The sequence below is a fragment of the Flavitalea plasmicola genome (genome assembly GCF_030546645.1).
In the GTDB taxonomy this organism is placed as follows: domain Bacteria; phylum Bacteroidota; class Bacteroidia; order Chitinophagales; family Chitinophagaceae; genus Puia.
On record NZ_JAUOTO010000001.1, the window covers coordinates 115343 to 576715 of the forward strand.

369 protein-coding genes, 2 tRNA genes, 1 pseudogene and 1 riboswitch (2 of these 373 only partly in view) are annotated in these 461373 nt (G+C 51.6%); of the genes and pseudogenes, 205 read left to right on the forward strand and 167 right to left on the reverse strand.

Translation table 11 applies throughout. The annotated features are described in order from the left end of the window. The 6 genes from Q4E93_RS00375 to Q4E93_RS00400 form a co-directional block, all read left to right on the forward strand. Nucleotides 1–77, forward strand: the 3' end of a protein-coding gene (locus tag Q4E93_RS00375) for an ABC transporter permease (RefSeq protein ID WP_303582033.1). 2293 nt of this gene lie to the left of the window's left edge; the window shows 77 of its 2370 coding nt (coding positions 2294–2370); its start codon lies beyond the left edge, outside the window; the stop codon is at nucleotides 75–77. A gap of 41 nt (nucleotides 78–118) precedes the next feature. Next, nucleotides 119–703, forward strand: a complete 585-nt coding sequence (locus Q4E93_RS00380) for a Crp/Fnr family transcriptional regulator (protein ID WP_303582035.1) — start codon at nucleotides 119–121, stop codon at nucleotides 701–703. Nucleotides 704–770: 67 nt separating this feature from the next. Next, nucleotides 771–1331: a DinB family protein gene (locus Q4E93_RS00385; RefSeq protein ID WP_303582037.1), complete on the forward strand. Its 561-nt coding sequence runs from the start codon at nucleotides 771–773 to the stop codon at nucleotides 1329–1331. A 113-nt stretch (nucleotides 1332–1444) separates the two neighbouring features. Further along, on the forward strand, nucleotides 1445–3604 hold the full coding sequence (locus Q4E93_RS00390; RefSeq protein WP_303582038.1) for a DUF5916 domain-containing protein: 2160 nt from the start codon (nucleotides 1445–1447) through the stop codon (nucleotides 3602–3604). A 74-nt stretch (nucleotides 3605–3678) separates the two neighbouring features. Then, a tRNA-Pro gene (locus Q4E93_RS00395) sits at nucleotides 3679–3752 on the forward strand. A gap of 336 nt (nucleotides 3753–4088) precedes the next feature. Further along, nucleotides 4089–4415 carry a hypothetical protein gene (locus Q4E93_RS00400; protein ID WP_303582041.1) on the forward strand — a complete coding sequence of 109 codons (327 nt, stop codon included), beginning with the start codon at nucleotides 4089–4091 and terminating at the stop codon, nucleotides 4413–4415. An 831-nt stretch (nucleotides 4416–5246) separates the two neighbouring features. Here the strand turns inward: Q4E93_RS00400 and Q4E93_RS00405 are convergent. The 4 genes and pseudogenes from Q4E93_RS00405 to Q4E93_RS00415 all read right to left on the reverse strand — a co-directional run bounded on the left by Q4E93_RS00405 (nucleotide 5247) and on the right by Q4E93_RS00415 (nucleotide 7770). Then, on the reverse strand, nucleotides 5247–5726 hold the full coding sequence (locus Q4E93_RS00405; RefSeq protein ID WP_303582043.1) for a GNAT family N-acetyltransferase: 480 nt from the start codon (nucleotides 5724–5726) through the stop codon (nucleotides 5247–5249). Nucleotides 5727–6453: 727 nt separating this feature from the next. Beyond that, nucleotides 6454–6894: an SMI1/KNR4 family protein gene (locus tag Q4E93_RS00410; protein WP_303582045.1), complete on the reverse strand. Its 441-nt coding sequence runs from the start codon at nucleotides 6892–6894 to the stop codon at nucleotides 6454–6456. A 246-nt stretch (nucleotides 6895–7140) separates the two neighbouring features. Beyond that, nucleotides 7141–7484, reverse strand: a pseudogene (locus Q4E93_RS34400) (HepT-like ribonuclease domain-containing protein). Beyond that, on the reverse strand, nucleotides 7477–7770 hold the full coding sequence (locus Q4E93_RS00415) for a nucleotidyltransferase family protein (RefSeq protein ID WP_303582047.1): 294 nt from the start codon (nucleotides 7768–7770) through the stop codon (nucleotides 7477–7479). Before Q4E93_RS00415 ends, Q4E93_RS34400 begins: the two are co-directional and overlap by 8 nt. A 385-nt stretch (nucleotides 7771–8155) precedes the next feature. Between Q4E93_RS00415 and Q4E93_RS00420 the strand changes: the two genes are divergently transcribed. The 5 genes from Q4E93_RS00420 to Q4E93_RS00435 all read left to right on the forward strand — a co-directional run bounded on the left by Q4E93_RS00420 (nucleotide 8156) and on the right by Q4E93_RS00435 (nucleotide 11075). Continuing rightward, nucleotides 8156–8575, forward strand: a complete 420-nt coding sequence (locus Q4E93_RS00420; RefSeq protein ID WP_303582049.1) for a hypothetical protein — start codon at nucleotides 8156–8158, stop codon at nucleotides 8573–8575. Between the two features lie 65 nt (nucleotides 8576–8640). Then, entirely contained in the window at nucleotides 8641–8904 is a 264-nt protein-coding gene (locus tag Q4E93_RS34530) for a TOTE conflict system archaeo-eukaryotic primase domain-containing protein (RefSeq protein ID WP_411162122.1), read from the forward strand. 448 nt (nucleotides 8905–9352) lie between these two features. Further along, nucleotides 9353–10141 (forward strand): helix-turn-helix domain-containing protein, encoded by a 789-nt coding sequence (locus Q4E93_RS00425; protein ID WP_303582051.1) that lies wholly within the window; start codon nucleotides 9353–9355, stop codon nucleotides 10139–10141. A 99-nt stretch (nucleotides 10142–10240) separates the two neighbouring features. After that, the gene (locus Q4E93_RS00430) at nucleotides 10241–10657 is read left to right on the forward strand and encodes a DoxX family membrane protein (RefSeq protein WP_303582053.1); all 417 of its coding nucleotides are present in this window, start codon (nucleotides 10241–10243) and stop codon (nucleotides 10655–10657) included. Nucleotides 10658–10718: 61 nt separating this feature from the next. Beyond that, the gene (locus Q4E93_RS00435; protein WP_303582055.1) at nucleotides 10719–11075 is read left to right on the forward strand and encodes a cupin domain-containing protein; all 357 of its coding nucleotides are present in this window, start codon (nucleotides 10719–10721) and stop codon (nucleotides 11073–11075) included. A 32-nt stretch (nucleotides 11076–11107) separates the two neighbouring features. Here the strand turns inward: Q4E93_RS00435 and Q4E93_RS00440 are convergent, their stop codons facing one another. Next, on the reverse strand, nucleotides 11108–11872 hold the full coding sequence (locus Q4E93_RS00440) for a hypothetical protein (protein ID WP_303582057.1): 765 nt from the start codon (nucleotides 11870–11872) through the stop codon (nucleotides 11108–11110). 225 nt (nucleotides 11873–12097) lie between these two features. Between Q4E93_RS00440 and Q4E93_RS00445 the strand changes: the two genes are divergently transcribed. Continuing rightward, a complete protein-coding gene (locus Q4E93_RS00445) occupies nucleotides 12098–12295 on the forward strand; it encodes a MarR family transcriptional regulator (protein ID WP_303582059.1) in 198 nt (65 codons plus the stop codon). 240 nt (nucleotides 12296–12535) lie between these two features. Here Q4E93_RS00445 and Q4E93_RS00450 read toward each other — a convergent pair whose 3' ends face one another. Together Q4E93_RS00450 and Q4E93_RS00455 are read right to left on the reverse strand one after the other, a co-directional pair. Continuing rightward, the gene (locus Q4E93_RS00450) at nucleotides 12536–13150 is read right to left on the reverse strand and encodes a response regulator (protein ID WP_303582061.1); all 615 of its coding nucleotides are present in this window, start codon (nucleotides 13148–13150) and stop codon (nucleotides 12536–12538) included. Then, complete coding sequence (locus Q4E93_RS00455; RefSeq protein WP_303582063.1) at nucleotides 13147–15102, reverse strand: tetratricopeptide repeat-containing sensor histidine kinase; 1956 nt, start codon at nucleotides 15100–15102, stop codon at nucleotides 13147–13149. The genes Q4E93_RS00450 and Q4E93_RS00455 overlap by 4 nt, the downstream gene beginning before the upstream one ends. A gap of 163 nt (nucleotides 15103–15265) precedes the next feature. On the opposite strand from Q4E93_RS00455, the gene Q4E93_RS00460 reads away from it, so the two are divergent. The 4 genes from Q4E93_RS00460 (at nucleotide 15266) to Q4E93_RS00475 (ending at nucleotide 25873) form a co-directional block, all read left to right on the forward strand. Beyond that, nucleotides 15266–16312 carry a hypothetical protein gene (locus tag Q4E93_RS00460; RefSeq protein ID WP_303582065.1) on the forward strand — a complete coding sequence of 349 codons (1047 nt, stop codon included), beginning with the start codon at nucleotides 15266–15268 and terminating at the stop codon, nucleotides 16310–16312. 51 nt (nucleotides 16313–16363) lie between these two features. Further along, nucleotides 16364–22216, forward strand: coding sequence for a CARDB domain-containing protein (locus Q4E93_RS00465; RefSeq protein WP_303582067.1), 5853 nt, complete (start codon nucleotides 16364–16366; stop codon nucleotides 22214–22216). 68 nt (nucleotides 22217–22284) lie between these two features. Continuing rightward, nucleotides 22285–23364 (forward strand): 3-oxoacyl-[acyl-carrier-protein] synthase III C-terminal domain-containing protein, encoded by a 1080-nt coding sequence (locus tag Q4E93_RS00470; protein WP_303582069.1) that lies wholly within the window; start codon nucleotides 22285–22287, stop codon nucleotides 23362–23364. A 259-nt stretch (nucleotides 23365–23623) separates the two neighbouring features. Further along, nucleotides 23624–25873: an alpha-N-acetylglucosaminidase gene (locus Q4E93_RS00475; protein ID WP_303582071.1), complete on the forward strand. Its 2250-nt coding sequence runs from the start codon at nucleotides 23624–23626 to the stop codon at nucleotides 25871–25873. Nucleotides 25874–25941: 68 nt separating this feature from the next. On the opposite strand, the gene Q4E93_RS00480 is transcribed toward Q4E93_RS00475, so the two are convergent. Beyond that, nucleotides 25942–27294 (reverse strand): S41 family peptidase, encoded by a 1353-nt coding sequence (locus Q4E93_RS00480; RefSeq protein WP_303582073.1) that lies wholly within the window; start codon nucleotides 27292–27294, stop codon nucleotides 25942–25944. Nucleotides 27295–27929: 635 nt separating this feature from the next. On the opposite strand from Q4E93_RS00480, the gene Q4E93_RS00485 reads away from it, so the two are divergent. Then, nucleotides 27930–30512, forward strand: coding sequence for an Ig-like domain-containing protein (locus Q4E93_RS00485; protein WP_303582075.1), 2583 nt, complete (start codon nucleotides 27930–27932; stop codon nucleotides 30510–30512). An 86-nt stretch (nucleotides 30513–30598) separates the two neighbouring features. Here Q4E93_RS00485 and Q4E93_RS00490 read toward each other — a convergent pair whose 3' ends face one another. Further along, entirely contained in the window at nucleotides 30599–31720 is a 1122-nt protein-coding gene (locus tag Q4E93_RS00490; RefSeq protein ID WP_303582077.1) for a serine hydrolase domain-containing protein, read from the reverse strand. Here Q4E93_RS00490 and Q4E93_RS00495 point away from each other — a divergent pair. The 5 genes from Q4E93_RS00495 (at nucleotide 31689) to Q4E93_RS00515 (ending at nucleotide 34827) form a co-directional block, all read left to right on the forward strand. Beyond that, the gene (locus tag Q4E93_RS00495; protein WP_303582079.1) at nucleotides 31689–32117 is read left to right on the forward strand and encodes a VOC family protein; all 429 of its coding nucleotides are present in this window, start codon (nucleotides 31689–31691) and stop codon (nucleotides 32115–32117) included. The two genes, Q4E93_RS00490 and Q4E93_RS00495, sit on opposite strands and share 32 nt — an antisense overlap. A 46-nt stretch (nucleotides 32118–32163) precedes the next feature. Continuing rightward, a complete protein-coding gene (locus Q4E93_RS00500; RefSeq protein WP_303582081.1) occupies nucleotides 32164–32874 on the forward strand; it encodes a carboxypeptidase-like regulatory domain-containing protein in 711 nt (236 codons plus the stop codon). 256 nt (nucleotides 32875–33130) lie between these two features. After that, entirely contained in the window at nucleotides 33131–33349 is a 219-nt protein-coding gene (locus tag Q4E93_RS00505) for a hypothetical protein (RefSeq protein ID WP_303582083.1), read from the forward strand. Between the two features lie 121 nt (nucleotides 33350–33470). Continuing rightward, entirely contained in the window at nucleotides 33471–34208 is a 738-nt protein-coding gene (locus tag Q4E93_RS00510; protein WP_303582085.1) for an AraC family transcriptional regulator, read from the forward strand. Nucleotides 34209–34260: 52 nt separating this feature from the next. Continuing rightward, nucleotides 34261–34827 carry a dihydrofolate reductase family protein gene (locus Q4E93_RS00515; protein ID WP_303582087.1) on the forward strand — a complete coding sequence of 189 codons (567 nt, stop codon included), beginning with the start codon at nucleotides 34261–34263 and terminating at the stop codon, nucleotides 34825–34827. A gap of 19 nt (nucleotides 34828–34846) precedes the next feature. Here the strand turns inward: Q4E93_RS00515 and Q4E93_RS00520 are convergent, their stop codons facing one another. The 6 genes from Q4E93_RS00520 to Q4E93_RS00545 form a co-directional block, all read right to left on the reverse strand. After that, nucleotides 34847–35296, reverse strand: a complete 450-nt coding sequence (locus Q4E93_RS00520; RefSeq protein ID WP_303582089.1) for an SRPBCC family protein — start codon at nucleotides 35294–35296, stop codon at nucleotides 34847–34849. A gap of 61 nt (nucleotides 35297–35357) precedes the next feature. Beyond that, nucleotides 35358–36293, reverse strand: a complete 936-nt coding sequence (locus tag Q4E93_RS00525) for a helix-turn-helix domain-containing protein (protein WP_368501843.1) — start codon at nucleotides 36291–36293, stop codon at nucleotides 35358–35360. After that, complete coding sequence (locus Q4E93_RS00530) at nucleotides 36244–36609, reverse strand: DUF2200 domain-containing protein (RefSeq protein WP_303582093.1); 366 nt, start codon at nucleotides 36607–36609, stop codon at nucleotides 36244–36246. The genes Q4E93_RS00525 and Q4E93_RS00530 overlap by 50 nt, the downstream gene beginning before the upstream one ends. A gap of 70 nt (nucleotides 36610–36679) precedes the next feature. Then, complete coding sequence (locus Q4E93_RS00535; RefSeq protein ID WP_303582095.1) at nucleotides 36680–38200, reverse strand: FAD-dependent monooxygenase; 1521 nt, start codon at nucleotides 38198–38200, stop codon at nucleotides 36680–36682. Between the two features lie 40 nt (nucleotides 38201–38240). Continuing rightward, on the reverse strand, nucleotides 38241–39059 hold the full coding sequence (locus tag Q4E93_RS00540) for a helix-turn-helix domain-containing protein (RefSeq protein ID WP_303582097.1): 819 nt from the start codon (nucleotides 39057–39059) through the stop codon (nucleotides 38241–38243). A 1-nt stretch (nucleotide 39060) separates the two neighbouring features. Beyond that, nucleotides 39061–39798 (reverse strand): tetratricopeptide repeat protein, encoded by a 738-nt coding sequence (locus tag Q4E93_RS00545; protein WP_303582099.1) that lies wholly within the window; start codon nucleotides 39796–39798, stop codon nucleotides 39061–39063. A 239-nt stretch (nucleotides 39799–40037) separates the two neighbouring features. Between Q4E93_RS00545 and Q4E93_RS00550 the strand changes: the two genes are divergently transcribed. From Q4E93_RS00550 to Q4E93_RS00565, 4 genes are all read left to right on the forward strand, one after another. Then, nucleotides 40038–40625 (forward strand): RNA polymerase sigma factor, encoded by a 588-nt coding sequence (locus Q4E93_RS00550; protein WP_303582101.1) that lies wholly within the window; start codon nucleotides 40038–40040, stop codon nucleotides 40623–40625. A 60-nt stretch (nucleotides 40626–40685) separates the two neighbouring features. After that, on the forward strand, nucleotides 40686–41885 hold the full coding sequence (locus Q4E93_RS00555) for a FecR family protein (RefSeq protein ID WP_303582103.1): 1200 nt from the start codon (nucleotides 40686–40688) through the stop codon (nucleotides 41883–41885). Between the two features lie 177 nt (nucleotides 41886–42062). Continuing rightward, nucleotides 42063–45341, forward strand: coding sequence for a SusC/RagA family TonB-linked outer membrane protein (locus Q4E93_RS00560; RefSeq protein WP_303582105.1), 3279 nt, complete (start codon nucleotides 42063–42065; stop codon nucleotides 45339–45341). A gap of 89 nt (nucleotides 45342–45430) precedes the next feature. Beyond that, the gene (locus Q4E93_RS00565; protein ID WP_303582107.1) at nucleotides 45431–46777 is read left to right on the forward strand and encodes a RagB/SusD family nutrient uptake outer membrane protein; all 1347 of its coding nucleotides are present in this window, start codon (nucleotides 45431–45433) and stop codon (nucleotides 46775–46777) included. On the opposite strand, the gene ppsA is transcribed toward Q4E93_RS00565, so the two are convergent. Beyond that, nucleotides 46774–49395, reverse strand: a complete 2622-nt coding sequence (gene ppsA, locus Q4E93_RS00570; protein ID WP_303582109.1) for a phosphoenolpyruvate synthase — start codon at nucleotides 49393–49395, stop codon at nucleotides 46774–46776. The genes Q4E93_RS00565 and ppsA overlap by 4 nt on opposite strands. A 262-nt stretch (nucleotides 49396–49657) precedes the next feature. On the opposite strand from ppsA, the gene Q4E93_RS00575 reads away from it, so the two are divergent. The 17 genes from Q4E93_RS00575 to Q4E93_RS00655 all read left to right on the forward strand — a co-directional run bounded on the left by Q4E93_RS00575 (nucleotide 49658) and on the right by Q4E93_RS00655 (nucleotide 71515). Then, nucleotides 49658–51700, forward strand: a complete 2043-nt coding sequence (locus Q4E93_RS00575) for a ThuA domain-containing protein (protein ID WP_303582114.1) — start codon at nucleotides 49658–49660, stop codon at nucleotides 51698–51700. A 199-nt stretch (nucleotides 51701–51899) separates the two neighbouring features. Beyond that, the gene (locus Q4E93_RS00580; protein ID WP_303582116.1) at nucleotides 51900–52673 is read left to right on the forward strand and encodes a class I SAM-dependent methyltransferase; all 774 of its coding nucleotides are present in this window, start codon (nucleotides 51900–51902) and stop codon (nucleotides 52671–52673) included. Between the two features lie 277 nt (nucleotides 52674–52950). Beyond that, entirely contained in the window at nucleotides 52951–56430 is a 3480-nt protein-coding gene (locus Q4E93_RS00585) for a PKD domain-containing protein (RefSeq protein WP_303582118.1), read from the forward strand. A 163-nt stretch (nucleotides 56431–56593) separates the two neighbouring features. Further along, a complete protein-coding gene (locus tag Q4E93_RS00590; RefSeq protein ID WP_303582120.1) occupies nucleotides 56594–57025 on the forward strand; it encodes a CBS domain-containing protein in 432 nt (143 codons plus the stop codon). A gap of 78 nt (nucleotides 57026–57103) precedes the next feature. Next, nucleotides 57104–57532, forward strand: a complete 429-nt coding sequence (locus Q4E93_RS00595) for an NADH-quinone oxidoreductase subunit A (RefSeq protein WP_303582122.1) — start codon at nucleotides 57104–57106, stop codon at nucleotides 57530–57532. 4 nt (nucleotides 57533–57536) lie between these two features. Beyond that, a complete protein-coding gene (locus tag Q4E93_RS00600) occupies nucleotides 57537–58175 on the forward strand; it encodes an NADH-quinone oxidoreductase subunit B (protein ID WP_303582124.1) in 639 nt (212 codons plus the stop codon). Nucleotides 58176–58193: 18 nt separating this feature from the next. Beyond that, the gene (nuoC, locus tag Q4E93_RS00605; RefSeq protein WP_303582126.1) at nucleotides 58194–59942 is read left to right on the forward strand and encodes an NADH-quinone oxidoreductase subunit C/D; all 1749 of its coding nucleotides are present in this window, start codon (nucleotides 58194–58196) and stop codon (nucleotides 59940–59942) included. 20 nt (nucleotides 59943–59962) lie between these two features. Beyond that, a complete protein-coding gene (nuoE, locus tag Q4E93_RS00610; RefSeq protein ID WP_303582128.1) occupies nucleotides 59963–60427 on the forward strand; it encodes an NADH-quinone oxidoreductase subunit NuoE in 465 nt (154 codons plus the stop codon). Nucleotides 60428–60444: 17 nt separating this feature from the next. Next, nucleotides 60445–61719 carry an NADH-quinone oxidoreductase subunit NuoF gene (gene nuoF, locus Q4E93_RS00615; RefSeq protein WP_303582130.1) on the forward strand — a complete coding sequence of 425 codons (1275 nt, stop codon included), beginning with the start codon at nucleotides 60445–60447 and terminating at the stop codon, nucleotides 61717–61719. Between the two features lie 17 nt (nucleotides 61720–61736). Further along, a complete protein-coding gene (nuoG, locus tag Q4E93_RS00620) occupies nucleotides 61737–64358 on the forward strand; it encodes an NADH-quinone oxidoreductase subunit NuoG (protein WP_303582132.1) in 2622 nt (873 codons plus the stop codon). Next, a complete protein-coding gene (gene nuoH, locus Q4E93_RS00625) occupies nucleotides 64355–65311 on the forward strand; it encodes an NADH-quinone oxidoreductase subunit NuoH (protein WP_303582134.1) in 957 nt (318 codons plus the stop codon). The genes nuoG and nuoH overlap by 4 nt, the downstream gene beginning before the upstream one ends. 20 nt (nucleotides 65312–65331) lie before the next feature. Next, on the forward strand, nucleotides 65332–65847 hold the full coding sequence (gene nuoI / locus Q4E93_RS00630) for an NADH-quinone oxidoreductase subunit NuoI (RefSeq protein WP_303582136.1): 516 nt from the start codon (nucleotides 65332–65334) through the stop codon (nucleotides 65845–65847). A gap of 1 nt (nucleotide 65848) precedes the next feature. Next, a complete protein-coding gene (gene nuoJ / locus Q4E93_RS00635; protein WP_303582138.1) occupies nucleotides 65849–66388 on the forward strand; it encodes an NADH-quinone oxidoreductase subunit J in 540 nt (179 codons plus the stop codon). After that, on the forward strand, nucleotides 66385–66711 hold the full coding sequence (gene nuoK, locus Q4E93_RS00640; protein ID WP_303582140.1) for an NADH-quinone oxidoreductase subunit NuoK: 327 nt from the start codon (nucleotides 66385–66387) through the stop codon (nucleotides 66709–66711). Before nuoJ ends, nuoK begins: the two co-directional genes overlap by 4 nt. Nucleotides 66712–66720: 9 nt before the next feature. Continuing rightward, on the forward strand, nucleotides 66721–68601 hold the full coding sequence (gene nuoL, locus Q4E93_RS00645) for an NADH-quinone oxidoreductase subunit L (RefSeq protein WP_303582142.1): 1881 nt from the start codon (nucleotides 66721–66723) through the stop codon (nucleotides 68599–68601). A 17-nt stretch (nucleotides 68602–68618) separates the two neighbouring features. Next, nucleotides 68619–70058 carry a complex I subunit 4 family protein gene (locus Q4E93_RS00650; RefSeq protein ID WP_303582144.1) on the forward strand — a complete coding sequence of 480 codons (1440 nt, stop codon included), beginning with the start codon at nucleotides 68619–68621 and terminating at the stop codon, nucleotides 70056–70058. A 17-nt stretch (nucleotides 70059–70075) separates the two neighbouring features. Then, nucleotides 70076–71515 carry an NADH-quinone oxidoreductase subunit N gene (locus Q4E93_RS00655; RefSeq protein ID WP_303582146.1) on the forward strand — a complete coding sequence of 480 codons (1440 nt, stop codon included), beginning with the start codon at nucleotides 70076–70078 and terminating at the stop codon, nucleotides 71513–71515. On the opposite strand, the gene Q4E93_RS00660 is transcribed toward Q4E93_RS00655, so the two are convergent. The 3 genes from Q4E93_RS00660 to Q4E93_RS00670 are packed head-to-tail and all read right to left on the reverse strand — an operon-like array spanning nucleotide 71508 to nucleotide 73477. After that, nucleotides 71508–71837 carry a cupin domain-containing protein gene (locus tag Q4E93_RS00660; protein WP_303582147.1) on the reverse strand — a complete coding sequence of 110 codons (330 nt, stop codon included), beginning with the start codon at nucleotides 71835–71837 and terminating at the stop codon, nucleotides 71508–71510. The genes Q4E93_RS00655 and Q4E93_RS00660 overlap by 8 nt on opposite strands. Next, nucleotides 71834–72574, reverse strand: a complete 741-nt coding sequence (locus Q4E93_RS00665; protein WP_303582148.1) for a DUF4386 domain-containing protein — start codon at nucleotides 72572–72574, stop codon at nucleotides 71834–71836. The genes Q4E93_RS00660 and Q4E93_RS00665 overlap by 4 nt, the downstream gene beginning before the upstream one ends. Nucleotides 72575–72601: 27 nt before the next feature. Further along, nucleotides 72602–73477 carry a hypothetical protein gene (locus Q4E93_RS00670; protein ID WP_303582149.1) on the reverse strand — a complete coding sequence of 292 codons (876 nt, stop codon included), beginning with the start codon at nucleotides 73475–73477 and terminating at the stop codon, nucleotides 72602–72604. 185 nt (nucleotides 73478–73662) lie between these two features. Here Q4E93_RS00670 and Q4E93_RS00675 point away from each other — a divergent pair, with 185 nt between their 5' ends. Then, a complete protein-coding gene (locus Q4E93_RS00675; protein WP_303582150.1) occupies nucleotides 73663–74202 on the forward strand; it encodes a hypothetical protein in 540 nt (179 codons plus the stop codon). 6 nt (nucleotides 74203–74208) lie between these two features. Here the strand turns inward: Q4E93_RS00675 and Q4E93_RS00680 are convergent, their stop codons facing one another. Next, nucleotides 74209–74643, reverse strand: coding sequence for an acyl-CoA thioesterase (locus Q4E93_RS00680; protein WP_303582151.1), 435 nt, complete (start codon nucleotides 74641–74643; stop codon nucleotides 74209–74211). Nucleotides 74644–74802: 159 nt separating this feature from the next. Between Q4E93_RS00680 and Q4E93_RS00685 the strand changes: the two genes are divergently transcribed. The 3 genes from Q4E93_RS00685 to Q4E93_RS00695 all read left to right on the forward strand — a co-directional run bounded on the left by Q4E93_RS00685 (nucleotide 74803) and on the right by Q4E93_RS00695 (nucleotide 78786). Beyond that, entirely contained in the window at nucleotides 74803–75996 is a 1194-nt protein-coding gene (locus Q4E93_RS00685) for a winged helix-turn-helix domain-containing protein (RefSeq protein WP_303582152.1), read from the forward strand. Between the two features lie 95 nt (nucleotides 75997–76091). Next, nucleotides 76092–77240 carry an FIST signal transduction protein gene (locus tag Q4E93_RS00690; RefSeq protein WP_303582153.1) on the forward strand — a complete coding sequence of 383 codons (1149 nt, stop codon included), beginning with the start codon at nucleotides 76092–76094 and terminating at the stop codon, nucleotides 77238–77240. A gap of 28 nt (nucleotides 77241–77268) precedes the next feature. Continuing rightward, nucleotides 77269–78786, forward strand: coding sequence for an ATP-binding protein (locus tag Q4E93_RS00695; protein WP_303582154.1), 1518 nt, complete (start codon nucleotides 77269–77271; stop codon nucleotides 78784–78786). Nucleotides 78787–78990: 204 nt separating this feature from the next. On the opposite strand, the gene Q4E93_RS00700 is transcribed toward Q4E93_RS00695, so the two are convergent. Next, complete coding sequence (locus Q4E93_RS00700) at nucleotides 78991–80307, reverse strand: BamA/TamA family outer membrane protein (RefSeq protein WP_303582155.1); 1317 nt, start codon at nucleotides 80305–80307, stop codon at nucleotides 78991–78993. Between the two features lie 224 nt (nucleotides 80308–80531). Between Q4E93_RS00700 and Q4E93_RS00705 the strand changes: the two genes are divergently transcribed. Further along, nucleotides 80532–82253, forward strand: a complete 1722-nt coding sequence (locus Q4E93_RS00705; protein ID WP_303582156.1) for a hypothetical protein — start codon at nucleotides 80532–80534, stop codon at nucleotides 82251–82253. A 7-nt stretch (nucleotides 82254–82260) separates the two neighbouring features. Here Q4E93_RS00705 and Q4E93_RS00710 read toward each other — a convergent pair whose 3' ends face one another. Further along, on the reverse strand, nucleotides 82261–82659 hold the full coding sequence (locus Q4E93_RS00710; RefSeq protein WP_303582157.1) for a winged helix-turn-helix transcriptional regulator: 399 nt from the start codon (nucleotides 82657–82659) through the stop codon (nucleotides 82261–82263). Nucleotides 82660–82739: 80 nt separating this feature from the next. Here Q4E93_RS00710 and Q4E93_RS00715 point away from each other — a divergent pair, with 80 nt between their 5' ends. Then, the gene (locus tag Q4E93_RS00715) at nucleotides 82740–83633 is read left to right on the forward strand and encodes an NAD(P)H-binding protein (RefSeq protein ID WP_303582158.1); all 894 of its coding nucleotides are present in this window, start codon (nucleotides 82740–82742) and stop codon (nucleotides 83631–83633) included. Here the strand turns inward: Q4E93_RS00715 and Q4E93_RS00720 are convergent. The 3 genes from Q4E93_RS00720 to Q4E93_RS00730 form a co-directional block, all read right to left on the reverse strand. After that, on the reverse strand, nucleotides 83618–84544 hold the full coding sequence (locus Q4E93_RS00720; protein WP_303582159.1) for a hypothetical protein: 927 nt from the start codon (nucleotides 84542–84544) through the stop codon (nucleotides 83618–83620). The genes Q4E93_RS00715 and Q4E93_RS00720 overlap by 16 nt on opposite strands. A gap of 11 nt (nucleotides 84545–84555) precedes the next feature. Further along, nucleotides 84556–85992 carry an MBOAT family O-acyltransferase gene (locus Q4E93_RS00725; RefSeq protein ID WP_303582160.1) on the reverse strand — a complete coding sequence of 479 codons (1437 nt, stop codon included), beginning with the start codon at nucleotides 85990–85992 and terminating at the stop codon, nucleotides 84556–84558. A 141-nt stretch (nucleotides 85993–86133) separates the two neighbouring features. Next, complete coding sequence (locus tag Q4E93_RS00730; RefSeq protein WP_303582161.1) at nucleotides 86134–87198, reverse strand: TIGR03118 family protein; 1065 nt, start codon at nucleotides 87196–87198, stop codon at nucleotides 86134–86136. 166 nt (nucleotides 87199–87364) lie between these two features. Between Q4E93_RS00730 and Q4E93_RS00735 the strand changes: the two genes are divergently transcribed. Both Q4E93_RS00735 and Q4E93_RS00740 read left to right on the forward strand, forming a co-directional pair. Further along, nucleotides 87365–88225, forward strand: coding sequence for a helix-turn-helix domain-containing protein (locus Q4E93_RS00735; RefSeq protein ID WP_303582162.1), 861 nt, complete (start codon nucleotides 87365–87367; stop codon nucleotides 88223–88225). Between the two features lie 84 nt (nucleotides 88226–88309). Then, complete coding sequence (locus tag Q4E93_RS00740) at nucleotides 88310–88726, forward strand: ester cyclase (protein ID WP_303582163.1); 417 nt, start codon at nucleotides 88310–88312, stop codon at nucleotides 88724–88726. Here the strand turns inward: Q4E93_RS00740 and Q4E93_RS00745 are convergent. The 3 genes from Q4E93_RS00745 to Q4E93_RS00755 all read right to left on the reverse strand — a co-directional run bounded on the left by Q4E93_RS00745 (nucleotide 88716) and on the right by Q4E93_RS00755 (nucleotide 91083). Continuing rightward, entirely contained in the window at nucleotides 88716–90152 is a 1437-nt protein-coding gene (locus Q4E93_RS00745) for a hypothetical protein (protein ID WP_303582164.1), read from the reverse strand. The two genes, Q4E93_RS00740 and Q4E93_RS00745, sit on opposite strands and share 11 nt — an antisense overlap. Before the next feature lie 85 nt (nucleotides 90153–90237). Then, nucleotides 90238–90741: a hypothetical protein gene (locus tag Q4E93_RS00750; protein WP_303582165.1), complete on the reverse strand. Its 504-nt coding sequence runs from the start codon at nucleotides 90739–90741 to the stop codon at nucleotides 90238–90240. Beyond that, complete coding sequence (locus Q4E93_RS00755; protein WP_303582166.1) at nucleotides 90742–91083, reverse strand: PadR family transcriptional regulator; 342 nt, start codon at nucleotides 91081–91083, stop codon at nucleotides 90742–90744. A 36-nt stretch (nucleotides 91084–91119) separates the two neighbouring features. On the opposite strand from Q4E93_RS00755, the gene Q4E93_RS00760 reads away from it, so the two are divergent. Continuing rightward, nucleotides 91120–91674 (forward strand): hypothetical protein, encoded by a 555-nt coding sequence (locus Q4E93_RS00760; RefSeq protein ID WP_303582167.1) that lies wholly within the window; start codon nucleotides 91120–91122, stop codon nucleotides 91672–91674. A gap of 9 nt (nucleotides 91675–91683) precedes the next feature. Next, the gene (locus Q4E93_RS00765) at nucleotides 91684–92238 is read left to right on the forward strand and encodes a hypothetical protein (RefSeq protein WP_303582168.1); all 555 of its coding nucleotides are present in this window, start codon (nucleotides 91684–91686) and stop codon (nucleotides 92236–92238) included. Between the two features lie 7 nt (nucleotides 92239–92245). Here the strand turns inward: Q4E93_RS00765 and Q4E93_RS00770 are convergent, their stop codons facing one another. The 10 genes from Q4E93_RS00770 to Q4E93_RS00815 form a co-directional block, all read right to left on the reverse strand. Continuing rightward, on the reverse strand, nucleotides 92246–93367 hold the full coding sequence (locus tag Q4E93_RS00770; protein ID WP_303582169.1) for a flavin-containing monooxygenase: 1122 nt from the start codon (nucleotides 93365–93367) through the stop codon (nucleotides 92246–92248). A 28-nt stretch (nucleotides 93368–93395) separates the two neighbouring features. After that, nucleotides 93396–95762: an ABC transporter permease gene (locus Q4E93_RS00775; protein WP_303582170.1), complete on the reverse strand. Its 2367-nt coding sequence runs from the start codon at nucleotides 95760–95762 to the stop codon at nucleotides 93396–93398. A 125-nt stretch (nucleotides 95763–95887) separates the two neighbouring features. Next, on the reverse strand, nucleotides 95888–96166 hold the full coding sequence (locus tag Q4E93_RS00780; RefSeq protein WP_303582171.1) for a hypothetical protein: 279 nt from the start codon (nucleotides 96164–96166) through the stop codon (nucleotides 95888–95890). 3 nt (nucleotides 96167–96169) lie between these two features. Next, on the reverse strand, nucleotides 96170–98377 hold the full coding sequence (locus tag Q4E93_RS00785) for a carbohydrate binding family 9 domain-containing protein (RefSeq protein WP_303582172.1): 2208 nt from the start codon (nucleotides 98375–98377) through the stop codon (nucleotides 96170–96172). Between the two features lie 7 nt (nucleotides 98378–98384). Then, nucleotides 98385–98849, reverse strand: coding sequence for a YybH family protein (locus Q4E93_RS00790; protein ID WP_303582173.1), 465 nt, complete (start codon nucleotides 98847–98849; stop codon nucleotides 98385–98387). A 71-nt stretch (nucleotides 98850–98920) separates the two neighbouring features. Next, entirely contained in the window at nucleotides 98921–99301 is a 381-nt protein-coding gene (locus Q4E93_RS00795) for a YybH family protein (RefSeq protein WP_303582174.1), read from the reverse strand. 32 nt (nucleotides 99302–99333) lie between these two features. Further along, the gene (locus tag Q4E93_RS00800) at nucleotides 99334–100074 is read right to left on the reverse strand and encodes an isocitrate lyase/PEP mutase family protein (protein WP_303582175.1); all 741 of its coding nucleotides are present in this window, start codon (nucleotides 100072–100074) and stop codon (nucleotides 99334–99336) included. A gap of 68 nt (nucleotides 100075–100142) precedes the next feature. Beyond that, nucleotides 100143–101663, reverse strand: coding sequence for a S41 family peptidase (locus Q4E93_RS00805; RefSeq protein WP_303582176.1), 1521 nt, complete (start codon nucleotides 101661–101663; stop codon nucleotides 100143–100145). 40 nt (nucleotides 101664–101703) lie between these two features. Continuing rightward, nucleotides 101704–102693, reverse strand: a complete 990-nt coding sequence (locus Q4E93_RS00810; protein WP_303582177.1) for a GlxA family transcriptional regulator — start codon at nucleotides 102691–102693, stop codon at nucleotides 101704–101706. 17 nt (nucleotides 102694–102710) lie between these two features. Next, on the reverse strand, nucleotides 102711–103298 hold the full coding sequence (locus Q4E93_RS00815) for a GrpB family protein (protein WP_303582178.1): 588 nt from the start codon (nucleotides 103296–103298) through the stop codon (nucleotides 102711–102713). 126 nt (nucleotides 103299–103424) lie between these two features. Between Q4E93_RS00815 and Q4E93_RS00820 the strand changes: the two genes are divergently transcribed. Continuing rightward, complete coding sequence (locus tag Q4E93_RS00820) at nucleotides 103425–104291, forward strand: helix-turn-helix transcriptional regulator (protein ID WP_303582179.1); 867 nt, start codon at nucleotides 103425–103427, stop codon at nucleotides 104289–104291. Between the two features lie 58 nt (nucleotides 104292–104349). Continuing rightward, nucleotides 104350–104949 carry a short chain dehydrogenase gene (locus tag Q4E93_RS00825; protein ID WP_303582180.1) on the forward strand — a complete coding sequence of 200 codons (600 nt, stop codon included), beginning with the start codon at nucleotides 104350–104352 and terminating at the stop codon, nucleotides 104947–104949. 28 nt (nucleotides 104950–104977) lie between these two features. On the opposite strand, the gene Q4E93_RS00830 is transcribed toward Q4E93_RS00825, so the two are convergent. After that, entirely contained in the window at nucleotides 104978–105373 is a 396-nt protein-coding gene (locus Q4E93_RS00830; RefSeq protein WP_303582181.1) for a VOC family protein, read from the reverse strand. Nucleotides 105374–105488: 115 nt separating this feature from the next. On the opposite strand from Q4E93_RS00830, the gene Q4E93_RS00835 reads away from it, so the two are divergent. Beyond that, nucleotides 105489–106466: a GlxA family transcriptional regulator gene (locus Q4E93_RS00835; protein WP_303582182.1), complete on the forward strand. Its 978-nt coding sequence runs from the start codon at nucleotides 105489–105491 to the stop codon at nucleotides 106464–106466. Between the two features lie 5 nt (nucleotides 106467–106471). Here Q4E93_RS00835 and Q4E93_RS00840 read toward each other — a convergent pair whose 3' ends face one another. From Q4E93_RS00840 to Q4E93_RS00850, 3 genes are read right to left on the reverse strand one after another with little or no spacing between them, the layout of a single operon-like run. Continuing rightward, complete coding sequence (locus Q4E93_RS00840) at nucleotides 106472–107989, reverse strand: cytochrome c (protein WP_303582183.1); 1518 nt, start codon at nucleotides 107987–107989, stop codon at nucleotides 106472–106474. 27 nt (nucleotides 107990–108016) lie between these two features. Beyond that, nucleotides 108017–108766 carry a LytR/AlgR family response regulator transcription factor gene (locus Q4E93_RS00845; protein ID WP_303582184.1) on the reverse strand — a complete coding sequence of 250 codons (750 nt, stop codon included), beginning with the start codon at nucleotides 108764–108766 and terminating at the stop codon, nucleotides 108017–108019. A 10-nt stretch (nucleotides 108767–108776) separates the two neighbouring features. Next, nucleotides 108777–109904 (reverse strand): sensor histidine kinase, encoded by a 1128-nt coding sequence (locus tag Q4E93_RS00850; protein WP_303582185.1) that lies wholly within the window; start codon nucleotides 109902–109904, stop codon nucleotides 108777–108779. A gap of 177 nt (nucleotides 109905–110081) precedes the next feature. Between Q4E93_RS00850 and Q4E93_RS00855 the strand changes: the two genes are divergently transcribed. From Q4E93_RS00855 to Q4E93_RS00865, 3 genes are all read left to right on the forward strand, one after another. Continuing rightward, entirely contained in the window at nucleotides 110082–112280 is a 2199-nt protein-coding gene (locus Q4E93_RS00855) for an outer membrane beta-barrel family protein (RefSeq protein WP_303582186.1), read from the forward strand. Nucleotides 112281–112297: 17 nt separating this feature from the next. Next, nucleotides 112298–113296 (forward strand): phosphotransferase enzyme family protein, encoded by a 999-nt coding sequence (locus Q4E93_RS00860; protein WP_303582187.1) that lies wholly within the window; start codon nucleotides 112298–112300, stop codon nucleotides 113294–113296. A gap of 119 nt (nucleotides 113297–113415) precedes the next feature. Beyond that, the gene (locus Q4E93_RS00865; protein ID WP_303582188.1) at nucleotides 113416–113985 is read left to right on the forward strand and encodes an energy transducer TonB; all 570 of its coding nucleotides are present in this window, start codon (nucleotides 113416–113418) and stop codon (nucleotides 113983–113985) included. A 76-nt stretch (nucleotides 113986–114061) separates the two neighbouring features. Here Q4E93_RS00865 and Q4E93_RS00870 read toward each other — a convergent pair whose 3' ends face one another. From Q4E93_RS00870 to Q4E93_RS00880, 3 genes are read right to left on the reverse strand one after another with little or no spacing between them, the layout of a single operon-like run. Next, entirely contained in the window at nucleotides 114062–114904 is an 843-nt protein-coding gene (locus tag Q4E93_RS00870) for an isocitrate lyase/PEP mutase family protein (protein ID WP_303582189.1), read from the reverse strand. A 1-nt stretch (nucleotide 114905) separates the two neighbouring features. Then, nucleotides 114906–115394, reverse strand: coding sequence for an ABC transporter permease (locus Q4E93_RS34405; protein WP_368501855.1), 489 nt, complete (start codon nucleotides 115392–115394; stop codon nucleotides 114906–114908). Further along, nucleotides 115361–115984: an ABC transporter permease gene (locus Q4E93_RS00880; RefSeq protein ID WP_303582191.1), complete on the reverse strand. Its 624-nt coding sequence runs from the start codon at nucleotides 115982–115984 to the stop codon at nucleotides 115361–115363. The genes Q4E93_RS34405 and Q4E93_RS00880 overlap by 34 nt, the downstream gene beginning before the upstream one ends. A gap of 204 nt (nucleotides 115985–116188) precedes the next feature. On the opposite strand from Q4E93_RS00880, the gene Q4E93_RS00885 reads away from it, so the two are divergent. Beyond that, a complete protein-coding gene (locus Q4E93_RS00885) occupies nucleotides 116189–116734 on the forward strand; it encodes a DinB family protein (protein WP_303582192.1) in 546 nt (181 codons plus the stop codon). A gap of 24 nt (nucleotides 116735–116758) precedes the next feature. Here Q4E93_RS00885 and Q4E93_RS00890 read toward each other — a convergent pair whose 3' ends face one another. The 3 genes from Q4E93_RS00890 to Q4E93_RS00900 are packed head-to-tail and all read right to left on the reverse strand — an operon-like array spanning nucleotide 116759 to nucleotide 118356. Then, the gene (locus Q4E93_RS00890; protein ID WP_303582193.1) at nucleotides 116759–117103 is read right to left on the reverse strand and encodes a GldL-related protein; all 345 of its coding nucleotides are present in this window, start codon (nucleotides 117101–117103) and stop codon (nucleotides 116759–116761) included. A 36-nt stretch (nucleotides 117104–117139) separates the two neighbouring features. Next, nucleotides 117140–117607, reverse strand: a complete 468-nt coding sequence (locus tag Q4E93_RS00895) for a hypothetical protein (protein WP_303582194.1) — start codon at nucleotides 117605–117607, stop codon at nucleotides 117140–117142. A 47-nt stretch (nucleotides 117608–117654) separates the two neighbouring features. Then, nucleotides 117655–118356, reverse strand: a complete 702-nt coding sequence (locus tag Q4E93_RS00900; protein ID WP_303582195.1) for a DUF92 domain-containing protein — start codon at nucleotides 118354–118356, stop codon at nucleotides 117655–117657. Between the two features lie 94 nt (nucleotides 118357–118450). Between Q4E93_RS00900 and Q4E93_RS00905 the strand changes: the two genes are divergently transcribed. Then, entirely contained in the window at nucleotides 118451–120922 is a 2472-nt protein-coding gene (locus Q4E93_RS00905) for a glycoside hydrolase family 95 protein (RefSeq protein WP_303582196.1), read from the forward strand. Nucleotides 120923–120924: 2 nt separating this feature from the next. Here Q4E93_RS00905 and Q4E93_RS00910 read toward each other — a convergent pair whose 3' ends face one another. The 4 genes from Q4E93_RS00910 to Q4E93_RS00925 form a co-directional block, all read right to left on the reverse strand. Continuing rightward, nucleotides 120925–121689 (reverse strand): SDR family NAD(P)-dependent oxidoreductase, encoded by a 765-nt coding sequence (locus Q4E93_RS00910; protein ID WP_303582197.1) that lies wholly within the window; start codon nucleotides 121687–121689, stop codon nucleotides 120925–120927. A gap of 77 nt (nucleotides 121690–121766) precedes the next feature. Beyond that, nucleotides 121767–122132, reverse strand: coding sequence for a helix-turn-helix domain-containing protein (locus Q4E93_RS00915; RefSeq protein WP_303582198.1), 366 nt, complete (start codon nucleotides 122130–122132; stop codon nucleotides 121767–121769). A 17-nt stretch (nucleotides 122133–122149) separates the two neighbouring features. After that, entirely contained in the window at nucleotides 122150–122380 is a 231-nt protein-coding gene (locus Q4E93_RS00920) for a hypothetical protein (RefSeq protein ID WP_303582199.1), read from the reverse strand. A 186-nt stretch (nucleotides 122381–122566) separates the two neighbouring features. Further along, the gene (locus tag Q4E93_RS00925) at nucleotides 122567–122995 is read right to left on the reverse strand and encodes an SRPBCC family protein (protein WP_303582200.1); all 429 of its coding nucleotides are present in this window, start codon (nucleotides 122993–122995) and stop codon (nucleotides 122567–122569) included. Between the two features lie 227 nt (nucleotides 122996–123222). On the opposite strand from Q4E93_RS00925, the gene Q4E93_RS00930 reads away from it, so the two are divergent. The 3 genes from Q4E93_RS00930 (at nucleotide 123223) to Q4E93_RS00940 (ending at nucleotide 125037) form a co-directional block, all read left to right on the forward strand. Next, nucleotides 123223–123522 (forward strand): hypothetical protein, encoded by a 300-nt coding sequence (locus Q4E93_RS00930; RefSeq protein ID WP_303582201.1) that lies wholly within the window; start codon nucleotides 123223–123225, stop codon nucleotides 123520–123522. A 72-nt stretch (nucleotides 123523–123594) separates the two neighbouring features. Continuing rightward, a complete protein-coding gene (locus tag Q4E93_RS00935) occupies nucleotides 123595–124287 on the forward strand; it encodes a hypothetical protein (protein WP_303582202.1) in 693 nt (230 codons plus the stop codon). Between the two features lie 48 nt (nucleotides 124288–124335). After that, the gene (locus Q4E93_RS00940) at nucleotides 124336–125037 is read left to right on the forward strand and encodes an alpha/beta fold hydrolase (RefSeq protein WP_303582203.1); all 702 of its coding nucleotides are present in this window, start codon (nucleotides 124336–124338) and stop codon (nucleotides 125035–125037) included. Nucleotides 125038–125075: 38 nt separating this feature from the next. Here Q4E93_RS00940 and Q4E93_RS00945 read toward each other — a convergent pair whose 3' ends face one another. Together Q4E93_RS00945 and Q4E93_RS00950 are read right to left on the reverse strand one after the other, a co-directional pair. Continuing rightward, nucleotides 125076–125954 carry a class I SAM-dependent methyltransferase gene (locus tag Q4E93_RS00945; RefSeq protein WP_303582204.1) on the reverse strand — a complete coding sequence of 293 codons (879 nt, stop codon included), beginning with the start codon at nucleotides 125952–125954 and terminating at the stop codon, nucleotides 125076–125078. Between the two features lie 61 nt (nucleotides 125955–126015). Continuing rightward, the gene (locus Q4E93_RS00950) at nucleotides 126016–126597 is read right to left on the reverse strand and encodes a Crp/Fnr family transcriptional regulator (RefSeq protein ID WP_303582205.1); all 582 of its coding nucleotides are present in this window, start codon (nucleotides 126595–126597) and stop codon (nucleotides 126016–126018) included. 45 nt (nucleotides 126598–126642) lie between these two features. On the opposite strand from Q4E93_RS00950, the gene Q4E93_RS00955 reads away from it, so the two are divergent. Beyond that, nucleotides 126643–128418, forward strand: coding sequence for an ABC transporter ATP-binding protein (locus Q4E93_RS00955; protein ID WP_303582206.1), 1776 nt, complete (start codon nucleotides 126643–126645; stop codon nucleotides 128416–128418). Here the strand turns inward: Q4E93_RS00955 and Q4E93_RS00960 are convergent. From Q4E93_RS00960 to Q4E93_RS00985, 6 genes are all read right to left on the reverse strand, one after another. After that, complete coding sequence (locus Q4E93_RS00960; RefSeq protein ID WP_303582207.1) at nucleotides 128408–129067, reverse strand: GNAT family N-acetyltransferase; 660 nt, start codon at nucleotides 129065–129067, stop codon at nucleotides 128408–128410. The genes Q4E93_RS00955 and Q4E93_RS00960 overlap by 11 nt on opposite strands. 309 nt (nucleotides 129068–129376) lie before the next feature. Beyond that, entirely contained in the window at nucleotides 129377–130633 is a 1257-nt protein-coding gene (locus Q4E93_RS00965) for a homoserine dehydrogenase (protein WP_303582208.1), read from the reverse strand. Between the two features lie 95 nt (nucleotides 130634–130728). After that, on the reverse strand, nucleotides 130729–131175 hold the full coding sequence (queF, locus tag Q4E93_RS00970) for a preQ(1) synthase (RefSeq protein WP_303582209.1): 447 nt from the start codon (nucleotides 131173–131175) through the stop codon (nucleotides 130729–130731). A 6-nt stretch (nucleotides 131176–131181) separates the two neighbouring features. After that, complete coding sequence (locus Q4E93_RS00975) at nucleotides 131182–132267, reverse strand: homoserine O-acetyltransferase family protein (RefSeq protein WP_303583226.1); 1086 nt, start codon at nucleotides 132265–132267, stop codon at nucleotides 131182–131184. Between the two features lie 96 nt (nucleotides 132268–132363). Beyond that, complete coding sequence (locus Q4E93_RS00980; RefSeq protein ID WP_303582210.1) at nucleotides 132364–133707, reverse strand: O-acetylhomoserine aminocarboxypropyltransferase/cysteine synthase family protein; 1344 nt, start codon at nucleotides 133705–133707, stop codon at nucleotides 132364–132366. 51 nt (nucleotides 133708–133758) lie between these two features. Beyond that, the gene (locus Q4E93_RS00985) at nucleotides 133759–134982 is read right to left on the reverse strand and encodes a trans-sulfuration enzyme family protein (RefSeq protein ID WP_303582211.1); all 1224 of its coding nucleotides are present in this window, start codon (nucleotides 134980–134982) and stop codon (nucleotides 133759–133761) included. Between the two features lie 170 nt (nucleotides 134983–135152). Then, nucleotides 135153–135271, reverse strand: a riboswitch (SAM riboswitch). A gap of 258 nt (nucleotides 135272–135529) precedes the next feature. Between Q4E93_RS00985 and Q4E93_RS00990 the strand changes: the two genes are divergently transcribed. The 3 genes from Q4E93_RS00990 to Q4E93_RS01000 all read left to right on the forward strand — a co-directional run bounded on the left by Q4E93_RS00990 (nucleotide 135530) and on the right by Q4E93_RS01000 (nucleotide 141077). Then, nucleotides 135530–136417: a DUF4382 domain-containing protein gene (locus Q4E93_RS00990; RefSeq protein WP_303582212.1), complete on the forward strand. Its 888-nt coding sequence runs from the start codon at nucleotides 135530–135532 to the stop codon at nucleotides 136415–136417. A gap of 177 nt (nucleotides 136418–136594) precedes the next feature. Continuing rightward, nucleotides 136595–139663 carry a SusC/RagA family TonB-linked outer membrane protein gene (locus Q4E93_RS00995; RefSeq protein ID WP_303582213.1) on the forward strand — a complete coding sequence of 1023 codons (3069 nt, stop codon included), beginning with the start codon at nucleotides 136595–136597 and terminating at the stop codon, nucleotides 139661–139663. A 31-nt stretch (nucleotides 139664–139694) separates the two neighbouring features. After that, nucleotides 139695–141077 (forward strand): RagB/SusD family nutrient uptake outer membrane protein, encoded by a 1383-nt coding sequence (locus Q4E93_RS01000; RefSeq protein ID WP_303582214.1) that lies wholly within the window; start codon nucleotides 139695–139697, stop codon nucleotides 141075–141077. A 4-nt stretch (nucleotides 141078–141081) separates the two neighbouring features. On the opposite strand, the gene Q4E93_RS01005 is transcribed toward Q4E93_RS01000, so the two are convergent. Both Q4E93_RS01005 and Q4E93_RS01010 read right to left on the reverse strand, forming a co-directional pair. Then, nucleotides 141082–141498: a response regulator gene (locus Q4E93_RS01005; RefSeq protein WP_303582215.1), complete on the reverse strand. Its 417-nt coding sequence runs from the start codon at nucleotides 141496–141498 to the stop codon at nucleotides 141082–141084. Next, nucleotides 141495–143033, reverse strand: coding sequence for a sensor histidine kinase (locus tag Q4E93_RS01010; RefSeq protein ID WP_303582216.1), 1539 nt, complete (start codon nucleotides 143031–143033; stop codon nucleotides 141495–141497). Before Q4E93_RS01010 ends, Q4E93_RS01005 begins: the two co-directional genes overlap by 4 nt. A 218-nt stretch (nucleotides 143034–143251) precedes the next feature. Between Q4E93_RS01010 and uvrA the strand changes: the two genes are divergently transcribed. Both uvrA and Q4E93_RS01020 read left to right on the forward strand, forming a co-directional pair. Beyond that, nucleotides 143252–146122: an excinuclease ABC subunit UvrA gene (uvrA, locus tag Q4E93_RS01015; RefSeq protein ID WP_303582217.1), complete on the forward strand. Its 2871-nt coding sequence runs from the start codon at nucleotides 143252–143254 to the stop codon at nucleotides 146120–146122. Between the two features lie 7 nt (nucleotides 146123–146129). After that, the gene (locus tag Q4E93_RS01020) at nucleotides 146130–146657 is read left to right on the forward strand and encodes a 5' nucleotidase, NT5C type (protein ID WP_303582218.1); all 528 of its coding nucleotides are present in this window, start codon (nucleotides 146130–146132) and stop codon (nucleotides 146655–146657) included. Nucleotides 146658–147268: 611 nt separating this feature from the next. Here Q4E93_RS01020 and Q4E93_RS01025 read toward each other — a convergent pair. The 4 genes from Q4E93_RS01025 to Q4E93_RS01040 all read right to left on the reverse strand — a co-directional run bounded on the left by Q4E93_RS01025 (nucleotide 147269) and on the right by Q4E93_RS01040 (nucleotide 150706). Beyond that, nucleotides 147269–147694, reverse strand: coding sequence for a T9SS type A sorting domain-containing protein (locus Q4E93_RS01025; RefSeq protein ID WP_303582219.1), 426 nt, complete (start codon nucleotides 147692–147694; stop codon nucleotides 147269–147271). A gap of 149 nt (nucleotides 147695–147843) precedes the next feature. Then, nucleotides 147844–148620 (reverse strand): hypothetical protein, encoded by a 777-nt coding sequence (locus Q4E93_RS01030; protein WP_303582220.1) that lies wholly within the window; start codon nucleotides 148618–148620, stop codon nucleotides 147844–147846. Between the two features lie 351 nt (nucleotides 148621–148971). Further along, a complete protein-coding gene (locus tag Q4E93_RS01035; RefSeq protein WP_303582221.1) occupies nucleotides 148972–149424 on the reverse strand; it encodes a GNAT family N-acetyltransferase in 453 nt (150 codons plus the stop codon). A 16-nt stretch (nucleotides 149425–149440) separates the two neighbouring features. Next, entirely contained in the window at nucleotides 149441–150706 is a 1266-nt protein-coding gene (locus Q4E93_RS01040) for a replication-associated recombination protein A (RefSeq protein WP_303582222.1), read from the reverse strand. Between the two features lie 141 nt (nucleotides 150707–150847). Here Q4E93_RS01040 and Q4E93_RS01045 point away from each other — a divergent pair, with 141 nt between their 5' ends. Then, nucleotides 150848–152143: a S1C family serine protease gene (locus tag Q4E93_RS01045; RefSeq protein WP_303582223.1), complete on the forward strand. Its 1296-nt coding sequence runs from the start codon at nucleotides 150848–150850 to the stop codon at nucleotides 152141–152143. Between the two features lie 13 nt (nucleotides 152144–152156). On the opposite strand, the gene Q4E93_RS01050 is transcribed toward Q4E93_RS01045, so the two are convergent. Further along, the gene (locus Q4E93_RS01050) at nucleotides 152157–152639 is read right to left on the reverse strand and encodes a hypothetical protein (RefSeq protein ID WP_303582224.1); all 483 of its coding nucleotides are present in this window, start codon (nucleotides 152637–152639) and stop codon (nucleotides 152157–152159) included. Continuing rightward, entirely contained in the window at nucleotides 152632–154470 is a 1839-nt protein-coding gene (aspS, locus tag Q4E93_RS01055; protein WP_303582225.1) for an aspartate--tRNA ligase, read from the reverse strand. Before aspS ends, Q4E93_RS01050 begins: the two co-directional genes overlap by 8 nt. 171 nt (nucleotides 154471–154641) lie before the next feature. Here aspS and Q4E93_RS01060 point away from each other — a divergent pair, with 171 nt between their 5' ends. Together Q4E93_RS01060 and Q4E93_RS01065 are read left to right on the forward strand one after the other, a co-directional pair. Further along, nucleotides 154642–155532 carry a zinc-dependent peptidase gene (locus Q4E93_RS01060; RefSeq protein WP_303582226.1) on the forward strand — a complete coding sequence of 297 codons (891 nt, stop codon included), beginning with the start codon at nucleotides 154642–154644 and terminating at the stop codon, nucleotides 155530–155532. Between the two features lie 264 nt (nucleotides 155533–155796). Next, a complete protein-coding gene (locus Q4E93_RS01065) occupies nucleotides 155797–156645 on the forward strand; it encodes a zinc-dependent peptidase (protein WP_303582227.1) in 849 nt (282 codons plus the stop codon). A 329-nt stretch (nucleotides 156646–156974) separates the two neighbouring features. Here Q4E93_RS01065 and Q4E93_RS01070 read toward each other — a convergent pair whose 3' ends face one another. Next, entirely contained in the window at nucleotides 156975–158021 is a 1047-nt protein-coding gene (locus Q4E93_RS01070; protein ID WP_303582228.1) for an NAD(P)/FAD-dependent oxidoreductase, read from the reverse strand. Then, the gene (locus Q4E93_RS01075; protein ID WP_303582229.1) at nucleotides 158018–164227 is read right to left on the reverse strand and encodes an alpha-2-macroglobulin family protein; all 6210 of its coding nucleotides are present in this window, start codon (nucleotides 164225–164227) and stop codon (nucleotides 158018–158020) included. Before Q4E93_RS01075 ends, Q4E93_RS01070 begins: the two co-directional genes overlap by 4 nt. Nucleotides 164228–164415: 188 nt before the next feature. Between Q4E93_RS01075 and Q4E93_RS01080 the strand changes: the two genes are divergently transcribed. Beyond that, nucleotides 164416–164685, forward strand: coding sequence for a hypothetical protein (locus Q4E93_RS01080; protein WP_303582230.1), 270 nt, complete (start codon nucleotides 164416–164418; stop codon nucleotides 164683–164685). Nucleotides 164686–164743: 58 nt separating this feature from the next. Here the strand turns inward: Q4E93_RS01080 and sucD are convergent, their stop codons facing one another. The 5 genes from sucD to Q4E93_RS01105 form a co-directional block, all read right to left on the reverse strand. Then, nucleotides 164744–165613 (reverse strand): succinate--CoA ligase subunit alpha, encoded by an 870-nt coding sequence (sucD, locus tag Q4E93_RS01085; RefSeq protein WP_303582231.1) that lies wholly within the window; start codon nucleotides 165611–165613, stop codon nucleotides 164744–164746. Nucleotides 165614–165657: 44 nt separating this feature from the next. Further along, on the reverse strand, nucleotides 165658–166485 hold the full coding sequence (locus Q4E93_RS01090; RefSeq protein ID WP_303582232.1) for an ABC transporter ATP-binding protein: 828 nt from the start codon (nucleotides 166483–166485) through the stop codon (nucleotides 165658–165660). Between the two features lie 51 nt (nucleotides 166486–166536). After that, a complete protein-coding gene (locus Q4E93_RS01095) occupies nucleotides 166537–166887 on the reverse strand; it encodes a four helix bundle protein (RefSeq protein ID WP_303582233.1) in 351 nt (116 codons plus the stop codon). A gap of 65 nt (nucleotides 166888–166952) precedes the next feature. Then, entirely contained in the window at nucleotides 166953–167690 is a 738-nt protein-coding gene (locus tag Q4E93_RS01100) for an MlaE family ABC transporter permease (protein WP_303582234.1), read from the reverse strand. A 19-nt stretch (nucleotides 167691–167709) separates the two neighbouring features. Beyond that, a complete protein-coding gene (locus Q4E93_RS01105; protein ID WP_303582235.1) occupies nucleotides 167710–170046 on the reverse strand; it encodes an NADP-dependent malic enzyme in 2337 nt (778 codons plus the stop codon). A gap of 130 nt (nucleotides 170047–170176) precedes the next feature. Here Q4E93_RS01105 and Q4E93_RS01110 point away from each other — a divergent pair, with 130 nt between their 5' ends. Further along, complete coding sequence (locus tag Q4E93_RS01110) at nucleotides 170177–170680, forward strand: P-loop NTPase family protein (protein ID WP_303582236.1); 504 nt, start codon at nucleotides 170177–170179, stop codon at nucleotides 170678–170680. Between the two features lie 7 nt (nucleotides 170681–170687). Here the strand turns inward: Q4E93_RS01110 and Q4E93_RS01115 are convergent, their stop codons facing one another. From Q4E93_RS01115 to deoC, 3 genes are all read right to left on the reverse strand, one after another. After that, the gene (locus Q4E93_RS01115; RefSeq protein ID WP_303582237.1) at nucleotides 170688–171872 is read right to left on the reverse strand and encodes a M20 metallopeptidase family protein; all 1185 of its coding nucleotides are present in this window, start codon (nucleotides 171870–171872) and stop codon (nucleotides 170688–170690) included. Beyond that, on the reverse strand, nucleotides 171869–172318 hold the full coding sequence (locus tag Q4E93_RS01120; protein WP_303582238.1) for an SPOR domain-containing protein: 450 nt from the start codon (nucleotides 172316–172318) through the stop codon (nucleotides 171869–171871). The genes Q4E93_RS01115 and Q4E93_RS01120 overlap by 4 nt, the downstream gene beginning before the upstream one ends. Before the next feature lie 149 nt (nucleotides 172319–172467). Then, complete coding sequence (gene deoC / locus Q4E93_RS01125) at nucleotides 172468–173169, reverse strand: deoxyribose-phosphate aldolase (protein ID WP_411162121.1); 702 nt, start codon at nucleotides 173167–173169, stop codon at nucleotides 172468–172470. Between the two features lie 109 nt (nucleotides 173170–173278). Between deoC and Q4E93_RS01130 the strand changes: the two genes are divergently transcribed. Together Q4E93_RS01130 and Q4E93_RS01135 are read left to right on the forward strand one after the other, a co-directional pair. Next, the gene (locus tag Q4E93_RS01130; RefSeq protein ID WP_303582240.1) at nucleotides 173279–176416 is read left to right on the forward strand and encodes an amidohydrolase family protein; all 3138 of its coding nucleotides are present in this window, start codon (nucleotides 173279–173281) and stop codon (nucleotides 176414–176416) included. 11 nt (nucleotides 176417–176427) lie between these two features. Further along, nucleotides 176428–177786 carry an amidohydrolase family protein gene (locus Q4E93_RS01135; protein WP_303582241.1) on the forward strand — a complete coding sequence of 453 codons (1359 nt, stop codon included), beginning with the start codon at nucleotides 176428–176430 and terminating at the stop codon, nucleotides 177784–177786. 208 nt (nucleotides 177787–177994) lie between these two features. Here the strand turns inward: Q4E93_RS01135 and Q4E93_RS01140 are convergent, their stop codons facing one another. After that, nucleotides 177995–180565, reverse strand: a complete 2571-nt coding sequence (locus Q4E93_RS01140; RefSeq protein WP_489670894.1) for a zinc-dependent metalloprotease — start codon at nucleotides 180563–180565, stop codon at nucleotides 177995–177997. A gap of 250 nt (nucleotides 180566–180815) precedes the next feature. Next, nucleotides 180816–184190: a preprotein translocase subunit SecA gene (secA, locus tag Q4E93_RS01145; protein WP_303582243.1), complete on the reverse strand. Its 3375-nt coding sequence runs from the start codon at nucleotides 184188–184190 to the stop codon at nucleotides 180816–180818. A gap of 356 nt (nucleotides 184191–184546) precedes the next feature. On the opposite strand from secA, the gene Q4E93_RS01150 reads away from it, so the two are divergent. Then, nucleotides 184547–185296 carry an XRE family transcriptional regulator gene (locus Q4E93_RS01150; RefSeq protein ID WP_303582244.1) on the forward strand — a complete coding sequence of 250 codons (750 nt, stop codon included), beginning with the start codon at nucleotides 184547–184549 and terminating at the stop codon, nucleotides 185294–185296. Nucleotides 185297–185303: 7 nt separating this feature from the next. Here Q4E93_RS01150 and Q4E93_RS01155 read toward each other — a convergent pair whose 3' ends face one another. Both Q4E93_RS01155 and Q4E93_RS01160 read right to left on the reverse strand, forming a co-directional pair. Then, the gene (locus Q4E93_RS01155) at nucleotides 185304–186104 is read right to left on the reverse strand and encodes a hypothetical protein (RefSeq protein WP_303582245.1); all 801 of its coding nucleotides are present in this window, start codon (nucleotides 186102–186104) and stop codon (nucleotides 185304–185306) included. A gap of 133 nt (nucleotides 186105–186237) precedes the next feature. Beyond that, nucleotides 186238–187500, reverse strand: a complete 1263-nt coding sequence (locus Q4E93_RS01160; protein WP_303582246.1) for an OmpA family protein — start codon at nucleotides 187498–187500, stop codon at nucleotides 186238–186240. A gap of 307 nt (nucleotides 187501–187807) precedes the next feature. Here Q4E93_RS01160 and Q4E93_RS01165 point away from each other — a divergent pair, with 307 nt between their 5' ends. From Q4E93_RS01165 to Q4E93_RS01175, 3 genes are read left to right on the forward strand one after another with little or no spacing between them, the layout of a single operon-like run. Beyond that, the gene (locus Q4E93_RS01165) at nucleotides 187808–188353 is read left to right on the forward strand and encodes an RNA polymerase sigma factor (RefSeq protein WP_303582247.1); all 546 of its coding nucleotides are present in this window, start codon (nucleotides 187808–187810) and stop codon (nucleotides 188351–188353) included. Further along, a complete protein-coding gene (locus tag Q4E93_RS01170; protein WP_303582248.1) occupies nucleotides 188350–189180 on the forward strand; it encodes a hypothetical protein in 831 nt (276 codons plus the stop codon). The genes Q4E93_RS01165 and Q4E93_RS01170 overlap by 4 nt, the downstream gene beginning before the upstream one ends. Before the next feature lie 22 nt (nucleotides 189181–189202). Then, nucleotides 189203–189880 carry a GLPGLI family protein gene (locus tag Q4E93_RS01175; RefSeq protein ID WP_303582249.1) on the forward strand — a complete coding sequence of 226 codons (678 nt, stop codon included), beginning with the start codon at nucleotides 189203–189205 and terminating at the stop codon, nucleotides 189878–189880. On the opposite strand, the gene Q4E93_RS01180 is transcribed toward Q4E93_RS01175, so the two are convergent. The 6 genes from Q4E93_RS01180 to Q4E93_RS01205 all read right to left on the reverse strand — a co-directional run bounded on the left by Q4E93_RS01180 (nucleotide 189843) and on the right by Q4E93_RS01205 (nucleotide 197741). After that, nucleotides 189843–192251, reverse strand: a complete 2409-nt coding sequence (locus Q4E93_RS01180) for an ABC transporter permease (RefSeq protein ID WP_303582250.1) — start codon at nucleotides 192249–192251, stop codon at nucleotides 189843–189845. The two genes, Q4E93_RS01175 and Q4E93_RS01180, sit on opposite strands and share 38 nt — an antisense overlap. Before the next feature lie 134 nt (nucleotides 192252–192385). Next, nucleotides 192386–193030 carry a hypothetical protein gene (locus Q4E93_RS01185; RefSeq protein ID WP_303582251.1) on the reverse strand — a complete coding sequence of 215 codons (645 nt, stop codon included), beginning with the start codon at nucleotides 193028–193030 and terminating at the stop codon, nucleotides 192386–192388. A gap of 31 nt (nucleotides 193031–193061) precedes the next feature. Then, nucleotides 193062–193976 (reverse strand): histone deacetylase family protein, encoded by a 915-nt coding sequence (locus Q4E93_RS01190; RefSeq protein WP_303582252.1) that lies wholly within the window; start codon nucleotides 193974–193976, stop codon nucleotides 193062–193064. Then, nucleotides 193976–194716, reverse strand: coding sequence for a ligase-associated DNA damage response endonuclease PdeM (gene pdeM, locus Q4E93_RS01195; protein WP_303582253.1), 741 nt, complete (start codon nucleotides 194714–194716; stop codon nucleotides 193976–193978). Before pdeM ends, Q4E93_RS01190 begins: the two co-directional genes overlap by 1 nt. A 20-nt stretch (nucleotides 194717–194736) precedes the next feature. Further along, entirely contained in the window at nucleotides 194737–195189 is a 453-nt protein-coding gene (locus Q4E93_RS01200) for a heme-binding domain-containing protein (protein WP_303582254.1), read from the reverse strand. Between the two features lie 23 nt (nucleotides 195190–195212). Beyond that, nucleotides 195213–197741 (reverse strand): ligase-associated DNA damage response DEXH box helicase, encoded by a 2529-nt coding sequence (locus Q4E93_RS01205; protein ID WP_303582255.1) that lies wholly within the window; start codon nucleotides 197739–197741, stop codon nucleotides 195213–195215. A 151-nt stretch (nucleotides 197742–197892) separates the two neighbouring features. Between Q4E93_RS01205 and Q4E93_RS01210 the strand changes: the two genes are divergently transcribed. Beyond that, complete coding sequence (locus Q4E93_RS01210) at nucleotides 197893–198615, forward strand: hypothetical protein (protein ID WP_303582256.1); 723 nt, start codon at nucleotides 197893–197895, stop codon at nucleotides 198613–198615. A 58-nt stretch (nucleotides 198616–198673) separates the two neighbouring features. Next, nucleotides 198674–199384 (forward strand): hypothetical protein, encoded by a 711-nt coding sequence (locus Q4E93_RS01215; protein ID WP_303582257.1) that lies wholly within the window; start codon nucleotides 198674–198676, stop codon nucleotides 199382–199384. 36 nt (nucleotides 199385–199420) lie between these two features. Here the strand turns inward: Q4E93_RS01215 and Q4E93_RS01220 are convergent, their stop codons facing one another. From Q4E93_RS01220 to guaA, 5 genes are read right to left on the reverse strand one after another with little or no spacing between them, the layout of a single operon-like run. Next, nucleotides 199421–200803 (reverse strand): c-type cytochrome, encoded by a 1383-nt coding sequence (locus Q4E93_RS01220; RefSeq protein WP_303582258.1) that lies wholly within the window; start codon nucleotides 200801–200803, stop codon nucleotides 199421–199423. A gap of 13 nt (nucleotides 200804–200816) precedes the next feature. Further along, nucleotides 200817–202703, reverse strand: a complete 1887-nt coding sequence (locus Q4E93_RS01225) for an ATP-dependent DNA ligase (protein WP_303582259.1) — start codon at nucleotides 202701–202703, stop codon at nucleotides 200817–200819. Next, nucleotides 202700–203794, reverse strand: coding sequence for a ligase-associated DNA damage response exonuclease (locus Q4E93_RS01230; RefSeq protein ID WP_303582260.1), 1095 nt, complete (start codon nucleotides 203792–203794; stop codon nucleotides 202700–202702). Before Q4E93_RS01230 ends, Q4E93_RS01225 begins: the two co-directional genes overlap by 4 nt. 25 nt (nucleotides 203795–203819) lie before the next feature. Then, entirely contained in the window at nucleotides 203820–205064 is a 1245-nt protein-coding gene (locus Q4E93_RS01235) for an amino acid ABC transporter substrate-binding protein (RefSeq protein WP_303582261.1), read from the reverse strand. A gap of 15 nt (nucleotides 205065–205079) precedes the next feature. Continuing rightward, the gene (gene guaA, locus Q4E93_RS01240) at nucleotides 205080–206612 is read right to left on the reverse strand and encodes a glutamine-hydrolyzing GMP synthase (protein WP_303582262.1); all 1533 of its coding nucleotides are present in this window, start codon (nucleotides 206610–206612) and stop codon (nucleotides 205080–205082) included. Nucleotides 206613–206792: 180 nt separating this feature from the next. On the opposite strand from guaA, the gene Q4E93_RS01245 reads away from it, so the two are divergent. Then, complete coding sequence (locus Q4E93_RS01245; RefSeq protein WP_303582263.1) at nucleotides 206793–207566, forward strand: head GIN domain-containing protein; 774 nt, start codon at nucleotides 206793–206795, stop codon at nucleotides 207564–207566. A 48-nt stretch (nucleotides 207567–207614) separates the two neighbouring features. Continuing rightward, entirely contained in the window at nucleotides 207615–208211 is a 597-nt protein-coding gene (locus tag Q4E93_RS01250) for a hypothetical protein (RefSeq protein ID WP_303582264.1), read from the forward strand. 10 nt (nucleotides 208212–208221) lie between these two features. On the opposite strand, the gene pbpC is transcribed toward Q4E93_RS01250, so the two are convergent. Then, nucleotides 208222–210606, reverse strand: coding sequence for a penicillin-binding protein 1C (gene pbpC / locus Q4E93_RS01255; RefSeq protein ID WP_303582265.1), 2385 nt, complete (start codon nucleotides 210604–210606; stop codon nucleotides 208222–208224). A 288-nt stretch (nucleotides 210607–210894) separates the two neighbouring features. Here pbpC and Q4E93_RS01260 point away from each other — a divergent pair, with 288 nt between their 5' ends. Next, a complete protein-coding gene (locus Q4E93_RS01260) occupies nucleotides 210895–216363 on the forward strand; it encodes an alpha-2-macroglobulin family protein (protein ID WP_303582266.1) in 5469 nt (1822 codons plus the stop codon). A 46-nt stretch (nucleotides 216364–216409) separates the two neighbouring features. Here the strand turns inward: Q4E93_RS01260 and Q4E93_RS01265 are convergent, their stop codons facing one another. After that, nucleotides 216410–216745: a YciI family protein gene (locus tag Q4E93_RS01265; protein WP_303582267.1), complete on the reverse strand. Its 336-nt coding sequence runs from the start codon at nucleotides 216743–216745 to the stop codon at nucleotides 216410–216412. Nucleotides 216746–217027: 282 nt separating this feature from the next. On the opposite strand from Q4E93_RS01265, the gene Q4E93_RS01270 reads away from it, so the two are divergent. After that, on the forward strand, nucleotides 217028–217687 hold the full coding sequence (locus Q4E93_RS01270) for an NYN domain-containing protein (protein ID WP_303582268.1): 660 nt from the start codon (nucleotides 217028–217030) through the stop codon (nucleotides 217685–217687). 10 nt (nucleotides 217688–217697) lie between these two features. On the opposite strand, the gene Q4E93_RS01275 is transcribed toward Q4E93_RS01270, so the two are convergent. Beyond that, entirely contained in the window at nucleotides 217698–217943 is a 246-nt protein-coding gene (locus Q4E93_RS01275) for a hypothetical protein (RefSeq protein WP_303582269.1), read from the reverse strand. 76 nt (nucleotides 217944–218019) lie between these two features. Here Q4E93_RS01275 and Q4E93_RS01280 point away from each other — a divergent pair, with 76 nt between their 5' ends. The 3 genes from Q4E93_RS01280 (at nucleotide 218020) to Q4E93_RS01290 (ending at nucleotide 220808) form a co-directional block, all read left to right on the forward strand. Continuing rightward, the gene (locus Q4E93_RS01280) at nucleotides 218020–219570 is read left to right on the forward strand and encodes a M20/M25/M40 family metallo-hydrolase (RefSeq protein ID WP_303582270.1); all 1551 of its coding nucleotides are present in this window, start codon (nucleotides 218020–218022) and stop codon (nucleotides 219568–219570) included. A gap of 183 nt (nucleotides 219571–219753) precedes the next feature. Continuing rightward, nucleotides 219754–220203 carry an RNA recognition motif domain-containing protein gene (locus tag Q4E93_RS01285; RefSeq protein ID WP_303582271.1) on the forward strand — a complete coding sequence of 150 codons (450 nt, stop codon included), beginning with the start codon at nucleotides 219754–219756 and terminating at the stop codon, nucleotides 220201–220203. 239 nt (nucleotides 220204–220442) lie between these two features. After that, nucleotides 220443–220808 (forward strand): DUF4282 domain-containing protein, encoded by a 366-nt coding sequence (locus tag Q4E93_RS01290; RefSeq protein ID WP_303582272.1) that lies wholly within the window; start codon nucleotides 220443–220445, stop codon nucleotides 220806–220808. An 88-nt stretch (nucleotides 220809–220896) separates the two neighbouring features. Here Q4E93_RS01290 and rpsT read toward each other — a convergent pair whose 3' ends face one another. Further along, complete coding sequence (gene rpsT, locus Q4E93_RS01295; protein WP_303582273.1) at nucleotides 220897–221166, reverse strand: 30S ribosomal protein S20; 270 nt, start codon at nucleotides 221164–221166, stop codon at nucleotides 220897–220899. Nucleotides 221167–221488: 322 nt separating this feature from the next. Between rpsT and Q4E93_RS01300 the strand changes: the two genes are divergently transcribed. The 3 genes from Q4E93_RS01300 to Q4E93_RS01310 all read left to right on the forward strand — a co-directional run bounded on the left by Q4E93_RS01300 (nucleotide 221489) and on the right by Q4E93_RS01310 (nucleotide 226868). Further along, a complete protein-coding gene (locus Q4E93_RS01300; RefSeq protein WP_303582274.1) occupies nucleotides 221489–224284 on the forward strand; it encodes a 2-oxoglutarate dehydrogenase E1 component in 2796 nt (931 codons plus the stop codon). Between the two features lie 55 nt (nucleotides 224285–224339). Next, the gene (gene odhB / locus Q4E93_RS01305) at nucleotides 224340–225602 is read left to right on the forward strand and encodes a 2-oxoglutarate dehydrogenase complex dihydrolipoyllysine-residue succinyltransferase (protein ID WP_303582275.1); all 1263 of its coding nucleotides are present in this window, start codon (nucleotides 224340–224342) and stop codon (nucleotides 225600–225602) included. A gap of 93 nt (nucleotides 225603–225695) precedes the next feature. Continuing rightward, nucleotides 225696–226868, forward strand: coding sequence for an RsmB/NOP family class I SAM-dependent RNA methyltransferase (locus Q4E93_RS01310; protein WP_303582276.1), 1173 nt, complete (start codon nucleotides 225696–225698; stop codon nucleotides 226866–226868). A 4-nt stretch (nucleotides 226869–226872) separates the two neighbouring features. Here the strand turns inward: Q4E93_RS01310 and Q4E93_RS01315 are convergent, their stop codons facing one another. The 5 genes from Q4E93_RS01315 to Q4E93_RS01335 form a co-directional block, all read right to left on the reverse strand. Further along, nucleotides 226873–227556, reverse strand: coding sequence for a hypothetical protein (locus Q4E93_RS01315; RefSeq protein WP_303582277.1), 684 nt, complete (start codon nucleotides 227554–227556; stop codon nucleotides 226873–226875). A gap of 232 nt (nucleotides 227557–227788) precedes the next feature. Next, the gene (gene mnmA, locus Q4E93_RS01320; protein ID WP_303582278.1) at nucleotides 227789–228895 is read right to left on the reverse strand and encodes a tRNA 2-thiouridine(34) synthase MnmA; all 1107 of its coding nucleotides are present in this window, start codon (nucleotides 228893–228895) and stop codon (nucleotides 227789–227791) included. Between the two features lie 152 nt (nucleotides 228896–229047). Continuing rightward, nucleotides 229048–229524: a hypothetical protein gene (locus Q4E93_RS01325; RefSeq protein ID WP_303582279.1), complete on the reverse strand. Its 477-nt coding sequence runs from the start codon at nucleotides 229522–229524 to the stop codon at nucleotides 229048–229050. A gap of 117 nt (nucleotides 229525–229641) precedes the next feature. Then, nucleotides 229642–230388 carry a LytR/AlgR family response regulator transcription factor gene (locus tag Q4E93_RS01330; RefSeq protein ID WP_303582280.1) on the reverse strand — a complete coding sequence of 249 codons (747 nt, stop codon included), beginning with the start codon at nucleotides 230386–230388 and terminating at the stop codon, nucleotides 229642–229644. A 23-nt stretch (nucleotides 230389–230411) separates the two neighbouring features. Then, entirely contained in the window at nucleotides 230412–232487 is a 2076-nt protein-coding gene (locus tag Q4E93_RS01335) for a tetratricopeptide repeat-containing sensor histidine kinase (RefSeq protein WP_303582281.1), read from the reverse strand. 185 nt (nucleotides 232488–232672) lie between these two features. Here Q4E93_RS01335 and Q4E93_RS01340 point away from each other — a divergent pair, with 185 nt between their 5' ends. Beyond that, nucleotides 232673–233113 carry a single-stranded DNA-binding protein gene (locus tag Q4E93_RS01340; protein WP_303582282.1) on the forward strand — a complete coding sequence of 147 codons (441 nt, stop codon included), beginning with the start codon at nucleotides 232673–232675 and terminating at the stop codon, nucleotides 233111–233113. A gap of 27 nt (nucleotides 233114–233140) precedes the next feature. On the opposite strand, the gene Q4E93_RS01345 is transcribed toward Q4E93_RS01340, so the two are convergent. From Q4E93_RS01345 to Q4E93_RS01370, 6 genes are all read right to left on the reverse strand, one after another. Then, complete coding sequence (locus tag Q4E93_RS01345) at nucleotides 233141–235111, reverse strand: FAD-dependent oxidoreductase (protein WP_303582283.1); 1971 nt, start codon at nucleotides 235109–235111, stop codon at nucleotides 233141–233143. 10 nt (nucleotides 235112–235121) lie between these two features. Continuing rightward, on the reverse strand, nucleotides 235122–236570 hold the full coding sequence (locus tag Q4E93_RS01350; protein ID WP_303582284.1) for a RagB/SusD family nutrient uptake outer membrane protein: 1449 nt from the start codon (nucleotides 236568–236570) through the stop codon (nucleotides 235122–235124). A 23-nt stretch (nucleotides 236571–236593) separates the two neighbouring features. After that, entirely contained in the window at nucleotides 236594–239851 is a 3258-nt protein-coding gene (locus Q4E93_RS01355; RefSeq protein WP_303582285.1) for a TonB-dependent receptor, read from the reverse strand. A 255-nt stretch (nucleotides 239852–240106) separates the two neighbouring features. Beyond that, complete coding sequence (locus Q4E93_RS01360) at nucleotides 240107–241303, reverse strand: FecR family protein (RefSeq protein ID WP_303582286.1); 1197 nt, start codon at nucleotides 241301–241303, stop codon at nucleotides 240107–240109. Between the two features lie 42 nt (nucleotides 241304–241345). Further along, nucleotides 241346–241948 (reverse strand): RNA polymerase sigma factor, encoded by a 603-nt coding sequence (locus Q4E93_RS01365; RefSeq protein ID WP_303582287.1) that lies wholly within the window; start codon nucleotides 241946–241948, stop codon nucleotides 241346–241348. Between the two features lie 15 nt (nucleotides 241949–241963). Further along, complete coding sequence (locus tag Q4E93_RS01370; protein ID WP_303582288.1) at nucleotides 241964–243289, reverse strand: hypothetical protein; 1326 nt, start codon at nucleotides 243287–243289, stop codon at nucleotides 241964–241966. Nucleotides 243290–243354: 65 nt separating this feature from the next. Between Q4E93_RS01370 and Q4E93_RS01375 the strand changes: the two genes are divergently transcribed. From Q4E93_RS01375 to Q4E93_RS01400, 6 genes are all read left to right on the forward strand, one after another. Continuing rightward, nucleotides 243355–244242, forward strand: coding sequence for a sugar phosphate isomerase/epimerase family protein (locus Q4E93_RS01375; protein WP_303582289.1), 888 nt, complete (start codon nucleotides 243355–243357; stop codon nucleotides 244240–244242). A 53-nt stretch (nucleotides 244243–244295) separates the two neighbouring features. Continuing rightward, on the forward strand, nucleotides 244296–245630 hold the full coding sequence (locus Q4E93_RS01380; protein WP_303582290.1) for a Gfo/Idh/MocA family protein: 1335 nt from the start codon (nucleotides 244296–244298) through the stop codon (nucleotides 245628–245630). A gap of 45 nt (nucleotides 245631–245675) precedes the next feature. Beyond that, complete coding sequence (locus Q4E93_RS01385; protein WP_303582291.1) at nucleotides 245676–246812, forward strand: Ldh family oxidoreductase; 1137 nt, start codon at nucleotides 245676–245678, stop codon at nucleotides 246810–246812. A 43-nt stretch (nucleotides 246813–246855) separates the two neighbouring features. After that, nucleotides 246856–249258: a T9SS type B sorting domain-containing protein gene (locus Q4E93_RS01390; RefSeq protein WP_303582292.1), complete on the forward strand. Its 2403-nt coding sequence runs from the start codon at nucleotides 246856–246858 to the stop codon at nucleotides 249256–249258. Nucleotides 249259–249365: 107 nt separating this feature from the next. Next, nucleotides 249366–250688 (forward strand): aspartate kinase, encoded by a 1323-nt coding sequence (locus tag Q4E93_RS01395; protein WP_303582293.1) that lies wholly within the window; start codon nucleotides 249366–249368, stop codon nucleotides 250686–250688. Between the two features lie 25 nt (nucleotides 250689–250713). After that, nucleotides 250714–251895, forward strand: coding sequence for a carboxypeptidase-like regulatory domain-containing protein (locus Q4E93_RS01400; protein WP_303582294.1), 1182 nt, complete (start codon nucleotides 250714–250716; stop codon nucleotides 251893–251895). A gap of 6 nt (nucleotides 251896–251901) precedes the next feature. Here Q4E93_RS01400 and Q4E93_RS01405 read toward each other — a convergent pair whose 3' ends face one another. Both Q4E93_RS01405 and queA read right to left on the reverse strand, forming a co-directional pair. Beyond that, nucleotides 251902–252816, reverse strand: coding sequence for an alpha/beta hydrolase (locus Q4E93_RS01405; RefSeq protein WP_303582295.1), 915 nt, complete (start codon nucleotides 252814–252816; stop codon nucleotides 251902–251904). A 70-nt stretch (nucleotides 252817–252886) separates the two neighbouring features. After that, nucleotides 252887–253936, reverse strand: a complete 1050-nt coding sequence (gene queA / locus Q4E93_RS01410) for a tRNA preQ1(34) S-adenosylmethionine ribosyltransferase-isomerase QueA (RefSeq protein WP_303582296.1) — start codon at nucleotides 253934–253936, stop codon at nucleotides 252887–252889. Nucleotides 253937–254268: 332 nt separating this feature from the next. Here queA and Q4E93_RS01415 point away from each other — a divergent pair, with 332 nt between their 5' ends. Both Q4E93_RS01415 and Q4E93_RS01420 read left to right on the forward strand, forming a co-directional pair. After that, nucleotides 254269–257961: a TraB/GumN family protein gene (locus Q4E93_RS01415; RefSeq protein WP_303582297.1), complete on the forward strand. Its 3693-nt coding sequence runs from the start codon at nucleotides 254269–254271 to the stop codon at nucleotides 257959–257961. Next, nucleotides 257936–259102, forward strand: a complete 1167-nt coding sequence (locus Q4E93_RS01420; protein WP_303582298.1) for an OmpA family protein — start codon at nucleotides 257936–257938, stop codon at nucleotides 259100–259102. Before Q4E93_RS01415 ends, Q4E93_RS01420 begins: the two co-directional genes overlap by 26 nt. A gap of 144 nt (nucleotides 259103–259246) precedes the next feature. Here the strand turns inward: Q4E93_RS01420 and Q4E93_RS01425 are convergent, their stop codons facing one another. The 3 genes from Q4E93_RS01425 to Q4E93_RS01435 form a co-directional block, all read right to left on the reverse strand. Continuing rightward, on the reverse strand, nucleotides 259247–260950 hold the full coding sequence (locus Q4E93_RS01425) for an ABC transporter ATP-binding protein (RefSeq protein WP_303582299.1): 1704 nt from the start codon (nucleotides 260948–260950) through the stop codon (nucleotides 259247–259249). A 40-nt stretch (nucleotides 260951–260990) separates the two neighbouring features. Further along, nucleotides 260991–261377, reverse strand: coding sequence for a hypothetical protein (locus Q4E93_RS01430; RefSeq protein WP_303582300.1), 387 nt, complete (start codon nucleotides 261375–261377; stop codon nucleotides 260991–260993). Nucleotides 261378–261438: 61 nt separating this feature from the next. Further along, on the reverse strand, nucleotides 261439–262209 hold the full coding sequence (locus tag Q4E93_RS01435; RefSeq protein ID WP_303582301.1) for an AMP nucleosidase: 771 nt from the start codon (nucleotides 262207–262209) through the stop codon (nucleotides 261439–261441). A gap of 32 nt (nucleotides 262210–262241) precedes the next feature. On the opposite strand from Q4E93_RS01435, the gene Q4E93_RS01440 reads away from it, so the two are divergent. Continuing rightward, on the forward strand, nucleotides 262242–262685 hold the full coding sequence (locus Q4E93_RS01440) for a type I restriction enzyme HsdR N-terminal domain-containing protein (RefSeq protein WP_303582302.1): 444 nt from the start codon (nucleotides 262242–262244) through the stop codon (nucleotides 262683–262685). A 315-nt stretch (nucleotides 262686–263000) separates the two neighbouring features. On the opposite strand, the gene Q4E93_RS01445 is transcribed toward Q4E93_RS01440, so the two are convergent. The 7 genes from Q4E93_RS01445 to Q4E93_RS01475 form a co-directional block, all read right to left on the reverse strand. Further along, nucleotides 263001–263888 carry an alpha/beta hydrolase gene (locus tag Q4E93_RS01445; protein WP_303582303.1) on the reverse strand — a complete coding sequence of 296 codons (888 nt, stop codon included), beginning with the start codon at nucleotides 263886–263888 and terminating at the stop codon, nucleotides 263001–263003. Between the two features lie 63 nt (nucleotides 263889–263951). Beyond that, the gene (locus Q4E93_RS01450) at nucleotides 263952–264704 is read right to left on the reverse strand and encodes a class I SAM-dependent methyltransferase (protein WP_303582304.1); all 753 of its coding nucleotides are present in this window, start codon (nucleotides 264702–264704) and stop codon (nucleotides 263952–263954) included. A gap of 59 nt (nucleotides 264705–264763) precedes the next feature. Then, entirely contained in the window at nucleotides 264764–266182 is a 1419-nt protein-coding gene (locus Q4E93_RS01455) for a Glu/Leu/Phe/Val family dehydrogenase (protein WP_303582305.1), read from the reverse strand. A 20-nt stretch (nucleotides 266183–266202) separates the two neighbouring features. Then, nucleotides 266203–266475 (reverse strand): CcmD family protein, encoded by a 273-nt coding sequence (locus Q4E93_RS01460; protein WP_303582306.1) that lies wholly within the window; start codon nucleotides 266473–266475, stop codon nucleotides 266203–266205. A 31-nt stretch (nucleotides 266476–266506) separates the two neighbouring features. Then, on the reverse strand, nucleotides 266507–267163 hold the full coding sequence (gene ccsA / locus Q4E93_RS01465; protein WP_303582307.1) for a cytochrome c biogenesis protein: 657 nt from the start codon (nucleotides 267161–267163) through the stop codon (nucleotides 266507–266509). A 201-nt stretch (nucleotides 267164–267364) separates the two neighbouring features. Beyond that, a complete protein-coding gene (locus Q4E93_RS01470; RefSeq protein WP_303582308.1) occupies nucleotides 267365–268045 on the reverse strand; it encodes a heme exporter protein CcmB in 681 nt (226 codons plus the stop codon). Between the two features lie 51 nt (nucleotides 268046–268096). Continuing rightward, nucleotides 268097–268669, reverse strand: coding sequence for a thymidine kinase (locus Q4E93_RS01475; RefSeq protein ID WP_303582309.1), 573 nt, complete (start codon nucleotides 268667–268669; stop codon nucleotides 268097–268099). Nucleotides 268670–268764: 95 nt separating this feature from the next. Here Q4E93_RS01475 and Q4E93_RS01480 point away from each other — a divergent pair, with 95 nt between their 5' ends. Beyond that, complete coding sequence (locus Q4E93_RS01480; RefSeq protein ID WP_303582310.1) at nucleotides 268765–269520, forward strand: DUF8457 domain-containing protein; 756 nt, start codon at nucleotides 268765–268767, stop codon at nucleotides 269518–269520. Here the strand turns inward: Q4E93_RS01480 and Q4E93_RS01485 are convergent. After that, nucleotides 269493–270815, reverse strand: coding sequence for a 3-deoxy-D-manno-octulosonic acid transferase (locus Q4E93_RS01485; protein WP_303582311.1), 1323 nt, complete (start codon nucleotides 270813–270815; stop codon nucleotides 269493–269495). The genes Q4E93_RS01480 and Q4E93_RS01485 overlap by 28 nt on opposite strands. Nucleotides 270816–270944: 129 nt before the next feature. Here Q4E93_RS01485 and Q4E93_RS01490 point away from each other — a divergent pair, with 129 nt between their 5' ends. The 9 genes from Q4E93_RS01490 to Q4E93_RS01530 all read left to right on the forward strand — a co-directional run bounded on the left by Q4E93_RS01490 (nucleotide 270945) and on the right by Q4E93_RS01530 (nucleotide 283326). Then, the gene (locus tag Q4E93_RS01490) at nucleotides 270945–272081 is read left to right on the forward strand and encodes a DegT/DnrJ/EryC1/StrS family aminotransferase (protein WP_317505125.1); all 1137 of its coding nucleotides are present in this window, start codon (nucleotides 270945–270947) and stop codon (nucleotides 272079–272081) included. A gap of 40 nt (nucleotides 272082–272121) precedes the next feature. Beyond that, a complete protein-coding gene (locus Q4E93_RS01495; RefSeq protein WP_303582312.1) occupies nucleotides 272122–273450 on the forward strand; it encodes a UDP-glucose dehydrogenase family protein in 1329 nt (442 codons plus the stop codon). 15 nt (nucleotides 273451–273465) lie between these two features. Next, on the forward strand, nucleotides 273466–274449 hold the full coding sequence (locus tag Q4E93_RS01500) for a UDP-glucuronic acid decarboxylase family protein (RefSeq protein ID WP_303582313.1): 984 nt from the start codon (nucleotides 273466–273468) through the stop codon (nucleotides 274447–274449). A 19-nt stretch (nucleotides 274450–274468) separates the two neighbouring features. Then, nucleotides 274469–275764: a nucleotide sugar dehydrogenase gene (locus tag Q4E93_RS01505; protein WP_303582314.1), complete on the forward strand. Its 1296-nt coding sequence runs from the start codon at nucleotides 274469–274471 to the stop codon at nucleotides 275762–275764. Beyond that, nucleotides 275764–276828, forward strand: coding sequence for a dTDP-glucose 4,6-dehydratase (gene rfbB, locus Q4E93_RS01510; protein ID WP_303582315.1), 1065 nt, complete (start codon nucleotides 275764–275766; stop codon nucleotides 276826–276828). The genes Q4E93_RS01505 and rfbB overlap by 1 nt, the downstream gene beginning before the upstream one ends. A gap of 1 nt (nucleotide 276829) precedes the next feature. Beyond that, nucleotides 276830–277384, forward strand: a complete 555-nt coding sequence (gene rfbC, locus Q4E93_RS01515) for a dTDP-4-dehydrorhamnose 3,5-epimerase (RefSeq protein ID WP_303582316.1) — start codon at nucleotides 276830–276832, stop codon at nucleotides 277382–277384. A gap of 8 nt (nucleotides 277385–277392) precedes the next feature. Further along, complete coding sequence (gene rfbD, locus Q4E93_RS01520; RefSeq protein ID WP_303582317.1) at nucleotides 277393–278262, forward strand: dTDP-4-dehydrorhamnose reductase; 870 nt, start codon at nucleotides 277393–277395, stop codon at nucleotides 278260–278262. A 352-nt stretch (nucleotides 278263–278614) separates the two neighbouring features. Next, nucleotides 278615–281464: a T9SS type A sorting domain-containing protein gene (locus tag Q4E93_RS01525; protein WP_303582318.1), complete on the forward strand. Its 2850-nt coding sequence runs from the start codon at nucleotides 278615–278617 to the stop codon at nucleotides 281462–281464. Nucleotides 281465–281514: 50 nt separating this feature from the next. Further along, nucleotides 281515–283326 (forward strand): M28 family peptidase, encoded by a 1812-nt coding sequence (locus tag Q4E93_RS01530; RefSeq protein WP_303582319.1) that lies wholly within the window; start codon nucleotides 281515–281517, stop codon nucleotides 283324–283326. Between the two features lie 81 nt (nucleotides 283327–283407). Here the strand turns inward: Q4E93_RS01530 and Q4E93_RS01535 are convergent, their stop codons facing one another. After that, nucleotides 283408–283617 (reverse strand): hypothetical protein, encoded by a 210-nt coding sequence (locus tag Q4E93_RS01535; RefSeq protein ID WP_303582320.1) that lies wholly within the window; start codon nucleotides 283615–283617, stop codon nucleotides 283408–283410. 70 nt (nucleotides 283618–283687) lie between these two features. Next, a tRNA-Gln gene (locus Q4E93_RS01540) sits at nucleotides 283688–283758 on the reverse strand. Nucleotides 283759–283817: 59 nt separating this feature from the next. On the opposite strand from Q4E93_RS01540, the gene Q4E93_RS01545 reads away from it, so the two are divergent. From Q4E93_RS01545 to Q4E93_RS01560, 4 genes are all read left to right on the forward strand, one after another. After that, nucleotides 283818–284528 carry a hypothetical protein gene (locus Q4E93_RS01545; RefSeq protein ID WP_303582321.1) on the forward strand — a complete coding sequence of 237 codons (711 nt, stop codon included), beginning with the start codon at nucleotides 283818–283820 and terminating at the stop codon, nucleotides 284526–284528. Nucleotides 284529–284664: 136 nt separating this feature from the next. Then, on the forward strand, nucleotides 284665–284985 hold the full coding sequence (locus Q4E93_RS01550) for a hypothetical protein (RefSeq protein ID WP_303582322.1): 321 nt from the start codon (nucleotides 284665–284667) through the stop codon (nucleotides 284983–284985). After that, a complete protein-coding gene (locus tag Q4E93_RS01555; protein WP_303582323.1) occupies nucleotides 284970–286265 on the forward strand; it encodes a relaxase/mobilization nuclease domain-containing protein in 1296 nt (431 codons plus the stop codon). Before Q4E93_RS01550 ends, Q4E93_RS01555 begins: the two co-directional genes overlap by 16 nt. A 695-nt stretch (nucleotides 286266–286960) precedes the next feature. Continuing rightward, nucleotides 286961–287395 (forward strand): hypothetical protein, encoded by a 435-nt coding sequence (locus Q4E93_RS01560; RefSeq protein ID WP_303582324.1) that lies wholly within the window; start codon nucleotides 286961–286963, stop codon nucleotides 287393–287395. A gap of 2 nt (nucleotides 287396–287397) precedes the next feature. Here the strand turns inward: Q4E93_RS01560 and Q4E93_RS01565 are convergent, their stop codons facing one another. The 3 genes from Q4E93_RS01565 to Q4E93_RS01575 form a co-directional block, all read right to left on the reverse strand. Next, the gene (locus tag Q4E93_RS01565; RefSeq protein WP_303582325.1) at nucleotides 287398–288795 is read right to left on the reverse strand and encodes an alpha-L-fucosidase; all 1398 of its coding nucleotides are present in this window, start codon (nucleotides 288793–288795) and stop codon (nucleotides 287398–287400) included. A 75-nt stretch (nucleotides 288796–288870) separates the two neighbouring features. Next, nucleotides 288871–289590: a basic secretory protein-like protein gene (locus tag Q4E93_RS01570; protein ID WP_303582326.1), complete on the reverse strand. Its 720-nt coding sequence runs from the start codon at nucleotides 289588–289590 to the stop codon at nucleotides 288871–288873. Between the two features lie 2 nt (nucleotides 289591–289592). Further along, nucleotides 289593–291896 (reverse strand): GH92 family glycosyl hydrolase, encoded by a 2304-nt coding sequence (locus Q4E93_RS01575; protein WP_303582327.1) that lies wholly within the window; start codon nucleotides 291894–291896, stop codon nucleotides 289593–289595. Between the two features lie 167 nt (nucleotides 291897–292063). Here Q4E93_RS01575 and Q4E93_RS01580 point away from each other — a divergent pair, with 167 nt between their 5' ends. The 11 genes from Q4E93_RS01580 to Q4E93_RS01630 all read left to right on the forward strand — a co-directional run bounded on the left by Q4E93_RS01580 (nucleotide 292064) and on the right by Q4E93_RS01630 (nucleotide 306403). Then, the gene (locus tag Q4E93_RS01580) at nucleotides 292064–293491 is read left to right on the forward strand and encodes a sensor histidine kinase (protein WP_303582328.1); all 1428 of its coding nucleotides are present in this window, start codon (nucleotides 292064–292066) and stop codon (nucleotides 293489–293491) included. A gap of 9 nt (nucleotides 293492–293500) precedes the next feature. Beyond that, a complete protein-coding gene (locus Q4E93_RS01585) occupies nucleotides 293501–294196 on the forward strand; it encodes a response regulator transcription factor (RefSeq protein WP_303582329.1) in 696 nt (231 codons plus the stop codon). 28 nt (nucleotides 294197–294224) lie between these two features. Beyond that, nucleotides 294225–294695: an NUDIX hydrolase gene (locus tag Q4E93_RS01590; RefSeq protein WP_303582330.1), complete on the forward strand. Its 471-nt coding sequence runs from the start codon at nucleotides 294225–294227 to the stop codon at nucleotides 294693–294695. Then, nucleotides 294685–295884, forward strand: coding sequence for an AGE family epimerase/isomerase (locus tag Q4E93_RS01595; RefSeq protein ID WP_303582331.1), 1200 nt, complete (start codon nucleotides 294685–294687; stop codon nucleotides 295882–295884). Before Q4E93_RS01590 ends, Q4E93_RS01595 begins: the two co-directional genes overlap by 11 nt. Nucleotides 295885–296186: 302 nt before the next feature. Beyond that, a complete protein-coding gene (locus Q4E93_RS01600) occupies nucleotides 296187–296750 on the forward strand; it encodes an RNA polymerase sigma-70 factor (protein ID WP_303582332.1) in 564 nt (187 codons plus the stop codon). A 45-nt stretch (nucleotides 296751–296795) separates the two neighbouring features. Continuing rightward, entirely contained in the window at nucleotides 296796–297827 is a 1032-nt protein-coding gene (locus Q4E93_RS01605) for a FecR domain-containing protein (RefSeq protein ID WP_303582333.1), read from the forward strand. A 38-nt stretch (nucleotides 297828–297865) separates the two neighbouring features. Next, nucleotides 297866–301372, forward strand: a complete 3507-nt coding sequence (locus tag Q4E93_RS01610; RefSeq protein ID WP_303582334.1) for a TonB-dependent receptor — start codon at nucleotides 297866–297868, stop codon at nucleotides 301370–301372. Between the two features lie 18 nt (nucleotides 301373–301390). Further along, on the forward strand, nucleotides 301391–303022 hold the full coding sequence (locus Q4E93_RS01615; protein ID WP_303582335.1) for a RagB/SusD family nutrient uptake outer membrane protein: 1632 nt from the start codon (nucleotides 301391–301393) through the stop codon (nucleotides 303020–303022). Between the two features lie 28 nt (nucleotides 303023–303050). Beyond that, on the forward strand, nucleotides 303051–304199 hold the full coding sequence (locus tag Q4E93_RS01620; RefSeq protein ID WP_303582336.1) for a SusE domain-containing protein: 1149 nt from the start codon (nucleotides 303051–303053) through the stop codon (nucleotides 304197–304199). A gap of 21 nt (nucleotides 304200–304220) precedes the next feature. After that, complete coding sequence (locus Q4E93_RS01625; RefSeq protein ID WP_303582337.1) at nucleotides 304221–305366, forward strand: glycoside hydrolase family 76 protein; 1146 nt, start codon at nucleotides 304221–304223, stop codon at nucleotides 305364–305366. Between the two features lie 56 nt (nucleotides 305367–305422). Beyond that, a complete protein-coding gene (locus Q4E93_RS01630) occupies nucleotides 305423–306403 on the forward strand; it encodes a DUF2231 domain-containing protein (RefSeq protein ID WP_303582338.1) in 981 nt (326 codons plus the stop codon). 3 nt (nucleotides 306404–306406) lie between these two features. On the opposite strand, the gene Q4E93_RS01635 is transcribed toward Q4E93_RS01630, so the two are convergent. Further along, nucleotides 306407–307267 (reverse strand): M48 family metalloprotease, encoded by an 861-nt coding sequence (locus Q4E93_RS01635; RefSeq protein WP_303582339.1) that lies wholly within the window; start codon nucleotides 307265–307267, stop codon nucleotides 306407–306409. A gap of 95 nt (nucleotides 307268–307362) precedes the next feature. On the opposite strand from Q4E93_RS01635, the gene Q4E93_RS01640 reads away from it, so the two are divergent. After that, nucleotides 307363–311118: a DUF3857 domain-containing protein gene (locus Q4E93_RS01640; protein WP_303582340.1), complete on the forward strand. Its 3756-nt coding sequence runs from the start codon at nucleotides 307363–307365 to the stop codon at nucleotides 311116–311118. A 1-nt stretch (nucleotide 311119) separates the two neighbouring features. Here the strand turns inward: Q4E93_RS01640 and Q4E93_RS01645 are convergent, their stop codons facing one another. Continuing rightward, on the reverse strand, nucleotides 311120–312463 hold the full coding sequence (locus Q4E93_RS01645; protein ID WP_303582341.1) for an FAD-binding oxidoreductase: 1344 nt from the start codon (nucleotides 312461–312463) through the stop codon (nucleotides 311120–311122). Nucleotides 312464–312582: 119 nt separating this feature from the next. Between Q4E93_RS01645 and Q4E93_RS01650 the strand changes: the two genes are divergently transcribed. Beyond that, a complete protein-coding gene (locus Q4E93_RS01650) occupies nucleotides 312583–314337 on the forward strand; it encodes an SMP-30/gluconolactonase/LRE family protein (RefSeq protein WP_303582342.1) in 1755 nt (584 codons plus the stop codon). Nucleotides 314338–314345: 8 nt separating this feature from the next. Here the strand turns inward: Q4E93_RS01650 and Q4E93_RS01655 are convergent, their stop codons facing one another. After that, nucleotides 314346–315026 (reverse strand): TMEM175 family protein, encoded by a 681-nt coding sequence (locus tag Q4E93_RS01655; RefSeq protein ID WP_303582343.1) that lies wholly within the window; start codon nucleotides 315024–315026, stop codon nucleotides 314346–314348. Nucleotides 315027–315113: 87 nt separating this feature from the next. Between Q4E93_RS01655 and Q4E93_RS01660 the strand changes: the two genes are divergently transcribed. Beyond that, nucleotides 315114–317756 carry a glycoside hydrolase family 2 protein gene (locus tag Q4E93_RS01660; protein WP_303582344.1) on the forward strand — a complete coding sequence of 881 codons (2643 nt, stop codon included), beginning with the start codon at nucleotides 315114–315116 and terminating at the stop codon, nucleotides 317754–317756. 29 nt (nucleotides 317757–317785) lie between these two features. After that, on the forward strand, nucleotides 317786–319345 hold the full coding sequence (locus Q4E93_RS01665) for an MFS transporter (protein ID WP_303582345.1): 1560 nt from the start codon (nucleotides 317786–317788) through the stop codon (nucleotides 319343–319345). Between the two features lie 2 nt (nucleotides 319346–319347). Here the strand turns inward: Q4E93_RS01665 and Q4E93_RS01670 are convergent, their stop codons facing one another. The 3 genes from Q4E93_RS01670 to Q4E93_RS01680 all read right to left on the reverse strand — a co-directional run bounded on the left by Q4E93_RS01670 (nucleotide 319348) and on the right by Q4E93_RS01680 (nucleotide 321477). After that, a complete protein-coding gene (locus Q4E93_RS01670) occupies nucleotides 319348–319521 on the reverse strand; it encodes a hypothetical protein (protein ID WP_303582346.1) in 174 nt (57 codons plus the stop codon). Between the two features lie 119 nt (nucleotides 319522–319640). Next, on the reverse strand, nucleotides 319641–320402 hold the full coding sequence (locus tag Q4E93_RS01675) for a LytR/AlgR family response regulator transcription factor (protein ID WP_303582347.1): 762 nt from the start codon (nucleotides 320400–320402) through the stop codon (nucleotides 319641–319643). Further along, nucleotides 320383–321477 (reverse strand): sensor histidine kinase, encoded by a 1095-nt coding sequence (locus Q4E93_RS01680; RefSeq protein WP_303582348.1) that lies wholly within the window; start codon nucleotides 321475–321477, stop codon nucleotides 320383–320385. The genes Q4E93_RS01675 and Q4E93_RS01680 overlap by 20 nt, the downstream gene beginning before the upstream one ends. 167 nt (nucleotides 321478–321644) lie before the next feature. Between Q4E93_RS01680 and Q4E93_RS01685 the strand changes: the two genes are divergently transcribed. Together Q4E93_RS01685 and Q4E93_RS01690 are read left to right on the forward strand one after the other, a co-directional pair. Further along, entirely contained in the window at nucleotides 321645–322607 is a 963-nt protein-coding gene (locus tag Q4E93_RS01685) for a helix-turn-helix domain-containing protein (protein ID WP_303582349.1), read from the forward strand. A 49-nt stretch (nucleotides 322608–322656) separates the two neighbouring features. Continuing rightward, nucleotides 322657–323355, forward strand: a complete 699-nt coding sequence (locus tag Q4E93_RS01690; RefSeq protein ID WP_303582350.1) for a DUF8737 domain-containing protein — start codon at nucleotides 322657–322659, stop codon at nucleotides 323353–323355. Here Q4E93_RS01690 and Q4E93_RS01695 read toward each other — a convergent pair. The 4 genes from Q4E93_RS01695 to Q4E93_RS01710 form a co-directional block, all read right to left on the reverse strand. After that, entirely contained in the window at nucleotides 323321–324688 is a 1368-nt protein-coding gene (locus tag Q4E93_RS01695) for an MFS transporter (protein ID WP_303582351.1), read from the reverse strand. The two genes, Q4E93_RS01690 and Q4E93_RS01695, sit on opposite strands and share 35 nt — an antisense overlap. 48 nt (nucleotides 324689–324736) lie before the next feature. After that, entirely contained in the window at nucleotides 324737–325585 is an 849-nt protein-coding gene (locus Q4E93_RS01700; RefSeq protein WP_303582352.1) for an aminotransferase class IV, read from the reverse strand. After that, nucleotides 325585–326706, reverse strand: a complete 1122-nt coding sequence (locus Q4E93_RS01705; RefSeq protein ID WP_303582353.1) for a DmpA family aminopeptidase — start codon at nucleotides 326704–326706, stop codon at nucleotides 325585–325587. Before Q4E93_RS01705 ends, Q4E93_RS01700 begins: the two co-directional genes overlap by 1 nt. 149 nt (nucleotides 326707–326855) lie before the next feature. Continuing rightward, the gene (locus Q4E93_RS01710; protein ID WP_303582354.1) at nucleotides 326856–327857 is read right to left on the reverse strand and encodes a type I glyceraldehyde-3-phosphate dehydrogenase; all 1002 of its coding nucleotides are present in this window, start codon (nucleotides 327855–327857) and stop codon (nucleotides 326856–326858) included. Between the two features lie 119 nt (nucleotides 327858–327976). Here Q4E93_RS01710 and Q4E93_RS01715 point away from each other — a divergent pair, with 119 nt between their 5' ends. From Q4E93_RS01715 to Q4E93_RS01725, 3 genes are read left to right on the forward strand one after another with little or no spacing between them, the layout of a single operon-like run. Beyond that, the gene (locus Q4E93_RS01715; protein ID WP_303582355.1) at nucleotides 327977–328900 is read left to right on the forward strand and encodes a DUF6528 family protein; all 924 of its coding nucleotides are present in this window, start codon (nucleotides 327977–327979) and stop codon (nucleotides 328898–328900) included. A 28-nt stretch (nucleotides 328901–328928) separates the two neighbouring features. Then, the gene (locus Q4E93_RS01720; RefSeq protein WP_303582356.1) at nucleotides 328929–329501 is read left to right on the forward strand and encodes a Crp/Fnr family transcriptional regulator; all 573 of its coding nucleotides are present in this window, start codon (nucleotides 328929–328931) and stop codon (nucleotides 329499–329501) included. 52 nt (nucleotides 329502–329553) lie between these two features. Further along, complete coding sequence (locus Q4E93_RS01725; RefSeq protein ID WP_303582357.1) at nucleotides 329554–330279, forward strand: metal-dependent hydrolase; 726 nt, start codon at nucleotides 329554–329556, stop codon at nucleotides 330277–330279. On the opposite strand, the gene Q4E93_RS01730 is transcribed toward Q4E93_RS01725, so the two are convergent. After that, nucleotides 330203–332626: an ABC transporter permease gene (locus tag Q4E93_RS01730; RefSeq protein ID WP_303582358.1), complete on the reverse strand. Its 2424-nt coding sequence runs from the start codon at nucleotides 332624–332626 to the stop codon at nucleotides 330203–330205. The genes Q4E93_RS01725 and Q4E93_RS01730 overlap by 77 nt on opposite strands. 61 nt (nucleotides 332627–332687) lie before the next feature. Here Q4E93_RS01730 and Q4E93_RS01735 point away from each other — a divergent pair, with 61 nt between their 5' ends. The 5 genes from Q4E93_RS01735 (at nucleotide 332688) to Q4E93_RS01755 (ending at nucleotide 338021) form a co-directional block, all read left to right on the forward strand. After that, on the forward strand, nucleotides 332688–334901 hold the full coding sequence (locus Q4E93_RS01735) for a glycoside hydrolase family 95 protein (RefSeq protein ID WP_303582359.1): 2214 nt from the start codon (nucleotides 332688–332690) through the stop codon (nucleotides 334899–334901). A gap of 4 nt (nucleotides 334902–334905) precedes the next feature. Then, the gene (locus Q4E93_RS01740; protein ID WP_303582360.1) at nucleotides 334906–335820 is read left to right on the forward strand and encodes a serine hydrolase; all 915 of its coding nucleotides are present in this window, start codon (nucleotides 334906–334908) and stop codon (nucleotides 335818–335820) included. A gap of 130 nt (nucleotides 335821–335950) precedes the next feature. Then, on the forward strand, nucleotides 335951–336769 hold the full coding sequence (locus Q4E93_RS01745; protein ID WP_303582361.1) for an SDR family oxidoreductase: 819 nt from the start codon (nucleotides 335951–335953) through the stop codon (nucleotides 336767–336769). A 38-nt stretch (nucleotides 336770–336807) separates the two neighbouring features. Next, complete coding sequence (locus Q4E93_RS01750; RefSeq protein WP_303582362.1) at nucleotides 336808–337698, forward strand: helix-turn-helix domain-containing protein; 891 nt, start codon at nucleotides 336808–336810, stop codon at nucleotides 337696–337698. A 116-nt stretch (nucleotides 337699–337814) separates the two neighbouring features. Beyond that, nucleotides 337815–338021: a CsbD family protein gene (locus Q4E93_RS01755; RefSeq protein WP_303582363.1), complete on the forward strand. Its 207-nt coding sequence runs from the start codon at nucleotides 337815–337817 to the stop codon at nucleotides 338019–338021. Here Q4E93_RS01755 and Q4E93_RS01760 read toward each other — a convergent pair. The 6 genes from Q4E93_RS01760 to Q4E93_RS01785 form a co-directional block, all read right to left on the reverse strand. Beyond that, on the reverse strand, nucleotides 338016–339383 hold the full coding sequence (locus Q4E93_RS01760; RefSeq protein ID WP_303582364.1) for a hypothetical protein: 1368 nt from the start codon (nucleotides 339381–339383) through the stop codon (nucleotides 338016–338018). The genes Q4E93_RS01755 and Q4E93_RS01760 overlap by 6 nt on opposite strands. Before the next feature lie 9 nt (nucleotides 339384–339392). Continuing rightward, the gene (locus tag Q4E93_RS01765) at nucleotides 339393–341357 is read right to left on the reverse strand and encodes a glucosidase family protein (protein ID WP_303582365.1); all 1965 of its coding nucleotides are present in this window, start codon (nucleotides 341355–341357) and stop codon (nucleotides 339393–339395) included. A gap of 38 nt (nucleotides 341358–341395) precedes the next feature. Then, nucleotides 341396–342994 carry a solute:sodium symporter family transporter gene (locus tag Q4E93_RS01770; protein ID WP_303582366.1) on the reverse strand — a complete coding sequence of 533 codons (1599 nt, stop codon included), beginning with the start codon at nucleotides 342992–342994 and terminating at the stop codon, nucleotides 341396–341398. A 6-nt stretch (nucleotides 342995–343000) separates the two neighbouring features. Further along, nucleotides 343001–344026 (reverse strand): GntR family transcriptional regulator, encoded by a 1026-nt coding sequence (locus Q4E93_RS01775; protein ID WP_303582367.1) that lies wholly within the window; start codon nucleotides 344024–344026, stop codon nucleotides 343001–343003. 64 nt (nucleotides 344027–344090) lie between these two features. Next, nucleotides 344091–345719 carry a RagB/SusD family nutrient uptake outer membrane protein gene (locus Q4E93_RS01780; protein ID WP_303582368.1) on the reverse strand — a complete coding sequence of 543 codons (1629 nt, stop codon included), beginning with the start codon at nucleotides 345717–345719 and terminating at the stop codon, nucleotides 344091–344093. An 18-nt stretch (nucleotides 345720–345737) separates the two neighbouring features. Next, nucleotides 345738–348797, reverse strand: coding sequence for a SusC/RagA family TonB-linked outer membrane protein (locus tag Q4E93_RS01785; protein ID WP_303582369.1), 3060 nt, complete (start codon nucleotides 348795–348797; stop codon nucleotides 345738–345740). 142 nt (nucleotides 348798–348939) lie between these two features. On the opposite strand from Q4E93_RS01785, the gene Q4E93_RS01790 reads away from it, so the two are divergent. From Q4E93_RS01790 to Q4E93_RS01800, 3 genes are all read left to right on the forward strand, one after another. Next, the gene (locus tag Q4E93_RS01790; RefSeq protein WP_303582370.1) at nucleotides 348940–350682 is read left to right on the forward strand and encodes a right-handed parallel beta-helix repeat-containing protein; all 1743 of its coding nucleotides are present in this window, start codon (nucleotides 348940–348942) and stop codon (nucleotides 350680–350682) included. Nucleotides 350683–350774: 92 nt separating this feature from the next. After that, a complete protein-coding gene (locus Q4E93_RS01795; RefSeq protein ID WP_303582371.1) occupies nucleotides 350775–351776 on the forward strand; it encodes a nucleoside hydrolase in 1002 nt (333 codons plus the stop codon). A 66-nt stretch (nucleotides 351777–351842) separates the two neighbouring features. Then, nucleotides 351843–352574: a peptidase associated/transthyretin-like domain-containing protein gene (locus Q4E93_RS01800; RefSeq protein ID WP_303582372.1), complete on the forward strand. Its 732-nt coding sequence runs from the start codon at nucleotides 351843–351845 to the stop codon at nucleotides 352572–352574. A gap of 7 nt (nucleotides 352575–352581) precedes the next feature. Here the strand turns inward: Q4E93_RS01800 and Q4E93_RS01805 are convergent, their stop codons facing one another. Then, nucleotides 352582–352908, reverse strand: coding sequence for a DMT family transporter (locus tag Q4E93_RS01805; RefSeq protein ID WP_303582373.1), 327 nt, complete (start codon nucleotides 352906–352908; stop codon nucleotides 352582–352584). Between the two features lie 307 nt (nucleotides 352909–353215). On the opposite strand from Q4E93_RS01805, the gene Q4E93_RS01810 reads away from it, so the two are divergent. Next, nucleotides 353216–353545: an ATP-binding protein gene (locus tag Q4E93_RS01810; RefSeq protein WP_303582374.1), complete on the forward strand. Its 330-nt coding sequence runs from the start codon at nucleotides 353216–353218 to the stop codon at nucleotides 353543–353545. A 35-nt stretch (nucleotides 353546–353580) separates the two neighbouring features. Here the strand turns inward: Q4E93_RS01810 and Q4E93_RS01815 are convergent, their stop codons facing one another. Then, complete coding sequence (locus tag Q4E93_RS01815; RefSeq protein WP_303582375.1) at nucleotides 353581–354537, reverse strand: hypothetical protein; 957 nt, start codon at nucleotides 354535–354537, stop codon at nucleotides 353581–353583. A 230-nt stretch (nucleotides 354538–354767) separates the two neighbouring features. On the opposite strand from Q4E93_RS01815, the gene Q4E93_RS01820 reads away from it, so the two are divergent. The 17 genes from Q4E93_RS01820 (at nucleotide 354768) to Q4E93_RS01900 (ending at nucleotide 375749) form a co-directional block, all read left to right on the forward strand. Continuing rightward, entirely contained in the window at nucleotides 354768–355202 is a 435-nt protein-coding gene (locus Q4E93_RS01820) for a GPW/gp25 family protein (RefSeq protein ID WP_303582376.1), read from the forward strand. 12 nt (nucleotides 355203–355214) lie between these two features. Further along, on the forward strand, nucleotides 355215–356960 hold the full coding sequence (locus Q4E93_RS01825) for a hypothetical protein (RefSeq protein WP_303582377.1): 1746 nt from the start codon (nucleotides 355215–355217) through the stop codon (nucleotides 356958–356960). Between the two features lie 4 nt (nucleotides 356961–356964). Further along, nucleotides 356965–357906, forward strand: a complete 942-nt coding sequence (locus tag Q4E93_RS01830) for a type VI secretion system baseplate subunit TssG (protein WP_303582378.1) — start codon at nucleotides 356965–356967, stop codon at nucleotides 357904–357906. 11 nt (nucleotides 357907–357917) lie between these two features. Continuing rightward, nucleotides 357918–358793 (forward strand): TssN family type VI secretion system protein, encoded by an 876-nt coding sequence (locus tag Q4E93_RS01835; RefSeq protein ID WP_303582379.1) that lies wholly within the window; start codon nucleotides 357918–357920, stop codon nucleotides 358791–358793. Nucleotides 358794–358825: 32 nt separating this feature from the next. Continuing rightward, nucleotides 358826–360010: a hypothetical protein gene (locus Q4E93_RS01840; RefSeq protein WP_303582380.1), complete on the forward strand. Its 1185-nt coding sequence runs from the start codon at nucleotides 358826–358828 to the stop codon at nucleotides 360008–360010. Between the two features lie 15 nt (nucleotides 360011–360025). After that, nucleotides 360026–360556: a type VI secretion system TssO gene (gene tssO / locus Q4E93_RS01845; RefSeq protein ID WP_303582381.1), complete on the forward strand. Its 531-nt coding sequence runs from the start codon at nucleotides 360026–360028 to the stop codon at nucleotides 360554–360556. A gap of 20 nt (nucleotides 360557–360576) precedes the next feature. After that, the gene (locus tag Q4E93_RS01850) at nucleotides 360577–361605 is read left to right on the forward strand and encodes a PKD domain-containing protein (protein ID WP_303582382.1); all 1029 of its coding nucleotides are present in this window, start codon (nucleotides 360577–360579) and stop codon (nucleotides 361603–361605) included. A gap of 2 nt (nucleotides 361606–361607) precedes the next feature. After that, entirely contained in the window at nucleotides 361608–364016 is a 2409-nt protein-coding gene (locus Q4E93_RS01855; protein ID WP_303582383.1) for an ATP-dependent Clp protease ATP-binding subunit, read from the forward strand. A gap of 34 nt (nucleotides 364017–364050) precedes the next feature. Then, nucleotides 364051–364503 carry a hypothetical protein gene (locus tag Q4E93_RS01860; protein ID WP_303582384.1) on the forward strand — a complete coding sequence of 151 codons (453 nt, stop codon included), beginning with the start codon at nucleotides 364051–364053 and terminating at the stop codon, nucleotides 364501–364503. 27 nt (nucleotides 364504–364530) lie between these two features. Next, nucleotides 364531–365913 carry a DUF5458 family protein gene (locus Q4E93_RS01865; protein WP_303582385.1) on the forward strand — a complete coding sequence of 461 codons (1383 nt, stop codon included), beginning with the start codon at nucleotides 364531–364533 and terminating at the stop codon, nucleotides 365911–365913. A gap of 396 nt (nucleotides 365914–366309) precedes the next feature. Further along, nucleotides 366310–366702: a type VI secretion system tube protein TssD gene (tssD, locus tag Q4E93_RS01870; RefSeq protein WP_303582386.1), complete on the forward strand. Its 393-nt coding sequence runs from the start codon at nucleotides 366310–366312 to the stop codon at nucleotides 366700–366702. A 51-nt stretch (nucleotides 366703–366753) separates the two neighbouring features. Further along, on the forward strand, nucleotides 366754–367143 hold the full coding sequence (gene tssD / locus Q4E93_RS01875) for a type VI secretion system tube protein TssD (protein WP_303582387.1): 390 nt from the start codon (nucleotides 366754–366756) through the stop codon (nucleotides 367141–367143). Between the two features lie 43 nt (nucleotides 367144–367186). Continuing rightward, complete coding sequence (locus tag Q4E93_RS01880; protein WP_303582388.1) at nucleotides 367187–369004, forward strand: type VI secretion system Vgr family protein; 1818 nt, start codon at nucleotides 367187–367189, stop codon at nucleotides 369002–369004. A 2-nt stretch (nucleotides 369005–369006) separates the two neighbouring features. After that, nucleotides 369007–370380 carry a hypothetical protein gene (locus tag Q4E93_RS01885; protein ID WP_303582389.1) on the forward strand — a complete coding sequence of 458 codons (1374 nt, stop codon included), beginning with the start codon at nucleotides 369007–369009 and terminating at the stop codon, nucleotides 370378–370380. An 11-nt stretch (nucleotides 370381–370391) separates the two neighbouring features. Then, complete coding sequence (locus Q4E93_RS01890) at nucleotides 370392–374471, forward strand: RHS repeat-associated core domain-containing protein (RefSeq protein WP_303582390.1); 4080 nt, start codon at nucleotides 370392–370394, stop codon at nucleotides 374469–374471. Between the two features lie 16 nt (nucleotides 374472–374487). Beyond that, a complete protein-coding gene (locus Q4E93_RS01895) occupies nucleotides 374488–375066 on the forward strand; it encodes a hypothetical protein (RefSeq protein ID WP_303582391.1) in 579 nt (192 codons plus the stop codon). Nucleotides 375067–375341: 275 nt separating this feature from the next. Then, complete coding sequence (locus tag Q4E93_RS01900) at nucleotides 375342–375749, forward strand: hypothetical protein (RefSeq protein ID WP_303582392.1); 408 nt, start codon at nucleotides 375342–375344, stop codon at nucleotides 375747–375749. On the opposite strand, the gene Q4E93_RS01905 is transcribed toward Q4E93_RS01900, so the two are convergent. Both Q4E93_RS01905 and Q4E93_RS01910 read right to left on the reverse strand, forming a co-directional pair. Beyond that, nucleotides 375730–376935, reverse strand: coding sequence for a DUF3179 domain-containing (seleno)protein (locus Q4E93_RS01905; protein ID WP_303582393.1), 1206 nt, complete (start codon nucleotides 376933–376935; stop codon nucleotides 375730–375732). The two genes, Q4E93_RS01900 and Q4E93_RS01905, sit on opposite strands and share 20 nt — an antisense overlap. A gap of 8 nt (nucleotides 376936–376943) precedes the next feature. Further along, on the reverse strand, nucleotides 376944–378077 hold the full coding sequence (locus Q4E93_RS01910) for an FG-GAP-like repeat-containing protein (RefSeq protein ID WP_303582394.1): 1134 nt from the start codon (nucleotides 378075–378077) through the stop codon (nucleotides 376944–376946). A 183-nt stretch (nucleotides 378078–378260) separates the two neighbouring features. On the opposite strand from Q4E93_RS01910, the gene Q4E93_RS01915 reads away from it, so the two are divergent. The 7 genes from Q4E93_RS01915 (at nucleotide 378261) to Q4E93_RS01945 (ending at nucleotide 390365) form a co-directional block, all read left to right on the forward strand. Beyond that, entirely contained in the window at nucleotides 378261–378683 is a 423-nt protein-coding gene (locus tag Q4E93_RS01915; protein ID WP_303582395.1) for a hypothetical protein, read from the forward strand. A gap of 186 nt (nucleotides 378684–378869) precedes the next feature. Beyond that, complete coding sequence (locus Q4E93_RS01920; RefSeq protein ID WP_303582396.1) at nucleotides 378870–382046, forward strand: SusC/RagA family TonB-linked outer membrane protein; 3177 nt, start codon at nucleotides 378870–378872, stop codon at nucleotides 382044–382046. Between the two features lie 23 nt (nucleotides 382047–382069). Continuing rightward, complete coding sequence (locus Q4E93_RS01925; protein WP_303582397.1) at nucleotides 382070–383596, forward strand: RagB/SusD family nutrient uptake outer membrane protein; 1527 nt, start codon at nucleotides 382070–382072, stop codon at nucleotides 383594–383596. After that, the gene (locus tag Q4E93_RS01930; RefSeq protein ID WP_303582398.1) at nucleotides 383587–384813 is read left to right on the forward strand and encodes a cytochrome c3 family protein; all 1227 of its coding nucleotides are present in this window, start codon (nucleotides 383587–383589) and stop codon (nucleotides 384811–384813) included. The genes Q4E93_RS01925 and Q4E93_RS01930 overlap by 10 nt, the downstream gene beginning before the upstream one ends. Before the next feature lie 33 nt (nucleotides 384814–384846). Beyond that, a complete protein-coding gene (locus Q4E93_RS01935; protein WP_303582399.1) occupies nucleotides 384847–387786 on the forward strand; it encodes a triple tyrosine motif-containing protein in 2940 nt (979 codons plus the stop codon). A 55-nt stretch (nucleotides 387787–387841) separates the two neighbouring features. Further along, nucleotides 387842–389521, forward strand: a complete 1680-nt coding sequence (locus Q4E93_RS01940; protein ID WP_303582400.1) for a cellulase family glycosylhydrolase — start codon at nucleotides 387842–387844, stop codon at nucleotides 389519–389521. Between the two features lie 13 nt (nucleotides 389522–389534). Further along, a complete protein-coding gene (locus Q4E93_RS01945; RefSeq protein ID WP_303582401.1) occupies nucleotides 389535–390365 on the forward strand; it encodes a hypothetical protein in 831 nt (276 codons plus the stop codon). Here the strand turns inward: Q4E93_RS01945 and Q4E93_RS01950 are convergent. The 3 genes from Q4E93_RS01950 to Q4E93_RS01960 all read right to left on the reverse strand — a co-directional run bounded on the left by Q4E93_RS01950 (nucleotide 390354) and on the right by Q4E93_RS01960 (nucleotide 394189). After that, complete coding sequence (locus Q4E93_RS01950) at nucleotides 390354–391637, reverse strand: amidohydrolase family protein (protein WP_303582402.1); 1284 nt, start codon at nucleotides 391635–391637, stop codon at nucleotides 390354–390356. The genes Q4E93_RS01945 and Q4E93_RS01950 overlap by 12 nt on opposite strands. Before the next feature lie 11 nt (nucleotides 391638–391648). Beyond that, nucleotides 391649–392455: a polysaccharide deacetylase family protein gene (locus tag Q4E93_RS01955; RefSeq protein WP_303582403.1), complete on the reverse strand. Its 807-nt coding sequence runs from the start codon at nucleotides 392453–392455 to the stop codon at nucleotides 391649–391651. A 72-nt stretch (nucleotides 392456–392527) separates the two neighbouring features. Continuing rightward, nucleotides 392528–394189 carry a L,D-transpeptidase family protein gene (locus Q4E93_RS01960; RefSeq protein ID WP_303582404.1) on the reverse strand — a complete coding sequence of 554 codons (1662 nt, stop codon included), beginning with the start codon at nucleotides 394187–394189 and terminating at the stop codon, nucleotides 392528–392530. 32 nt (nucleotides 394190–394221) lie between these two features. Here Q4E93_RS01960 and Q4E93_RS01965 point away from each other — a divergent pair, with 32 nt between their 5' ends. Beyond that, complete coding sequence (locus Q4E93_RS01965; RefSeq protein WP_303582405.1) at nucleotides 394222–394527, forward strand: hypothetical protein; 306 nt, start codon at nucleotides 394222–394224, stop codon at nucleotides 394525–394527. Here the strand turns inward: Q4E93_RS01965 and Q4E93_RS01970 are convergent. Then, a complete protein-coding gene (locus Q4E93_RS01970) occupies nucleotides 394503–395651 on the reverse strand; it encodes an MFS transporter (protein WP_303582406.1) in 1149 nt (382 codons plus the stop codon). The two genes, Q4E93_RS01965 and Q4E93_RS01970, sit on opposite strands and share 25 nt — an antisense overlap. Before the next feature lie 125 nt (nucleotides 395652–395776). On the opposite strand from Q4E93_RS01970, the gene Q4E93_RS01975 reads away from it, so the two are divergent. Continuing rightward, nucleotides 395777–396667 carry an AraC family transcriptional regulator gene (locus tag Q4E93_RS01975; protein WP_303582407.1) on the forward strand — a complete coding sequence of 297 codons (891 nt, stop codon included), beginning with the start codon at nucleotides 395777–395779 and terminating at the stop codon, nucleotides 396665–396667. An 11-nt stretch (nucleotides 396668–396678) separates the two neighbouring features. Here Q4E93_RS01975 and Q4E93_RS01980 read toward each other — a convergent pair whose 3' ends face one another. Both Q4E93_RS01980 and Q4E93_RS01985 read right to left on the reverse strand, forming a co-directional pair. Beyond that, entirely contained in the window at nucleotides 396679–399069 is a 2391-nt protein-coding gene (locus Q4E93_RS01980; RefSeq protein ID WP_303582408.1) for an ABC transporter permease, read from the reverse strand. Nucleotides 399070–399180: 111 nt separating this feature from the next. Continuing rightward, entirely contained in the window at nucleotides 399181–400197 is a 1017-nt protein-coding gene (locus Q4E93_RS01985) for a LacI family DNA-binding transcriptional regulator (RefSeq protein ID WP_303582409.1), read from the reverse strand. Between the two features lie 126 nt (nucleotides 400198–400323). Here Q4E93_RS01985 and Q4E93_RS01990 point away from each other — a divergent pair, with 126 nt between their 5' ends. Genes Q4E93_RS01990 through Q4E93_RS02025 form a run of 8 tightly spaced genes read left to right on the forward strand, consistent with a single transcriptional unit; the run spans nucleotide 400324 to nucleotide 415155 of the window. After that, nucleotides 400324–401745, forward strand: a complete 1422-nt coding sequence (locus Q4E93_RS01990; protein ID WP_303582410.1) for a Gfo/Idh/MocA family protein — start codon at nucleotides 400324–400326, stop codon at nucleotides 401743–401745. Between the two features lie 27 nt (nucleotides 401746–401772). Continuing rightward, nucleotides 401773–402543, forward strand: a complete 771-nt coding sequence (locus Q4E93_RS01995; protein ID WP_303582411.1) for a glucosamine-6-phosphate deaminase — start codon at nucleotides 401773–401775, stop codon at nucleotides 402541–402543. A 7-nt stretch (nucleotides 402544–402550) separates the two neighbouring features. After that, nucleotides 402551–404626 carry a glycoside hydrolase family 20 zincin-like fold domain-containing protein gene (locus tag Q4E93_RS02000; RefSeq protein WP_303582412.1) on the forward strand — a complete coding sequence of 692 codons (2076 nt, stop codon included), beginning with the start codon at nucleotides 402551–402553 and terminating at the stop codon, nucleotides 404624–404626. Between the two features lie 38 nt (nucleotides 404627–404664). Then, nucleotides 404665–407790 (forward strand): SusC/RagA family TonB-linked outer membrane protein, encoded by a 3126-nt coding sequence (locus tag Q4E93_RS02005; RefSeq protein WP_303582413.1) that lies wholly within the window; start codon nucleotides 404665–404667, stop codon nucleotides 407788–407790. A gap of 22 nt (nucleotides 407791–407812) precedes the next feature. Further along, nucleotides 407813–409450: a RagB/SusD family nutrient uptake outer membrane protein gene (locus Q4E93_RS02010; protein WP_303582414.1), complete on the forward strand. Its 1638-nt coding sequence runs from the start codon at nucleotides 407813–407815 to the stop codon at nucleotides 409448–409450. Continuing rightward, nucleotides 409444–412764 carry an SGNH/GDSL hydrolase family protein gene (locus Q4E93_RS02015; RefSeq protein WP_303582415.1) on the forward strand — a complete coding sequence of 1107 codons (3321 nt, stop codon included), beginning with the start codon at nucleotides 409444–409446 and terminating at the stop codon, nucleotides 412762–412764. The genes Q4E93_RS02010 and Q4E93_RS02015 overlap by 7 nt, the downstream gene beginning before the upstream one ends. Before the next feature lie 10 nt (nucleotides 412765–412774). Beyond that, entirely contained in the window at nucleotides 412775–414052 is a 1278-nt protein-coding gene (locus tag Q4E93_RS02020) for an MFS transporter (RefSeq protein ID WP_303582416.1), read from the forward strand. Continuing rightward, nucleotides 414049–415155 (forward strand): acyltransferase family protein, encoded by a 1107-nt coding sequence (locus tag Q4E93_RS02025; RefSeq protein WP_303582417.1) that lies wholly within the window; start codon nucleotides 414049–414051, stop codon nucleotides 415153–415155. Before Q4E93_RS02020 ends, Q4E93_RS02025 begins: the two co-directional genes overlap by 4 nt. Before the next feature lie 39 nt (nucleotides 415156–415194). Here Q4E93_RS02025 and Q4E93_RS02030 read toward each other — a convergent pair whose 3' ends face one another. The 4 genes from Q4E93_RS02030 to Q4E93_RS02045 all read right to left on the reverse strand — a co-directional run bounded on the left by Q4E93_RS02030 (nucleotide 415195) and on the right by Q4E93_RS02045 (nucleotide 418654). Beyond that, nucleotides 415195–415521, reverse strand: coding sequence for an ArsR/SmtB family transcription factor (locus Q4E93_RS02030; protein WP_303582418.1), 327 nt, complete (start codon nucleotides 415519–415521; stop codon nucleotides 415195–415197). After that, nucleotides 415502–415954, reverse strand: a complete 453-nt coding sequence (locus Q4E93_RS02035; protein ID WP_303582419.1) for an SRPBCC family protein — start codon at nucleotides 415952–415954, stop codon at nucleotides 415502–415504. The genes Q4E93_RS02030 and Q4E93_RS02035 overlap by 20 nt, the downstream gene beginning before the upstream one ends. Nucleotides 415955–416024: 70 nt before the next feature. Continuing rightward, nucleotides 416025–417551 (reverse strand): hypothetical protein, encoded by a 1527-nt coding sequence (locus Q4E93_RS02040; RefSeq protein ID WP_303582420.1) that lies wholly within the window; start codon nucleotides 417549–417551, stop codon nucleotides 416025–416027. Between the two features lie 74 nt (nucleotides 417552–417625). Beyond that, entirely contained in the window at nucleotides 417626–418654 is a 1029-nt protein-coding gene (locus Q4E93_RS02045) for a C1q-like domain-containing protein (RefSeq protein WP_303582421.1), read from the reverse strand. 318 nt (nucleotides 418655–418972) lie between these two features. Between Q4E93_RS02045 and Q4E93_RS02050 the strand changes: the two genes are divergently transcribed. The 8 genes from Q4E93_RS02050 to Q4E93_RS02085 all read left to right on the forward strand — a co-directional run bounded on the left by Q4E93_RS02050 (nucleotide 418973) and on the right by Q4E93_RS02085 (nucleotide 427924). Beyond that, a complete protein-coding gene (locus Q4E93_RS02050; RefSeq protein WP_303582422.1) occupies nucleotides 418973–420058 on the forward strand; it encodes a glycoside hydrolase family 43 protein in 1086 nt (361 codons plus the stop codon). Between the two features lie 48 nt (nucleotides 420059–420106). Beyond that, nucleotides 420107–420319: a YwbE family protein gene (locus Q4E93_RS02055; RefSeq protein ID WP_303582423.1), complete on the forward strand. Its 213-nt coding sequence runs from the start codon at nucleotides 420107–420109 to the stop codon at nucleotides 420317–420319. 6 nt (nucleotides 420320–420325) lie between these two features. Continuing rightward, entirely contained in the window at nucleotides 420326–420748 is a 423-nt protein-coding gene (locus Q4E93_RS02060) for a DUF1810 domain-containing protein (RefSeq protein WP_303582424.1), read from the forward strand. A 108-nt stretch (nucleotides 420749–420856) separates the two neighbouring features. Beyond that, nucleotides 420857–421435, forward strand: coding sequence for an RNA polymerase sigma factor (locus tag Q4E93_RS02065; protein WP_303582425.1), 579 nt, complete (start codon nucleotides 420857–420859; stop codon nucleotides 421433–421435). An 81-nt stretch (nucleotides 421436–421516) separates the two neighbouring features. Continuing rightward, complete coding sequence (locus Q4E93_RS02070) at nucleotides 421517–422527, forward strand: FecR family protein (protein WP_303582426.1); 1011 nt, start codon at nucleotides 421517–421519, stop codon at nucleotides 422525–422527. Nucleotides 422528–422548: 21 nt separating this feature from the next. After that, nucleotides 422549–425176, forward strand: coding sequence for a TonB-dependent receptor (locus Q4E93_RS02075; RefSeq protein WP_303582427.1), 2628 nt, complete (start codon nucleotides 422549–422551; stop codon nucleotides 425174–425176). 10 nt (nucleotides 425177–425186) lie between these two features. After that, nucleotides 425187–426179, forward strand: coding sequence for a DUF4249 family protein (locus tag Q4E93_RS02080; RefSeq protein WP_303582428.1), 993 nt, complete (start codon nucleotides 425187–425189; stop codon nucleotides 426177–426179). Nucleotides 426180–426223: 44 nt separating this feature from the next. Further along, nucleotides 426224–427924 carry a GMC oxidoreductase gene (locus Q4E93_RS02085; RefSeq protein ID WP_303582429.1) on the forward strand — a complete coding sequence of 567 codons (1701 nt, stop codon included), beginning with the start codon at nucleotides 426224–426226 and terminating at the stop codon, nucleotides 427922–427924. 8 nt (nucleotides 427925–427932) lie between these two features. On the opposite strand, the gene Q4E93_RS02090 is transcribed toward Q4E93_RS02085, so the two are convergent. Next, the gene (locus Q4E93_RS02090) at nucleotides 427933–429111 is read right to left on the reverse strand and encodes an acetyltransferase domain-containing protein (RefSeq protein WP_303582430.1); all 1179 of its coding nucleotides are present in this window, start codon (nucleotides 429109–429111) and stop codon (nucleotides 427933–427935) included. A 135-nt stretch (nucleotides 429112–429246) separates the two neighbouring features. On the opposite strand from Q4E93_RS02090, the gene Q4E93_RS02095 reads away from it, so the two are divergent. Then, nucleotides 429247–430056 carry a DUF4382 domain-containing protein gene (locus Q4E93_RS02095; RefSeq protein WP_303582431.1) on the forward strand — a complete coding sequence of 270 codons (810 nt, stop codon included), beginning with the start codon at nucleotides 429247–429249 and terminating at the stop codon, nucleotides 430054–430056. 21 nt (nucleotides 430057–430077) lie between these two features. Next, nucleotides 430078–430560, forward strand: a complete 483-nt coding sequence (locus Q4E93_RS02100) for a hypothetical protein (protein ID WP_303582432.1) — start codon at nucleotides 430078–430080, stop codon at nucleotides 430558–430560. An 88-nt stretch (nucleotides 430561–430648) separates the two neighbouring features. On the opposite strand, the gene Q4E93_RS02105 is transcribed toward Q4E93_RS02100, so the two are convergent. Beyond that, nucleotides 430649–431491: a rhomboid family protein gene (locus tag Q4E93_RS02105; protein ID WP_303582433.1), complete on the reverse strand. Its 843-nt coding sequence runs from the start codon at nucleotides 431489–431491 to the stop codon at nucleotides 430649–430651. A gap of 165 nt (nucleotides 431492–431656) precedes the next feature. On the opposite strand from Q4E93_RS02105, the gene Q4E93_RS02110 reads away from it, so the two are divergent. From Q4E93_RS02110 to ypfJ, 3 genes are all read left to right on the forward strand, one after another. Further along, nucleotides 431657–432589: a DUF5996 family protein gene (locus Q4E93_RS02110; RefSeq protein WP_303582434.1), complete on the forward strand. Its 933-nt coding sequence runs from the start codon at nucleotides 431657–431659 to the stop codon at nucleotides 432587–432589. A 197-nt stretch (nucleotides 432590–432786) separates the two neighbouring features. Continuing rightward, nucleotides 432787–433824 (forward strand): hypothetical protein, encoded by a 1038-nt coding sequence (locus tag Q4E93_RS02115; protein WP_303582435.1) that lies wholly within the window; start codon nucleotides 432787–432789, stop codon nucleotides 433822–433824. Nucleotides 433825–433901: 77 nt separating this feature from the next. Next, nucleotides 433902–434756 carry a KPN_02809 family neutral zinc metallopeptidase gene (ypfJ, locus tag Q4E93_RS02120; RefSeq protein ID WP_303582436.1) on the forward strand — a complete coding sequence of 285 codons (855 nt, stop codon included), beginning with the start codon at nucleotides 433902–433904 and terminating at the stop codon, nucleotides 434754–434756. A gap of 44 nt (nucleotides 434757–434800) precedes the next feature. On the opposite strand, the gene katG is transcribed toward ypfJ, so the two are convergent. Beyond that, nucleotides 434801–437008 carry a catalase/peroxidase HPI gene (gene katG, locus Q4E93_RS02125; RefSeq protein ID WP_303583230.1) on the reverse strand — a complete coding sequence of 736 codons (2208 nt, stop codon included), beginning with the start codon at nucleotides 437006–437008 and terminating at the stop codon, nucleotides 434801–434803. Here katG and Q4E93_RS02130 point away from each other — a divergent pair. From Q4E93_RS02130 to Q4E93_RS02150, 5 genes are all read left to right on the forward strand, one after another. Beyond that, nucleotides 436895–437149 carry a hypothetical protein gene (locus Q4E93_RS02130; RefSeq protein ID WP_303583237.1) on the forward strand — a complete coding sequence of 85 codons (255 nt, stop codon included), beginning with the start codon at nucleotides 436895–436897 and terminating at the stop codon, nucleotides 437147–437149. The genes katG and Q4E93_RS02130 overlap by 114 nt on opposite strands. 35 nt (nucleotides 437150–437184) lie before the next feature. Then, a complete protein-coding gene (locus tag Q4E93_RS02135) occupies nucleotides 437185–438726 on the forward strand; it encodes a Gfo/Idh/MocA family protein (RefSeq protein WP_303582437.1) in 1542 nt (513 codons plus the stop codon). A 22-nt stretch (nucleotides 438727–438748) separates the two neighbouring features. Then, nucleotides 438749–439609, forward strand: coding sequence for a sugar phosphate isomerase/epimerase family protein (locus tag Q4E93_RS02140; protein ID WP_303582438.1), 861 nt, complete (start codon nucleotides 438749–438751; stop codon nucleotides 439607–439609). Nucleotides 439610–439753: 144 nt separating this feature from the next. Continuing rightward, nucleotides 439754–442879, forward strand: coding sequence for a glycosyl hydrolase (locus Q4E93_RS02145; RefSeq protein ID WP_303582439.1), 3126 nt, complete (start codon nucleotides 439754–439756; stop codon nucleotides 442877–442879). Nucleotides 442880–442991: 112 nt separating this feature from the next. Continuing rightward, a complete protein-coding gene (locus tag Q4E93_RS02150) occupies nucleotides 442992–444212 on the forward strand; it encodes an ATP-binding protein (protein ID WP_303582440.1) in 1221 nt (406 codons plus the stop codon). On the opposite strand, the gene Q4E93_RS02155 is transcribed toward Q4E93_RS02150, so the two are convergent. Continuing rightward, the gene (locus Q4E93_RS02155) at nucleotides 444187–445677 is read right to left on the reverse strand and encodes an oligosaccharide flippase family protein (RefSeq protein WP_303582441.1); all 1491 of its coding nucleotides are present in this window, start codon (nucleotides 445675–445677) and stop codon (nucleotides 444187–444189) included. The two genes, Q4E93_RS02150 and Q4E93_RS02155, sit on opposite strands and share 26 nt — an antisense overlap. 85 nt (nucleotides 445678–445762) lie before the next feature. On the opposite strand from Q4E93_RS02155, the gene Q4E93_RS02160 reads away from it, so the two are divergent. Then, a complete protein-coding gene (locus Q4E93_RS02160; protein WP_303582442.1) occupies nucleotides 445763–446518 on the forward strand; it encodes a hypothetical protein in 756 nt (251 codons plus the stop codon). A 35-nt stretch (nucleotides 446519–446553) separates the two neighbouring features. On the opposite strand, the gene Q4E93_RS02165 is transcribed toward Q4E93_RS02160, so the two are convergent. Continuing rightward, nucleotides 446554–447039 carry a YybH family protein gene (locus tag Q4E93_RS02165; RefSeq protein WP_303582443.1) on the reverse strand — a complete coding sequence of 162 codons (486 nt, stop codon included), beginning with the start codon at nucleotides 447037–447039 and terminating at the stop codon, nucleotides 446554–446556. Between the two features lie 115 nt (nucleotides 447040–447154). Beyond that, the gene (locus Q4E93_RS02170) at nucleotides 447155–447637 is read right to left on the reverse strand and encodes a GNAT family N-acetyltransferase (RefSeq protein WP_303582444.1); all 483 of its coding nucleotides are present in this window, start codon (nucleotides 447635–447637) and stop codon (nucleotides 447155–447157) included. A gap of 164 nt (nucleotides 447638–447801) precedes the next feature. Here Q4E93_RS02170 and Q4E93_RS02175 point away from each other — a divergent pair, with 164 nt between their 5' ends. Then, a complete protein-coding gene (locus Q4E93_RS02175) occupies nucleotides 447802–448857 on the forward strand; it encodes a hypothetical protein (protein WP_303582445.1) in 1056 nt (351 codons plus the stop codon). A 68-nt stretch (nucleotides 448858–448925) separates the two neighbouring features. Here the strand turns inward: Q4E93_RS02175 and Q4E93_RS02180 are convergent, their stop codons facing one another. Together Q4E93_RS02180 and Q4E93_RS02185 are read right to left on the reverse strand one after the other, a co-directional pair. Continuing rightward, nucleotides 448926–450332, reverse strand: coding sequence for a carboxypeptidase-like regulatory domain-containing protein (locus Q4E93_RS02180; protein ID WP_303582446.1), 1407 nt, complete (start codon nucleotides 450330–450332; stop codon nucleotides 448926–448928). Nucleotides 450333–450501: 169 nt separating this feature from the next. Beyond that, the gene (locus tag Q4E93_RS02185) at nucleotides 450502–452421 is read right to left on the reverse strand and encodes a hypothetical protein (protein ID WP_303582447.1); all 1920 of its coding nucleotides are present in this window, start codon (nucleotides 452419–452421) and stop codon (nucleotides 450502–450504) included. A gap of 204 nt (nucleotides 452422–452625) precedes the next feature. On the opposite strand from Q4E93_RS02185, the gene Q4E93_RS02190 reads away from it, so the two are divergent. Beyond that, entirely contained in the window at nucleotides 452626–453747 is a 1122-nt protein-coding gene (locus Q4E93_RS02190) for a serine hydrolase domain-containing protein (protein ID WP_303582448.1), read from the forward strand. Continuing rightward, nucleotides 453744–455288: a carboxylesterase/lipase family protein gene (locus Q4E93_RS02195; RefSeq protein WP_303582449.1), complete on the forward strand. Its 1545-nt coding sequence runs from the start codon at nucleotides 453744–453746 to the stop codon at nucleotides 455286–455288. Before Q4E93_RS02190 ends, Q4E93_RS02195 begins: the two co-directional genes overlap by 4 nt. Before the next feature lie 34 nt (nucleotides 455289–455322). Here the strand turns inward: Q4E93_RS02195 and Q4E93_RS02200 are convergent, their stop codons facing one another. Together Q4E93_RS02200 and ric are read right to left on the reverse strand one after the other, a co-directional pair. Next, nucleotides 455323–455802 (reverse strand): hemerythrin domain-containing protein, encoded by a 480-nt coding sequence (locus Q4E93_RS02200; protein ID WP_303582450.1) that lies wholly within the window; start codon nucleotides 455800–455802, stop codon nucleotides 455323–455325. Further along, entirely contained in the window at nucleotides 455799–456551 is a 753-nt protein-coding gene (ric, locus tag Q4E93_RS02205; RefSeq protein ID WP_303582451.1) for an iron-sulfur cluster repair di-iron protein, read from the reverse strand. The genes Q4E93_RS02200 and ric overlap by 4 nt, the downstream gene beginning before the upstream one ends. Before the next feature lie 169 nt (nucleotides 456552–456720). Here ric and Q4E93_RS02210 point away from each other — a divergent pair, with 169 nt between their 5' ends. The 3 genes from Q4E93_RS02210 to Q4E93_RS02220 all read left to right on the forward strand — a co-directional run. Then, nucleotides 456721–457308 (forward strand): RNA polymerase sigma factor, encoded by a 588-nt coding sequence (locus tag Q4E93_RS02210; RefSeq protein WP_303582452.1) that lies wholly within the window; start codon nucleotides 456721–456723, stop codon nucleotides 457306–457308. A gap of 66 nt (nucleotides 457309–457374) precedes the next feature. Next, complete coding sequence (locus tag Q4E93_RS02215; RefSeq protein WP_303582453.1) at nucleotides 457375–458574, forward strand: FecR family protein; 1200 nt, start codon at nucleotides 457375–457377, stop codon at nucleotides 458572–458574. Between the two features lie 256 nt (nucleotides 458575–458830). Continuing rightward, nucleotides 458831–461373, forward strand: the 5' portion of a protein-coding gene (locus Q4E93_RS02220) for a SusC/RagA family TonB-linked outer membrane protein (protein ID WP_303582454.1). The gene runs 823 nt beyond the window's last position; only the first 2543 of its 3366 coding nucleotides appear in the window; the start codon lies at nucleotides 458831–458833; the stop codon falls past the right edge of the window.

The window sequence follows — 461373 nt, forward strand, 5'->3', positions numbered from 1 at the left end:
TGGCCTTGCTTACGGTGGGGTGGCAGGCCATCAGGGCGGCATTGGCCAATCCTGTGAAAAGTCTCAGGGCGGAGTGAGGGGGCGCGGGTAGCCGGATGATCTCCGTATATTCGTGCCAATGGCAGATGCGCTCGTACAACTTAAAAAGCTGGTGGATGGGGTATATCCACTTTCCGGGGAAGACTGGGATGCCTTGTCTACAATATGGTCCCCCTTTTCCGCCCGTCGGAAAGAGATCATTACAATGGAAGGATCGGTGGAACGATATCTTTATTTTGTAATGGAAGGCGTACAGCGTGTTTATTATTTCGATGACCAGGACAGGGAGGCAACCATTGTCTTCTCCTATCCTCCTTCCTTTGGTGGAGTTTTGGATTCCTTGCTTTTGCAGCAGCCTTCCCGTTATTTTTTTGAGACGCTGACACCTTCGGTGTTCTTGAGGGCTGCATTTACAGACCTGGACAAGCTGATGCAGGCACGGCCGGGCATTGCTTTTATGGTGAGGAAAGGGGTCGTTCATGCATTGTCAGGACTGCTGGAAAGGCTGGCGGAGCTGCAATGCTATTCTGCCGAAGAGAAGTTCAACAAGGTGTTGCAAAGGAGTCCGCATATCTTTCAGCTCATCCCTCATAAGTACATCGCCAACTACCTGGGTATGGACGCGACCAATTTCAGCAAGCTGATCAATAAGCAAAAAAAATAGGGGGTCTTGGTTTTTACCAAGATCGGTCTTTGTGACGCAGGCTAGATTTGCCGTATAAAATAATCTCATGACACCTGTTGATAAGGATCACTTATTGGATACGCTGGAAGCGCATGTGGATCTGCATATCCGGATGGCCGTTGCTGTCTTTCAGAATATGCCGGAGGCCCTCTTGCTCCGGCCGGCCGCGGACGGGGGCTGGAGCGTTGCGCAATGCCTGGAGCATTTGAACCAGTATGGAAACTACTATCTACCCTTTATCCGGCAGCGGCTGCACAGGTCGCTGCACGACCAGGTGGAGGGGGGCAAGTTCAAAAGCAGCTTTATAGGAGCTTACTTCACCCGGCTCATGGACCCGGATAAAGGCAAAAAGAAAATGAAAGCGTTTTCGGGATATGTGCCTGCGGCGGAGCTGGATGCGCATGCTGTCGTAGCCGAATTCATCCGGCAACAGGAGCTTTTGCTGCTATGCTTGCAGTTGTCCCGTAAGGTCGACCTGAATAAGATCAGGATCCCGGTGTCTATTTTTAAATGGATCAGGCTGAAGCTCGGAGATGTGTTCCAGTTCCTCATCGCGCATAACGAGCGGCATCTGCGGCAGGCGAAAAGGAATTGCCCGGCGGACTGAGCAGGCTCTTCGGACAGGTGAGCGGCCGGGCTCACTAAGAAAGTCAGTAGCAGGATGATTTCCGGGAAAAGGTTGTATTTTCCAGAGCGATGGTTAAGAAGTGGCTTTTGTTGATGATAGTTTTTCAGTTGATGGCCGCGCCGGGACTGCTCGCGCAGAAAAAGAATGCCGGCTTTGAGCTGCATATCCGGCGGACTTCCAGTCCAATGGTCATCGATGGGGTGTTGAATGAGGCGGCCTGGCAGTCTGCTGACAAGGTGGGAGATTTTTTCATGGTCCTGCCGATGGATCTGGACTGTGCCCATGTTCGGACGGCGGTGCGGATGACCTACGACGAGCGCTACCTGTACCTGGCGGCGGAATGTTATAATGGCCTGCCCGGGCCGGATATGGTGGAGTCGCTGCGGAGAGATTTTGCCTTTCTGAAGAATGACAATTTCATATTTTTTATGGACACATTCGAGGACCAGACCAATGGTTTCTCTTTTGGCACGAATGCGGCAGGCGGGCAGTGGGACGGGATGATGTATGAAGGCGGCAAGGTCGATCTCAGCTGGGACAATAAATGGACCTCCGTGGTCAGGCGATTGGAGGACCGATGGGTGCTGGAAATGGCCATTCCTTTTAAGACCTTGCGTTACAAGAAAGACGTCACCCGTTGGGGGATCAATTTCAGCCGCAACGATCTAAAGACAACGGAGAAGTCTGCATGGGCCCCTGTGCCGCGCCAGTTTCCCACTGCCAGTTTAGCTTACACAGGTGCCTTGGTGTGGGATGCGCCGCCACCGCCGCCTGGTCCGAATATTTCCGTCATTCCCTATGTGTTGGGTGGAGGATCCAGGGATTATGCTGCGCATAGACCTGTGGCGTATCGCAAAGAGATCGGAGGCGATGTGAAGGTAGCGGTCACCTCTTCGCTCAACCTGGACCTGACGGTGAACCCTGATTTTTCGCAGGTGGATGTGGACAAACAGGTGACCGACCTCAGCCGCTTTGAGCTTTTCTATCCTGAAAAGAGGCAGTTCTTCCTGGAGAATGGCGATCACTTCACCAATTTTGGCTATTCGTCCATCAGGCCTTTTTTTTCCCGTCGCATCGGTCTGGGCGCACCCATCGAGTTCGGCGGACGGCTCAGCGGCAAGCTGGACCGGAACTGGCGCATCGGCGTCATGGACATGCAGACGGGCTCCGTAGATTCCATCGGGCAGCCCCAGCAGAATTTTTCGGTGGTGGCCCTGCAGCGGAAGATCTTTGCCCGCAGCAATATCGGCTTCCTTTTTATCAACAAGCAATCCCTGCATTATCAGCCGGGTAAGGACACGACGCACCCCACTTATTCATTGTACAATCGCAACATCGGGCTGGAATTCAACCTGGCCTCGGCCAATAACTTCTGGACAGGAAAAGCTTTGCTGATAAAATCTTTTAGCCCCGGCCGGAGAGGGGATGATTATGTACATGCCGGCAACCTGCAATACACTGACCGGCACTGGCTCATCGGGGCACAGTACGAATACACCGGCGGCAATTTCAATGCGGAAGTGGGGTATGTGCCCAGGCAGGGTTATTTCAAGTATAATCCAACGCTCTCCTACTTGTTCTTTCCCCGGGGCGGGGTGGTGCTCAGCCATGGCCCGCAGGTGGTGTCCAATTACTATTACAATACTTCTTTCCATCATACGGATGACGAGACAAGCGTGACCTGGCTGGCGACATTCCGGAATAAAAGCACGTTGGCCGGCGTCATGGTGCATGACTATGTGGAGCTGCTGGCGCCTTTTGATCCCACGAATACGGGCCGGGCCTTCCTGCAAAAGGGCAGCCGGCACAACTGGAACAGCGTCGGCTTCGACTATGTCAGCAAGCCCCAGGCGCTTTTTACGTATGATGCCTCTTTTCGTCGCGGCGGCTACTATGCGGATGGCACGAAGCTGACGTTCAGCGGGGACGTGGGGTATAGGATCCAGCCATATGTGAATATGACGCTGAGCTTTTCCTACAACAGGCTGTCGCTGCCACAGCCCTGGGGTGACCAGTATTTCTGGCTGGTGGGACCCCGGATCGATGTGACGATGACGAATACGCTGTTCTTCACCACATATATCCAGTATAATCAGCAAATCCACAATATGAACCTGAATACCCGGCTGCAGTGGCGGTACAAGCCGGCTTCCGACCTGTTCCTGGTGTATACCGATAACTATTTTACCACGCCGTTCTCGGTGAGGAGCCGGGCGCTGGTGGTGAAGTTCAATTATTGGTGGAATTTGTGAGGGTTTGACTAGGTGGTTCGGGTTTAAATGTCTACATTTGCCACCCGTTACCCGGGTCACCGGGTAGGACGGATCGGGAAGTAGCGCAGGCCGGTAGCGCACCTGGTTTGGGACCAGGGGGTCGCAGGTTCGAATCCTGTCTTCCCGACGAAACAAGATCAACACATGCCCCCGCGATAGCGGGGGTTTTGCGTTTGGCGCGGAGCGGACCGAGTTTGCTCGGGCAAGCGCAGCGACAATAAGCAAAAGGCCCGAAGGGCTGTGTTGATCTTGTTTCAGGCCTCCCCCTTTGAGGATCGCCGAGCGCGCGGTAGCGCCGAGGTAATCCTGTCTTCCCGACTTTAAAATCAGCGAGTTGTATTACAACTCGCTGATTTTATTTTTGGGCCAACATCACAATTTGGGTCAGGTTTGGGGCGGAAATGGGTCAGATGATTTTGTCCCTTTTTCCTGGTTGCTAATTTTAAAGTAACTTGACTTTCCTATGCTTTCTTTCTTTCAAAAAATTACTGACGTTCTTGATCAATACCAGATCCCGTATATGCTATCGGGCAGTATAGCATTGGGGATATACACCGTTCCGAGAATGACCAGGGATATCGACTTTGTCATTCACCTGGAAGCTAAAAACCTGGATTTATTTGTGGATAGTTTTAAGGAAGGATTCTACTGCGACAGGGATGGTATCAAGGACGCAATGATTGGTCCCGTTAAGATGTTCAATATTATTGACCATGAATCAGGATACAAGGCAGATTTCGTTGTCCTGGATACAAGATTTTCAATCTGCTGTCCAAATAGAAGATATTAAAAGCCTTGTTGTTGTCGATAACTTAGACTGGGAGTATATCTCAAAATGGGTTAAACAACTGAAATTACGTACCTTCGATCTGATAAACAGATGACAGATACTCCACAGCATATTAAAGAACTTCAATTGAAACTTTGGCTTTCCAAATCTCCCATGGAAAGGCTCAAACAGACTTTGGAGAGCAATGGTCAATTGCTTCAATTCTGGTCGTCTGCTCATATCGTTGATAGAAGCCGGAATGATGAGAAGTCAAACCCCAGCCCGGAAACAAAGAACTTTTTTTAGTGTCATTTTTGCAATCCTGTCTGACTTAAATCACAAGATTTGCTTGCTTGGTTTTGGGGAGGACGCAAGTTCGAATCCAGTTGTTCCAACCATTTTGCTTTTTCGTCACAACTTAAGGAGGTGAACTAAGTTATTCTCACGGATTTGAATAAAATTAATTGTCTGTTTTTCTGCATCATAATCATACGTTACGATAATATTGTCCAATTTATAATTGTCCACGAGAAAATTCTTGTTTAGGAAGTCTGAAAAACCTCCATTTGTGTTTGTCGGATTCCCTGCCTTTTTAACAACTTCATCTCGATTGTCTGTGAAATTCGTGGCAAATGGAAAACTGCCAATTAGCGTTAAAGATTTTGGATAAGCAATTAAGCGAGAAAAGATCGGATTCCCTTTTTCAAAAATAACATTGTCATCGTCGTCATATACAGCATCATTGTTCGTAAAACCTATTTCAAGTCCTGTTTCTTCAGAAATTATATAATCGCTTTCTAAAATATTGTATTCAGTTAGGTCTGCATTACCTCATCAATGTAAAGGGGTAGACTATATTTCAAATTCCTGAATTCTCTTTCCATGTTCAATTCGTTCTTTAAATTGGCCTTTTGTATAGTCAGTAATAATCTTCCTCCAAAAAACCTGGGCGGGCCTATTGCTTTCTTTTTGATAGATCTGCCATTGCCCTTTATGCATATTAAATACCTGTTCCGCTATTGATCTTCCAATTCCCTTTCTTCTATATTTTCTCATAATAAAGAACTCGGCCATTGAAAAATAATTTCTATCGCTTAACGTAATATATCTGACCAAAACAAAACCCAGATATCTTTCCCCCACCTTTATGAAATATGGGAATCGTTCATTTTCTTTTTCCCAATATTCCCGTAAACTAGCGTAAGGTTCAAATAGCCCATCTTCCTTAACATCTAGATCGACAAATTCAGAAAAATCATAAATATAAAACTGCATTAAATTTTCCATTACACTTATATTTTCTCGCGCGGCTTTTGTTAGTTTGACATTCATTGCTACTAATTATAATTATCTTGATAGAGGTCCTAGCGTTTCTCTGGCCAGTACAAACCTGGCTGATGCTGGGTCCAGGTCCGGCAAAGTCCAAGATCGGGCCCAAATACTGGAAGAATCGTCCTGCCAGGGCGACCAACTTTTGAAACCCGCTCTGGTGATGTGCCCCCAAAAAGTTAGACACTTATTAGTGAGACCACACCCATTCCTTTTGTTTTAAGGTCATTCATTTCGCCGGTTCGTCTTGCCGCTCCATAAACTGTATAGCCTTGGCTATGCAATATGTTGGCTGTTGATGTGTTCATTCCTGAACTTGTAAATTGTACAGGCAGGTCGACTTTTTAGGTTGATTGTTAAACCATTAAAAGCTGTTCGGACATATTTCGGACAGTTTTTTGTTTATATTATCTTTCGAGGAATACTCGCTAATGGTGTAACCTTCGCTGATATCCCTGTATAATCTGTGGAGGAATTGACCCATGGAAAAAACTCGGTTGGATTATCCAATATAATTCCAGATAAAATCTCTTACCTCGTAGACATTAATCCCAAAATTTTTCACGTCTTTTGGCCAAATTGCAATTGTTAGTTTGTTCGAAAAAATCCGGGTCGAGGCGTTGATAAAAGATTGACCGATTTGAGCAATTAATTTCTTTCGGCTTGCACAGCAACATCGCTTAGTTGTTCATCTGTCCGCGGTAATGAAAAAGATATACAATTTGCGACACTACCCAGAAAGGTTATCAATAAAATGCTTAAAGCTCTTGTCTATAAGAGTCAGGCATTCTTCCTTATTCTCTGTATTATAATGGTCATCGTTGCAATAATACACAAAGCCATGATCCTCCTTTCTTGCAGATATACAAAAAGAATTCCCTCCGTCATCGGTTCCAAAAGGTATTATACCAATTGGTAAATAAGATTCTAATATTATCAGGTCCCTATACGTTTCTTCCAAACTTACAAATCCTGCGTCTTTAATTGAAGAAAAACAGTTAATCCTGGTTTTGCCTCCGTCCTGCCAAATAAACTTGTCTTTTTCCGGAAGCCCTCCGTTGTATCTCAAATAGTGTTCTACAAACTCGAGAGGAAAAAAAACATCGAGTTCTTTCTCCGCTCTCTCAATATCAGAAGGAGTTAAAGGAATGCTTGCTTTTAAAAAAACCATATTTCTAACTTTTATATTATGGGCTATTTCGTATTGTTACACCGAACCTATATGAGGTTTTTGCACTGTCAAAGAACAAACATGCATCCTTTGCAGTAAGCCGCCATTAAAGTCACTCGACCTTCGCGAATTCCAAGAATTTCGCTTCACACCCTAGTTCTATATTATTAGAATCAATATTATCATCACAACCTGGTAAAAGAGTGCGAGTAAAAAAATACCTGTTTCATAGTAAGATCACGCGGGTTATTCGGAAGGCGAAATCAAATTTGAAATCTCTTGTAGTAGATCCGGCAAACGGAATTGAATGGTATCCCAAACAATCTGATTGTTAATACCGAAGTATTCTTGAATGACAAAATTTCGGAAGTCTTTGATGATGCGCCATTCGACTGTGGGATGTATCTTTTGAAATTATCTGGAATTCGCGACGCGGCTTCTCCAATGATCTCAAAATTCCGTTCAACTGCATCTTTTGTCTTTGAGTCTGCCTCATAAGACTCAAATGTCATTCCTGCTGTATACTCTAAAATTTTACGAATCGAAACCTTAATATCCAATAGAAGCAAGGTTAGGTTACGTTCAGACATGAATGAGGCTTTTCTCTATATAAGGTAAATATTGAGGCTTTATGCCTTTGCGGGAAACTACATCGACCTTTTGTTTAAAGGTATCCTCCAACTCATGGGCGAGTCGTATATACTCAAAACCGTCGATGCTTCCAATAGAATCGACGAGAATGTCAATGTCACTCTTTTCATTAAAATCCCCCCTTGCATAGGAGCCAAATACCCCTAACTCAGAAATAGGGTACCTTTTCTGCAGGTATCCCTTTTTCTCCTTTAAAATGGTCAATATTTGGCTTGTTGTATACATTGAAATCAAATTTACTAAAAGAAACCTGACTTTTTCAACTTTTATTTGATCATCAATCTGTTATGCGACAAAAGCTGCCCAAATTCCATTGAGAATTCTCTAAATGGACCAACCTGGCAATTTCCTTTACATCTTTCTTGAGTAGGTTACTGAGTAAACCACGTTCATTATTAACTCTTTGGCTTTTTACCATCATCCTTATTCGAATTTCATACGTGAGACTGTTCCTTGCATTTCTGTGAGTTATCCGGTGAGTTGAAATATGCTCGCTGTTTAAACAATTATTTTCCAATCTATTCTGTCGCAAGTTCGAATCTGCTCGGGATTCGAATCCTGTCATCTTTCCAAGGATTTTCTTATTTTGCTTGCTGGAATTTGAATTCCCATGAAGCTGGCAACCAAGACAATATTATCAGCCTTTGGGGTTATCATTGTAATTTTCCTTGGTTCTTGCACGGAAAAGAAAACAGATGACCCGATCGAAACGTATAAATTTTGGTCAGGAGAATCTCTGCCGGAAAATATCGAAATATTAAACGGAAAATATTGGCAATCTGCCCATTGGTCGAAAGAATACATTATGTATTTGAAATTAAAGGCCTCAGCTCAATGGAGATCGCAGTTTATACGGCAGAATAAATTAGTAGAAACCCAAAAAAGTCCGGTTCTCCCATCAGATGCTCCAGCCTGGTTTACTCCACGAAAAAATCTGCGAATCTTAGTGCCCGCAGAAAATGGACAAGGGTCAGCTTACTATGAGGATACAGTAACTGGCGAAATGTTCATTTATGAAATACAGCTTTAGCTGCCACCTATGTGAATCCAGGACCAGTATACAATCTTCAAAACGCTCTTTAGAGGAGAGAAGATATTTATGCCGTCCGCAGGGAAACTAATGGAAAGGCCGTGTATTTTCCTGCTTATGACTTGGAATGGGAGGAATACCAGCGGCATAAGGCTGCGGGGGGAACGCTGGAGGATGTTGCAAATAAAAAGCCTAGCCCTCTGACGGATAATAAGCTGGTCCACCATCTGGAAGGTAAGGATACCATCGGTATCTACCCTTTATTGCGGGCATTCACCCACTACCAGGTTGGCCCTGGAAAATACGGAAGTCACTGCCGAGGCTGTTAAAAATGCTTACTTCGGAATCTGTGAGAAGGCCACCACCGAAAAATGACCCTGTGCAAGTTGGTGGATATGCACATGATTTGATGAAATTCGTATTGAAAAGAGGAACGCTGAAAAATTACTTTAGTACTGCTATCTACCTGAGAAAGTTCTTAGCCAAAAAATCCCCCACCGGGGATACTAATTTGGAAGACTGAATTATGCCTTTATCGCCGGATTTGAGTTTTATATCCGCAATAATCCCCTGAAAGCCGGTGACCCCTGCACCAACAAGCGAGATATGCGAGATCAATTAACGTTTGACGTTCCATCTTGTCCGGCTCAACAACGGCCTATCGGTCTTTTTCATTATTATTGTTGTTCAGCAGAGCTGGCTCATTAATTTTTGTGGCTGTTGCCGACTGCCCCTGGCGGTCAATTCACAAACGGATAAACGCTTTCAATCGAAAAAATGATAGATATAATAACTTTAGAAAAAGCAAAAAAGCTAAGTAAGCCAAGACGTATCATGAAATACGTCTTAATTTATTGCTCTTCAGGGAAATTGAGCATAGCTGTGGATGAAAAGGAACTATTGCTAAAAGGGGGTGAAGTAATCACCATTACATCTGGTCAAATTCATTGTATAGAAAAAGCAGTTAAAGCTAAAGGGTATATACTTGAATTTACGCTGGACTTCTTTTGCAAAAACGACCATGACATTGAATTACTTTTTCACAATGGACTTTTCTGCCATTTTTCAATGAATGAGGTGATTGCAATAAATAGAAGCAACATTGAAAATCAACTAAACGGCATTGCAGAAGAATTAGCAAAACGGCCTTATCAATTTCTCATCTCTATTCATTCGAGAATTGAGCTTATTCTAGTTGAGATCAACAGGGCGAAAGTACAACGGGGAGATGAGATCTGGAAACCCGATGCGTTATTTTTGAAATTCCTGGATGCCGTAAGAAATAATTTTGAGCGGAATTATTCCCTTTCGCAATTTGCAAGATTACTAGGCACTACTGAAATAAAGTTGAACGAACTGGCAAAGCTTCATGCCGGCAAGACCGCCCAAAATGTTATTTATGGACTTATAACCTCAGAAGCAAAAAGGCTGCTTACTTATGGAGATCTGTCAGTAAAGGAGGTGGCCTACCAGCTTGGCTTTAAAGACCCTTTCTATTTCTCTAATTTTTTTAAGAAACACTCAAAACTTTCTCCCAAGTTATATAAAGAAAAGGCTGCCATGTAATATTACATGCTTTTCACAACATTCTCTATTCTCTGGCCTTTTCTTATTTATCATCTTTGTGCCTGATTAATTATTTACAATTCTAAAAAAATCGGGGACATGAAAACCATAGGTATTTCCACTTTCTTGCTACGAATAGCCCTGGCGTCGGGCTTTTTGTCAGCGGTGGCAAGCCGGCTAGGGTTATGGGGTAAAAAATCATCCGGCTGGCATAATTTCTTAGATTACACTGCAGAGGTGAATTCATTTATTCCCAAAGCTTTCATTCCGGCAATTGCTGTTATAAGCACTTTTCTGGAAATAAGTTTAGGCATTTTGCTACTCATTGGTTTCAAAATAAGGTATGCGGCTTATAGTGCTGCTCTTCTCACGCTGCTATTTGCATTTTCCATGACCTATTCATTTGGCATTAAAGAACCATTGGACTATTCCGTATTTGCATTCAGCGCCGGAGCATTTGTATTAGCAAGCATGCCCCATTATCAGTGGAGTGTTGATCAACTGTTAAGCAAATAAAGTCGCTATTACTTAAATATCGTATATTATTCGACTTCGGTGAAGTACAAAAACTAAACATATGAATACTGACATCAACAATTACATCGTCCGAAAGAGCCAGAAAGATTGGCAGCCGCTTATTGAAAATGGAGTTCACTATCCGGGTATCTCCGTAATCTCCCTAAGGTATGATGAGGCTAAGCAACGGTCAACTACAATACTATTGAAATTCGAGCCTGGAGCAGCATATCCATATCACAACCATCCCGGAGGAGAAGAAATATTTGTATTAAGCGGAGAAGTTGTGCTGGAGCATGCAACGCTATCCGAAGGGGACTATTTATATACGCCGGTGAACTTTAAACATTCGGTTACTACCAAAACTGGTTGCACTATGTTATTTGTTATTCCAGAGGAAGTTGAACTTTTGAAATGAAGCAAGAAAGACCTATACAACATTCGAATATTTCATCCGCAATCGTACACATACGTTCTTTTGGTAACTATTCCGCCGGTGGCGATAATTGTTTCTTCTCCGGAAACGATCCGGCCCGCGTTATCAAACGTATAGCTGAAACTTTCTAAGTAACCGACATCCTGCACCGATTTAAGCATATGTTTGCTGGAGGGGAAGATGACCCCATAGGTGGTAAGTGATTCGATGCGCGAGAATTCTGCGTCGGATGCGATTTTGTCCGTGTAATAAGAATACCGTGTTATATTCCCGTGGCCATGGTCGATCGAAGTCATATCTCCATTCGTATAACTATACTTGGCTGTGTCGATCAGATTTCCATGCTGGTCGTAGTAGAGCATATAGCTTATTCGTCCGCTGTCGCCATAAAAATATTCGCTATGGCTTCTGTAGGCGTGATTTATCTCTTCGAACTGCATCGTTACAGGCTGACCATTATCGTTGAGGGTAATCGTATCTACGCCTGGACCGTTGGTGACGTTCGGAGTAGCAACGATCTTATTTCCGTTGTAGTGGAAGACCCAACCGATACTAAGCGAATCCCTTTTTCCCGACAGTACGAACGATATCCTGCCATCCTGGTCGTATGATAGCTCTGTGAAAGAGGTCGAGTAGGCTCCCCTGTTCGTAACGGTGTCATAGTAACCGATGATCTTACAAGATGTGGAGGGATTTCGATGCTCTTTTTTACAGGACAGGATGGTAGCAACGGTCAGCACTATCAGTGCGAATGCGGGTAAGCTTCGTTCGGTTCTCATAGCATCGAAGGTAGCCCCGGCCGAAACTACTTTCGTTCGGAATTAGCCGCTGGCGGAAATGGAGATGCCGGTGCCGGGAATAAGTTAGCGATAGGTATCCAATAATCATTATAACAGAGGGTTTAAATGTCATATGAGAAAATTGTTGAAAATGGGTAGTGGGTTTTCATTCGTTTATTCGGATTGTAATAAGACTTATATCCTCACTTCGTCACAGCTTACCTTATGGCAAGTATTTACTGGTTGACTCAAAACAAAAAAGAAGTAACACAAATCCTGCTTTCAAAAACAGCAAACATTGACAGGATGACCACTTCTACAGTATTAAGAACCCTGCAGGCCAAAGAATATGTTACAAGGGCAGAACACCCTGGCAAATTATTGTCACTTAAGGATTTTAAACAGCATCAAAAAACTTCTTGAAAAATAGTCGCATGACAACGCTTGAAAAACAGATCATAGACACAAGATTTGGCAACCATTACAGCCGAGGACAAAAAAACAATTCCAATGCTCAAAGATTGCCACACCCTTTCAGCACAGCGGGTAGCCGAAGTTTTGGAAGATGGACTGAAGAAAAAAATGCAACCATAAAAGAATTCCGACGAGGTGTAGTTCCACTGCTTGGTTACTTTATTTCACATGAGGCACACCACCGCAGCTTCAGATAAGCCGCATCTGCGCCGCCATCCTGATCAGCGAAGCAGTATTCTTCGCGCCAAACTTGGCCAGCAGGCTTTTACGGTGCGTGTCCACCGTATTGGGGCTGATAAATAGCTTTTCAGCGATTTCATTATTTGTCATTCCCTCCGCAACCAGTTGCAGTACTTCCTTTTCCCGCCGGGTGAGCATTGGGATGGAGGTCTCTGTGTTTTTTTGAAGGGATTGTGCCGCCTCCCCGCTTAAATAGAGCTTCCCCTTCATAACTGTTTCGATGCCCTCCACCAACTCTTCCTGGGTGGCATTTTTCAGCATATAACCCGAAGCCCCGTTCTCCATCATTTTCTGTATGAAGCTTTGCTGGTTGAAAGTGCTGAGGCCGATGATGAACACGCCCGGATATTTGTCCCTGACCTCCTTGCACAGATCGATCCCGCTCTTATCCGGCAGGTTGATATCCATTAATATTACGTCCGGCTGCTGTTTGTGCAGAAAGGCCAGGCAGGAGGCTGCATTAGTGGCATGCCCCATCCATTCGATGCCATTCACGTGGGAGAGCAGGGATTTGATCCCCTCGATGACCATATAGTGGTCATCTACTATAAAAACGCTGGTCATATAGGTAGTTCGATGAGTACTGATACGCCTTTCCCCAGTTCCGATTGCACGTTTATCTCCCCATTCAGGAATTCTACCCGGTTGCGGATATTACTCCAACCGATCCCGCCGGAGTGATCCAGGTTCCGGGTGTCGAATCCTTTGCCGTCGTCCTCCACCGTCACTGTCAACCGCATGTTGGTCTTTATCACCTGTACAATGGCCATTTGCGCACCCGCATGTTTCATAATATTATTCAGCAACTCCTGAACGATACGATAGATGGTGATCGCCTTGGTCTGATCTGCCACCCCATCTTCAAGCCCCTGGGACAGGTAATTCACCTGGAGGGCGCCGGACTTCGTGACATCATGACAAAAGTCCCGGATGGCAGTATCCAGCCCGAATTTGACCAGGGCCTCCGGCATCATATTGTGCGCGACGCGCCGCATCTCCTGGATCGAACTGTCGAGCATGTCCATGCTGCGTTCGAAAGCCTGTACATTCTCAGGCGTCATAAACATGTTTCCTTGTATAGTCATGAATGAAAATTTTATTCCCGACAACATGCCGCCCAGACCATCATGCAGTTCCCGGGCCAGCCGGGTCCTTTCCTGCTCCTCGCCCTTCAGCACCGCCTCTGTGGCCGTCAGGCGCTTCTCCGTCTCCAATTCCGATATCCGTTGCCGCTGCAGCCGCTGCTTCTGCCGGTAGTTGCGGTACAACAGGAGTCCAAGGAGCAGCAAAACGGCAGCCCCGGCGGTGAGGATATAATTGAGCGTGCTCTTCTGCCTGATACTAAGCTCCTGCACCTTCTTTTCCACTTCCAACTGCCGGATCCTGTTCTCTTTTCGCTCCGTCTCATACTTTTTTTCCAGGTTGGCGGATTTTTCCGATAGCGCATCGCCGACCATCTTTTGCAGGATGCTATCGCTTTGCATGTCGTATTTAAACCCTGCCGCCATATTCCGCTCAGCATAGGAAATGCACGATACCAGTCTTAGCAGGTTAGATTGTTCTCTGATATTCCCGGTCTTCGCATTCAGTTCCGCCGCCTTTTGGGCATATTCTTTCGCTTTTGCATAGTTCTTTTCCTGGAGATAGCATACCGCGAGGCCTCTGTATACATGAGCTTCTCCATCCTGCGAACCTACTTTTTTTTGAAGTTCCAGGCAGTGTGGGGCAATTTTTTTCACCTGCTCGAAATTCCCTTCCTGTAAGTAAATGCCCCCGATATCCATCAGGGCATAGGCCTGGATACGGTTGTCCTGCAGATCAATGCCCAATTGCAGCGCTTCCTCCAGGTCGGCCCGGGCCTTTTCGTGCAGATTTTTTGCCTGGTGATTCACAGACATATTGATCAACGACTCGGCAAGGACGGGTTTGAATTTCAATTCCCGGGCCTCTTGTATCGCCTTTTCACCGAATACGATCGCCTTATCGTACTCCGTCTGCCGCTGGTACAATATCTGCAGGGCATTATTCATCTGCATCTCGATCCGTTTGTTACCCTTGGCTTCCATGATAGCCCTCCCTTGCAGGCAATACAGGATAGCATTCTCAAAATCCGACAGATCGCGATAGGCGATCCCCATATTGAACAACGCTATACCAATCTCCAGGGAATCCTTTGACTGCCGGGCCAGGGGGAGCGCCAGCCGGGAATAATACAGCATGGAGTCAAACATGCTCTCTACTATAAAGCTCCCGCCGTAACTGATCAGGCCTTGCACCTGCCCATGCGTAAAACCCAGCTTTTTACTCAGTTCTACTGCCCGATGGTAATAGCCTCTGGCAGACTTCGGATCATTATTCTTAATATTCTCTCCGATGGCCAGGTAGAGCTTTACCGCAGCCGTGTCTTCTTTGGCATGTTGTATCAATTTCAACATGCTGTCCCGGGCCGCCACCTGGCAGATGGCGCGGGGCATAAATACAACGAGCAGGGCGAAAAGGGTCAAGGTCTTGCGCATATGGATATTAAAGTATGGAAATGGTTCGGTATGCCAAATAAAAAGATTTAACTCCTTTTGTGCCATCCCCTTTTTCGGTGATTTTATTTTTTCAATATCCCTGTTTTTGGTGATTGCCTGCCATCGCGGGGTAAGATACTTTTATGGCCTAAAAACAACAACCATGAAGCAGATCTCCTTTCTTCTACTGATTTTAATGGCGGGTTTTCAATCCAAGGCCAAGGTCTGGCGGATCAACAACAATGCGGGCGTAGTGGCCGATTACACCAGTTTCTATGATGCCTGTACGTCCACTGCTGTGGCTGCAGGAGATACGCTGTATGTGGAGCCCAGCACGACAGATTACGCTACCAACAGCTTTACCTTAAGTAAGAGGCTTGTTGTCATAGGCCCAGGTTATTTCCTGGATCCGGCCAATACTACTACTCCCGGCAATGCCGGTCTGCAGGTGGCGAAGATCGACAGCCGCATTGCCTGGTTCAGGGTGGGCGCCGCCGCTGCCGGCAGCGGGTTCCTGGGCGTCACCCTCCAGGGCATCTATCTGACTTCCACCAACAACATCAGTTTCGAGCGGGACCTGTTCACGGGTGGACTTTATTATGAAACGGGCACAGAGGACAATATCAGCATCCGGAAATGCTTCTTCAATGGACAGAATATTTCGGCCGCCAACACCGTCACTGCCACGAACTTCGTCTGTGAGAACTCTATATTCTATAACAATGGCTACATCAGCCTTCCCAACCTCGCGGGTTCCGGCAATATCGTGCGGAATAACAGCAACATCAATGGCGCCAACGGATGGGTCCTGCACAACGCCTACTTCGTGAACAATATTATCGGCTGCTATTCGCAAAGCGATCTCACCAGTTGCACCATCAAGAATAATTTATTCCAGGTCGCTCAGACCCTGCCAGGAACGGCCACCGCCAACCTGGTCAGCCAGGATATGACCACCATCTACGTGGGCGGCGCCACGGGCAGCCTGGATTCCCGGGTGGTCCTGAAATCTGGTTCCCCGGCTATCGCCGCCGGCCTTACCGTCGGCACGGTGTCAAGCCCCGATTGCGGCGCCTATGGAGCGACCGATCCTTACAGGCTATCAGGCATCCCCAATATCCCTTCTATTTATAGCCTGACAGTACCCACTTCCATTCCTTCCGGAACCGCCACTGTGAACATCACCTTCAGCAGCAAAAACAACAACTAGTCTCCGAAGGCCAGTCAATCCTTTGCCGGCGCACCGCCCTAACCTACTACGATGAAAAAATATTTACAACTCCTTTTGGCGTTGGGGCTGGCTTTTGCCGCTCAAGCCCAGGACCCGGCTTACCCCCCGGCGCCTGCCGCACAAGTGAATATCACGTCAGCGGAATATTTTGTCGACAATGACCCCGGGCCGGGTTCCGCCACGGCAATATCCGTCAGCGCGGCCATAGATATCAACAATATCGGCGCTCTCATCAACGTCAACGGATTGAGCAATGGAGTGCACCGGCTGTTCCTGCGGACCAGGAATGCTTCAGGCTACTGGAGCATTACCAATGAGAAGGATTTCCTCTATAGTTCGGATCCCCCCTATGTTACGGCATCGCCTGCCCCGAAGAATATTACCAGGGCGGAGTATTTCATCGACACCGACCCAGGCCCTGGTGCGGGCGTCGCCATCCCCCTCACGGCTGGACTGGACCTGGCGGGTATCACCGTCTCCGTCAACACGGCCAACCTCTCCAACGGAACCCATCGGCTGTATATCCGCAGCGGGAACAACGAGGGCCGCTGGAGCCTTACCGCGGAAAAAGACTTTATCATAAACTTCGATCTCCCTTACCCCCCGGCCCCCGCCGCCGCGAAGAATATCATAGCCGCGGAATATTTCTTTGACACCGATCCGGGCGCCGGCGGCGGCTCGGCCATTGCGGTTACCGCGAGCGTGGACCTGGCCAATCTGTCTGCCACGGTCAGCACGGCGGGTCTCTCCGTTGGCACCCACCGTCTGTATTTCCGAACAAAGAACCTCGATGGTTCATGGAGCCTTACTGCGGAAAAAGATATGATCGTTAACCTGGACTACTCCTATCCCTCTGCCCCCGCCGCCGCGAAGAATATCATAGTCGCAGAATATTTCTTTGACAGCGATCCGGGCGCCGGCAACGGCTCGGCTATTGCGGTTGGCGGGAGCGTGGACCTGGCCAATCTGTCTGCCACGGTCAGCACGGCGGGTCTTTCCGTTGGCACCCACCGTCTCTATTTCCGCACAAAGAACCTCGATGGTTCATGGAGCCTCACTGCGGAAAAAGATATGATCGTTAACCTGGACTACTCCTATCCCCCGGCCCCCGCGGCCACGCAGAACATTGTTCGCGCCGAATACTTTATCGACACCGATCCGGGCGCCGGCAACGCCACGGCCATCGCTCTCACGCCCGGTGTCGACCTTGCCAGTACTTCCATCACCGTTGCCACCGGGAGCCTCTCCGACGGGAAGCATACGTTATACCTACGCACGAAAAACCAGGAAGGACGCTGGAGTCACACAGCAATCGACAGCTTCCATGTAGGCGTGGAGCTGCCTTCCTGGGCCCTCAGTCCCGCCGGCGGCCACGACTATGGTAGTGTACAGACAGGGCAGTCTTCCAGCTTCACTTTCACCATCAACAACACCGGGAGCATTCCCGTAGTGCTGAGTAACGTTCTCAGCACCGACCCGGCCTTTACAACCAGTTTTACCCCGGGCGCCTCTATTCCCGCCGGCGGCTCCATCCACCTGCCTGTGACCTTTACGCCCACGGCTGTCGCCTCGTACAGCAGCCGCATCAGGATCGTCTCCAATGCCGGGGGACCCGATACCGTAACCGTAGTCGTCACGGGCAAAGGTTTTCTGGCCGGCATCCCGCCCGCCCTGAACTATGTGGCCGCAGCGCCTTACGGCGGCATCCGCGGCGTCAACGCCGATGCAGGACAACCGGGATTGTATACCTATAAGATCGTATATAAGTCCGCCGACGGCCGGCCACCCCAGGCACAATATCCCCAACTGGGCATCGACAGGAATGGTGACGGCGATTTCACCGATGCCGGAGAAGGGCGCTATACTATGACAAAGCAGGACACCAGCACGGACTATGCAGCCGGCGTCGTCTTTACCTATTCGGTGAACTTATCGGATTACAGCAGTACGCTTGGTTACCAGTTCTTCGCAGTGGACGACCAGGGCAACGCGGCGGCTTCGGGCAATACCGCCTATAAGAGCGGCCCCATCATCACCTACCAGTTGCTGGACCTGAAAATATTCGCCAGCGACATCTCATTCAGCAAGGCCAACCCCCTGCCGGGCGAAGCGTTCACGCTGACAGCCAATATTAGCAACAGCAGCGCTTATTCTGTCACCAATGTCCCTGTGAAATTCTATAAGGATACCATCCTGCTGGACAGCGCGGTGATCCCCAGCGTGGGCGCTTATAGCAGCGGTACGGTGACGAAGGTCTTCTCCTTTCCTACGGACGGCTTTTATCCTATCAAGGTATGGATCGACAGCGCCCGCACGCTTACTGAATCCAACTATCTCAACAACTACGCCATCCGGCCTGTGAACGTGGGCAAAGTCGTACTGCCCGGAGGGATCAATATCACCACGACAGCCAGCCTCCAATCCTGTCCGCAAGCCCTGCTGATCAGCGGTACGGCGGCGTATTATGGTGCCAGCTCTCCCACAGCCGTAGCAGGTGGGGAAGTGACGATCACCATCGGCACCCGGACTTTCACGACGACGACAGATGCCAACGGCAACTATAGTTACCTGCTGAGTAACCCGGCCTGCGGCGCTGCGCTCGCCTATACGGTGTCGGTCACGGACTTTACTTTTACCAGCCTCCCCAAAGCAAATAGCATTAATATACCATGCCCTGCCGCGAATGCCTGTGCCGTAACGCCTCAACCCGGCGTATCCGTTGCATCCGCTTTCAGCAGCGCTCCCTGCAGCCTGATGAAGGGCGCCACCGGCAGCGTCAATGTCACGGTGACCTACCGTGCCCGCGATATCAATAATATGTGGTCCTTATGGGACAATATTCAGAAAGACACCGTGAAGATCTTCCAGAATGGCGTGCTCATCCAGACATACTGGAGCGCAGATGGCTCCACCAGCCCCGGCGACAGCAAGACCATACCGGTGAATATCAGCCTGGACACCACCGGTCCCAATATCATCACGGCAGAGCAGTCCTATGTCTATGACGAGTTCTTCCAGAACGAGGACAATTTCTATCATGGGGTCTTCACTACCATCACCGGTACCGGAACGACCACCATGCTGGCCGAGGCGAATAGCCCAGACCTTACCATCCAGGGATTTTCACAGACTGGGTTCACCTCCTTCAGTTTTGCCGATGCAAATATTAAATGCGGCGAGGCCGGGCCGCATACGGTGGAGATATGGGATTCCATCCCTGGCGGCGCAAAGAAGCTCATCAAGAGCTATTCGGTGGGAACATTGGCCGGCAGGACGCTGAAGAGTTTTAGCTTCAGCGATTCCACCATGACCATCGGCGACCATTATATCTCCATCGTCACGGATGCAGCCGGAGTAGTGTCGGAGCAGGATGAGACGAATAATGTATTCGAGACCAGGCTGGTGGTCCCCCCGGCGGATCTCACCGTCGGCACGATCAAACCATCCTCTGCTTCGGCAACCATTGGCTCGACAGTGACCTTCAGTGCGACCATTAGGAATTCAGGTAGCCGCACAGGGCCTTTCCAGGTCTCGTTCAGCGCCAACGGCGTGCAGATAGGGTCAACTATCAGCGTAGCCCGGGTCGGCGAAAAGGACAGCATCACGGTACTGTCGGCGCCTTATACCGTAACGACGGCTGAACGCGATTGCCCTGTCGTCATCGAGGTCACCGCAGATGCGACCAATATGGTACCTGAGTCATCCAAGGCCAACAATACCAGTCAGCTACCCTTCGGGTCCGACCTGGCGCCCTACATGCTGTCTTCCGAGGCAGGTTCCGCCGCGAACCCGGTAGTGGTGCGGGTCGGCGCCAATACCGTATTCAGTCCCCTGGTCCGCAACATCGGTTCCCGGGATATCCATGGAGTAACGGTGAGGTACACCCTGAGCGGGGTCCCGATCGGGACCGACAGTATCGGGCTGATCAGGGCCGGCGAACCCTTTGCCTCCCCGGGTTCTTTCAGCTACACTTTTACCACGGCCGGTAACTACACCGTCAAAGTGGAAGCCGACACCGCGAACAGTATTTGCGAGGCCAAAGAAGGAAATAATGCGGGCAATTTCTATATCCGCGTTGTGGAGACCAATCCCGACCTGGAGGTCTTATCCCAGTATATTTCACCCAGCAGCCTCAATCCCAATCCAGGTCAGGCCATCAGTATCGTGGGTACAGTGAAGAATGTAGGGTTGAAGGCCAGCCAGGCCAACGTGATGCGATTCATGGTGGACGATATCCAACTGGGTGCAGACGTGCCGCTGAATGCCTTACAGCCGGGACGCGATACGACGGTGGCTGCCACCGCACCCTATTCCTCTCTCATCACAGGCGTCAAAGTGATGAAGATCGTAGTAGACCCGGGCAATACGCTGGTGGAAGAAAGAGAAGACAATAACCTGGCCACCCGATCGCTGATCGTGGGCGATGCGCCGGACCTTGCCAGGAGCCATGCGGGGGCGATCAGCTTTAACCCTAATGGATTCAGGAAGGGCGACAGCGTGCTCATCTCCTATGCCATTACGAACAATGGCTCGCAACAGGGCTCGGCCTGGGTGCGCTTCCTTATCCTCGACGCAGGCAATGGGCTAACCGCCATGGACAGCGTGCCATTTACCCTGGCCGCAGGAGCCAGTACGGTGGTCAGCAGGAAAATGCTCTTCGGAGTGAACCAGGGTACAGTCATCGCTCAAATCGTGAACAGCAGTCCCATGGAATTCGACCTCTTCAACAACGACGATACCCTCTCTTTCAGCACGGTGGTGAAGTTGAAGGCGCCCATAACTGTCGGCGGCGACCTGGATATGAAAGCCGGCGCGGCAGATTTGTTACCGGGATGGATCGGCGGCAAACTGGTGCTGGGTGACTACGATCTCATCGTCAACGGCAATGTGATAAATTTCGACACGGCACATTTTGTCATCACCGATGGGGGCGGTCGCCTGCGTCTCATCAACGGCAATGCGCTCAATACCTTCCCCGTGGGAACATCCCTCACCAGCCCCAATTTCGTGAAGATCAACAACACGGGAACGCCGGATAATTTCTCCGTACGGGTCTTGCCTTATGTGCTCACGAAGGGCATCAGTGGAGATAGCTTACGTGTCGCTAATGTCAAACGCACCTGGCTCGTGGAAGAACAGACGCCCGGGGGCAGCAATGCCACCCTGGAATTATTCTGGAGCCATGCCGAACAACTGCCCGGCTTCGACAGCAGCCTTGCCAGACTGGCGCATTATTCCGGCTCCTGGCTGCTGGGAGACATCGCCCCTGCCATAGCTGACAGCAACGGGCAATTCAGCAAGTCCCAGGCAGGCTACACCACTTTCTCTCCCTTTACTGTCACTTCGGGTGACGGTAAGGCCTTGCCGCTGCAACTACTGAAATTTACTGTAACGAAGCAAGGCGGAGATGCTGCTATCAATTGGGAGACTTCGGAGGAGGTCAATGTCAGCCGGTTTATCGTACAGCATAGCTCGTCTGGGCAATCCTTCGAAGACATCGGCGAGGAGGCCGCTACTAACAGGCCGGGTGTGAATGACTACGGGTTCCTCCATGCATCCGTAGGGCCTGGCCTTCATTACTATCGCCTCAAACTGGTGGACCTCGACGGAAAGGCGACTTACTCGGAAATAAGGTTTATCCGGGTTGACGCAAACAGGCAGGTACAGGTGTTCCCTAATCCGACAGAGCAGTTTGTAACAGTAGCGGGATTGGAGCCGGGCACACGGGTTGACCTGCTCTCCCTTGACGGGAAGTTGCTGATGCAGTTGCCTGTGACGGGTCCCCGTATGACCATTGACCTTGGCAGGTTCGCCGCTGGAGTCTATCTCATCGGCATCGCGCAGCAGGATCAGATACAATATCAAAAGATCATCAAAAAATAAAGGATTGGTTTGCCTACTGAAAATCATGGAGAACGTCTTATTTAATTCACAATTAGTAAAAAAATCTTATGTCTCAGATCAACGTGGTGATTTCAGGGGTTAGTTCTTTCGTAGCCGAACCTACCAGCATTGACGAATGGGCGGATGCTTACAAGGTTCCCGACCGGCAAACAGAGGGCAGGTTCTTAGATGGTAAAATGGTAGAAAAGATCCTTGGCATCAAATCAAAAAGCTGGGCGCCGGATGTTTTCAGAGATCCCCAGGTGGTTGTAAAGACTACCAAAGAGGCACTGCAAAGAGCTAACGTGGATGCCCGTGACATAGATGCGGCAATTATTATCACCTGTTCGCCCTTCATGGTACAACTGGACCAGGATGCGTTTTTGTTGTACAAGGGCATCGGGCTCAGGGATAATATTGTGCCGATAGTACTCGGGGCAGGTTGTGCCGGATATGCCCGTGCCATGGCGCTGGCTGCTCAAATGATGGCAAAGAAAATATTGCTGATCTCCTATAGCCTGAGCAGCCTGTATACCCAAACAAGCGTGTATAAGAATAATGCTGTCCATCCACTGGGAAAATCCTTATGGATGTCCGCAGCGCTTTTCTCGGATGGGGTGTCCGCCGTTGTGCTGAATAAACAGGACAGGCCCACCGGCTATTCATTTTATTCACGGGATTCGGAAAATTTTGGGCACGAAGAAGGATTTGACGATCCGTTGATCCATTACACCGGCGGCGGTGCCTGGGATCCACCCGGTACGGCCAACTGTGAGGCGTTGTCCTGTTTTGCCATGGCCGGTTCGAAGATCAAAGAATATTATATCAAGGGAATGACGCTGAATCACCGGCAATTGATGGCCCTGCAACCTGATTATTTAACCACGGTAAAAAAAATATACACGCATCAGGCGAGCCCCCAACTGACCAATGCATTCCTGGATACTTTAATAAAAGACCATGGCATCGATCGGGGTAAACTGGGCATTAATGTAGTAAAGTACGGCAACCTGGTAAGCACCAGCACCATCAAGCTGCTGGACGATGATATAGCCTCCGGTGTGGTGGCGCCGGGTGATAAGGTCTGTATTTCGGTGGTCGGGGCAGGGCCTGAGCGCGGAGCTTTTATTGTGCCCGTAATAGGCTGATACCGCCAAGATCCTGAGCAAATGAGAAAAAATCGCTGCGGGTGATCGATGGAAGAACCGGTTATTAACCTAAGCTTCTCATATATTCACCCTTTCATATATAGGTCAGCTATTCCCCGTATTATTGTACGGATGAAGCTCTATGGCTCTGTATGCCTCCCATACTGATGAACTATTGCTAAAGTTGCTGCGTGACAATGATCAAGCCGCTTTTGATAGTCTCTATGGTTTCGGCATTTTTAACCGAATAATTTGATGCATGCTTATTATTTTATCGACAAGGTTGGTAGCGAAATTGACAATTTTCCTCCTGTTCGTGAGTGTATTTATTGGATCTAATGTCCGTGGGGAGCCGCAGTCGCCGGGCGACAAGGCGAATGTCAGGGAAGTCAGGGAAATGATAGAGCGGCTCCTTCCGGGTAAATCAGTTTTTTTTACATTGGAGCTCCTGACCGTTAAGAACGGGAAAGACAGCTTTCTGCTCGCAAGCAGGGGAGACCATATCCTGATCAGCGGGACGAGTGCATTGTCCCTGTCGAAGGGCTTTAACTATTACCTCAATCATTATTGTCATGCCACGGTCGGATGGTATGCGGCGGACCCAGTAATTGTACCTCAATTGCTGCCCAGGGTGGATACTCCGGTCGGGCAGGCCTGCCGTTTTGAAAACCGCTTTTTCCTGAACTACTGTACTTCCGGCTATACGACGCTGTGGTGGAAATGGTCGGATTGGGAGCGGGCGATCGATTGGATGGCGCTCAACGGGATTAATATGCCATTGGCTATCACGGGACAGGAATATATCTGGCAAAGGGTTTGGAAGCGGTTTGGCATGACGGATGAGCAGACGCGCCACTTTTTCACCGGTCCGGCACATTTGCCGTGGCAAAGAATGGGCAACCTGGACAGGTGGCTGGGGCCTCTGCCGCAAAGCTTTATAGACGATCAGTTTGCCCTGCAGCAGAAAATAGTAGCGCGGGAGCGGGGTTTCGGAATGAGGCCGATCCTGCCTGCATTTGCAGGTCATGTGCCCAAAGATCTGAAAAATAAGTATCCCGGCATGAAGATCACGGACCTGGGATCTTATGAGACAGGGCCTGAGAATGACGCGTTCTTTTTGGACCCTATGGACCCTTTGTTTGTAAAAATTCAGCAAGCATACCTGAGCGAGCAGCAAAAGCTATTGGGCACGGACCACTATTATGGCGCGGACCCATTCAATGAGATGGAGCCTCCCAACTGGGAGCCGGACTATCTTGCCAGTGTCTCGAGGACCATCTACAGTGGTATGAAGGCGATCGATCCCCAAGCGGTGTGGGTGCAAATGGGATGGACATTCTATAATGATCGCAGCCATTGGACGAACCCACGGCTGGAGGCGATGATACGGGCCGTACCGCCCAATAAGATGCTGCTGCTGGATTATTTCTGCGAGCAAACTGAGATATGGCGCATGACAGATGGCTTCTTTAATGCTCCTTATGTTTGGTGCTACCTGGGAAATTTCGGCGGGAATACGCAGCTTGCCGCGCCGCTCTTAAATGTAGCTAAAATATTACCTGCCGCGGAGCAGGATCCTAACAGGCGGCAAATGATCGGCATCGGCGCGACGCTCGAAGGCTTTGGCGTCAATGAGTTCATGTTTGAATGGCTATATGATTACGCCTGGAATACGGGCGCCAGGAATGCCGGCGAATGGATCAGGGGCTATGCGGATAGCCGCTGCGGTCATCCCGACCCTGTCATAGAAGCGGCCTGGACGAAACTGCTGCCGGTGGTCTATAATAAACAAGTCTCCGGGGTGGGGTTAGGCAACATTATCCAGTCCAGGCCGATGCTGAAAGGTCATGGATACTATTCCTCATTAAGCAATTACGATTACAGCGCCCTGGCAGGTATCCTTCCCTGTTTCCTGCTGGCGGATTCCCAGTCCAAATCCAACCCGGGTTATCTCCGGGACCTGGCGGTGCTGGAAAAGCAGGTATTGGTCAACCTGGCTGCTTCCTTCCGGGATTCCATAGCGAAGGCCTATTATGCAAAGGATGAAAAGGCGTTTGAGAAATTTGCCGGCCTCTTTTCATTGTTGTGCGATGATGTGGATGCATTGGAAGCTACGCAGCATGAGTTATTGCTTGGATCCTGGATCAAACAGGCGCGGGATTTCGGCGTAACAGAGGCTCAGAAGGATTATTATGAAAAGAACGCGAGGGTATTGATCACTACCTGGGGCGGGGAGGGGAATATGATCACCGATTATGCGGCGAAAGATTGGTCGGGACTGGTGAAATCTTTCTACAAGATGCGCTGGGAGCTGTTTTTTGAAGCCTTGCGCAAGACGATAAAGACCGGCAGCGAACCTGATTTGCAAGCGTTCGACAAGCAGCGGGCGGCATTTGACTGGCAATGGACCAATAAAAGGGGCGGAGACCAGCACTTTTCGGAGAAGCCTGTTGGCGATGTAATAACGATCTGTGAAAGCTTGTATAAGAAGTGGGCTTTGTTCCTTTAATAAAATAGTTGAATCACCCCGCTTGCTTCAGGAAGGCGATGACGGTGGGGATTTCTCTCACAATAATGTCATTTTTCTTTTGCCTTATGGGACTGCCGCCCATCGCTCCACAACATGTCGATGCCCGTGACATTTCCCTTATCATCTTTTGTAAAGGCTACGTGGACATTCTCATCAAGAATGAATTTGTCATTGGACACCGGATTCAACTTAAAGATCTGATTGCCCCGCTCGGCATTTCGGCAGTAAAAGCCCGATGGATCAGTATAGAAGACCAGTCCGCCCTGGTATGTCCCGATATAGGGGGTGAGGGAAGCCGGGTCCCGGTTTTCCTGCAAACTCCTGCCGAGCAGGTCGTCGAGTTGCCATTGCGCCTGTGCTTTTTCCTCACTGGTGGCCGCCGTTTGTGACCATTCTGTGATGATGGCCTTCTCTGCCGCTTCCAGCGCCTCCGCAGAACGGGCAGGAATATCCGGAATGACCCCGGTGCCTTCCCAGTCGGTATGCGTATAAGGGTTCAGGGAACGCGCTAAAGGAATATTGGCTACAAACCCCAGCACGACAGGCACAGGCCCGACAGGATGGGCGCCGCCGCCGGTGGTATCGCCGACGATGACGGCCCGGTGGACGGTCTGCATTCCGTAGGAAAAATCCTCCGCACCTGAAAAAGTGAGCCGGCTCGTGAGGATATAGACGGGCTGCTGCAGAAGTACGCTGTCGGCTTTGGAAGGATCCGTCCAGAATACCTTGGTGCCATTTTTTCGATCGATTATGTCGTTCATATGGGTCTTCACCGGAAAAAAGTAGCTTTCGATCTGGCTCACCATTGCCGGACTGCCGCCGCCGTTGTCCCTCAGATCGATAATTAGGGCTTTTGTATTGGCGACAAACCGAAAGGCTCCGGTGATGGTGGGACGGGCTTCATTCAGATAACCGACAAAACCGTTAAACTTGACATAGCCAATATTACCAGGTAAGATCTCCACTTTTGTGAATCCAAAATTCCGCGACCGCATATTGATCAGCTGAAGGGAATCGCCGACCCGCCGCCGTTCGGCCATGTGGGTGGTATCCGCCAGATGCCTGGCCATGTCAGGTGCATATAGCAGGCGAAAATGGCCGTCGTGATGGGCTTTTTGCAGGTCCTGCTGAAGGCGGTCAGCCAGGGCATTGGGATCTTTGATGCCGGCGTAGGCGCCTTTTTTATACTGCGCTTCGAGATAGGCGGCCCACTTCCTGGCTGTATCGGGAAAGATATAATGATTGTACAGCACCTGCCCGAGACTATCCAGCAGTCTACGGGTAATGGCCGGTGTGATCTGTAAAGATGCTTCTTCTTGCCTGACTTGCGCCTGGCAGTTGTTGAGGCTGGCGCATTGGCAACCAAATGCCAAACAGACGGCGATCAGCTTATTTTTCATATTGCGATTTGCGGTATGATGCCAGGAAGATTTGATTCCATAATTGTTCCTGACATTTCTACCCTTAATTTTTGATTAAAAAAAACTTGACGAATTAAAAGTTTATTATATATTTGTACTACACTTACACTCCAAATCACATACTCATCATTATCTCCAATTTCCCTTGTTGTGCATTAGCGCATTGGTTTATTTACTTTTAAAATATCCAAGGGAGAACCTGATTCATCCATTCATTCATTTTTGAAAACCATATTTTCTATCTCCATATCTGTGTGTCTCCTTATCTGTGTATCTCCTTTGAGTTCATCGTTTTAACCTAAGACCATATTTCCTTCACACTTCATTTCGTGTAGTGCCATATATCCCTATAGCAAGACCGGACCATTCCTCTTTTTTGCATGAGAAATTGTAATGATTTTTTTAGTCATTGAAGATCTTTATGGATATGTATGCTCAACATACTTTTAACCAGGGCTATTTGAACAATAGTTTAAATTTTCTCCTCTTTATTATTTTATTATGTAAATCACCTCCCCTGTAATAATACATTTTCCTATGTGCTTCATAGTAAACAATCCCCCATTCCAGATACCATATATCCGGTGGTCATTTAAATTCTAAACCAGAACATCATGCGACTTTTCACCCAATTTGGCCTCTCTTTTTCTTATACAAGAATATGGAAGCCTTATGCTTTAAATATTAGAAGCTTTGCATGTACTTTTTTATTTTTTATTTTACTTTTTTCCGGAGCAGTAGTCGCACAAACGTTTCCTTCTCCAAGTAGTTGCACATCGAAAGATTTGAGCCTGGTAGCCGCAACATTGCCTTCTACTCCTTGCGAAACCTGCACCCCGGGAACAACAATAACGAAACCATTGACGCTGGGCATCAACAACAAAACAGGTTCTACAAGAACATCTTTTGCATTCTGGGCAAATTTGACAATTATTAACGCAAATGGTTCAATTGCTTCGCAAACTGCCATATCTATGTGTTTCAGTACTATACCAAAGAACAGTACCACTTCTTATCTCTACGGAAATCTTACTTACCAATGTGGCCAATCACTGGAGCTTACCGATATATGGGAAGCATGGACAGATGCTTCTCCAGGTTCCACTTGCCCCGTGCTTCTGGCAAACACTTCTACCATTAATCCGAAATGCGGAACAAATCCTTTGCTTAATATTGTCGCCGGATTAGACGCCAACTTCGATGTTACCAATGCTACATGTACTAATTTGGGTTCAATTAAAGTGAAACCATTTGGTGGTAAGGCGCCTTACAAAGTGGCATTAGGAAATAATACGCCTGTTTCTGTCGCTGCAGGAGATTCAGTAACCTTTTCAAACCTTGCGGCAGGTACTTATAATATTTCACTTACTGATGCAAACAATTGCCCCACACCCGTTGTAAAAAGCAGGACAATTACCACAACGGGTTCATTGGCGGCACCAACAAGTGGTGGTGATCAAACGCAATGTCACCAGTCTCCTATTCAGACTTTAACGGCAACTGCAACTGCCACAGCCGGAACAATTACGTGGTATAATGCAGCATCCGGTGGTTCTGTAGTTGCATCGCCAACCCTGAGTTCGGTTGGAACAATCACTTATTACGCTCAAGCCTCCAATGGAACCTGTACAAGCCCAAGGACCGCCGTGACCTTAACGATCAATGCAGCACCGGCAGCGCCAACAACTGGCGGTGATCAAACGCAATGTCAGCAGTCACCTATTCAGACATTAACGGCAACTGCCACAGGTGGAACAATTACATGGTATAATGCAGCATCTGCGGGTTCTGTAGTTGCATCACCCACCCTAAGTTCGGTAGGAACAGTTACTTATTACGCTCAGTCATCTAATGGAACCTGTTCAAGCCTCACGAGAACGCCAGTGACCTTGACGATCAATGCAGCACCGGCAGCGCCAACAAGTGGCGGAGATCAAACACAATGTCAGCAATCACCAATTCAGACATTAACGGCAACTGCCACAGGTGGAACAATTACATGGTATAATGCAGCATCTGGTGGTTCTATAGTTGCATCGCCCACCCTAAGTTCGGTAGGAACAGTTACTTATTACGCTCAGTCATCCAACGGGAGTTGTTCAAGCCTTACAAGAACACCAGTGTCCCTAACGATCAATGCAGCACCGGCAGCGCCAACAAGTGGCGGAGATCAAACGCAATGTCAGCAATCACCGATTCAGACATTAACGGCAACTGCGACAGGCGGAACAATTACATGGTATAATGCAGCATCTGGCGGTTCTGTAGTGGCATCACCCACACTGAGTTCAACAGGAACAGTTACTTATTACGCCCAGTCATCCAACGGGACCTGTTCAAGCCTTACAAGAACACCCGTGAGCTTAACGATCAATGCGGCGCCTCCTACGCCGTCAGCAACGCTAACACAACCCACCTGTTTAGTGACAACAGGCACTATAACAGTGACTGCTCCAACTGGTATGGCTTCCTATACCGTTACAGGAACCAACCCCGTAGTAGCTGCCGTTACTCACGCCGGAGCGGAATTTGCAGGATTAACGCCTGGTGTGTATGATGTAACAGCAACCGATGCCAACGGATGTACTTCTGTTGCTTTAAGTGTAACCATCAATGCACAACCGGCAAAGCCATCATTTACTGTTTGCCTGGTTCAGCCTACCCTTTGTGCAAATAGTGGTAGTGTTACAATAAATGCCACTGGTGGAAGTGGTTTTACGTACAGTATTGATGGGACAGACTTTACCAACACAACCGGAGTTTTCAATAATCTTGGATCCGGATCAGTCACCAGTATCCAGGTTAAAAATTCTGATGGTTGTATTTCTGCGCCTGCTAATTGTGACGCTGTGTCCAATTGTTCTCCTCAACAAACTGTTTCCACTGTTTCTAAAGCTCAAACTGCCCAAATGCAGCCCATTCAGAATGCATCAGATCAAACGAGTGTAAACGCTTATCCCAATCCATTCACTAGTCACGTGAAGTTCGTGGTAAACGCTGCGCACGCTGGAAATGGGACATTGGAAGTATTTAATACGCTTGGGCAAAGGGTTAAAATTGTATACCAGGGCTTTGTGCCTGCAGGTGTCAACAATTTTGACCTGAATTTGCCAGGCCAGAAAAATGCCGGCCTTATATACAGATTTAGCCTGGGTGCTGAACATGTAACTGGTAAGTTGCTGCAACTTAAACGATGATAGGATTGCAGATATTAGGATCAAAATAGTCTTAATAAACAAAGGAAGCCGTCTCATAATTAAAATGGGACGGCTTTTTATTTCCCTCAATTTGACAATTCGATCAATAATTCTTTTGCCAGCGGGTAGATCAATTCCATGTACCGTCCTGGCGATATATTTGATAAAAGTATAATAGCACAATTACTCTTTCGGTTAAGCAGAATGGAAGCGCCATAACCTCCGGTCCCACCATTTAGTCCCTGCATTCGGATATTTGCAGGCATGATCTGGAGTTCATACCATCCCAAATTGCAGCTTTCCAAATGGTTTATTGGGAATGTTTCAGTTGCTTGCAGGGTAGCAGCCACGTCGTCTGGGTCGCACGCCATGATGGCAAATCTGGACAAATCCTCTGCCGTAGAAATAATGCCAAGGCAACCATTGAGGATACCCCCGTCCCAGTGTGAACAAAAGTTGCCTTTCTCATCGATCCCCCTCACCATTTCCGTTTGGACTTCACGGACATCGAACGTAGAGTGATGCATCTTCAAAGGAATGAATATCCGCTCAGCTACAACTTTTGGAAAAGGTTTTCCTTCAATCTTCGATATAATATAGCTCAATAAGCCCGCTCCCAGATTCGAATAAAGATGTTTCTCTCCAGGTTGGCTGTCCAGGCGCAGGTTTTGAGTAAGATAGGAAATTAGTTGGTCCTCCGTATAGTTCCTGAAAGGGTTTTCCTTATCGAAGTTTGATTGAATATCGAAATCATGCGGCATCCGTTGAAGACCGGAAGTATGCATGGCCAGATGTCGTAGGGTAAAGGACGGCGAATATAACAATGGAAAGGAGAGAAATTTCTGAGCAGGATCGTCCGGACCAACTTTTTTTTCAATTAGCAACTGCGCCAGAATATTGCCCGTGAATGCCTTGGTAACTGAGCCAATTTCAAACGCAGAGGAATGATTATCGGCTTTGCCAATATTTCCATTTTGCCGGATCAGTCCATGATAACTAACCTGCCTCTTCCTGACAAGGGCTATCGATACCTGGGTTTTATCAGGCAACTTATTTAAAGTATCTGCTATTTTATTTATTACCTTAGGGTAAGTCATCAAATTTCCTGCGTAGTTGTTAATACACAACTCAATATTAATAAGTAAATAGACTATGGAAAAAAACAAATTACTAAGAATGGACAACGTCGGCATCGTTGTAGAATCCATTGATGACGCCATCTCTTTTTTCACGGAGATAGGTCTGAAGCTGGAGGGGAGAACCATAATCGAGGGAGAATGGGCTGGTCGCATCACCGGGCTGGGCGCCCAGCGCGTAGAGATTGCTATGATGGTCACCCCTGATGGCCACAGCCGGCTCGAGATCTCACGATTTCTCACCCCGCCTGCTATCTCAGATCACCGGGCTGCTCCTGTGAACGCTCTTGGCTATCTGCGCGTCATGTTCGCTGTCACAGACATTGATGAACTGGTATCCAGGCTCGTCAGGCATGGCGCTAAGCTTGTTGGCGAAGTGGTGCAGTACGAGGACTCTTATCGGCTCTGCTACATTCGCGGAACCGAAGGGATTCTTATCGGGTTGGCAGAACAGCTCAATAATAAATGACCAGGGGATGGGTGCGACACTGAATTGCCGTAACTTCGCATCCACTATGAGATATGTCACATTTCTGTTAGTCTTCGTGCTCCCTGGTTTTTCGGGTTTTGCTCAACAGTTCCTCACCGGAAAGGTCCGTAACAGGGCCGGCCTGGACACCCTGGTCTCCGTGAATGTATATAACACGACGCAACGGAAACACAAACTTTCGGACGAGAAGGGCAATTTCAGGATTGCGGCACAGCCGGGAGATACCGTGATTTTCTCCTGCGTCGGCTACCAGACGGACACCATTCCCGTCACCGCCGCGATGCTGGGAACGGAGTTTTCCGTCTTGCTGGATTTGCGTTCTGTTTCATTACAAGCTGTGACGGTAGGCAGTCTGAGCAATTATCAGCTGGACAGCCTGGAACGCAGGCAGATCTATAGCTGGATCTACGAGCAGGAACCTCAGCCGGTGATTGAGCGCCGACGTCAAGGCGACGGCGTAGGCGTCGAATTGAATGTCATACCCCACGGCTCTTCGGAAGTCCGTCAACGCCTGCAGCTAAAAAAGCGCATTATACGGGAAGAGGAGCAGCACTATGTGGACTTCCGCTTTTCCGCTGACTATATATCCCGTCTCACGCATCTGCAGGGAGACTCGCTGAAACAATTCGCGGCGCGTTACCGTCCATCCTATGATTTTTGCCGGAAGGCTACCAACCTGGATATACTGGTGTATATTAACGACAGTTTCAAAAAATCAAAGAACAGCGATCAATAGATTGCTTGCTTGAAGAAAGATGGATCATTTTCCTCCCAATCCCCCGGGTGCCGCCAATATTCAATATAATCTTACAACTCTCTGATTCTCCATCAAATGAGCTGTCTGGCCATAACTCTGGCATCAGTTGCCCAAGGGTTCCTGGGTTACACTGATCAAAATCATTCCTGACAATGACAGGCGTCCGTATTAACGTCCCGGTAACATGGTAACGTTGCAGTGATCAGCATTCATTAACCAAAAGAAAGACAATATTATGCAACGCAGAATTCAACAAGGGACGTCCGTCCAACATTATCTGCCGGCTATGGCCCAGCTGACGGAATCAAAGATAGGCAGGGTAAATAAACGGACGGACATGAAAATGGAGGCAAAGACCGAAGTCGCTGAAAATTTGACCGAAAAGCTAAACCTCCTGGCAAAAAGCCGGATGTTCAGCAGGCTGCACCGGGTTAAGAAATACGATCCGCTATAGTAACTCGGGACGGCGGTTATCGTTATCCTGTCATATAGGTTCCTGTCTTTTTGGCTACAGTATGGAATCATTTATTTATTGCCCAAAAAGATGGATCTTGTACCTCTAAGACCGGATAAATATGATGATTTATAAACAGGTGATACCACATCACGCACTGGCGGACTATATTGATTGCTTTTGGTCAATAGAAAGCGCAGGTAGCGAGATGCAGGTTGAAAGGATTTTTCCGGATGGGAGCCCTGGCCTAGTATTGAATGTAGGCGAAAAATGTACCACCGACAACGGCCTGGTAGCCATGCAGCCCGGGGTGCCTTATTTGGTAGGTGCCATGACTTCTTATAAAGAAACCTATTTTAACGGAAAACATCACCTGATCGGGGTGTGCTTTAAACCAGGCGCCTTCTCTCAGTTTTATAACTATCTGCCCCTGGCGGAAATTACAGATCAGACGGTAGAACTGGAGAAAGAACTTGCGCCAGACACCAGCAAAATGCAGGAGCTGTCGTTTGCGGACTTAAACGCATTTTTTCTCAAGCGACTCAACACAACCAGGCAGGACCTTTCCACCATTGTCAAATGCATTAAAGAAACCAAGGGACAAATCACTGTCGGCGCACTGGCCAAAAAGAATCACACTACACGGCGGCAGCTGGAAAGAAGTTTTCATAAGCATATCGGCATCACCCCTAAAGAGTTCATTAACATCACGAGGTTTCAACATGCCTTCTCGGAGATCACACGCAATAAAAAGCACAAAGGCCTATTGGACATTGCCGTTGCATATGGGTACTACGATCACGCCCATTTAACAAATGACGTAAAACGGTACACCGGTCTGCCTCCGTCCGGATTATAATTTTGTCGCCTTTTTCCAAACCAGTTCATACCCCCAATATTACCTTTGCCATATGAGAAAGATAATACTGAATTTAGCCACGACATTAGATGGCTTTATCGAAGGGGCGAATGGTGAGTTGGACTGGTGCATACTAGAGGAGGATATGCATTTCGATAGCTTCCTGGAATCCATTGGCACCATTTTCTATGGGCGCGTGAGTTATGATCAATGGGGCAATTACCAGCCTGACGTATCTACATCGGATATGGAGAAGCAGATTTACGCAGCCATACAGTCCAAGGAAAAATTCGTTTTCTCCAGCCAATCAAGAGCAGATGATAAAGCCACCTTCATCAGCTCCGACGTAGTAGCCCTGGTAGAGAAGATCAGGAACCAGCCCGGAAAAGATATCTGGCTGTATGGAGGCGCTAAACTGATCAAAACGTTTATAGAAAATGGCCTGGTGGATGAATACATGATTTCCGTTCATCCAACTGCATTGGGCGCCGGCAAGCCCTTGTTTGATATAGCTGCCAAACTGGACCTGGAACTGACCGGAACAAAAGTATTCAAATCGGGCGTGGTGCAACTGATCTATGCTCCCAACAAGAGTATCGACCCCAATAGGCTCGTATGATCATTCTTAGGTTGTCATCTCACTTGGTTGGTGCTCTAAAAACGCCTTTTCCGCTGGTCAAATAGGAAAACAAGCTTGTTTGGATCCAGTGGGTCCAGCCGGGCTCACAATCCTTGTAACATTCCACGTCCGGCGTAAGACCTTCATGTGTGAACTTCAATTCTGTTACCCCTTCATTTTCATTGAGATCAAATATTAATTTGGTGTTGGCCCACTCCTTTTTATCTGCATACCAGGGCATATTGCAGTCTGTAACAATCCAAACAACCCTTTTGCCGGGGATTAACGCTGCTACGGTAAAGTCAAAGAAAGAATCCCCGCCCATCTTAACCGAAAACGTGTCATTTTCATTTTGGGCGCTTCCGGTAAAGGTTATTCCCCACCATTCCGGTACATTGCTGATCTTCCTGATGGCCTCGTTTGCGCTGATCTCGGCAGAAATACTGCTGGTAAAATCGTTCTTTTTCATTTTATTTGTTTTTTAATAAAGGTAGAACGATCGTATCCTTATGTATTGTACGAATCGGAACTCAACTCGTATAATGTTTGGCGGCAAGTTCGTTTAGGCTGTTTTGAAGGTCGGTAGGGGTGGCACCGGTGAACCTTTTAAATGACCTGAGAAAATGGGATTGGTCGTAATAGAGCTGGTAAATATGGTCTTTTAAATTTTGCAATTTGACACCCGTTGAATATACCTGGTAAAATTGCTTGAACCTCACTATTTCGGAAAGGTTTTTGGGTCCTGTACCCAAATGTTCCGAAAATTTTCTATTAAGCCATCGCGCACTATAGCCAGTGTCCTTTTCAAGCTGCGCCACGCTGATCATCCCTTTTGAATCAGCTATACGATTGATGCAATAATCGTATATAGCGTCCGGAGCGGATTTTTCCAACCGTTTGATGAGAAAATCCTGCAGGATCCGCAATTTCAGGTTTAAAGCGCTTGCCTCAGCAAGTTGCGACTGAAGTTCCTCTGCACTGTTGCCGATCAGGTCTTCCATCCCCACTATGCTATTCTTGACCTCGGCGTATGGTAAATGAAATAATCGATAGGCTCCGAGGGGATTAAACTCGATGATTATCGTGCCGGTCTGTGTATCTTCCTGCGGATCGAGCATTACGGGGGAGTCGATCAGTCCGGTGAAACTTAGCTTATTTTCAATTTGGATGAAGGGCTTCCCCCCGATGGTAGCCATGATCCCGTTGCGATAAGTAAGCGTTAATTTAAAATTTGCATTTGGGACGATCAGTTTTCTATCCAGGGCGGGCAGACGACCGCTGCTTTCGAACACATACATTTTCGCAATGTATGGGCCCAAAATCGGATGAGGTGTCACCGGGATGAATCGGAACGCTGTCATTTGCCTGCAAAGAATTAACGCTGCTTTAAAGATACGAATAGGGGATGAATTCACCCTACGATCCGCGCAAGATCTTCTCCATCTTCCTGCCCTTCGCCAATTCATCCACTAATTTATCCAGGTACCGGACCTGCTGCATCAAAGGATTTTCGATTTCTTCTACACGATGCCCGCAGATTACCCCGGTGATGAGGTTCGCATTCGGATGTAGCGTTGCGTGTTGGAAGAACGTTTCAAAAGTTACATTTTCTTTTATAAGTTGCTGCAGCTTCTTATTGTCAAAGCCCGTTAACCATTGTATGACCTGATGCAATTCTTCTTTTGTTCTGCCTTTCTTCTCGACTTTTGCGAGATACAAAGGGTAGACCGAGGCAAAGGTCATTTTTGCGATACGCTGATTCTGTGTGTTTGAATTGTCCATACCAGGTATTTTAGCGTTCGTTGGCTTCCTGGTAAAAATAATAGAAAATATTCATTTCCAGGCTCCGGGGTTAAGCAAACCAGCGACCGGCCGCCTTTTCGAGCTCACTGCCATCCGGGTCGCTGTCAGAAGCCCAGGCGATCATCCCATCGGGGCGTATCAGGACAGCGCTCAATCCTAATTGTTCCTTTGCCCTGCCCGAAACATACTTGATCCCATCGCTATGCGCAATCGCCCAAGCTTTAAGTGAAGCGTTCCTGTCAAAGTCAAGCAGCATCCCCCGGCCATCGTGCATCAGCTCGCCGATGCCGGCACCGTCTTCGAGTTCAAAGTTGGGAACGCTGTGGCCTGTCAGCGGGTGGCCGCCGCCGGGATCGTATTGTGTGAAAACGCCCCACACCCTTCCTGCAATATAGGTGGCGCCATCGCGGGTATGCATGAGGTCGCGGACAATTGCATTCAGCGCGCGGGCATGGGGGTCTGGTCTCATTATTGCCACCTGGGCGCGTGACCAATCCAGCACCTGTGCACCAATGGGGTGTCGTTCAGCATGATAACTGTCCAACAAGCCTTCCGGCGCTTTCTTTTGGATGGTTGCGGCGAGCTTCCAGCCCAGGTTCATGGCATCGCCCAATCCAAGGTTAAGCCCCTGGCCGCCCAACGGCGAATGAATGTGCGCGGCATCGCCGGCTAAAAGTACTCGTCCGTTGCGATAGGTGGTGGCCTGCCGCGCCCGGTCGGTCCAGGTGGTGGCGAAATGCAGGGCACTGATCGTCACGTCGGTGTTCGAGATGTGGCGTAGCACCTCCTGCACGTGTTCACGCGTGACGGGCTTACCTGAACTATGAAATGCCCCGCCATCAAAATCCTGGATCGCCAGGTAACCTGGTTGCGACTGCAGGTACATGCCTGTTGGCGTCAGATGGCGGCCCGGGCTGAGCTTCTCGGGGTTGGCGATGTCCACTTTAGCTGAGTAGCCGGTAAATTCCGGCTCCGTACCAGCGAATTCAAAACCCCCGGTCTTGCGAACAACACTTCGGCTTCCATCGCAACCGACGAGCCATTTTCCTTTAATAGATTGGTCACCGGACCGAACAGTTACTCCGTCCCCGGTTTGGTGAAAGTTAGTGACGGCAAACCCGCGCCTGATCTCTACACCCAGGGCTTCCGCACGGCGGGATAGCACTGTTTCGAGCTCCTCCATTTCAGCAATTAAACTGGTGGCGGGGGAGCCTGGCAGGCGATACCTCCACCGTGAAGTGTCAATATCGCCGTCATGGAATGGAATGCCGGCGAAGTGCCCTGCCTGACGGCGTGGTCCTTGTACAGCGTTAGCGTGGGGGTTCTTAAGATTTTTGGGCACCTCCAGCTCCTTTAGTAACCCACGACGGTAAAGCGCTTCAATGGTAGGCGCCGAGAGTCCCCGAATCCCGAAAGGGAGCTGCTTCAATGGCGAGTGCGGATGCCCCGCCTTTTCCAGGACCAGGACGGAGCATCCGGCCAGGGCCAGTTCACAGGCGAGGAATAGGCCTACGGGCCCTGCGCCGGAGATGATTACATCGTGAGTAGAATGAATTTGTGTAGCTTTCATAAAGTATGATTGATACACAAAATTCCGGAATGATCCTGCGTCAGGCTTGTACAAACGCGACAAAATCGTTGTTAACAGCCTGTTTCCCTTTCTTTGCTTTTCGCGCGAATGCCGCCGGCGTGGTACCGCTGTAGCGCTTGAATTCCCTGCTCAGGTGGGCTTGATCGGTATAACCCAGCTCATGCGCTAAGCCGGCAATGTTGGAATCCGGATGAAGCCATAACTGGTTTCGCACCTGCTCGAAGCGCATCAGACGGGACACGTCTTTAACAGTATGGCCGGAGGATTGCGAAAACCTCCTTTCCAATGTACGAACCGTCGCATGAGCCGCCGCCGCCACCTGGCTTACCGGCATGGCGCCGTTTGCTTCCCTCATGGCGACGCCTGCTTTGAACAGCATACTGTCAGTGGCAACCCGCGACCTTGCATCCAGGAAATACTGTTTTAACCGGGCCACCGCTTCCTCTATTTTGCCAGCATGGATCAAATCACCCAACATGGATTGGAGCTGGGCGATAGGATGCTCAAATATGCGCACGCTGTCTTTACCCGACGGCAGCCCGAGCAGATCGAACACGGTCCAGGGATAGCACCTGATACCCATGATCTCCAAACGGTTTTGCGTGTAAAAAAGAACAGGCTGATTGAGCAGTCCCACCATGAACGGTGATGGCAATGGCTGCAGGCTTCCATTGTGAGCAATGCTGCAGGGGCTTCCGAAATGAAAAATAATTTCAGCGTAACCATCCGGTAGTACCTCAAAACCCGTTGGTAGCGCTTCGAAGTCTCTTCTGTCGTACCAAAAACACCTGATGGTATCCCGCAGCGCTTCAGGAGCTTCAAATTCCTGGTGCTGCATTTTATTCTAATTTATATGTTCTGCCTTTAAGACAATTTTTCATAAAATCAAGCACCTTTTTATCGATGATCTTGTAGCCAGTGTTGGCAGCCTGTGTAAAATCTGAGCAGGCTGCTGTTGGCTGCTTATCCTCCATCTCCAGGAAACCGCGGTCGTAATAAACCTCTGCTTTCTTTTCACCCAACTCCAGGGCTTTGGTAAAATCCGCAATTCCGCCTTTATTATCACCTAGCCTGCCCCTGATGGTGCCGCGGAGGCTATACGCTTCTGCATTTTGGGGATCAAGTTCAATGAGCTTTTCCAGGTCTTTCAAAGCTGCCCGGCTATCGTTCTTCACATACGCCAGGATCAAGGCTCTTGATTCATAGGCATATTTATAGGACGCATCTGTCTCAATAGCTTTGGTATAATCTGTGAGCGCTCCGTCGTAATCTTCCGCATTCTTTTTAATAATGCCAAGGTTATGATAGGCGCGGGCGGAAGGTTTTAAGGTGATGGAAGCCGTGTAGTCTTCCGTTGCACCCTTGATATCTTTCAGCTGCAGGCGGGCGTTGCCTCGCAGGATGTACAGCTCGGGATCATCCTTTTTTATGATGATGGCACTGTCGAATGCCGATTTGGCTCCTGCATAGTCCGCTTGATCGTACCGCTGCTTGCCCACGGTCATCAATTCATGGGGAGTCTGTGCAAAGGAAGAGATGGAACACAACAATGTCAGGCAGGTAAATAGTAGTCTCATCGGTTGGGGTATATAAGTACAAATTAATGAAAAATAGTTCTGAATATCCTCATATGCGTCTTTTCGGGAGTGTTCCTGGCTTGATCGTAAAAAACCCTCCCCAGTTCACAATGCATTGAAAAAGAGACGAATAACTTTCATATTAATTTCTTAATGCTATCATCGGTTAAGTGTTAGTATTTAATTATTTCTTTTGAATTCCATTTCTATCCTTAATTTAATTTGAGATTTCATTGACAATGGAGCACGGAATTAACGAAAGTGAGTTATTATTAAAGATCGCCGCCGGCGACGAATCGGCCTTTAGAGACCTGTTTCACCGCTGGCGGGATAAGCTTTACTTTTTTGTACTCCGGATAACGCATTCCCCGGAAATGGCCGAAGATATACTCCAGGACGTATTTGTGAAGATCTGGACACACCGGGCTTCATTGAATACCATACAGCATTTCGATGCCTATCTCTACAAAATGTCCCAAAACCAGGCTATTTCGGGGATGAAGCGGGCAGCCAAGGAAGCCCTGATCCTGTCTGAGTTGACAAAAGCACCGGAGGCCGAAGCACTAGTGACGGATGACGCAGTGCTCCGCCGGGAATTAAGCAGAAAATTTCAAGCCATCCTGCACAAGTTGCCCACCCAGCAACGGCTGGTATATACATTGACGCACCTGCACGGGTTAAAGCATGAGGAGGTAGCCCAGCAATTGGAAATATCCGCATCCACAGTGAAGAACCACATGACCCGTGCGCTTTGTACTATCCGGCAGGAACTGCTTCAGCATTATCAAATGATCATTATTTATGTGTTTCTTACCCGGGTATGGTAATCTGCCAAAAAAAATTTCCCGCCATGTAGGAATATTTTCCCTCCCGTTGGTCTAATATATATGCCCGACCAAAATATTGCCACCCTGATCGACCGGCTGCTAAATGGCTCCATCACACCGGCAGAAAAGGAGTTTCTGGCCAAATGGATCGCTTACGACAGCGATGAAAAGGAGCTTCATTCGATGATGGAGCGGGCATGGAGTGACTTCAAGCCGGGGCAGAACCTCCCGGCTGAAAAAGCAGGTCAATTACTGGAATCTATTTTACATAGGGCAAAAGAAAATGATACTGCGCAGCCGAAGGCAATACATGGTGATCGTATTGGGTGGCGGCCGTCGATCAGGGCGTATCAATGGGCGGCGGCGGTCCTGCTCTTTGTTATCGTGACGGGTGTTGGTTTTTATTTCCTGCGGAAACAGCCTGGCGCAATACCTACAGCCATTGCCAGGCGTGATGTGCTTCCTCCTGCTGCCAGCAATGCAGTGCTGACACTGGCAAATGGCCAAACGATTGTCCTGGACAGTGCGGGTAAAGGCAATATTGCTATCCAGCGTACAACGGCCATCATTAAACAGGGTGACGGGGACATTGCCTATCGAACGACTGGAAAGACCGATGATATTGAATACAATACGCTGACAGTACCCAGGGGCAGCCGGATCGCCCATGTCACCCTTTCGGATGGCACCAGGGTCTGGCTGAATGCAGGCTCCTCCCTGCGGTATCCCGTGTCGTTTAACGGACAGGACAGGCAGGTGTCTGTCACCGGCGAATCCTATTTTGAGGTAGCGCAGGACAAAGCCCATCCATTCGTGGTAAGTAAAGGGAACTGTGCCATTAAAGTGCTGGGCACCCATTTTAATGTAAATGCCTATGACGAAGAGGAGAAAATAAAGGTCACCTTACTGGAAGGATCCGTAAAGGTCATTTCCGGGGCCGGCAATAATCTCCTCCTGCCAGGGCAGATGGCTGTAATGAATGCAGGACAGAAGATGGAGATATTGGAGAATGCAGACATCGAAAGGGTCATGGCCTGGAAGAACGGCTATTTTAATTTCGCAAACGCCGATATCCGGACAGTGTTGCGTGAGCTTTCAAGATGGTATGATCTGGAGCTTGTATTCGACGACGTGACAAACGAAAAATTTCATGTGGAGATCCGCCGTGATATCCCCTTGTCCAAGGTGCTCAGTATACTGGAAATGACAGACAAGGTTCATTTCAATATTTCAGGGAAAAAGGTGACGGTGACGCATTGACCATTAAATCTTATCGGGTCCGACGGGCCCGTATCCATTCAAGATCAGATAGGCACACGTGACAGAGCTTGTCGTAAGGCTCATAGGCCTGCTATGCCCATCCATCCGGGAACCCGAACACTATCAAACCAGCATTGCAATATGACACACCAACCGGCTCAATCATTACTTTCTGCTATGAAGCTAACCGTCATTTTTCTGGTGGCCTCCCTTCAGTTATCCGCCAGGGGGTTCGGCCAGGGCATTACAATTTATGAAAAGAAGGCGCCGATCAGCAAGGTCTTTGAAGACATCCGTAAACAGACAGGATACACTTTTGTCTATGCGGAATCGATCCTGGCCAATGCAAAAGCGGTCTCCATCAATGTGCATAATGCCACATTGGAAGAGGCCTTGACGGCATGCTTTCAGGATCAGCCATTGACCTGGTCCATTATGGAAAATGCCGTCGTGGTCAAAGAAAGATCTGTTCCGTCGGAGTTGAAAGCCATCGATACGGTGCCTGCCAGGCGCTATGCCGCGATCCGGGGCAAAGTCACGGACAGTCTTGGAAAGCCATTGCGGGACGTCTCTGTGACTGTAAAAGGTCTGCGGAAAGGTACATCCACTGATGCCGAAGGGAATTTCACGGTGCCTGTTAAAGACGAGCGGTCGGTGCTGATCTTCAGCATGATCGGCTATCGCACGAAGAATATTACCGTAGGCAATCTCAGGGAGCTGGCGGTGGTATTGACCGAAGCGAGCGCAGATCTCAACGATGTGGTAGTCACAGGCTATCAGAATCAATCCAGGAGGCTGAGTGGAAGCTCCACCGCAACGGTGGATATTAAAAGCGCTTCCATCCAGCCGGTGGCTTCATTCGATCAGATGTTGCAGGGACAGGCTTCAGGACTGAACATTAAGACAGGCAGCGGCCAGCCGGGAAGATCGTCCGATGTAGTGATAAGGGGTAAAGGGTCTATCAACGGTTCCACCGACCCCTTGTATATTGTCGACGGTATCCAGCTGCAGGCAAAAGATTTCCAATCCATGAATCCATTGGATTTTGAAAGCGTCACTGTGCTGAAAGACGGGGCTTCCGCCAGCCTGTATGGATCACGTGGCGCCAATGGCGTTATTGTCGTCACTACCAAAAAAGGCCGGGAAGGCCGAACGGCTGTTACCTACACCGGGCAGATGGGTTTTTCAAAGCTGCCGCCCAGCAAGCTAAAAACCATGAATGGCCCGCAGCATGTCGATTTTGAAATGAATATTGCAGGTAACCCATACAGCTGGACACCCGCTCAGGCAGACAGCCTCAGGAAAATAAATTTCGACTGGGAAACGGCCTTGTTCAGGTCCGCCCCCATGCAGGAACATCAGCTTTCATTCAGCGGCGGGAACAACAAGACAAAATATTTCAGCTCATTATCCTACCTGGATCAGGATGGGATCTTACTGAACACCAACCTGCGGAGGTATACGGGCCGGTTCAATATCGAACATACCATCAGTAATTTTAAGATCGGCACCAATATAGCAGGAGGGTGGAGCAAATCCAGGAATGTCAAGGAGGGCAACGAGAGCATGACACCCCTGAACACGATCCTTTGGGCCCTCCCTTATGAGGTCCCTTATACATCCTCGGGTCAATATACAACGAGCATCCAGGGCGTAGGCAACTGGACGAATCCTTTTGAAGAGGTCAACAGGAATATGGGACATACCTATTATACCAAGGCCTATGGCAACGGTTTTGTGGAATATAAATTTCCCATGGTCAGGGAGTTGACATGGCGCAGCAACATCGGAGGAGATTACACGCAAAGCGAATACTTCAATATCACCAATAATGGCACGCAGGACGCTCAGCATGACGGTCAGGCCACATCCCCGATGTGGGGGCAAGGCAATCTGAGCCAGGGATTTAGCAAGCAATTTCGTTCTACCATCACCAACTCCCTTTCCTATAAACATATTTTCGGCCCGGAGGGGCAGCACAACCTGAATGCATCGATCTATCATGAAACGATACGCACCCAGGCTTCCGGGTTCGGTTATCAGGGCTTTGGTTTACTAAATCCCTATCCCAACGCGGCGGGGCTGGTAGCAGGGACAACCACCAATGGCTATATTCCGGTGATCAATAATATTGTTTATACGCCGGACTATGGCATCGTTTCTTTTTTCGGCATTGTCGATTATGTGTACAAGCATAAAATGGTCCTGGGGGGGTCTGTAAGGCGGGACGGCTCCTCCCGCCTGTCCCCGGACAACCGCTGGGTGAACTATGGCGGCATTAGCGGCGCCTATATCCTGTCGGAGGAGAATTTTCTGCGCAATCATCCTGTCATCAGCCTGCTCAAAGCAAAAGCCAGCTATGGTACTGTAGGGAACCAGGAGGGGATTGGCGATTTTCCCTACCTGCAGCAATATGCTTCAGGCACCTTCGGCGGGGGCTCTTCCCTGGCTATATCGGCTTTTGGCAATAAGAACCTGAAATGGGAAACCCGGACCACCTTCAACACAGGTGTTGAGCTGGGCTTGTTCAAAAACCGTATTACCGCCAACCTGGAATTCTACAATTCCATTACGAATAATCTTTTTTTCAACCTGACGACTCCTGCCACCAGCGGTGGCCCGGGCCAGGTCCTGGGCAATGCCGGCAGTATGCGTAACCGCGGATGGGAGGCCAGCATAAGTCTTGCCGTGATACATAATAGTGACTTTGACTGGAACATCAGCGCCAATTACAGCCTCAACAGGAATGTTGTCCTGTCGCTTCCGCTGGGGCAACAATCCCAATTATATCACAAATACCAGATCTTACAGGTAGGCAAGCCATTCAATAGTTTTTACCTCGACCGGTTCCAGGGAGTCGACCCGCAAACAGGCAGCGCGATCTATCTGAAAGCAGATGGAAAAACGCTTACCCATACCTATGACCCCAACGATCGCGTCACGCTTGGCACCAGCGATGCGCCCTTCAACGGAGGGATCAACAACGGTCTTAGGTACAAATCCGTCAATCTGAGCTTTCTATGGGTGTATTCCTATGGCAACTCCGTATATAACTATGCCAGAACGCAAGTCGAGATACCGGGCTATTCCAGCGCCGGCTTTTCTACCAATGGCCTGAACGCCTGGACAAAGCCGGGACAGATCACCAATTTCCCCAGTATGAATGACCCTTTCAAACAGAATACCACCCGGTACCTGGAGGATGATAAGTTCTGGCGGCTGCGCAACGTCATGCTGACTTACAATTTGCCCCAGCAATATTGCAGGTGGCTGAAGATAAACTCATTCCAGCTCTTTGTCCAGGGACAGAACCTGGTGACGCTTTTTAAGTTCCAGGCCTTTGACCCGGAGATCTCCACCACCAATAGCAGCACCGCTAACTCCAATGCCGATATCACCGGCGCGCAATATCCTCCGCTGCGATCTTATTCCTTTGGCGCCACTATTAATTTCTAACCTGTTAAAGCTCATTCATCATGTTACAGTCTCACGCTATAAAGTTTTCGATGACAGCCATGGCCTGTGCCTTACTTCTTGGGTCCTGTATGAAAAACCTGGATACGAAGCCACAGACGATCCAGACCGATATCCATAATTTCAGTGATCTGACGGCCGTTGGGGCCGGCGCTTATGCCGGGTTGAAAAACGACCGGTATTACGGCAATTCCTCCATGGCATGGAGCAGCCTCCCGGATATCATGGGCGATGATTTTATCGAAGCTTACGAATCATTGGGCGACTGGGAAAATGAATCGAGATGGCAATATTCGGCCGACGACCCCCTCATCAGCGGGGCATTTTCACAAGCATATGTCGTTATCAGTGCAGCCAACAATGTGATCCAAAATTGCAAAGGATATGAGTCGGGAAGCACCCTTACCGGCGCCTTCCAGCTGGAAGCCCAGGCGAGGGCATTGAGGGCCCATTGCCATTTCGACCTGCTGCGTTATTACGCACAGTCCTATCAGCGTAATTCGGACAGTCTGGGCGTACCTTACGTCACCGTTTTCAGCCCTGATAACCCCCTGGCGGCCAAGCCTTCCCGGATCTCTGTCAAAAATTGCTATGACAGCATTTACAATGATCTTTACCGTGCGCTGGACATCTATCGTCAATATGGAGATGTCAACAACCCCGAACGTTTCTTTATCGATTCCACCTGTATACATGCCATGCTGGCAAGGATCGGTTTATACAACGGTCAGTATGCCCAGGCAGCGGCCGACGCATCCGTCGTCATCGGGAAACTGCCACTCGCGAATACGACCGACTACCCCCAGATCTGGCTGGACAATTCCCTTTCGGAGATCGTCTGGCAAATTCCCAGCGACCAGACGATGCGCCCGGGGAGATGCAACAACGGTCTTCATGCGGCTTACCGTGTCGCCAATAATTTTCGCGACCTGGTCTATTCCCCCGCAGGCGGTATCCGCAACGACACCAATGTTATCCGGCGCGATATCCTCGGGACGGGCAATGTAAACCGGACCTCCCTTTTTAAGTACGTGGGCACCCGGAATTTCAAAGTTTACCGTACGAGCGAAATGCTGCTGATCCGGGCAGAATGTAAGTTCCGCCAGTCTTCCGGCGCGGGTCTGGACGATTTGAATACATTGCGCGCCGCACGTGGTGTTGCGGCTGGTACGGAGACAGGGAACGATGTTTTCAATGCCATTTTTACGGAACGACGGCTGGAGCTTATCGGGGAAGGACACCGTTGGTTTGACCTCCGGCGTACGAGCAGGACCATTGACCGGGATGAATGTGGCAGCGCTGGTGGCTCTCTTTCGAATGTATGTTCACTGGGCCCGGATTCACGCAGCTGGATCTGGCCGATCCCTTTCAACGAAATCAAGCTCAATAACAACCTGGCACAGAACGGGGGTTATTAGCCTGGTAGCTCTACATATCCGTCCGTGCCGTTCACCCGGATCCGCTGCCCGTCTTTGATCAGCCTGGTGGCATTTTCCACTCCGACGACTGCTGGTAAACCATATTCACGTGCGATCACCGCCCCATGGGTCATCAGGCCGCCAACTTCGGTGACCAGGCCTTTTATGGATACAAACAAAGGCGTCCAGCTGGGGTCGGTGAAGGAGGTGACTAAGATATCTCCCTCTTCCAGGTCGGCATCTTCCATGTTTAAGATGACACGTGCCCGCCCCTCTATGACGCCGGAGGAAACGGCCAGACCTGGAATAGCTTTAGCCGGGAGATTTTCTTGTTTGTACTTGCCTCTAATGATCTCACCATCAGACGTGATAATACGTGGAGGAGTCAGTTTTTCAAATAATTTGAACGCATCTTTCCGTTCGCTGATGATTGAGTAATCCAGTTTATGGGTGCGTACGACTTCGTGAAATTCTTCAAAAGTAAGATAGTATATATCTTCTTTTTCAGGGATAAGGTTGGCCTGCACAAGTTGTTCGGCCTCTTTCATTAAACCCTGCTTATATACGAAGTAACGGCTGATTATACTGTATTTGGGATATTCACGATAGCCGGCGTAACTCCGGACCAGGTGGATCATTCGTTTTGTCTCTTTGATTTTCTGTTCGCCATCTGGAAATTCCTTCAGTCGATCTAATAACTCTTGTTCTTTATTTAGGGCTTCTTGCAAGCCTTGCTCAAATTTCCGCTTGCTGGCTTTAGGCTCAAAGTTTTTGATATTACTCAGGATCGTAGGGACAAGTATAGCCGGTTTTTCACTCCAACGGGTTCTTGTAATATCGATTTCCCCGGCACATCGCATTCCGTATTTGCCAAGAAAAGCATAGAAAGCGTCCCGGACTTGTTGTCCACCTTGAAACTTAACCAGGTTATCCAAAAAGTCATCATCTTTCACCTGCTGCAAATACTCAATTACTTCCGGAAAGGGGCGGATCACGTCAGCAACATCCAATAGCGCCAGACCCATTTCCGAAGTTATATTGTTTGGTGCGGACTGGGAAAGCGTGTCTGCAGCATTCTTCTCGCTCAGCCATTCGTTCATTTTTTCGTTGATCCAGGATGCGGCATTCATACCCGTCATAATCACCCCAAAACTCTGTGGGTCAGACATGACCTTCTTTAATTGCTGGAGATCTTCCAGGATGAGATCAAAGAGATCCGACCCTGATCTGGTTTGGATGCTTTGTTTCAACGCTTCTATCGAAATTTGACTGCGCCTGATCAGATCAGAAACGATGGTTGGATCGTAGTCATTCAGTGTTAGATAATTCGGAAGCGACACCCCTTTATTACTTTTGCCGGGACCTGGTTCCATTCTGTCATCGGGAAGCGATTTTACAAAATCTTCCCGCTCTATGATGGTCACGAGTGCGTCTTTTATCAGCGGATCGGATTTTCCCAGGGTGACATTTACCAACGTTTCCCTGCTTTCGGGTGAGGCCAGCATAGGTGTAATATCAACAAATAACCTCCCGCCGGCTGTACGCATAGCTGCACGGGTCGTTAAGAGGAAAAAAGACAATCCCAATGGTTTCATGGCATCGGTCATCATTTGTTGATGCCCGACAGATACGTAAACATGATTTTCCTGATCATTTGCTTCAGGGATCGGGAATAAAGTAGTGATTGGCCGGCTCTGGACAATATAAAATGTATCGTCAGCCAAACACCATTCAATGTCCTGGGGAAGGCCGAAATGTGCTTCGATCTTTCGGCCTATCTGCGCAAGCTGTAAGATCTGCTCATCCGTCAGTGCTTGCCTGTTCTGCTGCCCGGGCTCAATTTCCTGTTGTTGGGTACCGCCTTCTTTTAAGGCATAGATAGCCAGTTTCTTGGTGGAGATCTTCCTATCGGTGACCCTGCCGTTATACACTTTATAGTTGTCCGCATTCACCAGCCCGGACACCAAAGCCTCACCCAGTCCGAAGCTGGCATCAATGGATGACACCTTCCTGTTAGAGGTAATTGGATCGGCAGTAAACAGAATTCCAGCCGCCTGCGGGAAGACCATCTTCTGAACGACCACAGACAAATAGACTTTGCGGTGGTCGAAGCCGTTTTGAAGGCGGTAAATGACTGCCCTGTCGGTAAACAGCGAAGCCCAGCACTTGCTGATATGTTGCAGGATTGCCTCCTTTCCGATGATGTTCAGATACGTATCCTGCTGTCCCGCAAAGGAAGCCGTCGGCAGGTCTTCCGCCGTAGCGCTGGACCGCACGGCATAGGCGTCTTTTTCACCGAACTTTGTGAGAAGTCCCTCGATCTCGTCTGCTATATCCCGGGAGATGGGTGTTCTTTCGATGACCCTGCGGAGCTTTGCGCTGATTGCGCTGATCTTTTCCCTCTCGTCTGCCTTGAGAAACGTTAATTCATCCAGCAGACGGTCGAGCTCGCGATTATTTTCAGTGAGTTTTTTGTACGCTTCGGTAGTAATGCAAAAACCCTCCGGCACCCGTATCCCTGTTATATGGGAGAGTTCGCCCAGATGAGCGCCCTTGCCTCCTGCAGTCATCTTCATTGTCCTGTCGATCTCCTGAAAACTAAGTGCATAGGTGTCCATATTTTTCTCCTTTTAGCGATACAAAATAAACAGAATTCATATCCCTGTAAAGGATGGAAAATAAAATAAATATTCAAACCAATTTCAAATTTCGGTGTTGATAATGCAAAAGGAAGCGTTACTGTTACTCCGCCTTCAACCTTCTGGCGCAATGCGTGTCATATTATTCGCAGGTTTACTAATTTTGGGTTATGGAAAATTGCCTTGTTTGCATCACACTACTTATATGCGCATATTTTTATTCTTATGTTTAGCTTGCCTTATGTTGGAATGTGAGGCCCAAAAGAAGGCAGATAAGACAGACTTTCAGATTTTTGGCCACATTAGTGGAAGGGACACGGGATCAGTTGTCCTGTGGTATATGAATGGTGCAAAAGAATACCTGAGCGATACCACTTCGCTCGATCACGGCCAGTTTACTTTTTCCGGCAATGTCGGCAGCGCCTGCCAGGGTATGATCTGGACAAACCAGCAGAACCATGATTTTGACGATCAAAGCGTCATCCGGTGCATAATTGAGCCTGGCATAATGCATATCTACAAAATGGATGGTGTAAGGAAGACAACCTCCACCGGCTCGCATGCCCAGAACGAAAAGGAAAAGTGGGATAGCTTCATCTCTTCGCTCACGGAAGCAGATGCCCAACGAATGGCAACCTCCGCCTCCTTGCGAAAGCTTGAAAGACAGGCCGGTCAGTCTCTCTTTACAGATCGAATCGACTCCCTTCACCGGCAGTGTGATTCTATCAGGGCAATTCGCGCGAAACTTGATCTGGGTTACGTGGCGCAGCATCCCGAATCCTATTTGAGCGGTTATCTTTTGTGGTTCAATCGCAGGAGAATTCCGATAGATTCGGTGAAGCTGCTATATACAGCGTTTGCCGATAGCGTAAAAAACAGCTCGGTAGGCTATGAGGTATTAAAATACGTATATCCGTTGACAGATGATCAGGGATTCAGGAACAAAAACCCTTTGATGGGCGAAGGGTTTACCAAACGCCTTGCCAGTATCAGGTCCATACATGATCTCAGTCTCAGGGATATGTCCGGGAAATTGGTGGATCTTAACAAGTTCAAAGGTAAATATCTGCTGGTGCATGTTTGGACCAGCTGGTGTAAAGGCTGCGTTGCCGATATGCCGATGTGGAATAGTTTACTAAAGCAATATGATCCGAATATCATTCAATTCATTTCTGTCTCATTAGATAGAAATGTCGAAACCTGGAAGCAGGCTGTCGGAAAATACCATCCTAAAGGTCCTCAATTGATCGATTCAAGTGCATTCACAGGCTTGTTTGCCATATTCTGCAAGGTATTGTGGGTTGGAAAATACCTGATCGCGGATCCTGAAGGCCATATTTTAAACTATAATGCGGATGAGCCGGACGAACCGGCATGGCGAAGATTGCTGGACGGCTACATTAAAAAAGAGCCGCGCAAAGACCCGTTGATCAATGTGCTTATCGTAGACGGGTTCAGCAACCATGATTGGAAACAGACCAGTCTGATGGTGAAAAATATTCTTGAAAGAACAGGCCGTTTTCACGTCACGGTTTCCACCGCGCCGGGTACAGCCAACGATCCGGGCTGGACCACATGGAACCCGGAATTCGAAAAGTTTGCTGTCGTCATTCAAAATACCAACAACATCCAGGATTCGGCACTGCAATGGCCGGCAAGTATACAACAGCGTCTGGAAAAATACGTCAGCTCGGGGAGAGGATTATACGTGCTTCATTCTGCCAATAACGCCTTCCCCCGCTGGAAAGAATATAATAAAATGATCGGCCTGGGCTGGCGCCCAAAGGACACGGGATTTGCATTACAGGTCGATTCCAACGATCACATCGTCCGGATACCGCCCGGACAGGGAGAGGCTACCAATCACGGGGCCAGGTTCGATGCCGTCATTCGTATTTTGAACCGTCACCCCATTAATGAAGGTTACCCGGAAAAATGGAAAACGGCTTCAATGGAGCTGTACAGGTATGCACGCGGGCCGGCAGAGAATCTTACTATCCTGTCCGTAGCCGCCGACAGCGTCACCGGCAAGATATGGCCCGTCGAATGGGTAGTAAAATACGGGAAGGGGAATGTCTATGTCTCCAGCATGGTGCACTTGTGGAAGGGGGATATATATCCTGTCAGCTACAGATGCATTGGTTTTCAGACAACACTGATCCGTGCAACGGAATGGCTGGCAACGGGAAAAGTAACCTACCCGGTTCCCGCGGACTTTCCATCGGAAGAGGCCAGCCGCCTGCGTTCTGGATCCGATTATCCGGGAGACTCCTCACCGGATTGAGCACTCCCGGAGCGCCCCATCATACCAGGCGCCCTGGAGGCTGCCGGGAAAACATTCCCCATACTGGTTTTGCAGCGCACTATATCTCCTTTTCCGGGGATGATTCCAGCAATTTTGATGCCTACTTTAATAACCTGTACATCTGGTACGAAAATTGAACCGCGAGGGCAATAGGTTCACCCTTAAAACAAGGATGCATATGCCATTAAGAGAATACATGAAAAAAAAGCTTACTGAAAAGCAGATGAGGAGCCTTAACAGCCTGGCAAAAAATGTGCGCTCGTTCGGGAAAAGAGGCAATTTAAATGAATTGGCAAAAATATATAGAACAGATAAATGGGGGTTGCATTTCTACACACCTCATTATAATGATCATTTTAGCCCGTTCAGAAACAAAAAGATTGTTTTACTGGAAATAGGCGTGGGGGGGCACGAGGATCCAAAGGCCGGGGGAAATTCTCTGCGGATGTGGAAGAAGTATTTTCCCTATGGTAGCATAAATGCGGTAGATATTTTTGACAAATCCTCCCTGGAGGAAAAACGGATCAAAATTTTTAAAGGCAGCCAGGTTGACAAAGAATTCCTTCTGGACGTTATAAAACAAATCGGGAACCCTGACATAATAATTGACGACGGCAGTCATATCAACGAACATATGATCGAAACATTTAAGATCCTGTTCCCCTTATTGAAGGACGGCGGCATCTATGTTGTTGAAGACACGCAAACCTCCTATTGGCCGGATTTCGGAGGAGACAGCAAAAAGCTGGACAATCCCAACACCATTTTGAATTATTTAAAAAAGACAACTGACTGCCTGAATTACGAGGAGCTGCTCTTACCCGGATACGAACCTACTTATTTTGACAGGAAAATTATATCGATGCATTTTTACCATAACCTCGTCTTTGTATATAAGGGTGACAATAACGAAGGATCGAATAAGGATCAAACCCATAAAGTTGACAGATGATCAACTTCGATTAGCCTAAGTCATGCCAATGTACGTTTCTATAAGCAGGTTCCCCGCCTTGCAGTAAATAGTGAAGCAGTAAAATATAAGGTTCCTACCTACTGGTTTTACCTTGATAAAGAATTGATAATCTGGTCTCACCGGATTTTACGTGTATGCTCCTACCATTCCCCGTAAGATGTCACATAAATGGTTTAAAGATGGATTTGAATTCAGCAGATGAACAACAATGCTGCGTTTCTTTGTAGTACAAATTTCAAATTCAAAATCCACTCTAATGAAAACCATTCTACCCACACTCGTCCTGATATTCCTCTTCTTTCAGGCAAAAACACAGTTTACTTCTACTTCGAATGAGACACACGATTTCATCACGTATGATACGGTCTATAACCTCCAACTGGATCCATGGCATACCGTGGTATACCGGCTCACTATTTCGCGGCCGGCCAATATGTTCACTACGGGTCATCCCGATACCGCATCCCGTCCCGCATTCATTACCATGCCCGGCGTTGGGGAGATGGGGACGGACCCTTCCAAAACACGCGTTTATGGCCCTCATTTCTGGCTGAAGAATGGCTGGGACGGTTCGGTTGATCTGGGCAACGGGAAACACTATCCTATATTGATCACCCTTATTTGTGATCAGAAGCAGCCATATCCCAACTGGAACCTGGCCGTTCTGAACTACCTGTTGAAGACCTATCACATCAAACGAAACGGGGTTCACCTTGCCGGGCTTTCACAGGGCGCTTTTACCTGGTCGGGCATGATCACCTACGAGGCGACGCCGGGAGATGAGGCAGGAATGAAAAATGTCACGAGCCTGGCGCTTCTTTCGGGAGCGGCTACAGCCACCGGCAGTTTTAATTTGATGGGCCGTTGGGCGAAGAAATATAAAGGTAAATTATTCGCTACGGTAAACCCGGGAGATGCCCAGAGCATCAATCCTCCGGTGGCCGCGAAAGCAATGAATGATTCTGTAGCGGGATCGGCTTATTTCGCATGGAACAACCTGTCTTCCGGAACCAACGCGCATTGCTGCTGGAATTCGGTGTATGATCCTAATGCCAGGAACTGGCAGCCGTTCGCGCCTTTAGGTCAATATATAACCACGGGTCCATCGGCCAATTCAGCAGGAACCTATAAGACGGGCTCCCTTTTTCAATGGATGCTCAGGCAGGGTGATACTTCCATCGTTGGATCCGCCCCTGTATCTACCCCTACGCCCGCTCCTAACCAGGCGCCTGTTGCCAATGCCGGTGCAGGGCAGACCATTACGCTGCCCGTGAGCCAGGTAAACCTGTCTGGCAGCGCCACCGATGCAGACGGCACGATTGCCGCCTACGCCTGGACGAAGGTCAGCGGAGGCAGTGCAACGATCGTATCTCCCTCCACCGCAGCAACTGCCGTCTCCGGACTGGTTGCAGGAACGTATGTTTTCAGGCTGACGGCCACCGATAACCTGGGAAGCAAAGCTACCTCGGATGTTACGGTCATTGTGAATGCTGCCGTCGTAACCTCGCCCGTGGTCGACACGACCGTGACGTCGGCAGGTCTTCGCATCGTAAAAGTGCTCACCTGCGAATACCGGGCTGGTTATATCATGTCCGATGGAAAGCTCTATGGCGTATGTAACATGACGCCTACGGTAGTATCTTATCCCATCGCAACAGGAAGGAAGATCGTTGAGGGTGCCGCGGGATTCAACGTATTCAGGGTACTGGATGATCAGGGTTATGTATGGAGCAGCCGGATAGACTACACCACTAACATGGACCGCACCGATACGGATACCTCGGGCCTGCCTTTTGACGGCAATGTTTCTATCTATGCCTACGCCAGCACCACCCTTACCATCAGGAAAGACGGATCACTTTGGTACATGGGCGATGATACGTTCCATTTATTCCATACCACCGGAAGTGTGAAAATGCGGCCCATCCAGCTTTCCCCTGCCGGCATGATCTGCAGGAAAGTAGATGCAGGAAGCCAGCGCATCATCTTGCTGACCACCGCAGGCCAGGTCTACGAATGGACCAGAGCAGGATCCTTGACGCCTGTATTAAAAACAATACCCCGTCCTGCGATCGATATTTTCGGATCCCATGCTAACTATGGCGGTTGCATCGTTCCGGATGCAACAGGTTCTCAGACGATGGGATACCCCTATATCTGGGGAACAAACTATGGCAACTGGGGCGGCTCGGCTCCTTTCAGCCAACCTACCTGCGTCAGGTCATTGTGGAAAATGACGGCTCCCATCAAAGAGATCTCTTCCAACTGGAACACGATTCACTACATTGATAGCTTAAGCAGGCTGTTCGGCATGGGCTTCAACGCACAGGGTGAAGTAGGAAATGGCGAAGAGATTGTCAACAGGTACACCTATGCCACTTTCCCGGGCTATGGATGGGATTTTGGCGATGGAGAAAATGCTGTCACGGTGCCTGTAGAGATAGGAAAAGGCATCAAATGGAAAAAACTGTATTCAAACAATTTCTTCTGTTTTTACAAATATGCGCAGGATGAAAACGATTCTATCTACTCTTGGGGCAGGAATAAAGCCATGGTACTGGGCAATGGTTTTAAGAACTTGCAGGAACAATATTCTCCGAATGCCATGGATGTGCTGGTGCCTACCATGGTGCATCCGATGACGGTGAAAACGCAGACGTATAATTTCACGGCGCCTTCTATCAATGCGGGTCCGAAAGTATCGGTGGCAGCGACCACGGTCACTTTATCCGGTTCTGCGAAGGGACCCCAGCTTGTAAAGAGCACAGCTGTTGCTGCAAACGGCATCGATAAGGTTGGATTCGACATCGTATCCTACCAGTGGACCAAGGTCAGTGGGCCGGACGCGGTCATTGCCACGCCTAATGCAGCCACCACCGTCGTCAACGGCCTGACCCCGGGTACTTATGTATTCAATCTGTCGACCGTGGATGCCAACAAAGGAACGCAAAGCGCTAACGATACCGTTGTCATAACGGCTCCCCAGTATACGGTAAGCACCGCCACAGTAAAACAGATACCCGGGAAATTCGAAGCAGAAAATTACGATTCCAGCACTGCCGTGATGAAAGAGATCACTTCCGACCTCAGCGGTGTCCAGGATGTATCTTCCATCGACAGCGCGGACTGGATGGACTATAAAGTAAATGTAACTGTCGCCGGGACGTACAAGGTCAGTTTCCGCGTAGCCACGCTGAACCCCAATGCCACCTTTGTACTGAGAAGCGCTACCGGCCGTACCCTGGCAAGCATTAAACTGATCAAGCCAACAGGCGGTTACCAGTCCTGGGCCACGATCAGCACCCAAATAACTTTACCCGCCGGAGCCCAGACAATACGGCTGGTGTCTACCAGCGCAGTCGGGTGGAATATCAACTGGATGTCGTTTGACGCAAGCACTACCGTGGTTGCTTCCACTTCCACCGAAAATAATGGCAGCAGTCTTGGACTGTCCACCATCGAATCGACACCGGCGCCCGTCAGCCTGTCCACCGTGAGCATTTATCCGAACCCCGTAAGGGATCACTTCACGGTGGATATCAACAACGATTTCACTGGAATGATGAATATTCAGGTGGTAAACATTGCCGGTCAGGTCAGTCTGACTCAAGTACTGTCGAAGACAGGACAGAGAAGCCAGGTGAACATAGCTGCCGCGGCGCTTACCCCCGGGATCTATATGGTCAGGGCCCAAATGGGTAGCAAGGTTGAAGTGATAAAATTGCTGAAACTATAAAAGCTGTTTCAGACTGGTGCAACGCTCCCCGGGGGATTTTTCCCGGGGAGCGTTCCCCATTAGAGGAGGACCCTGCAGGCCATAACCCTGTTGATATATAATCTTTTTTTGTAATGAAAAATAAGTTAACTTAACAGTAGGATTATTTTTCAAACGTCTTGCCATGGATACTGTTCGTGATATACTACAGATCAAGGGGAATTTGGTATATACAGTATGTCCGGAAACCTCTGTGTATGAAGCACTTGAAACTTTGGAAAACAAGAACCTCGGCGCCCTCGTCGTGTTGGAAAAATGCGGGAAGCTGGATGGCATTTTCACCGAAAGGGACTATGCCCGTAAAGTGATCTTAAAAGGTCGCTCGTCCAAAGAAACGATGGTGCAGGACATTATGACCGAAAGCCCCACGTTTGTCACTCCAGACACCAAGATTGAAGAATGCATGCAGCTGATGACCAAAAAATTCATCCGCCATCTGCCTGTAATGGACAACGATGAATTGGTCGGTATTGTTTCCATTGGTGATATAGTCAAATATATCATTAATCAGAAGGATTTCATTATCGAGCACCTTGAACATTACATCGTCAGCTGAACATTTACACGCAGGGCTGGTGTCAGGAGTTGGATGATAATACGTTGATGCATTGCTCATCAATGAAACAGTTGTTGTATGCCTGGTAACAACACCGATAGTATCCCCTTATGGCCCCTGCTATTATACGCAGGCCTGGTAAGCATATTACTGGTGGTCATTCTCACCTTATCATATATCCTCGGACAGCATCATCGGGACAGGGCCACCGGTAAACCTTATGAAGGAGGGATAGAACAGACCGGATCTGCACGAATACGTTTTTCAGCACAATTTTATTTAGTGGCTATGTTGTTCGTAGTTTTTGACGTGGAAGCCGTATTTATCATGTTATGGGCCCTCGGATTCTACGAACTGGGCTGGCGGGGATATATAGGTGTAGCCGTGTTCATTGGGCAACTGACCGTTGTATTGGTGTACGAATGGGGCATCGGCGCTTTGAACATTGGCGCAAACGCTAAAAAGATATTGAAGGTCCATATGATGAAGCAACTCCAAAATAAATGAACAGATGAATTGGTGGTTAAACAAAACAAACGATCCCACCGGGCGCTTATCCGGCACGGGCAGCATGGAAGAAGCCGTTAGTAGAAGTATTATGCTTACCTCCGTGCAGCGCCTCGTGGCATGGGGCCGAAAGAACTCCATGTGGCCTTTCCATTTCGGGTTAAGCTGCTGTTTTGTGGAAATGGCTACCAGTATTACCAGCAAATATGATGTGGCCCGGTTTGGAGCTGAAGTGATCCGCGGCACCCCGCGCGAGGCAGATGTGATGGTCATCGCCGGAACCGTTTTTATAAAGATGGTACCCATTATCAAACGGCTGCATGAACAAATGATGGAACCCCGCTGGGTGATCTCCATGGGCAGCTGCGCCAACAGCGGCGGTATGTACGATATCTACAGCGTGGTGCAGGGCGTGGATAAATTCCTGCCTGTAGACGTATATGTACCCGGCTGTCCGCCGAGACCCGATGCATTCATGCAGGGACTGGTACTGCTGGGTGCGGCAGTGGGAAAAGAAGCACGTCCGCTGAGCTGGACCATCGGCGAACAGGGGGTCATTAAGCCACATCTTACTTCCATGAAGGTGGCCAAAAGAGAGGAGAGGAGGAATATGGTGAGCTTCCGCGGAGTGGATGAAGTCTAATCAAGTGGATCCAAAGATATGCAGGACGCCAGCAACATACTTGAGCATCTGCAACGTAACTTCGGCGAAACCGCCATCCGCCAGCAACGCACTGTTGATGATCTGCTCACTTTATGGGTGCCGGCAGAAGTGTGCCTGCAGGTGATCCGGCAGCTGAAGTCAGAGATCCGCCAGCCTTATTCACTCCTTTACGACCTGTGCGCGATTGACGAACGCGACAGGACCCACAAAAACGATATGCCCGCAGTTGATTTCACCGTGGTATATCATCTCTTTTCCTTCGGCAGGAATGCGTTCATCCGGCTGAAAGTGCCGTTGCTGGGAGAGTTCCCCTCCCTTCCATCGCTCACCGCTGTATTTAAGAATGCCAACTGGTATGAACGGGAGGTATATGACATGTTCGGCATCCGCTTCGAAGGGCACCCTCACCTCCAGCGTATCCTGATGCCGCTCACCTGGCGGGGGCACCCGCTCCGGAAGGAGCACCCCGCGAGAGCAACGGAAATGGGCCCTTTTGAATTATGGGATGAAAAACAGGACCGGGAACAGGAAGCACTGCGGTTCAAACCAGAGGAATGGGGCCTGCAACGGGAAGGAGAGGACTCGGACTTCATGTTCCTGAACATCGGTCCCCAGCATCCAGGCACACATGGAGTGCTGCGGATCATCCTGCAGCTGGACGGGGAAGACATTGTCGATGCCGTACCCGAGATCGGCTTTCATCACCGGGGCGCCGAAAAGATGGGCGAGCGGCAGAGCTGGCATACTTACATTCCCTATACGGACCGGGTGGATTATTTAGGCGGAGTGATGAATAACCTGGCCTACCTGCTGGCGGTGGAAAAGCTGGCGGGCATCGACGTGCCCGATAGGGTGAAAGTGATCAGAGTGATGTTGTGCGAACTATTCCGGATAGCCAGCCACCTGGTATGGTTGGGCACCTTCGCGCAGGACCTGGGCCAGCTGTCGCCCGTGTTTTACATGTTTACCGACCGGGAAAAGATCTTCGATATCATCGAATCCATTTGCGGCGGCAGGATGCACCCTAACTGGTTTCGCATTGGCGGCGTGGCGCAGGATCTTCCGCGCGGCTGGGATGGATTGGTACGGAGTTTTGTCGATTACTTTCCTGAAAAATTACGGGAATATAAGAATATGGTCCTGCGCAACAGCCTGTTCAAGGCGCGTACGAAGGGCATTGGCATCTACACCCTGGAGGAGGCCATTGAATGGGGTGTCACCGGGCCTGGCTTGCGGGCCTGCGGATTGGAATGGGACTTCCGGAAGAGACGTCCTTATTCCGGGTATGAGCGATTCGACTTTGACATCCCTATCGCACAGCACGGCGATTGTTTCGACCGTGCCGTAGTAAGGGTGGAAGAAATGTGGCAAAGCCTGCGGATCGTGGAGCAATGTCTCAACAATATGCCGGAAGGGAATTACAAGGCGGATCATCCCCTCACCACCCCGCCGATCAAGAAATACACTATGCAGGACATAGAAACGCTGATCACCCATTTTCTGAGCGTGAGCTGGGGGCCCGTGATCCCTGCCGGTGAAGCGATGAGCTGTATCGAAGCGACAAAGGGTGCAAATAGCTATTACCTGGTCAGCGATGGCAATACGGCAGCCTACCGGGTAAGGATACGGACGCCATCCTTTCCGCATATGCAGATGGTACCGTATATCAGTAGGGGATACACGGTTGCCGACCTGCTCTCCATATTGGGGAGCGTGGATTTTGTGCTGGCGGATATTGACAGATGATCATCTATAAGCAGGATAATATGCTGACCGAAGCCGAAATGCAAGCAATAGATCATGAGATCAGCCAATTGCCTCATAAAAAGGCCGGGGTCATCGAGGCATTGAAGATCATCCAGCGACACAGGCGATGGGTTAGCGATGAGAGCGTGGAAGCCATCGCCGCCTACCTGGAAATAAGTCCCGCCGAGGTGGACAGCGTCGCCACTTTCTACAACCTCATCTTCCGGAAACCTGTTGGCAGGCACGTGATCCTGTTGTGCGACAGCATTTCCTGTTATGTAATGGGCTATGATAAGCTGTACGGCGCGCTGCAGCAGCAAGTGGGTATCCGGTTCGGCGAAACAAGCCCGGATGGCCGCTTTACGCTCCTGCCCAACGCCTGCCTGGGCTGCTGTGATCATGCCCCGGCATTAATGATCGATGAGGACCTCTTCAGGGATGTAAAAGTGGAGATGCTGGATGTGCTGCTGTCAGGATATAAGTGAGTAAAATAAAAAAGAGTATGGAACGTCCGCTGACTGAATATATTCAACCTGGTCGTCCACCGCTGGACCTGAAAGGGTATGAAATGACGGGCGGGTATGCCGCCGTCCGCAAGGTGCTGCGGGGCATGTCGCCGGCAGAAGTACAACAGCAGGTACGGGACAGTAACCTGAAGGGGCGGGGAGGGGCAGGTTTCAACACGGGCATGAAATGGAGCTTTGTTCCCATGGGCCGCGATGCCCCCGGCCCGAAATATCTCATCGCCAATGCTGACGAAATGGAGCCGGGTACATTTAAGGACAGGCTATTGATGGAAGGCAATCCACATCAGCTCATCGAGGGCATGATCCTGTCGGCCTATGCTATCCAGGCTTCTGTCTCCTATATCTTCCTCCGCTGGGCTTACCGCCAGGCGGCGCAGCTGCTGCGCAAAAGCATGGAAGAGGCGTATGCTGCCGGGTATTTGGGCCGGAATATACTGGGCAGCGGTTATAACCTGGACATGCATCTGCACACGGGTGTGGGCAGGTATATGTGTGGAGAAGAGACCGCCCTGCTCAACGCATTGGAAGGCAAACGGGCCACGCCCCGGGCGAAACCACCTTTTCCGCAGGTGAGCGGATTGTTTGGTAAACCTACCATCGTAAACAATGTGGAGACGTTGTGCTGCATCCCGCATATTGTAAATAAGGGCGCCGCCTGGTTTAAAGGATTGAGCTATAGCGAAGACAGCGGGGGCACCAAGATCTATGGGGCAAGCGGTAAAGTGAAAAGGCCCGGCGCGTGGGAGCTGCCGATGGGAGTTACCCTGCGGCAGTTGCTGGAGGAACATGCAGGCGGAATGAAGGATGGCTTCACCCTGAAAGGCGTGCTGCCGGGCGGCGCTTCCACCGATTTTTTAACAATAGATCACCTGGATGTAAAAATGGATTATACATCCGTAGCAGCGGCAGGCAGCCGTTTGGGAACAGGCACGATGGTCGTGATGGATGACGCCACCTGCCCCGTGGGATTTGTCCATAACCTGCAGCATTTTTTTGCACAGGAAAGCTGTGGCTGGTGTACCCCCTGCCGTGAAGGGCTGCCCTGGGTGGAAAAGATACTCCTGTCCATAGAGCGGGGAGAGGGCAGGGAAGAAGACATGCAACTGCTGCATATGCATACCCGGTTGCTTGGACCCGGTAATACCTTTTGCGCGCTGGCGCCTGGAGCCATGGAGCCGCTGCAAAGCGCCTTAAAATATTTCGGAGAAGATTTTCAGCGGCATATAAAAAACAAAAAATGCCCCTATTGAACTAAATAATATACTGTATGCCTACGATCCACATCGATAAGATACCGTATGCCGTCAAAGCAGGCAGGAATCTGCTGGAGGCCTGTCTGGGCTTGGGTTTCGACCTGCCTTATTTCTGCTGGCATCCGGCCTTGGGAAGCGTGGGCGCCTGCCGGCAATGCGCCGTCAAGGTGTTCAAAGACGGACAGGATACCAGGGGAAAGCTGGTGATGAGCTGCATGGAAATCGTAAAAGAAGGAATGCTCGTCTCCATCGCCGATGAAGAGGCCGCCGCTTTCCGGAGCCAGATCATAGAATGGCTGATGACCAATCATCCCCACGATTGCCCGGTGTGCGATGAAGGCGGCAACTGCCACCTGCAGGACATGACGGTGATGACAGGACACAATTACCGTCGTTTCCAATATAAAAAACGGACGTTCCTGAATCAATACCTCGGACCATTGATCCACCATGAAATGAACCGGTGCATACAATGCTACCGGTGCGTGCGGTTCTACCGGGACTATGCCGGCGGCAACGACCTGAATGTGTTTTCCGCACATGATCACGTCTACTTCGGAAGAGAGAAGGAGGGCGTATTGCAAAGCCCGTTCAGCGGCAACCTGGCGGAGATTTGCCCAACGGGCGTGTTCACGGACAAAACGCTGAAAGAACACTACACCCGTAAATGGGACCTGACGACAGCGCCTTCCGTCTGTCAGCATTGCAGCCTGGGATGCAATACGACGGCAGGCGAACGGTATGGGACCATCCGGAATATCACCAACCGGTTCAACGGCGAGGTCAACGGTTATTTTTTATGCGACCGGGGACGGTATGGCTATGCCTTCGTCAACAGCGTGAACAGGGTCGTCCAGCCCCTCCTGCGCCACCGCGCGGTAGAATCCGTGGATGATGTCACGCTGATGGAGGCGCTTACCATGCGCATGGCCCATCAAAAATTAATAGGGATCGGTTCACCGAGGGCTTCCGTGGAGAGCAACTTTGCCTTGATGCAGCTGGTGGGAAAGGAAAATTTTTACCAGGGTGTGACCGAAGAGCTGGCCTACCTGGAAAAACGGATCGTAGACGTTCTCGGCTCCGGCGCCCTGCACTGTTCGTCTCTCGGAGAAATAGCGGGGTCGGATGCGGTGCTGGTGGTAGGGGAGGACGTCTGGAATACGGCCCCCGTCATGGCGCTCGCTATCCGCCAGGCAGTGATGAAAAAAGGTTTCCTGGCCAATACCACGGTGGCGCCTTCTCCCCTGGATGAGATCAGCGCCTGCACGCTGCATGCCGCACCGGATGATATAGCCAGACTGGGTTTTGCCATTGCCCATCTGCTCGATCCTTCTGTTCCGCCGGTGCCCACCGCCAGCGAAGAAATACAGCGTACTGCGACGTCGATAGCCGAAGCGTTGAGAACAGCCAGGCGCCCTGTCATCATCAGCGGCGCTTCCTGTTACAATGAAGCGTTGATCAGAGCGGCTTATGCCATCGCCACAGCGTTGGATCCCACTGAAAGAAAGGTGGGAATAGCCTATGTATTGCCAGAATGTAACAGTATGGGTCTGGCCATGATGCGCGCCCCATCCATTGACGCGGCTATAGAAAGGACTGCGTTCGAACACGATCTTACTGTCCTCGTCCTCGAGAATGACCTCTACCGGATCCTGCCGGCAAAAAAAGCGGATGATTTTTTCCGGCGGTTTAAAAATATCATCGTACTGGATTCATTGAACAACCTAACGACGGAAAAAGCGACGGTGCTGCTGCCGGCTGCTACTTTCGCCGACGGAGACGGGACGCTCGTTAACAACGAAGGACGCGCGCAGCGTTTTTACCAGGTGTTCATACCGGCCAACCAACATATCAAAGAGAGCTGGTGGTGGTTGTGGAAGTTACATACCGCGTTGACAGCGGCAAGCAACGGTCATGAATGCCATCCGGATGAGGTGCTGGCCAGACTGGAGACAGCCTTGCCCCAGTTTGCCGGCATTTCCCGCGCCGCCCCCCCTCCTGACTTTCGTATACACGGTGAGATGATCCCCCGTGAGCCGCATCGTTACAGTGGCCGTACGGCCATGCTGGCCAACCTTTCCGTGAGTGAGCCTAAGCCGCGGCAGGATAGCGATTCCCCGATGACCTTCACGATGGAAGGCTACCAGCGAATTCCACCTTCTCCTTTGATCCCTTTTTTTTGGGCGCCAGGCTGGAATTCTGTTCAATCCGTCAACAAATACCAACAGGAACCCGGTGGCGCTTTGAAAGGGGGCGATCCGGGCATCCGCCTGTTTGAGCAAAAAGCCGGGGCCGATAGGGTTCTTTTTACGGACCCTCCCGACGCCTTTGCCGTCAGGGACCAAAAATGGATGTTGCTGCCACAGCACCATGTTTTTGGTTCGGAGGAATTAAGCGGTACTGCCGGGGCTATCGGAGAGCTTACGCCGGCGCCTGTTGTTGCCCTGTCTCCCCGGGACGCCCGACAGCTGGGCGTTGTGGAAGGGACAATTATCAGGCTGCGAATGGACCAGGAAGAAGTTTCGCTTCCGGTGAAAATACAGGAAGGACTGTGCAACGGAGTAGCATTGGCTCCGGCCGGATGGCCGGGAATGGCGGCATCGAATTGGGGAACATGGGTTAATATAAGCGCATGACCATAATGCAACATATATGGATCGTCCTGGGCGTATTGTTCGTTCTGCTCAATGTCGCCGCGGGACTCATTTGGGTGGAACGCCGGCTTCTTGCGCTGTGGCAGGACAGACTGGGACCCAATCGTGCGGGACCGCTGGGCATTTTGATCGTGCTGGCAGATACGCTCAAACTGTTCTTCAAGGAGGATTGGATCCCGCCGTTTGCGGATAAATGGGTGTTCATCACTGCACCTGCCATCGTGGTAGGCAGCGTGCTGATGAGCTTTGTCATTATTCCCTTTGCGCCCAGTGTGGTGGTGGCGGATCTCAACGTTGGGCTGTTGTTCTTCCTGGCGATGTCCTCCCTGGGCGTATACAGCATCGTTCTGGGCGGCTGGGCGTCCAATAATAAATATGCGTTGCTGGGGGCGCTGCGCGGCGCCTCGCAAATGATCGCCTACGAGGTTTTTATGGGACTGTCCCTGATGGGGGTGGTCATGCTGACGGGATCTTTCAATATGGGGGCGATCGTCGCGGCACAAAAGGATAGGTGGTTCATCGTTACCCAGCCGCTGGGTTTTATCATCTTCTTTATTGCCGGGATCGCGGAAACACATCGCCTGCCGTTCGATATTCCCGAGGCGGAAAGTGAGCTGATCGCCGGCTATCATGCGGAATATTCCGGGATGAAGTTCGGGATGTTCTTCATCGGCGAATACCTTGGTATCACGCTTATTTCGGCTATGACGGTGACATTGTTCTTCGGCGGATGGCTGGGACCCGCATTCCTGCCGCCGCTGGTTTGGTTCATCGTAAAGACGGTCGCGTTCATTGGTTTGTTCATCTTACTGCGCGCTTCTCTCCCACGACCCCGCTATGATCAGCTGATGGAATATGGGTGGAAGGTTCTGCTGCCCCTGGTGTTGGCCAACCTGCTGATCACAGGGGCTATTGCCTTGTGGATAAGGAAGTGAATGGTAAAAAAAAGTAAATTATGTTAACCCATCTGCGCACCATGTGGCTGGTGTTCTTACACTTGTTTCACAAGAAAGCCACTATTCAGTACCCGGAAGAAAAGATCCGGCTGGCCCCTCGCTGGCGGGGACGTATCGTATTGACAAAAGACCCCGATGGCGGGGAGCGCTGTGTTGGCTGCTACCTCTGCGCCGCCGCCTGCCCGGTGGACTGCATTGCGCTGCAGGCCACGGAGGATGAGAAGGGGCGCAGGTATCCCGAATTTTTCCGCATCAATTTTTCGCGATGTATTTTTTGCGGGTATTGCGAGGAAGCCTGTCCTACCTATGCCATCCAGCTGATCCCGGATTTTGAGATGGGCGAATACGCCAGGGAGAACCTGGTATTCGAGAAGGAGGATCTTCTCATCGACAGCGAAGGGAAATATCCGGGATATAACTATTACAAAGTGGCGGGCCTGGATGCGGGCGTCAAGGCAAAAGGAGAAGGGGAAAAAGAAGATCCGCCGGTGGACATCCATAGCTTATTACCATGAAATGTCAGAACTTTTCTATATAGCAACCTTTGTAGCCGTAGCGGCCACCATGCTGGCGCTGACCCGCCTCCATCCGGTGCATGCCTTACTCTACCTGGTAGTGTCCTTTTTGGCGGTGGCGATGATCTTTTTATCCCTGGGAGCTCCCTTCGTAGCGGTCTTGGAGATCATCATCTATGCCGGCGCCATTATCGTGCTGTTCATTTTTGTGGTCATGATGCTGAACCTGGGTAAGGACACTGCGCTGCAGGAAAAAAGATGGCTGCAGCCCCGGGTATGGCTGATCCCATCCCTGTTGACGCTGCTGTTGCTGGTGGAAATGGTGCTGCTGCTGCTAAGGGGAAGTAAAGCCCCTATGCTGGTGTCGGTGGTAGCGCCCAGGAACGTATCGCTGTCTTTATACGGAGAATATATCATCGCCGTAGAACTGGCCGGATTCCTGCTCATGGCGGGAGTCGTAGGCGCCGCGCACATCGGAAAACACACAAAAAAGAACCTGCACCGTTACCTGCAGGAAGAGGAGGATATTAAACAAAAATGATGCATTCCTTCAACGCCCATACCGTCCTGGTAGTTGCTGCCCTGCTTTTTGTGCTGGGACTTACAGGTGTGCTGACCCGGAAGAACATCATATTTATGCTCATTTCCGTGGAAGTGATGCTGAATGCAGCGGGCCTGGCTTTTGTGGCCGCGGGGGCCCAATGGCATCAGCCGGACGGACAAGTGATGTTCCTGTTCATCCTGGCGATGGCCGCCGCTGAAATTTCAGTAGGACTGGCGCTGGTGCTGCAGATCTACCACCAGCATAAAACGATGGACGTGGAGGATCTGGAGGAGTTAAGAGATCGGCCTAATGAAAATTAATAATTACCTATGCTTGCATCCATTGCTGCACTGCCTTTTTTAGGTTTCCTGCTCCTGTCGCTGGCGGGCCGCCGCCTGCCCAGGATCGCCATTGCATGGATAGGCGCTGGCTCCGTGAGCCTGGCGGCCATCCTCACTGTCCTATATGGCATTCACTTCCTTCAGAGCTCCCCGGACTCCGGCGTTGACAGGTGGTTATTATGGCAATGGTTCACTGCGGGCAACCTGTCCGTCTCCGTCAGCCTGAGCGTGGATGCCCTGTCGCTGGTATTTATCTTCATCATCACTTTTGTGGGCGCGCTGATCCATATTTACTCGACTGGTTATATGCGGCAGGACCGCGACTACGCCCGGTTTTTTGCCTGTATGAATTTATTCGTGGGCGCCATGCTGGTATTGGTGATGGCGGATAACCTCGTACTCCTGTATTTAGGCTGGGAAGGGGTGGGCATGTGCAGTTACCTGCTTATCGGATTCTGGTATGAATCCCCTGCCAATTGCCAGGCCGCGAATAAAGCTTTCCTGGTAACAAGGATAGGTGACACGGCAATGCTCATTGGCTTATTCCTCGTCTTTTCAGCATTACATACCCTGAACATACCTGCTATTCTTGAACAGGCCCCGGGACATTTTACAAAGGGCGCCCCCAATATAACCCTCATTGCCCTTTTATTACTGGCCGGCGGCATGGGAAAATCCGCACAGCTGCCGTTGCAGACCTGGTTGCCTGACGCCATGGCCGGCCCTTCTCCCGTCAGCGCATTGATACATGCGGCGACGATGGTCACAGCCGGGGTCTATCTCATCGCGCGGATGCACACCCTGTTCCAGCTTGCGCCGGCGGCGATGATGATCACTGCCCTCGTCGGCGGGGTGACGCTGTTCATGGCAGGCTGCAGCGCGATGGTCCAGACAGACATCAAAAGAATACTGGCCTATTCCACCATCAGCCAGATCGGGTACATGTTCCTGGCATTGGGTCTGGGCGCCTGGAGCGCGGCGATCTTTCATTTTTTTACCCATGCTTTTTTCAAGGCGCTGTTGTTCCTCGCGGCAGGCGCCGTGATAGAGGCCCTGCACCATGAGCAGGATATTTTCAGGATGGGGGGACTCAAAGCCAGGATGCCTCTGGTCTTTTATACCTTCCTGGCGGGAGCTGCCGCACTCGCGGCCCTGCCTTTCGTCAGTGCAGGTTTTTACAGCAAGGATCCGATCCTTTGGTATGCGTGGAGCAGCCGCAACGGCAATGCCTTCTTATGGGGTCTGTCGCTGGCAGGAGCATTCATCACCGCATTTTATTGCACCCGGCTGATGCTGGTTGTCTTCGGCGGAGAGATGAAGACGCGTGTAAGGGAGCTTCCCGGGAAAGCGATGACGATTCCGTTGGCCACTCTTGCCGTCTTATCCGTTGTGGCCGGGTGCATCGAATGGCCGCACAACCTGCTACACCTGTCGCTGTTCTCCGATCTTATTCAAAAGGTCCTGCCGGCTCCTGTTTTGAAAGAACAGCTGCCGGCAGAAGGCATTTTCCAGCTGGCGGCTGTCGTAGTGACCTTATTGGGTATCTACACCGGCTATCTGCTTTATCACGGGGAAAAGAGTATCCTGGTCCGGTGGCAACGATCTCCGGGAAAAGTAATGACCCGGAACTTCTTACTCGGTGGGTGGGGATTCGACCAGCTGTATGATACACTGTTCGTACAACCTTTCCTCTTCATCACCCGGGTGAACAAGACGGATGTGGTCGACCGGGTATACGAGGGCCTGGCGCAGGTGAATGTAAAATTCAACCGCCTGCTGTCGACGACCCAGAATGGTTCGCTGCGCTGGTACATCGCCGGTGTGCTCATTGGCATCCTTTTCATTATCACCTTACAATTAGTCTTATGATGCTGCCAGGAATGATAATGACATTACTGATTGGAGGTCTCCTCAGCTGGATGGCTGCAAGGTGGAATGCCGTTCTTTCAAAATGGATCGCCCTGCTGGCAGTGGGGGCGGATCTTTCCCTGGCCGGGTATTGGTGGTTTCATTTCCGGGACGCGGCTTCCTCCGGCTCTTCCTGGTTCATCGATTTCCAGACAGGCTGGATACCGTCATTCGGCATCGGCTTTCATGTGGCGATGGACGGGCTTGGCCTGGTATTATTACTACTGACCTTCTTCCTGGGGATCCTGGCGGTGCTCTGCTCCTGGCAGGAGATCAAAGAGCGAACGGGGTTCTTTTACTTCAACCTGTTATGGACCCTGGCCGGCATCAGCGGCGTGTTCGTCGCAATGGACCTGTTCCTGTTCTACTTCTTCTGGGAGGTGATGCTCGTGCCCATGTTCTTTTTGATCTCCATCTGGGGTGACGCCAGGCGCCGTTATGCCGCGTATAAATTTTTCATTTTTACCCAGGCCGGGGGATTGCTGATGCTACTGGCAATTCTTGCGCTCTATTTCATACACGGCCGGCAAACCGGGACCTATACTTTTGATTATTTCAGCCTGCTGCATACTTCCCTTGCGTCTTCGGTCTCCCGATGGATCCTGTCTGGCTTTCTGATCGCCTTTGCCATAAAATTACCGGCGGTGCCTTTCCATAGCTGGCTGCCCGACGCCCACAGTGAAGCCCCGACGGCAGGTAGCTTGCTGCTGGCCGGTCTCTTACTAAAAACCGGCGCTTACGGCATCATCCGTTTCGTGTTGCCCTTGTTTCCCCGGGAGTCGGCAGCCATTGCCTGGTGGGCTATCCTGGCTGGAGTGATAGCGATCGTATACGGCGCCCTGCTCGCCTTTGCGCAGACTGACCTCAAGCGGCTGATAGCCTATACTTCGGTAAGTCACATGGGATTTGTGCTCCTGGGTATTTTCTCTTTTAGCGAAATAGCCATGCAGGGCGCCGTCATGCAGATACTTACGCATGGCATAAGCACCGGAGCTTTGTTCGTGATGGCCGGAATGCTGAAAGAAAGGCTCCATACCAGGGATATAGAGCAGATGGGAGGATTGTGGACGTCCATGCCCGTCATGGGCGGCGCGGCCCTGTTGTTTACCATGGCTTCCCTGGGTTTGCCCATGCTGGGGAATTTTATTGCAGAATTTTTGATCCTGCTGGGAACTTTTTCAGCTAGCGTACCCCTCGCTGTGATAGCCAGCTTTGGATTGGTTTTGTCAGCTTTGTATTCATTACGGATGGTGCGGAAGGTTTTCCTGGGACCTGCTGATTTGCCATTGAAGGATCTCAGTGTGCGAGAGCTGCTTATTCTGGCGGCGATGAGTATAGGTATCATAGCATTGGGGTTATACCCACAGCCCGTGATAGATATGGTAAGAACGACAGTCCGGCAACTGGTGACACGGTAATAATTAAAATCTGTCAGATGAGCGAAATTCAATTCGATGCGCTGCTGCCTTACACCCTGCTGGCCGCCAGTTCCATGGTGATCATACTGCTTATTGCGTTCCGCCTCAGCCATACCGTGATCCAGGTGGTGGGGTTTTTATTGTTATGCCTGGTGATTGCAGCCCTGCTGAAAGTCAGATCGAGCCTGCCCATTGCCATTTTACCCTTGTTCCAGATAGACGGATTTGCCCTGCTGTTTACCGGCCTGATCATTTTTTGCGTGTCGATCATCGGGCTGTTGTCCTATATTTATTTTGAAGAACGGGAAGAGAACCCGAAAGAATATTACATCCTGTTGTTCCTTGCCACATTAGGCGCCGCCATACTGACCATCAGCCGGCATTTTATTTCACTGTTCATCGGGGTGGAGTTATTGAGCGTTAGCCTGTATGCCCTTATCGGCTACCTGCGGACGCGGAATAATGCGGTGGAAGCCGGTATGAAATACCTTGTACTGGCCGCCCTTTCATCTGCCTTTCTCCTGTTTGGCATGGCATTGATCTATATGGATGCCGGAACGATGGAGTTCGCCGCCATTGCACAAAAAATAAGCGGCCATCCGGCGACCTCTCCCCTGGTCATCATGGGCGCAGGCATTATGATCGTAGCGATAGGATTTAAGCTGGCGCTCGTGCCCTTCCATCTCTGGGCCGCCGACGTATACCAGGGAGCGCCCACGCCAGTCACCTTGTTCATAGCCACCGTTTCGAAAATAGGCGTGTTTGCGGTGTTGGTGCGGTTTGCACTGGCCATCGATCTGCAGCATTATCCGCAGGCCAGCACCGTTTTTTCCATCCTTGCAATAGCATCCATGATAGTGGGTAATGTCCTGGCGCTGCGACAACAGAATATCAAACGGCTGCTGGCTTATTCTTCCATCGCCCATTTTGGATATTTGCTGGTGGCATTTCTGACGGGTGGCGGGGCCGGCGTGGAGGCGGCTTTTTTCTATCTGCTTGCTTACAGCATTACATTACTATCGGCCTTTGGAGTGGTTACTTTACTGTCCACGCGGCAGAGAGATGCGGAAGATCTGACGACCTACCGGGGATTATTCCGGAAGGACCCGCTGATGGCGGCGGTATTGACCGTCGCCCTGTTCTCTCTCGCCGGTATTCCGCTGACGGCGGGTTTCCCGGCTAAATTCTTTGTGTTGACGGCGGGGGTCCGGCTTCATTTATGGCCGCCTGTGATTACCCTGGTCCTCACCAGTGTGATCGGGTTGTATTATTATCTTCGCGTCATCAGTGTATTGTTCGAGGGATCTCCTCACTTGGAAATAAAGGAAAGAACGCTACACCCCTTTTTTTATACTGCTACCTATGCTACACTGGCAGCGCTCCTGTTGCTGCTCTGTCTGTTGGGGGTCTTTCCAGGCAGCATCGTTGAAGGGATACGGGCATATCTTCTTATTTGACTGTTTCCATAGCCGCCAGCTCAAATGTGATATTTACAGACCGATCACCCCGGGGCCGGGTACGGTGCCTGACATTGGCCGGAATAGTAAACAATTGCCCGGGAGCTAATTCCACCGTGCGGTCTTCCAGGTCGATACATACGATTCCTTCTATGACCAGGAACGTTTCATCACTGTTGGGGTGATGGTGCCAGTAAAACGGCTCCGTCATTACACTGAGCCTTACGACGTGGTCGTTTATCAGCGAAAGGGGAACGTTTTTGTAGGTGTTGATGTCCAGGATTTCCTGGTGCAGATCAACGACAGTAAGTGGCGGTGTCATAAATGGGTGTTATTTTTCAGTTGTAAACGCGCCTCCCATTTCTTCATATTCACCCCTTTTATAATTAACCAAAGACACATTGAAAATTCCGCTATAAAAGATAATGGGCCGAGCATAACAGGAAATAGTAAACCTTCCAATCTGGGAGAGAAGATCAGCAAAAAACTATTTGTCAGATAGCATAGGCCGGCAATGAATATCATAACGCCTAAGACCCGGGGTAAAAATTCAGATCTGAAGATCAGGTATCCATCTATCAGGCATTCAAAACCAAAAAATATGAGGCCGATCCCAAAGCCATATTCATGCGCTTTGACTGAAAGATAACTTAATGCCTGCAATTGCTGCGGGTGGAATGCCTTTAAATAATTGTCATTGTCCAACAGGAACAGCGGCATCACCAGATTCATCTTATTCGCTACCAATACAGCGGTTTGGATCAGGCCGAAAAGAAGTGAAAGCAAAGCGAGATCTTTGTTTACACGTTTTAAAAGCGTATAGTAAACTATTCCTACCACCAGGTCGAACACATGCATCACCAGATCGCCAAATATACCGACGCGCCAAAGTACGGGTGAAGCCGCAATATTGTTGCTGGTTGCCAGGGCATTGCCCGGTACAATAATTTTACTTCTGATGAATATTTCTCCCATAACGCCTGCCGCAATGATGACCAGATACGCCAGGCCGCCAATTCTGGCATATACTTGCGGAGAGGGTTCCAGTGGTTTATTCACTTTTTTTTGAACGCAATATAATACTTCTTAATTCACCGCTTTGAATTTGGCGTTCGTAATAAGTACATCGTGGCCTGCCGAATCATGGACTGTTCCGTCAAAGGTACCGATCAAGGTGTTCATAAAACGAGGCGTTAGCAGGATGGTATTGCTTCTGATATGGATATAGAAGGGCGTATTGGTATTAGTGGCGGTGCCGTCGATCGAATATATGTACTTTCCCGTCTTATATGAATATAAGTATAAGCCTGCCGGGTAAGCCACCGTATCTAAATTATTATTATAAATGTTCGACGCACCGAAGCCCATGGTCAAAACCGTGTCCGGGTCGCCGGACGCCATATGTCCGGTGAATTCAAAAGAGACGACATCCGGCATTTGCGGAATGCCGTAAACGTAGGCCTGGCATGGGCCACGGTAAACATGGCCTTGTGCAGTGAACTGCCAGGTATTGTCCGCCATTGAAAGGCCAGCGCTATCCTGCACATAGATATACAATTGACACGTGGACGAATCGAAGGTGAGGGGGTACATGACAGTCCCGGGGCTGATGAAGCTGCCTGTCGCTTTCAGGCGCACTGTATTCAGACCCGTATCAGCGAAAATTCCCGAAGCGGCAAATTGCACCCCGTTCTGCTTGTTAGTGGTGATCTGGTAAGACCCCGGACTGGTGACATAGACATTGATGTTAACATAATTTGTGTCTGTCCCTGCCGGAAAACCATTGTACCATATACCATGGACAGTGTTGGGAAGACATTCCCCATATTGATTCTGCAGAGACCCTTTAGCGGGATCCGGATGATGAGGTTCCTTTTTGCATCCGATGAAGACGATGAGCACTGAAAAAATAGACATACAGGCAGACAGCGTCCAACCAAGGCGGGCAGGCATACTTTTCATGGTAGGTTTAATTTGTAGTTTTAGTTATTGGATATCACTATAGCAATTCTTATGCCTGCTTGACGTAATTTTACATACTTAATAAGGCCACCGGCACATGGGCCCGCAGCTGAATGTTCTGAGCTTTGAAAAACATCCCTTTGACACAGTGAAAGCTTAACATTTGAATTTCATAACTTAGTGGTATGCACTCCCAGATCACCTCCAAATTCAAACCTTACGGCATTTTTTCGCTGATCTTCTGCGGTTTCCTTTTCTTATTGCTACTGCTGGTGATAGGCTTGTTGGGCCAACAAATTGCCCTATGGAATGCGAGGCCGGTAAGAAAAGGTATCACCCCCGCACAGGCGTTACTATTCATGGCGATTTTTGGTTTCCTTGCATGGGTGATCGTGTTTACCCTTTATAAATACGCTTTTCGTGTTGTCATCGATCCCGCCGCGAAAACGATCCTTTTTAAGCATCTTCTGACCCAAAGCAGCAAACGATATGATTTTGACGATTTTGACGGTTACCTGGATACCTTTGCCGTCTCAAAATCCGGGGACTATAAGGTTGTTTACCTTGTTAAGGACCAAAAGGCGGAGAAGATCATCACGGGGTTTTACTTTGCCAATATCGACGAGTTGAAGGCGGCATTGTCGCCTGTCAAATACCTGGGGTTCGAGGAGGATTTCCGTCGCCTCGCCCGACGGGCGCTCTCGGGCAAGCCGCTGATCGATTGAGAAAGCTTAATTCGAAAAGTTCTCCGTTGTTGGAAAAGCGTCAAAGACATCCGTCACTATTTTGGGTGTGGGAGATAGCAGCTTTCGCTGCCTCGTGTCGAGCCAGGCGCCGTCGAGGGTCAATATAGCGCAGGTTTTATTGTCGGAGGATACGAACTCGTGTTGGATCGTCCACCGGGAGGCATCCGCATTCCGCTTGGCCAGCTTTGCATGGATAGTTATCGTGTCGGATAAGCGGATCTCCTTTTTGAAAACACATTCCTCCCGAAATAAGATCGGTCCAAAATTTTGCTCCTGCATCAATTTCAGGGTAAGTCCTAAGCTTTCTATGATCTCTATTCGCTGCTGGGCGCCAAAGTCATAATAGACGCTGTGCCGCAGGTGAAAATTGGGGTCAATGTCGGCCCAGCGGATAGAAATGGTCTTGCTGAATGAGGTCATGTCCTTTTTTCATAAAAATATGGTTTCTTTTTGAGACAAGTTGCTCCTAAAGCTAAGGAGCCAATACAAGGCGGAACCCCACAAATGAAGGCATCATGCTCAGGATATTCTTGGAAATTTGTAAATTGTTCAACCAGTGAAATATTATTAATTTATTGTATGAGCAGACTTGTCCTCACCACATCACAAGCCCGGAAAATTATCCTTCACGCGGCAGGATTATCAAAACGAGCGCAGTTTGGAAAAGGTAGGGAAGCGGTGTACAAGCTGATCGATCACCTGGGTTTCGTTCAGGTCGATACAAACTATGTCGTCGAGCGGGCCCATCACCACGCCATCGCCTCGCGGGTGCCGGACTATAAATTGGAATGGCTCGACGAGCTTCAGGCAGACGGCAGGATCTTTGAATTCTGGACCTATGCCGCAGGATACATTCCCATGCATGACTTCCGCTTCTCATTGCCAGTGAAAGCAGGCTTTCTATCCAGGAGAAAACCCTTGACGCAGGCAGAGATCAATCTGATGGACAAAGTGGTAGACAGGATTGCACGGGAGGGACCTCTCATGGCGAGGGATTTTGAGAATGATCGCGTGGAAGCAAGCTCCGGATGGTGGGATTGGCGACCGTCGAAGATGGCGCTGGAGAGACTGCACCTGGACGGGAGGCTGATGACGATGAGAAGAAAAGACTTCCAGAAATTGTATGATCTCCCCAGGAATGTCATCCCGGCCGACATCGATGGGACCATGCCCACCGATGAGGAATTTGCACGGCATGTTATCCGGCGTTCGTTGGGATCCCTGGGCATCGCTTACGCAAAAGAGATGGTCTGGCGTGCCCGTTACGTAAAGGATAATTTAGTAAAAAAGGAGTTGGAAAAGCTCGTAGAGGAGGGCGAGATCTGCCAGGTTGCGATCGAAGGCCTTAAAACCGCTCCTCTTTACATGTTACCCGGTTATAAGAGCAAAAAGATCCAGCTGTCCGATGATGCATTTATTCTTTCCCCCTTCGACGTATTGAATGTCTTCCGGCACCGGTTAAGGGATTTTTTTGACTTCGATTACCAGGTGGAATGCTTTGTACCCCAGGCCAAGCGGAAATACGGATACTTTTCGTTGCCCGTACTGGTCGGCGATACTTTTTTTGCCAGGATGGATTCAAAGGCCGATCGAAAAAAAGACGAATTAGCCATTCACAATCTGCACTTCGAGCCAGTGAAGCTGACCAGACCAGTGATCCTCAAGATCAGTGACGCCATCAGGGCTTTTGCAAAATTCAATCAATGCGAAACGGTCACTATTAAGAGATCAAATGACAAGGCGGCGTTGAAAGTTCTCCGGGATGCATTATAAATATCTAAGTAATACCCCTTATTTTTCAGATATTTAAGCGCCTGTCTATTAGCATTTATGATAATATATTTATATTCTTATATAAATTTTTATCTATGAAAATAGCCCAGACCCAATATTTTGGCGACCGATGGCGAACCGGATCGATCCCTGGTGGGTTCGATTCTCAGAAGGCCCAGTTGGTTTTGGCTTTCGGAGATCCGGCCCTGGTGACAGATGCCAGCCTTTTCAGCCATATCAGAGGCTTATTCCCTGGTGCTGCTATAGTGTCTTCTTCGACGGCCGGCGAAATTCTCCAGGAGAACGTACACGATAATAGTCTTGTGGTCACTGCGATCCAATTCGAGAGAACGAGGATCCTGTGCAAGGTCAGCAACATCAGGCGGCACGGTTCCAGCTATACAATGGGTGTGGATCTCATGAAAGCACTGACGGGGGAGGCCGACGACCTGATTGCAGTTTTTATCATTTCGGATGGGACCCATATCAATGGTAGCGAGCTGGTATTGGGTTTTTCTGAAAATAATCCGAAGTGTGTTCCGGTGACCGGGGGATTGGCAGGAGATGGGGCCAGATTCAGCCGGACCTTTGCCGGGCTTGACGAGGTTCCGGAAGAAGGGAATGTCGTAGCCGTTGGATTTTATGGGGATAGCTTGAAGATCGGACATGGCTCCTTTGGAGGTTGGGATGAATTTGGTCCTGAAAGGACCATTACCCGATCTGACAAAAATATTTTATTCGAGATCGACGGTAAGAATGCTTTGGACCTCTACAAGGAATACCTGGGACCTTATAAGGAGGAGTTACCCGGCTCTGCTCTTCTATTTCCTCTTTCCATAAAGGAGCCGGACTCCGCCAGCCACCTGGTCCGGACCATTCTCAGCATCAATGAGCAGGAAAAATCCATGCTATTCGCCGGCAATATGCCCGAAGGCAGTAAGATAAGGCTGATGAAGGCCAATTTCGACCGGTTGATAAACGGATCGTTAATGGCGGCCAGAAATTCGTTCGATACCCTGGAAAATAGTTCTCCGGAACTGGCGCTGCTGGTCAGCTGTGTAGGCCGTAAGCTGATCCTGCAGGAAAGGACAGATGAAGAAGTGCAGGCGGTAAAACAGATATTCGGAGACCGTACTTTGCTGGCGGGGTTCTATTCGTATGGTGAGATCTCGCCATTCAATCCGAATACCCGTTGCGAGCTGCACAATCAGACAATGACTATTACTACGTTCTCCGAATCGTAAAACCGACCGTTCAAGCACTGATTATAGCATGATCTCCATACTCTATCATAAACTGCTGGACAAGCAGATAAAAAAATTTCTGACAGAAGAACAGCTGGCAGATGAATCCATCCTGCAGTTCCTGGAAGTCGTCAATAACGCATACGCCGGCTTTGAACGCGATAAGAAAATATCGGATCATGCGTTTTCCATCAGTGAGAAGGAATACCAGGAAGTAACCATGCATTTGCAGGAACAGCATGATATTCAGCTTCAATCCATTTTTAAATTAAAGAATGCAATCCGCTCCTTAGACCCGCAGTACGATATACATTTTTCTGAGTCGGGCACCGCAGATATGATCAGCGTCATTTCTTTCCTGGAAGAACAAATAAAAAAAACCAAAGCGCTCGAAGTCGAGCTGATCCAGGCCAAAGAGGTGGCAGAGCAGGCGGCAAGAGCCAAGGCAGACTTCCTATCCGTCATGAGCCATGAGATCAGGACCCCTCTGAATGCCATCATCGGCATTGCTCACCTGCTATCGGAAGACGAGAAGCTTTCTTCACAGGAAGAAAACCTGCAGGTGCTTGGGTTTGCCGCGGATAACCTTTTCAATCTCATCAATGACGTCCTGGATTTCGGCAAGATCGACGAAGGAAAGATCCTTTTCTCCGAGAAAAACATCGATATCCGGCGCCTGGTATCCCGCATAAAAGCGGCCAATGGTATACGGGCGGAGGATAGGGGCAATATCCTGAAACTAATAGTAGATGAGGACCTGCCGGTCTTCATAAAAGGAGATGATGTCCGGCTCGGGCAAGTGCTAAATAACCTGATCTCCAACGCTATTAAGTTTACGTCCAATGGGACCATCGTCATCGAGGTGTTGCTAAATCAGGTCCTTGAGGACCAGGTGGAGGTCTATTTCTCCGTCACGGATAGCGGCATCGGCATCGAGCCCGGCAAGCAGCAATTGATCTTTGAACGGTTTACCCAGGCTAACGCGGAGATCACCCGGGAATTCGGCGGCTCGGGCCTGGGCCTGGCGATCACCAAAAAGCTGCTGAATATGCAGCATAGCGAAATCCATGTTGAAAGCGAGCCAGGCAAAGGGTCGAAGTTCTATTTTCTACTGCGCTTTAAAAAAGCGGATGCGGATGCAGCGAAAATTACCATGCAGCCTGAGAAAGGAAAGGGTAATCTCAGCGGAATAAGGATCCTGCTGGTAGAAGACGTGGAATTTAATGTCTTCGTCGCTGAAAAAATGCTGAAGAACTGGGAAGCTGTCGTGGAAATAGCGGACAATGGATTGAAAGCGGTGGAAAAAGCCAGGAGTAACGAGTATGATATTATTTTAATGGACCTTCAAATGCCTGTGATGGACGGCTATACGGCTTCCAAATGCATCCGCGATTTCAACACCGCCATTCCCATCATTGCCCTCACGGCTTCTTCCTCTGTTGATATTCAGGAAAAGATTTATGGCTTTGGTATGACGGATTACTTGTCCAAGCCTTTCAATCCGGACGAACTGTTTGAAACGATCTGTAAATACACGATAAAATAAGCTATTCCATCTCCGTTCCATAAAAAAACCCCGCCGAAGCGGGGTACACTAATCATACCATTAACCATTAAACCTTATCCTATGTTTCATAAAAATAGATCATTCCTTCACATGGTCCAATATGCGCGTGGTCCTTTCCGGCGTTTTTACGCGATTGTCACCTGTTTTGCTACAGATATGCCTGTATTTTTAAGCGCTCTGTAATCAGAACGTTTCGTTCAAATTCAGGAAAAACCCTTTCCTGCCAAATTTGCCAAAAGCATAGTCCAGGGCCAGGTTCGTACGCGTAGATTTGTTGAACAGCACCCGCAGACCCGCGCCATAGCCCGGCTGGAATACCTGGAATATTTTGGTGCCGTGCTCATCGTTACCAGTTTGCAAATTGGCGAAGGCAACGCCGCTGAGGAACTTATTGGCAAGAATAGGAAAGCGGAGCTCCGCTTCGGTATCATTGAATTGCGTCCCTTTAAAATATTGAGACGTATAGCCTCTGCCGCTCCGGAAAGTCCCGTCTCTTCCCGTACCGGGTAATTCGAGATAGGGTATGGCGCCGGTGACAAGGTATGAGCCCCAGTTCCAGATTGCAAACACCGTTTCCGGGCTGGAGGTCGAGAGGCTGAAATACTTTCTGAAATCGGTGGTTATTTGAATCGAATTCTTAGTGCTTCCGATCCATTGCTGGTTGAGCCGGAGACCCGCATCGAAATAGATACCCCGATAGGCCCGGTTGGGGTTGTCGCGCGTGATATACTGCACATTAAAAAGAAACCCGTTTGCCCAGTAATGATCCTGCGGGAATCCGTGCCGGTGGTTATAAATGCTGGACGGTGTGGAATACCCGGTTGTATCCTTGTTGTCAATTTTTGTCCTGAACTCGAAAGACATTCCCGCCCCGACGAAAAGGTTTTTCGCCACATTCTTATAGACTTTTTCCCTGAAGTTGTAATAATAGGAGCGGATAGCATACCCTTTGTGTGTCGGATCCGCCAGCACGGAATCCAGGGCGCTTTTCCCCGTGTATTTGTTGCCGATGCCTAAGCCGAAATCAGGCGTTACTGTTTTGGCGGCCACGAGATTTCCCTGGAAGTTCCACTTGTTGCCGGGGGTGAAGACATTGTGCGTGAAGTAAAAATAGATGATCCCTTTCGTGGTGATGGAAGCTGACGTCGCCGCAGTGGAAAAGAGCGTATGGGGATCGTTTCCCAGTTTTCTGCCTGCTACCGCCTTGATGCCCAGCTGACCACCGATGGTGGGGTTAGCGGCTATATTGGGTACTACTGTGATGCCCGATCCTTTATGTAAAGTATCGGCCTTTCTTTGGGGATGAAAAATATTCCGGAGCAGGTCTCCAAAATCATATTGCTTATTGATATTATCTGCCGGCAGGGGTCTCGAGGCTCGTAAAGAATCCTCTCGGAGGGAGTCGGCAGAAGTGGTTGCCTGACCATATGCAAATCCCTGCACACCAACCAATAATAATAAAAATGACCATTTCAGCAAAGCGGGTTTTCTACACTGCATGATCAGGATATAGAAATTCAAGTGCCATGAACGAATGAGTACCTAAATCGGGGTAAATATCCGTTAACCAACAGTTTATGTAAATATCACGCGCGAGCGGGTTATTCTCCTGAGCAATAAATTACCCATTGTTCATCCTTCAAAAAACAACCCTCCCGTCATTTTTGGCCATTTCATACATAAGTAATAACTTCTATACGATTTTGGCCAGACAACTTTTACTTATGAAATACATCCCCTTCATCTTCCTGATCATCCTCATTGTTGCATTCATGCGCAAAGACACTGTATCCTATTCCAGGTCTCATGTGCCTGCTGCGCTGGCAGCTGAGGGCGCGCTGGGGTGCGCACCGCCGGCAGCCTTTCCGGTGGCGGATGTCAACGGCAGGTTCATTACACCCCTGCCTGGTCTTGGCAAGCATGTGTATATGATCTCCACGCGTACGGACAGCGCGCAGTTCTATTTCAACCAGGGGATCAATTTCTACTATAGCTACCATTTACGCGAAGCCCTGGCTTCCTTTAAAGAGGCCGCGCGATTCGATTCTTCCGCTGCCATGGTCTATTGGGGTCAGGCATTGTCGATGGGGCCTTATTTTAACCTCTATACCTATAAGATGAAGGCAGGCGTACCTGTCGCGCTGGCAGCTATGGACAGACATCGATCCAATGCAACCGCAAAAGAGCAGGCGCTGATGGATGCCATACAGAAAAGATATTCCAGCGATACGACCAATGCGGATCGCCCCCAGCTGGACAGGGCATATGCAAGCGCCTTGTCCGCCCTGGTTCAGGCATACCCGGAGGACAACGACATAAAGGCATTGTACATAGACGCCGTGATGCTGGAGCATAAATGGGATTTCTGGACGACGGACAGGAAGCCGAAACAATGGACGCCGGAGCTAATAGCATTATGTGAGTCGATCCTGAAGAATGATCCACATCATCCGGCTGCCCTGCATTATTATATCCATCTCACCGAAGCTTCCGCAAAACCTTCCCTTGCGCTGGCAGGTGCTGAAGCGCTGAGGACTGAAATGCCCGGAGTGGGCCACATGGTGCATATGGCTACGCATATGTATCAGCGAAACGGTCTGTTCCTGAAAGGAGTGACAGTCAATGAAGATGCGAATACGGTGTACAACACGGAAGATTCCCTGGTCCCCATGCTCGGCCTGGGGAGAAATAACGTGATACATATTTATGCCGTACAATCCTATTGTGCTATGAATGCGGGTATGTACCGCAAGGGGATCCCCCTTTATGAGCGCGCCCGGGAGAAGGTAGTGGCCAGCAAACCGGCGTTTGAACAGGACCCATATGCGCAGTGGGTCTACATGCTTCCGGTGCAGGCGTGGGTGAGATTGGGGAAGTGGGATGAGATATTACAGGCTGCCGCACCCGACCGGCACTGGAAATATGCACAGGTGCTGGACCATTTCGCAAGGGGTATAGCCAATGTACGACAGAAGAACCTCCGGGCGGCAAAGGCTGACCTGGATAGCCTGGAAGCCCACCTGCAGGACAGTCTGTTGGGCATTCGTATCATGCCTTTCAATAGACCGGTGGAATGCGGTCGCATCGCAGCCGGGATACTTCGGGGGGAAATATTATTTGCGGAAGGGCGGCAGCAGGACGCGGTAGCCGCCTTTAACACGGCTGCTGCCGGGGAGGATTCGCTGATCTATCGTGAACCCCAGCAATGGCTGCTCCCTGTAAGGGAATATTTAGGCGCAGATCTCCTGAAAATGAAAAAGGCCCGCGAAGCGGAAAACGTTTACAGGCAGGACCTGGACAGAAATCCCGGCAATGGGTGGTCGCTGCTGGGCCTTTACCAAAGTTTGGCGGCGCAGGGCAGGGCCGGTGAGGCTGCGCGCGTTAGGGAGCAGTATCGCAAAGCGTTCGAAGCAAGCGATGTGAGGCCCGCGGCCTCTGTATTTTAACAGGTAACTACGCTGCTGGGAAGTCCTTCATTTGCCTGGAAAATGTCTTTGAAAATTTTCCGCTGTTGGCAACGGCCCATTCAGCCATGGCATAGAGGACAGGTCTTAAGGCCTTCCCCGACCTGGATAGCTCATAAGTGACATAGGGAGGCACCACAGGTTTTGATCTTCTCACCACCAGGTGGTCGCTCTCCAGCTGCTTCAGGTGCTGTATCAGAACCTTTTCCGTGATAGTGGGGATCGACCGTTTCAGCTCGCTATAGCGTTTGGGCCCCGATAACAGATTGAACAGGATGATCGGCTTCCAATACCCGCCGATCTTTTCCATGACAAAGGTCACAGGACAGGTGACGAATGCAAGACTCTTGTTTTCCTGGATGGTTGATGCTTCTTTAATCGATGCCATGGTATACATACTTTAGGGTAAGTACTTGTACAAAAGTAAGTACTACTTTAGATTTGTGCAACAATCAAAACAAATAAAGTATGAAAGTAACAGTCACGGGATCTTTAGGAAACATCAGCAGGACGCTTACGGAAAAATTAGCAGCGGCCGGGCACGAGGTCAGGGTCATCAGCTCCCAGGCGGAAAGGAAAGGGGAGATCGAAGCGTTAGGGGCGATCCCCTGGATCGGATCGGTAGAGGACGGAGATTTTGTGAAGAAGGCGTTTGAAGGCAGCGATGCGGTGTACCTGATGGTGCCGCCGGCATTTGGCGCTCCTGACTATAAGCAATTTACGATCAATGTCGGACGGAATTATGCGGAGGCGGTGGAGAAGGCGGGAATTCGTTATGTGGTGAACTTAAGCAGCTCCGGTTCGCCCTTGGCCGGGGCGGCGCCGCTGACGGAATACCAGAACCTTGAGGTCTGGCTGGATGCATTGCCTGCTGTCAATGTACTGCATCTCAGGCCGGGAGGGTTTTACTCTAATTTTTATGGAAGCATAGGCATGATAAAGCACATGGGGATCATAGGAAATAATTTTGCCGGGGATATAAACATGGCGATGTCACATCCGGCTGATATTACCGACGCGGCTTTTGACGCTTTGCATACGCTGTCGTTCAAAGGCAGGAATGTGCGGTACATAGTCAGTGACGTCAGGAATGGGAAAGAAGCTGCTTCTTTATTGGGGACGGCCATCGGCAGGCCGGAGCTGCAATGGGTGGAGCTCTCAGACGGTCAGTTGCTGGAAGGGCTGATGCAAAATGGCTTTTCCAGGGACGTGGCCCAGCATTACATCGTGGATATGGGGATTGCCATCAGGGAAGGGATATTGGAGAAGCATTACCGGGAGAATACCTTCGAGGTGGTCGGCGGGCGGGATTTTGCCGGGTTTGCCCGGGAATTTGCGAAAGCGTATCAGTTCAGCCAATAGTGGTAATTTTTCAGGTCATCGATCAGAAGGCTCGTCCGGTGATCGACACCTGTCTTCAGGAGATGATAGGGGGTATTGAAGATCAAAGAATCGGGCATCATGTATCTTTCGGGCGTCCCCAGGATGGTGAATTTATCCCTTTGATATAATTTCTCCACTTCTCTTATCAGCGGTTCAATATGGTGAAAGGAGATATCCTGGAGACAAGGGTAGGAGACAAGTAAGGTGGCATTCCTTTCATGGACCCCGGCGGCGAATTTTTTAATACCGTCCGCCACCTCCGGGTTGATGTATCCGGTGGCATTCTTTTCCGTAAGGAAGAATCTCCTTTTAAGGTTCCAGTGAGTATAGACGTCGCCGTACCGGTTGAATGAGTTGACACTGTAAATATCGCTTTCCTCGACATGATAGTATTCGGAGGTCATTAGTTTCGAGAAAGCATATTTGGGCATATAGGGGATAAGATGCATAAGCTGGCGGGTGTCCAGCAGCTTTAGCTTCGAAGGATTTACTTCCACCACGGAACGGAACAGTTCTTCAGAGCCGGCATCATAGTCCCTGTTAAAATGGGCGTATTCGGGTATCAGGACTACCAGGTCACCTTTTTTTATGTATTGGATGGTGTTTTCCAGCATATATTTCAGACCAAGCGAGAAGTGAACGCCCGTGTTGATGGGGTGTAACTTTAAAGAGTCTTCTATCATTTCAGAATTGAGCCCGAACGACAGGTTGGAACCTCCTACGAAAATAATACGGGGGGAATCGACATGCTGCAGGAGGGAATCCTTTTTGATCTCGGCAAAAAGCAGGGACTTCGATGCGCGGGGCGTGCTTGGCAAAAGCAGGCATATCACCATCAGCAGGAGCAGCGGCACCAGAAAATATAGAAAATTACGAAGGAACTTTTTCATACGCCTGATAGTTAAAACTGGAAATAGATAAAGCTTGAATTAGAGCTGAATTTGGATAGGATGAGGATTGCCATCACCCAATACAGCAATTTCCGGATGACGGGACTGCGTACCATTCTCAACTTTCTTTCATCTCTTCGCAGCCACCAATCGCCCAGCACGATGGGGATAATATAGGTGAAGGTTGATTTTCCTTCCAGCATGGAGAGTTGATGCGGCTGGCTGATGATGCTTTGCCCTATGTGTTTCAAATAGTTCAAAGCCAGGCTCATCGTGTCTGCACGGAAAAAGATCCATGCCAGGGTGACAAAGGTAAAGGTGGCGCACATTTGCCATAGCTCCCTTATTCCGGGCAACCGCCTGTTCTGGGCCACGACATCGGTGACGTTCTTCCTGTTACGGTCCAATAGCAGCAGAGGCAGGAACCCCACGGCGTGGATAAATCCCCAGGCGATGAAATTCCAGCTGGCGCCGTGCCAGAAGCCGCTGACGATGAAAATGATAAATGTATTCCGGACTGCCTTTGCCTTGCCTTGTTTGGACCCTCCCAGCGGGATGTAAAGATAGTCCCTGAACCAGGAGGAAAGTGAGATATGCCATCTTCGCCAGAACTCCGCGATATCGCGGGAAAAGTAAGGGAACCTGAAGTTGCTTAACAGCTCAAACCCGAACAGCTTGGCCGTGCCGAGCGCGATGTCGGAATAGCCGCTGAAGTCGCCATAGATCTGAAAGGAGAAGGCCACGGCGCCAAGGATCAGGGACAGCCCATTATAATGCTGATAGCCGTTGAACATCTTATCCACTGTTTCTGCGAGGCTGTCCGCAATGACGACCTTCTTGAACATGCCCCACAGCATGAGGCGGCACCCATCCAGGGCCTGACTATAATTAAAGGCACGCGGTTTTTGCACTTGCGGCAGGAGATGATTGGCGCGTTCGATCGGACCTGCCACCAGCAGTGGGAAAAAGGATACGAAGACCGCGTAGTCGACGAAATTGGAAACTGGCTTTTGTTTTTGCCGGTAAATATCGAAGACGTAGGACATGCCATGAAAGGTATAGAAGGAGATCCCGATGGGCAAGGCAACGTTCAGCAGGACCGGGTTTGTATGGAGGCCAAGCAATTCGAATCCCTCCTGGAACTGATGGGCGAAGAAATTGTAGTATTTGAATACCCCGAGAATGCCCAGATTATTAATGATGCTCAGCCATAGGAAAAGCTTTGCCCTTTTCCTGTTGGGAGACGCCACCTGGAAGCCGTACAGAAAGTCCAGGAGCGTGCTGAGCGCCAATAAACCCATGAAGGGGATGCTCCACCACCCATAGAAAAAATAGCTGGCGATGAGGATCAGGATATTCTGCCACCGCAGGGATTGGGAAAAGACGAACCAATAAAGGGTAAAAACAACGGGCAGAAAAAGTAAGAATTCAAAGGAATTAAATAACAAGGGTCAATAGCTATTGTCCAGCCGAGCCGGGATTTTAAAAATTAGTTTGAAATCAATAGGCCAGCAAAAGGATATAGCCGGAAAATAGCAATTATGGGTCCAAAAATATAGTTTTTTGGCCGCGGAAGCCTTATTTTTTCGTCATTTCATCTTAAGGAACCCAAACAAGCCATGTTCTTCATCCCCGGGCCCTGCTGTAAAATAAAGCTTACCCGGGTCGGACAGAGGCGCTTCATTGTAGGGAAAATCGAGGGCCCAAAGTCCCGGGATGATCACGGGCTGCCCATTGCTTTGCAATGCCCCGGTGTAGAAGCCGGTGGAATCATATACATTGATCCAGCCGTCTCCGAAATTGCCGACAAGGATAGAATGGAAGGGCAGCCCGGAACCTGCAGGCGCCTGCGCCAGTCCCCAGGGAGAATTGAGCGCACCCCGGGAAGCAAACCGTTTTAACAGGGATCCGTCCGGATTGAAAATATCTATATATCCATTTCCAGTGCCAGGCTGGTCGTCTTCATTCTCCGGTCCTTTAAGCATGGCATAGGTGACATACAGCTTGCCGCCGATGTTCTGGATATTAAAAGGGCTAAAGCCGGCAGGGATGTCGGGGTCGACAAAGGGTTTTGTGGTGATGAAGGTGAAGGATCTGTCATACACATCGATCTTTTTCCCCCTGAAATCGGCGGCATACAGGAAATTGCCGGTACCGTCATTTGCCAGTGCAAGTCCCTTATAGACCGTATTGTCCGCCGACCTGTCTGCGACCGTAAAAGTGGAGTCGCCCCCTCCCCAGGCGGAGACAGTACCATCTTCATTGACAAAGATGAACTTAGCGGTTTTCTGATTGCATGGGATGACAAAGTCAGTAGTGGCGTTGAAGACAATGCCGGTGGGCGAGCCGCCGAAATGATCGCCATGGGAGGGGATTGCCACGGGCCCCAGCAGTGTTTTCCCCGTGGAGTCATAGACGGTAGTGGTTCCTGAATGGTTGGCGGCGATCCATACGATCCCGACGGGATTTACCGCGATGCCCCATGCATTCAGGAGCCTGGGGTCTGTCATCGCGGCCCCGGAACCGGCGACGTCCGCGACAAGGTTGGTCTGTTGATAGTTCCCCGGACCTGAAGATGGGTAGCCGGCATTATTGTTTTTGTGGCAGGCGGCGCCAGCTATGCATAGCGCGAGCAGGAAAACATTTGTTCTCATAAAATAATTTTAGATTTTTGTGTAGTGGATTACGGCGGGAGAAGAGCATGCGTTGCCTGTGCGGGAGGGCGCGCAGGGGGGTATTACATCAACCAGCGGATGCCTTACATGAAACACCCGTAATCAATGATCTTCTCATCCATTATTTTATTTCTTATCTTCCGGTATGGACATCCATCATTTGCCCCAGGATATATTTTCGGACAACCAGCTGATGGCGGATGACATTATTTTCCATCCTTACAAGGCCCCTGCGCATTCATTCAGGGGGAAATGCATCTTACACAGGAATGCCATCAGCCTGGTGTTATCCGGGACAAAAACGATGCATTTCGCAGATAAGACCGTCCGGATCAACAGCGATGAGATCCATTTTCTTTCCATGGGCAATTGCATGGTGACGATGGAACTGGCCCAAGGCGTAACCGTGGAAAGCATCCTGATCTTTTTCGATAACAAAGCCCTGGGGGATTTTCACCTGCGGTTTAAGGAAAGGATCGAAGGGCTTCGAAGAAAGGGTGAAATAGGCGTCGAACCTTTCCTGGCATTTAAAAAGGATGGCTTTATCAATAGTTACATTGCATCGCTACAGATTCTGCTGCAATCGGGCCTGCCAGTCTCCGGTGAAATGAAGCGCTTGAAATTTGAAGAGGTGATGTTGTACCTGCTGGAAAAATATCCTTCGGCGCTGCTGGCTTTTCCCCTGTCAAAGAACAGGGACCTGGAAGACCTGGAGATCAGGAAGGCGGTGGAAACGAACGTCATGACTGGTGTCAGCCTGGAAGAGCTGGCTTTTATTTGTAATCTCAGCCTGTCCACCTTTAAAAGGCGTTTTATCGCTATTTATGGAATGGCGCCGGGCAAATGGTTCCTGCAGCAGCGGATGGAAATAGCAAAGGAAATGATCGTCCGGGGGGGCGAGCGGCCGGCCGATATCTATCATAAGTTCGGATATGAGACGCATTCCAGCTTTTCGCAATCTTTCAAGCAATATTTTGGGGTAAGCCCCAGGGAATTGAAACATTGATCGGTTGGCAACAGTTTTTGGCTGATAAGCGCTATACGGGCCTGCCCATATCTTCTAATTTTGACTCATAAATAAAAAAAATTTATGAGTCTTACCACAGAGCAAAACAAGCAGGTTGTATTACGGTTCAATAAAGAATGCCTCGAACAGGGAAACCCGGATGCTTTCCGGGAGCTGTTGGCGCCCGATGTCATCAATCATGCCGCGCCGCCGGGAATGCCCAATGGGCCTGAAAGCTTTACCCATTTTTTGAATGGGGTTTTAAGGAAGGGTTTTCCGGACTTACGGGTGGAGATCCTGGAGCAGGTGGCGGAAGGGGATCTGGTATGCACCCGTAAAAAGATCACGGCCAGGCATACCGGTGAGATCTTCGGCATAGCGCCAAGCAACAAACAGGTGGTGATCAACGTGATAGATATCATCCGCGTCAAAGATGGCCGATATGCGGAACATTGGGGGCAAAGCAATTTTACGGATGTGCTTAAAGAGATCACTTCTTAACGACGCAGGCGTATCCAAAGAGGCATCGTTCCTTTATCATCGTAGCCACTTCTGGCGGCACATACTCTTCCCATCCTTCCGCACCCTCCTTGATCAGTTGCAGGACCTTGTCCGTATCCACCTGAAGGTTAGACTCCTTATAATGCCGGATGTCTTCGATCTTGTTGTTGGCGATCAGGTAGCGGTAAAGGTCCACCAGCAGGAGTGGAGGGTTAAACCGCAGGCAATTATAGATGATGCCGTTGCGTAAAGTGGGATATATGAACAGCTTGACCTTGCGGCTGAACAGGGTGGCAAAAGATTCCAGGATCCCGCCAGGCAGATCCCGGTAGTGATCCTCGGAAAAGATGTATTCGAGATTGGGATAGCCCAGGACCACGCCCATCTTCAGTTTGGTGATCTTCGACAGGTATGCCACCAGCTTATAATACTCGTGGAAGTCGGAGATCAGGACGGTCTGTCCCAGTGCGCATAGGATATCCACCCTGTCCAGGAAATCCTTTTCATCTATTTCGGCGGTGGGGTCGGCATCTCTTTCTTTCAGCGCCTGTAGGGTCAGCTCGGTGATCACTACGACATTGTCCTTGTCCACATCCGGCTCCTGGACAAATTGTTTGACGCCTGTGCTCAACATGTCCAGGTGTACATTGATGATGGGCCGGAAACGACCCCGCACGACCACGATATGTTTCTTATACAACACTTCGGAAGGCTGCATATTCTTCCCATCCGGGCCGAACAATGCAGCGTCTGAAAAGCCATATTTTACGAGGTGAAGGCTCATGAGCCTGTTGTCTATTTTGCTGAAATCGGGACCTTCGAAGCGGATCATGTCGATCTGGATGGCATCCCTGGAAAGGTTGTCCATCAGCGACAGCAATAAGATATTCGGATGTGTATGATAATAGAAGCAGGCGTAGATGAGGTTGACGCCGAGGGTGCCGACGGCAGACTGCTGCAGGACATTGTCGTTATCCAATAATTTGACATGGATCACCACGTCATTGAATGCTCCGCCCGGCTCCAGCTGGAAACGAATGCCCATCCAGCCATGCCCTTCATTTGTCTTGTGATAATTCAGGGCCGACATGGTATCGGAAAACGCGAAAAAGGTCGTTTGATCGCCCCGATTTTCCGCGAGACGCTCGATCAGCAGTCCATATTCCTTTTCCAGCATCGCTATCAAACGGGCCTCGCTGACATAACGCCGGCCTTTTTGTGCGCCATAAATAGCGTCGGAGAAGGTCATGTCATATGCCGACATAGTTTTAGCGATGGTGCCTGACGAGGCGCCCGCCTTGAAAAAATTGGCGGCAACATCCTGCCCGGCGCCAATCTCTGCGAATGAGCCGTAAATTTTGGGATCAAGATTGATGGCAAGCGCTTTTTGTTTGGTTCCTAAATCCTTATTGTGAATGACACTCATACAATTTGTCATTTATATATACTGCCACCATTACCAACGTAAATTATGCGCTGAAAAGTGCCTAAAGATAGGACTTTTTAATGGATCAGGAAGCTGGCAATATCCGGATAATGGGAGCGCCGCCCAGCATGATCCGGGCGTTCCTGGGAATAAGAGGGTCATATTTATCCGGCGTCAATAACAGGACCATGAGCGTTGGGAATGAATACAGCGCCAGCCAGCCTGTGAAGAAGACCCATGCGTCGCCGGGCCAGATGCCGGTGAGGTCGAGTATAGCGCAGGTGATATAAGGGCCAAGGAAAATAATGAAGAGAGGTGTGAAGAATTGATTTCTATTCAACAGCAGGAGGTATTTGGGGCGGGTGAGCAGGAAGCGCGTCTCCTCCTCGATCTCGGAAAGCTCTTTTTTATAGAAGGACCTGATCACCGTACAATAATATTGTTCAAAATTCCCGTCCGTCGAAAGGTTTTCCTCTATGAGGACACAGATATGATCCAGGAGGTTTTGCTGCAGGTCTTCGAGCAGGATGCCCTTCGACCGGAGGTCATCGAGGATGAAATCCATCTGTTGGTCGGTGATGCAGTACATTTATGCTGTTTTGGGTTGAATGTCCAGCAGCAGGGCCATGGTTTGCATAAAGGAGGCCATTTCCTTTACTTTCTCCTTTGCCGTGGCTTTACCCGCCGGGCTCAGGCTGTAATATTTTCGTACCCTTTTGCCAATGTACTCCGTTTCGGTGGTCACCAGGCCGTCCGCCTCCAGCGCATGGAGCGTGGGATACAGGGCCCCTTCCGTTATCTGGATCTTGTCTTTTGTGATCTCCTTTACTTTTTGGGTGATCTCATACCCATACATTTTTTTATTGCCGGCCAGCAGCTTTAAAATAATCGTCTTGAGGGTTCCCTTAATTAATTCGGAGGAATAGTTCATGGGCAAAACTTTTCGTTTACGAATATACATAAGAAAATGATGCTTTGGGGCTTTTTTAGTTCATTTGCGGCCAATATCGCAGGAGTTTACAATATGATATTGAAATTCATGTGTTATCACATAGTATATTTGGTCATGATAAAATTGCCGGAATACTCTTTGATTGTAGTGGTTCTTTTATCTTCTTGTTCCTTGCCTTCCCGCGGGGGCAAAAAGATTTATGTCGATTTTTTTGCAGAACCGCCGACGGATTGTGTAAAAGTACTTGAGTCAAGGGATGCAAGAGCGCTGGATGATTGCTGCGTATGGTTACATTTTAAAACTTGCCCGAAAGAAGCCGCCAGAATACTGTCACAGGTACATTATACGAGGATTAAAATGGATAAAAGGTCTATGGATTTGGAATATCCAGCGTTGTCGACGGCAGATGAGAGCATAATCTCTTCAGATCCGCCGAAATGGTGGGCAATCAAGCAATTGGGAGATTCCTGTATTAAATATGAATATCGCCATTCAGGAAAGGATTATATTCAGATAGTATACATGTCTGTTGATTCTAGTGAAGTATACTATCATGATATTGCCTGGTAAAAAATACTTATGATCATAGATTTCCTGGAGGAACAAAGGAAGAAATATTTAGATGCGGTGGAGCTGGCAGGCAACAGGCTTGCTGCCCAGGGTAAATTTGAAGGCTTTAAAGACGTGCTTGACCAGAAAAAGTTTCCTCCAGGTGAGCTTAACGATGCATTCCAGTTTTTCAGACATGATATACTGGTGCGGGATGCCGGCGGCAGCTACCTTGACCTCACCGTCAATGTCGATCCGGTTGTTTTCAACGAGCCAATGGTTTTCCGTGAGGCCGATTCCGACATCGTCTTACACTCTTTTGTCTGGAATGCCTGTGAGATCAGTGGCGTTGATGTTAAAAAGCACCTTGCTATCCTGAGGCATTGGCGTAATAAATGGCTGAAGGAGGAGATAGAGGGACTGAATGAGGGTTTTGTCAATGCCATTCACGGCGCAGATGTGGGTCCGGACGCAAATTCTTTTATTGTCGATTTTGGCAGCTGTATCGCATCCGGGGTAAAGGAGCTTTTTTCTGACCTTATCGGAAGTGACGCTAAGTTGATCCTTCGTGCTGGATATATCTGATCCTGGCTTATTCTCTCCGTGCAATATCCTTGGCAATCTTCCGGGCGTCCAGTCCGATCTCCCGGATCTGACCCGTGGGACTGATCCAATAGCCACAAAAATAAAGTCCATCTTCCCCGAAGAACTGCTGGCGGCCCAGGCTGAACTTCAACTCATCGAACCTTCGTTGAGGCGCCTGCAGAATGTTATTACAGTCACGGTCATATCCGATGGCTGCAATAATGGAGTGGAACATCTCCTGGCTGCCATCTTTGAAGTAGATGGTATTTCCTTCGATATGGTGTATATCCCCATGAATTTTGACGTGTCCTTCCCGAATATGCCGGATGGTCCCAATATCCAGGACAGGCGCTTTCCTGTCCCTACGGATCTGCTCTAGTGGGCCGTAAGGCATTTTATTAAGACCCAGCTTGCCGAGGTCGCCGATCAGTGAATTGATCAGCGGGGAGCTGATGGCATCTGCTATACGGGGGGGAAGATGGCTTAGCAGCAAGCTCAGCTCCAGCACGGGTATACCCAGCACATCCCGGGGGATGACATTCACCGGAGAACGGACGGCCATGGAAGGTGTGGCGCCTTGCTCATACAGGTCGATGGCGATCTCACAGGCGGAGTTGCCAAAGCCTACCACCAGCACCTGTTGTCCTTTGAACGCCGCGCCTGTTTTGAAGGCCTGACTGTGGAGGGCCTTGCCGGGAAAGGTTTCCAGGCCTGTAAAATTCAGCGGTTTCGGCTTTCCAAAGGCGCCTGTAGCCATTACCAGGTATTTCGAACGAAATGTGCCGTTGGTTGTCTCAGTGATCCAATAGCCATTCTCTTTTTTTATGGATAGTGCCTCTGTGTTAAAAACAGGATCGATGCCGAATTCCTGCTGGTAGGCTTCGAGGTATTCGATCACCTGCAACCTGTCGGGGTACTTGGGTGCTGTATCGCCAAATCTTTTATAAGGGAGATGAGAGCGCCTCTTGTTGGTGTGTAAATGCAGCCGGTCATAATGGTTACGCCAGGGTGCGGCTATCTGTGGCTGCTTTTCTATAATGGTATAGGTAATATGCTGCCGCTGCAAACAGGCGGCGGAAGCTAAACCGGAGATGCTGGCTCCAATAATGAGTGTACTGGTTTGCTGCACGATACGACCAATTTACAAAAATTGGGGTTTACTCGCTCTTTAAACTGTCCACCGGGTTTGCCGAAGCCGCCTTCATGGTCTGCCAGCTTACGGCTGCCAGGCAGATCAGCAGGCTCAGGAGCAGGGTGAGCAAAAAGGCGCCAGGCTTCATGCCGGCATGGTAGGTATATTTGGCCAGCCACTGGTGGGTATAGTACGCGCTAATAGCGGCGCCAGGAATAAAGGATAGCATGATCAGCTGGAAGAACTCCCGCGAGAGCTTGAACCAGAGGTTGCCGGCGCTTGCCCCCAGCACCTTGCGAATGCCCATTTCTTTTCGCCGCTGCTCAGCGGAGAATGATGCCAGCCCGAACAGGCCGAGACAGGAAATAAGAATGGCTAAGACGGTAAATCCCAGGGAAATGGTTCCCAGCACTTGCTCATCCCTATATTTTTTGCTGAAGCGTTCGTCGGTGAATGTGTATTCCAACGGATATGCAGGATTGTATTTCTTATAAAGGGTTTGCAATATGGACAAGCTTTTGGACAGGGGCATAGCTGGATTTAGTCTTAACCCGATGTTGCCCATCCAGTCTTTTACAAAGCCGATGATGGCGGGCTTCACGGGTTCATAAGGCGAACCCCATACAAAATCATGCACTACTCCTATGATCGTGCGTTTGGCGCCCTGCCATGTTATTTCCTTGCCCAGGGGCTGATGTAAACGCATCAGCCGCACGGCGGCTTCATTGAGCATGACGGCTGTGGAATCACCAGGCCTTGCCGGATCGAAGTCACGGCCCGCTGCTAATTTTAAGCCATAGGTATCCGTGAAATGCCAGGTGACGGCCATGCAATCGATGGGGATTTTATCTTCTCCAGGTAATTGATCGGGCCAGCGGACGTCCCAGGTGCTGGCCTGGTTGCTGGTGATGGCGCTTGAGGTCATTGCCGCATCGGAAATGGCCCCTGCTTGGATAGCTTCACGCCTGAATGTTTCGAATTGTGTGTCCAATTTTCCTTCGAGGGGCATTTCCACCAGGTTGTTCCGGTCATACCCAACAGGCCTGTCTTTTATATAATTAATTTGCCCGTTGATGAAGATGCTCGATAATATCAGGCCCGTCGCAAACGTAAACTGAGTGAGGACCAATAGCCGTCTTGGTCTTCCTGCTGCACCGGCGCCCGTCAGGTGCCCTTTCAATACCCGGATAGGATTGAATGACGAAAGGAAAAAGGCAGGATAGCTTCCTGCCATCAGGCCGCAGAATAGGGTGACGCCCAGGGCGGTGATCCAGGCTGAAAGGTTGTCGAAAGGAAGGGATATTGGCGTATTTGTGATTTGAGCAAATGCCGGCAGCAGCAGGGATAACAGCATCACAGAGAGCACGAAGGCCATGATGGACATCAGGATCGATTCGGTCATAAATTGTTGAACAAGGGAAGACCTCCGGGCGCCCATGGTTTTACGGACCCCTACTTCTTTCGCTCTTTTTTCACTGCGAGCAGTCGAGAGATTCATAATGTTGATGCAGGCGATGATAAGGATGCCGATCGCCAATACCAGGAAGAGCCTGACATATTCAATGCGTCCGCCCGTATTGACCCCGTTTTGAAATTCATTATACAGGTGCAGCCGGGTCAATGGATAGAGGAAGAGGCTGATGTCTTTGTTCGAAGGATCGTACTTCCCAAGGAAGTTTTTAACTTTTGCATTGACGCCGGCGACATCAGCACCTGGTTTTAACATTACATAGGTCGGATATAGGTAATTGCCCCAGCCCGCTTCCTTCATCCATGGACGCTGGAACAGGAATGTTCCCCACGGGATCATAGCCTTGAACGACAGGCTTGAATTGGCGGGGTTGTCCCTTATCACCGCATTTACGGTGAGAGGGAATTCGTTATTCAGCTTGATGGTTTGTCCGACGGGGTTTACTGCACCGAAAATGGAGGTGGCAGCGGATTGGGTAAGAACGATCGTCGACTCGCCCGATAAGGCGTTCTGTTTATTCCCATGGACGAAATCGAAGGTGAACATGTCCAGGATGGTAGAGTCGGCGGCGATGGTGCTTATCTTCAGCGACTTGTCTTTATAGTTTACCAGGCTGTTCTCGGGAAAACTGGTGCGTGCGGTGTAAGCTAATTCGGGGAGGTCCTTTTTCAATACGGCGGCCAGCGGGTCGGGCATGATCGGCTTGGTTTTGACCTCACCGCTGGAAGGGGTATTTTTAAACATCAGATACAGCCGATCGCTGTTCGTATTGAATTTGTCATAGCTCCATTCATGATGGACATATAACAGCAGCAGGAAGCTTACGGTCATGCCGATGGCAAGACCCGCGATATTGATGGCGCCGTACAGCTTGTTTTTTACAAGGTTACGCCAGGCAGTCCTGAGATAGGTTGCAAACATGGTGGTGGGTTGGTGCTGGTTTTGGAGAGCTAATTATGTACCAGAACAGAAATTGGTTGGACATCAATTGGTTATATTTTTATAGGCATTTGGGGTCGTTCGCTTTCGATACAAGGTGTGTTCTACTATTCAAACCACCTCACCAGCTTTGGCTTTTTATTTTGCGCGACCAGTATCTCTACGAGGATGACGAGCTGGCCCAGGTGAAAGAGGTCGCCGTCATTCAGCGTAGTGTGTAAGAGGTTTGCGGGCGTGGCATTGAGGTCCTTTGTTATCAGGCCGACCATTTCCGGAATATTAGGAATGGTGCCGGCCAGCCGGCCAGAACGCTGTTCCGGCGAAAGTAATTGTAGCTGACGACAAAGACGCGCAATGATTTCCTGATAGTTGGGCTGATCGCTCATGGGTTAAAATTGTTTTAAATAAGAGATCTTGGTGATCATCTGGCGATCGGTTGTTTTCACCGCCTGCGATGCAGTATTGTTATTAAAAACGATATATAAATAGGAAAGAGGCTTGAATTCCCAGGAGAAACGGGCATTCCAGCTTACGGAATGGGTAACGCTTGATTGCTGGAAAAGACCTGACAACTGCAGCCGGGGATTCAACGCAATACGACCTTCGACGGTGTAAAGCATTACGTCTGTTGTGGCGCCGTTGACACCCACTTTCTTTAATTTCCCTGCTTCAACATTCGGTGAGATAAAGAAATAAGGACTGGGTGCAAAACTTACGGCAGCCGTGAGCGAATGATAGCTGCCATCATAGTACTGGCCCAGGTTGCCCGTGAGGGTGGCGGATACCTTTTTCGATTGGTCGCTGCTGAGGGATATTTTATGCCGGATATAATTGTAGTCGCCTTTAGGGATGGTGACGCCCAATGGAACAAAGTCATTTTCCAGGTGCTGCCGGGTGAAGATAATATACCAGGAAACGATGCCTCCATTCTGCAGCTGGAACCACAAAGGGGTGAAATTGACGTACCTGTCGGTGAGCTGAAAGTTGGTGGCATTGTGATACATGGTGTAAGAGATGCCGGGATTGTAAGATCTGATAAATGCCGGAAGCCATTTGCCTCTTTCCTGTAATATGATCCCGGGATCGGTGACCAGCGTATTGCCGCGGGCTATAAAACCCATTTGGGGATCGTATCGTTGGGTTACCACCGACTGTGTCCACCAGGCGATCCATTTGTTCGAATTGTACAGCAGCTGTGAGGCGGCTGCATAGCCGTTGTGGTTTTTAAGATCGGACGTGGACGAGCCCATAATGCTCAAGGATAAGCTTTGGGAAAAGCGGAAGAACCCGTCGATCGTGCCTGTAAAGTTCCTGGCCCCGGGGATCTTACCCCTGCCGTCTTCGGCTTTGTATGAAAGCAGCGTGCCGATCCGGTGTTGCTTTCCGAGATTCCGGGAATACCTGCCGACGAAGAAATTGGCTGGAGTGGTGTTGCTATTGCCTTCCTGCCTGACAAAGAGCGCTCCTGCATTGCTTTTGTCAGATCGGTAGACAAGCCTGGCGCCGGCGTCGATATTCAAGGGATTGCCGTTGGGGTCCAGGCCGATGGCCCTGCTGAAGAAGGGTTGGATCCTGGTGGAATAATCGGCCTGGTTGTTGGACAGCGGGTCTACACCCACACTGAACAGACCCGTGTTTTCCAGGAAGAACTGTCGTCTTTCCGGGAAGAAGACGGAGAACCGGTTGATATTATTTACCTGGCGGTCCACGTCAGCCTGAGCGAAGTCAGTATTGAACGTAAGGTCCAACAGCGTGTTGGGATTGATGACCCATTTTACATCACCTCCGGGTTTGACCGTGTTCTTCCTGTACACGGACCTGGTATTTTCCCTGGTCTCATTATACGCGTAGAGCATATAGGGCTGCACCCGGATATTGGTGGATGGCCTGGGGGCTTTAAGATTGACCAGCTTGCCGGCATATGCCATGCGAAGGCCCCCATAGGCTCTCGGGAAAGCGGGCCAGTTCGAGAATTCATTGATCGTCCTTGCGATCCTCCCGAAGCTGATGCCCCATATCTGCGACGAATCTGTTCCTTTCTTATAACGCAGGGTTTTCCACGGTACGGCCGCTTCTGCGATCCAGGCGGTGTCCGTCCGTTGCGTCCGCACCAGCCAGAGGCCGTCCCAGTCTGCGTCATAGTAATTGTCGTCAAAGGAAAGGAGGTCTCTTTGTACCCCGTACGGATTGATGCCGAACATGACGGCATTCCGTTCGTCATTATATCCATCTATCGCAAAGGCGAAGAAATCGGCGTTGCCCGCCACATAATCCCTTTTAAAGTTCAATGCCCTGTATCTGGCCTTGCCGATCGTGTCATAGCAAATGGCGGCCACATACAAATAATCCTTGTTGTACAGCAGCTTGACGACAGTTCTGTTTTTTGCCGGGGCGCCCTGATGCGGGTCTGTTTGTATGAAATCACTGATAGGCGTCGCCAGCATCCATTCTGGCTCTTCCAGCCGTCCGTCGATCTTTAAACTGCCTGCTATGTTCGTTGCTTCCAGCTTCTTTTTGATGCTATCCGGAGGAAAGATGTCCTGGCATAGAGCGGAAAGCCCGGATAGCAGAAGCAGTATGATAGTTAACTTTTTCATGATTGAACTATTGTTTGTTTCGATCGCTGCTGAAAGAATCCCTGAACATTTTCCAGCCTTCAGGCGTCTTCTTCCACAATACGAGGTATTTACCATTATCGAATAGTTTGTTGTTGGCATCGAACGATTGCCAGAAACCAATTTCTGTGACGTATTCTTTTCCATCACCGAATACGTCGATGGTTATGAACTTACCATTTCTGAGACCTATCTGATGATAGGCCGTCCTGAAGAAATCAAGCGGCGCCCCATCACCGCACAAGGCCTGTTCATTAGGCGCCATGATCCAGCAATCTTTTGCATAGCGGCCGATGAAGATGGAGGAATCCCCTTTAGCGAATGCCTGGAAATAGATGTCATTGCTTTTTGCGATGGCGATCTTTGCCTCTTCCAGGCCGGACTGTTGAGCGGAGGTGCTGCCATATAGTGAGAAGAATATCATGGCGGCGACGAGATACTTTTTCTGTTTCATTTTTTTGTTTTTAAGACGACCTGGTTTTTTATTGCCAGGCCGTTGTTATAGGTGTGGATGAGAATCATGCGCTAGACGGTCAGACCTGTCTCTGCCCCGAAGGCATGGTCTATGACGATCTTCCAGGTGCCATCCGGCTGTTGTCGCATTACTTCGATGCCTTTGGCACTAATTTTTACATCAGCGCCGTCCGTAATATTCCATTCGGACCTGCCTACGGCTATATCGCCCGTCTGCAGACAATAAACGGTCTTGATCTCCATTTTCCCTTTGATGGATAGAATGGCTTTTACGGCCTCCTGGAATTTTTCTGTTCCCGACACTGTCATACCGGGTTCGGGCACGATGATGCCCGCGCTGTCATACATGCTCATGACGGTAGCTATGTCTCCGGTGTTGAATGCTGCTGCAAGCGTAGCATGCGCGTCTTCGGCTCTTTTTGGTAGGTTCATTTTATTTTATTTTTATGATGATGATAATGATACTAGTAGCTCAAAATGTTCCCTACGTTCTCGTAGGCTTTATTAAATGCGAGGGGCCCCAGGCTGAGACGCGCCACGCCCAATCGACGCAGGGTGTCAATGTCGGGGAGATCGGGCATTGCCATTACGTTCAGGGGAAAGGAGGTGCTGTTTACCACGGCAGTGATATCATTTTCAGCCGAGATACAGGGAAGGAAGATCCCGTCTGCGCCGGTGTCTTCGTAGACCTTTAGCCTCCGGAAAGTCTCCTGTAGCTTATTGTCGACGTTCAGGATAAATGTATCGCAGCGGATATTGATAAAAAGGTCGATGCCCTCTGCCGTCAGCTTGTTTTTGAGATAGGAGATCGTGTTTGCGAATTGTTTGGCATCTTTTAATCTGCGGGTATGCTCCGTGATGACGGAGTCCTCGATGTTGATGCCGGCGATGCCGAGATCGGTCAGCTGCCGGATATTTTGATAGATCTCCTCATTGGATGAGCCATAACCCATCTCTATGTCCACCGAGACAGGGACCTGGACGGCCGCCATTATGCGCCGGACGACGAAGAGATGGTCGGCAAAGGGCATTTCTTCCCCGTCCCCGTAGCCGAGGCTGCCTGCAACGGCGGCACTTGAGGTGCCGATGGCGGCAAATCCTTTTTCCTGGAAGATGCGGGCGCTTTTTGCGTCCCAGGCATTGGGCAGCACGAATAAGCCGGCTGCGGTATGCAAATCTTTGAATGATTGAAATTTTGATGACATGAGCTTTTATTTGTCACAAAACTATTGTGACAAAAGGCCCTGAAATTGTACAAAACGGAACAACTTAATTATGGGAGAGGGCTTGTGACACGGGGTAAGCACTTTACCTGGGGCTTTAACCTTTTTTTATTTTCCTCCACCAGGTCCAAAGCCTTAGCCAGGTCCGGATCATTGCTTTTCACCGCATCTTCCGGCGAATAGGCTACAGGGTAATCCGGCATGAGACCTCTTCCGCCGGGGGGCGAAGGAGCCATGGATATCACCCGCAACCAGGGGAAGTCTATTACGATATGGCTGTTGGGAAGTGTCAGCTGCTGCATGGAGAAGCCGTTGCACCCTTCCTCCGTGCCGGCTGTCTCCCTGCCGATGAATACGACGTCCTTACGCTGCGCTTTTAATGCAGTGGTAAACAAGGCAGCCGAGGAAAAGGTAGCTCCGTCTATGAGGACGTACAGCTTGCCTTTAAACCTGTCGCGGATGGCAACCGGGTTGGGACCGTAGGGCCGGCAAAATTCCGGGCGGACGTCCATGTGCCAGGTGTTGCCGATGTGCGCCCCCGGCACGCAGGTACTTTTGAAGCTCACCGTCTTTTCCGGATCGAAGTATGCGATCTGGCTGTTGGTGGATGGATCGGCTATGCGCGAGCTAAGGTCTCTTATCATCGCGAATGAAGTATCCGCAAGATATGATAAGAGCCTGGTGACAATGCGAATGTCGCCGCCGCCGTTGTGCCGCATGTCCAGGATGAGGTTGCCGGACCTTTTTTGGGCCACTTGTGCAAAGAGCTTCCCGTAAGTGACCGTATCCTCATATGCCAGCCCTTTGACCTCGAACAGGACGGTGCTGCTGTCCTTTGAAAAATATAGACCCAGCTCATCTTTGTTCCAGGCCTTGTCCCAGGAGGCGTATTTGTCCACAGGTGTGTTGGTGATGGTCACGGTGTCGGTGCTGTCCAGCACGATGGTTTTGACCAGCCCCTTATCGGAACGGGCTGCAACCCTATAGGGGGTGCTCCATTTATAATGCATGTTACAGACATCATCAAATCCGTCATATTCGGAGAGGTACAGCTCTTTGAAAGAAGCCACATGACCATCGCCGCAGTACAGGGAATAGCCGTTTCGGATCACATCGGCGACAGGCGTATCATTGATGCTGAGGATCTCATCGCCTGTGGCCAGCTTATTCGTTTTGCGCGTGGTCACCCAGGCCCTTTCACCGTGGACCAGCACCTCAAAGGGCAGATGAGACGTCTTTATGCCTGTAGGTGGGTGATGGTTTGCGGAGTGCCTCAGCTGCGTATGCCCACAGCCAAGGGTACAAAGGAAGGGATATATGCGGGAGATGAATTCACCCTCATACATCGGTTCGTCAATGGCCGCCAGGGCGGTATTATAGGCATCGTGTATACTGTCCGGCGAAGCATAGAGGCCATAGCCCGGATGCAGTTCTTTTACAGCCGACCAGAGGATGCCGAGGTCGGCTTTCATCTCTTTCACCGATAATTTTCCTTCGTCTTTATGCGCACGGTCGCAGCTGAGAAATAGGAAAATTATAACAATCAGGGGTACGGGCAGGTATTTACGCATGGAAAGGGTTTTCGTTCTTTGGTCGTGTTGGGCTGGTAATTCACGCGAACGCGCGGTTATACCTGTTCCGATACTGCATGGGAGAAAGGCCGGTGACTTTCTTGAAGATCACCCTGAATGCTTTCGGGTCGGAGTAACCCACTTTATCCATGGCTTCATTCACCCCCAGCCGGGAGGTTTCCAGGCTTTTTTTCACCGCCTCCATTTTTACCCGCTGAATATATTCCATCACCGAATTGCCCGTCGCCTTTTTAAAGCGGCGTTCCAGGTTCCTGCGGCCCAGCGCCAGCATGGAAGCCAGCTCGTCTACAGATATCTTGGAATGAATGTTCTTTTCGATGTACTCCTGGGCGGTCCTGATGACCTCGTCCTCGTGGTCTTTTTGCCCGCTGAAGATGATGAAAGGAGATTGGCTGCTGCGCTGGAAGTCGATCTGGAAACCTTTGGAGCAGGTGACGGCTATATCGGGGCCGGCGAACTTTTCCACCAGGTAGAGTACGAGGTTGAGCCAGGAATAAGCGCCACCGCTGGTGTAAAGGTTATGCTCATCCGTTATGATCTTGTCCTCCACGAGGTGGACGGAGGGGAACATCTTCCGGAACGCTTCGGCGAACTCCCAATGCGTGGTGCAACTCCTTCCGTCCAGCAGGCCCGTGCCTGCCAGCAAAAAGGCGCCGATACAGAGAGAGGCGACGGCGGCTCCCTTGTTATGTTGGCGGATGATCCAGGAAAGCAATGGCTGGTTGTCTTGCAGGATCTTTTCCTTGTCACCATGAACAGAGGGGATGATGATGAGGTCTGTGTGGTCGATGTCCTCAATGAGCGCTTCGGGCCGGACGGAGAACAATCCGTTCTTCATATAGGTCTCTGACCTGAGTCCCACCAGCTGGACGGCGAAAAGCGGCGAACGGCCAGCCTCTTCAAGGTAGCCGTTTACTCTTAACAGGATCTGTTGGGTACCTTCGATATTGGTCATGCTGCAATCGCCATCCGGCACTACGATAGAAACGTGTTTGGTAGTCGGTCTCATGCCCTAAAATTAGTGCTTTATTTAACTAATTTATTCTGCTTTGTAATATCTTCCAGTTCGGCGGCAACAAACCCCATTTCTTTCAATACGCCGGTAATAAAATCAGTCTTGCCGGCCACATATGCGTCGATATCGTCGGGATATTCTTTTGCCAGGTTTTTTTTGAGCTCGCCGTATGCTTTGGCTTTAGCGGGATGGCTGCGCAGGTAATTGCGAAAGGCAAGATGATTCTTCAGGCTGATGTTGTTGGCCGTACAAACATAGAGGTGATGTGCCGGCCAGGTACGGGATGATCCGTCGATGGGTGTGCGGGACGATTTCCGTTTAAAGGCTTCCCTGCCTGTAATGCCCATGTCGCCGGCATGCTCATAGCCCAGGTCCTGAAGCACTGCAATGACCGGCTTAAGCAGTGCACTATCTTCGATGATCAGGTCGATGTCTATGACAGGCTTGGCAGGGAGCCCTTCGACGGAGGTGCTGCCTACATGCTGTACGGCGGCGACATAGCTACCCAGGCGGGATTGATACACGGATTGCAGTTGGGCAAAGGCCAATGGCCAGCCGGATGAGTATTCCTCAATGACTATATGATGGTGCTGCAGCATATGTATTAATTCATCATCTAAATAAATGCCATAGATACAAATTGTTGAAAAACAATCATTTTTGATTTTAAGGCGCCACAAAAACTGACCGTTTTTGATACGGCCGGTGTACATTTGCGGATCGTCATGCTTTTCCGTTTTCCTCCCATACCGGTAGATTTAAATGACCCAACTTTCCTTGCCTGGGGTAATTCCGCCTACGCCAAGCACAAGGTGGAGACCCGGGCGGGTCAGCGCACCGTGTTCCTCACGGAACATACTGTGATCTTTGTTGTCAATGGGATCAAGCTCCTACATTTTCCTGACCAGACGATCACCGTGCGGCCGGATAGCGTCGTCCTGTTGAAAAAAGGTATTTATGTCATGGCCGAGTACATCGAGGAAGGGCTGAGCTTCGAGGCCCTGATGATATTCTTGCCGGTGAAGGCATTAAGGGAGTTTATGAGCGGACAGCCGCTGGAAAGACCCGCGGTTGCGCAGGATGCTTCCCATTTCATCATCCCCGTCAACCACCTGCTGCAGGAGTTCAGGCAACAATACCGCGGTTATTTTGAAAGGACCTTCCGTGGGCAGGAGCAGCTGCTGTCCCTGAAGCAGCAGGAATTGTTGTTGTTGCTGATGAGCTCCGATCACAGGCAGGAAGTGATCCGATTTATATATTCGGCAGTAAGCGCAGCGCCGGAAGACCTGGAGTTCATCGTGCGAAATTATCTCCTGCAGCCTGTTACACTGGAAGAAATGGCCAGCCTGTCCAATCGCAGTCTTGCAGCTTTCAAAAGAGATTTTCAACGGCATTATCGAAGCGCGCCCAGGCAATGGATCAACCGGCAAAGGCTGGAGCATGCACAGATGCTTTTAAACAATACGGACCGCCAGGTATCCGACGTTGCACTGGCATGCGGTTTTGAGAGCGTGTCGCATTTCATAAGGATCTTTAAGAAAGCGTTTGGCGCCACTCCCCAGGCGCTGCGAGCCAAAAAAGCAATTTATTGAGCTTTTTGCGTCATGCTCTCTTGTGACACTAAGCGTAGTTTCGCCGGAAATTCATCTCATGCAAATATTGATCATCGGTGGTGACGGCACCATCGGAAGAAAAGTTGCCGCGGCCCTTGGCGTCCGGCATGACATTATTATTGCGGGCAGGAACAGCGGGGATGTGCGGGTGGACATCAGCTCTGCGGCTTCCATCGAAACGATGTTCAAAAAGCTTGGCCGGCTGGATGCCTGTATTTGTACTGCAGGTACAGGTTATTACGGGGATTTTACCACGATGGGGGAAGCGCATGTGCTCCCCGGCGTCCAGGGCAAGCTCCTGGGACAGATGAACCTCGTCATGATCGGCAAGGACTATCTGCAGGAAGGGGGTAGCTTTACGCTGACCTCCGGTATTGCCGCAGAGATGCCCGCCCGCAACGGTACCTGCGTGGCCATGATCAATGGTGCGATCAACAGCTTTGTATTGGGCGCTGCGCAGGAGCTGAAACAGGATAGGCGCATCAATGCTGTCAGCCCGGGGCTCGTGGAAGATTCAAAGGAACGGTATGGCCATTTGTTCCCGGGTTATGACCTTGTCCCGATGAGCAAGGTGACCAACGCTTACCTGCTGAGCGTGGAGGGGGCGGTGAATGGGAAGATCATAAAGGTGTATTAAGATATGTTTGGGTCAGGCGTTCGCAGGTCTATGGCTGATGGAGGCTAAGGCCATTGCCATCAGGGTCGCTGAAGTGGATGAACCTGCCCCAGGGAGTATTCGCAATTTTGCCATCATCAATACCTTTCAGGGTGACCATGCCCATCTCTATTCCTTTCTTTTGCAGCTCCGCGACGTCTTTTTCGATGTCATCGGTCTGGATGATGATGCCTCTGAGGGTGCCGGGCGCCATGGCTACTTCTTTATATGGCCACCAGCTTATCAACGAAAGACAGGCAGCTTGTCCGGGGTAACCCATCTGCAGCCATGTCTGCCCGTTGCCCATGGGCTGCTCCACCACGACATCGAATCCAAGTTTCTGATAGAATTCTTTAGCTTTTTCCTGGCTGGAGACAGGAACCGGAATGATCTCAAGCGTTCTCATTGTTATTTATTTTGATGATGATTCAAAGCTACAGCGCTTCCCCGAACCAGCCGGGGGGTGATTGCGGTGAATAAGAGGGGGTGCATGCGACAAAGTGATTGTCTATCTTTGAGACATGCGACACATTTCAATCCTGGCTCCCCGGCATGCTACATTAAGCAGTGTGGATATACCCCACCAGATCTTCCTGCGGATAAATGATTTTTTCAGATATCGCGGGCAGCCTCCCTGTTTCGTGGTCGAGCTGGTAGGACTTACCAGAGAAGTCCCGGTCTATAAAGGAAATTACACCATTCATGTGGACAAGACCATCGATGAGATCAGCCACACCGACCTGATCATCATACCCATTCTTTGCGGCCCTGCGCAGGAGCTATTGTCGGGCAATGAAGACCTTGTGCCCTGGATACAGCAACAGTATAGGAATGGAGCGGAGGTGGCCAGCCTCTGCGTAGGAGCTTACCTGCTGGCGCCCACCGGTTTGCTGAATGGTAAAAAATGTTCCATCCATTGGCTTGCCGCACCCGAGTTCAGAAAGATGTACCCGGAGATCCAGGTGGTAGACGATAAGATCATCACGGATGAGCAGGGAGTGTATACGGGCGGCGGCGGGTTTTCATACATGAATCTTATTTTATATCTCATCGAGAAATATACGGACCGGGAAATATGCGTGCTGGCATCGAAGATGTTCCAGATAGAGATCGATAGGACGAGCCAGGCGCCCTTTGTGATCTTTATAGGCCAGAAGGAGCATGGCGACGAGCTGGTAAAAAAGGCGCAGGAATTTATTGAAAGTAATTACCAGGATAAGATCACGACGGAAGAATTGACCTCCCTGCTATTCACGGACAAAAGAAATTTTGAACGCCGTTTCAAAAAGGCTACCTCCAATACGGTGGGCGAGTATGTACAGCGGGTGAGGGTAGAGGCGGTGAAGAAAGGACTGGAGACGAGCGATAAGACCATCCTGGAATTGATGCATGAGGTAGGGTATTCGGATACCAAGGCTTTCAGGGCCGTGTTTAAAAAGATAACGGGACTGACACCGGTAGCTTACCGGGAGAAGTATGTCAGGCAAACGTCGGTCTGATCACTCTATTCTTTATCACCATGGCCGCAGGCGCAATCGCAGCTGGCCGGCTTTAATTTGTCAAGGTCTTTCAACTGAGCGTCCGCCGCCCGGATTTGCTTCGCATTTTTCGAGTCTTCCAGCTGTATGGCAATTTCCTGAAGGTCCAGCTGACGTAAGTAGGTATTTAATTCTTTTTTTGACAGCGTATGTATTTGCAGGTTGAATGTTTGCGTTTCACTGGTGATAAAGTCGGCTGCACCTAAAAGTGGCTGACCATCTTCTTCTCCCAGGGCTAAAACCAGAGCTTTTACACCTTGCGGCAAGGGGGTCATTCCATCGCTGGTATAAAACCCGGATCTATTGGTTCCATCTTCCAATGGCCCGCCTTCCTGGAGAATACGTGCAGAAGGTATGAGGAGGAATATATTCACGCGGTCCCGGAATGCAGCATCCCATTGTACGGTGAGCGTACTCATTTTTGCCACTGGCATATCTTCCAGCAGCCGATCGATATTGTACCAGCCGAAGCTTTGTATCCTGAACTGGTAATATTCCGACTGGTGTACTGGTATTGCCACCTTACCCGGCATGGTCCCGGTGTCGCCGCTTACATAGCCCCGAGGCAGTTGGCGTTCCAAGGTGACCAGGGGGCCGTTGTTTTTTATAAGAGAATCACGATGTCCCTCCAGGCTGATCCGCTTATGCCAGTAGAGAACGCAGCTGTCAGCGCAATGTTTCAGATGATCGTCCGGAACGGGCAGCCCCAGCCGGGCGCTTTCATTGTCGATGGAGCGGTAAAGATAATCCAGGTCGGTGTCCGTCAGGTTCGGAAATGTATTCATGGCGGCCTTGTTGTATTGATTATACAGGCAATTAGCGTAGGGATCTCCGGCCTTCAGCAGGGTGATATAATTTTTGGTGAAGGCGTAAAGCCAGCTTCGTTCGCGTCTTTTACCGATGTAGGCTAGGTCCGGGCCAAGGATGGTTTTGCCAATTGCATGACAGGAAGCGCAGTTGGTGGCGAAAAGGGACCTTCCGTAGGCAAGTCCGGCGGAATCAGGATTGGCGGATAGGGGTCGGGGGCTAGTCCAGTTGAGATTACCACTTGCATCCAGCGCGCCTTTGAACAGTTCCATATTGTCGGCGAGATAGGGTGTGGGAAGGCTGACGGACAGGGCTTTTTTGATGCGGACAGTTTGGCCTTCGGCAGCCTCGATATCGATCATGCCGCCGCTGCTGAGAGGTCTTCCATTGCTGGTGGTGACGAGGCCTGCCCGGATCATGTCGCTGAGCCGCAGCGCTTCTCGGATCACCAGCTTTATATGGCTGGCCCCACCTCCATCCAGTGCATGGGCGGGTATGCGGATGATACTCCCTTCCGGCATATGCAGGACGGTGTCTTTTGACACGTCGATCTCTATGGTAAAAGGTGGAAGAATGCCGGAGTTAAAAACTTTTGCTCGTGTTGAAGTGTCGGGGTGACTGCAATGGGACAGGGAAAAGAGGATGACTACGGATAGGAGGAGGTATGGCTTGCGCATATTGTCGTGAATATGGACGCAAAGTAATCAAGAAAACTTTATCCTATCCCACAATTTATTGGAGACCACCCGCTGGATGACCTGCTCACGATAGTTCCGGCTGATAGGGATACGGCATGACTGGATGAAGATCTCATTGCCTTCGATGGCCTCTATTTTGTCGATGGAGACGATATAGGATTTATGGACGCGTATGAAGGCACTGCTATCCAGGTTCTCTTCCAGGTGCTTCAGGTACAGCAAGGTGACATATTTCCCTTTTCGCGTATAGATGGTGATGTAGTTCTGCATCCCTTCCACATACAGGATATCGGCAAAATGGATCTTCTCGAATTTGCTGCCGCACTTGATAAAGAAATAATCTGCGGGCGGCTCCTCCCTGGCGGACCCGGGCCCCGGATGATTCGCCGCCTTTGTAAGAAGGTGGTGATAATCCCGGGCTTTATTAACCGACCGTAAAAATCGATCCAACGTGATAGGTTTTATCAGGTAATCCAGCACGTTCAGCTGAAACCCTTCCAGCGCGTAACTGGGAAAAGCGGTCGTGATGATGACCATCGGGGGCTTCTGCACTATTTTCAGGAACTCGATGCCGTTCATCTTCGGCGTCTGTATATCCAGGAACAACAGATCCACGTGCTGCTGATCCATTATTTTCATCAGCTCCACGGGGTTCTCGCAGGTGTCGATGAGATGCAGGAAGTCCACCTCCATTACATATTTGGCAATGCCTTCCCTGGCCAGCGGTTCGTCGTCGATAATGACACAGTTGATCATTGTATGCGCTTTAAGCGGTCCTCGTGACGGACATTGGCATCATCAGCTCGGCCAGCTGCAGCCTCAGTCTTATCTCGAACCGGGTGTTTGTATTTTGAATGTCCAGATGGTATTGTCCCGGATAGATCAGGTCCAGCCTTCGCCGCACATTCTTCAGGCCGATGCCCCCATAGTGCATCACGTCGGTAGTCGCCGTCTGCGCAGCGCTGTTGGATACGGAAAAATCCAGCTGGGTCCCATCCAGGTGCAGCCTGATCCTTATCCAATTGGGCGTATCCGGTTCCCTGGAAACATGTTTGAAGGCATTTTCCACAAAAGTCATTAGTATAAAGGGAGCGATGCCCAGGTCTTCATAGGAATGATCCACCTGGAGACTGACCTCCACATTGTCGTTCTGCCTGAGCTTTTCCAGCTCGATGGAATTTTCCAGGTAAGCGATCTCCTTGGTCAACAGGATCTGCCGGTCGTTGCACTCATACAGCTGATGCCGCAACAGTTCCGAGAACTTTGCCAGGGAAGCCGAGGCCATGTCCGGGTTCTTATGGATCAGGAAGAAGATGGAATTGATAGTGTTGAAAAGGAAGTGGGGGTTGAACTGGTGTTTCAGAAAGTTCAATTCTGTCTCCAGCTTTTCTTTCTCTAGTTGCTGCTGCCTTCGCTGGGTCTGCAGCCAGTTCTTTGCCAGCTTGATGCTCATGGCGAAGGTCATGCTGGCTGCAGTGGAAGACAGGGGACCTCCGGTGTACAGATAGTATAGGTTGAAGGAGTCCACGCCGTATAGCTCTTTGATGCTCTTGCCCGTGAGGATGGAGCTGAGGTAATATCCGGGAACGATGCAGGCGGCGGCGCCTAATATGGTCAGGACCAGGAAGGGGATGTATGCGGTAAACCGGCTTTTTTCCAGGTATTTTGGTATGAGATAATACAGGTTGAAATAAACGGCCAGGATCTGGAAGACGACATAAAAAAGATATTTGATGGCATAGGGCGGAGAAAAGATAGAAGCGGCTGCCTTTACAGGACTGCCGACAGTGGTAGCCCACCAAAGATAATGGTACACCAGCCAGAAGGGGATATGGTACAGCTTCCATCGGATGAACCAGTGCTGTCCGGGCTTATGGTAGAAAGGCGCGTTCATTGCCTATAAGGTACATCAAATTTTGCTTATCTGGCGGCCCTGCTATTTGAACGTACCCGGATAATTGACGAGCTGCATTTCGGGATATATGAATGGGATAATTGCATTTCGTCAATTAGGTGCGACAGGTGGTCATAGCCTTTTTGAGAATCATTATATGCCGATTATTTTGGAGGCATGAAGCTAATCCTTATTTACGGCCTCCTCTTTTGCCTTTTTCAAAAGGCCTATAGCCAGGAGGCTATGAAAGATACCAGCGTATTGAAAGAGGCGGTTATCCGGGGAAGGAAGCCCCTGGTCCAGCAGCGACCGGATGGCATCGTCGTGAATGTGGAGAACAGTATAATGACAAAAGGCAGTTCGGCCCTGGAGGTGCTGGAACGGTCTGCCGGCATCATCATCGACCGGAGGAACAACAATATTTTTTTGAACGGCAAGGACGGAGTAATGGTGATGTTCGACGGAAAGCTCATGCGCATGCCTCTATCGCAGGTAATAACGTTGTTGCAGGGGATGAGCGCAGATGACATTGAAAAAATAGAGCTGCTGACGACGCCGCCCTCAAAATACGATGCGGACGGCAGCGCCGGGCTGATCAACATCGTATTGAAGAAGAATAAGCGACGGGGCACCCATGGCAACCTGTCCGTTACGGGAGGATATGGGTGGAGAGAGAAGAGTACGGCCAGCCTTAACCTGGCTCACAATACACAGCGTTCGAACCTGTATGGAACCTATTCCTTTTCACACGACAGGACCTATACGAATGTGTATATCACAGGCACTAACGACTTTCCCGTTCTGGGAGGGATGCTGGACGTATTATTCCTGGATACGACCCGGACAACGCAGAACAATCACAATTTCACGGCGGGATGGGAGAGAAGGATAAGTCCGAAGACTTCCATCGGGGCGAGTTTGATCTACAGCATCAATGGTACGAAGCTGCATGCCATCAACAATGCGGGATATAATGTGCTGCCTGATTCGCTGCTGTCATTCCGTGGAACCGTCGATCTGCGCAATCACTGGCATAACCTCGTTTCATCAGTGTGGCTGGAACAAAAGATCCGGGAAGATGAGAAGATTACTTTCGACATGGATTATCTCCTTTATAGCAACGATAATCCATCCGAGGTGCAAAGCAGTTTCACGGACAAGCACGGTGACAGGGCAGGTACTAATGATGACAGCTTATTCTCTCCGGCGCAGCGGGGCCATGCCAATACCCTGATCAGGGTGGGCGTAGTGAAGGCTGATTATGAACGACAGCTGAACAGGAAGCTACGGCTCGAATCCGGTGCAAAAGGCACCTACACCCGTACCTCGAGTACTTCGGGATTGGAAAGCGTGGTCAACGGGGAGTGGACGCCTCGCAGCGAAACGGTCAATAATGTGGTGATGAGGGAGGGGATCGCTGCGGCCTATGCTTCTGTTGACGTCGGGCTGGATTCCGCGACACATGTGACCATGGGGGCCCGGTATGAATATTCGGACACCAGGCTGCCAGCCATCCACCGCAGCGGGGGCTTCTTGTTCCCCAGCTTGTTCTTTTCGCATAAGGTCGGCGCCAGGTCTGAAGTGCAGCTGTCTTACACCGGTCGGATAAGCAGGCCCACCTATAACGATCTGGCTTCTTTTGTGGGATATGTGGACCCGGTAGCCGTCTTTACGGGCAATCCCCTGCTGCGGCCGACGATCACGAAGAACGTGAAGCTGGGTTATAACATTGGCGACTATACGTTCTCGGTGCTGGCAGGCCATGACGATCACCCTATCCAGGAGACCCAGCTAACGGAAAGCCCGGACAAGGACCTGATGTATGTTTCGCCACAGAACTTCGTTTATCGAGATGAGCTGACCTTTCAGGCCAATCTACCCTGGAAAGTAAACGATTGGTGGAATATGAGCTATAGCCTGACGGGTGGGTGGCGGCGCTTCAAAGAGGATTTCACCGTCGTGCCGGTGAAGAAGACCTGGTTCGGCTGTTCGCTCAGTTTTACCCAAACCTTCAGACTCCCCAAAAGTTATTCGGCGGAACTTTCGGGCTGGTGGAATTCATCTACCTATTGGGGAATGATCAGGGCGGAAGGTTTCGGGGCTTTGAATGTCGGGGTAAAAAAGGACCTGAAGAACAACGGAGGTACACTGCAGGTGGCTGTGTCCGATGTTTTAAGGACCTTGCAGATCAGGATGCGTTTTGGCACGCTCACGCGGGAGGCTTTTGCCACCACCAGCTACGTACGGGTGAACACGGAATCCAGGATCTTTCCCATCATTAAGCTGACGTATTCCAGGTCCTTTGGAACAGGCCCGGGCGCGCAGCAAAGAGAGCGTAAGGGCTCCCGGGATGAGATCGACAGGATCAGGAAATAGTATATATTTGCGGCGTCATGAATATTTTTCCCACGCAGTATTCCACGCTGTCGGCTCCTGCACTGAAAGATCACCTCGAAAAGCAATACGGATTCAAGCATATGCGCTGTCGCCTGCTGGTCAGGAATGTCAGTGATACCTATCTTTTAGAAGGGAGCGATACCAAATACATATTCAAGATCTATCGTGACAACTACCGCAAGCTGGACGAGATCCGGGCAGAAGTGGAATTGCTGGAGGTCCTGAAAGCAGGCGGCGCCCGGGTGGCATATGCCATTGCGGACCTGCAGGGGCGGCACATTCAATCGTTCCAGGCGGCGGAAGGTGTCCGCAATGGCGTCTTGTTCTATTTCGCGCCGGGGAATGTAGTGATGGACCCCAGCGACCGGCAGCTGACCCTCATCGGCAGGGAAATGGCGGTGATGCACAATATCACAGCCGGTTTGCAGCTGAAGCATGACAGGATCACGTATGACTTCTATACCACGCTGCAACGTCCCCTGGCCGTCATACGCGAAAGATTCAGGGAGTTGCCGGACGAATATGAATTTCTGCAGCAGGTGGCGGAGAAAGTGAAAAAGAAATTAGCAACATTCCCGACGGGATCATTCAGCTATGGTTACTGCCATTATGATCTTCTGGTGCAGAATTATCATTTCGATGGTCAGGACGGCATTACTTTCTTTGATTTTGATTGGTGCGGGAAGGGGTGGCTGGCCAATGACCTGATGACCCTGTACATACATTTTTTCTTTCATACGCATTTTGGCAAGGTGACACAGGCAGAAGCCGACAGGGCCTTTGGCATTGCTGTCGCGGGGTACCGGCAGGTACGTCCTATCCTGGATGAAGAAATAGAAGCGCTGCCATTCCTGGGCGTGACGTTTCTGATCTTCGCCCTTGGTTTTTTTGAAGATAATTATGACGATTTCTCCATTACTTTCCTGACACCCCGGTACTTAAGGGACAGGACTGCCCTGATCAAAAAATTAGCGGAGCAGTATTGTAAGTTTTGAAACATATTGAGCAAATATTTCTACAGGTATTTACTTATAAGGCCTGAGCAAGGCGGTGGCATTCAATTTGAGTGTGTATAGAAGTACTAAACATTACTGTTATGCAATACTCTAATAATATGCTAACTAAATTTTTTGTAATAGGTGCTATCTCCATGGGTGCACTAACCGCCTGCTCCGACAATGCGGGAGATAAGACGAGTGACAAAACCCCGGCGACCACGGACTCTACGGCTACAACCAATGCCGGCGGCACCAGCAGCTATGATTCTGCGTCGAAGAAAGCCATTGCCAAGAAAAAGGGGAGGGCCACGGTAGCGATGTCGGAAAGCAATAAAAATGACAAAATGGTGGCCGATAAGGAAGGAGTGTATAATAAAGCCACGGTGATGCCTGAATTCCCCGGCGGACAGAACGCCTTGGCTACTTATGTCAATAATCATGTTGAATACCCTCAGCAAGCCATCGATGATAACACCGCTGGTACGGTGAGAGTGTCTTTTGTGGTGGATGAGCATGGTAAAGTCCAGCAGGCAAAAGTGATCAACGGCCAGAAGGTGGGCAATGGCCTGGATGAAGAAGCATTACGTGTAGTCAATAATATGCCAGCCTGGAAGCCAGGTAAGGTAAAAGGTCACAATGTAAAAACAAGATTGGAGCTTCCGATCAACTTCCAACTGGAAGCATAGATCGGCTTTGGTTATGTACAACGCAAGGGCCATGAGTATTCCTACCCATGGCCCTATTATTTTTATTGGCCCCGTCTCACGCCGACCGGAACAGGGCATTCAGATCAGCATAGGGCACGGTGTCCTGTGGAAAAGAGAAGGTTCCTTTCTGATAGATATCCTGTGCTGCCGTCAGAAAGGCGCCGTAGGCTACCCGGGAGAGGGAGGAACCCAGGCTCACCCGCCGGACGCCCAGGCTGGCCAGTTCTTCAAGGGTGAAACTACCCTTGGATAATCCCATCACTACATTTACGGGTTTGGGCGCCACGGCGTTGACCACAGCGATGATCTCTTCCCGGGTTGTCAGACCAGGGGCAAACAGCACGTCCGCGCCTGCTTCGGCAAAAGCCACCAGGCGCCGGATCGTATCGGGAAGATCGGCACGTCCATGAATGAGGTTCTCGGCCCTGGCCGTCAGCGTAAAAGGAAAAGGAAGACTGCGGGCGGCCGCTACGGCTGCTTTTACCCGGTCCACGGCTAGTTCCAGTGAATAGATAGGGTCATTCCGACGGCCGGTGGCATCTTCGATCGAACCGCCGACGGCGCCTGCTTCGGCTGCCAACAATATAGCGGATGCACAGGCGTCCGGGCTATCGCCATAGCCATTCTCCAGGTCAGCCGACAAAGGAAGGGAAGTAGCTGCCGCGATGGAACGGACGTTATCCAAAGCGTCTTTAAGATTGACAACACCCTCTCCGTCCGGCTTGCCGATACTGAATGCTAAGCCTGCGCTGGTGGTGGCCAGGGCCTTAAAGCCCAGGCTTGCCAATATTTTTGCGGAGCCGGCATCCCAGGGATTGGGTATGACGAAAATGTCGGAAGAGGCATGCAGTTTTTGCAGGGCGACCGCTCTGTCAGTCTGCAAAGAATTTGGATTCATATTATTCAGTTTTTAGACTTGTGGCCGGATTTGCCAATGCGGCCCGGAGAGCCTGAAAACTAATGGTACAAATGGTGATCAGTATTGCCAGCGCTCCGGCCCAGACAAACATCCACAAGTTAAGACTAATCCTGTAGGCATAATCATCCAGCCACCAATTCATCATCCACCATGCGAGGGGACTTGCCAGCAGGATGGCGACGAATACTAATTTCAGGAAGTCGGCCGAGATCAGCCGCACGATGCCGGTGACGGAGGCGCCCAGGACCTTCCTGATCCCAATTTCCTTTGCCCGTTGCCCGGTAGTAAACATTACCAGGCCCAGCAATCCCAGACAGGAAATAAAAATGGCCAGGAAGCTGAAGGCATGGGAGAGCTTGCTGATGACCTGCTCATTCCTGTATAAATTTTGGTATGCTTCGTCGGAAAAAGTATAGGTGAAGGGGAATCGGGGGTTCAGCTGCCTGCAAAGCGTTTCCAGGCCATGCAGGGCTCCTTTGTCTTACCAGCCTCTGTGCGTACCAGGACGTTTCCAAAGTCGTCGACCCCATGCCGGAGGATCAGTGGATGGATGGACTCATGGAGGCTCCTGAAATGAAAATCCTTCAGGACACCGATGATGGTCAGCTTCCGGCCGTTGACCTTTATCTTCCGGCCTACCGCCGCTGTATAACCGATCGCCCGCGCTGCCGTCTCATTGATCAGGCAGGCGTCTGACGAGTCGGAGGGAAATGCCCTGGAGAAATCACGGCCTTCTTTCACCTGCAATTTCATAGTGGGCACGAAGTCGTAGCCTACCTGCTGGTTCTCAAAAGAGACCATGGTCTTCGGGCCTCTCCCGTCCCAATCCACTTCATTTGTCTGGGAATTGAGAAAGGAGGGGTCATCGGAAATGGCAGAGACGTTTTGAATACCTGGCAGCCTTGATGCTTCCGCTTTGAACAGCCTGTACCTTGTGACAAGATCACCTTCGATGGGAATACTGACCAGGTTCTCCCTGTCATAACCCAGGTTCCTGTGCTGGATGAAGGCCACCTGCTTTGATACGACGATGGTGCCCGCTAAGTAGTTCCTCAGCATAGGTGCAGCGATTTGAGATCTGACAGCCAGCATTGTGCCAGAGTTATAAGGTGATATAACTCAGACGTTTAAACGTCGATTTCCCGACGGGATCGTACGTTTTCGCAACAGGCCCTGTCCGTTTTTTCGCGGGGCGGAAATGCTGCTGACATAGGGCTGACAGTACCCGGTCGTTCCTTTGTATCAACAACAAAACTTCCAATCATGACAAAGGAACAGATTATCGCTACTGAAAAGTCGATCTTGTCCGGAGAGACTATCACAGACAATACGATCATTACATCCGACGAGCTGCTGCAGCATTGGCAGGGCCATCGCCGTCTGACCCGTAAGCTCATCGAAGCTTTTCCGGCGGACAAGTTTGAAACTTATTCCATAGGCGGCATGCGCAGTTGCTCCGAGCTGGCGCTGGAACTATTGGACATGGCCGCTCCCGGCGTCCGGGGCATTTTGACAAATGAGTGGAAGAACTTTTCGGAAACGGAACACAACCTTCCCGGTGCCGCCAAACACAGCAAGGAAGAGATCCTTCGCCGCTGGGACAAAACGACGGCAGAGATCGATACACTGTGGCCGCAGATACCTGCTCGCCGGTTCAGGGAGACGACCAAGGTCTTCAATGCGTATGAGGGTACGGTTTACGCGCAGCTGCTGTACTTCATCGACAATGAGATCCACCACCGGGGCCAGATCTATGTGTATCTCCGCAGTCTGGGCATCGAACCGCCTGCTTTCTGGGACAGGGCGTAGGTCTTCCGGTAAGGAGGAGATGGATCAATCGGTCCTGAACACCTTGTTCAGGATCCGGTTGGTTTGCTTCAGGGTGCTGGTGAGCTCTTCTGCCTGAAGATGGACTGCCTCCGGCGGGGTCCCCGGCAGCTCTACGCGGTCTGCATGCTGAACCGGCGCTTTCGGCAGGACGACGGTCTGTTGAGCGCCTTCGGGACGGCTGCGCCACTCCAGGATACCATACAGAAAGAAGATGGCTACTTCTGTCAACAGTCCTGCTGTCAGGGCCAGGCTGCCGTATTCCTTGTGCTCCAGCTTGGCCCAGGCGCCGAAGATCACTACTGCCGCGGCGAATGAATACACCGTGTTCATTACTTTTTCGAGGTTCATCGTTTTTTTTTTACGGGTATAAAATGGGCAGGGGGGCTATGGTTTTATGATGTGTAGGAAAGGTTTTTTGCTATCGATGCGGATTTGCGATGCCCTGGGGATCAGAGGGCTCAGGCATTCAGGCGTAAAATAAAGCACCAGGATGACCAGCGTAGGGAATAGCGACCAGGCCATGGTGTCCCCCCATATGGCGATGAAAGTGTCGATGCGCGCATCCCTGGGGGCATCTTTCTGAAAGCGTACGGGCACCAATCCGCCAGAAGGAAAGCTCATATTACTGGGCCCGTTGAAGAAGAGGCTGTCCCTGCCTGCTTTGAAGCGGATCACAGGATGGGAGCTGGTGCCCAATGGCGTCAGCGTGTGGCCGGTGAAGCACATCCGGCCCATGGCTTTTTCACTCCGGACCAGCCAGCAGCCGTTGGAGGCTATGATCGGTGCGACGAATAGTCCGAGCAATAAAAGGAAAAACCGGTTCCGGGACAAAAGCATAAGATAAAGATACATAAGAATTAGATGTATCTGCAAATTTTTCGCCTCTTATTTTATCGTGATCAGCATAGAGCAGCCAGCGCAGCAGCCAGCACTCCGGCCACCAGTGTATTGAGAAAATTCACCATATCATTGCCGATGAAGCCTTTTCGCTCCAGGGTGGCGCCCAGGAGAGAGTCGGCCAGGTTGCCGGTGGTGCCGGATAAAATGATGATCCAGCCGCTGGTATGCCATCCATGACTGACCGCATAGAGCAGGGCAATGACGGCGGACCCCGCGATGCCGATGATGAGCCCTTCGATGCTGACGACACCGTCCAGGCCCCGCTGGTCGGGCTTCCAGGTAAGGATATTATAACACCTGCGGCCATAGATCATTCCCAGTTCGGAGCTGAGCGTATCCGCCGTTGCAGAGGCGAGGCTGCCTGCCATGGCAAGCTCCAGCGGGTGGCGACAGGCGGGGAAGAAGATGATGCCCAGGCCCGCCAGGGCCGCCACTCCTCCATTGGCGAGCACCTGTGACATCGTGCGTGTCATCTGTGCGGCAGCGCCTTTTACCTTTTTGCCCCAGCTGGTGGCTACGGTTCCCATGATGAAGAAGCTGGTCAGCATTACCAGTCCCGTATAACCACCTCCGGCATAGACCAGCCAGCCAGCAGCGGCGCCGGCGAGGGTTGCTGGCACGGTGAGTTTTTTACGCCCGATGCTGAAGGCAGCGCCTGCGAGTAGTATCAGCAGAACAATGATATTGTTTAGCCAGGGCATATTGAGCGGCTAAAGATAAAAAAATATACATTCGTACCTGTTAAACATGTCGCCAATGAGATCGCAGATCCATGAACTCCTTAAAAGGACAAATATGAACGTGAGTAAATCGCTTCCCGTCATCCTCTTGTTCCTATTGCCATTTGCACTCCATGCCCAGGACTCGCTGATGAAGCTGTGGTACCTGGAGCCTGCCGGAGATAAATGGGTAAATGCATTGCCTTTGGGCAATGGTCGCATCGGCGCAATGGTGTTTGGCAATCCTGCGGAAGAGCGTATCCAGCTCAACGAATCCACCGTCTGGACGGGCAGCCCCAATCGCAACGATAATCCCGATGCGTTGCAGGCATTGCCGGAGATCCGCCGGCTTATCTTCGACGGGAAGGAAAAAGAGGCCCAGGAGCTGGCAAGGGAAAAGATGCAAACACGGCGATCGAATGGCCAGATCTTTCAGCCAGTGGGTAATCTATTGCTCTCCTTCCCCGGACATGATGCTTATTCGGATTACCGCCGGGAGCTGGATCTCTCCACGGCCACTACGCTTACTACCTATAAAGTTGGAGGCACGACCTTCACCCGTAGGGCGTTCACTTCATTGAAGGATGGGGTCATGGTGATAAGGCTTAGCGCTGATAAGCCGGCTGCCCTGTCATTTACGGTGCACATGAACACTGCGCACCAGGCGACACAGCGTACGGCTGGCCGGAAAGAGCTTGATCTTGCGGGGATCACCGGCGGCCATGAAGGCGTGCCGGGAGGTGTGAAATTCTTCACGGCCGTGAAGGTCGTCAATGAGGGGGGCAGGGTGAAGGCGGGAGACAGTGTACTCACCGTCAGCAAAGCAAATAATGTCACCCTCTATCTCTCCATCGGCACCAGCTTCGTCAACTATCGTGACGTGAGCGCTAATGCGAAGAAGCTTTGCAGGAGAACATTGAACGTTGCGGTTAAAAGACCATATGGCCGGATGCTGGATGAGCATGTACAGGCGTATCAGCAATATTTCAACCGGGTGAGCCTGAAGCTGGGCGACGGCAGTGTTCAGCTGCCGACCGATGTGCGGCTGCGCAATTTCCGGACGGGTAATGATGCCGGGTTCGTGGCGTTGTACTTCCAGTACGGTCGCTATCTGCTCATCTCTTCCTCCCAGCCGGGGGGACAGCCTGCCAACCTGCAGGGGATCTGGAATGACAGGATGGATGCGCCCTGGGACTCAAAATATACCATCAATATCAATACGGAGATGAACTATTGGCCTGCGGAAAAGGATAACCTGCCGGAAATGCACGAGCCGCTGATCCGGATGGTGCAGGAGCTGTCCGTGACGGGACAGGAGACGGCGCGGGTGATGTACGGGGCAAGGGGTTGGATGGCCCATCATAATACGGACCTCTGGCGCATCACGGGCCCCGTTGATGATATATTCTGGGCCGTCTGGTCCATGGGAGGAGCCTGGCTTTCGTTGCACACCTGGGAGAAGTACCTGTACAACGGGGATACGGCCTACCTGCGCAGCGTTTACCCGGTGCTGAAAGGCGCCGCCCTGTTCTTCGTGGACCATCTGGTGGAGGAACCTTCCCATCACTGGCTGGTGAATAATCCGGGCACTTCCCCTGAGAATGCCCCATCGGTGCGGCCTGGGGTATCTTTTGCCGCCGGTGCTACGATGGATAACCAGATCGCATTCGATGTCCTGAGCGCGGCCGCCAGGGCAGCACGCGTCCTGCGTACGGACAGCCTCTTTACGGATACATTGCTGGCCGTCCGCCAGCGTCTCCCGCCCATGCACGTCGGGAAGTACGGCCAACTGCAGGAATGGCTGGAGGACCTTGACAACCCGGAAGATCATCACCGGCATATTTCCCATCTTTACGGCCTGTTTCCTTCCGCTCAGATTTCACCTTATCGCACACCCGAATTATTTGCGGCGGCCCATACCACTATTTTGGAAAGGGGCGATATATCCACCGGCTGGTCCATGGGATGGAAGGTCAATTGGTGGGCCCGTTTCGGCGACGGGGACCATGCCCTTCAGCTGATCAGGAACCAGCTTTCTCCCGTGGGCACCCATCGGGAAGGGGGCGGCACCTACCCGAACTTGTTCGATGCACATCCCCCTTTCCAGATAGACGGTAATTTCGGCTGCACTTCCGGCATTACGGAAATGCTCCTGCAAAGCCAGGATGGGGCTATGCAGCTGTTGCCAGCGCTTCCTGGCGCCTGGCCCTCCGGAAGTATTGCCGGGATCCGTGCCCGGGGAGGATTTGAAGTGGCATTTTTGGAATGGAAAAATGGCCTTCCTGCCAAGCTGGTGATACGTTCCACGCTGGGTGGCAATCTGCGGTTGCGGGTGACGGATAAGGTCGCTCCGGATTTTGACGAAAAGATACGTCCCGCCACCGGCGACAACCCGAATCGCTTTTACTACGTGGAGAATATCCCGGCTCCCGTCCTGTCCCCGGCGGCAAACCTGCAAACAGCGTCGCTGCCCCCTACTACAGTGTACGACAGGCCTACCGAGCCAGGCGAGATCTTTATGATCCTTTTCAGGCCGAAGCAGGAATAAGCTTACAGGAACATGCCGCCGGAAGCTTCGATGCGTTGGGCGGTGATCCATTTAGCGTCTTCGGTGCAAAGGAAGGCTACAACGCCGCCTATGTCGTCGGGACGTCCCACCCTTTTCAAGGCGGTGTTGGAAGCAAGCGCTGCATTCACCTGGGCATTGTCCCGTACCACGGCGCCTCCAAAGTCGGTCTCGATAGCGCCCGGCGCGACGATATTCACCCGTATACCTCTCGATCCCAGTTCTTTAGCCTGGTATTTGGTAAGGGTTTCCATGGCGCCCTTCATGGATGCATAGACGGCATATCCCGGTGTGCTGAAGCGGGCAAGTCCAGTGGAGATATTGATGATCCCGCCGCCATCCGGGATCAGGGGTAATGCTTTCTGGGTAAGAAAGAATACGCCTTTGAAATGGATGTTCAGCATCTCGTCAAACTGTTCTTCCGTGGTTTCGGCAAATGAGGCGTGTACCCCGGTGCCGGCATTATTGACGAGGAAATCGATCTTTTCTGCTCCGAATACGGTATTCAGGGTGCTCCTGACTTCCTTGAAGAAGCCATCGAAGGCCTTGAGATCGCTGGTATTCAGCTGGAGGGCGGCTGCTTTGCGACCCAGCTTTTGGATCTCGCTGACCACGGCCTGCGCCTCTTCTTTTTTGCTGTGATACGTCAGTAATACGTCGAGCCCCTTTTTAGCGATGTTGAGCGCCATGTCCTTTCCTAACCCCCGGCTACCACCGGTGACCAGGGCTATTTTGTTTGTCTGTGCCATATGTTGTTGGATTTTTTAAATGACAGGACAAAGATAGACAGGGTTGGGCGCTGAAAAATGGTTAAGACTTCAGATTCTCAGACCCTCACTGCAGCAATGTTCTTTCGGAATTGCATGGGGGTGATGCCGGACATGTGCCGGAAGAATTTGGTGAAATTAGAGGGGTCGTTCCAACCCAGCTTTCCCCCTATATCCGCTATGGACAGCGTGGTTTCGCTCAACATCCTGTGGGCCTCCGCCATGAAGCGTTCCTCCATGACATCGCAGGGCGATTTGCCTGTGGTGAGCTTTATTGTGTCGGTGAGGTGCCTGGGATGGATGAACAGCAGCCTGGCGAAATCACTGGCGGAATACCGGCGCCCGCAGCGGCCATGCAGGAGGTCATCCATATGCTGATCCACCAGCATAAAGAAGGCGGTCTTAATTTCTTCCTGTCGGGACATGGTACAAATATACGATATCACCGGACGACTGTATCCGGAAGGATCTCTGCCTTGAAGCCCAGCTCCTCCAGCAGGCGGATCAGGCGATATGATTCGACAGGCCCCATCATGGATTTCACCCGCAGGATCCTGTCGCAATCATCCAGGTCAAAGTTGGCCTTATAGCCCATAAAGACCTTATGGATCTGTTCGATCAGCATGTTTGCATGCATTCGCTCTTTTACATTGGTCTTAAATACTTCTACCATGCATGTAAAATTTTATTGCACGAGGCATTACAAACTTAGTGTTCCTTCCCCGTAACGATAGGGGGGAATTGTGACATATTAAGCGGCAGATCGGGACAATTATCAGCTTCAAGTGGCCAGCTACAAGCTGCAAGCCTGGATTTATCACAACATGCACTTGTGGCTTGAAGCTTGCAGCTTGTAGCTTCAGACGGGTTGACCCAGATATTTGGCTAAGTGCTTCCCAATGATCGCAGTCCAGCCTTCGGCAAAGTTCTCTTTTTTGAAATCCGCGATGTCGGGGAAGGTTTCCAACCCTTCATGGGTCAGCTTCAGCCTTGTCTTATCCCCTTCAGGGAACAGCTCGAAAGTGACGAAAGACTGGCCTTCATAGCCTTTGTACGCCCAGCTGTACTGCAGCTTTTTGTCCTTTACCACTTCTGTCACCTTACAGAAGTGCACATAGGTGCGGTCCTGGGGCCCGCCTTCGAACTGGAATTCAAACCCCACTTCAGGCCTGAACTCGGCAAGGTCGAAATACCACTGCTTCATTTCATCTTTGTTGGTAAGGGCCCTCCAGACCCGGTCTACCGACGCCTGGTAGACTCTTTCAATGACAAAAGGTTCCTGCTTCATTTCCCTGGAATTTTGCTGAATAAATGATTGTCAATATTTAGTAGTTAAATATGTAACAGAACGGTTACAAATTTATGCAAAACCTGACAGTAACGCCAATATTTTTTTGACTATATCTTTTGCAGCGCCTGTAACATCTGTCTTTTCTTCATCGTCTTAACAGTATTTTACAAAAAGGGAGCAGATATTTTATTGTATTTTGTTTTGCCCTGTTAATCCTGACGATCATGAAGCTACTCCCCGCCTATGTCCTTATCCTGCTATGTCCTGTTCTAAGGGCCCAGGATACCACCCTATCAAAATATATTCCGTCCCATGCTTACACGATTGTTCACAACGAATCGCTGGCCATACTGGATGGTTGGAATGGCATGCGCGCCCGGTTTGGGATCGAGCATGCCTGGAACAGGAACTGGTCCAGCTATATGCGGGGGTGGGCATTAAGTTCAGGAAAGCTGCCGGATATCCGTTGCGGAGTCCATATCGGCAGGGTATTTCATGCCCGAAGACGAAACCCTGATTTTTGACCTAAAACCCGTCTGTTCAGATGCAACATTCCTATTAGAGGTGCGTCTTATAGTAATCACTAAATGCATACCATGGGTTTTAAAGCTTCGATGATCACCATCCATCGTCCATCCATGCTACTGCCTGAAGAGGTGTTGTTGAAGCATCTGGACTTTTCCGATCTGGCATTCCGGGAGACAACGATCATGGACAGCTGCATCTATCCGGGGGACAGGTCGGTCAATATCGGGTACTATAATGACAACATCGTCATATGTGAAGATTATCTCCTGACCACCTCTCTGGAGGTCACGGACGACCCGGTGACCCTGGCTGAGTATGAGCAGGTGCTTTCCGCGCTTTTCCCAGGCTCCGAAGTATTGACGGTGGCCTGTCATAGCAGCGTTAATTATCATTTATATTCTCTTGTAAAAGACGGCAAACGAATTCGTTTTAAAAGGATCGTCGCATCCGGACCTGTCCTGGAGCATGGGGACAGGCTCAAAGAAGAAGAGACCATTTATGCGGCATCCAGGGTCATTGACGGCAAGCGTTTTTTTGAAAGCCGGCGGCAGAACGATCATCATGCGGTGACGGAAGATCAGCTGATGGAAGAATTTGCATTTGGGGTGGCCAAAAGACACCTGGGCGTTAAGATCTCTTCCGGGGAAGAAAGTAACCTGATGTTCAACACACCCTTTAAAAAATTCGCGAAAATGCCTCCCCAATCGGCTGTGCTGGCGGCTATGGACAGGCAGACGAGGCCCTGGTGGAAAATATGGTGAGCTCACGGAGTTGGCAGGTGAAAGAAATTTGAGTATCTTAAGCGCACAATGAACGTTTATTTCATCAGCGGCATGGGCGCAGACTGGAGGCTCTTCAAGAATATACTACTTCCCGAAGGGTTTCAAATGAATTTTGTGGAATGGATCAGGCCGGAGGATGACGAGCCGATCCCCGCATATGCGTCCAGGTTAGCCGCACAGATAGACACTTCCCATCCTTTCATACTGGCGGGCGTATCGCTGGGCGGGATCATGGCCGTGGAAATAGCCAAGCTTTTTCCGCCGGTGGCGACGATCATCATCGGCTCTATCCCCGTGGCCCGGGATCTTCCCCGGTATTATCATACGCTGGGCCACTCGCTCGGCCTGCTGAAAGTGCTGCCGGGATCCTTCTTCAAAAGAGCGGCCTCGGCTAAAAGATGGTTTACCCGGGAAACAAAGGCAGACAAACGGCTGATATGGCAGATGATCAGGGAGTCGGATGCGCGCTTCCTGGAATGGGCGATGAAGGCCGTATTGAAATGGGAGAATAAAGAGATGCCGCAGCCATTGTGGCACATTCATGGTACACGGGATATCGTATTCCCCATCCGTCTTACACATCCTACGCATCGGATCCGGCGAGGCGATCACCTGGTGATCATGACGCGGGCGGGGGAGGTGAATGCTATACTGCGGGAAATACTTAATACAGCTACAAGCGACAAGCCTCAAGCTGCAAGTAAGCTCCTAATAAGTCCTGGCTTGTAGCTTGCAGCTTGAAGCTTGCAGCTTGAAGCTTGCAGCTATCAGCTGATCCCCGCCATCGCCACACGATAAAACTCATACCCCTTTAATATTTTCTTTCTTTCCGGCAGGTATCGCTGCCGGTAGTCAGCGGCGCCGGTGTCTTTTATCAGCCGCATTCCAAAGCCGGCCAGGTAGGTGGGCAGCTCTTCCGGCCGGAAGCCGAAAGTCCATCGCTCTTCGATGGCAGCCAGGTCATTCAATAATCTTTCCGCGCCGAAAAAGGCGGCGGGGTCTTCCAGCACTTTCCGGTCGACATAGGTGAAGATGATGAAAGAGCCTTTGGGCAGTTGTGCCGCCAGCCCAAATACGGCATCGACGGCCTCTTTGCGCAGATAGTTGGTGACGCCTTCCCAGATGAGGGTCGTCGGGACGGAAAGGTCCACGTGCTGCTGCCGGAACAGGTCTTCCAGGCTTTGCCGGTCAAAATCAATGGATAGATAACGGGTATTTCCCGGAAGGGTAGGCGCATGATGTTCCAAGACCTGCAATTTACGACGGGCGGTGTCGGGATGGTCTATCTCAATGACGGGCAGGGCACGCAGGTAGTCCAGGCGCAGGCTGCGGGTGTCAAAGCCGGCGCCCAGGATGATGAGCTGCTGTATGCCCCGGCTGACGGTGGTTTCCAGCCATTCGTCGATGAGACAGGTACGGGCCAGGCCCGAGGCAAGAGCGCCGGGGATACGGCGCTGGATGCAACGATAAAGAAGATGTTCGGCGGGCGGGAAGACTGCCGCGCGGCAGGCGAGACGCAGACTGAAATCAAGAAAATGAATGGCGTAAGGGTCTGTGAAAAGGCGCCGGTTCTTTGGCCTTCTCGTCTCCATGGCACGGTAAAGGGCCATGTATTGAGCAGTCTTGCTGGGGGTATTGGCTTTCATGAGGTAAAGGTAGTGCGCGGCCTTATCCGGGGCAATGAACCTGGGTTAAGTTCTGCCGTGGTCAGCCCACACCGGAGATCCTGCGCCTGATCCTGCTGAGCGCCTGGGGCGTAATGGCGATATAGCTGGCAAGATATTTCAAAGGTACGTGCTGCAACAGGTGAGGATAGTCGTTCATGAGACTCCGGTACCTTTGTTCGGCGTCATCCTTCAGAAAAGACATCTGGCGCCTGTTCTTCCGGATATATAATTCCTCGGCCGCTTTGCGGCCGATGCGATCGCCCACGGTGGTGAGGGCATACATCTCCTGGAGGTCATCGTAGCAGATGCTGTACAGGACGACGTCGGTCAGAGCTTCCGCCTCGTATATCACGGGAGTTCGTGTGAGAAAGGAGTCGTAGGCCGTCGCAAAAGAATGCTCGAAGGCGATCTCGAAAGTGATGTCCTTCTCTTCTTCCCGGACGAAATAGCGGATGATGCCGCTGTCTATGAAGTTGACATAGTTCTCTATGACGCCGGCCGCGAGAATCGAATTTTTTCTGCGAAAGGTGCGGCGTTGCACGCGGGAAATAAAGAATTCCCAATCCTTTGCCGGCAATGGGCTGTAGTGCTCCAGATATTTCTTTAATTTTGTGAGGTCCATAATATGCTGATGGTGGCTTCGTTGAATGTAATATAATCCCTGTAAATGGCAAATCCTTATATATCCTTGCTGAAGACCGCCTGGCGCTATGCCCGCAGGGAAAGAAAAAAATACGTTGCGGTATATGCCATGTTCATCGGCGCCAACCTGATGTATGCGATGAATCCCATCCTGTTCGGCTGGTTTCTCGGTAAGCTGCAGCAGGATACGACGCATGTGATGCGTTACACTTTTATTTATGTCGGCTGCTACATTGGCCTGAAGCTCCTGCAATGGTGCTTCCACGGACCCGCCAGGGTCATGGAACGTACGCTGGCCTTTCATCTCGGCCGCAACTTCCTCCAGGAGAAATATCATCAGCTGCTGCATCTGCCCGTGAAATGGCACCAGGACCATCACAGCGGCGCCACGATCAATCGTATCCGGAAGGCCTGGGAGGCCCTGCGGGAATTCTTCGACAGAGGCTTTATGTATGTTTACGCCTTGGGTAAATTCGTATTTTCCGTCATCGCTATCCTGTATTTTTCGCCTTTGTATGGCAGCATTGCCGTGGGAATGGGGATCTTCACCATTTTTATTATCCGCACTTTCGACAAGCCTTTTATCAAGGCGCTGGACGAGGTGAATGAGCGGGAGCACGTCGTCAGCGCTACCCTTTTCGACAGTCTTTCGAATATCATCACGGTCATAACGCTCCGGTTGGAGAAAAGCATGGAGACAGGGCTGCTTAATAAAGTGAGGGGCATCCTGTCGCCTTTTCGCAGAAGCTCGGTCATCAATGAGTGGAAGTGGTTTACCGCGGAAATGCTCATCGTCTGTATTTATGGCTTGATCGCCTTTGGATATATCTATCAGCACTGGACGCCCGGCAAGATGTTCTTGGTAGGGGGGCTGGCTACGCTGCTGGCCTATGTAAACCAGTTCACCAGTGTTTTCCAGGACATCGCCTGGCAATATACGGACATCGTTCAGTTCCATACTTACGTGCAAACCGCCGCCGGCATCAGCGAAGCCTATGAGGAGCAGCACCGGCCTGACCAGCCGGGATCATTGCCGGAGAACTGGAAAACGATACAGATCGAAGGGCTGAATTTCTCCCATCAGCCATTATATGACGCCGGACAATATGCCCAAAGCCTCCATCACTTGCATCTGCGTATCCAACGTGGGCAGCGGATAGCGCTGATAGGAGAGAGCGGCAGCGGCAAATCCACCCTGTTGTCCTTGCTGAGAGGGCTCTATTCTCCCCAGCCGGGTTTGATATTGACGGTGGATGGGAAGCCGGCGGAGCTGGGAACCTTGAATGAATCAGTGACCTTATTCCCCCAGGAGCCGGAGATCTTTGAGAATACGTTGGCGTATAATGTAACATTGGGACTCCCCTTCACGGATGAGGAGATCATGCAGGTATGCGACAGCGCTTATTTTTCCGAGGTCATCCGGCAACTACCGCAGGGACTCGGCTCGGATATACGGGAGAAAGGCGTCAATCTTTCCGGGGGGCAAAAGCAGCGGCTGGCCCTTGCCAGGGGCATTCTTGCGGCGAGGGACAGCGACCTGGTGCTGCTGGATGAACCCACCAGCAGCGTGGACCCGCGTACGGAAGCGCTGATCTATGAAGGGCTGTTCAAGGCCTTTGCAGACAAAGCCATTATTTCTTCGATGCACCGGCTCCACCTGCTGGGCAGGTTTGACTATGTATACATTCTTCACCATGGCCGGATCGTGGACGAAGGGAGTTTTGAATACTTGCGCGATAATAGTACCGTCTTCAATGAATTATGGCGCCATCAGAAGGACAATGCTTCCTTCAATGCGTAGCCGCCAGTCGGAAGCTGTTGCGGGTGCAGACATACAGCATGGAGTGCTTGTAAGGCAGCTGGATCTTCTGAGAGGCGCGAAAACCCGCTTGCCTGAATAGCGTGTTGTCCCATTCGCTTTTTATATCGACGTCCGCTGTGATCCTGCCGACTTCGGGGAAAGAGAAAAAATATTCCAGGCAGGTCCTGATAACGAGGACCATATTTTGCTGGATGGCCAGCGGCGCCGGCAACACCCGGATGCCATAGTCGCCCGGACGCACATTGTAATACAGGCTGATGGCATCCTGCTGGGCTTTATAGACATCCACCTGGCAGACAGGAACATCGTTTATCAGGGCCATAAAAGGCTGAGCGAAGTCCGACGCTATCATGCTGGCATAGGATTCTTCCAGTTCCTCGGGAGGCTGTGTCCTGGCAAGCAGCGGCCCTCCATACTCCTGGCTCAACCATTTATACAGGATGGACACATCGGTAGACACACAGAAAGGACGCACGGAAACCCGAAGCTTTTTGTCGGGCGTCTCCTTAAAAGCAACGCCTCTTTCGATCCCTGAGGGCAAAAGAGAAGTGCAAAGCCCGGAAGAAAGTTCTTCCGGAAAGGCGGCTTTAACAGGAGTCGAGAACAATACTGTAGAATTGGTTGACATGATCTTGACAATTTGATGATTTAAGGATCATTCTATTGCTATACATGTTCCAACCAGAGCTTATTAACGAGAGACAGGTAGCAGGAGGGGTCAATGCCCCCTTCTTAAACAAATTTTCGGAAATCAAACTTGGTGAAAAAAACGCAGGGCAACGCATCTCACCCCTTAAAGATTGGGAATATATGCTCATTCCCTTACACTCATTTAAAGGTAACCCCTTATGAGCTTCAAGCTGCAAGCTACAAGCCTCAAGCCAGGACTTATTAAGACTATACTTGTAGCTTGCAGCGTGAAGCTCGTAGCTAAGTGTCACACGATTCCCGCCAATTCCAGGCTCTTCTTCTTCAGTTTGCGGATCTCCACGTCTTCGATGATGGGCTCCGGCGTCAGTACCAGGGACGTGTTGTTCTCTTTCCACCAACTGTTCAGTTCAAGCTCACGGAAATGGATCACTCCGATCAGGTATTTCCGGTCTGTCTCCGCATGCCATTCCTCGATCCATTCGAACTTTTCCCGGGGGATATACTTCCAGTCGTCGAAGCTCACGTATACGCGCACGAAAAAGTCATTGGTGAGCTCGTGCGGCTTGTGATGATACAATTTCTTGTATTCATATTTATATTGATAGCGTAAGGCGGACAGATCGCTCAGCACGGCCGAGGCGGTTGGAAAAGAGCCAGCGCCCTTGCCATAGAAGAATTGCTTGTCGGCAAATCCGCTTTCTATCACCACACCGTTGTATTCATTCTTTACGAAAGAAAGGTGATCTTCCTGTTTGACGAACTGGGGTAATACGAAGGCGGCTACTTTGCCCGTCTCGAGCTTTTTGGCCTGGGCCACCAGCTTGATGTCATAATGTTTTTCCCTTGCCACGGCGGCATCACCTGCCTGTACATGCTGGATGCCGTTGAACACGAGGTCCTTCGTCGCCACAATGATGCCGTAGGCATGGGTCAGCAGAAAGGTCCATTTATTGGCCGCATCATAGCCTTCCACGTCCAGCGATGGATCGCTCTCGGCAAAGCCCAGCTGCTGAGCCAGCAATAATGCTTCCTGGAAGCCCAGCTTGTCTTCGAACATTTTGGTGAGGATGAAATTCGTGCTGCCGTTGACAATCGCCTTGATGGAATGCAGGAGGTCATTGTCATAATATTCTTCCAGGTTCCGAATGACAGGGATGGAAGCGCAGGCCGCGGACTCATACAGGAAAGACTCTCCTGTCTCTTTTTGTAATTGTAAGAGCTCCGGCATGTGCTCCGCGATCATCTTCTTGCTGGCGCTGACGACGGACTTGCCGTTCTTCAATGCAGTGGAGACGATCTCAAAAGCGGGCCCTGATTCATTGATCACTTCAACGATGACATTGATGGAAGGATCGTTCAACAATTCATCACGATCTGTAGTGAAGAGCTCCGCAGGGGCTTCCCTTTTCTTCCCTGGATCTTTTATACATACTTTTTTGATAGAGGCTTTTAAAGAAGGCGTTTGCTGTAATACTTTGTAAAGACCTTCACCTACGACACCAAATCCGAATAACCCGATGGTTAGCTGCTTATGAGTTTCCATTTTTTTATTTCCTTGTTTTGAAGCGGACGGCTAATCCTGAAAGCGTCCGCAAAGTTCCGAAATTTACACCAAATCCGAGCGTTTTTCTGAGTGGCCTACATCAATACATCCCATTCATCCTCAATGCGTTGCCAGTCGTTGAATTTTTCGGGGCCGCCCCTGGCCTTCCAATCGGAGTCGATGGTGAGCTTAGAGCTGATGCCTCCTCTTGGGTTACAGACCATCACGAGGCGGAGCCTTTCCGGCTCATAGACGGCCAGGAGGTCGTCATAGATGATATTGATCAGCCGCTCGTAGGAGACGATGGTATTCCGCAGCTGGAAAACATAGTGCTTTAAAGATCGAAGCTCGATGACTTTTTTCCCGGGGTAAAAAGTGAGATAGATGACGGCAAAGTCCGGCTGTTCCTTAACTCCCAGGAAAGTAAATTCGGGGATCTTTATCTTGACCTCATAGGCTTGCCCGGAAGGGTTCGGGATGCCTTGCAGCAGGGTGCGGTCGATGTCTTTGAACGTTCGTAAGGTGGAGGTGGTTCCTTGCATATATATTTAAAGGTTGATTAATGCTCTCTTAGCTGCGGGACTTTCTTTCAGAAAGTCTTTGATCAGCTGCTCTATTTGTGTGTACTCCAGCAGGAACCCGTCATGGCCATACAGCGAAGAAATGACTGCATGATGGGCGCCTGGTATCAGCTCTGCCAGGGTCTTCTGTTCCTGGAGGGGAAAAAGAATGTCTGACTGTATACCGATCACCAGCGTCCTGGCTTTAATTCGCTCCAATGCAGCTGCCAGTCCTCCCCGGCCTCTTCCGGCGTCATGAGAATCCATGCTGAGGCTCAACGCATAATAGCTGAATGCGGAAAACCGCCTGGCCAGTTTGTCTCCCTGGTAGCGCTGATAAGATGCGGCTCCGGTCCGGATGCCGGGGCCAACCCCATGCAGACATCCCCAGCCTTCCGCCCTTTGTTCCTCCCGCCGCATCTGCAGCTGATCATACGCCTGATAGTCCCTGTAGGACAATAAGGCCATCGCCCTTGCGGCCTTCATGCCTTCTGCTCCCGCTGATCCTTTCCTTTCCCGCCAGCTGCCATCCGCCTCGATAGCCATGCGTTGAGCCGTATTGAAAGCGATCCCCCAGGGCGAATGCCGGCCATTGGTGGCAATGGCGATGATATGACTGAACAGCTCCGGCTCTTCAATAGCCCATTCCAGCAACTGCTGTCCGCCCATACTTCCCCCGATGCCAATAAAGATCCTGCGGATACCCAGCGACTTCCGCAGCGGCTGATAGGCCCGTATCATATCCCGGGTGGTGAACACAGGAAAGTCATGATAGTAGGGCCTGTTGTTCTGCGGATCCCTGTCAAGGGGGCCGAGACTGCCATAACAGCTCCCCGGCATGTTGACGCAAACAACGTAGTAATCGGCAGGATCGAACAGCCTGCCTGCGCCTACCAGTCCGGGCCACCATTCTCCGGGATCACTGTTCGCAGTCAGCGCATGAAAGACCCAAACGACATTGTCCCCGGCCTCGTTCAGGATGCCATGCGTCGTATATTCCAGGTGATAGGCCGGAACCTCCAGGCCGGACTCCAGCCGCAGGGGTTGATTGTACGTGAACTTCATATAAGCCACAGGCTGCAAGCAGCGTCTATTTAAGCATTAAAGATTTAAGTATGCCTGACTTGTAGCTTGAAGCTTGCAGCTTGCAGCCTGAAGCTACCGAAGGTCTCAACTTGTAGCTTGCAACTTGTGGCCTGCAGCTATCTGCTCAAACGCCTGTTCGAAGTCAGCCTTGATGTCTTCGATATGCTCGATGCCGACGCTCACACGCACCTGGTTCGGCTGCACACCAGCGGCTATCTGCTCCTGTTCGCTCAGCTGTTCGTGCGTGGTGCTGGCGGGATGTATGACCAGTGTTTTGGCGTCTCCGACATTGGCGAGGTGGCTGGCCAGCTTCACCGAGTCGATGAACTTGCTGGCGTTTTCCTTCGCCTTTGACCCGGTGCCCTTGATCCCGAAATTGAGAATGCCGCCAAAGCCATTCTTTAGGTATTTGGCCGCCAATGCATGGTAGGGGCTGCTTTTCAGACCGGGGTATTCCACGAAATCCACCTGCGGATGCCGCTCGAGCCACTGTGCCAGGGCCAGGGCGTTTTCCGTATGTCGCTGCACTCTTAATGAGAGGGTCTCCAGGCCTTGCAGGAGCAGGAAGGAGTTGAAAGGACTCTGGGAGGAGCCAAAATCACGCAACCCTTCTACTCTTGCCCGGATGGCAAAGGCGATGTTGGGCAGTCCCAGCGGATTGCCTTCCCCGAACACCTCCCAGAACTTCAGGCCGTGGTAGCCTTCGGAGGGTTCTGTGAACTGCGGAAACTTCCCGTTACCCCAGTTATAATTACCGGCGTCCACGATGACACCGCCGATGGAGGTACCATGGCCGCCAATCCATTTGGTAGCGGATTCCACCACTACGTTGGCTCCCCATTCGATGGGACGGAACAGGTAACCGCCTGTGCCGAAAGTGTTGTCTACGATCAGTGGCAGGTCATATTCTTTGGCCAGGGCAGCGAATTTTTCAAAGTCAGGTATATTCAGCCGGGGATTGCCGATGGTCTCCAGGTATAGGGCCTTTGTATTTTTATCGATATGCTTTACAAAGCTTTCCGGGTCGTCCCCGTCCGCAAAACGGGCGTCAATGCCCAGGCGTTTGAAAGCTACTTTGAACTGATTGTAGGTCCCGCCATAGAGATAAGTGGTGGTGACGAAATTGTCTCCTGCCTGCAGGATATTGTTCAGAGCCAGGAACTGGGCCGCCTGACCGGAACTGGTGGCCAATGCCGCCACCCCCCCTTCCAATGCCGCGATGCGCTGTTCAAATACATCGGTGGTGGGGTTCATGACGCGGGTGTAGAGATTGCCGAACACCCTGAGTCCGAATAGATTGGCTGCGTGCTCCGTACTGTCGAAGCCATAGGAGGTGGTCTGGTAAATAGGCACCGCCCTTGATTTGGTGGTGGGGTCGATTTGCTGACCGGCATGCAGCTGCAGGGTTTCAAAATGATGTTTGCTCATAATTTTTTTTTGACGATGTAAAAGATTAGCCGACGAATTTAACGGATGCCGTTACGCTGAAACCGCTGCCTTTACCACCGGCTGTTTTGCTCGTCCCTCCGGCTGAACGGCATGTCCTGCCGGTGTTCTTGTCAGTAGTTTATCCAGCGCCTGGCGAAGATCTTCCAGCAGGTCTTCCGTGTCTTCCAGTCCCGTGGACAGGCGGATCAGGCTGTCGGCAACACCAGCCGCCTTTCTCTTCTCGGAAGGTATGGTCTTATGCGTCATAGTGGCCGGGTGAGAGACCAGGCTCTTGATACCGCCCAGGCTTTCAGCCAGTTTGAAGAGACCTGTGGAGGTGACGAAGTCTTTGGCAGCTGCCTGCGTATCGTCTTTCAGGGTAAAGGAAACGATCCCTCCAAAGCCTTTCGATTGTCTTGCAGCGATGTCATGTCCCGGGTGCGTAGGGAGGCCCGGATAGAATACTTTTCCCACGGCCGGATGCTGCTCCAGGAAAGCCGCAATCGCACGGGCGCTGGCCCCATGCTGACGGATCCGCAGATGCAGGGTCTCGATACCCCTGATCAGCAGCCAGCTGTCAAAGGGACTCAGGATGGCGCCGCTGGCATTCTGCAGAAATTTGATCTTCTCGCCCAGCTCTTTGTCCTTTGTCACCACCAGGCCAGCGATAAGATCGCTATGACCACCCAGGTATTTGGTGCCGGAGTGGATCACAAGATCAGCTCCCAGCGAAATAGGCTTTTGAAGGGCGGGTGAAGCAAAAGTGTTATCCACGGCAAGTAAACATCGGTGGGCACGGGCAATCTTCGCAATAGCTTCGATGTCAGTGATCTTTAAGGTAGGATTGGTCGGCGTCTCGATCCAGATCAGCTTTGTATTTGGCGTGATGGCGTTGAATACGCGTTCCGGGTTGGTCGTGTCCACATAGGTCACGTTGATGCCGAACTTACGGTACACCTGCTCGAAAAGACGAAAGGCGCCGCCGTAAATATCGTCTACGGCAATGATCTCATCGCCTGACTGCAGCAGCTTGAGCACCGCATCGATGGCCGCCAGGCCGCTGCCGAAGGCCACGCCTGTATGCCCCCCTTCCAATTGTGCGATGAGGTTTTCCAATACGGTGCGGGTCGGATTGCCTGTCCGGGCATAGTCATAGCCCTTGTTCACGCCGGGTGCTTCCTGTACGAAGGTGGACGTCTGGTAAATCGGCACTGAAATGGCGCCGGTGTGAGGATCTACTGGAATACTGTGAATGAGTTGTGTTGTCGCTCCCATGATTAAACAATTTTTGATGTTGAATAATTTGTGTTCAGCGACACCACTTACCAAGAGAAATCATCAGAGAGACTTTCTCTTGCTCACCCCGGCCGGTGATGGGCAAAAAAAAACTCTTCTGATAGTCAGAAGAGCTTGAATATGGTGGTTAGATATTATAAGCTGGGTCTGACTTATCTGTCCCGATATTCCATCGGGATGGAGTTGGCACCTTACTTTCAGCTTATGCAGCTTCAGCAGGTTGTCAAGGCTTCATCGGGCCATTTCCCTCAGCCTTTCTTGATAAGAGATGTGTTAAGAACTGGTGCAAAGATAGGGGGGTAAATTTCATATTTCCAAATGTTTGAGATTTTTTTTCGTTGAACGATCCCTTACCTCGTTCAACTTTTCCACACTGAAATTGTACAATGTTTTGGTTTACAATGGAATGATAAAAGTTATAGACGGCGTGCCCGGCTGGTTAACGGGGCAATAACGCGTATTGGAACAGTTTTTGGCAACCATTTGTATAACGATGCAGTATATCTACCCATAAAACTTCACAAACATGAAAACGGTAACTAAATTGCTTGCCCCTGGCATAGCTGCTGCATTGTTTCTGTTCTTTGCCTGTAACAAGAACAATTCATCCGGATCCAATCCCAACATTCCCCAGGGTAAATCACAGGTGTCCATTTACATGATGGACGATCCCATTCCATTCACCAAAGTATTGATCGACATCCGGCAGGTAGCGGTGCTGGTAGATACGGCTACCAAACAGACCGACAGCGATCACGTGGGTCAATGGGACGACGGCTTTTGCGGATGGCACCGGGACAAAGAAAATAAATCCGTCATCTGGGATACGTTGGATATAACTCCCGGCGTGTATGATCTCCTGCAGCTGCGCAACGGTGTCGATACCTTGCTGGCTTCCGGCCTCATCCCTAGTGGTAAGATCCTGAAAGTGAAGATCACATTGGGTTCTGACAATACTATTTATACAGACAGTGTGACGCATTATCCGCTGGAGGTGTTCGGTCCGCATCCCTACTTTACGATCAATGTTCGCAGGGTGGACGTTTCATCCGTCAGCAGCAATGACTTTAAGCTATGGCTGGACTTCAATCTCGAGCGGTCAGTCTTCTTCTGGAACGGAGAATTTTTGCTGAAACCCTATATCGTCGTCTTTAATGACCAGACCAATGCGAAGATAAAGGGCCTGGCGTTGCCGGGAAGAAAAGTCATATTGGTGACGGCGTATAATGCCACCGATACTTTATATGCAGTGCCCAACTGGATGGACGGGAATTATCTGATCAGGAATGTGCCGGCAGGTACTTATTCCATCAATTTCAAGGGACGTGATGACTATAAGGATACGACCATCACGAATATCACAGTAGATCCGGGCAAGACGGTGAAAGTGCCGGACGTTACTTTACACAAATAAGCGAACTTTTCCATACCATTAGACATGCCTATTATCGTATTCCCCTGATCGGACCGCCGGTCAGGGGATTTTTTTGTCCCAATTACCCAATTACCCTGTTAAATCAATTCCGGGTTTTGGCGTAACTTTAACATAACCCCTGACCTACCGGTCATTAATCAACATAAACTAACGCACATGAGAAAATCAATCTACCTGATTGGGGTACTTGTATTCCATTTTAGTACCTTATCCGCACAATCCAGACAAATTTACGGCAAGATCATCGACGCGAAGGACCATAGCTCCCTGTCCGGCGTTACCGTCACGTTGAAGGGAGCGAGGGGCAATGCACTGTCCACGGCCGACGGCAGCTTTTCCATAAAGGCGGGCCCCAAGGCCACCAGCCTCAGGTTTTCTTACATTGGATATGAGGATCTGGAAGTTCCCATCGACGCGGGCTCCAGTCCCCTGGTGATCACAATGTCAGCTTCCCAGAAAGCGCTCAGCGAAGTAGTGGTCGTCGGCTATGGCAAGGCGTTGAAAAAGGACATTACAGGCGCCATTGCCCAGGTGAACGCGAAAGATATCGAGAATTTCCCGGCGCCGAGTTTTGAATCAGCCATCCAGGGTAAAGCAGCAGGAGTAGTAGTGACATCAGGCAGCGGCAAGCTGGGACAGGCCATCCAGGTGAATATCCGCGGTATCTCCTCCATCTCGGCCAGCAGCCAGCCGCTGTATGTGGTGGATGGTCTGCCGGTGACCACTGCCAGCATGTCGGATATGACCAATGATGACACCAATCCCCTGGCGGATATCAACCCCAACGATATCGAATCGGTGGAGGTCCTGAAAGACGCCTCTGCCGCCGCCATCTATGGCGCCCGTGCAGGCAATGGAGTTGTCCTCATCACCACCAGGAAAGGCAAGGCCGGTCAGAAGACCGTCATCGAGCTGAATACCAGCCACAGCACCAGCAATCCGGCCAGGAAATGGAAATTCCTGGATGCCAAACAATACATTCGCCTGATGCGCCAGGCCGCCGTCAGTGACGGAACGTATGATTTCACCAATAACATTTCCGGTTATGCCACCGTCGAGGACGGCATCAATGACTTCTGGGACAACGTATACAAGCCCGTGCTCGACCAGTATTCCCTGGGCACCAAGTGGCAGGACACGGCCGTCAACTCCAACTGGCAAAAACAGCTATACCACCATAATGCCCCTTCCAGCCAGGTGAATCTTTCCGCCACCGGTGGCAACGATAAGACGCGCTTTTTCATCTCGGGCTTTTATAACACACAGGACGCCATCGTTATCAACAACAGGTTCACACGTTATGGCGCCCGCTTCAACCTCGATCATACGGCTTCGGACAGGCTGCTCTTTGGGTTGAACCTTGCGGTAGACCGCTCCCAGCTGAACCGGGTAACCAACGACGACGCCTTTTCGACTCCCGGACAGCTGGTAGCCCAGATCCCCATCTCACCCCTGATCGACCCCGCCACCGGCCTGCCCAATGCACGGACCCTCTATCCCAGCGGGATCTACGATGCCCTCTATGACTTCGACCACCAGGTGACCTTCAGGACCATCGGCAACGCCTATGCGAATCTTAAAATACTGCCCACGCTGTCCTTCCAGTCCGAATTCGGCACGGATATCCTGAACCTTACAGAAAACGAATTCCAGGGCAAGGAATCCCAGGATGGTGCCGGCATTGGAAAGGGTTCGCTGGTGACATCCCAGAGCGTCACCTATAATACCAATAACTATTTCACCTTCACCCCCCACATCGGCGATGAACACAAGCTTACCGCTGTCCTGGGCATGAGCTATCTGCAGAATAATTTCGAGCACAGCTCAGCTTCAGGCGAGGGCTTCCCTTCTGATGCGGTGAAGAACCTGGATGGCGCTACCAATATCACCGGCGCCGCGACCAGCGACTATAAATACACCTTCCTCAGCTATTTCCTCAGAGCCAACTACAGCTTCAGGGACAGATACCTGTTCTCCGTCAGCGACAGGATCGACGGCTCGTCCCGGTTCTCTCCCGCACACCGGTACGGTAATTTTCCTGCTGTGTCTGCAGGATGGGTGCTGTCGGAGGAATCTTTTCTCCAGCATTCCAGCCCTTTCAGCTTCCTGAAGCTGAGGGCCAGCTATGGACTGACAGGCAACTCGGAGATCGGTGAGAACCAGTTCCAATCCCTCTATGCCGTCACCAACTATCCGCTGTTGCCGGGCTTCAGCCCGAGCCAGCTGGGCAGTGACAAGCTCCGTTGGGAAAAGAGCGCCCAGTTCGATGCCGGCCTGAACTTCGGTATCCTGAAGAACAGGATCATCGGCGAAGTGGATTATTATCACAAACATACCACCGACCTGCTGCTGAATACCAATATCCCCGCAACGACAGGATATGCTTCCAACGGAACAGCGACGATCTACCAGAACCTGGGAGTGATGGACAACAAGGGGATCGAAATTTCCCTCACCTCGCAGAACCTCACGGGTGCTTTCAAATGGACCACCACCTTCAACCTCGCCTATAACAAGAACAGGGTTGGCGATATCAAGGGACAGATCATCACAAGCGGGGTACAGCGGGCGGTGGAAGGCCAGCCCATCGGCACATTCTACCTGCAGAAATTCGCAGGCGTGGATCCTGCGACAGGCGATGCCCAGTATATTGACAGTACGGGTAAGAAGACGACGACCGATTATACCCAGGCGGCCCGCCTGGTGGCGGGAAAATACACGCCCGATTACACGGGCGGCCTGACCAATACCTTTTCATATGCAGGGGTCGATCTCAGTGTCTTTTTCTACTTCGTCACAGGGAATAAAATTTACAACGGGGGCGGCACCTATATGACCGCCGGCTTCTACAACGGGTGGGACAATCAAACAGTCGACCTGATGAACGCATGGCAAAAACCCGGCGACAAAACCAATGTTCCCCGCATAGGCTACTATTATGGCTCTGGCGCCGACGGCGCCTCCACCAGGTGGCTGTATAAAGGAGATTACCTGCGGATGAAGAACGTCACGCTGGGGTATACCCTTCCAGGCGGCGCCCTCAAATCCGCCGGTATTAAATCCGCCAGGATCTATATCAGCGGCACTAACCTACTGACCTTTACAAAATATCCCGGTGATCCGGAAGTCAATACCAACGTCGTAAGCAATATTGCCGGCGGACGGGATTTCTATACCATTCCCCAGGCAAGGACATTTACACTGGGATTGAATGTAAAGTTTTAAGTTATCTGTCGCTAATTTAAAAGATATCGAAATGAAAAAATTACTATATATACCGACCATCGTATTTGTTTTCCTGCTGGCCTCTTCCTGTAATAAAAAGCTGGAGGTCCTTCCTCAGAACAATGCCACGCCGGACCAGATCAAAACTTCCGCCGACGTACAGGCCCTGCTCTTCGGGGCCTACGAGCAACTGCAAAGCTACAGCGCCTTCGGCGAACAGTTCATGCTGATACCTGACCTCCTGGCCTCGAAGGACCAGGTGGATTGGGTGGGCACCTACGCCAGTTATAAACAGGTGAAGAATAAAAAGATCGTCGCTTCCAATTCCATCGCTTCGTCCATGTGGGGCAATGGCTACAAGGTCATCGGCATCTGCAATACCGTGCTGGATAAGCTGAGCGTTGTCGACAGTGCAGACAAGGCGACGGTGGAAGGCGAGGCGCTGTTCATGCGTGGTACCATTTATTTCGAGCTGCTCGGCATCTATGCCAGGCCGTTCTCGGACGGCAATGCCGCTACTAATCCGGGGCTACCCATCGTGTTGGTGCCTACTTACAAATATGACTCCACCAAGGGCAAGCCGGCCAGGGCCACCGTGGCAGCCACCTATACCCAGATCATCAGCGATCTGCAGGGGGCCATCGCCAAGCTGCCGTCCTCCAATGGCAGCTTCCGCGCAGACGTGTACAGCGCCAAGGCCATCCTGTCCAGGGTTTACCTGAGCATGCTGGACTATGCCAATGCGGCTACCCAGGCCAATGATGTCATTGTAAGCAAAAATTTTACACTGACGGATACCTATGACAAGGCGTTTAACAATAGCGTCAATTCAACGGAAGACATTTTTGCCATCCAGCAGACCTCCCAGAGCAATGTGGGCACCAGCAACCAGGGACTCAGCACCTTCTATGCGCCCAACCAGGGATTGCCTGTCGGCCAGACGGTAGGCCGCGGCGACGCGCAGATCGATGCCGGATACATCGTTTATTTCGAGGCGGGAGACCGCAGGGCCTCCTTTGTCACCGTCGGTAAAAGCATCGCCGGTGCGGACGGCACCTATCCCAATAAATGGCAGCAGTTCTATAAGGCGATGCCCGTCGTCCGGCTGGCGGAAATGTATCTCACCAGGGGCGAGGCTAACCTGCTTTCAGGCGGTTCGGTAGGCGGCGTAGACCCCCTGGACGATATCAATACCGTAAGGGCCCGGTCGGGCGCCAGTTTGCTGGCCACCGTCACCGGCCAGGATTTCGTGGACGAACGCTTCCGTGAACTGGGCTTCGAAGGCGACAGGTTCTGGACCCTGAAGAGGCTTAAACTAAACGTCGATGGGTTTGGATATGATGACAATAAGGTTATCATGCCGCTGCCGCAGAGCGAGCTGGATGTGAATGCCAATCTGAAACAGAATCAATAGTTATTCATAAGAGATCCTGGCCGCTTGCGGCCAGGATCTCCTTGAACTTATCTTGTGTGATCGGTTTTACATGATACCCCGATACGACACTGTATTGCGAAGCCTTTTTAAGGTCCTCGGAAGTAGAAGAGGAAGTGACGATGAAAATGGTCCGGCGATAGTCTTCCCTGAACGGGATCTTGATGAACTCATCCAGGAATTGCCATCCATCCATATACGGCATATTGATATCGAGCAGGATCAGCCCGGGCAGCATTTCCGTCGTCGCGTGTTTCTCCTTGAAATAGCTGATGGCTTCTTCGCCGTCATAGAACTGCAGCACGGATTCGACCATGCCTGACTGTTCGATCGTTCGTTTCATCACCAGCTGATATACCTCGTCGTCATCGATAATGCCTGCCACAGATAATTTATTGCTCATATTATATTTTTCTTCTCGAAATAAACGCGGAAGAGGGTTCCCTTGTCCACTGCACTTTCCACCTCTATCTTCCCATTGTTAGCCTCCAGCTGGTTCCTGGTGATGAACAAGCCTACTCCGTTGCTGGCATATCCTTTATGGAAGACCTTTTTATACTTGAACATATCCTGTCCGTACTTCTGCATGTCGATCCCGATGCCATTGTCCTGGATGGTCAGCAGGATATAGCCGTCATGGACCTTTGTCGAGATGTCGATGACGGGGGTTTTGCCCTGGCAGCGATATTTCAATGCATTGCTGAGGAGGTTGTAAAAGATACTGTCCAGGTAAGCTTTGGGAAACAGCACCTCATCGACCTCGAATTTTGTGGTGATGACCGCATCCGTGCTCATCAGCTCATTGTCCAGCATCTGCATGCTGGTCTGAAGGGCCTCTTTAAATGAGTAAGCGACGGATTGCTCTTCCTGGCGGAGCTGGATCTCCAGCAGCTCTTTCAGGTCATTCAAGGTATGGATGATCAATACGGACGTGTCTTTTACCTTCGACAGGAGGAAATCGCGGTCCTCCTCGTTCTTGTTCTTCTCCAGGTAGTCGGCCATATTGATAAGGCTGGAGGCGGGTCCCCGGAGATTATGGGCTACGATCCGATTGAATTCATTGATCCTGACGATATGGGCTTCCAGCTCCGCATTCTTTCGCTCCACTTCCAGTCGCAGCGCCTTTTTTGTCGAGATATCCGTCAGCTGGGAGATAAAAAAGGCGGGCTTTTCTTCCTGCCAGGTCAGGGAGACGGACAGAAGGACCCAAAGGATGGAGCCGTCCTTCCTGATATACCTTTTTTCCATCTGGTAGTGTTCCCGTTCTTTATTCAGCATCTGCGTCACAAATGCCATGTCGGCCACCAGGTCATCGGGGTGTGTGATATCCTGGAAGGAACCTTTCAGGAGCTCTTCCCGGGAATATCCCAGCATGTCGCAGATAGACTGGTTGACGTTGAGCCACCGGCCTTCGGGGCTTACCAGGGCTACTCCCACCGCGGAATAGTCAAAGACATTCTTAAAGAGCTGCTTGCTTTCTTCCAGCAGGAGATTCTTCACCTGCAGGTCCGATGCTGTTTTTTTACGCCGCTCGATCTCTGCTTCCAGGGACCGCGGGGATTTCAGACTGTAGGCATAGGGCAGGAGCCGGATGAGGGAAAAGACGGTCAGCCAGCTGATGACGGCCGTGATGGCCCTCACCAGCGCTGAAAGACGATAGACAGGCACCCAGAACAGGAGGGCATCCAGGAAATGGGTGGCGCCGCATGCCAGGATAGCGCCGGCAAATAGAAAATACAGCCGGGCATAGCGTTGATGACTTTGACGGCTGATGAAACGTATGATAATGACGGGAATAGCGAAATAAGCTGACCAGATAAGGAGATCGCTGATGATGTACAGCCATCCGTGGAAATCGGTCCATTTACCGCAATGCCAACGGGGGGGCCAGTCACTGCTGTCCAGTAGTTTCAAAAAGAAGTCGAGCACATCCTTCATCAGATTTAATATAACCTTAACCTGAACGTAAAGTAGTTAAAAAGTGGTTGGCAATAAAAAGATAACGCTTTATATATTAAATAATTGCTGTAAATCAGTTGTTCCTTCAAATAAGATACTGCGGGACAAAAGGACGTTGCCTAATAAATTTAGCAAACTAATGCTTCTTTCCGATTGTTGTACTTATCTTTAGTACTTATTTTTCACTCAATCGAAATATGGAATTGGTAGAAACAAACACAGAAACGGGTATTGCGCCCGGCGAGGAGACTATTGAGGTATTTGGGGCCAGGGTCCACAATCTGAAGAACATAGATATCCGTATTCCCAAGAATAAGCTGGTGGTTATCACGGGGATAAGCGGCAGTGGCAAATCTTCCCTTGCCTTCGACACCATCTATGCCGAAGGGCAGCGCCGCTATATGGAAAGCTTTGGGGCTTATGCCCGGCAATTCATCGGCGATATGGAGCGGCCGGATGTGGACAAGATCACCGGTCTGAGCCCTGTCATCTCCATCGAGCAGAAGACTACCAACAAGAACCCCCGGAGCACGGTGGGTACGGTGACGGAGATCTATGACTTTCTCCGCCTCCTTTACGCCCGGATTGGCGAAGCCTATTCCTACAATACGGGTAAGAAGATGGTGAAATTCAGCGAGGAAGAGATCGTCGACAATGTCTTTAAGAAATTCAGGAATAAGAAGATCTCCATTTTGGCTCCCCTGGTCAGGGGACGCAAGGGGCATTACCGGGAGCTGTTTGAAGACATCCGGAAAAGGGGCTATCTGAAAGTACGGGTGGATGGCGAGGTGAAGGACCTGGTTCCCAAGATGCAGGTGGACCGCTATAAGATCCATGACATCGAGGTGGTCATCGACAGGATGGCTGTGACGGAAGATATGAAGGTGCGCCTGAGCCAGAGTGTACAGAAAGCGCTCCAGATGGGCAAGGACCTGCTTTTCCTTCTGTTGAATGACGATAACAAGCTGTTTCAATACAGCAAGCAGCTGATGTGCGAGGATACGAGCATCAGCTATGAGGAGCCTTCTCCCAACAGCTTCTCCTTCAACTCTCCTTACGGGGCCTGTCCCACCTGCAAGGGGCTGGGCGCCGTTTACCAGATCAGCATGGACGCCATCATCCCGGATGCGGCCAAAAGCATCAACGAGGGTGGAATTGCACCCCTGGGAGGCGAACGGGAGGCGTACATGTTCCAGCAGGTGCAGCAGCTGGCGAAAAAGAACAAGTTCAGCCTGGACGTGGCCATTAAGGATATGCCAAAGAAGGCGCTCAACCTGGTGCTGTATGGCAATGAAGCGGGAGAGAGCAGAGAGGTGGATTTCAGCGAAACGGCCGGTGAAAGCCAGGTCTACACAACGGAATATGAAGGCCTGGTGAATGCGCTGAAACGTTGGTTTGCCGGCGGTACTTCCGACTCATTGCGGGAATGGGTGGAGAAATTCATGGAACTGAAGACCTGCGACACCTGTCATGGCGCCCGGCTCCGGAAAGAAAGCCTGTATTTCAGGGTGGGAGAGAAGAATATATCGGAGCTCAGCGCGATGAACCTCAACAAACTGGTGGATTGGTTCTCGGGGGTGGAGAAAAAGCTGAACAACAAGCAGAACATCATCGCCAAGGATATCCTGAAAGAGATCCGCGAGCGGCTGCAGTTCCTGGCGGACGTAGGGCTAACCTACCTGACCCTGGATCGCAGCAGCCGGACACTGAGCGGCGGAGAATCGCAGCGGATACGGCTGGCGACTCAAATAGGTTCGCAGCTGCAGGGCATCACGTATGTACTGGATGAGCCCAGCATCGGGCTCCATCAACGGGATAATCAACGCCTGATCCTGGCTTTGAAGAACCTGCGGGACATCGGCAACAGCGTGCTGGTGGTGGAGCATGATAAGGACATTATGATGGCGGCAGACTACCTGGTGGATATTGGTCCGAAGGCGGGTTTTCATGGAGGCCGGGTGGTGGCGCAGGGGCGTCCTTCGGCTCTGCTGAAGCTGGATACGCTGACGGCGGATTATTTGAATGGACATCAGAAGATTACGGTTCCTTCGGAGCGAAGAAAGGGAAATGGCAAGTTCCTGGAATTGAAGGGAGCCAAGGGGAACAACCTGAAAAATGTGGATGTAAAATTTCCCCTGGGCAAGCTTATCGTCGTAACGGGTGTCAGCGGCAGCGGCAAATCCACGCTCATCAATGAGACGCTGTATCCTATCCTGAGCAGGCATGCCTATGATTCGAAGATGACACCCCTGGAATACAAGAGCATCAAAGGACTGGAAAATATCGACAAGGTGATCGAGATCGATCAATCGCCCATCGGACGGACGCCGCGAAGCAACCCCGCTACCTATTGCGGATTCTTCACGGATATCCGCACGCTCTTCGCATCGGTGCCCGAAGCCAAGATCAGGGGATACAATGCGGGCCGTTTTTCCTTCAACGTAAAAAGCGGCCGCTGCGACGTCTGTGAAGGCGGCGGCATGCGTGTCATCGAAATGAACTTCCTTCCGGATGTGTACGTTCATTGCGAAAAATGTAATGGACGCCGCTATAACAGGGAAACCCTGGAGATCCGCTATAAAGGGAAATCCATCAGCGACGTGCTGGATATGACGGTGGACGAAGCCGTGGAATTCTTCCAGAACGTACCGTTTATCTACCGTAAGATCAAGGTGCTGCAGGAAGTAGGGCTGGGATATATCACGCTGGGACAGTCGGCCGTCACGCTTAGTGGCGGTGAAGCGCAGCGCGTCAAACTGGGGACGGAGCTGGCGAAGAAGGACACGGGCAAAACTTTTTATATCCTGGACGAGCCCACCACAGGGCTTCATTTCGAAGACATCCGGCACCTGCTCGATGTCCTGGACAAGCTGGTGAACAGGGGGAATAGCGTCCTGGTCATCGAGCATAATATGGACGTGGTAAAAGTAGCGGATCATATCATCGATCTGGGTCCTGAGGGCGGCGACGGCGGCGGGAGGATCCTGTTTGAAGGGCTGCCGGAGGATCTGGCAAAAAATAAAGAAAGTTTTACAGCGGCATTTTTAAAGGAAGAATTAAAGGCTTAATAATTTTATGGAAAGAATCATCATCGACATGGATGAGGTCATTGCTGACCCGATGGGTGAAATGATCGAATGGTATAAGAAGGAATACGGCGGGGACGTGGACTGGGATAAGATGCTGGTGGGATCCTGGCTGAAAGGTTTCCCGGAAGAGCACCAGTATCTCGTGATGGAAAGGCTGACGGCCCCCGGCTTTTTCAGGCATCTGCCGGTGATGGAAGACGCCGTGGAGGTGCTGCGGGAGCTTAATCAACGGTATGAAGTGTTTATCGTGTCGGCTGCGATGGAGTTCCCCAACTCACTGAAGGATAAATATGACTGGCTGCAGGAACATTTTCCTTTCTTCTCCTGGCGGCAGTTGACACTATGCGGGAGCAAGGACCTGATCTACGGGGATTATATGATCGACGATCATGTGAAGAACCTGAAGGGTTTCAAGGGGAAGCCGTATATTTTCACCACGGCGCATAACCTGGAGGTGACGGGGTACGACAGGATTAATAATTGGAAGGAGGCGGCAGGGATTTTTTTGAAGTAATCCTGGTTTGGTGAAGTGCTCTTGGTTTGATTAGGTGTTTGCAGTTTTTTTTGTGTTTTCGCCAGCCCTAACCGAGCGAAGCGAAGGTTACGAACGAGGAAGAGCGAGGAACGTAGCTCTGACGAAGTTCCGTTCCGTCGCTATACTTTCAATCTCCGATGAGGATTGTTACCATGATAGAAATCTGCTAAGACCCACTCTTGCCCTCTCCGCGGGCAGTCGATCAGCTATGGCCTGGAATCGCCTTACATTGGGATAGTCGATTCAGCCAGCACTGTCCAATAGCATTTCCGTTGAAAATTGATCAAATGCACAAGGGTACCCAATGTACAGCGATGGAAGGCACATAGCTGTCGGAAAGTGAAGAGAAGAAAAAAAACAAAAAAGCCGGCGTCAGCCGGCTTTCGAAGAATATCGCGATATCCCAATAAGCGGTAGCAGGGAGTGATCAATAAAATCTTTGTGCGTAAAGGGTACTAAGAATAGGGAACGGATCAGGTTTTACTTAACCTTCGGATATTAGGATTTTACCAATTTCCCTGCTTGCTTATTGGTTGTTCATTAATCAAATTTGAAAGAGCTTATTTCCACCCGAAAAAACGACTCCGGCACTATCTGACGACCAGATGCCCATTCTCAATCCGCTCATCATCCGTGAACACTTCGAACAGATAATTCCCTTCGCACAGCGTAGTCAATACGGTCGTTTCACGATTCCGGATGCTGGCCTGGTTCACCAGCCTGCCATCCATATCGAATAAATATAGTTGATAGACCCTTTTGTCTTCCCCATTGGCGGAGAAGAACAGCACCTGTTGCTTCGCATCAGGAAAGAGCCTGATCTTGTTTTTTTTGCTAATCAGAGATTTGTTAACCTGGATACTATGGACAGTATCGAAGGTTCCTTTCGACAGGGAATGCATTCCGGCAGGAAGAGGAGATGCATTGGCCGGCTGCAGGATGGTCAGTGAAAGACCGATGGCCGCAACGCCGGTAAGGAGACGACATGTTTTCTGAAGGGTAGAGGTTTTGCTCATAGATACCTATTGACCATTTGAATCAATAAAAAAAATAGGGTACGGATCAACAACAACTAAAAACGGATCAATAACAATATAAACCTAATGGTACGATCAACAACTTTAATGATGGAGCGCCTGCTCCCACGCTTCCGGCACACAAAATTTTAGAACCTCAACAACGGGCAGTGGGTGGAATTCCTCCAGCGTTGCTCGCTGCCACCATTGATGCGGAACCCGATCTTGAAACCAGCCGTAAAGTAGGCGTCGTTCTGTTTGGGGTTACCACGCTTGTCATTCATGTGATAACTTTGCGTGTTGTATCCATTAAGGCTCTTATTAGATATTTGTTTTGCAAGTGCGGCGTCGCTGGGCGATAAATATTTAGCGAACAAGGACGGGTCCACATACCGGGTGCTCACGTCGTCAATATAATCTGTAAATGTTTTACGGTGAATGATCTCAAAAGAGACATTGATATTTTCACTGAAGAAGTATTTGACACCTACACCGAGAGGGATATTTAGCTGGGTAAGGCTATAGTTCTTGCGGTCAGGATATTCAGGAAAACCCTCTCCTTCTGTATGCAGGGGCTTAAGGTTTACCCATACGTCTTCGCCATAGGCGTTTTTGAAGCTGCCCTGTGGGTTAAAGTGAAAAGCGCCAAGGCCGATGACACCATAAGGACGAAGCCTTGCCGTGACATCTTCCGGATCCTCTTCCAGGAACACCGTTGGATAGAATTCCGCCATGATAGTGCCTTCGAAGATCTTCGAACGGAAGTTCAGGTTACGACCCAGACGTGATACCTCATCACCGCCTTTTGCTGTAATAAGGCCGTCAGCGCCTTCAATCTTACCATAATTAAGGGAGAACCTGAATCCCAGCCACTGTGCAGGATAGGCAGTCAGATAAGCGCCAATCGCTATCTTGGTGGTATTCATATTATAGTCCTTTAAGAAGGTGCTGCCCTTTCCGGCGTGACCACCTAAGTCTCCTAAAAAGACCATAGGGCCAACAGTAATACCGGCTTCAGTCGTGTTTTTAAGCTCATCGTCTTGACAGTAAGAAGAAAAATGCAGGGATAGAGTCGCTACCAGCAAGAACAAACACTTCCGGAACAAGGAGTGTAAACTCTGTTTCATGAATATTAGATTTTAGTTTTCCGATGGTTTGGATTCCCCCTTCAAATGAATTGATGGTGGGTTCGCTTACAAGAAACGAAATAATTATTAATAATTGTGCATGAAAACACAAGTATTTTATTCACGCGACCCTAAACTGAGGAATTGCACCTACTCTTTCGTAAGTAAAAGCATTTCAATGTGTTCAATGCCATCTTCCAGGTAGATCTCTCCAGCTTTTTCGAAGCCGAAAGACTCGTAAAAACCCCGTAAATAGTTCTGCGCTCCGATGTGTATAACACCTTTTCCATGAAGGGCATACGCCAGTTTGATGCTCCTGTCAACCAGTACTCTTCCGATGCCCTGGCCACGTACGTCGGGTGAACTTACGATCCGTCCTATAGAAGTTTCCACATAGGAAATACCCGCGGGCACGATGCGTGCACAGGCCACCAATTTATTTTCCTGCCATCCCATTAAATGATGAGATACCTGGTCCTTGTTGTCCATGTCGAGGAAAATGCAGTTTTGCTCCACTACGAAGACTTCGCTTCTCAGGCGCAGGATGGCATAGAGCTCTTCCGGCTTCAGGTCGCCGAATTTCTTGTCTGTCCAATTTGTCATAGCAGGTGTGATGTTATCAATAACCATATTTGTCTTTCCAAAGCCCACGCAGGAATCTTCTCAGCTCTTCTTCGCGGGCGTTATTGCCCGGATCATAGAATTTCGTGCCTTGCAACGCTTCGGGAAGATATTCCTGTGGAGAGAAATTGTTGTCATAATTGTGGCTGTACTGGTAGCCTTTGCCATAGTCCAGGTTTTTCATCAGCCGGGTCGGTGCATTCCGGATATGCAGGGGTACGGGTAGATCGCCTTGGGTGCGCACGGCGGATTGAGCGGCGCCGATGGCGATCGTGGCGGAATTGCTCTTGGGTGATGATGCGAGGTAAGTGGCGCATTGAGATAGGATGAGGTTGGATTCGGGATAACCTATCTTGTTGACGGCTTCGAAGCAGGCATTGGCAAGAAGGAGGGCATTAGGGTTGGCATTGCCGATGTCCTCGCTTGCCAGGATCAGCAGCCGGCGGGCGATGAATTTTACGTCCTCTCCTCCTTCTATCATGCGGGCCAGCCAATAAACGGCTGCGTTGGGATCGCTGCCCCGGATACTTTTGATAAACGCAGAAATGATGTCATAATGCTGCTCGCCTTTTTTATCGTAGAGCGCTATCCGCTGCTGGGCGATCTCCATGACCAGATCATCTGTAATGACGGCGCCCTTTCCGGCTGCATCACAGACGACTTCCAGCAAATTCAGCAGCTTGCGGGCATCTCCTCCGGAGATCCTGATGAGGGCCGCCGTCTCTTTCAGCTGAACCTGCTGATCTTTCAGGATCACATCGTCTTTGATGGCGTGCTGCAGGAGCTTTACCAGGTCCTGTTCGTCCAGTGGTTTCAGCACATACACCTGGCACCGGCTGAGCAAGGCGCTGTTGACCTCGAACGAGGGATTTTCCGTGGTGGCTCCGATGAGGGTGACAATGCCTTTTTCCACGGCTCCCAGCAGGGCATCCTGCTGACCTTTATTAAAACGGTGGATCTCGTCTATGAAGAGGATGGCTTTTGCTTTTTCACGGGCTTCCGCGATGACCTCGCGTACTTCCTTTACCCCCGCAGAAATAGCGCTCAGGGTATAGAAGGGTATGTTCAGCGAATTGGCGATGATCCCGGCAATGGTGGTCTTGCCCGTTCCGGGCGGGCCCCAGAGGATCATCGATGGAGGTTTCCCATGCTCGATGGCAGTCCGTAAAACACTGCCCTTACCCGTCAAATGCTTTTGCCCTACCAGCTGGTCGAGCGTTTGTGGCCGGAGCCGCTCGGCCAACGGAGCTTGTGGAGACAACATAATAAAATTTAAACGTCAATAGTACAACAAGTTAGCCTTTTTCCTGTTTTATTTGCAATAATGAACGGCACTGGCAAATACCTTCTGTTGATCCTTTTACTCTTTCCGGTCGCCATCGCCTGTGGACAGAAAATCTCCGGGATGGAAAACTACGCTGTCAACAGGCCGGGCGTTGTCATGATACGGACAGAATATTCCGCCAATGTCTATGTCAACAGCATGAAGATGAACAATAAGGCTTTCAATGCCTTACTGGACTCTATACAGCGCCTGGACCAGGCCGGCGGTGTCTCCGCCGAACAGAAGCTGGACATCGTGCTCCGGGAGATGAACAACCATCCCACCCGATTTTTTCAGACGACCTTCGACTATATCAAACAGCCCGAGCAGATCACGGCCACGGGCACCGGCTTTTTCCTCACCGGCGACGGATATGTGGCTACCAACTGCCATCTGATCGACAGGGACAATGCCTTCATCCGGCGCCAGTTCATCCTGTCCGCCTTCCAGCAGATTACAGATGCCAGTATCGCCGCCCTGGAAAATTCCTGGGCCACTACTTTCAACGAGCAACAGCGAAGTCTTCTATACAATACCTATGCCTCGGTGTATTCCCGTCTCTTTTCCATGATCCTTTACGGCCTTAAAAAGGATATTTATGTGGTATACCGCAGCGACCGGGAAGACAAGGGGCCCGGAACGGAAAAGAAACTGGCCACCATCGTCAGGAAGGGACAGCCGATGCCTGGAAAGGACGTTGCGATCCTCAAGATCGAGGCCGGTGGGGAAATGCCTGTACTGGCCGTTGCCGACAACCGCCTGCCCAGAGTTGGCGAGCAGCTCTTTGTCTACGGCTATCCCGGTCCTGTCACGAATAATGACTTTCTGGCGGCCGAGTCAGCCATCGAACCCACGCTGACATCCGGTATCGTCAGCGCCATTAAGCATTCCGTAGGAGGGTGGCCGCTGATCCAGATGGATGCCAATATCAACCATGGCAGCAGCGGGGGACCTGTATGCAACGAAAAGGGGGAAGTGGTCGGTCTTACCACTTTCGGCAGCCTGGAGAACACAGGAGGGCTGGCAGCAGGGCTTAATTTCGCCGTTCCGGTGGCCATCCTGGGCGAGTACCTCGATACAGCGGGTATCACCCCACGGCTCAGCAGCGCTTCCCGGCTGTTCGGCCAGGCGGTTTCCTTCTATGACAAAGGACATTATAAGGCTGCGCTCCGGAAGTTCTTAGAGGTGAAGAAGATGAATGATGCGTATCCGGGATTGTATGTCTATATCAATAGTTGCCAGGAAAGCATTAAGAAAGGAATGGATCACTATTCCTCTCCGGTGGAGCGTGTGCAGATGATCTTTGCCGGACTGTTGCTGGCCACTGGCTTGCTGGCCTGGTGGGGTCTCCGCCGGCTCAGTCGAAAGCGTTCATGACGGGATCGATGTTTCATGGAATATTGTTGCTGTCCCTCGACAAATAGTACCATCTCAGCAACCGGAGGTTGATCAACACATTCACCGCCACGCTGAGCCCCAACACCAATGCCTGGATCCCACTCAGACGCAGCTGTTTTTCACTGATGTCCTTGAATTGCGCATTCTCCTGCAGCATGGGCACCACCTGGTGCGCACTTTTGATCAGGGCAATCCCGAAAACGATAAAGAGGGTGCTTATGAACAGTGATACAAAGCCAATAAAGCGAATGCCGGAGGGCGTTTGACTGCTCAGGGGCACGGCGGGGTTCCTGATGCTTCTATGCAGCCGGAGCGCCGCATAGCTGTGCAGGACGATGGCGCTGATGATAAAGCCTGACAACAGGAATAAGGGGTTGCCTGTCACGCCCAGCAAAAGGCATTGCAGACAACCCAGGCCCCAGAAGATCAGGTTGATCCAGGTGAGCACCGCCGATATCTTTAGTGCGCTACGCATGTGTTGTTCCTTTCAGTGCGATGGAAAGCTCTTCCAGCTGTTTGTCATCGATGGTGCTGGGGGCATCCAGCATCACATCCCGTCCGCTGTTGTTCTTCGGGAAGGCGATAAAGTCCCGGATGCTCTCGCTGCCGCCCAGGATGGCGCAGAGCCTGTCAAAGCCGAATGCGATCCCCCCGTGGGGCGGTGCGCCATATTCAAAGGCTCCCAGCAGGAAGCCGAACTTGTGCAGGGCTTCTTCGGGGCTCATCCCCAGGGCTGCAAACATCTTTTCCTGTAGCTCCCGCTGGTAGATCCGGATAGAGCCGCCACCGATCTCGTTGCCATTCAGCACCATGTCGTAGGCGTTGGCCTTGATATTGGAGTAGGGATGCTCCAGGTATTTCTCCGCATTTTCGATGAGGGGATTGTTGTCGATCATTACGCTGATGTCCGAAGGCTTCGGCGATGTGAAAGGGTGGTGACGGGCAACCCAGCGATTGTCTTCCTCGGCATATTCAAAGAGGGGAAAGTCCAGCACCCAGAGCAGCTTGAATTCATTTTCCTTACGTAGCCCCAGTCGCCGCCCCATTTCCAGCCGGAGCTCGCTGATGGCTTTGCGTGTGCGCTCTTCCCTGCCGGCCAGGATAAGGATCAGGTCGCCAGGTTTGGCGCCAGCCGCAGCCGCAATGGCTTTCAGCTTCTCCTCGTTATAAAATTTGTCGACGCTGCTTTTGAGGGTGCCATCTGTGTTGTATTTGACAAATACCAGCCCCTGCATACCGATCTGTGGCCTTTTGACCCATTCGGTGAGTTCGTCCGTTTGCTTGCGGGTGTATTCACTGCATCCCGGGACGGCAATGGCCAACACGGTCTCCGCATTGTCGAATACCCCGAACCCGGCGCCGTTGATCAGCTGGCCTGTGGGGGCTGCGTCCCCGTTGCTCAGAATAAAGGCGGATTTGAGGTTCAGCAGCTTCATGCCGAATCTTATGTCCGGCTTGTCATTGCCGTATTGCCACATGGCCTGTTCCCAGGTCATGCGCTCCACCTTTTCCGTATAGTCTATGTTCTTTACGGCCTTGAAAATATATTTGATCATGCCTTCGAACATGTTGAGGATATCCTCCTGTTCGACAAAGCTCATCTCACAGTCTATCTGCGTGAACTCGGGCTGCCTGTCGGCACGGAGGTCCTCATCCCGGAAGCATTTGACCACCTGGTAATACCGGTCATAACCGCTGACCATCAGCAGCTGCTTAAAAGTCTGCGGTGATTGGGGGAGGGCATAGAACTGGCCCTGGTTCATACGGGAGGGGACCACAAAGTCACGCGCTCCCTCCGGTGTGGACTTGATGAGAAAAGGCGTTTCGATGTCCATGAACTGTTGCTCATGCAGGTAATTCCTGGCAGCCCGGTTGACGGCATAGCGCAGCTCCAGGTTCTTTTTCACCGCATTGCGGCGAAGGTCAAGGTACCTGTATTTCATGCGCAGGTCATCCCCCCCATCCGTATCATCCTGGATGGTGAAGGGAGGGGTAACTGATTTGTTCAGTGTCTTGAAGGAGGTGACATTTATTTCAATGTCGCCTGTGGGTATATTGGGGTTCTTATTTGTCCGCTCAGTCACAGTGCCTTTCACCTGCAGCACGAATTCACGGCCCGGAGGATTCTCCGCCAGCTCTTTATTCAGCTCCTCTCCAAAAAGCAATTGGGTAATGCCATAACGGTCACGGAGGTCGACGAAAGTGATGCTCCCGAATTTACGTACTGTCTGCACCCAGCCGGCCAGGGTCACGGCTGCCCCGGCATGGTCCTTTCTTAATTCTCCGCAAGTATGAGTTCTATACATCCTGAAGTTTTTTCTTGAGGGGCAAAGGTAATTTAAAACCCTTCAGTTTTTATCCGAAAATGGGGTCCGGAACGGGGATTTGTTGTCCTGATCACAAATTTATTCACAATAGCCGCGGGAAGCCCGGCCCTACCGTTGCAAAAGCGGGAAAAAACTGTATTTTTCGGACCTATGCGCATGTTGACCGAGATAGCCCTGATCATAGGCCTGGTTATAGCTGTTTTTTTAATAGCCAGGTTGAGCCGGTATATTCTCAAAGAGGTCCGTGCGCTGAAGGTCATCCGGATCTATGACGACAGGCATTGGGATTTCGACCATATTCTCTCTCAATACAATCCTTATTATAAGAGCCTGGATGACACGGTGAGAGACAGGTTCCTGCGCCGGGTGCTCCATTTCATGGAGGATAAGGAGTTCGAATATATAGACCTGGAAAAAGAGGAACGCATGCCCTTGCTCATCAGCGCCGCGGCCGTACAGCTCACCTTCGGCCTGGAACATTACCTGCTGGATTATTTCAAGACCATTTATATTTTACGGGAGAATTACCGGTTTGGGCTGTATAATATGCCGTTCGAAGGTCACGTCAGCGAAGACGGCATCTATCTTTCCTGGGCTAACTTCATCCGGGAGTTCACTGATTATTCCGATGGTCAGAATGTCGGTCTTCATGAGATGGCCCATGCGCTGACCTATGTCAATTTCACGGTCGATGATGGCAAGGACGACACCTTCCATGATAAGTTCAAAGATTTCTCCGAAGTGGCCCGTCCCATCTTCGAACGCATGCAGGCGGGCGAGTCCACTATCCTGGATCCGTATGCCGCCACTAATTACCAGGAATTCTGGGCCGTCAGCATAGAAACCTTTTTCGAACGCGCCCATGCCTTTAAAAAGCAATTGCCCGAACTGTATACCTCCCTTTGCAGCCTCCTGAACCAGGACCCGCTGACCCCCCGTAAAATTATCGATGCAACATTCCTGGAGGAGATGGCCGGAACGCTCTCCGAAACCGCGCTTTCTTCCGAAGTGCTCCCCGCCCCGGAAGGCACCCAACTTTAAAACATTTTTAACTTGTTGATAATGAGGGAGATGTTAAAATTTAACGAAAACATCTTCACATAGCTTTTGATTTTTAAATATTATTTCTATCTTGTTCGCAATCCGTAATGATTCATTTCCTCTTGATTAACCTACCTGGGTTTTCCTCCTCAGAACGAACCGGAGGTTCATTTGATCTGAAAGCCATAGTACCGTATCCAACACCGATGTAAGGCCCGATCGTACCGATCGTTTCTTTTGAATCACAAAGAAAAATGGAACCTTATGGAAATCGTTGTCATTATTGCTCTGGTACTGGGAATATTGTTCCTAAACCGCCCGGTGACCTTGCTTTTTCAGCGCCTGTACACCAGGCATCAATTTAAACGCTTTACAGCGGCGGAGACCTTTTATCATTCTGTTGTATCCCGTCATTTTAAATACTACAACCGGCTGAGCCTGGAAGAACAGCAGAAATTTCTTTTTCGCACCTACGTATTCGAACACTCCAAGAACTTCCATTATATAGAGGTAGAGCGGAATGCCGAAATGCCGATCCTGGTGAGCGCTGCTGCAGTGCAGCTTACTTTCGGGCTGGAGAAGTTCAAGCTCAGCTATTTTGACGATATCTTCATCCTTAGGGACGATTACCATTACGGATTCTATTCCCGGCCCTTTATGGGGCACGTAGATCAGACAGGGATCTATCTCTCCTGGGATAATTTCATCAAGGGTATCTCAGGCGAAACACCCAATTGCAATGTCGGGCTGCATGAAATGGGGCATGCATTGGCGTATGTAAACTTCGTTACCCAGACGGAAGAAGACAAGCATTTCAAAGCCGAGTTCCATAATTTCTCCAAGGTAGCCCGGCCGATCTTCACGGCTATGCAAGGCGGCGCAAAGAATTTCCTGGGTGACTATGCGGCCACGAACTACCATGAGTTCTGGGCCGTGGCGATCGAGATGTTTTTTGAGAATGCGGTGCAATTCAGGCATGAGCTGCCCGATCTGTATGAGGCGATGATCCGGGTGCTGAATCAGGACCCGCTGAGCTTTATTACGAGCAACAGGACGATCATCCGCCGGATGGATCCCACGGCCGCCAATCGTAAGAAGGCCATGATACAATAGCAAGCCGCGAGCTTATAGCCTCGAGCCACGAGCTGAGGATTTTATTTAAGACCTGCTCGAAAAACATATTCTCGATGGCGTCATAGATGGCATTCAGCTGTACGTCGTGTTCACCCAGGCGGTCCCTGATCTCCTGCAAAACAGACCACAAGTCTGTTGGCCGAAGGCCTATCATTAGATGTTTGCGCCAAAGGGCTATTTTCAAGTTAAGCCCGACAGCGCAAACAAGGGACGGCGATGCTGTTCTGCTCTATGAGGTCACAATTTGTGACCGCATCCATTCTCCTTCGGCGAGCCGGAACATAAAATCTTCGGGAAAACGCAATCAATCACCTACTCAAAATTTTTGCAAATCTCTTGACATCCACGTTCGGCTGTATAGCTTTCCCCCGAACCATATGCTCCACCAGCTGATGGGCAAAGTACGGCGCCAGCGAGCAGCCCTTTGTACCCATACCATTGAGGATACCAACGGCGGGGTGTAAGGGATGAAAACCTACGAAAGGCCTTCGTTCGAGCGTAGCCGGACGCACGGAGGCGAAATGATCGATGACCTGGAGCGGGAGTTTGATCCAGTTTTTTAATGCGGCTTCGGTCCTTTCCCTGAAAGTGTTGGTAGGATTGGTGTCGGAGAATGACCATTCGTACGATGAGCCCACCCAATACAGTCCGTCCTTCCAGGGGGCGAGCGTGATGCCTTTCTTGAAGACCGCCGTTTGCTGATCGAGCTGGGGGATATCCAGGATCAGCGCCTCGCCCTTATTCGGCGCGAAAGGCAGGCGGGAAAAATAAGGGTTGCTGAAACTGGCGATACCGTCACAGAAAATGACCATCCGGGCGGTGATGTCCTTATATTGTATGCTGTCGGGGCGTATGGTCAATGCCTGCTGGTCGAAGTATTCTTCCCGCAAAGTTCTCTGGTCCAACATCCGTCGACGGGCGGTGGGCAGCAGTTTGGGAAGGTCAACGAGATAGCAGGGGGCGATGGTCCCAAAACCGAGTTCGTAATGAAAGCTGCTATCCCAGGCATGGTCATCGGCCGCCAACTGAATGTATTGCGGGTCGTCTTTGAGCCTGTCCAGGAAGGCCAGGCGCATCTGGGCCGTAGGGAAGAAGTCGATCAGGTCCACCCGACGCATACAATCCGGCGCCATCTCTCCATATGCCTTTTGGGCAAAATCCAGCAGCTCGTCGATCATCCATGTTTTTACGATCCGGCGACCGGTGACCGGGTTGATAAGACCCGCCGCCGCACGGGAGGCCGTATGGGGCCGCTCTTCATCGATCACGACGAAGGTGCGTCCCGCCTGCTCAAGGTACCAGCTGAGAAAAGTGCCGCAAATACCCTGTCCGACGATCAATACATCCTTCATCATGGTTTGGCCTCCTCGACATTGACCCTGATGCCTTCACTGTGGTAGCCGAACTCGGGAGCATACATACATTCGATGCTCGTCACGCCATTGCTGAAATTACCGGCTTGTCCAACAAACAGCGGATATTCAAAAACGAAAGTACCCCTGGGCAGATAGGAGAAGAAGAAATCCGTGCTGGCGTCACGCGTGCTCTCATAATATCCCAGCCCGCCCTGCCATTTATAGCCGCTGAGGACGTTGACAGGCTCCATACAGGCGGCGCGCATATCCTTCATGTGCACATATTCCATGCTCCTGTCCGACTGGATCTCGATCCGGACCTTTACTTTGTCGCCGGGATGCAGGACGCCGTTTTCAGGTACGGGCTCCAGCACGGGGCCGCGGTCCGTATTTTTTTCGATGAATAGCTTTTTCGTCAGCTTCAGCGGGGCTTTGGCATTGGTTGCGGACGTGATCTTGTCCAGGTTCTCGAAATACTGCCAGTAAACAGCGCCCCAGGCAGGTGAGCCGCCGGCAGGACTGGCAGGGCCGCCCGTACCAGTCGTTTTCATCGTCACGGTGATATTACCCATGGAAGGCTGTACAAACGGCCCGTCGAAAACTTTTTTGAAATAGCCAGTGCCGGCTTCCGCATCGGCCGCATCCGAAGACGCCGTCTTGCTGCCCAGCCGGATGTCGACCTTTCTTTCCGCGCTCAGCCAGTCACTATTGCCCATCAGCAGGGCATAGCAGGCGTCGGCTGTCGCCTTTGTCGTGGTCCAGTTGTGTGTTTGTTTCTGCCGCAGCAGCCAGGTCCTCAGAGCATTCTCCAGTCCGCTGGCGGGAGCAATCTCGTGGAAGGCTTCCGTCAGCAGGGATTGGGTCTCGATGGGCGCCTGGTACCAATAATAACCGCCTTCCATGCCTTTCCAATACATGCCTTTTTCTTCGTCGCGGATAGCCGTCTCTTTCAGCGAGGCCAGGATATTTTTTGCTGTATAGACGTCTCCTGTGCGAAAGAGGGCCAGGGCGATCATCCCCTGCATGTATTTGCTTGTCTGCAGCCATCCATCGCGGGCTTGCTTGCGGAAATAATTGACTGCGGGGAAGACGTCTCCCGGAATACCATAGTCGCTGAAGAAGCTGCGCATATAGAGATACTGAATGGGTGTCTCGCCGATCCAGACGGGACCGGCTTTTTTGCCAGCCGGAAGAGGTTTGTTCGTCTTTTGTTGTTTCAGGATGTCTTCGTAGTCCTTCTTTAGCTTGCTGTCCAGGTAAGGAAGAGCAGTCTGCACGATGGCTTTCACCTGCGCTGCCATGGAAGGGGGGACGGCATCCAAATGCTGCAGGTGGCCGATGCCTGTGAGGATGTATTGGGTGATATAGCGGTCGTCGGGTCCGCCCTTGAACCATACGAACCCGCCATTGTCGGATTGCATGTCTTTCAGCTTTGCCAGGGAGGATTCCAGCTCACGGCTCATACGCACCATGTCGAACAGCAGGGCGATATGCTGTTTTTGCTGCGACTCGGTCTTGCCCTGCAGCACCCAGGGTGTTTCCTGGAGCAGCACTGATTTCAGTTCCTGGTTCTTTTCCAGATTGCTGAGGAGGGCCGCCGTGTCTGTCGTTTTCCATTTGTCGAAGATCTGTCTGATGCGTGGCGAGCTGCCGGCGATCTTGCTGGCCAGGGCATTGGCATAAAATCGGTTAAAGGTCTGTTCGGCGCATTCATAAGGATACTCCATCAGGTAGGGGAGGGCCTGCACGGCATACCAGGCGGGATTGCTGGTGAACTCTACCGTCAGCGCGTGATGGTTGAGGGTCTCGCTGCTGCCGCTTTGTAAGAGCTTGTCAAAATGGAATGCTTTGACGCCGTCTGCGGGGAGATTCAGCGGAAGGCTTTCTGTGACGAGCATGCGGTTGCTGACCACGGGCAGTACGGCCTCTTCCCCATCGCTGTTTTCCTTGCTCCGGGCGATGATGCGGTAGGTGAGAGGGCGGTTATACTGGTAAGGGATGTCCAGGGGGAAGCTGGCGACAGCGCTTTGGCCCGCAGCCACGGTGAAATATTGATTGGCTTGCCTGTTGCTGAAGATGCCGTCGGCTGTCAATCCCGTGGTGGGGTCGATCAGCTGCAGCTCTATCTGTCCTGTCATTTCCGAGTCGGTGAGGTTGACGACCTTGACGCCCAGCTCCATGCGATCGCCTTCGCGGAGAAAGCGGGGGGCGTTGGGCTGGACCATCAGCTTCTTTTGGGTGACAACGGTCTTTTCCGAATAGCCGAAGGAAAGGTCCTTCGTATGGGCCAGCACCATCCATTTCCATTTGGTGAGGGCTTCGGGCATGGTGAAGGAGAAGGTGACGCTGCCGGAGTCGTCGGTCTTCAGCTCGGGGAAGAAGAAGGCTGTTTCATTGAAGTTCCTGCGGATCTGGACAGGGGTGGATACTGCCGCATCGGCAGGTAGTTCAGGGACGATCGTTGCCACACTGTCGGAGGTCGCCGTAGCGTCATCTTTATAGAGTGCCTGCAACCCGGGAACTCTTCCACTGACGTTTTTGCTCATTTTATCCGACCGGACATACATATCACTGCCTTTTACTTCCATATTTAACACCGCGCCGGGTTGTCCCGGCGCCATCGTACGAATACCCCGCAAACGGACCTGACCATACCTGTTTCCCCCATGAATGGCCATCAATTCGTCGTATTGCTTGAGAAAGGATGGGTATTCCCTCTCCTGCACGTACCGCGGCGTTGCATTGGCGGCGGCGAAGTTACTGGCCCCGTTCCAGGCCATGCCGGAACTAAATACAGGATATATAGCCGGAACAGACCATTCATGATATTTGAACTGGTCCAGCGAAGCGTCATACATGCCGGCCAGGGCTTCCGCTGCCACCTTATCCGCCTGCCGGCCCTTGATAGTGACCTTCCATTTTTCTTCGTTCCCCGGCAGGACCTTGTCCCTGTAAGTATCATAGTGTATGCTGAGCTCTTTATTGGTCCAGGGTACATGCACGGTGTAATTCCTGGTATAGATACGGTTGTCCTTTACAAAAACGTCGCCAATGCCGAACCCGCCCCGGTTGGCCTCTGTCACGGGGAAGGACGTGCGCTGCATTCCTTTGTCCAGCGTGAGGAAGCTAAGGGCGCCGACGGAGTCGGTGGTGGAAAGTCTCCTGATGACGAAGACATTTTCAGCGGAGGAGCCGATGTCCAACGTAGCCTTGCCTCCGGGCTCTACCGTTTCCTCATCCTGTAAAGACCAGGCGTATTGCGGAGTGGCAGGTTTGCCGGTGCCTGCTTCAAAAAGACCGACATAGCGGATCACCTTAACGGGCTGACCGTATTTGTCTTTAGCGCTGGCTTCGATGACATACCAGCCGGGGGACAGGCTTTTGCCGATGTTGAGTTTTTTGCCCGTGGAATCGCTGGTCTGCCATATTTGCGCACCTTTTTCCCAATAGGCCGCATTGGTCTCATTGCTGTACTCGTCATGGGGAAAATTGCGCAGATATTCCTCTTTAGACAATATGAACTGGTCGGGCTCATCCCAGTACCTCTTCCGAATAAGACGATCGGGCGCTTTCAGGGCATACATGGAAATGTTCACGAACGCAGGCTCGGGGACATCGTTCAGGTTGCGGGCGCCGACGACCAGGCTTTTGAGGCTGTCAGAGGGCATGGCGTTGTCTGAAGGCCCGTCGATGGTCAGCTGTAATGTCTTATAACCGGCCTTTACGACAGTGCTTCCACTGCGCGTTTCACCGTTGAGGTCTGTAACATCGGCGGCAATCGTATATTCGAAAACAGGGTCTGTCGCTTTGTTCACCGTCCGGTCGGGAGCTGCCCCAAAACTGATCGTGAACCTACCCTGGGCGTCGGTTCTGATAGTGCCATGTGCGATCTCCTGTTCATTGTTACGGCCGGGCAGGAACCGTCCCATCATGGGCCAGCAATCAAAACAGGGAATCCTTGCCTGTCGCCTGACAGTGTATTTGACCATTGCCCCGTCGATGACATTTCCCGCGAAGGCTTTGGCAGATCCTTTTACCCGGATGGTATCACCCACCCGGTAGGTACCTTTCAGCGTGTCATAGGAGACGAAGAAGAGAGGGCGTTTGTATTCTTCGACGGCGAACGATTCCTGGATGCCGGAGGAATCGTCTCTGATACTGAACTCGCCGTTTAGCAGGTGCTCCGGCAGGCGGAACTGACCATGGTAAGAGCCAAAGTCATTGGAAGTGACGGAAAGCGAGTCGACCTTGCTTCCATTCACATCATAGAGGATGACCTTTGTGGAGAATTGGGGCAATATTTTGGCTTTATGCGTATCAGCGTCGCGGGTCTGCACTATACCTTTGAAATACACAGTCTGTCCGGGCCGATAGATGGATCTGTCGGTGAAGAACCATGTACGCAGATTATCTTTCTCATATTTTGACTTGTCGCCTCCCGTTTCCTCACGCAGGCGAGACTGTTCATAAAATAGATTGTACGTTTCGTCGATGAAAAGATGGTCTGATCCTGCCGTGATCTCCAGGGCCACTTGCGTGTAGTTCCTATTGACCTCGCGTTTTTTCAGCTGGAAATGGCCATGTTCATCCGCACGATAGGTTTCTGCCCGGGCGAAGGCTTCGCGACCGGCTTTATTGTCATAATACCGGGTCCAGATCTGAACGGCGGCTCCTGGAAGAGGCTGGCCGCTCTCGCGGTCCAGGACAAAATAATCCCGGACATTATTGATATAAGCGATCTTGCTGACATGGAAATATGCCACGGACATGAGATTTTTGCCCAGGCTGAAAGTAGAATCGTCGCCAGCTATCAGGGCGTATGATCCTATCGGTAAAGCGTCGATGCTGATCTCGACCTGATGCTGCTGGTAATCATTCGTTCCCGGCAATGTCTGTACGAAGGTCTGTTGCAAGGGTAACTTTAATAATTTTTGCCAAAAATTATCCTCGTAGGTATTATTGCCCAGCTTCATGCGTTCGTCGTGGCTGATGCGTACGATCCTGCCATACAATCGTGAAAAATTACGCCAGCTCACCAGGCTGCGGAAAGGTCTGCCGGGAATATTGACATTTTCAATTTGCAGCTGCAGCGACTTAGCGAGGATCTGCCGCAACAGCTGCGTGCAATGCACCTTCCCTTCGCTGCTGTCCTTTTGGGTAACAACTTTATCACAAATGGATTTCGCCGCCAGATATTCGAAGCGACCGCTGGTGTCTTGGGGTGGATGGTAGCTACCGGCTTTATTTACATGTTCCAATGCCTGCAGATACCATGCTTCGCTGGCGGCGGGTTCATTGGGCCAGCGATCCGTAATACGGACGAGACCGGAGGTATACAGCTCTTCCTTATTCTCCATCACCGCATAATTGTGTACAAAATTCAGCCTTTCGATATCTACATCCAGCAGTGCATCAGGTCTTGCATCGGCGAGATGAAGGCCGATGAGACGCTGGAACAGGAGAAGCGCTTTATGGTGCAGGGATGAGGAGTCGGATGTTTTAAAAGGGCGACGGGTGAAGCCTGCCGCATCCGCGAAAACGGCCGGATCGTCTATCTCAAAAGCATAGGCCGGTTTGTTCACATCCCGTTCATCGGATTTGAAGTAATCCAGTGCGCGATGGGCCAGCAGATCGAATAGCGTGGGCCGTAAGACACGCACATTACCTTTTATAATTAGAGGGTCGTAGGCATCCAGGCGGGTAGATTGCAGCAATTTTTCTTCCTGCAGGGAAGCGAGGAACAACTGGCCTATCTTTTTATGGAAATCCTCTGCACCCCAGGTGGCGATGCTGTCTTTTATGAAATTCTCCGTTTTGGTGCGATGGTAGAGTTGGTAACGGTGTTGCTGAAAATAGTCCCAGTATAGGCTGGCCTGTAAACTCTGCAGGATAGAGCGCGCCGGCTGCTTTGTTCCGGTGATCTCTTTTTCCAGGCCGGTGACGGACCTGATGCCGGCATCTTCCTGATCGCCATTTTGCAATTGGATGCGATAGATCAAAGCTTTTAATAACTGAGGCTCATTTTTTTCCTGTTGTGCACGGGTGTAGATCTGGTTGACCTGGGCAAGGGCCGACTGCGGCAGTCCTTTTATGTTGATCAATGAATCCACGGTCTTCCAGCGGGCGGTATAATGATCCTGGGCGATGGAAAGAAAAGGCGACAGGCATAGGCAGGCGATTATCCGGATACGCAACTTGAAGGTCATAGGAGAAAACTTTTTTAAAGATACTTGATTTAATCTTGTTACCAACATACAGAAGATGCAGGAAATAAAGGGTTTACATAAGCCAAAGTGCTTTTAACGAAGTTCTAACGTATGGGGGTTAAACAGAACTTTCCCATTGCCTTCTTATATACAAGTACAATTAGTACGAAAAATTAAAAAGAAAGATCATGAACACTAAGTTTACAATACTCGTCGCTGCCGGTCTCTTATTTGCCGGTGTCAGCCAGGCTCAGAATGCCGTTGCAATGAATAAAGTAGATTTTAATAATCCCCGCCATGCCGTGATGGTACGTGACCACAGGGAAATATCCAAAGACCGCCACGAGATCCGGCAGCATCGCCATGAGATCCGGAAGGACAAGAGGGAGATCAAGCGCAATCGCCATCAGATCCACCACCATCATAAGGTAGTGAAGCATCATCACAGAAAGTTCTAGGCCATCGATAAAATGAAGAACGGCCCGCGAGAGCGGGCCGTTCTTACGTATGGGAAGTTTACTTGATCACTTTTGCCATGGTGGCTCCGATGTCGGCCGGGCTTTGCACCACGTGGATACCGCATTCGGCCATGATCTTCATCTTGGCTGCAGCCGTATCATCCGCACCGCCGATGATGGCGCCGGCATGTCCCATTCTTCTTCCGGGAGGTGCTGTCTGGCCGGCGATGAAGCCCACGACAGGCTTTTTGTTGTTGGCCTTGATCCACTGGGCGGCTTCTGCCTCCATGCTGCCCCCGATTTCTCCAATCATTACAATGCCTTCCGTGCCGGGGTCGTTCATCAGCAGTTCCACGGCTTCTTTGGTGGGTGTACCGATGATGGGGTCGCCGCCGATGCCTACGGCCGTGGAAATACCCAACCCCGCCTTAGCTACCTGGTCGGCTGCTTCGTAGGTCAGCGTACCGGATTTGGAGACAATGCCGATATTGCCTTTCTTGAAGACAAAGCCCGGCATGATACCTACTTTACATTCTCCGGCCGTGATCACACCCGGGCAGTTGGGGCCGATGAGGCGCGTTTTTTTACCCTGCAGGTAGTTCTTAGCCTTTACCATGTCCTGAACGGGAATGCCTTCGGTGATACAGACCACCAGCTCGATACCGGCCTCCGTAGCTTCCATGATCGCATCGGCGGCAAATGCCGGCGGCACGAAGATAATGGATACATTGGCCTGGGTCGCTTTGACGGCGTCTGACACCGTGTTGAAAACGGGACGGTCGATGTGAGTGCTGCCGCCTTTGCCGGGCGTTACACCGCCGACCACCTGGGTGCCATAATCCACCATTTGTGTAGCATGGAAAGTCCCTTCTGTTCCCGTAAAGCCCTGTACGATGATCCTGGAATTTTTATTAACTAAGATTGCCATGGAGAGTATATTGGTATTGGTGCGCAAATTTAAGGGAAAAATCCTTATTTCAAGGGATCGCTGTTTTTCAGCAGATCGTCCATATTCCTGTTGTTGTCGATCTTGCCTTTCATTTCCAGCATCCGCATATCCTTGGCATCCTGGAGGAACTCAGAAGCGAAAATAAAGTCATTCAGCCGCTGGTTTTTACTGAATATGATCTCCTTATTGCTGCCTTCCCATTCTTTCAGGCCCTGGTACATATAGATGATATGATCGCCTACTTCCATCACGCTGTTCATGTCATGCGTGTTCACCACAGTCGTGATGTTGTATTCTATTGTGATCTCCTTGATCAGCTTGTCTATGAGCAGGGAGGTCTGGGGGTCGAGGCCCGAGTTGGGTTCGTCACAGAAAAGGTATTTGGGGTTCAGCACGATGGCGCGTGCTATACCCACCCTTTTCTTCATACCTCCGGAGATCTCGGCGGGAAATTTTTTATTGGCGTCCTTCAGATTTACCCGGTCGAGGACCTCGTTGACGCGCTTCAGCTTTTCGGCATAGGTGCTTTTGGCGAACATATCCAGGGGGAACATGACATTCTGCTCCACCGTCATGCTGTCGAAAAGGGCTGACCCCTGGAAAAGCATGCCTATGCGCCGGCGGAGCTCTTTCCGGTGCTCTTGCGCCATTTCAGAAAAACCTTGGCCGTCGTACATGATCTCCCCGCTGTCCGGCTCGAAAAGGCCGACAAGGCATTTCATCAGTACGGTCTTGCCGCTGCCGCTGGTACCGATGATCAGGTTGCATTTTCCGGTCTGAAAGACGGCGCTGACATCGTTGATGACTATTTTGTCGCCGAAACCTTTCTTGATATTTTTTACTTCAATCATTTTTGAGCGTCAAGCTGCAAGCTACAAGCTGCAAGCCAGGTTTTGGAAAGGTTAGTTTAATTTATTTATAAACGCGATCAGCATTTTTTGAATTTCAGCTGTTCTTTCCAGCAATTTATCTGCCTCCTCCCCAAGAAACTCATAAAGAGTCGAGATCGCAATTAAGGCTGTCTCTGTTTCATATGCGCTACCCAGAGAATTCTCCAGGAATTGCTTATAATGAGCATTTGTACGCTTAGCGCTTCCTTCGGCGATATTCGCCGGAATTGAAAAAGCAGACCTTCTCAACTGCGAACCTATTTCATATTTTTCCTCAGTCGGTAGCTTTTTGGCAAGCCTGTGAACTTCTATAAAAAGCTCCATACTCTTCTGCCAAACGATCAATTTCTTAAAATCCTTCATAAATCCCTCCAATCATTCAACTCCTAACTAAACCCAGCTTGTAGCTTGAAGCTTGTAGCTTGCAGCTAGAGCAGCAGCGCCGCCAGCAGATAATCTGCGAAAAGCACCAGCACGCAGCTGACCACTACGGATTTGGTGCTGGCCCTTCCGATCTCCAGCGCACCCCCTTGCACATAATAGCCATAATAAGCAGGAATGCTGGAAATGATGAATGCGAAAGTGTATGCTTTTGCCAGCGCGAAAAAAACGTTGTATGGTTTGAAGAATTGGTGGAGGCCCTTATCGAAGGCTGCCCCTGACAGGATGCCTGTCGCCGTACCTGCCATGCGCCCACCCCAGATGCCCAGCACGGCGGAGATGACCACCAGCATAGGGATGACGACGATAGCCGCCAGTATCTTGGGAAGGATCAGGTAGGTCTTGGTATTGATGCCCATGATCTCCTGCGCATCGATCTGCTCGCTTACCCGCATATTGCCCAGCTCGCTGGCGATCTTGCTGCCGACGACGCCGGCCAGCACGATACAGACAAGCGTAGGGGAGAACTCCAGGATCACCGTATCCCGGACGATCTGTGCGATGGTGGATAAGGGAATAAAAGGGCTCACCAGCTGATAAGCAGTCTGAAGGGTCGATACCGCACCCATAAAGATGGAAATGATCACTACGATGCCCAGAGAGCCAATACCGATCTCCGAACATTGATGCATGAATTCTTTCCAGTACATCTTGCCGTTCTCGGGCTTGGAGAACATTCCTTTCAGCATCAGTAAGTATCGGCCGAATTCTGTAAAAAAACTCATGAATGAAAATATAAATTATTTATCGTTTAGTCCGCTTCCACCAAGGTGCTTTTTTCATCTCCTCCTCCGCCGTGACCGGACCCTTGCATTTGATCTGTGCGTCGACGACGGCCACCAGGGCCATATTATAGATGCTTCTCACCGAACTGCCTAGCTGCAATACGTGTACCGGCTTTTTCAATCCCAGCAGGATGGGACCGATGGCATCGGCGCCTCCGACCTCTTTCAGCAGATTGTAAGCTACGTTGCCTGCCGCCAGGTTCGGGAAGATGAGCGTGTTTACTTCCTGATCCACCAGCTCGCTGAAAGGATAGTTTTCCTTGATCAGCTCATTGTTCAGGGCTACGCTCGCCTGCATCTCGCCGTCCACGATCAGGGAAGGATTGCGTTCCTTCACGATCCTCCTTGCTTCCGCCACCAATCTGGCTTCGGGCGAGTCGCTCGTGCCGAAGTTGGAGTAGCTCAGCATGGCAATGCGGGGGGTGAGGTTGAAATTCTGCACCGCCTTGGCAGTCAGCAAGGTAATATCAGCCAGCTCTTCCGCCGTAGGATTGAAATTGACGGTCGTATCGGCCATGAACAAAGGACCTTTTTTCGTCAGCAGCAGGTACATGCCGGCGATCTTCTGTACACCCTCTTCCGTGCCGATGGCCTGGAGCGCGGGCCGGATCGTATCCGGGTAGTTCTTGGTAAGTCCCGAGATCATGGCATCGGCCTCTCCGGTCTCCACCATCATACATCCGAAATAGTTCCGGTCGCGCATGACCTTCATGGACTCATATTTATTGAATCCCCTGCGACCGCGTTTCTGGAAGAATATTTCGCTGAAACGTTTGCGCATTTCCTCATACTGATCGCTGTGAGGGTTGATGATGGGCATGCCCTCCAGGTCGATCTGGTTAGCCGCAGCCATGTGCCTGATCTTCTTCTCGTCGCCCAGCAGCATGGGATAGGCTACGCCTTCGTCGTTGAGGATCTGCGCTACTTTCAGGATCTTGAGGTTATCCGCCTCTGCGAACACCAGCCGCTTGGGCTCGTTCCGTGCTTTGCTGCCCAGCACACGCACCAGCTGGTTATCCAGGCCCAATCGCCTGTTCAGCTCGATCGCATAGGCTTCCCAGTTCTCAATGGAGGTCTGTGCAACGCCGCTTTCTATGGCCGCACGGGCCACGGCGGGCGCCACGGTGGACAGCAGCCGGGGGTCCAGCGGTTTCGGAATGATATACGTGGGACCGAATACGATGTTCTTCTCGTTATACGCCATGTTCACGATGTCCGGGACGGCCGTTTTGGCCAGGTCGGCCAGGGCACGAACGGCGGCCAGCTTCATGGCCTCGTTGATCTGGGTGGCGCGGACATCCAGGGCGCCCCGGAAGATGAAGGGGAAGCCCAGTACATTGTTCACCTGGTTGGGATAATCACTGCGGCCGGTGGCCATGATGAGATCGTCTCTCACCTCGGTGGCTGTCTCATAGCTTATTTCCGGGTCGGGATTGGCCAGGGCGAAGATGATCGGTCTTTTGGCCATCACTTTCACCATTTCTGCCGTCACCACATTGCCGATGCTCAGCCCTACGAGCACATCGGCATCTTTCAGCGCCTTTTCCAGGGTCCAATCGGCTGCCTTGACGGCGAATTTCTTTTTTTGCTCGTCCAGATCCGTGCGGTTCTCATGGATCACGCCATCCTTATCGAATAGGATAAAATTTTCATATTTGGCGCCCAGCGCTACATACAGCTTTGTGCAGGCCATGGCTGCCGCCCCCGCCCCGTTGACGACAAAGCGCACTTTGTCGATCTTCTTTTTCTGCAATTCCAGGGCATTCAGCAAAGCAGCGCTGCTGATGATGGCCGTGCCGTGCTGATCGTCATGCATCACCGGGATCTTCAGGGAGTCACGCAGCTCCTGCTCAATGAAGAAACATTCCGGAGCTTTTATATCCTCCAGGTTGATGCCCCCGAAGGTAGGTTCCAGGGCTTTCACGATCTGTACGAATTTCACCGGGTCTTTCTCGTTGATCTCGATATCGAAGACGTCGATGTCGGCGAAGATCTTGAACAATACCCCCTTACCCTCCATAACGGGTTTGGATGCCTCGGGGCCGATGTCCCCCAGCCCCAGCACGGCCGTGCCGTTGCTGATCACTGCCACCAGGTTGCCCTTGGCAGTGTATTTATAAACATCGTCGGGGTTCTTGTTGATCTCTTTACAGGGCTCTGCTACGCCAGGAGAATAGGCCAGGGACAGGTCCCGCTGGGTCTTTGCCTCTTTGGTAGGCACGACCTCGATCTTGCCCGGCCGTCCTTTGGAATGGTATTCAAGCGCCTGCTCTTTGCGGAGCTGTTGTTTTTGCATATTGGAAATTTATCCCGGGCCGGGTCAGACCGCCAGCCGAAAACCGGTGCAAAATACGAAAATGCCGCTAATCATAGGTTTAGCAATAATTTTGCGCATTCATGACTGATAACATACTGTCCGGCAAAATATGAAGATCCACATTATGGGCGCCTCCGGTTCCGGCGTCACCACCCTGGGTAAAAGCCTGTCTGCTCAGCTGCAAATCCCCTATTTTGACAGCGACTTCTATTTTTGGGTACAGACCGACCCTCCCTTTACGCTCAGGCGCGGCCCGGAGGAGAGGAACCTGATGGCCCTGGGGGATCTGCGCCGGCAGGACAGCTGGATATTCGGCGGCTCCGTGATCAACTGGGGGGATGACTGGCGGCGGCTATTTGATATCGTAATCTTTTTGTATTTGCCGCGGGATATAAGGATTTCCCGGCTGCAACAGCGGGAGTGGGAGCGATTTGGCGCGATCAACCAGGAATTCATCGACTGGGCTGCCGGATATGATGACGACACGGCCAGCGGAAGAACGCTCAGCGCTCAGCGCCAATGGCTGCAGCACCTGTCCTGCGAGATCATGGAGCTGAATGGAGACCTCACTGTCGAACAGCGTGTCGCAGCCGTCCTGGGCAGGATGGGGTAAAGATGGGTTAGCTTTTGAACTCCACCTGGCTTCCCAGCCAGGCCATCATTCCTACCCCGATGCCGATTGCGGACTCATCGATATTAAAAGTAGGCGTGTGCACGCCTGAAGTGATGCCTTTCTCCGCGTTCATTACTCCCAGCCTGTAGAAGCAGCCCGGGATCTTTCGGGTGTAATAGCCGAAATCCTCGGCGCCCAGCCGCACTTCCGTCTCCAGGACATTCTCTTTCCCGATGAACTGTCCGGCTGTGGCCCTCGCTACTTTATCCAGGGCTTCGTTGTTGTACACCATCGGGTAGCCGACGTCAATATGCAGATCGATCTCCGCTCCCATGCTATGCACCAGCTCGGTGGCTTGCCGCCTTATCAGCTCGTGGGCCCGGAAGCGCCACTCCTCGTCCATGGCCCGGAATGTGCCCATCAGCTTTACTTCGCTGGGGATCACATTCGTGGTGTGCCCTCCCTGTACGGAGGTAATGGACAATACGGACGGCGACAGTGGGTTGCGGTTCCTGCTGATCACCTGCTGCAGGGCCACCACAAGGTGCGAGGCTACCAGGATGGTATCTACAGTCAGGTGCGGCGCGGCGGCATGCCCGCCCTTCCCTTTGATGGTGATATAAATCTCATCGGCGCTGGCCATTACCATCCCGCCGCGGAAGCTCAGCTTGCCCGTCTCCAGCCCCGGATGGACGTGCAGACCGAAGATAGCCTGCGGCGCGGGGCCTTCGAGGACGCCTTCTTTGATCATCAGGCTGGCTCCTCCGGGGTTTTTCTCTTCGCCCGGCTGGAAGATGAGCTTGATGGTTCCCTCCCATTCGTCCTTCAATGCCTGCAGGATGCGCGAAGCACCCAGCAATATCGTGGTATGCACGTCGTGACCACAGGCATGCATTACCCCTTCATTACGGGATTTGTAGGGGATGTCATTTTCTTCGCGTATGGGCAAGGCATCCATATCCGCTCTTAAAGCAATGATACGTTTGTCCGGATTTTTTCCTTCGATGAGTCCTACGACTCCTGTTTCTGCCATCACCTGAAAGGGGATGCCCGCCTCTTTCAGCTTGCTTTGCACATAGCGCGAGGTTTCAAACTCCTTATAGCTAAGCTCCGGGTTGGCATGCAGATGGTGACGGATGGATATGAAGTCGGCGCTATGACGGCGGACCAGCTCCTGGATCTTGTCTTTCATTGTTGTTGTCCCTCCTCTTTCAGCTTCTCCGGTGTGACCTCAATGGTGTCCCTTATGACATACAGGCCGGAAGGGAACAGCGGGGACAACTGCTTTTCAAATTCTTCCGCCTCTGCCTGTGTCCGGAAATTACCTACTCTCAATTTGTAATTCGGGGGCTGGTAGATCACATAAGGTTTCAGGTCGGGGAATTGCTGGTAGATCTTTGTTTTTGCCGCAAACACCTTGTTACGGTCTGTAGAGCTGGCCACCTGGATCCGGTAGCCGGGCATGCTGCGCCGGCTGTCGCGGGTTGTCTCTTCATTGATCTCCATCTGCTTGCGGATCAACTGATCGATGCGGGCGTCCTTGTAGACGATCACACCCGCCGTATCGGTCTGGGTCTGCGCCTGCACTATGACCGCAGCACTTAAGAGAACTGAGAGGATACTTAGATTTCTATACATAACTTATTTTAATATTTCTCATCTCGTAGCTCACAGCTCGCCGCTCACAGCTCGTAGCTTGCAGCTTGTAGCTTGCAGCTTGCAGCTTGTAGCTTGCAGCTTGTAGCTTGCAGCTTGCAGCTTGCAGCTCGTACCTCGCCGCTCGCCGCTCACCGCTGTGTCACAATAGCCACGCTTGCACTGCAGCCCAGCCTGTCCGCCCCTGCCTCTATCAACTGCCGGGCGAATGCATAGGTCCTGATACCGCCGGATGCCTTGATCTTTATCCCGGGGGGCAGATGCTGACGCATTAGCCGGACGGCTTCCGGCGTGGCGCCCCTTTCGGCATAACCGGTGGAGGTCTTTACAAAATCAACGCCCGCCTGGCTATATAGTTCACAACAACGGATGATCTCTTCATCCGTAAGGATACCGCTCTCGATGATGACCTTTATGACCTTTCCGCGGGCATGGATCGTATCAGCGATGAGGCCGATCTCGTCAGCCAGGAAAGACCAGTCGCCATCCTTTACGGCTATGAGGTTGATCACCACGTCCAGCTCATCGGCGCCGTCCGTCAGGGCCTGATCCGTTTCTGCCAGCTTGGCCTTCGGTACGGAATAACCAAACGGGAAACCAATGACGGTGGCGACCTTTACCAGGGGGCTGCGCTCCACGCAATCTTCATCCTTTGGCGTGATAGAGCTTTCAAAGGCGATGGACAGCTCCCGACGCCCGATCGTCAATAGGGTAGGAGGTATGCACACTGCCGCAAACCCATATTGCACCGCCTCCTCACATATTTTTTTAACATCCATATGTGTGGTGGTGGGTTTTAAAACAGTGTGATCGATATAAGAAGAAATGTTAATCACCGAAAATTACCTTCTATTTTTACCGCTGATAAAATATTTGAATGCTAAAATTAGTCCATTTACCTAAATTCGGGACCATTTTCAGGGACTAAAACTAATAACAAACATGAGAAACTTACGACATCGTCCGCGAGGCAAAACCTCCTTTTTGCTTGTGGCGTTGCTTTCTTACTCTATCCTTTCTTTCGCTCAAACCACCTTTCCAGTCAACGGCGTCGCCGATCCAAGGGAAGGATGCTATGCATTTACCAATGCCACGCTGGTGAAGGATGGACAAACCACAATAGCCAATGCCACACTGCTCGTCAGGGATGGTGTCATCATTGGCGCCGGCACGGGTGTGACGCTGCCGAAAGATGCCGTTGTCATCGACTGCAGCGGCAAGTACCTCTATCCCTCGTTCATCGATATTTTCAGCGAGTACGGCATGCCAGCGCCTGAAAGACAGACGCGGCCGTTTGATTTCAGGGCTCCCGCGCAGCTAACCTCCAATACCAAGGGTGCGGTGAGCTGGAACCAGGCCATCCATCCCGAGACGGATGGCGCCCGTCTTTTTTCCGTAGATGATGCAAAAGCCAGGCCATTGCGTGAGCTCGGGTTCGGCACGGTGCAGACTTTGAACAGGGATGGCATCGCCCGGGGCACTGGCGTGGTAGTGACGCTTGCCAATGACCAGGAGAACCTGGTTATCGTCAGGCAAAGGTCTTCTGCGAATTACTCTCTCAATAAAGGCACGTCCACACAGAGCTATCCCAGCAGTCTCATGGGCAGCATCGCCCTGTTGCGACAGACCTGGCTGGATGCGCAATGGTATAAGAGCCAGCCGGTCCATGAAGGCACCAACATCAGCCTCCAGGCTTTCAATGAAGGATTATCTCTTCCCCAGCTATTCGAGGGTGGAGACAAGTGGACGGATATACAGGGCGACCGCATAGGGGACGAGTTCGGCATCCAGTTTATCATCAAAGGCGGCGGAAATGAATACCAGCGGATCAATGAAGTGGCGGCTACCAGGGCCAGTTATATCCTTCCGCTGAACTTCCCCCAGCCCATGGACGTGGAAGACCCCAATGACGCACGTTTTGTTTCGCTCGCCGATATGAAGCATTGGGAACTGGCGCCGGGCAATCCCGCTGCCTTTGAAAAGGCCGGCATACCTTTTTGCCTGACCACTTCCGACCTGAAAGATGTCAAGCAATTCACCGCCAACCTGCGCAAGGCTTTCGAATATGGCCTGAGCGAAAGAAAAGCGTTGGAAGCGCTGACGAAGACCCCTGCTAATTTATTGGGTATATATAATAAGGTGGGCAGCCTGGAGACTGGTAAGCTGGCTAATTTCCTCATCACCACCGGCCCCGTCTTTGCGGAAAAGACCTTGCTGGTGGAGAACTGGATCCAGGGGAAAAAGTATGAAATAAAAGAAGAGGGCTGGAAGAATGTGAGAGGGCAGTACAACCTGACCATTACAACAGCTGCAGGCGCTTCGTCCACTTATGTGCTGGATGTGAAGTCGGCTACGGCCGCCAGCGTCATAGCCAAAGATACCCTCACCGGCAAGTTCAGCTATGATGGCCGGCTGGTTTCCCTGAGCTTTGGCCCAGGCGGAGCCGCAGCGCCTGGTGGCGGACGCGGGGGCAGGCAGGCGGCTGATTCGGCTGCCGGACAGGGGGGGCCTGGAAGAGGTCGAGGCATGGCCGCAGCCCGTCCTGGTGGCGCCCTTACACATCTCAGCGGCGCCGTCTACGGCGATGGATGGAGTGGGAACGGTATGGATTCGACGGGCAATTGGCTCACCTGGACGGCAGTCTTTGTAAAGACCACCCCGCCGGAAGCAGATACTACCCGTAAAAAGCCCCTCCACGTTGGAAAGGTCACATTCCCCTTCGACGGCTACGGATGGGATTCGCTGCCCAGGCAACAGGATCTGCTGATCAAAAATGCGACGGTATGGACCAACGAGAAAGAAGGCAGGCTGGAAAATACGGATGTGCTGGTGAAAGCCGGCAAGATCGTGCAGATCGGCAAGAATCTCTCTCCTGGCGGCGCCACCGTCATTGACGGTACCGGAAAGCACCTGACACCGGGCATCATCGACGAACACTCTCATATCGCCGCCTTTTCCATCAATGAAGGCGCGCAGTCCGTCACTTCCGAAGTGCGTATCGCAGATAACCTTAACCCGGAAGACATCAATATCTACCGGCAGCTGAGCGGCGGCGTTACCTCTTCCCATATCCTGCATGGGTCCGCCAACACCATCGGCGGACAGACGCAGCTGATCAAGCTGCGCTGGGGACAGGACGATGAAGGCCTGAAGTTCAGGAACTGGGATCCTTTTATCAAGTTTGCGCTGGGCGAAAATGTAAAGCGGACCACCTCGCAGAATAACAACCGCTTCCCTGATACCCGTATGGGCGTGGAAGAAGTGCTGATGGATGCTTTCACGAGAGCACGCGATTACCAGCAGGCGAGGAAGGCCGTCCCGATGGCCACCCGCCGCGACCTGGAGCTGGACGCGTTGGTGGAGATTCTGGAGAAAAAACGGTTTATCACCTGTCACTCTTATGTACAGAGCGAGATCACGGCGCTGCTGCGGGTGGCGGACAAGTTCGGCTTTTCGGTGAATACTTTTACACATATCCTGGAAGGCTATAAAGTGGCAGACAAGATGAAGGCACAAGGATCCAGCGCCTCTACCTTCTCCGACTGGTGGGCGTATAAAGTGGAGGTAACGGATGCCATTGCCTACAATGCGGCGATCATGACGAAGGTGGGACTGAATGTATGTATCAACTCCGACGATGCGGAGCAGGCCCGCCGGCTGAACCAGGAGGCCGCCAAAAGCGTCAAGTATGGAGGGCTCACCGAAGACGAGGCGTTCAAAATGGTGACGCTCAATCCCGCCAAAGCCCTGCACGTTGCCGACAGGGTAGGAAGTCTGAAGGCCGGTAAGGATGCGGACCTGGTCCTTTGGACGGACAACCCGCTCAGCATCTATGCCAGGCCGGAAAAGACCATCGTGGACGGCGTCATCTATTTTGATCTCGATCATGATGCCGCGTTGCGTAAGGCCATAACAACCGAGCGTAACCGCCTCGTGCAAAAGATGCTGGCGGAGAAAAGAACGGGAGCGCCTGTGCGGCCGGCGGAACCCAGCTTCCATGTGGAGCTGACCTGTGATGACCACGAGCATCACGACGGTCTGCTGACCATCGATGGAGATAACGAAAATACCCAAAACTAACCTTCAGTAAAATGATCATACAAATGCATTATTTCCCCATCAGGCATGTCGTCCGCGGCTTTGCGGCGCTGACGCTGCTGATCTCACTCAACGCCCGGGCACAGGACGACGTATACCCCGCCCCTGCCTACAAGGGTAAATTATATATTACGGGAGGCACCATTCATATCGGTAATGGCCAGGTGATCGAAGGGGGCACCATCGCCGTGGACAACGGAAAGATCGTACAGGTGGGCCAAAATATCGCTGTCCCCGCGGGTTCCGGCTCCGATGTAAAGATCGTCGATGCAAAAGGCAGGCAGATCTACCCCGGTCTGATCCTTCCTGTCACCGATCTTGGATTGAAAGAGATCGCCAACGGCGTACGGGGATCGAATGATTACGAAGAGCTGGGCGATCTCAATCCCAATGTAAGGGCTATTGTTGCGTATAACACGGATTCGAAGATCATCAATACCTTAAAGGGCAATGGGATCCTGTTGGCCAGCGTCACGCCGCAGGGCGGCACCATCAGCGGCAGCTCTTCCGTCGTCCAGCTGGATGCGTGGAACTGGGAGGATGCTGCTTACAGGATGGATGGGGCGATCCATCTGCATATGCCTTCCTTCATCGTCCGTCCCCGTAGATTTGGCCGCCGGGCTGGTCCCGAGGCGCCCTCCGATCCTGCGAAGGAGGCCCTGGCCAAGGTAGAAGAGATGAAAGCATTCTTCCGTGAGGCCAAAGGTTATTTGCAGACATCTCCGCACAAGGAGACAAACCTGAAGTTCGAAGCTGTCAAAGGACTTTTTTCCAAACAGCAAAAGCTCTTTGTTCATGGAGACCAGGTGAAACAGATGCTGGTGGCCGTGGATTTCGCCAAAGAGTTTGGGTTCGAGGTGGTCATCGTGGGCGGCAGCGAGAGCTGGCTGATCGCGCCACTCTTAAAGGCAAACAATATTGCCGTCATCCTGGGTCAGCAGCATGCGCTTCCCACGACGGAAGACGATGATTTCGACCAACCCTACAAGACCCCCGCGCTATTGCAAAAAGCCGGCGTTCTTTTCGCACTGAATGACGACCATGATGAGGCGCGCTACCGCAACCTGATGTTCAATGCAGGTACTGCTGCTGCCTATGGGCTAACCAAAGAGCAGGCGCTGCAGGCTATTACCCTCAACGCCGCCAGGATATTGGGCATCGATGACCGCGCCGGCTCGCTGGAGGCAGGGAAGGATGCGAACATCGTCATCAGCAGCGGGGACCTGCTGGACATGCGTACCAGTATTGTGGAGCATGCCTATATACAAGGCCGGGAAGTTGGCCTGGATAACAAGCAGACACAGCTTTATCATCGCTATATGCATAAATATGGCCTGACGCCGACGCCGTAACGGCGCGGCAATCACTGTCAACTTATATTCACATCCGCCCCCGGTGCAATTACGCCTCGGGGGCTTTTTATTGTTGGCAGCCGGTAGGCCCGAACTGATTATAGGTAGCCTGCTGCGCAAACGTTGACCTTGTTGGGATCGATCGCATAAATGAAGAACCCGGTCCAAGGGGACCGGGTCTTCTGATGTTGACTGTGAAAAAAGAGAACTATTTATTCGGATTGAGCGCCTGCCGGATACGATCTGCAACGTCCTGCAGGTGATACCTGCTCAATTTATCGGTGGTGCGGGGGATGGCTGCGGTGATCTCAGCCTTCAGCTCCACCAGCTGCGCCCTGGCAATGGAAGGTACGTCGGTGTTCTTGATGCTTCCCGTAAACAGCGCTGCCAGGCCCCTGGGCAAACCTGCGGGTACGGGGGTGGGGGGTGGTGGATTGATCAGGTTGATCAGCGCCTCGATATAGGTCTTTTGCAGGGCGCGCCGGTAAATATCGATCGTCGCTCCCGTGGTGAGCTCGGACCATATACTTTTTTTCGCGTCCGTCAGCAGCTCTTCGGGGCCATACACATTGGCTGCACCATAACGGCCTGAGCAGATCGACATGCGGAACAACCTTCCGCCTGACAACAGGCTGTTCAAAACATTCGCCTGTACGGTGCCCACTGCTTCCGTGGCTGCAGGATTGCTGAACTTGTTCAGGATATCCTTATTCAGCAGCCAGGTCGGCGTAGTGAACAGCTGTTTGCCAAGAAAATCCACCGCCTCTTTTTGCGTGGCCTTTGGCGTAGGCTCATATACATCTCCTGGCTGCTCGACGCTCTTAAAGGTCTCGTAAATGCCGCCGACGTTCTTCACCACATGCCCCATATAACGGCTGTATTGACCCACCAGTTGCCCGTACATCTCTTCCAGGTTGTCATATTGATCGGCCTCCTCTTTTGTCCATTCGGGCAGGCCAGGCAGGATACGCTTGAGATTTTTGATCCCGTACTCACTGGCTTTCATGCTATTGTCTCCCAGGTCTTCCGTTTGCGCACGGGGGTCGAAGTTGAAGCCTTCTCCTCCGAACCATAGGCGGGGATTAGCTTTCAGGCTGTCGATCACCCATTTATTAAGTATCTTCTTATCCGCCTCTTCATCTTTGGTGCCGGCGATGCCCTTATAACCCCAGAGAATGGCCCACTTGTCGTAATCGCCGATACGGGGGTACAATCCGCGTGTGGTGATATGGTCCTCCGGCTGGGCCACATAGTTGAAACGGGCATAGTCCATGATGCTGGCCGTATGACCATTGGCTTCCACCCATGCCTTGTCGCGCATTTTTTCCACAGGCGTTCTGCTGCTGCTGCCCATGTTATGGCGAAGGCCCAGTGTATGTCCCACTTCGTGAGAGGATACGAAGCGGATGAGGTCTCCCATCAATGCGTCGTCGAATTTCATCTTTCTGGCCCGGGAGTCGGAGTTGGCCGCCTGTATCAGGTACCAGTCATGCACCAGCTTCATCACATTGTGGTACCAGCCGATGTGGCTTTCCAGGATCTCCCCGCTGCGAGGGTCCGCTACATTCGGTCCATAGGCGTTCTCGATGTCCGAAGCGAAATACCGGATGACGGAAAAGCGGGCGTCTTCCAGACTCATCGTGCTGTCGTGCTCAGGCCATTCCTTGCCGACAATAGCATTTTTGAATCCGGCTTTTTCAAAGGCCGCCTGCCAGTCGTTGACACCGGCAATGAGATAAGGGCGCCATTTTTTGGGAGTAGCGGGATCGATGTAATAAACGATCTGTTTTTTAGGTTCTACCAATTCACCCCGCTGGTATTTTTCGATGTCCTCGTCTTTGGGTTCCAGGCGCCAGTGATGGATGAAACGGGAGGTTTCCACCCGTTGCTGGTCGTCTCCATATATCGTGTATTCGCTGGCGAAAAAGCCCACCCGGGCATCGAAAAGACGTTTGCGCATAGGCGTTTTCGGCAGCAGGATAAACGAGTTGTTCAATTCCAGGGTGACGACTCCCGTCACTTCCGCCGCGGGCAGGGAGGTGGAAGGTTGAGGGCCTGCGGCAAACCCTGCCGGTCCCGGTGTGGAAGAGAATGTCTTCACCGTCCTGATCTCCGTATTGATGGGATAGGTATGTATGCTTTCGATATAGCTCCTGTCGGCCGCTAGTCCGCCAAGATTGTATCTTCTTTTAACCCCGGGGCTCAGGCTCACGGCCTGGTTGTCACCCTTGAAAAAATCCGTCACGTCGATGACGACGGTGGCGGATGAATCTTTTCCTTTACCATATGCTTTTACGTCGAAGGCCGCGGCGATGGGGTTCAGGTTGGAATTGCTCACCGCCTGGGCAATGGGCTGCGTAGAGTCGGCTGCCACGTTGACGATGGTCAGCACACGGAGGAATACGGTGTGAGAGGGGCCTTTCTCCCAGTGGATGGTTTGCAGGTTCACCTGCTCGCCGCCATAGTTGCCACTGGCAGCCGTCTTGCCATAGCGGGTGCTGACCAGGATGTCCCGTCCAAAGATGGTATCGGGTATTTCGAAATACCATTTATCCTCGATGTGATGGATCGTAAAGAGCCCGGTGCGGCTTACCGCTTTGTCGGTGATCACCTCTTTGTAAGGTTTGGGTTCCTGTTTTCCGGTGCCACCGTTGCGCATGCCGGCTGCAGCGGCCGGGTTGGTTCCGGGTGTGGTGGGTGGTGCGCCAGGTTTTTGCTGGGCGATGGCCATAGAGAAGGGGAGACCCAATGCCAGCGTGATCAATATTTTATTTCTCACAATCATGTTGGTTTTTTAATGCGGCCGTGAAATTAGTAAACGGGAAGGTTCGGCACGGAGAAATGGGACGAACGGGGGACGGTTGCTGTGCCGGGTATTGATGAAGTCTAAGAAAAAGGAGTGTATGGTGAATGGATTCTAATGATGGCGAGGGATGGTTGAAGGAAGTGAGAGAATAGAAGGGTTTAGTGATATAAAAAAAATCCCGGCGCTGAGGCCGGGAACAGGTAATATCTTAACTAATATTATATTACGAAGCCGCATCCTTCCCATGACAATTCTTAAACTTCTTTCCGCTTCCACAGGGACATGGATCATTACGCCCGATCTTCGGGCCCACCTTCACGGGTTCCTGTTTGACTGGTCCCGATGACGAAGGATCGTAATAATCCGGCCCGCCTTCCTGGGCAGCTACGCCCGCTGGCAATGGTCCCCCATTATTGGAGTTGGGGCTGCCAGCCAGCTCGTCCTTGCGGATCTTCAGCTTGCTCATATCTGTCTTCTGCTCCCGGCCCTCGCGGATACCATTGTCCGGAGAAGGGCGGTTGGAATGATAGATCCCGCTATGGCAAAGGAAGCTGACGATATCTTTGTTCACTTCGCTGTCCATACGACGGAATAGCTCGAACGCTTCCATCTTATAGATGACCAGCGGGTCCTTTTGCTCGAGGTAGGCGGTCTGCACGCTTTGTTTCAGGTCGTCCATTCCACGGAGATGTTCTTTCCAGGCCTCGTCGATGATGGACAGGGTGATCTGTCTTTCCACGGCATTCATCAGCTCGCGGCCTTCGCTTGCCAGGGTCTTCTCCAGGCTAACGTGTACATTCGTACGTTTTTTCCCATCGGTGAAAGGCACGACGACATTCTGTATATGATTGCCTTGCGTAGCGCGTATATTATTAAATACGGGTATCGCCTGTTTACGGAGCTCATCCAGCTTATGTTCATAATTCCGGGTAGCTTCCTGGTAGAGTCTTTCAGACAGCTGGGCTGCATCGCCTTTCAGGAATTCATCTTCCGTGATCTGGCTGTCGATGCCGAAATTGACGATGGTCGATAATTTGAAGCCTTCATAGTCATCCTGCTCCCGGAAGGAATTGATCAGGCCTTCCGCAACGATGTAAAAGGCATTGTCCAGGTCCAGCGCGAGCCTGTCGCCGAACAGGGCGTGGTTGCGTTTCTTATAGACCACGTTACGCTGCTTGTTCATGACATCATCATATTCCAGGAGGCGTTTACGGATACCGAAGTTATTCTCCTCCACCTTTTTCTGGGCCCTTTCGATGCTCTTGGTCACCATGCTGTGCTGGATGACCTCGCCTTCCTTGTAGCCCATGCGGTCCATCAGCGAGGCGATACGATCGCTGCCGAACATACGCATCAGGTCATCTTCCAGCGATACATAGAACTGGGAGGTACCGGGATCCCCCTGGCGGGCGGAACGTCCACGCAGCTGGCGGTCAACGCGCCGGCTCTCATGCCGCTCTGTACCGATGATGGCCAGGCCGCCGGCTTCTTTTACACCGGGTCCCAGCTTGATGTCCGTACCACGGCCGGCCATATTCGTAGCGATCGTCACCGCACCGGCCAGGCCGGCTTCGGCGACTACCTGCGCTTCCCGGCTATGCTGTTTGGCATTGAGGACATTATGCGGGATCTTCTTCACCTGGAGCATCTTGCTGAGCAATTCACTCACTTCCACCGAAGTGGTACCTACCAGGGATGGCCTGCCTTCCGCGCGCAGTTTCTCGATCTCGTCAATGACGGCCTTGTATTTTTCGCGTTTGGTCTTGAATACCAGGTCCTGGTGGTCTTTGCGGATGGCGGGCACATTCGTAGGAATGGTCACCACATCCAGCTTATAGATGTCCCATAGTTCAGAGGCTTCCGTTTCGGCCGTACCGGTCATACCGGCCAGCTTATGGTACATACGGAAATAGTTCTGTAAGGTGACGGTGGCATAGGTCTGCGTGGCAGCTTCGATCTTCACGTTCTCTTTCGCTTCAATGGCCTGGTGAAGGCCGTCGCTGTATCGTCTCCCATCCAGTATACGGCCCGTCTGCTCATCCACGATCTTCACCTGACCGTCCAGGACGACATATTCGACGTCCTTGTCAAATAAAGTATAGGCTTTCAGCAGCTGCTGAACGGTGTGGATACGATCCGCCTTTATGGCATAGTCGTTCAACAATGCTTCCTTTCGCTGCAGTTTCTCTTCAGTGGTCAGCTCGCCTTTCTCAATTTCGGCCAGCTTGACGCCAATATCCGGCAGCACGAAGAACTCCGGGTCTTCCCCTTCCCGGGTGATCATCTGGATCCCCTTGTCGGTGAGGTCGACGGAATTGTTCTTTTCGTCGATGTGGAAGTAGAGCTCGGCGTCCACTTTCGGCATTTCCTTCGACTGATCCGCCAGGTAATAGTTCTCGGATTTTTGTAATCTCACCCTGATGCCTGGTTCGCTCAGGAACTTGATCAGGGGCCCGGATTTGGGCAGACCGCGGTGAGCACGCATCAGGGCAAGGCCGCCATCCTTGGGATCGTCATTTCCTTCAGCGAGCTTCTTCTTTGCCTCGATGAGGAACTGGTTGGTCACCCGCTTTTGCACGTCGAAGAGCTTTTCTACCCGGCTTTTTAAAATATGGTATTGCTGGTCGTCTCCCCTGGGTACAGGACCAGAGATGATCAATGGCGTACGCGCATCGTCGATCAGGACGCTGTCTACTTCATCCACCATGGCAAAATGGTGCTTGCGTTGCACCATCTCTTCCGGAGAGTGGACCATATTATCGCGGAGATAGTCGAAACCGAATTCATTGTTGGTGCCGTAGGTGATGTCGGCGAGATAAGCTTTGCGGCGGGATTCGCTGTTGGGCTCATGTTTGTCGATACAATCCACTGTCAGCCCCAGCCATTCGAAAATAGGGCCATTCCATTCGGAGTCACGACGGGCGAGATAATCATTCACCGTGACGATGTGGACGCCTTCCCCCGCGAGTGCGTTGAGATAAGCAGGCAGGGTAGATACGAGGGTCTTACCTTCACCCGTGGCCATTTCGGCGATCTTACCCTGGTGCAGCACCGTACCGCCAATGAGCTGTACGTCATAATGCACCATGTTCCAGGTGGTGGGGCTGCCGGCCGCCAGCCAGGAGTTCTTAAAGATGACCTTATCGCCCTCGATTCGGACATGTTCCCGCCGGATGCTGAGGTCGCGGTCCAGATCGGTGGCAGTGGCTTCTATCTCCGGGTTGGTGGCGAAACGGCGGGCCGTTTCCTTCACCACTGCAAACGCTTCCGGCAACAGGGTCTCCAACACTTCTTCAATCTGCTCGTCACGGTCCTTCTTCAGCTGGTCCACCTCCTGGTATATGACGTCTTTTCCATTGATATCATTGAATGGAAGCGCTTCGGCCTTTCTGTTGAGCTCCGCGATCTCCCCGTCAATATTGCTGAGATGTTCACGGATACGGTCCTTGAATTCCGATGTTTTGGCGCGCAGCTGATCGTTGGACAGGGATTGGTAAGACGCAAAATGACGGTTGATCTCGCCTACCAGCGGCTGGATCGTCCGGATGTCCTTTTCCGACTTGTTCCCTCCGAATATTTTTGATAGTATACCTAACATAAATGCTTCGTATTGAATGATTTTTTAATTCTTTAAGCGGCTAAAGAGGTGTCCATGGCAAATATGGTGCTATCCTCCCCAGCAAGTCAAATTGACAGGGCATTAAAGGTACGGAAACAGGGGGGCAAAAGTACGAAAAAGCTGCCGGTTATCGCAGAAATACCGGAGGGCAACGCTCCGGGATCAAAAAGAGTGATCCGGGGATCAAAAAAAGCTATCCGGGACCGGAAGGAGTGGATTATTCCTCCCGAAATCATAACTTTTCCCGGATCAATGGAAGTAGGTAATTGATAATTAAATAAAAAATTTGCTAATGGTAAAAAAGTTAGTAATTTTATTCCTAAATATCTTAGTCTATGTCAGTAGCAGGTCAAAATCTGAAATACCTCCGTAAGTTACGGGGCTGGACGCAAGAAGAGTTCGCTGCCAAACTGGGCATCAAAAGATCGCTCCTGGGCGCTTATGAGGAAGAAAGGGCAGAACCCCGCATCGAAGTGCTGGAAGTGGTAGGGGATATGTTCAAGCTCACCCTGGACGAGCTGCTCAGGAGAGAGCTCAGTGACGCCAAAGGCAATTACCTTTCCAGGAGAAGGGCCCAGAAGATGGCGGCCTCCACCAACGAGATCCAGCTGGTGCCGGTGAAGGCCGCTGCCGGTTACCTGGCCGGTTATGCAGATCCCGAATTCTTGGACGAACTGAACACTTTCACACTGCCCATGCTGGCGCCGGGCAACTACCGCGCTTTCGAGATCGTGGGTGATTCGATGCTCCCGACCACAAGCGGCTCCGTCATCGTAGGGGAAAAAGTGGACGACATAGAAGAGGTGAAGACAAATCAGACCTATATCGTCGTTTCCCGGAATGAAGGCATCGTGTACAAAAGAGTTATGAAGAATAATAAGTCGAAGACCAAGCTCACCCTGGTCAGTGACAACACCGCCTATCAACCTTATAATGTCAACACCGATGATGTGCTGGAAGTATGGAAGGCACAAATGATCATCGCCAAGGCCAACACCCAGCAAAGATGGGATGTCAATCAACTGGCTAACCTGGTCAGCAATCTGCAGGACCAGGTCACCACATTGAAGAAGAAAATGAACTGAGGATCCGCTATTGGCGCTGTCTGGCCTTTATCCCGTCCAGGATCTGCCGCTGCTTGTCGATCTCGGCCTGCTGCTGACGCTGATCTATCTTGTTTTGATCAAGGTCGCTTTTCGCTCTCCTCAGCTTCTTTTCCAGGTCGCCTTCATCGTCCAGTAGCCGCCTTATCCTCCGCTGATTTTTGTTCTTGGTATCATCGTCGGCATTGATATTTGCCTGGAGGTCCGCCGCTTGTTTGACCTGTTGCTTCTTGTTGTCATCGAGGTCTGCCTCCAGCTTGCGGATCTTCTTATCCAGATCTGCCTGATCATTTATCAACCCGTCCTGTTTCTTTTGCGCTTTTTTCAACACGCTTTCCTGGTCATTGGCCTGCACATTTATGCTATATACATGAACAGCAGGGGCAAGACTATCCAAAAATGACCGGGCAGATGCAATCAGCGTGCTGTCACCCGACATACGGGTCAGGATATCCTGGTTCTTTTTGACAGGCAGTAAGGTAAGCACCGTAACGTCCCTTTCCTGGCGGCTTTTGGAGGCTGTCATAAAATACAGGTCCGACAAGGAACTGTCACGCTCATTCAACTGCACGGATCGAAATACCATGAACCCTTTCATACCTGAACTTCTGATACCTCTCTTTGCCATATGTTCCTTTAGCGCATCTTCCACATGCTCTTTCGAATAAGGCAGCTGGACCATGGCGACAGCCTGCCGGGTTTTCTGGTAATCGATCGTGCCTTCATAAGACTGGGCCACTGCTACCATGGCACTAAGAATACCCATGAAAAGTAAAATTATCTTGTTCATACAATTATTTTTTTTGAAAAAGATCTATTGCGTTCGGTTTAAATGAGGGTACGATCAACAGGGGAAAGAAATAGGGTACGGAATGAGGCACCGGGTAAGGATTTTTTTCATCTGTGGTCCTGATCAACAGCTGCTAATATCCCAGCTTGAGCTCCACCCGGCGGTTGCGTGCGCGGCCGGCAGCAGTCTTATTGTCTGCAACAGGATCCACCTGCCCATAGCCGGTGGCAACGATCCTGTCCGCTTCTATGCCCTTGGAAAGCAAATATTTTTTTACCGCGCCGGCCCGCTGTTCGCTAAGCAGCTGATTCTTTTCGGGCTTGCCGGTGTTGTCAGTATAGCCGTTGACAGAAAGCCGGAGGCTCCGGTCCGCCATCATCAGCTGCACCACGTCATCCAATCCTTTATTGGACTTCCTGAGCAGGACATGGCTGGCTGTTGCGAAATAGATATGACTGGCGGCATATTCCGCCCGCTTTTTCACTTCTTCTTTCACAACGGGACAGCCGTTGTTCGCACGGTCACCTGCGAGATCCGGACATTTATCCTCCTCATCATTGACACCGTCATTGTCTCTGTCAGGTATGGGGCAGCCCTGGTACTTCGCGACCCCGGCAACATCCGGACATTTATCGGCTTCGTCATTGATGCCATCTCCATCTGTATCGGGTATGGGGCAACCCTGGTATTTTGCAGTGCCGGCAACGCCGGGGCATTTGTCATCCTTATCGGGTATGCCATCGCCATCTGTGTCCGGACACCCGTTGAACTGGGTAAGCCCCGCCAGATCCGGGCAGGCATCCAGGCTGTCCACGACGCCATCTTTATCCCGGTCTTTTATTTCCACCACCGGTGGCGGAGGCAATGCTTCCGGCTTTTTCACACGGGGGGCGCTGATGGTCTGGGTAAATCCCAGCGAATAGAACATATTGTTGTCGAGAAGGGAGGATTTCAAGGTGGCCCGGTAATTGGCCTGCAGGAAAATATATCCCTCACCCATCATATTGATCTGGAGGCCGCCGCCCAGCGGCGCATAGGTCGCCCAGCCGCCACTGTAATTCCCTACACCGATGCCGGCAGAAAGGAAAGGCGATAATACATGGTCATCGTTGATGGGACGGATATGTAAAGAACCTTCGAATTCATTGATGTATTCGGAAGTTTTGTTTTCTTTTTTTGTATAGTCGGAAAATAATCCATTGTACCGGATGGAGAAGTCGAGCTTTTGGGTGATCCCTTTCCAATACATAACGGAGAAGCCTGGGTCTACTTTTGACGACCGCGGAACAGACGTAGAAAAATCGACGATATTGGCACTGAATCCTACGATCGAAGGCTTTTGGCCATAACAAAGTATGGACATGGATAACAAGAGGACAAAAAATATCCCTTTCATAAGCTGAGCTTATTTTTAATATGTTTGAAAAAATAAATGGTGCAGGCAGCGACAGTATAGTGCAGCTACAAAGTGTTCACGGGGTGGGTGGGAGAAATAACATGCATTCCTTACGTACACAAAGACTGGAAAAAAGCATCGAACGTTTCGCGGAAGCAGAAATTTTTTTGCCTTTTTGTCGTGCCTGGTTTTAAGGGCCTGATGTTCACATATTTGCAGGCTAAAAAAATGAGAGGATCCCCCAGCGTATGCTGCCCGCTCATCCTTCTAAGAGAAAATATCTATTAAAAATGTAGATATTTGCGAAATGGACCCCAAACGCAACGCTTCCCCTTTTTTTCAAGTCTTAGCAGAGAAGGCCGCGAAAGGTGACAGTCCTTCTTTCCGGGAGATCTACGATGCCATCGCCGGTAAAATGTATAGCTTGTGTTTGCGTTATGCGGGAAATGCAGAAGATGCCAATGATTGGTTCCAGGAAGGATTTGTAAAGCTCTATAGAAACCTTGCCGTTTTTCGAGGGGATGGATCATTTGAAGGATGGGCCAGAAAGATATTCGTAAGCATTTGTATCGATGGGATCAAGAGCCGGAATCTCCTGTTTCCGGTGCTTCGGGAAGGAGCCGACGCTGCTTCATCCGATCTGACTGGCTATGACCATCTCACCAACGAAGACCTGATGAGACTGATCCGCCGGCTTCCGGACGGCTACCGTACGGTGGTGAACCTCTATCTGGTGGAAGGGTACAGCCATAAGGAGATAGGCAGCATGCTGAATATTTCGGAAGAAGGCAGCAGATCGCAATTGTATAGGGCACGTGTTTTGTTACAAAAAATGCTCACAGAGAATCAATGACCGACCGTCCCGACATATGGAACCATTTAAAAGATCATGAAGTGCTTCCCCCGCAGGAAGTGTTCGATCGTTTGCAGGATGCACTGGAGAATGAAGAGGGGCATCCCTTGTCCGCACCTGGTCCGGAGGTAAGCCCGCTGATGGAAAGATTGCAGCAGCATGAGGTCCCGCCGCCGCCCTTTTTACGCCAGCATATTGAAGAAGGCTCAGGGATAAGACCTTCACGCTCCGGTGCGATACGATGGTATCTGTCCGCTGCCGCCTGCCTGCTGCTGATCGTTTCCGGATGGATCATTTATAGGAGTAACAGGGGCCCGTTGCGCACAGCGGCCAGGGAAAAAACACTGCCGCCGCCTGCTTCCTCCGCAGTTGCTCCTTTGCACACGGATACGCTCTCCGGAAAAACGGATACTTCCACCGGGACCGCCGCTATGACGGCCAACGTAGTGACGCCTGCCGGATCAGGAAAGAATGGACGCCTTACTTATAGCATCGGGGGGAGATCCGTTGCCGTGACTGACAATGATCTCTTTGCTACTTTTATCAGCTACACCTATCCGGACATCCCGGGTTATCTCACCCGTGATGCGGATAAACCTTTATCCATCTATGTCGACCAGTATACAAGTATCACCGTGTCGAAGAATATGCTGGAGATGATGAAGCAAACGTACCAGGTACTGCCTGATGGCCGGCCGGCCAGGAAGGCAAGGAAGGCGAAACGCAGGTTGGAGAGTTGGAAGGAGAAGGATCAGAAACGATTTGATAAAGGCGCAGGCGTCAATCCACTGGACCCGGTGGATCTGGGGGACTTTATTTTCAAATAACAGTGGACCTGAAATGAATAGCATGCACAGCATCTTTTTATTAGTAACCCTATTTGTTTTACCTGGTTTTCCCCGGGATCTGATCCAGGCCGGCGCGGCTGTCCCGGACCTGACGGTCTCCTATTCCATCGGGGTCACATCGAAGAAAGGCGGCGATATGGGCCTGGCCGAAACCTATAATGGAGGCGTCGAGACCCTATTTGCAGGGAACAAGGACGCGAGATTAAGGCTTGTCTCTCTGATGCGGGTGCAAAGTATATTTTTATCCACGGGCGATGATCAGGTAAGGAAATTTACCATTGTAAAAGAATCCGGTAAGGACAAATATGTAACGCACCTTACAGAGAAAGAATGGAAGCAATACAATAAGAAATACGATGGGGTCGCCTGTAAGCTCACTGAAGATACGGCGCATATCCTGCGTCACTTGTGCAAAAAGGCAATTATTACCCTGAAGGATGGGAAAGTAATAACGGCGTGGTATACGGAAGCCATCCAGTCGCCGGTGTTCTCCAGCCTGGAGCCGGCTTTTTCCGGGGTCCCGGGGCTGGTGCTGAAATATGAATACACTTCCAGGAAGAAGACGATCAGCTATACTGCCACCGCTATCAGCCGCAACCCCATTGCCCCGGACGTATTCACCATCCCGGCAGCCGGCGCTGCTACTCGCTCCGCAGACCCTTTAAAGGATTCGCAATAGCCGTACGGATAGCCTGGTAACTAATAGTGCTTAATGTGATCACGATCGCCACCAGACCTGCTGTGCCGAACATCCACCAGCTAAGCTTTATCTGGTAGGCGAAATTCTGCAGCCATTTGTGCAGGATCCACCAGGCGATGGGCGTGGCAAGGAGAAAGGAGATGATCACCAGCCGGAAGAATTCCTTCGATTGCAACTGAACGATGTTGGGTATGCCCGCTCCCAGCACTTTGCGGATGCTGATCTCTTTCCGCCTTTGCTCGGCATTGAAGGCCGCCAGACCGAACAGGCCCAGGCAGGAAATGAAAATAGCTACCAGTGTAAAGGAGTTAATGATGCGGGACAGGTTGAGCTCTGTCTCGTATTGTTTTTGCACCATATCATCATAGAATTCATAGTCGAAGGGATAGCCGGGGACCTCCTTATGCCATATGGCTTCCAGTTGGCCTAGCAACACCTTATAATTCCTGCTGTCCGTGCCTGCAATGACATGCGTAAGATCTTCCGCATGGGGCCGGTACATTAACATAAAAGGTCTAATTTCATCGTGCAGGGATTGAAAATTGAAATCCTTCACCACACCGGCGACTTTCAGCACCTGGCTGGAATCACTCGTAAACAGGCGGACCCCCACGGCGTTTTCCGGTGTCATGCCCAGCCGGCGGGCCAGTGTTTCGTTGATGATGACCTTGTCGGAATCGTGTAAATGGAAATTCCTCCCGCTGACCAGCGAGATCTGCATCGCGTCGATAAAATGTTCGTCTGTATTGATATTACTTTGATTGACGGAAGTAGACAGATCCCCGCCTGCCAGCCAAACGCCCCAATTGTGATAGGTGGGCTGCCCGGGATAGTTATCCGTTTTGCTGACGGCATGCACTTCCGGCAAGCTTCTTATATCATTCATAAAAGCGTCGATCCTGCGTTGGGCTTCCTGTGTGGGGAAATGGAATATCAGCTGCTGGTCCTTTCCAAAACCCAGATCCTTTCCCTTGATATAATTCAGCTGGCTATAAATAACAATGATCCCCGTGATCAGGGTAATGGATATGACGAACTGGAACACTACCAGTCCCCGCCGGATGGCCGCCGCAGAAATATGATTCGTGAAATTGCCTTTGATCACTTTCACGGCATTGAAGGCGGACAGGTAAAAAGCCGGATAGCTGCCTGCTACGACGCCGGTGACTAACACGATGCCGGCCAGTGTAAGCCATATCCGGATATCCTTTAGAAAAGCCAGGGAAATGTCTGTCCGGGTGATCTGGTTCAGGTACGGCAGGAACAGCGAAAGCAAAGGAAGGGCGATTAATACGCCTGCCAGCGACAAGGTAAAGGATTCGCTTAAAAATTGAAGTACCAGGCTCCCTCTTCCGGCGCCGATGACCTTTCTTACTCCCACTTCTTTAGCCCTTCGGGATGCGCGGGCCGTGGAAAGATTCATGAAATTGATACAGGCGATGAGCTGGATCAGCCCTGCTATCAGCAATAAGAGATGCAGAAAAGCGCTGTTCACTGTCTTACTGGCGTCCACCTGGTAGCCCGATTCGGTGTGAATGTCCCCGATGGGCTGCAGATGTATCTGCTTTTGCATACCTCTTCTTTTCAGATCGTCCGCGGCATAGTGGAGTAAAAAAGCGGGTAATTTTTTTTCCAGGACTCCGGCACTGGCGCCGGGTTGGAGCTTGACATAGGAATAGGTAAAGTTATTGCCTGTCCAGGTATTGTTCTCGCGGAATTCCTCATAGGCGCCATTTAAACACATGAATATTCCCGCGTTGATATGGGATTTGCCCAGGCTTTCGTCCACTACGGCTGTCACCGTAAAGGTCTTCTTTCCCCAATCGTCATTCATCTCCAGGGTCTTGCCCACCGGGTTTTCTTTGCCGAATAATTTTTCGGCCACGGGCTGTAGCAGGACGATGGAATAGGGATGGGTGAATGCCGCGGCCGGATTGCCGTTGACGAAATGATAGGTGAACACATCGAAAAAAGTGGAATCCACCATGTACGCGTCTTTTTCGTAGAAGGTCTTATCCTTATACGTCAGCAAATGCGTCTTTACCCCCATGGTAGGGATCACCCGGGTGAACTGCCGGACTTCCGCAAAGTCCCGTTTCATGGCGGGGGCGACGGGAGGGGAACAGGTGGCCATATGGTGCCTGTCGCCGGTCAGCAGGAGATCGGAGACAACCCGGTAAATATCTTTTGCATCTTTATGGTGTTTGTCATAACTGTACTGGTCCATGACGTACAGTACGATATACAGACAGCATAGGATCCCGATGGCCAGACCGAGGATATTGACCAGGCCAAAAGTTTTATTCTTCAATAAGTGACGGAGGGAGGTCCTGATGAAATTTTTGAACATGGCAGAGAGGATGGTTTACCGGATGTCCACCAGAAAAATGCCATAAATGCAAGTGGTTGATAATCATTTAAGATAAGCACGCCTGGCGTGTGGGTGTGGCCGTTTTTGATACACGCCGGTGTCCGTTTTGCAGATCAGTGCATCCAGTAGCCAGCGCGCTTTAACGAGCGGGCGATATCCCTGGTCACCTTGCCATTGATGATGGACTTACTGTCAGCATTGGCTTTTATCTCTATTGCGGCGTGCCAGACTGGAATATAGATGCTGCTGGTGCTCATGAGAAAACAGTCATAGGTGCTGTTGAATGTCCTGCCTTTGTAGTTTCCGCCGGGAGATACCACCCGGCTACCGATAACGCCCGGTGCAGCGTACCTGAGCACATCAACGCCCGAATGCCTGCCAAGGCCTACCATCAACAGGGCATCGACGTGCAGGCTGTCAATCATTCTTCTAAAATAATCGTAGTCGTTGTTGGCGATGTCCAGTACATCGGTGGCTTTTACGATCTCTGTCGCCGTCGTGAGCTGGCCGGCCAGCAGGTCCTCCGCCTGTACCCGCGTCTCGTAGCTGTCCGTATTCAGAAAGCAGCTTTTCAAACAGATGTTATACGTTAGGGAATCAAACAAGGTGAAATCACAGCCTTCATTCACATACACGACGAGCACTTTGGAATAGGGTTTCGTCGGCGTCTTCTTTTCGATGACGTTGATGGAAGAAGTGACGCAGCCGGCAAATAAGAACAGTAGGGCTCCAACAGACAGGGGTAGCGTTTTTTTCATGTATATTAAACAAAATACACTTTTTATTTAATTACAGTCCATACAACTCTTTCGCCATCCGGAAAGTGTTGCAGTGTGCCTGCACGATCACTTTTATATCCGCCGAATATCCGCCGCCCATGGCCACCACGCAGGGGATGTTTTTTTCCAGGAGGGCGGTGAACACGATCCTGTCCCTTTCCCGGCAACCGGCAGGCGAGACCTTTAGCTTTCCGAACTGGTCGGAATCCAGAATATCCACTCCCGACAGGAAGAACACCAGTTGGGGGCGGGCGCGTTCCAGCAGGACAGGCAGGCTGGTTTTTAGCAGCCCCAGGTAGGTGTCGTCGTCTGTGCCGTCTTCCAAGGGTATATCCCAATTGGAGATCTCTTTATGAAATGGATAGTTATGCCGGCCGTGCATGCTGAAGGTGAAGACACGGGGTTCGTTGGCAAAGAGGCTTGCCGTCCCATTCCCCTGGTGTACGTCCAGGTCGATGATGAGGATGCGTTCCACTATTTTCTGATGCAGGACGTAATTGGCCGCCACGGCAAAATCATTCAACAGGCAGAAACCTTCGCCTCTGTCCGCAAAAGCATGGTGGGTGCCCCCCGCTACGTTGAGGGAAACACCATTGTCTATGGCAAATTGACAGCAGTCAATGGTGCCTTGTGTGATCACGAGCTCCCTTAGCGTCAGGGCCTGGGATTGAGGAAAGCCGATATGCCTTTGTTCTTTCGCCGACAGGGTTTGATGCAGCAGCTTATCGAGATATGCTTTCGAATGGGTGAGCAAAACGATGTCTTCCCGACAGGGGACGGGTGCAAATACGTTGTCGGCGGTGATGACCCCTTCATAGAGCAGCTGCCCGGGGATCAATTCATATTTCAGCATGGGAAACCGATGACCTTCCGGGAGAGGATGGGCATAGATGGGGTCGTAAGCTATATGTAATTTCTTAGACATTATTGGAGCTGGACGATGCTGCCGCACTTTACTTGCGGCTTGTAGCTTGCGGCTGGCAGCTTCACCTGGCCCCTGCCCCTGGGGATGTGTATGCGTTCCTCCGGCGGAGGCGGCAGGATAGCAAATACTTGGGCGCCCGGTGAAGGATCGATCGCGGCAGTGCCGGTAAACCGGCTGAAGGCGGGTAGCACGGCGAAATCCTCGCCGAAGTAAAAGCAGGGAAAACGAAGGGATTGCTTGCCCATGCCGCTGATCCAGACGCCGGGATGTATATGACCGGAAAAACAATAGGAGCTGCAGCTATCATTCTCTGTGATGTCGTGGATGAAGCCGAAGGCGCCCATTTCCACATGGGCATTATGCACCGTGATGCCCGTCTGTGTATACCAATCCTCGTGGAGGATGTCGTGATTGCCTTTGATGAGGTGAACGGCCAGGAACGAAAGGTCTTCCCGCCAGCGCCGGAAAAGCATCAGCTCCAGGTTCTCCCGGCTGTGAAAAAGATCGCCCACGATCAGCAGCTGTCGCGGTTGAAAGTATTGGATCTGGGTCAATAGTCTATGCAGGTCTTCCTTGTAGACGGAAGCCGGCACGGCAATGCCCGACTTGCGAAAATGTCCGGTCTTTCCAAAATGAAGGTCGGATAAGATAAGCGCTTTTTCTTCTTCCCAGAAAATGCAACGCTCGGGCGATAGCCACAATTGCTGGTCTTTGATACGGTGTGAATATGGAGCTTGCATAGCGTATGCAAATGTAAATACTATTGTGCAATCAACCGCTGGAGACTGTCCGCCCAATAGACCAATATGTTCTTTTTTCCCTGATCCAATGCGGCATCGATGTGGATCCAGAGATAGCTGTTGAGGGGCATACCCCCTTCTTTTATCTCTTTCGCCGTGGCTTTGAGTTTTTTCACCTGCTTTTTCACCGGGTAGGAGGCGAACTCGGAAAAGTTCAGCTCCCGTTTGCCTTCCGTTACATGGCTGTTCAGCCACCAGGCCAGGGGCTGGACCCGGTTGTACCAGGGGTAGCGGGTATTGTTGCTATGACAGTCATAGCAGCTGGTCTTTAAAATGGACAGCACAGTATCCGGCACGGAATAATGCAGGGTAATATCATTGGCGGACAGCTTGTCCGAATGGTTTTCAGCTGGCCGGATGAATTGAATGATGACCAGGAGAACGAGTAAGACCAAAAGAATTTTTTTTATCATGGGGTTTTTTTTGCGTCCTAAAGTTAACGTAATTGTGCTTGCATTTTTTTTACCCTGTCTTCCAGCTTTTCCGAAGACATATCTTCCCGCATACTGTCTACTTTCAGCGGAAAACAGAAAGGTGTCAGCTTATCTGGCCATCGAAGGACAATTTGCCCTTTCTGGATCCTTTCCAGCATATTCCGCAGACGTACTTCCTCCATCTGCTGGTCCATCACCTCATTGTAAGCCTGCCGGATCAGTAAATTGTCCGGATCATATTCAGTAAAGACGTTGAAGAGCAGCGAGGCGGATGATTGCAGATGCCTTGGTTTTGCATACTCACCAGGATATCCCTGGAAGATAAGTCCCCCGATGACGGCAATGTCCCGGAACTTCCGTCGTGCCATCTCCGCGCTGTTGACGCTGCGTTGTATGTCGGCCGTCAGGTCCACCGGACTGAACAGCTCATATACATTGGTGTCGTCGACGGGAATGGGTTGATCGCTCAGCAGCTCGAAACCATAGTCGTTCATGGCAAAGGAAAAGCTAATGGGCGTCACCCGGCTGATGCGGTAAGCCAGCAATGCGGCCATGGCTTCGTGGACCAATCTGCCTTCGAAGGGATAGACGAAAAGATGGAAGCCATCCTTGGTCTCTATCTGCTCGATAAGCAATTCGTTCTCGCGGGGCATATAAGATAGTTCCGCCTGCAGCTGGAACAGCGGCAGCAAAACTTTCAACTCGATGTCCACCTCTTCCTGCTGGCTTGCAGCTTGCAGCTTGTGGCTTGTAGCTAAGAGCTCCGCGGCCTCGTCCAGCTTTTTGCGCAACATCATTCCCAGATTGGCTGACAAAGGCATCCGGCCGCCATTCCAGCTGGGAACGATGGCTTTTTTCGCATTCGACTTGCGCACCAGCGCAGTCATATCCTTGATCATGACGAATTCAAGGTTCCTTCCCGCCAGGGTGAAAACATCTCCCGGCGAGAGCCGGGAGATAAAATATTCCTCGATGACGCCGACATATCCGCCGGTGATAAAGCGCACTTTGAGCATGGCGTCGCTGACGATGGTGCCGATGTGCAGGCGGTGCCGCATGGCGATGCGACGGCTATTGATCTTATAGACGCCATCCTCCATGATCTCTACTTTTTTGAACTCATCGTATTGGTGCAGGGCCGCCCCTCCTGCCGTAATGAAGTGTAGGATCTCACCCCATTCGTCCTCCGTCATATCGGCGTAGCAGTAGGTAGACTTCAGTTCCGTAAAAAGCGTGGCAGGATGGAAGCCTTCGGAGATCGCCAGGGTGGAGAGATATTGTATCAGCACATCGTAGCACAGCATCATAGGCTCACGGCTTTCGATAAGACCTATCTTCATGGCCGACTTCAGTGCCGCCGCCTCCATCAGTTCCAGGGAATGCGTAGGCAGAAAGAAGATCTTGCTCACCTCTCCCGGCTGATGCCCGCTGCGGCCTGCCCGCTGGAGAAACCTTGCGACCCCTTTCGGGCTGCCCACCTGGATGACCATCTCCACAGGCCGGAAGTCCACGCCCAGGTCCAGGCTGGCCGTCGTGACCACGGCCTTTAGCTTGCCTTCGTGCAGGGCTTCTTCCACCCAGTTGCGCAGGGCCATATCCACTGAGCCATGGTGCAGGGCGATGGCGCCCGCCAGGTCAGGACTGACGTCCAACAGCGATTGATACCATCTTTCGCTCATACCGCGGGTATTGATGAAGATCAACGTGGTCCGGCTCCGTTCCAGGATGGGGAGCACTTTGAGGATGAGCTTCAAACCAAGGTGGCCTGCCCAGGGATATTTCTCGATCTCGTCCGGGAGAATGGATTCCACCTGGATGTTCTTATGGATATTCGCCCGAACAATAAAAAAATCCCCGCTCGTAGCTCGCAGCTCGTAACTCGTAGCTCTAAGAGGTGCGAGGAGCACATCTCTCGCCTGCTCCAGGTTGCCGATGGTAGCGCTGATGCCGATGATGGAGCACGCCCCTTCTTTCACGCCGACGATACGGGAGACGGCCAGCTCCACCTGTACGCCCCTTTTGCTGCCCAACAGCTCGTGCCATTCGTCGACGGCGATGATCCTCAGCTGTTTGAAAACCTCATGATAGCCTTTTTGCGCCAACAGGAGATGGAGGCTCTCCGGCGTAATGATCAGCACCTCCGGCATTTTGCGTTTTTGCTTTTGCCGCTCGCTTATTTCCGTATCGCCATTGCGGATCCCTACTTTCCACTGCATGCCTAATTGACCAATCACCTCTTCCATGGCACGGCCGATGTCCCTGGCAAGGGCACGGAGAGGAGAGATCCATAACAATTGAAGCCCGTTGTTGGCCTTGGTTTTAAAATCTCCGGGATGGCGGTTGATGAAGTCGATCAGCGCGCCCAGGAATACAGAGAAGGTCTTACCACAGCCTGTAGGCGCATTGACCAATCCCGACCTGCCTGCAATGACATGCGCCCAGGTCTCTTCCTGGAAGAGAAAAGGCCTGCGATCGTCCGATGACAGCCATTTTGAAATGGTTATATATCCCTGTGTTTCCTGTAATGTCATATTTTCATCTCCTCCGTTCATCCGCATGTAATAGCTTTTAATCCCACAGCATTAATGTTGTTTTAAGACCAGTATTAATTTTCGATTGAAAATAATCCCGGGGTTGGTATTTCAATCAATCATTGTATAATTTAATAAAAAAACGACTCCTATGCGCCTCTTATCCTTAATACTCATCCTGCTGAGCTTCAGCTCCTGCGTTTCCTATCAGTATCTCACGCTCAACTCCCCGGAAATGCCAAAGAACGGTAAAAAAGATTTCTCCTGGGAGAATGACACCATGCGCCTGACCTATAATTTTCATGGCGAAGGCGGCCCCGTCACCATGACTGTTTTCAACAAAACGGACAAACCCCTGTTTGTCAACTGGAAAAAGTCAGCACTGATCCGCGGTGGGGAGGCTTTCAGTTTGCTGGATCACAACGTGCAGATCTCCGGTGGCTATACGGGCTCCTCTGCGGGCGGCAGGGTATTCCAGTCTGCATCGGGGAGCATTAATGGTTCTTTCGAACTTCCTGAAGGCATCAACCTGGTCCCTCCCGGTACCTTTATTACAAAGAGCCTGAATGCAGTCGTCGAGCCTAACCCTGTGCATAGTGATAAGTTCACGGCCAAGCCGCAACCTCCGTCAAAAATGCTGACCTCGCCCGCCGGAAAAGCTTACACCTACAGAAGCTTTTCTTTCGACCAGGCCGCCAGCCCCTTCCAATTTTCGAGCTACCTGACCTTCGCGCTGGCCAACAACACACAGGAATTTTACGTCAGTCATTCCTTTTATGTCCAGGAGGTGATATTGTCCTCCGAGATACCCGAATCCTTTGGCTTATATAAGCCGGAAGGCGATCAGCTGTTCGTGAAGGTCAGCACACAATAGTTGCTATAACGTCTTCAGGCATCCGATGACAATCAATTTATAATTTTAAAAAAAACCTATGCGCTTCTTAACTTCAACCCTGATCCTGCCAGCCTTCCTGCTGGCCTTTAGTTCCTGTCGCACTTACCAGTATTTCACCCTCGACTCCCCCGAAGTTCCGAAAAATAGTAAAGGAGATCTCTCCTGGGAGAACGATACGCTCCGATTGGAGTATGGTTATGCCGGCGAGGGGGGACCTGTCTGGATGTCCATCCACAACAAGACGGACAAACCATTGTACATCAATTGGAAAAAATCCGCCTTTATTAAAGGAGCCTTTGCCAACAGTTTATTCAACCCCAATACCCAGTTCTCGGCTTCTTTCGTTGGTTCAAGAGGCTACATCAATTCTTCCGGTAGCCTGGCCGGCTCTTTTCAACTACCTGAGGGTGTGGATTTCATACCCCCGGGAATCGCCATCGCCAGGCGTCTGAGCCAGACCGTTCAGGCCTCTTCTGTTGATATCAGCAAGATCGACGGGAAACCCCGGTTGCAAAAGCAGAAACGCCAGAACGGAGCAACCCATGAACAAGCGGATTATGCTTTCGACAAGGCTGCTTCCCCTCTGCAATTCAAGCTTTATCTGACCTTTGTTCTGGGTAACAGCAGTGCCGAAGAATTTGCGATCAGTCATTCCTTTTACGCCCGGGGACTCACGTTGACTTCCGAAAAGCCCTGGGCTTTTAGTCCCTATATGTCATCGAGGGGGGACGAGTTTTTTGTAAAGTAGGTACTTCAACACAAATACGCCGGCAGTTGTCGCCTGTCATAAGGTCTTCAGGTATTCGATGACGGCCCTGCGTTCCCTATCGGTGAGCTTGTCACCGAAGGTATGGCCATAATTTCCATATCCGTGAAGCGTCGTGTTATAAACTGCCGTGCCCCTGGGTGCCGCTTCCCGGGTATATTTCCAGCCCACCTGCTCATAATCGTATTGAGGGTTGGAAAAGTCCCTTGACCAGTATGCGGGCCTGGTCTTGCTGTCCAGCAGCGCTTCCAGCGTCGGGACAGACCCATTGTGCAGGTAGGGCGCGGTAACCCAGATGCCATCCAGGGGAGGTGCGATATAGCCGTTGAAAGGTTCCAGCCTGGCCGGATGATCGCCCATGGCAAACCAGCTTTTGTTAAACCAGTCGATGAATTGCGGACTCTGGTAATTGCTCTTATAAAGAAAGGAATCCGTTTTTACCGTGGATTCCGGTATCAGCAGGTTGGGGTAGTCGCCGTCCTGTCCATAATGTCCATGACATTTGGAACAGTTTTCCACGAAGACGATGCCGCCCTGCTTTGCCAATGACTGATTGATGGGATGGGGATATTTGGGCGGCTCCAGTGAATAGATGTAGGCAAGCACGTCATTGAAATGGCTGTCTACTTCGCGGGCTTCCGAGCTGTCGCTCACAGTCAGCAGATTGGACGCCATGAGGAACCTTCCGAAATCTCCCCGGCCAAAGCCGTTGTAGAACATGGCGTGCTTCTTTTTCAGCAGCCACCAGGGCGGTGTATCCGTGGGAATGAGCCCTGCAGCTACCTCGATAACAGGGGTGTCGCTCCATTGTAAAGTTGCCGGATCCCGATGCGCTACCAGAAGGTCCGCAATTCTGTCCGCCGAGTTAACGCCTCTCACTTCCGTGTAGAGCTGACTACCCAGGACCTTCATGGATTGCAGGAAGGGAGCGGCTGCCGCATATTTTTTGGGATCGCCTTTTTTAAGAATGGCTTCCGCCATGGACGCATTCCTTGCATTCAGCTTTTGATGATCCGTAAAGTCGATCATGGTATTACCCATTCCGATATACAGCTTGTCTTCAAACACCTGTGCATGACATTGCAGGCAGTTGGGCGCTACCACTGTCTCTCCGTTGGCGGCCTTCACTGCCGTATATTCCTGGCTGATGAGGTGATTGGGGCTATCCCTTTTCAGGAGGTTGCTGAGGCTCTTTCCGAACCCCAGCAGGAAGTAATTATAAGGGATCCCGCTCTTGATGTAGTCTCCTGTTGTAAGGTATTGGTATCCTTTATCTTTTTGTCCCACCCGCTGCGGGCTGGCGGGAATGGCCACCGGCTCTTCTTTGCGATGCCCGCGAAAGACAGTGGAAAAGGCCAGACAGGTGCATCCTAACAGGGTCAACACGAACAACTTCTTCATAAAGTAAATTTACTCATTTCCCATGCAGTTCCAGCATCTTCTTCAGGTCTTCCAAAGTGTTAATTTCTTCCGGCTTTTTGTCCTTTCGCCAGCGATTGATACGGGGGAATCTTAATGCCACCCCGGACTTATGCCGGCCGGAGGCGGCGATGCCCTCAAAAGCTATTTCGAATACCAGTTCCGGACGGACGGTACGCACCGGGCCGAACTTTTCCAGGGAGTTGCGTTTTACGAATGCATCTACCTCTCCCAGCTCCTTGTCGGTGAGGCCGGAATAAGCTTTTGTGAAGGTGACCAGCTTGTCGCCGTCCTTTACGGCGAAAGTGTAGTCTGTATACAGATTGCTTCTGCGACCATGGCCTTTCTGGGCGTAGACCATGACGGCGTCGATGACCAGGGGATCGATCTTCCATTTCCACCAGTCTCCCCGCTTGCGGCCCACCTGGTAAGGCGAGCCTTTTTTCTTGAGCATGACCCCTTCGCTGCCTTTGTCTCTCGCCTGCAGTCTTTGAGCGGCCAGCTCCTCCCAGGTATCATAGGATATGATGGGCGAGAGGTGCAATAAGGGTTGGTTGATAGCGCTTACGATCTTTTCCAGTTGCGTTCTTCTTTCTATTAGCGGTCGTTCCCGCCAGTCGACCCCTTCGTATTCCAGCAGGTCATAGGCGATGAAGCCCACCGGCGCTTCGGTCAGCTGCTTTTTTGTCACATTCTTTCGGCCTATGCGGGTCTGCAAGGCGGCAAACGGCAATACCTTAAAACCGCCCCCGCTCTTTTGTTGATCTCCCTCGCTTGTAGCTTGTAGCTTGGAGCTTGGAGCTTCGCTCGCGGCTCGCAGCTCATCGCTCACAGCTTCAGATCCCTCGCTCGCGGCTCGTAGCTCATCGCTCGCGGCTCGCAGCTCCCCACTCACGGCTCGCAGCTCACGGCTCACAGCTATCCCAATGATCTCCCCGTCCAGCACCGTTCCTTCCGGCAAGCCATGAGAGAAGGCCTGGTATTCCGGTAGCCTATCCGTGATCAGTTCCTCCCCGCGGCTCCATACGAACAGCTGTCCGCCACGTTTGATCAGTTCGCCCCGTATGCCGTCCCATTTCCATTCGGCCTGCCATTCTTCGGGATTGCCCAGTGCGGCAGGCTCATCTTCCAGCGCATAGGCCAGGTAAAAGGGATAGGGGCGCGAAATATCGCTGCCGGTGCCTTCTTCGCTGAGCAGGCTGTCAAAGGAAATAGTGGAAGGGTCCCAGTTACCGCTGATCCGGTGTGCGATTACAGCAGCGGACGTTGCCGTCGTTTTCGCCAGTGCGTTGACGATCATCTTTTGGGAAACGCCGATCCGGAAGCCGCCCGTGATCAGCTTGTTGAAGACGAAGCGTTCGTCCCTGTTCATATGGGCCCAGCATTGGACGATAAAATCTTTTTTTATGATCTCTTCTTCTTTGCCGATCTCCGTCAGCCTTGCAAGGTAGTAGGCCAGGCTGCCGTCCCCTTTTGCGGCGCTGCGTTGCCCGATCTCGTTCATCCTGTCCTCTTCTGTTCGTTCTATAGTGGTGAGGGATTTCCACACCGGGTCCCCCTGGTCGGGCAACAGCAGGGCGATGGTCTCAGCCAGGTCGCCCACCGTGTGATAGCTTTCTTCATACAGCCAGGAGGGCAGACTAGTGATCTCCAGGCTCCAGACTGCCAGCTGAGTGGCGTTGACAGTTCGTTTGGGCCTCCGTCCGCTGAACAGGGCGACGACCCAGACTTTGTCTTTGTCGATGGATGCTTTGAAGTACTGGGTGAGGGCTTCCAGCTTATCGTTGGTTTTGGTGCTGGTGCCCAGCAATACGACCAGCTCGGCAAACAAGCCCATGCCGCTGCTGCTTTCAGTAGCTATATAGTTGTCGATACCCGTCATTCTTCCCTGCTGTTTACCGGCGGCTCATTCTGCACCTGTTTTTCCTGTCCGGTGCCATTATCTTTTCCGTTCAGCGCCCCTTCCTCCTCCGCCAGGGCCGGTGCTCCCTCTTCATCCTCCCCATATTCTGTTTTGACCTCTGCCGCCCAGATCCCCTTTTCGTTGAGGAATCGACTCAGTGCGGCCTGGAAGCCGTGGGTGACAAATACTTTTTCGGCCTTGGTGGCTTTTATCGCGGATAGGAGGCCTTTCCAATCCGCATGATCGCTGAGGGCGTAGCCTGCATCCGCATTTCTCCGCCGGACATTTCCACGCACCTGCATCCATCCGCTGCATACGCCCACTTCGAAAGGCTGGAATCTTTTGATCCAGGGGGACTCGTCAGCCCCGGATGGAGCGATGACAACGCTGCTTGAAAAGGTTTCTTTAGGCGCGTCCAGGTGCACGCGCTGGACAGGCGGCAGCACGATGCCAGCGTCGACCAGCGTCTGATGGACATTCCAGACGGCGCCATGCAGGAAGATCCTGTCGCTGACCTCGGACAGGCAGGGAAGGATCCTTTGGGCTTTACCCAGGCTGTAGGCTATCAGCACGGAGGTTTTGCCCGCGGCCTGGTTCTTCTTTACCCAGCTTTGAATGGAGGCAAAGATCTCCTTTTGGGGCTTCCAGTTATAGATGGGCAGGCCGAAAGTCGATTCGGTTATAAAGGTATGGCAGGCAACAGGCTCGAAGGCGCCGCTGATACCGTCATTTTCCGTTTTGTAGTCGCCGCTGACGACCCAGACCTCGCCCTGGTATTCGACGCGGACCTGCGAAGAGCCAATGATATGGCCTGCCGGGTGCAGGCTGACTTTGACGCCATTGATGGTGATGGTTTCGCCCCATTCCAGGGACTGGTAAGGGTATTCGCCCAGGCGGAGCCTCAGCAAAGGCAAAGTGAGGTGGTGACAGAGATAGTATTTGCTGCCTGCCCTGGCGTGGTCACTATGGGCATGAGTGATGATGGCTTTGTCTACGGGCCGCCATGGGTCAATGTAGAAGGCGCCCTGCGGGCAATAAAGGCCTCGGTCTGTGAATTCGATGAGCGGCATGGTGGTGATTATGCAAATAATACGCCTAATACACGCCCGTCACCGCCCCATCCACCTTCTTAATAAAATACAGCTTCTTATTCTCGAAATAATCCAGCGTCATATTCTGCCTGTTAAGGAATACAGGCTGTATATCAAAATCAGTAAAGATCTTGAACTTCTTCTCTCCCAGGCTGCCACTGAGGCTTTTCCCCGTATGCAGCAGCTGCCGGGAAAAACGATAGGTCGTCTCATATCCCCGGAACACCATGTCGGTGGGACGGGAATAGAATTTCAGCTTGTAGTATTGCTGAATGTTCCTCACCAGGGCATCAGTCTGATTGATATAGAAAGGCGTGGAATAAACGATCTCCTCCCCGTTGAATTCAGGGTGGGAAAAATCGATATTGTCCCAGGTAGGCATGCCGATCACCAGTGAAGTGTACGTTTTATTCACGGAGGCCAGTCCCTGGCAAAGCATCCTGGCAAAATTTTCATCGAGGCTGCCGGCTACACAAATAGTCTGGGTAGAGCTGTCAAGGTGGGGCGTCAGCGCAGTGACGTCGAAGACATCGTCCAACGTAACGTATTTGATCTTCAGGGGCACGGAATTCGTCGTCTTACCAATTTCGTCGAAATAGTTCTTCAGCCGATCTTCCTGGGTGCCCTTTTTCCGGAACAGGATAATGGGTTTAGTAGGATAGTTGCGTTGGATGAACCGGTAGATGCCTTCACAATGCGTCTTTAAAGTACTATTCAGGATGACGAACTCCGGGTTGTTCGTGATCCCTCCGTCATTGGGGAAATTCACATTGATGAAAGGGACATTCATTTGTGCCGCTGCCGCAGCCAGCTGTTGTAATTCCCCTGTTCCAACATGCCCGATGATCAGCTCTGTCCGTTGAAATTCCGGGCTTTGCAGCACCTGTGCAATGTTCTTCTGGCTGGACCGGGTGTCATAGATATGTACCTCCAGCTTTGCGTTTTCCTTGACAAGCGAGTCCAGTGCCAGCTGTGCTCCTTCATAGAATTCCAATCCCGGGTTGATGAACTTGGGGAAGTTCTTGTCATAGCGGTAGTTGTTCGATGCGTCAAAAGCAGAATCCAGGTACAAAGGAAGGAAGATGGCCACCTTATGGCGATTGATGCCGCTGTCGCTGCGATGCTGCAGCGTATCGCCGGTCCGGCGGGTCGAGTCGGTCACCTGCGCCCGGACAACGGAGGTAGTGGCCAGCAGAATGCATAAAAGATAATATCTGGAAGTAGCTTTCATCTGATGATTGTCGAACATTGAATCCCCTCCCGCTTATTCCCACTCGATCGTAGCTGGTGGTTTGCTGCTGATGTCATATACCACCCGGTTGATACCCTTCACATTGTTGATGATCTCGTTGGAGACATCCGCGAGGAAGGTGTAAGGCAGGTGCGCCCAGTCGGCCGTCATGCCATCCACGGAGGTGACGGCCCGTAAGGCCACGGTGAACTCATACGTCCGTTCGTCACCCATGACACCGACGCTCTTCACGGGTAATAAGATCGCTCCGGCCTGCCACACTGTACTATACAGATGATGATCTTTCAACGCCTTGGTGTATACATGATCGGCGTCCTGCAATAACCGGACCTTGTCTTCCGTGATCTCGCCCAGGATGCGGATAGCCAGGCCGGGACCGGGGAAAGGATGCCGCTGCAGCAGATCGTCGGGGATTCCCAGCTCGGCGCCGACGCGGCGGACCTCGTCCTTAAATAAAAAGCGGAGCGGCTCTACCAGTTCCAGGTGCATTTTTTCGGGCAGGCCTCCCACATTGTGATGGGATTTGATCGTCACGGAAGGGCCATGGACGGATACGCTTTCTATCACATCCGGATAGATCGTTCCCTGTCCCAGGAGACCGACGCCTTCCACTTTAGCGGCCTCTTCCTGGAATACGTCGATGAATAGCTTGCCGATGGTCTTACGTTTTGCTTCGGGGTCCGTCTTGCCTTTCAGCTCGTCGTAGAAGAGCTTTTTGGCATCGATGCCTTTTACATTGAGGCCTATCTGGTGGTAGGTGTCCAACACCTGCTGGAATTCATTCTTGCGTAAGACGCCGTTATCCACGAAGATACCGTATAGCCTGTCGCCGATGGCTTTGTGGATGAGGGTCGCCGCCACCGTCGAATCTACGCCCCCGCTGAGGGCCATGATCACTTTCCTGTCTCCGATCTGTTTGCTCAGCCTGTCGACAGTATCACTGACAAAATGGGCGGGTGTCCAGTCCTGGTGGCAGCCGCAGATCTCTACCAGGAAGTTCCTGAGGATCTTTTTCCCCTCGATGCTGTGATAGACTTCGGGGTGGAACTGCAGGCAGTACAGGGCCTGTTCGGTCCCGTTCTTACGGAAGGCGGCATAGGGAATATCTTCGGTATTGGCCAGGACTTCGAATCCCTGGGGGAGATCGAGAACGGTGTCGGCATGGCTCATCCACACCTGCGACAGCTCGATCACATCTTTCAGGATGACGTCTTCTTTTTGTTTGTGCAGGAGGGCCCGGCCATATTCCCTTTTATTGCTGTTGGCCACCCGACCCCCAAACTGTTTGGCCGTCAGCTGGGCGCCATAGCAGATGCCCAGCACCGGCAGCCGTTGATGAAGGGCCTCAATATCCACCAGCGGCGCATTGGCATCATTTACTGAAAAGGGGGAGCCGGAGAGGATAATACCTTTTAAAGATGGCTCAAAGTTGATGGGCTGGTGGAAGGGAATGATCTCGCAATACACATTTGCTTCACGTACTGCTCTGGCAATCAATTGAGTATATTGAGAGCCGAAGTCGAGAATCAGGATTTTTTCCGTCATGGTGACGCGAAGGTAAAAAAAATTGGCCAATCGGGGCGGGGTTGGCGCCGACAGGCCTATGTAACTTCTTTTCGGCGGACGGCGTCAAAATGGGGGGTGAAAGGTTTTAAAATGCCGTGGAAATGTTTAACTTTTGTAGCCCGCAATCAACCATTTAAACAAGTGAATAAAATACCTAATATGAACTACACTGCACACGCTGGTTTTGATAAGAGCGCTTCTTTCCTGAAATATATTTGGATACTCCTGGCATTTTCTGCGCTGGCCGGCCTGGGTTCCTGCCGCAATATTATGGGCAAACGGGTCAGGGGTAGTGGCAATATACATAAGGAAGAACGGCCGGTCAACAACTTTAAAGAGGTCGAGGTGGGCGGCGCGGCGAAGGTAATGGTGTCCCAGGGCGACAAGTCTGCGGTCCAGGTGGAAGCCGACGACAACCTTTTGCAATATATAGAGGTGTTCCAGGAAGGGGATAAGGTCTATGTCAGGGAAAAGAAAGGATTCCATCTGCAGCCTTCCGGCGACATCAATATTTATGTTACCTCTCCTGTCTACAGCCGGATCAGCGCTTCAGGGGCATGCGACATCATCGGGCAGAATAAGATCTCCAATCCCGAGGACCTGCACCTGGAGGTCACGGGCGCCGGCGATATCAAAATGGAAGTAGATGCTCCCAAATTGTCGGCCGAAGTATCGGGCAGCGGCAGTATCAAGCTGAAGGGGCAGACGAAGGATGTAGACCTGGAGCTCACCGGGGCCGGTCACGCCTATTGTTATGATCTCCTCGCTGAAAACACCAAGGTGGATATTTCCGGGGCAGGCTCTGCGGAGGTCTATGCCAGTGTAAAGCTCGATGCCCAGGTCAGCGGTGCAGGAAACGTCAGCTATAAGGGCAACGCCTCGGATGTTAACCAACACGTCAGTGGCGCCGGCAGCGTAAAAAAGGTGAATTAATTAACATTTACGGCATACCGGGTTATCCCGGGACAACGTTGAAGGCAGATGCGCATCATTATCATCTGCCTTTTTCTATTTGTCGCCATGGCTCACCGGGCGGGGGCGCAGCCACAGCCTTCCCCGGAAGATTTTGTGAACCAGGTTTTTCATATGATCGTGGACAGTTCTTTTTCGAAATATTACCTGGTAGAAAGAGCCGACTCCTGCCGGTTTGAAAAGTACGACTATGACGAATGGACAAAGTACTATCTGAAAGAGCCAGTGTCCCTGGCCGTAATGAACGAGCTGGCACAGAAGGTTTACCTTTCCCACATAAAATATGACTGGCGGCAAGACCAGTTGAAAAAAGCCGTTTGTATCACTGCAAGGAAGGGGGATTCGTTATTCACGATCAGCAACCCTGCGCTGACAGCCAGGAGTACTGGCAAGCGGAAAATACTGCGTCAATGGCAGGAGCTGCCGGCGGAGGAACGGACCCTGTTCAGCTTCTCCTTACCCCATTTTACGGATGATGGCCAGTATGCTGTCATCGACCTCAATTTTATTTGTGGTATAGCCTGCGGCACGGGATTCACCTTCCTCTTCCGTCATGCTTCCGGTGGCTGGAAGCTCATTGGCAAATATGCCAACTGGTCGGCCTGACCAGGTAGGGTCATAAATTTACATATCTCACCCTGATCCATATATTCCTGTTTCGCCCCTTGTCATCTGTACAGGAGATCTTCACCGGCCCTTCTTCGGGGACAAAGAATTGTTTGCTGCCCGCCTCGCCGGCTTTGTAGAATTTGTTGTTGATGTACCAGTAAACTTTCCCCACGTCATTGCTGACCCTGCATTTCAATTGTAGGGGTTCCGGGTCTTTCCGGTTGATCAGGTATTCGCTGCCGTTGGAAGGGCTGACCACCAGGGGTGCTCCGTCCCTGAATACCTTTTCGCAGTCGGGATTGTGCGGGGGGATGGACTGGTAAGCGATCCTTTTCTCTTCGAAATATTCCTTCATCTCCGGGGTGATGATCTTAAAGAACTTTTTCTTATATCCATTCTCCGGCAGACAGCTCCGGCAGTAGGATATTTTTTCATCGGGTGATAGGAAGATCTCCTGCATATTGTCGCATTTCTTGGAAGTGGAGATCAGCGGGACGAAGTAATCCGTCACCAGGCTGGTGCAATGATCGGTGGGGGGCAGGCCTGTTTCAGCGCATACGGTGCGGACCTCGCAATCTTTGGGCCGGGAGAACCAGGGCTGGTCGTCGTCGTAATCAATCGTGTTGAAGACCTGGAACAGCAGGGGAGTGGCCGTATTTGCGCCGCTCAATTCCGGGACACCGGCGCCTGAAAAATTCCCCGCCCAGATGCCCACGGTGAACCGCTTGTTATAGCCGATGCTCCAGGCGTCGCGGCGGCCATAAGAGGTGCCCGTCTTCCAGGCGATCTTGGGCAGATGCATCGTGGTTTCCCATGTCAGGGGGAAATCCGGCCGGTTCACCTTCGAGAGCGTTTCATTAATCATAAACGTCGCCTCCGGACTTAATATCGTCCTGCTTGCAGGTTGCACCTTGTAGCTTGCAGCTTCCTCCCGGCTTGCAGCTTGTAGCTTGTAGCTTGTAGCTTCCCGAAGATATGCCGGAGCTGTGTACCTTCCCTCATTCGCAAAGATGGAATACAGGCCCGTCATCTCTTCCAGCGTGGCGCCGCATCCGCCCAGGATCATGGAAAGGCCCAGCTTTTTCTGATCTTTTTTTATCTGCTGGAAATCACAGCTGGCCAGCTTGCGGACCAACTTGTCCTTGCCGAGGGCTTTCAGGCTTTTTACGGCGGGAATGTTGAGCGAATGTTCCAGCGCATATTCCATGGTGACGTAGCCGTTGAATTTCCTGTCATAGTTCTCCGGGGCATATCCTTCGTAGTTCACCGCCACGTCGGTGATCACCATTTTGGGGGTGAGCAGACCCTCGTCGATACAAAGTCCGTATAATAAAGGTTTCAGGGTGCTGCCCGGTTGCCGGACGGCTGCAGCCCCGTTCACCTGGCCGCCGTCCGTCGTATCCCTGAAATCGGCTGAACCCACGTAGCTGATCACCCGGTGGGTGCTGTTATCCAGTACGATCACCGCCGCATTATGGATGTTCTTCAGGTTGAGGGTCCGGGAATAGTCCTTCACCAGCTTTTCGATCTTCCGCTGGGTATTGAGCTCGATCGTGGTGTGGAAGACTTCCGCACCGCCCTTTTTTTTCAGTTTCCAGGCCAGGTGAGGAATGAAATGCGGTATGGTGCCCCGGCTGGCAGTCAATGGCTCATTCAGCGCATCGGCGATCTCTTTTTCCGTAAAGACCTTTTCCCGGGCCCAGCGTTTCAGCCACTTATTGCGCTCCTCCACGATCCTCCCATTGTTTTTTCCCATCACCAGCGAAGAAGGACGATTGGGAATAATGGAGAGGGCCGTGATCTCAGCCAGGGACAGGTGGTCGGGGTTCTTTTTAAAGTACAGGAAAGCGGCTGATTTCACCCCTTCGATGTTGCCGCCGTAAGGCACTTTGTTCAGGTACAGCTGCAGGATCTCGTCCTTGCTGTACTTCCATTCCAGCTGCAGGGCCCGGAACATTTCCCTGACCTTGTTCCAGTAGGTCCGCCGTTTGGGCTCCAGGCTACGCGCCACCTGCATGGTGATGGTGGAAGCGCCGGAGGTCCGCCGCATATGCAGGATATTCATAAAAAAGGCCCTGCTCATGGCCAGCAGGTTGATGCCCGGATGATAATAGAAGTACCTGTCCTCCTTTTCAACGATGGTCTTGCGCAGCAGCGGCGAGATTTCCTCCAATTCCGTCTTCATCCGCCATTGCTGGTCACGGGTGAGGAATGCATTGACCACTTCACCCTGGCTGTCCTCGATGATGGTGGAATATTCGATGCGGTCGGGGACAGGAAAGATCCGGTTTAACACCAGGAAAAGCAGGAAAGCGCCAACCAGCCCGATGCCCAGTCTCACCAGCATCCGCCGCACCGACCAATTCCTGATATGACGAAGTATTCTTTTCATTTTCGTACCTAAAGATCAATTCTTCCAACGGTCTTCCACATCCCAGTAATATATTTTTTCCGGCTTTAACAAATTCTTATCGTGGTGCCCCTTGCAGACATGCATCCCCGTAGTATATCTTCACAGCGGGATCTTTTTCCCAACGATTATGGCCTCCCCAACAATTCCTCCTTAGCTTCTCCGTTACATATTTTTCAGTGCTTGAACGCTCTTTTGGCGATTGGTATTTTATTGTATCTTGACAACGTTTTATTAAAAAATAGCTCCTATCCTCAATCAGACCTCCTTATGCGTATAAGTTCCGGCTTCATTACGACAGCCCTTTTAGCTACCGTATTTTCCACATTGATCACCATGACGGCATGTAATCGCAGCGCTGTCGCTCTGCAATATACAAATGCCAGGGATGAGGTTCCGCCATTGGGCAACCTGATCTTCCGATTTGACCAGGACCTGGTGAAGGACTCCCTCCTGGACCGTTGGGATTCCACCCAATACATCAGCTTTGAGCCGAAGATTGCCGGCCGCTTCCGCTGGGAGCATCCCGACGAGCTGGTGTTCTCCCCTGCCCAGCCCCTGACGCCGGCCACTACTTTCAAAGCTACCCTGAAGAACGATATCCTCCAGTACAGCAGCTATGGACGGATCAAAAAAGGAGAGGACCTGGTCTTTCATACGCCCGAGCTGAAGCTGGACAATACCAATACCACCTGGGTGCTCCAGGATGAGAACAGCAGCATGGCCGTTCCACAGGTGGACCTCCAGTTCAATTACCCTGTCAACCCCAATTCACTGAAGGAGAAATTACAGATCGCGGTGGGTGGCCAGCCAGTGAGCTATAACCTGCAAACACTTTCTGCCGACGACCGGATCACCGTGCGGCTGTTGAATCTGAAGATGGAAGACAAGAACCTGGAAGCGACCATTTCCATCGATAAGGGACTGGTGCCGGAGGGCGGCGCCAACGGATTGAAGGAAAAGCTGGAAAGCAAGTCCATCATTCCCTCTCCCTTTGTTCTGCAGATCAATGAAGTCACGACGGAGCATGACGGAGAGACAGGCACTATAAAAGTATTGACCAGCCAGCAGGTGGTCCCCGCTAACCTGGCGACGTTCGTCAAGCTGGACCCGGCCGTTAAATTCACGGTAGAGCCTGCCGAAGATGGATTTACTATCAAGAGCGACAATTTCGATCAGTCGAAAAGCTATGCGCTTACCCTGACAAAGGGACTGCGTGGCCGCATCGGAGGTGTGCTGCACGAGGAATATAATACCAACATCACATTTGGAGAGCTGGCGCCTGCCGTCAGCTTTGTCAATAGCAAAGGGGTTTACCTCTCCGGTAAGGGCGCCCAAAACATCGAAGTGAAGATCATCAATGTGCCGAAAGTAAAAGTGATCATCTCGAAGATCTATGAGAGCAACCTGCTGATGGCGTCGCGGTATGGCTACTATCCGAAGGAGTCGTCGCGGTCGGGTTCGTCTTCGGGTGATGAGGGCGAGGAAGGGGAAGGCGATTATACCAGCTATGACAACAGCAGCGCCGATGTCACGCTGGGTGATGTGATCTACGAGCAGGAGGTGGATACCCGTTCCCTGCCGAAGAGCGGTAATAACAGGTTGTTTAATTTGAGCATTGCCGATAAATTGCCGGAATTCAAAGGCATTTACCATGTCATGATCCGGAGCGTGAAAGATTATTGGGTCAGGGACAATCGATTTGTGTCCCTTTCAGACATTGGTCTCATCGCCCGGGAAGGCAATGAAAAGATGCTGGTGTTCGTCAACTCCATCAAGAGTGCGGCGGCGCTGGCCGGCGTCAACGTGCTGGCCTATGGGTCGAACAACCAGCTGTTGGGTTCGGGCGCCACCAATGCCGATGGCGTGGCGGAGATCGCCTATGCCCGCAAGGAGCCCGTGGGCTTCCGGCCCGCGATGATCATTGCCAAGACAGCGGATGACTTCAACTATCTTCCCTTTGGTACGACAAAGGTCAACACTTCCCGCTTTGAGGTAGGAGGACGGCATAGCAATAGTACAGGGCTGGACGCTTTTGTTTACCCGGAAAGGGATATCTATCGGCCGGGAGAAAAGCTCAACTTCTCCGTCATTATACGGGATAAACAATGGAAGTCTCCTGGCGAGCTGCCTGTCAAGCTGAAGTTCCTCCTGCCTAACGGAAAGGAATTAAAAACCTTCCGGAAGAGCCTTAACGAGCAAGGCTCCGTGGAAGGCAGCGTGGAGATCGCGCCCTCCGCCATCACCGGCAGCTACTCGCTGGAAGTATATACCTCCAATGACATATTGCTGGCAACACAGCCTTTCCGGATCGAGGAGTTCGTACCTGACAGGATCAAGGTGACGGCGAAGCTGGACAAGCCTTACCTGGCGACGGGCGATATCGCCAGGCTAAACATCCACGCAGTGAACTTCTTCGGTCCTCCTGCCGCGAACCGCAACTATGAATACGAGACGCAGGTGCGGCAGAAGACCTTCAATCCGAAGAATTACAAAAATTATGATTTCAGCCTGGCCGACAATAATGTGACGTTCAGCAAGGATAATAAGGAAGGCAAGACGGATGAGCAGGGCAATGCGGTGGAGAAATACGAAGTGCCCGACATGTATAAGAACGTAGGGCTGCTGCAGGCCACTTTCTACGCCACCGTCTTTGACGAGACAGGCCGGCCCGTCAGCCGCAGCACCAGCGTGGATATATTCACGCAGCCTGTTTACTTCGGGGTGTCGGACGACGGATATTCCTATTATGCGCTTAACCAGACCATACAATTTCCCCTCATCGCCCTGGATCGTAATGAAAAAGTGTCCGGCGGGACCCTGGCGCGGGTGCAGGTGATCAAGCATGAGTACAGGACAGTGCTTACGAAGAGCGGCAGCTATTTCCGGTATGAATCCCAGAAAGAAGATAAGCTGGTTGCTTCCACGATGGTGAATGTCGGTGGAGAGAGCACGAAATACTCCTTTATGCCCCGCAGTCCCGGCGACTATGAATTGCGGGTTTCCATACCTGGCGCCAATACGTATGTCAGCAGGAGCTTTTACAGCTATGGCTCCTGGGGTGGCGACAATACTTCATTCGAGGTAAATAATGAAGGGCATATCGATATCGACCTGGAAAAATCATCTTATTTCACGGGAGAGTCGGTGAAAGCGCATTTCAAGACACCATTCAGCGGACGCATGCTGGTGACCATGGAGACGGATAAGGTGCTGTCCTATCAATATGTCAATGTGGACAAGCGTGACGCTTCGCTGGACCTGCCACTCACAGCCGACGATATTCCCAATGTCTATATCACCGCCACTTTGATCAAGCCGCATGAGCTCTCGGATATTCCTTTGACGGTGGCCCACGGCTATCAATCGGTGAAAGTGGAAGAGAAAGACCGTAGGATACCGGTGGAGATCGTGGCCCAGAAATCCGTGCGTTCCCATACCCACCAGAAGGTGAAGGTCAAGGCGGTAGCCGGCAGTATGGTGACGCTGGCGGCCGTGGACAATGGGGTGCTGCAGATCTCCGATTTCGAAACCCCCGATCCCTATACGCATTTTTATGCCAAGCGCGCCCTGGAGGTCAATGGTTATGATCTCTATCCCTTGCTTTTCCCCGAAGTGCGGCCCAGCCTCAGTAGTACGGGTGGCGATGCCGGGAGCGATATGAAGAAGCGGGTGAACCCCATGCCCGCCAAGCGGATTAAGATCGTTTCGTATTGGAGTGGTATTGCAAAGGCTGACGGCAGCGGCGAGGCGGAATTTGAATTCGACATACCCCAGTTCTCAGGGGAAGTAAGGCTGATGGCTTTGGCGTATAAGGATGCAAAGTTTGGCGCCAGGGAATCGGCCATGACGGTGGCGGACCCCATCGTGCTGAGCTCCGCATTGCCCAGGTTCCTCAGTCCCGGCGATACAGTGACAATGCCGGTGACGATTACGAATACGACGAGTTCTGCTGCCAGCGCCGATGCACGCCTGAAGGTTAGTGGGGCGGTGCGGATAGCAGGGGAAGATCATCAGACCCTGTCTGTAGCGGCGAATAGCGAAGGGCGTGCGGTCTTCCAGATCATCGCCCCGCCCACGATCGGTGTGGGTAAGGTGTCCGTTGAAGTGGCCAGCATGGGCGAGCATTTTACGGATGAGACCGAGATAGGCGTCCGGCCTTCAGCGCCCCTGCAAAAGATCACGGACGCAGGAGCTGTCACAGGCGGTGCTTCCCAGACATTGAACTGGAATGCGGGTGATCTGATCCCTTCCAGCCTGGATTATCAGCTTATGGTGAGCAGGTCGCCAGTGATCGAGCTGTCAAAATATCTCGACTGGCTGGTGAGATATCCATATGGGTGTACTGAGCAGACAGTCTCGGCAGCTTTCCCACAATTGTATTATGGGGATCTGGCGGACCTGATGCGTTCAGGTGGCCCTGCCGCATTGAAAGCATCGGCCAATTCGAATATACAGGAGGCGATCCGCAAGATCAAGATGCGGCAGCTGTACAGCGGCGCGGTGACGTTATGGGACAACGAAGGCACGGAGAACTGGTGGGCGACCATCTATGCCGCGCATTTCCTGCTGGAAGCGCAGAAGGCCGGCTTCGATGTGGACAAGGGGCTGCTGGAGACCATGCTCGGCTATATCAACAGCCGGTTGAAAAACAAGGAGACGATTACTTACTATTACAACCGTGACCAGAATAAGAAGATAGCTCCTAAAGAAGTAGCCTATGGACTATATGTGCTGTCCATGGCAGGCAGGCCCAACATCAGCGTGATGAACTACTATAAAGCCAATCCGGCGCTGTTGAGCCTGGATTGTAAGTACCTGCTGTCGGCGGCCTATGCATTGTCGGGCGATAAGAAGAGCTTCCGGGAATTCCTGCCGACCCAGTTTGCAGGAGAAGAGTCGGTGGCACAGACGGGCGGCAGCTTCTACTCTGATATCCGGGACGAGTCGCTGGCGCTGAATGTCCTGGTGGATGCCGACCCGGACAATACGCAGATCCCGACGATGGTGAGACATATTGCAGGTAAATTAAAAACACGCTATTGGTTCAGCACACAGGAGCTGGCGTTCAGTTTCCTGTCCATGGGCAAGGTTGCCCGGCGCGAAGCGGGCTCCACGGCTACGGCGGATATCAAGGTAGACGGCAGGACCGTGGCTTCGATGAATGGCAGCCCGGTGAAGTTGGGGTCGGCTGCACTCAAGGGGGCGGGAACAGGCGCTCCGAAGGTGGATATTGTCACCAAAGGTTCGGGGAAAGTATATTATTTCTGGCAGCTGGAGGGCATCAGCTCTACGGGAGCTTATAAGGAAGAGGACAGCTACCTGAAGGTGCGCAAGCGGTTCTTCGACAGGAACGGCCGCCCCATTGCCGGGAATACCTTCCATCAGAATGACCTGGTGATCGTGCAGATCACATTGGAGAAGACCTATTCGACGGATATTGACAATGTGGTGATCACGGATATGCTGCCAGCGGGTTTTGAGATCGAGAATCCACGGACGAAGGATATTCCGGGGATGGACTGGATAAAAGATGCGGAGACGCCGACGGCGCTGGATGTGCGGGATGACAGGATCAATTTGTTCGTCAATCAGCATTATAATAAACAGGTATATTACTATGCGGTGCGGGCGGTGTCACCAGGTGTTTACAGGATGGGGCCCGTAGGCGCAGATGCGATGTACAACGGAGAATATCATTCGTACAACGGGGCGGGGACAGTGAAGGTGATACAGTAGGCGCCATAAAACAAGGGCCGGCCTACGGGTCGGCCCTTTTACGCTTTTAAGGCAAGCTGTCTCCTGGAAAACTTCTCGTTGCATGAACCTCATAGGTGAGGATACCTTCCATGACGGCCGGATCTCCTTCTATTATTTTTTTTGTTTGCTCGATGTCGGCATTGAATATCCCGATACCGGCTTTGTCACTATCATCTCTGATAGGAAAGACGACGGACAGAAGACCTTCGGCGCGTAGGGTGAAATTACGCCGGCCATGTTCCCAGATAATGGCGCCGGCATCCGGTCGGGAAAAGTTGGGACCCTTCGTCAGGATGACAACGGTGTAAGGTTTTGTCGTCGTCATCATTTGTTTCATGAATTCGTCGGTAATGGTATTCATACAGGTGTGTTGGTTACTTTAAAATACGTCTTTTCATGCAAAAAGGCGGATATCCGGTGTCCAATGTTTCATATACCCTAAAGCCGGTGTTGGATGAGACTTTGAACATAATGGAATAAAATTAAACTATTTTAAGAAGCTCATTTACTGCGGCAAAAGTGCAGTGGGCGAACAGATTTTTATTTTTTTTGCATTCGGTTTATTTCTAACTTTAGTGCCTGATAGCGCCTTTGGCCTTTCCCTCTCAAACAATAGTGAGCAGCGAACCCAAAGGCTTTTTTTATGAAACCAACTGTAGCCGTCCTCATCGATGGCGGATTCTTTCTAAAACGGTATTACGACCTTTACAAGGGATCGGAAACACATAATGCTGAAACGATAGCAAAAAATATTTGCAGAGCAGCAATGAAACATGTATCGGTAAAGCACGAGCTCTACAGGATATTTTATTATGATTGCTCTCCATTGGATAAACGAGTACATAATCCCATTTCTGGGAAGTGCATAGACTTTAAAAAAACAGAGGTCTACAAATTACGCCTTCAATTATTCGAAGAGCTTAAAAAAAAGAGAAAGGTCGCACTTCGACTGGGGCAAATTAGCGACTTCGGAAGCTGGCAGATCTATCCATCGAAAGTCAAGGCATTATTGAAAGGTGAAATCGCGTTAAAAGATATAAGAGAAATCGATGTTTTTTATGAAATGAGACAGAAAGGCATTGATATGAAGATTGGAGTTGATATTGCATCACTGGCATTAAAAAAGCAAGTCAATCAGATCGTCTTGGTTTCCGGCGACGAAGACTTTGTACCAGCTTCCAAATTGGCAAGAAGAGAAGGAATAGATTTTATTCTGGATCCACTCTGGAATCACGTAAATGCCAACCTCTTCGAACACATAGACGGCCTGAATTCCACCTCTCCCAAACCAACGAAAAAGTAACCCAATTCCCTCAAAAAAAAGTAGGAAAGCTGATCAAAAACTCCTTGATCTGTTCTTCGGTCGTTTCCGGATGGATCGACTCCATCTTGACAACTTGCTCCTCCGCATCGTAATAGGCAGAGTACAGATCGTTCGATACATGGAACTGATGCCGTTGCGTATCCTGCTGCATTCCATAATGCTGGCTCAACCGGTTGATCAGCTGGAAAGCTTCATCCTGCCCCGAGACGGGTATTTTTTTTAATTCCTTTACCATAAAAGATCCGTTATGCAAATCCCGGGCCCCGGAGATCTTCCCGCAGTCTGCTCTTATTATTTCTTATATTGGGCGTATGAAAAAACGCGCATCCTTCTTTATAGCCCTTTGTTTTTCTACCGCCCCTGTCCTGGCGCAGCTGAAAGACACCATCATCGACAATATCATAAAAGAAGAAAATGACAGCTCACAGCTGCAAAAGCTGGCCCATGAGCTATTTGATGTCATTGGCCCCCGATTGGTCGGGACACCCCAGATGGAGCAGGCCCGCGACTGGGCCATTGGCAAATACACCAGTTGGGACATACCGGCCCACAGTGAAAAATGGGGCGAGTGGAGAGGATGGGAGCGGGGCATCACGCACATCGATATGATCTACCCTCGCGTGAAGACGCTGGAAGGTACACAGCTGGCGTGGAGCCCCGGTACGGGGAAAAACACCGTGACAGCCGGGCTGATCATTCTTCCCGACCTGGCCGACTCCCTCGCCTTCCAGCAATGGCTGCCGAATGTAAAAGGGAAGTTTGTCATGGTCTCGATGATGCAACCCACCGGCCGTCCCGATTATAACTGGCAGGAATGGGCGACAGCGGCGTCGTTTGATAAGATGAAGAAAGAGCGGGCGGCACAAACGGATGCCTGGGCACAGCGGATCAAAAAGACAGGCTATACGGCCCGGACGCTCCCGGTCGCACTGGAGAATGCAGGAGCCGCAGGCATTGTTTCCTCCAACTGGTCGCAGGGCTTTGGCGTAGACAAGATCTTTGGCGCCTTTACTAAAAAGATCCCCACCGTTGATATTGCCCTGGAAGATTATGGGCTGCTGTACAGGCTTGCGGAGTCGGGCGATAAACCCAGGATCAGCCTGCATTCGGAATCGAAGGAGCGGGGAATTGTACCCACTTTTAATACGATCGCATCCATCAAAGGCAGTGAGAAGCCTGATGAATATGTTATCCTGTCCGCGCATTTCGATTCCTGGGACGGCGGCTCGGGCGCTACGGACAATGGCACCGGCACGCTTACCATGATGGAAGCCATGCGGATCCTGAAGAAAGTATATCCCCATCCCAAACGCACGATCATGGTAGGGCACTGGGGCAGCGAAGAACAAGGTTTAAATGGTTCCAGGGCTTTTGTGGAAGATCATCCTGAGATCGTACGACATATCCAGGTCGTTTTTAACCAGGACAATGGCACGGGTAGAGTGGCCTCTCTCGCCGGACAGGGATTCCTGCACGCGGCTGAATACCTCACCCGCTGGCTGGCCGCGCTGCCTTCAGGGATAAAGGATTCAATACAAACGCAATTCCCGGGCACTCCGGGTGGCGGCGGATCTGACTTTGCATCGTTTGTTGCCGTCGGTGCACCTGCCTTTTCCCTGAGCTCCAAAAGCTGGTCTTACTTTGCGTACACGTGGCATACGAACCGGGACACTTATGACAAGATCGTTTTTGATGACCTGCGTAACAATGCAATCCTGGCCGCGGCATTGGCATACATGGCCAGTGAAGATCCTGTAACAACATCACGTGAAAAAAGCGTCCTTCCGGTGAATGAAAGAACGGGTCAGCCGACGCAATGGCCTGCACAAGTGAAATCCATACGTAAAGGCGGCGTTGATTAGTGCAGTCCATCGTTGTAATGGACTGTGGCAAGGCATTCTACAGGCAATCACTTAGCAACACTTATAACTCTTTTGAAGAGGGATTTATAACGAAATTCAGTATCTAAAAAATTACCCAACAAATTTCAATATTATTACCAGATATAGAGACCATCTTTGTATTTTTACCCCAAATTCACGTGCATGAAGCTTTTTGTAGCAGGTTTACCTTCTGATTTCGACGATGTTGATCTAAAAGAAATGTTTGAATTGTATGGTGTCGTTCACTCCGCTAAAGTTGTCATTGACAGGGAGACCGGGAAAAGCAAAGGCTTCGGCTTCGTAGACATGGCTGACGATACGGAAGCCAAAGGGGCGATAGAGACCCTGGACGGCGCAGGCATCAGAGGCAAAAAGCTGGCCGTGAAAGAGGCGGATGAGCAAGGCAGAGGCGGCGGTGGCGGCGGCAACCGTGGCGGTGGTGGAGGATATGGCGGCGGCGGCGGACGCGGTGGTGGAGGATATGGTGGCGGCGGCAACCGTGGCGGCGGAGGTGGATACGGCGGCGGCGGCGGACGCGGCGGTGATCGTGGTGGAGACCGCGGCGGTGATCGCGGGGACCGCGGTGGCGGTGGTGGCGGAAGAAGATATTGATCCGGCAGGCTTAACATTTACTGGCATCCCAATTTTCAAAATAACCGGCCGTCCCACAGGACGGCCAAACCTTTCCGGGAAAGGGCGTTGTAATCTGACCATATCCGTATAAGTTGCACTATCTCAGTAACATATACATGAGTTTCCTCTTGATACTGTCCTATCCGACAAAAAGTGATCTTTTCCGGCCTGTCCGATGCTGAACAATGGTGTTTTATTTCATCTTTAAACGATAAACCATGGAACAGACGAACATTGCGCCAGCTACCGGTGCTAACCCGGGCTTCAATTGGAGAGACTTCCTCTCTTTTCGTACCATGATCACCTTACAGATTATCCAGATCGTTTATGTAGTGGTTGCTGTCCTCATCACGCTGGCCAGCCTTGCTGCTATGTTCAGCGGCAGCCGCAGCCGTGGTGGATTCGAAGAGTTTGGAGGAGGAGGCCTCAGCCCTTTTAGCCTGCTGGGAGGCGGCGGTTTCATCGGAGGATTGATCATGCTGATCGTCGGCAATGTCGCCTGGAGAATATGGTGCGAACTGATCATCATATTTTTCAGGATCAATAAAACCCTGAATAACATTGAAATAAACACCAGGATATAGCTTCCGGCCTGGAGGAGCACGCCGGTCAAAATATAAAAAGCATCCTGTTAAAGGATGCTTTTTGAATATCTGATATCCTGAAATAGGTCTATTTAGCCGCAGTAGCGCCTAAAGTGTTGACCTTCCGGGCCAGCTTGCTCTTTAGGTTGGCAGCCTTATTCTTGTGAATAACGCCTTTTTTAGCCAGTTTGTCGATCATGGCAGCTACTTCAGGCAGCTTGTCACCAGCTTCCTTCTGCACCTTGATCTCCCTCAGGTCACGGATCGCATTACGGGTGGTTTTGCCATAGTAGCGATTGCGATCCCTGCGCTTGGTGGCTTGCCTTACATCTTTTTTGGTTGCCTTATGATTTGCCATTACTCGACATTTTTAGGACGGCAAAGGTAGCCCCATGCTACGAATTTTCCAAATCCAGGCAGGTTTTATTCATAAAAAGTTCCGGAGAGGCACTTGGCGGGCTATCGGGCCGTTTAAGAGGCTTGGGAAGGGGCAGGGAGGGGCCGGAAAGCAAATAAAGAGAAAGGGAAGGTTAAAAACAAGAAAATGGAGGGGGGCGGGGACGGAAATGACTAATTTTGAACGATATTTGTAGGCCAAAAACGAACCGGCATTGTCCGCCTACCGGCGGAAGGTTCGTTGTCCAAACATATTTCTGGGCAAATAATGATTAAGCGCTTCTATGAAGGACTATTCGTTTATAACTAATTCACACCCCTCTTACATCGAGGGCTTATACCAGGATTTTGTAAAGAACCCGGAGGCAGTAGATCCTGAGTTTAGAAAATTTTTTGAAGGATTCGACTTTGCCATCACCCAGGGAAAAGCCGTAAATGGGGTCAATGGGTCTGCCAATGGCGTTCATACGGCTACGGCCGGCCCCCGACCCGCCGACGGCGTACTGACCACCTCCGACGGGATGGATTGGAAAAAAGAACTGGGGGCCTACCGGCTCATCCTGGGCTATCGCAATAAAGGCCATCTGCTGGCCAAAACAAATCCTATACGTCCCCGCAAGGATCGCGGCGCCAACCTGGACCTGGCCTTCTACGGTTTTACGGAAGAGGATATGGACAGGAACTGTTTTGCCGGCAATCTCATCGGCCTCGGCACCACTTCACTCCGGAAGATCCTGCAGCACCTGCAGAACTGTTATGCGGCGCACGTAGGGATCGAGTTCAAATACATCAGCGACCAGAAGAAGGTCGACTGGCTTACCAACGAGATGGAGAAAAAATTCCTGACCCCTCTTTCTCTCGACAAGAAGAAACGTATCCTGGAAAAGCTGAACGAAGGGGTCATGTTCGAAAAATTCCTCCATACGAAATACATCGGTCAGAAAAGATTTTCACTGGAAGGTGGAGAGACTACCATTGCGGCGCTGGATACCATCATCAACACAGCTTCTGACAACGGCGTGGAAGAAGTGGTCATCGGCATGGCGCATCGCGGCCGGCTGAACATACTGGCCAATATCATGGGCAAAACGTACGAGCAGATCTTCAGCGAGTTTGAAGGAACGGCCAAACTGGACCAAACCATGGGCAGCGGTGACGTGAAATACCATATGGGCTATGGCAGCGAGGTACAATCTGACAAGGGTAAGACGGTCCACCTGAAGCTGATGCCCAACCCCTCTCATCTGGAAGCCGTCGACCCCGTGGTCGTAGGTTTTGCCAGAGCCAAGGCTGACGTCATGTACGCCAGCGATTATGACAAGATACTTCCCATCCTCATTCATGGCGACGCATCCGTTGCCGGTCAGGGCATCGTATATGAGGTCCTGCAGATGAGCGAGCTGAAAGGATATAACACAGGCGGCACCATACATTTTGTCATCAACAACCAGATCGGCTTTACCACCGACTTCGATGACGCCCGCAGCTCCGACTATTGCACTTCCCTGGCAGCAGCCATCCACGCGCCCGTATTGCATGTGAATGGCGACGACGCAGAGGCCGTTATAAAATGCGCCGAGATTGCCACCCGCTACCGCCAGGAATTCAATACGGATATTTTCATCGACATGGTGTGCTATCGTCGCCATGGGCACAATGAAGGAGATGACCCGAAGTTCACTCAGCCGCATCTGTATGCGCTGATCGACCAACACCCCAATCCCCGGGAAGTATATACCCAGTTCCTTATTGAGAATGGAGAATCCGACGCCAAGGACCTGGCAAAGGAAATGGAAAAGAAATTCTGGGGCGACCTGCAGGAGCGGCTGGATGAGGTGAAGCAACATCCTCTGCCTTATCATTATCAGCAGCCCGAGCTTTGGTGGCGTAGTCTGCGCAAGGCAAATCCGGCGGATTTCGATCAATCGCCCGTCACCGCCATCAGCGAAGCGGATTTTAGAAAAGTATTCGACGCGATCATGCAATGGCCGGAAGATTTCAAGCCGCTGCGTAAAGTCGAAAAGATATTGCAGGACAAGGTAAAGGCGTTCTCGGAAGAAAGGAAGGTGGATTGGGCCACTGGAGAGCTCCTGGCCTATGGCAGCCTCCTGCTGGATGGAAAGGATGTGCGCATGAGCGGACAGGACGTACAGCGTGGCACTTTCTCCCATCGTCATGCCGTCCTGCTGGACGAGAATACGGACAAACCCTACAATCGCCTCAGCCGGCTGCCTGATGCCAAAGGACAGTTCCGCATCTACAATTCATTGCTCAGCGAATATGGCGTGCTGGGATTTGAATACGGTTACGCCCTGGCCAATCCGAATGCCCTGGTATTGTGGGAGGCCCAGTTCGGCGACTTCAGCAATGGCGCACAGACGATGATCGACCAGTTCATCTCTGCCGCAGAGCAGAAATGGCAGCGCATGAATGGCGTCACCCTGCTGCTGCCCCATGGATATGAAGGACAAGGACCCGAGCACAGCAGCGCCCGTATGGAGAGGTTCCTGCAGATGTGCGCCGAGCTCAATATGGTGGTAACGAACATCACTACGGCCGCCAACCTTTTCCATGCTTTCAGGAGACAGCTGGCATGGCCTTTCCGTAAACCCCTGATCAATTTCTCGCCAAAGGCGAACCTGCGTCACCCCGGCACCTGGTCGAAGATGGAGGAATTTACTTCCGGCGGCTTTAAGGAGGTCATGGACGACCCCTTCGTGGATGATGCCGGTCAGGTGAAGAAAGTGCTGTTCTGCAGCGGAAAAGTATATTTCGACCTGGCTGAGCGCCAGCAGAAGGAGAACCGTAAGGATGTAGCCATCGTCCGGCTGGAACAGCTGTATCCCTTACCCCTGCCCCAGCTGGAAGTCTTATACAAGAAATACAGCCAGGCTTCCACGTGGTTCTGGGTGCAGGAAGAGCCCCTGAATATGGGCGCCGCTTCCTTCCTGCAGATGAACCTGAAGACGATCAATTATGGGGTCATCAGCAGACAGCCCAGCGCTGCTACCGCCACCGGTTATTCGAAGGTGCATGCACAGGAGCAGGCAGAGATCATCGAGACGGCATTCAGCATATAGAAATAGATAAATTTTTTAAATAAATACGCTCCCCGCGGGGGAGAAGGAGGATTAAATGATCGATATTAAAGTTCCGGCAGTAGGTGAATCTATCAGCGAAGTTACCCTGGTGAAATGGTTGAAACAGGCAGGTGCATATGTTGACCGTGACGAAGTGATCGCAGAACTGGAGAGCGAAAAAGCAACTTTCGAGGTCAACGCTGAACAGGCAGGTGTACTAAACCCGATTGGCAAGGAAGGGGATACGTTGAAGATCGGCGATGTCGTGGCACAAATCGATGAGACGGCTGCAAAGCCATCCTCCAACGGAAGCACCGCCGGCGCTCAGGCCACCGCTGCTGCAACATCGGCTCCGGCAACCACCGCTGCCACCGCCGCCCCCACGGCAACGGCCACCCCCGCCGCGCAGGCGCCCGTTACATCCATTCCAAATGATATCAGGGCTACACCCGTAGCCGCAGCCATCATATCAGATAAGAAGATCGATGCCGGCTCCATCACCCCTTCAGGTGCTGGCGGCAAGATCCTCAAACACGACGTGCTGGAAGCCCTGGCCCATCCCGGCCGCACACCCGGCAAAGAGCTGTTCACCCGCGCCGACAGGCGCGAAAAGATGAGCAATCTCCGTAAGACGGTATCCCGCCGCCTCGTAGAAGCAAAAAACACCACGGCCATGCTCACCACCTTTAATGAAGTGGATATGAGCGCCGTGATGGCCCTTCGTACGAAATACAAAGACAAGTTCAAAGAAAAGCATGGCGTCAACCTGGGCTTTATGAGCTTCTTCACCAAAGCCACCTGCTATGCCCTCCAGGAATGGCCGGCGGTCAACGCCTACATCGATGGCGAAGAGCTGGTGTACCACGACTATTGCGATATTTCCATTGCCGTCAGCGCCCCTAAAGGACTCGTGGTCCCCGTGATCCGCAATGCCGAAAGCCTCAGCATGGCCGACATCGAAAAGAAGGTGGTCGAGCTCGCTACCAAGGCGCGGGACAACAAGCTCAGCATGGAGGAAATGCAGGGAGGAACTTTTACCATCACCAACGGGGGCGTATTCGGCAGCCTTATGTCGACGCCCATCATCAATATCCCACAGTCCGCCATTTTGGGAATGCATAAGATCGAAGAGCGTGCCGTGGTCGTAGGCGGGCAGATCGTCGTACGTCCGATGATGTACCTGGCAGTGAGCTATGACCATCGCATCATCGATGGTCGCGAATCCGTCAGCTTCCTGGTAAGGATCAAGGAGCTGCTGGAGAATCCGGACCAGCTCTTGTTTGGTAAAGATCCGGTGAAAGCTTTGTTGGAGCTGTAAGCCGACGAAGGAGGCTTCGTCCGCAAGGACAGATATTAGCGTACTGCCGGGGATTCGCTAATTTTCACAAAGCGAATACCCGGTATATAAATAGTGAAATTCGATAACCAGCTCCGCTACGCCACCACCATCCTCTCCTCCTACTGGGGAGGAACGCCGCTGCACACCTGGCTGAAAGATTTTTTCCGGCAGCATAAACAGATGGGCTCCAACGACCGCAAGACCGTCAGCAACATGGTCTATGCTTTCTATCGCCTGGGGCATGCCGTTAGAGGAATGCCCGTCGATCAGCGTATCCTTCTGGGACTATTCTTTGTCCATGATCAGCCCGGCGAATTGCTGGCATACTTCCGTCCGGAATGGAATGCACAAGCCAGCCGCCCATTGGAAGAAAAGATCGCCCTCGTGCACCACGCAGGCATCGACTTCTCTCCGGCTGAGATCTTTCCCTGGAAGGATGAGCTTTCGGAAGGAATTGACCACCATGCTTTCTGCCTTTCGTTCCTTCGCCAGCCCGATCTTTTTCTTCGCATCCGGCCCGGATACGAACAATTGGCGCTGAGCAGGACAAAAGAAGTGGCGCACGAGTTCATTCCGCCCTTTACACTACGCCTGCCCAACGGTACTAAAGTGGAAGCCCTTTTCACCCCCGACAAGGAAGTGGTGATCCAGGATTACAGCAGCCAGCGCATCGCCGGCTTCCTCCGCCCGACGGCATCACCCGTCATCTTCTGGGATGCATGTGCGGCCAGCGGAGGGAAGTCGATCCTCGCGTATGATACGATACCCGGAATAAGTATAACGGTGTCGGATATCCGTGAATCTATCCTGAAGAACCTGCAGCAGCGGTTCCGGCAGGCAGGCATCACCCAATTCTATTCTTTTGTCGCGGATCTCACACGGAAGGATACGGCCCTTTCTTCCGACACACTGCCATACAACCTCGTCCTGGCCGACGTACCCTGCACCGGCAGCGGCACCTGGAGCCGCACGCCTGAAGAGCTGTTTTTTTTCAATCCCGGGAAGATCCTGACGTATAGCGCCGCACAAAGGGCTATTGTCGGCAACATCTTACCACGGCTGGCGCCGGGCGCTGGTTTCGTATATACTACGTGCTCCGTGTTCAGGAAAGAGAATGAAGCGATCGCAGGATTGGTCAGGGAAAAGTTCGGACTGCGGCAGGAACAGGCGGGCGCTATAAAGGGATATGACGAGAAGGCTGATACGATGTTTGGGGCGCGCTTCAGCACCATGCGGGACAGCTAGCGGATCAGTTGTGGCGCAGCAGCGTGAAGGTCACCTCGAAACCGATCTTATACCCTCCCTGCGTGCTGTTGGGGACAGGCGGCTGATATTCCCAGAGGATGCTGTGCCTGTATACCAGGCCTATGTTCTTTGCATAGGTCTCCGACCAATAGGTCCTGGACGCAAATGCAGTGTCTATGACGATAGGCACGTTGGCGGAATCATCTTCCTGCAGGATCGTTACCGTGCTGTCGTAAGTGGTGCCTCCCGCAGTAAAGGGCGCATTAACATTCTGGTAGGTATAGACCCATTGGTTGAGGTTGACATTGCTCGGCGCCGTGAATTTAAAGATGTCCTGGTAAGGCGCATTCGGTAGATAGCTGTTGCCATTCCAGGTCCCTCCATTGGCCATCGGGTATGCCAACTTGATAAAACGAAGGTTGTTCTCGGTGAACCCGATCGAACTTGTGGAAGGTGTCACCACATTCGTTTCGGAAGGCGCCCAGCCCTCAGGGTCTGAAATAGGGGTGATATACCGGACCACCGTCCAGGAAGTATGGCCCAGGTTGTCGACAAATGAGCCCTCCACCGAATCCTTCACGAAATAATGTGTCAGGGTGTCCAGCTGCCCATAATAATAGAAATTCAGCGAATCCACCTGGTAAATGGCATATTTGCCTACCTCCAGAGGAAGGAAATAGTGGGTCAAACTATCGTCTGGGTGGTTATAAAGCGTTCTTTTGCAACTAATTATAGTAGTCAGGGTTAGAAGAGATATAGCACCGGCCAGGCGAATATTTTTCATCATACGCTATTAGTCCTTAGGGAAACGTTTTAGCGGGAAAATTATTATAGCTACAGGCTGCAAGCTACTAGCCACAAGTCACTTATTTAAACTCTTTAAGCTCCTGGCTTGCAGCTTGAAGCTTGTAGCTTGTAGCTCAAAGCTGCCCCCCGCTGCGCTGTATGATGCCTCCCCCAATGACCTCGTCACCCTCATAAAAGACGGCACTTTGTCCGGGGGCGATACCTTTCGCCTTATCGTAGAAGCGTATGTTCAGTTTGTCTCCTTCAGGGTAGAGATTGCTTAACGACCCCTTATCCTTATAGCGGATCTTTGTAATAGCCTCCATGCCCGGCGTTATGGAGTCGTATTTCATCAGGTTCAGCTTGCCCACGACCATTTCCTGTTCGTCAAGGTCGCCTTCATCTCCCAGGACGACCGTGTTGGTCTCCGGGCGGATGGCCGTCACATAGACTGGTTTCCCGAAGGTGATGTCCAGTCCTTTGCGCTGCCCCACTGTATAGAAAGGATAGCCTTTATGCTGTCCCAGGATCTTGCCATTCTTGTCCACGAAATTCCCGCCGGCCACCTGCTCTTCCAGGCCTTCTATCCGGCGCTTTAAAAATCCCCTGTAATCATTGTCGGGGACAAAGCAGATCTCATAGCTTTCGCTCTTGGCTGCCAGCTCCGGATAGCCATAGCTGAGGGCCATCTGCCGGATCTCCGTCTTGCGGTATGGCCCCAGTGGCAGGAGTGTTCTGCTCAGCAGGTCCTGCTGCAAGCCCCACAGCACATAACTTTGATCCTTTGTTTCATCCAACCCTTTGGCAATAGTATACCGGCCATTCTCATGACGGCGGATATTACCATAATGGCCCGTAGCGATGAACGCACAGTCCATGGCATCCGCCCGCTTGAGCAGCGCTCTCCATTTGATATGCGTGTTACAAAGCACGCAGGGATTGGGCGTTCTGCCGGCCATATATTCATCCACGAAATTGTTGATGACAAAGTCCCCGAACTCCTCACGGATATCCAGCACGAAATGCGGGAACCCATGCTGTACAGCCGCCATCCGCGCATCGTTGAAGCTGTCCAGGTTGCAGCAGCCCGTCTCCTTTTTTGAAGCCCCCGCACTGGCATAATCCCATGTCTTCATCGTGATGCCCACCACTTCATATCCTTCATCGTGCAGCATGAGAGCCGTAACGGTACTGTCAATACCGCCACTCATTGCTACCAGGACCTTTCCTTTACGGCTCATAACTTAATTTATTGGACGGCAAAGTTACGAAAACAGCGACAAGGGGCAAGCTGCAAGCTACAAGTAGTGCCTAATCAAACTCAACTTGCTCATAATTAATCGCTTGCAGCTTGTAGCTTGTAGCTTGCAGCTTGTAGCTCGAAGCTCACCGCTCACTGCTCGTAGCTCCTAACCACTTCGATCTCCCCATCCCTTACAATGAGATCCTTCCATTCAGGGGCATTTTGAATATGCACTACGTAGGCCAAAGATCGGAATTGGGAAACTTCCTTTACCCATCCGATGGAAAAGTCATAGTAGGTGCTTTTCACCAGCCTTCTTACTTCTCCGGGCAATTCCTTTTCACTATACTCCCGCATGGTGTAAAGCCAGTTCCCATTTCTGTCAAACACCAGCTTGTTGTGGATCGTTCTTTCCTCGAATTCGGCAAGATAGCCCCCGGGCAGCATGTACCAGCGCTCTTCCTTGTTCTCTCCGGCCAGTTTCATGAATTGCCGGGCAGCCTTCACGCCGCCTTTATCATTTCGCAGCGTATGCAGGTTGAGGAAAGTATTGCTGGTGGCCTGCGCATCAGCGGGCATGTATCCTATCAGGAGCAGACAGGAAAGAATGATGATACTTCGTGTCATAACTATAGGTTTTATGACCTGAAGCTAACGCGCTTCCACCTGTAGCGCCAGCCAAAACCAGCCATCGGAGGCAGATAATGGCCCACCGGTCTTTTTGAATGAGTAATCGGGAAATGTTCAGGACCGGGACGGTTGTAATTTTTTCAGGAGATTTTCTTTGCGGCTGCGGGAGACATTGATGGAAGATCCGTCGGACATGACAAGATAACCGCCTTCACCCTTGACATATTTGGACACTTCGTTGAGATTGACGAGACTGGAATGATGCACACGGAGGAATGAGTAGTCTTCCAGCAGCTCTTCGATCTCCTTAAGGGTACGGGATGCCACTACCTTCTGCTGATCTTTCAGCGAAAGGATCGTGTAATTGCTGTCCGAAGTGCAATACATGATACTTCCTACGGGCACCATTTGCAGCCCTTCCATGGTAGGGATCGCTATCTTGTTGAAAAGATGGGCGGGATTTTGCAGTTTCTGGAAGAGCATGTCTATCTGCAGGGGAAAGAGCAGACGATGTTCTACTTTCTGCACGGAACGCTGCAACTCTTCCCGGTCGATGGGCTTCAGCAGGTAATCCAGGGCGCTGAAGCGGATGGCCTTAATGGCATACTGGTCATAGCTGGTAGTAAAGATCAGCTGCAAGGGGATATCTTTTATTTTTTCCAGCAGCTCGAAACCATTCATACGTGGCATTTCAATGTCGAGGAACAGCAACTGTGGGCGTTGCTCCTTAATGGCCGTTAAAGCATCCGCCCCGGAATGATAGCTGCCGGTCACGCTCACCTGGGGGCAATAACGTTCCAGGAGGATAGCCAGCGCTTCGCAGCAATAAGGTTCGTCATCGACAATGATAGCTCTGATCATATGTACAATTTTTGTGAATAGTTTCAAGCCGGCTCTCCGGCAGCACTGTTGATCCTTATCCGCAGGACCACCCTGGTGCCCGCCGGTCTTCCTTCCGCATCGTAGAGGTCTTCGATATTGAAAAAATGGCCCGGTGCGCCTGAGCCTGTCAATAAGTGGAGACGTTCTGCCGTTATCTGCAAACCCATCGATTTATGTCTTTGCGCGGATTTGCTTTTTAGCAGGACCGCTTTTTGACGACCCACGCCATTGTCCTGTATAATACAGGTGAGCATATCGCCCTCCGCCCGGAGGGTCACTGTCAGCAGTCCCCTTTCCTGCTTGTGCATCAATCCATGCCAAACCGCGTTTTCCACAAATGGCTGTAGCAGCAGCGGCGGAATATAGATATCTCCCGCATCCAGTTCTTCTTCCACGACGATGTTGTAATCAAAGGCGTCTTTGAATCGCAGTCGTTCCATGTCGAGGTACAGCTGTAGCACCTCCAGCTCTTCCGCAAGGGAGATGACGGAATGCCTGGAGTGGTTCATGATCATTCGCATCAGCCGGGAGAACTTGGTGAGGTAGTCCGAGGCAGCCTCTGTTTCATGACCCAATATAAACCGGTTGATGGCATTCAGGCAATTGAAGATGAAATGGGGGTTCATTTGGCTGCGCAGGGCCTGGATCTCCAGCTCCTTTGCCCGCTGCTGCAAGGCTGCCTTGGCCTTCTCGCCTTCCAGCCGTTGGATCTCCAGCTCATTCTCCGCCCTTTTCCGGAGATGCGCCTCGTTCTTTCTTTTCAGCAGGACATAACGGGAGAAGATAAAGCCGATCAATAATAAGGCTATGATGCCGCCGATGAGCAATCTTTTGGTGGCAAGCGTTTCCCGCAGGCAGACCTCGTTCAGCTGCTTCTCCTTGTTCAGCAGGGCGATCTGCTGTTCGTACGCCCAGGACGCGAACTTCCCTTTCAGCTGCTCGCTATTGACACTGTCCTTCATGGCATTATAGCGCCTGTAAAACGCGTATGCGCTGTCGGCCCTTTTTGCTTTATCGTACAGCGAATAGAGCGTCAGGCAATTATCCCTGATATATTGCCGGGCCTTGAACTGCTCGGCAATGGCCAGGCTCTCCCTGGCATATTGGGCCGCCACCTTGTCCCTGCCCAGCCATTGGTTGGCGAGGGAGAGATCCTTGAGACAGCGCATCACCTGGTTGCGATCGTTCAGCTGCCGTTGGTAGACGAGGCTCTTTTCAAAATAAGGCAACGCTTCGCTGCTTCTGTCCTGGAGCAGATAATATTCCCCTTTGCTGACCAGGTAGGAGCGTAAGATGGCGGGCTTCAGGGCGGCGGAGTCAAAACGGTTGTAATAATGCAGCGCCGAGTCGAACAGTCCTTGCCGGCTGAGGAGCTCGGCATAGACGAGGACCTTCCAGGCATGGGACATGGACGGCTGACCTTGCCCGAACCCAAGGTGAAAATATTTTTTGGCGGCGTCATAGTCCTCTATCTGGATGAACAGCTCAGCCAGCTCATAATATTCGCTTGGCATCAGCTCGGGATGATGGCTTTCCCCGGCCATCTGCAGACAGCGGCGGTTGATCTCATAGGCCTTTTCATAGTCCCCGCTTTCCCGGTGAGCGCAGCCGATGAGGGACAGGGCCCTGATGACATTGGCGGTATCGCCGGCTTGCCGGGCATAGTCCTGCGCCAGCTTTATGTAATGGATCGCTTCTTCAAATCGGCTTTGGGCGTAAAGGTCGAATCCCAATGCATAATACGCATAGGTGATATTGTCTTTGTTGGCCGTGCGATCAAACCAATCCAGGGATTGCCGGGCGATCTGTTCGCCCTGGATAAAATCATTGGTGTAATATATCGTATAGATCGACTTGCAGGCTGTGGCTAATGCTATGCCATGGACATAATTGGCTTTCCGGGACTCCTCTAATGCCCTGTCCGCATACCACCCGGCTGAATCATCGAAATAGCCAGCATGCCGGAGAAATAGGTCCACCAGGCTGTCGATCGGGGGATTCCTGTCCACACGGCCCGATTGGGCATGGGTGACAGCCAGGCCGCAGAGCAATAATATGGTAAGCAAGGGCTTTTGCACCTTTAAATTTACGCATACAAGGGCTTATTAGGGTGCCGCCTGTCCCTGGAATTGAGCCGTTGGCGCTTTATGGACGCATTTCGCCATGCTGACTGAGTGGTTGGAGTGGGAAACTTTGGGAAAACTTTCTCCATTTCACCACTCTGAAAATTTGTAATTTGCCGTTTCACTATAAATCTACCATTATGATAAAGCTACAAGTAATCGGAAACCTGGGTAAGGATTGTGTCACCAATACAGTGAACGGGAAGAACGTGATCAATTTCAACGTGGCACATACCGAGAAGTTCCGTGACGCACAGGGCAATCAGAAGGACAAGACCATTTGGGTAGAATGCGCCTATTGGACCGACCGCACCGGTATTGCTCCCTATCTTAAAAAAGGAACACAAGTATACGCAGAAGGAACACCTGAAGTAAGGACCTATCCAAAGAATGATGGTACACAAGGTGTATCTCTGACCCTGCGTGTGCAGAACGTCCAGTTGCTGGGCAGCAGAGGTGCCGAAGGTGGTGGTGGCTACAGCGGCGGTTCCGAAGGAGGCTATGCTTCCCAGGGGGCGCCTGCTTCCCGCGTGTCCTCGCCCGGCGATATCACGGAGCCGATCGACGATCTTCCGTTCTAAAAACGGCCTAAAAGAAAGAACCCCGGTCTAGCGACCGGGGTTCTTCAATAGTAAGATCGCATCCGCGATCACGACACCATCGGCTCCTTTATTACTGATAGACACATAGTTATCCTTGCCGGCCACAAAAGTGTACCTTCCGCATTCCACCCATTCTCCCGAAGTCTGCCCTTCCACCTGCAGCTTTCCCGTGGCGATGCTTACCGCCGTAACCTTGCCACCGGCAGAGACGGTCACGGGAGTGACAGAGCTGGCATGCTGTACCTTGGGGACATAGATATATAAGGTATACTGCCCGGATACTTTGATCCGGGGTTCAAAACGCACCTGCCGGAATGCAGGGTCCTTATGCAGGTCCGCCAGCCTGGAAAACCCATAGCTGTCATGTTTCTCCCTCGTCCATTCGCCTTCCACCAGCACATGGGCCGAATCATCATTGTCGACAATGATCTGGGGCGTGCTGCCGTCGGCCAGTGGATTGCTCCCAAGGACAGACCGAATGCCGGCGGCGTCTACTTCCTGCACAGAGAGATGCCGGTCGATCGCCATCGCGGCCGCAATGGCGGAAGACTGCCCCAGTTCCATGAAGACAGGCTCCATCCGGATGGAGCCATAGGCAATATGACTGGCCGACAGGCATACGGGCACCAGCAGGTTGCGGCATTCTCCCGCCTTCGGCACCAGCGAGCGATAGGAAATAGGGTAAGGAGGGAATCCCCCGATCTGTACATCCCCTTCATTCTTTACCATACCGTCGACGACCAGCCGCTGGCAATTATGAGAATCCATCGTATAGGCGGCCAATCCCACGCCGTCCGTCACAACGGCCTTTCCTTCGCAATTGGCCTGCGTCATGACATAGGCGCCGGTCATCCGTCTTGCTTCTCGGACGTACATCTGCGGCGTCCAGTGGTCGTTGTCGGCATATTCGTCCCGGGGATAGCCCCATTGCAGCATCAGGGGCCGCAGGTGGGCCGGCATGCGATCGTCATGCCCGATGAAATACAGCAGCCCTTTTACATAGTCCGTATGCGCCTGCGCGATCTTTAGCCGCGTGGTGGGGTCTGCTTCGGGATAATCATAGTTCATGCCGATCATATCCGTGGAAAAAGGACCATTGTTATTGATATCCGTCTTGTGCCCTGGCAGCAGGTCGAACTTCAAAATACCCCAGAGGTCTTTGGCGGGCTTTTTCTCCAGCAGCCTTAGCAACAGCTCATAACGCGTGGAATCGTATCCTGCCGGCCTGGAGATGGGTATCCGGTTGGCGGGATCATCGGTGAGGCATATACGGTAGTTATAGCTCTGTACCTTTTTATCGCCGTCCCCTTGCTGCCCCAGCCTCTCGCTGCTGATGCCCCATAAGAGGCCGGAGGAAGGGTCTTTCGGTGTCTTATACGGATCGATGCCGTCAGGGAACTGGTGTTTGTCCCGCAGTTGAATGCCGTCATAGGTCTCGCCGTAGAGAGCATTGGCTTCGCGTCCCACCGTATAGGATACGCCGGCCTTGGCCATCAGGTCGCCTTCATAGCTGCAGTCGATGAACATCTTTGCCTTAATGGAGTGGGCCGGCTGTAGCTGAATGCGCTTGATCACCCCCTCCTGTTTGGCGGCAGCGACGATGTGATAGCCATACAGCACTTTCACATTCCCTTCCCGGATGTATTGTTTGAAAATATCCTCCGCCACATGCGGCTCGAAGATCCACTGCTCGAACTTTCCGTAATGGCGTCCCACCCTGCGGTAAAAATCAAGGGAGAGGCCGGCAATGGCATATTTATTACCGATGTCGGTGTAGCCCAGTCCTCCCGAGCTCAGTCCGCCCAGGTGGCGGCCGGGCTCTACGAGCAGGACGCTCTTATGCATCCGGGCGGCGGTGTACGCTGCGATGACGCCGGCTGAGGTACCGCCATAAACGCAGATGTCATAGTCTGTCTGTGCGAAAGCGTGGCCGGTGAGGCAGATGGAAAAAATGACTGCTGATAAGACTTTTTTCATGGCGATGAGATTAATAGCCCGGGTTCTGATCCTTTGCCGGATCGATGGCTTTATTATAATTATATTCCGTGGTTGGGATAGGCCATAACAAATGCTTGTCCGCCACCGTGATGCCTTTCACAGCCTGGATCACCTGCTTAACGATGCCCATTCTTTTCAGGTCCAGCCAGCGCTTGCCTTCCGAGCAATCTTCATAACCTCTTTCCTTTACCACCAGGTCGAGGAAGGCAGCGGGATCGCTGTAATCGCTCAGTAAGAGGTCGACGGAAGCGTCCGCTGTTAGGGGGTCCTTTCCATAGGCCCGCCGGTGCACCATATTCAGCTTTTCCATTCCATCCGCCGTAGGTCCGTTGTTCACCCGGCTCTCCGCCTCGGCATACAGGAGGAGCAGGTCCGCATAGCGGTACATCGGGTAATCGTTGCCCGCGCCTGTGACGGCCTGTTTGTCCGCGAACTTCCTGTTCAGCATGGTGGTAGCGCCCAGCCCGAAGGTCTGGCTGTACCAGTTGTACGTATAGCGAAGGTCGTGCTTATCCCAGTGCTGCAGCACGGCGTTTTTGACCGAGTCGCTGTAAAAAGTATAATAACCTCCCGGCGGATAATAGCCCGAGTTGGGATAAAAGGCATAGATAGGATATTGCCAGCCCTGGGTGGCAGCGCTGCGGGAGAATTTAATGTAAAAGATCTCTTCGGTCGAGCTGACGACGTCGGCGCCGTACAGCTTGTCGAAGTCGGACACCGCCGACACCTTCACCAGCGAGAACTTCCCCGAGGCGATCACCTCTCCCGCCTTGCTGTCCGCATCGTTGTATTGTCCCAGCCACATATAGACCTCGGCCAGCACCGTCTTGGCGGCCCATTTGGAAGGGGCGCCCACCAGCCTGCCTGCATCCGGCAGGTTGGTTTCGGCAAATTTCAGGTCTTCGAGGATGAAGGCATATACGTCGGCGGCAGCGCTCCGCCTCAGGTTGATGGAGTCCATATTGTTTTCCGTCCGCAATGGCACACCTGCCCAATTGCGCACCAGGTAGAAATAATCCAGGGCCCGCAAATACCTTGCCTCTGCCAGGTATTGGGCTTTTGCGGCATCGCTCACGGACTTTGCCAGGGGGATCTTCTGCACCATGATATTGGCATTGCGGATAGATAAATAGAAGAACCCCCAGATATTACCTACCCGGGTGATATTGGTATTGTCCAACCCCTGGTAATTGTTGAGGACAGCATGGCTGCCCCGACCATACATATAATCTGCGTAGCATTCCAGCTGCACCTGGTAGATGGCGCCCAGGGCGTTGCCGTCCCTTAAAGGTGAATAGATGGCGTTGAGCCCGGCTTCCACTTCGGCGGGCTTGTTATAGAAATTCTCTGCGGCAATGGATTGCGGCTCTTCTTCCAGGGTCTTCTTACAGGAGGAGAGCGCCGCCGCCATGATAATGATTGAAATTATATATCTCATACGTAAGCATTGAAAGTTAAGGATCAAAAGCCACACCGGATACCAAATGTCACGGACTTATAAGTGGGGTAAGTATAATAATCGATTCCCGGCATGATGGAGTTGCTGCCGCCATAGGTGTTGACGTCCGGATCATACCATGAATATTTTGTCACGGTGATCAGGTTTTGCCCGCTGGCATACAGCTGCAGGTTCCTGCACCAGTCAATACCCCACTTGCCGACAGGAAGGTTGTAGGCCAGCTGGATATTCCGGAAGCGCAGGTAAGAGCCATTCTCTACAAAACGGGAAGACATATTGCCGGATAGACTCCTGCTTACCTTCGGGTATTTTGCATTCGTGCTGGAAGGGGTCCAGTGATGGTAGAACTGGTCCTGTGTCAGGTTGAGCCCCATTCCCAGGTCCAGTGATGAGGCCATGTTCAGGTTGTATAAATCATTGCCCTGGCTACCCTGAATGAATACCGTCAGCTCGAAGCCCTTCCAGGATGCGATGGAATTGAAGCCGTAGATGAATTTGGGATTCGGATCGCCGATGTAGGTTTTGTCGTCAGCCGTTATCTTTCCGTCCTTGCTCCTGTCCTCGTACTGGATATCTCCCGTGGAGGTATACCCGGTCTCCTTGTAGCCGTAAAAGATGCCGTACGGCTGGCCTTCCCGGAGCAGGTTGACATAATCATTCAGGCTGCCTGTATAGATGACGTTTCCGAATATATCCTGTCGCTGGTAAAGTCTGACTACCTTATTCCGGTTGAACGAGATATTGGCAGCCACTGTCCATTTCACGGGGCCTTTGAGAATATCCGATTCCACGCCGATCTCCAGACCTTTGTTCTGGATCTCTCCCACGTTCTGGAAGGTGGTGGTATAGCCCATGGAAGAGGGCAACTGCACCCTGTTGAGAAGATTCTTTGTCTTTTTAAGGTAGACGTCCGCCGTCAGCCGCACCCGGTTGTCCAAAAATCCTGCATCGAAGCCCGCATCGAACTCATTGGTGGTCTCCCATTTCAGATTGCCCGGAAGGGTCTGGCTGGGAGCATAGGTAGTGCTCAGTGCGTCGCCGAAAATAGTATAGCCCGAAGTCAGCTGGTTCAGCGTCTGGTAAGGATTGACCGCCGTGCTGCCCGTGGCGCCATAACTGGCTCTTATCTTCAGATCGGACACGACATGGGAGCTTTTCAGGAAAGGCTCGCTGGACATATGCCAGGCAAGCGCTGCCGAGGGAAAATTGCTCCATTTGTTGCCCGCGGAGTAACGGGAAGATCCATCCCGGCGAAAGCTCACCGTCGCCAGGTATTTGTCGGCATAGCTGTAGTTGAGCCTTCCCAGGTAAGACAACAGGCCCCATTTCTGGTAGCTGCTGGAAGGAATACCCGGTGTGGTGGCCGATCCAAGGCTGCCCGTTTGTATCACATCACTGAGAAATCCCGTGCCTGATGCCGCCAGCGAAGTGTACAGGTAATCCTGGTAGGTGAAGCCGCCCGTCAAGGTGAAGCGGTGTTCACCAAGGGTCTTATTATAGGTGACGACATTCTCGTTCAGGAAACTGGTATTTTGTGTGGTGTTCACGGTAGCGCTGCCCGTGGAGTTGGTGGACGGCTCGATAGCGGTATAGAGATCACTTCGGTTGTCCTCGTTCTGCACGCCGCCGGAGATCCGGATGGAAAGGTCTTTTATGGGCTTGATGGTAAGCGCCGCATTGGAAAAGACCTTGTCCGACTTGATCTTGTCGGACACCTTATAAATGGTCACCAGCGGATTGACGATGACATTCGAGATGAAGGAGTAGGCGGTATTCAGCCTTCTGTATGACCCATCGGACAGGTAAGGCGTGAGGGTGGGAGGGGCCATCAGCATGCCTGAGATGAGGTCGCCGCCCCGGTTGCCACTACCGGAATTCTGGCGCCGGCTGTCGATGCGCGTGAGGTAGATGTTGTAAGACACGGAAAAGATCTTGCTGATGTCGTGGTTCAGCGAGCCCCTGAGGGTATAACGGTTATAATCGCTGTTGCGGATTATGCCATCCTGTCGTAAGACACCTGTTGACAGGGAAAATTTGGTCCGCTCATTACCCCCGCTGATATTCAGGTTGGTGGTCAGCATGGGTGCATGGTGCATCACCAGGTCCTGCCAGTCCGTGTTGGGACCTTTGGCAAATGAGTCGATCTGCTGCTGTGTGAAGTAAGGTGCGACATTGTCATTGGCGGCTTGTTCATTATAGAACTGGGCGTATTGCTGGCCATTCATCAACTTGATCTTTTTCATGGGCGACTGGATGCTGTAGCCTGTCTCCAGGTCCACCAGGGGCTTGCCTGATCTGCCGCTCTTTGTGGTAATGATGATGACCCCATTGGCGCCACGGGAGCCATAGATGGCGATGGAAGAGGCATCCTTAAGTATTTCGATGGACTCGATGTCCGCATTTTGCAGGAAGGTGGGGTTGCCGGAAAAAGGAAAGCCGTCGATGACATACAATGGTTCATTGCCGCCCAGGATGGAGTTGGCCCCCCTGATACGGACGCTGATGTTCCCGCCGGGAGCGCCATTGTTTTGCTGCACCAGCACGCCTGCCGCCCTTCCCTGGAGGGCGTTGACGATATTGTTAGTGGGATAGCTGGTGACTTCCGCTGGCTTCACCTGGGAGACGGAGCCGGTAAGGTCCCGCTTGCGCACCGTTCCGTAGCCGACGACGACTATCTCGTTCAATGCCCTGACATTGATGGACATTGACAGCCTGATCTCGTGACGCCCACGCAGGTTTATTTCTTCTGTCTTATAGCCCGTGTAGGAAATGATGAGCACGGCATCCTGGGCGATGCCTTTCAGGATGAAAGCGCCGTCCTGGTCCGTAGTAGTGCTTTGACCAGTAGCTTTAACGATGACGGTGGCGCCAAGAATAGGATTGCCTTTCTCATCCGTGATCTTTCCTGTCACGTCGGCAGGCGGCGGAAGATCGGAAACGCCGGGTCGGGGGGTGGCGCTCTCCCGGGGCTTTTCCTTGATGATGATCATCCTGTTCAAAATGGACCAGGTGTAGGATTGGTTAGAGAAGCATTCCGCCAGCGCCTGCTCCAGTGGAGCATTCCGGAGACGGACAGTGATAGGGTTCGCCTTTTTGAGAAAAGTTTCGGTGTAGATGAACTTATACCCCGTTTGTTTTTCGATGAGGGCGAATACTTTCTCCGGTGCGGCATTCTGTTGGGATAGCGACACCTTCTGGGCAACGCCCCTGGCACCTACCTGTAGGATCGTGCATACTAAAAAAGCCACCGTCAGTTTCATCTTTTTAGCAATTTGAAGTGGGTTGCCCCCTGCCCTTCGTCTTTGGCAAATAGCAATCAATACCATAACTTTGGATAGTTTGGGTTAATCAATTACTGCTCCGCTTTCCGGCGGAGAACAGTCTTGTCAAGATCATGTTTTGGATTAATCCGATATAGCCGGATCCTGATGGCGTCAGGGTCCGGTGTTTATTTTTATAGGTTGTTTCAGTATATGGTTACCTCCTTTTTTTAGCTTTCAGAACTTAAAGTTTTTCTATGGGGAGACAGTGATGGTCTTGTCACCCGTCCTGAAATGTACGCTGCCTGTCATGGACAGCGCCTTCAGCACTTCCGAGATGGGTACATTCCTGGGGATCCGGGCGTAAAAGCGCTCTTCTATTTCGCCGCCTTCGTAATCCACTTTTATATTGTACCAGCGCGACAGCTGCCGCATGATGGTCCGTATATCCGCCTTCCGGAAGAAGAACTGATCATTCTTCCAGGCCACCACTTCTTCCGTATTGACGTCGTTCAACACTTTCATGGTTCCATTGGTCATCTGCACCTGCTGTCCCGGGCTGATCAGGGTCTGATCATTGCCCCGGATCACTTTTACCGAACCTTCCAGCAGCGTGGTAGCCACCGACCTTTCATCCGTATACGCATTGACATTGAAGTGCGTTCCCAGCACCTGCACCGTCATGTCCTTATAATGCACAAGAAAGGGCCGGCCGGCATCGGGTGCGATCTCGAAATAAGCTTCCCCGGTGATATCGATGGCCCTTTCTTTTCTGCTGAAGTTGACGGGAAATCTTACGGACGAGGCTGCATTCAGCCAGATCCGCGACCCATCCGGCAATACCAGCTGGTATTGATTGCCCGCATTCGTGGAAAGGGTATTGTACGCCATTTCTCCCGGAGTGCCGGCAGCGTTCATGGCGTTGTAGGCCAGGGTTCCTTTCATGTTGATGACGGCCATATTGCCCTGCCGGCTGATGGTGCCGTTGGCGGAGCTGTCGAGTGCTATCTGCTGGCCATTGGCCAGGGTAAGCACAGCTGCCTTATTGCCGGGGGCTGCGTCATATTTTTCCGGCGTGCTGACCGCTATGGAAGGGGATTGCTTTCGCGGCCTTAGAAAGGGAACGCTTACCAGGGCTGCCAGGATCACGACGGCTGCGGCCCACCAGATCCGGAGGCGCATACGGCGGACAGGTGCTTTTGCTGTTCGCGGGGCCCCGGCTGTCACTATCCGGGAAAAGATCCGGTCCGCGCTTTCTTCGCTCAGTGGAGGCGTGTCGATCTGTTCCGGTACACCGGCGTTTTCGATCGCTTCGTCTATCAGCCGTTGTATGGCTGCTTCATGGGATCCTCTATGGACGATGTCCATAAGCTCCCGGCGCTCAGCCGCCGTAGCTTCCCCATTTTGGTGCCGAAGGAAAAGGTATGTAAGTCTTTGAAGGCTCGTGTCCATAATAAGGTAGACACACGGGAGCAAAAAAGGGGGTAGAAAAAATCAGGAATGCTGAAAAAAAATCAGCAAAAGGCTCCATTGCGGGATATGTCTGTGGCGCAACAGCTGTCCCCTGACGATGCGCAATGCCTCGGAGACATGTTTTTTTACGGTCTCGCGGGAGATATTCAGCTGTGTGGCGATCTCCTCGTGCTTCAGTCCTTCCAAACGGCTGAGCTCGAACACTTTTTTCTGCTGGGGCGTTAGCGTGGCGATCACTTTTTGCAGGGTGTCCTGCAGCTCTTTTAAAGACAGATTCTCAATGGGAGCATCGGGACGGTCCGCGGGGTGCGGCGTCAGCAGCTTTTCCAATAATAATTCTTCATTGGCCAACTTACGCAGGGCGTTGTAAATATGGTTGCGGGTGATGGTGGCCAGGTAAGCGCTGAAGCAATTTATTTCAGGAAGTTTTTCACGACCGACCCAAATTTTCATAAAAACCTCCTGCAAGACATCTTCCGCGTGGCTGGCCGACTGCAGCAGCCGCAGCGCTGAATGATACACCTTATGCCTGTAATGGGTAAATAATGCATGAAAGGCGGCTTCATCACCTTTGGCTGCAAGGGCCAGCAGCCCTTTCTCCTCGTGTGTGGGGATATTATTCACAAGCAATCTGAGTGGTTAATGCACTAAAGGTACAGATTTTCCTTCCCATTTTGACACCCATGCCTCTGCTTCCGCCCTGCTGACAGGCGTGTGCCGGTCATCCACATTGATGACATACAAATATCCTTTTCTTCCAGGCGTGGACAAAAAGGCACTGACGAGGTTGAGCTGCTCGCTCACCAGCGGATGGCCGTTGGTGGGATTCCATAGCTCCTTCGCGCACAGGCAGCCCATCGTCGGTGTCAGGGGATAAAAAGGTTTGTCCTTAAAATATTCCGGGTCGATGGTGGTGCCATGGGCGATGATCTCCGTCCGGCCGATGTGTCCGGCCGACCAGGCCTCCATCATAGGTGCATAGTTTCGCCAGTCGGAGGGGAGGAGTTCCTGGTATAACCGTGAAGAATCGATCGTCTCCTCCACCAGCGCAGTATCATCATCCAATTGAAAGTATCGACGCCACGTTCCTTCAAAAGGCATCAGCAGCTGCAGATTGGTGGTCGGACCGATGAAATTGACCCTCGACACGTCCGTACCCCGGATGCTGTATACTCCCTGCGGCGTGCTGCCATCCGTTATGAAATAAGGCAGGTCGGAGCCCGACCGGGCCAGCTGCTGGAATACCTGCAGCCGGCCCTGCGCATCACGAACGAATTTTCCGTTCTCATCCTGCACGACGGCCAGTCCGGGATAATCCCTGCTCCATCGCTGGAAAGAATAGATCGTCTTTTGTTTGCGCGCACGCTGGTAAGCAAAGAGGGACGAAAGGTCCGGTGTCTTTTTTTTCACCAGCTGCCCATGATAGCTCAGGTACGCCGCCAGCTCCTGCAGGACCGCCATCGAATCATAGCCCGGAAATTTTTCCACCATCCGGATCTTCAGGGCATTGCTGTTCTCCGTGCTGGTGTCGGCGCGATAGAGATAAACGGCGCACATGGAAAAGAGCTTTGGGTCCTCTTCCTGCTCCAGGACTTGCTGTATAGCCGGGATATAACGTTTTGGGGCAACGGCGTAAGTGGCCTCCAGCAAAGCCTTCTTTGTATCGTAGGATAAAGTGGAATAGCCATTGAATAAAGTGTCGAGTCCGTGCTCCACCTGCGGGGTGTAAATGAGGAATTGAGCGATGGCCCAGCAGGCGGACAAATATTTATCTTCTGTGTTGCTGTCCAGCGCCAGGCTCATGTTCCTGCCGGTGATGCGCTCCCGCAGGTCTTTCTCCAGCGATACACGATTCTGATAGAGTACCGACGCGGAATAGATGTCTTCCCTCCGGGTTTGTCCTTCAGCAACTTGTATAAATGTCAACAACATGGCCGCAGCCAGCGATCGCTTTATGACGTTCATACTGTAAATCTAAAAAAACCCTTAATTTGAGCTCTCTATTTTTTGGACCATACAAACTATTCATCATGAAATTGAAGATGCACGTATTATTGCCTTGCCTCTCTGTCCTTGTGATCCTCAGCTCCTGCGGAAGCCAGCCGGCCGCCGATGCAGCGAAAGATTCCGTCACCAAACCTGTCGATTCCCCTTCCGTCGCCGCCAACTGGAAGATCGGCGTTCAATTATGGACATTCCATTTTGTTCCTTTCGTGCAAGCCATCGCCAAGGCTGACAGCGCGGGGATCAAATACCTGGAAGCTTTTCCCGGCCAGGACCTGGGCGGCGGTATGAAAGGCAAGTTCGGTACGGACATGACGGCGGACGAAAAGAAGAAAGTGAAAGACCTTCTCCAGTCTAAAGGGATCAGCATTGTGGCAATGGGTGTCATTACGCCAAAGACGATCGACGAGTGGAAAAAATATTTCGATCTTGCCAAAGAGTTCGGTCTTAGCTATATCACGGCAGAGCCCCTGAAAGACCAATGGGGCGCCATCGACAGCCTGGCAGGCGCCTATGGCATCAAAGTAGCCATACACGACCATCCTAAGCCCAATCCATACTGGCATCCTGACTCTGTGCTCGCCGCAGTGCAGGGACATCCCAACATCGGCTCCTGCGCAGACGTAGGACATTGGGCACGTAATGGCCTGGATCCCGTGGAATGCCTGAAAAAGCTGGAAGGACATATTTTCGGGCTCCACCTTAAAGACATCGACTCCGTCGGTAACACGAAAGCAAATGACCTGGTAGTCGGCACGGGCAAGATCGATTTCCCTGCGATCTTCAGGGAGCTCAATCGTCAGAAGTTCAATACAGGTATGTTCTCCATCGAAAGAGAGAACAACTGGTACAACAATGTGCCCGATGTGATCGCCACGGAGAAGTACTTTAAAGAGCAGACGTCTAAACTTTAATCACCAGCTCCAGCCCCGTCAGGGGCTGGAGCTTCTCAAATACGACTCGCTATATGAATTCCCGCCGCCAATTCCTCAAAGAAAGCGCTTCCCTCCTCCTGTCCACAGGCGCCCTTCCTGCCTTCGCGGCTAATGACACCATCCGCGTAGGCGTCATCGGTATGGGCATCATGGGTTTCAACGATATCAGCACCGCGCTGAAAGTGCCCGGCGTGGAATGGGTGGCGGCTTGCGATCTCTACACCGGCCGGCTGCAAAGGGCCAAAGAGGTGCAGGGGAAGGACCTTTTCACCACCCGCCATTACCAGGAGATCCTGGACCGCAAGGACATCGACGCAGTCATCATCGCCACCAGCGACAACTGGCATGCACGTATCGCTACGGCAGCGCTGGAAAAGGGTAAATCGGTCTACTGTGAAAAGCCCATGGTACACCAGCTGAAGGAGGGCCTTCCGCTGATAGCCGCCTGGCAGCGCTCTAAGAAGACCATGCAGGTCGGCAGCCAGCGGGTCAGCAGCATCGCTTATGCCAGGGCGGCAGAACGCTACAGGGCCGGCGCCATCGGCCAGCTGACTTGCATCGAAGCCAGTTTCGACCGCCAAAGCGCGCTGGGAGCATGGGAATACACCATGCCTACGGATGCCTCTCCCGCTACGGTGGATTGGGACGGCTATATTGCCGGCACCCCTCACCAGCCTTACGATCCTAAGAAGTTTTTCTGGTGGCGTAATTACCGGGCATTCGGCACCGGCGTGGCAGGCGATCTTTTCGTACATCTCCTGTCGGGTATCCATGTGATCACGGGTTCGAAGGGGCCCGAGAAAATCATTTCCACGGGTCAGACGGCTTACTGGAAGGATGGCCGCGACGTGCCTGACGTGATGACCGCCATCATGCATTACCCCGATACGAAGGAACATCCTGCTTTCGAGCTGATGCTTCGGGTGAACTTCATCAGCGGCCAGGGCGAGACCAGCAGCGTTAAGTTCTTTGGCTCGGAAGGCGTGTTGGACATGGGCTACGATGGATTTACCATCCGGCACCATAAAATGCCGGCAGCCCCGGGCATAGGAGGATGGGATGCCCTGACCACCTATCCGCAAGCCATGCAGGACGAGCTGCGACGGCAGTATGATCAGCGCTGGACATCGGATCAGCAAAATACCGTCGACGCCGAACCCACAGTCTACAAATTACCCCAAGGTTTTGACGAGCACGTGGAGCATTTTAAAAATTTTTTCCAGGGCGTACGCACCGGCAGCCCTGTGGTGGAAGATCCCATTTTCGGGTTCCGTGCCGCGGCCCCCTGCCTGATGGCGAATGAAAGCTATTTTCAACGGAAGATCGTGCATTGGGATGCAGTGAATATGCAGCTGAAGGAGGCCTGAGGGCTGACGCTTTTTCCCGATCTTTGCGGACCTACAACCACTCTCATGCCACAACACCAAAAAAAGCAGGATCCATCTCTGACAGCAGGCGCCAACACAGCCTTTTTCTTTCCTTACGAGGACCTGCTGTCTTTTACGATAAACATCTTTACTAAGATCGGCTGCCCGGAAAAAGACGCGCGTACAGCCGCCGTCGCCTTGCTGAGCGCGGACCTCAGGGGCATCGATTCCCATGGCGTGGCCCGCCTCATCGGTTATGTGCGCTTATGGGAGGCAGGCAGAGCGAATCCTACACCCAATATCCGGATCATCCACGAAACGCCTTCTACGGCAGTGATAGATGGAGACGGCGGGTTGGGGCTCGTGGTGGCGCCCTTTGCCATGCAGGTGGCCATCGAAAAGGCGAAGAACGTGGGTACGGGCTGGGTCAGCGTGCAGCATTCCAATCATTTCGGCATCGCCGGCTATCATGCGCTGCAAGCCGTCCGTGAGGATATGATCGGTATTGCCATGACCAATGCCAGCGCCCTGGTAGCGCCTACTTTTTCCATCGAGCGCATGCTGGGCACCAATCCCATCTGCGTGGCCGTGCCCGCAGGGGAAGAGCCGCCATTTGTAGCCGACCTGGCCACCACTACGGCTGCCAACGGCAAACTGGAGATCCTCCAACGAAAAAATGAAGAGGCCCCCCTGGGCTGGATACAGGATAAGGATGGCAATCCCACAACGGATGCACATGCTTTGAAGACAGGCGGCGCCTTGCTGCCGCTGGGCGGCGACCGTGACCATGGCAGCCACAAAGGCTATGCGCTGGGCGCCGTGGTGGATATTTTTTCCGCCGTTCTCAGCGGCGCGAATTACGGTCCCTGGGTACCTCCTTTTCCCGCCTTTGTTCCCATGCCCACCGGCATGCCTGGCAAGGGTATCGGTCATTTTTTTGGCGCCATGCGCATCGATGCGTTCCGTCCTGCCGCCGAGTTCAAGGAACATATGGACAACTGGATCCGCCGGTTTCGCAGTGCTACACCGGCGCCCGGCCAGGAGAAAGTGCTCATCCCGGGAGATCCCGAGCGGGAAATGGAGGCCGAGCGGCTCACCATCGGCATACCGCTGCTCGCCCCCGTGGTAGCCGACCTGAAAGGTCTGGCGGAAAAGTTAGGAGTGGAATTTCCGGCTTACTGACCGGGTTTCATTTCCTGCTTTTTTTGTCTATTTTGGGCGTCTTATGTCTCCCTGGAAATTGCCTGGATCCTTATTTTGCACTGCTGCACTCCGAATACTTATTATCCAGGGCCTGCTACTTTTTCAGGCCCCCGTTTTCAGCCAGAAAGTGGTCAGTACGATCGCAGGCACGGGCGTTCCTGCTTTTTCCGGTGACGGAGGGCCTGCGCTAAACGCAGGGCTGGACTTCCCGCTGGGGATCTGCTTTGACCCTGCAGGCAATATGTACATTGCCGATTTCAGCAATCAGTGCGTACGCAAGGTGGATGCCGTCACGGGAGATATCAGTACGATCGCAGGCTCCGGCGGTAACAACGGTTTTTCCGGGGATGGAGGTCCTGCCGTTAGTGCACGGCTCAATCACCCCCTGCGGGTATGTGCTGATAAGAATAATCACCTGTTTGTCATCGACTATGAAAATCTCCGCGTCCGCAGGGTGGACCTTGCCACCGGGATCATTACCACCATTGCGGGCAATGGCACCGCGAACTATGTCAACGGTGGACTGGCTGTTAATGGCGGGCTTGTGCCATTCGGAATTGCAGTGGATCAGGCCGGACACCTGTATATCTCCCAGCCGGAGACCAATGCGGGAACGCCTACCCATTTGCTCATCAGCAGGCTGGACCTTTCCTCAGGGATCATAACTACCGTTGCCGGATCCGGCCAGCCCGGCGATATCACGGGCTATGGCGGCAGCCCCCCGGGACTGGCCTGCGATGCCGCAGGCGAACTTTACGCTGCAGGCGGTGTGTATGGAGGGGTCAGTAAGATCGATCCCGTGACCGGGCTCATCACCCATGTTCCTGTCAATATCCCCACGACACAGCCAATGGACGTGGTTGTAGATGGCCTGGGCCATCTCATCGTGTCGGACATGACGGGCGCCCAGGTGATCAGCGTGGATCTTCAGACCGGCGCCGGCACTGTCGTTGCAGGCGATGGTGTCACCGGTATGGGACCGGATTGCGTAACGCCCACGGCTTCCCGCATCAATTACCCCATGGGGCTTGCCCTCGACGGCCAGGGTAATATCTGTTTTAGCGAAATGCTGAATAACCGCGTCCGCAAAATATTGACGCCACCTGCCCTGCCCCCGATGACCGTTCTTGCTTCCGTTAATCCTGTCTGTGCCGGACAAGCTGTCACCTTTACGGCCCGGGTGACGAATGCCAGCGGCGGCACTTTCCGATGGAGCGTGAACGGGAGTCCCGTCAGCGGTAATTCGGACACCTACGTCACCAAAAGGTTGTCGGACGGGGACAAAGTAGCCTGTGAGCTTACCATCGCAGCAGCCGGGACCTGTGGCTTCACGAGCAATGCCGTGACCGTCCGGGTTTTATCGGCCAGTTCGCCTTCCATCAGCATATCCACACCGTCAACGATACTTTGCGGCGTGAATACGGCGGAGTTCACCGCCTTTGTCACCAACGCCGGAGATCACCCCACCTATCAATGGCTGCTGAATGGCAGTCCCGTGGGGAATAATTCAGATACTTATGACGCTGCGGGCCTGGCGGATAACGACGAGGTGGCTTGCCGGCTGACAGGGGATCCCACCTACATCTGCAGCACCGTTCCCCCGGTGACATCCGTTCCCATCCATATAGACATCGTTCCGGATGCCCCACCCACGATCCGGGTGACGGCTTCTGCCAATCCCATCTGCCCGGGCGATTCCGTGGTTTTCAAGGCAACAGCGCAGGACGTGGGCGCGGGCTTTTCGTATCAGTGGATGATCAACGGAGCCAGGACGGGTGTCAGCAGCGATACATATGGAAATGCACATTTAAAGGATGGCGATATTGTCAGCTGCGCGCTGGATCCCGGCAATACGCCCTGCAGGACAGGTCAGCCGGTGACCTCCGGTCCGCTGACCATTTCGGTGAGGAAGGTGCCTGAGATCGTGCTGCCCTTTGCCGATACGACGATACTGCCGGGGCGGCAGATCGTTCTTCAGGCCAGCATACAGGGGAATGCACAGTCCTGGCAATGGAGCCCCGCCGATGCCCTGATCAACCCCGCTGCGCTGACACCCCTGACAGTCGCGATGACTGCGACGACGGATTTCCACCTTACGGCATTTTCCATGGAAGGCTGCCCCGTCTATGGGGATATAGCGGTCAGGGTCTTTTACAAGCTGGTCCTTCCCAACAGTTTTACACCCAACGGGGACGGCAGGAACGACCTATTCCGGATCCCTCCTTTCGTCACCCTGGAGCTGGAAGAGTTCTCCGTCTACGACAGGTGGGGCAATAAAGTATTCAGTACGCGCCATGCCGGCACAGGCTGGGATGGAACCCGGAATGGCCAGGCCTGCGCAGCAGGCACTTACGTGTATGTCATAAAAGGCAAAACGATCCAGGGAGAGGTGCTGTCGAAGGGAACGGTCCTCCTGGTTCGATAATTTGAAATTTTCTAATCCATCAGCCCGTATCTTTGCCATCCCAAAAACAGAAATGATGAAATGCGTGAGCATTCCATCTGACCATTAAAAAAGACAAATAATTCCAGATGAAGGTCATGAAATTCGGAGGCACCTCCGTCGGCAAGCCCGAACGTATGCGCCAGGTAAGCCAGCTGATCACCAAAGATACCGAGCCTACGATCGTCGTGCTAAGCGCACTGAGCGGCACCACCAACTCGCTCGTGGAAATAGGCAACTCCATTGCCTCCGGGGACCGGGATGCCGCCCGTCAGCAGATAGAAAAGCTGGAAGCCCATTACCAGGCGTTCATCCGTGATCTGGTCAAGAGTGAAAAAGCCCTTGCCAAAGCGAAGGCCATCGTTGCCGAGCATTTCGAATTCCTTACCATCATCCTGCGGATCTCTTTCAGCGAAGCGTTGAACAAAGATATCCTGGCCCAGGGAGAGCTGCTGTCCACCAAGCTTTTCTCCGTCTTCCTGGAAGAGAACGGCATCGACCATGTGCTGCTGCCCGCCCTGGAATTCATGAGCATCGATAGCCATGACGAACCCCAGGTCAACAGCATCAAGACCCGGCTGGGACACCTCCTCCAGCAGCATCGGGACAAAACGCTGTTTATCACCCAGGGATACATCTGCCGCAACGCCCGCGGAGAGGTGGACAACCTGAAAAGAGGCGGCAGCGACTACAGCGCCTCTCTTATCGCCGCAGCGATCAATGCATCTGTCTGTGAGATATGGACGGACATCGACGGCATGCATAACAACGACCCCCGCGTCGTGAAGAAGACAGTGCCTATCGAGCAGCTGAGCTTTGAAGAAGCCGCCGAGCTGGCTTATTTCGGTGCGAAGATCCTTCACCCTGCGTCTATCTGGCCCGCCCAGTTCTATAAAGTGCCGGTAAAGCTGCTGAACACCATGCAGCCGGAAGCAAAAGGCACGCTGATCACGGAAGAGGCAGGTTCGGTAGGTGTGAAAGCCATCGCCGCCAAGGATGGCATCATCGCCATCAATATCCGCAGCAGCCGCATGCTCCTTGCTTATGGCTTCCTGCGCAAGATCTTCGAAGTATTCGAGAAATACCGCACCCCCATTGATATGATCACCACGTCGGAAGTAGCCGTATCCGTAACCATCGATACTGCGGCGGACCTGAAAGCCATCGTAAAGGAGCTGGAGCCTTTCGGCAACGTCGAGGTGGAAGACAATCACAGCATCGTTAGCATCGTCGGCAACGAGATCGCCCTGACGCAGGATGTCCTTGCGAAATTGTTCGAGGCGCTGATACCCGTGCCCGTTCGTATGGTGAGCTATGGCGGCAGCAGGCATAATGTATCGCTGCTGATCCCTTCGAGCCACAAGACGCAGACCTTACAGCTGCTGAACAAGGGGTTGTTCGGACTGGAATAAGACGTACATTCATGGAGCACTTTCCATGAAACAGACTTTATCCCTTATTGCGTTCATAATAGGGTCGATTTTTTCCACCTGGTCCCAAAGCCTGTCCGGAACCGTAATGGATGCGATCACGGGGAAACCGGTCTCCGGCGGCAGCGTTTACCTTAATACTTCTTCTATTGGCGCCGCTACGACGGAAAGCGGGACATTCCTGCTTAAAAGGATTCCGCACGGCAAGTGGGATCTCATCGTTTCGGCCATAGGTTATGACACCTATACACTGCGCATCAGCAGCGACAGCCTGCCATCGGAGCTGGAGATCCGCCTGCGGCAAAATGCCTCAGAACTCTCTTCCCTTACAGTGGAAGCCTATCTGAAGGACGGCTGGCGGCAGTGGGGCAAATTCTTCCTGAACAATTTCATCGGCACAACGGAAAATGCCTCTTCCTGCCAGATCCTCAACAAAGAGGCGCTTCGCTTCCATTATTCCATGAAGAACAGGAAACTGACGGTATCTGCCACAGCTCCTCTTATCATACATAACAAGGCGCTGGGCTACGATCTGCAATACCAGCTGGAAGCCTTTTCCTATGATATGAAGACAGATGTTGTATTGTACAAAGGCTACCCCTTGTTCAGGGAAATGTCAGATGGAGAGGAAAATAAGCGACGTCGATGGGAAGAAAGAAGGAAAAAAGCCTACCTCGGCTCAATGCATCATTTTGTGCAAAGCCTCTACGCAGGCAGCTTGGCGGAACAGGGATTCCTCGTCGAGCAGACGATACGCATTCCCAACGCAGAGAAAGAAAGGGTAAAGAAAGTGTTCGATCCCAAAGCGCCTGCTGGCACTTATCCTGACGATTCCCTTCATTATTATTGGAGGATATTGAAACAGTCCGATCAATTGCTGCAGGTGGTCCGGGCCGACACAGCTGAATTGGTCAAAGATATCCCGGGCGGTTCCAGGAGCTTATTCTTCCCCGGTGCGCTCTATGTCAAATATTTCAAGGACCTCTCCACCACGTATGACCACTGGCTGTCGGAGCTGAGGCTTACAACGCCATCACCTGTGGAGATCGATGGCAGTGGCAATTATTTCCCCGCGGAGAACGTGCTGGCATCGGGGTACTGGGCACAATCGGAAAAGATCTGCAATCTGCTGCCCCTGGATTATCCTATGCTCGCAGTCGACCCCGGGGCCAAAAGGCTTCCTTTGTAGATCAGCTTAGCGCTTCATCCATCCATTATCTCCCAGCCAGGTGATCAGCCTGTCGAACCAAAGGTCCTTTGTCGTATTGTTATGCAGGCCGAAACCATGGCCGCCATGGGGATAGATATGCATCTCCGCAGGTACGCCATTCTGCTGCAATGCCTCATAGAAATGGATGCTGTTGGCCACAAGCACTACCTGGTCGTCCCCGGCATGTATCAGGAACGCAGGAGGTGTGGCGGGGGTCACCTGTAATTCATTGGAATATTCCCTGATCTTTTCCGGAGAAGGCGCCTTGCCGATGAGGTTCTCCCGGGAACCACGATGCGCAATGCTGTCGGAGAAGCTGATGACGGGATACATCAGGATCATAAAGTTGGGGCGCAAGGAGATATTATCCGGATTGTCGATGTAGGCCTTGCTGAAATGGGTGCCCGCCGTGGAAGCCAGGTGGCCGCCTGCCGAGAAGCCGATAATGCCTACGCGTCCTGTGTCCACCCCCCATTTGCCGGCATTTTGCCGCACCAGCTGGATGGCCCGCTGTGCATCCTGCAGGGGCCCTATTTCTTTGTTGACCATCGTTTCGTCGCTGGGCAGCCGGTACTTCAGCACAAAGGCCGCAATACCCATCTCATTCAGCTTTTCCGCTATCTCTACACCTTCATGTCCCATGGCAAGATGGTGATATGCTCCCCCGGGCACCACGACGATACCCATGCCTGTGGCCTTTTCTTTTGACGGTAAATAGATCTTCAGGGTCGGTCGGCTCACCAGACTAAGGCTTAGCTTATTGGCGCCTTCGGCCTTTTCTAAGTCTTTAGTGGGCTTCGAATTGGGGATCGCTCCATCGTATAACGGGATCTCCTGTTGCTGGGCATTGGCCATGGTCATCAAATGTAGGGCGGCGAGGATGGATAGTAATTTCTTCATATGCTGGTCGTAGTTATAAAAATAGGAAAAGGGGCCGAAATGACCCCTTTTTCGGAAAATTTTAAGCGCCTTATAATAACAGCATGGCATCCCCGTAGCTGAAGAAGCGATACTTGTCCTTGATGGCCTTTTTGTAAGCTTCCATCGCCAGATCGTAGCCGGCAAAGGCACATACCATGATCAGGAGGCTCGTCTTGGGCAGGTGAAAATTGGTCACCAGCGCATCTGCAATATTGAACTGGTAAGGCGGATGGATAAAAGTATTGGTCCAGCCTTCGGAAGGCTTCAGCAGTTTTTCGGCCGTGAAGGAAGATTCTACTGCACGCATGGTCGTGGTGCCGATCGAGCATATCCGGTGATTGCCCAGGCGCGCCTTGTTCACGATCTTGCAGGCATCGTCCTCGATACGATAGTACTCGGCATCCATCTTGTGCTTGCTCAGGTCCTCCACCTCGATAGGACGGAAAGTTCCTAATCCCGTGTGAAGGGTGACTTCAGCGAACCGCACGCCTTTTATCTCCAGGCGTTTGATCAGCTCCTTGCTGAAATGCAAACCTGCGGTAGGCGCCGCGACGGCTCCTTCATGCTTTGCATACACCGTCTGGTAGCGCTCTTTATCCTCTTCGTCCGGCTTGCGCTTGATATACTTGGGTAAAGGAGTCTCGCCCAGGATCTCCAGCACCTGGCGGAACTCGTCGTCGCTGCCATCCCATAAGAACCGGATGGTCCTGCCGCGACTGGTGGTATTATCGATGACTTCCGCTACCAGCTCATCATTGTCGCCAAAATATAGTTTATTGCCAACCCGGATCTTACGGGCCGGGTCTACGATGACGTCCCAAAGGCGGTTGGGCTTGTTCAGCTCGCGAAGAAGGAATACTTCGATCTTGGCGCCTGTCTTTTCTTTGCGACCATACATTCTTGCGGGAAAAACCTTGGTGTTATTTACGACGAAAACGTCCTTGTCATCGAAATAGTCGAGAATGTCCCTGAAATGCTTGTTTTCGATCTGGCCGGTCTGGCGATGGACAACCATCATTCGGCTGTCTTCTCTTTTTTTCGCAGGGTGCTGGGCAATAAGGTTTAAAGGAAGATCAAACTTAAACTGTGAAAGCTTCATGTGGATGCTGTTGTTTTTTTATTCGCACATGATACCAGGTAGGTGGTAATGATATTACGGAGGGCTTCCGGCACAAACCAGGTCTTACGGCACCCGATTTGATATCATGTTACGGCATGATTTAAGCGTGCGAAGGTAATAAAAAAAACGGCCATACCCAAATAATAATTTTAAAGCTGCTAGCTGCAAGCCTCAAGCTACAAGTGAATGACCTGTAAGCATTTAAAGAAATCCTTAGCTTGCAGCTTGCAGCTTGTGGCTTGAAACTAAAATATTTTTCCTGATTTCCCGTCTTTTATGCAACTTCATGAACCATCGATTAACTCCCGATAATGAGATCGACCCCTACGCGAAAGATTTTTGTGGCGCTTGTTATTCTCCTACTTCCGGCAACCATACTGACAGCGCAGCGGCGGGCGGAAAAGAAATATCCCGCCCTGTTATGGGAGATCACGGGTAATGGCCTGAAAAGGCCCTCTTATCTCTTCGGGACCATGCATGTCAGCAGCAAGCTGGTCTTTCATCTCAGCGACTCCTTTTACCTGGATATCCGGAATGCCGAAGTGGTGGCGCTGGAACTGGACCCCCAGCTTTGGCAGGACCAGCTGTTCCGCTTCCAGCGGATGCAGAACAACCTCCGGTTCTATACGCAGGGGGCCCCCGGCGACTATATCAATGAAAGGTCCTTCCAGCTGGAAAAATATGACGACAAGCTGAAATCGGCCCTTAGCGACGAGCCGACCATCATCAACGGCTTGCTTTACCGCACCTTCCAGTCCCGGGCCGATTTCGAGGAAGATACCTACCTGGACCTCTATATTTACCAGACGGGCAAAAAGCTGGGTAAACAGGCCACAGGCGTCGAAGATTATTTCCAGACAGAGCAGCTTGTCATGGAGGCGGCACAGGATATGATGAAGGATAAGAGGAAGAAAGCGCCCGATACGGACGGCGCCTCTCCTTATGAGCTGGAGAAAAAGACACAGGAAGCCTACAGGAAAGGAGACCTGGATATGCTGGATTCTCTGGAAAAGCTCCTGCAGCCTTCGGAGTCCTATATGGAAAAATTCCTCTATCGCCGGAATGAGATCCAGGCGGCATCCATCGACAGCATTGTAAAGCATCATTCCCTTTTTGTAGGGGTAGGGGCCGCGCACCTGCCTGGCAAACGGGGCGTCATAGAGCTCCTTCGCAAGAAAGGCTATACGCTCCGGCCCGTCACCATGCCTGACCGTGACGCCACCCAGAAAGAGGACATCGATAAGATCAGAGTGCCTGTCAGCTTCTCCACCTTCACATCCGACGACGGGGATTTCTCCGTGCGGCTTCCCGGCAAACTCTACCGGCGGAGCGAAAGCCGCACCGCCGACAGCTGGCAATATGCCGATATGGGCAATGGCGCTTACTATATGATCGGGCGGGTGAAGACCCATGGGGCCTTCCTGGGGCAGAAGGAAGAGACCATCCTGCGAAAGGTGGATAGCCTGCTGTATGAGAATATCCCGGGTAAGATCCTGAAAAGAACGGCCATTACCCGCAGCGGTTTTAAAGGCTTTGATGTCACGGGCAGGACCCGGCGTGGCGATATCCAGCGATACAATATCGTGGTCACCCCCTACGAGGTCCTGATCTTTAAAATGAGCGGGAATAACAACTATGTGGAAGGCAAAGAGGCCGAACAGTTCTTCAGTTCCATCACCCTGCATCAGACCGGGCCGCCGGGATGGACGAACTATACCCCCCCGCAGGGAGGTTTCAAGGTCGTTCTTCCCCGGCCGCCAGCTGAATACAGGAATACCTCCAATCCCGACGGCATCACCCGCTGGGAATATGAATCCGTGGATTCAACCACCGGTGATGCATTCCTCATCTGGAAAAAAGCCGTGCAGAATTATCATTTCCTGGAGGAGGACACCGCCGACCTGGCCCTGATGGAAGAAAGCTTTCGCCTTTCCGACTGGATAGAAAGGCCCATCAGCCGTCACACGGGTGTATACCGGGGCTCCCCATGCCTGGAAGCGGCTTACCAGCTGAAGGACGGCTCTTATGTATGTACAAAGTTCCTGATCAAAGGTCCCCATTATTATTTGCTGGCCAGCCGAAGCCTTAGCAAGGAGAAGACCTTTCCTCTATTTTTTAATTCCTTTGAGTACAAACCCTTTAAATATGGCGTCTTCCGTAATTATGTGGACACCTTTATCAATATTAGCGTCAGGACGCCCGTGATCCCCGACATAGATGCAGGGATGAGAGGTATCCTCGAACGGGCTACCAGCGAAGAGTTCCTCAATACTGTCCCGGATTACAACAGCTATTGGCCCCGCAGCAAAACAGCTCTGTTCCAGGATGATTCCACAGGAGAAGCTATTTTCGTATCGATGGAGACCTTTCCTAAGTATTATTTCCCCAAGGATTCCGCCAGTTTCTGGAAAGACGAGACCAACGAGCGCCGCATACGCGAAGACCTTGTCATACGGAATAAACAACCTTTTCGATTGGGTGATCCTTCCACTGGCGCGCCAGGATACAAATACACCATCGTCGACACCAATACATCCCGGTGTATCACCACCTGGCTTTTTTTGAAGGACAACCGCCTTTTCCGGGTGGTCTCGCTGGGTGATACGCTGCAGGAAAGCTCTGCCTTCACCGATCAGTTTTACGCCAGCATCCGTCCCCTGGACAAGAAGCTGGGGCCGCCCGTGTTTGCCAATAAGCTGGATACTTTTTTCAGCGACTTTTATAGCAAGGATTCCCTGCGCAGCCGGCGGGCAAAGGACGCTATTCCCAACGTCTATTTCGGCGTTCGGGGCGGCCTGCCTGTATTGCTGAAAGCCATCCAAACCCTCCCTTACAATGGAAAGGATTATTTCGAGACCAAGGCCCGCCTGATCAATGAGCTGGGGTATATCGACGATTCCTCCTCGGTAAAGGCAGTAGTAGAAGGGCTCCGCGAGATCTATGAACGGGCAGGTGATACCAGCACCTTTCAGAATGCCGTGTTCAAAGCGCTGGCCCGCCACCGGACGCTTCCGGCCTACGAAATGCTGCGGGGATTGCTGGTACAGGACCCGCCCGTGTTTGACAACAGCTCCGACTATAATTCGCTTTTTCAGGACCTGCGGGATTCACTTCCCCTTGCCCGTACCCTGTTCCCCGACCTGCTGCAGCTGGCCAGCGTGGATGATTATAAGGTCGATATCCAGTCCCTGCTGGCAATGCTGGTGGACAGCGGCTATCTGCGCAGCACCGATTATGAATCCTATTTCGGACAGCTGTATTTCGATGCCAGGATACAATGGAAAAAGCAGGAGGGCCGTGATGAAAAAAGGCTGCAGAAAAAAGAGTACGAAGGCGATGAGCCCGTCAGGACGGATGGGGATGACGACACGGATGATCTCCTGGCGGATTATGCCGTGCTGCTGATGCCCTTCTATGACAGGAATGCCACGGTGCCGCATTTTTTCGACAAGCTGCTCCGGAGCCGGGACCCCTCCCTTCGACTGAGCACCACCGTGTTGATGTTGCGGAACAACCGGCCCGTGGCCGACACCATCATCCGCAACCTGGCTGCCAGCGACCAGCACCGAAGCCACCTGTTGAAAGAGCTGAACGCCATTCATAAAAGCGACCGTTTTCCGCGCGCCTTCCGAAACCAGGTGGATATCGCACGCAGCCTGCTGGTCAGCAGCAAGGGCGACAACGATTTTTTCGACGTTCAGTTAGTGGATAAGAAGCTGGTACAGTTCCGGCAGCGTAAAGGGTATATCTATTTTTTCCGGTATAAGATGGGTAAGGACGATGAATGGCAGATGGGCCTCAGCGGAATGCAGCCGCTGAACCTGAAGGAGGTCAGCACAGGAGATGACTTTGTACGCCTTACGGGCAGAAAGATCCGTGCCGACATTCCCGTGCGCGATCAGTTTGAGCGACAGCTGAAGCAGTTCCTGTTCTCCAAACGAAAAAGTGCCAATTCATTCTATCTCGACAACGATTATTATGGAGATCACGGCGATGAAGACTAGGCTGGCCTGGCTGATATTGGCATGCCTGCCTGCGCAAGGCTTCTCCCAGCAGCCCAACCTGCTGGCCAACAACAGCTTTGAGGATGTCAACACCTGCACGGAATATCACGCGCAGTGTGCTCCCGCAGCATGGTTTATCGTAACTACCACAAAAGTGAAATGGCCTCCGCCCAAAGACGGGGAGTCCGTCATGCCGATTGTTTACGACGACATGTATGCGCCGATGACCGGCCGGACTTTTCCTTATACCATGTTATTATGTCCCCTCAAGGCCGGTCGCGAATACGACCTGTCCTTTTGGCTTTACACCGGGGAATTTCCTTTTACGCACCTGGACGTTGTGCTGACGCATGCCGATCCGACCCGGGCTCCTTCGGTGATAGGGAAGATCATCCCCTCCTTCAGCCTGTCTAAGTCCGATGTCCTGGAAAAAGACAAGGACGGATGGATGAGGGTACGCAAAAGGTTCACCGTTGACGAGGAAAAGAGGTTCTTCCTCATCGGCAATGTGATGCCTTCCGGGGCGTATCCGCACAGCGTGGAAAAGAAGCTTAAGAGACCCGGCAGCGGATTGATCACTTTTTGTATAGACGATATCAATCTTTCCGCGGTCGATACGACCGAAATAATGTGCCCTTCCTTCGCTTATACGCATTCCATCGTTTATGAAGAGCACCACCGCCATACCCGGCATATCTTCCTGGACTCGCTTCCGGCCAACAGCATTCCCCTGCAGTCATCCCACGACACCCTGACTGGCGTACAGGCGCCGCCGCCGCTGTTTATCCCCCCGCCGGCAGATACGCTGCTGATCCCGGGTGTATATTTTGCCACTAATAGCAGCGAGATCAAAAGCATCTACGCCCGGCAGCTGGACAGCCTCATCGCGAAGATTGGTTTGAAGAAGCTTGTCAGCATGGAGATCGACGGCCATACGGACAATACGGCCTCCGACGAATTCAATGACGCACTGTCGCTGCGCAGGGCTGCCAGCATCAGGGATTTTATACTGACGCGGCTGCCTGATCTGAGAGATTTGATCGCCATCAACGGCTTTGGTTCCCGGCGCCCCGTAGCTACCAATGATACCCCTGCGGGTAAGGCGAAGAACAGGCGGGTGGAGATTGTTTTAAGCTACTAGCTACAAGCTGCAAGCTGCAAGCAAGACTTACCAAGTCTTCAAGCACCTAAAAAAACCAACTTGTAGCTTGAGGCTTGCAGCTTGCAGCTTGTAGCTTGCAGCTTGTAGCTTGAGGCTCCCAGCTTGAGGCTCCCAGCTCGCCGCTCACAGCTCACCGCTCGAAGCTATCCCGCGGGGCACCGCGGCTATCAGCTTCTCCGTATAGGCCGATCGTGGGTGATCGTATACTGCCGCTGCATCCCCGATCTCCTCTATCCTGCCTTTATTCATCACCAGGATACGATCACTGATATACCGGATCACCGACAGGTCGTGGGAAATGAAAACCACGGTGAATCCAAATTCTTTTTTCAGGTCATTCAGCAGATTGAGCACCTGTGCCTGCACGCTTACGTCCAGTGCGGATACGGACTCATCGCATACGATGAAAGAAGGTTGCAGGGCCAGCGCCCGGGCGATGACGATCCGCTGTCTTTGGCCGCCGGAGAACTCGTGAGGGTAGCGGTCGTAATGGGAGGCGGAAAGGCTGACCTTTTCCAGCAGCTGTATCGTTTGCTGTCGGCGTTGTGCGGCGGTGGCGGCGCGTCCATGTACTTTTAGCACTTCCGCAATGGCGGCCCCGATGGTGATGCGCGGGTTGAGGGAGGAATAAGGGTCCTGGAAAACGATCTGGATATGGCTGCGTAATTTTTTCAGCTCCTGGCTGGTGTAAGTTGCCATATCCCTTCCTTCGAATGCGATGGTACCGCCGGTCGGCTGGATCAGTCGCAGCAAAGCCCTGCCCAGTGTGGTCTTACCGCAGCCCGACTCACCCACCAGACCCAGGGTCTCTCCTTTATAGATGTCAAAGCTGACATTGTCCACCGCCTTTGTGTAGGCGAGGGCTTTGCCCAGGAAGCTTTTGCGGGAGGGATACCAGACCCGCAGATCGCGGACCCGGATCAGTACGTCGGCTGTGAGCTGCAAGCCGTGAGCTTCGGGCCGGGGGGATAGGTCCCGTCCTTCCATAAAGTCACTTACGACAGGCAGCCTTTCCCCTTTGACGTGCAGTGCCGGCCGGCAGAGCAGCAACCCTTTTGTATAGGGATGTTGCGGACGCCGGAACAGGTCCTCCACGTTGCCCTCTTCCACAACTTTTCCCTTATAGAGGACCAGCGCTCTGTCCGCGATCTCGGCCACGACGCCCAGGTCATGGGTGATGAAGATGACACCCATATGCTCCGTCCGCTGTAGGTCGCTGATCAATTCCAGGATGGTTTTCTGCACAGTGACATCCAGGGCCGTCGTAGGTTCGTCACAGATCAACAGCGAGGGGCGGTTGCTCATGGCCATGGCGATCATCACCCGCTGTTTCTGTCCGCCGCTGAGCTCGTGGGGATATCGGGAATAGATACCCGCAGGGTCCGGCAGCCTCACTTTTTCGAATAATTGTATGGCCTGGCGGCGCGCTGAATCCCCGGACACCTGCTGGTGGACCCGGATCGCTTCCGCCACCTGGTGCCCGCAGGAGAACACAGGGTTCAGAGAGGTCATAGGCTCCTGGAAGATCATGGCGATCTCGTTGCCACGGATGTTTTGCATGGAGCGATGGTCCTGCCGTAGCAGATCGATGACAACGCCCTCACGTGTGGTGAACAGGATCTGTCCCGACCTTATATGGGCCGGAGGCATGGGCAGTAATTGGAGAATGGAGAGAGACGTGATGGATTTCCCCGACCCCGACTCTCCGACCAATGCGACGATCTCCCCCTTTTCTACTTCCAGGTGAATAGCCTGCACCCCCGGCGATATACCGGCCTCTGTTCTAAAATCTATGGTGAGATCCCTGATCGATAATAAAGAAGGCATGCTGCGACGACGGAATTTTATTTACGCAGCCGTAAGATAGCTATTTTACCGTTTGGACAACCTGGATCGTATTTTGAACATCAGGTGTGGGCTCATAGATCAGGCATCTGACACAGCTTTGCGCAGGGCTGTCATGCAGGAGCCTGAATTGAAAAGTGTCTCCTTTTTGAAGTCCATATTTGCCAAAATCGCAGTAATTACTGACGGCAAATACATTGTGATAGGTGCTGTCACTTTGCGGATTCTTCCAGCTCTTAAGGTACTTTGCCGGGTCCATATCGCCGGCTATCAGCTGGATGGTGTACTGCGAACAGATGCTGCCTATGACCTTGCCTGTAAACAATCCCGATGAATGGTTCCTGGAAGGTTTGCATGCCGCAAAGAAGAGAATGCCAAACAGCGCCGGCAGATGAAATATGCTACGCATAGCTTTTCTTTCTTTGACAAGCAGGGCCATGGTATCGTTGCATGAAGCAGGGCGCCGGAGATTAAAACCGGAGGTGTCTTACCGTGACGCCATTGTTGATCAGCTGCTTCAGACTGTCGATGCCGATCCGGATGTGATTTTCCACAAATTGGGAGGTGATCTTCAGGTCGCTTTCCGCGGTCTTCACTCCTTCCGGCACCATGGGCTGATCGCTCACCAGCAACAAGGCCCCCGTGGGGATCTTGTTAAAAAATCCGACTGAAAAGATGGTGGCGGTCTCCATATCGATGGCATAGGCCCTGATCTTTTTCAGGTATTCTTTAAAAGCCTCGTCATGCTCCCATACGCGTCTGTTCGTCGTATATACCGTGCCTGTCCAATAATCTACGGCATATTCCCTGATCGTGGTGGAGATGGCTTTTTGCAGGGCGAAGGCCGGCAATGCGGGCACTTCAGGTGGAAAATAATCATTGGAGGTCCCTTCTCCCCGGATAGCGGCTATAGGGAGGATCAGGTCGCCCAGCTTATTCCTTTTCTTGAGGCCGCCGCATTTCCCCAGGAAAAGGACGGCTTTGGGCTCGATGGCCGTCAGCAGATCCATGATCGTGGCGGCGCCCGGGCTACCCATCCCGAAATTGATGATGGTGATCTCTCCAGCAGTGGCACATTGCATGGGCTTGTGGAGACCCACTACCTCGACATTATGCCAGTCGGCGAATAATTGCACATAATTCTCGAAATTGGTAAGTAGGATATACTTGCCGAAGTTTTCCAGCTGCTGGCCTGTATAACGGGGCAGCCAATTATGTACAATCTCATCTTTGGTTTTCATTGCGTAAATTTAGCAAATAGTTTCGTCAACACATGATCAAGATCTACTATCCTACGCATTCCTTCAAGATACGGGAGCCTGAGCGCGGCAAGGAAGAAATATGGGATGAGCTTCGGAAATTGTGGGTACGGCTTAACCCGGAGGAATGGGTCCGCCAGAATTTCATACAATATTTGCTGCAGGTGAAGAATTACCCGGCCAGCTATCTGGCGGCGGAAAGGAATATAAAGCTGGGTGAGCTGAATAAACGGTTCGACCTCATGGTGTTCGATCGCAGCGCCCGTCCCTGGATGCTGGTGGAATGCAAGGCCATGGACGAAAAGCTGAACAGCCGCGTGATGTGGCAGGTACTGCGTTACAATATGGCTGTCCCGGTGAAATACATTGTTATTACGAATGGGGAGGAATGCCATGCGTTTGTACGGGGAGAAGTGGATTTTGAGGAGATCGCGGTGTTGCCGGGGTATGATGAATGAGGGTAGGGGCTCCCTGGATTGATTAGGCGATGGCAGGTTTTTCTTTATTGCTATTCACGACAGCTATAACCGAGCGGAGCGAAGCGCTTGGTCGGCTGCCCGCGAATGGGCATGTGCGGATTTGTAAAGAGAGCGGCTTGCAATGCAGGGGTTTTGAGGTTGACCCTGCCGTGGAGCCGCCTTACCTTTCCTACGGTGGAGATTTATGAAAATGTTTGGTAATAGTTGTCGTTGAAAAAAGTACTCCGATCCATCGAAGATGGAAAGTACAGCGGCGGAACGGTTAGGGTCGCCGAAAATGCGGAGAAGCAAAAACTACTGATGAAAACTCACCCCAATAAACGCCAGCGCATCGGTGATCCCTGTCCGCCAGTAGGTCCAGGAATGCCCCCCATCGCGTACGCGGAATTCATGGGGCACATGCTTATCCATCAGCGCAATATGCAGCTCGCAGTTGGCCCTGGAAAGGCCGTCATCGTCACCGCAATCGATCCAGTAACGGACTGACCTCAATGCATCAGCGGATCTTTCCTCCACGATCTTCAGGGGAGAATTGGCATACCAGGCTTTGGTGAGCCTGTCCTTTCCTTTCACTCCCCGGCCGTACAGCTGTGCGAAAGTCCTGTTGTATTGCTCGTCCGCCATTCCACTCATCGTAACATCATCGAAGACCGCCGCGCTGAGGGGGGCCGCAGCAGCAAAAAGCTCCGGGTATTTCAGGGAATAGATCAGGCTGCCGTATCCGCCCATGGATAGGCCGGCAATGCCGCGGTAATGCTTTTCTGCCTTGATCCGGTAACTCTTTTCGATGGCAGGCATAAATTCTTTGATAAAGAAGTCCTCATACTTCTCCTTGCCGTCAAAGGAATTGATGTACCAGCTGGAGTCCCCGTTGGGCATGACGATGATCATGGGAGGGATGGTGCCTTCGGCAATGGCCTTGTCCGCATACCGGTCGATCTCCCCGAATTGCAGCCAGCCCGTATTGTCGTCCGTGTAGCCATGGAGGAGATAGACAACGGGGTAGCTCCTTTCCGAGGTTTCATAGTCCGGGGGCAGGTAGATCGTATAATTTACATTCTTCCCAAGAATGGCGCTGCTGATGATCTTCTGTTCGATCACCTTGCCTGCGCGCTGGCCAGAAGTGCACAGGGACAAGGAAAGAATGGTAAGGCAAAAGGTTAATTTTTGCAGAGAGGGCATAAAGGCAACTGTTTGGATTACAATTTAAGGAACTATGGCCATACGAACCATAGGTTCGTCGGTTCAATTGCGCGCAATGTATATTTTCGTTTGATAGTCGAAATGGACCACGCCATCCTTTTGCCAGGTGACGAAGATCTGCCGGAGTTGCTCCATCATTTTTTTATATATGTCATTTTCTTCAATTGGTATGTAGGAGGAGGAGAGCAGGCGGCCTTGTAATCTTTCCCAATCGAAGGTCTGCCTATTCCCGGTCACCTTCAGCTGAAAGGGCATCGGCTCGAAAAAAACCTCGATCTCCTTCAGGGTGATATTAGAATGGTTCACCTGGGCATAGTCCGTTCCAAATTCCCGCAGCAAGCCTTCATATGCTTTTTCGAATCCCGAATCCACCTGACGCTCATTCCACATAAGGGCGAGGGAGCCACCGGGTCTGGCTATCCGCCGAAACTCCTTCCTGGCGGCTACTGGTTCGAACCAATGAAAGGCCTGACTGGCAATGACGAGGTCTGCGCTGGATGCCGCCAACCCTGTATGCTCTGCTGTTCCGTTGATGCTGATGAATCCCGGATGGCTGCCCAGGAGCGCTGCTGCTTTTTCACGCATGGCATCGTTGGGTTCCACTGCATATACGGTATTGCCATTGTCCAGAAAGAGGGTGGTGGAAATACCGGTGCCGGAGCCGATGTCGGCGACTTTCCAGGTGGGGGAAAATCCGGTGGTTTCGGAAAGAAGGTCCAGCACCGCCGCAGGATAGCCGGGGCGGTATTTAACGTAGTTGTCTACGCGGTTACTGAAGCGATGGGTGTTGTCCATAAAATAAACTGCACAAAAAAGCCGTCCGCCAGCTGGCGGACGGCTTTTTCTTAAAATCTTTACGGAAAGATCCCCAATTCCGCATAGCTGGTGCCCACCTTATTAATAGCCACCACATAAGCCGCTGTCCGCATATCGGGGATATCCGGCATGCTCTTCCAGGCCGTCATGATCTCCCGCGTGGCGGCGATCATCGTCTCTTCAAGACCGCTGTACACCAGGTCCACCTCATCGGCGCCATGCAGGATAAATTCTTTTTCCGCAGGCGACACTTTCTTGCCCGTGAGGCCTTCTATCTGACCCAGGATATGGGTATTCATATTCTCGGTAAAGCGCTTTTCCATGCGGCCATAACGCACGTGGCTAAGGTTTTTCAGCCATTCGAAATAGCTGACGGTGACACCTCCCGCATTCAGGTACATGTCGGGTACCACGAGGGTGCCTTTCTTGATGAAGATCTCATCCGCCTCCGGTGTGAGGGGACCGTTGGCGGCTTCGCCGATGATCCTGGCTTTTACGTTCGGAGCGTTCTTCCCATTGATGACATTCTCCAATGCGGCGGGTATGAGGATATCGCATTCCAGCTCCAGCGCATCCCCGGAGTTAGGGATATTCGTGGCGCCGGGAAAGTTCAGGATGCTGCCTGTCTTCTTCCTATGTTGAAATACTTCTTCTTCGTTGAGGCCTGCCGGATTGGTGATGGCGCCTTCAAATTCGGCGAGCGCGATGACCTTGGCGCCGCCTTCGCGGAAGAACTTAGCTGCATGATAGCCCACATTACCCATTCCCTGGACGACAACGGTCTTTCCTTCGATGCCGGGTTTTAGCTTGAGGCGGCTCATCACATCCTCCATGTTGCAGACCTCGCGGATGCCATAGAACACGCCCAGGCCGGTGGCTTCCCGGCGTCCGCGTACCCCGCCTTGTGAGACAGGCTTGCCTGTGACGCAGCCAAGCGCGTCGATCTCGCCGGGGCGCATGCTCATATAGGTGTCCAGGATCCAGGCCATTTCACGCTCGCCCGTTCCGTAGTCCGGCGCGGGTACGTCCGTGCCCGGGCCGATGAAGTTCTTTTTGATCAGCTCGGACGTATAGCGACGGGTGATCTTTTCCAGCTCGTAGGGTGTATATTTCTTCGGGTCGATGGTGATCCCGCCTTTTGCGCCGCCAAAAGGTACATTCACGATGGCGCATTTGAAGGTCATGAGGGCCGCCAGGGCCATCACCTCATCCAGGTTGACCGAAAGGGCAAAACGGATCCCGCCTTTACAGGGTGTTTTGTGATGGGAATGCTGAACACGATAAGCTTTGATCACTTCTATCTTATCGCCGATCTTTACGGGGAAGAACATCCGGTATACGGCATTGCATTGTTTGATCTGTTCCAGGATGCCGGGATCCCAGGAGGTATGCTTTGCCGCCTTGTCAAAACTTTTTTCTACTGCTTCAAAGAATTTGTACTCGATTTGTGCCGCCATAACATATGGATTTATCGTTTTTATTTTTTATCCGTGCTTACTTCTTTTTCCAGCCGGGTGATCTTCCGGTCCAGCCGGACAACATAGCCGATCAGGCCCAGCAGGATCACCAACACCACGGCGACCACTACATAGATCTTTCCACTGGCCCGCAACTGGTCGGCCATTTCCACTCTTTGTGCTGCAGCGCTATCGACAACCTTTAGCTGGCCGGTGCTATCCTGCGCAAATACTACCGATCTGGCGACCCAAAAAGATAAAAGCAACAGGAGAGCGCAAACTTTTTTATACATCGCTTGAATATATTCTTTTCAAATAGAGTTTTCAATGAAGACGCTGTTCTGACAACATTTGCAGGCGGATACGTAAGGTAGTGATCCACACACCCAGCAAGGCCCATCCCGGCAAGGCTCCCGGCCAGAAAACCATACGTATATGGACATCTGCGTTGATGGCCGGATTTCCCGATCCCCCCGGGTGAAGGCTATCCACCAGACGGGGTATGATCCAGATCGTAGGGAACAGCATGGCAAAGGCGAATATGTTATATACGGCGCCGATCCTTGCCCGCTTGTCCACATCGGTCATGGAGTTCCGTAATACCAGGTATGCCAGGTAGATCAGCAAGGCAACGACGGCTCCCAGCTGCTTGGGATCATTGCTCCAGAAAGCATTCCAGGTAAAGCCGGCCCAGACAGAGCCGGTGGTCAACCCCAGGACGCCATACACAATACCGGTTTTGGCATACTCTAACGCGTAAATGTCGAATATATGATTGTTGGTGCGCAGGTATTTGATGGAATAGACCAGGGAAGTGATGAAAAGGATCATCATACAGAACCACATGGCTATATGAAAATAGTAGTTCCGGATCGTCTCGTTAAGGATGGGCTTGGCGGGCACCGGGCCTAAAAATCCGGCTACAAAAGTGTAGATAAGTAGTATAACGCATAATATTTTCCACCAATTCTGTCGAAGCATATCACATTCTTATTAGGGGTTGATCTGTGCAAACTCGTTGTTAATCAATGTAAATAGGCACAACCCCCGGTTTGGATCAGCAAAATTAGGGGAAAGCGCCAGCATATTCCGCAAACGGCTTTCCCAATCGTGAAAATTAAATGAAGCAGTGGTATTCTCCCGCCAGGGCAATAGAAAATCTAAATAACTACTGACTAAGCTTCAATCCTTCCAAAGAAAAGGGAAAAGAATAATGGCGAGCGCAACGATCATCAGGTCCAGTCCCGCGATCAGGGCCAGCATACTGCCCAGGCCGCCCTGCACGACATCTTCAAAAGCAATGGTCGACGCTTTATTCAACAACATCAGCTGTGGAATGATCAGCGGGAAGCCCAGGATAGCCATCAGGGCAGCGCTTTGCTGCGCGCGTGCAGCGATCGCCGCCAGAAAGGTGAAGACCAGGCTAAGGCTTACCCCTCCCAGGCCACTGAGCAACAGGAACGATATAGGATGAGCCAGGGGGTTACCCAGCATCAGCGTGAACAGAAAGAGACTGACCAGGCTCATCAACAGCATGAGTAGGGCATTGAACAACAATTTGGAAAGAATAAAATCCCTCGCGCCGGCTATTGAGTAAAAATACAGCAAACGACCGCGTCCCTCCTGCAGAAAACTTTTGGCCACCGCATTTACGCAGATGAACAGCTGGATCATCCAGAACAACCCTTTCCAGACGGCGCCTTCGGGTTCACCCATGGAAAGATATAATACAAATATGGTGGAAGCGACATATAAGAGCACACCGTAAAAAGTATACTGTTGACGGACCTCCAGCAGAAGATCCTTCTTAAAAAGCGACCATATATAGCGGGTGGATCCCCCCATCGGCAACAATTTTAACATTTTTATAAATTTTATCCCGCAGCATTTTTTCACCTCCTACATGCGACAATTTCAGCATTCCGGACCATAGTAGCAATTTCTGCAACGGGGTTCGTAAATATCCATTTCTCCCAGCATAATTTGCCCGCCGGTGGTTTTCTTACGGTAGGAATAGTTGGCAATGTTTCCACATTTTACACAAATGGCATGCAACTTGGTTATATATTCTGCTTTGGCAAGCAGGTAAGGCATTTGTCCGAAAGGTTTGGCGGAGTAGTCCATATCCAGTCCTGCAATGATGACACGGATACCGCGAAAGGCCAGCTGGTCGCAGACTTCAGGTAACTGGTCATCGAAGAACTGGGCTTCGTCGATGCCGATGACGTCGACCTCATTTGCCAGCAAGAGTATCGTTTGAGAATTGTCGATAGGTGTGGATTGAATGGCGGTTTCATCATGCGAAACGATGTTTTGCTCGTGGTAGCGGGTATCCATGGCAGGCTTGAAGATCTCAACTTTCAGATGGGCGATCTTCGCCCGCTTCAGTCTCCGTATCAACTCCTCGGTCTTTCCCGAGAACATGGATCCGCAAATTACCTCTATCCAGCCACGTCTCTCGCCTTTAATATGAGGTTCAATGAACATAAGCGCATAAAATTAGGTTCGGAATTTGTTATAACTTTATAGTGATTACCACGGTGGATCGCATTTACTAACCCGAAAAGGCTCCCCATTGTACCATGGAAAGACTACAACAACTTATTAACCAGTTACAAGAGCAGCATGATAGGAAGGTAGACCCCTCTCAAATGCTCCAGACCATCCGGCTCCTGGAAGCCGAGCTTGCCCTCTTGTCAACCCAGGCAGCTGTCAGCAAGGGATCGGCAAAAGTAGCGGTTATGATGCCATCCTCCATGAAAATATATTCCGGGCATGCTGCCATGCAGGAAGTAAGGACGGCAGCTGTTGGAGCAGGAGCAGCCGCCAGCGTGGCGGCCCCCCCTGTGGTCAATGTTCCGCCTCCGCCGGCTCCCGAGGTCCGGCTGGCCCCTGATCCGGGTAACCCGCCCCGCCCCGCCGCTAAAGACCCGGAAAAAGGCCCCTGGCCCTACGATCCGCTGGCCGAGATCCCTACCTTACTGGCCCAGCAGCAAAAGCAGCCCCGCGAGCTTAACGATGTAATTGGCAACAATGGCTCGTCGCTGAATGACAAGCTGAGAACAGACAGGCTGGAGCTCAAATCAGCCCTCAACGACACGCCCGTACGGGACCTGAAAAAGGCCATCGGCGTCAACGACCGCTTTGTATTCATCAGCCAGCTCTTCCGGGGGGACGAAGTGATGTACGAACGCAGTCTGAAGACCATCAACGGCTTCCGCATCCTGCCCGAGGCAGAATACTGGATGGAGCGGGAACTGAAAGTTAAGCTGGGATGGGATGAGACCCGGGAAACGGTGAAGCATTTCTATCAGCTGGTCAAAAGACGATTTTCCTGAATATAACGGACGATCCGGTCCGTCGCTCCTTTTTTACCATATACATAGTCCCGGGATGCCTCACAGGCCTGCCGGTATTCTTCTTCATTGTTTAGCAGCCGGTGGAATACAGACTCCGCTTCCAGCGCACTGTCGATGACAATACCACCGCCCAGTTCCGTCAGCTCCACCGCCTCGATGTATTTCTCGATCACAGGTCCGAAGACCACCGGACGGCCATAGACGGCAGCTTCCAGCACGTTGTGCACCCCATCGTCCCCGAATCCACCGCCGACATAAGCAACAGTGGCATATTGGTACAGCCGGGATAGCATCCCGATATTATCGATGATCAATACATTCGGCGCCGGCTGGCCCGGACGCAAACCTTTGAACCCCTGGCTCGCCGCTTCCCCCGTTCCCCGGCTTGCAGCTAATTCTGAATAGCGGATCTTGTTCCGGAACAGCTGCTCCACCTCTTTCAGCCGCCCCTCTTCGATCTCATGGGGTGCAATGACAAATCGGATATCCGGATGTGTATTGGCATAATGGTCCAGCTCCTCCTCGTCCTCCTCCCAGGTGCTGCCGGCGACGACCACGGTCGCATCGCCGCAGAAAGCTTCGATGGCCGGCAGCGATTCCCGGCTTTCGGCAATCTCGATCACCCTGTCGAAACGGGTATCCCCACTGACGCTGACGTTCCCGGTGAACCCAATGGTCGCCAGCAATTTCCGGGAGGCTTCCGTCTGCACGAAGAGATGGGTAAAGCATTCCAGCATATAGCGGTGCAGCCTGCCCCACCACTTGAAAAAGGGCTGATCCGCACGGAAGATGCCTGACACCAGTAGGGTAGGGATCTTCCTTTTCCTCAGCTCCACCAGGAAATAATACCAGTAATCATATTTTATCCAGATCACCAGGGTGGGCTTCACCAGGTCGATGAACCGGCGGGCATGCTGACGTGAATCCAGGGGCAGGTAAAATATATGATCGGCCCCCTTGTAGTCTTTACGCGCCTTATATCCCGAAGGAGAGAAAAAGCTGATGACGACCTTGCTCTCCGGCGACGTAGCCCGGAGGCGCTCCAGCACCGGTCTGCCCTGTTCGAATTCCCCCAGCGACGCACAATGCATCCATATAACTGGGTATTTTTCAGCGGCAAGCTGCGAGCTGTCAGCCCCAAGCTCGGCTGCCATCCTGTCAAAAAGGCCCTTTCTGCCTTCCAGCCAGCTCTTTGCCTTCTTGTTCCAGGGGGCTATCAGCCCAATACCCAGGCGGTAGGCCCATAAAAAAACATGATAGAAGATAATACTCACTCGTACGAAGATAACAATTTATAAATGTCCGGCTTGCAGCTTGTAGCTTGAAGCTTGCAGCTTGAATAAGTCACAATTTTGCAGTAGGTTTGTGCCCGGTTAAAACCTGGTAAAACAACAAGACATAGTATGAACATGCGGCCGATTCAAATGGTAGACCTGAAGCAGCAATACGTTAAGATAAAGAAGGAGGTGGATTCGGCCATTCAGGAGGTAATAGACAACGCCGCATTTATCCAGGGTAAGGCCGTCTCTGATTTTGCGACGGCCCTGTCTGCGTACACCGGCTCCAAACACGTCATTCCCTGCGCCAACGGCACCGATGCCCTCCAGATCGCCATGATGGCCCTGGACCTCCAGCCGGGTGACGAAGTGATCACCCCCTCTTTCACCTATGTCGCTACCACGGAAGTAGTCGCCCTGTTAAGGCTTAAACCAGTGTTCGTGGAGGTGGACCCGAAGACCTTCTGCATCGACCCGGCCGCCATTGAAAAAGCCATTACGCCCAGGACCAGGGCCATTGTCCCGGTGCACCTGTACGGACAAGCTGCTCCGATGGAGGAGATCATGGACATTGCCGCCCGACATAAACTGTATGTCATCGAAGACAATGCACAGGCCATCGGCAGTGACTATACCTTTTCGGATGGCAGGACCCAAAAAACAGGCTCCATCGGTACCATCGGCACCACCTCGTTCTTCCCTTCAAAAAATTTGGGCTGCTACGGCGATGGCGGAGCAATATTTACAGATGATGACACGTTAGCTAGCCGGTTGAAAATGATTGCAAACCACGGGCAAAGCCGGCGTTATTATCACGACCTTGTAGGCTGCAACAGCCGGCTCGACTCCATACAGGCGGCCGTGCTGAATGTCAAGCTGAAGAGCCTGGATGCATATATCGCCGCCAGGCGCAGCGCCGCAGATTTTTATGACGCCGCCTTTTCAGCGCACCCGAAGATCACGACGCCTTACCGGGCTTCTTACAGCCATCACGTTTTTCACCAGTATACGCTTGTCCTGGAAGGAGTTGACCGCAATGGGCTGAATGAATACCTGGCTGGAAAGAACATCCCGTCAATGATCTACTATCCCGTACCCGCCCATCGTCAAAAGATGTTTGCCGCCTTTGGCGGAGGCGATTGGTCCCTGCCCGTCACCGATTGGCTGACGGAAAGGGTCATCTCCCTGCCCATGCATACAGAGCTGGATAAAGAGCAGTTACAGTACATCACCGCTTCGGTGAAGGAGTACATCGATAAATAAAGCGACCTTAACCTAAACAAATTTTAAAAATTAGTCTTTTATGAAAATTGCTGTTGTAGGCACCGGCTATGTAGGACTGGTCACCGGAACCTGTTTCGCGGAAACAGGCAATGATGTCATCTGCGTTGATATCGACGCGGGTAAAGTAAAAAAACTATCCAATGGTCAGATCACCATTTATGAGCCTGGCCTGGAGAAGCTCTTCCTTCGCAACCTGAAAGAAGAACGGCTTAAGTTTACCACCAGCCTCGAAGACGGCATAAAAGACGCCCAGATCATCTTCCTGGCGCTGCCCACCCCTCCCGGTGAAGACGGCTCCGCCGACCTGAAATATATTTTGGGCGTTTCCGACAGCCTTGGCAAGATCCTGAAGGATTACAAGGTCGTCGTCGATAAGAGCACCGTTCCCGTCGGAACAGCCGAAAAGGTGCATGCCGCCATCTCAAAGAACTATAAAGGTGAATTCGATGTGGTATCCAATCCCGAGTTCCTTCGGGAAGGGGTAGCTGTAGACGATTTCATGAAGCCGGACAGGGTAGTCATCGGCACTTCTTCCGAACGTGCCCGTAAGGTCATGAACGACCTGTACAATCCTTTCGTCCGCCAGGGCAACCCCATTATTTTCATGGACGAGCGCTCCGCCGAGCTGACGAAATATGCGGCCAACTCATTCCTGGCCACCAAGATCACCTTTATGAACGAAGTGGCACTGCTGTGTGAAAAGCTGGGCGCTGACGTCGATATGGTAAGGCGCGGCATCGGCAGCGATGAGCGGATCGGCAAGCGTTTTCTTTTCCCCGGCATCGGCTATGGCGGCAGCTGCTTCCCCAAGGACGTACAGGCCCTCGTGAAGTCTTCCCAGGAAGTGAGCTACGATTTCCGTATCCTCAACGCCGTTATGGATGTCAATGAGAAGCAGAAGCTGCACCTGATGCCCAAAGTGAAGAAATACTTTTCGGGCAACCTGAAAGGCAAGCATTTCGCTCTTTGGGGGCTGGCCTTCAAGCCCAATACTGACGACATCCGCGAAGCGCCGGCTCTTTATATGATCGATGCCCTCGTTGCGGAAGGCGCGACCGTCACCGTATTTGATCCGGAGGCCATGAACAATGTCAAACAACTGATAGGAGATAAAGTGAAGTATGCGGAGAGCCAGTATGAAGCCCTTGAAGGCGCCGACGCGCTGATCATTGCCACCGAATGGAATGAATTCCGGACCCCCAACTTCCTGAAGATCGTCACCACACTGAAGAGCAAAGTGATCTTCGACGGCCGCAATCTTTTCGACATCGCAGCTATCAGGGAGCTGGGATTCTATTATGAAAGCGTAGGCCGCGCACCCTCTAACGCTACTGGAAAAAAATCCTAAAACAACCCAAACACAATGGCCAAAAAAAGAGTACTTATCACAGGGGCCGCCGGTTTTTTAGGCTCCCACTTATGCGATCGCTTCATAAAGGAAGGATACCATGTCATCGGGATGGACAATCTCATCACGGGGGACATGAAAAATATAGAGCACCTTTTCAAGCTGGAGGATTTCGAATTCTACCATCATGACGTCAGCAAATTCATCCACGTACCGGGTGAGCTGGCTTATATCCTCCACTTCGCCAGCCCCGCCAGCCCTATCGACTATCTGAAGATCCCCATCCAGACCCTGAAGGTCGGCAGCCTTGGCACCCACAACTGCCTGGGTCTGGCCAAGTCCAAAAAGGCGAGGATCCTTGTAGCCTCAACATCAGAGATCTATGGTGATCCGCTGGTGCACCCCCAACCGGAAGAATACTGGGGCAATGTCAACCCGGTAGGTCCCCGCGGTGTATACGACGAGGCCAAGCGTTTCCAGGAAGCCATCACCATGGCTTATCATAATTTCCATGGCGTGGAGACCCGCATTGTACGGATCTTCAATACCTATGGTCCGCGTATGAGGCTGAATGACGGTCGTGCATTGCCCGCCTTTATCGGGCAAGCCCTCCGTGGCGAAGACCTGACGGTCTTTGGGGATGGCAGCCAGACCCGTTCTTTCTGCTATGTGGATGACCTGGTGGAAGGTATCTATCGCCTCCTGCTCAGCGACTATCATCTCCCTGTCAATATCGGCAATCCTTCCGAGATCACCCTGAAGCAATTCGCGGAAGAGGTCATCGCACTCACGGGCACCAAACAAAAGATCACTTATAAACCGCTGCCTGTGGACGATCCGAAGCAGCGCCGGCCCGACATTACCAAAGCAAAAGAGATCCTTGGCTGGGAGCCGAAGGTGGAACGTAAGGTTGGATTGAAGATCACCTACGATTATTTTAAATCCCTGCCTCCCGAAGAATGGAATAAACAGCCGAAGGAATTTGCGAAAAAAGCCTGATCCAAAAAGCCAGATCCAAATGAAGAACGAAAGAATATATGACGAACTGACGGGCGGGAAAGCTAAGCTGGCCGTCATCGGCCTTGGTTATGTAGGCCTGCCCATAGCCCTGGAATTTGCAAAAAAGATCTCAGTCATCGGATTTGATATCAATAAAAAGCGCATCCAGATGATGCGTGAGGGGATCGACCCCTCCAAAGAAGTGGAGACCGGAGAATTTCAGGGCCGCAACATCGTCTTCACGGACGACCTGTCGGTGCTGAAGGAGGCCAGCTTTTTTATCGTGGCTGTGCCAACCCCCGTCGATAAATACAATGTTCCTGACCTGAAACCCTTGCTGGGCGCCTCAGAAACGGTGGGAAAGGTCCTGAAACCCGGGGATTATGTGGTCTATGAATCCACAACTTATCCCGGCTGCACCGAAGAGGACTGCCTGCCTGTGCTGGAAAAGACCTCCCGGCTGAAGATGGGTGAGGATTTTTACCTGGGTTATTCGCCTGAGCGGATCAACCCCGGAGACAAGAAGAATACCCTTCGTACCATCGTCAAGGTGGTGTCCGGCAATGACCAGGGCTCCCTGGAACAGATAGCGAAGACGTATGAGCTGGTGGTGGATGCCGGCGTTCACCGCGCCCCGTCCATCAAAGTGGCGGAAGCCAGCAAGATCGTGGAAAATACCCAGCGCGATCTGAATATAGCCCTGATGAATGAGCTGTCCCTGATCTTCGACAGGATGGGTATCAATACCTACGATGTCATTGCCGCTGCAGGCACCAAGTGGAACTTCCTGCGTTTTTTCCCGGGTCTGGTGGGCGGACATTGTATAGGCGTTGATCCCTACTATCTTACGCACAAGGCCGCTGCCCTGGGTTATGAATCCAAGGTCATTTCGTCCTCCCGCTATATCAATGATGATATGGCCAAATACGTGGCCCGCAAGATCATCAAGCATGTCCTGCGCATTTCCAATGAACCCAGGGTGCTGGTGAAGGGAGTGACTTTTAAGGAGAACGTGAGCGATATCCGCAATTCCAAGATCGTGGACACCGTAAAAGAGCTGCTTTCTTTCAATATTATCGTAGATGTGGAAGACCCTTATGCCATGGAAGATGAGGTCCATGAAGAATATGGCCTGAAACTTGTTCGGAAGGGGGCGGGTAACTATGACGCCGTGATCGTCACCGTACCCCATGCACCCTATGTGGGACTGGACGATGCTTATTTCACGTCCATCACCCGGGAAGGCGCGCTGGTTGCCGACCTGAGGGGGATTTATAAGAATAAGATAACAAATAGAAAATACTGGAGCTTATAATGGCCAACTTCACTAAAAAGATCATGATCACCGGCGGCGCCGGGTTTATTGGTTCCCATGTGGTAAGATTATTTGTAAAAAAATATCCCGGGTACCTCATCGTCAATCTGGATGCGCTTACCTATGCCGGCAACCTGGCTAACCTGCAGGATGTGGAGTCTTTGCCCAACTACAAGTTCGAAAAGGGGGATATTACGGACGAAGCACGCATGAAGGAGCTGTTCGATGCCTATACATTCGATGCCGTCATTCACCTGGCGGCCGAAAGCCACGTGGATCGCAGTATCCTGGACCCGCTGGCGTTCGTGAAGACCAATGTGCTGGGGACGGCCAACCTGCTGAATGTAGCATATACCAAGTGGAAAGGGGCATTGGATGATAAATTGTTTTATCATGTATCCACGGATGAAGTGTACGGTTCGCTGGGAAAGGAAGGCTTCTTTACGGAAGAGACGCCTTATGATCCACGGTCGCCGTATTCTGCCAGCAAAGCATCCTCGGACCATTTTGTGATGGCCTGGCACCATACCTATGGCCTGCCTGTAGTGCTGTCCAACTGCAGCAACAACTACGGATCCCATCATTTTCCCGAGAAGCTCATCCCCCTGATGATCAACAACATCCTGAACAGCCGACCCCTGCCCGTATACGGCAAGGGTGAGAATGTTCGTGACTGGCTGTATGTAGAAGACCATGCCCGCGCCATCGATACCATTTTTCACCAGGGAAAGAAAGGTGAAACATATAACATCGGTGGCTTCAACGAATGGAAGAACATCGACATCGTACACCTGCTGTGCGGTATCATGGATAGAAAGCTGAACAGGCCCGCCGGTGAGTCAGCCAAATTGATCACGTATGTGAAAGACCGGCCGGGACACGATCTCCGTTATGCCATCGATGCTACAAAGCTAAATAAAGAGCTGGGCTGGACCCCTTCTCTGCAATTCGAAGAAGGGCTGGAAAAGACGGTGGACTGGTATCTGCAAAACCAGGACTGGGTGAAAGCCGTCACATCCGGAGACTATCAGAAATACTACAACGAACAATACAACAAGAGATAAGATGCCGTTTGTAACCACCGAGATCCAGGGCGTATTGATTTTCGAACCTGCCGTGTACAAGGATGACAGAGGACATTTCTTTGAAACTTATAATGAGCAGACTTTTCATAAAGAAGGCATTACCAACCGGTTCGTGCAGGACAATCAATCTTTCTCGAAATTCGGCGTGATCCGCGGGCTGCACTACCAGCTGGACCCACATCCACAGACGAAGCTTGTCCGGGTGCTGCAGGGAAGGATCCTGGATGTTGCGGTGGATATCCGGCAGGGGTCGCCAACCTTTGGTAAATATGTAAGTGTCGAGCTGTCGGCGGACAATAAAAGGCAATTGCTGGTACCCCGGGGCTTTGCCCATGGTTTTTCTGTGCTGAGCGATACGGCCGAAGTGTCCTATAAATGTGATGGCCTGTACGACAAGGCCAGCGAAGGAGGCATCCGATTCGACGATCCGCAGCTGAACATCGACTGGCAGCTGCCGTTGGACAAAGCCATTGTATCTTCGAAAGACAAGGACCTGCCCCTTTTTGCGGAGTGCAGGAATAATTTTAAATTCTAAGGCGTCCCATGGCAAAAGAGAAAATACTCGTCACCGGAGCAGGTGGCCAGCTTGGCAGCGAACTGCAGGTGGCCGGCAAAGCATATCCCCAGTTTGAATTTGTATTTGTAGATAAGGATGAAATGCCGCTGGATCAGCCTGAAATGGTACGCTCAGTGGTGGAAGAGGTGCATCCCTCCTGGTGCATCAGCTGCGGGGCTTATACTGCCGTGGACAAGGCCGAAACAGAGACGGAGCTGGCATTTGTCATCAACGGGGATGCCGTGGGCGCCATGGCTGCCGCCTGTAAGACGGTCGGAGCAAAAATGATCCATATTTCCACGGATTATGTATTTGACGGGGAATCCGCCATCCCCCTGAAAGAGTCCGATCCTACCGGGCCCATCAACGTATATGGCGCCAGCAAGCTGAAAGGCGAACAGCTGGCATTGCAAAATAACCCGGATACGGTGGTCATCCGCACCGCCTGGGTCTACTCGGAGTTCGGACACAATTTCGTCAAGACCATGATCCGGCTGATGAAGGAAAAGCCTTCGCTCACCGTGATCGATGATCAGATAGGCTCTCCCACCTATGCCGCGGACCTGGCGGACACTATTTTGAAGATCGTCACCGCCCCCCGTTTTGTGCCGGGTATCTACCACTACAGCAACGAGGGACAGATCAGCTGGTATGAATTCGCCCTGGCCATTAAGGAGCTTATCGGCAGCCCCTGCCCGGTGAACCCCATCGCCACAGCACAGTATCCCACCCCTGCCAAAAGGCCTCATTATTCTTTACTGGACAAAAGTCTGATCAAGAAAACCTATGGTATTGAAGTGCCCGACTGGCGGAAGGGCCTGACCACCTGCATCCGGAAGCTCCAGGCTTCTATTTGATCGAAAGATAGGTATTAGGGGTCTTCACGGCAATACCACTTAGTGGGCATTTCGGGAGTCTAACGGATCGGTGTAAACCCGTACAAGCGGTCTAAAATCACCCTAAATGTGGAAAATTTCTTACTCGTAAAACTACGAGTAAGTGAGTAAATGTGGTATGTATAAATGGTTATTAACCATCTAAATAATGCCGTAAATATGTCCTATATGGGCGCATTCCTGTTATTACGATTTTCCGGGTTTGGACGTACACCGGATATTGTCTAGTTTTCGGGTTGAATTATTGATCCCTCTGATCCCTCATTCGTATGAACGGGTAAGATCTCCGGGATTCGTACCTTAATCCATACTTATGAAACTTTTTTACGCCGTACTCTTGTTGCTTTCCGGTATACAGGCCGTACAGGCTGAAGGCACCCGGGAAGTAATGCCCAACAGCACCAACGGAACAGGGCTCATTGTTTCCACTACCACCACGTTTCCCCTGGGTAATGTAGGCTCCTATTATGGCGCCCCCGTGGACCAGCGCATTTACATACGTATTAAGGATTTTACCAAAGAGACCTTGTATTATGGGTTCAACTGGGAAACACTGGCTCCTTCCGGAACCATCTCTACCTATAGTGATGTCTACATGAATATCTTTTACCAGGATGCGTCAGCGAATGGCGTGCTGATCGCTACGGTGCTGCTGCCGAGCTCGGGGAATGGTTTTATCAGCACCTGGATCTCGGCTTTCCTGGGACCCAAGATCGGTGGCATTCCCAGTACAGGGTACAATCCGCTGACATTTACCCCTACCCAGAATGGCGACTACTATGTCACATTTTACCGAAGCTCGGATGGCGGCGTAACGCATAATATCGCCGAGTCCATGCTGGCGAAATACTTCGACCTCACGGTGGCGCAAACCGTAGGCGGTGTAACAACCCGTTTTCCCGGTCGTGTCCATTGTAATGAATGGGCATTCTCCGTTTATAACCCCTCGAATCATGACTACCAGGATCCACTGGGTTCTTCCAACGCCCAGTTCTTTACCTATACGCCTGATTCCGTGGTTGCAAAAGTGTATTTTCCTACATCAGGCTTTCAGCCATTGTCGTATATCGTTGCCTTCAACAGCTTTGGCGTGATCAACAATGGCAACTGGCTGGTGGACCGCAAGTCCATCGTGCTGCCGAAGTTCGACAGTGCATACCTGAGAGGAGGGTACAACGTATTCCTGAATTCGCCCGATGCGACCATATGGATCACTTCTCCCTTGCCCATAGCGCCTCAGCTGGTGACGCCGACTATTTCCGGCTGTCCGCCGGGGCCTTATAATATCCGTTTCAATGCACCGCAGCCCGGGGACTATTATTTGCTCCTGGATCTGAATGGCGTGGCAGGGTACCAGGCTAATTCAGCCGACCGCTTTATAGAATTGATCAGCCAGTCGCCAGGTATTATCAACTATCCCTGGAATGGCTTGAATGGCCTGGGAGTGTCAGTGCCATCCAATACCTCGTTCCCGATTACCTTCTATTTCAGGAAAGGCCGTATCAATATCCCTTTCTATGATGTGGAGCTCAACCTCAACGGGTTCAGCGTGGACGGCGTGCAGCCGCAGAGCGCCATCAACACTACCTTGTACTGGGACGATTCCCAGCTGTACAGGGTAGACGCTAACACAATACCGGCCGTTCTTGCCAATAACTATAACCTGACCGATTCCGGATGGGACAATTCTGTCGTAGGACAAAAAGCCCCGGGCCATGCCTGGAGCGGCAGCGGCAATCCCAATATGAGAAGACCGGCACCCAATATCTCCGGTAATAACACAGACAACGACCAGACCAATGACTTCGGGAATGCCCGACTTATCAATACCTGGGCCTGGGGAGTCGAGCTGACCACTACCCAAACACTTAAGCTGGCCTGTATCAGTGTTTCCGGTACGGTCTGGGATGACGCCAACAATAGTGCAGCCGGTACTTTTACCAATATATTTACTACGGGCGAGGTGGGAGTCAATGCAGGAGGCAGCCTCTATGCCAGCCTGATCGACCCCGTCACCAACAAGGTGCTGTCTACGACGACTGTCGCCGCCAATGGCACCTACTCATTGCCGAATTGCCCGATCAATTCGACGGGTATGCAGGTGGTTATTTCCACTGTAGCCGGGATCGTTGGGAACAATGCTCCCATGGGCTCCATTCCTGCAACATGGATAAATACTTCTCCGCTGAACCAATCCTTTAATTCAGTGGAGTCCAATATCACGGGTATTGACTTTGGTATCGAGCAGTTGCCGAACTCGGTGGACCAGCATTATACCATTTCCACGCCCATCCTGAATAGCACGATGACCCTCAATGGTGCAGGCACCATCGCCAGCCCGGGTCCCCTGAAAGGCTCCGACCCCGAGGATGGTACGTTGGGCACTGGCAAAAAAGTCGTGATCACACAGGTACCGTCCAATGAACAGCTGTATTATAATGGCGTGCTGGTCACCAACAACACCACCATCCCCAATTATGACCCCACGAAACTGGCGATCAAATTCACATCCATCACCGTCACCAGCACCTCTTTCTACTATGCTTATGTGGATGCTGCCGGTAAGCAGGACCCTTCACCCGCCATCTATACCATCGATATGTCGACGGTACTGGCCACTACCCTGGGATCCTTCGCCGGTAAGCCCGGTGATGATGGCAATGTGCTCAGCTGGGTCAGCTTTAATGAGACCAATGGCGTTTACTTCATCATCCAGCGTTCTTCTGATGGCGCGAATTTCGTGAACATCGGGCGTGTCGACGGCGGCACGACGGGCGCCTCGGACAATCATACATTTGTAGACCAGCAACCGACACCCGGCGCAACCAATTACTACAGGCTGCAGGTGATGGATCTTTCCGGGGCTGCTTCGTACAGCAGTGTCGTGCTCATCAATACCGCGGACATCAGTTCCGTGGTGGAAGTGACGCCGAATCCTTTCCGGGATGTCCTCAACGTGAAGCTGAACCTGGCGACAGCCGGGAAAGTTTCTATCCGGCTGGTGGACAGCAAGGGCTCGCAGTTGCGGAGCGCAGCATTCTCCGGCGTCAGAGGACAAAATATCCTTCCGCTGACGGGATTGGCGTCCCTGCCGGTGTCAGTGTATTTCGTGCAGATCGTATTGCCGGATCAGACATTTATCAAAAAAGCTTTCAATCGGTAAATCAGTGATCAGTGGGAGTGAGGTGTCATTAACCTTAAATCCAGATCCTTATGAAAACCCCTTCAGTAATTTTTTTCCTGCTTTGGCAGGCAGGAGGTCTGTTTGCCCAGACCAGCCCTTCGGTGTCAAGTACCGTGCTGGCCAATGTCCTGAAAGGTACATACACGCCTTCCGCCTACCAGGCGGCCACGGTCATAACAGATCCGGATATTATTTCCGCCGGATTGCTCAACGAAATATCGCCGGACTCGCTGAAGGCGACTTTGTTCAAGCTGAGAAGCTTTCAGAACAGGAATATGTTCTCCGACACGACGTCTTCCACCAGGGGCATCGGAGCCGCCCGGCGCTGGGTCCTCAGCAAATTCAGGGAGTACAGCGCAGCACATGACAATCGTCTGCAGGCGGGTTACCTGCAGTTCAACTATGCTCCTGCCAACAGCTCTGTCGGATGTCCGGGCAGCATCAGCCTGATCACGAAACACAGTGATGTCATTGCCGTATTGCCGGGCAGCCAGACCACCAATAAGTCCCTGATCATTGTGGAAGGGCATATCGACAGCCGTAACGACAGTCTCTGCAGTATTTCGACGAATGCTTTCGGTATTGGCGACAATGCGACGGGCACGGCCCTTGTAATGGAGCTGGCCCGTGTAATGAGTAAGTATACTTTCAGGAATACCATTGTCTTCTCCGTCAATACGGGCGAAGAGCAGGGATTGATCGGCGCCAAAGCGCTGGCCAATTATCTCGCTGGACAGAATATTCTCATAAAAGCCGTCAATAACAATGACGTTTCGGGTGGCATTTTCTGCGGTCATACGGCTTCCGCTCCCGGATGTCCCGGCTATGGCGCCATCGACAGCACCGACATACGTGTGTTTTCTTTGGGTAGCTTCAACTCTCCTCACAAACAATGGGCGCGCTATGTCAAGCTGGAGTACAAAGAACAGCTGCGCAATCTTGTCACCGTACCGATGAATATCCAGATCCAGCAGAATGAGGACAGGACGGGCAGGGGAGGAGACCACCAGGCATTCAGCCCTTTGAATTATACCGCTGTCCGCTTTACTCAGGCCTATGAGGACGGGGATGGCAGCAATGGATCTACTTATAAGGACAGGCAGCATAATATCAGGGATAGCCTGGGCCTGGATAAGAACAATGACGGCATCGAAGACTCGCTGTATGTGGATGTAAATTACCTGGCCAGGAATGCCCTGATCAATGGTAATTCAATGGCCATGGTGGCATTGGGGCCAGACACCATCACCGTAAATGCTGCCATCATCACTGCCAACCGCTTCCGGGTACAATTCACGCCTGCGGGCGCCCCGGCCTATCGGGTGGCAGTCCGGTCTGCTACGAACGACTGGGATACTGTATACACCGTCACGGGCAAAAGTGTGGATACCATCCGGGTCCCTTATGGCACTAATACGACGTTTTACCTCAGCGCCGCCGCAGTGGACAATCATAACACGGAAAGCCAGTTCTCCACGGAATACATCCTTTCCACCCAGCTGGTGCCGCTGTACCTGCAGCCGGACAGCAATGCGCCAGCCCCTCCCTCTCCCGATTATTACGGGATCCAGCTGATGCCGAACAAGCCCAACCCCTTTGACGAATCAACGATGATCACCATACAATCCGGCACCGATCTTTTTGCAGACAGGACTTTTCTTGCCATCAATTCCATTGACGGCCGCCAGATCAGCAGGGTGAAAGTGCCGCTGAAAAAAGGGTTGAATGAGGTGTTGTTCAACCACGGTTTCCTCATGCCGCCAGGCGTATATATCTGTTCGCTGATGATTGACGGATTACCGATGCAGAGCACAAAGATGCTCTTCCGTCCTTTAAGATAGTGGGCTGAAAGGCGCCGAAGTCCGGCGCTCATTAGCTAAATAGTCCCTGGGAGACCGGGGGCTATTTTTTTTGCTGCCTCGTCATGAACGATCCGCCGCACGGGGACCATACAATAATTCAGTGTTCAGGTCCATGATCTTTTTTTCCATTTTGCTCATTTTCCGCATCAGCCTTCTGCTTTTTAGGGTGCCCAGCCAATAGCCAAAGACAAAAAGAATAACGCATATGATACCCACCTGGAGCATATCCATTTGCAGGTTCTGAAAGGAAAGAAGCGAATTGGGTTGCATAGGAAAATAATTAGCAAGGTGTTGAATGATGCATTGCTTTCCTGCAACAGGCGCGAAGTTTTTGGGGGAGTTGCCTGACAAGGGCTCGAACCTCGACATTCAGATCCAGAATCTGACGTACTACCATTATACTATCAGGCAATTGGACGGCAAATCTAAGGATTTTCCGGCAATGAGAAAAATCGTAATCTTGCCATGTAATGAAAAATCTTCTCTGTCTCATCCTGCTGGTGACCGGGCTGCGTGTCGCCGCCCAATCACCTCAATCCGAGGCTTTTACCCTTATTGACTCCCTCCTGCAGGCCGGGGACGCCCGGTTCGAAATAACTGAATTCGACTTTCCTCCTGACGTCCTCCGGATATTGCTGAGATTCAACAATGCCGTCGCCGCCAATAAAGACTGGTTCACTGAATACAGCAGCCATGCCGTTGCGGGTCAGCCCCTGCCTTATGACGAAAAATTCGGTATCACAAGGGGGGAATACGACAGGATAAAGAACATGGATAAGCTTCATCCCGCCTTGAAGATTGTCGACACGCAAAAGATCACTATCCTGCATCGGGATGGAAAGATCAGCTTCAAGGGAGAAGGCGAGGGGCGTGTTCTCAACTACCTGGAATTCGATGTCGGGCACCAGGCATTGACCTTTGCAGGGGACACCATCCCGTTTTCCCGGAATATGAACACGACCTTTGTCATCGCCTACGGATTATCCAACAGCTATACCTGGCGACTGGAAAAGACCGATGTGAACAAAACTTTACAAGCCAATCAGCTCACAGCCCGGGTGGTGGAGGTGGACCTGGGCATACGCCAGCCGGATAATAAGCTCCTGCTTCGCATTCTGTACCAGGATATGGAAAATGGGGTCAGCCATGCCAACCTGGATCTGGCAGGGTATATTCACTGAAGCTACACTGCAGTGGGCGCAGGAAGAATTTACGAAATTTTCTCGTGAAAAAAAGTCTCATTTTGGACTATTTTGACGCTCCCCGCCGTCTTATTTTCGTCGTTGCACAAGCTCACATTCCTGTGCAAACCTTACCATGAATGAAAAGGAAAAGAAAAGGTTCATCTCCATCCGTCTGACGGAAGCCGAGTTCCAGAAGGTTCAGCGGCTCATTGCATCCTCTGCCTGCCAAAGCCAGACCGAATACGTCAAAAAAATATTGACGAACAAGCCCGTCGTGATGAAGATCCGGGACCAGTCAAAGGATGACCTCCTGGAATGCCTCATCAATTTAAAGACCCGGCTCGATCTTATAGAAGACAAGGCCGCCGATAAAGCGTGTCCGCAGCTGCTGGAAGAAATAAGAGAGACCCGCACCATCATCCAAAAAATATATGTACAATGTTCGCATATGTAGACAGCTCCCACCGCCCGCGCCTCACCCTGGATTACAACGAGCACAAGCTCACCCAGGGCAAAGCCCTGTTCATCGCAGCTTTCAACTACTGGGAAGATGCGGACAAGCTGCAATGGAGCCAGAAACTGGAGCGCCTGCACGAACGCTCCCTGCGCAGCGAGCGCGTTCATAAGAACACGGCCCACATGACCCTGAATTTCCATCCCCAGGATAAGCTCTCGGACAGGGATATGAAGCTCATCGCCGCCCGGTACCTGAAAGACATCGGTTTTGCAGATCAGCCCGCCCTGGTCTACCGGCACCTGGACGCCGGCCATCCCCACCTCCACATCGTGGCCTCTAATATCCGCCATGACGGTACCCGCATCAGCAATGATCTCCGATCTCCTTACCACCTTAAGCAGGTCTGCCAGCAACTGGAAAAGATCCATCACCTGACTCCCGTCAGGGAATTGACGCCCGAAGCCCAGCACCTGCGTCAAGCGCCCCGGCAACACATACAACGACTTCAATACGGGCAGGGTGCGACCCGCACCGGCATCGAAAATGTGCTGCATCATGTATTGGATAGATACGCCTATACTTCGATCGGTCACCTCAACGCGATCCTAAGCCGCTACAACGTTATGGCAGACAGAGGTAGTGAGCAAAGCAAGCTGTATCAGCACCGGGGCCTGTACTACCGCATGCTGGACGACGAGGGAAAAAGGATCGGCGCGCCTATCAAAGCCAGCGCCTTCGACAGCCGGCCAGCCCTGGATTATCTCGAAAAGAAGTTTGAAATAAATCAGGTACAGCTCCAAAAGAAAGACCATCAACTACGTATTACTGCCAATCTCGAATGGCACTTGCTCAAACAAAAAGAAGGCGACCCCCTGGAAAAGCTTGTCAACAACCTGCAGAGAGAAGGTATCCTGGTGGTGAGGGATGTTCCCCGCAGCCGCCAGACCCAGTCACAGGATGGCCACGGTTTTTATTATATCGATTTTGAAAAAAGCACGATCTATCGGGACACCGACCTGGGGGAAAGGTACACCGCCCTCTCGATCTTCCAAAGGACGAAACTGGATAAAACCCTGGAAGAGCTGGTCCATAAACAGCAGCTGCACCTCACCCATCACAAGGAATCCAGCATCCTGCAGGACTCCGATCCCCTGAAAAAGCTCCATCTCTGGATAAAGCTCGTCCCACAGCACGACCAGCTGACGAGGACATTGCAGAAAGAGCAGGTGCTAAAGCATCACAAAAGGCACCATCATACCATCATGCATGATTTGTAGCTTTCAGAGTTCTATTCGATTCTCCGCACTTTCGGCGACCTTCTCTCCGCTTGGTCGGCGACCCTAACCGTTCCGTCGCTGTAATTTCTCTTTCTGTCAGCATCGACGCTCCATCAACCGATACATAATTCAACAGAAGCAAAAAAATCCACCATCGAAATTAAGGCTCCTGCACGGTAGGGTCGACCTCAAGGCCCCGGAATGGCAATCCACCACCTTTAATCCTTCAAACTCGCCCCAAAGGCTAATTCGCACCCCGCTTGTCCAATCCCCACTCGCCCCATCCGCGGCCATCCGATCAAGAGCTTCGTCGGAACGTCGTCCCTAGAACTTCGTCAGAGCTGCGTTCCTTGCTCTTCCTTGTTCGTGACGTTCGCTTCCCTCCGTCACTCCTCGCTCGTAACCTTCGCTTCGCTCGGTTAGGCCTGGAGGAGCCTTATCATTGGGCCAGCGCATTCAGCCACCACGGCACAATAGCAATTCCAGCTCACCAGAGAACAAATGCCCAATGGTACCCAATGTACAGCGACGGAAGGCACATAGCTGTCGGGAGTAGCGCAACGTACCCAATCTACAGCGACAGAAAGCCATAGCTGTCGGGAATAGCACAACATACTCAATCTCCAGCGACGGATACCCAATCTCCAGCGCGTAAGCTAATTTTTTTTCGGATATTTGAGAAAAGCCTGACGCGTATGAACCTATTATCCAATGAATCGGTGCTGGTAAAATCTAATGATGACAAGATCATTCTAACCAACCTGCGGATCCACATGACCAGCAGGAAATGGGGAAGGACCTATCGGATCACTATTTTCCTGGAAGACATCTCCACCATCGAGCATGCCAATATCAGCAACGTCTTTTATCTTGTACTCGCAGCCTTCTCTTTTATGCTGGGTATCCTCAGCATTGGCAACCCGGAAACCAAACCCAGCATTTACGGAGGATTTATCCTTGGTGGTATCTTCCTCAGCCTCTGGCTCAGCACCCGGGGACACCAGGTGACCTTCTGCTCCAAAGGCGGCCATTCCCTCCGGTTCATGGCGGACCAGATGGATGATGATCAGATAGAGGAATTTATCCATAAAGTCGAACAGGCCAGGTTGCAAAGGTTGAAGCAGCTGTAACCTTACCTCCGCTCGTCATACACGCCAAACTCCGCTATCGCCGGCGCAGTGTCGGAACTTTCAACAGAGATCCGGACTTTTCCGCCCCATTTGCGGTCAAACCGGTGGATCTTCACCCTGCCTTTGTTTTCCCCTTCGAATAAAAGCTTCCAGCCGCCATTCTGCCAATATTCCAGGCGATACCGGCTGATATTGGATCTTGCTTCGGTGATCACCACTGTATTGAAAGCCTTTTCCTTCTCAAAATTCACCTGGTACCAGGGCGCTTTTACCAGGGGGTTGGACTGCCAGGAAGTATTGAAATTATCATCCGTGCCAAAATCCATGATCCACATGTCATCGCTCCAGGAAGCCTCCGCCTGCTGCTTTTTCGCCAGGTTCGAAGAGATAATGGGCGCGTCCGACGGCGGGAGTGCGGCCACAGGCCCTTCGTTCTTCCATAGCCTGCCGATCTCCGCCAGCGCAGTCAGGGCATTATCGTCGATGAGGCCATCCCGGTTGGGCGCTACATTCAGGATGAAGTTGTCGTATATTTTATTATAAGGAATGATGTCTTCGTTTACGAGCATCTTCGGATCTTTCACAGGGGTGCTGGGAAAATCCGTTTTCCAGAACCACGCGGAATTCAGCGGTAGACAGGATAAGGCCGGCAGGCGGTTGCCTTCTTTGGCAATATGCTGGCCCGCTCCCTGCTCGTAGGATTTAATGTCAGTGTAGAACAATGCTTCCGGCGGGTATTTCGCGGAATTCAGGTCCATCAACAGGCAATTCGGCTGGAGGGTTTTCACCAGCGTATAGATCTCTTCAAAAGGAACGTCGTCGTAAGATATGCGGGACCAGGGTGCATCCCATCCGTCGATGATGAGAGCGCTGATCTCGCCGTAATTCGTCAGCAGCTCCGTCAGCTGCGCCTTGATCATTTCGATATGCTGCCGGGTGATGAAGCCCGGGCGAAGTTTGTGGTGGGTGTCGAGGATGGAATAGTAGAGCATCGTCTTCAGGCCCTGTGCGCGAAAGGCGTCGACATATTGACGAACCACGTCTTTTTTATAAGGGCTGTGCATTACGTTGTAATCCGTTGTCTTTGTATCCCAGATGCAGAAGCCGCTGTGGTGCTTGGTGGTGAGGCATCCGTAGGACATGTGGGCTGATTTGGCCGCACGGGCCCACTGGCTGCAATCCAGCTTCATGGGATTGAATGCAGCAGCGGGCAGGTCCGGGTCCGGCCAGTCCGCGTTGGCAAACGTAGGCATGTTGAAGTGGATGAACATGCCAAAACGCAGGTCGACAAATTGCTGCTGCAATGCATGCAGGCCCCCGAGGTTCGTGTAGGCCACCTGTGCATGGGAGATAGTTGAAAAGAAGATCAGCGTTAAGAAAGCAAAATTCCGATGGAACATAATGATGATTTAAATAAAAAACCCATTGCGACAAGGCAATGGGTCGTTAAAAAAAAGAACAGGCACTAAATTAAATTATTTATAAGAGAGTTCGAGAGAAGGGTTCTGCGCATATTCGTTCCACAGTTCATCCACCGTTTTGCCCGTCAGCTTTGCCCACAGCTCCGGTGTATAGGTCCCTTCCCGCATGGCTTTATCCATGTCGTCCACGATCTTATTGTATTTATGTTTCTCCACCCACAGCAGGAACCTCGCCGTCACACGATACGCATTCTGATAGCTCTGACCTGCCTTGTAATCAGGCAGCTTCCAGCCGCCGTTCTTGTTATTCACGCCATACACATATCGCACATAATCCGCGATCCCTTCCGTCAGCCAGCCGGGTTCATAGCTGCGGTACGCCTGCACCACGTGCATTACCTCATGTGTCACGACATCCACGTCCTGTGCATGGGCTTTCAGGTACGCCGGGCTGTAACGGGCCACGCCGCCGCCCGTCGCCGCGACGCCTTCATAGGCGGTGTCGATGAAGAAAACGATCCTTGTCAGCGAATTTTTATTAAACCGTTCCACTTCCTGTGGATAGACCGTAAAAAAAACGTTGATCATGTTCCGGCGTGTCAAAGAATCAAAGCCGGGGTCGTTGCTGGTAAAGATCAAGGTATACTTGCCCGACGTAAGCGAATCGCCTGTCAGCACATGGGGCTGATGATGACGTCGATGCTGGGCGCTGGCCCCGGTAGCTGTGCATACTAATAGGATAAATGCGAAGGTCCTGATGGAGAAGTTGCTCATTTTTATTTTATGGGTTTGTCTTTATCTGTCGAGAATGAGTAGGGATAGGCGCTGGACTCCGTTCCCCGCACTTTGTTGGGAACAGCGCTCATGGACAGGTCGATGCGGCCGCCCTTCTGTATGTCGAAGTGGGAGATCCAGTTCTTTCCATAGGGCTGCCCGTTCAGGGTTGCGCCTTGTATATACAGGTTCTTTTCGCTGCTGGCAGGTGCGCTGATGACAAAGGATTTCCCATTTTCCAGGTTGATGGTTGTCTTCTTGAAGAGAGGAGTGCCCAGGACATACTGGTCCGTGCCGGGACACACCGAATAAAAACCCAGGGCCGAGAAAACGTACCAGGCAGAGGTCTGGCCGTTGTCCTCATCGCCGCAATAACCATCGGGCGTGGGCTTGTACAGTTTGCGCATGGCCTCTCTCACCCAGTACTGGGTCTTCCATGGCTCGCCTGCATAGTTGTACAGGTAGATCATGTGCTGGATAGGCTGGTTGCCATGTGCGTATTGACCCATACCCGCGATCTGCATTTCCCTGATCTCATGGATCACGCCGCCATAATAGCTGTCGTCAAAAGTGGGCGGCATGATAAAGACGGAGTCCAGCATTTGTACGAAAGTTTTGCGTCCGCCCATCAGGTCCACTAATCCCTGGATGTCATGGAATACGCTCCAGCTGTAATGCCAGCTATTCCCTTCGGTGAATGCATCACCCCATTTAAAGGGATTGAACGGGGACTGGAAGCTGCCGTCCTGGTTCTTACCCCGCATCAGCTTGTGCTCCGGGTCGAAGAGATTTTTGTAGTTCTGGCAACGCTGTGCGTAGAGCTTCAGCTCTTCTGCAGGGCGGCCCAGTGCCTTACCCAGCTTGTAGATGGTGAAGTCATCATAGGCATACTCCAATGTCCGGGCCGCATTTTCGTTGATCTTCACGTCATAGGGCACATAGCCCAGCTTGTTGTAGTAAGCCACTCCATCGCGGCCTACGGCAGGGATGGGTCCTTCGTTATTGGCATCCTTCAGGAGTGCGTCATACAGTGTATGGATATCGTATCCTCTTAATCCCTTCAGGTAGGCATCGGCCACGATAGACGCGGAGTTGTTGCCCACCATGACGCTGCGGTAACCCGGGCTCGACCATTCAGGCAGCCAGCCGCCTTCTTTGTAATCATTGATCAACCCCTCCTGCATTTCCTTATTGACGGAAGGATATACCAGGTTCAGGAAAGGATAGAGCGCACGGAAAGTGTCCCAGAAGCCGGTGCCGGCAAATAAATATCCTGCTTCTACCTTGCCATTGTAGGGGCTGTAATGGACGATCCTGCCGGAAGCATCTTTTTCATAAAGCTTCAGGGGAAAGAAGAGCATCCGGTAAAGACAGGAATAAAAGGTTCGCACCTGGTCGATGGTTCCCCCTTCCACGAGGATGCGGCTGAGGGTCTTGTTCCAGATGTCCCGGCCTTTGGTGGCCACGGATTCCAGGGTACTATGATCTGTCTCTTTCAGGTTCTGCTCCGCCTGCTCGATGCTGATGAAGGAGGAAGCCACCCGGGCGTTGACGACGGATCCCCGTTGGAGAGCGCTGAATTGGACGATGGCGCCCACATGTTTATCATGCAATTCGAGCGAGTCCGCCAATTGCTTGCCAGACCAGGTGTGCTGCCCGAGGAATGGTCGGTCAAATACGATGACGAAATAGTTCTTAAAGTTCTTTGCCACACCTCCGCTGTTGCGGGTGGAATAGCCAATGATCTTATTTTCAGAAGGGATCACTTTGATATAGGACTCTTTGTCATAGGCGTCGACCACCACGAAGGCGCTGTCCGTCTTGGCAAAGGTGAAGCGGAAGCTGGCGGCCCGCTCCGTCGGGGCGATTTCGGTAGTTACATCATAATCCGCCAGGTATACGCTGTAATAGTAGGGCTTGACGACCTCGGCCTTATGGGAGAACCAGGACTGCCTGTCATTCTCGGTGAAACGCATTTCGCCTGTCACAGGCATGATGGAAAATTCGCCGTAGTCATTCATCCAGGGAGAAGGCTGATGGGTTTGCTTGAAACCCTTGATCTTCTCGGCCGTATAGGTATATTGCCAGCCGTCGCCCATATTGCCTGTCTGGGGCGTCCAGAAATTCATGCCCCAGGGCAGCGCGATGGATGGAAAGGTATTGCCATTGGAGAGGCCTCCCGTGGACTGGGTCCCCATCAGCGGATTGACATAATCCACCGGGTCCACCACCTTGTTGATCATTTGACTTTGCACCCTCCCTAAGAAGCCGGCGGGCAACAGTAGCAACAGTAAGACTTTTTTCATGCCTGGTTTTTTAAGTTTAGGGCGAAATAAAGATATTTACCGCAGTTCCGGTATGTTGTCAACAAACATTAAATGAATTGTTAACGGATCTTAAACGCCCTGTGAGATATTTTTTTTGTGAGCCAAATTTCGAATAACTTTCCCTTTCGGCTTTGCTAAAATTGCTAATGTTGAAGTTTACTACCACCGCACATAAGATCATCGCTATCGTCAGCCTGCTGGTACTTTCCTCCGTTCAATTCTTCCTGCTGTATAATACCTACGAGCTGAAGAATGACCATTACTACCTTTCTGAGATAGAGATCATCAAGACGGGTTACTATGCGTCCATCCGTAATGACAAGATCATGCCGGGAGGACAAAAAATAGTAGATCGGTTCGTTTATGGCAATATGCCTGAGCTGGAACGCCTGCACCGGGCTGACACGGCCGGGTTCAGGCAGCTGAAGCAGCGTGTCTGCGACAGTATTTTTGAGGCTTTGCGGAAAGCTAATAACATCGACAGCCTGCTGAACAGCATCATAAAGAAGAACGGACTCAACAGGCGCCTGGAATATGCCCTGCTCGTGTCGTCCATTGATATTGCATTCGAGAGTAACAGGTATGTTAATTTGTATAATAAGCAGGAGACCAATGATCATATCGATAAAGCCATCCAGACCCCCAGCGGCATCCTGATCGGCGGCACCCTGCAGGATATTTCCCCCCGTAACCAGGCCGGCTTCCTCAGCGTCAGCAGCCCCGCGGACCATACTTATGGCGCCAGCTTCGGCCTCCATGTGGACATCCTCAACCGTCGCCTGACCGTTCTCCGGCTGATGATGCCAACCTTTCTCCTTTCCCTGCTGTCCATCCTGTCCGTGGTATTGATCTTCTTCATCACTTTCCGTAACTGGCTCCGGCAGAAAAAGCTTTCCGAGATGAAGTCCGACTTCATCAACAGCATCACCCATGAGTTCCACACACCCCTGGCAGCGATCATCGTTGCCAACAAGACCATGCAGAATGAAAAGATCATCTCCAATAAGGAAAGTATCCTGCCATTGACAGAGGTGGTACAGCGGCAGTCGGAGAGATTACGCGTGCTGATCAGCCAGGTGCTGGAGATCACTACCATGAATAAGATCCCGTTGCAGAAAGAGGAACATTCCATCCATCATTTGCTGGAGGAGATACTGCTGGATTATAGGCTGAAGCTTTCGGGCACCAATGCCCATTTCAACCTGCACAAGCATGCAGCTCACGATAAGGTGCCTCTGGACAAATTCTGGTTCACCACCATCTTTCTCAATATCTTTGATAATGCCATTAAATACAACAACAGGGAAGAAAAAGAGATCACCGTCACGACGATGGAAGATCGAAAAGGCGTTACCATTACAGTAAAGGACAATGGCATCGGCATGACGCCGGAGATCCGCAAACATGTATTTGAAAAGTTTTACAGGAATATGAAGAACAATCATGGCCAGGTGAAAGGGTTGGGATTGGGATTGTTTTATGTGAAGCAGGCTGTCGACGCCCACGGATGGAAAATTGAGCTTGACAGCAAGGAAGAAGAAGGCAGTGAATTTATCATCAGTATTCCGTTTTAAATGATAGCAATGAAGACAAAAGTGCTTTTGGTAGAAGACGAGGCCGATCTGGGCAATGTGGTGAAGCAGTACCTGGAGATCTCGGACTTTGACGTGGACTGGCTGCAAAATGGCAAGCTGGCCTATGAGAAGATTCGGAAGGACCCACGGCATTATCACATCGTGCTCATCGATGTCTCCATGCCCGAAATGGATGGTTTCCAGCTGGCGGAAAAGATCGTCGGTCTTGGACATGAGATTGCTTTCCTCTTTTTGACGGCACGCAATGAAAAGGCCGACAGGCTGCACGGTCTGAAGATTGGCGCCGACGATTATATCACAAAACCTTTCGATGTGGATGAACTGGTGCTTCGGATCAGGAATATCATCCGGCGAATTCCCGCCGCCACGCCCGTCAACCGTGGCTCCATCGTCCGGGGCGATGTACAATTTTATAAAGATACCCTGAAGCTATACATCGGACGGCAGAAAGAGATCGTGCTTACGCCGAGAGAGTCTGAATTGCTGGATTATTTGTTCAGGAATGAGAACAGGGTGCTCCGGCGCGAGGAGATACTGACGCAGCTGTGGGGGGAGAATGATTATTTCCTGGGAAGGAGCCTGGATGTTTTCATCTCGCGGTTGAGGAAACATTTAAGCGCCTCGGAGTTTGTCAGCATCGATAATGTATACGGAGTGGGGTTCGTGTTCAATGTGCAGGAATAATTGGCTGATATTTTGCTGATATAATTCTATGAAGAAGCAGAGCGCCGGCATCCTTCTTTACAGGATGTTGGATAAAAAACTGGAAATATTCCTTGTTCACCCTGGAGGCCCCTTCTGGAAGAACAAGGACATTGGTGCATGGACGATCCCGAAAGGGGAGTTCGACGGCAATGAGACCGCCCTGGACGCAGCTGTCCGGGAATTCCAGGAAGAGACAGGTCACCTCCTCCCGGGCCCCTTCCATACGTTGGCGCCCATCCGTCAAAAAGGCGGCAAGCAGGTGTTTGCCTGGGCTACTCCCGGCGACCTGGATGCAGCTGCTATCAAAAGCAATACTTTTGAAATGGAATGGCCGCCCCGGAGCGGGCGCATGCAATCCTTTCCCGAGGTCAGCAAAGGCGCATGGTTTGACATAGCTACGGCCTCGCAGATCATCAATCCCGCACAGACGGCCTTGCTGGATGAATTAACATCCCTAACTTCCGGGGATGGAAAATAATGCAGCCTTGCAGGCGGAGTTCCGTGACGAATTGAGGCATATCCTGGACTATTGGCGGCAGTTCACCATTGACAATGCCCATGGAGGATTTTATGGCAGGCTGACCAATGACAACCACGTGGTGGAGGGCGCCGTGAAGGGGGCGGTGCTGAATGCCCGGATCCTGTGGAGCTTCTCCGCGGCCTACCTGTTGGAAGAGGACCCCGGCTATCTGCAGTTGGCGGAAAGGAGCCTGGCCTATATCAGGCAACACTTTGTTGACCAGCAGCTGGGGGGCGTGTACTGGTCCGTTACAGCCAGCGGCGAGCCCGCGGATACAAAGAAGCAGATCTATGCGATAGCCTTTGTCATTTATGCCTTGGCGGAATTTCACCAGGCTAAGGCTGATGATGATGTGCTGGAGCTGGCTAAAAAATTATACAGGGATATAGAGGACCACAGCTATGACAGGATCCGGGGAGGCTACATGGAGGCCTTCACCCGTGACTGGCAGCCTATTGCGGACCTGCGCCTCAGCGATAAGGATGCAAATGAAAAAAAGACGATGAATACCCACCTCCATATCCTGGAGGCGTACACCAATCTCTATCGTGTCTGGCCTGATGACCATCTTGCCCAAAAAATCCGCCACCTTATCGACGTTTTCACCGATCATATCATCGACCTCCGCACCCATCACCTTCACCTGTTCTTTGACGAGGATTGGGCATTGCGGTCTGATTTCATTTCCTATGGCCATGACATCGAAGCCTCCTGGTTGTTGCTGGAAGCGGCGGAAGCGCTGGGGGATCAGGCCCTTATCCGGGAAACGAAGGACCTGGCCGTAAAGATCGCCATTGCGTCGACGGGCGGATTGAACCCCGATGGCAGCCTGAGCTATGAGTTCTCCCGGGAAGACAACCGCCTGATCGCCGAAAGGCACTGGTGGGTCCAGGCCGAGGCGATCGTAGGCTTTCTCAACGCCTGGCAGCTGACGGGAGAAATGCATTTTCACCGGATTTTCCAGGCCGCCTGGACGTATACGAAAAAGTATATCATCGATGGGCAGAAGGGGGAATGGTTCTGGGGCCGCACGGCGGATGGCGCCATCATGGAAGGAGAGGACAAGGCCGGCTTCTGGAAATGTCCTTATCATAATAGCCGGGCCTGTATTGAGGTGATCAGGCGGCTTGAGCCTGCCTATACGTGACTGTAGACTGCTAAATGCTCCACTCGCATACTCCGCGGCCAGGCGGTCAGCTATGGCCTGGAAGTGCCTTATTTTGCGCCGGTCATCCAGCCACCACCGTCCAATAGAACACCCGCACAACAAAGAACCAATGCTCAATGGTAACGAAAAATACAGCACTGGAAGGCTCATAGCTGCCGCCAACAAAAAGTACAGCGCTGGAAGGCTATATAGCTGCCGGCAAAGAATAAAAGGCAAAAAATCTTTCAGCCCTGTAAGTAAAAGAATAATTTTACCTGTCTTATTAGGTGAGGCACTGCCAAATGAAAATTGACGCCAACCAGCTAACGCATTTACAAGAGCTTGTTACCGCCGGGGACCAGCGGGCTTTCGAAGACCTGTACAGGCTGTTCTTCACCCGCCTGTTCAATTTTTCCATGCTCTACCTTCATAAAAAAGAGGTGGCCGAAGAGATCGTGAATGACATCATGATGAAGGTCTGGGACAAGAAGGAGGAGCTCAGCGGCATCCACAACCTGGAAACCTACCTTTTCGTGGCCGTTCGGAATCATTCCCTGAATTATCTGGCCCAATATTCCCCTTACCATGTCTCCATAGAGCCCGACACCTCCCAGGGGCAGCTGATCGACCTTCATGACCCTAATAAAGAGCTGGAATTAAAAGAGCTCCATTTCCGGCTCAGGCAGGCTATTGATGAGTTGCCCGACCGGTGCCGCACCGTTTTCAGGCTCATCAGGGAGGAAGGGTTCCGTTACAAGCAGGTGGCGGAGATCCTCAACATCTCACCCCGTACTGTGGAAACCCAGCTCTTCCGTGCGATCAAAAAACTGGATAAGATCATCGAAAAATCTTTCCTCCGCCTGTAAGTAATTTTCCTTTTTTCCCTGTCTTTATTGTATACGACTCAGAATATGAACAAGGACCGCATACTGGAATTAATGACCCGCAAACTCTCCGGGGAAGCAACACCGGAAGAGCTGCGAGAGCTGCAGGATCTCTTATCCTCAGACGCCGGAGCCGGCGAAAGGGGAAAGATCCTCGACCAGTTCTGGTCCCGCCGCGATGATGAGACGCATCCCTCGGTGGAAGAGAATTTACGGAAGGTATTGGGAAGACTCCAGCTTCCGGCAACTGCCGTGAAAATGGAGCGGCCCGCACGGCAGATCAGCCAGTGGGTGAAAGTGGCCGCCGCTGTCGTCATTCTCCTGGCTATCGGGGCCATTGCCTATCTGCGCCGGCCCGTAAGGACGGAGGGAGCTGCGTTGGCCTTGATGATGGAAAAGCGTAACGCAAAAGGCACAAAGAGCATCATACAGCTCCCTGATGGCAGCAAGATCTGGCTGAATGCAGATAGCAAGTTGAAATATCCCGAAATATTCAAAGGAGCAACAAGGGAGATCTATCTCAACGGGGAGGCTTTTTTCGACGTTGCGAAAAATACGAACCGCCCCTTCATTATTCATCTGGCCAATGGCACCGTGCAGGTGCTGGGGACCTCCTTCAATGTCCGCGCTTATGACAACGAATCCGTAGTGGAGACTTCCGTAGCCACCGGCAGGATCGCGTTCATTCCTAAATACCGGACGTCCCGTAAAAAACAAGACACCGTATTCCTGGCGCCTGATCATAAGGTCAGCTATACGTTTACAAAGGAGGAGCTGAGCACCAGCATTACTTCCGGCAAGGAAGACAAGGCCTGGACAGAAGGCAAGCTGATCTTCCGAGGCCTGACCATGCAGCAGATCGCCATGGAATTGGAAAGGAATTTTGGAAAGAAAGTAGTATTCCTCGACGATGGACCAAAGGAGTTCATCTTCACCGGCTCCTTCGAGAACAATAGCCTGGACGAAATTATGTACTATCTCTCCAGGACGAAGAATTTCAACTATAAAATCACCAATAGCGAATTGCTGATCGCGGCTTCGGCCGGACAGCTACCATAACCAACAGAATTCATCACATCAACTAAAACGATTGCTATATGAATACAGCAACCCCAGCTTCACGGCGGCTGTTGATACGTTGTTCGTCGACCTTCCTTTTAGCCGCCTGGTTGTTACTGCTGAACGCCTACCCTCTGCGGGCGCAGACGGCCTTTTCCTCGCCCCTGAAGAACTGGTCCGCATCCCAGGTGAAAGACCGTAAGATCAGCATACAGGCAAAAAATGAAAAGCTGGCGATGATCCTGGAAAAGATTGAGAAGCAGTCCAGCTTCGTATTTGTATATGCCAATGATGAAGTAAACACAGTGCAGAAAGTTACTGTTTCTATAAAAGACAAAAACCTTAATGAAGCGCTTGCAGAACTGCTGACGCCGCTGAACATCAACTTCGAGATGGTCAACGACAAGATCATTCTCAAACCGACCAGGCCGGCTGCCCCTTTAGCAGGCGGCAGCAGCGGTGAAGAAGTGAAGAGAGAGGAACCCGCTGCTGCCGGACTTATCGCTGACATCACCATCGAAGGCAGGATCGTAGATGCCGCAGGCAAAGGATTGGAAGGGGCCAGCGTCCAGCTGGCCGGCACCAATATCGGCACCACTACCAATGCAGACGGTCATTTTACCTTGCGTATCCCTGAAGAAAGAGCCGGCAATGGCGTCCTCACGGTCTCTTCGGTAGGATTTTTACGGCAGTCAGTTTCACTGGCCGGCAAAAGGTCTTTGCTGGTCCGGCTGGAGTCCGAGAATAAGGAGATGAACGAGGTGGTGGTCGTTGGCTATGCCACGCAAAAGAAGATCTCCGTGACAGGCGCCGTGGATGCCATCAGCAAGAAAGCCATTGAAGACCGGCCCGTTACCAATGTGCTATTGGCGCTGCAGGGCACCAGCCCCAACCTGATCGTACAGCAATCGAATTTTGAGCCCGGCCAGCCTGTGAATTTGAATATACGGGGGTTGGGTACTACGGGAGACAATACCCCCCTCATCGTCATTGACGGCATAACGAGTGACGGCACCGGGCAGATCCAAAACCTCAATCCCAATGACATCGAGTCGGTGTCTATTCTAAAGGATGCCGGCAGCGCCGCCATCTATGGATCCCGGGCCGCCAATGGCGTCATACTGGTCACTACCAAAAAGGGAAGGCGCAATCAGCGTCCGGTTGTCAACTATACGGGCATCTACGGCATCCAGTCTCCCCGGATCACGTATCAGCCGGTGCATGCCTGGGAAAATGCTTATTATAAGAACGAATCCCTCGTGAACTCAGGTTTGCAGCCAGTCTTTACGCCTGAACAGATCCAGCAGTTCAAAACACAGGGCGATGGCGACTGGCGGCTGAGCAATATCCTGCATGATGCATCGCAGCAGACGCATAACATCAGCATCGCAGGAGGTGGAGAGTCCAATACTTATATGATCTCCGCGGGCTATCTGGATCAAAAGAGCAATTATATCGGTCCCAACTACGGGCTCCAACGATACAATTTCCGTATCAATCAATCCACCGAATGGGGAAACTTTAAGCTGAATACCATCCTGGCCTATGCCAAGACAAGAATAAAGGACCATTCCTCCATCTCCGGCAACCTGATCGTGGATGCGGGCAGGGTGCCATTGTATTATAATTTCCAGGACAGCGCCGGCAACTATCTTACCAACGCCGTTTCCGCGGAGCTGAACCCCAAAGGTATACTGGAAAAAGGAGGCTACAGGCAGATGGACAACAACGAGGTCTTCGGCAACTTCAATGGGGAATATACGATTGCGCATGACTTTAAGATCCGCGGCGTCTTCGGCGGAACGGTGACCAACAACAGTACTTTTGGCCGCACCCTGGAAGTCGACTTTGTGCCCGGCAGCTCCTATGGCAAAGACAGGCCCGTGTCCAATTACAGCTTTAAAGGGTTGTTCACCAATATCCAGTTGCTGGCCGAGTATGCGCATACATTTGCAGCCGTCCATGATGTACATGTCCTGGTAGGTGCAGCCAACGAAAGTTACAAGGGTGAGGAGACGCAGCTGATCTGGAAGCAGACGGATGCTCTGGGCCGGCCCACAGGCGACCCGAAGAATATCGATCTGGCCAACAGCTATAACTCCAATGGTACCAAGCCTAATCAATACCCTGCGACGACAGAGACCAGCCTGAACTCCGCATTTGGCCGTGCCGCATATAGTTTCAGCAATAAATATTTTGCCGAGTTCAACTTCCGCTTTGACGGCTCCTCCAAATTCGCGGCCGGCAACCGCTGGGGCTTCTTCCCTTCCGGCGCTGTGGCCTGGCGGCTGACGGAAGAAGGGTTTATGCAGGACGTGAAGAATAGGGTAGGCGACGTGAAAGTGCGCGCTTCCTACGGCATATTGGGCAACCAGAATATCGATGCCTACCGCTACCAGACCAACTTCTCCAATTACCAGGCGGCATATGGTTTCAATGATCTTACGGTCACAGGGGCCAGGTATGTATTGGGTAATCCTGCAGTGACCTGGGAAAAAGCTGCCACCTTCAACATCGGCGGCGACTTCACTTTGCTTAACAGGAAGCTGGACGTCAGCCTGGATTATTTTGACAAGACCACCCGTGATATATTGAACAAGCGACAGGATATCCCCAGCGCTTTTGGAGTGCCCCCTAACGAATTGCCCGACTACAATGTAGCGGAGGTGAGGAATCGCGGCTGGGAGATCAGGGCAACGTATACCTGGACGGGCAAACTGTTGACCCAGACCTTTACAGCCAATCTCTCGGACAACCTCAATGAGCTGCGCAAGCTGTCCGGCGGCGAGAGCCAGCAGATCCAGCAGATGGAGGAATACCAGATCATCCGGAAGGTAGGCCAGCCTATCACGGTGTACCAGGGTTACAGGACCAATGGCTTCTTCCAGACGCTGGACGACGTGAATAAATATCCCCGTTTCGCCGGATCCACCGTCACTCCGGGCGACCTGAAATTCGTGGACAGGAACAAGGATGGCGTGATCGATCAGAATGACAAGTTCATCCTTGGCAATCCTTTCCCGCGCTATACCTATGGCTTCACGTACACCGCCAGTATAAAAGGTTTCGATGTCATGCTCTTTATACAGGGGGTTGGCAAGCGGGATGAAATGATCCGGGGCGAACAGGTGGAACCTTTTCACGTAGGGTACAGCGGCACGATGTATACGCACCAGACGGATTTCTGGACGCCGACGCATCCCAATGCGAAAAGGCCCAAGCTGGCGGAGAACGGCAGCCCGTCCAATACCAATAACTATCGAACGGGATCCAATCTGTTCCTCTTCAATGCTGCATACGCCCGTCTGAAGAACCTGCAGATCGGCTATACGCTGCCCCAGGCGCTTACGAGGAAGGCGAAGATCCAGAAAGCAAGGATCTACTTCACCGGCCAGAACCTCGTCACCCTGAGTAAGCTGAACTTCCTGGACCCGGAGATCACCGAATTCAATAACAACACCGGGTTCGGCGTAGGCGCTAATAGCGGCAGAGCCTACCCCATGCCCATTTTCACCGGGTTTGGCATCGACATCACATTCCTTTAATTATCCAATCATCGCCATATGACAGTCAAAAAATTCATCATTCCTCTTGTTGTCCTGGTGTGGTCGTTCGCCGCCTGTAAGAAGCTGGACCTGGCGCCCAGCGACAGGTATACCGAGCTTACTTTCTGGCAGGTGGACGACAATGTCAACAACGCGCTGAACAATATATACAGCGGCATTTACAACAGCAACCGGTATTTCTACAACGAGGCGCTCAGCGATAACGCCTACACGCGGCTGGGGATTTCGGCAGGTAATGTGGATGCCATTTCCGCAGGCACTTTCACCATCGACCTGGACAGGTTTGCCAGTGACTGGATCTTCTATTATGCCGGCATCAAATCCTGTAATATTTTCCTGGCGAACGTCGATAAAAATACCACCCTCCCTGCCGCCACGCGGGAAAGGATGAAGGCGGAAACGCGGTTTGTCCGGGCCTGGCATCATTTCAACCTGGCAAAATGGTGGGGCGATGTCCCGTTGCTGAAAGAGGATATCACGCCCGATCAGGCAAAAGCGCTGACGCGCACACCGCATGCGGAAGTGATCAAATTCGTCACCGACGAGCTGGATGCTGCCGCCGCCGCATTGCCCACCCGCGACCAGTATGCAAACACCGATAGGGGAAGGATCACCAAAGGCGCCGCCCTGGCGCTGAAGGCGCGCGTGCTCTTGTACGAAGGCGGCCACATGGACGAGGTCGTAGCCATCTGCGAGCAGTTGATGAACAACCAGACACAAAATGGCACATATAGCCTCTTTAATAATTACGAAAGCCTGTTCAAATCCACGAAGTATAATCCGGAGGTCATCCTGGACCTGGAATATGTGCTGAATAGCCGGATGTGGGGCGAATACGTGGATTTTGCTCCCATCACCGTCGGTGCGCGGGGCAATAACCTGGCGCCTACGCAGGAGCTGGTGAACTCCTATATCATGATGAATGGCAAGGCCATCGCCGATGCAGGTTCGGGGTATGATGAGGCCCATCCGTATGACAACCGCGATCCCCGGCTGACGGCCACCGTCGTCTATCATAAGTTCACCTGGAAGAACCCCAACGGATCAACGCAAACCATTTATATCGAACCCGGGTCCGACCCCAGCCAGCCCGGGACGAACGAGTACAAGACTTCAGGTCAGGGCACGGCATCAGGATATTACTGGCGGAAATATTTCGACTCATTATCCGTCCCGACACTGCAATTCGGCAGCAATCTCATCCTGATCCGCTATGCAGAGGTGCTGCTGATGTATGCGGAAGCAAAGAACAGCCTCGGGCAGATGACGGCGGATGTATGGGATAAGACCATCGGAGCGTTGCGCCAGCGGGCAGGATTCACCGATCCGGCTGCGCTGGGTTTTCCCGGCGGCGCGGCTGACCTCACAGCCATCATCCGGAATGAGAGAAGGTCCGAATTCGCTTTTGAGGGGGGCATACGGACGGATGACATCCGCCGGTGGAAGATCGCCGAGAATGTCATGAATGGCTGGGCCCATGGCGCCAGATACGGGGACCCCGCTACCGACAATGGCTATATCCGTATGCAGCTGCGGACCTTCGATAAGAACAAACATTACCTGTGGCCCGTGCCGTCCTCGGAGATCGCGAGAGACCCGAAGCTCGGTCAGAATCCAAATTATCAATAACCACTACTAACAATACAAAATACACCATATGAATTATAAGCTGTTTCTCCCTCTTGTGTTGGCCTTGATGCTGGGGGCCTGCAAAAAAGACACCCGGAGCATCGATCTCAACGTGACGGCCGTAGCGACGCTGTATACGCCGGTGGACAATCAATATATCAAGCTGGACCCGAAGAACAATCCGTCACAGACCTTCCAGTGGGAGCAGGCCAGGGCGGAAGATGGCTCGCTGGTATTGTATGAAGTAGCTTTCGATCAGACAGGCGGCGATTTTTCCAAGCCCTTTTATACCGTGGTCTCCGATGGCAAAGGCATTCAGAATACACTGACCCTTGCCCACAGCGATCTCAACAGGATCGCCGCCCTGGGCGGCGCCGACTTTTACGATCGTAAGAAATTCATATGGACTGTATTCTCTTCAAAAGGAACCAATAGGGTGAAAGCGAAGGAATCCAGGACCATCGACCTGGAAAGGCCGGCCGGCTTCAACAATCCACCCACGGCGCTGTATATCACGGGCACAGCCACTGAGACGGGCGACGATATTACCAAGGCGCTCCAGATGAAACGTCTGCCCGACGGCGTATTCGAGATCTATACAAAGCTCAGCGCCGGCACCTACCAGTTTGTGGATGGACTCACCGGCACAGCCCGGAAATTCTACCTGGCAGATGACCATGGCATCGTTCCGGACGGAAGCAACACATTCACCGGCGCCTCGAAGATCGTACGTATCCGGATCAATTTCGATCAGATCAACAGCAGCATGATAGAGGTCAAGTCCATTCAGCTTTGGTATTGTGACGGCAATACTTTCTGGTTTACCCTGCCATACACTTCCAATGGCGTATGGCGGTATAATGGCTACAAGGTCGTCCTGGATGCCGTGCCCTGGGGCCGGGAAGAACGCTATAAATACAAGATGGTCATCAACGACGGTACGGGCGACAAGGACCAGTGGCTTAATTATTCGGCAGGCGACAGCCCCGGGCAGGATGGACAGTACCCGCATGCGCTGGCCTACAAGACGATCAACTTCGATGCCAACAACAGCAGCCAGTATGACTGGAGCTGGAAGTTCGACAAAACCTATCTTCCTGACAATACCATCACCGACTTCTGGATCTCGCTGCGTGCGACGGATCCTGCCTATACGGAAAACTATCAGAAAGAGTAAACCCCGCTAACACCACTTTTCATGAACCGATCACCATATACGAGTGTCCTTTTCCTTTCCCTGGCCATCAGCCTGTCCTCCTGTCTGAAGCAGCATGACGATATACCGCCTGTACTGCCTCCCGGCAGCGGCAATGCCACCTTCAACTGGCCCGCCATTGCAGACACGGCGGAAAAGTCACTGGATTATTTCTGGTCCGCCTCCGGGAAATACTATCTCAGCAGCAATACCGCCAATGACTGGGCGCAGTATTGGCCCAACGCCCATGCACTGGATGTGCTGGTCGACGCTTATCTGCGTAATCCTTCAACGACGCTGAAGTCGCAAATGAACGACCTGCTGTCGGGCGTAAGGGCAAAAAATGGCGGCACCTTTATCAATTATTATTACGATGACATGGAGTGGATGGCCCTGGCCACACTCCGTGCCTACTCCGCCACCAACGACGCGCGTTTCAAAGGGGTTTGCGACACTTTGTGGGACGAAATTAAGAAAGGATGGAGCACCAGCCTGGGCGGCGGCATCTGGTGGCGCAAGGACAATCCTTCGAAGAACACCCCATCCAATATGCCGGCAGCCATCCTCGCAGCACGACGCTTCAGGGCTTTTAATAACGCGGAAGACCTGCAATGGGCCCAGCAGATCTATGCATGGGAAAGGACGACTTTATATGACAACACCAGCGGACTCGTGTACGACAATATCGATAAGGACGGTAACAAAAATACGGATTGGAAGTTCACCTACAACCAGGGAACCTTTCTGGGCGCGGGCCTGGAATTGTATAAAAGCACAGGCAATTCCCAGTATTTAAGCGACGCTTTGCAGGCGGCGGATTTTACGCTGAACAGCGGATTTCTCACGAGTGGCGGCATTCTGAAAGACGAGGGCGGCGGTGACGGAGGCTTGTTTAAAGGGGTCTTTGTCCGTTATTTCACCCGGTTGATCCAGGATGCGACTTTCGATCCTTCCAAAAAGGCGAATTACGTGAATTTTCTCAGGGCCAATGGTGAAAGCCTGTGGAGCAAGGCAACCAATAAGGGCAATCTGCTTTTCGGCAGCGCCTGGGACAAAGCTCCCGGCGGCAGCACGGATCTTACCGTTCAGCTCAGTGGTATCATGCTGGTGGAGGCTTTGGCGGAGCTGAAGAAGAGCCAGCTGTTCTAAGTGCAGATTATTGGTTATTTTTAGATGTGGGTTCACATCGCTCGCATCAATAATCTATGTACCTGCTGGCTATTACAGAATTTATCGCTCACCTGCATCCCGCCCTGGTCCACCTGCCCATCGGCATCCTGCTGATGGGAGCGCTGTTGCAGGTATTGGCGCGTAATGAAAAATTCGCGTCACTTCGCCCCGCTATCCCCATCATCATGTTAACAGGGCTGATCACAGCGGTGTTGTCATGCATAACGGGCTTCCTGCTTTTTCGCAGCGGCGATTATGACGCTTCATTGGTATCCTGGCATATGTGGATCGCGATAGCACTGACCTTCGTGGCTTTTGCGCTTTGTGCCCGCAGCTTCTTCGGACAGTCCTTTGACCGGACAGGCATTCTGTTGACCATAGGACTTTTCCTGCTCATTCCAATCACCGGCTACCTTGGCGGTTCTCTGACGCACGGGAAGGGATATCTCACCAGCGCTGCTCGCCACATGCCGCCCGGAGATCATCGCCAGAAAGCTGGCAGCACACCGGAGAATGACCCGGCACTGCCCCCGGAACCCGTCGACCCTGCCGATAGCAAGACGATAGCAGCATTGAGCAATGCAGGAGCAAAGGTAATGCCGCTGGCGCAGGGCAGTAATTACCTGTCGGTGAATTTTTCCGGCCTTCCTGCTACCTCCCTCTTGCATCTCCTCTTATCACTGAAAGAACAACTGATCCGGTTGGACTTGTCCAATACCAGCATCGGCGACAGCGCGGCAGCTACCATTGCGCAATGTACCCGGCTTCGCTATCTCGTTCTAAGCAATACGGATGTCACGGACAAGTCTCTGCCCGCACTCACCCAACTTTCGGAACTAAGGGTATTGGATCTTGCTGGGACGCAGGTGACGGGCGAAGGACTGCTCCGTATGCAGCCGCCTAAGCATCTGCATGCAGTCTACCTCTATCACACCCGTGTGGACAGCAAATATTGGAACAAGTTGCAGGGCTTATTTAAGGGTGCCGTGCTGGACTCCGGCAAATCCATCTATTAACGGCTACCCCCGCATCCCTTCCAGCTTCTCCAATCTTCGTATTCGCTGATAGATCACAGGATGCGTACCATTCATCAGAATGAAATAAGCATTCACCTGCTCGCGGCCATACTGCGCCAGCTTTTTCAGGGCATCCCTGAGCCCTGCCCCATATCCCAGCCGGTGCGCATAGACGTCCTGCTTATACTCGCATTGCCGGGACAGCACTAGTCTCAGCCAGCGGAACAGCCGGTCCAGCAGGGAGAAAGTCAGCAGGAACAGGGCCATCGCGATGACGGGCATCAGGAGCATGGGTTTGAAAAGGAAAAGGATCACCAGCGTGATCAGTGTCAGTGCCAATAGCCGCCGTATGATGGGCCGCAGGATCGCAAAGACACGGCGGACCAGCGCGGGCAGATCACTTGCCGTCACAAACGCCCACGAGACCATGGTATCCTTGCTCATCAAATGACCCAGCTCATGGGCCAATACGCCCTTTAGCTCTTCGTCCGTCAGCCTGTCCAACAAAGCCTTTGATACGGCGATCACGTTGTTGTTGCAGGCAAAAGCTTCCTCACCCTCCACCTCCGCCATACGCAAACGGAATTTTTTGACGCAGCCCGCTCTTTGAAGCACCTCCGCAAAACAATCCCGCAGCCTTGCTTCTTCTTCCATCACCGGCTGACGCAGGCGTCCATGGAAATACAGGTGAACAGGCCCCAGAAAATATACAGATAAGAAACAAAAAAGCAGCCATCCAGCCATCGCTGCAGCGAATGTCTGCCAGGAAATATACACGCCGGAAATGGCCAGTGATAACAGGAAACAAAAGCCGGTCAGCGACACGTAAAGCGCTACCAGCGTGATCTGGAAGGTCTTGTTCATATAATAAGGTTTAAATTTTACTATGTTTGGAGCTGCAAATAAAGCAATTTTAACGGCCGCTGTCACGTTAAAATAAAACCCTAAACTATTCACGGATGATCACCCGCTTAACCCTTGCTGTATTATTGTTGAATGCATTTTATTTTAATGCATATTCAAATGACTATGAAGATGCCTGGAAGGCATTGCACCGCAATGACCGGCAGATGGCCAAAACCTTGCTCCAAAAGGCCATGCAAGACCCTCAGACGGCAGTGGACGCTTATATCACCTATACTTTTATCCGATCCTTTGAGGGGACGGATAAGGAAGTGGATGACCTCGGCGCGCGTCTGTACGACCAGCTGAAGGATCCCAACCCTTACCTGTTCGCTCTCTGGTTCAATCCTTCGGCGCTCGGCGGCTACGGTAAAAAAACGGGCCATCAGCTGCAGCTCCTGCAACGGCTGCTGACGGACAGCAAGGTCAACGGCTCCATCCGGGCGGCGGCGCATTATTTCAAGGCATTGCACAACCTGTATAGCAATGATATCGACGGCGCGCGGAAAGAGTGGACGAAGGTGGGTTCCGCCGGTCCCTTTTGGCAGCTCGCGGGCCCTTTTGACAATCTCGGGGGCAGCGGTTACTATAAGGACTATGGCCCCCTGCAGCATCCGGAGTCGGATGCCACATTTACTTCCGTGAATAACGCCGTGGTCAAATGGTTCAGTCCTCCTCTTATGAGCACTGAATCGTATGCCTTTCCTTACGCTCATTTTCAACGCAGCACGGCTGTCGTATATGCGCAGACCTTTGTCTATTCTCCGGATGACAGGAAGCTGTTCCTGCAGGCAGGGATGGGCGGCACGCTGAAAGTGTGGATCAACGACAGGCTTGCACTGGCCTGTGACAAAGAATTATTGACGGAGATGGACTATTTCCGGCAGGAGATCCGGCTTAAGAAGGGGTATAACAGGCTGCTGGTGCAATTGGGCTATGAAGATAATAGCTCCCCCAATTTTATCATCCGATTTACCGACAATAACTATTCCCCTGTCGGCGACCTGACCTATTCCGCCGCCAATCAGCCATACACGAAGGACCAGGACACGGGAGACCAGCCTACGCCCGTCAGGCATTTTGCAGAAGCCTTCTTCGAGCAGAAGATAAAGTCGGAGCCGGACAACCTCGTAAATTATATTTTGCTGACAGATGTCTACCTCCGCAGCAAGAAGACGACGGAGGCTCGTAAAGTAATAGAGGACGCCCTAAAGATCGATCCTGATAATTCGCTGGTGCGGGCTGAGCTGATGGAGGTCCTGATAAAAGAAAGCAACCGGACAAGACTGATGGAAGAGGCGGAAAGGATGAAAGAAAAAGATCCCGATTGCCTGCTGACCATGCGCATGAATATCCAACGGCTGACAAACGAGGAAAAATATGATGAAGCATTCAAGGAGCTGGATCGAAGTGTCCAGCTGTTTGGCGAAGATGAGGATAGCCGGACCATCAGGATCGGTCTGTACTCCAAACAGGGAAAACGGGACGAGCTGGTAAAGGCTATTGAAGAAGGATATGCGAAATATCCCAACAACACCGACCTCCTCGATTGGATGCACAGCCTGAAGGTCGACGGGTATAAAGATGCCAGGGGGGGATTGGAGATATACGAGAACTTCCTGAAGAATAATTATAGCTATAAGGTGATGAAGCAGCTGGCGGATGAATATAACAAGCAGGGCATGAGCGATAAAGCCCTCAAGCTCCTGGAGGCGGTGAAGGATATCGCACCCTATAATCCCGCGCTGTACACAGACGTCTCCAGTCTTTATTTCGATCTGAAGGAATATGCCAAAGCCGCGGATTATGGACGTAAGGCCCTTACCTTGGCGCCCTACGTAGGAACTTATTGGGAGAACCTTGCTTTGGAATTGCAGCAGCAGCACATCGATGCCGAAGCAATCCAGGCCTGCCAGAAGGCCCTCTACTATGATGCCACCAACTATTCAGCCCGGGAAAAATTGCGCGATCTGCAAAAGAAACCCTCTCTCTGGAAGGCCTTTCCCGAGACAGACCCGTACAAGGCTATCCGGGACGCAGCCGGCAAAACCTACGATCACAACTATTTTTATGTACTGGATGAGAAATTCGCCGTGATCCATCCCGAAGGCAATGCGGAAGAATATACCACCACGGTGGTAAAGATCCTCAACCAAAAAGGCATTGACAGCTGGAAGGAATATAGCATCGGATATAATTCCAATACGCAGGTCCTGAAAGTGGAAAAGGCCGAGGTAGTGAAGAAAAGCGGTTCCGTCGTTCCGGCGGAGCAGAATGATAACCAGATCGTCTTCACAGGGCTGGAAGCAGGCGATGCCATCGTCCTGAAATACAAGATCCAGCATTATGAGCAGGGACGGATCAGCCGGCATTTTTCGGACAAGTTCATTTTCAACGCTTTTGTGCCTGAGCTGCTGACCCGGTATTGCCTGCTGGTGTCCAACAAAGTGAAGTTCGATTACAAAATGGTCAATGGGGACGTACAGCCCGCCAAGACGCCTTATGAGGATTTTACGCTCTATACCTGGCAAATGAACAACCCCGAGGTTTTCAAGTCGGAAGATTACATGCCGCCGCTGCAGGATGTAGGTCCGACGCTGCATATATCCACCTTGAATTCCTGGTCGGAAATAGCCAACTGGTATAATGACCTTTCCAATTCCATGGCGGATGACGACTTTGAAGTGAGAGAGGTGTTTAAAACATTATTCCCCCAGGGAACAGCAGGTGTCAGCGACAAGGAAAAAGCCATGCGCATTTACAGGTATATCGCAGGCAACATCCACTATAGCTCCGTTTCTTTCCGGCAGGGCGCGTTTGTCCCGCAAAAAGCTTCCGTCACAATCAATACCCGGCTGGGAGATTGTAAAGACCTGTCCAGCCTCTTCGTCGCGCTGTCCAGGCTCGCCGGTGTGAGATCCTGCCTCGTGCTGGTCAACACCCGCGACAACGGTCAGAAAAGCATGGAGCTGCCTTCCGTAGAATTCAACCATTGCATTGTAAAGACATGGATCGATGGAAAACCCTGCTTCCTCGAATTGACGGACAACAATCTGCCTTTTGCCTGTGTGCCTTCCAATTTATTCCATGCGTCCTGCCTGGTGATCCCTTCCGATAAGAAACAGATCTCCGATGCAAAGCTGGAATGGATCGAAGCGCCTGACAGGCCGAAAGAGATCATAAGACGGAAGGTCAATGTCCGCATCGAGGAAAGCAACCTGCGGATCCACTATGACGTGACCAAGACAGGGAGCCTGGTGTCCGGGATGAGAGATGTATATGAATCTTTGTCTTTCGAGAAACAGAAGGAGGAAATGCAGCAGCGGATGAGCTCCGGATTTAAGAATGGCCTGCAGCTGGACTCCATTTCATTCGAAGGCCTGCATGAAGCGTCGGATTCCGTACACTACAAATATTCAGGTCTGGCGCAAAACGAGGTGATCGAGGTGGGCAAGATCCGTATGATCAAAGTCCCTTTCACCGACGTTACATCCATGGATAATTTCACCATTGCGGACAGGAAATTTCCCGTCGAGCTCGGGCGATATGAAAGTGCGGATGCGTATGAGGAGAAATTGACGATCCAGGCTCCCGCCGGTGCGAAGTTCGCGGATATACCGGAAAATGAGAGCTTTGGTTTCGGCAGCAGCCGGTACAGTATCCAGTACGTTCGTGTAAATCCGGCCACCCTGACGGTGATCCAGCGAAGTGCCTTGCAGCGCAATGACGTTGCCGCAGTCGATTATAAGGCTTTGAGGGATTTTCTCTCGAAGATCGTCAAGGCCCAGTCGAAATATATAACATTCAAATAAGCTATACCGTCAATCCCAGCCTCCTGGAAATATCGGAGTTGAATTTGCCGGCAGGATCATATTTCTTTTTGATAGCGAGCCATTCCGTATACTGGGGATACATGTCCTTGAACATTTTTTCGTCCAGCATGGCGTCCTTTCCAAGATAGAGCCTTCCGCCGGCCGCAAGGACCTTTGCATCCAGCTTCCGGGTGAATGCATGGAGCCCTTTCGTGACGGGAAAGTCGATGGCGAGCGTATATCCTTTAAAGGGGAAGGAGAGGATCCCCTGACCGTCGCCCATTCTTTTGAAGACATTTAAAAAAGGCGTACAGCCGCTGGCAGCGATCATTTCAAGGATCTCCACGAGATGCTGGCGTCCATTCTCTTCCGGTATCACAAACTGGTACTGTATAAACCCTTTTTTCCCATAGCCCTTGTTCCAGTTGTTGATGGCATCCAGCGGGAAGAAGAATTTCTCGTAATGCACGAATTGCTTGGGAGAGTTCTGCACAAAGGCGATGACCCTGTTCAGGATCCTCACGGTAAGGTTGTTGAGGGTAAAAGAAGGAAGGAAGACGGGCACGGACAATTTGCCTTTGGCGTGCAGCTTCAGCGGTTCGTTCTTCAACTTGTCGGGCAGCTCGCTCAATTTGGCCGAATTGCCGAAGGAGATCACCCCGCTGCCCAGCTTGCTGCCCTTGGCAAGGGCGTCGATCCAGGCAACAGAGTAGTTGTATTCATGATCCAGTTTGTTGAGGGTCTCCAGCATATGGTCCAGGTTGCGGATGGCGACGCTTTTTTGCCTGAAATACATGGTCTCTACTTTCCGGAGCTTCAGCCTGGCCGTAAGGATGACGCCCAGCAGTCCCAGGCCGCCGAAATTCGCCCAGAACAGGTCGGCATTTTCCGTGCGGGATGCTGTCAATACGGTGCCATCCGCGATAAGAATGGTAAAAGACAGGACGCAGTTGACAAAGGAGCCGTCGATATGATGGGCCTTACCGTGGATGTCATTGGCGATGGCGCCTCCCACCGTGACGAACTTCGTCCCCGGACAGATCATGGGAAGGAAGCCTTTAGGCCCCAGGGCGGAAATGATCTCTTCCAGGCTGACACCTGCCTGGCACTCCAATATCCCTTCCTGCTCATCCCATGCGAGGAAATTATTGAACTGCGTGCAGGCCACCACATAGTTCTCCTTGTTCAGGGCCTGATCGCCGTAGCTTCTTCCCAGCCCCCGGGCTATCAGGTCGTCATGCCGCAGGGCGCCCTGGAAATCTTCGGCCAGACGGGGGGAGATCACATACGATTCGGATACGGGATAATTGCCCCATCCTGACAACAGCTCTTTTTTGGGTGGCATGAAAAGGAGTTTAGTGCGCAAATTTACAACATTCCGGAGGATAGGTCAATGGCCACTAATTTAATTAATATCCGGAGGGAATCGGCCTTTATCAGTATATTCAAAAAAATGCTTGTCGTATGAATAAAGGTATATTCTTCCTCTTCGCCGCCCTTATCCAATATGGTCTGGTTTCCGCACAGGCGCCCCCGGAGCAATACCCCGTGGACTCCGCCTCCGTCGAGCATGCCGGGGTGCCTAAAGGAGAGATATTGAAATTTACGTTCGATCACTCGAAGATCTTCCCCGGCACCTGGCGGGAGTACTGGATCTATATTCCTGCGCAATACAAGCCCGACCAGCCAGCCTGCGTATATGTCAACCAGGACGGCATACAGTGGAAAGCCCCTGTAGTCTTCGATAACCTTATTAACAAAAAAGAAATGCCGGTGACGATCGGCGTGTTCGTCACACCGGGACGGGTACGCGCCTCCGATCCTGCCGCCTCGCTGGACAGGTTCGACCGCAGCTTTGAATACGATGGGCTGGGGGATGCATATGTTCGTTTTATCCTGGATGAGATCCTTCCGGAAGTTGAAACAAAACGATCGGCAGACGGCCGGCCCATCCACCTTTCGAAGAATGGTAATGACAGAGCCATTGGCGGCAGCAGCAGCGGGGCTATCGCCGCCTTCACGGCAGCCTGGGAAAGACCCGATGCTTTTTCCCGTGTGTTCAGTGCCATCGGGACCTATGTCAGTCTCAGGGGAGGCGATCGCTATCCCGGATTGATCCGTAAGTACGAGCCCAAGCCCCTTCGTATCTTTCTCCAGGATGGCTCCAACGATAACAACCACTATGGCGGCGACTGGTGGAAGGCCAACGAGATGATGGAACGGGCCCTGACCTTCGCGGGATACGAGGTAAAACATGTCTGGGGTGAGGGCGGGCACAGCGGTGCCCAGGGTATTTCGCTCTTTCCGGATGCCATGCGCTGGCTGTGGAAAGACTGGCCTGCACCCGTTGCAGCAGGCCAGTCAAAAAACCAGGTATTAAATGATATCCTGATCCCGGGCGAAGGCTGGGAGCTGGTGGGTCAGGGCTATAATTTTACGGAAGGGACGGCAACCAATGCGACAGGTGATGTATTCTTCCAGGACATCCCCAATGGAAAGACCTATAGGGTAGGGGCCGACGGCAAACCCATCCTGCTGGCCATCGACTCGAAAAAAGCCAGCGGCACCTGCTTCGGCCCCGATGGCAGACGATATACCTGCACCGGCAGCCATGAGATCCTTTCGTATAGCCCCGCCGGCGACGTTGCGCTGGTGGCGGATAGTATTGCCGGCAACGACCTGGTCATGGCGCACAATGGAAACCTCTACGTCACTTCTCCCAATGGATCGGAAAAGCCCGGCAAGATCATCCTGGTGACGCCTAAAGGAGAGAAAAGAGTGGTGGATGAAGGGATAAAATTTCCCAATGGCGCTGCATTCACCCCTGATCAGACACAGCTTTATGTCACCGAGTCGGCGTCCCATTGGGTGTGGGTCTATACCATCATGCCCGACGGCAGTCTCGCCAACAAGCAGCGTTTCGGCTGGCTGCACGTCCCCGACACGCAGGAGAATGCATGGCCCGACGGGCTCAAATGCGATACGGCAGGAAGAGTATACACCACTTCCCGTATGGGCGTACAGATCCTGGACCAGATAGGCCGCGTGAACGCGATTCTGCCCGTCCCTTCCGGGCAGGCTTCCAATGTATGTTTTGGCGGCAGCGCCTTCAACATCCTGTATGTCACATGCAGTGATAAAGTGTATCGCCGCAAATTAAAGACCCGGGGCGCCAACCCCTTCGAAGCGCCGTATAAGCCGGTGACGCCAAGGCTTTGAGTGGCTCATCAGTAGTCGTCGATGTCTTTAGGCTTGTATTTCTTGACTTTCTTCCTGGAAATGAGCAAAAAGACGGCTACGAATGCAGGTGTCCAGGTGACATACTCCATTTTGCCGTCGAAAATGATGTCGGCGATGATCAGCAGCAGAAACGTCGCGCCCAATGCGATGGTCATATAGAGGCTGCGGAAATAGAAATATTTTTTCTCTGCGGCAAATCCTTCCACGGCCAGCAAGGGCTTCTGACGAACGATGTAACGCACCAGTAGAAAATGGGTGGCGCTTACCGCTGCCAGGTTGAGGAAATAGAGATAGAGGGGCAGCAGAAACCCGGATTTTACATGTCCGGCAAGACCGGCGGCAGTAAATGGAAAGGTGACGATAAAGAAAAGAAAGAACAGGTTGCGTTTGATCAGCCCCTGGTTATATTTATGCAGCAGCCGGAACAGCTGCAGATGCAGAGACCAGAAGCGGCCAATGAAGAAAAAACTGATGACAAAAGCGGCAAAGCTAAACATCATAGGTTGGACGAGCTTTAAGGTGGTTTCGCCCGCCACATGCTCAACCTCAGGCCATTTGATGTCAATGATCAAAAGGGTAATTGCGATGGCGAACACGGCGTCGCTGAAGAGGATGACCCTTTCCAGCTCGAATTCTTTCTCAAGTACAGTAGGTTGGTGCTTGGACATGGTATAAGTTCTCAATTTGTAGACAACTATGCAAATTTTAGGGCAATTTTTTTCTGGCATATCTTTAGGGCCTATTAAAGTCATAAGATGTATAGAAAAGGCCTGACCACTACGGTAGTATTTCTTATTTCGCTTTTTTCACTTTTTGCCCAGGACCAGTACGAGCTGAACGCCGGCTGGAAATGCATCAACACCGGCAAGATCGCTGCCGGCGGCGAAAAGATCTCACAACCATCCTGGCCTCTAAATGACTGGCTTCCCGCCACCGTCCCCGGCACCGTCCTCACCACGTTGATCAACAACAAGCGCATGCCGGATCCCTTTTATGGGATGAACAATAATAAGATCCCTGATATCTATCACGTCGGCAGGGATTACTATACCTATTGGTTTGTAAAGGATTTTACAGAGGCCGCTCCGAAAGGCAATCACCAGGTGTGGCTGCATTTCCGGGGCGTGAACTACAGCTGTGACGCATTCCTCAATGGGCACAAGCTCAACAGCCGAACCCATCGTGGTATGTTCCTTCGTCAAACCTATAACATCACGCCTTTCATAAATAAGACAGGGGCCAACCGGCTGGCCGTCATCGTTTATCCCCCTGACGCCGTAGGCAATCCCAATGGCGGGCAGGGTGGGGATGGAGAGATCGCCCGCAATGTGTCCCATCAATATGTTGCCGGCTGGGACTGGATCCAGCCCATCCGCGATCGAAATACGGGTATCTGGGATAAGGTGACCATTGAAAGGACCGGACCGGTAAACATCCTCCATCCCCATATCATCACCCGCGTCCCCGGCACTCGCCTCCCGGAGGTAACCAGCCAGGCGCCTGCCACCCTTATCGTCAGCGCCGAACTGGAGAATGCCACGACAAGAGCCGTCAGCGGAATATTGAAATACACCCTGAAGGGCGCCAGCAACACTGTCGCCGTACCCGTCACCCTGCCTGCCAACACCAAAAGAGAAGTGAGACTGCCCGATCATATCCTCGCTAACCCCAGGCTTTGGTGGCCCAATGGATACGGCCCCCAGGCCCTTTATTCGATGGAAATGACATTCGTCGACAATGCGAAGGTTATATCCGATGCACAGCAGCTGGATTTCGGCGTCCGGGAGATCACCACTACCTGGAACACCACCACCCGCAGCCGGCAGGCCTGGGTAAATGGTCAGCCTGTCTTTATCAAAGGCGGCAACTGGATCATTTCCGATGAGCTGCTCCGCTTCAGCCCGGAACGCTACGATGCGGAGGTGAGGTTCCATAGGGATATGAACCTGAACCTCATTCGCGTATGGGGAGGCGCATTGACGGAACGCCCCGAATTTTACCAGGCCTGCGACAAATATGGTATCCTCGTATTCCAGGACTTCTGGAACTCTGGCGACTGCAATGGCCGCTGGACCGACCCCATGAAAAAGGAAGACCAGTGGACAAGGAGACAATACCCGGACGATCATAGCCTGTTCCTTGCTTCCGTGGCCGACCAGGTGAAAATGATCCGCAATCATCCCTCTCTTGCCTTTTGGTGCGGAGGCAATGAGATCACGCCGCCCGGCGATATTTTGCGGGCAATGAAAGATTCCGTCATGCCGGCATTGGACGGCACCCGCTACTTTTTCGACTATTCCAATTCCGATAGCATGTCCTATAATTTCCTGGGGGGTAATGGTGATGGTCCCTATGGTGTACAGCCTATCCGCACTTTTTGGGCCGACCGCACTTTCCCTTTCAATTCCGAAGTGGGTTCAGTGGGCATGGGAGATTATGAATCGCTGGAACGCTTTCTGCCGGAAGAGAACCGCGTGCCGCCGCAATATCCCGGCAGGCGCCAGGATTCCGTATGGGAATATCATAAATACATCGGGTATGACTCCACCATCTATGCGTATGGGCCCGTAAAAGACCTGAAAGATTTTGCTTTTAAGGCCCAACTGGTGAACTACGATCAGTACAGGGCGCTGATGGAAGGTTTCAGCAGCCATATGTGGGAATGGTACACCGGGTCGATCATCTGGAAAACGCAGAATCCCTGGACGGCCTTACGCGGCCAGATGTACGACTATTACCTGGACGTGAATGCCTGTCTCTACGGCTTGCACAGTGGTAGCGAGCCCCTGCACGTCATGTTGGACCCGGTGGAGAATATGGTGATGATCGTCAATAACACTTTCTCTTTTCATAGAGATATGATGTTGGAGGTGCGGGCCTATGATATGGCAGGAAAGGAAAGAACGCTGACACAGGTGTATGAAGAGATCGGGCCCTCCGCGGTGCGGAAATATTTGCCCATCGGGGAGGTGGTACATAAAATGCGAAAGGGAAAAGGGGCATTTCTTTCTCTGCGGCTGCTGGACGACCACAGGCAAGCCATCAGTGACAATTTTTATTGGCTGCCGGATTCCGCCGGCCAATATTCAGGTCTGCAGGAAATGGGAAAGGCTGAAGTTAGGATAGATGCCCATGCTGCCGGTCAGGGTAAGGTCTCTGTCACCTTACACAATCCGGCGGGCGGCCCTGTGGCGTTCTTCAATCGCCTGTCGTTGGTGGATCCGGTTACGAAGCAGCGGATCCTACCAGTGTTCTATAGTGATAATTACGTTTCCGTGACACCGGGGGAACGTAAGACGGTGACGATGGAGTATACACCTGTCACAGGGCAGGCGATGCCGGAGGTGACAGTGGAGGGGTGGAATGTGGATAAGAGGACTGTTCACGTTGGGGACTAACCTGGAATGATTTTCCCTATCTTTAATCCATGGCGACCGTCCCACTCGGTAGTTCCCAGGGCAAATGGATCATGACCGCCACGATCCTTGCCTCAGCAATGGCATTCATCGATGGCACTGCCCTCAATGTCGTATTGCCCGCCCTGCAAAAAAGCCTCAACGCAACGGGCGCCGACCTCTTCTGGCTGTTGAATGCTTACTTGCTCATGCTGGCTTCGCTGATCCTCATCGGCGGATCATTGGGCGATAAGCTGGGACGGAAAAAGATCTACATGATTGGCATCCTGGTTTTTATCTTCGGCTCCGCCGCCTGCGGGTTTGCACCGAACGTCAATATATTGATCACCTGCCGTGTCGTACAGGGTATCGGCGGCGCCCTGATGATCCCCGGCAGCTTATCGCTGATCTCCTCTTCCATTGATGAGCGCGAAAAAGGCAAGGCCATCGGGACCTGGTCGGCAGTTACAACCATCGTTACACTGGGAGGTCCCATCCTTGGAGGGGCGCTGGCGGATGCCGGTCTGTGGCGCTATATCTTTTTTATCAATGTCCCTATTGGGGTTGCAGCACTGATCATTTTATGGAAAAAAGTTGCGGAGAGCAAGGAGGCCGGCGCAGACTCCGCCCTGGATTATCCGGGTGTCATCATGACCGCGCTGGGACTGGCGCTGCTGACCTTCGGCTTTCTCCGTATGCCCGCTGTTGGGTTCAATAATTGGCAGGTGTACCTGACCCTGGCCTCCGGCCTGCTGTTATTGATCCTATTTATATTCACCGAGAAGAAGAGCCTGCATCCCATGATGCCTTTGCATTTATTTACCAACAGGACCTTTAGCGGGACTAACCTGCTGACCTTTTTCCTTTATGCGGGGCTCGGGTCCGGCATGTTATTCCTGTCCCTGGACCTCGTCCAGGCGCAAGGCTACAGTCAGCTGCAGTCGGGTCTTACATTTTTGCCATTTACTTTATTGATGATCGCCGTGGCAAGGCCTGCCGGCAGCTTTGCCGATAAGGCGGGGCCGAGATTATTTTTGATAGCAGGGCCCGCAATGGCGGGCGCAGGGCTGCTGATCCTTTCTTTGGTGGGACAGACAAAAGGCCCTTCCGCCTATTGGACTACTTTCTTTCCCGGCATCCTCGTATTGGGACTGGGTATGTCGTTTACCGTAGCGCCGCTGACCACCGCGGTGATGCGCTCGGTGAGCGACGAGTTCTCAGGTACGGCATCGGGTATCAACAATGCCATGACCAGGATCTCCAATGTTTTTGCCAATGCTATTTTCGGGGCGTTGGCCGTCCTGCTGTTCGCGGGGGCGCTGGCTGCGAAGCTCAAACACCTCCCGCTGAGCCTGGAGCAAAAAAACGCAGCCGTTGCACAAGCCGCCAACCTGGGGAATGCGAAGCCGCCTGAAAACATGAACGCATACGGCAAGGCCGAAGTCATCCGGTCGTACCACGAAAGCTTCATCACCACCTATGCCGTGATCATGCGCTTGTCGGCCGGGCTTGCTTTCCTGGGCGCCCTGATGGCCGTCCTGTTCGTAAGAAATCCGCCGCCGGCGAAAGCCGGCGACGGTCCGGGCCGATGAGGCTACTTGTTCATAGCCAGGGTTGCTGTACTAACGGTCTTTGCATCTTTGACGGGAGCGACCGTTTTGTGATGCGCCAGCGCAGATTTCAGATGTTGCAGGGGACAGTACCGGAAGTGGTGCATGCCGGCTCCCAGCGTCAGCAGCGATACGGCCGCAATGATGGTGACTTTCATTTCGTTGGTTTTATAAATGAAAAAACAGATGACGCTGCTAAAATAGGCGCTGGCTGCAAGGAAAAAACAGATTATTAAGTGAATTGGACAAATTGGAACCTGAAGAGGACAACTGTAGTTTAATGATCCGAAAGCCACGACAAAAAAGAGTTGGCCTTCACTTTACCTACTGTTATTTTCTCGGCAAATGGTAGAGTGAGATTGATGAGCAATTTTCTTCCAAGACCCTGTGATACGTCCCTGACAGCACTGCGATTGACAAGATATTGCCGGTTGGCCCTGAAAAAATTACCCGTTGTCATTTTCTCCAGCTCTTCCATCGTATGATTGATGAAATAATGTTGTCTGTCCAAAGTCATTAGCTGGGTCAGGTCATGCTGCAGATAAAAGAGGGCGACATCTTCGATCCTGACAGGCGTGATCTTTTCTTTGTGATAGACCAGCACCGACTTATGCTCGTTTTTTTTGCCCTGCTGGAAAAGTTCGCCAAAATTCGCATAGGACAGGCTGTCCCTTGTCAACCTCTCTTTTAGCTCTTTGTATTTAGCCAGTGAGGCGGCAATGCTTTTGGCCGTAAAAGGTTTTAAGATATAATCGATACCGGCGGCTTTGAAGGCGTTTAGCGCATATTCATCGTATGCAGTACAGAATATCACCGGGATGCTGTTCTTCGTTGCGTCAAAAACATTGAAGCTGAGGCCATCCCCCAGCTGAATATCGCTGAAGATGAGATCCGGGGCATTTTCCTCGCTGAAAAAAGCAACAGCTTCCCTGACGGAAGACAGGGTGGCAATGATCTCCGCCGAGGGGTCAGCCTTTTTGATGCAGGCTGCCAGGTCGCTGGCCGTATGTTGCTCATCTTCAATGATCACTACTTTCATATAAAAGGGCTCTTATACTTACTGAAAATATATTATCCTGGTCGTGGATAACAATGCTGTTGCCCGACAGGATCCTGAGACGCTCCTGGAGGTTAACCAACCCAACGCCCGTGCCTTGTGTGATCGTCTCTTTCTTCTGCAGATTATTGCTGACGGTGATCACTCCATCCTGCCAGGAAATGGTGATGACCAGGGGACGCACCAAAGTTAAAATATTGTGCTTAATGGCGTTCTCCGCCAATAGCTGGAGGGAGAATGCCGGCAGATAATGGGTTGCCCGGACTTCCCCGGGTACGCGGATGTCGAATTGCAATGCCTCGCCAAAACGGATCTTTTGCATTTCCAGGTAGTTGACACAGAGGTCCAGTTCGTCCCCCAGCCGGAGGGTGTTCATCGAATGCGAAGAAAGGGACGACCTTAAAAAATCCGACAATCTGACAAGATAGTCTTCTGCCTTTTCGGGGTTGGCCATCATCAGTGATTTTAAGGTGCTTAAGGAATTGAACAAAAAATGAGGCTGTATCTGCTGCTTCAGCTGCTGGTTCATTGCTTCCATATTTTTCAGCTTCAGCTCCTGGTTCTCCAGTTGCATCGCCGCGTTCTTTTCCCTGCTGGAAAGCAGATCCTGCAGAATGATGATCACGGTGTTGACGGCAAAGAACAGGATAATATGAAAATGGAAGTTGACCTGGTGTAATTGCGATTCCTCCGAATGCACGGGGACCAGGACAGTCACGACGAAAATGGCGATCACCCCGCTGACCAGGATGTTCAGCAGGTACCTTTTTACGACTGATCGGACGCCTGCATACCAGATGAAGATATTCACCGCCCATAAAAAGAGCACAAGGCTCATTGTCATCAGGATAGCGGGAACATACATGCCAAAGGAATAACGGTTCAATATAGCGATCGGTGTCATGGTCAGCGCTGCGATCACAGGGGTAGTATACAGCGCTACCTTGGCCTGTTTTTTTATGGAGAGGACGGGTGCCATGGAAGAAAATGCCTGTAATGTATCATTTTTTCCCGCATAAGGAAGCAATTCCACAATACAAGGTTCCGAAATGGACATAAACCCCTTTGAAAGGGACGTGGCACGGTTTTTAAATAAAGTACTTACGAATAAGATGGTGATTTCCTGATGAACAATTACAGGCTGCTTAAACGCAGACGTGTGAAAAGTAAAAGGAATAAGCATCTCAACGGGAGCTGTGTTCTGTAAAGAGTACCGCTCTTTTTTTGTTACCTTTAAGGGTGATCCTGCATGAATTTCCAGACCTCGGCTGGCTAAAGGGCCAGATCGCCCGCGGATTCGATGACCGCCAGGGCTGGGGCAACCGCCGCCTGGAAACAGCTGGCTTTCCCAGCGTCATCATTCACACCATCAGCCATGAATGCTATCGACCTGATATCAAGGGTCCCTTTTCCTTTTTCTTGAACCTACGGGGCGACAGCCGTTGCACGGTGGATGGCCAGACCAGCAGGATTGGCGAAGGAAGCTATTTCATCTCCAATCAGGCGCAGCCCTATACACTGCAGGTAGAGAAAGGGGCAGAAACCGAAACCTTTAATATTCACTTCGGGGAATACTTCGCAGAATCGGTCCTTCATTCCATGATCACACCCGCAGACAGGATCCTGGACCAGGGTACGGATAAACAGATGACGCCCGTTTCTTTCTTCAACCAGCTCCACCGCAGGGATGCCGTCTTCGACACGCTGATCCAGCAGATCATCCAGTCCAATACTCAGCATGGATTTAATAAACTGCTTTTTGAAGAACAGCTCACCGCCTTACTGGCCCACCACCTCCGGCAGCACCGCCATATCATGGAGGCAGTGCATAAATTGCCTGCCGTCAGGCTTTCCACCCGTCTTCAGGTCTACAAGCAGCTTGCCCGCGCCATAGATCTCATCCACGACAGCTTGGGAGAAGCGCTCACCCTGGAAGCGCTGGCCAGGGAAGCCTGCCTTTCCAAATACCATTTCTTACGTTTGTTCCGGGTGGCCTATGGCAGTTCCCCTCATCAATATATACAGCAGCTGCGGATGGAAAAGGGGCGGTTCGTCCTATCCCAGACTGATATTCCAATATCCGATGTGGCTGACTCACTGGGGTTTGTGAATAGCCAGTCCTTCAGCCGCCTGTTCGCCCAACGCCTGGGAATGTCTCCGACAACCTACCGGGCGCTTACAAAATAGCAATTTTGGTTAGGTGGGGTAGCCAGTGTTTGGTGCAACTTTGTGCCATATGAATAACAAGCTTCTCCCCGGCATCCTGCTCAGCCTTTGCTGCATCGTCACCAGTATCATTTTTTTATGGGGACTAAGGAAAGTGGCCGGAAAAAAAGTTTTTTGGAGGGCCCTGCTGCTGCTGGCCGGCTGGATCCTGTTATTGGCCCTCTTGTCGCTGCGTGGCTTCTTCGCTGACTTTTCCCGGCTTCCACCCCGCCTCCCCCTGGCCTTACTGCTCCCGCTGCCAGTGGTCCTGTGGGTAGTGTCAACCAAAAGGGGACAGGCGCTATTGAAGAATGTCCCTCCGCAATGGATCATTTACCTGCAAACTTTCCGGATAGCCGTGGAGATCGTATTATGGCTGGCTGTATTGCGCGGACTTCTGCCTGTCCAAATGAGCTTCGAAGGAAGGAATTTCGATATTCTCAGCGGACTGCTGGCCATTCCCGTGGGTTATTATTGTTTTGTAAAAAAGGCCTGGCCGTCATGGGTTGTCTTGCTGTATAATATAGGAGGACTGCTATTGCTGCTGAATGTTGTGGCCATTGCAGTCCTTTCCATGCCCACCCCAATCCGGGTATTCCACAACGAGCCTGCCAATACCCTGGTGGTACAATTCCCTTTTATTTTCCTGCCCGGGATCCTGGTCCCCCTGGCTTATACGTTGCATATTTTTTCGCTTAAGCAGTGGAAGATGCGCCCTTCCGCCAGATAAACCAGTAGATCAGGACCGCCACCAACACCAGGCTGCCGCAGGAGATCACCCCACTGATCCTGACGGCGGCGACTATAGCACCGGCTCCTCCATTAGCCATCGCCCCAAAAATGGCAACACCCATCGCCCCTGCCGCTTGCCGTGTGGTATTCAGGATGGCGGATGCCGTTCCACTCCTGGTCTTATCCACACTGGCAAGGATACCCGTAGTCATGGCAGGAACGGCCACCCCCATACCTAGTGGAATGATGATGAATGGAATGAAAAGCAGCCAATAGGCCGTATCCGGTCCGGCGATGAGCAACCCCGCATAGCCGGCCGCTGCCAGCATTGCGCCCAGCAACAGGGGAAGCCGGATACCATATTTTGTCATTAGCTTTCCACTGAGCAGGTTGGAAATGACAAACCCGCCTGTTAAGGGCAGAAAGGCAAGTCCCGCCCGCAAACTGGTGTAATGCAAGGCATTTTGTAAATACAGGCTCAGCACGAATACCGTTCCATAATAAGCATTATTCACAATGATCCCCAGTAGCAGCAGCACATTGAACACCGGCGCCCGGAAAAGGTCCAGCGGTAGTATGGGTGTTTTTGCGCGCCTTTCAACGTACAGGAACAGCAGGATCATCACCAGGCTGAAGAGAAAGCATCCAATGATCAGCGGGTGGCGGAACCCCAGGCCATGCCATTCAATGATCCCGGAGATGAAGGCCGTAAGGGCCAGCATCCACATCAGCTGACCTGGAATGTCCAGGCCCTTGCCGGAATGATGCTGACTTTCCTCCAGCTTCGTGCTGAGGAAGACCCCCGCCAGGCAAATGGGAATATTGACGATGAAGATCATTCTCCAGCTCGTGATATGCAGGAAAAGGCCGCCGAGGATAGGACCCGCGGCAATGGATATCCCACCGGCCATCGTCCACAGGGCGACGGCGCGTGCACGTTGATCCACCTGGTGAAAAAAAGCCTGGTTAAGAATGGATAATGAACTGGGGATCATGGTGGCGGCGCCAATGCCTTGCAAGGCCCGGAAGGCGATGAGACTATTGGCATTCCAGGCCAGGCCGCAACCGGCAGAGGCAAGCCCGAATATCAATAATCCTGATTGAAAAACACGTTTGGACCCCAGCCGGTCGCCGATCCCTCCCGCTGACAACATGAGGGCGGCGAAGGCGATGGTATACGCATCCGCTATCCATTGCAGCGCGCTGATGTCGGCGGAAAATGCTTTTGCGATGCTGGGCAGCGCTATGTTGACAATGGAGACGTCCAGTTGTGAGACAACAAATGCCAGGCTGGTAGTGCCTACGATAAAGCCGAACGAAAGGTTTTTCACGGATCTTTTTTGCAAAATTAAATACTGGAGCATCATTTATGCAAAAAACTACACGTAAGGTCTCTGCACCAGACCCTTCACCAAATTCCCAAGCCCCTCACTGATCCATCGCGTAACCTTTCCCGGCGCACCATCCCCGATGATCCGCCCATCCAGCCCCAGCACGGGCACCACATGCTTGGTCGTACTGGTGATAAAAGCCTCCTTTGCATTCCACGCCTCCTCCAGCGTGACCGGACGCTCGGCAGTCTTGAATTGCCGGCCCGCCACTTTCAGTACTTTTCCCCTGATCACACCTTTTAAGATCCCTTCAAAAGGAGTAACCACTTCATCCTCATTAGTCACGATAAAAAAATTGGAACGGGGACATTCCGAGATCAGTCCTCCCTGGTGATACAGCACATCGTCGGCATTCCTTTCGCGAATATAGGGTTGCAGCCAGATGGCCATCAGGTAATCGATGGTCTTCGTGTCGGGCATCTGCCGTTGATGCGGATAGCTGACAAGCCGGAGGCCCTTTTCAAAAAGGCCGGTAAGAGGGAATTGAAGCGGACTTTGCGTGATGACAAAATTGGGCTTTATCAGCGCATAGCCATCCGGGGAATAGCCCCCGGTCAGGGTCAGCTTGATCCCCGAGTGGGGGAGCTTGTTCTTTTCCATTAATAGCCGGATACATCCCAGCAGCTCCTCTTTCGTCCTCCCTGCATCCAGCCTCAGCTGACGGGCGGAATGGAGAAAACGTTCCAGATGTTCGTCGGGAAAAATGGGCGTATGATCGATGGTCTTGAGAAAGTCGAAGATGCCGTAGCCCCGCTGGATGGCGAGATCGCTGACTAAAAGGGATGCCTCCGATGCAGGTACGAGATCATGGTTGACAAATACGAAAAGGTCAGACATTATTTAAGGCGGTTGTATTTTTTCAGGCTGGGAATGACTTTGTCTATAGGAAGGGCCTCCACAGTCCCAAATTTATTCCCTTTTGTTGTCTTAGCCGCCAACAGGGAATTGATGATGGCTTCTTCCGTGGCTTCGATGGCCGCCATGAAGAGAGGAGAAGTGGCGTCGTTATTCAGCACTTCCACCATTTGCGCCGGTCCGGTGGGTTGATAAGCCACGCGTGTTGAATCATGCGTGGAAAAAGCGATGACATAGTCGCCGCTGCCATTGGAGGCGATGCCGCCTGTTTTGGCCAATCCCATAAAGGCCCTTTTAGCCAGCCTGGTAAGGTTGCGGCTGTCGAGAGGTGCATCGGTTGCTATCACCATCATACAGGATCCATCGACGGGATTGTTCAGCTTATCGTTCAGGTAGAATTTCCCCAGCTCCTTACCGACAGGTACGCCATCTATTTCCAGCACGCCCCCGAAGTTGGTTTGTACGATGGCGCCGACGGTGTATCCGCCAACCGGGACAGGCAGTTTTCTGCTGGCGGTGCCGATGCCTCCTTTGAACCCAAAACAGGTGGTGCCTGTTCCGGCGCCTACACATCCTTCGTCCACGGGACCTGTCTTCGCAGATTGGATGGCATTCCATACGTCCTCTTTATGTACATGAAAACCCCGGATATCATTCAGCTCTACGTCATTGGTTTCCCCCACTACGGCATTGACCGAATAAACTTCCTCGTTGCCTTTCTGGTGTAAAGTATATTCGACGACGGCCTGGATGGCGGTGGCAACGCTCAATGTATTGGTGAGGACGATCGGTGTTTCGATATTGCCCAGCTCCATGACCTGTGTACTGCCGGTCATTTTTCCAAAGCCGTTGCCGACAAAGATGCCGGCTGCCACTTTCTGCTGGAAGAGATTGCCGCCGGCGGGAAGAATGGCTGTAACACCCGTGTGGACGGAATCACCCTGGTTGATGGTTGTGTGACCGACCTTTACGCCAGGTACGTCCGTGATGGCGTCCCATTTGCCGGGTGGCAGTACGCCGATATGCAGGCCAAGGTCCCGGGCACGTTTGGTTTGAGCGAATGTAGATTGAGTCAGCAGTAATAGAACTACAATGAAGCGCATTAAGGGAAGGTAAGACGTTTTTAACATTTTGGGAAGAAGGAGTTGATTATAGGGCAAGTGGAGCAGGCGGCTACCTGTCCCAGCAATTCAAGGATCACAGGAAAATAATGTATTTGAGAAAGCAGTTCAACCCAATGGATGTCCGGTAGCTATACCTTACCCGCCAGGTACGCCGCCACTTCCGCCAGCCGGTTGGAAAACCCCCATTCATTGTCATACCAGGAAGCCACCGACAGGAGGTTGCCTTGTTTCGCCGTCAAAGGCAGATCCATAATGGAAGAATGTGGGTCGGCCACGATCCGGGAAGAAGCCCATTCACCTTCCAGCACATCCAGCACGCCTTTCAGGGGCCCGGCCGTCGCCGCCTTGCGGAAGGCATCATTCACTTCCTGGACAGTGCAATCTTTCTCCGTCACCAGGTTGAGTTCAGCAATGCTGCCGGTACGGGTGGGCACACGGTAAGCCTTGCCCGTTATCTTAAGGTCTTTCCAGATGAATTGCAGCGCCCTTGCGGCGCCCGAAGAAGAAGGGATGATATTCTCCGCCGCCGCCCAGGAATCCCGCCGGTCCTTCATGGGCTGATCCGTCAGGGACTGGGAATTAGTATAGGAATGGACCGTGGAAAAAAGTCCGTATTGTATGCCGAAATTTTCGAGGATCACTTTGATGGGCACGGCCAGGGCATTGGTCGTACAGCTCCCCATGCTGATGATGCGATGCGCGGCCGGATCGAAATTTTCGAGGTTGATCCCTTTGAGCAATACGGCATCACAATCCGACAGCGTCTTGCTGGGCGCGCTGACCAGCACATATTTCGCGCCCCGGTCCAGATGCGCCTGCGCCCCTGACCTTACTGTTGCCCTGCCCGTGCAATCCACCACGACGTCTACCCCCAGCTTGCTCCAGTCAGGGATCTCCTTCGCCGCATTGTAATAAGAGATCGTCCGGTCCCCGATCTGCAGACTGCCCTCCTTGCCGGACACGGGCTCATGCCAACGACCGTAATTGGTGTCCACCGCAAACAAGGCGGCTAATGTAGCTTCATCTTTAATATCCGAAATGGAAACAGGAATGAAAAGGTCCTTGTCCAGACCAATGCGTAGGAACTGACGGCCAATACGGCCAAATCCGTGTAAAGCGATCTTTGCCATAGCGTTTTTTTTAGAGAGGTTCATAAATGACGGTCAGGCAGGATTTATGGCAGCAAGCGGGACGGACTTTCAGAACAACAAAAGCGCCGTGAAATTGTTTAAAGGCTATTTTTGTCGCTATGAGGACTTTTTTAAGATGGATCGCCTTTTTTGTCATTGCACCCGGTGCGGCCAAGGCACAACAACGCATCCTGTTAGCCGAACAGGCGGGGCAGCGCATTGCCCTTGCAGACGTCGCCACCGGTAATATTATCTGGGAATGGAAACCCTCTCTGTCGAATGTCGACAGCGCCCATTGGAAATGGTTCTCCAATCCCAGTGATGTCAAGCCTGTCTATGAAGGAAAATATATCCTGGTCACGGCTTCCGGCGGAGGTGTCGCCCTTATCCGCATGGCAGATAATAAGACGCTGTTTTATGCATATGCCGGCGGCAACCCTCATTCCGCGGAGATCCTCCCGGACGGCAATATCGTCGTTGCGTCCAGCTCGGGCAACTATCTTACGATGTTTCAAACGGACACCCTGGCAACGCGGCCGGGCACATACAGCAGCAGGATCTACATTGATTTCGGGCACAATGTCGTCTGGGACCGTAAAAGACAATTGTTATGGAGCGCGGACAGACATCAGCTGAAGTCCTTTCACTATAATTTCGATTGTATGCATCCCGGCCTGGCGCCGGTGGATTCTATGCCCTTGCCCGGCCAGCAGTCCCATGATCTTTTTCCCACATTCGATGGAGATGCTCTATGGTTGACCAACACCACGCATGTATACAGACTGAATGTTTCCACCCGACAGCTACTGCCCGCAGCAACCCCTCAAAAAGATATAAAAAGCATTTCCTCAGGGCCCGCCGGCTATCCTACGATCCTGTCCATTCCGCAGGAGCAATGGTGGACGGATGAGGTCAGGGATACCAAAGACAACAGCATTTTCAGACAGGAAGGCCTGAAGATCTACAAGGCCCGCTGGCTGGTGACCAATAACTTTAGTTACCCGCCCGGTGACGACGTTAAAATTTGCCCGTCTCCACGATGATCGGCTATATTTGCATTTTAGCGACGCAATGAATGAGCTTGAAGAATTTATAAAGGATTATTGGGGTCTCTCGGGTGATGATCTTGCCAGGATCGGCAGTTATTTCAAGCAGACCGCGCTGAAAAAGAACGAGTTTTTTTTAAAGCCCGGTAAGATATGCAACACCCTGAGCATTCAGCGATCCGGCATCATACGCATCTACATCAGTGACAATGAGCAGGAGATCACGCAATGGATCTCCGTCAGGGGAGGATTTGTTTCCGACCTTTCCGGGCTGATCTTCGACCAGCCTTCCAGATATTATATACAGGCGCTGACGGATGCCGAATGCTATACCATCAGCCATGAGGATTATGTTCGCATCAGTCATGTCATCCCGCAATGGCACCAGCTGGAGAAACTGTTTATAGCCAGGTGCTTCCTTTTTATGGAAGAAAGGATCTTTTCATTGCTATCCATGAGTACGGAACAACGTTATGCATGGTTGTTCAACCACAACCCTGCATTGTTCAATGAAGTACCCCTTCAATACCTTGCCTCTATGATGGGAATGACGCCCGAGACGTTGAGCCGTATCCGGAAAAAGAACGCCCTCCGGTAAGTTCTTGATTTTTATCAAGCGGCAGATGGTGCTTGCGCTTTAATTTTGGCGCATGTTTATAGGACACTTCGGACTCGGTCTGGCAGGAAAAAAGATAGCTCCCAAAGTTTCACTGGGCACATGGTTGATGGCCGTACAATTGGTGGATATCATCTGGCCAACATTGTTGTTGCTGGGTGTTGAAAAGGCTACCCTGCATCCTGAGCTGGGAGGGTCGAGGACAATAGCGTTCACTTACTACCCTTTTACACATAGCCTCCTGGGTGCCATTGGCTGGTCGGTCGCTTTTGGCGTTGCTTACAGGATAATCACGAAAAGTTCCCAAAATGCCCCCCTGCTGAGCCTGGCTGTTTTTAGTCATTGGGTGCTGGACCTTATCGTGCACTTCCACGATCTCCCTTTGTATCCTGGCTCGACGACGTATGTTGGTTTTGGCTTATGGGCGAATTTGCCGGCCACTGCCATCATCGAGACAGCTCTTTTTGTCACGGGGATTGTCCTTTACTTTACTTCCACCACTGCAAAGAATAGGAAAGGCAGGCTGATTATCTGGCTTTTGATCATATTGCTTGTCGCAACGCATTTATATAGCTTTTGGGCCCCTCCGCCTGCAAGTATAAAGGCGCTGGCCTGGTCCGCGCAGGTGCAATGGCTCTTTGTGCTATTGGCGTATTGGGGAGATCGTAACAGGACCCCCAAATTTATTCCTCCTTCAGGGACCTCACCGGATTTACCCGCGCCGCCCGTAAGGTCAGCCATCCCGTCGTTGCCAGTGTAATAATGATCAGCACCGGCACAGGCGCCAGCAACAGGCTCCAGTTCAGGGAGGCCCGGAAGGCAAAGCCCTGCATCCATTGACGGATAGCTATCAGTGAAAGAGGAAGGGCAAAAAGAGACGCCAGCAGGATCAGGCGAACGAAATCCCACGTCAGCAGCGACATGATCTGGCCGACGGAAGCGCCTAAAACCTTGCGCACCCCGATCTCCCTGTTCCTGCGGGCGGCAGCAAAAGCTGTCAATCCCAACAAGCCGATGACGCCGATGAAAATAGACAGCCCGGAGAATAATCCCGATATCCTGGCGAAATTCCGGTCATCCCGGTATTGACGGCCGTAGAATTCATCCAGGAAGAAGCTGTCGAATGAAGATTCCGGGAAAAGTTTATCCCAGGCCTTCCTGATCTCATCCACCGTCCCCGTCATATCCTTTGTAGCCACTTTCACGGAAAAATATTGCGTGGGTATCCATCTATAGGCGGGATCCATAAACAGGATGAGGGGCGTGTAGGCCATTTGCAGCGACCGCTGGTGGTAATCGCGAACAACCCCGATGACCTTATCCGTCCGCCCGGGGTTCACCTCCAGCCATACCTGCTTTCCGACTGCGTCCTCTGGCGAGGCAAAGCCCAGCTGCCGGACGGCGGATTCATTCAGCACAAGGCCCAGACTATCGGCTGGCCGGCTGCGATCAAAAGGCCTTCCTGCCAACATTTCCAGGTGGTACTGGGGGATGAAGTCATGGTCAACTTTCAACATCTCATAGGTGCGCTCCTCGGATTTGTCGGCGCCAAAACGGCGGTTGGCCAGGAACATACCCACCTCCCTGCCCGGTACGGCGCCTGAAGCGGTGACCCCCGCGATGCCCGGCAATGCAAGCAGCGTGTGTTTCAGTGCCGCCGCCTTTTCATCATAGCCGGTGGTACGGACCGGAGCTTTCAAAACAAGTGTTTGCTGTATCTCCACGCCCGTGTCCTGCCCGCTCATATACATGATCTGCCGCTGAACAGCCAATGTCCCCGCAATAAGGGCCAGCGCGACGGCGAATTGGAAAGTGACCAATCCTTTTCTTATATAGGCGCCGCTTTTCGAGAAGGCAAAGCGTCCTTTGAGCACTGTAACAGGCTGGAATCGCGTAAGCACGAAAGACGGATAAATGCTGGATACCACGACAGCTGCCAGGAACACCAACCCGGTGATCTTCCAGAAGGAACCGTCCACTACCATTCCAAATCCATGATCAATGCCCAGCCAGGCGGGCAGCAGGGCGCCCGCCAATCCCGACAGCGCTATGCCCAGCACAAAAGCGATGCTGCCCAGCAACAGGGACTCCAGGATAAATTGAAACATCAGCTGGCCGGGTCGTGCACCGCTGACCTTGCGTATCCCGACCTCCTTCGCTCTTTCCAGCGCCTTGGCCGTGGAGAGATTGATATAATTGACACAGGCTATCAGCAGGATCACCAGCGACAGGATATCCAGGAATTGCACCGCGCGGCGATTACCTTTTGGCTCCACCTCGTATTGCTTGGCTGCATTGAGGTGAATATCTTCCATGGGCACAAGATGAATAGCCCACCGCAGATCTTTAAGCGCCGGGCCATTCTTATAACCTTCCGCCATTGCCGGGAATTGAGCTTCCAGCGAAGCAGCCCTGGCCCCTGGCACCAGCCTTAGGAAAGTATAGCTTTCATGCTGGTACCACGTTTTTTTCTGCCATTCAGGCGAAGAAGCCCAGGATATCAGCATGGCAAACTGCATGGTGGAATTGGGCGGGGCATCCTGGAAGACGCCCGTCACGCGGCAGGGAAGGACGGTGGAAATGGTGCTGATCTCCAGCATCTTTCCCAGTGGATCGCTGTTCCCAAAATATTTACGCGCAGCCGAGGCGGATATCACCACCGAATTGACGTCTTTCAATGCCGTAGCCTTGTCCCCTTTCAACCATCCATACTGAAAGAAAGAAAAGAAATTACTATCCGCAAAACAGACTTGCGCTTCCCTGAAACGGATCGTGCCATTCCGGACGACACGTTCGGAATTGTTCCAGTTGATCCTGGTGAAATCCGCTACCTCCGGGAAATGTTCTTTCAATGCAAGGGCATATCCATTAGTGCTCGTTGGCCAGTCGTCAGTGAGCTGGCTGCCCCTGTAAAAACGGCTTTCCACCCGGTAGACAGAGGCCCCGGCCGGCACCAGCATCCTGTCGAAGCTCTTTTCACGACGGACATAGGCGTTGATGCAGATGAAGGCGGCCAGGCCCAGCGCCAGCCCGAGGATATTGATCGTCGTACTGGTCCTGTTGCGCAGCAGGTTTCGAAAAGCTGTTTTAAGGTAATTTCTGAACATAATAAAAAGTATTATCCAATATACTCAATATATTTGAGCCCCTTGATAAACGACGTTCACGATGATTAAAAGACCTCTTGTTTTCCTAATTGCAGCTGCATTTTCTTTTCTTACCCAAGCCCAGGACCTGAAAATTTGGGACATCCGCCCCGCCACTACCTGGATGACAGAATCCTACCCGATGGGCAATGGCAGGTTTGGAGGCATGGTCTTCGGAGGCATCCCCAAAGAACATATACAGTTCAATGAGCTTAGTCTCTGGACGGGCGATGAGGTCAACACAGGCGCCTACCAGGCTTTTGGCGACCTCTACATAGACCTTTCCCAAAATGACAGCAGCACTTCCTACCGCAGAGAGCTGGACATCAGCCGTGCCGTCCAGCAGATCACATACACCAGCAACGGGACAAATTACAAACGGGAATATTTCTGCAGCTTCCCGGACCAGGTGATGGTGCTGCATTTTACGGCAGATAAAAAAGGCGCCTATTCCACGACCATTCACCTGAAGGATGCACATGGCGCCAGGACAACGGCAGAAGGGATGTCCCTCGATATCACCGGACATTTGCCAAACGGTCTGAAATACGACGCAAGGATACTACTGAAAAAAGAAGGAGGTACGGCAACAGCCCCCTCCGACAGTACCCTGCAGATCGACAACGCCGATGGCTTTACCATCCTCCTTTCTGCCGCCACCGACTACAGTAACAGGCGCTCCCAGGATTGGAAGGGCCAGGACCCCACGGGAAAGATCCGCCGGATATTGACCGCCGCTGCCGCGAGACCTTACGCCGAGCTGCTGTCACGGCATGTTTACGACTATCGTTCTCTGTTTGGAAGGGTCTCCTTGCAGCTGGGCAGTGCACAGGCGCCGGACCTTCCCACATTCAGGCGATTGCTAAACTACAGAGAGACGCCCGATCATAGCCTGGAAGCATTGCTCTTCCAGTACGGACGGTATTTGCTGATCAGTTCTTCGCGGAAAGGCGGGCTGCCCGCTAATTTGCAGGGGTTGTGGAATGAGAGCAACAACCCGCCCTGGCGCAGCGACTATCACTCCAACATCAATATCCAGATGAACTATTGGCTTGCCGAACCCACCAATCTTCCGGAATGTCACTTCCCTTACCTGGACTATATCAACAGCATGCGGGAAGTGAAGAAAGAAAGCACGAAGAAGGAATATCCCGGCGTTCGGGGATGGACGGTGAAGACAGAGAACAATATTTTCGGAGGCTCCAGCTTCCTTTGGAATACGCCCGGCAGCGCCTGGTATGTCCAGGCCATCTGGGAACACTACGCATTTACAAAAGATAAGGCCTGGCTGGGCAGCTTCGGCTATCCTATCCTGAAAGAGATCGTTGAATTCTGGGATGATCATCTCAGGCGCAGGCCGGATGGAACCTTGGTATCGCCCATGGGCTGGAGCCCTGAGCATGGGCCCACGGAAGACGGCGTGACCTACGACCAGGAGATCGTCTACGATCTTTTCACCAATTATATGGGGGCAGCCGATGTTTTACAGATCGACAAAACATATCGTGACCACGTGGCGGATATGCGGGAACATTTGCTGAAGCCGAAGATCGGGAAATGGGGCCAGCTGCAGGAATGGGAGACGGATCGCGATGATCCGAAGGACAACCACCGCCATGCTTCCCATCTTTTCGCCCTGTACCCCGGCAGGCAGATCAGCGTCACCAGGACGCCCGAACTGGCGACTGCGGCAAAAGTCAGCCTGCAGGCGAGAGGAGATGTTTCTACAGGCTGGTCCATGGCGTGGAAAATGAATTTCTGGGCGCGGCTGCAGGAAGGGAATCATGCCTGGTCGATCCTGAAGAACTTTATAACGCTGGTGGGCGGCTCCGGGGTGGATTATAACGAGGGCGGTGGGGTGTATGCCAACCTGCTCTGTGCCCATCCTCCCTTTCAGATCGATGGAAATTTCGGCTATACTGCAGGGGTAGCAGAGATGCTGGTCCAGAGCCAGGCGGACGAGATCCAGCTGCTTCCCGCATTGCCGGACGAATGGCGGGACGGCCACGTAAAAGGATTAAGGGCCCGCGGCGGATTTGAGATCACGGACATGCAATGGAGCAATGGAAAGATCGTCAGGCTGGCGATCAGGTCCTTGTCCGGAGGGAATTGCAGCCTTCGCGTACCGAATGCCATAACGGGGGCCCATGCATCCAAAGGCATAGCGACAGATCATGGATGGACCTACAGTCTGAATACGCAGCCGGGAGGTGTATATTCTTTTATAGGCAAATAACATCATGAAAAAGATATTACTCATCGTAGCCGTCATCCTGCTGCAGCATTCCACATTCGCACAGCACAAAACAGACAAGAAGCTGGAAGCGCAACTGCATAACCTTACGGATACCTTTCACGGTACAGTAGGCGTGTATGTCCTGAATGTAAGAACAGGGAAGGAAGCGACCATCAATGCCGACACGATCTTTCCTACAGCAAGTATCATAAAGGTTCCCATCCTGGTAGGCATCTTTAATAAAATAGCGGAAGGCACATTCAAATATCATGAGCCTCTGCTATATCGCGATTCGATGTCGAGGAAAGGCTCCGGGCTGATGCAATTCTTCAGGGATAGCACCAAGACCGATCTGGTGACAGCCGTCACATTAATGATCACACACAGCGACAATGCGGCCGCAGTCTGGTGCGAAAGGCTGGCAGGGGGAGGCTCCGCCATCAATGCGTGGCTGGATGCCAATGGTTTTCAATTCACCCGGCTCAACGCCCGTACACCGGGCCGGGAACAGAACCGGCAGCTCTTCGGATGGGGTCAGACCACGCCACGGGAGATGGCCCGCCTGGTGACCATGATCCGGAACGACGCAGCCGTCAGTCCCGCCGCCAGCCAAACGATGTACCGCATCATGACCCATGTCTTCTGGGACGAATATGCCCTTTTCAGCATCCCTCCCTATATACAAGCAGCCTCCAAACAGGGCATGGTAGATGATTCCCGTTCCGAGGTCGTGCTGGTCAATGCCCCACATGGCGATTATGTCTTCTATATCGCAACCAAGAACAATAAGGACCAGCGATGGGTGCCCGATAACGAGGCCTGGCAGCTGGCGCGCAAGGTCTCCGCAATGCTGTGGGCTTATTTCGAGCCGAAGTCGAAGTGGCAGCCGGCAGCGGGCGCGGAAAAACTGTGGTACTAGGCGATGGCGGCTGCCGGCAATGGCATAATTCCACTACACAGGTAAAATGTATCATTTTTGCCGCCATTCGTATAAGGTCTGGCAGGGATCCCTCGGGTAGCTTTGTACCATCAAACAAACCGATCAAACAATGGAAAAAGTAATTTTTATCACCGGCGCCTCACGTGGCTTCGGTAAGATATGGGCGGAAGCATTTTTACGGCGTGGCGACAAGGTAGCCGCCACAGCAAGAAACACAGACACACTGGCTGATCTTAAACGAACCTATGGCGATGCCTTGCTCCCTATGCAATTGGATGTCACCGACAGGGCAGCCAGCTTTGCCGCGATCAACCAGGCGAAGAAGCATTTTGGCCGGCTGGATGTTGTGATCAACAACGCGGGCTATGGTCTTTTCGGCGCCATCGAAGAGACCAGCGAGCAGGAAGCCAGGGCCCAGATGGAAGCCAACGTATTTGGCTTGTTGTGGGTGACCCAGGCGGCGCTGCCGATCATGCGGGCGCAAGGGGAGGGGCATATCATCCAGGTATCCAGCATATTGGGTGTGGCGACACTGCCTGTCCTCGGCCTTTACAACGCTTCGAAGTTTGCCGTGGAAGGATTGAGCGAAACGCTTGCGACAGAGGTCAAAGGTTTCGGGATCAAAGTCACCCTGGTGGAACCCAATGGATTCACCACGGACTGGGGCGGCCCTTCGGCAGTGCATACCACACCGATGAAAGAATATGAGCCGGTGAAGGCCGCTTTCCATGCCAGCGCATCTCCGGATTTCTTTGGCAACCCCGAAGCAACGACGGACGCCATCCTGAAACTGGTGGACAGTCCCAATCCTCCGCTGAGGCTTTTCCTGGGCAAAGTAGCTTTACCATGGGCCAAACAGGTCTACGCAGATCGCCTCACCACCTGGGAGGATTGGAGCGAAGTGGCGGATGCAGCCCATGGAAAGTAAAGAAATTGTCTTTAACTTGACAGGTCAAAGCAACAGATATGAAGCATTTTAAAAGCCTGAGCGAACTGAGCCGCGCGAATGGTTTTCCGCCGCCGGAAAACCCATTGATCAGCCTCTTTCGTTGTAATGGAACATGCAGCATCATCGAGACGGAGTTCACCAGCGACTTTTACATGATCGGGTTTAAGAAGATGAAGGCAGGCGTCTTTTTGTATGGGAAGACAAAATATGATCATGACAATGGATCGATGTTCTTCGTAAAACCGAGACAGGTAATGGCGATGAGGGATATAGAGCTCGAAGAGGATGGTTTCATCATCTTCATCCATGAAGACTACCTGAATGGTCACCCACTTCATTCCGAGATCAAAAAATACGGCTACTTTGAGTATGACGTCAATGAAGCGCTGCATCTCTCCCCAAAAGAAGAGCAGACCATCTGGGAACTGTATCATAAGATAGACGCCGAGCATGCCAACAACCAGGACGAATACAGCAGGGATATCACGCTCAGTCATATCGATGCCATCCTGAAATATTCCCAGCGTTTCTACAAACGGCAGTTTCTCAATCGCAGCACCGCCACGGGACGAATGGATGGGAAATTTCAGCAGGTGCTTTCCTCCTATCTTGCCAGCGGGGCATTACAGACCCAGGGCCTGCCCACCGTCAACTATATGGCATCGCAGCTGCACATCTCGCCAAAATACCTGAGCGACCAGCTGAAGACAGAGACAGGTAAGACAGCCCTCGAGCTCATCCATATTTCCCTGATCGCAGAGGCTAAAAATCTGCTCAAAGGAGAAGATCATTCGGTAGGGGAGATTGCATATTCGCTTGGTTTTGAGAACCTTCCATATTTTTCGAGGTTATTTAAAAAAGAGGTAGGCATAACGCCCAAAGCGTTCAAAAAGCAACAGTTGAATTAGGGATTGGGTAGAGAATTGCACAGTGTTCCTGCATGGCAAAGGCGGGGAGGCCTGGCAGGTAATTTGAATACTTAACGATGGAGTATCCTGATTTAATTCACTTAAAACGCAGCGTTATGAAAAATGCAAATAATAGCAGCACTGAACTGAAGATGAAAGGTAATTGGAATGAAGTAAAGGGTAAGGTTAAGCAGCATTGGGCTAACCTGACGGATGATGACCTGTTGTATGAAGAAGGTAAAGAGGACGAACTGTACGGTCGGATCCAGAAAAAGACCGGCAAGACGAAGGAAGAGATCAAGTCATGGATCGACAAGTTATAGTTTCACATTTATTTTTTGGCCAGGGGCGATGGTCACTTCTTTAAGAGAGATCACACGACCCTGGCCATTTTTTAATTTCGCCCTCCATTTGAAAGAATGGTTGCCCGTGTTGATAAGTGACGTCCTTCCGGAACCAAAGTGGGTCAACGTGATGGTAGTATTCAGAACGGGAAGATCGATCAGTTCAGCGGTGGCCGAATCAGACGACCTGTAACAGGAGCTCACCGTCCTTGTACGTGCATCCACCTCTACCCCCATCAGCCCCTGCACGACGGCCTCCACCATTCCATAAGAAACTTCCGGGTATTCTCTCCGCTGCATAGTAGGAGAGGCCAGTCGCAGGATAAGGGTCCGGGCTTCCTTTTCGTATCCGCTCCTGTAATATTGTAAGGGTAGATAAGAAAGGTTCTCTACGTTAAGGTCCATCGACAGGAGATGTTCGATGGTGCGCTTTTTACGCATGGCGTTCTGCAAAACGTCAAACCATAGCAGGAAGGTTTCGCCTTCGGCTTTGCCGAATTGATGATCATTGGTATAGTGTGTACGGTAAAGCAATGCTTTTTCATCCCACCAGTAGGATTCGATATGTATTTGATAAGCCCTGGCCTTCATTATACACCGGGCTGCTGCTGTAGAATGCCCATTTGCCGCCAGGATAGCCGCATAAGAGGTCAGGCCCCGGTAAAGGGCGCCCACCAGATCCACCCCCATTTTAAGATTGGGTATGCCTTCAGAATAGGAGGGAAGACCCCTGCAGCGATGAAAGGCATCTTCAATATGGAAAGGTACGGGTGCGTTGGGATATGCCGGCCGGAGGAGTAACGAATCGGGCTGCAAGGTCCATTTCTCAATATATTCATGTGCCGTCCTGTCATAAAAATTCCGGAAAGCAGGGGCATTCAGGTAAAGGCTGTCTCCTGTCCATAAATAGGTACGCCAGCAGGCGTCCATCACATCGAAGTTGGCGTTGAGGTTATACCAGAATTCCCGGTCGTTCCGATAGTCGGACGGCGATGGCCGGTTGGCTTTATCGATCTCCCAGAAAGAACACCAGTCTTTGGAAGCTGATATAGCACTGGCGAATAGGGTGAGCATGTTGCGGTTCTCCGGATGCATTCCCAGGATCTCGGCGCCGATGCATTGATGAGAAACATCCCGCATGCAAAAGGCATCCCTTGGCGGCAGGGCCGACTCATACCAGGGGCCTACAGGGTCGCCGGGGGGCGCTTTGTAGCGCAGCGCCATATCCTTCGCCCAGGAAAAAGCATTGGACAGTGCGGTGTCGGAGGAATGGAAAGACACCTGGGCATTGGAAGGCATGGTGAAACAGGCGTAAATAGCGAGCAATAGCAACCGGGGCATAGGCAGCATTTATAAAGTGATGGTTAAAGGGTTTTTGCCGTCCCACAGATATTCTTTGGAGGGACCACCTTCCGTAATGACAAGGATCCTTTCTTCCTGCCCGGCACGGGTCACGGTGATGGTCATGTCTCTGTTAAAAGCGCTTATATGTTCCAGCGACATGCGGTCCCATTTCTCGGGCAGCCGGGGTTGGATGGTGAAGGTGCTGAAGCCGGTTGGCTCAATCCCGAACAGACCTTCCGTCACCGTGCGGCAATACAACGCGCTCTCCGCGGACAGATGTCGTTGATCCCCTTCCGGCCATGCCTCCACGGCGTAGGGGACATGTTCGCCCAGCAAGCGCATAGCGGAATAATAGGAGAAGTACTGCAGGCTGGTATCCGTTGCACCTGCATAGAAAAGGCCGCGAAAAGCATACAGGGTGCTGCGATCCCAAAAAGTTTTCGATCCTGATTCGGTGAGGATGCCATCCTTCGACCATAGGTAGCTGGAAAGCAGGGCGCGTATCGTCTGATCTTTTCTTTCAAAAATGCCCATCACCAGGGGCAGACAGATCCAGGAACGCAGGGTAGTATTGCCCTCATAGTACCGGTAAGTTTCGAAGCCCTGGACGGTGGCGCCGAAATAGCGATTGATGGATGCTTTCAGTTGGATCGCCCGCCGGGTAAAAGTGTCAGGCTGTCCCAGGGCGTTCGCCAGCCTCGCGGCGGACATGAGCGCTCCATAAGCCAATACATTCGTCGACAGGTTGACTTTTCCGGTGGGAAACCGGCCTTCCAGCTCATCCGAGGTGCTGGCGATTACGCCTTCGGCGGTTTGTTGGCGACGAAGATATTCCAGGCACCAGGTGATCAGGGGCCACAATTTCTCCGCCTCGGCCCTATCGGAGTAGGCCAGCGCAAAGCGGGAAGCGCCATAGGCGATCATCGCCTGGTCTCCGCGATCGCCTGCCCCTTTCCAGGTACTCTCTCCTTCGGCGATGATGGAGCTGGGGATAGGCTTGTAGGCCGGGTTCATATAAGTGGCAAAGAGCCGGTAGCAATTCTTCGCGGATTCGTTGGCTTCGGCATTTCCCAGGAAAGGGAAGAATGGCCCCACATATTCCGCCTCGTCATTGGCCCAGATGGCAGCATAATAGCTTCCGCCGCCGGGGCTATGCATCAATCCCCCCTTCGTGTCGAAAATACTTTCGGCCGCCCGTATCTTGGCAAAGGCGAACATGCTGTTGATGGCGCTATCGGGCGTATGCAACACTAATTGATGCATCAGCCCATCCACGAATTGCCGGCGTCGCTCCCATTCATATCCCGCAGAAAAATAGGTGGGCTCATCCGATGCTTTTCTTCCCGATATCGCCACATAAAAGGAATAGGAGCTGCCCGGGAGAAGCCGTACCTCGCCCCCTTCATACACCTGGTAGCGCAGGATGTAGACTCCATAGACGCCTTTGCGTGCATCAGTGAAGATATAATTATCCTGCCGCGGAATGTGTAATAAGATGGCCTTTGTTCCTGTATTGGTCAGCAGGTATTTTTCCAGGCAGGCGGCCTTATCCACGGAGGGATAAATACATCGTTCCACACGTATGCCGGCGTCAGTAGCGCTTGTTGATCGCAGACAGCCATTGATGCTGAATGCAACGGGCCTTTCTTTCAATAGATGGCCGTCTGCCGTGATAGAGTCGATAATATTCGCATCGAAGCTATCCTGAAGGCTGCCTCTTGTATTGTTGGGAAGGGTGCGTAGCATCGGAAAGACCAGCCGTCGCCGCCAGACCAGCTCACCAGCGCTATCGACGCCGTAAGTGACAATAGCCGAGATCTGGCGGCCGCTCATCTCTATGCGGTCCATGTGCGGCGCCTGTGGTTCCACCTGCCAGGCAATACCTCCGTCCGGGGTCATACGCCAGCGCCGCTGCTGAGCAGTTGAATGCAGAAAGAGGGCAAGGCAGCAAATAAATAAACATTTTTTCATTCTATTCTGGTCTAGTCTATAAAAATAATAGTTTTTTATCACCTGGCCAATCCGGCCCTTGAAAAGATGAGAAATAACAGCAACATGAGGATAAGTAAAATGACCGCATATACATGCCGGTGTTTCCAGGGCTGTATATCTACGAGATTATTTACTTTCTGCCGGTAAGGGGTAGCCATGGGGTATAACCGGCCAATGGCCAGCATCAGCGCCGAGGTAAGGATGAAGAGGATAAAAAGCAGGTGCAGGAAATGGATCTGCGTGTCGACAAGTAACTGCAGGGAGGCGTAAGCGGTGATGAAAAAGATCAGCCCGGTCTTTGCCGCGATGGGCGGCACTTTTTTAGTTACAAAGCCGATGAACAGGATGGTGAAGACCGGCACATTGAAAAAACCATTGACCGTCTGTATATAGGTGTAGAACCCTTTTTTTGCAAATATGATAAAAGGTGCAATGCACATGGCCACCAGGCATACGGCTATTTCGAATCGTTTGGCCGTTCTGATAAGGGCGGCTTCGGGGGGCTGCTGTCCTTTTTTTTCCAGCCAGGGCTTGTAGATATTCAAAATGAAGAGGGTGCTGGAGCTGTTCAGGCCCGCATTGAAGGTAGTGAAGGCGGCTCCAAAAATGATGGCCGCGATATATCCTGAAATAAAAGGCGGTGACACCAGGCTGATCATTTTCGGGAATGCTTCCGTGGCATTGGGCAGGTGGCGGAATAAGTGGACGGCGATGAGACCCGGAACGTTCAACAGGAGGGGAGAGATCAGCTTCCCCAGCGCTGCCACGGCGATACCTTTCTGGCAGGAGACCAGGTCCTTTGACGCCAGCACTTGCTGCACAATGTATTGTTCGGTCCCCCAATAGTACAAATTCACCAGCAGCATGCCGGTGAACAAGGTGGAAAAAGGGATAGGATCGGCGGCCGTGCCGATGCTGTTCAGGTGGCTCGTGTCGGAAGACAATAGTATATGAAGGCCCTGTGCGGCATCTCCGTCGCCCAGGTATTTCAATCCCAGAAAGGGGAGCGCAAGGCCGCCGGCAAAGAGTCCCAGGCCAAGGAGGGTGTCGGAGACGGCAATGGCTTTCAGGCCGCCCAGGATGGAATACAGGCAGCCAATGGCGCCCATTACCCAGATGAGGATCCAGATCGTCGTCCAATAGCTGGTCCTGAAGCGTTCCGAAAAGTGGAACAGGCCATTGAAGGCAACGGCCCCGCTGTAGAGTACGGTGGGCAGCAGGTTGATAATATAGCTCACCAGGAAAATGACGGACACGATCTTTTTCGTGGTGCGGTCATAGCGGGCTTCCAGGTAGTCGGGCGTCGTGGAGATGCCCGTCCGGAGGTAGATGGGCATGATAAATTCAGACACCAGCAACATGGCGAAGACGGAAGTAACTCCCCAGGCCATTACAGTCATGTTGTTGGTATAGGTCAATTCATTCTCTCCGATGATGGTGGCCGTATTGATATTGGTGAACAACAATCCACCGCCCACGAAAAGAAAGCCCAGGCTCCTGTTGGCAAGGAACAGCCCGTTGAGGGTATCTGTCTTTTGCCGCCGGACCTTGCGCCAGGAGATGATGGCGACAATCCCCGTAAAGAAAAAAAAGCTTGCTATCGTCAGTACATTCATTAAATGCTACAGTGTATTCCTTCGCATGAGCTGTGTAGGAATGGTCTCTGACACCTTCTCCCGGTTGATCACCGCCTGTCCCGCTCTTTTTCCCATCAGGGAGAAATTGGTTGATATGGTCGTTATGCCGATGATCTCTTTGGCGGGCTCGTCGTTGCAGGAGAGGATACCAAGGTCCTTGCCCGGCTTCAGGCCTTTGGCTTTGCAATCTTTCATCATCTGCCACAAAGCAAAGTTATCCAGTGTAAAATATACCTTTCCTTTTTCGATGGTGCCGGCTTTATATTCCGGCACGATCCGCCCGGTGATCTTATGCTGCTTCAGGAATTTCTTAAAGACGGTGACGATCTCTTTGGGGTCCAGCGAGTCGGGGGAATGATAAAAGATGATCTCATTGAAATTCCGGATGACGGGCGCCAGCTCGTCCAATGCTTTCCGGGTACTTTGTTCGAATTCCTGGGTGATATGGTTGAATGCTCCCTCCAGTGGTTCAAAGCGGTCGAACATGAGGAACTTATTACGGGGGATCATCTCCAGCAGCTCCCTTGTCCTGGGGTGGGGAATGGGAGCCACCACATACATCCCGTATTTGCCTTTTATACTCAGCAGGATCGTTTCGAATATCTCAATATTCCCGTGATGAAAGTAGATGTTCAGATGGACATCCTTGCCCAGCTCCTGCCGGAAGTTGCGATAGAACTGCTCTTCGAAAGTATCCAGGTTATACATCAGGAGGGCCACTTTCAGCGATTGGTCCGTCTTGCCATTGGCCACGAAATACCCCAGCCTGTTCTTCGATTCGATGATGCCCCGGCCGATGAGATCCCGGAAACCCTTTACGATGGTCTCCCTGGAAAAATGGAGCTCCTTGATCATCGTGTTCACGGAGGGCAGCATGTCATCCTGTACGATGATCTTTTCATCGATGGCGTTGATGATGCCCTGTACCAGCCGGTCATGCTTGGAAAAAGACGGCACTTCGGCCAATTCACGGATCTTTTCAAAGACGTCGACCCTTTCGCGTTTGCTCATGCCTACAAATTAAACATATTTAAGACTCCCGGACAAACCCATTTGGCCTGTCCGGGAGCGTGCGCTAGTATTGGGGGTTCTGACTGAGATTTTTATTGAGGTCGATCTCCGTTTGCGGAATGGGCCATAGATAATTCTTAGCCGGATTGAAGACCCGGGGCGTGCCTACTTTTATAGCGGTGCCGGGCGTGAGCGTTATGGCGCCCGTAGTCTGGTTAACAGTGCCTTGCAAGCTGCCCATCACCTGGCCGTTCATCACCTGGTCTCCGATCTTCCAGCGCTGGATGTCATACCACCGGAGGCCTTCCAACGCCAGCTCCACTCTTCTTTCCCTGCGGATCAACGTCCGCAGGCTGGCCTGGTCATTGTATTTTGCCTGATCCACGGCAGGCATGTTGACGTCCGGGCGGCTCCTGACAAAATTAATGTCGTCATAGACCGAAGCGTCGATCTGGTTGTTTTCTATTTTGGCTTCGGCGTCCATCAATTTGATCTCGGCATAACGGATAAGGATCACATTGAGCCCGCAGTTGTTCAGGTCGGAGGGAAAATCACTGATCACCGGCGTTACCTTTCTTTCAGCATAACCCGAAGGACTGCAGTTATTATTGCCCCAATGGTCCACCGTCTGCGGCGAGGAGGAGATGGGGTCATAATACATACCGTACCCCAGCGACGTGCTGTAGCGGGCGCCGGGATAAAAGACGGTGGCCGTAAGCCTTGGATCCCTGTTCCGGTAAGGTTGGGCGGGATCATAGATGGAGGACGGATCATCGATGGTCTTGCCATCCGTGGATTCATAGGCATCCACCAGACTTTGGGTGGGTACTTCCGAGCAATAGCCTCCCAGGGAATTGATAGTTAGGTTCCGCGTCCATTGAAAAGGGTTGTCGTTCGCTTTAAACTGTACATCCAGGATCACTTCCTTGTTGTTGGCATAAGGCTGCCTGAAAAGGTCGACATAGCTGGGGTAAAGGTCATAGGTAAAAGGCGCTGTCATGAGTTTCTGGCAGTCCGTGATACAATCGGCATACTTCTCATTGAATAATTCGATCCTGGCTTTCAGGGCAATGGCCGCACCCTGTGTGATCCTGCCGACATCTCCGCCTGAATAGCTCACCGGGAGATCAGGGGCAATGGCGGCCAGCTCCGATAGGATGAAAGTTACCACATCTGCTTTGGAGGTTTGCTTTACCAGGTTGGCGCTGTCCGTCGAAAGATTGTGGAGCACGAGAGGGACAGCCCCGTACAGCTGGCTGATGGTGAAATATTCATAGGCCCGCAAAAACCTTGCTTCCGCAATGAACCTTGCCTTGAGCGCGCCATCCATCTTCGTCCTGCCTACGTTGTCGAGGAACCAGTTGCAGGTCTGTATGCAGGTGAAGTTCCATTTGGAATAACCAGTGCTGGTGGGAGTGGCGATGCCCGCGGATAAGGAAAGCCAGTTCTCCCAGGGGAATTGATCGAAAGCATTGTCGGTAGCGCAATCAGCAAAGGCTGAAAAATAACCGTTGTTGCCTTTACCCCAGGTGGCATAACAGCCGTTGAGGGCCGTCTGTGCATCATTGGCCGAATTCCATAGCACGTCATTGGTATAGGAATCGAGGGGATTCCTGCCCAGGAAATTCTTTTTACATCCGGTGGCTGCGGCCAGGGAGCCACAAACAGCAATTATTAAGAGAAACTTTTGCATAATTCAATTTTTGGGGGATTAAAAGATCACGTTAATGCCGATGGTATTGACCTTCACCTGCGGGTACGCGCCATACGCATTATTCCCGATGGTGGTTTCCGGATCTACCCATTTATAGAAGCTGGTGGACGTAAAGAGGTTCTGACCGCTGTAATATATTTTCAGGTTCTGGATACCCCATTTCACAAGGCTGCCGGCCGGCAGGGTATAGCTCACCGTGATATTCTTCATCCGCAGGTAAGACGCGTTCCTTACCCAGAAAGAGGAAACATTGTTCTGGGGGTTGTTCTGCGTGAAGGTGGTCCACAGGCGGGGAAATGAAGTAGGGTGCCCCGCCGTCCAGGCTCCCAGCAATGCGCTGGTGGGATTTCCGATGTTGGGCTGCTGCAGCGAACCCAGGGCAAAGCCCTGCACATAATTCTTCACGTCGAATGCTCCCTGGAAAAAGGCGCTGAGCGCAAAACCTTTCCAACCGCCCCCCAATGTCAGGCCATAGGTCATGCCCGGGAAGGGGCTGCCGATGTAGGTACGGTCCTTGCCATCGATGACGCCATCGGGCTTGCCGGCGGGACCGCTGAGATCTTTATACATGAGGTCGCCGGGAGCGATGGTGCCGCCGCTTTGCGTGGCATGATCCGTCACTTGCTGCTGGGTCTGGAAAATGCCTTCCACGACATAGCCGTAAAAAGCCTTGATGGGACGACCGGCCACATAGCCCGTGGACATAGAGCCTGTCCCTGCCAGATCGGTGATCCTGTTCTTATTGAAAGCAGCATTGGCCGCTACGTTATACGTGAATGCTCCTGCCTTGTCCGTATAGGCCGCGGCAAATTCCCAGCCCGAGTTCTTTACAGCGCCTGCATTCCGGAATGGCGTGGAAAAGCCATAGACAACGCTGGAAGGTAATTGGAGCAGGATGCCATCTGTATTTTTCACATAGTGGTCTGCTGTAAAATTCAGCCTGTTGCCCAGCAGGGCAAGGTCCAGGCCCACGTCGGTGAGCGTAGTACGCTCCCAGGTGATATTCGCGTTCGCGCCGCTGGTAGGTGCGATGCCGGGCGCCACTGTCTGGTTGAAAGAATAGTTCTGGCCGCTGCTGACGACGGACACGGACGGATAGGGGCTGCCGATGTTCTGATTGCCCAGCTTGCCCCAGGAGCCGCGCAGCTTCAGCGCTGTGATGCTGCCCATCAAAGGCTGAAAGAAAGCTTCCTTTGAGATATTCCACCCCGCAGAGAAGGAAGGATAAGTGCCCCATTTGTGTCCATCGCCAAAGCGGGAAGATCCGTCATAACGCAAATTCGCCTCCAGCAGGTATTTGTCTTCGAATGCATAGCGCACGCGACCGAATACAGAACGGAGGGCCACTGCGTTCGCCGTACCGGCCGTCTGCTGACCCAGCGTGGAGGCTGCATTCAGCTCCGAAAGGGAATTATTCAGAAATCCCTGCCGGTAAGCATAGAGGTAATTATATTTTGTCAGCTCCTGTGAAGCGCCGGCCAGTATATTGAAGCTATGCTGTTGTATGCGCTTGTCATATTCCAGCAGGGCCTGCAGGTTGGTATAATTGTTCGTGATATTCGTATTGGATAAAGAGCTCGGGCTGATGGTGGTCGCAATCACCGTCGGATCGGTGGGGCTATAGTAAGTATCCGCCGACTTGAATTCCTGCAGGGGGTTACCATTATACCTGTAGGAGAAAGAGGGGCGAAGATGCAGCCCTTTCAACAGTTCCCAATCAGCCCCCATATTGCCCAGGAAGGTATAGTTCTGCTGGTTGTTGTAGCCCGGAGAGTTCAGCCAGGCGATGGGGTTGCCGAAGGAAAGGTAATTGTATACGCCATTTTTATACTGATTGACCACCGTGCTGCTCATGGCCGAAGTAGTGCCGATGATGCCGCCGATGTCCCCGCCGCCCAGGCCATCCGGGGCCTGCTGGTTGGAATACAGAAATGATAGATTGGCATTTACGCTTAAGGACTTTGAAAGGGCGGAAGTGATGTTCAGCCGGCTGGAATATCTTTTAAAAGCCGATTTTTTAATGATCCCATCCTGGTTAAAATAGCCCAGAGACAAGGCATATTGCGTTTTCGGATCACCGCCTGTAACGCTGACGTAATGGTTCTGCTGGATACCGTTGCCTTTATACAGCAGACCCTGCCAGTCCGTATTGGGGTGGGTGTCGGGATCAGAGCCGTTCCTGAACAAGGTGATGTCATTGTCCGTCCAGTAGGGTGTTTGCCCTTCGTTGGCGCGGGCCTGGTTGTACAGGGTGGCCGCCTGCCAGGATGGGAGGAAGTCGGGGAGGGCAGTGGCTTTCTGTTTGCCGACATAGGCATCATAGCTGATCTGCATCCTGCCATTGCGGCCTCTTTTCGTGGTCACTAGCAGCACTCCATTGGCCGCGCGGGAGCCGTAGATAGCCGCGGATGCCGCGTCCTTCAGCACCGAAATGGATGCAACGTCATTGGGGTTGACATCCCTCAGATCGCCGATGATCCCGTCGATGACGACCATGGGAGCGCTGTTGTTCAGGGTGCCGATGCCACGGATATTGATCGCTCCCACATCTGCCCCTGGCTGTCCGCCCGTAGTGGTGATCGTCACGCCGGCCATGCTGCCCTGCAAAGCATTGGTGAGGTTGGTCACAGGCCGGTAGTCCAGATCCTTGGATGTGATGGAAGCGACGGAGCCGGTGAGGTTCACCTTACGCTGGGTGCCATAACCCACCACAACCATGTCTTCCAGCTGACGGGCGTTTTTGTCGGGGGTCAGCTGTATGCTCAAAGAAACGCCATTGGCCGCATTCAGCTCCCGTGTCTCATATCCGACAAAGGCGATGATCAAAGTGCCGGTGTTTTCCGGCAGGCTGAGGGAGAAATTGCCCGATGAGTCGGACGTGGTCCCTCTTTGTGTTCCTTTAATGCTGATGGATGCGCCGGCCAGCGGGAGACCTTTTTCATCCCTGATGTTGCCTGAGATGGTCCTGCTGCCCTGGGCACGGGCGCTGCCGGCAAATAAAAAAAGTATCCCGTACAACATGGTTACCAGGGATACCTTCATGGCTTTGACATGCATAATCGTTAAGTTTTGGTGTTTAAATTGTAAATCTGTTCTGTTCTAGTCTGTTCTAATTTGTAGTAAACTTATAAACTTTTCTTGTATGATCAAAAATTATTTTTGACGGCGCTTGCAGTACACTTGCGTAAAAATCGACAGGATGTCAAAGCTGATTTTATTGATTGGAATGATGCTCGGCTTCGCAGATCTTTTAGGAGCGCAGCATCCGCATCGCGTGGTAGTCACAGATTTCGGAGCGGCGCCAGGCAGCGGGAAAGATGCTGTTCCCGCCATCCGCCGGGCCCTGGCGGCATGCAGGAAAAAAGGACGTGCCATATTGGTCTTTCCCAAAGGCAGGTATGACCTATACCCTGACAGTGCCGAAAAGAAGGAATATTTTCTTTCCAATACTTCTTCGGAAACAGAGTGTCCTTCCAAATGGAAGACCATCGGGATGATGCTGGAAGGCATGAAGGACCTCACCGTCGAAGGCAATGGATCTATGCTGATCTGTCATGGTAAAATGATCACATTTGCGATGGATAATTGTGATCGTATCGTCCTGCGAGACCTGGAGCTTGATTTCCAGCGGCCGACGATGTCGGAGTTCACCATTGAAAATATTGCTCCCAATGCCATCGATGTGCGCGTCCATCCTGACAGTTGGTACAAACTGGACAGTGGACGCCTGACCTGGTATGGTGAGGGATGGGTGGCGCGGCAGGCGCATTGCATACGGATCGATCCATCGACTCAGGCAATGTTTTATGCCAACGAAGAATATGAACAATTGATGAGATCGCAGGTGATGGAGACAGGCCGTTTTCAGTTGTCCTTCCGTGGCGCCTTCGATACGTCGCGTTTTAGCCGGGGCAACATATTTACGGTGAGGGACCCCGTCAGGGATGAAGTGGGCGCCCTCATACTTTCCAGCAGGAATGTAAGGCTGCAGAACCTGGGCATGCATTATATGCATGGGTTGGGTATCCTGAGCCAGTATTCGGAGGATATTTTTATGGACAGCGTAATGATTGAACCCATGAAGGGGTCCGGGCGCCGCATAGCTTCTTTTGCCGACGGTATGCATTTTTCCGGCTGCAAAGGCACGATCAGGATAGCGCATTGCCGTTTCAACGGGCTGCACGACGATGCGATCAATGTGCACGGCACCCATCTGCAGATCGTGGAAAAGCGTCCGGGCAATCAATTGGTCCTTCGCTTCATGCACCCGCAGACCTATGGATTCGAGGCATTCCGGGAAAGGGATTCCATTGCTTTCGTTCATCCCTCGTCGCTGGGTTTATATGCGACGGGGAGGGTACAGCATGCTCTTCGGCTGTCGGACAGGGAGATCCTGCTTACGCTTGACAAGGCTGTCCCATCTTCCGTGCATGCAGGCGATGTGGTGGAGAATACTACCTGGACGCCCCGGGTGATCGTAAGGAATTGCCTGATCACCGGCTCGAATACCCGCGGAATATTGGTGACCACCCGCCGGAAAGTGGTCATAGAAGGAAATGCGTTCAGACGCCTTGGCATGCAGGCCATCCTCATCGCAGACGATGCGCTGAGCTGGTACGAGTCAGGGCCCGTAAGGGATGTGCTCATCCGGAACAATTCCTTCACATGGTGCGGGCACCTCATCCGGCCCGCTTATGCCATTGTCATGGCGCCGGAGGATCATCAGCTGACAGATACGCCAGTACACAGGAATATCCGGATAGAGAACAATCGCTTTTCCGGCTTCTCTGATGCGGTGATGGCCGCCCGGTCAGTAAAAGGGCTGTCCTTCATAAATAATATAGTGCGGTATACGGAGCCGGGTGATCCAGCTGCAAGATGCCTGCTCGTAGCATGCAGGCAAGTAACTATCCGGAATAATCAGTACCTTCAGAAACGATGACATATTAGGCCCATGTGCCCTGTTAAGCTTACCGCATTCGATGACACTTGTGGTAACAACATTCAATTAGTGCAGGTGTGATGATAAAACAAATGATACTGTTCATATCCGTCATAGTGCTTAACGCACCGTCACGGGCTCAACCCTCACAAGCACGGCAAAAAGCCCCCGTACCGCTCATCCTCGACACCGACATCGGCCCCGACTATGACGATGTCGGTGCGGTTGCCATCTTACATGCGCTGGCCGATAAAGGAGAATGCCGGCCGCTGGCCATCATGGCGAGCAATAGGAATGAGCTGGTAGGACCCACCATCGATATACTGAACATTTATTTCGGCCGCCCTCACCTGCCCGTTGGCGGACCCAAAGGCGCCGACGCACCGGACAAAGGCGCCATGCAAAAATGGCCGGAAATGCTGGTGAAGAAATACCCGCACCATGTAAATACCACTGATGAACTCCCCGATGCAGTGCAGCTCTATAGGAAAATACTGGCGGCGGCGCCCGACACCAGCGTCACCATCGTGACGGTGGGCTTTTTGACCAACCTGGCACACCTGCTGGAGTCTGAAGGAGACAGGTATTCCGGCCTTTCTGGGGCTGCGTTGATCAGGAAAAAGGTAAAGCGCCTCGTATCCATGGCAGGCAGGTTCCCCGAAGGAAGAGAATACAATGTGCTCATCGACTCTGCGGCTTCGGAGAAAGTATTCCTGCATTGGCCGACGCCCGTGATCTACAGCGGCTTTGAGATAGGCCGGGAGATCATCACAGGCAGGCAGCTGATAGCCGATGAAAAATTACAAAGCCCCGTGAAAGACGTGTTCGCGCGCTCGATGGCTTTTTCGGAACAGGATCGTCATGGCCGGATGAGCTGGGACGAGACGGCTGTGCTCGTAGCCATCAAAGGGGTGGAACCTTATTTCGGACTACATAAAGGACACATGCTGCTGAAAGGAGGGTATAATGAATGGAAGGACGATCCGCAGGGCGATCAGGCCTATCTTACGATGAAAATGCCGGCGGAAGAGCTGCGGGCGATCATCGAATCAATGATGATGCACGTTCCCCTTTACCTTCGACGGCATTCTTAAAGTAAATTACAATTATCTTTACGAGGAGAATATCTTGTTAATCAATCCTTAATGGCTATAATATAATTGTTTACAAATTCTGTAATTATTAAATACATTATATTCACCGCGCTTGTCCTCACCATGGCCAGTCAGCGGACGCATGCCCAGGTGGAAGTCAAAGGTACCGTTTATGACAAGTCCCGCCTTTTTGCCATGCAGGGAGTCAGCGTGCTGGGGACGGCAGGTCAGGGTACCATGACAGATTCGACGGGTCATTATATCATCAGGCTGGGCGCCAGCGACTCCATTTATTTCTCCTACCTGGGTAAATACACCGCCAGGTTCCCGGTGAAAGGCATCGTTGCAGGATATCCATTGAACATTAGTCTCGCCGTAAATATCGATAGCCTGCCCCTGGTAGTCGTACGCCCCAAACTCTACCGGTATGACTCCCTGGAGAACCGGGAGGAATATCGGAGGGTCTTCGAATATGAGCCCGACTATTTTGCCAGCGGCAGCGGAGGCGTGGGCCTCAACCTGGATATGCTGCTCAGCGGGAAGAAGAACAGGCAGATGCTGGCCCTGCAGCGCCGGCTGCTGGAAGAAGAGCGGGACAAATACGTCGATCACCGGTTCAATAAGACCCTCGTAAAAAAGATCACAGGATTGCAGAAGCCGGCACTCGACACATTTATGCGGATCTACCGGCCCAGCTACGAGTTTATTCAGAACTGCGAAAACGATTACGAATTCTATAAATACATTAAGGATTGTGGCTTGTATTTCTCCCGCATGTGGAGAAAAGAGCATGCCTAGCCGCTGCTCAGTGAGACACTGACTTCAACCCGACGATCGAACCAATAAGTGTTATCAGGAAGAAGATTCTCCAAAAATTAGCAGGGTCCTTGAATACGAAGATCCCCATCAAGGCTGTTCCGACAGCCCCAATCCCTGTCCAGACTGCATAAGCTGTCCCGATCGGCAGGCTCTGCGTTGCTTTAAGCAATAACACCATGCTTAATGTGGCTGCAATAAAAAAGCCGCCATACCACCAATAAGCTGCACTGCCCGTTGCCTCTTTAGCCTTTCCTAAACAGGAAGCAAAAACAATTTCAAGTAATCCTGCGACAACTAAAATGATCCAGTTCATCCCTTGGTTTTTTGATCAGGCAAAGGTCCGACATCCTATCCGATTCCCTGTTTGAAATTTTTTCTCCCATTTCTGGAAAGCTGGCACACCGTTATGAAAAATAAATCGTTGATAACCAATGGACTATATTTCGGTATGCCAATTGAATTTACCTATTCGGTTTTTCATAGGATATTGGATTTAAAGACGGGAGTGTATTTCTATACTGCTCCTTTTTTTTTAAAACATAAATTCCGGTGTCCTCGCCGTTGCTACGATCGCTGACTCTATTAAGACCCCTGTTGTATTCATCTTTTAAACTAAATGTATGAACATCGAAGGCACACCTCAAACCCACATTCCCGAAAACAGGGTATCCATCCACCAGCTCGTCAGTAAACTGATCACCAGCCTCCAGCCACTGGCAGTCAAACGCAATAACATTCTATTGAATGACATTCCCAGGGATCTCTCCGTCTATGCCGACCAGAACACCATTGCCTATGTTTTATCGGAATTGGTGAACAGCGCGGTCAACAGCACGGAGAACGAATGCATCCATATCGAAGCGGTATTCGACAATGAGCACCGGATGCTGCGCGTGAAGGATCTGCATACGCATATTTATCATACAATGGAGATCACGGGTGATTGCTAGTACAAAACTCCTGGACTCAACCATTGAAATAAATGTTACGGCAGCGGTAGCCCATATCGCTTCGCCCCATTACGGATGAACGCATCCGCATTATCACGCCCTTCCGCACATATCTGTTCGATAGGCTTACCGAATCTTTTGGTCAAGGGATGCCTGTTGTCCACCACCATCGTCCCTCCCCGGGTATTCACCGTGCGTGTATCCGGCCTCGCCGTGCAGGAACTATCGCCGAAAGCGCTGACCTTACTGGCATCCGCTACAAAATCCCCTCCGATGCCTCCATGGGATGTGTAAAAGTAACTTTCCTCGTAATGATCCACCCGGTGCTGCGTGGATGTATTGCCGAATGACCACCGGGACCCCACATCCGGATTCCTCCTGGCATGGAAGACGATCCTGACATTCTCTATCAGCGTACCGTCGAGACAGGGCTCCCGGTCCACCGAATCATACAGGCCGAGGAAATAAACGCGGACGATGGGGCTGAGCATACGCGCCAACAGCGTAGCGACAAGGCCGCCACGGCTATGCCCCACAATGACCACCCGTACCTGGTCCGCGCTCAGCGACTGATGGGCCAGCATGGCGGAATTCACTTGCACGGGTACACGAAGGGCGCCCTGCTGCGCGGGTAACAGCGAATATTCATCTCCGTAATATTGACGGTAGTATTGGCTTTGTACGCAGGAATTCACGTCAAACATCTCCAGCGCATGCGCCGGCTGCACCGTGCCGGCAAGCTGCCGGGGAAAAAGAGCCCGGAGCCGGCTGGTGACAAAATCCAGCGCCTTCTGCAGGATGGGCTCCGAATCCCGGCCCTGCACCACTTCCGAAGGTCCGTCGAGGAACAGCCTGTCGACGCCCATGGCGCCATACTGGAAATCATGGACAAAGCGGTATACATGACTGTTACTCCCATCAGGCTTGCGCCAGGAAGCTGAGCTCGTGCCGTCTATCCCCACGACAATATAAGGCGGAATGGTATTTGCCATGCGATAACAATATATTATTGAGTGATGTGAACCAGGCGGTCCGGGAAGAGGTGATATCCTAAAGTAGGATTTTTTTCAACACGAATGTCACGTGCATAATTTTTTTTGTCTGGCATTGTTTTTGTTTCTATTTTCATTCAGGCATTTGCACACATGAATCGGCAAGCTCGTCAAGACAATCTCTTTTGACCCTGGCTTCCAACTTTTCCTCCATCTTTAAATACAGGGTCATGCCATCCGGGTTTCTTTCACTTCCATTGCAGCTGGATCTCGTTCCGCAACGCGGTACGCTACAGCTTTGCCAGATCAGGCAATCCATCGCGCATCATATCCACCTCATTCTCACCACTTCACTGGGTGAATTAGCAAGCAACGAAGCATTCGGCTGCGGCCTCTGGGACGCGGACTTTGATAATCTTTCCAGCCGCAGTCGTCTGAAAGACGGACTGGTGAAGGCTTTGGAGGACGCCATCAAAAGTCACGAACCCAGGCTGGAGCAGGTGCGGGCGGACCTGCAGCTCCACCAGGAAGAGATTGCTGCCGCCGGCATGCACCGGCGCATCAAGAACAGGCTGGACATCACCGTTGCTGGGATCATGAAAGGAACCAACGAGCCGGTCGTTTATAAGGATCATTTCTTTATCAGTCCGCTTTCCTACAATTAACGACACCATCATATGACAGAGTCAAGGGCACACATCAGGGATAGGATGCTGAAGGCCGCATCGGCTGCATGGGGCTACACGGATAAGATCGCTGCATCCGATTTCGATCCGTTGCTGGCCTTACTGATGGATGTGTATGCCGCTGAGCTGGAAAGGATGTCCAATGAGATCGGGATGAGCCGCGAACGGGTATTGCAGAAAATGGTGCAGCTGATGGCGCCCGATGTGCTCACTGCGCCCGTTCCCGCACAGGCCATCCTTCACGCGGAAAGCCTGGAAGGCAGCCTGCTGCTGGAATCCAGGGAACAATTCTTCCTTTCCCCCAAGGCATCTTCGGATGAAGACAGCTGGTTCTCGCCCGCAGGAGATTATTTTATCACGGATGCAGCAGTGAAATACCTGGCTACTGGCGGCAGATTGGTAAACTATCCCAGTCCCGCAGTAAAAGAAACAGGCGCGCTCCTGTCCTCATCCCTGCCCTCCAATGTCCTCTGGCTGGGCCTTACAGGCAAATCCATCGGGGGCGCCCAATTTTATTTCGAGGTGGACAATGCCGCCTTCTACCATTATCTCCCGCAGGCGAAGTGGTGGTGCGGCGATCAACAGCTGGACGCAGCACCTGGATTCAACAGTCCTGCCACCGGTGAGAATGAGCTCTCCTCATGGCTGCAGGCGCCCCACCATATCAGCCGGACAACAACGAGCCTGGCTGAAGAATTTTACCGGAGCCGCTTCATTCACCTGGTGGATGCGCCGCAAGGCAGCGGCGTATTCCCCGAAAAGTCCATACCCTTCCGCGAACAGATCACCTGGATCAAAATAGTATTCCCGGAAAACATCAACGTGGCCATGCTGCCGGACCTGCATTGCCAGGTGAATTGTTTCCCCGTGATCAACCGCCGGCTGCATGAGCTGACCTATCGCCTCCGGGACTGGATCAATATCATTCCCCTGCCGTGCGGGCAGGGACAGCAGTTCTTCGATCTGCATAAGGTGATCGACCAGGACGGAACCCCCTTTCCCTCTGTCCTCCTGCGCAAGGGGGGCGCCGGACGTTTTGACGAACGGGATGCCAGGGCTGTCACGGAACACCTGCTGCAATTGCTGCGGGATGAGAGCGCAGCTTTCGCCATGTACAACCGGGAATTCATCGCAGGTGAGATCAAACAGGTCCAGCAGGCGATCCTCCGGCTCAGCCGGCAAATGGAAGAGAGCGCCGTAGCTGCCGACCCCGTCCCTTACCTGGAGATCATGGGCAGCGAGACTGCAGCTCACCGGCACGTGGTGGTGGAATACTGGACGACGGATGGAGCAACAGCCAACCTTATCAGGAACGGAACGCCATTGATGGCCTACAGGAACGGAGGATTGCGGCAGGGCGGCATTTATTTGATGACCCGGACTCAGGGAGGACGGGACCGCCTGCTGCCCCATGAAAGCATCCCCGCCTATAAGACCGCCGTCCTCTCGAAGGACAGGATTCTCAGTCCGGAGGACATCCGCCTGTTCTGTATCCGGGAGACTGGCGCCAAAGCCCGGTCGGTGGAAGTGAAGAAAGGCGTTATGATCGCACAGGGACGCCACGCAGGGTATGTCAAGACTATCGATGTATCTATCTCTCTGGAGGAGCATGAATACGACACGATGAAGGAGAATAAGACATTGGACCACTGGCAGCAGCTGCTGCAGCATCGCCTGTCCCAACGGTCCATGGCCTTCATGCCGTTCAGGGTTTTTTTTAATGCAACCAGCAACTGACGCCATGGAACACAAAAAAATACCCGCAGCGCTCTTGTCCCACGCCCGCCACCTGAAGGCGGAAGCCCTGCTGGCACATCTTATTGCAGCAGGCTACCCGAGAGAAGACCTCTCTGTCGCCACCGGGCAGTTCTTTCAAAGAGCCTACGCCAACGATCTCACCAATGCCAGCTTCCAGGACGACGACTGGCTGAATGGACTGGTCCGCATACAGCTGTCGCGGCCGGGGTTTTATGACATGCTGCCCGAAGGTCTTTTCTTTCAGCCCACAGGTGCGGAATACAACAATGCCATGGGAGTAACGGAAATGGCCGCCCTGCATCGGTGGAACAAGACGAAGGAAAAAGGGATCAGGAATTTTTTTCAGCCCTTCGAGCATGCGGGCTTTTACCAGCTCCTGCAATTGGAAGAAGAGGAAAGGGCGCTGTTGATGGGATTGGAGAAAGGTATGCTGCACCGCTATTTCCGTGCTTTCTGGAACCTGCCCCCGCAGCTGGAGGACGCCGCCGCCAGCAGCCTCATTATGCTGATACCCCACGCACATCGTATCGTGGGATGTCTCCCGCTCATGGAACAGTGCCTGCAGTTGCTCCTGGGGGAAAAGACGGAGATCAGACTGATGCCCCCTGAACCCACCCGCATCGACAGCAGGCTGGAAAGGGGATTGGGGGAACAATCGCTGGGCAATGATACGGTATGCGGTAACTCGTTCATGGAAGGCTATCCTGTTTACAGGTATCTCATCGGCCCTTTGCAGCAGGAGAAGATAAGCGCCTTCCTGCCAGGCGGGCGGCGCTACATCGTCATCGAGACTTTCAATAGATTTTTTGTGCCCGCGGAAGCAGGTACGGAGACACAAATAGAAATAGACAGAACCACGGCAGGAATGAGATTGGAGCCAGGCAATGAGCCGCTGCTTGGCTACTCTTCCCTGCTCACGGTGTAAAAATAAAATATATGGCACCAGAAAGATGGTTATACCCTGAAATGGGACGTTGGATGATACTACTGGGCGTAGGCACCATCGGCCTTTCCGCGCTCATGGGCATGCTCATCGGCAGGATACGGGGAGGCTTCAAGGCCTTCAGCAAACGCACGATCTTTTATACGCTGGCCTATGCCGCCTTTTTTGCGGCGGCCGGCTTTGGCATTGGATTGCCCTGGTTCTCTCAGTACCTGCACTACTTCATCTTTTTCCAGGTCCTTTATACAGGCGCGGGCATACTGCACCTGTACACCATGCGTCGCTGGCTGAAATGGACAGGCCCCGGCGCTTTCTGGCCTGAGTTGCTGCACCTGCTGGTGATCATGCTGCTGGGGGCGGTGGGAATGATCATGACCTACAGGGTCGTCAACAGGGAAGGCGCGGAGATCGCCATGTCCACCGCAGCGATATTTTTTATCCTGCCCTACTTTATCTACCAGACTTACCGGCGGGCCGTATCCATTCCTCCGAAGGTCTTCAAAGAATGGCGCTATCCCGTTCACAGCAAGGAGCCGGACCTGGACGAAAGACAGCTGCGTAACCTGCTTGTCATCAGCTTTGAATTCCAGAAGCAGGTGAGCGACCGCTATTTCACCAACTTTCGCGCCAAGGCCCCGGCGGACATGGAATTTGGCCAGCTGTTCTACTATTTTATCAACGACTATAATGAAAGACATGGCGATGCCACCATCCGCTATGCCGATCATCAGGGTGATCTGCATGGATGGATCTTTTACAGGAAGCCCAAGTGGTATCACCTGAACACCCGTTATATCGACACGGAAAAAACCATATTCATCAACCATATCCGGGAGAACGACGTCATCATTTGCAACCGGGTATCGTGAACATCACCTGATAAATCGCCTGATAAATCTTTATGATACAATCGCCACAAGAAACTTACCTGCCCGTCAACTGGGCCGACGGCATGAAGATCAACAAGGATCATTTCCGGAGTGACCAGCAGGCATATGGCTGGCAACAGGCCATGCATAGCAGCGCTCTGCTTAATGAATACAACTATGGACTCTTCCTGTCCCATCCGTCTTATGATGCAAAGAAACACATTGTCATGACGACGGACAATCAGCAGCAGGTGACGATAAGACTGCTGGCCTGCCATGCCATCACCCGCGGCGGCCACCTGATCCATATCCGGGAAGGTTCGCTGACGGAGCAGGATGGACTGATGTCTTCATTGCCCGGTCTGCAGGTGCCTTATGCGCAGCTGGCCGCCAGCGATGCCGAATATTATGTCATGCTGGCCGTCAATCCCTTCAACAGGGTGCCTGTCGGACAGCCCGATGTGGAAGAGACGCAGCTGCGCCCACCCTTCACGGTGCCGGCCTATAGCCTGCAGCTGGTGGATGTCCGGGATAAAAGGTCGGGAGGCCCCGGCGCTTTCCATCTGCCGTTGGGTAAGATCAGGATCAGCGAAGGGAAAGTGCTGCCGGATGAAGAATATATCCCCCCTTGCACCAATGCCGGCGCCCACGGCGCACTGGCTGAATTTCACGCGGGTCTCGAACAGTTCTTCGGCAGCATGGAATCCTATGTGCTGAGGATCCAGCAGAAGATCGTGCAGAAAAACCAACAGAACGACCTCTCCTCCATCATCGGGGAGCTCTGCAATGCCATGAGCGTATATCTCTGTGGTGAATATCAGCAGACCCTGCTGGAAAATAAGCTGCAGCCACCCATCCGCATGGTGACTGGCGCTGCAGGCCTGGCCAGGCTGATGAAGAACAGGCTGGACATCTATACGGGTCCGGCAAAGGACGAGCTGATGAATTATTTCGCCGAATGGTGCGGGATCACACAAGTGGAGTGGGAGACAGGCCTCACCGGCCTCTGCAATTTCCGCTATGATCACATGAATGCCCGGGAGGCGGTGAGCCAGACGGAACAATTTACCCGGCTGGCGCTGCGGCTTTTCCATGCCCTGGCTTCGCTGGAATACATCGGCAGGAAGAGAGAGGCAGGCATTTTCGTGAAAGAACATCTGGTGGTGCCGGCGGAAGAGCTGCCCGCCGCCCGTCGCAAAAGCTTCCTGGCAGAATAATCTAAATCATAATATATGGCACACATCGTCAACGCAAAAGAGAGAGACACCGCCTTCTGGAAATTCCTGGGCTTCTTCCTGCTCTCCACCCTGCTGGTGGTCAGCGCAATCTATTTCGACACCCGCATCCCTTCCAGGGACAATGCCATCATGCGGGAGCAGATCAGCAGCTATAAGACGCAAGCCCTTTCACAGGAGAAATTCGTCCGGAGCATGGACGATGCAAAGGCATTGATCGACTCCCTCAGCCGGCCCGGGAGCAACAATGTCTACCTCAACCAGCAGATAGCCGCGAAGATCCGCGAGCTGGCACAATTGCAATACAAGGACAGCAGCATGTACAGCCGGCTCAATAAGAACGTGCTGGACGTATTCTTGCGTTACCAGGAAGCCACCAATAAAGTGGTGAGCATCGGTGATCTTCCCCGGCAACTGGAAGAGTACAAGTCGAAATACGAGCAGGCGCAGCGTGACCTCGACAATACAAGGCGTGACCTGGATGTGCTGCGCCGCAGCAGCGTCAGCACACAGGGGGCTTCTTTCTGAATCAATGAAATGTCAACAGTATGAACAGGCATATTTTAAATTCGCGGGTGGATGACAGGGCCATCCTCACCATGATCATACCGGCAGTGTTGAGCCTGCTGATCATGGCCTGGCGATTCACCAACCACACTTCCTGCTCTCCCTTCACCATTACCGCCCGTGCCAATCGTTATTACACGGGGGAAGTGGTGCGTTTTGAAAGCAATATCGCCTCTTTCAATACCCTTCGGTGGAACTTCGGCGACAACCAGGGGAATGACACGAAGATCACTTCAGCAGTCCACTCCTATGACGAACCCGGCGAGTATACGGCTTCATTGACGGTGAATGACGAATGCACGGAATATGTACGGATCGTCATCATTCCCGCACCCCATGTGGAAAATCCCCGGATGGCAGCCACCTTCATCTGCCCCCAATCTGCCGAAGTGGGCAAGCCCGTTCAGTTCTCCGACACCACGGGTGGGGCGAGACAATGGGAATGGCGTTTTGGTGAGACAGCCACCGTGGACGCTACGGCGAAAGATCCGAAATACACCTATACCACGCCGGGCCTGAAGACAGTGACGGTAGTGATCAATAATGACGAGCGGCAGATGGGCATCGGCAAGATTTACGTCAACCCCGCGCCGGCGCCACGGCGGAAAGACCGGGCTAATGACAGGCCCATCATCGTCATGCAAAACCGCCCCGCTGCCGGCCCGGCACAGGCTCAGCAGGATTCGGTGAAGAAGGAAGAGCCGCCGGTGGTGAAAGCCCCTGAGATCAGCGACGCCGGGTTCGAGGTACTGCTGCGGGCGGTAGCCAACAAACAAAAGACCGCAGACCACTTTTCACCCTATTTCTGCGGCAACCTCAACGTGCAGGCCAATCTCAACGGCCAGATGATGCCTTTTACAGAGCTGTGCAACAAGTTCAGCTCGTTGAAAAGTGAAAAGAAAATAAAAAAACTGACCATCCAGCTGGTGAAGAATGAAAAGACCAATTGTATCATCGCCCTTTTTGTGAACCTGAAAGAGAAAGAAGGGCTCTTTAATAAAATTTTCTGATCATGCCTACAGCAACATTGGACATACAGCTGAACGCCGGAACGCAAAAAGCGCTGAAGATCGCCCAGTCGCTGGCCAGGGAACATATGCATGCCGCCTTTGGCGCACCTCATCTCCTGAAAGCCCTCCTGCACAAGGACCTGGAGACCGGGCAGCAACTGTGGCAGCACGACTATGACGTCTACTACATCGAAGAATGGGCGGACGTGAGAATGGAATCTTATCGTAAATCACCCGCACCGAAGGAAGCGCCCGCCGGAAACGATGATATTGCCGCCATCCTGGAAGAGGCGGACAATGTCCGGCTGCAGCTGAATGACGAGGAGGTAACACCCTTGCATGTGTTGATTGCGCTCAGTACGCCCGGCGTCGGCTTCAGCTTCGAGCAGCTGAAAACATTTCCCCTCCAAAGGGAGGCATTACTGCAAATAGATCAGGACAATAACACGCTTCGCCAGCTGAACATCCCATCCGCCGCCAACACCAGGATCCAGGCCCTCCTGAAATTCTGCCGTGATAAGACGCTGCAGGCCGCGCAGGACGGTATGGACCCCATTGCAGGCAGACAGCAGGAGATCCGCATGATGGCGGAGATCATCAGCCGCCGGAGCAAACCTAACGTGCTGATCATCGGTGAGCCGGGCGTAGGCAAGTCTGCCCTCGTGGACGGCTTCGCCCAGGCCATCCACAACGGACAAGTACCGGATTTCTTACGCAACGCGAAGATCTTCCAGCTGGACAACGGCGCACTGGTCGCCGGCGCCTCCTATAAAGGGGAGGTAGAGGAGAGACTAAAGTCAATCCTGCAGGAGATCCAAACTTTCGATAAAGCCATCCTGTTCATAGACGAGATCCATGCCCTGCTGGATAAACAAGGGGCCGCAGCCGGAGCCGCCAATCTTTTGAAACCTGAGCTTGCCCGGGGAGCGATCACGGTCATCGGCGCCACCACGCTGGAAGAGTACAGGCGACACATCGAAAAGGACGAGGCCTTCGCCCGGCGATTTGAAGTGCTCTCCGTTGCCGAACCCGATGCCGCCACCGCCTTCCGGATGATAAAGCAGGTACTGCCGCGCTATGAAGCCCACCACCGCATACAGGCCGAAGACGAGACAATAAAAGAATCCGTACGGCTGGCTAAGCGATATATCAAGGACAGGAAACTGCCAGATGCGGCCATCGACCTGGTAGACCGCAGCATGGCCAGCCTGCGGCTGGCCATCGACACGGGAGCGGACAAGATAAAAAAGCTGGAAGCCCTGATAGCAACAGAAGATGAGCAATGGCACCTCGAACAATTGAGACAAACGGTCGGCCCCATCATTTGGTCTGCCGCCGCGCCCGGAGATGACCCCCAGGATCTGACAGTCATCTACCAACGCCTGAAAGCGATCCTCCCACTGACCCGGACCAGCCTGCAGCAGCAGGACATCACTTCCATCGTGGCGGACAAGACGGGCATCCCCGTGGGTAAGCTGCAGTCGGCGGAAAGAGAGCGGCTGCTCGATATGCCTGGCCTCCTGAGACAAAGGGTCGTAGGACAGTCCCATGCCATCCACACCATCAGCGAAGCCATTCTGGAATCCCGGTCCGGATTGAGCAAGCCCGGCCAGCCCATCGGATCATTCTTTTTCCTGGGTCCCACCGGCACCGGCAAGACGGAGCTGGCCCGGGCGCTGGCAGAGCTGCTGTTCCAGGACGAACGATATATCATCCGCTTCGACATGTCGGAATTCAAAGAAGAACATGCCGCCGCATTGCTGTATGGCGCCCCTCCCGGATACGTAGGATATGAAGAAGGCGGCCTGCTGGTGAATAAGATCAGGCAGCAGCCTTACGCCGTTGTCCTTTTCGACGAGATCGAGAAAGCCCATGCCTCCGTGTTCGATATTTTCCTGCAGATCATGGACGAAGGCAGACTGCATGACAAGCTGGGACGACAAGGAGATTTTTCCAATGCCCTGATCATCTTCACGTCCAACATCGCCAGCAAATACGTGGCGGAAGCATTCGCGCAAGGGACTGCGCCTTCGCATGCCCACCTGCTCGATAAGATGGCAGCGCATTTCCGTCCCGAATTTCTGGGTCGCCTGACGGAGATCGTTCCTTTCAGCCCCATCGACACCGGCATGGTGGAAGATATCTTCCGGATACAGCTGAAAGGATTGCATCAGCTGCTGAAAGGACAGAACATCGAATTGGACATCACCCCCGCAGCCTTGAAACATCTCGCCGCGCTGGGATTCTCTCCGGACTACGGAGCAAGACCATTGGCCGGCATCATACGAGGCCAGCTGAGAAGACCCCTGTCCCGGATGATCGTCAGCGGAGCGCTTACACCCGGAAGTAAAATTACCCTTGGCCTGGGCGCTGGCAGCCGATTGATCTGGTGCGCGGACAAGTCCGAATAATAAAACCTTTTCTTAAAAACTTAAAACTCAGATTATGGCTATTGAACCTTATGGAATTGGCGGCACCGAAGTCAAAACAGACGCATTCGAAGCCTTTGCCGATATTCCGCAGAACCGCGTTCTCATCGCAGAGCAGCTGACGAAAGATCCGCCTGTCAAGCCGGACATTGTGCAGGGCCTCACCGATATCGCATCCGTCTTTGAGCACTTCGCCCCCAAAGTGGACATGGAGTTCGGTACGGAGGAAGGCACCATCCGCCGCGAAACCTTACAATTCCGGGGATTGGAAGATTTCGGTACCAGGGGCATCACCGTGCAAAGCCCCTACCTGAAAGAGCTGAATATGAAGCAGCAGCAGTATCACAAGATCATCCGGCAGCTGAAGACCAACAAGCTCCTGAAACAGGCCATTGCCCATGCAGAGACAAAAGAGCACCTCATCCAGGCATTACAGGCCCTGATCCGCGAGCTGGATACTGCCTCTTAATTATTTTAAACATTTAAATACCAGATCATGTCAGTTGAACAAATCAAAACAGCCGATCAGGCTGATACGAAATATAAGATCATCGATACGGCTGCAGCCGCTGAAGCGCTGGAGTCCCAGCTGAACGGCCTGGCGAAATTCGGCGGATTCGACCTGCTGGAGTCGGCCATCGACGCAGTCCAGAACCTCAATCCTTCCCGTAAGGCGCGCCGTAAAATTTTCCTGGAAGAGCCGGCTAAAAAAGAGGAGCGGGCAGAGCTGAAGAAGATCCTCCAATGGTGGACAGAGATCCTGCAGGACTCCGGCGACATCGTGGAAATGGTAGCCGCCTGTAACGAGAAGGCAGTTTCCGCGGAACAAACGCTTACTGCCAACCTGAAAGCAGCCGTGAAAGAAACGGAAGAGCTGGAAAGGTCCTACCGGTCCGTCGCACTCTTCTTCAAGAATACAGAAAGCCTGAAGATCAAAAACGTATCTGTCATTAATGCAGAGCCCGATCAGCTGAAAGACCTCGACAACACCCGCTTTATCGATGCCATCCGCGTAGAGCTGATCAACAACTACGACCGCCTCGACCTGCGCAACAACTACAGCCTGCTCATCCTCCCGGGCTACCTCGGATCCAATAAGGTGCTGGAAAAATGGGCGAAGATCGCTTATGAGAATAAGGTGATGCTGATCACGGACTTCGAACACCTCGACTCACCGGATGATGTCATGGAACTATTCGAGGCCGCTAACCTCACAGGAGGGGATCCGTGGAGATCCAATGTCATCATGACCTGCAACTGGCTGGTTGGCCGCGGTAAGCTGGATGACATCGACGAAGAGGATCATCTGTATGTGCCGCCCGCCGCCGCATTGGGAGGTCGTATCTATCAGACACTGATGTCCCAGGTGACGGCCGGAAAAAAATTCGGTGGACTGAATGAAGTAGATGGGGTTCGCTTCGACCTGAAAAAAAGCGAGATCGCTGGCCTGGAAAAACTAGGCCTCGTGCCGATGGTGAAGGAATACGGCAAAGTGATGGCCTTCTCTGCCAAGACGCTCTTCAATGGAGATAACCTCGGTTTGCAAACATATTCCGTCGTCCGCGTATTCGACTATGTCACCAAAGTAATGATGGACTTCCTCAACAGGCGCGCTTTCGAGAACTTCAATGCCAGCACCCGTAAGGAACTGATGGGGCAGATCGTACGATTCCTGGATGGAATAACGGGACCGGGTAAGCTAATAGAGAATTTCACGATCCGGCGTTTTGAACAGGACCCGCTGCAAAAAGACAGGATCCATCTGGACATTCACCTGAAACCGTACTTCCCCGCAAAGACTTTCCTGATAAAGCTCGAAGGACAAAAAGGGGAAGACGCGGAAAAAACAGAATGGGCTTCTGAATACGAACAGGAATAACACTATATAATAATATGTGCAGGAACGATAGTATATAATAAGAGGTGTACGTTTCTTCGTAATGTGGATAATTTGGCACCCTATTTGGCGTTGTTAAAAAATAATTTCAATAATATTGTATCACTACCTGAAATAATCTCAATACTACGATCCAACCTTTGAATGCCTTATCCGTCTTTATAGAATATACTCCCCATTTGTAGTTTTTTTTATTGCCCCCGACTCGTAGCAATTTTCCCCTTAGTATTCGACCATTACAGGCCGGACTACTGATTTCGTAGCTGCATGAGTGTGTAATATGCCCAAAAGGTGTACTGGACTCTCCATGTCTATTCATCAGTTTTTTTTATTTATTGGTCTTTATACCATTTTTTAATCTTTAAAAATTAAAATGTCATGTCATTCAAGGCAAAACTTAAAGTAGGCGGCAAAGAAGTCAACGTGCTGAACTTGAACTATGCGTTGAAACAGGAAACAGACGCCACGGGCCGTCCATCCTCCATTACAAGAGGCGGCAAGATCACTATGACGGTGGAATCCACGGGCGACACTACTTTTTTCGAGTGGATGTGCAACAACTTCGAAAGGAAGGATGGGACCGTCACATTCGTAAAGCGGGATTCCGACGCCACCATGAAGGAGCTTAATTTCAAGGAGGCTTACCTCGTAGACTATAAGGAGAACTTCGAAGCCTCGGGGGATAATCCCGTAACGGAGTCCTTTACGCTCAGTGCGAGAGAAATAGCCGTAGGCAGCGGCACACACACCAACGAATGGGTAAAAATGTAAAAAGTTAACCAGGTGGGTCGTCGACTGGCGGCCCACCTTAAATTATCTTGCATGTCATTCCTGGCTAAACTAACGATAGACGGAGAAGATTCCAATATCCTCTATTGTGGCTTTCGCTTCTCCCAGGTGACGGATACCACCGGAAGACCTTCTTCCGTCCCACAGGGAGGCACAGTCAACCTCACCATTGAAAGCACCGGAAAGGTAGACCTCTTCGACTGGATGATCAGTCCTACACAGAAGAAGAGCGGTACGATCACATTCTACCGCCGGGACACCATGAGCAAATTGAAGACACTGGAATTTTCGGACGCACATTGCGTGGATTACAACGAGGTCTATCAGCATGACGGTGAATTCCCCATGCAGATCGGATTGGTGTTGAGTGCAAAAGAATTGCGACTGAATGGATCGAATTTTAAAAACAACTGGCCGGAATAGTTCCCCCTGCCGGTGCTACACACCATAAACGATACTATTTTTTATGGCACAGCTAGTCAGCACGAATATCAGCATTGCCGGTGACCCTATCACGCAATTTTCATCTTTTCAGCTAACCCAGGGCATATTTTCACACCATGTCTTCAGGCTGGTGTGCCCCGCCGTCTCCATCGACGGCAGCACGGGCAATATATTCCATCAGTCGAAAAACCTGATGGGGGCCACCCTGACCGCACAGATCAATTCCGTGGGCATGGATGGACAGCTTCGTTTCAGCGGCGTCGTCACCCAGGTGGAGACCTCCCGCTTTTCCAGTTATACGGGAGACATCATCATCACGGGACACAGCCCCACCATCATCCTGGACAATGGCCCCCATTGCAAGAGCTGGGAAAAAAAGGCGGTGAAGAACATCGCACAGGATGTCCTGAAGCACTTCCCGCAGAATTTGCTGAACCCGAAGATCGCCCCGCTGTATCCCGAGACATTGGCCTATTATGTCCAGTACAAAGAGACAGCCTGGCAGTTCCTCTCCCGTCTCTGCGCCACCTACGGCGAATGGCTGTATTACGACGGCCGCTCGCTGGTGATCGGTCCTCCCGCGGGAGGCAATAACACTGCGCTCACTTTCGGCAGCACGCTCAGCCGTTTTACCATGGCCCTGCAGGTGCGGCCTGCCGCCCTTCAGATGATGGCCTATGACTATATGAACCACCAGGTATATACGAGTACACCCAGCGGTATCGAAGGACGGGCGGGTCTCAACGACCTGGGCAAGATTGCCCTCCAGGCCAGCCAGACCGTCTATGCCGCCCAGCCAAAAGTCTGGAACAATCATTTTTTAACGAATAAAAAACAGCTGGACGACGTCGTCAATATCCAGTCTGCCATGCAAAGCAGCAATCATGTGCGCTTCAACGGCGCCAGCGGTCATCCCGGCGTCAATGTCGGAGGCCAGGTGAGCATTCAGGGGAAGAACTTCTTCAGCCAGGGCGACGAGACCTATGGCGATTACACCGTGGTGTCCGTCAATCATTTTGCCGACGGACAAGGTAATTACAACAACGATTTCGTGGCAGTCCCCTCCAGCATAAAGGTTCCGCCCGTTGCAACCCCGATGGCGCCTCCCTGCGAGGCGCAGAGCGCCGTGGTCACCGACAACCACGATCCGAAAGGCCTGGGAAGGGTGCGGGTGAAATTCTATTGGATGAACGGATCGGAAAAAACACCATGGATAAGGGTCACCAGCCCGCATGGCGGCGGCGGCAAAGGCATGTTCTTCATACCCGAGGTGGGAGAGGAGATCATCGCCGGCTTCGAAGGCGACAGCGCCGTCAAGCCCTATGTGATAGGCACCGTGTACCATGGCGCCGCCAGCAACGCTTTCAGCAATGGCGGCAACGACGTAAAAGCGCTGCAGACCCGTAGTGGAAATAAGGTCATCATGAACGACGCCGCTGGCAGCGTGTTCGTGGAGGACAAGGACGGCAACAGCATGATGATGGACGGGGCCGGCAATATTACTTTCAAATCAAATAAGACCGTGACCATCAATGCCACGGATGAAATTATTTTCCAGACGAAGAAGATCACCATGCTGGCCGAGAACGAAGTGTACCTGGAATCAAAAAAACTGGATGGTCAGCTGTCCGAGACAGCCACGCTCTTCGGCAAGAACAATGTCACCGTCCAGTCCGAGACCATGATAAGCCTGGAATCCCAGAACAAAGTGGAAGCATCCGCCAATACGGAGGTGACCCTCAACGGGAACAGCAAGGTCACGCTGAACAGCACGATGGTGGAAGCCAACGGGAAGGACGTCACGAATATCCGTGGCGGCATGGTCAACCTCAATACATAGCTATGATACATCCGCACAATCCCATTATGCAGCGACTGAATGCCATGGCACGGCAATGGCAACAGGAAGTCCGTCCCCGGCATCGGCTGATCAGGTGGATGCTGCGCCCGGAGGACCACCGCATGTACGAAGGGTTTTGCCGGCTGGAAGCATCCCAACATGGCAGCCTGAACAATCTCTTTGTATTTTTTTATACGCCTTTCCGGGAGACGGAAAACTTCAGCCATGCTATAATGGCCAACTGGCTGCAGGAGTACGATGACAACACGGAGCAAAAGAAAATATTGGCTGCGGCAGGAGTCAGGGGTGAATGGGACACGACTATCTTCAGGACAGCCGTCGCAGCCGAAGATCACGCCGCCTGTGTCGCCCTGCTCCCACAAATGACCCGCTCCTACCGGGAATGGCTGGGCATGCCCGGCACGAACCTGGTACTCGCCCTCCTGCCCAAAGAAATGCCCTCGCCCCCTGCCTTCGCCGCCTGGCTGGAAACCTGGATGCGACAGGACCTGCCCGACGGCATTCAACTGTTGCTCTTCGATCATGCCCAGGGCAATTTCTGGGGCGCAATATTCGACAAACATCCCTCCCACAGCTGCACCATGCAGCACGACCTGCGTATGGAACAGGCTATCCGCGAGATCGCCACCGCCGGCGCCGCCACCGATCCGCAGGCCTCCTTCCGGCAATGCCTGTTCGGGATGGGCGAAGCCTCCGCGAAAAAAGACAGGCAAGGAACACAGGACTGGGGTGAAAAAGCCCTGGCACTTGGCAGGAGATCCGGCGACGCCCTCCTGCTGGCCACTGCCTGCATCTCCTATGCCGGGATGCTGTTCAATTTTAAGACGCATGAAAAAATAGATACCCTGCTGGAAGAAGGTTTGCAGGTTTGCATAAAAGGCATAGGAAAAGGGGAAGAAAGCATGAAGTCCCTGCTCCTTCAATACTACGCCTACAAAGGATCGCATTGTCAGATCCGCAAGCAAAGAAAGGAGGCGCTGGGCTGGTTTATGCGTATGGGCGAAGAGGCCGCGGCTTTCGGCTTTTTCACACAATCCATATCCGCCTGGTATAAGACATTCATCTTCGCCCGCTACAGGAATTTCGATACCGAAAAGGATAAAGCCGTGCTCGCCGCCATGCAGCTGACGGACAAGCTGGGCCCGGAAGAGATCCTTTCCTCGGAATATCCTTTCCTGGCAGCCGCATTCGTACAGGACAGACTGGACAAATGGGCCGGCTTGCGACAGCAGGTGGAAGAAAAAATGCAGCAGGCTTGCGGTCCCGGCTGGCGGGAAGAAGTGGAAGAGATGGAAAAGAACTACACGCGCCAGCGGGTGCGGGAAGTGGAACAACAGGCGCTGATGGAAGATTAATAAACAGCATTATGTACGTCGTCAACACACATTTAAAACCAGTGATCGGTATCGACATTCACTTTGTGAACCTGCCGTTCCCTTTTGTACCCATCCCGCATCCATACATCGGGCTGGTGATCGATCCCTTCGATTATATCCCCTTCATCGGAGCTACGGTAAAGGTGAATGGCGTACCCCGTGGCAATACGGACACCATGGGCATGATCATCACCTTCGTGCATATACCTTTTGGCGCAGGTTTTACCCTTTTCCCCATCATCGGGCATAACAGCCAGAATTTCTTCGGCAGCAAAAAAGTGATGGTGGATGGCGCTCCCATGAGCGGCGCAGGCTATATGCTGATGACCTGTAATGACATCGGCATTCCGCTGAGCTTCCGGCCCGGCCGCAAGTTCATACCGATCCCCTCCCTTTACCTGCCAACTTCTTACTGCATCCCGCTGCAATGGGGGGCGCCCGTCAATGTCGGCGGCCCGCTGGTGCCCAATTTCAGCCTGCTTGCGCTGCTGAAGGCTTTTGTATTCGGCTGTTTCCTGAAGGTGCTGGGGAAGATCGCGGCCGCTGCAATGAAAAAAATGTCCGGCAAGCTGTCGGCAAAACTGGGCGCCAGCGGGAAGCTCAAAAAGGCATTATGTAAGATGGGCTTCGAGCCCGTGGACCTGGTCACCGGTCGCGTGAACTATGAATATGCAGACTTTGAGCTGCCCGGGCCCATCCCTTTGCTGTGGCTGAGGAACTGGGACAGCGACTCCGCCATGGAAGGTTCGTTTGGGCATGGCATCCATTTCTGCTACGACCGCTATATCATATTGATGAAGGAGGAAGATGCGATGGCGCTCCTGCTGGAAGACGGAAGAGTGGCTGCCTTTCCCTGGCTGGAACCTGGTGAGGAATACTACCACCGGCAGGAAAAATTGCTGCTGCGACGGAAGCAGAACGGGCATTTTTTGTTGGAAGACTACAATGCTTCCCTCTATCTCCATTTTAATCATTTAGGTCCTTCCGACATCGTTCAACTGTCATTCATCGAAAATTACAGCGGACACCGCATCCAGCTGCATTACGATCGTCAACTGCTGACAGCCGTCACCGACAGCGCTGGCAGGAGACTGCTGCTCCACCGGGACCGCGAACACATCTTCCGTGTCGATCTGCACCACCAGGGGAAATTACAGACGCTCGTCACCTATGCATATAACGAAGCGGGCGATCTGGCCGCCGTGACGGATGCGCTGGGACAGGTCACCCGCATGGAGTACAACGACCACCTGATGGTGCGCAAGACAGACCGCAACGGGCAAAGCTTTTACTGGGAGTACGACGAGCAGCATCGCTGCGTACATACCTGGGGCGACGGCGGCATACAGGAGGGCTGGATAAGATACCACAGCGGCCGCACCGAGGTCACGGACAGCCTGGGTAATATCACCACCTACTGGTACGACGAGAACAATTGCTGTGTCCGGGAGACGGACCATTACGGCTCCAGCCGCTACACCGAATACACGGATGACCTGCAGGTCTTCCGTCAGACAGATGAAGTGGGGAATGTCACAGGATATGTGTACAACGAACACGGCTGGCTGAAAGAAAGGATCATGCCCGATCACACGAGCACCCAGCTCTTTTACAACGAGCACCACCAGGTAAAGCTGATCATACATCCCGATGGCAACAGTGACAGCTATGGATACGATGCGGAAAGGCGCCTCCGCTTTATCAACTATCCCAATGGCCAGACCACCGCCTATGAATACAATGACAAAGGTCAGGTGTCGGCCATGGTCTTTAATGGTAAAGAGAAAACAACCTTTCAATATGATGAGGATGAGAACCTCGCCCGCATGGAATGGACAGGAGGTATTGCGCTATGGCAATATGATCACATGGGCAATTGCACCCGGGCCATCGACGCCGAAGGTCAGATAAAGCATTATGAATATGATGCGCTTTGCCGCCTTCGCCGTATGTACCTGCCCGATGGCAATAACATCGGCCTGGAATATAATGCTTATACCGAAGTGACAGTAGTCACGGACAGGAATGGACGGCTGGAATATGACTATACTCCCCTGGGCAATCTCTGTAGAAGGAACCACAATGGCATCGAGCAGCAATATATTTATAACAGTGCGCAGCAGCTGAAAGCCGTCGTAAACGAGACGGGGCAGTATTATCGCCTGGAGTATAATGCGAGAGGCGAGATCATTGGGGAAACAGGGTTTGACGGACTTCGGAGAAGCTATCGGCGGGATGCCGCAGGCAAGGTAGCAAGAGTGGAAAGACCCGGCGGGCGTCATACAGCCTATGAATACGATGCCAATGGGAGGATCATCCGCACGGAATACCATGACGGCAGCTGGGAATTCTTCCGTTATGACAAGACCGGTAATATGACAGAGGCCTCGAATGAACACACTACTATTCAGTTCCGGCGCGACAAGCTGGGTTTGGTGGAGTCGGAATGGCAGGACGAGTACTATGTGCAGAGCAGGTACGACAAGCTGGGTAATCGCGTGAGCGTGAAAAGCAGCCTTGGCGCAGCTATTGACATCGATCGCGACAGATCCGCGCTCCCCGTAGGTTTGAAGGTGAGGACGCCCGAAGCGCAATGGAGCTGCCAGGTACAGTATAACAGCGGAGGGCAGGAGATCATGCGGCGGTTGCCGGGAGAACTGGTGAGCACCCGGTCCTATGACGCTGCCGGCCATATCGGGCACCACAAGGTCCTTAGAAACAAAGTTGCCGTCGATTGGAAAAAATATACCTGGGAAGCCGGCGACCGTCTCACCAGCATCGTCGATGGGTTGAGCCAGACCCGCACCAGCTTCAGGCAGGATGCATGGAACAATCTTGTTTTCGCCCAATATGCGGATAGCGCTATGGTACACCGTACCATGGATGAGACAGGCAATGTATATGGCACAAAAGATAAGAGCGACCGCCACTACAGCACCGGAGGCGCCCTGCTGGAGAGTCGCACCCATACCTACTCCTACGACGAGGAAGGGCACCTCACCCGTAAGACGGAAAAAACCACAGGAAAAAAATCGCAATACCAATGGCAGGCCAATGGTATGCTGGCAAGAGTGATCAGGCCTGACGGGAAAGCCGTCTGCTTTAAATATGATGCGTTGGGAAGAAGGATAGAGAAGACCTTTGACGGAAAAGTCACCCGTTATGTCTGGGATGGCAACACCATGCTGCATGAATGGACGTATGCCGAAAGCCGGCGCCCAAAGCCCATCGTCAACGGAGAAGGGCAGCTGGAGCACAGCGAACAGGAGCCCACCGAAAAGATAACTACCTGGGTATTCGATGCGGACGGGTTTAGCCCCGCCGCCAGGCTGGAAGATGGACACGCATGGAGCGTAGTCTGTGACTACCTGGGCACCCCCCAGGCGCTCTATGACGAGGAAGGCAAAAAATCCTGGGAAGGGGTATTGGATATTTATGGAAGAGTGCGATCTTTAGCTGGCCGGCGGGAAGATATGCCCTTCCGGTACCAGGGACAGTATGAAGATGTGGAGACAGGATTGTACTACAACCGGTTCCGCTATTACAGCCCCGAAGAAGGCACCTATATCAGCCAGGATCCCATTCGCCTGGAAGGTGGTACCAATACCTACAGCTACGTCAGCGATCCGAATTACTGGACGGACCTGCTGGGCCTGACACCTATATTCGACGATAAGCTGGCGGATATGGCAAAGACGGTACACAACCTGGTGGCGGATGATCCAAGGGCTTTCAGAAGTCAAACGATCGCTATTGGACAAGGTGAGCTGCCCAATAATGGAGGGACACAGCTTTTTGCCGCCGGCAGCGGGGCCCGCTTCAGAAAGGGACAGCGTGACAAGCTGATCGAAATGGGTGTGCCGGAACAAAATATATACTCCGGCAAGGCCGCCAGGGAGATGATCGAAAATGATCGAAAAGCCACCAGGCTGGCCAATCACGCGGAAAGGGTGATCATCCGCAATGCGCCCAAGGGCACTAAATTCCCTAAATGGGGCATCTCCTGGGCGGCGCATCAGAAAAATGAATCCTGCGCCAATTGCAAACCGCATGTGGAATGCGCATCATAAATTTGAATAGTCATTTATGCAGACAATAACTTTATCGGGATACAAAGAACAGGTCTTAAAAAGCCTGGATGGCCTGCCTTTTCAGAAACAACTGTTCTTTGCCGTCTGGATAACGGAAGAGCTGTACAGACAGTATGGAGCCGCACTGAACGAAAAGTTCCTGGAAGAGGAAGACCTGGATCTCAGCGAGGTCCTGGCTTTTTTGTGGTACGTGGTAGATAAGGGCCCGGCAAAGATCGACGAAGACCTGATGGAAGAATACGTGGAAGCGCTGGAGAACGATGACATTTATGAGGCGCTGGACCAGGATGAAAGAGACGGATCCGGGCAGGCCAACCTGATCAGCGGCTTCTACAACGCCTTGCTTTTTATAAGGGACAGGACGCATATTTTATTGGGCGGGTCCTCCAGCCTTCCTCTCAATATCATCGATGTAATATTGACAGAAGCGCTCGGCATGACAGACAGTGACGACATGTTAGGTCACCCGCTGTATCAGGCCGAATTCTCTGCTCAAACGCATATGCTGGAATATCTTCGTTCCGGCAAGCCCGCCACCAGCGATCAAAAGCACCTGTTCCGGGAAAAGCAATAGCTATTTCCAGGTTATTCTCCTGTAAAAAAAAGTGGAAATAAGACATTTCACTTAGCCTGCAAAGGGATAGATATGGACTGTTTTTTCGGAAGCACCTATCCTTATAATCCTTTGTGTACCAATGCCTGAAAAAATTACCTAAAAACCTTGATTTCTAAGTCTTTGAGCACCAGTTTATTGGTTTTCGACCCTAAATTTGACAGTACTTTATTCAATGAAAAACCGTTATCATTATGTCCGTAATCCGTAATTCCCGATACCCTAATTTGAAAACTATGAAACATGTAGATTTTCTGTATTTCAATCTCTACAACTATTTCTACAGGACCAGCCAATTGAGGCCCAGTTTTAATCCCCGTATGCAGACAATGTATTTATTTTCCCTAGGTTCAGGAGGTTGGATCTTATTGCTGGAGTCGCTTTATTTACATCTGGTCAAGCATGGCCGTTTTGCATCAAAAGGAGAATCCACTTTTTTTGCCGTTGCTATCTACATGCTGACGGCCGTCCTCTTCCACTACATTTTTATTTTCAAGGATCGCGATCAGAAGATCTTTGGTAAGTATGAGAGACAGTCGAATAAGCACCCGATGAGGCGCTGGCATTTTGCCATCTCCATCAGTGTTTTGTTCCTGCCTTATGTGGGACTGCTGGCCCTGGCTATTATTTTTCCAAGGCATTAGGATCTCTATACCGGGTAGTGCCCGGATGGAAATTGCTCCATGAATGCCAGAACTCCTGGTAAGACTGTACAGCCTGTAATTGCTGATCTTTCAGCGTTCCGGCTGTACATTTTCCGTTTAAGGTCCAGGTAGATCCCGTATTGCCGTCCTTTATGGTGGCACTTCCCGGCAATCTTTCGAATTGGAGCACCTGCCCTTTCAGATTCCTGTTCCATACATAGAAGGTGGTGGAGTCTGTGCCCGGCAATAATAAGACAGGTGTATCGCCCACCGTATCCTGTATCAGCTGATGCCTGATCAGGTCGTTCCAGTCATAAGCTTTTGTATGATCCTTCGTTGCTATGCCCACGACCCAGGATTTCATTTTCCATGATCCGGAATCCCTTTTTTCAAGGCTTCCCTTGATGGTCCCTTTATCATAGTCCGCCAGGTCCTCATATTGTTTCTTATAAACCGTATCCGGCTGAAGGATCTTTGTATCCGGATGTTGTGCGATCCAATCGCTGAGTGAAGACTGCGAAGAAGGGATCTCGGCGAGCCGCTGGCTTTTTAATGGTCCCGCTATCGACACGCCGGTGGCCTGCTGCCACCAGCTTTTTGTCGTCGCGTCCTCGAACATGGCGTTGAAATGGTCCATGCCCACCAGCCTGAATGTTTCGCTTCTGCCATTCACCAGTGGACTGAATACCCTGCCTGTTCTGCACACAGTGCAATAAGTGATCATGACCGGCGTGTTCCCCACGGTATCCCTCACCTGGTGATGATAGCCGATGACTTGCACCGGGTAAGCCTTGGACGCATCATTGATAGTGACGCCGATGACTAGCTTGTTCAAGGGAATAGTATTGGTAGCCGCGTCGGCAAACCGGATCGTCCCGGGCTGATAGAACATTTTGTCGGCCTCAAATCGGAAATTGAAGAAATAGAAAACCACGGCATAGAGCACCATTACCATCGTCAGCAGGATCCTGGACCAGGTCTTGCCTTTCACAAGGGATCGATACAAAGGGACAATGACCAGGAGCAGACCAAGCAATCGCAGGAACAATCTGTTCCTGTGGATAAAATAAGCGAGGTCGATCGTGTTCCTGTGCTGGCTGCCGGGGAAAGGCATGATAAAGTATACCCGTAGGATCTCGGTGGCGAACAGGATGATAATGCCGGTGAATAGTAGCAAGCGTTTCATACCTTAATTTACAGTTTTCTTTCAAAAAAGAACACCCCTTTCTTATTGGCGACAATTATATCCGGCAACCCATCCTTGTTCATATCCTGCACCAGCACCTGCAACCCCACGCCGGAATCATTGTCAATTTCATGTGGCACCCACTTCGGGATAGCACCCGGCCTGAACTCAAACCAATACAGAACAGACGGCTCCAATGCACCCGGGTCTTCTCCATTGTGCGCAAAATACCGTTTCCCCGTCACCAGGTCCGGATGTCCATCGTTGTTCACATCGGCCATAGCCATTCCGTGCGACTCGGAGAACTCCTTGTAAATGACATGATGGATCCAGCCGGTGTCCACCTTTTCATGCCACCAGATGCCGTAATTGTGTGCAGAGGCAGTGATGATCTCCTTTTTCCCATCCATATTTACATCGAGGGCATAGATCTGCGAACAATCTTCCCCCAGGTCGGCAGTGTGAAATGCCCAGTCGGAGGATGTTGGATCAGCAGGGCATTCCCACCAGCCTTTGGTGATGACTACATCACGCCGCCCATCGCCATTCATATCGATCAGGCCAAGTCCGTGCGTATACCTGTTGACGCCCGGAATATTCCCCCTGGCAATGACATATCTTTTCCAAAGCGAATCGCCTTTTTTCACCGGCGATTTCAGCCAGATCATTTCCTTCGCCACAGGATCATTGCATAGCAGGTCGGGACGGCCATCACCATCGACATCCACCAGGGCCGGGGACTCATTGCCGGCATTTTTCAGCAGGGGATGCATGGGCCAATAGCCTTCTCTACGGCCAGGGTTCTCATACCACACCGCTTCTTCCCCGGGCAGGCTGATACGTATGAGATCTATCCAGCCGTCCTGGTTTACATCCATGGTAAAATCCAAAAAAGAATTGCTGAACGCAGTAGCTGGCGCGTAATGTTTTCCTTCAGCTATGGCATGTCTCGTCCAATGGGGAGCTTCGAACCAATAGGCGCCGGCCAGGATGTCCGGCTTGCCGTCCTTGTTGACATCGCCGACAGCCACGCCTTCGGAAATAAACTCATTGGTCAATTGGTGCTTTTGGAAATGGACGGACTGTGCGGCAACAGTCAGGGACAAAAGAGCCAGCGGAAAGAAGGGCCAGGATTTTCCCATGGCAATAATTTTTTTATGTTGAGTGGAATATAGGTATTATATCGCAAAGCCATGAGCCCCCTCATAACCGCTCGTACCAGCCATTAATACATAAAATAATGCCAATCAACACCTTCAGTTCCCTTTGCATGGCAAAAGAATTGCAGTCACTTATTTATTCATTCACCTTTAAAAACGATTGTTATGCAAAATTCAGATCAACCCATCCGCCAGACAGACAAGAACAAAGGAGATCAATCTGCCGTGGAGCAACAGCAAAAGGAGCAAACAGGCAAAAAGCCTTCTCCTGAGAATATGTCCGGATCGCAGAATGCCCAGCAAGACAATGAGGCAGATCAGCAGGTGAGGGGAAAGAGCCAGCATATCACCAACAATGATGGTGCCCCGGTGAATGCTTCGCGTGATACGGAAGAGCCGCAGAATATGTGGGGTCCGGGAAAAGAAGGACAGCAGGGGCAGGGACAAGGCAAACAGGACATGGGCAAGACTGGCAGCAGCCAGCAGAAGGACCAATGGTCCCAAAAGGATAAAAACCAGGAACAGGATCAACAGAATAAAGGGGGCAAAGGATCCGGACAGGGTCAGAACAAGAACCCGGGTAAATAATCATTATTTAAATGTGCTATGCGTAAGAGTGACCAGGCCAACAGCTTGGTCACTTTTTTATGCCCTATTTTTTAGCTGACGTAGCAATGCAGTAGCTCTTTTATTGGAAAAAGTTGAGCACAACGATATTTTGGCGGTGTCAAACGGTTCGCAAATTTTAACCACACCGATCTAAATGCTTGTTGTATGAACGCAAAACTTCTGCTGCACATTCATGTACTGCTTTTTTTTAATTTTCTCGTTTTTACCATCCCCGCCTTCGCTCAAAACCGGACAGTCACCGGTACTGTTACTTCCAAAGTGAGCGGGCAGCCACTTCCGGGCGCCACCGTTTCGATTAAAGGGACAAGGGTAGCAACAACGACGGCGACTGATGGCAGTTTCAAGGTCAATGTCCCCGGGACGGGAAAGATCCTGACCATCTCCTATGTTGGCATGGCCAGCCAGGACATCAATATCCCGGCCTCCGGCACCCTGGATGTCTCACTGGAACAGACAGCCTCGTCGAAAATGGATGAGGTCGTGGTGGTAGGGTATGGTACGCAACGCAAGAGCGTCGTCACGGGCGCCATCTCCAGTGTAAGGGCGTCGGATCTTGAAAATCAACCGGTTGTCCGGGTGGAGCAGGCCTTACAAGGTCGCACATCCGGCCTGACCATATCTTCCGTTTCCGGCCAGCCGGGCGCTGCATCGACTGTGCGTCTGAGAGGATTTACCTCCTTTGGCAATGATAAGAATAACCCTTTATGGGTAGTCGATGGCGTGGTCATCGACAACGGGGGCATCGGTTATCTCAACGAAGACGATATCGAATCCATCGAAGTGCTGAAAGATGGCGCTTCGGCAGCCATCTATGGTACCCGCGCCGCCGCAGGGGTCATCCTCATCACCACCAAAAAAGGAAAGACCGGGGCTCTCCGGATCAACTACTCCGGTTTTTACGGTACCCAGACGCCCGGCAAAAAAGTCACCGTGGCGAATGCTATGCAATATGCCACATTAAGGAACCAATCGCTGCGGGCGGCAGGCAAACCCGCAGCCTTTGCCGATTCATCCATATTCGGCGCGGGCACAGACTGGCAGAAGCAGATCTTCAACTACAGCGCGCCCAAAATGAATCACGAACTCAGCATCAGCGGCGGCACGGACAAGTCCACCTTCTTCACTTCATTTGGATATAATGATATCAAAGGCGTGATCGCTACCCCCATTTCCAAATGGAGGCGGATGAACTTCCGGATCAACACCCAGTTCAAGCCGGCTTCCTGGCTTAGCTTTGGCGAGAACGTGGGCTACAGCTACGGCAAGAACAGCGGGGTAGGCGAGGTCAACCGCGAATTTGGCGGCATCGTGAACTCCGCCCTCAATCTCGATCCTATCACCCCAACCATTATTACCGATACCGCAAAGCAGAAAAACTTTTATCCCTGGAACAATGCTACCAACCTGGCCGCAGCCACCAGGGACCCCTCCGGCAGACTGTATGGCATTTCGCCTTATGTAGGACAGGAAATAAAGAACCCACTGGCCATCATCCACAACAGGCTGGGTAACTATGCATGGGACCACAACATCGTCGGTAATGCATTTGTCGATATCACCCCCGTGAAAGGACTTGTCATCCATTCTTCCCTGGGAACGAAGATAGCTTTCTATGGATCGGAGACGTTCAGCCCTTCTGTTTTCTATAACAATTCTACTTCCATCGGCCAGACCAACTTAAATCGCCAGGAGAACTGGATCATCAATTGGAATGTCGAGAATACGATCGCCTATAACAAGATCTTCGACAGGCACAATGTCACGTTGCTGGCAGGCTGGGGCGAGTATAAGGACGGGAATGCCCGGGGCGCCACCGTGCAATACAATAACATTTATGCCAATTACTTCGACCAGGCCTCGTTCCGTTTCACCACCCTGCCGCAGGACAGACAGAACAGCAGCGGGTCCGATGGGACAGATCACCGGATCAACTCCCTCTTCTCTCGTCTCCAGTATAACTATGATGAAAAGTACCTGCTGACCGCGCTTATCCGCCGGGATGGGTCCTCCCGTTTTGGGTCCGACAACAGGTTTGGCTACTTCCCCTCCGTGTCTGTAGGATGGGTACCCACCAGGGAGTCTTTCTTTCCATCCGGCAATGTGCTGAATAACCTGAAGATCCGCGCCAGCTATGGCGTCACCGGAAATGATGGCATCGGCGACTTCGCATATGTCACCACGGTAGACCCGGGCGGCCAGCGGAACTATTCATTTGGAACCACCGATGCCGTGTACCTGGGTTTCAGTCCCAGCGGACCCGCCCGCGCCGACCTGAAATGGGAAGAGACCCGTCAGACCGACATCGGCCTGGATGCCGTCCTGCTGAACAGCCTGACATTTACAATGGACGTTTATAAAAAGAAGACGGTGGGCATCCTGCAAAACCCCACCATACCCGCCTATGCAGGCTACGGCAGCTTTGCCCAGAACTTCGATGACATAGAGAATACGGGATTGGAAATGGAGCTGGGCTACAGAAAGAAGATCGGCGAGCTTAATTTTGGCGTCAATGGGAACATCTCCTTCTATAAGAACAAGGTGACGAAGATGATCCCCGGACAAAAGTTCATCGAGGACAACAGCGCCACCTTCCAGAATCTCGGCAATATCACCCGCACCGGTCTGGGGCTGCCTTATCAACAATTTTATGGTTACAAAGCCCTCGGCGTCTTCCAGACACAGGACGAGATCGATCACTATACAGGCCCCAATGGAAATAAGCTGCAGCCCAATGCCAAACCCGGAGATATGAAATGGGCCAATCTGAATGGCGACAACAGCATTGGCGTGGACGACCGTACTTATCTGGGCAATCCCAATCCAACGGTGAGCTATGGAATGACCATCAACCTGGGATATAAGAACTTCGACTTTGTCATATTCGGCAGCGGCTCCGGCGGCAATAAGATCTTCCAGGGTCTCCGGAGATTGGATATCGCCACAGCCAACTACACGAAAAAATATTTCAATGCCTGGACGGCCGCCAATACCAACACCAATGTAGCGAGGCTGGTGGATGGTGATCCAAATGGCAACTACGCCAAAATGTCCGGCTTCTACCTGGAAAGTGGAACTTTCTTCCGGCTGAGAACGATCCAGCTGGGTTACACCTTTCCCAAAGCGCTTGCCAACAGGTGGGGCATGAAGAACCTGCGCGCATATGTGTTGAGCGAAAACCTCTTCACCATCACGAAGTACAGCGGCTATAACCCCGAGATCGGCGTAAGCCCTGATTCGGGCGGCGGTGCACAATATGGCATAGATCGCGGTACCTATGTGCAGCCCCGGGCTTTCCTGGTAGGTGTAAATGTTGGATTCTAATAACTACTTAAACAAAAACTCATATGAAATCGAAGACTCTTGTATACATCGCAACGCTTATACTAAGCCTGCAGTGTATAAGTTCCTGTAAAAAAGAACTGGACGTCAATCCTCAAAACCGCATCCCCATCGGTGACTTTTATAAAACCCCGGCAGATGCATTCGCAGCCCTGGTCGCAGTGTATGACCGTTTTGCATTCCAGAGCGGCGGCCTCTACGACAAGGCGGCGATCATGGATGTAGCCGGCGACGACCAGCTGGCCGGCGGCGGCAACGCCACCGATATCAACGACCTGCAGGTAATGCAGCTGTATACCCTGACACCCACCACGGGCCCGCAGGCCTATTTATGGAGCAGGGGCTATTCAGGTATCTACCGTGCCAACGTGCTGCTGTCGAAGCTGGGCGACTGTCACCTGGATGCCGCAACGCTGGCCCGGTATACCGCAGAGGTGAAGACCATGCGCGCCGCATTTTATTTTGACCTGGTCACCTTTTTCAGGAATATCCCTTTGATCGAAGGCACCGTGTCCATCGACAGCCTGTATTCCATTGTGCAGACTACGCCCGATAAAATATATGCCTATGTGGAGAAAAACCTCACCGAGGCCATCCCGGATCTCCCTGCAACGGTCCCCGTAGCCACGGAGGGCGGTCGGCTCACCCAGGGCAGCGCCAAGGCCATCCTCGGCAAAGTATTGCTATACGAAAAGAAATGGCAGGCGGCCGCCGACCAGTTTGCGGATGTCAATGGCCCCAATCCCGGCGTGGACCCTTCTATCTATGGTTATAAATTGCTGGCCAGCTATGCCGACCTGTGGAACCCTTCTAAAAAGTTCAATGCAGAGTCAGTGGTGGAGTTCGTACATAGCAGCAAATCCAACGGCGGTTGGGCCGACGCCGGCGCCTCCGAAGGCAACCTGCTGTGTATCACCACCGGGCCAAGGTCCTATTCACAGCTGAAGGCGACCGCGCCCGATTATTTTTCCGGCTATAGCTTCCTTGTCTTCACCAAGGACTTCGCTCAGAATGTCATGCATGGCGACCCAAGATATGTCGCCACCGTCGCCGACCTGGACAGCCTGAAGTCCAACGGCCTTGCTAACTATTCGGCAGGATATAACAACACCGGTTACTTCCTCGGTAAATTCATCGGACGCGTTTCAGCCAAGGCAGCCAACACGCCCGAGCTGAACTTCAGCCAGGATGAGTATGAGATCCGGCTGGCGGATACGTACATGATGGAGGCCGAAGCCCTGATGAATGCGGGCGCCGACGTAAGCGCCGGCAGCAGGGCCTATAAGCTGCTGAATGCAGTCCGGGCAAGGGTAGGCTTGCCGGAAGTGGCTGTCACCCAGGACAACATCGAGAAAGAAAGAAGGCTTGAGCTGGCTGGTGAAGGGCAACGCTGGCTGGACCTGGTACGCTGGGGCAAGGCCGCCACCGTACTGGCCTCAAAAGGCTTTGTCGCGCACAAGCACGAAATATTCCCCATTCCTCAGGCCGAGCTCAATAATACGAAGCTTGTGCAAAACGATGAATGGAAATAGTTTTCATGAGGAACCTCAGGATCATTTTCGTCATCAGCATGCTTATGGCGCTGACAGTCTTTTTTTCACGGTGCTTCAATGGTAATTCATTGACAGGCATCGATCCCAGAGGCGATCAGTATGCAGGCGCCAATGCGTGCATGAGCTGTCACCAAAGTGAATGCAGCTCGTATACACATAGCAATCATTACAGGACATCATCGTCCGTCAATGGGCAGCGCCTGAAACAACTGATCGCCTCTTCGTCCAAGGAGCCCTTTTACTTCTCCGACTCCAGCCATGTCAGCGTGGAAGAAAATGATAACGCCTTTTTCCAATCCAGCTTTTCGGCTGACAGGAGAACAGCTTCCGAAAAGTTCGACATTGCTTTCGGGTCGGGTGAAAAAGCGCAGACCTACGGCTATTGGAAGGATGATCAGCTCTATCAGCTTCCCCTCACCTGGTACGCCAGTATGCATGCCTGGGCGAATAGCCCCGGGTTTTCCCCCCGTCACGCAAGATATGAAAGGACCATCGGGGTCCGTTGTTTCGAATGCCACGCTTCCTATGCCAACAGGGTGGTGCAGCAGACGGGAGCGCTGACCACCGTCGAGGCCCTGGATAAGGCCTCCATCGTCTACGGAATAGATTGCGAAAGATGTCACGGACCTGCCCTGCAGCATGTGAAGTACCAGCAGGAGAACCCCTCCGCAAAAACAGCAAAATACATCGTCCCCATAAGGTCCCTGACCCGGCAGCAGCAGCTGGATATCTGCGCCGTTTGTCATTCCGGGAATGACCGGGAACCACAATGGTCGCTTTTTGCTTTTGCGCCCGGCGACACCTTATCCCATTTCTATTTTCCCGATTTCGGGTCCGGCGCCGGCGAACCCGACGTACATGGCAAGCAGGTACAGCTGCTCCAGGCAAGCAGGTGCTTCATAAAGACAGCCATGACCTGCACGACCTGTCACTCCCCGCATATGCCGGAGGACAAGGACAACAGACCGACCGGCTTTGCAGCCAAATGCATGGACTGCCACCAGGGCTCCAGCCATGCAATAGACGTCCTGAAGGACAATGAACAAAAGAAAAGGGACTTCAACCTGGTCGGCGCAAACTGTATCGATTGCCATATGCCGTTACAAACTTCTAAAACCATATACTTTAATAATGGGATAGGGGTCAAAAACATTCCCTACCTGGTCAGAACACATAAAATCGGAATTTATAAATAGCAGTATATTCGTTGATTAGGCATGATGCAACACATGATAAAACAATGGTCGACCATATTGCTGGCGCTGCTTACTACTACACATGTTCCTGCTCAGAACGGCATCCTGATCCCGGAGATCATCAACTATTCTAAAAAAGTGTATGAATCCGGTAACCAGAACAGGGCCGTTGACCAGGATAGGAGAGGGCTGCTGTATTTCGCCAATGACGATGGCCTCCTGGTCTTCGATGGCAATTACTGGAAAACCTACCCCTTACCCAACGGCAGCATCGTCAGGTCCCTGAAAGTCGCGGATGACAGGATCTACATTGGAGGACAGCAGGAGATCGGGTATTTCTTTTTTGACAAAAAAGGAGGCTTGACCTACCAGTCCCTGAAACAGCTGATACCACCCGGCGAGACCGAGTTCAGCGATGTCTGGCATGTAGTACAGTGCAGGAAAGACATCTTCTTCCGGAGCAACAAAAGGATCTTCCGGTACCACGATGGCAGGATCACGGCTTTTAAAAGCATCAACTGGGGATTTCTGGGCGTAAGCAGGGGGGAGGTGATCGGCCAGCAATATGAGAAAGGCCTCGTCCTTTTCAAGGATGGACAATGGCAGCCCCTCGGCAATAAATTAGATTTTTCGAATGATAAGGTTTCAGTGAGGAGCGTCTCCGACTTTGGGACACAGGATATTTTATTAACGACCTTAAAAACCGGCGTATATATCATCCACGATAATGCCATTAATAAATTTGAAACGCCCTCCACCGCCATACTGGCGTCGGAGATCATAAATTTTGCGCAGGCCATCGATACTTCCCTCACCGTCATTGCTACCAGGTTAGGCGGGTATTATGTCATCGATACCAGGGCCGGGATCGTACAGCACCTCACCAAACAGGAAGGACTTCAATCCAATACGGTGAACACGGCTTTTGTGGACAAGGAAAAGAATATATGGCTGGGGCTGAACAATGGCATTGACCTGGTGATCTATAATAGCCCCATCAACCATATCACCCCTAATCATGAGAGCAAAAGCCCTGGCTATTCCGCCGCCATCTACGACAACCAGCTTTATATAGGCACGGGTGTAGGACTTTATAATGTACCCGTCGGGCCGGGCAACGATATGAGTGGTATGCAGAAAAGTCTCAGCCTGGTGAAGAATGGCAACGGGCTGATCTGGGGGCTTTCCGTGGTCAACAACCAGCTGCTGGTAGGACGAAATGATGGCGCATACGCTGTCAGGAACAACAGCTGCGTACCATTGGACACCTCCACAGGTTTCTGGTTCTTTCAACCCCTGGATGCCCGGGTTCCCTGCCCGCGTGTGATCGCCGGTACATACAATGGCGTCAACCTGTACCATTTTGCAGCCGGTGAGTTCCTGAACCCGAAAATCCATACCTCCTTCGAATCCGCTAAATACATTGTCGTCAGCGGAAGAGATATATGGGTTGCCCACCCTTACCAGGGCCTTTATAAGCTTTCCATCAACGATACAGGCGGACTGTCGAATCAGCCCTATAAAGATGTACATAACCTCCTGTCAGCCGGGCATAACCACCTTTTTAAGATCCGCGGCCAGATCGTATTGGCCACCAGGAAAGGGATATTCTCTTATGACAGCGCCATCGGCGATTTCAGGGAGTCGGAGTTTTTCAAAAAACTGTTCGGGGCCGCCCCCCCTTCCTATTTAAGGGAAGACACCCAGGGGAATATTTGGTTCGTGGAAGGGAAAAGCCCCGGCGTGGTGGACCTCTCATCGCCCGAAGATCCTGCTATCATTTATTTCTCTGAGCTCAACAACAGCATCCTGGGCAACGATGAGGAATTCATCTATCCGGTGAATAAGAACAATGTGCTGATCGCGGGGGAAATAGGGTTCTATCACATCGACTATGAGAAATATAAGAAGACGGATCACAGCATCAATGTCCTCCTGCGGACAGTAACCGCCTCCCATAAAAGGGACAGCACGCTGTTTGGCGGGTATCTGGCAGGGCAGTCTGCGGGTGACACGGGCGACCTGGTCAAATTTCAGCATGACATCAGGTATAAATGGAACTCGCTTCATTTTGAATTCTCTTCGCCCTGCTTCGGCGGCATAGTGGAGTACAAGTGCCGGCTGATGGGATATGAAAAGGAATGGTCATCCTGGTCCCGGAAAACAGAGCGGTCTTATACCAATCTGCCCGCAGGTAATTATATATTCCAGGTCAGGGCCAGGAACGACATTGGTCATCAGTCGTCGGTAAGCCAGTTCATATTCACGATCTCGCCGCCCTGGTACAATACCATTCTGGCGTATGGTATGTATGTGGTCCTGCTCACAGCCATTCTTTATTTCTTTTATAAACGCCAGCAGAAGAAATACCTCGTCCAGCATGCCAACCGGCTAAGGAAGCAAAGGGAAGCATTCGAGGAAGAGCAGCAACAGCTGCAGTACCGGCACCAGCTGGAAATGGAGAAGAACGAAAAAGAGATCATCCGGCTGAAAAATATCAAGCTGGAGGCAGAGGTAGAGCATAATAATGCACAGCTGGCCTCTAATACGATGAACCTGTTGCAAAAACGGGAATTACTGAATAAGATAAAGGATGAAATATTGATCATCCAGGAAGAGCATGAGCCGGAAAAAAGAACAAGGAACCTGCGCAGGATCATCAAGATCATTAACGAGCAGCTGGAGAGTATCGATGATTGGGAGCGGTTCTCACAGTATTTCGATAAATCCAATAACGATTTCTTAAAGATCCTGAAAGAGGATCACCCATTGCTTACGGCCGCCGACCTGAAGCTGTGCGCGTATCTGAGGCTCAATCTGTCTACAAAGGCCATCGCCGACCTGTTGAATCTTTCTGTCCGGGGCGTGGAGAGCAGCCGGTACAGGCTTAGAAAAAAGCTCTCCCTGGCCAATGATATCTCTTTATTTGATTTCCTCGCAGCAGTAGGAAATACAGATCAAAACAAGCTTTAAAAAAAACATCGTGAAAAAAAGTATACCGTTTCTCGCAGCGCTGTCAATTTGTTCAATGCTTACATTTGGGCAGGTCAACGGATTTTTGAAAGCAAAGGGAAAGACGATCGTTGACGGCAATGGAAAGACATTCATCCTGAGGGGAATGGGGTTGGGCGGCTGGATGCTGCAGGAAGGTTATATGCTCCGCATCGGCGCCATCGGGCAGCAGCACCGTATAAGACAAAAGATAGCGGAGCTGATAGGAAATGAGAAGACAGACAGGTTTTACGATGCCTGGCTGAAAAACCACACCACCAAAAGGGACATCGATTCATTGGCCGCCTGGGGCTTTAATTCCATCAGGCTGCCCATGCATTACGGGCTTTATACCCTTCCGGTGGAGGCGGAGCCGGTGCCCGGACAAAATACCTGGCTGCCCAAAGGGTTTGCAATCACCGACAGCCTGCTGGCCTGGTGCAAGGTCAATCATATGTACCTTATATTGGATCTGCATGCCACGCCGGGCGGGCAGGGTAATGACCTCAACATATCGGACAGGGACCCTTCCAGGCCCTCTCTGTGGGAAAGCGAGGCCAATCAGGGAAAGACAATTGCACTATGGAGAAAGCTGGCTGAAAGATATGCCGGCGATCCGGCCATCGGCGGGTACGACATCATTAATGAGCCCAATTGGGGGTTTGAAGACCCCCAGGACGTCAGGGGTACGAAAGAAAAGACGAATAAGCCTTTGCGGACGCTGATGATGCGGATCACTGCCGCCATCAGGGAAGTGGATACGACGCACATCATTATTGTTGAAGGCAATGGCTTCGGAAATAACTATAATGGCATCTTTCCATTGTGGGATGATAATATGGTGCTCAGCTTCCATAAATACGGCAACTTCAACACCCGGGCCAGCATTCGGAATTTCCTCGATTGGCAGGACAAATACAACGTGCCGCTGTGGCTGGGTGAGTCAGGCGAAAATTCGAATACATGGTTTACGCAGGCCATCCAGCTGGTGGAATCGAATAATATCGGGTGGTGCTGGTGGCCATTGAAAAAGATGGGCATTAGTAATCCCCTTGAAATAAAGGTGACGCCATCGTATCAGCTGTTGCTGGACTATTGGCTGAAGAATGGTCCCAAACCCTCTGTCCCTGCAGCAGAAGCCGCGCTTGATGAACTCCTGCAGAATATTAAGATGGAGAACAACATCTGTCATAAGGAGGTAGTCGACGCGATGTTCAGGCAGGTTGCTTCCGCGGAGGCGATCCCCTTTAAACCCCACTGGATAAAAAATGGGTCCGTAGTAGCGGCAGTCGACTATGATCTGGGTCGCAATGGGTCGGCTTATCTGGACAACGATACCGCTCGCTACCAATACGTTTCTCCGCCCATCCGTACGACAGGCAATCGCGGCGCGGCTTATCGCAATGACGGCGTGGACATTCAGAAAGACTCGCTGGGCTACAGTGTCTTTAGCATCGAAGAGGGGGAATGGCTGCAATACACGGTGAATGTCACGGATCCCGGTACCTACACGGTCGTTTTTTCCTTTTCCCCGTCAGGGGACAACGGCCGGCTATCCCTCCTGTCCGGGGGAAGGCCGTTGGCCGGGAATATCCCCGTCAGCGGCCAGTCTGTAGAAATAAAGCACATTTACTTAAAGGCAGGATTGAACAGGCTGAAGGTGATAGCCGTCAAAGGAGGGTTCGTTTTCAGGGAGATGCGGTTTGTCAGGAATTGAATATCTTGGCAGTATGAAATTACTGGTGACCTTGTTGCTGGCAGTAGCTTTCATCCCTGCCTGGTCGCAAAAGGAGCAGGATCCTTCCGTCAGCTGCATAACATACTGGATAAAGGGTGAGACGAAGATCTACTCCATCGTACATGAAAAGACCACGAACAGCAAGGATAACAAACATATTCTTTTTACCTATGAGGCGCATGTAACCGTGTTGGACTCTACGGCGGAGGATTTTACAATAAAATGGGTGTTTCATAATCCTGCTTTACCTGGGCGCGAGCTTCCGGCATTGTCTCAGCCATTGCCCGTCTTTGAGGGTATGCAAATGATCTTTCGGATATCATCGGTGGGAACTTTTATTGAGCTGCTCAACTGGGAAGAAGTGAGGGATAGCTATGTTCATCTCATGGAATTATCTCTTCCTGAAAAAATGGACAGCGCCATGACGGCCAGTGTGAACAATGCGAAAGCGCTTTTCAGCACAAGAGAAAGTGTTGAGGCCGCCTTGATCCGGGAGATCCAGCTATTTCATCGGCCGTATGGGTACAAGTTCACTACCTTGAAAGTGAGTGAAAATACGCAAATATCGAACCCATTTGGCGGGAACCCATTGCCGGCCGTACAAACGTACCAGGTGACAGAGTTAGATAGCCGGCAGGACCGCTATACATTAGTTGTTCAGCAGAAGATCGACAGCAATAGCCTGCAGTTGGTCATAGATGACTCCAGCGAGTACCAGTTCATCTCCTCCAGTGGTTGGATCCGGCGCTTGTATTACCTCCGAAGGGCGGGCAGCGCGGCCCTCCAACAATCCGACGCCTATACCATCACTCTAAAGGACTGAGCTATACACTTTTCCTGCTTTGATCACCAGAACAACAGATCGGATGTTCTTTATATCCCCGAGCGGATCTTTATCCAGGACCATTAAGTTGGCCTTTTTTCCCGGCGCGATGGTGCCACAGGTTTTTTCGATGCCCAGCGCTTCTGCCCCATGTAAGGTGGCAGCAATAATAGCATCTCCCGTAGTAAGCCCCGCATCATGTACCAGCAGCTCCATTTCGTTTTGCACAAAACCTTGTTGATCATCATCGGTCCCTGCACAGATCTTTACACCCGCCAGGTAGGCCATCTTCGTACACCTTTTAGTGAGGTCATAGTTAAATCCCATCGTTGTATCCTGCCCGGCCCACTGCCGGTAAGTCGCCATGGTGGCATCCAGCAGGACATTGTTCTTCTTCATCAGCTGAAATAGGGACGACAGATCTGGCAGGCTATCCTTCAGGAACTGGTCATCGAGCCGGGGTCTTTTCCAACTGGGCGGGATAGTGGCTCTGGTCTCCCTTATTAAAAGAAGAGCGTGAGAAATGGAGCTTACGCCGGCTTTGACGAGGTCAGACGGCCGGGCCTGATTCAACCAGGCATGTCCCCATACGAGCATGCCCTGTTCTTTCGCCGTCCCCACGATCCTGGCCACGAGCGCTGCCGGAAGATCTGCGTACAGCTTGATGCCGGTGGCGCCGGTTCCTTTTGCTTCAGCTACCGCCAATGGGAGGTTCGTCGTGTCCGTCACCGCGCGCATGTAAGGCATATAGCCGCTGACGCCGCCCATGACGCTGGAGATGGAACGGGGGTCTTTGAAGAAGGAAGGGCCCGCGAAAAGCGCTGAAAAATAAATATCTGGCGAAGTGATATCCCCGACCAGGGCGTCCCTGGACAGGCCTGCCAGTGTACGCGCATCGCCCGCCATGTCCCTGACGGAAGTGATGCCAGAACGGAGCATGCGGTCCAGCACAGAGAGTGTGGATACCCTGTCGTTCGTTGTGGAAGGTTCCGTAGCCAGATGCACATGCGTATCAATCAGGCCAGGAAGGAGGAACTTCCCCTTCAGCCTGAGAACGGGTATCGAGTCGGGCAGCGATTGTGCATCATCCGGGAAGACACGGACAATGATGCCGTCATTGATAACAACGGTCTGTCTGTATGCGGGCTGGATATGCTGCGCATCGATGAGTGTTACGCCGGAGAGGGCAAATTGTTTCGCGGTTGTTTGTGCAAGTGCCGGTTGTCGGGCCCATCCCACGAGGAGAATGGCCGCCAGTAAATGTTTTCTCATGTATCAGGGAGTTAATGCTGTTTTGTTAACGTTGCCTGCAACGCCCTCCACTGTGCCACATAATCCATGGCCTCCTGGAAGGTTGTGATCCAAAAAGAATCCCTGTTTTTCCGAAGATGATCCAGCAGTTCCTGGTGCGCTTTGGACGAGGTGGTGATATAGTCCCCTCCGATCCCATGGAACATGATAACCCCCATGCCGGACCGCTGCCGCACGCTATCCACGAACCCGATCAATTTGTCAGCCGTGTCAGTGTTATCGTCCACCCCCATGGAGGGAACCCTGAAAAAATCCAGGTGGGAAAAGTCGGTGATGACCGCGCCGGTATCTCCGCCGATGCGGGCATATTTCGCCAGGTTATATTGCCGCAGCGTATCGACATAATCTACGCCCCCCACAGTCGTTTCGGTACAAGGGTAAGCATAGGTCCTGACACTCTTCCCGTCCAGGGCAAACAACAAATTATTCATCACGTCTATCTCGCAGGCCATTCGGCCCGGAGTGTAGTTATCTGAGAAGACAGGGTTGTCCTTGGAGCTTAAACAAGGATGGAATAAACTATGATTGGCCAGCTCAAACCCTTTTTTGGCCAATGCGCGCCACCGGGGGATCGTGGCATAATCGATATCGCTCGTCAGAAAAAAAGTGGCCTTGAACCCGGCATTCCGAAGCTGTGGGACAGCGACATCCAGCTGTGATTGCAACGCATCATCATAGGTCAGTACGATCACCGCCTTTTTATGGTTCGGCCATTCAATCGTTTGCGATTTTACGGCACAGCATGCAAATAGTCCTAACAGGTTCAAAATTTTCTTCATGGCGTCAGGGCGGCCAGTAGGACCGCCGGAGCCAAAGATAATGTATCCGGTACAATGTGCGTTACAGGGGGCTCAGTCCCTGAAAAGCTTTTTTGCCAGGCTTTCGTCGTGGCCGTAAATGTCCTTCCTGAACTCTGCGAAAGACTGATCCCCTTTCCAACAGGTGAAATAGCAGATGAGCACCGTCGCGGGATCCTGTAGCTTGACTGTTTCCTCTTTGTTGGTAGCCAGTATGCTGTCTATTTTCTTATCATTCCACTGAGGCATTGGCTGCAGGAGGTAGTCTGCCAGCTTTCTTGCATCTGCAACCCGGATGCAACCATGACTGTACGCTCTCTCTGCCGTGGAAAACAATTCCTTATGAGGAGAGTCGTGCAGGTATATATCAAAACTGTTGGGAAAAAGAAATTTCATTTGCCCCAGCTCGTTCGTTGGACCGGGGAGCTGACGGACCACGGGCAGCCCATCCCGTTGACCGGTGATCTCCATTTGATGCTGTTCGAGGTAGTGCTTATTTTTTTCGATTTCCGGCAACAATTCTTTTTCCACAATGGAAGCCGGAACATTCCAATAGGGGTTAAAAGTTATCCTGTCCAGCATACCCGAAAAAAGAACAGTGGAATGCCCTTCTTTCCCGACAACGATGTTCATGTCGAAAACTTTCTGCTGTCCTTCCTGCAGATGCAGCACAAATTCCGGTATATTGATCAAAATGAGCCTTTCATTTCCTTCCCGCCTCACCGGCGGATGCGGTGGCATCCAGATCATCCGTTCCAGGTTCATTAAGATCTGCCTGATATAGGCGATGACAGGAACATGCAATGCACGAATGGTAGAAGGCCCAGGCCTTCCGTCCGGCCGTAGTCCATGGGTCGCCTGAAAGATCCTGAGCGCCTTTTCAAGCCGGTCGTCGAATATTTCCGTCGTGTCTCCCGGGTCCATGAGCTCGCCCGTAACCGCCAGGCGGTGTTTTAGTACAGAGATGAAATGACTTCGGGCCCCTTTTTTGAGACGTCGGGGGGCAGGGGGAAGGTCTTCCGGTTCGTGGGTTGATGCAAGGGCTGTGTATTTTTGCAGCTGGCTTTTCAGGGCATCATACCAGGGGTTCAACGTGCTGCCCATCTCCTGTTTTCCGGAGAGGATACTGGCGGCTATTTCCATGGGATCTCTTTTTCTGGCGGGTACAAACCGCAGCAGCGCTACGTTCATCTCCTGCTCGTCCGGATAGCGATTAGACAGGTAAATGATAAATCTCCATGTCATCTGTAATTCTGTTCGCAATATGGAAGGGTCTGTAGCTAAAGGTCTCAGCGTATCGATCCCTTTCAACGAATCCAATTGACCATCCAGCCATTTGCGATGAGTACTGCTGTCCTTGTTGTAAGCATAAAGTGTGGAAAAAGCCAGTGCCTGCTCGGTCAGCCCATCGCTGGCAAACCAGGCGAATTGAAAGTTCCTGTTATTATAAAAATTCCGGAAGGCCCGGGTAAGGGTATCATTCAATCTCTGCTGGTCAATGAATGTTTCCAGTTTGCCGCTGTCAAGGAAAAGATCGCTGTATGCATCCGCCGGCAGGATCGCCGTATTTCTGGGAATGACAATGCCTTTGCTGTTTGGCGCCGGCAATGGGCGGGCCCCTTCATCTTGCTTTTGCTCTTTTTCCCTGCAGCTGGAGACCAGGAGGATGACATACAACAGCTGTTTCGCAAGGAGTTGCCTACCTTTACACGACATGGCAAGTTATTTATGCCGTGCGTAAAAAAACCATGCCAACCCGATTAAGGGCAGGCAACCATAACAGGCTGGGGAACCAATCGGTATTCCGGGATCGGGATGCTTTCCGGCACGGCGCTGCCCGGGTATTGGAACAGGACAATGCACCGATGTGCCTCCGGATGATACGCCTGGACGATCGCAGAACCTGCGGGTTTGTGGGTAGTATCAAGTACAAGTACTTGTTGGCCGGGGGAGAACTTCATGCCATTAAAGTAAATCTTTTGGTGCAACTGCACAAGGGAACTTATGAACAGGTTGTGTATATCGCCGATCACTTTAATCTCCTGGTAATATAAAGCACCACCGCCATCATAATAAAAAACAAACCCAGCGTAAAACAAAGCCCGATCCTAAGCCCAAATGCATCGGCCAGATAGCCTATCGAAGGCGGCCCCACAAAAAAACCACTGTACCCAATGGTGCTTGCAATAGCGATCCCCGCTGCCGGCTCGATACCTTTTATATTGCCTGCAGTGGAATAGGTGACGGGAACAACATTGGACAATCCCAGGCCCACCAGGAAAAGCCCCGACAGTACCGCCGGCGCAGATACAAAAAGCAAGGCCACGGACAAGCCGGCAATCGCCGCACAACAGCTGCAAAATAATATAAGCTGTTTCCCTGCCTTCCTGATAAGATGATCCCCGAACAGCCGGCCAATGGTCATCGCCGTACCAAAAGATCCGATAGCAAGCGCACTGAAAGCCTTTGTTTTGCCTACTACCGTATGCATATAAATGGCCGACCAATCGACTACAGAGCCTTCCCCCGTCATTCCGCAAAAACCTATGATCGCGATCAGCCATATTAAAAAAGGGATCTTTTGCTTGCTGTCTTTCCCGCCTCTGTCCACGATGTTACCCGCCTGGTTCTTTAGAACGATGGGCGATACGATGGCCAGGACGATGATACTTGCCGCCGCCATATAAAGCAGGTGAGGCCGCAGCGGATAGTGATAGTTGGCGAACAAGGCGCCCGATCCCGCACCCAGCGCCATACCGATGCTCCAGGCAGCATGAAAGGAGGACATGATCGTTTTCTTATAGATCCTTTCGACGAACACAGCCTGTCCATTCATCGTTATATCCATGGCGCCTGAAAAAAAACCTGTCATAAAAAAGGCCGCACGACCGACCCAAAGATTCTGAGAATAGGGGATAAAGGGTACAATACAACAAAATAAGAGCCCCGACCAGATCGTAAGCTTTCCGCTGTTGTATCTCGTAGTGAGCCAGCCCGTGAGAGGCATGGCCACCAGCGCCCCGATGGCCGTTGTAAAAAGCATCGTCCCCAGCACACTGTTGGATACGCCAAAATAATCCTTGAGCTCCGGCAACCTGCCGGTGCAGTTGGCATACAAAAAGCCGTTTACGAAAAAGAAAATAACGATGGACATTCTATATTGAAAGTTCCTGTTCATGTAAAACTGATTGGATGACGATTGTCGGACAAAGATCACCCGGAGGCAGTTGCCCTTATTTCAGTCATTTTTCCAATAATTATACTAAATTGTCATTTGGAGGCCCAATGAAGGCAATCAAATAGATGAAAAAGGCAAAAATCGAGAAGATAAGACCGATGGAAGGCTCGTCCTTCTTTATGTCCCATAATAAGGCGCCCCTCTTATGCCACCTGGACTTCTGGCATTTTCATCCCGAGTTTGAAATAGTATATGTGCCCCACGGAAAAGGCAGACGATTCGTCGGTCACAAGATCAGCCGGTATGAGGATGGCGATCTGATACTGTTAGGACCCAACATACCCCATAATGCTTTTAATTTCGGTTTCGAGTCGACAGGATATGAGGAATATGTCATTCAGTTCAAGAGCAGCCAGATCGAAGAAATGGCGGATAGCTTTCCGGAGTTTTCCAGGATAGCCAAACTGCTGGCCGCCGCCCGGACAGGTATATCTGTCAATGGAGAAGCCAGACATCGCATCGGGGAACTGATAAAAAAAATGTTTGAGCTGCCTTCTTCTTTCCAGCGTCTTATACAATTATTCATCGTATTGAGGGAAATGTCGTTGCTGTCCGGTGATTACGAAGACCTGGAGGCAAGTAAGTTCCTTTCCATTAATTCCGTGCATGCCAAACGCATCGGACGCGTATATGAGCTCATACAGCAGGAATACCAGAATAATATCTCCACCCGGCAGATAGCGGGAGAACTGGCGATGACAGAAAGTTCGTTTTGTCGGTTTTTCAAGAGTGCCACAGGCAAAAGCTTTAAACAGGCATTGACGGAAGTGAGGATCCAGAAAGCCAGCGCCTTGCTGACGCATTCCGAGTTTTCCGTTGCCAGCATCGCCTCTCTATGTGGGTTTAATAATATCTCCTTGTTCAATAGATTTTTCAAAGAGACCACTCAAATGACGCCCAATGGGTATCGAAGATCGATCCGGGTGAAAATGGAGACGGTGAACAGTGCTAAATAAAACCCTGTGCGCTATTCCGTTCTCAGACTTTTCATCGGATTGGACCGTGCCGCCCTTATCGCCAGCACACCGACAGTGAGGAATGCGATCATCACGGCGACGGCGCCCGCCAGGGCAAACATCCACCATTGTATCTTTATCCTGTAGGCAAAACCCTGAAGCCATTTGTTGATCAACCACCATGTCATCGGTGTAGCGATCGCAAAAGCAATGACCACCAGCCGGATGAACGCTCTTGAAAGTGTCATGACAACACCCGCTACCGACGCACCCAATACTTTCCGGATACTGATCTCTTTTGCCCGCTTGACGATGACAAAGGCCGCCAGGCCGAAAAGACCAAGACAGGCAATGGATATTGCCAGAACACCGATGATGGCAATAATGGTCCCGGCATTTCTTTCCGAATCGTAGGTTCGTTTAAAATGTTCATCAAGGAATTGCGGCTCAAGGGTATTGTCTCCGGTGACGGCTTTCAATCTGGCAGTGACCTCTTTCACCGTGGACATAATTCCGCTGGTGGAAACTTTGATATATAATTGGCTTTTCCACACGGGAACATAATTGATGGAGCTGATCAGCAGCGGTTCGATGCCGCTGTGAAGCGAGCTGTAATTAAAGTCCTGTACAACGCCCACGACCCTGCCGGGAGGAAAGCTCGCCAGATTGATCTCCTTGCCTACCGGGTCTTTGTAACCGATCTTGTGGGCAAGGGTCTCATTGATCAGATATTCGTTGTTGGGGTTATCCCTTGTGAAGTCACGTCCGGCCAGGATCTTCATTCCGAAAAAACCGGCATAGTTAGCTGCCCCATTCTCAAAATTGACAGATATATTCTTTCGCTGTCCGTCCGGGGCCAGATATTCTATTCCAAACAACGACCCTTTGCCGCCCAGCTCCATGAAACCACTGCTGATATCGCTGACCCCCTTTATTTTTAACAGTTCCGATCTGAGAATGCCCAATTTTGAGACCCCCTGCACGTCCAGGGGCGCTTTCATCACCTGCTCGTAAGCATATCCAAGGTTCTTATTCCCCAAAAATTGCAGCTGTCGCAAAAAGATAGTCAGGCCAATGATAAAAAACAGGGCGATAGTGAATTGACCGGTGACCAGCACATTTCGGAGCGAAGTACGGGATCCTCCGAACAGCACTTTGCTCTTAAGCGCCTGGTTGATCTTTGAGCCGGAGACAAGCAAGGCGGGATACAGCCCGGCAAACAGGGTGGTGGTCAGCAGGATGGCCGTATAGATACCAGCGACAGGCCATCCGTAAAGATTACTCACTGGTATCTGTCGGCCAACGACATCATTCATGGAGGGAAGGAAGATCGCCGTCAGCAGGATGGAAAGCGCTACCGCACCCGCGACACCAATGAACGTCTCTGCCAGCACCTGGAAAAAGATGTGCGATCTGCCTGCGCCCATGATCTTCTTTACTGCGATCTCCTTCCCTCTGTAAGCTGCAATGGCAATGCTAAGGTTGATAAAATTACAGCAAGCGATCAGGAAAATGGCAAGCGCAATAATCATAAAGACCGTGATATATTTCCCGTCCACCCGATTGTAGTTGTAGTAATCATAGTTGATGTCCGAAGATGCCATATGGATCTTCTTCACGGGCTGCAACTGCAGATCAATGAACTTATTCTTGGAATGAAGCGTTGCAGTAAGCCTCGTCTGCAGCGTATTGATATCAGTACCTGGCCTCAGCCTCAAATAGGTGGGCCCTAAAAGGGCGCCCCAGCTCTGGCCCATGAATTTTTTTTCAAATTCGTCGGAAATGGGCAGCAGCCCTTCGACCTGCAAATGCGAGGAGGCCGGAAGCTCCTCTATAATATTACATACAGTGACATTCCTGACCGTCGAATCATCCGTGATCATCCGGAGCGTTTTATGCAGGGCGGACTGTGTGCCGAAGAGCCTGGTGGCCAGGTTTTGCGTAAGGACGATACTGTTCCTGTCGCGGACAAAGTCCTGCTTATCGCCTTCTGATATCGTGACCCCAAACATACCGGCAAAAGTGGTATCCGTACAACCAATATTATTTGTCTTTATCTTTTTCCCTTCATACGCAAGGGTTACTGACGGATATATATAAGGGGTGGCAGGGAAAACACGGGTATAGCGCTCAATCTCGTTGTGGTTGTCTTTACAGAAACGGGCGATCGGCGCACCCGTGGCCGCAGAGACTTGCGGAGCAGTGCCGTCATAATGAATGTACTCGTTTAGCCGGTATACTTGAGATACGTTGGGAATATGACTGTCGAAACTGCGTTCGTTTTGCACGAACAAGCCAATGAGGATACAGGCGGAAATGGCCAGGCCAAGACCGGCGATGTTGATGACCGTGTAATTCCTATTATAGACCAGGTTGCGCCAGGCAGCTTTGAAGTATTTCATAGGCATTCCCCTTCAGAAATTGTTCCGGTTTTATAATTTGTTCTAAATCAATTAGAATCAGCTGTTTGAGGAGCGAGACCGTCCGTTTTTGATACAACGGACGTCCGGTTGCTATCCCCGCATGGTTGACTCCCGCACGATCAGCTTCGTCGGCAGCGTCAGCTCCTGCACCTGGAAATGCTTCTTGTTGATATGATTCAGCAAAAATTCACAACTTTTCCTGCCGATCTCCAACGCCGGCTCCTCCACCGTCGTCAGTGAAGGAGAGATGATCTCGCACATGGGGTCGTTGGTAAAACCAATAATACCTATCTGCTTCCCGATCCTGATATTCTTCTTTTTTAAAGCCAGCATGGCCCCGATGGCCTTCCTGTCATTGACGGCGAAAATGGCATCGGGTCTGGTCCTGGATTGTAGTAATTGCAAGGCATCCTTTTCCCCGAAATCCCTGGAAAAGCCGGAATGGATGATCCATTCTTTTTTCACCGGAAGCCGGTGATCCTTCATGGCCGCCAGGAATCCTTCCATTCTCCTCTCTGTAAAAAGCAGGCCGGCAGGACCTGCGATATGGGCGATCTTCTTATATCCCTGCTGGATCAGATGCTCTACAGCCTGATAGGCCCCATGATAATCATCCTGCATGATCTTCGACGCCTTGATATCGTGCGCCACCCTGTCAAAGAAGACAATGGGTATACCATCCGCGATGATCTGCTCGAAATGATCGTTCTGCCGCGAGTCGGAAGAGACGCATACGAGCAGGCCGTCCATATTTCCCAGGGAAAGCTCGTTGAGGATATCCATTTCCCGCTCGGCCGAGTCATTGGTGATATACAGTACGATGTTATAGCCTTTCTTATAGGCGACTTCCTGGATACCAGTGATGACAGTGGAGAAATAGTAATTGGTAATGGTCGGCAATACGACGCCGATGTTATGACTACTGTTCTTTACGAGACCAGTGGCATTGAAGTTGGGTTTATAGTTCAGCTCCTGGGCCTTTTTCAGCACCAGCTGCCTCGTTTCCTGGTTGACATCATACGTGTCTCTCATGGCCCGGGAAACGGTGGCGACAGAGATGTTCAGCTCCCGGGCGATGTCTTTAATAGTAACGAAGTGACGCTTCATACGGTACCCCAAGATAACGAAAAAAGACTTCGAGAACGTTCTCGCTGATATATTCCCCGCGTTTCACGCCACGTAATGTTTTTCAGCCGAATTTAGTTGCGTTAACTGTTTATAAAAAATTAACTGATGAGCAATCGCAGGAACTTTTTAAAGTATACCGGGCTTGTCGCGGGTGGGCTTGCCGCCGGGCCGGCGAAAATATTTGCTTCCGGACACGATGGTGATTCCTCAGCGGCAGCCGTCATCCCCCCCCAACCTCCCGGATCACAGGTCTTCAATATGTGTGGATATGCGGCTCCGAAGATAGAGACGGTGCGTATAGGCTTCATCGGTCTGGGCAACAGGGGATCGGAAGCCGTCCCCCGGATCATCCATATCGAGGGCGTGGATGTCAGGGCCCTTTGCGATATAAAAGATGCCCAGGTCCAGCTGGCCAAGAACGAGCTGATAGGCACTTCGCATAACCCCGCCCTTTACTCCGGCAGTGAAGACGAATGGAGGAAGCTTTGCGAACGGGACGATATTGATGTTGTCTACATCGCCACCCCCTGGAAATGGCACACGACCATGGCCGTATACGCCATGCAGCATGGCAAGCATGTGGCGGTGGAAGTGCCGGCGGCAAAAACCCTGGAAGAGTGCTGGGAGCTGGTCAATACATCCGAAAAGACCAAACGTCATTGTATCTTCCTGGAGAACGAATGCTATGATTTTTTTGAATTGCTGACGCTGAATATGGCCCGCCAGGGGTTTTTCGGTGAGATCATCCATGGGGAAGGGGCCTATATCCACAGCATCGGGGAAAGCCTTTTCGATCCCGTCCGGCGGCCCGGTCTCTGGCGCCTGGATGAGAATGCGCACCGGAATGGCAACCTTTACCCCACACACGGCCTGGGCCCTGTATGCGTGATCATGAACATCAACAGGGGCGACAAAATGGAATACCTGACCTCGATGAGCAGCAATGACTTTTCCCTGCATCCCTATGCAGTGCAGCTGGCGGCCAAAGATCCCGCCTATAATAAATATACTGACAAGCATTTCCGGGGGAATATGAACACGACGACCATCCGTACGAACCTGGGCCGGACCATCATGTTGCAGCATGATACTTCTTCACCCCGTGTGAAATCATCCCGCTACCTGATCAGTGGTACCAAAGGTACTGCGCAGTGCGATGCCGATGCGCCGCGGATCGCCACCAGTCATGAAGGATGGGTATCTCAGGACGTGTTCAATCAACTGGAGAAACAATATACCCCTGCCATCGTTCAGAAAATGGGGGAGATGGCCAGGCTGGTAGGCGGACATGGCGGTATGGACTTCCTGACGGACTGGCGCTGGATCGACTGCATTCGGAACGGTCTGCCCATCGACCATGATGTCTATGACGCTGCACTCTGGAGCTCCATGGCTCCCCTCAGCGAATGGTCCGTCGCCCACCGCTCCAGTCCCATCGACATTCCGGACTTTACCCGGGGAGCCTGGCGGAAGAATGCCCCTGTCGACATCTCTATCGACCATCCTAATCTCACAAACGCTAAATAAAAACCTGAAATAATAAAAGTTCATCTGATGAAAGTACATGTGGAAAAGAATGCCAAGGGACTGGGCATTGCTGCAGGAAAAGCTGCCGCCGCGCTGATCGCGGACGCCATCGGGCAAAAAGGACAGGCCAATATCATCCTGGGCACGGGGGCCAGCCAGTTCGAGACGCTGCGCCAGCTGACAGCTTCAAAGGATATCGAATGGAATAAAGTGGTGATGTTCCACCTGGACGAATACATCGGCCTGCCCGTTACGCATCCGGCCAGCTTCCGGAAATATCTTAAGGAAAGATTCCTGGATAAAGTGCCGCTCCTGAAAGCTTATCACCTGATAAATGGGGACACGGATCCCGAAGAGGAGTGCCGGCGCCTGGGAGCGTTGATCAGCGCCCATCCGATTGATGTCGCGCTGGCAGGAGTGGGGGAAAACGGTCACCTCGCTTTTAATGATCCCCCCGCTGACTTTGAAACGACCCAACCCTATATTATTGCACACCTCGACGAAGCCTGCAGGATGCAACAGCTGGGCGAAGGCTGGTTCAAGTCCATCGATGAAGTGCCCCCCACCGCCATCAGCATGTCCGTACAGCAGCTGATGAAGTCGAAGCATATCATTTGTTCCGTACCGGACCAACGCAAAGCCAAGGCTTTAAAGGACAGCTTCGAGCAGCCGGTAAGCAATATTTACCCTGCCAGCATATTGAGAAGGCATCCCGACTGTCAGTTCTTCCTGGACGTTTTCTCGGTATCCATGCTTTCCAGGGATGCGTCCGCTTATGAGCACCTAATAGAAAAATAACACCGGTATGCGCGGCCCCCAGTCCATCTTATTTGCCTTTCTTCTTCTTCCCGCCATGACCTTTGCCGGGCCGGCTGACCCGTTGGGGCCGCACTTTGCATTGTTCCCTGCGCCTCAGAAGATCGAGATCGGGCAAGGCAATGGATTACGGTATACGGATCTGAAGGAGGTGTTCGTCGAAAGCGTGGACCAGGCACGGCTGCTGTCTGGCTATCCTGGACGCTTGCCCGTGCATTTTTCAGGAAATGAAGCCGCTGGCGCCCTCAGCCTGCACATAGACACCTCCCTGGATGTCCCATCCCCCGAAGGATACATCCTCCACCTGCGCGACAACCAGGTGTCCATCCGCGCAAAGGCGCAAGTAGGCCTGTTCTATGGCCTCCAAACCCTGGATCAACTATTGGAAGACGCCAGGGACCAGGATCTCGCGATACCCGCCTGCACGATCACCGACTACCCTTCGATAGCTGTAAGGGCTGTGCACCTGGACCTCAAACACCATCTCGATGCAGGCTTTTATTACTATCATATCATCGATGTCCTGTCGAGCCTTAAGATAAACACGATCATCCTCGAATTGGAGGACAAGCTCAGATACCGGAAAGCCCCCGTGGTAGGCGCTCCACAGGCCATCTCCATCGAAGAGTTTGCCGCACTGTGCAAATACGCCCATGACCGTTTTATTGAGATAAGCCCGTTGGTGCAGGGGCTGGGTCATGCTTCCTTTATTCTAAAACATGAACAGTATAAATCGTTAAGGGATGATCCAAAGTCCGACTGGGCATTCGATCCCTTGAACCCTGAAACCTATAGGCTGCAGTTCGCCCTGTACGAAGACGCGATGGCCGCAACGCCTTTTGGAAAATACCTGCACATCGGCGGCGATGAGGTAGGGACATTGGGCAGATCACCGCTGGCCAGGGCGTCGGGCATGACGGCCATCCAGCTCCAGATGTACTGGCTGAAGAAAGTGACGGACTTCGCCATACAGCATCACAGGACACCGATCTTCTGGGACGATATGGTCTTCAAGCTGTCAGGACTGTACAGGACCACGTATGATCCGGAGATGAAGGCCCCCGAAGTCGCCGCGCTCTGGAAGAAGAATGAACCGAAGCTCAACGCGAATATTGCTCTCTTCCCTGCCAACTGTATCTATATGCGGTGGAACTATGAGGCGCCGGACGTACCTGGCAACCGGCTGGCCATCGATTGGTACCGCGCTCACCAGCTGGATGTAATGCCCGCCACCTCCGCCCAGCAATCCTATGCCATGCTGCAGCGTAACCATTCCAACTTCCCCTTTATCAGGGATTTTTGCCTCATCGCCAAAGACCGCGGTCTGGATAAGATCCTATGTACCGTATGGGATGACAGCTCTCCCCATTTCGAGACCATCTGGCGCGGTCTCTATGATTTTGCCTGGTTCTCCTGGAATGGTGCCGACACCACCGAACAAAATGTGCATGCCGCCTTCCGCCACCGGTTTTTCTCCCCCGCGCTGGCCGGGGCCGGATATGAATGCAGGGACTCGCTGGAGACGGCCGTCACATTCTGGGAGACGGCATTCTTACAGGAGGGCGATCGCGAAAGCTATTATCCCACCTACAAACTGATGGGCTTGCCCGATCCTGCCAGCAAAGGACGGTGGAGCAGTCAGTACCTGAAAAAGCTGGAAGGCGCTGCGCAGACCATGCAGATCTATCAGCTCGTAAAGGACCGTATCCAACGTTGCATCGTCCTGGCAAGAAGGAACCGGTACGCCCTCGAAGTATTGGACCAGATCAATGAGCTGCAGGGGTATTCCACCCGCCTCCTGCTATTGCTGAAGGAATATGATGAAGGCAAAGTTGGTCTGCGGCAGATCAGGGAATGTGTCAACAGCTTCCCTGACATCCGCAAGCGGCTGGAACAAGTGTTTGCCAGGACCCGGATGATGGGTAATCCCGCAGGTTATATACGGGATGCCAACCTTCATCTGCACCTTGCCAATGGAACGAATAACACTGACTGGATGTATTTCTATGAGCTGCCTATGAACAGGAAGGTAGATCAATGGCTGCATCTCCAGGGAATAAATTGATGAAGGCTCTTATAGTTTATAAAACCAAAACTCCGCTTATGCAACGGATCAGCAACACATGGAAGGCCTTCGCGCCTGCGTGCCGGATCAGAATTTGTATCCTGCTCGTATCCCTGCCTTCCTTTCTCCTTGCGCAGACAAGAACGATTTCCGGCACGGTCCGGGATGAAAAAGGCCAGCCGATGGCCGGAGCTTCCGCAACAGTTAAAAAGACGGGGATAGGCACCAGCACGGATGCCGCGGGGAAATTCTCCCTGCAGGCGGCCACCGGCGCCGTCATCGTGCTTTCCGCCGTCAACTACGAGGATGTGGAGATCGTAGTGGGGCAGGATGCCAGCTATAACGTCGTATTCAAACAGAAAGCTTCCCAGCTGAACGATGTCGTCGTAGTTGGGTACGGCACGCAGAAAAAGGCGGATCTCACGGGCGCCATAGCGACCGTAGATAAACGCCTGCTGGAGAACAGGCCAGTGACCAATGCCGTGGCTGCCTTGCAAGGGGCGGCTCCTGGTCTGATCATCACCCGTTTCAGCGGACAACCGGGAAAGGAGGACTATGCCGCCAATGTCCGCGGGTATTCTTCTGTCAACGGGACAAACACCGCGCTCGTGCTGGTCGATGGCGTGGAAGGCGACCTGGCGCTGCTGAACCCCAATGACATCGAATCCATCTCTGTCCTGAAAGACGCCGCTGCCGTGTCCATCTATGGCGCGAAAGCCGCCGGGGGCGCTATCCTGGTGACAACCAAAAAGGGCACAGCCGACAGGCTGACCGTCACCTATTCCGGGTTGACCACTTTCAATCATAAATTTGGGATCCCCCAGCGCCTCCATTCCTGGCAGGACGCTGAAATGCAGAACGAAGCCTTTAAAAATGCAGGCTTTAACCCAGCTTATACCCAACAGGAACTGGATTGGATGAAGGATCCCAATATCAACTACATCGTCAATCCTTCCAATCCCAGCGTGTATAAATATTATTATGACCTGAACCAGATCAACCTCCTGATGAGAAAGACGGCCTTTAGCCAGACCCATAATGTTTCCTTGCGAGGCGGGTCCGACAAAACCCAGTACCTGTTCTCCGTCGGGTATTTCGACCAGGACGGCGTCTTCAAATTCGGACCGGATGGCACCAAACGTTACAACGCAAGGCTCAACCTGACGACAAAGCTGAGCAATATTTTCAGTCTGGATGCGAGGGTGGCCTATACGCAGACCCATACCATGTCCCCCAGCGGGGACACCTATGCAGACTATGGCCTGCTGTACGGTATCTACCAGCTGAGGACGATCTATCCCGTCTTTCTTCCGGGCTCCAACGAAACAAAATATGCCAGGGCGGGCAGCGCTCCCACGACCTACCAGATCCTGAAGGACGGCGGGTACAACGAGGATCTTCGCCACAATCTGGACGGAGTGTTTACGCTTAAGGCGGAGAATTTTGTAAAGGGCCTGTCCGTACGGCTGCTGTATAGCCCCCAGCTGACCTTTGCGGAGAACAATATGTTCGAGAAGACCATCCCGCTCTATGACATCGGTCCGGAACCCACCAAGTTCATCTTCAACCCGAATTCATTCACGAAGTTCCGGGGCGTGCTGGACAGAACGAATGTACAGGCCCTGGCCGACTATGACCTGGAGATAGCCGACAGGCACCATTTCCATCTGTTGGGAGGTTACCAGTACCAATATTTCCACGCAGATACCACCAGCGCTACTGCGAGCGCGCTGATCTCGAATGACGTCCCCTCCCTCAACCTGAGCGGCGACCCCACCGTGCCCCCGACGGTAGGAGATAATGTCCAGGCCAATGCCCTCGTCTCTTATTTCGGCCGGTTCAACTATAATTTCGACGGGAAATATTTTGTTGAGGCGACTTTGCGCAATGATGCCAGCTCCCAGCTGGCGCCCTCCAGGAGAAGCCAGTATTTTCCCTCCGTGTCGGCTGCCTGGCGGCTGGCCAAAGAAGGCTGGTTCAGGGACGCCGCTCCCTTTTTCGATGAACTAAAAATAAGGGGGTCCTGGGGCAAGCTGGGCAATTCCAACGTCCTTGGCAACTACGATTATATTTCCATGCTGAACAGGGGCCCCGTCTATCCCTTTAACAATACGAGGAACAATTCCCTTTACCAGGCCGTGCTGGCCTCGCCCGAAAAGACATGGGAAAGAATAGCCACCACGGATGGAGGGATCGATATAGGGTTGCTGCAGAGCAGGCTCACGGCCAGCTTTGACTATTATGTCCGCACCAATGAGAATATGCTGGTAGTGGTGAATGTCCCTTCCACGCTGGGGCTTATTCCCAGCGCAACCAATTCCGCCCGTCTCAGGACCAGGGGTTGGGAAGCCTCCATCGGCTGGAAAGACAGGACGCGCAAGCTGAACTACTGGATCAATTTCAATATCTCGGATAATAAGGATGTCGTTACCCGCTATGACGGACAGAATGTGATTGCCGAAGGCCTGAACACCGTGATACAGGGCATGCCCATCAATTCCATTTACGGGTATGAATCGCAGGGTTATTTCAAGACGGACGCCGACGTGGCGGCGCACGCTTTCCAGGACAGCCGGACGGGTGCGGGAGACCTGATCTATAAGGACCAGGATAAGAACGGCGTCGTCAATGGCGGACTAAACCGCCCCGACGATCATGGCGACCTGGTATACCTCGGCAATACCAGCCCGCGATTCACCTTTGGTCTGAACCTGGGCGCCGAATGGAATGGTTTCGATCTGTCCGCCCTGTTCCAGGGAGTGGGCAAAAGGAATATGCTGATCTATCCTTCCGCGGTGGTGCCATTTGTCGACGCATGGAGACAGCCCTGGGCCATCAACACGGACTACTGGACGCCTACGCACACGGACGCCCTGTTCCCCCGTCTTTACGTGGGTGGCACACAGAATGTGCTGACCAGCACCAAATGGGTGCAGAATGCCGCCTACATCCGCCTGAAGAACCTGCAGGTAGGCTATACACTGCCACAGCGATGGACCAGCAAAGCAAAGATCCAAAAGGCAAGGATCTTCTTCTCCGGACAGGATATATGGGAGCACAGCAAGATGTGGTATAAATACTTCGACGCGGAGAGCCCCAACAACGCGGCTTACAACTATCCTTTCTTCCGTAGCTATGCCGCCGGGCTGAATATCACTTTCTAACAGACACCCTAAAAATAATTTTATGAATACGCTTCATACAAGAACGTTCCTGCTCCTCCTCCCGGCACTCCTGTTCTTCGGCTGCTCCAAAAAGCTGGACCAGGTGCCGAAAACAGACTTGTCCGACGTCAATTTCTGGAATACCACCAACGATATGAAATTGGCATGTAACTACCTGTATTCCTTCTTACCCCCTATCAATAGCCATACCGACGACGACATGTCCGCGGATGCTTTTGGGCTCAGCGCGAATTCCGTCAGCGACGGCTCCTGGCTGCCGCCCGCGACGGCTGACAGCTGGACGGGCAATTACAATCTGATCAGAGCCTGTAACAATATCCTGGAGAAATCCGTGAAAGTAAAGGGCGACCAGGGTGAGATCAGTAAATATCTCGGAGAGACGCGGTTCTTCCGGGCCTGGGGATATTTCGACCTGGTAAAACGCTATGGTGACGTTCCCTTTGTGACGAAGACGCTGCAGCTGACCGACACTTTATTGTATACAGGCAGGACGAACAGGGAAATAGTGCTGGACTCCGTTTACGCAGACCTGGATTTTGCCGTGGCGCATCTTCCTGGCGCCAGTCAGCAGGCCAGTGAGGAATACGGCCGGATCACCAGCACAGCGGCCCTGGCCTTTAAATCAAGGGTAGCCCTTTTCGAAGGGACCCGGATGAAGTTCTTTGGTCAGGCTGGCTACCAGACCCACCTGCAGAAGGCCATCGACGCCAGCGATGCGATCATCGGGCAAGGCAACAACGGGCTGTTTACGTACGCAGCCAACCCGGACAGCAGCTACTATTACCTCTTCCAGTATACGGGAGAAGGACAGGCTAACCCGGAAAATATCCTCGTCCGGATCTATGGAGAGAACCAGGTCAACGATATCTCCGCCAACAATTACACCCGGGAAGTCCTCGATGAAGGACTGCTGATGCCCACCAGTAATTTCACGTCCTCCTACCTGTATAAGGATGGATTACCTTCGGATAAATCACCTTATTACCAGACCCAGACCAATACGTACACAGAGTTTGAAAACCGCGACCCCAGGATGGCCATGACGATCTTTAATAAATACTCCTGGTACGTATCCGGTCTCTATGTGCCTACCTTTGAATATTCCCAGACAGGTTACAGATCCTGTAAGTATTATATTGCAGCCGACTGGACCATCAATGTAAGCTATATCGACAACATCATTATTCGCTACGCGGAAGTCCTGCTCAATAACCTGGAAGCCCGTTTTGAGCTGAATGGCTCCGTCACGGATGACGAGCTGAATGCCACCCTCAACCTGATCCGGGCAAGAGCGAAGATGCCGGCGCTGACCAATAACTTCGTTTCGTCCAATGGCCTGGACATGCGTACGGAGATCAGGCGCGAGAGAAGGATCGAGCTGGCTTTCGAAGGGTTCCGGTATTGGGACCTGCTGCGTTGGAAGACGGCGGAGACGGAATTGCCGCAGGCCATCATCGGTGTAAAGTATTTCCCGGCCGAACAAGGGCAGCTGGATGATCCGCACCTGACCTCGGATGGATTTATCATCACACAGGATGCGAACAAACGTCATTTTAATCCGGAAAGAGATTATCTCTGGCCCATCCCCACCCAGGAGCTGGGTCTGAACCCTAAACTAACCCCCAACCCTAAATGGTAAGACAGATGATCGATGGACGGATGAAGCAATGGTTGTTGGTCCTGTTTTGTGGCCTGGTCATGAAGGTGAATGTTCATGGCCAGGCATCCCGTCCGGCCCTGCTCCAACCCTCCCGTCCGGCCCTGCTCCACCCCCCCCGTTCCGCCCTGCTCAAAATGGTGGAAGACGACCTGGTATTTGCAGCGGACCAATACAAGTCCCTGCTGCAACATCTCCCACCCGGCCTGATTCCCCGAACGTACGACAAACGATCAGATACCCTCGTCACCAGCGGCGCGGATTGGTGGTGCAGCGGCTTCTTTCCCGGTACGCTCTGGTACCTGTACGAATATGGGCATGACCCTGCCTTCAAACAGGAGGCGGAGAAAAGAATGCAGCTGATCGAAGGTCAGCAATTCAACACGGGAGACCATGATCTCGGGTTCAGGATATTCTGCAGCTATGGGAATGCTTACCGGATCACAGGCAACCCGGCGTATAAAAAAGTATTGATGGAAGCCGCCCGGTCACTATCCACCAGGTTCCGGCCTTCGATCCGGTCCATACAATCCTGGGATGCTTCTTCCCGGTACCATTGCCCCGTGATCATCGACAACCTGATGAACCTGGAACTATTGGAATGGCGTGACCCCTTCGACACGATGGCCATGCAGCATGCGTATACGGCCATGCGCAATCATTTCCGGAAAGACTACAGCACCTGGCATGTGGTGGATTATGACAGCGCGACGGGCCGGCCGATGCGAAAGATCACCCGGCAGGGGGCGTCTGATGCTTCCACCTGGAGCCGGGGAGAGGCGTGGGCATTGTATGCGTATACCATGCTTTTCCGCTACACAAAGGATCCGGCCTACCTGTCCCAGGCCGAACATATTGCCCATTTTATATGGAGCCGGTTGCCACCGGATGGCATCCCTTATTGGGATTTTGATGCGCCGGGTATTCCTCAGGCTTATAAGGACGCATCCGCGGCAGCCGTCATGGCTTCCGCCTTTCTTGAGCTGGCCGGTTATACTTCGGCAGCCAACAGTGACACCTGTATCCACGTGGCGGAAAAGATCCTTCAGACCCTTTCTTCCACCGCTTACAGAGCCGCTCCCGGAACAAACGGAGGTTTTTTGCTGATGCATAGTGTGGGTGCGCTTCCTTTTAATGCTGAAGTGGATCAGCCGCTGACATATGCGGATTATTATTTTCTCGAAGCGTTATTAAAGCTTCGCAGCAACCTCGCCGACTCGATGAAATATTTCGATGGCCAAAGTCTTTCGGTCATTGGCCGGATGCACGATGAGAACAACTATCATCGCCTGCCTTGGAAATTCAGGAACGTTGTAAGAGACCCCGTATGGGACGAAAGTCTTTCGTCTGCCGGCATATCCATTCGTTTCAGGACAAACGCAGTGACCTTACGCGTCAGATGGAGCCTGGCCGAAAAGGGAAGGTCCTGGAACCTGAATCCCGCCGGCGCAGACGGAATGGACCTGTACGCCCATACGGATAAAGGATGGCAGTATGTCAATACGGCGCTGGCGAAGGATACGGTAAACGAGTTTACGCTCCTGCGCAACGGCGAACCCTTATACCGGGAATACCTTTTAAACCTGCCGCTTTATAATTGTGTCACCGGCCTTTCCGTCGGGATCAACCAGGGGGCCGTCATCGGCCCGCCGGCGTCCAGGTATCTCCTGGATAAAAAGCCCGTCGTATATTACGGCAGCAGCATTGCCCAGGGTGCATCCGCCAGCCGCCCCGGTCTGGCCTATACCAATATACTTTCCCGCCAGCTGGACAGGAGTTTCATCAACCTGGGGTTCAGCGGCGAAGGCACTTTCGACGCGTCGGTAGGACAAGCTATGTCGGAGATCGATGCGACGCTGTATGTCATCGACTGTACGCCGAATTCGAAGAAGGAGATCATTTATGACCGTGCCGTGAACCTCGTCAGAATGTTGAAGCAGCAGCGGCCGGCGACACCTGTGCTGCTGGTGGAAGGATCTTATTACGACGATCTTACTTTTGAGAAAGATGGTAACGGGAATATCGATGCGAAAAGAAAAGAACTGAAGAAAGCCTATGATACACTCATCCGCGCAGGTGTAAAAGGGCTCTATTATAAGACGGGACAAGGCCTCACCGGCTACGATCACGAAGGTACGGTGGACGGCGTCCACCCTGATGACATCGGGATGCAGCGATTCGCTGGACAGCTATTACCCGTGATCCGGTCGATCCTGCAAAAGGAGCAACACGAAATTCCTGCTCCCCCGCAATACTATTCTCCGGATGATTTTTATTCCGTGAAAAAGATAGATGCGCACACGCACATCACCGAAGAGGCGGATACTGCCTTTGTCAGGCAGGCGGAGGCCGACAATTTCCGGTTCCTGAACATTAATGTGTACGCGTCATCAGGTACGCCATTGGAAGAACAGCAGGAATTTGCGCTCCGGGAGATAAAGGCATTTCCCGGAAGGATGGCCTATGCGACGGCATTTTCATTGGAACATTTCAATGACACGGGATGGCAGCGTGAGGTGATAGGGTATCTTGACAGCTCGTTCTCCAAAGGAGCCATCGCGGTGAAGGTGTGGAAGAACATAGGTATGGAATTACGTGATTCCAGCGGTCAGCTGGTCTTGATCGACGATCCCCGGTTTGATCCAATATTAAGCTTCCTGGCAAAGAAAGGGATACCATTGATCGGACATTTAGGGGAGCACAGGAATTCCTGGCTACCCCTGGATAAAATGACCGTCAAAGGCAACAGGGACTATGCGGCGGCCCATCCGCAGGAGTATATGTATCTCCATCCCGAACGACCTTCCTATGAGACCTATATCAGGGCCCGGGATCATATGCTGGAGAAGCACCCTGACCTTCGATTCGTGGGCGCCCACCTGGGAAGCCTCGAATGGAGTGTGGATGAGCTGGCACGCCGGCTGGATAAATATCCCAATATGGCCGTGGATATGGCGGAACGGATCTCGCACCTGCAATACCAGGCCCTGACCCAGTGGCAGAAAGTACATGACTTCTTTATCAAATACCAGGACAGGTTGATCTATGGAACGGATATGCGCAGTTCCGCGATGGATATAGCGAACGAACATATCACCGGGTACGAAGGTCTGAAACAACATGCACATGAGGTCTGGCTGCGGCATTGGAGATTCTTTACAACAGATGACAGTATGCGCGTGCCGAAAGTGCAGGGCGCGTTCAAAGGATTAAAGCTGCCCCGAAGGGTAGTGGATAAGATCTATTACGGGAATGCTGTAAGGTGGTACCCCGGTTTGGCAGGCAGGATCGATTAAATTTATTTATATGAATGGTACGAGGACGGGGAACTATCGCTGGTTTATTTGCTTTCTGCTTTTTGCCGCGACGACGATCAATTACATCGACCGCCAGATCTTCGGACTGCTGAAGCCGGAGCTGGAGAAGGTCTTTGGCTGGTCCGAAATGGATTACAGCAGGATCGTGATGGCTTTCACCATTTGCTATGCCTGCGGACTGCTGGTGTATGGGAGGATCATCGACAGGATAGGTACCCGGCTGGGCTATACCATCTCCGTCACGATCTGGAGCGCCGTAGCCATGCTGCATTCGGCTGTGAGGAGCACCTTTGGGTTCGGTGTGGTGCGGGCCTTGCTGGGCATCGGCGAATCAGGGAATTATCCGGCGGGTGTGAAGACCGTCGGGGAATGGTTCCCACCCAAAGAAAGAGCGCTGGCCATCGGGATCCTGGATTCCGGCTGTAACATCGGAGCTTGCGTGGGGCCGCTGCTGGTCCCCTGGATCCTGGCAACCTATGGCTGGCAGACTGCTTTTCTCGTGACGGGTGCGCTGGGCTTTATCTGGCTCATCTGCTGGCTTCGTTTCTATCAACTGCCGGCAAAACACAAACGCTTATCGGCCGCAGAATTGGAATATATACGCGGTGATGAAGAAGAGGTGGTGGCTCCAGTACGCCTTTCCTGGGCAAAGCTGCTACGGTATAAGCAGACATGGGCGTTTATCATTGGGAAGTTCTTCACCGATCCGATCTGGTTCTTCTTTCTTTTCTGGCTCCCTTCTTACTTCAGCACGCATTTTCACCTTGACCTTCGAAAACCGAGCCTGCCCCTCGTCATCGTCTATGGAGGGACGATGATCGGCAGTCTGGGGGGAGGGTATCTGTCGTCATGGCTTATTAAGAAAGGCTGGCCAGTCTATAAGGCACGGAAGGCGGCATTATTGGTGTCGGCGATCTGTGTGGTGCCCATCATCATCACGAGATATACGGTCGATATCCGCGTGGTTGTCGCTTTGATCAGCTTGTCAGCGGCAGCCAACCAGGCATGGAGCGCCAATATCTTCGCCATAGTTCCGGACATGTTCCCTAAGAATGCCATCAGCTCTGTGGTGGGATTGGGTGGCATGGCAGGCGCCATCGGCAGCGTGCTCTTCCCGCTGTTCATCGGATTTATATTGGATTTTTATAAGCATGCAGGCAATATAGTCGCCGGCTATAATATCATTTTCCTGGTTTGCGGCAGCTCCTTTCTCCTGGCCTGGATCCTTATACATTATGTCACACCAAAAATGGGAAAGATCCAATGAACACATCCACATGCCCATCGTCTCAACGATTGCTCTCCCTCGATTTTATGCGCGGACTGATCATGATCCTGCTGATGCTGGAAGCCTCAGATCTTTACGAGCGGCTGGCAGATGCTTCCCGGGGGACGCTGTTTGCCCCGCTTGTCGACCAGTTCTTTCATCACCCCTGGAATGGACTTCGATTCTGGGATCTCATCCAGCCCGGGTTCATGTTCATCGCAGGAACGGCGATGGCTTATTCACTGCATCATCAGGGGGAGAAAGGAGTATCCCGCCGGCAGATGGCTTCAAAAGTCCTGAAACGCTCCGGGCTGTTGTTTTTCTGGGGCGTCTGGATACGGTCGGTGCATGGGGGAGGCCTTAGCTTCGAGTTATGGAATGTGCTGGTGCAGCTGGCATTCACAACGCTGGTCGCCTTCCTTATTTTTCATTGGTCCATCCGGTGGCAGATCATTTTCAGTATTGCCTTATTAGCGCTGACAGAATTATTATACCGTGGTTTCCATCTGCCCGGCTTTGACCAGCCCTTCACAGACCAGCACAATTTTGGCAATTATGTCGATCTGCTCCTCATGCACAAGACCAGTAAAGGGGGATGGGTAGCCATCAATTGTATCCCGACGGCCTGCCATACCATCTGGGGCGCGCTGGGAGGCAAGCTGCTGCTCTCGCAAAGGACTGCCATGGAGAAATTCAAATGGATAGGCCTGGCAGGCCTGGCGGCGCTGCTGGCGGGATATGCACTCGGATGGACTTTCACCCCTATTATCAAGCGGATCGCCACCTCTTCCTTTGTCCTGGCATCCGGCGGATGGTGCTTGCTGGCGCTCGCCCTGTTCTATGGATGGATCGATCTGCGGGGCCACAAGAAGTTTGTATGGTTTTTCTCCGTGGTGGGAGTCAACTCCCTTTTTATTTATCTGTTCATGAATACCCTGGCCGGAGGGATCAATGAATATGTGGACAAGGTTACATCCGGGTACTTGCAGGCTATCCATGTGCCCGCGTTAACAATAGGGATTGTCGCTTCGCTCCTCACATTTATGGTTGAATGGTATCTCTGCTGGTTTCTCTTTAAGAGGAAGATCTTTATCAAGATATGAATATAACGACCCTGAAACAGGTATACCCTTCAGACCGGCTCATTTCTTATTGATTTTATTATTTAATAATACCTCCAATTTTTTCAGTTTCGTTTTCCAGAATCCATCGAAGTAGTCGATCCACTCCTGCAGCGCATTGAACCCGTCCTGTTTCAGCGTGCAGTACCTTTCGCGTCCAATGTCTTCAATCGAGATGAAGCCTGCATACTCCAGGATCTTTATATGCTTGGAGACAGCGGGCCGGCTCATGTCAAAATTTTCAGCCAGCGCGTTGATGGTCAGGCTGTCATTGGAAAGGAGCTTCAGGATCTGCCTCCTGCTGGGATCGGCGACCACCTGGAAGACGTCAAGCGTGGGTTGAGCCATGTTTTGCGGTGTTGATGTGTTCGGCGATCTTTTTCATATTTTTCAGCCAGCCCTCTTCCATGGCCTGGAAAATAGGAAGGTTTGTCAATACCTTAAAACCACTATGTTCCAGGGAGAGATCCGTACCTCCGTCTTTTTCAGTCAAGGTCCAGACGACGATGGAGTCCATTGTAAAGGTGCCGTCCCCGGGGCCCCCTTTCCAGGAATAGCTGAGCTTTTTGTTCGCAACAACTTCTAATACCTTGCAATAGACGATCCCGTCAAAGTCAAATTTTGGGATCGGGTTCGTCCTGAACTGAAAGTCAAACCCGACAATAGGCTGAAAGTCAGTAGGCATCAGCCATTGGGCCATCAGTTCAGGCGTTGTCAGGTATTCCCAGACGATGGCGGGGGGATGTGGGTAGAACAGCTGGTGTTGAATGCTTTTCGTCATAATAAGTAACTTTTAAGTTACCTAAAGGTAAGAGTAACTTTCAAGTTACGCAAATTTTTTTTGAACTTTTTTATTTCTTCACATAAGGGCTCAACCCTAAGCGCTGCGCGCTACTGTTACCAGGCTGTCCGACTTTTGTAGGCAGGTCCGGCAAGGCGGGATCGTTGGAGTTATTACATTTACCTGCCAGCTGGCAGTCGATCCAATACATGAGGTCCCGGTCCATTTTTATCAGGTCATAGATCCAGTCGGCCTTCTTTTTAAAGTTTGTCGGGTTTAAGGCCGCTTTGAGCCCGGCATTAATACGTTCCTGCGCAGCTTTTTCATTCAGATATTCGTCATAGTCTTTGAGCTTGTCAGCTTCGTCCAACCTTTTGGCCCAGTCGATAGCTTCTTTGGCCTGATCATATCGCTGCTTTGCGTCTTTGTATCTGGCATATGCATCACTCCAGCTGATGTTCTCTTTAGCCTGCAGAGGTTTTGAACCTTCATTTTCCTCAAAAAAAGGAGCGCCCGGCTGCGGGGCCTGTGTAGATATGGCTCCGAAGGAATGGGAGAGATCATCCAATGCCCCGCGGAGTATCCAACCCTTGTTGCTGAGGGATTCCGTGATCCCTTTATCCGTATTTGTATAGGTAAAGCGCTTAAATCGCCAAATGGGCACCGATGCATGTTCCTTGCTTGTTAGGACATCGGCGCCTGGATCATCGTCATATTCGATGGCTACTTTTTCTGCACTTCTTTCAAAGGAGATGATCCTGCCTTTATCGTCTTTCTTCACAGAAAAATTGCCGGGCCTATAGATCTCCAGGTCTGTCGTGGTATAGTTCCTGGGGAACACCCGGATAAAAAAGCCATTGCCGATGTAGGACCACAGCCCCTCCCTGATATCGAGACTACCCAGGCCTGTAGGCGGTACACCCGCCTTTACCGCCACTTTTTCGATGTCATCATAGCTCATCTGTGCGCTATTCATTTTGTTCCGCAGGGACTCGTAAGTTTCGACCATATCTTTCAACGGCGAGGGCACCAGCTTTTCAGCGGCATGATCTATTTTCACCTGCATTTGGACCAGGTCCCTTTCCGTTAGCAACGGTTTTACCCGTACCTGAAAGTCTGCCGGAAAATCGGTGAATTTATTGCCTGCTTCTATGCCCCAGATCAACAATTGCACATCCTGTTGGCTTATCTCGGGATGATCCGCTGACCTTTCCAATAGGGCGCTGATCAGGGATGCGCGATTGCCTTTCAACCGGGCGACCTGGTATCCGCTGCCCTTTGTCGCTTCATGGGTTCCGGCATGTAAGCAATACGAGCGTATAGTAGTCCGGTAATATCCTGGCCTGAGATGGAAGGATACCAGCGAGTCCGCCTGTGCCGGGTCGAAATCTGCGTTATTCAGTATCCTGAAGGCCGGTAAGGAATCTTTTATGGAAGTGGTGATGGCTGCGCCGGGTTTCCAGCTGGCATTGTCCACCCCCGGGGCGAGCTTATTGAGCTTTTCGAGGATCTTATTGGACTTGATCAACTGTGCGTGGGCGAGAGAGGCGGTCAATAGCAGCAAAAAAAGAACGAAAGGTCTAAGGCGATAGGTCATGTTGGTGCATTTAGGTCAGATGCCAACCCATGCAATTAAAGTGCCATTTTCTCCTATACGAGTGTGGAAGTCCGTTACATTTTTGTGATCAGCAGCCGGGTAGTACCGGTTGTAGATGGGACAGCGGTTAAACTGTTGGTGACAACCATGATCTGAACCACATCGCCGGCGCTCAGGGGATACAAAGTGCTGACACTGGCAGTGCTGGTAGTGGCGTATGAACCAGGGAAGGTGACCGAGCCAGTGCCGGAGGCACCAGTGAACACATCGGTCCCATTGACATTGATGGCCAGGAATCGCGCTCCTGTACCTGAAAGGTTCGCAGAAGCTGAAATATTATACAAGCCGCCGGCTGCCGCTGTAAAGGAGCCGGTCGACGTATTCATCTGGCTGCTTACATTGGTGGTGGCGGAATTGAAGATTACAACGCTTTCCGTGGTCCCCGAATAGCTCGCACTATTGGTTAAAGTGCCATGGAATTGAACCGCCGCACCTACCGTTGACCACTGCATGGAGCCACTGTCGACATTGTTGCTGGTGGCAAGGGTGAGCGCCTGTCCCACCGAACCGACTATGGCAGGTAATACATAGTTGCCATTGTTGGCCACCGATGGGGCTCTGAGACCTACATATTGGGTGCCGGTTCCGCTGGGCTCCTGGAGCCGGATATCCCTCGCATTATTATCGCTATTGGTCATGGCAATACGCGAATTCGAGACGATCAGGAAGGTGCCGGCGAAAGTCTGGTTGGCTGTCCAGGTGTTGGCGTTGGCAAGATTGATACCCAGCGGACTGGCGGGCGCGCCAGTCCCCGTAAGCGTAGCGTTCCTGGTAACAGTCGTTGCTCCGTAGGCCACCCATGCGCTCCCATTGTAGTAATAAAAGCCGGGGGTGCCATCCGTTTGGTATACCAGGAGCCCTGTAGCAGGACTTGCAATGGCGGTGCGCTGGGCGGTGGTCATCCGGGGCGGCAACAGACCCTGGCTGGTGCTGGTAAGATCCAGTATGGATGATGCGTCCGGAGCGGTGGTGCCAATGCCCACCTGCGCAAAAGCAGCACAGGAGAAAGCAAGGAACGCAAACGGGAAAAGCAACTTCTTCATTGCAAAAGATTTTGTGGTCTTTTAAATGCGAAGCATGTTGTATTGGGTAATCTTGTTGCGGAAGGTGCTGTACGGGCAATAGCGAGATGCTGGTTGATCTGCGCTATGCCGCTAAGGGATACAAATATCGAGTTTATTTTTGATCTGCCAAATTTCGATGATCCCACCAAATAGTAGCTTTCGTAAAAAGGAAAGCTAATGACTTCCACGCCGGTGATGGATGGAAGATCTGCGCTGTAAGAAAGAAAATAAAATGCAATCGGTTGCAATTTTGGGTATTTTCTATATATTTACCCAATACTAAACGATTGTATGGTTATGAAAGCATCACTATTTGCAATAATCGGACTGGTGATAATCGCCGGCTGCGGCCAGCCCGCCGAACAGACATCGACCCCTGCCAAAGACACCACAGCGCCCGTTAAGGAACAGAAACACTATCTGTCCCAGCCCCTGGTCAGCCATATTTACACCGCCGATCCTTCGGCCCATGTATTTAACGGACGTATTTATATCTACCCTTCTCACGATACGGCGACAGGGATTCCCGAAGATGACCTGGGGAGCCATTTCGATATGCGGGATTTTCACATCCTCTCTATGGATTCGGTAGGCGGCAAGGTCACCGATCATGGAGTGGCGCTGGATATCCGCCATATTCCCTGGGCCGGCCGGCAGTTATGGGCGCCGGATGCGGCGTTTGCGAACAATACCTATTTTCTTTACTTTCCCGTGAAGGATAAAAAGGATGTTTTTCACATCGGCGTAGCTACGAGTGATAAGCCCGAGGGGCCTTTCACAGCAGAAAAGACCCCCATCAAAGGAAGTTACAGCATCGACCCCTGTGTTTTCAGGGACGAGGACGGCAGCTATTATATGTATTTCGGCGGTATCTGGGGTGGACAGCTGCAGCGGTGGAATGATAATAAATATGACTCCACAAAAGGCAACCGAAAACCGCAGGAACTGGCAATACTGCCCAGGATGGCAAAGATCGGCGCGGATATGAAAAGCTTTTCCGGACCCGTACAGGAGGTAAAGATCCTGGATGAAAAAGGGCAGCCTTTTCACGAGAAGGACAATGACAAACGTTTTTTCGAGGCCTCATGGATGTTCAGGTACAACGGGAAATATTACTTCTCGTACTCCACAGGCGACACGCATAATATCTGTTACGCCATTGGCGATAGCCCGTATGGTCCGTTTACTTACAAAGGCATTATCTTAAATCCCGTGGAAGGCTGGACCAGCCATCACTCCATCATCGAAAAGGATGGCAAATGGTATCTCTTCTATCACGATGTTCAGCTTTCCGGGAAGACATATCTCCGGAATGTGAAGGTGACGGAGCTGCATTTCAACGCGGATGGGAGCATCCGGACGGTGACGGCCATGAAGGATTAGCGGTCAGAACTGCTTATTTTTGCGTTCAACCAATAATCAGCATAGGCAATGAACGGCCAATACAGGAAAGATATTCATCCCGGACTGGAAGTAGCGATCATCCTGAAGAAAGATCAAAGGAACGGTAAACTGACGTACGGTGTAGTAAAAGACATCCTGACGTCCGCCGCTTTTCATTCCCGGGGGATAAAGGTGCGCCTGGAAGACGGGCAGGTAGGCAGAGTGGCGGCAACCGATGTGGTCGACCCGGATGGTGAATGATTATTTATGAAAAATAATGATCTGAACAGGTTCATCGATGCGCAACAGCATGACTATGCGATAGCCCTCCAGGAAATAAAAAATGGCAGGAAGCGAAGTCATTGGATGTGGTATATCTTCCCACAGGTGCAGGGACTCGGCTTCAGTGAAATGTCAAGACGTTATGCCATCAACGATCTGGAGGAGGCGGTCGCCTACCTCGCTGACCCTGTATTGGGACAACGGCTGGTCGAGATCTCCGGAGCGTTACTTGACCTGCAGGGTGCGGACGCAGGAGCCATATTTGGAAACCCCGATGATATGAAACTCCGCTCTTCTATGACCTTATTCGCATCGGTCCCCGGCGCCAATCCTGTCTTCGATAAGGTTCTCCAAAAGTTCTTCAAAGGTGTAAAAGATATAAAAACCCTGCGATTGTTAGGCCTGTGAGCCCCTGAAAAAAGGATGCGTTATGTACCCGAAAGATGCTGCTGAAATGTTAAAACCATTTCAATAGTATTGTGCAAATGAAAATAATGATCTTACTTGGACGCATAAATGATCTCATCCGACGGCGAAAAAATACTATTTCAACAGGCAGCAGAAGGTAATGAGCAGGCATTTGGCGCCTTGTTCAATTTGTTTCTCCCCAGACTTTATCCTTTTATCATAAAGCTTACAAGATCTGAATCTGCCGTGCAGGAGATCATCCAGGAAACCTTCATCAAGGCGTGGTTAAACAGGGACAAGCTGGCCGAAATGGAAAACCCCGGCGGCTGGTTGTTCAGGGTCGCTTCCAATAAATGTTATGATCATCTGCGTGCGCGCGTATTAAATGATAAATTCTTTAAACCCATTACTACGGACCCCGAACAACAAAACGCTCCCCACGAATGGCTGGATGCAAAAGAGCTGATGCGCCTGGTGGGAGAGGCCGTGCATACCTTACCGGCGCAGCGTAAAAAGATCTACCTGATGAGCCGGGAACAGGGCAAAACCATCCCGGAAATTGCCGCGGCGCTCCAGATTTCTCCCCATACAGTTAAAAACGCGCTTGTCACATCATTGAAGCTCATACGCGAATACCTCGCCAGGCACGGCGTGATCTTTTTTATATTAAATTTTTTCCTCTTCTGATAAAAAATTGTTGATCCCGATAGTCCTAACCATCCGCTCAACCGTTTAGTGACAGCGCCCAGGCATAAAAGGGCAAAAAAAATGGATCAACAGCGCCTGAATTATTTATTGCAGCAGTACATGGCTGAAAGTGCAACCGCAGAGGAACTGGAGGAGCTTTCAACTATGGTAAGGTCTGATGCCCACAGCGACTTATTTAAGTCCCTGCTGGCGGAAATGATGCATAAAGAGGCTCCCGCTTTCCCGGCGGACAGAGAACGTTGGCAGCAAATGCAACAGGATATCATGCAGGCCGACAGACATAGTGTTCAGCCGCAGCATGCTGCCCCTGCCAGGGTTGTTAAATTATACCGATGGTCTGCCGCGGCAGCTGTCCTCTTCTTGATAGGATTAGGAGGATACTTTTGGGCGGATCAAAGGCACAGCCGTCTTTTGTCGGCTGCTGAAACGACCATTCGGGATAGTGTCATTTCAACCGCACGGGGCGAACAACGCGGGGTAATATTGCCTGACGGCAGCCAGGTATGGCTTAACTCGGCATCTTCCATCCGTTTTCCCGTCTCTTTTGCCAGTTCAGAACGGGCAGTGGAACTTTCCGGCGAAGGATTCTTTGATGTAAAAAACGCCGGCAGGCTGCCTTTCGTCATTCACTCCGGCGCCATCACGACCACGGTATTGGGAACAGCTTTTGATATCACGGCCTATCCGCAGCAGAAAACCATGATGGTTGCCGTTCAAAGCGGAAAAGTAAAAGTGGAGGCCGGCAGCAGGCTGCTGGCGGTGCTGGAAAAAGGTCGCCAGGTGAAGGTCATTTCGGACACCGTCTCCCTGCTACGGAACCTCGATACCTTATCCATCGCAGCCTGGAGGACAGGCAACCTGATCTATAAAGACGAATGCGTGGAAGACATCGCTGCCGATCTGCAAAGAGCCTTTAAGGACTCCATCTCGATAAAAAACTCCTCGTTGAAGCAAACAATGATCACCCTTTCATTCAATAAACGCGATGGGTTGCAGCATGCGCTCGAAATGATCTCCCGGACGACGGACAGCCGGCTCTCCAGGAAGAATGGAATTTTCACAATTGAATAATAATGCCCGACAAACTCCCTTATGAACCGAATCACACCAGCGCTGGCTTTTTTGCTATGCGCCTTATTGAGCACCCAAAGCACCCATGCCCAGGACCTAAACAAGGTCATCATTGACCTCGAATTGAAAGACGCTTCACTTGCTGAGGCCTTTACTAAGATAGAATCACTCACTTCATTCAGATTTACCTACAAGACGGAAGACATAGCCGGTGTAAAAGGCATCTCTTTCCGGCTGCGGCAGGTCTCCCTCAAAAAGGTGCTGACTGAGCTGCTGGGCCGCACGCCCTTGCATTACGAACAGTCTAAACTATATATCCTGATAAAAAAGATCCCCGGACATTCTTCGCGCGGTCTGACCCTGTATGGTTTTGTGACATCCGGTCAATCAGGAGAGACTTTGACAGGCGCCACTATCAGCATCTCCGGCGAAAAGACCTACTTTACCACTACCAATACCTATGGATTTTATTCATTGACGGCGCCTGCCGGCACATATCAGCTCAACTGCTCCTACATAGGCCTCGCGGAATATGATAAGAAGTTAGACCTTCAGGAGACATCCAGGAACAATATCGAGCTGGCTGGAAAAGAACACAATGATCTGCAGACCGTCATTGTGGCTACCGCCAGCAATAAAAGTAACATAAGAAGACCCATCACCGGCAGTCACCGCCTGGATATTGCCGAGATCAAAAAGATCGCCATGGCGGGCGGCGAGCCGGATGTGTTAAAGAGCCTGCAGTTCCTGCCGGGTATCCAGACTTCCAACGAAGGGACCACGAATGTATCCGTCAGAGGCGGCTCGTATGACCAGAACCTGGTTTTGCTGGACGAAGCGCCCGTGTACAATCCCACGCATACACTGGGTTTTTTTTCCGCCTTTAATACAGATGCGATAAAGGATGTTGCGATTTATAAAGGCGTTTTCCCTACCCAGTATGGCGGACGATTGTCTTCTGTGGTAGATGTGAGGATGAAGGAAGGCAACAGCAAGGAGCAGTCGGTTTCCGGCGGCGTCGGCTTATTGGCTAGCCGGTTGACCTGGGAGGGTCCGATAAAGAAAGATAAGTCTTCTTTTATGGTTTCCGGCAGGTACAGCAACATCGGCGCCTTATTGAACCTGTCTAAGAATTTTCATTTCTTGAATTTTCACACCACCAACAGTAGTGTGGCATTTTATGATCTGAATGCAAAGTTCAACCCCATCTTAGGAGATAAAGACCGCCTCTATTTATCCGGCTATACAGGTCATGATAATTTTTTTCTCGATCTTATTGACGGATCCCGCCGGATGAAATGGGGAAATACGACCATCAGCGCCCGGTGGAACCATGTTTCCAATCCTTCCTTTTTTGCCAATACGTCGCTGCTCTACAGTAATTACAGGTCTTCCAATATCAATCTGGCTGCAGGCGGAAGCTATGAGCTGCAAGGCCGTCTGCGGGAGATAACCTTAAAGACCGACATGGAATGGATGATGGATCCGAAAAACCTCATTAGGTTCGGAGGAGGTATCACGGGACAGGAGATCTCACCGGGCAATATCGTACCCATCGATACCAATGCTGTTGCAAAGGGCGTATCGCTGAAAGATCGCAGGTCTGCCCAGCTCTTCGCCTACATCAGTAATGAGCAAAGATTGGGCAAGTGGTTAAGCCTCTCTTATGGGGTCCGGGCGACGGGTTTTGCGACCCTGGGCGATGCGATGGTTTACAGATACAATGCCGATACTACCGCCGTGATCGACAGCGTTCATTACGGCAAAGGAAAAATTGTCAAAGCCTATTTTGGCGCCGAGCCAAGGATCACCGCCAGGCTCTTACTAACCAATACAACCTCTTTAAAGCTCTCGTACGGCCGGAATTATCAGTTTCAGCACCTGCTGACAAACGCTTCCGTGGGATTGCCAACGGACATATGGATACCTTCCGATGCTTATTTTAAACCGCAGTATTCCGATCAGGTTGCTGCCGGCGGTTATAAGACCTTCCGGGACGGCACGTATGAAGGAAGTGTCGAACTCTATTATAGAAAATCGCATAATATCATAGATTTCAGGGATAATGCCGAAATATTCCTGAATGAAAAGATCGAGACCCAGGTCCTGACGGGTCAGGCAAAGGGATATGGGCTTGAATTCCTGTTGAAAAAGAACAAGGGCGCCTCCAATGGATGGATCAGCTATACCTATTCGAGATCTTTGCGCCAGATCAATGGTGTCAATAAGAACGAATGGTACCCGGCCAACTACGATCATCGGCACAACCTTTCTCTCGTGTACAACCAATCGGTCAGTAAAAGATTAAGCTTCTCCGCCAACTGGGTATTCCGCACCGGCGGGCGTACCACTATCCCTGAGGGAAGCTATGTATTCAATGGCAACAGGTTCATGTACTACAGCTCGAGGAATGGATACACCATGCCGTCCTACCACAGGCTGGATCTCAGCGTGACTTTACAGGGCCGCCGCAATGACAAGAGGAAATGGCAGGGTGAATGGGTCCTCAGTGTTTATAATGTCTATAACAGGAAGAATGTCTTCGCTATTTATACCCGCCAGGATGAAATAGATTTTACAGATGTAAAAGCATCCATGGTCTATCTGGTAGGAGCGCTGCCCACTATAACCTACAATTTTAAATTTTAACCGGCCCAGCATGAATAAACAATGCTATTTTTTTCTTTGCGCCTTTTTTGTCTTCTTCGCAGGCTGCACCAGGGATTTTCCAATCACCAAGGGGAAAATATCACCGACCTACGTGATAGAAGGGAGGATAAGTAATTTACGCGGTGCTTATTATGTAAGGATAACAAAGGCGCAGGATCTGGCAAGCTCTTACGTCAGGGATACGATGGGACTGGACTATGCCGAGGGGGTAACAGGGGCCCGGGTAATTATTTCAGACGATAGGGGGACTGCAGATACGCTAAAGCCGGCCGATGCTTTGCCCAGCCGGCGTGAATACTTTTACAGGAACGATAAAATTGATTCCGAATGGATGCCTAATGAGCACTACGAGTTTACCACTGCGCGGGGATACTATGGAACGACGAAGATCACCGGCATTCCCGGCCACACCTATCACCTGCAGGTGTACATAGGGAACGGGCAATTCGAAGCGTCCGCCTATATGCCGCTGAATGCGCCTCCGGTCGACTCCGCAGCAATAGGAAAAGATATGGTTACCGATGCCTTCATGTCTAATGGCAACCCCGTCTTTACCTGGTTTAATGAGCCGCAGGACGAGGTGAACTATTATCTGCTGCAAGCCGCCAACATTAACGGCTACACTTATGACAGGACAGATCTGCTATATAATACCAATGCGGCCTTTCCCTATGAAATACTGGATGAAAAAACACTACCCCCTTATGTCAATGGCCTGGAAATACAGGCGATCATGGCTGATTACATGTATCGCAAGTCCCCGCGCTATTATCCTATTGCCTTTCAGGGAACTTCCGTGCAGGTGAGGCTGTTTTCTATTGACAGGAACACCCACGAATATTTCAAGACATTGGAAAAGCAGTTCCTGAACGATGGGAATGTTTATAAGCCCGCACCCGCATCGGCTGCGGGAAATATCAGTGGAGGTGCCCTTGGATTATTCTGGGCGCCAAATATTTCGTATAAGCTGGTCCTGCGCTAAACTGGCTCAATTGACATATATTTAGGCCAGAGAAAAGACCCGTTATGCCAACTGACAGCACGCACCTGAACATCAAGGCCACCCCCAAAAATACCTATGACGTGATCGTTGTCGGATCCGGCATCAGCGGGGGATGGGCCGCTAAAGAACTTTGCGAAAAAGGCCTGAAAGTATTATTGCTGGAGCGTGGGCGCCCCATGGAACACCCCAGCTATCCCACCGCCACCATGGATCCATGGGACTTTTCGCATCACCTGCGGCTTTCGCAGGAAGATGTCAAAAGCCATCCCATCCAAAGCCGGCATTACTCCTTTAAAGAAGACAATAAGCATTTTTATATCAGCGACCTGGAGAACCCTTACGAGGAAACAAAGCGATTCGACTGGATCAGGGGCGACACCGTCGGAGGACGATCCCTTCTCTGGGCCAGGGCCTGCTACAGATGGAGCGATCTCGATTTTGAAGCCAATGTAAAGGATGGTCACGGTGTCGACTGGCCCATACGCTACAAGGACCTGGCGCCCTGGTACGATCATGTCGAAAGCTTCATCGGCGTCAGCGGTAGCAATGATGGCATCCCCCATTTGCCTGATGGCAAGTTCCTGCCGCCCTTCGAGATGAACTGCGCAGAAAAGGATTTTAAACAAAGAATTGAAGAACATTACAAGGACAGAAAGGTGATCATTGGCCGAACGGCCAATCTGACCCGCCCTGTGAAAGGCCGGGGACAGTGTCAGGCCAGGAATCTTTGTCATCGTGGATGCCCCTATGGCGCCTATTTCAGCACCAATGCCAGCACACTGCCCGCGGCCCACGCCACCGGCAATCTCACCCTGCGACCCTATTCGCTGGTGAACCGGGTGCTGTACGACGAACAGCGGCAGCGGGCCACGGGCGTGGAGATCATCGACACCGAAACAAAACAGACAGAAGAGTTCCATGCCCGGCTGATTTTCTTAAATGCCGCCACCATGGCCACGGCTTTTATATTGCTCAATAGCACCAGCCGCCGTTTTCCAAACGGCCTGGGTAATGGCAGCGACCAGGTAGGCCGCAACCTGATGGATCACCACAAAGGACTCACCATCACCGCGGACGTACCGGGTTTTGAAAATAGTTATTACTATGGCCGCAGACCCAACGTAATTTATATTCCCCGGTGGCAGAATGTAACAGCACAAACGCATGGTTTTTTACGGGGCTATCATTTTGCCGGCGATGCTTACCGCAGCAATGCAGGAGAGAATATTGGCATCGGTGCCCCTTTAAAACAAGCTATGTCCGAACCCGGTCCCTGGCGCATGGGCCTTTATGCCTTTGGCGAGTGCCTGCCTTATCAGGACAACCGGGTGACGCTGCACGCCTCCAAAAAGGATGCCTTTGGCAGGCCGCAGCTGGTGATGGATTGCAGCTTTCGGGACAACGAAAAAGCCATGCATGCCAATATGGGGCCCAGCGCTACGGAAATGCTTACCGCCGCCGGTTATACGAATGTCCGGGTCGAAGGCAGCATCAGCTACCCCGGCAATGCCAATCACGAAATGGGTATTGCACGCATGGGCCGTGATCCCCGCACCAGCGTATTGAATGCCCATAACCAGATGCATGAAGTGCCCAACGTGTTTATTACGGACGGCAGCTGCATGACTTCCGGTGCCTGCCTTAATCCAAGCTTAACCTATATGGCCCTGACAGCCCGCGCCTGCGATTATGCCGTAGGGGAATTGAAGAAGGGAAATATATAAGATAGTCGCTAAATATAGCTTAGCCACCATTGCCCGTGCGCCTTTTTGTAATGGCTGAACCATTTGCATGGCCGGTATAATAGGGTTATCACCACGAGCCATACGACATACACCCCCGCCAGGCTTATGCCGAAATCAGGCGGCGCAAAAAGAAAGGGGCTTTGAGGCGTAATGATCTGATGGCCCGTGTAGCCCATGGCAAAGAAAATGCAGATCGTTATCGCCTGGATGAGGTACCAATGACATATGTAATAGAAAAAAGGAACACTGCCATACACCGTCAATATGGATGCAAACCTGTTTTTCACCTGCTCAGTGCGACTGAGGACCACCAGCGCCACACCCAATGTCATACACAGGTACAATAAGGAGCAGGGATACTTGGTAACGTTAAAAAAAGAGATGACCGTCAGGGCCGTAGTTTTTTGTACGGACCAGGGCGCAGGATCCCCATACATATTGAATCCCCGGAAAATAAAAAAGAAGGCCAGCAAGGCCATGCCCGAATACAATAATAATCTCCTTCGTCTGAGGGCATCCGATCCGGGCGCGTATATCGACCCGACAGCATATCCCATCAGCATTACCCCTGTCCAGGGCAGCAGGGGGTAGGGTACGTTGATAAAATGACTGCCACCGAGGGCAATGACCCCATCCCATCCGTTGCCGGAAACCAACAGCTGCCAGACAGCCGTCCTGGCTATCGCACCGGGTTGAATGATATCGAATAGATTATGACCGATAAAAATGATGACCCCGATGATTCCGATGACAGCCGGAGAGGCTTTCAGCCTGATCAGCAAACCCAGAAGGATCATGCTGCCGCCAATGGCCCATATCACCTGGAAGATGATAAGATGATAGAAAGGATTGAGCGTGATAGCAAAGGATATCACTAATACCTCGATAAGGAGGAGCCATACACCACGCTTCACCAAAAAGAGGGCCTGCTGGGATTTTGTACGTTTTGCACCGGAAAGACAGGCGGAAATGCCACTGAGGAATACGAAAGTGGGCGCGCAAAAATGGGTGATGAACCGGGTAAAGAACAAAAAAGGGGTGGTGACATCGAGATCGGTAGGGGAAGGGTGGCCTTTGTGCAGGGCATCCCTGACATGATCGATGGCCATGATCAGCATGACCAGCCCCCGCAATATATCGATGGAGGCAACGCGATGTTTAGGCATACTCAAATATATTTTAAAAAACAAGTAGGACCATCATCATCTTTTCCTGTCTTAGGTGTGAAGAGAGGCAACATCTTCCTGTAAGATGCTTTAAGTCCGTGAGAATATTTAATTAACATATTAAATAAACATTATATGAAAACTATGCGCGCGTTATGGATCATTTTGACAGTATTCTTAGGCGGGAGCTTTATCTTCCTATCCTGCAATAAGAATTCAAGTGGGACGGGTGGGGGGGTGAGTCACCTCCAGGTAATGTTGACGGATGCACCTGCGGACTACGATGCCGTCAACATCGATATTCAGAAAGTAGAGGTTAACGTTTCCTCCGATACGAGTGATGCGGGATGGAAAACAGTAAATGTTGTGCGTCCAGGCATTTATAACCTGCTCGACTTCAAAAATGGTATCGATACGATGCTGGCCGCAGTCGATCTGCCCGCGCCGGTGACTTTGTCCCAGATTCGGCTGGTCCTCGGGGATAATAATTCCGTTGTGATAGACGGCCAATCCTATCCCTTGAAGACGCCTTCTGCGCAGCAATCTGGCCTGAAGCTGAACATTCATTCCACCCTGACGGCAGGCATCGTCTACCACCTCTGGATAGATTTCGATGCCAGCCGGTCTATCGTTACAACAGGCTCCGGTAAATACATACTGAAGCCGGTCATCAGGACCTATGCGGATGCCGTCGGCGGCAGCGTTAAAGGAATGGTGCTGCCTGCAGCGGCTAAACCACAGGTGTGGGCAACGATGGGTACTGATACGCTCATGGCATTGCCGGATTCCACAACAGGCAATTATTTCTTTGGCGGTATGAATGCGGGCAGCTGGAACCTGCTGTTCCATGCCCAGGATTCGACTTACAAGGATACGGCCTTCGCAGTGACAGTGACCACAGGAGTAGTGACGAATGCCGGAACAGTGACCTTATCAGCAAAATAATGCAATCATAAAAATTGGATCATGTACAGATTAATCGTTTTTTTCCTGTGGGCCGCCAGTGTTCTTTGCGTACACCAAACCATGGGTCAGGTGCAGGTCCGCGTGAATGTCAACGTGGGCTCCCAGCCTCAGTGGGGACCAGTAGGATACGATCATGTGGACTATTATTATATGCCGGATATTGATGTCTATTATTCCGTGCCCAGGCACCGTTATATCTATCTGGAAGGAGGCCGCTGGGTTTTTGGCGTGGCCTTACCCGCACGCTACCAGTCCTATGATATTTACAGGGGATATAAGGTCGTGGTAAATGAACCGGAACCTTACAGGCATTGCGAGGTGTATAGAGAAAGATATGGAAGATACAGAGGGAACTATGGACAACAAGTTGTGATCCGTGATCACCATCATACGGAAGGCGAGGAAGATCCTTACGATCATCCTGGTCGAAACGGGAGAGGCCATGCATATGGCCACTACAAGCATGGCCGCGGGCACGATTAGCCGTGGTTTGACAAATTCATCTTCGTCCACCCGGCTAAACGGGAAAAACCCTCTTGAGGCGAGGGTTTTTTCTTGCCCCTCACCATCATCAACGAACTTGCTTCGAATAGGCCTCAAGCGTCTCTTTTTCCTTCTTACTCAGGCTTCCCATGCCTTTCTTGCTGATCTTGTCCAGGATCTTGTCTACCTCCTGCTGCCGGTCGGTCAGCTCAGCATTGTACTTGTGATCGATGGAATAGAAGTCCTTGTGTGTCTTGTAAAAGAGATTATCGACGAGCAACGCGCCAGGGCGGGTGATGATCAAATAAATAAAAACGACGGTAGGAACTAAAATGATGAGGATCTTGCCGTAATTGTAAATAATGACCGAGGGGTTCATGGCCAGCGCCAGCAGCATGCCCGCCAGGGCGCCGCCAAGATGAGCGTCATGACCTATATTGTTCTTTTGGGATCTTATGCCATAGATACTGAACAGTACATATAAAAGGGCAAAGACCCACCCCGGAATGGAAGGCAGCAGAAAAAGGCCGATGCCCATGTCCGGATAGATCGCAACAGAGGCGAACATCACGCCGCAGACCGCTCCCGTTGCACCAACAGAGCTATAATCTCCCTCATTTCGGTGGATCAGCAGGGAAAGCAGCTCTCCGCCCACCATACTGGCAAAATAAATGATGAGAAAATTAAGGCTGCCAAGCGTTGATTCCACCACCCCGCTGAAGACGTACAGCCCGAACATATTGAAGATAAGGTGTGTCCAGCTGACGTGCAGGAAGCCAGACGTGAACAGGCGCTTGTAATCCTTGTTGATAAGGATGCGGTCTACTTCAAATTTGTATTTATCAAAGAACAGGCTATTGGAAAAGCCCTTGTATGATATCAAGGCGGTGATGACAACGAGTATCAATACGATAAATCCTGCGTTCGACATTGGGACGTTATTCAAGAGTTAGAGGAAATATAAATATAAATTCTGAAATAATCATAAAGGCGCTGGTTGCATTTTAGTCGATTGGTTATTAATCTTTTATGAATTTTATTTCCGTCTAATAAAAACGCCTTAACTTAAGACGATTGACATAAACCATTTATAAACATGACCAATACAACCAATACGCCCTGGCCGAAGCTTATTTATGAAGCTTACGGGGACACCATAGCTACGGTCCACTTGTGGACGCAGATCATCGGGAAAATAAGATTGAAGAATATGCCATGGCTCAACCACTCCTGGCATGTAACCCTGTATGTTTCTGCACGGGGATTGACCACCGGAAGTATACCTTACGACGAAGGCGTTTTCCAGATCGATATGGATTTCATAGAACATGAAGTGATCATCTCGTCAAGCGACGGGAAAAAGGGAACGGTAAAGCTTTATCCGCGCACGGTGGCCGATTTTTATAGGGAATTGTTTTCCAAACTGGGTTCAATGGGCATTCAGGTCACTATTCATGATGCACCCAACGAAATTGATCCGGCCATTCCCTTTCAGCAGGACACGGTTCATCGAAGCTACGACGCCATGCAAATGCACCTGATCTGGCAGGCGCTGGTACATACGGAGATCGTATTTACAAGATTTCGTTCCGGGTTTCTCGGGAAAACAAGTCCGGTGCATCTTTTCTGGGGTTCATTTGATTTAGCGGTAACCCGGTTTTCAGGCCGGAAAGCGCCAAAATACCAGGGGGCAGTCCCGAATATACCTAAGGAGGTAATGGAGGAAGCCTATTCTCATGAAGTGAGCAGTTGCGGCTTTTGGGCAGGCAATGAAAAAAGTCGTTTGCCGGTGTTTTACTCCTACTGCTATCCCACTCCCCCGGATTTCGGCCAACAGCCGGTTGCTCCGGCAGAAGCTTTCTACAATAAGGAAATGGGAGAATTCATGTTGCCCTACGAAGTCGTTCAGCAATCCGAAGATCCCACAGAGACCCTGCTTCGGTTTCTAAGATCGACGTACACGGCGGCCGCTAAGATGGGCAATTGGAGCAGTAACCTGGAATGCGATCTTACTTATTTGGAAAAGTGATCTGCTCTCGGTAGAATATATGGACATATCTCTATAAATGAATCGATATGCTCACTTCCATCCCGATATTGGGGAGATTTGGCTACATCTTCGCTAAAATTACAACGGCAACCCGCTGGCATTAAATTTTAATGATTTATTAAGGTATTCTATTAACGGCAGATTTTCAATTTACAAATCATTTTAAACATGTGATTATGAAAGCAAACCTAAATGTATTGATAGCCACTGCCGGTATTGCCACGATTTTGTTGACGGGATGCGTATCCAGCAAGAAGTATAAATCATCTCAGGCGGCCCTTGCACAGATGAGAAATGACAGCGCACGGCTGGCCCAACAGGTGACTTCACTCAATGAGAATGTACAGAACCTGGAGCAAAAGAACACCACCCTGCAACGTACGCTCGACAGCACTACCGGCAACTATGCTACCCAGCAAAAGTCTCTTGACTACTATCAGGAGTATTTCAACAAGCAGCAAGGCACCCTCTCTCAGGTGAGCGATGCGCTTAAAGGAGCGCTGTCTCAGACGGGCGTTGCAAATGAAGATATTCAACAGGTGAACAATGCCATTTACGTAAACCTTGATGAAAATAAGATCTTCAAAAAGAATAGCACAGCCGTTACCACCAGCGGAAAGCAGGCGTTGAGCAGTCTCGCCCAGGTAATTAAAAGCCGGTCCGATGTCAATGTCGTCGTTAGCGATGGCGATTCTTCCGGCGGTCAAAGCAGCAACATGGGCAATCCTTCTTCCACTATGGGGAATGCAACCTCGGCAAACAACGTCACATCTGATAATATGTCAGATAATGCAGCCCCCAGGCACCATCGGGCTCACCATATGATGGCCCACCGGAAAACTGAAGCCAAGGGCGCTGCTGCGGCAGGCGGTCAAAACGCCGGAGCAACCGTCAAGACGGACAATAGCGGCAAAAGCGATGTCGCAGTAACACATAGAAAAACAAAAAGAAAATACGCCAGTTCAGAAGGATCGATGACGTTTTACAACAGTCCGACCCGGTATTCGAAGAACAGGGCATGGATGTTAAAGCAAGGGCGTGTGAATTCTGTCGCAAATGGCCTCCTGCAAAATGGTGTTCCAAAAGTGAATTTATTGATGCAGCAGCCGATTTCAAATGGTCTTACACCGGGTAATGGTATCAAAGTGATCATTACGCCCACCATGAGCGATTTCACCCCGCAAAATAGTTCCGCTGCGAAAGGTGGAGAATAATTAACCTTGACTATGATTTCGTGAACCTTCTGCCTGATGCAGAAGGTTTTTTTCACTCACCTTAAATAGTCTAAGATATGAAGTGGCTAGGTGACAGGGAAAGCTCCAACGTAGAGGACCGTCGCGGGATATCAGGCGGACATGTCGCGGCCGGCGGAGGGATCGTCGGTCTGATCATCTACCTGATCTACTCCTTCATGGGCGGAAGCGGCCCGGCTCCGCAAATGCCGCAGATGCCCGGCCAGGCGCAGTCGACGGAACAAACGCCGGAACAAAAAGCCGCGGATGACGAGCAGGCGAAATTCGTCAAGGTGGTGCTGGCGGACACAGAAGACGTCTGGGGCAAGTTATTTGCTGAGCAGGGAAAAACCTATGAGGATCCTACCCTGGTGCTGTTTCGGGACCAGGTGGAGTCTGCTTGCGGCTTGGCAAATTCAGCCGTCGGACCATTTTATTGCCCTGGCGACCACAAGTTGTATTTGGACCTCGCTTTCTGCCAGGAACTTCGGGACCGCTTTAAAGCGCCTGGGGATTTTGCTGTTGCATATGTCATCGCTCATGAAGTAGGCCACCATATTCAAAACCTCAACGGCACATCGGCAAAAATGGAGCGGCTGCGATCGCAGGTAGGCAAAACAGAATACAACAAATACTCCGTTAAGTTAGAGCTGCAGGCGGATTTTCTCGCGGGCGTATGGGCGTATCATGCGAATAAGATGAAAAATATTCTTGAGCCAGGCGATATCGAAGAGGCCTTAAAGGCTGCAAACGCCATCGGCGACGACAGGCTGCAGAAGCAGGCTACGGGGACGGTGGTGCCGGATGCATTTACGCATGGGACCTCGGCCCAGCGGGTGTATTGGTTTAAAAAAGGCTTTGAAACGGGAGATGTGAAACAGGGCGATACGTTCAATGATCCTTCACTAAATTAAAAAAGCCCCCCTCGCAAAGCAAGGAGGGCTTTATATTTGGCAGATCACGCGATGTCAAATCGGTCGAGGTTCATCACTTTTGCCCAGGCCGATACAAAGTCATGAACAAACTTTTCTTTAGCATCATCGCACGCATATACCTCAGCAAGTGCGCGGAGCTCGGCATTGGAGCCGAAGACGAGATCGGCGCGGGTAGCGGTCCATTTCAACGCCCCGGTAGTCCGGTCGCGTCCCTCGAAGAGGTCACCGGCTTCCGATGTCGCCGTCCACTTGGTACCCATATCCAGCAGGTGTACGAAAAAGTCGTTGGTAAGTGTCTCCGGCCGATGCGTGAACACCCCGTGCTGAGAATGGTCAAAATTGGTGTTGAGCATCCGCATTCCTCCCACCAGGACCGTGAGTTCAGGAGCGGTCAGCCTCAGTAGTTGTGCTTTGTCGATCAGGAACAGGTCTGCTCTTGCAGCATAGTGAGGCTGGGCATAGTTACGGAAGCCATCGGCAGCCGGCTCCAGCGCGCCAAACGATTCCACATCGGTCTGCTCCTGGGATGCGTCATTGCGACCGGGTGTAAAAGGCACGGCAACAGGGTAGCCGGCATTTTTTGCCGCCGCTTCGACGCCTGCGCACCCGCCCAATACGATCAGGTCGGCCAGCGAAACCGCTTTACCGCCTTCCTGGGCATCGTTAAATTCCTTTTGGATACGCTCGTACGTTGTCAACACTTTGGACAGTTGACCCGGATCGTTTACTTCCCAGTCTTTTTGGGGCGCCAGCCGGATACGGGCGCCGTTGGCGCCGCCGCGCCGGTCGGAGTCGCGATAGGTGGACGCCGAAGCCCACGCCGTGGTGATGAGTTGCGAAAGGGTCAGCCCGGCATTCAGCAGCTGGCCTTTCAAGGTTGCGATGTCCTGGTCGTTGATCAGGGGATGCGCCACGGCCGGAATGGGATCCTGCCAGATCAGCTCCTCGGCAGGTACCTCAGCTCCGAGGTAACGTACGCGAGGCCCCATGTCACGATGCGTCAGCTTGAACCATGCGCGGGCAAAAGCGTCGGCAAACTGGTCCGGGTTCTCCAGAAAGCGCCGGGAAATGGGCCCGTAAATAGGGTCAACCTTCAGGGAAAGGTCCGTCGTCAACATGGTTGGCGCATGGCGTTTCTCCGGGTCGTGTGCATCAGGCACCGTGCCGGCGCCGGCGCCGTCCTTGGGTATCCATTGGAAGGCGCCCGCAGGGCTTTTGCTCAGCTCCCATTCATAGCCGAATAAATTCTCGAAGAAATTATTGCTCCATTTTGTCGGTGTGGTGGTCCATATCCCTTCCAGGCCGCTGGTGATGGTGTGACCCGCATTACCGTCGCCATAGGAATTGCTCCAACCAAGGCCCTGCTCCGCCATGGAGGCAGCTGCCGGCTCCTTGCCCACGTGCTTCCCCGCATCGGCAGCGCCATGGGTTTTGCCAAAACTATGGCCCCCTGCTATCAACGCCACGGTTTCTTCGTCGTTCATGGCCATCCGTCCAAAGGTCTCGCGGATGTCGCGGGCCGCGGCCAATGGATCGGGTTTTCCATCAGGCCCCTCCGGGTTTACATAGATCAGTCCCATTTGCACCGCTCCAAGCGGGTTCTCCAGCTGGCGATCACCTTCATACCTTTTGTTCCCCAACCACTCCGTTTCCGACCCCCAGTAGGTATCTTCAGCCGCTTCCCATACATCCTGGCGTCCCCCGCCGAAACCGAATGTTTTAAATCCCATCGATTCGAGGGCGCAATTGCCAGCCAGCACAAGCAGGTCCGCCCATGAAAGCCTTTTGCCATATTTCTGTTTCACAGGCCAAAGCAGCCGGCGTGCCTTGTCCAGATTGGCATTATCGGGCCAGCTGTTCAGCGGTGCATATCGCTGCATCCCCCTGCCTGCACCGCCGCGTCCATCCGAGATCCGGTAAGTGCCCGCGGCGTGCCATGACAACCGGATCATCAGCGGGCCATAGTGGCCAAAGTCGGCAGGCCACCAGGCCTGCGAGGTGGTCAACACATTAATTATTTCTTTTTTAACTTCCTTCAGGTCCAGCTTCTTGAACTCTTCTGCATAATCAAAGCCTTTGTCCATCGGGTCCGATAAAGAAGAGTGTTGTCTCAGAATATGCAGATTTACCTGATTGGGCCACCAGTCGCGGTTTCTGGTCCCGCCACCAGCAACCTGTTTCAGATGCCCTCCGAGGAACGGGCACTTGCCCTCAGCACCTGGATGGTGCACTGTTGCATAATGAAGCGTGTTGTTTTCCATGATGGTGCAATTTTGATTTTTAGGTGTATCACCAAATATATCGAAGTTTTTGCCATTGATTTTATAGATAGTTTTGATGAAGCGATCGAGAAAATCGATAAAATGCCGTAAATTCATTACCACGCCTCCATTAAAAAACCTGTTATATGAAAAAAGAAATTCCACCTGAAACGATCTCCCGGCGAAAGTTTGTTGAAATGACAGCTGCGGCGGGTCTCGCTTACACCATTGTTCCAAGACATGTGCTCGGTAGAGGATATATTCCCCCCAGTGACAAGATCACATTGGCCTACATCGGCGTAGGCACGCAAGGGATCAGGGAGCTGCTGCCCTTGCTGGAGATGCCCGGGATCCGGGTGGTGGCAGTGTGCGACCCCAATAAGGAAGCCAGGGGCTACCGCGACTGGGGCATCAATTACCTCAAAGACGAAATTCGCAAGTCTATCAAAAAACCCGGCTGGGATCCCGGGGGCGACAATACCATTCCAGGCGGGAGGGACAATGGTAAGGATATCGTGGACACTTATTACGCCAATACTTATCCCGGGCAAAAAACCAGGGGCTGTGCCGCTTATGCCGATGTACGTGAATTGCTGGAGAAAGAAAAAGACCTGGATGCAGTAAAGATCATGACGCCCGATCACCTCCATGGTGTGCTTTGTATGGCCGCCATCAAAAGAGGCAAGCACGTGCTGGTGCACAAACCCATCTCCAACAGACTGATCGAGGGCAGGAAAGTGATCGAAATGGCGCGGGATCACCCGAAAGTGATCACACACCTTATACCATGGGATTCCAACGGATCGATGGAGACCGTGATGGCCTGGGTCAACGCGGGAGCCATCGGAACCTTGAAAGAAGTGCATAACTGGACCAACCGTCCCGTTTGGCCACAGTACCCTGAGCTGCCCGTTGACAAGCCTCCCGTTCCCGAAGGATTCAACTGGGATCTGTGGCTGGGCCCTGAAGCCGATCGCGCCTACCATCCAGGCTACACCCATATGGTGTTCCGGGGCTGGTACGACTTCGGCGGAGGATCCATGGCCGACATGGGGCACTACAGTCTCTGGACAGTTTTCAATGCCTTACAACTCACCTCCCCCTCCGTGGTGGAACCGCACAGGAGCCATTTTTGCGACTTCAACGGCGCCGTACCATTCCGGGTAAACAACGACTTCTCGTTCCCCATGGCCAGCACCGTGAAATTCAGCTATCCGGCCAACGGCAGCAGAGGACCTGTCGACCTTTATTGGTACGACGGTGGCATGCGTCCCTGTATTCCTGAAGAACTGGCGAAAGATAATAAAGAGCTGCCAGAAGAAGGAATGATGTTCGTAGGCGACAAAGGAAAGATCCTTGCCGGGTTCAATGTGCAGAACCCGCAGATCATCTCCGGTGAAAAAATGGAGACGCCCGCGCGCGCTAACAATGACAAGCGCAACCAGGTGCAGCTGACATCGGCAGCATTGCCGCTGTTTGTGGAGGCATGCAAATCCGGGAAGCAGTATCCCGGCAGCTTCGCCGAAGCCGAACATCTCACCGAGGCTGTCAATCTGTATGCGGCATCATTAAGGGCAAATAAAATGTTGAAATATGACACCGCGAGTCAGACCATCACGAATGCACCCGATGCCAATAAATATCTGAACCGTGAATACAGGCCGGGCTGGAATCCTGCTACCATCTGATATAACGATAAAAATAAACGATATGGGAACGATCAACCGTCGCCGGTTTCTTGGCAGGATAGCCACAGGGGCGGGCGCTGCCTTTGCCTTGTCTCACCTGCCCTCGCAATTGCTGGCGAACGCCCGGATGCTGGATATTCCCCTTGGGTTCCAGACATTTCCCATCAGGGATATGCTGGCGAAAGACTTTTCAGGCACCTTAAAAATGATGGCTGCGCAGGGCTACCAGCTCACCGAAATGTGTTCGCCGAAAGGATATGCTGACATCGGGTATGGACCGCTTGTAAGCATGAAGACGTCCGACATGCGTAAGATCATCAGCGATGCAGGGCTCAGCTGCCCCAGCTGCCATTTCGGGTTTCCTGAGTTTGGCAGCGCACTGGATCAAAGTATCGGGTTTGCACATGACCTGGGATTGAGCCAGATGATCTGTTCCACCTTCTGGCTGCCTAAAACCGCTACCCTAAATGACTATCTCGCTGCGGCAGATCAGCTGAATAGGGCGGCTGAAAAAATAAAAAAGGCCGGCATGCAGACAGGATTCCACAACCATGATTTTGAATTCCACGCGCTCGACGGCCAGCTGATCTATGATGCGTTGATGAAACGCCTGGACCCTGAGCTTGTAAAAATGCAATTTCAGACGGAAGTGATCAACCTCGGATATAAAGCATCCAGATATTTCAATAAATATCCCGGCAGGTTCATCTCCGCACATCTGTCCGACTGGACCGCAGACAAAAAGCAGGTACCCGTAGGGCAGGGCGTCATCGACTGGAAAGATTTTTTTGCAGCCGCAAGAACCGGGGGAGTAAAAAACTTCTTTGTGGAAATGGACCTGGACAAGTACAAGGACAGCGCCGCATATATCCATTCATTATAAACCAATCTAACCCATATATGCCGCTGGAATACACTCCTGCGCATGGGAGGCTCCATTGCCGTCGACCGAATAAAGAATTATGCTTTCTGGCCGGAGGCAAAGGCTACCTTGAATTTTCAATATAACTTGTGGCCGACGATCATTATGAAAAGACCCCTACTCTGCATAGCCGGCTGGCTGGCATGTCTGCCATTGACGGCACAAAAGCTGGCCTATTCATTGCACACCTCCGATACAATCCCGTATGCCGCCGTACAAAAAGGCTTCTTAAACCCGCCCGCCGAAGCAAGGCTGAGATGCTATTGGTGGTGGCTGAACAGCATGGCCACCAAAGCGTCCATCACCCGCGACCTGGAGCAAATGAAGGCAAAAGGCTATGGGGGCGCGTCCATTGTAGACGCCGGGAGCTCGAACTACGAGGTGGCACATAAAACCAAGGCGGGCCCTGTATTCATGAGCCCGGCCTGGATGGAACTATACAGGCATGCCGTGAAGGAAGCCCAGCGACTTGGCATAGAGCTGAGCGTCAACGTGCAAAGCGGCTGGAACCCTGGTGGTCCGACCATCACCCCGGAGCTGGCCTTAAAAGCGATCACTTATTCAGAGCTAACGGTACAAGGTGGCCGCAAAATACAGGTGACACTGCCGCAGCCGCCATTCAAGCTGCTGTACACGGACATCGTGGTGCAGGCGTTCAAACAGCCCGCCGGCATGCCATTGAAGGACAGCGCCATCAAAAATTGGGGTATTAAATCATTCAATCAGTCTTTTGGTTTCAGGGGAACTTACCCTTTGTATAAATTACGCGAAGAATATCCCGGTGCAGAAAGTAAAGAAGGTATTAGAAAAGACGGGATCATTGATCTCACAGCCCAATGTAAGGACGGCGTATTGACCTGGGAAGCGCCGGAAGGTACCTGGACAGTCATCCGGTATGGATGGACCTGCACAGGCGCCAGCACATCCACCAGCAGTGATGGATGGAGCGGACTATCGCTTGATCACCTGAACCCGCAGGCATTTAAAAAATTCAGCGACGATGTGATTATTCCCCTGATAAATAACGCTCGGGCCGCAGGTAACAGCGTTCATTTTTTGCAAACCGACAGCTGGGAAATGGGCAATGTAGGCTGGACAAATGACTTCCCTGCAGAATTTAAGAGATTCAGAGGTTATGACCTGCGGCCTTACCTGCCTGTCCTCACCGGGCGCATAGTAGAAACAGTCGACCAGAGTGACCGCTTCCTGCATGACTATAGGCAGACGGTGGGCGATTGTATCGCGACCTACCATTATCAGCTCTTCAGCGACCTGGCGCATGCCAATGGCATGGGCATTCATCCCGAATCGGGAGGACCGCATTCCGCCCCTGTCGACGCCCTGAAAGTAATGGCCATCAGTGACTTTCCGCAGGGTGAGTTCTGGGCCACTTCCAATACCCATAGAATAAAAGATGATGAAAGGCTGGCCGTAAAGCAAAGCGCCAGTGTCGCGCATACGAATGGTAAAAGATTTGTTGGCGCGGAAGGCCCTACCACCATCGGTCCGCAATGGGAGCGGGCTCCCAGAGAGCTGAAGGCCAACATCGACCGGGTATTCTGCTCGGGCGTGAACAGGATCGTGTGGCATACTTTCACTTCCTCACCCAAAGAATTCGGTCTCCCTGGGAACGAATATTTTGCCGGCACTCACCTGAATCCCAATGTCACCTGGTGGAAACAGGCGGGCGATTTTATCAGCTATCTCAACAGGTGCAGTTACCTTTTGTCACAGGGCCTGTTTGTGGCCGACGTCCTGTATTACTATGGCGATGATGTTCCTTCTTTTGTCTTTATAAAAGAAGATGTCAAAGACCTGGCATTTGGCCATGATTGGGATAAATGTTCGAAGCAAGCGCTGTTGAACAGGGTCTCCGTAAAAGACAGCCAGCTGCAGTTCCCCGATGGCATGCGCTACCGCCTGTTGGTGCTGCCGGACGAAAATGCCATTGACCTCGCTGTATTGCGCAAACTGGAAACACTGGTAAAGGATGGATTGACCATCGTGGCGCCACGCCCGGCGAAAGCTACCTCGCTGACAGGCTTTCCTGCCGCCGATAAGGAGATCAATGCCATCGCAGCGCGTATGTGGGGTAATATCGACGGCGTTACGATCACGGAGAATAAATATGGCAAAGGAAGCGTGATCTTCGGCAAAGACGTCAACACCGTGTTGAAAGAGCAGAATGCGCTGCCCGACTTCTCGTTCACCAGCACACGGGAAAACACGGCGCTGGATTATATTCATCGCACCGGGGAAGGAATGGATATTTATTTTGTGGCCAACCGCTTTGGCAAAAGAGCGATCAATGATTTCGAGTTCCGGTATGACCCTTCCCTTCCCGACCGGTACGAGCAGGTGGAATGCGCATTCAGGGTGAAAGGCATGACGCCGGAGCTATGGGACCCTATGACAGGGCAGATGGAGGAAATAGTCACCTGGCGGGAAGAAAATGGCCGCATATTTATTCCCCTCTACCTCGAGCCGGAAGGATCCCGGTTTATCGTGTTCCGGAAAAAGACCCCATCCCCCCATGTTATTAAACTGGTCAAAGATGGCAGATCACTCTTTCCCGGAAATGAATACAAGGACACAGACAGGCCCATGATCGAGATCTTTAAAACAGGTGCCAGCACTTCCTCCGTTACATCGGCGCCGGGAAATTATACCCTTACCTGGTCCGACGGGAAAACAAGCACGGTCACCTGCACCCAGCCCAATACGGTATTGCCCATGACGGGCACATGGCAGATCAGTTTTGACACCGCCTGGGGCGGCCCGGCACAGATCCAGACGGATACACTGCAGTCATGGACAGCTTTTAAAGACTCAGGTATCAAATTTTATTCCGGTACAGCGATCTATAGGAAGCGCTTCACCCTCAGCGGGGACTATGATAAGGAGAAGAAAGCAGTGCTGGACCTGGGAAATGTGCTGGAAATGGCGTCGGTCTCCGTCAATGGACATAAAATGGCCGTACGGTGGTGTGCACCGTTCCAGTTTGATATTACGCCATATGTTCATGCCGGCGACAATCAGTTGGAAGTGGAAGTAGTAAATCTCTGGCCCAATCGTCTCATCGGAGACGGCAGATTGCCGCAGGAGCAAAGACGCACGCAAACAAATATCAAAAAATTTGAACAGCCTGGTTCCGAAAAGTACCTGAGGGAATCCGGACTGCTGGGCCCGGTGACGCTGCGGTTTTATCCAAGGGAAAACATAAGTTATTGAGTATTATTATATTATATTGTAGGTGTAATTTTAGGAATGCCATTGTTTTTATTAGTTATAATTATAACTATAATAAACGTAATTTCGTGTAATAGTTATAAATATAATTATAATGATTTTCCCAGAGACAATTTCAAGAGCTACCTACATCGATCGAATAAAGCCTTTCGTCAGAAAAAGCCTGATTAAAGTATTGTCCGGGCAGCGTAGGGTAGGGAAAAGTTATTTGCTCTTCCAGATCATCAGCTTCATACAATCGCTCGATCCCCGCGCGAACATCATTTATATCAATAAGGAAGACTTTCAATTCGATATGATCAGGGATGCCGCCAGCCTTCATGAATATATTCTTTCCAAATCTAAAACTGACATTCACAATTATATCTTCATTGATGAAGTCCAGGATATCGCAGAATTTGAGAAGACCTTGCGTTCCCTTCTTCTTGACGAGAATAATGACCTCTATGTTACTGGAAGTAATGCCAACTTGCTTTCCGGAGAGTTAGCCACTTATTTAAGCGGTCGTTATATTGAATTTAAAGTGTATAGTTTGTCCTATTCTGAATTTCTTCATTTTCATAAATTGAATGATAATGCACCTGCCCTTGAATCCTATATCAAATTCGGAGGGTTGCCTTACCTGATCCACCTGGGACTTACCGACACTTCCTTGGAATACCTGTACAGCATCTATAATACAATAGTATATAGAGATGTTGTAACTCGATATAGTTTACGCAATAACCAGTTCCTTGAAAAACTAATAGAGTTCCTTGCCGATAATATTGGAAGCCTGTTTTCCGCCAAACGCATCAGCGATTTCCTGAAATCCCAGCATACAAACATGCCTCCTAACCAGATTCAGCAATATTGCGCTCATCTTGCTAATGCTTTTATTATTCATGAAGTAAACCGTTACGATCTTATTGGTCGGAAAATATTCGAGATCGGGAGCAAATTTTATTTTGAAAATACTGGCATACGGAATGTAATAATAGGATATAAGATCAAAGACAGAGGTAAACTTTTGGAGAATATAGTTTACAATCAATTGCTTTATTTGGGCTATGATGTCAAGGTGGGCTCATTCCATGCGCAGGAAATTGATTTCGTTTGCGAACGAGACAACGAACGCCTATACATCCAGGTAGCCTTGCGCCTGGACGGACAGGCAACGATTGAACGGGAATTCGGCAATTTGCTGGCTATATCAGATAACTATCCCAAAATTGTAATAAGTGAAGATCATTTTAGCGGAAATACCTACCAGGGGATCAGACATATGCAGATACGGGATTTTTTGTTGGTCAAGTCTCCTTTCGAAACAACATAGCTCTTAAACGCCCCCATTCGAAGTAATAAGCGATAAACGCAAACAGGAAAAACAACAAGTTGCCGATATAGATATTCCGGTGAAATACATAGGCGGATAGATAAACGAGGAGAATGGATAATAGGATATAAGTGAGATTCTTTTTGGTATGATAGGGGATAGGGTGGTTCTTTTGACCCAAAATGTAGGATAGGATCATCATGGTCGAATAGGCAAAGAAGGAAGCCCAGGCGGAGGCCATATAACTATATCGGGGAATAAATGCCACGTTTAATAGAATGGTGACGATAGCTCCTATCCCTGATATGTATAGACCGTAGCGAGTTTGATCCGACAGCTTATACCATACGGAAAGATTCATATAAATACCTAAACTGACATAGCCAAACAGCAGCGGGGGGACGACATCTAAACCTACCCAATAAGATTTGTTGATATAATACTTTAATATTTCAATATTGGCTATTATGCCTACAAACATCAAACACATAGTGATTACAAAATAATCCATGATCCTGGAGTAGGTTTGCCCCGCATTCTTGTTTTTGGCATGACTGAAAAAAAACGGCTCAGCGCCCATTCGAAAGGCCTGGTTGAAGATACTCAGGAAAATGGATAATCTTGCGCACGCAGAATACACCCCCACCTGCTGCTCGCTGACGTTCCCCGGCAACAGTTTTCCAAGAAGTATCTTGTCCAGATTTTCATTTATCAAATAAGACAGGTTCGCCACCAGCACCGGCGTGCTATAAATAAGCATGTCTTTGAAAATCGGTATATCCAGTTTTAATTGTAATTGCAGAAGCTGCGGCAGCAATGTCAGGAAGGTAATAAAAGTGGCTATTAAATTTGCTGCGAAGACATATCCAATCCAGCCATGCACATACCAGCTCCCGAGCCAGTGGCTTCCGAAGTAATGATGCTTTATCCAAAAAGGTATTCCCACAATTAAGATCACGTTTAGCAGCACCGTTATCCCAATATTGATAAACTTAATGGTGGCATACTTTAGCGCTTTGCCTTCAGCTCGTAACCTGGCAAAAGGGATGGCGCTCCACGCATCGAACGTAAGTATGGCGATAAAATACTTAATGTAAAGTTCAAACTGCTTTTGAGAAGTATCGTTCCCGATCTTGATCAATCCGGCCAGTGAATGGGCAAATGGAACTGTGCCTGTAAGAAAGATGATAGTGGCGCTGAACACCACCCAAAAGCCATTGCTATAAACCTGCTTTTTTTTATCCGGAAATTTGTTCAAAAACCTAAAAAAGGTTGTTTCCATTCCAAATGCCAGTATAGCCTGGAGAATGGACGCATAGCTGAACATGGTGCTGAAAATGCTATAGACTTTGGGCTGGTAGGCTCTGGTATACAGCGGCGTTAACAAAGAGCTCAATAAACGCTGAAAAATAGTACTAAACCCATATATAGCCGTTTGCTTTGCAAACCTTTTGGCGGTTGACATCGGGTATGAAGATAGCTAAAATTCTATGGGAACACCTGAATTTGAGTTGGTTTTGTGTGACATTTTTGTATATATTCGTTTCATCATGAAGCAGGATACTATTATGAAAGCATGCGCATTATTTATTTTTGTATTATTTGCTGTAGCTGGCTACCCGCAGAACACCATCAACAATTATAAATATGTCCTTGTGCCGGAGAGGTACAATTTCTCCCGGGACGATAACCAGTATGGACTAAATACTACAACCAAATTTTTGCTGGAACAAAAAGGATTTGTTGCATTTATGAGCAATGAGAAGTTGCCGCCGGAAGTGGCAGCCAACAGATGCGGCGCGCTTATGGCTGATGTAGTTCAGAAGAAAGGCTTGTTTGTTACAAACCTTACGCTGCTGTTAAGAGACTGCCAGGGTAATATCATCTTCAAAAGCAAAGAAGGCAAGAGCAGGGAAAAAGAATTCCCGGTAGCGTTTGATCTCGCTTTAAGAGATGCTTTCTCATCGCTGAATGAGGTGCCCTACAAATATGATAGTGCGGCGGTTGCCCAGCAGCAACAGGCAGCTGCAATACCTGTAGCTCCGTCTCCTGCGCCGGCCCCCGTGACGGCGGCGGTTGGCGAGATCACCGGGACCCTATATGCACAGGCCACACCCAATGGATATCAGTTGATCGACACCTCTCCGAAGAAAGTATTGGTGCTGCTTAAAACTTCCATGCAGGATTACTTTATTGCTGAGGCCGGAGCATCCAATGGCATCGTCTTTAAAAAGGATGGAAATTGGTTCTTCGAGTACTATAAAGATAGCAAGCTTGTTTCTCAGAAACTGGAGATCAAGTTCTGAACGCAGAGCTGGTTCTGCTCCGGCAGCCGGGAGCGTTATTTTATACCTTCACTTAATTTAGCATTTTGCCCGGCTAATATATGCCACACGCCCTCGTGTTTTGTGAGTACAATCGTTCTGCGGAATTCGAAGGTCTGGCCGGGATAGCGTGTGTCACCCGTAAGACCGGTACGAACATGGGAAATAGCCACATCGGGTGTCACAAACGTTATATCCTCGATAGACCGCGTATAATACTGTGAGGTTTTGAAATAACTGCCATGAACGGTCTCATAGTGATCTTGTATATCTTTCCTCCCAATATAATATGCCCCGAACCAATTCACCCATGTCGCGTTGGAGTCATAATTGTCGGCAAGGCCTTTGGCGTCGTGCCTGTTCCAGGCATTTTCATAATTCGTTATCAGCTGCTTTATGGCCTTGATCTCTTTCGCCGTGTCTTGCCGTTGCTGGGCAGAACCTTCCAGCGCCGCCGTCCCTAAGAAGAATGTTGCCAGGCATACTTTGATAAACCGCTGCATATGGTGGAATATGGGTGATATAATAGCGAAAGATACCGATACGACGGTTCGGAGTCATTCCTATTGAGCAGATGGCGGATAACATTGAGCGGTTGGGGAGAAAAAAACAAAACCCTCAACTGGCACTGGACAGAACGACAGAGGTTTCGATCTGGCGCAATGGGATCGACCAGTATTTTCTTAACAGTTCCTCTTTTTCCTGGAACGATACCAATCGAAACCCATGTTTTTGGTAGAATGCAATTGCCCAGGCTGCGTCGGCCCATGTTCCGATCAGAATAGGTTTTCGGGTCAATGTACTTAAATGCCGGAGTAATTTTCCGCCGATGCCTTTATTTCTTGCCGTGGTCCGCACATAGGCATGACGTATTAACGTAACATCGCCTTTATCCTGGATTCCCATTACGCCATTGATCACATCGTTTTCAACGTAGCACCAAAATACAACGCCATCGTCGATTTGATCCTGTAATTCTGTTGCAGACATGTATGGTTCATGCCACCTGTCTTCAGGAATAATGCCTTTATAAGCTGCAGCGGCGTCGTTGATGATCTCGTAAATCTGGTTAAAATCGTTTTTTGTGCTCGTGATGATCATGATAGAAATAAAATTAATGCTTTCTTCTCACCATTTTCGGCTTCCCGGGAATTTTAACTTCACCTGTTTCTACACCGCTTAACTGCTGCAAGTCAAGGTATTCAGAGAAAATTTCCGGGTGAAGATCATTCCTGGTTGGGATAATAAATAATCATGGCACGGTAATGGGCATTAACAGCTTAGTCCCTCACCAATATCCTGCCTGGGACAAACTTATATTCTTCATTTATAAAAATAGTACAATGAATACATCAAATTTTCAAACGACGACCTCGGATAACCAGCCCACCCGTAAGAACTCAAAAAAAGGCATTATCGTAGTATTGGCGATTGCATGTTTGGCTTCATGGGGTTATTTGCTGGTCAACAATAAGAAAACCGGGAATGTAATTGAACAAAGTCAGACACAAATTGCCAGGATCAGTGATGAAAAGGGCAATGTTCAGAAAAGCTTCGATGAGTCGTTGATCCGGCTGGATTCGATGGCAAGTATCTCCAACGGCCTGAAAAGCAAATTAACCGCAGAGAATAAGGAGATTGCCAGAAGAAAAGCAGAGATCCGCGTCATTCTTAATAAGAAAAATGCGACGAGCTCGGAATTAGCCAAAGCAAAAGAGTTAATTACCCAGTTGAATGATAAGATCGGCAGTATGGAACAGGAAGTTACACGTCTTACAAATGACAACCAGTCTTTAAGCCAGGACAAAATAGTCTTGACGCAGGAGAAAGGAAAATTGACCGACGATCTTTCGGCTACCATGGTGGTTAAAGAGGATCTGGAAAAGAAAGTAGATATCGCTTCTACCTTGAATGCCTCGAATATTATGATCACGCCGGTGAATGTAAAAAGCAACGGAAAAGAAAAAGTTACCTCCACAGCAAAGCGTGTGAATAAATTGGTTATTTCATTTGATGTGAATAATCGCATCGCACAAACTGGTACGGCGGATATTTATGTCTGTGTCGCAGGGCCCGATGGAAAAAATATAGCTACAAAGGATGCTGTTTCCAATACTTTTACTACCCGTGATGAAGGGGACAGAGCATATACGGCTAAACTTCCGGTGGAGCTGGAAACTGGCAAGAAGAAGAACGTAGAATTTTCATTCGCACCAGGCACTGATTTTCAGCAGGGAAAATATCTGATCCAGATCTATCAAAATGGGTTTAAGATAGGCGAGGGGGTGCGCGAGCTGAAAAAAGGTGGGTTGTTCAGTTAGTTAAATATAAATATACATAAGCGTGGGCCTGGTTACAATAACCAGGCCCGCGCTTTTAGGGAGATTCACTATTTAATGCCTTTTTCGTTGATGCTTTTTGACGGCGGCTCTGTGGGAGCCGTAATGACAAACCGGTAATTGCCTGCTTTTATCCCGTTGAGCCGGAACGTTCCATCGCTGTTAGTAATGATCGTCAGCGTACTGCCGCCGGGATTTTTTCCACCCTTTACTATAATGCCGCCGATGGGATTACCTGGACTGGCTACGAATGCACCGTTACGGAACATCGGATTGCTGCTGCTTTGCCCGCCGTCCCCATACAAAGGATTCCCCTTCTTTGTGCCGTTCTGCTGACTGGTGCTATCGCTTGGCGAAGAACCGGTTTGCTCAGGCGCAATAACAGTAAACAAATAATCACCATCCTCCGTAGCCGTAAATTCAAACGCTCCTTTGTCATTGGTAGTAGTGGCCATCATTCCACCGCCGGGATTTTTCCCTCCTTTTACGATGATGCCACCGATAGGATTGCCGGCGACGATGGCTCTTCCTTGCTGCAAGGCGGATCCCGTGGCATGCAGGCCTTGATTCACTTTTTCTCCAAATGTGGCTCCCTGCGTCTGTTTGCCCACGGTCCCTTTCACACGCCCGGCGCTCCTGCCTCCAAAACTCCAGCTTACACCTGCATTCATGCTGACAGCCGTAAAATGGCCTGCGTCTTTAGAGGCGCCATCCAACGACAGCTTACCTGAAGCCAGTTGCTGGGCTTCGTAGGTATTCTTTTCATTGAAGCCGCCTGCTGGGACGAGGTAGCTTTGCGTTGTTGTAATAGCCGGTCCGGCATTGATGGCGCCCGCCGCATAGATGCTCAGGTTGCCGGTCAAGCTGTAGCTGACCTTCAATTTGGGTATAGTGATGAAGCCTGTACTGTTCTGCGGTTGCGAAGCCGCTAGTACGACGGTTTGGTAGGTTCCGTTGACCATGACTTGGGTGCTTTGTGTAAATCCATCCCGGTGCAGACTAAAGTAACCGCCGCTGATGGAGGGCGAGATCGCTATTTTTCCGAACCTCAGATCAGCCTGGACGCCTGCAAATGCCGTAAAGCCATGGCTATTCGATGCCCCGTTTTGCCTATCCGTTATATCCAGGTTGCCGGACGGTAGTCTGTATTTAGATAGCAAAGGGGATTTGTCGGGGTTGATATTTTCGGCTGACAGATATTGTCCGCCGGCAATGACGCCCAGGGTGAAGCGGGGGCTGCCTATAGCCGGCTCATTCCTGCCTTTGCCGGACAGCGGTATAAAGATGTCTCCGCCAAGTTGGTAACCGTTGCCAATCAACGCATCCCGTTGTAAGGTACTGGAACTGTAGCTTCGTCCTCCTTCAAGAGAGACGCTGATCGATGGTTGAGCTTGGTCCTGTGCCAGTCCTATGATGGCTGACATGGACATAAGAAAAGTTGGTATGATTTTCTTCATTTTAGGGGGTGTTAGGAGCGTGAACATGATGATTCGTACAGTACCAGATCAGCGCAGGCGGGATTTTGTTACCTGGGTAAATGCTCTTTTCGGAGATTAATATTTATTTACAAATTGATAATCAATATGTTGTAGTTTATCAGTGTATGAAATTTTCGAATTATCTCGCTCAAGGCGAGACGAAATATAGGATCAGCGAACTAAAGGCCGCGACGCTCACTGAGCTATTATTCGCATTCCCCGCCAGATCATTCAATTGTAGGGTCTTCGTCGCAGTCGAGCTGCTCGTGTTATAAACAAAGGTGGTGCACACGTTGCGAAAGACGCCGTTCGGGTCGTAGGTGGTCAGACGCTGCCACGTGGGGAACGAGACGGTCTTGGCGCTGCCGGTGTTGATATAGAAGGCCGAAGTGTCCGTTTTGGCGTAATAGTTAGTGTCGATGGTTCCAAGATTAGCAAGGTCTGCAGCAGGGGCGACGATTGCCGACAGCAGCTGTCCGGGTGCGCTGGAAGCCAGCCTGTTCTTTTTCAAGGTCAATTGAAATACCTGGCCGGTTGAAGGCTCCGATAAAAATTGCTGTGCCCAGCCATTGCCGTAATAGTTGCATCCATTGGAGGTGATCTTCGCGCCATGAATAAAGAGGCCGGCGGAGGCATTGTAAGCGCCTGTACAATTGGTGAGGACCACAGACTGACTATGTGAATCGAAATAAAACCCAAAGCTGGCGTCAGTGGGATCAGGAGGTACGCCTGAAGAAAGGTTCTGTCCGTGGAGGGCTATGCAATTGGTCAGGCTTCGGCCATGGGTATAGCCGATAAAAGAGAGATCCGTGGTGTAAAAGCCGCCTCCGTCTATCTTGGTCACACAAAAGGTGTCGACAACACAGTTTTTGATGGTAACGCTGTCGCCGGCAAAGTAAAGGCCGATATAGCCGCTGTTCAAAATGGTCATGTTTTGAAAGGTACTGAAGCCGAACGGCCAGTCCCAGGCGGTATACGATTGGGTGCCGTTGCCACCCCTGCGCTGTCCCATGCCCGGTATCAATCCGCAATTGTTGACCTGTATGTTTTTTGCCAGGCAGTAGGTCGAAGAATTTCCCGTGACAAATGCACCGTTGTTTTGGAAATAGTCGAGGGTGTCGTTCACGAGGCTGGTATGGGGGGATTCATTCAATAAAAAACAGTTGCCCGCGCCATAGCGGTACAGGCAGTTAGTCATGGTGAACGCAGTGTCGAAGTTGCCAAGTACGGTGTACAGGTTGCTGCCTTCGAAATCCATGTTGTAGACATCGATATTGCTTTTATGATCGCACCAGCAAAGCCTGTCCAGCGTCGGCACTTGCAGGACATGCCCCGCTAAGCCGCCGGGCAGATAGACTTGCATGCTGTCTTTGGTGTAATCATTATACCAACGGCCGGGAACACTGGTCATTTGCAGGGTACGGGGATCGTTCTCGATAAAATAGCCATTACCGCGGCTGATATTGGTGAAGGGGAAAGGTAAGTTCACCGTGATCACGTGTCCGGATTGGCTGGTGATCCGGGCCGTGTCGATGACATAATATTCGTCGTGGGCAACCAGGTACGCGCCGGTCCAATTGGGAGATGATGGCAGGTTGACATCGGTAATGGTCGTCGATGAGATACTGTCATAGGTCCGGTAGCCCGCATCCGGCCATCGGCCCATCGGCTGGGGAATGCCGTCCATCACCAGCATATTCGTCTGTTGGGTCAGGTTCGGACAGTAGAACTTATAGATATTGGTGCCCGTGATCTGGGTTCCGCCCGTCAGGGTATAAAAGCCGCTGATCATGGCACGGGCAGTGCCTCCATAAGTGCTGTACACAATATGGCCCGTTGGAGTGCCTGAATAGTTAAGGTTAAGCGTCTCCGTAAACACATCTCCTGATTTGAGAAAAACTGAATCACCGGAGTGCAAAGTGTGCGTGTTGAGATAAACAATTGTCTTCCATGGATGCGAAGCGCTGGTTCCGGAATCGGAGTTGTTTCCGCCGGAGGAGGAGATGTAATAATTCGTCGCCTGTGCAAACAGCGGGCACAGGGCTAATAGCATAAGGATTTTTTTCATTGGATAAGTTTATTGGCATGGCCCGGATAGGGGGTCACTGCTGCTGTAACGTAGAAATCCTCCTGTTTATTGGATATTCCTTCATGTCAGGTCTTGAAAAACTCCCTTCCCCGGCGCGCCTGGATTTTCACACAACTTTTATTATATTTGAAGGTAGCGCCGGTCTCTCACTATCATTGCGCTCAATGCACTTATCCTTTTTATATGATCTTATTCATCCCATTCTTAGCAATAGCCCGCAGCAGATGCCTATGGGGCATAGTATGCCTGATGACCTTAGCCGTGCCGGCGACGGCGCAGAACGACGTCGGCCGGAAGGTGGACAAGATGATTAACAAAGCCATGACCGATGAAGGGATTCCGGGCGTGGCGGTGGCTATTATCCGTGATGGGAACGTACTGTTTAAAAAAACATACGGCATCAGATCCGTGAATAGTACGGCGACGGCGGATGAGCAGACCGTATTCAGCATCGGTTCGGTATCCAAGGCATTCACTGCGGTGGGTTTGATGCTCCTGGTGCAGGAGAACAAGCTTGCGTTGGATGATCCCATCAAGAAATACATGAAAGGATTGCCAGGCGATTGGCAAAGCATTACCATTCGCCAGTTCATGACCCATACCAGCGGCATTCCGGAATTGAAAGGCGATAAGGACAATGGATCTTTTGAAAACACGCTTTCCCAGGCGGGAAAGATGAAAATGGCCTTCCGCCCGGGGGCCCGGCAGCAGTATAACAATTTTAACTTCGCGGTGATGGGCAAACTGATAGAAACGATCACGGGTATGGACTACCTGTCCTTTATGCAAAAGCGGGTCTTTAAGCCGGCCGGTATGGTGAGCACAGGTGTAAGACCCGTTTCAAACGACGTGAGTACGGGACATTTGGAGAAAAACGGGAAATTGGCGCCTGTTGAAACACATTTCAATAAGGGCGACTACGGACTGCCTTCCGGCGGACTACAAACGACGCTCGCTGATTTTATACAGTTGAGCCAGGCTTTGTATAAACAGCAGTTGCTACGGAAGGATATTCTCGCAACCATGTGGACGCCCTATTCTGCTACCTTGTCCAATACGCCGGGCTGGCATTCCCGCATGGCCGGAAACGAGCTCATTATTCACAAGGGTGGGGGAGGCACCGGCATCGGCAGCGTATGCGATTACAAGATCGTGCCTTCCCGGAATCTGTATGTGATGGTCATGTTCAACAAAGCCAGGAATAAAATTTCTCCCTCCGATATTTCGGATGACATCATGCTGCAGTGTTTTAACATTCCCAGGGGACCAAAGGGGGAAAATGAGGGGGAGGGGAGAGAGAAATGACAAAGAAACGCACCCGGCGCCGTACCTTCATGGCCATGTCGTCCTGTCAAAGAATACTGCCCTTTTGTTTGCTGCTGGTCACGCTTAACCTGGCGGGCCAGGCGCCCGTTGTTAAAACCACCCGCGGCTATATTAAAGGTATAAGTGAAAATGGTATCGCCGTTTTCAAGAGCATCCCCTACGCGCAGCCCCCCACCGGCATTTTGCGGTACCACCCGCCAGTGCCCCATCAACCGTGGACCGATACGTTCTCTGCAGTCCAGTTTTCTGCAGTAGCCCTGCAACCCGCGGGTGCAACGGCCAATGGTTCCGATGACTGCCTTTACCTCAACCTGTACACACCCAAGATCGATCACGGACGGCGGGCGGTGGTCATATGGGTCCATGGCGGCAGTATGACGGGAGGTACTGGTAAGAGCATGGACGGCCATGCTTTCGCTGACCAGGATGACATTGTTACCATTACTATCAATTACCGTTTGGGCGCGCTGGGCTTTCTGTACCTGGGCGATCTGGGAAGGGAATACCGGCAGTCCGGTAATCTGGGTCTCCTGGACGTGATCGCTGCGCTGCAGTGGGTGCACGACAACGTTGAGGCTTTTGGCGGTGATCCTCATCGGGTGACTGTCATGGGAGAGTCGGCGGGGGCGAAGCTGCTGAGTGCCGTGATGGTTTCTCCCGCCTCAAAAGGCCTGTACCAGCAGGCCATCCTCGAAAGCGGCGCCGTGCAATGTATCCGGGACAGCGTAACCGCAGGTAAGGAACGGGCATTGCTGTTGAAGCAACTTGGATTGGATCCGAAGGATGCCCGTAAGCTCCTGACCATTGCTGCTGACACCCTTATCAAAGCGCAGGGAAAAGTATGTGCGGGCATCGGCGGCAATTCCTTTTTTGGACCCGTTTACGATGGGATCACTCTCCCGGAAGACGGATACCAGTATGCCCGGCACGGGAAGCTATCGGACATAAGGGCCATCATCGGCACCAACGAGCAGGAAGGAGCGGGGTTCATTGGGAGAAATGATGTGGGGAGCGATCCGAACGCCTCGATCTTTCAACCCTTGTTCCGCTCGAATGCGCCCATGGCGAATGCCTATTACCAGACATTGAGGCAAACGGATAGCCCGTATGCCGCAATAGTGAGAACGCTGACACAGTACATGTACCAAATGCACTCCTACCGGTTTGCCAAAGCGCTAAGCAGTGCCGGCACACCGGTCTATATGTACCGGTACCGCTATCAAAACAACCGGGAGTTCGGTGCCCGCCATGGCGACGAGCTGCATTATATCTGGGGAGCCGCCCGCATATTGGCTTCCAACGATGATGCGGTTAAAAAGCAGCTGGCGGGAAGTTTGCACGGCGCCTGGGCCGCCTTTATTAAGACCGGCGATCCGAATGGCGCCGGTATTCCGCAATGGCCTGCATACAAGGATACAGATAGGCAGGTGATGGTGTTCAGCGATGTGGATACAGTCACCCATTTACAGGAAGTGTACGATGACAAACGGTTTCCCTCGGCTGTATTTGTCATAAAATGACGGAACATCTCCCTTGCGACATTTCTTGGACGGGTCATAACCAGAATTGGTCTTTCCAGGTCTCACCCAGACCCTTGCTGTCATTGGGTAACCGCGAGGCAATAACGCCCAGGTCCTCCGGGGATAATATATCCTGCAAATGATTGAATAATGCACGTTCCTCAAAACGGATATGTTCTTCCATTCTGTCCGCCAGTTCACGAAGAAGGCTTTCATCCATTTTATTGCGCTCCAACGCGGCCACGAGGGTATAGATGGCCCGATGGTCCGCCTCTGCCTGTCGTCTCAAAACATCAGCGACAGGCAATTTGCTAAACAGCAATCGCTCTTCGTCCCTGAAATGCTTTTCGAGATCTTCCTTGTAAGAGAACAATACATAGCCGGTGATGCGTTCGGCGCTAACAGACTTACTTAACCCCTGCCGGATTTTCCACACCAGCAATAGGCCTGCATGATGGTCTTGGGAGAAGGAGACAATGGCCTTATGTCGTTTGATGGGGGCTTGCTTTTTCATTTCTTTAGTTGTTTTTCCAGGTCCAGCGCTTTGGGGAACAAAATGTTATTTTCGAGATGTACATGCACATGAAGATCGGCTTCGAATTCATCGAGCAGCTTGTATAATAACCCGTAAGTGGCGCAGGCGTCTTCCGGCAACAGATAATTCCGGGAAAGCGCCCTTATCTGCGCCAGGTTACTTCCCACCATTTCGTGCTCTTTTTCCATCAGACTGATGGGGTGCTGAACCGTGCCGAACCCTGCATCCTGCGAAGGCTGTGAACCATTTCTGGCAGCGACAAGCGCCTTTATATAAGGGAACAATACATTTTCTTCCTTGGCCAGGTGAGCCGTCAGCTCATCATTCATTTCCTGCACCAATCGGCGGATCACTATCAGCTCCGGATGATGATTGCCGTGGACCTGCATTACTTTTTCCGCATAGGCCATGATTTCCGGCAGATGTTGTTTTACATAACTGTGATGGGTATTTACAATATAATCGGCGAGAAAATCCAGCGGCCATTCATTATAAGGCAGGGGACGGGAGGAAGGTGATTTGCCAGCCTGTTTCAGCTCTTCCTCTATCCTAGCCACATCGAGCCCTTTTTCCGCGCAGGCTTCTTTTACGGTCTTTTTCCCGCCGCAACAAAAATCAAGGCCATATTTTTTAAACACGTCCGCTTTCCTGAGATCTTTCACCGCTATCTGACCGAGGGTCTCATCCAGCGAGGTCATATCGGGAATATTTTCCGTAGTCGGTTGCATGTGCTATTATTTTATCTTTTTTAAATCTTGTTTACATGCAAAGTAAAAGTGTTTAAATGGCATGCAATATGATTAGGATCATGTTGTAGACGGGGGGTGGATCAGCTTCGATGGCAGGAATCATACACATGCCTGTTGTTTTTTTGAGCGCTTTTCATAACTTTAGCCGTTGGCTAAGGCAGCATATACCCAATTGACTGATGAGCAGGCTTTGTTACAAAGGACGGCGGAAGGAAGCCGGGAAGCCTTTGAAAAACTGTACGCTCACTACTATGCCGGGCTTTACCGGTTCATCTCCTTTATTATTGACTCACACGAAGATACCGAAGAGATCATCCAGGACATCTTCTTGAAGATATGGCTGAAGAAAGAGACGCTCATCGGCATCCGTTCATTCGACGATTACCTTTTTCGCATGGCCAGGAACAGGGTCTTCGATATGACCCGGCAATCCAGGAGCCGGCTCAACTTATCCCGCCAGCTGGGCCAATCCATGCAGGCAGCCACCGATTCCACTTATAATGCCGTCATTTTCCGGGAATACCACGAAATAGCCCAGGAAGCCATCAATCTCCTTCCTCCCCGGAAAAAAGAGATCTTCCTGATGAATGCCCGCGACGAGATGACGGCCCAGGAGATAGCGGATCAACTGGGCGCTACCAGGGGCGCTATCAAGAAACAATTGTTCGAGGCCATCCATTTCATCAAAGGCCACCTGCGCGAGAAGGCCGGTTGGCCGTTTTTCTTATTTTTTTAAAAATATTCATCCAACCCCGGTATCCTTTTTCATCCTCGTCAGTCTTTATATATATCAGGCCAACGCATGAGCAATTCAACGATCATCACCATCATCGAAAGATACAGCGCGGGAACGCTGTCCCCGCAGGAAGAGGCTATTCTTACAGCGTGGCTGGAGTCCGTGCCGGCAGCCGACTTCCACGCTACATTGGACCAGTGCGCCATTGTGCCGGAAAGGATCCGGAACTACCCGGTGATGTCTGCCGCATTCGCACAAAAACTGGAAAGCCGGCTGGATGAGCTGAGCATGGAAGATGCGACGCCTGTACGTGTCCTCCCCTGGCGTAAATGGACCGCTGCGGCAGCTGCTGCTATTCTGATCGTCTCCGCAGGCTATTTCTTTTTGAGCCGGCCGGGCCGGAAGGCAGCTGTTGCACCCCCCGTCATTGTAAAGGCCAATGATGTGCCACCTGGCAGCGATGGGGCTATCCTCACGCTGGCTAATGGAGAGAAGATCGTCCTGGATAGTGCAGCCAACGGCAAACTGGCCATGGATGGCAATGCCGCCATTACCAAGACCGGTAATGGCCAGCTGGCGTATAATGCAGCCGCAAGCGGTAAGCTGCAACCTGCAAGTCAAATCACTTATAATACCCTCACTACCCCCCGGGGTAAAAAGGCCGTTCTCACGCTGGCGGATGGCACCCGTGTCTGGCTGAATGCCTTGTCCTCTATCAGGTTTCCCACTTCTTTCACCGGCAACGACAGGATGGTAGAGATCACCGGTGAAGCTTATTTCGAGGTGGCAAAGAGCGCCTCCATACCCTTTACCGTCAAAAAAAGCGGCAGCGATTTCGGTGTACAGGTGTTAGGCACCAGCTTCAATGTCAATGCCTATGACGATGAGGACGCTATCCGTACTACATTGCTGGATGGCAGCGTACGTGTTTACCGGGGTATGGCGGGCGGGTTGCTCAAGCCGGGTCAGCAGGCGCTGTGTAATAATCAGGGAAAGATCGACATCGTCAACGACATAAATATCGAAAATGTGATGGCCTGGAAGAACGGGATCTTTCATTTCGACAGAAGCGATATAGGGACGGTGATGCGGCAGATCGCCCGCTGGTATGACGTAGATGTCACGTATAAGGGAACGATCACCCAACATTTTGGAGGCACGATATCAAGGGAGGTGAATGTTTCCAGGGTATTCGATATGCTTGAAATGACAGGGGCCGTCAAATTTTCCATCGAAGGCCGCAAGGTCACCGTCGTGGCGCCTTAACCAACCTATCCGAACAGAACCGATTTAGAGCACCTTACGCCTTACTATGAATCGCTGGCGATCGTTGTGAAACTGCTATGTCAAAAAAAACCGGAAGTGCTACCAACACCCCCGGCGAATATTTGGGATAGCTCAATATAGATCAATCACGTTAAGACTGCTTATTGTTTAACCCAAACATTACAAATGTATGAGTTTTAAGGCTCTTTGCCAATACCCGCGGCCATCGCGGGCATGGCTCACCAAAACTGCACGCGTGGCAAAAATCTTTTCTATCATCATGCTGGCGGGCTGTCTGCAATTAAGCGCCAGCGGCTATTCGCAGAATGTGACCTTGTCGAGGAACAATGTATCGCTGGTCACTGTCTTCCAGGAGATGCAAAAGCAGACCGGGTTCAATTTCCTGTACACGTATGAGGACTTGGAGCGGGCAGGCAATATCAATGTCGACCTGCGTAATGTCCCTATCTGGGAGGCAGTGTCTGCCTGTCTGCATGGCAAACCGCTGACCTTTTCCATTGTAGACAGGACAGTGGTGATCAAGTACAATGCGCCCGTGATCGTGATGACCGAAGCGGACAAGGTGCCTCCGACGATCACGGTACGTGGGCATGTGGCTGATAGCACGGGCGCTCCGCTGTCGGGGGCCACGGTGATGATCAAAGGTTCCACCAAAGGCACCAAGACCAATGTAAAGGGTGATTTCGAGATGAAGGACATCCCTTCCACTGCCACGCTGGTGATCTCTTTCACGGGATATATAGACAAGGAGATTGTCCCCAGTGCCGATATGACGATGTATATCGTGCTGAAGCCCAGCCTGGACATCCTGGACGCCACAGTCATCCAGGCGTATGGCACTACTTCCAGGCGTTACAATGTCGGGTCCATCGCAACGGTGGATGCGGTTACGATCTCCAAGCAGCCGGTGACGAATGTGTTATTGGCGCTGCAAGGGCAGGCAGCTGGTCTGGCCATCAATGCCATGAACGGCGTGCCCGGCTCCAAGGTACTGGTGCAGGTTCGCGGTCAAAATACCCTCCTGAGCGACCCTTCCAACGCCGGCCTGTTCAAGCCGTATGACCAGCCGCTTTTTCTTGTCGACGGTGTGCCTTTTGCCCCTCAGAACGTCAGTATCACACAGCTGGCGACGTTGGCTAACCCTCAAAGTTTCAGCGGCGGTATCAACCAGAACGGAGGGCTTAGTCCCTTCAACGGTATCAATCCGGCCGATATAGAGTCCATCAGCATCCTGAAAGATGCGGATGCCACCTCCATCTATGGAACACAAGGCTCGAACGGTGTGATCCTGATCACGACCAAGAAAGGCAAACCGGGTAAGGCTGTCTTCAACCTGAATGTCAATAGCAGCTTTAACACCAATGCGCGGAAGATCAAATTCATGAATACGCAGCAGTACCTGCAGATGCGGAAAGACGCCTTTGCCGCCGATGGTCTAACGCCCAGCAGTGACCCGTATGACCAGGCGTACGCACCGGACCTTACGCTGTTTGATCAGAACAAGTATACCGACTGGCCAAAGTTGATCTTTGGAAAGACATCCACCAACACGGACGTACACGCGAGTCTTTCGGGCGGAAGTTACACGGATGTGTTCATGATATCCGCTGGCTATACCCGGTCCAACTTCAATTTCCCCGGCGACTTTTATGACCAGCGATTGTCTTTACATACCAATATGCGTCATACCTCTGCAGACAACCATCTGACAGTAGAGTTCGGTATGGATTATAGCTATACCAGGAATTATACCACCGGTTTTCCCGGTGCCCAACGGATCGTCTCCCCACCCAATACACCCGATCTGCTGGATTCGGCAGGCAACCTGGTATGGAACTATAAGGGTTATGATCTGACCCAACTGCAATTCTATTCGAATCTCCTAAAGCCCATGTGGGTGCAAGGCCATAACCTGAACAGCACGCTTCGCGTCGGCTATAAGATCTTTTCTTCCCTGAATTTTTCCCTCAATATGGGTTATAGCCGTTTTACGTCATATGATCACACCGAAAACCCTGCAAAGTCCCAGAGTCCCCTGTATGTATATACATCAGCCGAATTCAACAGCAGTACTTTTCAAACCATTAACGTGGAACCACAGCTGGACTACTCGAACAGGCTCGGCAGGGGCATGCTTTCCGTCCTGGCAGGCGCCACGTATAAGAAGAGCCTTTCTGAAAAAAATTCATTGACGGGATATAATTATGCCAATGACAACCTGATGGGGTCTATCAACGGCGCTGCATCCACCTATAACTGGCAGGATATGAGCCTGTATAAATACGCAGCCGCATTTGCGCGTATCAAGTATATCTATGACCAGAAGTATATTCTTAGCCTGGCAGGGAGAAGGGATGGCTCGAGCAATTTTGGTCCCGGTAACCAGTTTGGCAGTTTCGGATCAGTAGGTGCAGGTTGGATCTTTTCTGAAGAGATGCCATTCAAATCGCTGAAGCCCGTATGGAGCTTTGGCAAGCTGTCCGGCAGCTATGGGACCACCGGTTCGGACGGTATCGCGCCTTATAATTACCAGCCTTTGTGGACGGCGGGCTATTCCAGCACACCTCCCTTCCAGGGAGTCGTGCCCAATTTCCCACAGAACCTGTACAACCCGAACTACAGCTGGGCCCTGAAAAAGTCGCTGAATATCGCCATGGACCTGGGCTTCTTCCATGACAGGGTGCTGCTGAACGCCACCTGGTATCGTGAGCGGGAAGGCAATCAGCTGTCAGCCTATCCCCTGCCCGGGCATGTTGGATTCCCCTCCGTGATACAGAA

What these genes read in the sequence shown, in the direction of transcription:
- nuoE (WP_303582128.1), top strand. Translation starts at nt 59,963, where the DNA reads ATGCTGACCGAAGCCGAAATGCAAGCAATAGATCATGAGATCAGCCAA.
- Q4E93_RS00790 (WP_303582173.1), bottom strand. Translation starts at nt 98,849, where the DNA reads ATGAAACAGAAAAAGTATCTCGTCGCCGCCATGATATTCTTCTCACTA.
- Q4E93_RS01885 (WP_303582389.1), top strand. Translation starts at nt 369,007, where the DNA reads ATGATACATCCGCACAATCCCATTATGCAGCGACTGAATGCCATGGCA.
- Q4E93_RS02025 (WP_303582417.1), top strand. Translation starts at nt 414,049, where the DNA reads ATGAACACATCCACATGCCCATCGTCTCAACGATTGCTCTCCCTCGAT.
- Q4E93_RS00895 (WP_303582194.1), bottom strand. Translation starts at nt 117,607, where the DNA reads ATGTATCTTTATCTTATGCTTTTGTCCCGGAACCGGTTTTTCCTTTTA.
- Q4E93_RS00990 (WP_303582212.1), top strand. Translation starts at nt 135,530, where the DNA reads ATGAAAACGGTAACTAAATTGCTTGCCCCTGGCATAGCTGCTGCATTG.
- queF (WP_303582209.1), bottom strand. Translation starts at nt 131,175, where the DNA reads ATGCAAGGAACCACCTCCACCTTACGAACGTTCAAAGACATCGACCGC.
- Q4E93_RS02180 (WP_303582446.1), bottom strand. Translation starts at nt 450,332, where the DNA reads ATGAAGAAAATCATACCAACTTTTCTTATGTCCATGTCAGCCATCATA.
- Q4E93_RS01025 (WP_303582219.1), bottom strand. Translation starts at nt 147,694, where the DNA reads ATGAGCAAAACCTCTACCCTTCAGAAAACATGTCGTCTCCTTACCGGC.
- Q4E93_RS01720 (WP_303582356.1), top strand. Translation starts at nt 328,929, where the DNA reads ATGAATGAGCTTGAAGAATTTATAAAGGATTATTGGGGTCTCTCGGGT.
- Q4E93_RS01095 (WP_303582233.1), bottom strand. Translation starts at nt 166,887, where the DNA reads ATGAAGGATTTTAAGAAATTGATCGTTTGGCAGAAGAGTATGGAGCTT.
- Q4E93_RS01785 (WP_303582369.1), bottom strand. Translation starts at nt 348,797, where the DNA reads ATGCATGTCAAAGCCATGAAGGTATCCCTGGTAACCATGTTGTACGGG.
- Q4E93_RS00455 (WP_303582063.1), bottom strand. Translation starts at nt 15,102, where the DNA reads ATGCGCAAGACCTTGACCCTTTTCGCCCTGCTCGTTGTATTTATGCCC.
- Q4E93_RS01380 (WP_303582290.1), top strand. Translation starts at nt 244,296, where the DNA reads ATGAATTCCCGCCGCCAATTCCTCAAAGAAAGCGCTTCCCTCCTCCTG.
- Q4E93_RS01355 (WP_303582285.1), bottom strand. Translation starts at nt 239,851, where the DNA reads ATGAAACTGACGGTGGCTTTTTTAGTATGCACGATCCTACAGGTAGGT.
- Q4E93_RS01530 (WP_303582319.1), top strand. Translation starts at nt 281,515, where the DNA reads ATGAAAACCCCTTCAGTAATTTTTTTCCTGCTTTGGCAGGCAGGAGGT.
- Q4E93_RS02135 (WP_303582437.1), top strand. Translation starts at nt 437,185, where the DNA reads ATGAAAAAAGAAATTCCACCTGAAACGATCTCCCGGCGAAAGTTTGTT.
- Q4E93_RS01545 (WP_303582321.1), top strand. Translation starts at nt 283,818, where the DNA reads ATGAAAAATCTTCTCTGTCTCATCCTGCTGGTGACCGGGCTGCGTGTC.
- Q4E93_RS01525 (WP_303582318.1), top strand. Translation starts at nt 278,615, where the DNA reads ATGAAACTTTTTTACGCCGTACTCTTGTTGCTTTCCGGTATACAGGCC.
- Q4E93_RS01050 (WP_303582224.1), bottom strand. Translation starts at nt 152,639, where the DNA reads ATGCGTAGCGCACTAAAGATATCGGCGGTGCTCACCTGGATCAACCTG.
- Q4E93_RS02140 (WP_303582438.1), top strand. Translation starts at nt 438,749, where the DNA reads ATGGGAACGATCAACCGTCGCCGGTTTCTTGGCAGGATAGCCACAGGG.
- Q4E93_RS02075 (WP_303582427.1), top strand. Translation starts at nt 422,549, where the DNA reads ATGAACCGAATCACACCAGCGCTGGCTTTTTTGCTATGCGCCTTATTG.
- nuoI (WP_303582136.1), top strand. Translation starts at nt 65,332, where the DNA reads ATGTTAACCCATCTGCGCACCATGTGGCTGGTGTTCTTACACTTGTTT.
- Q4E93_RS01165 (WP_303582247.1), top strand. Translation starts at nt 187,808, where the DNA reads ATGGACCCCAAACGCAACGCTTCCCCTTTTTTTCAAGTCTTAGCAGAG.
- Q4E93_RS01155 (WP_303582245.1), bottom strand. Translation starts at nt 186,104, where the DNA reads ATGAACAAGATAATTTTACTTTTCATGGGTATTCTTAGTGCCATGGTA.
- Q4E93_RS00450 (WP_303582061.1), bottom strand. Translation starts at nt 13,150, where the DNA reads ATGACCAGCGTTTTTATAGTAGATGACCACTATATGGTCATCGAGGGG.
- Q4E93_RS01790 (WP_303582370.1), top strand. Translation starts at nt 348,940, where the DNA reads ATGTCAAAGCTGATTTTATTGATTGGAATGATGCTCGGCTTCGCAGAT.
- Q4E93_RS00445 (WP_303582059.1), top strand. Translation starts at nt 12,098, where the DNA reads ATGGCAAGTATTTACTGGTTGACTCAAAACAAAAAAGAAGTAACACAA.
- Q4E93_RS01350 (WP_303582284.1), bottom strand. Translation starts at nt 236,570, where the DNA reads ATGAGATATATAATTTCAATCATTATCATGGCGGCGGCGCTCTCCTCC.
- Q4E93_RS01650 (WP_303582342.1), top strand. Translation starts at nt 312,583, where the DNA reads ATGAATAAAGGTATATTCTTCCTCTTCGCCGCCCTTATCCAATATGGT.
- Q4E93_RS01805 (WP_303582373.1), bottom strand. Translation starts at nt 352,908, where the DNA reads ATGAACTGGATCATTTTAGTTGTCGCAGGATTACTTGAAATTGTTTTT.
- Q4E93_RS01250 (WP_303582264.1), top strand. Translation starts at nt 207,615, where the DNA reads ATGCGCATCATTATCATCTGCCTTTTTCTATTTGTCGCCATGGCTCAC.
- Q4E93_RS00415 (WP_303582047.1), bottom strand. Translation starts at nt 7,770, where the DNA reads ATGTATACAACAAGCCAAATATTGACCATTTTAAAGGAGAAAAAGGGA.
- Q4E93_RS00500 (WP_303582081.1), top strand. Translation starts at nt 32,164, where the DNA reads ATGAGATATGTCACATTTCTGTTAGTCTTCGTGCTCCCTGGTTTTTCG.
- Q4E93_RS00505 (WP_303582083.1), top strand. Translation starts at nt 33,131, where the DNA reads ATGCAACGCAGAATTCAACAAGGGACGTCCGTCCAACATTATCTGCCG.
- Q4E93_RS00930 (WP_303582201.1), top strand. Translation starts at nt 123,223, where the DNA reads ATGAAGCTACTCCCCGCCTATGTCCTTATCCTGCTATGTCCTGTTCTA.
- Q4E93_RS01940 (WP_303582400.1), top strand. Translation starts at nt 387,842, where the DNA reads ATGCTTACATTTGGGCAGGTCAACGGATTTTTGAAAGCAAAGGGAAAG.
- Q4E93_RS01820 (WP_303582376.1), top strand. Translation starts at nt 354,768, where the DNA reads ATGCCATCCGGGTTTCTTTCACTTCCATTGCAGCTGGATCTCGTTCCG.
- Q4E93_RS02005 (WP_303582413.1), top strand. Translation starts at nt 404,665, where the DNA reads ATGCAACGGATCAGCAACACATGGAAGGCCTTCGCGCCTGCGTGCCGG.
- Q4E93_RS01040 (WP_303582222.1), bottom strand. Translation starts at nt 150,706, where the DNA reads ATGTTGTCTCCACAAGCTCCGTTGGCCGAGCGGCTCCGGCCACAAACG.
- Q4E93_RS02150 (WP_303582440.1), top strand. Translation starts at nt 442,992, where the DNA reads ATGATTTTCCCAGAGACAATTTCAAGAGCTACCTACATCGATCGAATA.
- Q4E93_RS01585 (WP_303582329.1), top strand. Translation starts at nt 293,501, where the DNA reads ATGAAGACAAAAGTGCTTTTGGTAGAAGACGAGGCCGATCTGGGCAAT.
- Q4E93_RS01135 (WP_303582241.1), top strand. Translation starts at nt 176,428, where the DNA reads ATGATCATACAAATGCATTATTTCCCCATCAGGCATGTCGTCCGCGGC.
- Q4E93_RS01450 (WP_303582304.1), bottom strand. Translation starts at nt 264,704, where the DNA reads ATGGACAACACCCATCGCTTCAGTAACCGCGTAGACAACTACGTTAAA.
- Q4E93_RS02185 (WP_303582447.1), bottom strand. Translation starts at nt 452,421, where the DNA reads ATGAAAAAAATCCTTATGCTATTAGCCCTGTGCCCGCTGTTTGCACAG.
- Q4E93_RS00435 (WP_303582055.1), top strand. Translation starts at nt 10,719, where the DNA reads ATGAATACTGACATCAACAATTACATCGTCCGAAAGAGCCAGAAAGAT.
- Q4E93_RS01345 (WP_303582283.1), bottom strand. Translation starts at nt 235,111, where the DNA reads ATGAAAAAAGTCTTATCAGCAGTCATTTTTTCCATCTGCCTCACCGGC.
- rfbB (WP_303582315.1), top strand. Translation starts at nt 275,764, where the DNA reads ATGGCCAACTTCACTAAAAAGATCATGATCACCGGCGGCGCCGGGTTT.
- Q4E93_RS00465 (WP_303582067.1), top strand. Translation starts at nt 16,364, where the DNA reads ATGAAAAAATATTTACAACTCCTTTTGGCGTTGGGGCTGGCTTTTGCC.
- Q4E93_RS00520 (WP_303582089.1), bottom strand. Translation starts at nt 35,296, where the DNA reads ATGAAAAAGAACGATTTTACCAGCAGTATTTCTGCCGAGATCAGCGCA.
- Q4E93_RS01130 (WP_303582240.1), top strand. Translation starts at nt 173,279, where the DNA reads ATGAGAAACTTACGACATCGTCCGCGAGGCAAAACCTCCTTTTTGCTT.
- Q4E93_RS01980 (WP_303582408.1), bottom strand. Translation starts at nt 399,069, where the DNA reads ATGAAATACTTCAAAGCTGCCTGGCGCAACCTGGTCTATAATAGGAAT.
- Q4E93_RS00490 (WP_303582077.1), bottom strand. Translation starts at nt 31,720, where the DNA reads ATGGATTCTACAACGATGCCGACGTTGTCCATTCTTAGTAATTTGTTT.
- Q4E93_RS00425 (WP_303582051.1), top strand. Translation starts at nt 9,353, where the DNA reads ATGATAGATATAATAACTTTAGAAAAAGCAAAAAAGCTAAGTAAGCCA.
- Q4E93_RS01425 (WP_303582299.1), bottom strand. Translation starts at nt 260,950, where the DNA reads ATGCCTTCTTTATTATCGATCAGGGATCTCACCATAGATTTTAGAACA.
- Q4E93_RS01735 (WP_303582359.1), top strand. Translation starts at nt 332,688, where the DNA reads ATGATTAAAAGACCTCTTGTTTTCCTAATTGCAGCTGCATTTTCTTTT.
- Q4E93_RS01035 (WP_303582221.1), bottom strand. Translation starts at nt 149,424, where the DNA reads ATGACAAATTGGACAGACAAGAAATTCGGCGACCTGAAGCCGGAAGAG.
- Q4E93_RS01810 (WP_303582374.1), top strand. Translation starts at nt 353,216, where the DNA reads ATGAACATCGAAGGCACACCTCAAACCCACATTCCCGAAAACAGGGTA.
- Q4E93_RS01490 (WP_317505125.1), top strand. Translation starts at nt 270,945, where the DNA reads ATGAACATGCGGCCGATTCAAATGGTAGACCTGAAGCAGCAATACGTT.
- Q4E93_RS01745 (WP_303582361.1), top strand. Translation starts at nt 335,951, where the DNA reads ATGGAAAAAGTAATTTTTATCACCGGCGCCTCACGTGGCTTCGGTAAG.
- Q4E93_RS02070 (WP_303582426.1), top strand. Translation starts at nt 421,517, where the DNA reads ATGGATCAACAGCGCCTGAATTATTTATTGCAGCAGTACATGGCTGAA.
- tssD (WP_303582387.1), top strand. Translation starts at nt 366,754, where the DNA reads ATGTCATTCCTGGCTAAACTAACGATAGACGGAGAAGATTCCAATATC.
- Q4E93_RS00965 (WP_303582208.1), bottom strand. Translation starts at nt 130,633, where the DNA reads ATGGAAACTCATAAGCAGCTAACCATCGGGTTATTCGGATTTGGTGTC.
- Q4E93_RS01445 (WP_303582303.1), bottom strand. Translation starts at nt 263,888, where the DNA reads ATGCCCTCTCTGCAAAAATTAACCTTTTGCCTTACCATTCTTTCCTTG.
- Q4E93_RS01290 (WP_303582272.1), top strand. Translation starts at nt 220,443, where the DNA reads ATGGAACAGACGAACATTGCGCCAGCTACCGGTGCTAACCCGGGCTTC.
- Q4E93_RS01985 (WP_303582409.1), bottom strand. Translation starts at nt 400,197, where the DNA reads ATGAAGCGTCACTTCGTTACTATTAAAGACATCGCCCGGGAGCTGAAC.
- Q4E93_RS02160 (WP_303582442.1), top strand. Translation starts at nt 445,763, where the DNA reads ATGAAGCAGGATACTATTATGAAAGCATGCGCATTATTTATTTTTGTA.
- Q4E93_RS01950 (WP_303582402.1), bottom strand. Translation starts at nt 391,637, where the DNA reads ATGAGAAAACATTTACTGGCGGCCATTCTCCTCGTGGGATGGGCCCGA.
- Q4E93_RS01020 (WP_303582218.1), top strand. Translation starts at nt 146,130, where the DNA reads ATGGAAAGAATCATCATCGACATGGATGAGGTCATTGCTGACCCGATG.
- Q4E93_RS01930 (WP_303582398.1), top strand. Translation starts at nt 383,587, where the DNA reads ATGGAAATAGTTTTCATGAGGAACCTCAGGATCATTTTCGTCATCAGC.
- Q4E93_RS01115 (WP_303582237.1), bottom strand. Translation starts at nt 171,872, where the DNA reads ATGAAAGACAAGATCCAGGAGCTGGTCCGCCGTCATAGCGCCGACTTC.
- Q4E93_RS00510 (WP_303582085.1), top strand. Translation starts at nt 33,471, where the DNA reads ATGATGATTTATAAACAGGTGATACCACATCACGCACTGGCGGACTAT.
- pdeM (WP_303582253.1), bottom strand. Translation starts at nt 194,716, where the DNA reads ATGCAAGCTCCATATTCACACCGTATCAAAGACCAGCAATTGTGGCTA.
- Q4E93_RS00915 (WP_303582198.1), bottom strand. Translation starts at nt 122,132, where the DNA reads ATGTCCCGACAGGAAGAAATTAAGACCGCCTTCTTTATGCTGGTGGAT.
- Q4E93_RS02035 (WP_303582419.1), bottom strand. Translation starts at nt 415,954, where the DNA reads ATGACGAAAAGCATTCAACACCAGCTGTTCTACCCACATCCCCCCGCC.
- Q4E93_RS01260 (WP_303582266.1), top strand. Translation starts at nt 210,895, where the DNA reads ATGCGTATAAGTTCCGGCTTCATTACGACAGCCCTTTTAGCTACCGTA.
- Q4E93_RS02015 (WP_303582415.1), top strand. Translation starts at nt 409,444, where the DNA reads ATGGTAAGACAGATGATCGATGGACGGATGAAGCAATGGTTGTTGGTC.
- Q4E93_RS01560 (WP_303582324.1), top strand. Translation starts at nt 286,961, where the DNA reads ATGAACCTATTATCCAATGAATCGGTGCTGGTAAAATCTAATGATGAC.
- Q4E93_RS02165 (WP_303582443.1), bottom strand. Translation starts at nt 447,039, where the DNA reads ATGCAGCGGTTTATCAAAGTATGCCTGGCAACATTCTTCTTAGGGACG.
- Q4E93_RS01000 (WP_303582214.1), top strand. Translation starts at nt 139,695, where the DNA reads ATGAAAAAATTACTATATATACCGACCATCGTATTTGTTTTCCTGCTG.
- Q4E93_RS01580 (WP_303582328.1), top strand. Translation starts at nt 292,064, where the DNA reads ATGTTGAAGTTTACTACCACCGCACATAAGATCATCGCTATCGTCAGC.
- Q4E93_RS00735 (WP_303582162.1), top strand. Translation starts at nt 87,365, where the DNA reads ATGGACATCCATCATTTGCCCCAGGATATATTTTCGGACAACCAGCTG.
- nuoF (WP_303582130.1), top strand. Translation starts at nt 60,445, where the DNA reads ATGGAACGTCCGCTGACTGAATATATTCAACCTGGTCGTCCACCGCTG.
- Q4E93_RS01945 (WP_303582401.1), top strand. Translation starts at nt 389,535, where the DNA reads ATGAAATTACTGGTGACCTTGTTGCTGGCAGTAGCTTTCATCCCTGCC.
- Q4E93_RS01960 (WP_303582404.1), bottom strand. Translation starts at nt 394,189, where the DNA reads ATGTCGTGTAAAGGTAGGCAACTCCTTGCGAAACAGCTGTTGTATGTC.
- Q4E93_RS01905 (WP_303582393.1), bottom strand. Translation starts at nt 376,935, where the DNA reads ATGAAACGCTTGCTACTATTCACCGGCATTATCATCCTGTTCGCCACC.
- tssD (WP_303582386.1), top strand. Translation starts at nt 366,310, where the DNA reads ATGTCATTCAAGGCAAAACTTAAAGTAGGCGGCAAAGAAGTCAACGTG.
- Q4E93_RS00660 (WP_303582147.1), bottom strand. Translation starts at nt 71,837, where the DNA reads ATGACACCGCCACTTACTGTCGTTGATCTGCACCAGGAAATCCTGGAC.
- Q4E93_RS00720 (WP_303582159.1), bottom strand. Translation starts at nt 84,544, where the DNA reads ATGAAAAAGTTCCTTCGTAATTTTCTATATTTTCTGGTGCCGCTGCTC.
- Q4E93_RS01890 (WP_303582390.1), top strand. Translation starts at nt 370,392, where the DNA reads ATGTACGTCGTCAACACACATTTAAAACCAGTGATCGGTATCGACATT.
- Q4E93_RS01480 (WP_303582310.1), top strand. Translation starts at nt 268,765, where the DNA reads ATGGAAAGACTACAACAACTTATTAACCAGTTACAAGAGCAGCATGAT.
- Q4E93_RS00695 (WP_303582154.1), top strand. Translation starts at nt 77,269, where the DNA reads ATGATCTCCATACTCTATCATAAACTGCTGGACAAGCAGATAAAAAAA.
- Q4E93_RS01780 (WP_303582368.1), bottom strand. Translation starts at nt 345,719, where the DNA reads ATGCAAAAGTTTCTCTTAATAATTGCTGTTTGTGGCTCCCTGGCCGCA.
- nuoH (WP_303582134.1), top strand. Translation starts at nt 64,355, where the DNA reads ATGACCATAATGCAACATATATGGATCGTCCTGGGCGTATTGTTCGTT.
- Q4E93_RS01470 (WP_303582308.1), bottom strand. Translation starts at nt 268,045, where the DNA reads ATGTTAAAATTGTTGCCGATGGGGGGATCCACCCGCTATATATGGTCG.
- Q4E93_RS02050 (WP_303582422.1), top strand. Translation starts at nt 418,973, where the DNA reads ATGAAAGCATCACTATTTGCAATAATCGGACTGGTGATAATCGCCGGC.
- Q4E93_RS01225 (WP_303582259.1), bottom strand. Translation starts at nt 202,703, where the DNA reads ATGACGGGTATCGACAACTATATAGCTACTGAAAGCAGCAGCGGCATG.
- Q4E93_RS02010 (WP_303582414.1), top strand. Translation starts at nt 407,813, where the DNA reads ATGAATACGCTTCATACAAGAACGTTCCTGCTCCTCCTCCCGGCACTC.
- Q4E93_RS01045 (WP_303582223.1), top strand. Translation starts at nt 150,848, where the DNA reads ATGGAAAACTACGCTGTCAACAGGCCGGGCGTTGTCATGATACGGACA.
- Q4E93_RS00525 (WP_368501843.1), bottom strand. Translation starts at nt 36,293, where the DNA reads ATGAATTGGCGAAGGGCAGGAAGATGGAGAAGATCTTGCGCGGATCGT.
- Q4E93_RS00685 (WP_303582152.1), top strand. Translation starts at nt 74,803, where the DNA reads ATGAGCAGACTTGTCCTCACCACATCACAAGCCCGGAAAATTATCCTT.
- Q4E93_RS00750 (WP_303582165.1), bottom strand. Translation starts at nt 90,741, where the DNA reads ATGTACTGCATCACCGACCAACAGATGGATTTCATCCTCGATGACCTC.
- Q4E93_RS01740 (WP_303582360.1), top strand. Translation starts at nt 334,906, where the DNA reads ATGAAAAAGATATTACTCATCGTAGCCGTCATCCTGCTGCAGCATTCC.
- Q4E93_RS00430 (WP_303582053.1), top strand. Translation starts at nt 10,241, where the DNA reads ATGAAAACCATAGGTATTTCCACTTTCTTGCTACGAATAGCCCTGGCG.
- Q4E93_RS01995 (WP_303582411.1), top strand. Translation starts at nt 401,773, where the DNA reads ATGAAAGTACATGTGGAAAAGAATGCCAAGGGACTGGGCATTGCTGCA.
- Q4E93_RS00460 (WP_303582065.1), top strand. Translation starts at nt 15,266, where the DNA reads ATGAAGCAGATCTCCTTTCTTCTACTGATTTTAATGGCGGGTTTTCAA.
- Q4E93_RS00600 (WP_303582124.1), top strand. Translation starts at nt 57,537, where the DNA reads ATGAATTGGTGGTTAAACAAAACAAACGATCCCACCGGGCGCTTATCC.
- Q4E93_RS01075 (WP_303582229.1), bottom strand. Translation starts at nt 164,227, where the DNA reads ATGACCTTCAAGTTGCGTATCCGGATAATCGCCTGCCTATGCCTGTCG.
- Q4E93_RS01550 (WP_303582322.1), top strand. Translation starts at nt 284,665, where the DNA reads ATGAATGAAAAGGAAAAGAAAAGGTTCATCTCCATCCGTCTGACGGAA.
- queA (WP_303582296.1), bottom strand. Translation starts at nt 253,936, where the DNA reads ATGAAGCTTTCACAGTTTAAGTTTGATCTTCCTTTAAACCTTATTGCC.
- Q4E93_RS01715 (WP_303582355.1), top strand. Translation starts at nt 327,977, where the DNA reads ATGAGGACTTTTTTAAGATGGATCGCCTTTTTTGTCATTGCACCCGGT.
- Q4E93_RS02215 (WP_303582453.1), top strand. Translation starts at nt 457,375, where the DNA reads ATGAGCAATTCAACGATCATCACCATCATCGAAAGATACAGCGCGGGA.
- Q4E93_RS01815 (WP_303582375.1), bottom strand. Translation starts at nt 354,537, where the DNA reads ATGGCAAATACCATTCCGCCTTATATTGTCGTGGGGATAGACGGCACG.
- Q4E93_RS00410 (WP_303582045.1), bottom strand. Translation starts at nt 6,894, where the DNA reads ATGGTTTTTTTAAAAGCAAGCATTCCTTTAACTCCTTCTGATATTGAG.
- Q4E93_RS01675 (WP_303582347.1), bottom strand. Translation starts at nt 320,402, where the DNA reads ATGAAAGTAGTGATCATTGAAGATGAGCAACATACGGCCAGCGACCTG.
- Q4E93_RS01865 (WP_303582385.1), top strand. Translation starts at nt 364,531, where the DNA reads ATGTCAGTTGAACAAATCAAAACAGCCGATCAGGCTGATACGAAATAT.
- Q4E93_RS02020 (WP_303582416.1), top strand. Translation starts at nt 412,775, where the DNA reads ATGAATGGTACGAGGACGGGGAACTATCGCTGGTTTATTTGCTTTCTG.
- Q4E93_RS01955 (WP_303582403.1), bottom strand. Translation starts at nt 392,455, where the DNA reads ATGAAGAAAATTTTGAACCTGTTAGGACTATTTGCATGCTGTGCCGTA.
- Q4E93_RS00705 (WP_303582156.1), top strand. Translation starts at nt 80,532, where the DNA reads ATGAAATACATCCCCTTCATCTTCCTGATCATCCTCATTGTTGCATTC.
- Q4E93_RS02110 (WP_303582434.1), top strand. Translation starts at nt 431,657, where the DNA reads ATGACCAATACAACCAATACGCCCTGGCCGAAGCTTATTTATGAAGCT.
- Q4E93_RS00845 (WP_303582184.1), bottom strand. Translation starts at nt 108,766, where the DNA reads ATGATCAACTGTGTCATTATCGACGACGAACCGCTGGCCAGGGAAGGC.
- Q4E93_RS01920 (WP_303582396.1), top strand. Translation starts at nt 378,870, where the DNA reads ATGAACGCAAAACTTCTGCTGCACATTCATGTACTGCTTTTTTTTAAT.
- Q4E93_RS02045 (WP_303582421.1), bottom strand. Translation starts at nt 418,654, where the DNA reads ATGAAGAAGTTGCTTTTCCCGTTTGCGTTCCTTGCTTTCTCCTGTGCT.
- Q4E93_RS00905 (WP_303582196.1), top strand. Translation starts at nt 118,451, where the DNA reads ATGAACGTGAGTAAATCGCTTCCCGTCATCCTCTTGTTCCTATTGCCA.
- Q4E93_RS01630 (WP_303582338.1), top strand. Translation starts at nt 305,423, where the DNA reads ATGTACCTGCTGGCTATTACAGAATTTATCGCTCACCTGCATCCCGCC.
- Q4E93_RS00940 (WP_303582203.1), top strand. Translation starts at nt 124,336, where the DNA reads ATGAACGTTTATTTCATCAGCGGCATGGGCGCAGACTGGAGGCTCTTC.
- Q4E93_RS01850 (WP_303582382.1), top strand. Translation starts at nt 360,577, where the DNA reads ATGAACAGGCATATTTTAAATTCGCGGGTGGATGACAGGGCCATCCTC.
- Q4E93_RS00795 (WP_303582174.1), bottom strand. Translation starts at nt 99,301, where the DNA reads ATGAACCTACCAAAAAGAGCCGAAGACGCGCATGCTACGCTTGCAGCA.
- Q4E93_RS01110 (WP_303582236.1), top strand. Translation starts at nt 170,177, where the DNA reads ATGAAGATCCACATTATGGGCGCCTCCGGTTCCGGCGTCACCACCCTG.
- Q4E93_RS02195 (WP_303582449.1), top strand. Translation starts at nt 453,744, where the DNA reads ATGACAAAGAAACGCACCCGGCGCCGTACCTTCATGGCCATGTCGTCC.
- Q4E93_RS01420 (WP_303582298.1), top strand. Translation starts at nt 257,936, where the DNA reads ATGGAGATCACGGCGATGAAGACTAGGCTGGCCTGGCTGATATTGGCA.
- Q4E93_RS00535 (WP_303582095.1), bottom strand. Translation starts at nt 38,200, where the DNA reads ATGAAAGCTACACAAATTCATTCTACTCACGATGTAATCATCTCCGGC.
- Q4E93_RS01835 (WP_303582379.1), top strand. Translation starts at nt 357,918, where the DNA reads ATGGCACCAGAAAGATGGTTATACCCTGAAATGGGACGTTGGATGATA.
- uvrA (WP_303582217.1), top strand. Translation starts at nt 143,252, where the DNA reads ATGGAATTGGTAGAAACAAACACAGAAACGGGTATTGCGCCCGGCGAG.
- Q4E93_RS00730 (WP_303582161.1), bottom strand. Translation starts at nt 87,198, where the DNA reads ATGAGAACAAATGTTTTCCTGCTCGCGCTATGCATAGCTGGCGCCGCC.
- Q4E93_RS00575 (WP_303582114.1), top strand. Translation starts at nt 49,658, where the DNA reads ATGTTGGAATGTGAGGCCCAAAAGAAGGCAGATAAGACAGACTTTCAG.
- Q4E93_RS00715 (WP_303582158.1), top strand. Translation starts at nt 82,740, where the DNA reads ATGAAAGTAACAGTCACGGGATCTTTAGGAAACATCAGCAGGACGCTT.
- Q4E93_RS02090 (WP_303582430.1), bottom strand. Translation starts at nt 429,111, where the DNA reads ATGCCTAAACATCGCGTTGCCTCCATCGATATATTGCGGGGGCTGGTC.
- ric (WP_303582451.1), bottom strand. Translation starts at nt 456,551, where the DNA reads ATGCAACCGACTACGGAAAATATTCCCGATATGACCTCGCTGGATGAG.
- Q4E93_RS01615 (WP_303582335.1), top strand. Translation starts at nt 301,391, where the DNA reads ATGACAGTCAAAAAATTCATCATTCCTCTTGTTGTCCTGGTGTGGTCG.
- Q4E93_RS01710 (WP_303582354.1), bottom strand. Translation starts at nt 327,857, where the DNA reads ATGGCAAAGATCGCTTTACACGGATTTGGCCGTATTGGCCGTCAGTTC.
- Q4E93_RS00980 (WP_303582210.1), bottom strand. Translation starts at nt 133,707, where the DNA reads ATGAGCAAACATCATTTTGAAACCCTGCAGCTGCATGCCGGTCAGCAA.
- Q4E93_RS00820 (WP_303582179.1), top strand. Translation starts at nt 103,425, where the DNA reads ATGCTTTTCCGTTTTCCTCCCATACCGGTAGATTTAAATGACCCAACT.
- Q4E93_RS02040 (WP_303582420.1), bottom strand. Translation starts at nt 417,551, where the DNA reads ATGACCTATCGCCTTAGACCTTTCGTTCTTTTTTTGCTGCTATTGACC.
- Q4E93_RS01830 (WP_303582378.1), top strand. Translation starts at nt 356,965, where the DNA reads ATGGAACACAAAAAAATACCCGCAGCGCTCTTGTCCCACGCCCGCCAC.
- Q4E93_RS00545 (WP_303582099.1), bottom strand. Translation starts at nt 39,798, where the DNA reads ATGAGACTACTATTTACCTGCCTGACATTGTTGTGTTCCATCTCTTCC.
- Q4E93_RS00405 (WP_303582043.1), bottom strand. Translation starts at nt 5,726, where the DNA reads ATGAATGTCAAACTAACAAAAGCCGCGCGAGAAAATATAAGTGTAATG.
- Q4E93_RS00910 (WP_303582197.1), bottom strand. Translation starts at nt 121,689, where the DNA reads ATGGCACAGACAAACAAAATAGCCCTGGTCACCGGTGGTAGCCGGGGG.
- Q4E93_RS01600 (WP_303582332.1), top strand. Translation starts at nt 296,187, where the DNA reads ATGAAAATTGACGCCAACCAGCTAACGCATTTACAAGAGCTTGTTACC.
- Q4E93_RS00655 (WP_303582146.1), top strand. Translation starts at nt 70,076, where the DNA reads ATGAGCGAAATTCAATTCGATGCGCTGCTGCCTTACACCCTGCTGGCC.
- sucD (WP_303582231.1), bottom strand. Translation starts at nt 165,613, where the DNA reads ATGGCAATCTTAGTTAATAAAAATTCCAGGATCATCGTACAGGGCTTT.
- Q4E93_RS00560 (WP_303582105.1), top strand. Translation starts at nt 42,063, where the DNA reads ATGAAGCTAACCGTCATTTTTCTGGTGGCCTCCCTTCAGTTATCCGCC.
- Q4E93_RS01415 (WP_303582297.1), top strand. Translation starts at nt 254,269, where the DNA reads ATGAGATCGACCCCTACGCGAAAGATTTTTGTGGCGCTTGTTATTCTC.
- rfbC (WP_303582316.1), top strand. Translation starts at nt 276,830, where the DNA reads ATGCCGTTTGTAACCACCGAGATCCAGGGCGTATTGATTTTCGAACCT.
- Q4E93_RS01565 (WP_303582325.1), bottom strand. Translation starts at nt 288,795, where the DNA reads ATGTTCCATCGGAATTTTGCTTTCTTAACGCTGATCTTCTTTTCAACT.
- Q4E93_RS00885 (WP_303582192.1), top strand. Translation starts at nt 116,189, where the DNA reads ATGACAAAGGAACAGATTATCGCTACTGAAAAGTCGATCTTGTCCGGA.
- Q4E93_RS01620 (WP_303582336.1), top strand. Translation starts at nt 303,051, where the DNA reads ATGAATTATAAGCTGTTTCTCCCTCTTGTGTTGGCCTTGATGCTGGGG.
- Q4E93_RS00555 (WP_303582103.1), top strand. Translation starts at nt 40,686, where the DNA reads ATGCCCGACCAAAATATTGCCACCCTGATCGACCGGCTGCTAAATGGC.
- Q4E93_RS01970 (WP_303582406.1), bottom strand. Translation starts at nt 395,651, where the DNA reads ATGAACAGGAACTTTCAATATAGAATGTCCATCGTTATTTTCTTTTTC.
- Q4E93_RS00830 (WP_303582181.1), bottom strand. Translation starts at nt 105,373, where the DNA reads ATGAGAACGCTTGAGATCATTCCGGTTCCTGTCTCCAGCCAGGAAAAA.
- Q4E93_RS01500 (WP_303582313.1), top strand. Translation starts at nt 273,466, where the DNA reads ATGGCCAAAAAAAGAGTACTTATCACAGGGGCCGCCGGTTTTTTAGGC.
- Q4E93_RS00950 (WP_303582205.1), bottom strand. Translation starts at nt 126,597, where the DNA reads ATGGACCTCACAAAATTAAAGAAATATCTGGAGCACTACAGCCCATTG.
- Q4E93_RS01990 (WP_303582410.1), top strand. Translation starts at nt 400,324, where the DNA reads ATGAGCAATCGCAGGAACTTTTTAAAGTATACCGGGCTTGTCGCGGGT.
- Q4E93_RS00855 (WP_303582186.1), top strand. Translation starts at nt 110,082, where the DNA reads ATGAAGCTAATCCTTATTTACGGCCTCCTCTTTTGCCTTTTTCAAAAG.
- Q4E93_RS01915 (WP_303582395.1), top strand. Translation starts at nt 378,261, where the DNA reads ATGCAAAATTCAGATCAACCCATCCGCCAGACAGACAAGAACAAAGGA.
- Q4E93_RS01765 (WP_303582365.1), bottom strand. Translation starts at nt 341,357, where the DNA reads ATGAAAAAATGTTTATTTATTTGCTGCCTTGCCCTCTTTCTGCATTCA.
- secA (WP_303582243.1), bottom strand. Translation starts at nt 184,190, where the DNA reads ATGTTAGGTATACTATCAAAAATATTCGGAGGGAACAAGTCGGAAAAG.
- Q4E93_RS01435 (WP_303582301.1), bottom strand. Translation starts at nt 262,209, where the DNA reads ATGAAAACCAAAGATGAGATTGTACATAATTGGCTGCCCCGTTATACA.
- rfbD (WP_303582317.1), top strand. Translation starts at nt 277,393, where the DNA reads ATGGCAAAAGAGAAAATACTCGTCACCGGAGCAGGTGGCCAGCTTGGC.
- Q4E93_RS00745 (WP_303582164.1), bottom strand. Translation starts at nt 90,152, where the DNA reads ATGAGTGTCATTCACAATAAGGATTTAGGAACCAAACAAAAAGCGCTT.
- Q4E93_RS01900 (WP_303582392.1), top strand. Translation starts at nt 375,342, where the DNA reads ATGAAACATGTAGATTTTCTGTATTTCAATCTCTACAACTATTTCTAC.
- Q4E93_RS00690 (WP_303582153.1), top strand. Translation starts at nt 76,092, where the DNA reads ATGAAAATAGCCCAGACCCAATATTTTGGCGACCGATGGCGAACCGGA.
- Q4E93_RS00815 (WP_303582178.1), bottom strand. Translation starts at nt 103,298, where the DNA reads ATGCTGCAGCACCATCATATAGTCATTGAGGAATACTCATCCGGCTGG.
- Q4E93_RS00650 (WP_303582144.1), top strand. Translation starts at nt 68,619, where the DNA reads ATGACATTACTGATTGGAGGTCTCCTCAGCTGGATGGCTGCAAGGTGG.
- Q4E93_RS01280 (WP_303582270.1), top strand. Translation starts at nt 218,020, where the DNA reads ATGAAAAAACGCGCATCCTTCTTTATAGCCCTTTGTTTTTCTACCGCC.
- Q4E93_RS01535 (WP_303582320.1), bottom strand. Translation starts at nt 283,617, where the DNA reads ATGCAACCCAATTCGCTTCTTTCCTTTCAGAACCTGCAAATGGATATG.
- Q4E93_RS00840 (WP_303582183.1), bottom strand. Translation starts at nt 107,989, where the DNA reads ATGCGCAAGCCATACCTCCTCCTATCCGTAGTCATCCTCTTTTCCCTG.
- Q4E93_RS00515 (WP_303582087.1), top strand. Translation starts at nt 34,261, where the DNA reads ATGAGAAAGATAATACTGAATTTAGCCACGACATTAGATGGCTTTATC.
- Q4E93_RS01210 (WP_303582256.1), top strand. Translation starts at nt 197,893, where the DNA reads ATGCGCCTCTTATCCTTAATACTCATCCTGCTGAGCTTCAGCTCCTGC.
- Q4E93_RS00740 (WP_303582163.1), top strand. Translation starts at nt 88,310, where the DNA reads ATGAGTCTTACCACAGAGCAAAACAAGCAGGTTGTATTACGGTTCAAT.
- Q4E93_RS00860 (WP_303582187.1), top strand. Translation starts at nt 112,298, where the DNA reads ATGAATATTTTTCCCACGCAGTATTCCACGCTGTCGGCTCCTGCACTG.
- Q4E93_RS00540 (WP_303582097.1), bottom strand. Translation starts at nt 39,059, where the DNA reads ATGCAGCACCAGGAATTTGAAGCTCCTGAAGCGCTGCGGGATACCATC.
- Q4E93_RS02105 (WP_303582433.1), bottom strand. Translation starts at nt 431,491, where the DNA reads ATGTCGAACGCAGGATTTATCGTATTGATACTCGTTGTCATCACCGCC.
- Q4E93_RS01965 (WP_303582405.1), top strand. Translation starts at nt 394,222, where the DNA reads ATGCCAACCCGATTAAGGGCAGGCAACCATAACAGGCTGGGGAACCAA.
- Q4E93_RS01395 (WP_303582293.1), top strand. Translation starts at nt 249,366, where the DNA reads ATGAAGGTCATGAAATTCGGAGGCACCTCCGTCGGCAAGCCCGAACGT.
- Q4E93_RS01755 (WP_303582363.1), top strand. Translation starts at nt 337,815, where the DNA reads ATGAAAAATGCAAATAATAGCAGCACTGAACTGAAGATGAAAGGTAAT.
- Q4E93_RS00880 (WP_303582191.1), bottom strand. Translation starts at nt 115,984, where the DNA reads ATGCTGAGGAACTACTTAGCGGGCACCATCGTCGTATCAAAGCAGGTG.
- Q4E93_RS00440 (WP_303582057.1), bottom strand. Translation starts at nt 11,872, where the DNA reads ATGAGAACCGAACGAAGCTTACCCGCATTCGCACTGATAGTGCTGACC.
- Q4E93_RS01175 (WP_303582249.1), top strand. Translation starts at nt 189,203, where the DNA reads ATGCACAGCATCTTTTTATTAGTAACCCTATTTGTTTTACCTGGTTTT.
- Q4E93_RS01775 (WP_303582367.1), bottom strand. Translation starts at nt 344,026, where the DNA reads ATGAGCAAACGCGAAAGGGTCGACGTCTTTGAAAAGATCCGTGAATTG.
- Q4E93_RS00935 (WP_303582202.1), top strand. Translation starts at nt 123,595, where the DNA reads ATGGGTTTTAAAGCTTCGATGATCACCATCCATCGTCCATCCATGCTA.
- Q4E93_RS01060 (WP_303582226.1), top strand. Translation starts at nt 154,642, where the DNA reads ATGCGCATGTTGACCGAGATAGCCCTGATCATAGGCCTGGTTATAGCT.
- Q4E93_RS01100 (WP_303582234.1), bottom strand. Translation starts at nt 167,690, where the DNA reads ATGAGTTTTTTTACAGAATTCGGCCGATACTTACTGATGCTGAAAGGA.
- Q4E93_RS00710 (WP_303582157.1), bottom strand. Translation starts at nt 82,659, where the DNA reads ATGGCATCGATTAAAGAAGCATCAACCATCCAGGAAAACAAGAGTCTT.
- Q4E93_RS01200 (WP_303582254.1), bottom strand. Translation starts at nt 195,189, where the DNA reads ATGATAAAAAAAATTCTTTTGGTCTTACTCGTTCTCCTGGTCATCATT.
- Q4E93_RS00985 (WP_303582211.1), bottom strand. Translation starts at nt 134,982, where the DNA reads ATGGGAGCGACAACACAACTCATTCACAGTATTCCAGTAGATCCTCAC.
- Q4E93_RS01635 (WP_303582339.1), bottom strand. Translation starts at nt 307,267, where the DNA reads ATGAACAAGACCTTCCAGATCACGCTGGTAGCGCTTTACGTGTCGCTG.
- Q4E93_RS02000 (WP_303582412.1), top strand. Translation starts at nt 402,551, where the DNA reads ATGCGCGGCCCCCAGTCCATCTTATTTGCCTTTCTTCTTCTTCCCGCC.
- ppsA (WP_303582109.1), bottom strand. Translation starts at nt 49,395, where the DNA reads ATGGACACCTATGCACTTAGTTTTCAGGAGATCGACAGGACAATGAAG.
- Q4E93_RS01670 (WP_303582346.1), bottom strand. Translation starts at nt 319,521, where the DNA reads ATGAAAGTCACCATCATTGCGGCCGTATCGCTGCTGACGCTGGGAGCC.
- Q4E93_RS01370 (WP_303582288.1), bottom strand. Translation starts at nt 243,289, where the DNA reads ATGAACGTCATAAAGCGATCGCTGGCTGCGGCCATGTTGTTGACATTT.
- Q4E93_RS01080 (WP_303582230.1), top strand. Translation starts at nt 164,416, where the DNA reads ATGAACACTAAGTTTACAATACTCGTCGCTGCCGGTCTCTTATTTGCC.
- Q4E93_RS01390 (WP_303582292.1), top strand. Translation starts at nt 246,856, where the DNA reads ATGTCTCCCTGGAAATTGCCTGGATCCTTATTTTGCACTGCTGCACTC.
- Q4E93_RS00485 (WP_303582075.1), top strand. Translation starts at nt 27,930, where the DNA reads ATGCGACTTTTCACCCAATTTGGCCTCTCTTTTTCTTATACAAGAATA.
- Q4E93_RS02080 (WP_303582428.1), top strand. Translation starts at nt 425,187, where the DNA reads ATGAATAAACAATGCTATTTTTTTCTTTGCGCCTTTTTTGTCTTCTTC.
- Q4E93_RS00800 (WP_303582175.1), bottom strand. Translation starts at nt 100,074, where the DNA reads ATGTCATCAAAATTTCAATCATTCAAAGATTTGCATACCGCAGCCGGC.
- Q4E93_RS01760 (WP_303582364.1), bottom strand. Translation starts at nt 339,383, where the DNA reads ATGCCCCGGTTGCTATTGCTCGCTATTTACGCCTGTTTCACCATGCCT.
- Q4E93_RS01340 (WP_303582282.1), top strand. Translation starts at nt 232,673, where the DNA reads ATGATAAAGCTACAAGTAATCGGAAACCTGGGTAAGGATTGTGTCACC.
- Q4E93_RS00805 (WP_303582176.1), bottom strand. Translation starts at nt 101,663, where the DNA reads ATGCGTAAATACCTGCCCGTACCCCTGATTGTTATAATTTTCCTATTT.
- Q4E93_RS00995 (WP_303582213.1), top strand. Translation starts at nt 136,595, where the DNA reads ATGAGAAAATCAATCTACCTGATTGGGGTACTTGTATTCCATTTTAGT.
- Q4E93_RS02055 (WP_303582423.1), top strand. Translation starts at nt 420,107, where the DNA reads ATGAACGGCCAATACAGGAAAGATATTCATCCCGGACTGGAAGTAGCG.
- Q4E93_RS01475 (WP_303582309.1), bottom strand. Translation starts at nt 268,669, where the DNA reads ATGTTCATTGAACCTCATATTAAAGGCGAGAGACGTGGCTGGATAGAG.
- Q4E93_RS00850 (WP_303582185.1), bottom strand. Translation starts at nt 109,904, where the DNA reads ATGAACGCGCCTTTCTACCATAAGCCCGGACAGCACTGGTTCATCCGA.
- Q4E93_RS00945 (WP_303582204.1), bottom strand. Translation starts at nt 125,954, where the DNA reads ATGAAAGCCAATACCCCCAGCAAGACTGCTCAATACATGGCCCTTTAC.
- Q4E93_RS00470 (WP_303582069.1), top strand. Translation starts at nt 22,285, where the DNA reads ATGTCTCAGATCAACGTGGTGATTTCAGGGGTTAGTTCTTTCGTAGCC.
- Q4E93_RS01150 (WP_303582244.1), top strand. Translation starts at nt 184,547, where the DNA reads ATGTCAGTAGCAGGTCAAAATCTGAAATACCTCCGTAAGTTACGGGGC.
- Q4E93_RS01275 (WP_303582269.1), bottom strand. Translation starts at nt 217,943, where the DNA reads ATGGTAAAGGAATTAAAAAAAATACCCGTCTCGGGGCAGGATGAAGCT.
- pbpC (WP_303582265.1), bottom strand. Translation starts at nt 210,606, where the DNA reads ATGAAAAGAATACTTCGTCATATCAGGAATTGGTCGGTGCGGCGGATG.
- Q4E93_RS00825 (WP_303582180.1), top strand. Translation starts at nt 104,350, where the DNA reads ATGCAAATATTGATCATCGGTGGTGACGGCACCATCGGAAGAAAAGTT.
- Q4E93_RS01010 (WP_303582216.1), bottom strand. Translation starts at nt 143,033, where the DNA reads ATGAAGGATGTGCTCGACTTCTTTTTGAAACTACTGGACAGCAGTGAC.
- Q4E93_RS01220 (WP_303582258.1), bottom strand. Translation starts at nt 200,803, where the DNA reads ATGAAGAAGTTGTTCGTGTTGACCCTGTTAGGATGCACCTGTCTGGCC.
- Q4E93_RS00580 (WP_303582116.1), top strand. Translation starts at nt 51,900, where the DNA reads ATGCCATTAAGAGAATACATGAAAAAAAAGCTTACTGAAAAGCAGATG.
- Q4E93_RS01730 (WP_303582358.1), bottom strand. Translation starts at nt 332,626, where the DNA reads ATGTTCAGAAATTACCTTAAAACAGCTTTTCGAAACCTGCTGCGCAAC.
- Q4E93_RS01235 (WP_303582261.1), bottom strand. Translation starts at nt 205,064, where the DNA reads ATGTTCGACAATCATCAGATGAAAGCTACTTCCAGATATTATCTTTTA.
- Q4E93_RS00680 (WP_303582151.1), bottom strand. Translation starts at nt 74,643, where the DNA reads ATGACCTCATTCAGCAAGACCATTTCTATCCGCTGGGCCGACATTGAC.
- Q4E93_RS01555 (WP_303582323.1), top strand. Translation starts at nt 284,970, where the DNA reads ATGTTCGCATATGTAGACAGCTCCCACCGCCCGCGCCTCACCCTGGAT.
- Q4E93_RS01265 (WP_303582267.1), bottom strand. Translation starts at nt 216,745, where the DNA reads ATGAATACCATTACCGACGAATTCATGAAACAAATGATGACGACGACA.
- Q4E93_RS01405 (WP_303582295.1), bottom strand. Translation starts at nt 252,816, where the DNA reads ATGAAGAAATTACTATCCATCCTCGCCGCCCTACATTTGATGACCATG.
- Q4E93_RS01440 (WP_303582302.1), top strand. Translation starts at nt 262,242, where the DNA reads ATGATCAAGATCTACTATCCTACGCATTCCTTCAAGATACGGGAGCCT.
- Q4E93_RS01825 (WP_303582377.1), top strand. Translation starts at nt 355,215, where the DNA reads ATGACAGAGTCAAGGGCACACATCAGGGATAGGATGCTGAAGGCCGCA.
- Q4E93_RS01645 (WP_303582341.1), bottom strand. Translation starts at nt 312,463, where the DNA reads ATGCCACCCAAAAAAGAGCTGTTGTCAGGATGGGGCAATTATCCCGTA.
- Q4E93_RS00900 (WP_303582195.1), bottom strand. Translation starts at nt 118,356, where the DNA reads ATGCCCTGGCTAAACAATATCATTGTTCTGCTGATACTACTCGCAGGC.
- Q4E93_RS00480 (WP_303582073.1), bottom strand. Translation starts at nt 27,294, where the DNA reads ATGAAAAATAAGCTGATCGCCGTCTGTTTGGCATTTGGTTGCCAATGC.
- nuoG (WP_303582132.1), top strand. Translation starts at nt 61,737, where the DNA reads ATGCCTACGATCCACATCGATAAGATACCGTATGCCGTCAAAGCAGGC.
- Q4E93_RS01680 (WP_303582348.1), bottom strand. Translation starts at nt 321,477, where the DNA reads ATGTCCATTTCGGAACCTTGTATTGTGGAATTGCTTCCTTATGCGGGA.
- Q4E93_RS00590 (WP_303582120.1), top strand. Translation starts at nt 56,594, where the DNA reads ATGGATACTGTTCGTGATATACTACAGATCAAGGGGAATTTGGTATAT.
- Q4E93_RS01605 (WP_303582333.1), top strand. Translation starts at nt 296,796, where the DNA reads ATGAACAAGGACCGCATACTGGAATTAATGACCCGCAAACTCTCCGGG.
- odhB (WP_303582275.1), top strand. Translation starts at nt 224,340, where the DNA reads ATGATCGATATTAAAGTTCCGGCAGTAGGTGAATCTATCAGCGAAGTT.
- Q4E93_RS01750 (WP_303582362.1), top strand. Translation starts at nt 336,808, where the DNA reads ATGAAGCATTTTAAAAGCCTGAGCGAACTGAGCCGCGCGAATGGTTTT.
- Q4E93_RS01285 (WP_303582271.1), top strand. Translation starts at nt 219,754, where the DNA reads ATGAAGCTTTTTGTAGCAGGTTTACCTTCTGATTTCGACGATGTTGAT.
- Q4E93_RS01590 (WP_303582330.1), top strand. Translation starts at nt 294,225, where the DNA reads ATGAAGAAGCAGAGCGCCGGCATCCTTCTTTACAGGATGTTGGATAAA.
- Q4E93_RS01860 (WP_303582384.1), top strand. Translation starts at nt 364,051, where the DNA reads ATGGCTATTGAACCTTATGGAATTGGCGGCACCGAAGTCAAAACAGAC.
- ypfJ (WP_303582436.1), top strand. Translation starts at nt 433,902, where the DNA reads ATGAAGTGGCTAGGTGACAGGGAAAGCTCCAACGTAGAGGACCGTCGC.
- nuoC (WP_303582126.1), top strand. Translation starts at nt 58,194, where the DNA reads ATGCAGGACGCCAGCAACATACTTGAGCATCTGCAACGTAACTTCGGC.
- nuoK (WP_303582140.1), top strand. Translation starts at nt 66,385, where the DNA reads ATGATGCATTCCTTCAACGCCCATACCGTCCTGGTAGTTGCTGCCCTG.
- Q4E93_RS02190 (WP_303582448.1), top strand. Translation starts at nt 452,626, where the DNA reads ATGATCTTATTCATCCCATTCTTAGCAATAGCCCGCAGCAGATGCCTA.
- Q4E93_RS01495 (WP_303582312.1), top strand. Translation starts at nt 272,122, where the DNA reads ATGAAAATTGCTGTTGTAGGCACCGGCTATGTAGGACTGGTCACCGGA.
- Q4E93_RS01070 (WP_303582228.1), bottom strand. Translation starts at nt 158,021, where the DNA reads ATGATGAAGGATGTATTGATCGTCGGACAGGGTATTTGCGGCACTTTT.
- rpsT (WP_303582273.1), bottom strand. Translation starts at nt 221,166, where the DNA reads ATGGCAAATCATAAGGCAACCAAAAAAGATGTAAGGCAAGCCACCAAG.
- Q4E93_RS00380 (WP_303582035.1), top strand. Translation starts at nt 119, where the DNA reads ATGGCAGATGCGCTCGTACAACTTAAAAAGCTGGTGGATGGGGTATAT.
- Q4E93_RS02030 (WP_303582418.1), bottom strand. Translation starts at nt 415,521, where the DNA reads ATGGCTCAACCCACGCTTGACGTCTTCCAGGTGGTCGCCGATCCCAGC.
- tssO (WP_303582381.1), top strand. Translation starts at nt 360,026, where the DNA reads ATGGCACACATCGTCAACGCAAAAGAGAGAGACACCGCCTTCTGGAAA.
- Q4E93_RS01725 (WP_303582357.1), top strand. Translation starts at nt 329,554, where the DNA reads ATGTTTATAGGACACTTCGGACTCGGTCTGGCAGGAAAAAAGATAGCT.
- Q4E93_RS02145 (WP_303582439.1), top strand. Translation starts at nt 439,754, where the DNA reads ATGAAAAGACCCCTACTCTGCATAGCCGGCTGGCTGGCATGTCTGCCA.
- Q4E93_RS01205 (WP_303582255.1), bottom strand. Translation starts at nt 197,741, where the DNA reads ATGACATTACAGGAAACACAGGGATATATAACCATTTCAAAATGGCTG.
- Q4E93_RS00390 (WP_303582038.1), top strand. Translation starts at nt 1,445, where the DNA reads ATGATAGTTTTTCAGTTGATGGCCGCGCCGGGACTGCTCGCGCAGAAA.
- Q4E93_RS02130 (WP_303583237.1), top strand. Translation starts at nt 436,895, where the DNA reads ATGCAGATTTACCTGATTGGGCCACCAGTCGCGGTTTCTGGTCCCGCC.
- Q4E93_RS01360 (WP_303582286.1), bottom strand. Translation starts at nt 241,303, where the DNA reads ATGGACACGAGCCTTCAAAGACTTACATACCTTTTCCTTCGGCACCAA.
- Q4E93_RS00810 (WP_303582177.1), bottom strand. Translation starts at nt 102,693, where the DNA reads ATGAGACCGACTACCAAACACGTTTCTATCGTAGTGCCGGATGGCGAT.
- Q4E93_RS00585 (WP_303582118.1), top strand. Translation starts at nt 52,951, where the DNA reads ATGAAAACCATTCTACCCACACTCGTCCTGATATTCCTCTTCTTTCAG.
- Q4E93_RS00780 (WP_303582171.1), bottom strand. Translation starts at nt 96,166, where the DNA reads ATGAGCGATCAGCCCAACTATCAGGAAATCATTGCGCGTCTTTGTCGT.
- Q4E93_RS00475 (WP_303582071.1), top strand. Translation starts at nt 23,624, where the DNA reads ATGCTTATTATTTTATCGACAAGGTTGGTAGCGAAATTGACAATTTTC.
- Q4E93_RS01230 (WP_303582260.1), bottom strand. Translation starts at nt 203,794, where the DNA reads ATGCCGCTCATCGAATTCACAGACCGAGGCCTTTATTGCCCGCAGGGC.
- Q4E93_RS00595 (WP_303582122.1), top strand. Translation starts at nt 57,104, where the DNA reads ATGCCTGGTAACAACACCGATAGTATCCCCTTATGGCCCCTGCTATTA.
- Q4E93_RS01570 (WP_303582326.1), bottom strand. Translation starts at nt 289,590, where the DNA reads ATGAGCAACTTCTCCATCAGGACCTTCGCATTTATCCTATTAGTATGC.
- Q4E93_RS00890 (WP_303582193.1), bottom strand. Translation starts at nt 117,103, where the DNA reads ATGAACCTCGAAAAAGTAATGAACACGGTGTATTCATTCGCCGCGGCA.
- Q4E93_RS01505 (WP_303582314.1), top strand. Translation starts at nt 274,469, where the DNA reads ATGAAGAACGAAAGAATATATGACGAACTGACGGGCGGGAAAGCTAAG.
- Q4E93_RS01770 (WP_303582366.1), bottom strand. Translation starts at nt 342,994, where the DNA reads ATGAATGTACTGACGATAGCAAGCTTTTTTTTCTTTACGGGGATTGTC.
- Q4E93_RS00420 (WP_303582049.1), top strand. Translation starts at nt 8,156, where the DNA reads ATGAAGCTGGCAACCAAGACAATATTATCAGCCTTTGGGGTTATCATT.
- Q4E93_RS01105 (WP_303582235.1), bottom strand. Translation starts at nt 170,046, where the DNA reads ATGCAAAAACAACAGCTCCGCAAAGAGCAGGCGCTTGAATACCATTCC.
- Q4E93_RS01190 (WP_303582252.1), bottom strand. Translation starts at nt 193,976, where the DNA reads ATGTCTAAGAAATTACATATAGCTTACGACCCCATCTATGCCCATCCT.
- Q4E93_RS00675 (WP_303582150.1), top strand. Translation starts at nt 73,663, where the DNA reads ATGCACTCCCAGATCACCTCCAAATTCAAACCTTACGGCATTTTTTCG.
- ccsA (WP_303582307.1), bottom strand. Translation starts at nt 267,163, where the DNA reads ATGCTTCGACAGAATTGGTGGAAAATATTATGCGTTATACTACTTATC.
- Q4E93_RS00755 (WP_303582166.1), bottom strand. Translation starts at nt 91,083, where the DNA reads ATGAACTATTCCTCCGAATTAATTAAGGGAACCCTCAAGACGATTATT.
- Q4E93_RS01855 (WP_303582383.1), top strand. Translation starts at nt 361,608, where the DNA reads ATGCCTACAGCAACATTGGACATACAGCTGAACGCCGGAACGCAAAAA.
- Q4E93_RS01160 (WP_303582246.1), bottom strand. Translation starts at nt 187,500, where the DNA reads ATGAAAGGGATATTTTTTGTCCTCTTGTTATCCATGTCCATACTTTGT.
- Q4E93_RS01215 (WP_303582257.1), top strand. Translation starts at nt 198,674, where the DNA reads ATGCGCTTCTTAACTTCAACCCTGATCCTGCCAGCCTTCCTGCTGGCC.
- Q4E93_RS02065 (WP_303582425.1), top strand. Translation starts at nt 420,857, where the DNA reads ATGATCTCATCCGACGGCGAAAAAATACTATTTCAACAGGCAGCAGAA.
- Q4E93_RS00760 (WP_303582167.1), top strand. Translation starts at nt 91,120, where the DNA reads ATGATGCTTTGGGGCTTTTTTAGTTCATTTGCGGCCAATATCGCAGGA.
- Q4E93_RS00700 (WP_303582155.1), bottom strand. Translation starts at nt 80,307, where the DNA reads ATGCAGTGTAGAAAACCCGCTTTGCTGAAATGGTCATTTTTATTATTA.
- Q4E93_RS01910 (WP_303582394.1), bottom strand. Translation starts at nt 378,077, where the DNA reads ATGGGAAAATCCTGGCCCTTCTTTCCGCTGGCTCTTTTGTCCCTGACT.
- Q4E93_RS01665 (WP_303582345.1), top strand. Translation starts at nt 317,786, where the DNA reads ATGGCGACCGTCCCACTCGGTAGTTCCCAGGGCAAATGGATCATGACC.
- Q4E93_RS01400 (WP_303582294.1), top strand. Translation starts at nt 250,714, where the DNA reads ATGAAACAGACTTTATCCCTTATTGCGTTCATAATAGGGTCGATTTTT.
- Q4E93_RS01385 (WP_303582291.1), top strand. Translation starts at nt 245,676, where the DNA reads ATGCCACAACACCAAAAAAAGCAGGATCCATCTCTGACAGCAGGCGCC.
- Q4E93_RS02170 (WP_303582444.1), bottom strand. Translation starts at nt 447,637, where the DNA reads ATGATCATCACGAGCACAAAAAACGATTTTAACCAGATTTACGAGATC.
- Q4E93_RS01610 (WP_303582334.1), top strand. Translation starts at nt 297,866, where the DNA reads ATGAATACAGCAACCCCAGCTTCACGGCGGCTGTTGATACGTTGTTCG.
- Q4E93_RS01430 (WP_303582300.1), bottom strand. Translation starts at nt 261,377, where the DNA reads ATGCGTAGCATATTTCATCTGCCGGCGCTGTTTGGCATTCTCTTCTTT.
- Q4E93_RS01185 (WP_303582251.1), bottom strand. Translation starts at nt 193,030, where the DNA reads ATGAAAAAAACGCTACCCCTGTCTGTTGGAGCCCTACTGTTCTTATTT.
- Q4E93_RS01625 (WP_303582337.1), top strand. Translation starts at nt 304,221, where the DNA reads ATGAACCGATCACCATATACGAGTGTCCTTTTCCTTTCCCTGGCCATC.
- Q4E93_RS00670 (WP_303582149.1), bottom strand. Translation starts at nt 73,477, where the DNA reads ATGAAAAGTATGCCTGCCCGCCTTGGTTGGACGCTGTCTGCCTGTATG.
- nuoL (WP_303582142.1), top strand. Translation starts at nt 66,721, where the DNA reads ATGCTTGCATCCATTGCTGCACTGCCTTTTTTAGGTTTCCTGCTCCTG.
- Q4E93_RS01840 (WP_303582380.1), top strand. Translation starts at nt 358,826, where the DNA reads ATGATACAATCGCCACAAGAAACTTACCTGCCCGTCAACTGGGCCGAC.
- Q4E93_RS00495 (WP_303582079.1), top strand. Translation starts at nt 31,689, where the DNA reads ATGGACAACGTCGGCATCGTTGTAGAATCCATTGATGACGCCATCTCT.
- Q4E93_RS01170 (WP_303582248.1), top strand. Translation starts at nt 188,350, where the DNA reads ATGACCGACCGTCCCGACATATGGAACCATTTAAAAGATCATGAAGTG.
- Q4E93_RS02155 (WP_303582441.1), bottom strand. Translation starts at nt 445,677, where the DNA reads ATGTCAACCGCCAAAAGGTTTGCAAAGCAAACGGCTATATATGGGTTT.
- Q4E93_RS01575 (WP_303582327.1), bottom strand. Translation starts at nt 291,896, where the DNA reads ATGAAAAAAGTCTTACTGTTGCTACTGTTGCCCGCCGGCTTCTTAGGG.
- Q4E93_RS01300 (WP_303582274.1), top strand. Translation starts at nt 221,489, where the DNA reads ATGAAGGACTATTCGTTTATAACTAATTCACACCCCTCTTACATCGAG.
- Q4E93_RS01270 (WP_303582268.1), top strand. Translation starts at nt 217,028, where the DNA reads ATGAAACCAACTGTAGCCGTCCTCATCGATGGCGGATTCTTTCTAAAA.
- Q4E93_RS02095 (WP_303582431.1), top strand. Translation starts at nt 429,247, where the DNA reads ATGAAAACTATGCGCGCGTTATGGATCATTTTGACAGTATTCTTAGGC.
- Q4E93_RS00775 (WP_303582170.1), bottom strand. Translation starts at nt 95,762, where the DNA reads ATGTTTGCAACCTATCTCAGGACTGCCTGGCGTAACCTTGTAAAAAAC.
- Q4E93_RS02115 (WP_303582435.1), top strand. Translation starts at nt 432,787, where the DNA reads ATGAAAGCAAACCTAAATGTATTGATAGCCACTGCCGGTATTGCCACG.
- Q4E93_RS01655 (WP_303582343.1), bottom strand. Translation starts at nt 315,026, where the DNA reads ATGTCCAAGCACCAACCTACTGTACTTGAGAAAGAATTCGAGCTGGAA.
- Q4E93_RS00550 (WP_303582101.1), top strand. Translation starts at nt 40,038, where the DNA reads ATGGAGCACGGAATTAACGAAAGTGAGTTATTATTAAAGATCGCCGCC.
- Q4E93_RS01245 (WP_303582263.1), top strand. Translation starts at nt 206,793, where the DNA reads ATGAACTACACTGCACACGCTGGTTTTGATAAGAGCGCTTCTTTCCTG.
- Q4E93_RS01700 (WP_303582352.1), bottom strand. Translation starts at nt 325,585, where the DNA reads ATGTCTGACCTTTTCGTATTTGTCAACCATGATCTCGTACCTGCATCG.
- Q4E93_RS00920 (WP_303582199.1), bottom strand. Translation starts at nt 122,380, where the DNA reads ATGGTAGAAGTATTTAAGACCAATGTAAAAGAGCGAATGCATGCAAAC.
- Q4E93_RS00785 (WP_303582172.1), bottom strand. Translation starts at nt 98,377, where the DNA reads ATGAAAAAGTTAACTATCATACTGCTTCTGCTATCCGGGCTTTCCGCT.
- Q4E93_RS01895 (WP_303582391.1), top strand. Translation starts at nt 374,488, where the DNA reads ATGCAGACAATAACTTTATCGGGATACAAAGAACAGGTCTTAAAAAGC.
- Q4E93_RS01375 (WP_303582289.1), top strand. Translation starts at nt 243,355, where the DNA reads ATGAAATTGAAGATGCACGTATTATTGCCTTGCCTCTCTGTCCTTGTG.
- Q4E93_RS01595 (WP_303582331.1), top strand. Translation starts at nt 294,685, where the DNA reads ATGGAAAATAATGCAGCCTTGCAGGCGGAGTTCCGTGACGAATTGAGG.
- Q4E93_RS01795 (WP_303582371.1), top strand. Translation starts at nt 350,775, where the DNA reads ATGATACTGTTCATATCCGTCATAGTGCTTAACGCACCGTCACGGGCT.
- Q4E93_RS01975 (WP_303582407.1), top strand. Translation starts at nt 395,777, where the DNA reads ATGAAAAAGGCAAAAATCGAGAAGATAAGACCGATGGAAGGCTCGTCC.
- Q4E93_RS02100 (WP_303582432.1), top strand. Translation starts at nt 430,078, where the DNA reads ATGTACAGATTAATCGTTTTTTTCCTGTGGGCCGCCAGTGTTCTTTGC.
- Q4E93_RS01690 (WP_303582350.1), top strand. Translation starts at nt 322,657, where the DNA reads ATGAATAACAAGCTTCTCCCCGGCATCCTGCTCAGCCTTTGCTGCATC.
- Q4E93_RS01640 (WP_303582340.1), top strand. Translation starts at nt 307,363, where the DNA reads ATGATCACCCGCTTAACCCTTGCTGTATTATTGTTGAATGCATTTTAT.
- Q4E93_RS00530 (WP_303582093.1), bottom strand. Translation starts at nt 36,609, where the DNA reads ATGGACAATTCAAACACACAGAATCAGCGTATCGCAAAAATGACCTTT.
- Q4E93_RS02175 (WP_303582445.1), top strand. Translation starts at nt 447,802, where the DNA reads ATGGGCATTAACAGCTTAGTCCCTCACCAATATCCTGCCTGGGACAAA.
- Q4E93_RS01090 (WP_303582232.1), bottom strand. Translation starts at nt 166,485, where the DNA reads ATGATTGAAGTAAAAAATATCAAGAAAGGTTTCGGCGACAAAATAGTC.
- Q4E93_RS00870 (WP_303582189.1), bottom strand. Translation starts at nt 114,904, where the DNA reads ATGAATCCAAATTCTTTGCAGACTGACAGAGCGGTCGCCCTGCAAAAA.
- Q4E93_RS02085 (WP_303582429.1), top strand. Translation starts at nt 426,224, where the DNA reads ATGCCAACTGACAGCACGCACCTGAACATCAAGGCCACCCCCAAAAAT.
- Q4E93_RS01325 (WP_303582279.1), bottom strand. Translation starts at nt 229,524, where the DNA reads ATGACACGAAGTATCATCATTCTTTCCTGTCTGCTCCTGATAGGATAC.
- Q4E93_RS01030 (WP_303582220.1), bottom strand. Translation starts at nt 148,620, where the DNA reads ATGAATACCACCAAGATAGCGATTGGCGCTTATCTGACTGCCTATCCT.
- Q4E93_RS00955 (WP_303582206.1), top strand. Translation starts at nt 126,643, where the DNA reads ATGGCAAATCCTTATATATCCTTGCTGAAGACCGCCTGGCGCTATGCC.
- Q4E93_RS01180 (WP_303582250.1), bottom strand. Translation starts at nt 192,251, where the DNA reads ATGTTCAAAAATTTCATCAGGACCTCCCTCCGTCACTTATTGAAGAAT.
- Q4E93_RS00565 (WP_303582107.1), top strand. Translation starts at nt 45,431, where the DNA reads ATGAAAAACCTGGATACGAAGCCACAGACGATCCAGACCGATATCCAT.
- Q4E93_RS01660 (WP_303582344.1), top strand. Translation starts at nt 315,114, where the DNA reads ATGTATAGAAAAGGCCTGACCACTACGGTAGTATTTCTTATTTCGCTT.
- Q4E93_RS02200 (WP_303582450.1), bottom strand. Translation starts at nt 455,802, where the DNA reads ATGAAAAAGCAAGCCCCCATCAAACGACATAAGGCCATTGTCTCCTTC.
- guaA (WP_303582262.1), bottom strand. Translation starts at nt 206,612, where the DNA reads ATGACGGAAAAAATCCTGATTCTCGACTTCGGCTCTCAATATACTCAA.
- Q4E93_RS01460 (WP_303582306.1), bottom strand. Translation starts at nt 266,475, where the DNA reads ATGTATAAAAAAGTTTGCGCTCTCCTGTTGCTTTTATCTTTTTGGGTC.
- Q4E93_RS01120 (WP_303582238.1), bottom strand. Translation starts at nt 172,318, where the DNA reads ATGTATAGAAATCTAAGTATCCTCTCAGTTCTCTTAAGTGCTGCGGTC.
- Q4E93_RS01935 (WP_303582399.1), top strand. Translation starts at nt 384,847, where the DNA reads ATGATAAAACAATGGTCGACCATATTGCTGGCGCTGCTTACTACTACA.
- Q4E93_RS00865 (WP_303582188.1), top strand. Translation starts at nt 113,416, where the DNA reads ATGCTAACTAAATTTTTTGTAATAGGTGCTATCTCCATGGGTGCACTA.
- Q4E93_RS00925 (WP_303582200.1), bottom strand. Translation starts at nt 122,995, where the DNA reads ATGAAGCAGGAACCTTTTGTCATTGAAAGAGTCTACCAGGCGTCGGTA.
- Q4E93_RS02060 (WP_303582424.1), top strand. Translation starts at nt 420,326, where the DNA reads ATGAAAAATAATGATCTGAACAGGTTCATCGATGCGCAACAGCATGAC.
- Q4E93_RS01880 (WP_303582388.1), top strand. Translation starts at nt 367,187, where the DNA reads ATGGCACAGCTAGTCAGCACGAATATCAGCATTGCCGGTGACCCTATC.
- nuoJ (WP_303582138.1), top strand. Translation starts at nt 65,849, where the DNA reads ATGTCAGAACTTTTCTATATAGCAACCTTTGTAGCCGTAGCGGCCACC.
- Q4E93_RS00960 (WP_303582207.1), bottom strand. Translation starts at nt 129,067, where the DNA reads ATGTCAACCAATTCTACAGTATTGTTCTCGACTCCTGTTAAAGCCGCC.
- Q4E93_RS00385 (WP_303582037.1), top strand. Translation starts at nt 771, where the DNA reads ATGACACCTGTTGATAAGGATCACTTATTGGATACGCTGGAAGCGCAT.
- Q4E93_RS00835 (WP_303582182.1), top strand. Translation starts at nt 105,489, where the DNA reads ATGCGACACATTTCAATCCTGGCTCCCCGGCATGCTACATTAAGCAGT.
- mnmA (WP_303582278.1), bottom strand. Translation starts at nt 228,895, where the DNA reads ATGAGCCGTAAAGGAAAGGTCCTGGTAGCAATGAGTGGCGGTATTGAC.
- Q4E93_RS01005 (WP_303582215.1), bottom strand. Translation starts at nt 141,498, where the DNA reads ATGAGCAATAAATTATCTGTGGCAGGCATTATCGATGACGACGAGGTA.
- Q4E93_RS01705 (WP_303582353.1), bottom strand. Translation starts at nt 326,706, where the DNA reads ATGCGCTTCATTGTAGTTCTATTACTGCTGACTCAATCTACATTCGCT.
- Q4E93_RS01330 (WP_303582280.1), bottom strand. Translation starts at nt 230,388, where the DNA reads ATGATCAGAGCTATCATTGTCGATGACGAACCTTATTGCTGCGAAGCG.
- Q4E93_RS00765 (WP_303582168.1), top strand. Translation starts at nt 91,684, where the DNA reads ATGATCATAGATTTCCTGGAGGAACAAAGGAAGAAATATTTAGATGCG.
- aspS (WP_303582225.1), bottom strand. Translation starts at nt 154,470, where the DNA reads ATGTATAGAACTCATACTTGCGGAGAATTAAGAAAGGACCATGCCGGG.
- Q4E93_RS01065 (WP_303582227.1), top strand. Translation starts at nt 155,797, where the DNA reads ATGGAAATCGTTGTCATTATTGCTCTGGTACTGGGAATATTGTTCCTA.
- Q4E93_RS01925 (WP_303582397.1), top strand. Translation starts at nt 382,070, where the DNA reads ATGAAATCGAAGACTCTTGTATACATCGCAACGCTTATACTAAGCCTG.
- Q4E93_RS01455 (WP_303582305.1), bottom strand. Translation starts at nt 266,182, where the DNA reads ATGGCGGCACAAATCGAGTACAAATTCTTTGAAGCAGTAGAAAAAAGT.
- Q4E93_RS00400 (WP_303582041.1), top strand. Translation starts at nt 4,089, where the DNA reads ATGCTTTCTTTCTTTCAAAAAATTACTGACGTTCTTGATCAATACCAG.